General features: G+C 65.0%; 441 protein-coding genes, 3 tRNA genes, 2 pseudogenes and 1 other annotated feature (2 of these 447 running past the window's edge). Of the genes and pseudogenes, 243 read left to right on the forward strand and 203 right to left on the reverse strand.

Features of this window, described 5'->3' with window-relative positions; genetic code table 11:
• From araD to BSQ44_RS08125, 5 genes are all read left to right on the forward strand, one after another.
• Positions 1-188, forward strand: the 3' end of a protein-coding gene (gene araD / locus BSQ44_RS08105; RefSeq protein WP_072602875.1) for an L-arabinonate dehydratase. 1,552 nt of this gene lie to the left of the window's left edge; only the last 188 of its 1,740 coding nucleotides appear in the window; its start codon lies off the left edge, out of view; it ends in the stop codon at positions 186-188.
• A gap of 16 nt (positions 189-204) precedes the next feature.
• Positions 205-1,644 (forward strand): NAD-dependent succinate-semialdehyde dehydrogenase, encoded by a 1,440-nt coding sequence (locus BSQ44_RS08110; protein WP_072602877.1) that lies wholly within the window; start codon positions 205-207, stop codon positions 1,642-1,644.
• 8 nt (positions 1,645-1,652) lie between these two features.
• Positions 1,653-2,432 (forward strand): HpcH/HpaI aldolase family protein, encoded by a 780-nt coding sequence (locus BSQ44_RS08115; RefSeq protein ID WP_072607938.1) that lies wholly within the window; start codon positions 1,653-1,655, stop codon positions 2,430-2,432.
• Between the two features lie 732 nt (positions 2,433-3,164).
• The gene (locus BSQ44_RS08120; RefSeq protein ID WP_072602879.1) at positions 3,165-3,551 is read left to right on the forward strand and encodes a thiamine pyrophosphate-binding protein; all 387 of its coding nucleotides are present in this window, start codon (positions 3,165-3,167) and stop codon (positions 3,549-3,551) included.
• Complete coding sequence (locus BSQ44_RS08125) at positions 3,548-3,877, forward strand: PaaI family thioesterase (RefSeq protein ID WP_157894546.1); 330 nt, start codon at positions 3,548-3,550, stop codon at positions 3,875-3,877. The genes BSQ44_RS08120 and BSQ44_RS08125 overlap by 4 nt, the downstream gene beginning before the upstream one ends.
• Positions 3,878-3,988: 111 nt before the next feature.
• On the opposite strand, the gene BSQ44_RS08130 is transcribed toward BSQ44_RS08125, so the two are convergent.
• Positions 3,989-4,822, reverse strand: a complete 834-nt coding sequence (locus BSQ44_RS08130) for a MerR family transcriptional regulator (protein ID WP_072602884.1) — start codon at positions 4,820-4,822, stop codon at positions 3,989-3,991.
• Between the two features lie 169 nt (positions 4,823-4,991).
• Between BSQ44_RS08130 and BSQ44_RS08135 the strand changes: the two genes are divergently transcribed.
• The 19 genes from BSQ44_RS08135 to BSQ44_RS08225 all read left to right on the forward strand — a co-directional run bounded on the left by BSQ44_RS08135 (position 4,992) and on the right by BSQ44_RS08225 (position 29,728).
• The gene (locus BSQ44_RS08135; RefSeq protein WP_072602886.1) at positions 4,992-7,019 is read left to right on the forward strand and encodes a hydantoinase/oxoprolinase family protein; all 2,028 of its coding nucleotides are present in this window, start codon (positions 4,992-4,994) and stop codon (positions 7,017-7,019) included.
• 11 nt (positions 7,020-7,030) lie between these two features.
• Complete coding sequence (locus tag BSQ44_RS08140) at positions 7,031-8,830, forward strand: hydantoinase B/oxoprolinase family protein (RefSeq protein WP_072602888.1); 1,800 nt, start codon at positions 7,031-7,033, stop codon at positions 8,828-8,830.
• A gap of 129 nt (positions 8,831-8,959) precedes the next feature.
• The gene (locus BSQ44_RS08145) at positions 8,960-10,297 is read left to right on the forward strand and encodes an ABC transporter substrate-binding protein (RefSeq protein WP_083534590.1); all 1,338 of its coding nucleotides are present in this window, start codon (positions 8,960-8,962) and stop codon (positions 10,295-10,297) included.
• A 39-nt stretch (positions 10,298-10,336) separates the two neighbouring features.
• A complete protein-coding gene (locus tag BSQ44_RS08150; protein ID WP_072602890.1) occupies positions 10,337-11,203 on the forward strand; it encodes a branched-chain amino acid ABC transporter permease in 867 nt (288 codons plus the stop codon).
• 1 nt (position 11,204) lies between these two features.
• Positions 11,205-12,218 carry a branched-chain amino acid ABC transporter permease gene (locus BSQ44_RS08155; protein ID WP_072602892.1) on the forward strand — a complete coding sequence of 338 codons (1,014 nt, stop codon included), beginning with the start codon at positions 11,205-11,207 and terminating at the stop codon, positions 12,216-12,218.
• Positions 12,215-13,030: an ABC transporter ATP-binding protein gene (locus BSQ44_RS08160; RefSeq protein WP_072602895.1), complete on the forward strand. Its 816-nt coding sequence runs from the start codon at positions 12,215-12,217 to the stop codon at positions 13,028-13,030. Before BSQ44_RS08155 ends, BSQ44_RS08160 begins: the two co-directional genes overlap by 4 nt.
• Positions 13,014-13,730 (forward strand): ABC transporter ATP-binding protein, encoded by a 717-nt coding sequence (locus tag BSQ44_RS08165; protein ID WP_072602897.1) that lies wholly within the window; start codon positions 13,014-13,016, stop codon positions 13,728-13,730. The genes BSQ44_RS08160 and BSQ44_RS08165 overlap by 17 nt, the downstream gene beginning before the upstream one ends.
• 34 nt (positions 13,731-13,764) lie before the next feature.
• Entirely contained in the window at positions 13,765-14,904 is a 1,140-nt protein-coding gene (locus BSQ44_RS08170) for an MFS transporter (RefSeq protein WP_162276733.1), read from the forward strand.
• A gap of 78 nt (positions 14,905-14,982) precedes the next feature.
• Positions 14,983-17,433: a GcvT family protein gene (locus tag BSQ44_RS08175; RefSeq protein ID WP_072602901.1), complete on the forward strand. Its 2,451-nt coding sequence runs from the start codon at positions 14,983-14,985 to the stop codon at positions 17,431-17,433.
• Positions 17,434-17,463: 30 nt separating this feature from the next.
• On the forward strand, positions 17,464-17,907 hold the full coding sequence (locus tag BSQ44_RS08180) for a GNAT family N-acetyltransferase (RefSeq protein WP_072602904.1): 444 nt from the start codon (positions 17,464-17,466) through the stop codon (positions 17,905-17,907).
• 551 nt (positions 17,908-18,458) lie between these two features.
• Positions 18,459-19,007, forward strand: coding sequence for a helix-turn-helix domain-containing protein (locus tag BSQ44_RS08185; protein ID WP_235633365.1), 549 nt, complete (start codon positions 18,459-18,461; stop codon positions 19,005-19,007).
• A 104-nt stretch (positions 19,008-19,111) separates the two neighbouring features.
• Positions 19,112-20,263 (forward strand): NAD(P)/FAD-dependent oxidoreductase, encoded by a 1,152-nt coding sequence (locus tag BSQ44_RS08190; protein WP_235633366.1) that lies wholly within the window; start codon positions 19,112-19,114, stop codon positions 20,261-20,263.
• Positions 20,264-20,287: 24 nt separating this feature from the next.
• Positions 20,288-21,463 carry an ABC transporter substrate-binding protein gene (locus tag BSQ44_RS08195; protein WP_157894547.1) on the forward strand — a complete coding sequence of 392 codons (1,176 nt, stop codon included), beginning with the start codon at positions 20,288-20,290 and terminating at the stop codon, positions 21,461-21,463.
• Between the two features lie 21 nt (positions 21,464-21,484).
• Entirely contained in the window at positions 21,485-23,008 is a 1,524-nt protein-coding gene (locus BSQ44_RS08200) for an ATP-binding cassette domain-containing protein (protein WP_072602913.1), read from the forward strand.
• Positions 23,005-23,886: a branched-chain amino acid ABC transporter permease gene (locus BSQ44_RS08205; RefSeq protein WP_210187928.1), complete on the forward strand. Its 882-nt coding sequence runs from the start codon at positions 23,005-23,007 to the stop codon at positions 23,884-23,886. The genes BSQ44_RS08200 and BSQ44_RS08205 overlap by 4 nt, the downstream gene beginning before the upstream one ends.
• 2 nt (positions 23,887-23,888) lie before the next feature.
• Positions 23,889-24,932 (forward strand): branched-chain amino acid ABC transporter permease, encoded by a 1,044-nt coding sequence (locus tag BSQ44_RS08210; protein ID WP_072602915.1) that lies wholly within the window; start codon positions 23,889-23,891, stop codon positions 24,930-24,932.
• Position 24,933: 1 nt separating this feature from the next.
• Entirely contained in the window at positions 24,934-27,012 is a 2,079-nt protein-coding gene (locus BSQ44_RS08215; protein ID WP_072602917.1) for a hydantoinase/oxoprolinase family protein, read from the forward strand.
• A complete protein-coding gene (locus BSQ44_RS08220; protein ID WP_072602919.1) occupies positions 27,009-28,781 on the forward strand; it encodes a hydantoinase B/oxoprolinase family protein in 1,773 nt (590 codons plus the stop codon). Before BSQ44_RS08215 ends, BSQ44_RS08220 begins: the two co-directional genes overlap by 4 nt.
• A 17-nt stretch (positions 28,782-28,798) precedes the next feature.
• Entirely contained in the window at positions 28,799-29,728 is a 930-nt protein-coding gene (locus BSQ44_RS08225) for an N-carbamoyl-D-amino-acid hydrolase (RefSeq protein WP_072602921.1), read from the forward strand.
• An 885-nt stretch (positions 29,729-30,613) separates the two neighbouring features.
• On the opposite strand, the gene BSQ44_RS08230 is transcribed toward BSQ44_RS08225, so the two are convergent.
• Positions 30,614-30,874 (reverse strand): DUF1488 family protein, encoded by a 261-nt coding sequence (locus tag BSQ44_RS08230; protein ID WP_072602923.1) that lies wholly within the window; start codon positions 30,872-30,874, stop codon positions 30,614-30,616.
• 285 nt (positions 30,875-31,159) lie between these two features.
• On the opposite strand from BSQ44_RS08230, the gene BSQ44_RS08235 reads away from it, so the two are divergent.
• The 4 genes from BSQ44_RS08235 to BSQ44_RS27200 all read left to right on the forward strand — a co-directional run bounded on the left by BSQ44_RS08235 (position 31,160) and on the right by BSQ44_RS27200 (position 33,851).
• Positions 31,160-31,477, forward strand: coding sequence for a co-chaperone GroES (locus BSQ44_RS08235; RefSeq protein ID WP_072602925.1), 318 nt, complete (start codon positions 31,160-31,162; stop codon positions 31,475-31,477).
• Between the two features lie 43 nt (positions 31,478-31,520).
• Positions 31,521-33,146 carry a chaperonin GroEL gene (gene groL, locus BSQ44_RS08240; protein ID WP_072602927.1) on the forward strand — a complete coding sequence of 542 codons (1,626 nt, stop codon included), beginning with the start codon at positions 31,521-31,523 and terminating at the stop codon, positions 33,144-33,146.
• Between the two features lie 72 nt (positions 33,147-33,218).
• Positions 33,219-33,611 (forward strand): hypothetical protein, encoded by a 393-nt coding sequence (locus BSQ44_RS08245; protein ID WP_072602929.1) that lies wholly within the window; start codon positions 33,219-33,221, stop codon positions 33,609-33,611.
• A gap of 78 nt (positions 33,612-33,689) precedes the next feature.
• Positions 33,690-33,851: a hypothetical protein gene (locus BSQ44_RS27200; protein WP_169858324.1), complete on the forward strand. Its 162-nt coding sequence runs from the start codon at positions 33,690-33,692 to the stop codon at positions 33,849-33,851.
• A 35-nt stretch (positions 33,852-33,886) separates the two neighbouring features.
• Here BSQ44_RS27200 and BSQ44_RS08250 read toward each other — a convergent pair.
• Positions 33,887-33,963 (reverse strand) — tRNA-Met (locus BSQ44_RS08250).
• A gap of 353 nt (positions 33,964-34,316) precedes the next feature.
• Here BSQ44_RS08250 and BSQ44_RS08255 point away from each other — a divergent pair.
• Positions 34,317-35,273 carry a Gfo/Idh/MocA family protein gene (locus BSQ44_RS08255; RefSeq protein WP_072602931.1) on the forward strand — a complete coding sequence of 319 codons (957 nt, stop codon included), beginning with the start codon at positions 34,317-34,319 and terminating at the stop codon, positions 35,271-35,273.
• A 57-nt stretch (positions 35,274-35,330) separates the two neighbouring features.
• Here the strand turns inward: BSQ44_RS08255 and mnmA are convergent, their stop codons facing one another.
• Positions 35,331-36,512 carry a tRNA 2-thiouridine(34) synthase MnmA gene (gene mnmA, locus BSQ44_RS08260; protein WP_072602933.1) on the reverse strand — a complete coding sequence of 394 codons (1,182 nt, stop codon included), beginning with the start codon at positions 36,510-36,512 and terminating at the stop codon, positions 35,331-35,333.
• 251 nt (positions 36,513-36,763) lie between these two features.
• On the opposite strand from mnmA, the gene sciP reads away from it, so the two are divergent.
• Entirely contained in the window at positions 36,764-37,039 is a 276-nt protein-coding gene (gene sciP / locus BSQ44_RS08265) for a CtrA inhibitor SciP (protein WP_024849925.1), read from the forward strand.
• A gap of 99 nt (positions 37,040-37,138) precedes the next feature.
• Here sciP and BSQ44_RS08270 read toward each other — a convergent pair whose 3' ends face one another.
• Complete coding sequence (locus BSQ44_RS08270) at positions 37,139-37,603, reverse strand: paraquat-inducible protein A (RefSeq protein WP_072607941.1); 465 nt, start codon at positions 37,601-37,603, stop codon at positions 37,139-37,141.
• A 151-nt stretch (positions 37,604-37,754) separates the two neighbouring features.
• Positions 37,755-38,132: a flagellar export protein FliJ gene (locus tag BSQ44_RS08275; RefSeq protein ID WP_072607942.1), complete on the reverse strand. Its 378-nt coding sequence runs from the start codon at positions 38,130-38,132 to the stop codon at positions 37,755-37,757.
• Positions 38,133-38,567: 435 nt separating this feature from the next.
• Between BSQ44_RS08275 and ctrA the strand changes: the two genes are divergently transcribed.
• Positions 38,568-39,263: a response regulator transcription factor CtrA gene (gene ctrA, locus BSQ44_RS08280; RefSeq protein ID WP_072602935.1), complete on the forward strand. Its 696-nt coding sequence runs from the start codon at positions 38,568-38,570 to the stop codon at positions 39,261-39,263.
• Positions 39,264-39,393: 130 nt separating this feature from the next.
• Here ctrA and BSQ44_RS08285 read toward each other — a convergent pair whose 3' ends face one another.
• Both BSQ44_RS08285 and chpT read right to left on the reverse strand, forming a co-directional pair.
• Complete coding sequence (locus BSQ44_RS08285) at positions 39,394-39,762, reverse strand: response regulator (protein WP_072602937.1); 369 nt, start codon at positions 39,760-39,762, stop codon at positions 39,394-39,396.
• A 163-nt stretch (positions 39,763-39,925) separates the two neighbouring features.
• The gene (gene chpT / locus BSQ44_RS08290; RefSeq protein WP_072602939.1) at positions 39,926-40,555 is read right to left on the reverse strand and encodes a histidine phosphotransferase ChpT; all 630 of its coding nucleotides are present in this window, start codon (positions 40,553-40,555) and stop codon (positions 39,926-39,928) included.
• Positions 40,556-40,829: 274 nt separating this feature from the next.
• Here chpT and BSQ44_RS08295 point away from each other — a divergent pair, with 274 nt between their 5' ends.
• Together BSQ44_RS08295 and BSQ44_RS08300 are read left to right on the forward strand one after the other, a co-directional pair.
• Positions 40,830-41,417, forward strand: coding sequence for a DUF1134 domain-containing protein (locus BSQ44_RS08295; protein WP_072602941.1), 588 nt, complete (start codon positions 40,830-40,832; stop codon positions 41,415-41,417).
• A gap of 125 nt (positions 41,418-41,542) precedes the next feature.
• A complete protein-coding gene (locus tag BSQ44_RS08300; protein WP_072602943.1) occupies positions 41,543-42,796 on the forward strand; it encodes a coiled-coil domain-containing protein in 1,254 nt (417 codons plus the stop codon).
• Here the strand turns inward: BSQ44_RS08300 and BSQ44_RS08305 are convergent, their stop codons facing one another.
• From BSQ44_RS08305 to BSQ44_RS08395, 19 genes are all read right to left on the reverse strand, one after another.
• Entirely contained in the window at positions 42,797-43,636 is an 840-nt protein-coding gene (locus tag BSQ44_RS08305) for a TrmH family RNA methyltransferase (protein WP_072602945.1), read from the reverse strand.
• An 89-nt stretch (positions 43,637-43,725) separates the two neighbouring features.
• Entirely contained in the window at positions 43,726-44,058 is a 333-nt protein-coding gene (locus BSQ44_RS08310) for an ArsR/SmtB family transcription factor (RefSeq protein WP_072607943.1), read from the reverse strand.
• Positions 44,059-44,201: 143 nt separating this feature from the next.
• A complete protein-coding gene (locus BSQ44_RS08315; protein ID WP_072602947.1) occupies positions 44,202-44,972 on the reverse strand; it encodes a HugZ family pyridoxamine 5'-phosphate oxidase in 771 nt (256 codons plus the stop codon).
• A 75-nt stretch (positions 44,973-45,047) separates the two neighbouring features.
• Positions 45,048-46,205, reverse strand: a complete 1,158-nt coding sequence (locus tag BSQ44_RS08320; protein WP_072602949.1) for a CaiB/BaiF CoA transferase family protein — start codon at positions 46,203-46,205, stop codon at positions 45,048-45,050.
• Between the two features lie 11 nt (positions 46,206-46,216).
• Complete coding sequence (locus tag BSQ44_RS08325; protein ID WP_072602952.1) at positions 46,217-46,978, reverse strand: 3-hydroxyacyl-CoA dehydrogenase; 762 nt, start codon at positions 46,976-46,978, stop codon at positions 46,217-46,219.
• A 110-nt stretch (positions 46,979-47,088) separates the two neighbouring features.
• Positions 47,089-47,940: an ABC transporter permease gene (locus BSQ44_RS08330; protein ID WP_072602954.1), complete on the reverse strand. Its 852-nt coding sequence runs from the start codon at positions 47,938-47,940 to the stop codon at positions 47,089-47,091.
• An 11-nt stretch (positions 47,941-47,951) separates the two neighbouring features.
• On the reverse strand, positions 47,952-49,217 hold the full coding sequence (locus tag BSQ44_RS08335; protein WP_072602956.1) for an ABC transporter permease: 1,266 nt from the start codon (positions 49,215-49,217) through the stop codon (positions 47,952-47,954).
• Positions 49,218-49,297: 80 nt separating this feature from the next.
• Entirely contained in the window at positions 49,298-50,386 is a 1,089-nt protein-coding gene (locus BSQ44_RS08340; protein ID WP_072602958.1) for an ABC transporter substrate-binding protein, read from the reverse strand.
• A gap of 127 nt (positions 50,387-50,513) precedes the next feature.
• On the reverse strand, positions 50,514-51,593 hold the full coding sequence (locus tag BSQ44_RS08345) for an ABC transporter ATP-binding protein (RefSeq protein ID WP_072607944.1): 1,080 nt from the start codon (positions 51,591-51,593) through the stop codon (positions 50,514-50,516).
• A gap of 592 nt (positions 51,594-52,185) precedes the next feature.
• Positions 52,186-53,346 carry a DUF2333 family protein gene (locus tag BSQ44_RS08350; protein WP_072602960.1) on the reverse strand — a complete coding sequence of 387 codons (1,161 nt, stop codon included), beginning with the start codon at positions 53,344-53,346 and terminating at the stop codon, positions 52,186-52,188.
• A gap of 9 nt (positions 53,347-53,355) precedes the next feature.
• Positions 53,356-54,642 (reverse strand): DUF6638 family protein, encoded by a 1,287-nt coding sequence (locus BSQ44_RS08355; RefSeq protein WP_072602962.1) that lies wholly within the window; start codon positions 54,640-54,642, stop codon positions 53,356-53,358.
• Between the two features lie 76 nt (positions 54,643-54,718).
• Positions 54,719-55,126: a type II toxin-antitoxin system VapC family toxin gene (locus BSQ44_RS08360; RefSeq protein WP_235633415.1), complete on the reverse strand. Its 408-nt coding sequence runs from the start codon at positions 55,124-55,126 to the stop codon at positions 54,719-54,721.
• Positions 55,127-55,131: 5 nt separating this feature from the next.
• Positions 55,132-55,374: a type II toxin-antitoxin system Phd/YefM family antitoxin gene (locus BSQ44_RS08365; protein ID WP_072602964.1), complete on the reverse strand. Its 243-nt coding sequence runs from the start codon at positions 55,372-55,374 to the stop codon at positions 55,132-55,134.
• Positions 55,375-55,433: 59 nt separating this feature from the next.
• The gene (locus BSQ44_RS08370; RefSeq protein WP_072602966.1) at positions 55,434-57,341 is read right to left on the reverse strand and encodes an AAA family ATPase; all 1,908 of its coding nucleotides are present in this window, start codon (positions 57,339-57,341) and stop codon (positions 55,434-55,436) included.
• Positions 57,342-57,352: 11 nt separating this feature from the next.
• Positions 57,353-58,144, reverse strand: coding sequence for a Fic family protein (locus BSQ44_RS08375; RefSeq protein ID WP_072602968.1), 792 nt, complete (start codon positions 58,142-58,144; stop codon positions 57,353-57,355).
• Complete coding sequence (locus tag BSQ44_RS08380) at positions 58,134-59,279, reverse strand: hypothetical protein (RefSeq protein ID WP_072602971.1); 1,146 nt, start codon at positions 59,277-59,279, stop codon at positions 58,134-58,136. The genes BSQ44_RS08375 and BSQ44_RS08380 overlap by 11 nt, the downstream gene beginning before the upstream one ends.
• Positions 59,280-59,334: 55 nt before the next feature.
• Positions 59,335-60,429, reverse strand: a complete 1,095-nt coding sequence (locus BSQ44_RS08385; RefSeq protein WP_072602973.1) for a GumC domain-containing protein — start codon at positions 60,427-60,429, stop codon at positions 59,335-59,337.
• A 143-nt stretch (positions 60,430-60,572) separates the two neighbouring features.
• Positions 60,573-60,968, reverse strand: coding sequence for a c-type cytochrome (locus BSQ44_RS08390; RefSeq protein WP_072602975.1), 396 nt, complete (start codon positions 60,966-60,968; stop codon positions 60,573-60,575).
• A gap of 105 nt (positions 60,969-61,073) precedes the next feature.
• Positions 61,074-61,685: a thymidine kinase gene (locus tag BSQ44_RS08395; protein WP_072602977.1), complete on the reverse strand. Its 612-nt coding sequence runs from the start codon at positions 61,683-61,685 to the stop codon at positions 61,074-61,076.
• Between the two features lie 239 nt (positions 61,686-61,924).
• On the opposite strand from BSQ44_RS08395, the gene BSQ44_RS08400 reads away from it, so the two are divergent.
• The 4 genes from BSQ44_RS08400 to BSQ44_RS08415 all read left to right on the forward strand — a co-directional run bounded on the left by BSQ44_RS08400 (position 61,925) and on the right by BSQ44_RS08415 (position 66,839).
• A complete protein-coding gene (locus BSQ44_RS08400; protein ID WP_072602979.1) occupies positions 61,925-62,869 on the forward strand; it encodes a choline ABC transporter substrate-binding protein in 945 nt (314 codons plus the stop codon).
• Positions 62,870-62,964: 95 nt separating this feature from the next.
• Complete coding sequence (gene choW, locus BSQ44_RS08405; protein ID WP_072602982.1) at positions 62,965-63,825, forward strand: choline ABC transporter permease subunit; 861 nt, start codon at positions 62,965-62,967, stop codon at positions 63,823-63,825.
• Complete coding sequence (gene choV, locus BSQ44_RS08410; protein WP_072602984.1) at positions 63,822-65,003, forward strand: choline ABC transporter ATP-binding protein; 1,182 nt, start codon at positions 63,822-63,824, stop codon at positions 65,001-65,003. Before choW ends, choV begins: the two co-directional genes overlap by 4 nt.
• 156 nt (positions 65,004-65,159) lie before the next feature.
• Positions 65,160-66,839: a formate--tetrahydrofolate ligase gene (locus BSQ44_RS08415; protein WP_072607946.1), complete on the forward strand. Its 1,680-nt coding sequence runs from the start codon at positions 65,160-65,162 to the stop codon at positions 66,837-66,839.
• Between the two features lie 165 nt (positions 66,840-67,004).
• Here BSQ44_RS08415 and BSQ44_RS08420 read toward each other — a convergent pair whose 3' ends face one another.
• Positions 67,005-67,310, reverse strand: a complete 306-nt coding sequence (locus tag BSQ44_RS08420) for a DUF4342 domain-containing protein (RefSeq protein WP_072602987.1) — start codon at positions 67,308-67,310, stop codon at positions 67,005-67,007.
• Positions 67,311-67,452: 142 nt separating this feature from the next.
• Here BSQ44_RS08420 and BSQ44_RS08425 point away from each other — a divergent pair, with 142 nt between their 5' ends.
• The 6 genes from BSQ44_RS08425 to BSQ44_RS08450 all read left to right on the forward strand — a co-directional run bounded on the left by BSQ44_RS08425 (position 67,453) and on the right by BSQ44_RS08450 (position 73,968).
• Complete coding sequence (locus tag BSQ44_RS08425; protein WP_235633367.1) at positions 67,453-68,205, forward strand: phosphatase PAP2 family protein; 753 nt, start codon at positions 67,453-67,455, stop codon at positions 68,203-68,205.
• A gap of 60 nt (positions 68,206-68,265) precedes the next feature.
• Positions 68,266-69,525, forward strand: a complete 1,260-nt coding sequence (locus BSQ44_RS08430) for a DUF2254 domain-containing protein (RefSeq protein ID WP_072602989.1) — start codon at positions 68,266-68,268, stop codon at positions 69,523-69,525.
• A gap of 95 nt (positions 69,526-69,620) precedes the next feature.
• The gene (locus BSQ44_RS26830; protein WP_157894548.1) at positions 69,621-70,037 is read left to right on the forward strand and encodes a hypothetical protein; all 417 of its coding nucleotides are present in this window, start codon (positions 69,621-69,623) and stop codon (positions 70,035-70,037) included.
• 420 nt (positions 70,038-70,457) lie between these two features.
• The gene (locus BSQ44_RS08440; protein ID WP_072602994.1) at positions 70,458-72,653 is read left to right on the forward strand and encodes an anthranilate synthase; all 2,196 of its coding nucleotides are present in this window, start codon (positions 70,458-70,460) and stop codon (positions 72,651-72,653) included.
• A gap of 37 nt (positions 72,654-72,690) precedes the next feature.
• Positions 72,691-73,605, forward strand: coding sequence for a cation diffusion facilitator family transporter (locus BSQ44_RS08445; protein ID WP_083534596.1), 915 nt, complete (start codon positions 72,691-72,693; stop codon positions 73,603-73,605).
• 102 nt (positions 73,606-73,707) lie between these two features.
• Positions 73,708-73,968 carry a hypothetical protein gene (locus BSQ44_RS08450; protein ID WP_157894549.1) on the forward strand — a complete coding sequence of 87 codons (261 nt, stop codon included), beginning with the start codon at positions 73,708-73,710 and terminating at the stop codon, positions 73,966-73,968.
• A gap of 262 nt (positions 73,969-74,230) precedes the next feature.
• On the opposite strand, the gene purU is transcribed toward BSQ44_RS08450, so the two are convergent.
• The 4 genes from purU to BSQ44_RS08470 all read right to left on the reverse strand — a co-directional run bounded on the left by purU (position 74,231) and on the right by BSQ44_RS08470 (position 78,499).
• Positions 74,231-75,094, reverse strand: a complete 864-nt coding sequence (purU, locus tag BSQ44_RS08455) for a formyltetrahydrofolate deformylase (protein WP_072603000.1) — start codon at positions 75,092-75,094, stop codon at positions 74,231-74,233.
• A 67-nt stretch (positions 75,095-75,161) separates the two neighbouring features.
• Positions 75,162-76,118: an AEC family transporter gene (locus BSQ44_RS08460; protein ID WP_072603003.1), complete on the reverse strand. Its 957-nt coding sequence runs from the start codon at positions 76,116-76,118 to the stop codon at positions 75,162-75,164.
• A gap of 120 nt (positions 76,119-76,238) precedes the next feature.
• Entirely contained in the window at positions 76,239-77,642 is a 1,404-nt protein-coding gene (gene ligM / locus BSQ44_RS08465) for a vanillate/3-O-methylgallate O-demethylase (RefSeq protein WP_072603005.1), read from the reverse strand.
• Between the two features lie 83 nt (positions 77,643-77,725).
• Positions 77,726-78,499, reverse strand: a complete 774-nt coding sequence (locus BSQ44_RS08470) for a GntR family transcriptional regulator (protein WP_072603007.1) — start codon at positions 78,497-78,499, stop codon at positions 77,726-77,728.
• A 419-nt stretch (positions 78,500-78,918) separates the two neighbouring features.
• On the opposite strand from BSQ44_RS08470, the gene BSQ44_RS08475 reads away from it, so the two are divergent.
• Entirely contained in the window at positions 78,919-79,848 is a 930-nt protein-coding gene (locus BSQ44_RS08475) for a methylenetetrahydrofolate reductase (protein ID WP_072603009.1), read from the forward strand.
• A gap of 307 nt (positions 79,849-80,155) precedes the next feature.
• A complete protein-coding gene (locus BSQ44_RS08480) occupies positions 80,156-81,049 on the forward strand; it encodes a HEPN domain-containing protein (RefSeq protein WP_072603011.1) in 894 nt (297 codons plus the stop codon).
• Between the two features lie 424 nt (positions 81,050-81,473).
• Here BSQ44_RS08480 and BSQ44_RS27895 read toward each other — a convergent pair whose 3' ends face one another.
• The 3 genes from BSQ44_RS27895 to BSQ44_RS08490 form a co-directional block, all read right to left on the reverse strand.
• The gene (locus tag BSQ44_RS27895; protein ID WP_083534602.1) at positions 81,474-81,743 is read right to left on the reverse strand and encodes a helix-turn-helix domain-containing protein; all 270 of its coding nucleotides are present in this window, start codon (positions 81,741-81,743) and stop codon (positions 81,474-81,476) included.
• On the reverse strand, positions 81,662-82,201 hold the full coding sequence (locus BSQ44_RS26515) for a Crp/Fnr family transcriptional regulator (protein ID WP_157894551.1): 540 nt from the start codon (positions 82,199-82,201) through the stop codon (positions 81,662-81,664). The genes BSQ44_RS27895 and BSQ44_RS26515 overlap by 82 nt, the downstream gene beginning before the upstream one ends.
• A gap of 230 nt (positions 82,202-82,431) precedes the next feature.
• Complete coding sequence (locus BSQ44_RS08490; RefSeq protein WP_072603013.1) at positions 82,432-83,445, reverse strand: NAD-dependent epimerase; 1,014 nt, start codon at positions 83,443-83,445, stop codon at positions 82,432-82,434.
• Between the two features lie 366 nt (positions 83,446-83,811).
• Here BSQ44_RS08490 and BSQ44_RS08495 point away from each other — a divergent pair, with 366 nt between their 5' ends.
• From BSQ44_RS08495 to glgX, 5 genes are all read left to right on the forward strand, one after another.
• Positions 83,812-86,301, forward strand: coding sequence for a glycogen/starch/alpha-glucan phosphorylase (locus tag BSQ44_RS08495; RefSeq protein ID WP_072603015.1), 2,490 nt, complete (start codon positions 83,812-83,814; stop codon positions 86,299-86,301).
• 204 nt (positions 86,302-86,505) lie between these two features.
• Positions 86,506-87,768, forward strand: a complete 1,263-nt coding sequence (glgC, locus tag BSQ44_RS08500; RefSeq protein ID WP_072603017.1) for a glucose-1-phosphate adenylyltransferase — start codon at positions 86,506-86,508, stop codon at positions 87,766-87,768.
• A complete protein-coding gene (glgA, locus tag BSQ44_RS08505; protein WP_072603019.1) occupies positions 87,769-89,202 on the forward strand; it encodes a glycogen synthase GlgA in 1,434 nt (477 codons plus the stop codon).
• Between the two features lie 3 nt (positions 89,203-89,205).
• The gene (locus BSQ44_RS08510) at positions 89,206-90,834 is read left to right on the forward strand and encodes an alpha-D-glucose phosphate-specific phosphoglucomutase (RefSeq protein ID WP_114580052.1); all 1,629 of its coding nucleotides are present in this window, start codon (positions 89,206-89,208) and stop codon (positions 90,832-90,834) included.
• A gap of 17 nt (positions 90,835-90,851) precedes the next feature.
• Entirely contained in the window at positions 90,852-92,837 is a 1,986-nt protein-coding gene (gene glgX, locus BSQ44_RS08515) for a glycogen debranching protein GlgX (protein ID WP_072603024.1), read from the forward strand.
• A gap of 9 nt (positions 92,838-92,846) precedes the next feature.
• Here glgX and BSQ44_RS08520 read toward each other — a convergent pair whose 3' ends face one another.
• From BSQ44_RS08520 to BSQ44_RS08530, 3 genes are all read right to left on the reverse strand, one after another.
• Complete coding sequence (locus BSQ44_RS08520) at positions 92,847-93,206, reverse strand: DUF4112 domain-containing protein (RefSeq protein WP_072603027.1); 360 nt, start codon at positions 93,204-93,206, stop codon at positions 92,847-92,849.
• Positions 93,206-93,451: a DUF982 domain-containing protein gene (locus BSQ44_RS08525; protein ID WP_072603029.1), complete on the reverse strand. Its 246-nt coding sequence runs from the start codon at positions 93,449-93,451 to the stop codon at positions 93,206-93,208. Before BSQ44_RS08525 ends, BSQ44_RS08520 begins: the two co-directional genes overlap by 1 nt.
• A 177-nt stretch (positions 93,452-93,628) precedes the next feature.
• Complete coding sequence (locus tag BSQ44_RS08530; protein WP_335622624.1) at positions 93,629-94,216, reverse strand: class I SAM-dependent methyltransferase; 588 nt, start codon at positions 94,214-94,216, stop codon at positions 93,629-93,631.
• A 320-nt stretch (positions 94,217-94,536) separates the two neighbouring features.
• Here BSQ44_RS08530 and BSQ44_RS08535 point away from each other — a divergent pair, with 320 nt between their 5' ends.
• Both BSQ44_RS08535 and BSQ44_RS08540 read left to right on the forward strand, forming a co-directional pair.
• The gene (locus BSQ44_RS08535; RefSeq protein WP_072603031.1) at positions 94,537-95,127 is read left to right on the forward strand and encodes a hypothetical protein; all 591 of its coding nucleotides are present in this window, start codon (positions 94,537-94,539) and stop codon (positions 95,125-95,127) included.
• Positions 95,124-96,617, forward strand: coding sequence for a glycosyltransferase family protein (locus BSQ44_RS08540; protein WP_072603033.1), 1,494 nt, complete (start codon positions 95,124-95,126; stop codon positions 96,615-96,617). The genes BSQ44_RS08535 and BSQ44_RS08540 overlap by 4 nt, the downstream gene beginning before the upstream one ends.
• A gap of 57 nt (positions 96,618-96,674) precedes the next feature.
• Here the strand turns inward: BSQ44_RS08540 and BSQ44_RS08545 are convergent, their stop codons facing one another.
• From BSQ44_RS08545 to BSQ44_RS27465, 3 genes are all read right to left on the reverse strand, one after another.
• Entirely contained in the window at positions 96,675-96,917 is a 243-nt protein-coding gene (locus BSQ44_RS08545) for an SGNH/GDSL hydrolase family protein (RefSeq protein WP_072603035.1), read from the reverse strand.
• Between the two features lie 521 nt (positions 96,918-97,438).
• Entirely contained in the window at positions 97,439-98,095 is a 657-nt protein-coding gene (locus BSQ44_RS08550) for an Ntn hydrolase family protein (protein WP_072603037.1), read from the reverse strand.
• Complete coding sequence (locus BSQ44_RS27465; RefSeq protein ID WP_235633368.1) at positions 98,092-98,715, reverse strand: tyrosine-type recombinase/integrase; 624 nt, start codon at positions 98,713-98,715, stop codon at positions 98,092-98,094. Before BSQ44_RS27465 ends, BSQ44_RS08550 begins: the two co-directional genes overlap by 4 nt.
• Before the next feature lie 104 nt (positions 98,716-98,819).
• On the opposite strand from BSQ44_RS27465, the gene BSQ44_RS27470 reads away from it, so the two are divergent.
• Positions 98,820-99,437: a hypothetical protein gene (locus BSQ44_RS27470; RefSeq protein ID WP_235633369.1), complete on the forward strand. Its 618-nt coding sequence runs from the start codon at positions 98,820-98,822 to the stop codon at positions 99,435-99,437.
• 19 nt (positions 99,438-99,456) lie between these two features.
• On the opposite strand, the gene BSQ44_RS08560 is transcribed toward BSQ44_RS27470, so the two are convergent.
• The 8 genes from BSQ44_RS08560 to BSQ44_RS08590 form a co-directional block, all read right to left on the reverse strand.
• Positions 99,457-99,876 (reverse strand): DUF4326 domain-containing protein, encoded by a 420-nt coding sequence (locus BSQ44_RS08560; protein WP_072603039.1) that lies wholly within the window; start codon positions 99,874-99,876, stop codon positions 99,457-99,459.
• Positions 99,873-100,049: a hypothetical protein gene (locus BSQ44_RS26835; RefSeq protein ID WP_157894552.1), complete on the reverse strand. Its 177-nt coding sequence runs from the start codon at positions 100,047-100,049 to the stop codon at positions 99,873-99,875. Before BSQ44_RS26835 ends, BSQ44_RS08560 begins: the two co-directional genes overlap by 4 nt.
• On the reverse strand, positions 100,046-100,297 hold the full coding sequence (locus tag BSQ44_RS08565) for a helix-turn-helix domain-containing protein (protein WP_072603041.1): 252 nt from the start codon (positions 100,295-100,297) through the stop codon (positions 100,046-100,048). Before BSQ44_RS08565 ends, BSQ44_RS26835 begins: the two co-directional genes overlap by 4 nt.
• 4 nt (positions 100,298-100,301) lie before the next feature.
• Positions 100,302-100,604 (reverse strand): hypothetical protein, encoded by a 303-nt coding sequence (locus tag BSQ44_RS08570; protein ID WP_072603044.1) that lies wholly within the window; start codon positions 100,602-100,604, stop codon positions 100,302-100,304.
• 124 nt (positions 100,605-100,728) lie between these two features.
• On the reverse strand, positions 100,729-101,052 hold the full coding sequence (locus BSQ44_RS08575) for a DUF2312 domain-containing protein (RefSeq protein WP_235633370.1): 324 nt from the start codon (positions 101,050-101,052) through the stop codon (positions 100,729-100,731).
• Between the two features lie 25 nt (positions 101,053-101,077).
• Complete coding sequence (gene ssb, locus BSQ44_RS08580) at positions 101,078-101,572, reverse strand: single-stranded DNA-binding protein (protein ID WP_072603048.1); 495 nt, start codon at positions 101,570-101,572, stop codon at positions 101,078-101,080.
• Positions 101,569-102,333, reverse strand: coding sequence for a hypothetical protein (locus BSQ44_RS08585; RefSeq protein ID WP_083534608.1), 765 nt, complete (start codon positions 102,331-102,333; stop codon positions 101,569-101,571). The genes ssb and BSQ44_RS08585 overlap by 4 nt, the downstream gene beginning before the upstream one ends.
• Position 102,334: 1 nt before the next feature.
• Positions 102,335-102,859 carry a hypothetical protein gene (locus BSQ44_RS08590; RefSeq protein WP_072603050.1) on the reverse strand — a complete coding sequence of 175 codons (525 nt, stop codon included), beginning with the start codon at positions 102,857-102,859 and terminating at the stop codon, positions 102,335-102,337.
• Positions 102,860-103,020: 161 nt separating this feature from the next.
• Between BSQ44_RS08590 and BSQ44_RS08595 the strand changes: the two genes are divergently transcribed.
• Entirely contained in the window at positions 103,021-103,329 is a 309-nt protein-coding gene (locus BSQ44_RS08595) for a hypothetical protein (RefSeq protein ID WP_072603052.1), read from the forward strand.
• Between the two features lie 109 nt (positions 103,330-103,438).
• On the opposite strand, the gene BSQ44_RS08600 is transcribed toward BSQ44_RS08595, so the two are convergent.
• Together BSQ44_RS08600 and BSQ44_RS08605 are read right to left on the reverse strand one after the other, a co-directional pair.
• On the reverse strand, positions 103,439-104,227 hold the full coding sequence (locus BSQ44_RS08600) for a tellurite resistance TerB family protein (RefSeq protein ID WP_072603054.1): 789 nt from the start codon (positions 104,225-104,227) through the stop codon (positions 103,439-103,441).
• Between the two features lie 15 nt (positions 104,228-104,242).
• Positions 104,243-105,001 carry an XRE family transcriptional regulator gene (locus tag BSQ44_RS08605; RefSeq protein ID WP_072603056.1) on the reverse strand — a complete coding sequence of 253 codons (759 nt, stop codon included), beginning with the start codon at positions 104,999-105,001 and terminating at the stop codon, positions 104,243-104,245.
• A 95-nt stretch (positions 105,002-105,096) separates the two neighbouring features.
• Between BSQ44_RS08605 and BSQ44_RS27835 the strand changes: the two genes are divergently transcribed.
• From BSQ44_RS27835 to BSQ44_RS08665, 11 genes are all read left to right on the forward strand, one after another.
• Entirely contained in the window at positions 105,097-105,594 is a 498-nt protein-coding gene (locus tag BSQ44_RS27835; RefSeq protein WP_083534612.1) for a transcriptional regulator, read from the forward strand.
• A 388-nt stretch (positions 105,595-105,982) separates the two neighbouring features.
• Positions 105,983-106,486, forward strand: a complete 504-nt coding sequence (locus BSQ44_RS08615) for a hypothetical protein (protein WP_072603058.1) — start codon at positions 105,983-105,985, stop codon at positions 106,484-106,486.
• Entirely contained in the window at positions 106,483-106,848 is a 366-nt protein-coding gene (locus BSQ44_RS08620; protein ID WP_157894553.1) for a hypothetical protein, read from the forward strand. The genes BSQ44_RS08615 and BSQ44_RS08620 overlap by 4 nt, the downstream gene beginning before the upstream one ends.
• Positions 106,841-107,068: a hypothetical protein gene (locus tag BSQ44_RS08625; RefSeq protein WP_072603062.1), complete on the forward strand. Its 228-nt coding sequence runs from the start codon at positions 106,841-106,843 to the stop codon at positions 107,066-107,068. The genes BSQ44_RS08620 and BSQ44_RS08625 overlap by 8 nt, the downstream gene beginning before the upstream one ends.
• Positions 107,065-107,802 carry a GcrA family cell cycle regulator gene (locus BSQ44_RS08630; RefSeq protein WP_072603064.1) on the forward strand — a complete coding sequence of 246 codons (738 nt, stop codon included), beginning with the start codon at positions 107,065-107,067 and terminating at the stop codon, positions 107,800-107,802. Before BSQ44_RS08625 ends, BSQ44_RS08630 begins: the two co-directional genes overlap by 4 nt.
• Positions 107,803-108,091: 289 nt before the next feature.
• Positions 108,092-108,598: a hypothetical protein gene (locus tag BSQ44_RS08640; RefSeq protein WP_072603068.1), complete on the forward strand. Its 507-nt coding sequence runs from the start codon at positions 108,092-108,094 to the stop codon at positions 108,596-108,598.
• Complete coding sequence (locus BSQ44_RS08645; protein ID WP_072603070.1) at positions 108,595-111,345, forward strand: DNA methyltransferase; 2,751 nt, start codon at positions 108,595-108,597, stop codon at positions 111,343-111,345. Before BSQ44_RS08640 ends, BSQ44_RS08645 begins: the two co-directional genes overlap by 4 nt.
• Positions 111,342-111,740 (forward strand): hypothetical protein, encoded by a 399-nt coding sequence (locus BSQ44_RS27265; protein ID WP_072603072.1) that lies wholly within the window; start codon positions 111,342-111,344, stop codon positions 111,738-111,740. Before BSQ44_RS08645 ends, BSQ44_RS27265 begins: the two co-directional genes overlap by 4 nt.
• Positions 111,737-112,120: a hypothetical protein gene (locus BSQ44_RS08655; protein ID WP_072603074.1), complete on the forward strand. Its 384-nt coding sequence runs from the start codon at positions 111,737-111,739 to the stop codon at positions 112,118-112,120. Before BSQ44_RS27265 ends, BSQ44_RS08655 begins: the two co-directional genes overlap by 4 nt.
• Positions 112,117-112,356: a hypothetical protein gene (locus BSQ44_RS08660; protein WP_072603077.1), complete on the forward strand. Its 240-nt coding sequence runs from the start codon at positions 112,117-112,119 to the stop codon at positions 112,354-112,356. The genes BSQ44_RS08655 and BSQ44_RS08660 overlap by 4 nt, the downstream gene beginning before the upstream one ends.
• Entirely contained in the window at positions 112,353-113,123 is a 771-nt protein-coding gene (locus BSQ44_RS08665) for a hypothetical protein (protein WP_072603079.1), read from the forward strand. The genes BSQ44_RS08660 and BSQ44_RS08665 overlap by 4 nt, the downstream gene beginning before the upstream one ends.
• Positions 113,124-113,125: 2 nt before the next feature.
• On the opposite strand, the gene BSQ44_RS08670 is transcribed toward BSQ44_RS08665, so the two are convergent.
• Positions 113,126-113,461, reverse strand: coding sequence for a DUF982 domain-containing protein (locus tag BSQ44_RS08670; protein WP_072603081.1), 336 nt, complete (start codon positions 113,459-113,461; stop codon positions 113,126-113,128).
• Between the two features lie 71 nt (positions 113,462-113,532).
• On the opposite strand from BSQ44_RS08670, the gene BSQ44_RS08675 reads away from it, so the two are divergent.
• The 34 genes from BSQ44_RS08675 (at position 113,533) to BSQ44_RS08835 (ending at position 146,431) form a co-directional block, all read left to right on the forward strand.
• The gene (locus BSQ44_RS08675) at positions 113,533-114,099 is read left to right on the forward strand and encodes a DUF1643 domain-containing protein (RefSeq protein ID WP_072603084.1); all 567 of its coding nucleotides are present in this window, start codon (positions 113,533-113,535) and stop codon (positions 114,097-114,099) included.
• Positions 114,096-115,445: a primase-helicase zinc-binding domain-containing protein gene (locus tag BSQ44_RS08680; RefSeq protein ID WP_072603086.1), complete on the forward strand. Its 1,350-nt coding sequence runs from the start codon at positions 114,096-114,098 to the stop codon at positions 115,443-115,445. The genes BSQ44_RS08675 and BSQ44_RS08680 overlap by 4 nt, the downstream gene beginning before the upstream one ends.
• Positions 115,442-115,945: a hypothetical protein gene (locus BSQ44_RS08685; protein ID WP_072603088.1), complete on the forward strand. Its 504-nt coding sequence runs from the start codon at positions 115,442-115,444 to the stop codon at positions 115,943-115,945. The genes BSQ44_RS08680 and BSQ44_RS08685 overlap by 4 nt, the downstream gene beginning before the upstream one ends.
• Positions 115,945-117,756, forward strand: a complete 1,812-nt coding sequence (locus tag BSQ44_RS08690; RefSeq protein WP_072603090.1) for a DNA primase family protein — start codon at positions 115,945-115,947, stop codon at positions 117,754-117,756. Before BSQ44_RS08685 ends, BSQ44_RS08690 begins: the two co-directional genes overlap by 1 nt.
• 311 nt (positions 117,757-118,067) lie before the next feature.
• The gene (locus tag BSQ44_RS08695) at positions 118,068-118,583 is read left to right on the forward strand and encodes a MazG-like family protein (RefSeq protein WP_072603092.1); all 516 of its coding nucleotides are present in this window, start codon (positions 118,068-118,070) and stop codon (positions 118,581-118,583) included.
• Complete coding sequence (locus BSQ44_RS08700; RefSeq protein ID WP_072603094.1) at positions 118,580-119,365, forward strand: hypothetical protein; 786 nt, start codon at positions 118,580-118,582, stop codon at positions 119,363-119,365. The genes BSQ44_RS08695 and BSQ44_RS08700 overlap by 4 nt, the downstream gene beginning before the upstream one ends.
• A gap of 103 nt (positions 119,366-119,468) precedes the next feature.
• Positions 119,469-120,014: a hypothetical protein gene (locus BSQ44_RS08705; protein ID WP_072603096.1), complete on the forward strand. Its 546-nt coding sequence runs from the start codon at positions 119,469-119,471 to the stop codon at positions 120,012-120,014.
• A gap of 146 nt (positions 120,015-120,160) precedes the next feature.
• Positions 120,161-120,817 (forward strand): hypothetical protein, encoded by a 657-nt coding sequence (locus BSQ44_RS08710; RefSeq protein WP_072603098.1) that lies wholly within the window; start codon positions 120,161-120,163, stop codon positions 120,815-120,817.
• 10 nt (positions 120,818-120,827) lie between these two features.
• Positions 120,828-122,777, forward strand: coding sequence for a phage terminase large subunit family protein (locus BSQ44_RS08715; protein ID WP_072607950.1), 1,950 nt, complete (start codon positions 120,828-120,830; stop codon positions 122,775-122,777).
• A complete protein-coding gene (locus tag BSQ44_RS08720) occupies positions 122,774-124,405 on the forward strand; it encodes a phage portal protein (protein WP_072603100.1) in 1,632 nt (543 codons plus the stop codon). Before BSQ44_RS08715 ends, BSQ44_RS08720 begins: the two co-directional genes overlap by 4 nt.
• A gap of 77 nt (positions 124,406-124,482) precedes the next feature.
• On the forward strand, positions 124,483-124,755 hold the full coding sequence (locus BSQ44_RS26840) for a hypothetical protein (RefSeq protein WP_072603103.1): 273 nt from the start codon (positions 124,483-124,485) through the stop codon (positions 124,753-124,755).
• Between the two features lie 8 nt (positions 124,756-124,763).
• Positions 124,764-125,684 (forward strand): S49 family peptidase, encoded by a 921-nt coding sequence (locus BSQ44_RS08730; protein WP_072603105.1) that lies wholly within the window; start codon positions 124,764-124,766, stop codon positions 125,682-125,684.
• A gap of 2 nt (positions 125,685-125,686) precedes the next feature.
• Complete coding sequence (locus BSQ44_RS08735) at positions 125,687-126,250, forward strand: hypothetical protein (protein ID WP_072603107.1); 564 nt, start codon at positions 125,687-125,689, stop codon at positions 126,248-126,250.
• A 72-nt stretch (positions 126,251-126,322) separates the two neighbouring features.
• A complete protein-coding gene (locus BSQ44_RS08740; RefSeq protein ID WP_072603109.1) occupies positions 126,323-126,991 on the forward strand; it encodes a head decoration protein in 669 nt (222 codons plus the stop codon).
• Positions 126,992-127,100: 109 nt separating this feature from the next.
• On the forward strand, positions 127,101-128,126 hold the full coding sequence (locus tag BSQ44_RS08745) for a major capsid protein (protein WP_235633371.1): 1,026 nt from the start codon (positions 127,101-127,103) through the stop codon (positions 128,124-128,126).
• A gap of 122 nt (positions 128,127-128,248) precedes the next feature.
• Entirely contained in the window at positions 128,249-128,635 is a 387-nt protein-coding gene (locus BSQ44_RS08750) for a hypothetical protein (RefSeq protein ID WP_072603111.1), read from the forward strand.
• Positions 128,636-128,737: 102 nt separating this feature from the next.
• Positions 128,738-129,466, forward strand: coding sequence for a hypothetical protein (locus tag BSQ44_RS08755; RefSeq protein ID WP_157894554.1), 729 nt, complete (start codon positions 128,738-128,740; stop codon positions 129,464-129,466).
• A 188-nt stretch (positions 129,467-129,654) separates the two neighbouring features.
• Positions 129,655-129,906: a hypothetical protein gene (locus BSQ44_RS08760; protein ID WP_157894555.1), complete on the forward strand. Its 252-nt coding sequence runs from the start codon at positions 129,655-129,657 to the stop codon at positions 129,904-129,906.
• A complete protein-coding gene (locus BSQ44_RS08765; protein WP_072603117.1) occupies positions 129,903-131,396 on the forward strand; it encodes a phage tail sheath subtilisin-like domain-containing protein in 1,494 nt (497 codons plus the stop codon). The genes BSQ44_RS08760 and BSQ44_RS08765 overlap by 4 nt, the downstream gene beginning before the upstream one ends.
• A 155-nt stretch (positions 131,397-131,551) precedes the next feature.
• Positions 131,552-131,923 (forward strand): phage tail tube protein, encoded by a 372-nt coding sequence (locus BSQ44_RS08770; RefSeq protein WP_072603119.1) that lies wholly within the window; start codon positions 131,552-131,554, stop codon positions 131,921-131,923.
• A 133-nt stretch (positions 131,924-132,056) separates the two neighbouring features.
• Positions 132,057-132,416 (forward strand): hypothetical protein, encoded by a 360-nt coding sequence (locus BSQ44_RS08775; protein ID WP_072603121.1) that lies wholly within the window; start codon positions 132,057-132,059, stop codon positions 132,414-132,416.
• A 91-nt stretch (positions 132,417-132,507) separates the two neighbouring features.
• Complete coding sequence (locus BSQ44_RS08780) at positions 132,508-134,511, forward strand: phage tail tape measure protein (protein ID WP_072603123.1); 2,004 nt, start codon at positions 132,508-132,510, stop codon at positions 134,509-134,511.
• Positions 134,511-135,569 (forward strand): DNA circularization N-terminal domain-containing protein, encoded by a 1,059-nt coding sequence (locus BSQ44_RS08785; RefSeq protein ID WP_072603125.1) that lies wholly within the window; start codon positions 134,511-134,513, stop codon positions 135,567-135,569. Before BSQ44_RS08780 ends, BSQ44_RS08785 begins: the two co-directional genes overlap by 1 nt.
• Before the next feature lie 218 nt (positions 135,570-135,787).
• Positions 135,788-136,861: a phage baseplate assembly protein gene (locus BSQ44_RS26530; RefSeq protein WP_072603127.1), complete on the forward strand. Its 1,074-nt coding sequence runs from the start codon at positions 135,788-135,790 to the stop codon at positions 136,859-136,861.
• A complete protein-coding gene (locus BSQ44_RS26535; protein WP_072603129.1) occupies positions 136,858-137,316 on the forward strand; it encodes a phage baseplate assembly protein domain-containing protein in 459 nt (152 codons plus the stop codon). Before BSQ44_RS26530 ends, BSQ44_RS26535 begins: the two co-directional genes overlap by 4 nt.
• An 8-nt stretch (positions 137,317-137,324) precedes the next feature.
• Positions 137,325-137,675 carry a hypothetical protein gene (locus tag BSQ44_RS26845; RefSeq protein ID WP_157894556.1) on the forward strand — a complete coding sequence of 117 codons (351 nt, stop codon included), beginning with the start codon at positions 137,325-137,327 and terminating at the stop codon, positions 137,673-137,675.
• Positions 137,656-138,177: a phage GP46 family protein gene (locus BSQ44_RS08800; RefSeq protein WP_072603132.1), complete on the forward strand. Its 522-nt coding sequence runs from the start codon at positions 137,656-137,658 to the stop codon at positions 138,175-138,177. The genes BSQ44_RS26845 and BSQ44_RS08800 overlap by 20 nt, the downstream gene beginning before the upstream one ends.
• Positions 138,174-139,250, forward strand: a complete 1,077-nt coding sequence (locus tag BSQ44_RS08805; RefSeq protein WP_072603134.1) for a baseplate J/gp47 family protein — start codon at positions 138,174-138,176, stop codon at positions 139,248-139,250. The genes BSQ44_RS08800 and BSQ44_RS08805 overlap by 4 nt, the downstream gene beginning before the upstream one ends.
• The gene (locus BSQ44_RS08810) at positions 139,243-139,983 is read left to right on the forward strand and encodes a putative phage tail protein (protein WP_072603136.1); all 741 of its coding nucleotides are present in this window, start codon (positions 139,243-139,245) and stop codon (positions 139,981-139,983) included. Before BSQ44_RS08805 ends, BSQ44_RS08810 begins: the two co-directional genes overlap by 8 nt.
• 15 nt (positions 139,984-139,998) lie before the next feature.
• Positions 139,999-141,057 carry a hypothetical protein gene (locus tag BSQ44_RS08815; RefSeq protein ID WP_072603138.1) on the forward strand — a complete coding sequence of 353 codons (1,059 nt, stop codon included), beginning with the start codon at positions 139,999-140,001 and terminating at the stop codon, positions 141,055-141,057.
• 10 nt (positions 141,058-141,067) lie between these two features.
• The gene (locus BSQ44_RS08820) at positions 141,068-142,510 is read left to right on the forward strand and encodes a hypothetical protein (protein WP_072603140.1); all 1,443 of its coding nucleotides are present in this window, start codon (positions 141,068-141,070) and stop codon (positions 142,508-142,510) included.
• A 15-nt stretch (positions 142,511-142,525) separates the two neighbouring features.
• Positions 142,526-142,882 carry a hypothetical protein gene (locus tag BSQ44_RS08825; RefSeq protein WP_072603142.1) on the forward strand — a complete coding sequence of 119 codons (357 nt, stop codon included), beginning with the start codon at positions 142,526-142,528 and terminating at the stop codon, positions 142,880-142,882.
• A complete protein-coding gene (locus BSQ44_RS08830) occupies positions 142,875-145,586 on the forward strand; it encodes a hypothetical protein (RefSeq protein WP_072603144.1) in 2,712 nt (903 codons plus the stop codon). Before BSQ44_RS08825 ends, BSQ44_RS08830 begins: the two co-directional genes overlap by 8 nt.
• Before the next feature lie 8 nt (positions 145,587-145,594).
• Positions 145,595-146,431 carry a hypothetical protein gene (locus BSQ44_RS08835; protein ID WP_072603146.1) on the forward strand — a complete coding sequence of 279 codons (837 nt, stop codon included), beginning with the start codon at positions 145,595-145,597 and terminating at the stop codon, positions 146,429-146,431.
• Positions 146,432-146,494: 63 nt separating this feature from the next.
• Here the strand turns inward: BSQ44_RS08835 and BSQ44_RS26850 are convergent, their stop codons facing one another.
• On the reverse strand, positions 146,495-146,632 hold the full coding sequence (locus BSQ44_RS26850) for a hypothetical protein (RefSeq protein ID WP_157894557.1): 138 nt from the start codon (positions 146,630-146,632) through the stop codon (positions 146,495-146,497).
• A 48-nt stretch (positions 146,633-146,680) separates the two neighbouring features.
• Here BSQ44_RS26850 and BSQ44_RS08840 point away from each other — a divergent pair, with 48 nt between their 5' ends.
• Positions 146,681-148,144, forward strand: coding sequence for a hypothetical protein (locus BSQ44_RS08840; RefSeq protein WP_072603148.1), 1,464 nt, complete (start codon positions 146,681-146,683; stop codon positions 148,142-148,144).
• Position 148,145: 1 nt separating this feature from the next.
• Here the strand turns inward: BSQ44_RS08840 and BSQ44_RS08845 are convergent, their stop codons facing one another.
• On the reverse strand, positions 148,146-148,367 hold the full coding sequence (locus BSQ44_RS08845; RefSeq protein WP_072603150.1) for a hypothetical protein: 222 nt from the start codon (positions 148,365-148,367) through the stop codon (positions 148,146-148,148).
• A 346-nt stretch (positions 148,368-148,713) separates the two neighbouring features.
• Positions 148,714-148,971: a hypothetical protein gene (locus BSQ44_RS08850; RefSeq protein ID WP_072603152.1), complete on the reverse strand. Its 258-nt coding sequence runs from the start codon at positions 148,969-148,971 to the stop codon at positions 148,714-148,716.
• A 130-nt stretch (positions 148,972-149,101) separates the two neighbouring features.
• Here BSQ44_RS08850 and BSQ44_RS08855 point away from each other — a divergent pair, with 130 nt between their 5' ends.
• The 5 genes from BSQ44_RS08855 to BSQ44_RS08875 all read left to right on the forward strand — a co-directional run bounded on the left by BSQ44_RS08855 (position 149,102) and on the right by BSQ44_RS08875 (position 151,213).
• Positions 149,102-149,947: an N-acetylmuramoyl-L-alanine amidase gene (locus BSQ44_RS08855; protein ID WP_072603154.1), complete on the forward strand. Its 846-nt coding sequence runs from the start codon at positions 149,102-149,104 to the stop codon at positions 149,945-149,947.
• Positions 149,948-150,006: 59 nt separating this feature from the next.
• Complete coding sequence (locus BSQ44_RS08860) at positions 150,007-150,201, forward strand: hypothetical protein (protein ID WP_072603156.1); 195 nt, start codon at positions 150,007-150,009, stop codon at positions 150,199-150,201.
• A gap of 73 nt (positions 150,202-150,274) precedes the next feature.
• Positions 150,275-150,736 (forward strand): hypothetical protein, encoded by a 462-nt coding sequence (locus BSQ44_RS08865; protein WP_072603158.1) that lies wholly within the window; start codon positions 150,275-150,277, stop codon positions 150,734-150,736.
• The gene (locus tag BSQ44_RS08870; RefSeq protein ID WP_072603160.1) at positions 150,720-151,007 is read left to right on the forward strand and encodes a hypothetical protein; all 288 of its coding nucleotides are present in this window, start codon (positions 150,720-150,722) and stop codon (positions 151,005-151,007) included. Before BSQ44_RS08865 ends, BSQ44_RS08870 begins: the two co-directional genes overlap by 17 nt.
• Positions 151,004-151,213: a hypothetical protein gene (locus BSQ44_RS08875; protein ID WP_072603162.1), complete on the forward strand. Its 210-nt coding sequence runs from the start codon at positions 151,004-151,006 to the stop codon at positions 151,211-151,213. The genes BSQ44_RS08870 and BSQ44_RS08875 overlap by 4 nt, the downstream gene beginning before the upstream one ends.
• Before the next feature lie 29 nt (positions 151,214-151,242).
• Here BSQ44_RS08875 and BSQ44_RS08880 read toward each other — a convergent pair whose 3' ends face one another.
• Positions 151,243-153,147 (reverse strand): acyltransferase family protein, encoded by a 1,905-nt coding sequence (locus BSQ44_RS08880; protein WP_072603164.1) that lies wholly within the window; start codon positions 153,145-153,147, stop codon positions 151,243-151,245.
• 333 nt (positions 153,148-153,480) lie between these two features.
• A complete protein-coding gene (locus BSQ44_RS08885) occupies positions 153,481-155,556 on the reverse strand; it encodes an acyltransferase family protein (RefSeq protein ID WP_072603166.1) in 2,076 nt (691 codons plus the stop codon).
• Between BSQ44_RS08885 and BSQ44_RS26855 the strand changes: the two genes are divergently transcribed.
• Both BSQ44_RS26855 and BSQ44_RS08895 read left to right on the forward strand, forming a co-directional pair.
• Positions 155,546-155,854: a peptidoglycan recognition protein family protein gene (locus BSQ44_RS26855; RefSeq protein WP_072603168.1), complete on the forward strand. Its 309-nt coding sequence runs from the start codon at positions 155,546-155,548 to the stop codon at positions 155,852-155,854. The two genes, BSQ44_RS08885 and BSQ44_RS26855, sit on opposite strands and share 11 nt — an antisense overlap.
• Before the next feature lie 582 nt (positions 155,855-156,436).
• The gene (locus tag BSQ44_RS08895) at positions 156,437-156,676 is read left to right on the forward strand and encodes a hypothetical protein (RefSeq protein WP_157894558.1); all 240 of its coding nucleotides are present in this window, start codon (positions 156,437-156,439) and stop codon (positions 156,674-156,676) included.
• 70 nt (positions 156,677-156,746) lie between these two features.
• Here BSQ44_RS08895 and BSQ44_RS08900 read toward each other — a convergent pair.
• Positions 156,747-156,823: transfer RNA gene (locus BSQ44_RS08900), tRNA-Pro, on the reverse strand.
• Between the two features lie 250 nt (positions 156,824-157,073).
• Here BSQ44_RS08900 and BSQ44_RS08905 point away from each other — a divergent pair.
• A complete protein-coding gene (locus tag BSQ44_RS08905) occupies positions 157,074-159,326 on the forward strand; it encodes an AGE family epimerase/isomerase (RefSeq protein ID WP_072603172.1) in 2,253 nt (750 codons plus the stop codon).
• Between the two features lie 19 nt (positions 159,327-159,345).
• On the opposite strand, the gene betB is transcribed toward BSQ44_RS08905, so the two are convergent.
• The 6 genes from betB to betI form a co-directional block, all read right to left on the reverse strand.
• Positions 159,346-160,809, reverse strand: coding sequence for a betaine-aldehyde dehydrogenase (gene betB, locus BSQ44_RS08910; protein ID WP_072603174.1), 1,464 nt, complete (start codon positions 160,807-160,809; stop codon positions 159,346-159,348).
• 313 nt (positions 160,810-161,122) lie between these two features.
• Positions 161,123-162,775, reverse strand: coding sequence for a choline dehydrogenase (gene betA / locus BSQ44_RS08915; protein ID WP_072603176.1), 1,653 nt, complete (start codon positions 162,773-162,775; stop codon positions 161,123-161,125).
• A gap of 215 nt (positions 162,776-162,990) precedes the next feature.
• Positions 162,991-163,980: a threonine ammonia-lyase gene (locus BSQ44_RS08920; protein ID WP_072603178.1), complete on the reverse strand. Its 990-nt coding sequence runs from the start codon at positions 163,978-163,980 to the stop codon at positions 162,991-162,993.
• Entirely contained in the window at positions 163,977-164,621 is a 645-nt protein-coding gene (locus BSQ44_RS08925; RefSeq protein WP_072603180.1) for a glutathione S-transferase family protein, read from the reverse strand. The genes BSQ44_RS08920 and BSQ44_RS08925 overlap by 4 nt, the downstream gene beginning before the upstream one ends.
• Before the next feature lies 1 nt (position 164,622).
• Positions 164,623-166,119 (reverse strand): choline-sulfatase, encoded by a 1,497-nt coding sequence (gene betC / locus BSQ44_RS08930; protein WP_235633416.1) that lies wholly within the window; start codon positions 166,117-166,119, stop codon positions 164,623-164,625.
• A 385-nt stretch (positions 166,120-166,504) separates the two neighbouring features.
• Positions 166,505-167,086 carry a transcriptional regulator BetI gene (gene betI, locus BSQ44_RS08935; protein WP_072603183.1) on the reverse strand — a complete coding sequence of 194 codons (582 nt, stop codon included), beginning with the start codon at positions 167,084-167,086 and terminating at the stop codon, positions 166,505-166,507.
• A 357-nt stretch (positions 167,087-167,443) separates the two neighbouring features.
• On the opposite strand from betI, the gene BSQ44_RS08940 reads away from it, so the two are divergent.
• Entirely contained in the window at positions 167,444-168,634 is a 1,191-nt protein-coding gene (locus tag BSQ44_RS08940) for an abortive infection family protein (RefSeq protein WP_072603184.1), read from the forward strand.
• Here BSQ44_RS08940 and BSQ44_RS08945 read toward each other — a convergent pair.
• The gene (locus BSQ44_RS08945; protein ID WP_072603185.1) at positions 168,631-170,211 is read right to left on the reverse strand and encodes a trypsin-like peptidase domain-containing protein; all 1,581 of its coding nucleotides are present in this window, start codon (positions 170,209-170,211) and stop codon (positions 168,631-168,633) included. The genes BSQ44_RS08940 and BSQ44_RS08945 overlap by 4 nt on opposite strands.
• A 490-nt stretch (positions 170,212-170,701) precedes the next feature.
• On the opposite strand from BSQ44_RS08945, the gene BSQ44_RS08950 reads away from it, so the two are divergent.
• The 4 genes from BSQ44_RS08950 (at position 170,702) to BSQ44_RS08965 (ending at position 173,835) form a co-directional block, all read left to right on the forward strand.
• On the forward strand, positions 170,702-171,118 hold the full coding sequence (locus tag BSQ44_RS08950) for a hypothetical protein (RefSeq protein ID WP_072603186.1): 417 nt from the start codon (positions 170,702-170,704) through the stop codon (positions 171,116-171,118).
• Between the two features lie 299 nt (positions 171,119-171,417).
• Positions 171,418-172,584 carry an acetyl-CoA acetyltransferase gene (locus BSQ44_RS08955; RefSeq protein WP_072603188.1) on the forward strand — a complete coding sequence of 389 codons (1,167 nt, stop codon included), beginning with the start codon at positions 171,418-171,420 and terminating at the stop codon, positions 172,582-172,584.
• On the forward strand, positions 172,581-173,327 hold the full coding sequence (locus BSQ44_RS08960; RefSeq protein WP_072603191.1) for an SDR family NAD(P)-dependent oxidoreductase: 747 nt from the start codon (positions 172,581-172,583) through the stop codon (positions 173,325-173,327). Before BSQ44_RS08955 ends, BSQ44_RS08960 begins: the two co-directional genes overlap by 4 nt.
• A gap of 22 nt (positions 173,328-173,349) precedes the next feature.
• On the forward strand, positions 173,350-173,835 hold the full coding sequence (locus tag BSQ44_RS08965) for a hypothetical protein (protein WP_072603193.1): 486 nt from the start codon (positions 173,350-173,352) through the stop codon (positions 173,833-173,835).
• A gap of 6 nt (positions 173,836-173,841) precedes the next feature.
• Here BSQ44_RS08965 and BSQ44_RS08970 read toward each other — a convergent pair whose 3' ends face one another.
• On the reverse strand, positions 173,842-174,591 hold the full coding sequence (locus tag BSQ44_RS08970) for a DUF3750 domain-containing protein (protein WP_072607952.1): 750 nt from the start codon (positions 174,589-174,591) through the stop codon (positions 173,842-173,844).
• 78 nt (positions 174,592-174,669) lie between these two features.
• On the opposite strand from BSQ44_RS08970, the gene BSQ44_RS08975 reads away from it, so the two are divergent.
• Positions 174,670-175,686: an asparaginase gene (locus BSQ44_RS08975; protein ID WP_072603195.1), complete on the forward strand. Its 1,017-nt coding sequence runs from the start codon at positions 174,670-174,672 to the stop codon at positions 175,684-175,686.
• 22 nt (positions 175,687-175,708) lie between these two features.
• On the opposite strand, the gene BSQ44_RS08980 is transcribed toward BSQ44_RS08975, so the two are convergent.
• On the reverse strand, positions 175,709-177,088 hold the full coding sequence (locus BSQ44_RS08980; RefSeq protein ID WP_072607953.1) for a TIGR03808 family TAT-translocated repetitive protein: 1,380 nt from the start codon (positions 177,086-177,088) through the stop codon (positions 175,709-175,711).
• 96 nt (positions 177,089-177,184) lie between these two features.
• On the opposite strand from BSQ44_RS08980, the gene BSQ44_RS08985 reads away from it, so the two are divergent.
• The 3 genes from BSQ44_RS08985 to BSQ44_RS08995 all read left to right on the forward strand — a co-directional run bounded on the left by BSQ44_RS08985 (position 177,185) and on the right by BSQ44_RS08995 (position 181,422).
• Positions 177,185-177,652 carry a GreA/GreB family elongation factor gene (locus tag BSQ44_RS08985; protein WP_072603197.1) on the forward strand — a complete coding sequence of 156 codons (468 nt, stop codon included), beginning with the start codon at positions 177,185-177,187 and terminating at the stop codon, positions 177,650-177,652.
• Between the two features lie 178 nt (positions 177,653-177,830).
• Positions 177,831-179,762: an acyltransferase family protein gene (locus BSQ44_RS08990; protein WP_072603199.1), complete on the forward strand. Its 1,932-nt coding sequence runs from the start codon at positions 177,831-177,833 to the stop codon at positions 179,760-179,762.
• 538 nt (positions 179,763-180,300) lie between these two features.
• A complete protein-coding gene (locus BSQ44_RS08995) occupies positions 180,301-181,422 on the forward strand; it encodes an acyltransferase family protein (RefSeq protein WP_072603201.1) in 1,122 nt (373 codons plus the stop codon).
• 43 nt (positions 181,423-181,465) lie between these two features.
• Here BSQ44_RS08995 and scpA read toward each other — a convergent pair whose 3' ends face one another.
• On the reverse strand, positions 181,466-183,586 hold the full coding sequence (scpA, locus tag BSQ44_RS09000; RefSeq protein WP_072603204.1) for a methylmalonyl-CoA mutase: 2,121 nt from the start codon (positions 183,584-183,586) through the stop codon (positions 181,466-181,468).
• Positions 183,583-185,022, reverse strand: a complete 1,440-nt coding sequence (locus BSQ44_RS09005; protein WP_072603206.1) for a methylmalonyl-CoA mutase family protein — start codon at positions 185,020-185,022, stop codon at positions 183,583-183,585. The genes scpA and BSQ44_RS09005 overlap by 4 nt, the downstream gene beginning before the upstream one ends.
• A gap of 312 nt (positions 185,023-185,334) precedes the next feature.
• On the opposite strand from BSQ44_RS09005, the gene BSQ44_RS09010 reads away from it, so the two are divergent.
• The 3 genes from BSQ44_RS09010 (at position 185,335) to BSQ44_RS27995 (ending at position 188,469) form a co-directional block, all read left to right on the forward strand.
• Complete coding sequence (locus BSQ44_RS09010) at positions 185,335-186,957, forward strand: helicase HerA-like C-terminal domain-containing protein (RefSeq protein WP_072603208.1); 1,623 nt, start codon at positions 185,335-185,337, stop codon at positions 186,955-186,957.
• 264 nt (positions 186,958-187,221) lie between these two features.
• Positions 187,222-188,244 (forward strand): AI-2E family transporter, encoded by a 1,023-nt coding sequence (locus BSQ44_RS09015; RefSeq protein ID WP_072603210.1) that lies wholly within the window; start codon positions 187,222-187,224, stop codon positions 188,242-188,244.
• 120 nt (positions 188,245-188,364) lie between these two features.
• The gene (locus BSQ44_RS27995; protein ID WP_472238163.1) at positions 188,365-188,469 is read left to right on the forward strand and encodes a small membrane protein YohP; all 105 of its coding nucleotides are present in this window, start codon (positions 188,365-188,367) and stop codon (positions 188,467-188,469) included.
• Between the two features lie 199 nt (positions 188,470-188,668).
• Here BSQ44_RS27995 and BSQ44_RS09020 read toward each other — a convergent pair whose 3' ends face one another.
• Both BSQ44_RS09020 and BSQ44_RS09025 read right to left on the reverse strand, forming a co-directional pair.
• Positions 188,669-189,400: a L,D-transpeptidase gene (locus BSQ44_RS09020; RefSeq protein WP_072603212.1), complete on the reverse strand. Its 732-nt coding sequence runs from the start codon at positions 189,398-189,400 to the stop codon at positions 188,669-188,671.
• An 88-nt stretch (positions 189,401-189,488) separates the two neighbouring features.
• Complete coding sequence (locus BSQ44_RS09025; RefSeq protein ID WP_072603214.1) at positions 189,489-190,151, reverse strand: haloacid dehalogenase type II; 663 nt, start codon at positions 190,149-190,151, stop codon at positions 189,489-189,491.
• A 150-nt stretch (positions 190,152-190,301) separates the two neighbouring features.
• Between BSQ44_RS09025 and BSQ44_RS09030 the strand changes: the two genes are divergently transcribed.
• The 5 genes from BSQ44_RS09030 to BSQ44_RS09050 all read left to right on the forward strand — a co-directional run bounded on the left by BSQ44_RS09030 (position 190,302) and on the right by BSQ44_RS09050 (position 194,722).
• On the forward strand, positions 190,302-191,171 hold the full coding sequence (locus BSQ44_RS09030; protein ID WP_072603216.1) for a branched-chain amino acid aminotransferase: 870 nt from the start codon (positions 190,302-190,304) through the stop codon (positions 191,169-191,171).
• Positions 191,172-191,273: 102 nt separating this feature from the next.
• Positions 191,274-191,873: a superoxide dismutase gene (locus BSQ44_RS09035; protein WP_072603218.1), complete on the forward strand. Its 600-nt coding sequence runs from the start codon at positions 191,274-191,276 to the stop codon at positions 191,871-191,873.
• Between the two features lie 196 nt (positions 191,874-192,069).
• Positions 192,070-192,510 (forward strand): c-type cytochrome, encoded by a 441-nt coding sequence (locus tag BSQ44_RS09040; RefSeq protein ID WP_072603220.1) that lies wholly within the window; start codon positions 192,070-192,072, stop codon positions 192,508-192,510.
• 18 nt (positions 192,511-192,528) lie between these two features.
• On the forward strand, positions 192,529-193,455 hold the full coding sequence (locus BSQ44_RS09045) for a cytochrome c (RefSeq protein ID WP_072603223.1): 927 nt from the start codon (positions 192,529-192,531) through the stop codon (positions 193,453-193,455).
• Positions 193,456-193,468: 13 nt separating this feature from the next.
• Positions 193,469-194,722: a flavin monoamine oxidase family protein gene (locus BSQ44_RS09050; protein WP_162276735.1), complete on the forward strand. Its 1,254-nt coding sequence runs from the start codon at positions 193,469-193,471 to the stop codon at positions 194,720-194,722.
• Between the two features lie 42 nt (positions 194,723-194,764).
• Here BSQ44_RS09050 and BSQ44_RS09055 read toward each other — a convergent pair whose 3' ends face one another.
• Entirely contained in the window at positions 194,765-196,870 is a 2,106-nt protein-coding gene (locus BSQ44_RS09055) for a S9 family peptidase (protein WP_072603227.1), read from the reverse strand.
• 288 nt (positions 196,871-197,158) lie between these two features.
• Here BSQ44_RS09055 and BSQ44_RS09060 point away from each other — a divergent pair, with 288 nt between their 5' ends.
• The 8 genes from BSQ44_RS09060 to BSQ44_RS09095 all read left to right on the forward strand — a co-directional run bounded on the left by BSQ44_RS09060 (position 197,159) and on the right by BSQ44_RS09095 (position 203,764).
• Complete coding sequence (locus BSQ44_RS09060; RefSeq protein ID WP_072603229.1) at positions 197,159-199,504, forward strand: putative monovalent cation/H+ antiporter subunit A; 2,346 nt, start codon at positions 197,159-197,161, stop codon at positions 199,502-199,504.
• A 1-nt stretch (position 199,505) separates the two neighbouring features.
• Complete coding sequence (locus tag BSQ44_RS09065) at positions 199,506-199,925, forward strand: Na+/H+ antiporter subunit B (RefSeq protein ID WP_072603231.1); 420 nt, start codon at positions 199,506-199,508, stop codon at positions 199,923-199,925.
• Entirely contained in the window at positions 199,925-200,302 is a 378-nt protein-coding gene (locus BSQ44_RS09070) for a Na+/H+ antiporter subunit C (RefSeq protein WP_072603233.1), read from the forward strand. The genes BSQ44_RS09065 and BSQ44_RS09070 overlap by 1 nt, the downstream gene beginning before the upstream one ends.
• A gap of 7 nt (positions 200,303-200,309) precedes the next feature.
• On the forward strand, positions 200,310-201,884 hold the full coding sequence (locus BSQ44_RS09075) for a Na+/H+ antiporter subunit D (RefSeq protein WP_072603235.1): 1,575 nt from the start codon (positions 200,310-200,312) through the stop codon (positions 201,882-201,884).
• The gene (locus BSQ44_RS09080) at positions 201,881-202,354 is read left to right on the forward strand and encodes a Na+/H+ antiporter subunit E (protein WP_072603237.1); all 474 of its coding nucleotides are present in this window, start codon (positions 201,881-201,883) and stop codon (positions 202,352-202,354) included. Before BSQ44_RS09075 ends, BSQ44_RS09080 begins: the two co-directional genes overlap by 4 nt.
• The gene (locus BSQ44_RS09085; RefSeq protein ID WP_072603239.1) at positions 202,351-202,704 is read left to right on the forward strand and encodes a cation:proton antiporter; all 354 of its coding nucleotides are present in this window, start codon (positions 202,351-202,353) and stop codon (positions 202,702-202,704) included. Before BSQ44_RS09080 ends, BSQ44_RS09085 begins: the two co-directional genes overlap by 4 nt.
• The gene (gene mnhG / locus BSQ44_RS09090) at positions 202,701-203,063 is read left to right on the forward strand and encodes a monovalent cation/H(+) antiporter subunit G (RefSeq protein WP_072603241.1); all 363 of its coding nucleotides are present in this window, start codon (positions 202,701-202,703) and stop codon (positions 203,061-203,063) included. The genes BSQ44_RS09085 and mnhG overlap by 4 nt, the downstream gene beginning before the upstream one ends.
• Before the next feature lie 275 nt (positions 203,064-203,338).
• Complete coding sequence (locus tag BSQ44_RS09095; RefSeq protein ID WP_072603244.1) at positions 203,339-203,764, forward strand: Ros/MucR family transcriptional regulator; 426 nt, start codon at positions 203,339-203,341, stop codon at positions 203,762-203,764.
• Between the two features lie 89 nt (positions 203,765-203,853).
• Here the strand turns inward: BSQ44_RS09095 and BSQ44_RS27270 are convergent, their stop codons facing one another.
• Positions 203,854-204,237 (reverse strand): hypothetical protein, encoded by a 384-nt coding sequence (locus tag BSQ44_RS27270; RefSeq protein WP_072603246.1) that lies wholly within the window; start codon positions 204,235-204,237, stop codon positions 203,854-203,856.
• A 216-nt stretch (positions 204,238-204,453) separates the two neighbouring features.
• Here BSQ44_RS27270 and BSQ44_RS09105 point away from each other — a divergent pair, with 216 nt between their 5' ends.
• Both BSQ44_RS09105 and BSQ44_RS09110 read left to right on the forward strand, forming a co-directional pair.
• Positions 204,454-204,897 carry a helix-turn-helix domain-containing protein gene (locus BSQ44_RS09105; RefSeq protein ID WP_235633372.1) on the forward strand — a complete coding sequence of 148 codons (444 nt, stop codon included), beginning with the start codon at positions 204,454-204,456 and terminating at the stop codon, positions 204,895-204,897.
• The gene (locus BSQ44_RS09110; RefSeq protein ID WP_072603248.1) at positions 204,898-205,701 is read left to right on the forward strand and encodes a DUF6456 domain-containing protein; all 804 of its coding nucleotides are present in this window, start codon (positions 204,898-204,900) and stop codon (positions 205,699-205,701) included. It begins immediately after the preceding gene.
• Between the two features lie 4 nt (positions 205,702-205,705).
• On the opposite strand, the gene BSQ44_RS09115 is transcribed toward BSQ44_RS09110, so the two are convergent.
• Positions 205,706-206,134 (reverse strand): SufE family protein, encoded by a 429-nt coding sequence (locus tag BSQ44_RS09115; RefSeq protein WP_072603251.1) that lies wholly within the window; start codon positions 206,132-206,134, stop codon positions 205,706-205,708.
• 128 nt (positions 206,135-206,262) lie between these two features.
• Complete coding sequence (locus tag BSQ44_RS09120) at positions 206,263-206,574, reverse strand: DUF5330 domain-containing protein (RefSeq protein WP_072603253.1); 312 nt, start codon at positions 206,572-206,574, stop codon at positions 206,263-206,265.
• A gap of 445 nt (positions 206,575-207,019) precedes the next feature.
• On the opposite strand from BSQ44_RS09120, the gene BSQ44_RS09125 reads away from it, so the two are divergent.
• Genes BSQ44_RS09125 through BSQ44_RS09135 form a run of 3 tightly spaced genes read left to right on the forward strand, consistent with a single transcriptional unit; the run spans position 207,020 to position 209,986 of the window.
• Positions 207,020-208,810 carry a sensor histidine kinase gene (locus BSQ44_RS09125; RefSeq protein WP_157894559.1) on the forward strand — a complete coding sequence of 597 codons (1,791 nt, stop codon included), beginning with the start codon at positions 207,020-207,022 and terminating at the stop codon, positions 208,808-208,810.
• Positions 208,785-209,633 (forward strand): peptidoglycan-binding domain-containing protein, encoded by an 849-nt coding sequence (locus tag BSQ44_RS09130; protein WP_072603256.1) that lies wholly within the window; start codon positions 208,785-208,787, stop codon positions 209,631-209,633. Before BSQ44_RS09125 ends, BSQ44_RS09130 begins: the two co-directional genes overlap by 26 nt.
• Positions 209,634-209,641: 8 nt before the next feature.
• Positions 209,642-209,986 carry a DUF1491 family protein gene (locus tag BSQ44_RS09135; RefSeq protein ID WP_072603258.1) on the forward strand — a complete coding sequence of 115 codons (345 nt, stop codon included), beginning with the start codon at positions 209,642-209,644 and terminating at the stop codon, positions 209,984-209,986.
• Here the strand turns inward: BSQ44_RS09135 and BSQ44_RS09140 are convergent.
• Positions 209,973-210,977: a hypothetical protein gene (locus BSQ44_RS09140; protein WP_072603260.1), complete on the reverse strand. Its 1,005-nt coding sequence runs from the start codon at positions 210,975-210,977 to the stop codon at positions 209,973-209,975. The genes BSQ44_RS09135 and BSQ44_RS09140 overlap by 14 nt on opposite strands.
• 205 nt (positions 210,978-211,182) lie before the next feature.
• On the opposite strand from BSQ44_RS09140, the gene BSQ44_RS09145 reads away from it, so the two are divergent.
• Positions 211,183-211,374, forward strand: a complete 192-nt coding sequence (locus BSQ44_RS09145) for a hypothetical protein (protein ID WP_157894560.1) — start codon at positions 211,183-211,185, stop codon at positions 211,372-211,374.
• Positions 211,375-211,420: 46 nt separating this feature from the next.
• Here BSQ44_RS09145 and BSQ44_RS09150 read toward each other — a convergent pair whose 3' ends face one another.
• The 4 genes from BSQ44_RS09150 to BSQ44_RS09165 form a co-directional block, all read right to left on the reverse strand.
• Positions 211,421-212,107 carry a DUF1013 domain-containing protein gene (locus BSQ44_RS09150; RefSeq protein WP_072603264.1) on the reverse strand — a complete coding sequence of 229 codons (687 nt, stop codon included), beginning with the start codon at positions 212,105-212,107 and terminating at the stop codon, positions 211,421-211,423.
• A gap of 173 nt (positions 212,108-212,280) precedes the next feature.
• A complete protein-coding gene (locus BSQ44_RS09155) occupies positions 212,281-212,823 on the reverse strand; it encodes a DUF1254 domain-containing protein (RefSeq protein ID WP_072603267.1) in 543 nt (180 codons plus the stop codon).
• The gene (locus tag BSQ44_RS09160) at positions 212,816-213,394 is read right to left on the reverse strand and encodes a DUF1214 domain-containing protein (RefSeq protein WP_083534630.1); all 579 of its coding nucleotides are present in this window, start codon (positions 213,392-213,394) and stop codon (positions 212,816-212,818) included. The genes BSQ44_RS09155 and BSQ44_RS09160 overlap by 8 nt, the downstream gene beginning before the upstream one ends.
• Positions 213,395-213,506: 112 nt before the next feature.
• Positions 213,507-215,660, reverse strand: coding sequence for a transglycosylase domain-containing protein (locus BSQ44_RS09165; RefSeq protein ID WP_072603271.1), 2,154 nt, complete (start codon positions 215,658-215,660; stop codon positions 213,507-213,509).
• 422 nt (positions 215,661-216,082) lie between these two features.
• On the opposite strand from BSQ44_RS09165, the gene BSQ44_RS09170 reads away from it, so the two are divergent.
• A complete protein-coding gene (locus BSQ44_RS09170) occupies positions 216,083-217,804 on the forward strand; it encodes a DUF1176 domain-containing protein (RefSeq protein ID WP_157894561.1) in 1,722 nt (573 codons plus the stop codon).
• 80 nt (positions 217,805-217,884) lie between these two features.
• Here BSQ44_RS09170 and BSQ44_RS09175 read toward each other — a convergent pair whose 3' ends face one another.
• The 4 genes from BSQ44_RS09175 to BSQ44_RS09190 form a co-directional block, all read right to left on the reverse strand.
• A complete protein-coding gene (locus tag BSQ44_RS09175; protein ID WP_072603276.1) occupies positions 217,885-218,229 on the reverse strand; it encodes a hypothetical protein in 345 nt (114 codons plus the stop codon).
• A gap of 134 nt (positions 218,230-218,363) precedes the next feature.
• Positions 218,364-218,639, reverse strand: coding sequence for a hypothetical protein (locus tag BSQ44_RS09180; RefSeq protein ID WP_072603278.1), 276 nt, complete (start codon positions 218,637-218,639; stop codon positions 218,364-218,366).
• 84 nt (positions 218,640-218,723) lie between these two features.
• Entirely contained in the window at positions 218,724-218,936 is a 213-nt protein-coding gene (locus tag BSQ44_RS09185) for a hypothetical protein (protein WP_072603280.1), read from the reverse strand.
• Between the two features lie 87 nt (positions 218,937-219,023).
• Positions 219,024-219,395, reverse strand: a complete 372-nt coding sequence (locus BSQ44_RS09190) for a hypothetical protein (protein ID WP_157894562.1) — start codon at positions 219,393-219,395, stop codon at positions 219,024-219,026.
• Positions 219,396-220,043: 648 nt separating this feature from the next.
• Between BSQ44_RS09190 and BSQ44_RS27900 the strand changes: the two genes are divergently transcribed.
• The 14 genes from BSQ44_RS27900 (at position 220,044) to BSQ44_RS09260 (ending at position 236,320) form a co-directional block, all read left to right on the forward strand.
• A complete protein-coding gene (locus BSQ44_RS27900; protein WP_083534632.1) occupies positions 220,044-220,985 on the forward strand; it encodes a terminase large subunit domain-containing protein in 942 nt (313 codons plus the stop codon).
• Positions 220,986-221,037: 52 nt separating this feature from the next.
• Positions 221,038-221,286: a hypothetical protein gene (locus BSQ44_RS09200; RefSeq protein ID WP_235633373.1), complete on the forward strand. Its 249-nt coding sequence runs from the start codon at positions 221,038-221,040 to the stop codon at positions 221,284-221,286.
• Between the two features lie 70 nt (positions 221,287-221,356).
• Positions 221,357-222,022, forward strand: a complete 666-nt coding sequence (locus BSQ44_RS09205; protein ID WP_072603287.1) for a response regulator transcription factor — start codon at positions 221,357-221,359, stop codon at positions 222,020-222,022.
• Positions 222,019-223,425, forward strand: coding sequence for an ATP-binding protein (locus BSQ44_RS09210; RefSeq protein ID WP_083534634.1), 1,407 nt, complete (start codon positions 222,019-222,021; stop codon positions 223,423-223,425). Before BSQ44_RS09205 ends, BSQ44_RS09210 begins: the two co-directional genes overlap by 4 nt.
• A gap of 167 nt (positions 223,426-223,592) precedes the next feature.
• Positions 223,593-223,988, forward strand: coding sequence for a hypothetical protein (locus BSQ44_RS09215; RefSeq protein ID WP_114579943.1), 396 nt, complete (start codon positions 223,593-223,595; stop codon positions 223,986-223,988).
• 90 nt (positions 223,989-224,078) lie between these two features.
• Positions 224,079-225,224 carry a c-type cytochrome biogenesis protein CcmI gene (gene ccmI, locus BSQ44_RS09220; RefSeq protein WP_072603291.1) on the forward strand — a complete coding sequence of 382 codons (1,146 nt, stop codon included), beginning with the start codon at positions 224,079-224,081 and terminating at the stop codon, positions 225,222-225,224.
• Entirely contained in the window at positions 225,221-225,655 is a 435-nt protein-coding gene (ccmE, locus tag BSQ44_RS09225; RefSeq protein ID WP_072603293.1) for a cytochrome c maturation protein CcmE, read from the forward strand. Before ccmI ends, ccmE begins: the two co-directional genes overlap by 4 nt.
• 15 nt (positions 225,656-225,670) lie before the next feature.
• On the forward strand, positions 225,671-227,659 hold the full coding sequence (locus BSQ44_RS09230) for a heme lyase CcmF/NrfE family subunit (RefSeq protein WP_072603295.1): 1,989 nt from the start codon (positions 225,671-225,673) through the stop codon (positions 227,657-227,659).
• A gap of 5 nt (positions 227,660-227,664) precedes the next feature.
• Positions 227,665-228,135 carry a cytochrome c-type biogenesis protein gene (locus BSQ44_RS09235; protein WP_072607957.1) on the forward strand — a complete coding sequence of 157 codons (471 nt, stop codon included), beginning with the start codon at positions 227,665-227,667 and terminating at the stop codon, positions 228,133-228,135.
• 39 nt (positions 228,136-228,174) lie between these two features.
• Positions 228,175-229,425 (forward strand): bifunctional alpha/beta hydrolase/OsmC family protein, encoded by a 1,251-nt coding sequence (locus BSQ44_RS09240; protein ID WP_072603297.1) that lies wholly within the window; start codon positions 228,175-228,177, stop codon positions 229,423-229,425.
• A gap of 135 nt (positions 229,426-229,560) precedes the next feature.
• Complete coding sequence (locus BSQ44_RS09245) at positions 229,561-231,081, forward strand: Do family serine endopeptidase (protein ID WP_072603299.1); 1,521 nt, start codon at positions 229,561-229,563, stop codon at positions 231,079-231,081.
• A gap of 190 nt (positions 231,082-231,271) precedes the next feature.
• A complete protein-coding gene (locus BSQ44_RS09250) occupies positions 231,272-231,946 on the forward strand; it encodes a response regulator transcription factor (protein ID WP_072607958.1) in 675 nt (224 codons plus the stop codon).
• A 1-nt stretch (position 231,947) separates the two neighbouring features.
• Positions 231,948-233,372, forward strand: a complete 1,425-nt coding sequence (locus tag BSQ44_RS09255) for a sensor histidine kinase (protein WP_072603301.1) — start codon at positions 231,948-231,950, stop codon at positions 233,370-233,372.
• 41 nt (positions 233,373-233,413) lie between these two features.
• Entirely contained in the window at positions 233,414-236,320 is a 2,907-nt protein-coding gene (locus BSQ44_RS09260) for a bifunctional [glutamine synthetase] adenylyltransferase/[glutamine synthetase]-adenylyl-L-tyrosine phosphorylase (protein WP_114580057.1), read from the forward strand.
• A 30-nt stretch (positions 236,321-236,350) separates the two neighbouring features.
• On the opposite strand, the gene BSQ44_RS09265 is transcribed toward BSQ44_RS09260, so the two are convergent.
• The gene (locus tag BSQ44_RS09265; RefSeq protein WP_072603307.1) at positions 236,351-238,675 is read right to left on the reverse strand and encodes a PAS domain-containing sensor histidine kinase; all 2,325 of its coding nucleotides are present in this window, start codon (positions 238,673-238,675) and stop codon (positions 236,351-236,353) included.
• A 144-nt stretch (positions 238,676-238,819) separates the two neighbouring features.
• The gene (pepN, locus tag BSQ44_RS09270; RefSeq protein WP_072603310.1) at positions 238,820-241,465 is read right to left on the reverse strand and encodes an aminopeptidase N; all 2,646 of its coding nucleotides are present in this window, start codon (positions 241,463-241,465) and stop codon (positions 238,820-238,822) included.
• A 143-nt stretch (positions 241,466-241,608) separates the two neighbouring features.
• Here pepN and BSQ44_RS09275 point away from each other — a divergent pair, with 143 nt between their 5' ends.
• Both BSQ44_RS09275 and BSQ44_RS09280 read left to right on the forward strand, forming a co-directional pair.
• Positions 241,609-243,915, forward strand: coding sequence for a xanthine dehydrogenase family protein molybdopterin-binding subunit (locus tag BSQ44_RS09275; protein WP_072603313.1), 2,307 nt, complete (start codon positions 241,609-241,611; stop codon positions 243,913-243,915).
• Between the two features lie 77 nt (positions 243,916-243,992).
• Positions 243,993-244,859: a DMT family transporter gene (locus tag BSQ44_RS09280; RefSeq protein ID WP_114580058.1), complete on the forward strand. Its 867-nt coding sequence runs from the start codon at positions 243,993-243,995 to the stop codon at positions 244,857-244,859.
• 88 nt (positions 244,860-244,947) lie between these two features.
• On the opposite strand, the gene BSQ44_RS09285 is transcribed toward BSQ44_RS09280, so the two are convergent.
• Positions 244,948-245,784: a helix-turn-helix domain-containing protein gene (locus BSQ44_RS09285; RefSeq protein WP_072603319.1), complete on the reverse strand. Its 837-nt coding sequence runs from the start codon at positions 245,782-245,784 to the stop codon at positions 244,948-244,950.
• Positions 245,785-245,929: 145 nt separating this feature from the next.
• On the opposite strand from BSQ44_RS09285, the gene BSQ44_RS09290 reads away from it, so the two are divergent.
• Positions 245,930-246,328, forward strand: coding sequence for a hypothetical protein (locus BSQ44_RS09290; protein WP_072603321.1), 399 nt, complete (start codon positions 245,930-245,932; stop codon positions 246,326-246,328).
• A 51-nt stretch (positions 246,329-246,379) separates the two neighbouring features.
• On the opposite strand, the gene BSQ44_RS09295 is transcribed toward BSQ44_RS09290, so the two are convergent.
• The 4 genes from BSQ44_RS09295 to BSQ44_RS09310 form a co-directional block, all read right to left on the reverse strand.
• Entirely contained in the window at positions 246,380-246,823 is a 444-nt protein-coding gene (locus BSQ44_RS09295; protein WP_072603323.1) for a hypothetical protein, read from the reverse strand.
• 174 nt (positions 246,824-246,997) lie between these two features.
• Positions 246,998-247,882, reverse strand: a complete 885-nt coding sequence (gene yghU, locus BSQ44_RS09300; RefSeq protein WP_072603326.1) for a glutathione-dependent disulfide-bond oxidoreductase — start codon at positions 247,880-247,882, stop codon at positions 246,998-247,000.
• 60 nt (positions 247,883-247,942) lie between these two features.
• A complete protein-coding gene (locus BSQ44_RS09305; protein ID WP_072603328.1) occupies positions 247,943-248,803 on the reverse strand; it encodes a uracil-DNA glycosylase in 861 nt (286 codons plus the stop codon).
• Positions 248,804-248,849: 46 nt separating this feature from the next.
• On the reverse strand, positions 248,850-249,464 hold the full coding sequence (locus BSQ44_RS09310; RefSeq protein ID WP_072603331.1) for a hypothetical protein: 615 nt from the start codon (positions 249,462-249,464) through the stop codon (positions 248,850-248,852).
• A gap of 125 nt (positions 249,465-249,589) precedes the next feature.
• Here BSQ44_RS09310 and BSQ44_RS09315 point away from each other — a divergent pair, with 125 nt between their 5' ends.
• The 5 genes and pseudogenes from BSQ44_RS09315 (at position 249,590) to BSQ44_RS09335 (ending at position 253,580) form a co-directional block, all read left to right on the forward strand.
• On the forward strand, positions 249,590-249,934 hold the full coding sequence (locus tag BSQ44_RS09315) for an ArsR/SmtB family transcription factor (protein WP_235633375.1): 345 nt from the start codon (positions 249,590-249,592) through the stop codon (positions 249,932-249,934).
• Positions 249,921-250,352, forward strand: coding sequence for an SRPBCC family protein (locus BSQ44_RS09320; protein ID WP_235633376.1), 432 nt, complete (start codon positions 249,921-249,923; stop codon positions 250,350-250,352). Before BSQ44_RS09315 ends, BSQ44_RS09320 begins: the two co-directional genes overlap by 14 nt.
• A gap of 92 nt (positions 250,353-250,444) precedes the next feature.
• Positions 250,445-250,857 (forward strand): annotated as a pseudogene (gene arr, locus BSQ44_RS09325) (NAD(+)--rifampin ADP-ribosyltransferase).
• A gap of 261 nt (positions 250,858-251,118) precedes the next feature.
• Positions 251,119-252,834, forward strand: a complete 1,716-nt coding sequence (locus BSQ44_RS09330) for an electron transfer flavoprotein-ubiquinone oxidoreductase (RefSeq protein WP_072603333.1) — start codon at positions 251,119-251,121, stop codon at positions 252,832-252,834.
• Between the two features lie 152 nt (positions 252,835-252,986).
• Positions 252,987-253,580: a DUF922 domain-containing protein gene (locus tag BSQ44_RS09335; protein WP_072603335.1), complete on the forward strand. Its 594-nt coding sequence runs from the start codon at positions 252,987-252,989 to the stop codon at positions 253,578-253,580.
• 4 nt (positions 253,581-253,584) lie between these two features.
• On the opposite strand, the gene BSQ44_RS09340 is transcribed toward BSQ44_RS09335, so the two are convergent.
• The 5 genes from BSQ44_RS09340 to BSQ44_RS09355 all read right to left on the reverse strand — a co-directional run bounded on the left by BSQ44_RS09340 (position 253,585) and on the right by BSQ44_RS09355 (position 257,182).
• Entirely contained in the window at positions 253,585-254,622 is a 1,038-nt protein-coding gene (locus BSQ44_RS09340; RefSeq protein WP_072603338.1) for an endonuclease/exonuclease/phosphatase family protein, read from the reverse strand.
• A 58-nt stretch (positions 254,623-254,680) separates the two neighbouring features.
• On the reverse strand, positions 254,681-256,180 hold the full coding sequence (locus BSQ44_RS09345) for an AMP nucleosidase (protein WP_072603340.1): 1,500 nt from the start codon (positions 256,178-256,180) through the stop codon (positions 254,681-254,683).
• Positions 256,181-256,239: 59 nt separating this feature from the next.
• Positions 256,240-256,437: a hypothetical protein gene (locus tag BSQ44_RS09350; RefSeq protein ID WP_157894563.1), complete on the reverse strand. Its 198-nt coding sequence runs from the start codon at positions 256,435-256,437 to the stop codon at positions 256,240-256,242.
• 43 nt (positions 256,438-256,480) lie between these two features.
• Positions 256,481-256,648, reverse strand: coding sequence for a hypothetical protein (locus BSQ44_RS27205; RefSeq protein ID WP_169858325.1), 168 nt, complete (start codon positions 256,646-256,648; stop codon positions 256,481-256,483).
• Between the two features lie 195 nt (positions 256,649-256,843).
• The gene (locus tag BSQ44_RS09355) at positions 256,844-257,182 is read right to left on the reverse strand and encodes a DUF2147 domain-containing protein (RefSeq protein ID WP_072603344.1); all 339 of its coding nucleotides are present in this window, start codon (positions 257,180-257,182) and stop codon (positions 256,844-256,846) included.
• 432 nt (positions 257,183-257,614) lie between these two features.
• Between BSQ44_RS09355 and BSQ44_RS09360 the strand changes: the two genes are divergently transcribed.
• The gene (locus BSQ44_RS09360; protein WP_072603346.1) at positions 257,615-257,881 is read left to right on the forward strand and encodes an SEL1-like repeat protein; all 267 of its coding nucleotides are present in this window, start codon (positions 257,615-257,617) and stop codon (positions 257,879-257,881) included.
• 281 nt (positions 257,882-258,162) lie between these two features.
• Here BSQ44_RS09360 and BSQ44_RS09365 read toward each other — a convergent pair whose 3' ends face one another.
• The 13 genes from BSQ44_RS09365 to BSQ44_RS09425 form a co-directional block, all read right to left on the reverse strand.
• Positions 258,163-260,118 carry an acetyl/propionyl/methylcrotonyl-CoA carboxylase subunit alpha gene (locus BSQ44_RS09365; RefSeq protein ID WP_072603348.1) on the reverse strand — a complete coding sequence of 652 codons (1,956 nt, stop codon included), beginning with the start codon at positions 260,116-260,118 and terminating at the stop codon, positions 258,163-258,165.
• 77 nt (positions 260,119-260,195) lie between these two features.
• Positions 260,196-260,822, reverse strand: coding sequence for a glutathione S-transferase family protein (locus tag BSQ44_RS09370; RefSeq protein WP_072603350.1), 627 nt, complete (start codon positions 260,820-260,822; stop codon positions 260,196-260,198).
• A gap of 121 nt (positions 260,823-260,943) precedes the next feature.
• Positions 260,944-261,783 carry an alpha/beta fold hydrolase gene (locus tag BSQ44_RS09375; RefSeq protein ID WP_072603352.1) on the reverse strand — a complete coding sequence of 280 codons (840 nt, stop codon included), beginning with the start codon at positions 261,781-261,783 and terminating at the stop codon, positions 260,944-260,946.
• A 41-nt stretch (positions 261,784-261,824) separates the two neighbouring features.
• A complete protein-coding gene (locus tag BSQ44_RS09380) occupies positions 261,825-263,420 on the reverse strand; it encodes a sensor histidine kinase (protein WP_162276736.1) in 1,596 nt (531 codons plus the stop codon).
• 245 nt (positions 263,421-263,665) lie between these two features.
• A complete protein-coding gene (locus BSQ44_RS09385) occupies positions 263,666-264,019 on the reverse strand; it encodes a DUF2200 domain-containing protein (RefSeq protein ID WP_072603355.1) in 354 nt (117 codons plus the stop codon).
• 47 nt (positions 264,020-264,066) lie between these two features.
• Entirely contained in the window at positions 264,067-264,483 is a 417-nt protein-coding gene (locus BSQ44_RS09390) for a hypothetical protein (RefSeq protein ID WP_072603356.1), read from the reverse strand.
• A 4-nt stretch (positions 264,484-264,487) separates the two neighbouring features.
• A complete protein-coding gene (locus tag BSQ44_RS09395; RefSeq protein WP_072603357.1) occupies positions 264,488-266,095 on the reverse strand; it encodes a carboxyl transferase domain-containing protein in 1,608 nt (535 codons plus the stop codon).
• 260 nt (positions 266,096-266,355) lie between these two features.
• The gene (locus tag BSQ44_RS09400; RefSeq protein WP_072603358.1) at positions 266,356-267,516 is read right to left on the reverse strand and encodes an isovaleryl-CoA dehydrogenase; all 1,161 of its coding nucleotides are present in this window, start codon (positions 267,514-267,516) and stop codon (positions 266,356-266,358) included.
• Complete coding sequence (locus BSQ44_RS09405) at positions 267,516-268,127, reverse strand: TetR/AcrR family transcriptional regulator (protein ID WP_072603359.1); 612 nt, start codon at positions 268,125-268,127, stop codon at positions 267,516-267,518. The genes BSQ44_RS09400 and BSQ44_RS09405 overlap by 1 nt, the downstream gene beginning before the upstream one ends.
• Positions 268,128-268,388: 261 nt before the next feature.
• The gene (locus BSQ44_RS09410) at positions 268,389-269,498 is read right to left on the reverse strand and encodes a pyridoxal phosphate-dependent aminotransferase (protein WP_072603360.1); all 1,110 of its coding nucleotides are present in this window, start codon (positions 269,496-269,498) and stop codon (positions 268,389-268,391) included.
• Between the two features lie 186 nt (positions 269,499-269,684).
• Positions 269,685-270,842: a serine hydrolase domain-containing protein gene (locus BSQ44_RS09415; protein WP_072603361.1), complete on the reverse strand. Its 1,158-nt coding sequence runs from the start codon at positions 270,840-270,842 to the stop codon at positions 269,685-269,687.
• Positions 270,843-270,953: 111 nt separating this feature from the next.
• A complete protein-coding gene (locus BSQ44_RS09420) occupies positions 270,954-272,105 on the reverse strand; it encodes a porin (RefSeq protein ID WP_072603362.1) in 1,152 nt (383 codons plus the stop codon).
• Positions 272,106-272,525: 420 nt separating this feature from the next.
• Positions 272,526-273,671 (reverse strand): porin, encoded by a 1,146-nt coding sequence (locus BSQ44_RS09425; protein WP_072603363.1) that lies wholly within the window; start codon positions 273,669-273,671, stop codon positions 272,526-272,528.
• Positions 273,672-274,215: 544 nt separating this feature from the next.
• Between BSQ44_RS09425 and BSQ44_RS09430 the strand changes: the two genes are divergently transcribed.
• The 6 genes from BSQ44_RS09430 to BSQ44_RS09455 are packed head-to-tail and all read left to right on the forward strand — an operon-like array spanning position 274,216 to position 280,351.
• Entirely contained in the window at positions 274,216-275,505 is a 1,290-nt protein-coding gene (locus BSQ44_RS09430; protein WP_072603365.1) for a TRAP transporter large permease, read from the forward strand.
• A 45-nt stretch (positions 275,506-275,550) separates the two neighbouring features.
• On the forward strand, positions 275,551-276,528 hold the full coding sequence (locus BSQ44_RS09435) for a TRAP transporter substrate-binding protein (RefSeq protein ID WP_072603367.1): 978 nt from the start codon (positions 275,551-275,553) through the stop codon (positions 276,526-276,528).
• Between the two features lie 4 nt (positions 276,529-276,532).
• On the forward strand, positions 276,533-277,060 hold the full coding sequence (locus BSQ44_RS09440) for a TRAP transporter small permease (RefSeq protein ID WP_072603369.1): 528 nt from the start codon (positions 276,533-276,535) through the stop codon (positions 277,058-277,060).
• Positions 277,057-278,511, forward strand: a complete 1,455-nt coding sequence (locus BSQ44_RS09445) for a M81 family metallopeptidase (RefSeq protein ID WP_072603371.1) — start codon at positions 277,057-277,059, stop codon at positions 278,509-278,511. The genes BSQ44_RS09440 and BSQ44_RS09445 overlap by 4 nt, the downstream gene beginning before the upstream one ends.
• Positions 278,508-279,362, forward strand: a complete 855-nt coding sequence (locus BSQ44_RS09450) for an alpha/beta fold hydrolase (RefSeq protein WP_072603373.1) — start codon at positions 278,508-278,510, stop codon at positions 279,360-279,362. Before BSQ44_RS09445 ends, BSQ44_RS09450 begins: the two co-directional genes overlap by 4 nt.
• Positions 279,359-280,351: an ornithine cyclodeaminase family protein gene (locus BSQ44_RS09455; RefSeq protein WP_072603375.1), complete on the forward strand. Its 993-nt coding sequence runs from the start codon at positions 279,359-279,361 to the stop codon at positions 280,349-280,351. The genes BSQ44_RS09450 and BSQ44_RS09455 overlap by 4 nt, the downstream gene beginning before the upstream one ends.
• Before the next feature lie 21 nt (positions 280,352-280,372).
• On the opposite strand, the gene BSQ44_RS09460 is transcribed toward BSQ44_RS09455, so the two are convergent.
• Positions 280,373-280,984, reverse strand: coding sequence for a phosphoribosyltransferase (locus BSQ44_RS09460; protein ID WP_335622706.1), 612 nt, complete (start codon positions 280,982-280,984; stop codon positions 280,373-280,375).
• 264 nt (positions 280,985-281,248) lie between these two features.
• On the opposite strand from BSQ44_RS09460, the gene BSQ44_RS09465 reads away from it, so the two are divergent.
• Positions 281,249-282,019: an SDR family oxidoreductase gene (locus BSQ44_RS09465; protein WP_072603379.1), complete on the forward strand. Its 771-nt coding sequence runs from the start codon at positions 281,249-281,251 to the stop codon at positions 282,017-282,019.
• A 46-nt stretch (positions 282,020-282,065) separates the two neighbouring features.
• Here BSQ44_RS09465 and BSQ44_RS09470 read toward each other — a convergent pair whose 3' ends face one another.
• Together BSQ44_RS09470 and BSQ44_RS09475 are read right to left on the reverse strand one after the other, a co-directional pair.
• Positions 282,066-282,566 carry a DUF982 domain-containing protein gene (locus tag BSQ44_RS09470; RefSeq protein WP_072603381.1) on the reverse strand — a complete coding sequence of 167 codons (501 nt, stop codon included), beginning with the start codon at positions 282,564-282,566 and terminating at the stop codon, positions 282,066-282,068.
• Between the two features lie 71 nt (positions 282,567-282,637).
• A complete protein-coding gene (locus tag BSQ44_RS09475) occupies positions 282,638-285,523 on the reverse strand; it encodes a caspase family protein (protein WP_072603383.1) in 2,886 nt (961 codons plus the stop codon).
• 225 nt (positions 285,524-285,748) lie between these two features.
• Here BSQ44_RS09475 and BSQ44_RS09480 point away from each other — a divergent pair, with 225 nt between their 5' ends.
• The 3 genes from BSQ44_RS09480 (at position 285,749) to BSQ44_RS09490 (ending at position 290,382) form a co-directional block, all read left to right on the forward strand.
• A complete protein-coding gene (locus tag BSQ44_RS09480; protein WP_072603385.1) occupies positions 285,749-286,876 on the forward strand; it encodes a metallophosphoesterase family protein in 1,128 nt (375 codons plus the stop codon).
• Positions 286,873-289,497: an AAA family ATPase gene (locus tag BSQ44_RS09485; protein ID WP_072603388.1), complete on the forward strand. Its 2,625-nt coding sequence runs from the start codon at positions 286,873-286,875 to the stop codon at positions 289,495-289,497. Before BSQ44_RS09480 ends, BSQ44_RS09485 begins: the two co-directional genes overlap by 4 nt.
• A gap of 165 nt (positions 289,498-289,662) precedes the next feature.
• Positions 289,663-290,382 (forward strand): GntR family transcriptional regulator, encoded by a 720-nt coding sequence (locus BSQ44_RS09490; protein WP_210187930.1) that lies wholly within the window; start codon positions 289,663-289,665, stop codon positions 290,380-290,382.
• 17 nt (positions 290,383-290,399) lie between these two features.
• On the opposite strand, the gene BSQ44_RS09495 is transcribed toward BSQ44_RS09490, so the two are convergent.
• The 21 genes from BSQ44_RS09495 to BSQ44_RS09595 form a co-directional block, all read right to left on the reverse strand.
• Positions 290,400-290,900, reverse strand: coding sequence for a TRAP transporter small permease (locus BSQ44_RS09495; RefSeq protein ID WP_072603390.1), 501 nt, complete (start codon positions 290,898-290,900; stop codon positions 290,400-290,402).
• A 10-nt stretch (positions 290,901-290,910) separates the two neighbouring features.
• On the reverse strand, positions 290,911-292,224 hold the full coding sequence (locus BSQ44_RS09500) for a TRAP transporter large permease (protein ID WP_072603392.1): 1,314 nt from the start codon (positions 292,222-292,224) through the stop codon (positions 290,911-290,913).
• Positions 292,225-292,334: 110 nt separating this feature from the next.
• The gene (dctP, locus tag BSQ44_RS09505) at positions 292,335-293,345 is read right to left on the reverse strand and encodes a TRAP transporter substrate-binding protein DctP (RefSeq protein ID WP_072603394.1); all 1,011 of its coding nucleotides are present in this window, start codon (positions 293,343-293,345) and stop codon (positions 292,335-292,337) included.
• Between the two features lie 166 nt (positions 293,346-293,511).
• Positions 293,512-294,159, reverse strand: a complete 648-nt coding sequence (locus BSQ44_RS09510; protein WP_072603396.1) for a fumarate hydratase C-terminal domain-containing protein — start codon at positions 294,157-294,159, stop codon at positions 293,512-293,514.
• A 2-nt stretch (positions 294,160-294,161) separates the two neighbouring features.
• Positions 294,162-295,031 (reverse strand): fumarate hydratase, encoded by an 870-nt coding sequence (locus tag BSQ44_RS09515; RefSeq protein ID WP_072603399.1) that lies wholly within the window; start codon positions 295,029-295,031, stop codon positions 294,162-294,164.
• Between the two features lie 3 nt (positions 295,032-295,034).
• The gene (locus BSQ44_RS09520) at positions 295,035-295,970 is read right to left on the reverse strand and encodes an NAD(P)-dependent oxidoreductase (protein ID WP_072603401.1); all 936 of its coding nucleotides are present in this window, start codon (positions 295,968-295,970) and stop codon (positions 295,035-295,037) included.
• A 10-nt stretch (positions 295,971-295,980) separates the two neighbouring features.
• On the reverse strand, positions 295,981-296,493 hold the full coding sequence (locus BSQ44_RS09525; protein ID WP_072603404.1) for a 3-isopropylmalate dehydratase small subunit: 513 nt from the start codon (positions 296,491-296,493) through the stop codon (positions 295,981-295,983).
• Positions 296,490-297,770 carry a 3-isopropylmalate dehydratase large subunit gene (locus BSQ44_RS09530; RefSeq protein ID WP_072607963.1) on the reverse strand — a complete coding sequence of 427 codons (1,281 nt, stop codon included), beginning with the start codon at positions 297,768-297,770 and terminating at the stop codon, positions 296,490-296,492. Before BSQ44_RS09530 ends, BSQ44_RS09525 begins: the two co-directional genes overlap by 4 nt.
• A gap of 5 nt (positions 297,771-297,775) precedes the next feature.
• Positions 297,776-299,209: an NAD-dependent succinate-semialdehyde dehydrogenase gene (locus BSQ44_RS09535; RefSeq protein WP_072603406.1), complete on the reverse strand. Its 1,434-nt coding sequence runs from the start codon at positions 299,207-299,209 to the stop codon at positions 297,776-297,778.
• Positions 299,206-300,975, reverse strand: a complete 1,770-nt coding sequence (locus tag BSQ44_RS09540) for a GMC family oxidoreductase (protein WP_235633377.1) — start codon at positions 300,973-300,975, stop codon at positions 299,206-299,208. Before BSQ44_RS09540 ends, BSQ44_RS09535 begins: the two co-directional genes overlap by 4 nt.
• Positions 300,972-301,871, reverse strand: a complete 900-nt coding sequence (locus BSQ44_RS09545; protein WP_083534648.1) for an amidohydrolase family protein — start codon at positions 301,869-301,871, stop codon at positions 300,972-300,974. The genes BSQ44_RS09540 and BSQ44_RS09545 overlap by 4 nt, the downstream gene beginning before the upstream one ends.
• A complete protein-coding gene (locus tag BSQ44_RS09550; protein WP_210187931.1) occupies positions 301,868-302,527 on the reverse strand; it encodes a carboxymuconolactone decarboxylase family protein in 660 nt (219 codons plus the stop codon). Before BSQ44_RS09550 ends, BSQ44_RS09545 begins: the two co-directional genes overlap by 4 nt.
• 5 nt (positions 302,528-302,532) lie before the next feature.
• Complete coding sequence (locus tag BSQ44_RS09555) at positions 302,533-303,204, reverse strand: glutathione S-transferase family protein (RefSeq protein ID WP_072603408.1); 672 nt, start codon at positions 303,202-303,204, stop codon at positions 302,533-302,535.
• A gap of 85 nt (positions 303,205-303,289) precedes the next feature.
• Complete coding sequence (locus BSQ44_RS09560) at positions 303,290-304,912, reverse strand: GMC family oxidoreductase (RefSeq protein ID WP_072603410.1); 1,623 nt, start codon at positions 304,910-304,912, stop codon at positions 303,290-303,292.
• 26 nt (positions 304,913-304,938) lie between these two features.
• Entirely contained in the window at positions 304,939-305,907 is a 969-nt protein-coding gene (locus BSQ44_RS09565) for a D-2-hydroxyacid dehydrogenase family protein (protein WP_072607967.1), read from the reverse strand.
• A gap of 9 nt (positions 305,908-305,916) precedes the next feature.
• Positions 305,917-306,690, reverse strand: coding sequence for an enoyl-CoA hydratase/isomerase family protein (locus tag BSQ44_RS09570; RefSeq protein WP_072603412.1), 774 nt, complete (start codon positions 306,688-306,690; stop codon positions 305,917-305,919).
• A 14-nt stretch (positions 306,691-306,704) separates the two neighbouring features.
• Positions 306,705-307,460 carry an ABC transporter ATP-binding protein gene (locus BSQ44_RS09575; protein ID WP_072603414.1) on the reverse strand — a complete coding sequence of 252 codons (756 nt, stop codon included), beginning with the start codon at positions 307,458-307,460 and terminating at the stop codon, positions 306,705-306,707.
• Positions 307,461-307,464: 4 nt separating this feature from the next.
• Positions 307,465-308,664 (reverse strand): ABC transporter substrate-binding protein, encoded by a 1,200-nt coding sequence (locus tag BSQ44_RS09580; protein ID WP_072603417.1) that lies wholly within the window; start codon positions 308,662-308,664, stop codon positions 307,465-307,467.
• 37 nt (positions 308,665-308,701) lie between these two features.
• On the reverse strand, positions 308,702-309,745 hold the full coding sequence (locus BSQ44_RS09585) for a branched-chain amino acid ABC transporter permease (RefSeq protein WP_072603419.1): 1,044 nt from the start codon (positions 309,743-309,745) through the stop codon (positions 308,702-308,704).
• Positions 309,742-310,614, reverse strand: a complete 873-nt coding sequence (locus BSQ44_RS09590; protein ID WP_072603421.1) for a branched-chain amino acid ABC transporter permease — start codon at positions 310,612-310,614, stop codon at positions 309,742-309,744. The genes BSQ44_RS09585 and BSQ44_RS09590 overlap by 4 nt, the downstream gene beginning before the upstream one ends.
• 6 nt (positions 310,615-310,620) lie before the next feature.
• Entirely contained in the window at positions 310,621-311,394 is a 774-nt protein-coding gene (locus BSQ44_RS09595; protein ID WP_072603423.1) for an ABC transporter ATP-binding protein, read from the reverse strand.
• A 237-nt stretch (positions 311,395-311,631) separates the two neighbouring features.
• Here BSQ44_RS09595 and BSQ44_RS09600 point away from each other — a divergent pair, with 237 nt between their 5' ends.
• Positions 311,632-312,510: an MBL fold metallo-hydrolase gene (locus BSQ44_RS09600; RefSeq protein ID WP_072603425.1), complete on the forward strand. Its 879-nt coding sequence runs from the start codon at positions 311,632-311,634 to the stop codon at positions 312,508-312,510.
• Entirely contained in the window at positions 312,510-313,286 is a 777-nt protein-coding gene (locus BSQ44_RS09605) for an alpha/beta fold hydrolase (protein WP_072603427.1), read from the forward strand. Before BSQ44_RS09600 ends, BSQ44_RS09605 begins: the two co-directional genes overlap by 1 nt.
• A gap of 67 nt (positions 313,287-313,353) precedes the next feature.
• On the opposite strand, the gene BSQ44_RS09610 is transcribed toward BSQ44_RS09605, so the two are convergent.
• Positions 313,354-313,887, reverse strand: coding sequence for a dihydrofolate reductase family protein (locus BSQ44_RS09610; RefSeq protein ID WP_378215401.1), 534 nt, complete (start codon positions 313,885-313,887; stop codon positions 313,354-313,356).
• 119 nt (positions 313,888-314,006) lie between these two features.
• The gene (locus BSQ44_RS09615) at positions 314,007-314,921 is read right to left on the reverse strand and encodes a LysR family transcriptional regulator (RefSeq protein ID WP_072603429.1); all 915 of its coding nucleotides are present in this window, start codon (positions 314,919-314,921) and stop codon (positions 314,007-314,009) included.
• A gap of 171 nt (positions 314,922-315,092) precedes the next feature.
• On the opposite strand from BSQ44_RS09615, the gene BSQ44_RS09620 reads away from it, so the two are divergent.
• Genes BSQ44_RS09620 through BSQ44_RS09655 form a run of 8 tightly spaced genes read left to right on the forward strand, consistent with a single transcriptional unit; the run spans position 315,093 to position 323,008 of the window.
• A complete protein-coding gene (locus tag BSQ44_RS09620; protein WP_072603431.1) occupies positions 315,093-315,536 on the forward strand; it encodes an FAS1-like dehydratase domain-containing protein in 444 nt (147 codons plus the stop codon).
• An 11-nt stretch (positions 315,537-315,547) separates the two neighbouring features.
• Positions 315,548-315,991 (forward strand): MaoC family dehydratase, encoded by a 444-nt coding sequence (locus tag BSQ44_RS09625; RefSeq protein ID WP_072603433.1) that lies wholly within the window; start codon positions 315,548-315,550, stop codon positions 315,989-315,991.
• 48 nt (positions 315,992-316,039) lie between these two features.
• Positions 316,040-317,224, forward strand: coding sequence for a CaiB/BaiF CoA transferase family protein (locus tag BSQ44_RS09630; RefSeq protein WP_072603436.1), 1,185 nt, complete (start codon positions 316,040-316,042; stop codon positions 317,222-317,224).
• Complete coding sequence (locus BSQ44_RS09635; protein ID WP_072603438.1) at positions 317,221-319,332, forward strand: acetate--CoA ligase family protein; 2,112 nt, start codon at positions 317,221-317,223, stop codon at positions 319,330-319,332. The genes BSQ44_RS09630 and BSQ44_RS09635 overlap by 4 nt, the downstream gene beginning before the upstream one ends.
• 4 nt (positions 319,333-319,336) lie before the next feature.
• Complete coding sequence (locus BSQ44_RS09640) at positions 319,337-320,503, forward strand: acyl-CoA dehydrogenase family protein (RefSeq protein WP_072603440.1); 1,167 nt, start codon at positions 319,337-319,339, stop codon at positions 320,501-320,503.
• 2 nt (positions 320,504-320,505) lie between these two features.
• Complete coding sequence (locus tag BSQ44_RS09645; RefSeq protein ID WP_072603442.1) at positions 320,506-321,522, forward strand: acyl-CoA dehydrogenase family protein; 1,017 nt, start codon at positions 320,506-320,508, stop codon at positions 321,520-321,522.
• A 13-nt stretch (positions 321,523-321,535) separates the two neighbouring features.
• The gene (locus BSQ44_RS09650; RefSeq protein WP_072603444.1) at positions 321,536-322,207 is read left to right on the forward strand and encodes a carboxymuconolactone decarboxylase family protein; all 672 of its coding nucleotides are present in this window, start codon (positions 321,536-321,538) and stop codon (positions 322,205-322,207) included.
• Between the two features lie 9 nt (positions 322,208-322,216).
• Positions 322,217-323,008 (forward strand): alpha/beta fold hydrolase, encoded by a 792-nt coding sequence (locus BSQ44_RS09655; RefSeq protein ID WP_083534650.1) that lies wholly within the window; start codon positions 322,217-322,219, stop codon positions 323,006-323,008.
• A 13-nt stretch (positions 323,009-323,021) separates the two neighbouring features.
• Here the strand turns inward: BSQ44_RS09655 and BSQ44_RS09660 are convergent, their stop codons facing one another.
• Positions 323,022-323,651 (reverse strand): flavin reductase family protein, encoded by a 630-nt coding sequence (locus tag BSQ44_RS09660; RefSeq protein ID WP_157894565.1) that lies wholly within the window; start codon positions 323,649-323,651, stop codon positions 323,022-323,024.
• 169 nt (positions 323,652-323,820) lie between these two features.
• Between BSQ44_RS09660 and BSQ44_RS09665 the strand changes: the two genes are divergently transcribed.
• Entirely contained in the window at positions 323,821-324,417 is a 597-nt protein-coding gene (locus BSQ44_RS09665; RefSeq protein ID WP_072603446.1) for a glutathione S-transferase family protein, read from the forward strand.
• A gap of 73 nt (positions 324,418-324,490) precedes the next feature.
• Here BSQ44_RS09665 and BSQ44_RS09670 read toward each other — a convergent pair whose 3' ends face one another.
• The gene (locus tag BSQ44_RS09670; RefSeq protein WP_072603448.1) at positions 324,491-325,273 is read right to left on the reverse strand and encodes an IclR family transcriptional regulator domain-containing protein; all 783 of its coding nucleotides are present in this window, start codon (positions 325,271-325,273) and stop codon (positions 324,491-324,493) included.
• A gap of 113 nt (positions 325,274-325,386) precedes the next feature.
• On the opposite strand from BSQ44_RS09670, the gene BSQ44_RS09675 reads away from it, so the two are divergent.
• From BSQ44_RS09675 to BSQ44_RS09705, 7 genes are read left to right on the forward strand one after another with little or no spacing between them, the layout of a single operon-like run.
• A complete protein-coding gene (locus tag BSQ44_RS09675) occupies positions 325,387-326,325 on the forward strand; it encodes a DUF6282 family protein (protein WP_072607971.1) in 939 nt (312 codons plus the stop codon).
• 49 nt (positions 326,326-326,374) lie between these two features.
• The gene (locus BSQ44_RS09680; protein ID WP_072603450.1) at positions 326,375-328,363 is read left to right on the forward strand and encodes a TRAP transporter permease; all 1,989 of its coding nucleotides are present in this window, start codon (positions 326,375-326,377) and stop codon (positions 328,361-328,363) included.
• 26 nt (positions 328,364-328,389) lie between these two features.
• Positions 328,390-329,373 (forward strand): fumarylacetoacetate hydrolase family protein, encoded by a 984-nt coding sequence (locus BSQ44_RS09685; RefSeq protein WP_072603453.1) that lies wholly within the window; start codon positions 328,390-328,392, stop codon positions 329,371-329,373.
• Positions 329,374-329,402: 29 nt separating this feature from the next.
• Positions 329,403-330,431 carry an NAD(P)H-quinone oxidoreductase gene (locus BSQ44_RS09690; RefSeq protein ID WP_072603455.1) on the forward strand — a complete coding sequence of 343 codons (1,029 nt, stop codon included), beginning with the start codon at positions 329,403-329,405 and terminating at the stop codon, positions 330,429-330,431.
• Positions 330,431-330,889 (forward strand): MaoC family dehydratase, encoded by a 459-nt coding sequence (locus BSQ44_RS09695; protein WP_072603457.1) that lies wholly within the window; start codon positions 330,431-330,433, stop codon positions 330,887-330,889. Before BSQ44_RS09690 ends, BSQ44_RS09695 begins: the two co-directional genes overlap by 1 nt.
• A 12-nt stretch (positions 330,890-330,901) precedes the next feature.
• Complete coding sequence (locus tag BSQ44_RS09700) at positions 330,902-332,434, forward strand: class I adenylate-forming enzyme family protein (protein ID WP_072603459.1); 1,533 nt, start codon at positions 330,902-330,904, stop codon at positions 332,432-332,434.
• Complete coding sequence (locus tag BSQ44_RS09705) at positions 332,431-333,189, forward strand: SDR family NAD(P)-dependent oxidoreductase (protein ID WP_072603461.1); 759 nt, start codon at positions 332,431-332,433, stop codon at positions 333,187-333,189. Before BSQ44_RS09700 ends, BSQ44_RS09705 begins: the two co-directional genes overlap by 4 nt.
• A gap of 3 nt (positions 333,190-333,192) precedes the next feature.
• Here BSQ44_RS09705 and BSQ44_RS09710 read toward each other — a convergent pair whose 3' ends face one another.
• The 3 genes from BSQ44_RS09710 to BSQ44_RS09720 are packed head-to-tail and all read right to left on the reverse strand — an operon-like array spanning position 333,193 to position 335,236.
• Positions 333,193-333,663 carry a MaoC family dehydratase gene (locus BSQ44_RS09710; RefSeq protein WP_072603463.1) on the reverse strand — a complete coding sequence of 157 codons (471 nt, stop codon included), beginning with the start codon at positions 333,661-333,663 and terminating at the stop codon, positions 333,193-333,195.
• Positions 333,664-333,702: 39 nt separating this feature from the next.
• Positions 333,703-334,374: a fumarate hydratase C-terminal domain-containing protein gene (locus BSQ44_RS09715; protein WP_235633378.1), complete on the reverse strand. Its 672-nt coding sequence runs from the start codon at positions 334,372-334,374 to the stop codon at positions 333,703-333,705.
• The gene (locus BSQ44_RS09720) at positions 334,367-335,236 is read right to left on the reverse strand and encodes a fumarate hydratase (RefSeq protein WP_072603465.1); all 870 of its coding nucleotides are present in this window, start codon (positions 335,234-335,236) and stop codon (positions 334,367-334,369) included. Before BSQ44_RS09720 ends, BSQ44_RS09715 begins: the two co-directional genes overlap by 8 nt.
• 181 nt (positions 335,237-335,417) lie before the next feature.
• Here BSQ44_RS09720 and BSQ44_RS09725 point away from each other — a divergent pair, with 181 nt between their 5' ends.
• From BSQ44_RS09725 to BSQ44_RS09735, 3 genes are all read left to right on the forward strand, one after another.
• Positions 335,418-336,476 (forward strand): Ldh family oxidoreductase, encoded by a 1,059-nt coding sequence (locus BSQ44_RS09725; RefSeq protein WP_072603467.1) that lies wholly within the window; start codon positions 335,418-335,420, stop codon positions 336,474-336,476.
• A 136-nt stretch (positions 336,477-336,612) separates the two neighbouring features.
• The gene (locus BSQ44_RS09730; protein ID WP_072603469.1) at positions 336,613-338,043 is read left to right on the forward strand and encodes an aldehyde dehydrogenase family protein; all 1,431 of its coding nucleotides are present in this window, start codon (positions 336,613-336,615) and stop codon (positions 338,041-338,043) included.
• A gap of 115 nt (positions 338,044-338,158) precedes the next feature.
• Entirely contained in the window at positions 338,159-339,310 is a 1,152-nt protein-coding gene (locus tag BSQ44_RS09735) for a TAXI family TRAP transporter solute-binding subunit (protein WP_114579947.1), read from the forward strand.
• Between the two features lie 450 nt (positions 339,311-339,760).
• Here the strand turns inward: BSQ44_RS09735 and BSQ44_RS09740 are convergent, their stop codons facing one another.
• Complete coding sequence (locus BSQ44_RS09740) at positions 339,761-339,898, reverse strand: Lrp/AsnC ligand binding domain-containing protein (RefSeq protein ID WP_210187932.1); 138 nt, start codon at positions 339,896-339,898, stop codon at positions 339,761-339,763.
• A gap of 82 nt (positions 339,899-339,980) precedes the next feature.
• Between BSQ44_RS09740 and BSQ44_RS09745 the strand changes: the two are divergent.
• The 4 genes and pseudogenes from BSQ44_RS09745 to BSQ44_RS09760 form a co-directional block, all read left to right on the forward strand.
• Positions 339,981-340,331, forward strand: a pseudogene (locus BSQ44_RS09745) (transketolase); the annotation flags it as partial.
• 225 nt (positions 340,332-340,556) lie between these two features.
• Complete coding sequence (locus tag BSQ44_RS09750; protein WP_072603471.1) at positions 340,557-341,213, forward strand: ABC transporter ATP-binding protein; 657 nt, start codon at positions 340,557-340,559, stop codon at positions 341,211-341,213.
• Entirely contained in the window at positions 341,210-343,609 is a 2,400-nt protein-coding gene (locus BSQ44_RS09755) for an FtsX-like permease family protein (protein WP_072603473.1), read from the forward strand. The genes BSQ44_RS09750 and BSQ44_RS09755 overlap by 4 nt, the downstream gene beginning before the upstream one ends.
• A complete protein-coding gene (locus BSQ44_RS09760) occupies positions 343,599-344,645 on the forward strand; it encodes a lipocalin-like domain-containing protein (protein ID WP_072603475.1) in 1,047 nt (348 codons plus the stop codon). The genes BSQ44_RS09755 and BSQ44_RS09760 overlap by 11 nt, the downstream gene beginning before the upstream one ends.
• An 8-nt stretch (positions 344,646-344,653) precedes the next feature.
• On the opposite strand, the gene BSQ44_RS09765 is transcribed toward BSQ44_RS09760, so the two are convergent.
• The 9 genes from BSQ44_RS09765 to BSQ44_RS09805 all read right to left on the reverse strand — a co-directional run bounded on the left by BSQ44_RS09765 (position 344,654) and on the right by BSQ44_RS09805 (position 353,182).
• Positions 344,654-345,682, reverse strand: coding sequence for a histone deacetylase family protein (locus BSQ44_RS09765; RefSeq protein WP_072603477.1), 1,029 nt, complete (start codon positions 345,680-345,682; stop codon positions 344,654-344,656).
• Positions 345,683-345,693: 11 nt separating this feature from the next.
• Positions 345,694-346,194 (reverse strand): GNAT family N-acetyltransferase, encoded by a 501-nt coding sequence (locus BSQ44_RS09770; protein WP_072603479.1) that lies wholly within the window; start codon positions 346,192-346,194, stop codon positions 345,694-345,696.
• A 1-nt stretch (position 346,195) separates the two neighbouring features.
• Positions 346,196-347,125, reverse strand: coding sequence for a 3,5-dioxohexanoate:acetyl-CoA acetone transferase (kce, locus tag BSQ44_RS09775; protein ID WP_072603482.1), 930 nt, complete (start codon positions 347,123-347,125; stop codon positions 346,196-346,198).
• 7 nt (positions 347,126-347,132) lie between these two features.
• Positions 347,133-348,518, reverse strand: a complete 1,386-nt coding sequence (locus tag BSQ44_RS09780; protein ID WP_235633379.1) for an aminotransferase family protein — start codon at positions 348,516-348,518, stop codon at positions 347,133-347,135.
• Positions 348,519-348,529: 11 nt separating this feature from the next.
• A complete protein-coding gene (locus BSQ44_RS09785) occupies positions 348,530-350,164 on the reverse strand; it encodes a N,N-dimethylformamidase beta subunit family domain-containing protein (protein ID WP_072603484.1) in 1,635 nt (544 codons plus the stop codon).
• 6 nt (positions 350,165-350,170) lie between these two features.
• Positions 350,171-350,929, reverse strand: a complete 759-nt coding sequence (locus BSQ44_RS09790) for an amino acid ABC transporter ATP-binding protein (RefSeq protein WP_072603486.1) — start codon at positions 350,927-350,929, stop codon at positions 350,171-350,173.
• Between the two features lie 11 nt (positions 350,930-350,940).
• Positions 350,941-351,600 carry an amino acid ABC transporter permease gene (locus BSQ44_RS09795; RefSeq protein ID WP_072603488.1) on the reverse strand — a complete coding sequence of 220 codons (660 nt, stop codon included), beginning with the start codon at positions 351,598-351,600 and terminating at the stop codon, positions 350,941-350,943.
• A 7-nt stretch (positions 351,601-351,607) separates the two neighbouring features.
• Complete coding sequence (locus BSQ44_RS09800; RefSeq protein ID WP_072603490.1) at positions 351,608-352,255, reverse strand: amino acid ABC transporter permease; 648 nt, start codon at positions 352,253-352,255, stop codon at positions 351,608-351,610.
• A gap of 144 nt (positions 352,256-352,399) precedes the next feature.
• A complete protein-coding gene (locus BSQ44_RS09805) occupies positions 352,400-353,182 on the reverse strand; it encodes an ABC transporter substrate-binding protein (protein ID WP_072603493.1) in 783 nt (260 codons plus the stop codon).
• 149 nt (positions 353,183-353,331) lie between these two features.
• Between BSQ44_RS09805 and BSQ44_RS09810 the strand changes: the two genes are divergently transcribed.
• A complete protein-coding gene (locus tag BSQ44_RS09810) occupies positions 353,332-354,291 on the forward strand; it encodes a LysR family transcriptional regulator (protein ID WP_072603495.1) in 960 nt (319 codons plus the stop codon).
• 182 nt (positions 354,292-354,473) lie between these two features.
• Complete coding sequence (locus BSQ44_RS09815) at positions 354,474-355,196, forward strand: LssY C-terminal domain-containing protein (RefSeq protein WP_083534978.1); 723 nt, start codon at positions 354,474-354,476, stop codon at positions 355,194-355,196.
• A 34-nt stretch (positions 355,197-355,230) separates the two neighbouring features.
• On the opposite strand, the gene BSQ44_RS09820 is transcribed toward BSQ44_RS09815, so the two are convergent.
• On the reverse strand, positions 355,231-357,321 hold the full coding sequence (locus tag BSQ44_RS09820; RefSeq protein ID WP_072603498.1) for an ATP-dependent helicase: 2,091 nt from the start codon (positions 357,319-357,321) through the stop codon (positions 355,231-355,233).
• Positions 357,322-357,705: 384 nt separating this feature from the next.
• On the opposite strand from BSQ44_RS09820, the gene BSQ44_RS09825 reads away from it, so the two are divergent.
• Entirely contained in the window at positions 357,706-359,148 is a 1,443-nt protein-coding gene (locus BSQ44_RS09825; protein WP_072603500.1) for an aldehyde dehydrogenase family protein, read from the forward strand.
• Between the two features lie 7 nt (positions 359,149-359,155).
• Here the strand turns inward: BSQ44_RS09825 and BSQ44_RS09830 are convergent, their stop codons facing one another.
• The 7 genes from BSQ44_RS09830 to BSQ44_RS09860 all read right to left on the reverse strand — a co-directional run bounded on the left by BSQ44_RS09830 (position 359,156) and on the right by BSQ44_RS09860 (position 365,749).
• Positions 359,156-360,073, reverse strand: a complete 918-nt coding sequence (locus BSQ44_RS09830) for an HpcH/HpaI aldolase/citrate lyase family protein (protein ID WP_072603502.1) — start codon at positions 360,071-360,073, stop codon at positions 359,156-359,158.
• The gene (locus BSQ44_RS09835) at positions 360,070-361,050 is read right to left on the reverse strand and encodes a branched-chain amino acid ABC transporter permease (protein WP_072603504.1); all 981 of its coding nucleotides are present in this window, start codon (positions 361,048-361,050) and stop codon (positions 360,070-360,072) included. Before BSQ44_RS09835 ends, BSQ44_RS09830 begins: the two co-directional genes overlap by 4 nt.
• 2 nt (positions 361,051-361,052) lie before the next feature.
• Entirely contained in the window at positions 361,053-361,937 is an 885-nt protein-coding gene (locus BSQ44_RS09840; protein ID WP_083534654.1) for a branched-chain amino acid ABC transporter permease, read from the reverse strand.
• Complete coding sequence (locus BSQ44_RS09845) at positions 361,930-362,649, reverse strand: ABC transporter ATP-binding protein (RefSeq protein WP_072603508.1); 720 nt, start codon at positions 362,647-362,649, stop codon at positions 361,930-361,932. The genes BSQ44_RS09840 and BSQ44_RS09845 overlap by 8 nt, the downstream gene beginning before the upstream one ends.
• Positions 362,642-363,379, reverse strand: coding sequence for an ABC transporter ATP-binding protein (locus tag BSQ44_RS09850; RefSeq protein WP_072603510.1), 738 nt, complete (start codon positions 363,377-363,379; stop codon positions 362,642-362,644). Before BSQ44_RS09850 ends, BSQ44_RS09845 begins: the two co-directional genes overlap by 8 nt.
• A 57-nt stretch (positions 363,380-363,436) precedes the next feature.
• A complete protein-coding gene (locus BSQ44_RS09855) occupies positions 363,437-364,687 on the reverse strand; it encodes an ABC transporter substrate-binding protein (protein WP_072603512.1) in 1,251 nt (416 codons plus the stop codon).
• A gap of 123 nt (positions 364,688-364,810) precedes the next feature.
• A complete protein-coding gene (locus BSQ44_RS09860) occupies positions 364,811-365,749 on the reverse strand; it encodes a LysR family transcriptional regulator (protein ID WP_072603514.1) in 939 nt (312 codons plus the stop codon).
• 223 nt (positions 365,750-365,972) lie between these two features.
• Between BSQ44_RS09860 and BSQ44_RS09865 the strand changes: the two genes are divergently transcribed.
• Genes BSQ44_RS09865 through BSQ44_RS09880 form a run of 4 tightly spaced genes read left to right on the forward strand, consistent with a single transcriptional unit; the run spans position 365,973 to position 370,144 of the window.
• Positions 365,973-367,109, forward strand: coding sequence for a CaiB/BaiF CoA transferase family protein (locus tag BSQ44_RS09865; RefSeq protein WP_235633380.1), 1,137 nt, complete (start codon positions 365,973-365,975; stop codon positions 367,107-367,109).
• A gap of 11 nt (positions 367,110-367,120) precedes the next feature.
• The gene (locus tag BSQ44_RS09870) at positions 367,121-367,477 is read left to right on the forward strand and encodes a N,N-dimethylformamidase alpha subunit family protein (protein ID WP_083534656.1); all 357 of its coding nucleotides are present in this window, start codon (positions 367,121-367,123) and stop codon (positions 367,475-367,477) included.
• A 2-nt stretch (positions 367,478-367,479) separates the two neighbouring features.
• Positions 367,480-369,747: a N,N-dimethylformamidase beta subunit family domain-containing protein gene (locus BSQ44_RS09875; RefSeq protein WP_072603518.1), complete on the forward strand. Its 2,268-nt coding sequence runs from the start codon at positions 367,480-367,482 to the stop codon at positions 369,745-369,747.
• Positions 369,748-369,760: 13 nt separating this feature from the next.
• Complete coding sequence (locus tag BSQ44_RS09880) at positions 369,761-370,144, forward strand: nuclear transport factor 2 family protein (RefSeq protein WP_072603520.1); 384 nt, start codon at positions 369,761-369,763, stop codon at positions 370,142-370,144.
• 177 nt (positions 370,145-370,321) lie between these two features.
• On the opposite strand, the gene BSQ44_RS09885 is transcribed toward BSQ44_RS09880, so the two are convergent.
• Entirely contained in the window at positions 370,322-370,624 is a 303-nt protein-coding gene (locus BSQ44_RS09885) for a 3'-5' exonuclease (protein WP_235633381.1), read from the reverse strand.
• Positions 370,625-370,854: 230 nt separating this feature from the next.
• Here BSQ44_RS09885 and BSQ44_RS27905 point away from each other — a divergent pair, with 230 nt between their 5' ends.
• From BSQ44_RS27905 to BSQ44_RS09935, 10 genes are all read left to right on the forward strand, one after another.
• On the forward strand, positions 370,855-371,064 hold the full coding sequence (locus BSQ44_RS27905) for a phage integrase central domain-containing protein (protein ID WP_378215533.1): 210 nt from the start codon (positions 370,855-370,857) through the stop codon (positions 371,062-371,064).
• Between the two features lie 145 nt (positions 371,065-371,209).
• Positions 371,210-371,527, forward strand: coding sequence for a tyrosine-type recombinase/integrase (locus BSQ44_RS27330; protein WP_235633418.1), 318 nt, complete (start codon positions 371,210-371,212; stop codon positions 371,525-371,527).
• Positions 371,528-371,743: 216 nt separating this feature from the next.
• Positions 371,744-372,972 (forward strand): IS3 family transposase gene (locus tag BSQ44_RS09900; protein WP_114579930.1). Its coding sequence is split into 2 segments (ribosomal slippage): positions 371,744-372,032 and positions 372,032-372,972, totalling 1,230 coding nucleotides; the frame shifts between segments, so codons are not numbered across the junction.
• Positions 372,025-372,141 (forward strand) — a sequence feature (AL1L pseudoknot). Its footprint overlaps the gene before it by 117 nt.
• A gap of 755 nt (positions 372,973-373,727) precedes the next feature.
• Positions 373,728-374,762 (forward strand): TRAP transporter substrate-binding protein, encoded by a 1,035-nt coding sequence (locus BSQ44_RS09905; protein WP_157894567.1) that lies wholly within the window; start codon positions 373,728-373,730, stop codon positions 374,760-374,762.
• A 233-nt stretch (positions 374,763-374,995) separates the two neighbouring features.
• Positions 374,996-376,066: a C4-dicarboxylate TRAP transporter substrate-binding protein gene (locus BSQ44_RS09910; RefSeq protein ID WP_072603525.1), complete on the forward strand. Its 1,071-nt coding sequence runs from the start codon at positions 374,996-374,998 to the stop codon at positions 376,064-376,066.
• A 42-nt stretch (positions 376,067-376,108) separates the two neighbouring features.
• Complete coding sequence (locus tag BSQ44_RS09915) at positions 376,109-376,681, forward strand: TRAP transporter small permease subunit (protein WP_072603528.1); 573 nt, start codon at positions 376,109-376,111, stop codon at positions 376,679-376,681.
• 17 nt (positions 376,682-376,698) lie between these two features.
• Complete coding sequence (locus tag BSQ44_RS09920; RefSeq protein WP_072603530.1) at positions 376,699-378,012, forward strand: TRAP transporter large permease; 1,314 nt, start codon at positions 376,699-376,701, stop codon at positions 378,010-378,012.
• 142 nt (positions 378,013-378,154) lie between these two features.
• The gene (locus tag BSQ44_RS09925; RefSeq protein WP_072603532.1) at positions 378,155-379,021 is read left to right on the forward strand and encodes a VOC family protein; all 867 of its coding nucleotides are present in this window, start codon (positions 378,155-378,157) and stop codon (positions 379,019-379,021) included.
• A gap of 183 nt (positions 379,022-379,204) precedes the next feature.
• A complete protein-coding gene (locus tag BSQ44_RS09930; RefSeq protein ID WP_072603534.1) occupies positions 379,205-380,839 on the forward strand; it encodes an FAD-dependent monooxygenase in 1,635 nt (544 codons plus the stop codon).
• Between the two features lie 3 nt (positions 380,840-380,842).
• Entirely contained in the window at positions 380,843-381,406 is a 564-nt protein-coding gene (locus tag BSQ44_RS09935; protein ID WP_072603536.1) for a carboxymuconolactone decarboxylase family protein, read from the forward strand.
• A gap of 31 nt (positions 381,407-381,437) precedes the next feature.
• Here the strand turns inward: BSQ44_RS09935 and BSQ44_RS09940 are convergent, their stop codons facing one another.
• Positions 381,438-383,804, reverse strand: a complete 2,367-nt coding sequence (locus tag BSQ44_RS09940; protein ID WP_083534979.1) for a transketolase — start codon at positions 383,802-383,804, stop codon at positions 381,438-381,440.
• 123 nt (positions 383,805-383,927) lie between these two features.
• Between BSQ44_RS09940 and BSQ44_RS09945 the strand changes: the two genes are divergently transcribed.
• Entirely contained in the window at positions 383,928-384,389 is a 462-nt protein-coding gene (locus BSQ44_RS09945; RefSeq protein WP_072603540.1) for an Lrp/AsnC family transcriptional regulator, read from the forward strand.
• Positions 384,390-384,419: 30 nt separating this feature from the next.
• Here the strand turns inward: BSQ44_RS09945 and BSQ44_RS09950 are convergent, their stop codons facing one another.
• On the reverse strand, positions 384,420-385,241 hold the full coding sequence (locus BSQ44_RS09950) for a helix-turn-helix domain-containing protein (RefSeq protein WP_072603550.1): 822 nt from the start codon (positions 385,239-385,241) through the stop codon (positions 384,420-384,422).
• A 208-nt stretch (positions 385,242-385,449) separates the two neighbouring features.
• Between BSQ44_RS09950 and BSQ44_RS09955 the strand changes: the two genes are divergently transcribed.
• A complete protein-coding gene (locus tag BSQ44_RS09955; protein ID WP_072603552.1) occupies positions 385,450-387,189 on the forward strand; it encodes an FAD-dependent monooxygenase in 1,740 nt (579 codons plus the stop codon).
• A gap of 100 nt (positions 387,190-387,289) precedes the next feature.
• Here the strand turns inward: BSQ44_RS09955 and BSQ44_RS09960 are convergent, their stop codons facing one another.
• The 4 genes from BSQ44_RS09960 to BSQ44_RS09975 all read right to left on the reverse strand — a co-directional run bounded on the left by BSQ44_RS09960 (position 387,290) and on the right by BSQ44_RS09975 (position 390,887).
• Positions 387,290-387,964: a glutathione S-transferase family protein gene (locus tag BSQ44_RS09960; RefSeq protein ID WP_083534662.1), complete on the reverse strand. Its 675-nt coding sequence runs from the start codon at positions 387,962-387,964 to the stop codon at positions 387,290-387,292.
• The gene (locus tag BSQ44_RS09965; protein ID WP_072603554.1) at positions 387,930-388,922 is read right to left on the reverse strand and encodes an NAD(P)H-quinone oxidoreductase; all 993 of its coding nucleotides are present in this window, start codon (positions 388,920-388,922) and stop codon (positions 387,930-387,932) included. Before BSQ44_RS09965 ends, BSQ44_RS09960 begins: the two co-directional genes overlap by 35 nt.
• Before the next feature lie 97 nt (positions 388,923-389,019).
• The gene (locus BSQ44_RS09970; protein WP_072603556.1) at positions 389,020-389,865 is read right to left on the reverse strand and encodes a fumarylacetoacetate hydrolase family protein; all 846 of its coding nucleotides are present in this window, start codon (positions 389,863-389,865) and stop codon (positions 389,020-389,022) included.
• A 44-nt stretch (positions 389,866-389,909) separates the two neighbouring features.
• Entirely contained in the window at positions 389,910-390,887 is a 978-nt protein-coding gene (locus BSQ44_RS09975) for a VOC family protein (RefSeq protein WP_072603558.1), read from the reverse strand.
• Positions 390,888-391,232: 345 nt separating this feature from the next.
• On the opposite strand from BSQ44_RS09975, the gene BSQ44_RS09980 reads away from it, so the two are divergent.
• From BSQ44_RS09980 to BSQ44_RS09990, 3 genes are all read left to right on the forward strand, one after another.
• Entirely contained in the window at positions 391,233-391,772 is a 540-nt protein-coding gene (locus BSQ44_RS09980; protein WP_072603560.1) for a TRAP transporter small permease, read from the forward strand.
• A gap of 14 nt (positions 391,773-391,786) precedes the next feature.
• On the forward strand, positions 391,787-393,085 hold the full coding sequence (locus BSQ44_RS09985) for a TRAP transporter large permease (protein WP_072603562.1): 1,299 nt from the start codon (positions 391,787-391,789) through the stop codon (positions 393,083-393,085).
• A 456-nt stretch (positions 393,086-393,541) separates the two neighbouring features.
• Positions 393,542-394,564, forward strand: coding sequence for an IS110 family RNA-guided transposase (locus BSQ44_RS09990; RefSeq protein ID WP_072607903.1), 1,023 nt, complete (start codon positions 393,542-393,544; stop codon positions 394,562-394,564).
• Positions 394,565-395,045: 481 nt separating this feature from the next.
• On the opposite strand, the gene BSQ44_RS09995 is transcribed toward BSQ44_RS09990, so the two are convergent.
• From BSQ44_RS09995 to BSQ44_RS10040, 10 genes are all read right to left on the reverse strand, one after another.
• Entirely contained in the window at positions 395,046-396,545 is a 1,500-nt protein-coding gene (locus tag BSQ44_RS09995) for an aldehyde dehydrogenase family protein (protein ID WP_072603565.1), read from the reverse strand.
• A 79-nt stretch (positions 396,546-396,624) separates the two neighbouring features.
• Positions 396,625-398,373 carry an ABC transporter ATP-binding protein gene (locus BSQ44_RS10000; protein WP_072603567.1) on the reverse strand — a complete coding sequence of 583 codons (1,749 nt, stop codon included), beginning with the start codon at positions 398,371-398,373 and terminating at the stop codon, positions 396,625-396,627.
• Complete coding sequence (locus BSQ44_RS10005; protein WP_072603570.1) at positions 398,370-399,131, reverse strand: hypothetical protein; 762 nt, start codon at positions 399,129-399,131, stop codon at positions 398,370-398,372. Before BSQ44_RS10005 ends, BSQ44_RS10000 begins: the two co-directional genes overlap by 4 nt.
• Positions 399,131-400,888 (reverse strand): hypothetical protein, encoded by a 1,758-nt coding sequence (locus BSQ44_RS10010; RefSeq protein ID WP_072603572.1) that lies wholly within the window; start codon positions 400,886-400,888, stop codon positions 399,131-399,133. The genes BSQ44_RS10005 and BSQ44_RS10010 overlap by 1 nt, the downstream gene beginning before the upstream one ends.
• Before the next feature lie 13 nt (positions 400,889-400,901).
• Complete coding sequence (locus BSQ44_RS10015; RefSeq protein ID WP_157894568.1) at positions 400,902-401,687, reverse strand: ABC transporter permease; 786 nt, start codon at positions 401,685-401,687, stop codon at positions 400,902-400,904.
• Between the two features lie 29 nt (positions 401,688-401,716).
• A complete protein-coding gene (locus tag BSQ44_RS10020; protein WP_072603574.1) occupies positions 401,717-402,658 on the reverse strand; it encodes an ABC transporter permease in 942 nt (313 codons plus the stop codon).
• Positions 402,659-402,742: 84 nt separating this feature from the next.
• Positions 402,743-404,272, reverse strand: a complete 1,530-nt coding sequence (locus tag BSQ44_RS10025) for an ABC transporter substrate-binding protein (protein ID WP_157894569.1) — start codon at positions 404,270-404,272, stop codon at positions 402,743-402,745.
• A gap of 65 nt (positions 404,273-404,337) precedes the next feature.
• On the reverse strand, positions 404,338-404,961 hold the full coding sequence (locus BSQ44_RS10030; RefSeq protein ID WP_072603579.1) for an amino acid synthesis family protein: 624 nt from the start codon (positions 404,959-404,961) through the stop codon (positions 404,338-404,340).
• A complete protein-coding gene (locus tag BSQ44_RS10035) occupies positions 404,958-405,350 on the reverse strand; it encodes a carboxymuconolactone decarboxylase family protein (protein ID WP_072603581.1) in 393 nt (130 codons plus the stop codon). Before BSQ44_RS10035 ends, BSQ44_RS10030 begins: the two co-directional genes overlap by 4 nt.
• A gap of 3 nt (positions 405,351-405,353) precedes the next feature.
• Complete coding sequence (locus BSQ44_RS10040; protein WP_157894570.1) at positions 405,354-406,142, reverse strand: alpha/beta fold hydrolase; 789 nt, start codon at positions 406,140-406,142, stop codon at positions 405,354-405,356.
• A gap of 138 nt (positions 406,143-406,280) precedes the next feature.
• Between BSQ44_RS10040 and BSQ44_RS10045 the strand changes: the two genes are divergently transcribed.
• The 4 genes from BSQ44_RS10045 to BSQ44_RS10060 all read left to right on the forward strand — a co-directional run bounded on the left by BSQ44_RS10045 (position 406,281) and on the right by BSQ44_RS10060 (position 409,630).
• Positions 406,281-407,012: a GntR family transcriptional regulator gene (locus tag BSQ44_RS10045; protein ID WP_072603597.1), complete on the forward strand. Its 732-nt coding sequence runs from the start codon at positions 406,281-406,283 to the stop codon at positions 407,010-407,012.
• Positions 407,009-407,989 (forward strand): aldo/keto reductase, encoded by a 981-nt coding sequence (locus BSQ44_RS10050; RefSeq protein WP_072603599.1) that lies wholly within the window; start codon positions 407,009-407,011, stop codon positions 407,987-407,989. The genes BSQ44_RS10045 and BSQ44_RS10050 overlap by 4 nt, the downstream gene beginning before the upstream one ends.
• Before the next feature lie 93 nt (positions 407,990-408,082).
• Positions 408,083-408,757: a GntR family transcriptional regulator gene (locus BSQ44_RS10055; RefSeq protein ID WP_162276737.1), complete on the forward strand. Its 675-nt coding sequence runs from the start codon at positions 408,083-408,085 to the stop codon at positions 408,755-408,757.
• A gap of 12 nt (positions 408,758-408,769) precedes the next feature.
• Entirely contained in the window at positions 408,770-409,630 is an 861-nt protein-coding gene (locus BSQ44_RS10060) for an alpha/beta fold hydrolase (RefSeq protein ID WP_072603603.1), read from the forward strand.
• Positions 409,631-410,615: 985 nt separating this feature from the next.
• Here BSQ44_RS10060 and BSQ44_RS10065 read toward each other — a convergent pair.
• From BSQ44_RS10065 to BSQ44_RS10095, 7 genes are all read right to left on the reverse strand, one after another.
• Positions 410,616-411,728 carry an ABC transporter substrate-binding protein gene (locus tag BSQ44_RS10065; protein ID WP_083534670.1) on the reverse strand — a complete coding sequence of 371 codons (1,113 nt, stop codon included), beginning with the start codon at positions 411,726-411,728 and terminating at the stop codon, positions 410,616-410,618.
• A gap of 34 nt (positions 411,729-411,762) precedes the next feature.
• A complete protein-coding gene (locus BSQ44_RS10070; RefSeq protein ID WP_072603605.1) occupies positions 411,763-412,596 on the reverse strand; it encodes an ABC transporter permease in 834 nt (277 codons plus the stop codon).
• Entirely contained in the window at positions 412,593-413,357 is a 765-nt protein-coding gene (locus tag BSQ44_RS10075) for an ABC transporter ATP-binding protein (protein ID WP_072603607.1), read from the reverse strand. The genes BSQ44_RS10070 and BSQ44_RS10075 overlap by 4 nt, the downstream gene beginning before the upstream one ends.
• Positions 413,358-413,455: 98 nt before the next feature.
• Positions 413,456-413,998 (reverse strand): NADPH-dependent FMN reductase, encoded by a 543-nt coding sequence (locus BSQ44_RS10080; RefSeq protein WP_072603610.1) that lies wholly within the window; start codon positions 413,996-413,998, stop codon positions 413,456-413,458.
• Between the two features lie 267 nt (positions 413,999-414,265).
• Positions 414,266-415,357 (reverse strand): LLM class flavin-dependent oxidoreductase, encoded by a 1,092-nt coding sequence (locus tag BSQ44_RS10085; RefSeq protein WP_072603612.1) that lies wholly within the window; start codon positions 415,355-415,357, stop codon positions 414,266-414,268.
• A 68-nt stretch (positions 415,358-415,425) separates the two neighbouring features.
• Positions 415,426-415,869, reverse strand: coding sequence for a RidA family protein (locus BSQ44_RS10090; protein ID WP_072603614.1), 444 nt, complete (start codon positions 415,867-415,869; stop codon positions 415,426-415,428).
• A 163-nt stretch (positions 415,870-416,032) separates the two neighbouring features.
• Positions 416,033-416,587, reverse strand: a complete 555-nt coding sequence (locus BSQ44_RS10095; RefSeq protein WP_235633382.1) for a flavin reductase family protein — start codon at positions 416,585-416,587, stop codon at positions 416,033-416,035.
• 606 nt (positions 416,588-417,193) lie between these two features.
• Between BSQ44_RS10095 and BSQ44_RS27485 the strand changes: the two genes are divergently transcribed.
• Together BSQ44_RS27485 and BSQ44_RS10115 are read left to right on the forward strand one after the other, a co-directional pair.
• On the forward strand, positions 417,194-417,469 hold the full coding sequence (locus tag BSQ44_RS27485; RefSeq protein WP_235633419.1) for a transposase: 276 nt from the start codon (positions 417,194-417,196) through the stop codon (positions 417,467-417,469).
• Positions 417,470-418,904: 1,435 nt separating this feature from the next.
• Positions 418,905-419,147 (forward strand): hypothetical protein, encoded by a 243-nt coding sequence (locus BSQ44_RS10115; protein WP_072603622.1) that lies wholly within the window; start codon positions 418,905-418,907, stop codon positions 419,145-419,147.
• Here the strand turns inward: BSQ44_RS10115 and BSQ44_RS10120 are convergent.
• Positions 419,137-419,847, reverse strand: a complete 711-nt coding sequence (locus BSQ44_RS10120) for a TetR/AcrR family transcriptional regulator (protein ID WP_072603625.1) — start codon at positions 419,845-419,847, stop codon at positions 419,137-419,139. The genes BSQ44_RS10115 and BSQ44_RS10120 overlap by 11 nt on opposite strands.
• 147 nt (positions 419,848-419,994) lie before the next feature.
• Between BSQ44_RS10120 and mhpA the strand changes: the two genes are divergently transcribed.
• The 5 genes from mhpA (at position 419,995) to BSQ44_RS10145 (ending at position 426,226) form a co-directional block, all read left to right on the forward strand.
• On the forward strand, positions 419,995-421,623 hold the full coding sequence (mhpA, locus tag BSQ44_RS10125) for a bifunctional 3-(3-hydroxy-phenyl)propionate/3-hydroxycinnamic acid hydroxylase MhpA (RefSeq protein ID WP_157894571.1): 1,629 nt from the start codon (positions 419,995-419,997) through the stop codon (positions 421,621-421,623).
• Position 421,624: 1 nt separating this feature from the next.
• Positions 421,625-423,109, forward strand: coding sequence for an ATP-binding cassette domain-containing protein (locus BSQ44_RS10130; RefSeq protein ID WP_072603628.1), 1,485 nt, complete (start codon positions 421,625-421,627; stop codon positions 423,107-423,109).
• A 106-nt stretch (positions 423,110-423,215) separates the two neighbouring features.
• Entirely contained in the window at positions 423,216-424,376 is a 1,161-nt protein-coding gene (locus BSQ44_RS10135; protein ID WP_072603630.1) for an ABC transporter substrate-binding protein, read from the forward strand.
• Between the two features lie 6 nt (positions 424,377-424,382).
• Entirely contained in the window at positions 424,383-425,249 is an 867-nt protein-coding gene (locus tag BSQ44_RS10140; RefSeq protein WP_072603633.1) for a branched-chain amino acid ABC transporter permease, read from the forward strand.
• Positions 425,246-426,226, forward strand: a complete 981-nt coding sequence (locus BSQ44_RS10145; RefSeq protein WP_072603635.1) for a branched-chain amino acid ABC transporter permease — start codon at positions 425,246-425,248, stop codon at positions 426,224-426,226. Before BSQ44_RS10140 ends, BSQ44_RS10145 begins: the two co-directional genes overlap by 4 nt.
• Positions 426,227-426,511: 285 nt before the next feature.
• Here the strand turns inward: BSQ44_RS10145 and BSQ44_RS10150 are convergent, their stop codons facing one another.
• The 5 genes from BSQ44_RS10150 to BSQ44_RS10170 form a co-directional block, all read right to left on the reverse strand.
• Entirely contained in the window at positions 426,512-428,101 is a 1,590-nt protein-coding gene (locus tag BSQ44_RS10150) for a tyrosine-type recombinase/integrase (protein ID WP_083534678.1), read from the reverse strand.
• On the reverse strand, positions 428,098-428,481 hold the full coding sequence (locus BSQ44_RS27910) for a helix-turn-helix transcriptional regulator (RefSeq protein WP_210187934.1): 384 nt from the start codon (positions 428,479-428,481) through the stop codon (positions 428,098-428,100). The genes BSQ44_RS10150 and BSQ44_RS27910 overlap by 4 nt, the downstream gene beginning before the upstream one ends.
• Positions 428,482-428,752: 271 nt before the next feature.
• Positions 428,753-428,843 (reverse strand) — tRNA-Ser (locus tag BSQ44_RS10160).
• A gap of 157 nt (positions 428,844-429,000) precedes the next feature.
• Positions 429,001-429,888, reverse strand: a complete 888-nt coding sequence (locus tag BSQ44_RS10165) for an alpha/beta fold hydrolase (RefSeq protein ID WP_072603640.1) — start codon at positions 429,886-429,888, stop codon at positions 429,001-429,003.
• Positions 429,889-429,969: 81 nt separating this feature from the next.
• The gene (locus BSQ44_RS10170; protein WP_072603642.1) at positions 429,970-432,087 is read right to left on the reverse strand and encodes a lytic transglycosylase domain-containing protein; all 2,118 of its coding nucleotides are present in this window, start codon (positions 432,085-432,087) and stop codon (positions 429,970-429,972) included.
• Positions 432,088-432,315: 228 nt separating this feature from the next.
• Here BSQ44_RS10170 and dapA point away from each other — a divergent pair, with 228 nt between their 5' ends.
• Genes dapA through BSQ44_RS10185 form a run of 3 tightly spaced genes read left to right on the forward strand, consistent with a single transcriptional unit; the run spans position 432,316 to position 434,191 of the window.
• A complete protein-coding gene (gene dapA, locus BSQ44_RS10175) occupies positions 432,316-433,197 on the forward strand; it encodes a 4-hydroxy-tetrahydrodipicolinate synthase (RefSeq protein ID WP_072607983.1) in 882 nt (293 codons plus the stop codon).
• 25 nt (positions 433,198-433,222) lie between these two features.
• The gene (gene smpB / locus BSQ44_RS10180) at positions 433,223-433,702 is read left to right on the forward strand and encodes an SsrA-binding protein SmpB (protein ID WP_072603644.1); all 480 of its coding nucleotides are present in this window, start codon (positions 433,223-433,225) and stop codon (positions 433,700-433,702) included.
• Between the two features lie 60 nt (positions 433,703-433,762).
• On the forward strand, positions 433,763-434,191 hold the full coding sequence (locus BSQ44_RS10185; protein ID WP_072603646.1) for a DUF1810 domain-containing protein: 429 nt from the start codon (positions 433,763-433,765) through the stop codon (positions 434,189-434,191).
• 13 nt (positions 434,192-434,204) lie between these two features.
• Here the strand turns inward: BSQ44_RS10185 and BSQ44_RS10190 are convergent, their stop codons facing one another.
• The 11 genes from BSQ44_RS10190 to BSQ44_RS10235 form a co-directional block, all read right to left on the reverse strand.
• Complete coding sequence (locus BSQ44_RS10190) at positions 434,205-434,741, reverse strand: DUF6692 family protein (protein ID WP_072603649.1); 537 nt, start codon at positions 434,739-434,741, stop codon at positions 434,205-434,207.
• Positions 434,741-435,190, reverse strand: coding sequence for a DUF305 domain-containing protein (locus BSQ44_RS10195; protein WP_072603651.1), 450 nt, complete (start codon positions 435,188-435,190; stop codon positions 434,741-434,743). The genes BSQ44_RS10190 and BSQ44_RS10195 overlap by 1 nt, the downstream gene beginning before the upstream one ends.
• Positions 435,190-435,393 carry a hypothetical protein gene (locus BSQ44_RS10200; RefSeq protein WP_072603654.1) on the reverse strand — a complete coding sequence of 68 codons (204 nt, stop codon included), beginning with the start codon at positions 435,391-435,393 and terminating at the stop codon, positions 435,190-435,192. Before BSQ44_RS10200 ends, BSQ44_RS10195 begins: the two co-directional genes overlap by 1 nt.
• Positions 435,394-435,459: 66 nt before the next feature.
• Entirely contained in the window at positions 435,460-435,897 is a 438-nt protein-coding gene (locus BSQ44_RS10205; protein ID WP_072603677.1) for a YqaA family protein, read from the reverse strand.
• A 12-nt stretch (positions 435,898-435,909) separates the two neighbouring features.
• Positions 435,910-436,368, reverse strand: coding sequence for a DUF411 domain-containing protein (locus BSQ44_RS10210; protein WP_072607984.1), 459 nt, complete (start codon positions 436,366-436,368; stop codon positions 435,910-435,912).
• Between the two features lie 49 nt (positions 436,369-436,417).
• A complete protein-coding gene (locus BSQ44_RS27755; RefSeq protein ID WP_256381709.1) occupies positions 436,418-436,546 on the reverse strand; it encodes a hypothetical protein in 129 nt (42 codons plus the stop codon).
• Positions 436,547-436,655: 109 nt separating this feature from the next.
• A complete protein-coding gene (locus tag BSQ44_RS10215) occupies positions 436,656-437,843 on the reverse strand; it encodes a coiled-coil domain-containing protein (RefSeq protein ID WP_157894572.1) in 1,188 nt (395 codons plus the stop codon).
• 69 nt (positions 437,844-437,912) lie between these two features.
• Complete coding sequence (locus BSQ44_RS10220) at positions 437,913-438,110, reverse strand: hypothetical protein (protein WP_072603681.1); 198 nt, start codon at positions 438,108-438,110, stop codon at positions 437,913-437,915.
• 34 nt (positions 438,111-438,144) lie between these two features.
• A complete protein-coding gene (locus BSQ44_RS10225; protein WP_072603683.1) occupies positions 438,145-438,624 on the reverse strand; it encodes a hypothetical protein in 480 nt (159 codons plus the stop codon).
• A 103-nt stretch (positions 438,625-438,727) separates the two neighbouring features.
• A complete protein-coding gene (locus BSQ44_RS10230; RefSeq protein WP_072603685.1) occupies positions 438,728-439,393 on the reverse strand; it encodes a uracil-DNA glycosylase in 666 nt (221 codons plus the stop codon).
• Positions 439,393-439,974, reverse strand: a complete 582-nt coding sequence (locus BSQ44_RS10235) for a LabA-like NYN domain-containing protein (RefSeq protein ID WP_072603687.1) — start codon at positions 439,972-439,974, stop codon at positions 439,393-439,395. The genes BSQ44_RS10230 and BSQ44_RS10235 overlap by 1 nt, the downstream gene beginning before the upstream one ends.
• A 253-nt stretch (positions 439,975-440,227) precedes the next feature.
• Between BSQ44_RS10235 and rpoZ the strand changes: the two genes are divergently transcribed.
• The 7 genes from rpoZ (at position 440,228) to era (ending at position 446,634) form a co-directional block, all read left to right on the forward strand.
• A complete protein-coding gene (gene rpoZ / locus BSQ44_RS10240; protein ID WP_072603690.1) occupies positions 440,228-440,635 on the forward strand; it encodes a DNA-directed RNA polymerase subunit omega in 408 nt (135 codons plus the stop codon).
• A gap of 105 nt (positions 440,636-440,740) precedes the next feature.
• Positions 440,741-442,981 (forward strand): RelA/SpoT family protein, encoded by a 2,241-nt coding sequence (locus BSQ44_RS10245; RefSeq protein ID WP_072603692.1) that lies wholly within the window; start codon positions 440,741-440,743, stop codon positions 442,979-442,981.
• A 226-nt stretch (positions 442,982-443,207) separates the two neighbouring features.
• Positions 443,208-443,756, forward strand: a complete 549-nt coding sequence (locus BSQ44_RS10250) for a DUF2062 domain-containing protein (RefSeq protein ID WP_335622789.1) — start codon at positions 443,208-443,210, stop codon at positions 443,754-443,756.
• The gene (gene acpS / locus BSQ44_RS10255) at positions 443,753-444,175 is read left to right on the forward strand and encodes a holo-ACP synthase (RefSeq protein WP_072603719.1); all 423 of its coding nucleotides are present in this window, start codon (positions 443,753-443,755) and stop codon (positions 444,173-444,175) included. The genes BSQ44_RS10250 and acpS overlap by 4 nt, the downstream gene beginning before the upstream one ends.
• Before the next feature lie 68 nt (positions 444,176-444,243).
• The gene (lepB, locus tag BSQ44_RS10260; protein ID WP_072603721.1) at positions 444,244-444,990 is read left to right on the forward strand and encodes a signal peptidase I; all 747 of its coding nucleotides are present in this window, start codon (positions 444,244-444,246) and stop codon (positions 444,988-444,990) included.
• Positions 444,991-444,997: 7 nt separating this feature from the next.
• Positions 444,998-445,717, forward strand: coding sequence for a ribonuclease III (gene rnc, locus BSQ44_RS10265; RefSeq protein ID WP_072603723.1), 720 nt, complete (start codon positions 444,998-445,000; stop codon positions 445,715-445,717).
• On the forward strand, positions 445,714-446,634 hold the full coding sequence (gene era / locus BSQ44_RS10270) for a GTPase Era (RefSeq protein WP_072603726.1): 921 nt from the start codon (positions 445,714-445,716) through the stop codon (positions 446,632-446,634). Before rnc ends, era begins: the two co-directional genes overlap by 4 nt.
• Positions 446,635-446,733: 99 nt before the next feature.
• Here the strand turns inward: era and BSQ44_RS10275 are convergent, their stop codons facing one another.
• Together BSQ44_RS10275 and BSQ44_RS10280 are read right to left on the reverse strand one after the other, a co-directional pair.
• Positions 446,734-447,624 (reverse strand): helix-turn-helix domain-containing GNAT family N-acetyltransferase, encoded by an 891-nt coding sequence (locus BSQ44_RS10275; protein ID WP_072603728.1) that lies wholly within the window; start codon positions 447,622-447,624, stop codon positions 446,734-446,736.
• 66 nt (positions 447,625-447,690) lie between these two features.
• On the reverse strand, positions 447,691-448,083 hold the full coding sequence (locus tag BSQ44_RS10280) for a GFA family protein (protein WP_072603730.1): 393 nt from the start codon (positions 448,081-448,083) through the stop codon (positions 447,691-447,693).
• Between the two features lie 125 nt (positions 448,084-448,208).
• On the opposite strand from BSQ44_RS10280, the gene recO reads away from it, so the two are divergent.
• Together recO and BSQ44_RS10290 are read left to right on the forward strand one after the other, a co-directional pair.
• Positions 448,209-448,970 carry a DNA repair protein RecO gene (recO, locus tag BSQ44_RS10285; RefSeq protein ID WP_072603732.1) on the forward strand — a complete coding sequence of 254 codons (762 nt, stop codon included), beginning with the start codon at positions 448,209-448,211 and terminating at the stop codon, positions 448,968-448,970.
• A complete protein-coding gene (locus BSQ44_RS10290) occupies positions 448,967-449,485 on the forward strand; it encodes a PaaI family thioesterase (protein WP_072603734.1) in 519 nt (172 codons plus the stop codon). Before recO ends, BSQ44_RS10290 begins: the two co-directional genes overlap by 4 nt.
• A gap of 170 nt (positions 449,486-449,655) precedes the next feature.
• On the opposite strand, the gene BSQ44_RS10295 is transcribed toward BSQ44_RS10290, so the two are convergent.
• Both BSQ44_RS10295 and BSQ44_RS10300 read right to left on the reverse strand, forming a co-directional pair.
• Positions 449,656-451,626: a PhoX family protein gene (locus BSQ44_RS10295; protein WP_072603736.1), complete on the reverse strand. Its 1,971-nt coding sequence runs from the start codon at positions 451,624-451,626 to the stop codon at positions 449,656-449,658.
• Between the two features lie 97 nt (positions 451,627-451,723).
• A protein-coding gene (locus BSQ44_RS10300; RefSeq protein WP_072603738.1) for an MFS transporter crosses the window boundary here: on the reverse strand, positions 451,724-452,692 show its 3' portion. 270 nt of this gene lie beyond the right edge of the window; only the last 969 of its 1,239 coding nucleotides appear in the window; its start codon lies beyond the right edge, outside the window; it ends in the stop codon at positions 451,724-451,726.

Below are 452,692 nucleotides of genomic sequence, written 5' to 3' on the forward strand. Positions count from 1 at the left end.
TCGACATGGTCGTCGAGCCCGCCGAGCTGGAAGCGCGCCGTGCGGCCTGGCGCGCGCCCGAGCCCCGCTTCGGCCGCGGCTACGGCTGGATGTTCTCCCGCCACATCGGCCAGGCGCACGAGGGCTGCGACTTCGACTTTCTCGAAACCGGTTTCGGCCCCGCGACGGGCGAACCCGCGATCCTGTAGCACCGGAGGCAAGCGCATGTCCGAAACCGTTCCCGCCCTGCTGATCGGCGGCGAGTTCCGCCGCGAGACGTCGCAACCTCGCGCGGAAATCGTTAACCCATGCACCGAGGACGTCTTGTGGACCGCGCCGGCGGCCGGCGCCGCCGAAGTGGCGGAAGCGCTAGCCCATGCACGTGCGGCCTTCCCGAGATGGGCGGCGGTACATGGCTGGGAACGCGCCAAGGTCCTGCGCGCCATTGCCCGCGCCATGGAGCGCCGCAAGCCGGAGATCGCGCGCGCCCTGTCGCTGGAGATCGGCCGCCCGATCGCCCAGTCCGAAGGCGAGGTGGTGATCGCCATCGAACAGTTCGACTGGTTCGCCGGCGAAGCGGAGCGCCTGTTCGGCGAAACGATCCCGTCGCGCCAGGGCGGTCGCCTGCAGGCCGTGCCGGAGCCCGTCGGCATCGTCGCCGCCTTCACCGCCTGGAATTTTCCCGTCAATCTTCTGGCCCGCAAGATCGCGCCGGCACTGGCCGCCGGCTGTCCCGTCATCTGCCGTCCGTCGGAACAGACCCCGCTCACGTCGACCCTCATCGCGCTCGCATGCGTCGAGGGCGGAGTGCCGTCCGGCGTCGTGCAGATGCTGCACGGGCCCGCTGACATCGTGACCTCTTTGCTGATGCAGGCCGAAGAGGTGCGAAAGATCTCGCTCACCGGCTCGACGCGCGTCGGCAAGCTGTTGCTCGCGCAGGCCGCGCAGACCGTCAAGCGCGCCTCGATGGAGCTCGGCGGACACACGCCGGTCGTCATCTGCGAGGATGCCGACGTGGATGCCGCCGCCGCGCAGTGTGCCGCCTTCAAGTTCCGCAATGCCGGGCAGGTCTGCATCGCGCCGAATCGCTTCTACGTGCACGAGGACCTTGCATCACGCTTCACCGACGGCATGGTCGCGGCGGCTCGGGCGCTGGTACTCGGCGACAGCCAGGACCCGGCGACCACGATGGGACCGTTGACGCTCGCGTCGCAGCGCGACCGCGTCGAGGCTCTCTGTGTCGAGACGATCGCCGACGGCGCGCGCTGCCTGACCGGCGGCCGCCGCCCGGCAAGCCGCAACACGGGCTTCTTCTTCGAGCCGACCGTGCTGGCCGACGTGCCCGACACCGCGCGCATCATGCGTGAGGAGCCCTTCGGACCGCTGGCGCCCATCGCTACCTTCCGCGACCTCGACGATGCCATCGGACGCGCCAATTCGACGCCCTACGCGCTTGCAGCCTACGGCTTCACGTCGAGCCAGACGAAGGCGGATGCGCTGAGCCGCGGCCTTCATGCCGGCATGGTCGGCGTCAACACCTTCATGATCGCCCATGCCGAGGCTCCCTTCGGCGGCGTCGACCATTCCGGCATGGGGCGCGAAGGCGGCCGGCAGGCCATCAACGACTACCTGAACGTCAAGATGACCCACTTCATGGCAGCTTGAGGATGGAGATGACCGGGTTTTCCAACCCGCTGCGCAGGCTCTGGGCCGAGGGTCGCTGTGCTGCCAATGCATGGCTCGCCTGTCCGTCCATCCTGTCGGCGGAGGCGCTGGTATCCGCGGGCTGGGATTCCGTCACGGTCGACCTGCAGCACGGTACCGCCGACTATGCCGCGCTCCTTACGCTGCTTCCGGTGATCGAGCGCAGCGGCAGCGCGGCCCTGGTCCGCGTTCCATGGCTCGACGAAGCATCCATCATGCGCGCGCTCGACACCGGTGCGCTCGGGATCATCGCGCCGATGATAGAGACGCCTGCCGACGCGCAGCGCCTGGTCGCAGCCTGCCTCTATGCACCGGCAGGTGCACGCAGCTTCGGTCCGGTTCGGGCGCGCTTTGCGTGGGGCGACGGCTACGCAGCGTCAGCCAACCGCGAAATCCTCCCGATCGCGATGATCGAAACACGGGCGGCGATGGAAAACTTGGACGACATCGCTGCGACACCCGGGCTCGCCGGCCTCTATGTCGGCCCCGCGGACCTTTCGCTCGCACAAGGTTTCTCGCCCGGTTTCGATCGCCAGGAACCGGAAATGCTGGCCATGATCGAACGGGTCCGACATGCCTGCAAGGCCAACCGTATCGCCGCATGCATCCATTGCGGCGACCCCGCCTATGCAGTGCACATGGCTGCCGCGGGCTTCAACCTGACCACCATCGGTTCCGACGCGCGCTTCGTCGAAGCAGGCGCAAAGGCCGCCGTTGGGCGTTTTCGCAGTGAGGCACGATCGCGCTGATTAGTCCGCGTTGAACGCCATCGATGGCATCTCCCGCGGCGGCGACAATCTTTCGCGCGCACAAGGACGTGACATAGCCCATGCCGCTTGAGTAGCCGCCGATGCGCCCGGCACAACACGGCTTGCAACGAGGTTCTAGAGATCTCGGGCCCGGCGATCTTCGCTACGTGCCGGGCCAGTCGCGCCTGCTCGCAGCAGCGACCTTCGCGCCGCATCAGTCAGGAAGTCCGGCGTCGGCTTAGAACGCTTTGTCATCCTAGTATGGAAAACGGTCCCGCTGCGTACCTTGCGATGGTTCGCAGTGCCTGAGGCTCTTCAGCCTTTCCCTTCGACAATCGACGGAGTTTCCGAGCGCAAGCCGTTGAAACAGTGCATCGCAGGTGGCGATCCACCCTGAGAGTTCCCCGACACGACACAAAGATGGCGGTCACGCGAGGCAATATATAACGTTTGTTACATTGTTTGCCAAAATGAATAATCTGTGTATGTTGATGTCGCAACAGGTTTCGCCTGTGGTCGCTCCAGCAAGGGACTGCCGCTCGGCAAGATCGGTTTCGGGGGGATCCGTTTATTCGACTGCCAATCACGGCTCATCTTGACCGTCGACGACTCGATCTTGGCGCTTTTCGACGGTTGCCGATCCGAACTTATTCTTCGGCTTGGTCGATTTACTGACTGTAATTGGAATAGATTTTTGGGCGTATCCAGTATTCGCCCTAGGGAGGACATTTGATGCGGAACATTTCCGGCAACCGCTATCTGGCGGAGGCGCTGAGGTCGTACGGAGTCGACTACTTTTTCCATATGCCGGCGCTGTTGATGCCTGCCTTCGCGGAAATGCGAGGCATGGGCATAACGTTGCTTTCCGCTCACATTGAAAAGGCTGCCGCATACATGGCTGACGGTTACTCGCGCGTCAGCAACAAGGTGAGCGTCGTCGGCGCGCAATATGTTGGCGCCGCCAATCTGGCCGCCGGATTGCCGGACCCCTGGCTTGGCCGGTCGCCGGTTTTGGCAATCACCGGTGGGCCCGCGCGGGGCCTGCAGAACAAGCACGTCTATCAGGAGATAGATGCGCTCGAGATGTACGATGGGTCAGGCAGACGGGCGAAGACGTGAGCGTCGGAATGATCTGCCAGGGACGCCACGACAACGGAAACGGCGCGATGCATGGCGGGATGATCTGCACTCTGGCCGACATAGGATTGGGGAAAGCGGTCCGCCTGCTACGCAACCGCGATCGGCCGCCGGACGCCGCGGTGACCATCAGCGCCACGATACAACTTGACGTAAGCTTTTGCGGGCGGATCGGCGTCGGCGATTTTGTCTGCACGCAGGCCATCATCAAATCGATGAGCCGCTCGTTGACCTTCGCTCAAGGCGAACTGCGCGTCGGCGACCGGACTGTCGCCACCATGCAGGGTGTTTTCAAGGTTATTCGTTGACCCCACCCTTTGCTTCTGCGTCATGCCGGTCATGCTGCGCGCCACCTTCGGCGAACGCGGTGAAACCGGCGATTGTGTTGATGAGATCGGTCTGGCTGATTTTGGTAACTCTCAGAAAGTCGGAGGCGTATTGACCCACAGCAGGATGGTCGTCGTCTGGCCAGGGTTCAGCCAGGCGTGTCTCAACGTGCTCGGGAAGTAGATGCTTTCACCCTGGCCGAGGTTGTGCTGCTTGTCGCCCTGGATGGTGATTTGGAACTGCCCGAACAGCACATAGATGAACTCCTCGCCGTCGTGGTCGTAGGCGCCATGGCTGCCGATACCCGGCTCGATGTACCAGCGCTGGCAGTCCATCATGGTCTTGCCGGAGGCCATCTGTTCGATCCGCAGACCCGAACCGAGCGTCGGCTGCAGAAGCCCCCCCGACTTCGGCGTTATAACCGTCTGCTGGCCCGCCGTGGAATCCTCGGCCATCAGCTCGGTCAGGGTCAGGCCGTAGTAGGATGCCAACGCCTTCGTCTCGGGAATACCGCCCAGCGACGTGCGCTCGATCGATGCAAGCACCTTCTGGTCGATACCGGTTCGGCCGGATAGCTCGCGCAGGGTCAGTTTAGCCGCTTGGCGCAGACGGCGCAGCCGATCTCCCACCGTGCTGGACGTCTCGTTCGGATCGGGAGCCGGCCCCGCGGGCACGATCGCCGATCTCAGCGCTGTGATGCTCAGGCCCTGGATCTTGCGCAGGCGCTGGATGTTCTGCGCCTCTGCTACATGCCGCTGTTCGAACTGACGGTGACCCGTCGTGGTGACATGCGGCGTGAGGAGGTTCTGGTCGCACCAGTAGCGTAGCGTGCTGACCGGAATTCCCGTCAGACGGCTCAGGTCCGATATCCTCAGGACGGCTTTGGCACCGGTGCCGCTGCCGGATTCTTCAACATCGTTGCTCATTTTTTGCCCTGCTTGGCGAAGATTCTATCTGCCACAGCCACTAAGCGATGTCAGTTCAGAAAGAATCAACAAATTAACTTGACATATTTTCTGAGCCGTTCACTTTTGGTCGTCAGGCGCAGGGGAACTCAGCGCACGTGATACGCTAAAAGTAGGAAGGACTGCTCGGATGTGGCGAGTTGGGATTGACGTTGGGGGAACTTTCACCGACCTCTTCGCTTGGAACGAACAGGATAACAACTACAAGACAGCTAAAGTTTTGACCACGAAGGACGACCGCTCGCGTGGCGTTCTGCAGTCGATCGAAGCGGCTGGAATCGGCTTCGGCGACATCTCGCTTCTGATGCACGGCACGACGACGGCGACGAACGCCCTGATCGAACGGGACTTCCCGGACGCCGCCTTCATCACCACCGAAGGCTTTCGCGACACGATCGAAATCGGACGCCAGCACCGCAAGGCGCTCTACGATCCCTATCAGACCAAGCCGAAGCCGCTGATCCGCCGTCGCCACCGCTTCGCGCTGGACGAGCGCATGGCCGTGGACGGCAAGGTTCGCCGCCCGCTCGACGTCGAGGCTGCCAACAAGATCGCCGCCACCATCGCCGAGCGCGGGATAAAGGCGGTCGGGATCGGCTTCATCAACGCCTATGTGAACTCAGAGCACGAACAGCAGATGCGCGACATCCTGCTCGAGCATGTGCCGGACGCTCATGTCGTCATCTCGGCGGAGACGCGGCCGATCTTTCGCGAGCATCCGCGCTTCGTGACCACCGCGATCCGCGCCTGCCTGATGCCGGTAATGACCATCTATTTCGACCGGCTGAGCACCTCGCTCTCGGAAAAGGGTTTCACCGGCACATTGTTGATCCTGAAGAGCAATGGCGGCGTCATGGGCGCCGAGAACGCCAAGGACCGCCCCGAGGAACTGATCGAGTCCGGGCCGGCGGGCGGCGTCGCCTACGCGTCCTACCTGGCGCGCACCACGGGCTTCGGGAACATCATCCACACCGATGTCGGCGGCACCAGCTTCGACGCGTCGATCGTCGAGAATGGCGGCGGTCTCATCACCCGCAACTACGAACTCGAGTGGGAGGTGCCGGTCAGCGTGCCGATGCTCGATATTCACTCGGTGGGCGCGGGCGGCGGATCGATCGGGTGGGTCGACGACGGCGGTTCGCTGCGCGTCGGGCCGCGAAGCGCCGGTTCCGAACCGGGGCCCGCCTGCTACGGACGCGGCGGCCTCGAACCGACCATCACCGATGCAAACCTAGTGCTGGGCCGCCTCGATCCCACTCTCTCGAACAAGTTCTCGCTGGACGTCGAGGCTGCCGAGGCTGCGATCGACAAACTGGCCGAAAAGATCGGGCTGACGCGGCTGCAGGCCGCGGAGGGCATGATCAAGATCTCGTGCGAGACCATGGCCCAGGCGGTGAAGGGCGTGGTCGTGGAACGTGCCCGCGATCCTCGCGACTTCGTGCTGGCCAGCTTCGGCGGCGCAGGCCCCATGCATGCGTGTTTCGTCGCCCAGGCGATGAACATTCCAAAGGTGATCATTCCCGGACAGGCGGGTGTGGCTTCGGCCTTCGGCGCCACCGCCATGAACGTGCGGCACGACGTGGAAGCATTCCATTACGCAGATCTGGGCACGGTCAGCGTCGATGCCCTCAACGAAATCTACGAACAGCTCGAAGTGGAGGCCCGCGAGCGGTTGGCACGCGACTCCGTGCCCGCAGACAAGATCGAGATCGGTCGAACCGCGCAGATGCGATACGTGGGCCAGACCTACGAGGTGGATGTCTCGATCCGCTCGGGGAAGATCGGGCAGGACCATCTGTCCGAGATCGCCGAGGCATTTCATGCCGCGCACCGCCAGGAGTATGGCGTCAGTTCGGACGACTTCCCCATTGCCTTCGTGGCGCTAGGTGTCGTCGCCACGGGCGCGCTGACCGAGGCGCCGATCTTCAACTTCGCTTCCAGTGCCAAGGCCGAGGGCAGCGAAGCTCGCAGCCGCAAGGTCTATTTCGAAGGCGAGTGGGTGGACGCCATCCTGAAGAACGCGGCCGAAATCCTGACGGGCGAGACGATCCGGGGGCCGGCCCTCATCGAATACCACGATTCCATCGCGGTTTTGCCGCCCAGGTGCGACGGCGAAGTCGACCCGCACGGCAACCTGCTTGTCAGCATCTCGAACTGAGGAGAACCGGAATGGCCGCTTCCAACCCGACCCAGAATGCCGCGACGGGAATTTCCGACCGGATCGATCCCGTCACCTTCGAAGTGTTGCGCAACAGCTTCGAATACGCCTGTACCCGCATGGCGACGATCATGCAGAGAACCTCGTTCTCGCCGATCCTGGCCGACATCCTGGATTTCTCCAACGCGATCTATGACGCGGAGGCCAACCTGCTTGCCCAGGCAGCAAACTGCCCGGTGCACCTTGCGGCGATGAAGTTCAGCGCGGACGCGGCGCTGAAGCGCTTTCCCAAGGAGACGCTGAAGCCCGGCGACATCGTTGCGCTGAACGACCCGTACCAGGGCGGCACCCACATCAACGACATCACCTTTGTCATGCCGATCTTTCACGAGACCACGCTCATCGGGTTCGCGGTCAGCCGCGGTCACTGGATGGATCTGGGCGGCGGCGCCGCCGGCGGCATGTCGTTCTCGACCCACATCGCGGCCGAGGGGCTGCGCCTGCCCCCGATCAAGCTCTACGAGAACTACGAGATCAACGAGGACTTCCTCGCGATCATCATGAACAACACGAGGACGCCCTTCTACATCAAGGGCGACCTGCAGGCCCATCTCGGCGCGCTCAAGGCTGCGGAGGCGGAGGTCACCCGCGCCGCCGACCGCTACGGCCGCGATCTGGTGCAGCTGGCGATGAAGGAACTGATCGCCTACACCGAGCGGATCGTTCGCAAGAGCATCGAGATCATCCCCGACGGCGTCTACGAGGCCGAGGACTTCGCCGATACGGACGGCTTCTCGCCCGATCCGATCAAGGTGAAGGTCAAGCTCACCATCGAGGGATCCAACATCACGGTGGACTTCACCGGGTCGGACCCGATCGTGAAAGGCTCCATCAATTCGCCCTATGCCAACACGGCGTCGGCCGCGCTCTATTCGCTGCAATTCTTCCTGGCGCCCCATGCGCCGTCAAACGCGGGCATGTTTGCGCCGATCAAGCTCATCATCCCGGAGGGCACGTGGCTCAATCCGGTCTGGCCGGCGCCGACCATCGGCTGCACCACGCTGACGTCGTCCAAGATCACCAGCGCGATCTGGCAGGCGCTGGCGCAGGCGATCCCCGAACGCGTGACGGGCTCGACCTGTTCGGAGTGCAACTGGTTCGTCTCGACCGCGGTCGATCGCGCCAAGGGCATCGCGGGCGTGTTCTCCGATCTTCCCGCCGGCGGCTGGGGTGGCACGCCCTTCAACGACGGCATGAACGTGACGATGGATCCGCTCGGCAACTGCATGAACATGGCGGCCGAAACCGCCGAGCTGTTCTTCCCAATCGAGTACGAGAGCTTCGACCTGCGCCAGGATTCGGCCGGTCCGGGGAAGTATCGCGGCGGTCTGGGAGCGGTCTTCAAGGTTCGCTACCGCTGCGAAGGCGAACTGAACATGGAAACCTCGCGGACACGGCAAGGCAGCCCCGGTGTGAACGGCGGCGGGTTCAGCGCGGTCCAGCGATCGAGCCACCTCTATCCGGACGGCAGTCACCAGGTCATCGGCGGGCTCAGCCCCAACGGCGACTGGACCAGTCCCCTGCTGTCGGGACATGCGTTCAACTATGACGAGCAGTTCCTGTTCGAAAGCACGGGAGGCGGCGGCTGGGGCAAGCCGTCCGAGCGGCCCGTCGACAAGGTGCTGGACGACGTGTTGGACGAGTACATTTCGATCGACGCCGCGCGCCGCGACTACGGCGTGGTGATCGACCCGGCCACCATGAAGGTGAACGAGGCCGAGACCGCCAGGCTGCGCAAGCTTCAACCATAACGCGGTGCAGCCCCGGCACTGGCTGCCCGGGCTGCATCCGCCGACCGCGGGCTCAACCGCGGCGCCATTTCCGCTTTTTTTTTCGAAGAAACCAGGCACCGCTTCGGCGGCAACAGGGAGTATTGCAAAATGACAAGCTACAAGTCCGAGCGGCTTGCCGCTCCGGCGATCGGGCGTCGCGCCTTCTTGACCTCCTCCGCCGCCACCGCCGGTCTCGGCGCGGCGACGCTCGCCGGCATCAACGCCGGCCATGCCCAGCAGTCGGGAACCATCAAGATCGGACAGATGGTCTCTTTGACCGGTCCGCTCGCCGTCGACGGCGTCGAGCACAAGAATGGCCTCGACATGGCGATCGAGGAGATCAACGAGGCTGGCGGTATCCTCGGCATGACGGTGGAGAGCGTGGTGCTCGACAGCGCCAACCAGACTGCGGAGGAGGTCTCGTCCGCGGCCAACCTGCTCATCGACCGCGAAGGCGTCAGCGCCATCGTCAACGGCTACAATGTCGGTGCCAACCAGGCTGAATACGACGCCATCGCCGACGCGGGCATCATCTACATCCACTACAACACCTCCGTCGGCCACCACGAAGTCTTCGAGAGCGATCCGGAGCGCTACTTCGGCATCTTCATGGCCGATCCCGCCGAGGTCTATTATGGATACGGCCTGCCGGTCATGCTCGACCGCATCCGCTCGCAAGGCGTGTGGAAGCCCGAGAACAACAAGATCGCGCTGATCACCGGCTCGCTGCCCTATTCCATCGTCATCTCCAACGCGATCCGGGACAACGCGGCGAAATACGGGTTCGAAGTCTCGTTCGAAGAGGTGGTTCCCGTGCCGACCACCGAGTGGGGCGCGGTTCTGAAAAAGGTGCGCGACGACGCGCCGGCGGTCATCGCCAACACCCACTTCTATCCGGGCGATCTGGCACAATGCCAGGTGCAGTTCGCGCAGAACCCAACCAACAGCCTCGTGTACTACCAGTACGGCCCGCTGCTGAAAGCGTTCTCCGAACTGGCGGGCGAAGCTGCGCGCGGTGTCCTGACCTCGTCGGTGATCGGCATCTTGCCGGACGAAATGGGCAACGCCTTCCGTGAAAAGTACTACGCCAAGTTCGGCGATACGGCGGAAGCCGATCCGGGCGCCTCGACCTACTCGGAGATGTACCACTATGCCATCGCCGCGGCTCTCGCCGGTGGCGTCGGCGAGCCGGGCAACCACGAGCAAAACCGGAAGGTCGCCGACAATCTGCGTCGCTTCGTTTACCGAGCGCCCTTCGGAACCCTGCGCTACGACCCGCGCTTCAACGCGGCGATTCCCTATCCGACGCTCTCTGAGGATCCGTCGCTGGCGATGCCGCATCTGCTCTACCAGATCACGGATCCCGCGGCCGCCAATCCCAAGAAGCTGATCTACCCCGCGCCTTACAACGAAGCGGAGTTTACGCTTCCGCCCTGGTTCAAGTGAGCCCTTCCGCCCGCAGCAACCTGGAAAACCCGAGCCACAATGGACATCCTGGCGACCACCCTTGGACTGGGCGCGTTCTACGCCGCGAGTGCCGTATCCCTCGCATTGATCTGGGGGACATTCGGCATGCTCAATCTGGCGCATGGCGCGTTCATCACTGTCGGAGCGTATGCATCGCTTCTGCTGGTGAACGAACTGGGAATGCCGCCCTGGATGGGGATTTTTGCCGGAGCGGCGGGCGGAGCGGCCATCGGCGCCGTGATCAACACCTTGCTGGTGGCGCGCGTCTTCGCGCGCCCCGGCTTCGAGATCAACATCATCATCCTGACGATGGCGGCGGCGACCATCGTCGTCGACGGCATCAACAACATCATCGGGCCGTCCACCGAACGCCAGCCATTCTCGTTCGAGGGACGGATCGCGCTCGGTGAGACCTCTATTGCCTGGCAGACCGTCATGGTCATCGGCATCAGCCTCGCGATGACCCTCATCCTGACGCTCATGCTGCGCTACACCGCGCTCGGACGCTCGATCAACGCCGTTGCGCAGGAGCCGACGGCCGCCCGCCTGAACGGCATCAACGTCAACCGTGTCGTGATGAAGGTGATGCTGATCTCGGGCGCCGTCGCCGGCGTTTCGGGCGTGCTTATCACCCAAAGCACGGCCGTCTATCCCACTGTCGGTCAGGAGCCTCTGCTGAAAGCGCTGATCATCTGCGTCATCGGCGGCCTCGGCAGCATCTCCGGCGCCGTCATCGGAGCTTTCCTTCTCGCGTTCGTCGAGACCGTCGCGCAGTTCGAACTGGGCACCAAATGGGGCACCCCGGTGCTGCTGATGGCGGCGGTGGGGATGCTCGTCCTGCGGCCCAACGGGCTGTTCGGTTCCCGCGACATCACGAGGAACTGAGATGATCAGCATTTCACCGCAGAAACAGGACTACCTCATCCTCGCCGCGATGACCCTGGCACTGGCGTTGCTGCCGTTGACGGGGCGTTCGAACTACTTCCTCGGCCAGGGCACGCTGTACCTGATCTGGGCAGCGGTGGTCACCCAGTGGAACATCGTGCTCGGCGTGGCCGGCATCATGTCGATCGGCAATCTCGCCCTGTTCGCGGCCGGCGGATACGCGGTGGCCTTGCTGGGGCTCTATTTCGACATCTCGCCTTGGGCCAGCCTGCCGGTGGGAGCGCTCGCCGGGCTCGGCATGGCGCTGTTGATGGGCCTTTCGACACTGCGGCTGCGCGGCGCCTATACCGTGGTCGTAACGCTGTCGATCTCGATGGTGATGTACCAGTTGATCGTCACCGACGTGGGCTGTTTCCGCCGGACCGCGAGCGCCTGCTATTCGCTGACGGGAGGGTCGCGCGGGCTCACCCGCTTCGGCGATTTCGGATTCAACGCGATGCTTGGCTACGGCGGCGCGGCCTGGGGAAACTTTCTTCTGGCGCTGGCTGTTCTGGTGCTATGCATGGCCGCGGCGATCACCGTGATCCACAGCCCCTACGGACGCGCCTTCCAGGCATTGCGCGACAATGAGCAGGCGGCGAGGGCACGCGGTATCCGCATCGAGAAGTTCCAGCTGATCGTCTTCGCCGCCGCCGGATTCTTCACCGGGCTGGCCGGCGCCGTCTACGCGGGCACCCAGCGCACGTTCGGGCCGCAGATCCTGGGCTTTCCCACGCTTCTGTTCCTCCTGTCGATCATGATCGTGGGCGGTCGGGGCCGCATCTGGGGGCCAGTGCTCGGTACGATTTGCCTCGCCTTCGTGCAGGAAAACACCACCGGCCTCGCCGAGTGGCAGAGCTCGACCTACGCGCTGCTTCTGATCGTGATCCTGATCATGGCGCCCGAAGGCCTCGCGGGAGGCCTGTCTCGCCTGGTTCCCTGGCTGAAGGGACGCGTTGGAGGACGCACAGCATGAGCGGGCCAGACGCCGAGAGGGGGATCGCGCTCGAGGTCAGCAACCTGACCAAGCGCTATGGCGCGATGGCGGCGGTCGACGATCTGTCGTTCCATGTCGACACCCACGAAATCCTCGGCATCAGCGGGCCGAACGGTGCCGGCAAGACGACCCTTTTCGATCTGGTCTCGGGGCTGACGAGGCCCAGCGAGGGAAAGGTGGTGTTGTTCGGCGAGCCGATCACCAATCACCGATCCGAACAGATCTGCCATCTCGGTCTCGCGCGCACCTTCCAGTTGAACGCGGTGTTCGATTCGATGACGGTCGAGGAAAACCTCATGACCGCCAACTATTTCGGCCATCGCAACCGCAGCTTTCCGGCCCTGCGCTTCGACAGCCACAGCCGCGAGGCCTGCGACGAGGCGCTCGAGATCGTCGGCCTGGCCAGCGAGCGGAAACGGCCCGCCGCGACCTTGACCGGTTTGCAGCGGAAGCTCCTGATGCTTGCCAGCGCGATTGCGACAGAGCCGCGCCTTCTGATGCTGGACGAGCCGGTCGGCGGCCTGAACAAGGACGAGATCCATCAGTGCGCCGAAGTCATCCGGCACATCCGCGCCGAGCGCAACCTGACCATCGTCCTGATCGAACACGTGATGAGCTTCGTTACCGCGCTCGCAGACCGCGTGATGGTGCTGCATCATGGCGCGAAACTCTACGAGGGCAGCATCGCCGGCATGGCTGAAAGCGCCGACGTGGTCTCGGCCTATCTCGGCAGCTCGGGACTCAAGGATTTGCAGAAGGCGGCGGGGGCGAGCGATGTCCACGCAACTTGAAATCGAGGATATCTCGGCCAATTACGGCCGCGAGCCGGTACTGACCGGAGTGTCGCTGAGCGTCGACGCGGCGCAGGTCACGGGCATCGTGGGGCCGAACGGGAACGGCAAGACGACGTGCCTGCGCGCGATCTCGGGGCTCATGCCGCGCATGTCGGGCGTGGTCAGGCTGAACGGCGAGCGCATCGACCGGCTGGCACCCGAACAGATCGCCCGCCGCGGCATCATCCACGTGCCGCAGGGCGATCTCGTCTACAAGAAGATGACCGTTCGTGACAATCTGCTGGTCGGCGGCACCATGAACCCGAACCGCGCCGTCACGGCGGATCGGCTCGAACACGTGCTGACCCTTTTTCCGCGCCTGCGCGAACGGCTGACCCAGACGGCGAGCTCGCTGTCGGGAGGCGAGCGGCGGATGCTCGGCATCGGCCGCGGCCTTATGGCGGCGAAGATGCAGCTCCTGATGCTGGACGAACCCTCCCTCGGACTCGCGCCGCTGGTCATCGACCAGATCTACGAGGCGATCAACAACCTGTCCCAGGAGGGCCTGGCGATCCTGATCGTTGAGGAAAGCGTGGAACGTATCGCCGCGACCGCCCGGCACCTTTCGCTGCTCAGCCATGGCGAGTTCGTGTGGTCCGGACCGCCCGCCGAGCTCCTCGCGAGCGACGCGCTTGCCGAAACCTATCTCGGGGTCTGATCGGATGTCGGTCAATTCGGAACCGCGTAGATCGATGCTCCTGATGGCCGGCGCCATCCTCGCCAATGGTGCGGCGGGCCTCCTGTATGTTTGGAGCCTGTTCATCCTGCCGATCGAGGCGTCGCTCGGGCTCGGCCGCGCGGACCTTGGGCTCATTTCCTCGCTGGCGCTGATCAGCTTCACCGCCGGGGCTTCCGTCATGCCGGCCATCCTGGCGCGGATCGGACGGATCGGGGTCGCCTGTATCGCTTTCGCGCTGATAGCCGGAGGGCACCTTGTGTTCGGCCTGTGGCCGAGCTGGACGGCTTTGGCGCTCGGATACGGCCTTGGCTTCGGCGCGGGTTCCGGCGCGGCCTACGCTTTCGCACTGTCGCTCGCGGCCTCGCTGCCGGCGCAGGTGCGGGCTGTCGCCATCGGCGTCGCCCTGGGCGCGTTCGCGCTGAGCGGCATCCTGCTTCCTGTGACGCTGGGCGGATGGATTGCTGCCGCTGCGCCCGAGAGTGCCTTCTTGCGCATCGGCATCGTCGTGCTTCTTGTGGGCCTTTTCTGTGTGCTGGCCGTCCTGGCCTCCGGCGCGAGCCGGCGCGATCATGAGGCGCAAACAGTCGCCGCGACCGCCCCGTCGATAGACCGGCCATTCCTGGTGCTGGCGACGATCTTTTTCATGCTTTGCTTCATAGGCTTGGCCATGATTTCGCACGCCGCTGCCATTGCGGCGTCGGCCGGCATCGCAACGCCAGGATATGCCGCGTCCGCGCTGACCCTCGGCTATCTGGCGGGCTCCATCCTCGGCGCACCGATCGCCGAACGGCTCGGCGAAAGGCCGGCGCTGATGGCACTCGGTGTTCTGGCGCTCCTCGGCACGCTGGCCATGTTCTCGGCGAGCCCGGCCCTGTTCTTCGCGGGCGCGGCCATTGTTGGCGTCACCTTCGGCGGATCCGGTTCGATCATGCCGGTGCTCCTGGGGATGCGCTACGGAGCCGAGCACATCTCGCGTCTCTACGGACGGGCCATCATAGCCTACGGACTGGCAGGACTGATCGCACCGGACGTCGCTGGTCGTCTCTTCGATCGTTCACAGAGCTATGCACCAACCATCGGCCTCTGTGTCGTCTTCGCTTTCACCGCCATCGTTGCGCCTCTGCTTCTGGAGCGATCCAGCAGAGGCCGATGACTTCCCAATGCAATTCAACTATCCGCCCCGAACCGTCCTTGTGCCGGTCGGGCGGTCCGTTCCGGAAAGGAGCCGGTCTTGGACATTCCCTCAAGCGCCGAAGTCGTCATCATCGGAGGTGGCGTTGCCGGCTGCTCTATCGCCTATCACCTCACGAAGCTCGGCATCAGCGACGTAGTCCTGTGCGAGCGCAAGCAGCTCACCTGCGGCACCACCTGGCACGCCGCGGGCCTTGTGACGCAGTTGCGCGCGACACGGCAGATGACCGAACTGGCGCAGTATACGGGTGAGCTGTTCGGCACGCTCGAAGCCGAGACCGGACAGGCCACTGGCTTCCGCCGCAACGGCTCCCTGCGCGTCGCCAACAATGCCGCCCGCTACGAGGAACTCGCCCGCGGAGCCTCCATGGCACGCAACTTCGGGCTGCCGGTCGAGGCGGTCAGTCCGGACGGCATCAAGGAGCGCTGGCCGCTCGTGGACACGGGGGACATGGTGGGCGGGTTCTGGTCGCCGTTGGACGGCCAGGTCAATCCGGCCGACGTGACCATGGCCTACGCCAAGGGCGCGCGCATGGGCGGTGCAAGAATCTTCGAGGACCTGGCCGTGACGCAAATCCTCGTGGAGAGCGGTCGCGCGGCGGGGGTGATGACGTCCCAGGGCCCGATCAGGGCGAAGCACGTGGTGATTTGCGGCGGCATGTGGTCGCGCGACCTGGCGGCCGAGATCGGCGTCACCGTGCCCCTGCAGGCGGTCGAGCATTTCTATGTGGTCACGGAAACGATCCCCGACCTGCCGCGCGACCTGCCTGTCCTGTTCGTGGGCGACGAGTGGACCTACTACAAGGAAGACGCGGGCAAGCTGTTGATCGGGTTCTTCGAGCCCAAGGGCAAGCCCTGGGGCATGGACGGCATTCCACAGGATTTTTGCTTCGACAGCCTGCCCGAGGACTTCGACCATGTCTCCCCGCATCTCGACGATGCGATAAGGCGCATACCCCGCCTGCAATCGGTCGGGTTGCAGCTTTTCTTCAACGGACCGGAAAGCTTCACGCCCGACAACCGCTATCTTCTGGGAGAGACGCCAGAGGTCGCAGGACTGTTCTGCGCCACCGGCTTCAACTCGCTCGGCATCCTGTCGTCGGGCGGCGTCGGCCGGTCGCTGGCATCCTGGATCCAGAACGGACGGCCGCCGGTCGACCTGATCGACGTCGACGTTCGACGCGTCCAGACCTTCCAGCGCAATCGCAGCTACCTGGCGGCCAGGGCCGGCGAATCCATCGGCGTCAGCTTCGACATCCACTGGCCCTCGCGCCAGTTCGAAACCGCCCGCGGCATCCGCCGGTCGCCGATCCACGACAGGCTGCTGGCTGCTGGCGCCTGGATGACGGAAGCGGCCGGGTGGGAGCGGCCCGGCTTCTACGGCACGGACGAAGAACGCGCGGAGATCCGATATTCCTACGACCGGCCCAGCTGGTTTGCCAATGTGGGAGCCGAATGCCGCACCACGGCCGAGGCGGTCGGCATCTTCGACCACAGCTGTTTCGCAAAGTACCGGGTGGAAGGGCCCGATGCCCTCGCGGTATTGAACAAGGTGTCCGCCAACCAGATGGACGTGCCGGCGGGCCGCGTCGTCTATACCCAGTGGCTCAACGAGAACGGCGGTATCGAGGCGGATGTCACCGTCACGCGGCTGGCGGAGGACGCCTTCCTGGTCGTCACGATCTGCGTTTCGCAGCGGCGGGACCTGTCCTGGCTGAAGCGGCACATCCCCGACGGAGCACGCGTCATGGTGGCCGACATCACCTCCGGACTACCGATGTTCGCGGTCATGGGACCCAAGGCGCGCGAACTGATGCGGCGGGTCTCGCCGGACGACGTCAGCAATGAAGGCTTCCCCTTCGGCACCAGCCGCGAAATCGATCTCGGTTTTGCGCGCGTGCGCGCCAGCCGGCTGACCTACATGGGCGAACTCGGCTACGAACTCTACGCGGAAGCCGAGTTCGCCGCTCACGTCTACGATACGTTGATCGAGGCCGGTCGCGACCTCGGCCTCGGCCATGTCGGCTTCTTCGCGCTGAACTCGCTGCGCATGGAAAAGGGATACCGCCATTGGGGCCACGACATCGGCGAAGAGGATACGCCCTACCAGTCCGGTCTCGGCTTCGCGGTGGCGCTCGACAAGCCTGGCGGCTTCATCGGTCGCGAGTCGCTGGCGCGGCAGAAGTCGGCGGGACCGCTCTCCCGACGAATGGTTCAGATAAGGCTCGTCGAAACCGAAGCGCCGCCGCTGCTGCTTCACCACGAGCCAGTGCTGCTTGACGGCAAGATCATCGGATCCGTTACGTCGGGAGCGTACGGCTATCGAGTGGGCGCTTCGCTGGGACTGGCCTATGTCGAGAACGAGGACGGCGTCACGAAAGACTGGCTGGGAAGCGGCGAGCTGGAGGTGGAGATCGCCATGAAGCGGTGGCCGATCACCGCACAGTTCGGTCCATGGTACGATCCCAAGGGCGAACGCATCAAGGCCTGACATTTTCTCATAAAAGGAGACGCAGACGCCATGCAGATCCGCAAACCGAACCCCGGAGACCGGCCCGAATGGGACCGGCTCTATGCGGGCTACGCCACTTTCTACAAGGTCGATCAGACACCCGAGATGCGCGACCGCGTGTGGGGCTGGCTGCACGATCCCGCCCACGAGAGCGAGGGACTGGTGGCGGAGGAAGGGGACCGCCTGGTCGCCCTTGCCCATTTCCGCCCCTTCGCGCGGCCGCTTACCGCGACAACCGGCGGCTTTCTCGACGATCTCTTCGTCGATCCGGAAACCCGCGGCACCGGCGCCGCAGACGCGATGCTTGCCTCGCTGGAAGAGATTGCAATTTCGAGGGGCTGGACCGTCATTCGCTGGATCACAGCCGAAAACAACTATCGCGCGCGTGCCGTGTACGACCGGAAGGCGGCGCGGACAGGCTGGATAACTTACGACTTGGTTCCAGGCAGATAGGAACAAGCAATTAATGGTAGCGGAGGAGGGATTCAAACCCCCGACACAAGGATTATGATTCAGCTAAGGTCTCTAGTCAGACCGTTCCATTTTAAGATAAGCCATCTGAGAGATCATTGAATAGGCTCGATACATGTTCTTGATCAGTACCAGCCTGACCTAACCCATTCCATTCAAGCTCACCATAATTTGAAGCCATGTGTAACCCATGTTCTGAGGCGAGGCTTAAGTTGCCGTCTTCGCTGCGGCGAGCCGAAGCATATGATTGAGAATTAAATCCAAGATCGCATCGCATGCGCCAACTGAACCAGTGCGTGTGTATGGCGCTTCGGAATTGCAGTTGTCATCCAGTTGCTCGCAGGGCATCAATCCTCCCCTCAATATCTCGATTTCCCGAGACGGGCATGCGGCATACGGACAAGATAGCTCCACCAATGGTTCTAAACGCGAAAGGACGAGACCAAAGATCGGCCGAGGGCGCGCTATCCGGAGCGCAGAGAGCCAGCTTCGGAGAGAAGATACGGAATATTCGAAAAGGCCGCGGATGGACATTGGAGACGTTGGGCAAACGAAGTGGGCTTTCGTTCTCCACGATATCGAAAGCGGAACGCGGCATCATCTCACTTACCTACGATAACATCCTGAAGCTCGCTTTCGCGTTCGATATGGATATGAGCCAGCTACTTTCCGATGCGGGATCCGCTAACGATGTATCGCAGATCGTAACGGTGGAGCGGGAGGGTGACGCACAGGTAATCGAGAATCAGTTTTACGTGATGAACATGCTGTGCTCTGCAAGATCCAAGAAGCGGATGATGCCAGTGCATGCCACTATCAAGGCTCACAGCCTTGAGGAGTTCACCAAATTCATCAGTCATCCTGGCGAGGAGTTCGTGTACGTTCTCGAAGGACAGCTAACCTTCCAGATTGAAGGACAGGCTCCGCGTGTACTGGAGCCCGGCGACTGCGTTTATTTCGATAGTGGTTTAGGGCACGCGTACTTGAGTACCGGACAGGAAGAAGCTCGTCTCCTCGTTGTGTGTTGGCATCCGGCCTCCAGCGAAATCGAGGATGCAGGCATACGGTCCCGTATGATGTGACCGACTGGCAAACGTAAGCTCCCATGCTACGGAATTGTCAAATTTGAAAATTCGGTCTTGTCATATAGGAAAATTCTCGCCAGTCTGCGCCCATGGATACGGGTGTGGAATTTCTCATTATAGGAGGCGGTATCGCCGGCGCGTCGGCTGCTTATGAGCTTGCGGCAAATGCCCGTGTGATGATCCTCGAGCGCGAGAGCCAGCCGGGCTATCACTCTACCGGTCGTTCAGCGGCGGTTTTCACCGAAATCTACGGAAACGTTGTAATCCGCGCCCTGACGGTGGCTAGCGCCGATTTCTTCTTGGATCCGCCCCAAGGATTCAGTGACCACCCGCTTCTGTCACCGCGGCCGCTGATCATGATTGGCCGCCACGATCAGAGAGGGCGGGTCGAACAGCTGCACGAAGTAGCGGTGCAACTGGTACCTAACCTGCGCATAATCGAGCGGGAGGAGGTGCTGAAACTGTCGCCGATCCTTCGGGCCGATTACGTCGCTTGCGGGTTGCTCGAGCCAAACTCATCTGACATGGACGTGCACGCGATCCATTCGGGCTTCCTGCGCGGTGCCCGCGCGCGCGGTGCTCAGATTGTCTCCAACGCAGAAGTGAGAGATCTGCAAAGGAGCCGGGAAGGCTGGGTCGTAGACACGTCAGCAGGAAAGTTCGTTGCACGTCACGTGGTGAATGCTGCCGGGGCATGGGCTGATGCGCTCGCCGAGCTTGCCGGTGTGCGACCCATAGGACTTGTGCCAAAGCGCAGGACGGCCTTCACCTTCTCTTTCGATCCAGCGGCGGCCGTCGACCCCTGGCCAACCGTGATCGATGTTTCAGAGCAGTTCTATTTCAAGCCTGAGGGTGGCAAACTCCTGGGCTCCCCCGCCGACGAGACACCGTCCCCGCCATGCGATGCGCAACCAGAGGAACTGGATATTGCTATCGCAATCGATCGCATTTCCGCCGCGGTGAATTTCGACGTCAAGACCGTCGATAGTCGCTGGGCCGGCCTGCGCAGCTTCGTACACGACAAAACGCCGGTTGTAGGCTTTGACGACGATGCCGAAGGATTCTTCTGGCTCGCGGCGCAGGGCGGATACGGTATTCAAACCTCGGCCGCAATGGGTCGACTGGCGGCGGCGTTGGCATTCGGCAAGAATGTTCCGGCGGACCTGTCCGCCTTGGGCATATCGGCAGACTTGTTGTCGCCAAGCAGGTTGCGCCCCGCGCACGATCAGCAAAAAACAAGATCTATCAACTAAAAAAATGAGGTGGAGCAGATGTCTATGAGAAAAGTTAGTTCCCTGCTGTTTGTCAGCAGTTTTTTGACGTGCTTCGGTGGCGCGGCCCTGGCCCAGGACAAGGAGCCGATCACGATCGGCGCGGCCATCGCTCAGACCGGATTCATCGCTGCATACGATGCGGATCCTGCCAAGGCCGCGGAGATGGCGGCCGAGGACATCAACAAGTCCGGCGGTGTACTCGGTCGGCCACTGAAGATCGTCTACTCCGATACCAAGAGCGAGATACCTCAAGGCGCGGTTTCCGCTATGGAAGTGATGGATCAAGGTGCCGATATCGTGATCGTCACAGGCGATTTCGATTTCGGGGGTACGGCGGCTCGAGCCGCGAACGCCGAAGGGAAACTCGCGATCGCGCCCTTCGCAGCCGATCCCAAGTTTGGTGTCGAGGGGATTGGTCCATACGCGTTCAGCTTCTCCACCGCCAGTGATACCGTCGGAACGGTGCTAGCAGAATTTGCCTCTTCCAAGGGGTGGCAGAAGGCCTATGCGCTCACGCAGACGAACATCCAGTACGATCTGTCCGTAAGCGCCGCGTTCCAGGCTCGCTTCAAGGAGCTCAACGGCGAGGATTCCCTCGTCGGGACCGACACGTTCTCGATGGACGACGCCAGCATCGCCACGCACATTACACGTATCAAGGCGCTCGATCCTCAGCCAGACGTTGCCCTGCTTTCGACGTTCACGCCTGCTGGACCTGGCGCCCTTCGTCAGCTGCGTGCTGCCGGCCTCACCATGCCGATCCTGTCGGGCGAAGACATGGATGGGGACTACTGGCTGGAAAGTGTCCCCAATCTCAGTGATTTCTATTACGCCGCGATGGGCTCGATTTTTGGCGACGACCCGCGCCCGGAAGTCAACGAGTTTGTTGCTCGTTTCACTGAGTTGCATGGCAATCATCCATCTACAGCCCACACGCTGACCGGTTACTCCGTTATCGAAGCGATAAAGATGGCTGCTGAGCGGGCAGGGAGCGTCGAGCCGGACGCGATCAAGGCAGAGTTCGAGAAGTTCGACGAGGTGCCGCTTCTCGTAGGTCCGACCAGCTTCGACGAGACGACTCACATCAACTTCATGCGGCCGATGGTCATCATGGAGGTCCAGGATGGAGAGCACAGCTTCGTTGAACTGCGCACGCCCGAGAAAATCCCCGGTCGCTAGCTCAGCGCATCAGTGAAGCCAATGATCGCGGCCGGCGAACGCAGCGACAGCTTGGTCGCGAACGGTGTAGGGGTGCACTTCGAGGGTCTGCGCGCACTCGAAGACGTAGACCTTCACCTCCGCCCGGGCGAGATTCTAGGGCTAATTGGGCCAAATGGTGCCGGCAAAACGACGCTCGTGAACGTGCTGAGCGGTTACCAGAAGCCAAGCGAGGGGCGAGTATTGGTCGCAGGGTCCGACACAGCGAACTGGCGACCTCACTCGTTTCCTCGCAACGGGCTCGGGCGGACCTTCCAAGCCGCCCGGCTCTTTCCCGAGATGTCTGTTCTAGAGAATGTGGAAATGGCAGCCGTCGGTGTTGGCCGTTCGCGCAGGCACGCTCGCGAGCAGGCGCATGAGCTTCTCGAGTATCTGGGACTTGCAAGTCGCTCGAACGTTCGTGCGAATACCCTGAGCTACGGAGAAGAGCGGCTCGTGGGTATCGCCAGAGCGCTCGCCGTCTCTCCCAAGTTCCTGCTTCTGGACGAGCCGGCCGCGGGCCTCAGCCCCCAAGAGGCGTTGGATCTGACGCGGCTGATCGGCTCCATTCGCGACCGGTTTCGCTGCGGTATTCTCGTCATTGAGCACAACATGCAGCTCATCATGCGCCTCTGCGACCGAGTGCAGGTCCTCGCACGCGGCAAGACGATCGCGATCGGCAATCCAGCCGAGGTGCAGGACTCCCCGGAGGTGCGCGAAGCCTACTTGGGAAAGCCCCTCACGACAGAGGCTGCCTCACGCATGAAGACGGATACCGCCGCTCCTGCGGACGCAATGCTTTCCGTTGATCAGCTCGTGGTCGACTACGGCTCAGTGCGCGCTTTGTCGGGTGTGTCGCTTGAGGTTCGAAGGGGCGAGTTCGTCGCGGTTATCGGCCCGAACGGCGCCGGCAAATCGACCTTGCTTTCGGCCATCATTGGACTTGTTGAGCCGAAATCCGGCACAATCAAATTGGAGGGACGCCCGCTCGGCAGCGTCGCGATCGAAAGCAGAGTGGGGGAGGGGATCGCATTGGTGCCGGAGGGACGTCGGATCCTCTCCAATCTCACGGTCGAGGAAAACCTGCGGGTGGGTGAAATGACTCGCCGGACTGATCCAGAGGCCGCCCGACGTTTCGAGGATGTGCTGCAGCGATTTCCGATTCTACGTGATCGCCTGAAGGGTTATGCCGGACGCCTTTCAGGTGGAGAGCAGCAGCAGCTTGCCATAGCGCGCGCTCTCCTGTCAGCGCCACGTATGCTCCTGCTTGATGAACCTTCGCTCGGTCTGTCGCCCATGATGATCGAGCAGGTTTATGAGACGCTGGCAGGTCTCAATGAAACGGGATTGACAATCCTTCTCATGGAGCAGAACGCCAGTCGGGCACTTCTCGCCGGCGATAGGGCGTACGTTATCAGGCATGGCGCGATCGAGCTCGAAGGCGACGCTGCAAGCCTTCGCACGGATCCGGCTTTCGATAGAGCTTACTTCGGCTTCGAAGCCGACACCGGGATCGTTGCACATTGATCGCGCTACAGCACATCCTTGATGCTCTAAACGTGGGCGGCCTTTATGCGCTGATGGCCCTCGGCATTGGGCTGATCTTCGGCATTATGCGCCTGATAAACTTTGCGCATGGCGAGATGGTAATGGCAGGGGGCTATGCCATGGCCTTGCTCGTCACGCTGCCGGCGCCTCTGGTGATCCTGGCCGCGATCATCATCGTAGTATCCTTGGCACTGACCATAGAGAAAATCGCCTTCAGACCGCTGCGCGGAAACGATCCCGCAACGCTGCTCGTTGCGTCTTTCACCGTTTCCTACTTCTTGCAGAACGTCGCCCTGATGATCTTCGGCGGACGTCCTCTCCCCTTCACCTTCGCGCCGGGGCTGTCGGAGATTTATGAGTTTGCAGGACTGCGTGTGCCTTTGCTGCAGTTCGTCTCTCTCGGTCTTACGGTATTTGCGTTGGTGGGGCTGGCGCTTGTGCTGAAGCGCACCTCCATAGGGATCCAGTTGCGGGCGGCGGCGGAAGATGTGGTGACCGCACGGCTTTCCGGAATCAGGGTCAACCGGGTTATCGCGCTTGCTTTCGCCCTGAGTGCGGTGCTCGCCTGGGTCGTTTCGCTGATTTACTCGGCTCAGATCGGCCAGATCAGCCCGACCATGGGAGTGCGGCCGCTGATCATTGGCTTCGTCGCGACTATCCTTGGAGGTCTTGGCAGCCTCGCTGGCGCCGCGCTCGGGGGCTTCGTGGTGGGCGTGGTCTCGGTTCTACTTGAGATCTTCCTTCCTGCCGAGACGCGACCGTTCCGGGAGGCTTTCCTGTTCGGCATAGTGTTTCTGATGCTGGTTATCCGGCCGGAAGGCCTAGTGCGCGTACGCGCCCTGCAGGAGAGGGTGTAGCGATGGTTCATTCGCCGCGCGCGCAGGCACTCTGGACCGCTGGCTTGCTGATCGCTGCGATCGCTTTCCTGGTGGTGGTCGGCACCCAGTTATCCGGCGGATCACAACGCATTCTGACTGGTGCGTTGATCCACTTAGCCGTCGTCGCCGGCACTTACATCTTCGTCGGGAACTCCGGCGTCCTCTCCTTCGGACACATAGGCTTCCTTGGCATCGGCGCCTACACGGCGGCCTGGCTGACAATCGCCCCGTCGATGAAGGCGTCGCTGATGCCCGGGCTGCCGGCTGCGATCATTGCACTCGAACTGCACCCGGTTGCAGGGATCCTCGGCGGAGGCGCGATGGCCGCACTTCTGGCTCTTGTCGTCGGCCTGCCACTGACGCGGCTTACCGGAATTGCCGCCTCGATCGGCACCTTCGCCATGCTGGTGATCCTCTACGCAGTTTTCTCGAACTGGACGTCAGTAACCGGCGGGCAAGGTTCGCTGTATGGCTTGCCGATCTTCACGACCCTTCCCATCGCGGCGGGTCTCGCCTGCATCACCATCCTCGGTGCAGCACTCCACCAGGCGAGTGCCTCTGGCTTCAGGCTGCGGGGTTCGCGTGAGGACCCGGTCGCTGCAGCGGCTTCCGGCGTAGACACTCGGCGCGAACGTTTGATCGCCTTCGTCTTCAGCGCCTTCTTCGTTGGGATGGCCGGTGCGCTCTACGCCTATTTCCTGCAGGTCGTGGTGGCGAGCGAATTCTACCTGAGCCTGACGTTTATCACCGTCGCGATGCTGGTAATCGGCGGCATGCGCTCACTCACTGGCGCTGTGGTGGGGACGGTCTTTGTTTCCGTTCTTTCGGAAGTGCTTCGGCAGATCGAAGGTGGTGTCGCCCTCGGGCCATTCGTTTTCGACGGATTGCGCGGGCTGCAGGAGATGGGGCTCGCGGCTGCCATGCTCCTGGTCCTCCTGTTCCGCCCGAGGGGCATAACTGGCGGCCGAGAGATTACCCTGCCGCAACGGCAGCGAGATGACACACGAGTAGTGACTGGAGCATGAAATGAAGTTGGTTGGAGTCGACGTCGGCGGCACGTTCACTGATGTCATGTTTTCGGACACCGCCGCAAAAAAGGCAATGATCCACAAGGTGCCGACGACCGGAGATGATCCTTCGCGCGGTGTGATGACGGGCATCCTTGAGCTTTGCGAACGCAACAACATAAAGCCCGCGGATCTCGACTACGTCTTTCATGGCACCACCATCGCCACCAACGCCATCCTGGAGTATCGCGGCGCCGAAGCAGGCATGATCACCACGCGTGGATTTCGCGACATCATCCACATCGGACGGCATCAGCGCCCACAGCACTACTCGATCATGCAGGAGATACCATGGCAGGATAAGCCGCTGGTCAAACGCCGCTATCGGAAGGTCGTGACCGAACGTTTGGCGCCGCCACACGGCGACGTGTTGGTGCCGTTGGCCGAGGAGGAGGTGCGACAGGCGGCACGGGAACTGAAGGATGCCGGGATTCGTTCCATCGCGGTTTGCTTCCTTTTCTCCTACCTGAACTCCGTCCATGAAGATCGGGCGCGTGAAATCGTGCTGGAGGAGCACCCCGACGCGTTCGTGACGACGTCAAGTTCAATCGTTGCGCAGTTTCGCGAGTTCGAGCGCTTCACGACCGCGGCAATGAACGCCTACATCGGTCCACCGGTGCGCAACTACATTCGACAACTCGAGACGGCGCTACGCCAGGCCGATATGAAGGCAGAGCTGCGGATCATGCGGTCGAACGGCGGCGTGGCGACACCGGCCACGATCTCCGAGTTCCCCGTGTTGACCCTGCTGTCCGGTCCGGCTGCGGGCGTGCTGGGCGGAGCGGTCTGCGGCGCGTTGTCGGGACGCAGCAATCTCATCACCTTCGACGTAGGCGGCACCAGCGCGGACATCGGCGTCACCAATGAAGGCCGCTTCAGCGAGGCCTCTGCGCGCGACACGAAAATCGCTGGTTATCCTGTCCTGGTGCCAATGATTGACATCCACACTATCGGTGCAGGGGGCGGCAGCGTCGCATATGTTGACCAAGGCGGTACGTTCCACGTCGGACCGCGTAGCGCCGGTTCGGTCCCTGGGCCCGCTGCCTACAGCCGAGGCGGACAGGAACCGACGGTCACCGACGCGAACGTCGTGCTGGGGCGCCTCGACAAGGACAATTTCCTTGGGGGCGAGATGAGCCTCGACGTTGAGGGCGCGCAGAAGGTTGTGGGCGAGATCGCCGAGCGACTTGGCCTGGGTATCGATGAGGCTGCTGCCGGTATCATCACAATTCTGAACAGCAACATGGCCAACGCGATCCGCTCGCGTACCGTTCAGAAGGGCATCGATCCACGTGACTTCGCGCTGATGGCTTTCGGGGGCGCCGGACCGTTGCATGGAGCAGAGGTGGCGGACATGCTGGGCATACCAGAAGTGATCGTGCCGACGTATCCCGGCATCACATCCGCACTCGGTCTGCTTGCCAGCGAGCTGAAGTACGATGCGATCCGGACCCAGTTCCAGGTCTCGGGCAGCGTGGATGTCGATCGCCTGAACAGCGAGTTCGCCCAAATGGGTGATGATGTGCTTCGCCAGTTCACCGCCGACGGCGTCAGCCATTCCGAGGTTACGATGCGTCGGTATGCGGACGCCCGCTATGTCGGGCAAGGTTACGAGCTGCGCATCGATCTTGCCGACGGGATGATCACGGAAGACGACATGCACCGATCTTACGAGCAGTTCCACCGCATCCATGAGTCAGAATATGGTCATGCCTTCCAGCAGAGCCCGATCGAGATCGTCAACATCCGCGTCACCGGGACGGCGCCGAGCCCCCAGCTGGAATGGCCGAAAATCGGCTCGGAAGGATCGATCGAGAAGGCGCTGATAAAGCGTGACAACACGAAGTTTCGCGTCGACGGAGAGCTGCGCAGCTTCGATACCGCGTTTTATCGAAGGGCTGACCTGCCGGTGGGGCAGAAGCTCGCCGGCCCCGCGATCGTTCTGCAGCTCGACACCACGACGGTCGTGCCACCGAACTGGTCCTTCACGGCAGATCCCCATGGCAACCTCATCCTCACCGCCGGAGGTGCACAATGAGCATTCAACCCATCCAAAGCCGCATCGACCCGATTACGGCCAAAGTCATCCAGGGCGCCTTGGAGAACATAGCCATCGAGATGGGCTACAAGCTCATGCGAATGAGCTACTCCTCCATCATCCGGGAGTCTGAAGATTTCGGCGCCGCGCTCATCGATGTGCAGAACCGGCAGCTCGCCGAGGCGAAGCAGAGCACGCCTTTGCAGTCCGGCCCGATCCCCGGCTACATCCGCGGCGTGCGAAAGATGATGGAAGAGCGGGGCGAGGAGATCCACCCCGGTGACGTCATCATGCACAACGATCCCTACGGCGGCGCCACCCACGGTCCCGACGTAGCCTTTATCGTGCCGGTCTTTCACGAAGGCGAGCTTGCGGGATATGCGGTCACTACGGCGCACCATCTCGACATCGGAGCGCACACGCCAGGCAGTGGCGGCATCGTGGACGCGATCGACTGCTATGCCGAGGGCCTGCGTTTCCAGGCCATAAAGGTCTACGAACAAGGGAAGCGCAACCATCAGGTCTGGCACATGCTTCGCACCAATATCCGCCTGCCGGACCTGGTGCTGGGCGACATGGAGGCACAGATTGCGGCCTCGCGGATCGGCGCGCAGCGTTACCAGGAGCTCTTCGAGCGCTACGGTCTGGAGACGGTTGTAGCGGCCACCGAGGATATGTTCGATTCCTCCGAGCGGTTGCTCCGGAGTGCTATCGCCGCCCTGCCGGATGGGGAATACTCCGCCACCACCTACATCGACGGCTATCTTGACGATCCCGATCCCGCCCGACGCGACCTGCCCATCAAGGTCACGATCCGCATTGAGGGGGATGACATGGAGGTCGACCTCACCGGGACCGCACCGCAGGTCTCGGACCGGCCGATCAACATGCCGTTCCACGGTACTGTCGATTGCGCAATCTGGCTGGCGGTTCGATCGGTTCTTCTCGATTCGGCCGTGCACGGAGAGATTCAGCAGAACGAGGGCCTGACCCGTCCTATCAGGATCTCCGCTCCCGAAGGATCGCTCGCAAATCCGATTTTCCCCGCGCCGGTCATCGCGCGCTTCTGCCCCGGCATCGAGCTGTCCAACGCCATTGTGCAGGCGCTGAGCCAGGTTGTGCCGCGACAGGTCTGCGGCGGTTGCGGCAACGGCGGCGGGCTATTGCTCGCCGGCCAGCAGGGCAACAACTTCTGGCTTCAGGTGGAGCTGTTCTCGGGCAGCTACGGCGGTCGCTACGGCATGGACGGAATGGACTCGGTCGACGTTCTTTATGCCAATACGCGCAACAATCCGATCGAAGACATCGAATCGCATGTTCCGCTGCGGGTCGAGCGCTACGAACTGCGGGAGAAGGTGGCCGCGCCCGGACGCTGGCGCGGCGGCGTTGGATCGATCCGCAGCCTGCGCTTCCTTGCGCCGGGCAGCGCATCGGTCGAGAGCGAGGGTCATAAGTATCCACCCAACGGCTTGTTCGGAGGTGCCGACGGTACGCCTTCGCAGCTGGTCCGCGTGATGACGGACGGCAGGGAAATCCAGCTGCCCTCGAAGGTGCCGCATCATCCTTTTGGCGAGGGGGAGTCGATTATCGCCATCCGCGCCTGCGCGGGCGGTTATGGCAACCCGATGGAGCGCAATCCGCAGGACGTGCTCGACGACGTGCTCGACGAATACATCACGGCGGATCAGGCCTTCGAGCAGTACCGCGTAAAGATCGTCGACGGCCGGGTCGACGCGAGCGCCACTCAAGCGGCTCGCGCTTCCGCATAGAGACACAGGAGAATCGAATGGCACGACATGTGAATATTGCCGGCGCGCAGCTCGGTCCGATAGCTCGCAACGAGTCGCGGCAATCCGTGGTGGCGAGAATGATCGAGATGCTGCGGGAGGCGCATTCACGAGGAGCCGAAGTTGTCGTCTTTCCCGAACTCGCGCTGACCAGCTTTTTTCCCCGCTGGTGGATGGAGAACCAGGACGACGTCGACGCCTTCTTCGAGAGAGAAATGCCTAGCGCGGCCACCCGCCCGCTTTTCGAGACCGCCCAGGAACTTGGGATCGGATTCTACCTCGGCTACGCGGAACTAGCCGTCGAGGACGGCACGCCCAAGCACTACAATACCGCGATCTTGGTCGATCGCTCAGGCACGATTGTCGGCAAGTACCGCAAGGTCCATCTGCCTGGTCATGCGGATCATCGCCCGCACATGCCCTACCAGCACCTTGAAAAGCACTATTTCGACGTGGGGGACCTTGGATTCGACTCGTGGGATTTCGCGGGAGGCAAGTTCGGGATGGCGATCTGCAACGACCGACGCTGGCCCGAGACCTACCGCGTGATGGCTTTGAAGGGAGCAGAGGTGGTTGTACTGGGCTACAACACGCCGACCCACATTCCATGGGAGCCGGTCTACGATCATCTGAGCGCATTTCACAATCACCTGTGCATGCAGGCGGGCGCCTACCAGAACAGCATGTATGTGGTGGGAGTAGCAAAGGCTGGTCCGGAAGAGGGATCGAACCTTCTGGCCGGAAGCTGCATTATCGCCCCGTCGGGCGAGATCGTCGCCATGGCAGCAACGTCTGGCGATGAAGTCTTCGCAGCCAAGTGCGACCTGGATATCTGTCTCTACAACAGAAAAGCGATGTTCAACTTCGCCGAGCATCGGCAAGTGCAGCACTACGGAATCATCACTGCCCATCCCGGTTCCGAGAGATAGAGGCGCAAGAGGTTGCGGTACCGTCAAGGAGAGCAGAAAGATCGAGCGGGCGAGGTGACGTAGACAATTCTCACCGTAGAACCCGACGCCTCCGGCATCGATGGCAGCACGTCGCCGCGGAACTCGCCGCCTCGTTCACCGCTGTCGGCTCCCTCGAGAGATCATTTGTTCGCAAGCAATCCAACCGCCGGCACGAAATTGGGCGGCGCATCGCCTCCAAATCGCTTGCGCGCCTCGCTCCCCCGGGGAGTAGTTGCTGCGGTGTGAGTCTGTGCCCGCGCACAATCGCACACAGTCTCGCGCGCCCCATAGCTTTCGCCAACAAATCGGGCCTTCTCCTGGTATTGCCAATACACGCAGGTGAGAATCTCCAGCCTAGGGTACGGTTCCTGGTGTGTGGGCTTGCGAGTTAGCGCACACATATAGGTATCGATAAATCGCTTGTGCTGTGAATGGGGTTCTTGATGCTGTTTCAATGTTCACCTCGATGGAGGTGTTCGAGGGCGAGGGCATTGGGGGAGGATCTGCGGTCGCGCGGTCACGCTCGGGGGATGCACTTAGACGACCACAGATACCGAAGGCGGGGCTGTCCTGACGTCCGCGAACCCACGGAAGTTCACTTCTTGATCAATTGCGTCGGAGAAGCGTAGTCCGAAATCCGCTCTCAAGCCATGGAGGCGAAAGTCAGCTTCGCGCTTCCAAACTCGTCGTTCTCCCGGAGTGGTTTCCGCCTGAAAGCCGACATCTCTAGGAGAGGACATAGAGCGCTGAACGAGCGGGCCGTCCGGAACCCGATGGCGATGGCTTTTCATAGCGCGTCGTGAGTCTGGTGAGACGAATCCGTCTAATCCAGAATGGAGTAGCCGAGGTATCGCCGAAGCGTACCTACCGCAAACCGGTGACGGTCAGCACATATGTGCCGCGGCGGCCGGAATAGGCCTTCCGCGCCATGTCGTGGATGGAACTGCGTGCCGCGTCGAACGCAGTGAGGCAGTCCGCCTCCGATGGCATGCCGCTGCCCGACCTCGCCAGAGCGTTGGCCTCGACGAAAAATACCACCTCGAACATGCCGTCGTGGCCGATGAAGCGAACCGCGTGGCGTGCGTCGTCGTAGCTGCGGCTGCGGTTGGGAAAATCCAGGGTCAATTGCGGCGCTCCTAGCTCGAATCAAGGCTCTCGTCAGGTATGAACAAATCCGTCCTTGAACAAGGAAAAATCCGATTATCATTTTTAAGCCAGTCGATAAAATCCAATGAAAAGAAAGCCGCTTCGAATATCATATAAGGTAGCCTGCGGTATTTTACTGAATTCGCAAAAGAAAATATTCGAAGCTAACGATCGAAATATTTCTAGCACTCCTATCAATCGAGTGCCAGGAGTGCTAGACCGATGACGTGGTCGCCCTAAGCGCCGACCTTCAGAAAGATTCCAATGAAATTTCGTCCTCTCCACGACCGCGTCGTCATCCGGCGCGCCGAAGGTGAACTCAAATCCAAGGGCGGGATCATCATTCCCGACACCGCGAAGGAGAAGCCGCAGGAAGGCGAGGTGGTCGCTGTTGGCCCGGGTTCGCGCGACGAGACCGGCAAGATCACGCCCCTCGACGTCAAGGCCGGCGACCTGATCCTGTTCGGAAAATGGTCGGGCACCGAGGTCAGGATCGACGGGGAGGATCTCCTCATCGTGAAAGAGTCCGACATCATGGGCATCGTCGAGAAGTCCGAACTGGCAGCCAAGAAGGCCGCCTGACCTCTCCGATTCCGCATTCTCAAGACCGAACTGGACGAACATTATGTCTGCCAAGCAAATCAAATTCGCCGGCGATGCGCGCGACCGCATGCTGCGCGGCGTGGAACTGCTCAACAACGCCGTCAAGGTGACGCTGGGCCCCAAGGGCCGCAATGTCGTCATCGCTAGGTCCTATGGCGCGCCGCGCATCACCAAGGACGGCGTCACCGTCGCCAAGGAGATCGAGCTCGAGGACAAGTTCGAGAACATGGGCGCGCAGATGGTGCGCGAAGTGGCCTCCAAGACCAATGATCTGGCCGGCGACGGCACCACCACCGCCACGGTTCTCGCCGCCTCCATCCTGCGCGAAGGCGCCAAGCTGGTTGCCGCGGGGATGAATCCCATGGACCTGAAACGCGGCATCGATCTCGGCGTCGCCGCCGTCGTCAAGGAAATCCAGGCGAAGTCCAAGAAGGTCAATACGTCCGAAGAGATCGCGCAAGTCGGCACCATCGCCGCCAACGGTGACAAGACGGTCGGCGAGATGATTGCCAGAGCCATGGCGAAGGTCGGCAACGAAGGCGTGATAACCGTCGAGGAGGCCAAGACCGCCGAAACGGAGCTTGACGTCGTCGAGGGCATGCAGTTCGACCGCGGCTACCTCTCGCCCTACTTCGTCACCAATGCCGAGAAGATGCGGGTGGAACTGGACGATCCCTACATCCTCATCCACGAGAAGAAGCTCGCCAACCTGCAGGCCATGCTGCCGATTCTCGAAGCCGTGGTGCAGAGCGGCAAGCCGTTGCTGATCATTTCGGAGGATGTCGAGGGCGAGGCGCTGGCCACCCTCGTGGTCAACAAGCTTCGCGGCGGCCTGAAGGTCGCGGCGGTCAAGGCCCCCGGCTTTGGCGACAGGCGCAAGGCGATGCTGGAAGACATCGCGGTTCTGACCGCCGGCCAGGTGATCTCCGAGGATCTGGGCATCAAGTTGGAGAACGTTTCGTTGGAGATGCTCGGCCGCGCAAAGCGCGTCGTGATCGAGAAGGACACGACGACCGTGATCGACGGGTCCGGCGACAAGGCCGCGATCGCCTCGCGTATCCAGCAGATCAAGGCGCAGATCGAAGAGACCACGTCCGAATACGACAAGGAGAAGCTGCAGGAGCGGCTGGCGAAGCTTGCCGGCGGCGTCGCCGTCATCCGCGTCGGCGGCGTGACCGAGACGGAAGTCAAGGAAAGGAAGGACCGCGTGGACGACGCGCTCAACGCGACGCGCGCGGCCGTCGAGGAAGGTATCGTGCCGGGTGGCGGCGTGGCACTGCTGCGTGCCCGAACCGCGCTGACCTCGCTGTCGGGTTCAAATTCCGACGCTACGGCCGGCATATCCATCGTGCTCAGAGCGCTCGAAGCGCCCGTACGCCAGATTGCCGAGAATGCCGGCGTCGAGGGCTCGATCGTCGTGGGCAAGCTCAGCGACAGCAAAGACCCCAATCACGGTTTCGACGCGCAGACGGAGACCTATGTCGACATGATCAAGGCGGGCATCGTCGATCCTGCCAAAGTGGTGCGAACCGCCCTGCAGGATGCCGGATCGATCGCGGCCCTGCTGATCACCGCGGAGGCGATGATCGCCGACATTCCCGCGAAGGGATCCGCCGCCGATGGCGGTATGAGCGATACGGGGTACTGACCAATGACCAAACCGTTCGGCCGCCGCAGCCGAATGGCAATTTTTCAGCAACCACACGCAAGGAGCACTCTGATGGCGACTGATGGCAGAAGCACGAGATCCCTTTCTCAACGCTGGGACGACTACCAGCCGACCAAATCCACGCTCGGCTGGGCCTGCGCAGCCGCGGTGGCCGCCACCATGGTCGCAGGTTTTTCCTGGGGCGGATGGGTGACCGGCGGTACGGCCGAAGATGTTGCCATGGCCGCTTCGAACACCGCGCGCGGCGAACTGGCGGCCGACATCTGTGTCGAGCGCTTCAACGCCGCGCCTGATGCTGCGGCGCGGCTTGCCGAGTTCAAATCGATATCGGGCGACTACCAGAAACGTCAGTTCGTCGAGGCCGGAGGCTGGGCTGTCATGCCGGGAGAGACCACCTCGGACAGGCTCGGCGCCCAGGGTTGTGCCACGGCCCTCGCCGCGTAATCCTCCGCCTGACCAGTGAGGCAGTCGCCGGGACAGATGTCCCGGCGCGTTTGCCGCAACATTCAAGGAGCGCGACTGATGATCACCTTCACCAAGAAAACCGACCTTCAAACCCCGCCCGTGGATCGCGGGGAGAACCGTTTCGAGCAGATCCGCGAGGACGCCAAGGAACGGCACAAGAAAGCCGCCACCGCCCGCCGCCTCGACAGCCAAGCGGCAGAAGACACCAAGTTGATCTGATGGCACGCGCCGGAATTTCCGGGCGCCGCGCTTAATGGTAGCGGAGGAGGGATTCGAACCCCCGACACAAGGATTATGATTCCTCTGCTCTAACCGACTGAGCTACTCCGCCCCGCAAGCGGCACCGGCCGCTCGATGGCTTGCGCCAAGGCTGGGCGGATATAGTGGCGGCATCGCGAGGCTGTCAAGCGCCTGTGGGAACTCCGTGGTCATGCGCTTCCGCCCGCGGGTTCACGGCGGCAGACCGCTGGAGGCGGCCACTGGACGATTGCCGGGAGCCGGCGCGCGACGATTGCCGCCAGATAGCCGCTGACGATCGCCCGGGTGCCCGCGCGAGGCGCCGGCCGCCAGGCAGACCGCTGGATGGTCGCGGGGTGCCCGCTCTAGGCGGCATGCGTCCGTCCAGGGGTTGAGTTCGGCCCGTCCGCCCGATATGTCAGGCCAACTTTTTCGGACATGCAAGACATGGCGCCACGCATAGCAGTCCTCGGTTGTGGCTACTGGGGAAGCAATCACATCCGCACCCTGAAGAAACTCGACGCGCTTTATGCCGTGTCGGACGCCAATCGTGCGCGCGCCGAGGGTTTCGCGGCCGAGGAGGATTGCCTGGCCATCGCGCCGGAGGACGTCCTGCAGCGCGACGACGTGGATGCGATCGTGATGGCGCTGCCGCCGCAGTTTCACGCCGCGTTCGCCATCCGGGCGGTCGAGGCCGGCAAGGACGTGCTGGTGGAAAAGCCGATCGCGCTGACGGTCGCGGACGCCGAGCGCGCGGTGGCGGCGGCGCGCCAGCACGGGCGCATCTTCATGGTCGGCCACGTGCTGCGCTTCCATCCCGCCTTCGAGAAGCTCAAGGCGCTGATCGACAATGGCGAGCTCGGCGAGGTGAAGTACATCCACTCGCACCGGCTGGGCCTCGGAAAATTCCACACCGAAAACGACGCCCTGTGGGATCTCGCCCCGCACGACCTGTCGATGATCCTGGCAATCACCGGCCAGCCGCCGGTAGAGGTGCGCGGCGAGGGTGCTGCGATCCTCGACAATCTGTCCGACTTCGCACACCTGCACATGCGCTTTGCCAACGGCATCCGCAGCCATCTGTTCACCTCACGGCTCAATCCCTACCGCGAGCGGCGCCTGACCGTGGTGGGGACCAAGGCGATGGCCGTCTTCGACGACGTGGAATCCTGGGAGCGCAAGCTCGCCGTCTACCGCCACGCCGTGTGGCAGGATAGCGGCCAGTGGGCCTTCACCGCCAACGAGCCGGCCTATGTCGAGATCGTCAACGGCGCCATGCCGCTGACCCGCGAACTGCAGCATTTCATCGACTGCATCGAAACCCGCCAGGATCCGCGCACCAGCGGCGAGGAAGCCATCATGGTGCTGCGCATCCTGACAGCCGGCAGCGTCATCCACGACTGATCCGGGAGCGGCCGGGCCCTCCGCAACCACCTTTTCCGATGGGAACTTCGAAACGGCTCAGACCGCCGGCGCTTCGGCGATGCGCGCCAGCATGGCCTCGGCCTTGCCGCTGCGGCGGGTCCGTTCGATGAAGCCGCCGCCCAGCACGCGCGCCTCGTTGCAGTCGTCAGAATAAAGCACGCAGGCCTGACCCGGCGCGACGCCGGTCTCGCCTTCGGTCAGCTCGACCTCGACACCGCCGTCGCGGTTCACATGCAGCAGCGCGGGCCGCGGCGGGCGTGTGGAGCGCACCTTGGCGAACACCTCGACCGGAGTGCCTGCCAGGGCGTCGAGCGGCTCGTCTCCGAGCCAGTTGACGCCGCGCAGCGACACACGGCGCGTCTCCAGGGCCTCGCGCGGACCGACCACGACGCGTGCGGCGTCGGCGTCGAGATGGACGACGTAGAGGGCTTCGCCGGTTGCGACGCCGATGCCGCGCCGCTGGCCGATCGTATAGTGCAATATGCCGTCATGCCGGCCGAGCACGCGGCCGTCGATGTGGACGATGTCGCCCGCCACCGACGCGTTTGGCCGCAGCTTCGCGATCACGTCGGTATAGCGCCCCTGCGGCACGAAGCAGATGTCCTGGCTGTCCTGCTTGGCCGCCACCGACAGCCCGAGTTCCGCCGCCAGTGCCCGTACCTGCGGCTTGGCCATGCCGCCGAGCGGGAAGCGCAGGTAGTCGAGCTGCTCCTGCGTGGTGGCGAAAAGGAAATAGCTCTGGTCGCGGTCGGCGTCGACGGGCCGGAAGAGCGCGCGGTGCACGCCGTTGGCTCGCGAGCGGATGTAGTGGCCGGTGGCGAGCGCCTCGGCGCCCAGTTCGCGCGCGGTGCCCAGCAGGTCGGCGAACTTGACCGTCTGGTTGCAGGCGACGCAGGGGATAGGCGTCTCGCCCGAGGCGTAGCTCGCCGCGAACGGGTCGATCACCGCCTCGCGGAACCGCTGCTCGTAGTCGAGCACGTAATGCGGAATGCCGAGCGTCTCGGCGACCCGGCGGGCGTCCTCGATGTCGCGGCCGGCGCAGCAGGAGCCGGCGCGGTGGACGGCGGCGCCGTGGTCGTAAAGCTGCAGCGTCACGCCGACCACGTCATAGCCCTCCTTCTTAAGGAGGCCCGCGACGACGGACGAATCCACTCCCCCCGACATCGCCACCACGATGCGGGTATCCTCGGGACGGCCGGGAAGGTCCAGGCTGTTCATCGCTCGTTCGCTCTGTTCATGCGCTTGGGATCATGCGTCTTGCAACGCGCAGCCCCCTACATAAGGCAGGCGGGGCCAGGATGCCAGTTCCGCTTCTCGCCCGTGCTTTTGAGCCGCGAAGTGCGGCTTTGAATCGCATTTTAAGAAGTCCCGATTCGTTACGATCCGATTACCGCGTGCTTAGCTATTTTTTAAAGCTGAACCGCTAGTCTGCGGAAGATTGGTACTGAGTGTATTGTGTAGAGAGTGCAATGACCGATCTGGTTAGACCTCGCGTCAAATACGTCATAGGGCCAGACGGCAGCCCACTCACGATCGCGGACCTTCCTCCGTCGAACACCCGCCGTTGGGTCATCCGCCGCAAGGCGGAAGTGGTAGCGGCGGTGCGGGGCGGTCTCCTGAGCCTTGAGGAAGCCTGCCAGCGCTACAAGCTGACGGTCGAGGAATTCCTCTCCTGGCAGGCCTCCATCGACGAGTACGGACTTGCCGGCCTGCGCACCACGCGGATCCAGCAGTACAGGCACTAGCGCCGGTATTGATCCTTCGGATCTTTTCCTTGCGCCATAGCTCTCATCACCGGTCGCGATTGAATTTCCGGGCCCGGGTCCCGCTGCGGCAACCATTCTCTAGCCAGCGGATCCCTTCGCACCGGAGGGACGGTTCAGAAGTGCCGTCGCGGTCGCGGTCAGAACGACAGACAGCGCGAAGAACCAGAGGCCCGGCTTGGTGAAGGCCGTTGCCAGCCCGCTTGTCTTGGCCGCAAAGATCACGAGTGCGACGAGAAGCACGTCGAGCATCGACCAGTTCGCGAGACCTCTCAGCCAGGCGGGAAGGCGCGCATGCGTCTCCGCCCCGCCATGCATGGCGACGTGCAGAAGCGCGAGCTTCAGCGATGGAAACACGATCGAAAACAGGCCGACCGCGGCCGCGAGCAGCCAGTCGCCTCCCACCCACAGCGCGAGCACAATGCCGGCGAGAGACGGTTCGTCGGTGAAGAAATAGAGGCGCTCGACCCGGATCAGCGGCAGAACGATGCCGAGCGCGAAGCAGAGCGTCGCCGCAAAGAGGATCAGGGGGAGGGCGATTCGCATCGCGTGCGCGGTATGTCCGTTCCGGGATTCGAGCCCGGCGAAGATAACGGACGGCGTGCGAAACGCCACCTGCGCGAATTTCCTATGAGAATAATGTTGCCTTCGGCGTCGACGGCCCCGGGAGTGGGCCGTCCGGTACCGTTCGGCAGGGTCAGCCGACGATGGCGCGGCGCAGGTCGGTTTCGGCTTCGCGCACCCGCGCGTCGCGATTCTCGAGATGCTCGGCCTTTTCGAGTTCGGCTTCCGCCTCGCTCAGTCCGGCCTCGGCGGCGCCCTTCTGCTGCAGGAGGTCGAGCCGCGAATTGTTGAGGTTGTCGCGGCGCTGCCGCGCCGCCTTGGCGAAGGTCGGATAGGCGAAGTGATTGATGTCGCTAATGCCCGACCGCTTTTCCTCGATGGAGATCTGGGCATCGAGCTCGGCCGCCATACGGTCGAACTCCGCAATCATGAGGTCCAGTTGCGAAAGCTGACGACGCTTCTCGTTGACCTGAAACTGCTTCAGCCTGACGAGGTTTCCACGTGACTTCATGACCATTAACTCCCGAATACGCTTACTCACCGGACTCCCTAGTCCGAACGGACGCCTCCAGCGCGTTTGGTTCTCGATGGCGAAGAAAGTCCTAAAGAAATTTACCGCCGGTAACCATTCGTTTACGCGCATTATTAATCATAGCGGTGAGGGCTTAAGGGGCGGTAAAAAACACCGTGCATCTTGCAGTCATTCCGGACTTCCGAGTCGGGAGAATCGGTTGCAAGGATTCCTTAAGCCATAACTTTAACGAGTCGCTTCGAAGATTCACGTTTGGATTCAATCAGGTGCGGAAATCAGCTCGACGACGGGATTGCGCTTGCCAGGCGGAATCAGATTTTGTTAACCATTTGGTGGCAGCCTCCGATTCAGGAATGACTGCTTCTGGGCCGGCTCACCGGCACGCCCGGTTCGGCGGCGGAAGAGGGGAATGAGATGCGAGTTCTGCTGATCGAAGACGATAGTGCCACGGCACAGAGCATCGAATTGATGCTCAAGTCTGAAAGCTTCAATGTCTATACGACGGATCTCGGGGAAGAGGGTGTCGATCTCGGCAAGCTCTACGACTACGATATCATCCTCCTGGATCTGAATCTGCCGGACATGTCGGGCTACGAGGTTCTGAGAACCTTGCGCCTGTCGAAGGTGAAGACACCGATCCTCATCCTCTCCGGCATGGCCGGCATCGAGGACAAGGTGAGGGGTCTGGGCTTCGGCGCCGACGACTACATGACCAAGCCATTCCACAAGGACGAGCTCGTGGCGCGCATCCACGCCATCGTGCGCCGCTCCAAGGGTCATGCGCAGTCGGTCATCACGACCGGCGACCTGATCGTCAACCTCGACGCCAAGACCGTCGAGGTGGGTGGCCAGCGGGTGCACCTGACGGGCAAGGAATATCAGATGCTCGAGCTGCTTTCCTTGCGGAAGGGCACGACCCTCACCAAGGAAATGTTCCTCAATCACCTCTACGGCGGCATGGACGAGCCGGAACTGAAGATCATCGACGTCTTCATCTGCAAGCTGCGCAAGAAACTGGACGCGGCCTCCGGCGGGCAGAACTTCATCGAGACGGTGTGGGGTCGCGGTTACGTGCTGCGCGAGCCCGAGGACATGCGCGTCAGCGCATAGCCGAACCCGGGGCGGCGAAGGATTGCCGCCAATACGAATCTGGTCGAAGGCCGCGCATGGAGCGCGGCCTCGTCACATGATTTGAACAACGGCCGATCCGACGTGGTCGTGCGCGGGAAGAGTCGCCGGTTCAGGCGGCGGCTTGCAGGTCCCGGAACCTTTCGACGAGCTGCGCCCGGTTGAAGGGCTTGAGCAGATAGCCGCTCGCCCCCGCGCGTTTCGCGCGCATGATCGCCCCGATGTCGAACTGAAGGATCGAGACGAGGATCCGCACGTGCGCCGCACCCGGCAGCGCCCGCACGCCCTTGATGAAATCGATGGCATTCATGTCCGGGAGCACGGCGTCGATGATGATCACGTCCGGCAGTTCGGCCGTGCACATGGCGAGCGCATCCTGGCCGTTCCCCGCCTCCACCACGATCATCTCAGGTCCGCCGAGTATGCGCTTGACCACTTTGCGGATGATGCTGGAATCATCGACGACCATGCAGCGTTTCATACCTTCACACCCTTCTGGCGCCACGCGATGCGGCGGCCTTCACTACCCCCGCGATCATCCTAGTGGGGAATAGTAAAGGAAAAGCCGATCATGCACGTTAAAGTTCGAGCGAAGGGATGTCGGCGAGGCAGGCGGATGCCGGTTCGGTCCGCCCGTCCGAACGCTACGAAGCCGTCAGCGTGATCTCGTCGGCGCTGGCGTGGATCGCGATCGTCATGGCGGCCTCGCGGGCAAGCAGCAGCGTGTAGTAGGGCTGCACCGCATGGGCGTCGATCGGTTCCTCGGGACGCGCGCCGGAATGCATTTCGAGGAACTTCGGCGGGACGCGAACCATCGGCCCGGTCGCGACGAGCGTGAACTTCGGCGACGTCTCCACATCCGAAAGCGTCACGCGCAGCTTTCCGCCGCGCGGGATGGCGCCCGATCCGATGAGCAGCAGGTTCAGCAGCAGCTTCACCTTGTTCTTCGGCAGGAGGGCTCGGGTGCCCGACCATTCGAGATCCGGTTTCTCGTTGCGGAAATAGGCGGCGGCGACGTTCTCCGCGTCGCCCGTATCGATCTGCATCCCGGCCGAGCCGGCGGCGCCGAACGCGATGCGGGCGAACTGCAGCCGCGCCGATGCCGTGCGCGCGCTCGTGCGGATGAGGTTCATCGCGTCCTCGTCCGCCCCGCCTTCGTCGAGCAATTCGAGACCGTTGTTCAGCGCGCCCACCGGCGAGATGATGTCGTGGCACACGCGGCTGCACAAAAGCGCGGCCAGGTCGGGTGCGGATAGCGAGAAGAGGTCGGACATAGCCAGGGTCTCCGGCACAAGCATCTATGAAGGGACGACCCTAAATCCACCTTCGCGAATCAAAAAGCCGGGCGCCCTTTCCGTGGTTGCACAAGGTGGGAACGCCCGCAAGAATTCGTGAATGCGCCAGCGCGTCGGGAGGGCGGCCCCGGCGTCATGCTTAAGAGAAGGACAAGGATTTAGGTTTACCGTTCTTGAATGATCCAATGCAGCGGACCGCGAGATGCGCCGACATGCGCTCGCGTGGATCCGCGCCAATGCGGAGAAGCATAGAATGGACATTTCCAAGCACCTGCGACGCGCAACGCAGTTGGCCGCAGCCGCGATCATCGCCGCCGGCGCACTGCTCTCCGATCCCGCGCCCTTGGCCGCCAACACCGACGGCTTTTCGGCGCAGGAGATCGTCGATTCGGGCCACAAGTTCTTCGGCGCCACGTCGGGTGGCCTTGCCACGGTCGTCGAAACCCTCTTTGCGCAATATGGCGTTCCGAACGGCTACGTGCTGGGCGAGGAGGGATCCGGCGCGATCGTCGGCGGTCTCACCTACGGCGAGGGGACCCTCTATACCCGCAATGCCGGCGATCATTCGGTCTTTTGGCAGGGCCCCTCGATCGGCTGGGACATCGGCGGACAGGGTTCGCGCACGATGATGCTCGTCTACAATCTCGGCTCGGTGGATTCCCTTTATCGCCGCTATGCAGGCGTGGCCGGATCGGCCTATGTCGTCGCCGGCTTCGGCTTCAACGTCCTACGCTACGGAGACGTCCTGCTCGTGCCGGTGCGCACCGGCGTCGGCGCTCGGCTCGGGGTGAACATCGGGTACCTGAAGCTGACCGAGCGGGCGACCTGGAACCCGTTCTGACCGGATCGCAGACGCCGCTGGCGCTTAACCTTAAGGCGAAGTAAACAGGGTCCTGATCTGGATCGAGACAGCGCCCTCGTGCAGAGTTGCGCTTGGGCACTCATGTTTTTCGCGGACCGGCGGCCTTGATCGAATCCATTCTGTTCTTCTCGCTGGGTTTCCTGTGTGCCGGCTTCCTGGCGCTGATGGTGGCGCCTGCCTTGTGGCGGCGCGCCGTCGTCCTCACCCGCAAGCGCATCGAGTCCACCGTTCCCCTGTCGCTGAACGAGATCCAGGCGGACAAGGACCGCATGCGGGCCGAGTTCGCCATGTCCACCCGGCGGCTGGAGATGAGCATCAAATCCTTCCGCGAGAAGGCGGCGAACCAGATCGTCGAGATCAACCGCAACCAGGAGCAGCTGAAGAAGCTATCCGAGGAGAAGGCGGAAAAGAGCGGCACCATCACCGAGCTGGAATCCCAAGCGAGCGAACTGCGTGGCGAGTTGCGGCTGCGTGAGGAGCAGCTCCAGCAGGTTCGTGACCGGATGGCCGCCGCCGACCGGCAGCTGGAGGAGCGGGCGCTGGAGATCGAGCAACTCGGCCGGATGTACGACGAGGCGAGTTTCGCCGCCAGCAACCGCCAGATCGAGCTTGTGGCGCGCGAGGCGGAATTCGAGCGCGTCTCGGGCGACATCGGCATGCTGCGGACGCAGCGCAAGGAGACGGAACGTCGCTTGCGCGAAATCTCGTCGGAGAACAAGCAGGCGCAGGAAGCCCTTCGCGCCGAGCGCAAGAAGACCGACGAACTCGAAAAGAAGCTGGAGCGGATGGTCACGAGCCTGACCGACCGCGAGGACAAGCTAGACCGGCGCGAAAAGGAACTCGCGCGGCTGAGGGAACAGACCAGACAGTCTTCGAAGACCGAGGACGAGCTCGCGCGGCAACTGTCGGAGGCCGAGGCCCAGCGCGTGAAACTCGAAGCGGAACTGGCCGAGTTGACCTTGCAGATGTCGACGCTGCTGACCTCGGCCACGGGCGGAGACGTGGAGAAGGCGATGGAGAAGCTGAACACCGACCGCGAGCGCCTGGAAGAGCGGCTGGCGCTGCTGGTGCGCGAGAACAAGAAGCTGAAAACCGAGCTCTCGGGCTACGAACGCTCGAAATCCGAGGAATGGGATCAGCAGAAGCGGGAGAACGCCCTGCTGCGCGAGCAGATAAACGATCTGGCGGCCGAGGTCGTGCGGCTGACCGAAATGCTCGACGGACCGGACTCGCCGATTTCGTCCGCGCTTGCCGCGGCGCCGGCGAAGGCGCCGGGCGGAGGCGGAGCGGAACGCGGCTCCGCAAGCCTCGCCGACCGCGTCCGCGCCCTCAAGGAAGCTGCGGCGGCCGGCCGTTGATCATGCGCGCTGCCTGTGCGTCCAAAGCTGATGCAGCACGATGGCCGACGCGGCCGCCACGTTGAGGCTGTCGAAACCGGCCGACATGTCGATGCGGACCGACCGCAGTCTTTCGATCACGTGGTCGGGCAGTCCGTGCCCTTCGCTCCCCAGGAGGATTGCCGTGCGGCCGGGGCAATCGAGCGCGGTGGCGTCGGTCCGTCCGCGCGGCGACAGTGCGAGGCACTCGAAGCGGTGCCGGTCGAGGGCGGCGAGGATACCCTCGACGTTGCCGGACCGCGCGAACGGCACCTTGAGCGCCGCCCCGACGGATACGCGAATGGATTTCCGGTAGAGTGGATCGCAGCTGGTCTCGTCGAGCAGGATGCCGTTAGCCTCGAATGCCGCCGCGTTGCGGAAGATCGCCCCCACATTGTCGTGGTTGGAAATCCCGATGAGAACGGGAAGGACCGCGCGGGCGGGCAGGGCGGAAAGGAAGCCGTCGAGGTCCGGCTGTGTGCGGCGGCGGCCGATCGCCAGCACGCCGCGATGCACGTGGTAGCCGGCCACGGCGTCGAGCACCGGCTTGCCCGCCACGTAGACCGGGACGTGATCCGGCACGCGTCCGAGTAGGTCGCTCAGGCCGTCGAGGCGGCTTTCGAGGATCAGCACCGATTCGGCCTGGAAGGCGGAATGGCCGAACAGCACGTTCAGCACCACCTTGCCTTCCGCGACGAAGCGACCTTCGCGCCCCACGAGATCGCGCTCGCGGATGTCGCGGTACGCTGCCAGCCGTTCGTCGGCCGGATCGTCGATGCGGATAGGATGCGAAACGGCGCTGAGGGCCTCTCGCTGATGCATGTCTGGATCGCGCTGCATCGTGCGCTTAGACGGCAACTGGCGGGTTGAGGTCAACAGCCGGCCGGTTCACGGCCGTCCGGATGTGGCGATCAGGTCGAATGCGCGAGCGCGAGGGGGACCTTGGCCGGCGGGTTCACGAACATCAGGTCGAGCGTCGCGAAGAGGGTCCGGACGTTCTCGGAATTGCAGGAATAGTAGATCGTCTGTTTGTCGCGGCGGGTGCGCACGAGCCCCAGGCTCCGCAGCCTTGCAAGGTGTTGGGACAGGGCGGACTGGCTGAGCCCCACCTTGACGGCGATCGTGCCCACCGCGAGTTCTCCCGAGAGCAACTCGCACATGATCTGTATTCGCTTGCTGTTGGCGAAAGCGGTGAGGAAGGCCGCCGCGTCGTCGGCATGGCGACAAAGTGGTCCCTTTTGCATATTCGCCTCCATCCGTCTTTCAAACTTCGCGACTGGGCACTGCGGATCACGTCCGTTTTCTGAGCGTGCGCTAACGTAGCGTAATTCAGTTTGAGATCGAACGAAAGTCGGATGAGGCGAATTTGTGCCGGGTAAGAAGAAATTCAGGCGCTTTTGTCCGCCTCCCGAGCCTCGGCGGCCATGGAAACAAGGGATTTCCGCATTTCGATCACGGTTTCGAGAGGTTTCGTGAAGAAGACGCGGCGCGAATCATCGCCGCAGGCGATGTCGATCCCGTCCGCGTCGATCCCCGTCATGATCCAGTCGCCGCCTTTCGCCCTTGCGAAATGGCTGGCGTAGAGCGCGATGGCGTCGCGGTGGTCGGCGTTCATGTGGGTGAGCGCGCCCTGCTCCGCCTCCGCAAGTCCCTCGCTGACCGGGCTCCGGGTGAGAAGGTCGGGGGCCTCCAGCAGGTAGGCCTTGCCGAAGCCTCCGTTCAGGCTCGCCCGCTGCGGGCGCAGCCGGAAGAAGGAGAAGTCGCCGAAATCGGCATAGAGCGCCGCCTTCGGATGCCGGTTGAGATAGCGCCGCCGCGCCCGCTTGCCGTCGTCGCTCTCCCGGTCCAGCCGCTCGGCGATGCAGGCGATCGTCACGCGCGGATGGGCAAGCGGATCGCCCTTGCCCGGTTCCCCGAGCAGCAGCGAGCAGCGCGGATCGGCCATCAGGCCGCCTGTGTGCGCGGAAAGGGTCGAGACGAGGATCAGCGGCGATCCATCGAGATCGGTGGCAGTCGCGACGCGGCTCGCGAAGGGCGCCCCCGTTTCCGGTTCCAGCACGGCGAGCGCGCCGTAGCGCGCGGCCCGCAGCAGCGATTTGGCGAGGCGGATGCCTTCCGCGTCGGTGGGACGGATCACATCCTTCTTCTCGCCAGCCATCGTGGATTCTCTCCCTCGTCGGATCATTTGGGCCGCTTCATCCGCTATCTGTAAAAGCGGATAAAAATCGTCAACTTATCCTCCGATCGTGCCGCTCCTGGCAAGGGCTTCCGCGCGTTCCCGGGATACGCCGAAGACCGCGAGTGCCTCCACGCCGTCATCCGTCTTTGCGGAATCGGCTGGCGCGGAGGCGCTCCGGGAAAAGCGCGGCGCCGGCGCGGCGCGCGTCAGCCGGCCCTGGGTCCGGAACGTGCCGCGCGCGAGGTTGAGCGGGTGCGCGGGCGCCTCGGTCATCGACAGCACCGGTGCGACGCAGGCGTCCGTCTCGGCGAAGACCTCCCACCATTCGTCGCGGGTCCGCTGCGCGACCCGATCCGCGATGGCGTCGCGCATCTCGGACCACAGCGACACGTCGTACTGCGCTCTGGAAAACCGCTCTTCCAGCGGCAGGAGCTTCGCGAACTCGGCGAAAAACTGCGGCTCGAGGCATGCCACCGCGATGTGGCGGCCGTCGGAGGTCTCGTAGGTATCGTAGAATGGGGTACCGGAATCGAGCAGGTTCGAGCCGCGCCGGTCGCGCCACAGCCCGGCCGCAAGCATCGCATAGGGCAGGGAACCGAGCGTGGCGGCGCCATCGACCATCGCCGCGTCCACCACCTGTCCCTTGCCCGACCGCGAGCGCTCGAACAGCGCCGCCAGCACCCCGGAAATCAGGAACATGGTTCCCCCGCCGTAATCCGCCACCAGGTTGAGCGGCGGCACCGGCTTGCCGTCCTTCGGACCGATGGCGTGCAGCATGCCGCTCAGTGCGAGATAGGTGAGATCGTGTCCGGCACGCGCGGCCAGAGGGCCTTCCTGGCCGAACCCGGTCATCCGGCCGTATACCAGTGCGGGATTGGCTTCCAGGAGTTCGTCCGGGCCGAGGCCGAGGCGCTCCATCACGCCCGGCCGAAAACCCTCGATGAGGACGTCGGCCCCGGCGGCCAGTTCGCGCATCAGCGCCATGCCGTCCGGCGACTTCAGGTCGATCTTGACCGTGCCGCGGCCTTGCTGGTCGAGGTCGAGTTCGGGCGGCAGGCCGAGGAAGGAGGCTGCAGCGCCGAGACGGGCGACGCGCACCACGGTGGCGCCCATCTCGGCAAGGATCAGCGCCGCAAGCGGCACCGGCCCGAGGCCGGCCATCTCGATGACTTTGAGGCCGCGAAGCGGCCCGGTCCGTTCCTCCTCCCCCATGAACGTTGCGCCTAGCGCGGCGCCATGCGGATCGCGCCGTCGAGGCGGATCGTCTCGGCGTTGAGCATCTGGTTCTCGACGATGTGGCAGGCGAGCGCGCCGTATTCGGCCGGTTCGCCGAGGCGCGAGGGGAAGGGCACCTGCTGGCCGAGCGAGCGCTGCGCATCCTCGGGCAGGCCGGCGAGCATCGGCGTCTTGAAGATGCCGGGCGCGATCGTGCACACGCGGATGCCGGCGCGCGACAGGTCGCGCGCGATCGGCAGCGTCATGCCGACCACGCCGCCCTTGGAGGCCGAATAGGCCGCCTGGCCGATCTGGCCGTCGAAGGCCGCGACGGAAGCGGTGTTGACGATGACGCCGCGCTCGCCGCCCTCCAGCGGCTCGGATTTCTCGCAGATCGAGGCGAACAGCCGGATCATGTTGAATGTGCCGGCGAGATTGACGTTGATGACCTTCTGGAAGGCGTCGAGCGCGTGAACGCCATCCTTGCTCGTCGTCTTCATGGCGATCGCGATGCCGGCGCAGTTGATCAGGATGCGCGGCGATCCGAGTTTGTCGGTGACTTCCTTGAACGCGGCTTCGCCGCTTTCGGCGCTGGAGACGTCGCACTTGACCGCGATGCCGCCGATGTCGGCAGCGACCTTCTCGGCCCGCTCCATGCCGACGTCGAAGACGGCAACCTTGGCACCGCGCGCGGCGAGCGCCCTGGCCGTCGCCTCGCCGAGACCCGAACCGCCGCCGGTGACGATTGCGACCTGACCCGATGCGTCCATGAGATATCCTCCCGAAATGTTATGAAGCAAAACAATCTTGCTTCATCGTAGCGGGAGGAGAGGCGGAAAGGCAAGACGGCCGCCCGTCTTGGCCATGCGACATGGAGGCGTCAGCCGGGCGACATTCCGCGCATGCGCTCGTTGCGGCGACGGATCATTTCCAGCGTCGCGAGAAGCAGGATGGAGAGCGCGACCAGCAGGCTGGCAAGCGCCAGGATGGTCGGGCTGATCTCCTCGCGCAGGCCGGAGAACATGCGAACCGTCATCGGCGTCTGCGTCGGTCCGGCCATGAAGTTCACGATCACCACCTCGTCGAGCGAGGTGACGAAGGCGAACAGCGCCCCCGAGATGACGCCGGGCAGCAACAGCGGCAGGATGACCTTGAAGAAAGTGCGCGCCTGATTGGCGCCGAGGCTCTGCGAGGCGCGGATCAGCGTCTGGTTGAAGCCTGCGAGCGAGGCGGTGACGGTCAACACCACGAACGGCGTACCGAGCACCACGTGGCTGAGGATGATGCCGAAATAGGTGTTCGAAAGCCCCACGCGCGCGAAGAAGCTGAACAGCGCCGCCGCGGTGATGATCAGCGGCACGATCATCGGCGAGATCAGGATCGCCGTGATCAGCGCGCGTGCCGGCATGTTGGGTCGGTTGAGGCCGAGTGCTGCGACCGTCCCAAGCGCCGTGGCGATGATCGTCGAGGAGATCGCGATGAAGAAGGAGTTCGCGATCGATTGCATCCATTCCTGCGAACCGAGGAGGTTTTCATACCAGCGCAGCGAATAGCCCTCCGGATTGAAGGAGAGCATCTCGCGCGTGAAGGTGAAGTAGGGCTCGGCGTTGAACGACAGCGGGATGATGACCACGATCGGAGCGATCAGGAAGAAGAAGATCAGGCCGCAGATGATGCGGAATGCGTAGTGCCACACGCGTTCCGCCGTCGTCGCATAGGTCGGGACAGCCATTCCTACGCCTCCTATCCGAACTTCAGCTTCTCGACGCCCACCAGCCTGTTGAACAGCCAGTAGATGAAGAGCACCGCCACGAGCAGGATGGTCGCCAGCGCGGCCGCCAGCTTCAGCTGCGCGCTCGATCCCTGCATGTTGTCGGCGATCAGGTTGGAGATGAAGATGCCGCTGTCGCCGCCCACCAGCGCCGGCGTGATGTAGTAGCCGATCGCCAGAATGAAGACGAGGATGCAACCGGCCGCGAGCCCGGGAATGGTCAACGGGAAATACACCCGCCACCAGGCGCGGAACGGATGCGCGCCGAGCGATTTCGCCGCCCGCAGGTAGGACGGCGGGATCGTCTTCATCACCGAATAGAGCGGCAAGACCATGAACGGCAGCAGGATGTGGGTCATCGCCACGATCGTGCCGGTGCGGTTGTAGATCATCCGTAGCCGCCCGTCGCTGTCGATGGCACCGAGCCCCACGAGGAGTTCGTTGATGACGCCCTGCTGCTGCAGGAGCACGATCCAGGCGGAGGTGCGCACGAGCAGCGACGTCCAGAAGGGCAGGAGCACGAGGATGAGCAGGAGATTGGAGATGCGCGCCGGCTGCGTCGCCAGCATGTAGGAGATCGGGTAGGCGAGCATCACGCAGATGCCGGTGATCAGCAGGCTCATCCAAGCCGTGCGGAAGAAGAGGTCGCGATAGATCTGGTAGACCTCGGGCCGCGGTGCGATCTCGCCCTGGGCGTTGTATTCGTAGTCCATCGCCAAAAGGTAATAGGTCGGCGTGATCAGTCGCGACTCGCGCTGGAGAATGGTCCAGAATTCGAGATTGGCCCAGTCCTCGTCCTCCTCCAGGAACTTCTCCCTGTAGGGCGCGGACCACTCGTCGACCTGGCGGGACGTGCGCATCATGGTCGAGCGTGCGCCGGGGATCTCGCGGTTGATGCGGGCGGCCGCGCGTCCGATCGTGCGGTTCTCGACCCCCACGATCATGTCCGCGGCCATGGCCTGGAACACGGGTTCGGGCGGAATGCCTTCGCCGTCCCAGGCCGACAGCGCGGAGGCGGTCTGGGGCAGGTACTCGCGGATTTCAGGGTTGTAGATCGAACGCCACATCATGGCGATGATCGGCACGATGAAGACGATCAGGAGGAAGAACAGCAGCGGCGCCACCAGTGCGAACGCGCGGCGGCGCTCGATCGCCTGCGAACGGCGCAACGCCTCCTTGAGAGGCGTTCCGTCGGCCGCCACGAGGGGCGCTTTCGATCTGTCTTCCCTTGTCGCCATCGGTCCTGTCCCGCTTTCGGTAACGGTGAGAGAGGCGGAAGCGGGGCGCCAGGAGCGCCCCGCAACCTTGTCTTGATGGATCAGCCTGCGACCCAGGCGTTGAAGCGCTCCTCGAGCGAATCGCCGTAGTCGGCCCAGAACTGGACGTTGAACGGGATGGCCGTTTCGAGGTTCTTCGGGTTCGTCGGCATGTGCGGCTTCATTTCGATGTCGGTGCCTTCGAACTTGCCCACGAGCGGAGCCGAGGACTTACGCGCCGGACCGTAGGAGATGTACTTCGCCTGGTCGGCGAGGCGCTGCGTGTCGGTCGCGAACTTGATGTAGTCCTTGATCAGTTCCTCCTCGCCGGTGTCGACGGGGACGACCCAGCCGTCGGTCTCGAACATCTGGTGATCCCACATGATCTCGAAGGGCTGGTCCTCGTTGACCTGCGCGTTGAAGATGCGGCCGTTGTAGGCGGTGGCGATCACCGCTTCCTTGTCGGCGAGCATCTGCGGAGGCTGGGCGCCTTCCGACCACCAGATCACGTTGTCCTTGATCTCGTCGAGCTTGGCGAAGGCGCGGTCCTGGCCTTCCTTGGTGGCGAGCACGTCATAGACCTCGTCCGCCGGAACGCCGTCCGCCAGCAGGGCCCATTCCAGGTTCTTCTGCGGGATCTGCTGCAGCGCGCGGGTACCGGGGAACTTCTCGGTGTCCCATATGTCCTCGACCGTCGACGGTCCGCCGTCCGGGAAGGCCTCGGTGTTGTAGGCGAACATCGTCGAGTAGAGGATCTGGGGGATGAAGCATTCGCCCATCGTGCCCTCGACGAAGTCCTCCGAAGCCGGCGTGCCGTCCGGAGCAGGCGCGAGCCACTCGTCCGGATCGATCTGCAGCACCAGGCCCTCGTCGCAGGCGCGCTGCGCATCGGCCTGCAGCATGTCGACGACGTCCCAGGTCACATTGCCGGCCTCGACCTGGGCACGGATGCCGGCGAGCGCATTGGCCGACTTGTCCTCGGTCAGGATGTTGACGCCGGTCTTTTCCTCGTAGGGCTCGTGATAGGCCTTGTCCTGCGAGTTGGAATAGGCGCCGCCCCAGGAGACGATCGTCAGTTCCTTGTCCTGCGCGTAGGCTGCGCCCAGTGCGAGCGTCGCGGCTGTCCCTGTCAGGATCAGAAGTCGTTTCATGTTGACACCTCTTTCTTGTCGTTCGGTTGGTCGAATGGACCTGACGCGCAATCGGATTGCGTCCGGCAATCAGGTCTCGTGAAATCGAAAGGCCGCCGGCTGGCCCTATTCCTTCAAGGCCGCAGCGTCATTCGCCGCGGTCGAGCGCCCGGCAATCCTCGGTCGCCCATCCGATGCGGACCTTGTCGCCCGGATCGAAGCGGCGGGCGCCGAGCCGGTTGCGTGTCTTGACAACGAAGTCAGTGTTTCCGGCCACAGACATGCGCGTTCGGATGTGGTCGCCGAGATAGATCACCTCTTCCACGCGCGCGGTGACGGTGTGGTCGGTGACGCTTTCGTCGGGATCGATCTCCACCCGCTCGGGCCGGATCGACAATTGCGTGCGTTCGCCCGGTCCGGCGTTGATGGCGAGCGCCTTGACCATCTCGCCATTGGTGACTTCCACCTGCGCGATGCCGTCGTTGATCGAACGGATGCGGCCGTGCAGCGTGTTGTTCTCCCCGATGAACTGGGCGACGAAACTGTTGTCCGGCCGTTCGTAGAGATCCTCGGGCGGCGCGAGCTGTTGGATGATGCCGTCGTTGAAGACCGCGATCCGGTCCGACATCGTCAGCGCCTCGCTCTGGTCGTGGGTGACGTAGATCACCGTGACGCCGAGCGATTCGTGGATGTGCTTGATCTCGAACTGCATGTGCTCGCGCAGCTGCTTGTCGAGCGCGCCGAGCGGCTCGTCCATCAGGATGAGTTCCGGCTCGAACACCAGGGCGCGCGCGAGCGCAACGCGCTGCTGCTGCCCGCCGGAAAGCTGCGCGGGGCGGCGGCCGTGGAAGGAGCCGTCGCCCATCTGCACCATGTCGAGAGCGCGCTGCACCTTCTGTTCCTGTTCCGCCTTGCCCATGCCACGCACCTGCAGCGGGAAGGCGAGGTTCTCCGCGATGGTCATGTGCGGGAACAGCGCGTAGTTCTGGAACACCATGCCGATGCCGCGCTTGTGCGGCGGGACGCTGTTGATCGGCCGGCCGCCGAGATAGATCTCGCCATGCGTGGCGGCCTCGAAACCCGCCACCATCATCAGGCAGGTCGTCTTGCCCGAGCCGGACGGGCCGAGCATCGTCAGGAACTCGCCCTTGGCGATGCTGAGGTTCAGGTTCTTAACGACGAGGCTCTCGCCATCGTAGGATTTCTGGACTTCCTCGAACAGCACCATCGGCCGCTCGGATTCCGTCGCCGGCCCAGGCGATTGCGTTTCGGTCCGGGTCTCTGCCGCGGCAACGTCGTTCACTGATGTCTCCTTCGAGATATTTGTCGTGAACTTAGGGCAAAGATGCGGGATTATCAAACCCGAATTCAGAACATCGGGAGATGGCGTTAGAATGCATGTAGAAATATTTTAGTAAGAGCGAAAATGGATTATAATATCGTTGATGTTAAGAAGGAATCTCAGAATAGCGCAATTGCTACTTGCGGGGCGATATCATCAAAATGATTTCTGCAAAAACCATGATATTTATTCAAAAAGACAAAAAAGAAGCGCTGAAGTGATCAAGAAAAGTCAGATCGTGCTTCAAGCCTCGACAAGGACGCTTCGGTTTGCGTCGAAAGTATCCTTCCAGTCAATGGCCTTTTCCAGGTAACAAAAGAGCGGCATCCCCCTGGTTAGGACTCGGACGTCGGAGGGATACGGTTAGTAACAAGACGAATTGGTGAAGAAAATCGGCTCATGCGAACCGATCTCTCCAAAAATACATCTCCGCACCCGCGGCCACCTCCTCAAGCGTTGCCAGCCGTGGCCGCGCGGCCTAACGGTCCAGCACGCTCCTGATCTCGACCAGATTGGACCGGACCCGCAGCACGTAAAAGCCCATGGTGGCGAGGTGCGTCGGCATGATCCAGCCGGCCTCGTCGCCGTTGGAGATGATGAACGGCGTGATCTTGAGCGCGGAAACGATCTGGTCCTCGGTCGTGTCCCACAGCGTCGCCAGCCCGCGGCTGGTGATGACGTCGCCGAAATCGTGCCGCGCGCCCTTCAGCACGCCGTAATATCCGTAAAGCTGCCCGTAGGCGAACCAGAAGCGGTCGTCCGCGCGCACGTCAAACCAGCCCGCATCGTACAGTTCCGATCTCTCGCGAAGGATCGCAGAAGTCGAGCCGATGTCGCTGGCGATGCGGTCGAGGAACTGGACGAGATTGTCGGCGCGCGCGTCGAACACCGCGTCGCACGCCTCGAGCCGGGTGTTGAACGCGTGCAAATGGTCGATGGCCGAGCGGTAGAAGGCGGGCGTCGGCGTCTTGAAGCCGAACGGGTCGGTGCCGAAGTACCAGGTGTACTCGTCGAACTGCATGGCCCCGCGGGCGTCCTGCAGGCTCTGGTCGATCTGGCTCGTGCCCCGCACGCGGCCGAGCGTGTCGACGAGTTCCACTGTGGTCCGGCGGATTGCCTGGTTCACGCCGCGCTGGAAAGACGCCTTGTTGTCCAGGAAGGGCGTGTTGTCCCAGTCGATGCCGAACAGCCCGAGCTTGTAGAGGATCATCGACGAGATCCAGGCATTCTGGTTCACGTTGAAATCAATCAGGTCGGCCGCGACCTCGGTTATGGCCGAGCGCGTACAGGTGCGAATCTCGCCTTCCGAGCCGCGAGCGGACTGTGCGTTCGCAGCCCCGTCCCCGGCCGGAGCCACGCTGTCGCCCGGGTTGGCGGCTGGCGCGGAGACGAACTCGTACCTGGCGGCATATTCGGGGTCGAAGCCCGACCAGACCTGCGTGTTCCAGATGAAGTATCCATAGAGGCCGATCAGCGCGAGAAGCACGATCCCGATCGGTCCCTTGATCAGCCAGCCGCGGCGCGCATACCAGCGGCTCGCTGCCATGAAGGGCCAAAGGATGATGCCGACGACCCATCCGATCCCGCGGCCGATCGCCTGGAAGACCCGGGAAAAGAAGTTGACGATCGGATCGAGCATATTCACCCCCTAATCGGCCAGCCCGTAGAGCCGTGCCCTGAAACCCGCCTTGTCGCTGAGATAGTTGGTCTTGAGCATGTCCACAACATGACCGCGCCAGGCCTCGTCGAAGCCCTCGTAGTCCTTGTAGAAGGTCTGCTTGTTGAAGACGTAGCGCGACATGAAGTCGTCCGGCACGAAATCGGCGATCAGCATGTTGGTCAGCCAGGCGTCCGGATGCTCCGGCTTGGCTCGCACCAGAAGAAAGCGCCGCGCCGGGTCGATCTCGTTCAGATCGATCCGCCCGGTCTGCACCGCCTCCCGCTTGGCCGCGTTCAGGAAGGGGAAGGTGCCGTCGCGGTTGACCTCGTCGGCATGGTTGTGGATCCAGGTCTGCAGCCAGACCTTGTCGATGCGTGCCGGATCCGCCCCAGGGTCGATCCGCCGGATGAGGCCGCGCATCGTCATTTGCGCGCGATGTTCGAGATAGCCGGACTGGTCGAGCCAGGATTCGCGCGGCAGGTCGAGCCGGCCGGTCGAGAGCAGGAAATCGAAGACCCGCTCCGCGTCGTTGATCGACAGATAGCTGACCTGCCAGGGCCGCGACCGGCGGAAGCCCGGCGCCGACGGATCGGAGATAACGGTCGTCATGTCGGGATCGACGAAGACGTAGAGCCCACCGAAATGGCTCGTCCAGAAGGCATTGTGGCGGAAGATCACCTGGTCGGGCACCAGCGCGTTCTCGCGGATGTCGCCGCAAACCTTCGCGAGTTCCACCATGCGCGACAACATGGCGTCGTCGCGCCAGGCCTCCGGTTCCTGCTTCAGCCGGTCGGCGAGACGCCCGAGTTCGGCAGCTTTACCCAGAACGTCCTCGGCCGAGAGCACCCGGAACTCGACCTGGTTGATCGATAGCAGGTCCTCGATGTCCTCCACCCGCGCGACCGAATCCTCGATCTCCCCGTAGATCACGTCCTTGATGGTGAGCGCGTCGATGGCGCGGCGGTTGCGCGACAGGAACTCGTACATCAGCTGCGAGGTGTTGGAGAACGCCGTGTGCACCACCGGCAGCTCGATCTGCGCCGGCGTGAGGATGATGAAGCGCCGGTTCACCTCGTAGGGATCGAGGTAGCTGTAGTCGCCCAGTTCCTCGGCCACCTGCGGCGAAAACCCCGTCCGGTCGATCTCGAAGCTCGAAAGCTGCGTCGGCTTCAACCCGAACGCCGCCAGCGCCTTGTTGTAGCGCTCGATGAGATGGACGCCTTCCACGGTCAGCAGCCGCCCGTAGATCAGCTCGTTGTCGCGCAGGAGATTCATCGCGCGGCACTCCGGTTCTCGCCATTCACGGGCAAAAGGTTCCGGGTCTGCCTGGTGTGGGTGACCTCCATTTCGATCAACCCAGCGGAACGGCCAGCGGCACACCTGCTCGCTGGGTTGCACGCGCCAGTGCGTCGTCAAACGTGGCGAGCGGCAATGCGAGACGCTGTGCGAGCTCCAGGTAAAGTGCATCGTACACGGTCAACCGGTAGAGGTCGGCCAGTTCGATGGCAGTCTTCATTCGCTCCACTCCCTCAAGGTCTCTGACGAGATTGAGCCGGGGGAAACTCTCATACGCGGCCGCTCGCGCCCGCTCATCTATCCTGCCCTTCCTCACGGCCATGGTGAGGCCGTTCGCCAACTCCGCGGGGAAATGGAAGGGAACATGGCCGCCTTCGTTGATCACGCGGTCCAGCACTTCGTCGGCCGCGCGAGACCATTCGTCCGGGAGCGTCCAGGCCATGGCCATCGAATTGTCGATCACGAAACTCAATAGCGACGTCCCAAATTGACCAGATCCTTGAGGCTCTCGGGTCCGGTTCGCGCCTGGGCGCGGATGGCGCGAAGCACCTCCGCCGCCTCCCTCGCTCTACTCACGTCCCGTCCGGTGGTCGGCACCAGCCGCGCGACCGGTTTCCCGTTGCGGGTGATCTCGATCTCCTCGCCAGCCTGGACGAGTTCGATGAGAGCGCTCAGCCTGTTCTTTGCCTCGAAGGTACCAACCTGGCGCATGGTGATGTCCTGTCTAATCTAGCTAAGCTAGATATACATCCCGCCCGGTTATTTTTCAATCATTCCCACGCCCCCTTCGCCTTCATCGCCTCCATCTCCCGCACCGCGCGCTCGCGTAGCCTCGCATCGCGGATCATCTTCGACACCGCCGCGTCGTCGGAGCGGTCGGAGTAGCGGAATTCGGAGTCGGCGTAGCGGTTGATCTCCTGCATCACCATGGCCATCGAGAAAGGCTTGCGCAGCTCCTCGATCATGGCCTTCTTCTCCTCGTAGGGCTTGTGCATGAAAGCCTCGGGCGTCTCGAACCATACATCGGGCAGGTCGATGTCCATCGCGCGCATCTTGATCGCGTCGGTGACGTTCTTGATCGCGCGGCCGGTGAAGCGCGGTTCGGCCTCCTTGATCATGTGGAGATAGGTGCCGACGTCGGCCATCGTCCGCGGCTCGCCGAACTGGTCGAGATAGCGCTCGTAGACCTTCTTCAGACCCTCTTCCTGCGGCCTGGAGTGCTCCTCGTAGGCGGTGTTGATTGCCTTCTGGATCACCTGCGCCTCCAGGAGGTCGTGTTGCCCGAGCGGGATCTTGTGGTTCTTGCCGGCAAGCAGCACGAAGATGTCGATGTAGTCGTCGCGCGTCTGCGGCCCGTCGACCAGCCAGCGCGCGCCGGCCCGCTGGCGCAGCGCGTCGTCGACGTTCTCCGGATAGTTGGAGAACATGCCGAAGGAGCAGTTCCCGCGCACCACGGTCGACGCGCCCTGAAAACTCTCCATCAGGACGCCGGTGATCTCCTGCTGTCCCGCCGAGGCGCGGTCGTCGGACCGTTTTGCCGCCACCTGGTCGATGTCGTCCACGGTGCCGAAGCCGATGGCGCGCGGGTTGATGACGTTGTTGACGAACTGCTTGCAGTTCTGGCCCGACTTGCCTTGATACGACGAGATCTGGTCTACGCCGAAATTCTCGTAGTGGAACGGGTAGCCGGCCACCTGGCAATATTCGTTGATGAGGCCCGCCGTCATCTGGATCAGCATCGTCTTGCCGGTGCCCGGCGCGCCGTCGCCGATGAAGGTGAAGAGGAAGCCGCCCAGCTCGACGAACGGGTTCATCTGCCGGTCGAAGTCGTAGGCCATCAGCATCTTTGCGAGCCGCATGGCCTGGTACTTGGCAATGTGGTTGCCGACGATCTCGTTCGGTTTCTTGAACGACATCGACAGCGGCTTGCGCTTCTGGCCCGGCGCGACGTCGAAGCCGTCGAGCGTGAAGTCGTCCGAATCCAGCCGGATGTGCGCGTCCTCGAAGGCGCCCAGCCCGTCGAAGCGTCCCTTGCGCGCGAGAAGCCCCTCGATCGCGACGCGCGCGAAAGCCCGGGCGCGGGACGCGATTTCGCTCTCGTCCTTGGCGCCCGCGACTGCCCGGTCGAGCCCGGCGACCATCGATTTAAGCGCGTCCTGCGCCGTGTCGAACAGGAAGTCCGGTTCTTCCGTGTCGTTGACCGGCTCGCCTTCGCCGTCCACAAGCTGCAAGAGGTACGATCCGAAGGCGAAGGCGGCGACGTAGGCCGCGGCCGACAGGAGCTTCTTGTAGCGCGCAGCCTCCTCGCCCTGCAGCGGCGACTGCATGTTTTTCGATTGCAGGCTCTCGAGGTCGCTGCCCTGCGCGAAGACGTCGCCGATCGCGAGTGACACCTCCAGCCCGCGCCGTGCCCGAAACAGCAGCGTATGCTGCGGGATCGACATCAGCTGGTCGCCGGGGCGCACCGATGCGACGGTCTTCGCCAGCTCCACTTCCTTCGTGCGCCGCACCGATCCCGTGGAAACGGTGGAGACGAAGCGCCGGCCGGTGCCGGCAAGCGCCGTCTGCGAACCGCCGCCATCGCCTTCGAGCACGATGATGCGCGTGATCATCGACTGCGCCGTGGCGCGGTGCTTCTCGATGTCCTTCTCGGAAAGAGTGGTCAGGCCGGCGTCCATGCTGTCCTCGGTCAGTTGGCTCTTGGTTCTGCCTGTTCGGCCGCGCTCAGGTAGAGATCGAGCGTCTGGTCGAGCCTGCGAAACATCAGTTCGTCGAACGCCGCTATCCCCTTCGCCGTGGCGATTGCCTCCAGTGCGGCGATGTAGGCTGGGCGGTCTTCCGGCCGGATGGCGATCGCGGGAAATCCGCCGCGCAGCAGGACGAGGTTCATCAGGAGGCGCGCGGTGCGGCCGTTGCCATCGTCGAACGGATGTATCGCGACCAGCCGGCGGTGTGCTTCGAAGGCGGTTTCCGGTTCGTCGGGGGACGTCTGGAGCCAGGCGGCAAAAGTGGCCATCAGCACTGGAACGTCGATCGGCGGCGGAAATGCTTGGACGCCGCTGGACGTGTTCACGAACCGTGCCTTGTCCGCATATTGCCCGGCGATGGAGCGGTTCGACTGCGCCACGACCAATGCATGCATCGCCCGTATGTCGTTTTCCCTGATGGGCTCCGCTCCGTGTCGCCGCGACATCTCGAAGACCCAGTCCAGTGCATGCGCATGGTCCGTCGCCTCCAGGTGATCCTTCAGCGGTTTGCCGCCGATTGTCAGGCCTTTTTCCAGCACCAGCGCGGTCTCGCCCGCCGTGAGCGTGTTTCCCTCCAGCGCGTTGGAGGTGAAGGTGATGTCGATGCGCTGCGCCCGGTCGAGGCTGTCCCACGCATCGCTTGAGACGCGACTTCTGAAGTCGGAAAGCCGACGCATCTTGGAGCGCACGGTCTGCGCCATCGAGACGAGCCGGGCACCCTCCTCAAACGTCATTGATCACGCTTCCGCCCGAGAGCACGTGGACCTTGTATCCGGCGAAGATCTTCTGCGCCTCTCCGGCGGCATAGAGCGCCTGGTAGGCTTCGTGCGGGATCAGCGCGTGCTTCTCGTAGGCGCTGACGCCCTGCCGAGCCGCTTCGAGATCGTCCGTCTCGATGTGGAATTCCTCGCGCGCCGGTTCGCTGGACCACAGCCCCTTGCGCGCCGGCTTCTCCGATTTCGAGTAGACTTCCTGGATCGTCCAGGTGAGCAGCCAGGCGTTCTGCGGCCGGTGCACCTTGTCGAGAATGGCCTCGACGGTGGAATTGTTCTCGGTGATCCCGGCCGAATAGAACGGCCCCAGCACCACGCGGCGCAATTGCTTGGGGTGAAGCTCGGGAAAGTCCTTGTCGAGATTGCCGGCGATGGTGGCCGGCGACAGGCCGTAGGTCGAGTTCTTCTCGGCGAAATCGTCGAACCGGTGCGCGAGGGCGGGATTGAGCAGGCCCTCGACCGGCAGAGGGATCGGCACGGTCTCGGCGAGCTTGCCGTCGCGCGTGACCAGCATGTCGACGAGGTCGGGCGAGGAATCCTCCACCAGCGCCATGTAGACCAGCGGGAGGTTGGCGGAACCGTCGAACGCGCCCCAGTGCACGAGATAGTAGGGCCTGCGCGTGTTTGGATTGACCGAGACCCGCACCGTCTTGGGCAGCACGAACGGGGGGAAGACGAGGCCGGTGCCGACGTCCTGGAGGTAGAGGCGCTCAGCCATCGAGCGCTGCAGCGACCTGGGGAAATCCTTGTGGCGCAGGATGAAATCCACCATCTCGGCGCGCAGTTCATCCGGCGGCGGAATGGCGGCCAGCCGCTGCTCGGCCGTGCGACGGTCGTGTTCCAGTTCGAGCACGTTCTGGAACACCGGAAAGCCGCTTTCGGCCCGCGAGATGCGGAAGCTCTCCACGAAGCCGAGCCGGTTGTTCCAGCAGGCGAAGGAGTTTTCCAGCCGCACGATGTATTCGCCGATGACCTGCGCCACCAGCAGGTGGTTCTGCAGCGGTGAGCGGTCGTCGCGCAGGAAGACGTCCAGCCCCGCCAGCGCGGCCGAAATCGCGTCGAAATAGCGAGCTGCTGCGGTGTCGGGCGGCTTCATGACGGCGCGGCCTTAGGCGATACCGGTGGCATGGACAAACGTAGGTCCGCCTTCCTCAGGCGCTCGGCCTCACGTAGTCGGCCGCGTTGTGCTTCTTCATGACCTCGTCGAAGCGCCGCGCGAAGGCCTCGTCGGCCAGCTTCTTGCGCCGCTGGATGTCGGCGGTCGCGACCATGTTCTTCTCGTGCATTTCCAGAAGGTCGCCGATGTGCCGCTGCGCGGCGGCGCCAATGCCGGCCATCGTCTGCTCGGCGGTGTTATCGACCTGGCTGCCGAGCGTGTTGATCTTGTGGGCGACGTCCTGCTGGGCCGCGGTCTTCAGTGAATCCTCCAGCGCCTTGTACAGCACGATGCGCTGCTCGGTATCGATCGTCAGCTTGTTGATGAGCGTGTTCTGCGCCGCGATCTGGTTGTTGAGCGAATCCACGAAGGTCTGGAACATGGAGGTGTAGCGCTCCAGCGTCTGGCTCTCGGCGAGCAGTTCCTGTTCCTTGGCCTGTCGCTCGTTGTATTCGGTCGCGAGCTTGGAGCGTTCGCCTTCCAGTTCGGTGCGCTGGGTCTGGTCGGTCGACGCGGCGATGCGGTTTTCCACGTCGAGCAGCATCGGGTTCAATTCCTCGATGCGCTTCTGCGTCTCCGTCAAGGTCTCGATGGTCGCCTTGCGCCGCTCGATCACCTGGCTCAGGCTCGCCTCAGAGGTCGCGTATCGCTGGTCAAGCACCTGCTTCTGCGCCTTGAGGATGCCGACGATCGTGTCGGACTTCGCCAGCAGTTCCTGAAGGTTGCCGGCGAGCGACATGTTGCGCACGCGCTCGGTGCGCATGCGCTGCTGGCGCTGCTTGGAGAAGATGCCCACGAAGCTTTCCCAGCCCGTGTAGTTCTTCATCGATTCGAACTCGGTGCCGAAGACGTTGGTGGCATCCTCCAGACCGATGATCAGGTCGGCGATGTTGGCTTCCATCGTCTTCTGCTGCTTGAGCACGTCCTGGATGCGGGCGTTCTCGATGTCGAATTCGGCGTCGCCGATCTTCTGGTCGGATTGGGCAAACTTGTCGAGCACGATGCCCGATTGCTCGATCTTCGATCGCATCTCGTCGACGACGCGTTTCGTCTTGGCAATCTCGGCGTCGAAATTCTGCAGCGTCGCCATTCACACCCCCAAGGCTTCACGTCGCGTCAGGCGACGCGGCGAATATATGGATGGGATGTAACGATTGGAAGTCTCGGATGCTCGCCGGCGGGTAACATCCCGCGGGACTGCGAGGAAAACCCCGCCCGACCGCTGCCCGAGGCTCATTCCGGTTTCGGGTCCGCCTTCAGGTAGGCGATGATGTTGGCCAGGTCCTCGTCCTTCTTCAGCCCCGCGAAGGCCATTTTTCCGCCGGGGACCTTGGCGCGCGGCGCCCGCAGGTACTCGGTCAGGTTGGCGTCGTCCCACACGAGCCCGGCCGCGCCGGCTTCCTTCATGGCCTTGGAGTATTTCGATCCGTAGCTTTCCAGCGTGCCGGCGGTCCGGCCATGCACGCCGGAGAGGTTCGGCCCGACCTTGTTCTTGTCGCCGACCGCGTCGTGGCAGGCCTTGCACTTGTTGAAGACCTTGAGGCCCGCCGCGGCATCGCCGTCGGCCATCGCCGGCATGGACGCCGCCAGTACTATCGCGCCAGCCTGAAGAACAACCCGGATCCGCATCGCTCAATCCCCCGTCGGCTATAAATCAGACGCCTGAATGCGAGGCTGGGATAGCAGAAGACGTGCCGCTCGGCGCAGGCGCGAATTGTCACAACCCGCCCGGCCTCATCGCCGCACGAAACCGATCATGTCCTCCGCCGGCCAGCGGCCCATCTCCTCTTCCCAGTGGCGCCGGCACAGCGACACGTAGACGTCCTTGCCGATCGCGACCTGTTCGCCCTCCCGCGCCACCTTGCCGTCCGCCCCGAGCCGCACGACCATGGTCGCCTTGCGCCCGCAGCGGCAGATGGTGCGCACCTCGCGCAGTTCGTCGGCGATCGCCAGCAGCGCGCGCGAGCCGGGAAACAGATTGCCCTGGAAGTCGGTCCTCAACCCGTAGCACATGACCGGGATGCCGAGACGGTCGGCCACCCTGGCAAGCTGCCAGACCTGCTCTTCCTCCAGAAACTGCGCCTCGTCGACGAACACGCAATGGATCGATTCGTGCCCGTGGCGCTCTGCGATCCGCGCGTAAAGGTCGTCGCCGCTGCGGAACATGTGCGCATCCGATTCCAGGCCGATTCGCGACGAGATGTACCCCGCGTCGTCTTTCCGGTAATGACCGGCGACGAACAGCATCGTCTCCATGCCGCCTTCCCGGTAGTTGTAGGATGCCTGCAGCAGCATCGTCGACTTGCCGGCGTTCATGGTCGCGTAGTGGAAGTAGAGCTTGGCCATGCGCAGCCTTTAAGCGCAGTTTTGCGCCGCATGGGAGTCGCCAGCCCTCTGCCGCGCCCGAAAAAGAGCCCCGTCCACGACGAAAAGCCGGCTTTGGCCGCCGCGGCGACCTCAAACGCCGCCTTCGGCTGTGCAAGTACCTTGAAACGGCACCGAAATGGTGTTTGGCTCAGGCGATCGTTAGAACAGCGGAGCGGCGCCATCATGCCGTGGCCGCGAAGGCAACGGGAGTATCCAGAATGAACCAGTTCAAGGCTTGCGCCATCGCGGTTGGGTTCGCGGCGGCGACGACGTCGGGCGCGCTCGCGGCCGATCCGGAAAGCTGCCGCGAGATCGTCTTCTCCGACGTCGGGTGGACGGACATCACCGCCACGACCGCCACCGCGTCGGTGGTGCTCGACGCGCTCGGCTACGAACCCTCGGTGGAAATCCTGTCGGTGCCGGTCACCTACACCTCGCTGAAGAGCGGCGACGTCGATGTCTTCCTCGGCAACTGGATGCCTACGATGGAAGCCGACATCGCGCCTTACCGCGAAGACGGCACCGTCAAGACGCTGGTGACCAACCTCGAAGGCGCCAAGTACACGCTCGCCGTACCGCAATACACCTTCGAGAAGGGCCTCAAGAGCTTCCAGGATATCGCCAAGTTCCAGACCGAACTCGACGGCAAGATCTACGGCATCGAGGCTGGCAACGACGGCAATCGCCTGATCCTCGACATGATCTCCAGCGACCAGTACGGCCTCGGCGGCTTCGAACTGGTCGAGAGCTCCGAAGCCGGCATGCTGTCGGCCGTCAAGAAGGCGGCGGGCAAGGAGGAGGACGTCGTCTTCCTCGGCTGGGAGCCGCATCCCATGAACGCCAACATCGACATGGCTTATCTTTCGGGCGGTGACGACGTTTTCGGTGCCAATTACGGTGGCGCCACCGTGCACACCAACGTCCGCGCGGACCTTCCGGAGGAATGTCCGAACCTGGCGAAGTTCCTGACCAATCTCGTCTTCTCGCTCGAGATGGAGAACGAGATCATGGGCGCGATCCTCGACGAGGGCGAGGATCCCCAGGCGGCGGCGACGGAATGGCTGAAGGCCAATCCCGGCGCCATCGAACCCTGGCTCGCCGGCGTCACCACGCTCGACGGCGGCGACGCCATGCCGGCGGTGAAATCGGCGCTGGGAATGTGATCGTCCGCTCGGGGGAGCAGATGGTTCTCGGCGGCCGGACCACGTCCGGCCGCCGTTTCGTTGGGGAATTATGAACGCCTGAGGGGTGGCCTGCGATGGATCCGGTTTCGGCGTGGATTGCCGATCGCGACAACAAGATTCCGGTCGGAGACTGGGGCCGCCAGTTCTTCGACTTTCTCACCGACAACTTCGAATGGTTCTTCGACAGCGTTGCCGACGGGCTAACCGCCGTCCTCGACGGCGTCGCCGACCTGCTCCTGCTGTTGCCGCCGGTCCTCGTCGTGCTGCTCATCGCCGCCTTCGCCTGGTGGCTGAAGAAATCCTGGAAGCTGGCGCTCGGCGTGGCGCTCGGCCTTCTCTTCATCATCAACCAGGATCTGTGGAAGGAGACGATCGAGACGCTCGTGCTGGTCGTCGCAGCGGCGACCTGTTCCATGGCGATCGGCGTACCGATCGGCATCTTCGCCGCGCACAACGAGCGCGTCTACAAGGTCCTCCTGCCGATCCTCGACCTCATGCAGACGCTGCCGACCTTCGTCTACCTGATCCCGATCCTGATCCTGTTCGGGCTGGGCATCGCGCCGGGCCTCATCGTCACCGTCATCTTTGCCATGCCGGCGCCCATCCGCCTGACCTATTTGGGCATCACTTCGGTGCCGAAGCCCATGTTGGAGGCCGGCCAGAGTTTCGGTGCGACCAAGAGCCAGCTTTTGTGGAAGGTCGAGCTTCCCGCCGCGCTGCCCACCATCATGGCGGGCCTCACCCAGTGCATCATGCTGTCGCTATCCATGGTGGTGATCGCGGCGCTGATCGGCGCCAACGGGCTCGGCAAGCCGGTGGTGCGGGCGCTCAACACCGTCAACATTCCGCTCGGCCTTGAAGCCGGGCTGGCCATCGTCATCCTGGCCATCATCCTCGACCGTGTTGCCCGCATCGGACAGGGGAAAGCGAAATGAGCACGGCGGTCGAGTTCAGGAACGTCGATATCATCTTCGGCGAGGACACGAGCCAGGCCGTCGCCATGCTCGACGCCGGCGCGACCCGCCAGGAAATCCTCGAAAAGACCGGCGCCGTGCTCGGCTGCGCGGGCTGCAACCTGACCGTCGAGGAAGGCGAAATCTCAGTGCTGATGGGCTTGTCCGGGTCCGGCAAGTCGACGCTACTGCGCGCCGTCAACGGCCTCAATCCGGTGACGCGCGGCGAGGTGGTCGTCCATGACGGCGACTGGTCGGCCGACGTCGTCTCCTGCGGGCCGGACAATCTGCGCAAGATCCGGCGCGAATGTGTAGCCATGGTGTTCCAGCAGTTCGCGCTCCTGCCCTGGCGCAGCGTCGCCGAGAACGTCGGCTTCGGCCTCGAACTGGCAGGCGTTCCCGTCGCAGAGCGCAAGGAGCGCGTGAAGAGACAGCTCGAACTCGTCGGCCTGTCGCAGTGGGCGGATAAGCATGCCCACGAGCTTTCCGGCGGCATGCAGCAGCGCGTGGGTCTCGCGCGCGCCTTCGCCACCGAGGCGCCGATCCTCCTGATGGACGAGCCTTTTTCCGCGCTCGACCCGCTGATCCGCACCAAGCTGCAGGACGAACTGCTGCAGCTTCAGGCCGACCTCAAGAAGACGATCATCTTCGTCTCGCACGACCTCGAAGAGGCGCTGAAGATCGGCAACCGCATCACCATCATGGAGAGCGGCCGCATCGTCCAGTCCGGCTCCCCGGAGGACATCGTTCTGAAGCCCGCCAACGACTACGTGCGCGACTTCATCGCCAACGTGAACCCGCTGTCGGTGCTCACCGCCTGGAACGTCATGCGCGACCGCCGCGACCTTGAGGCTGCGGGCGAGGGCTGGCTCTGGCTCGACCGCCGCCAGACCACGCGCTTCCGCCTCGACGAGAACTTCATGGTCATCGCCGCCGAGCACAATGGCGAGCCGGCGGCCTGGACGTCCTGCGACGACCTCGAAGCGGTGCCGCGCGACCGGCCGCCCGTCTTCTGGGCCAAGCCCGGCACCTCGCTGAAGACGGTCATGCACGCCATGCACCAGTCCCAGACCGCGCCGGTGGCGCTGTTCGACGAGCAGACCCGCTTCATCGGCGCCATCGGCGTGCGCGACGTACTGCGGGCGGTGCTGCGCCGCTGATCCTCGGGCGGGGCGAACGAGCCCTGTCGCAATCGGTGCATTCCACGGCTGTTTTGGGACGGCGGCGGCTTTGCCAGTCGGGCTTGTATGCGCGCCGTGCGGAAGGACGCTCGATCCGCCGCGCCGAAGATTGCGAAATCCGCCGGGGGAGCCGAGATGGCCGAATACAAGTCCGACATCGAGATCGCGCGCGCCGCGAAGAAGAAGCCGATCATGGAGGTCGGCGGCAAGCTCGGCATTCCGTTCGAGCACCTCCTGCCCTACGGCCACGACAAGGCGAAGATCTCGGCAGATTTCATCGCCTCCAAGCGCGGCGGCAAGGACGGCAAGCTGATTCTGGTCACTGCCATCAACCCGACGCCGGCCGGCGAGGGAAAGACGACCACGACGGTCGGCCTCGGCGATGGCCTCAACCGCATCGGCAAGAAGGCCATCACCTGCATCCGCGAAGCCTCACTCGGGCCGAACTTCGGCGTCAAGGGTGGGGCGGCCGGCGGCGGCTACGCCCAGGTGGTGCCCATGGAGGACATGAACCTCCACTTCACCGGCGACTTCCACGCCATCACCACCGCCCACAACCTCCTCTCGGCGCTGATCGACAACCACATCTACTGGGGCAACGAGCTCGGCATCGACACCCGCCGCGTGGTGTGGCGCCGCGTCATGGACATGAACGACCGTGCCCTGCGCGAGATCGTCTGCTCGCTCGGCGGCGTTGCCAACGGCTATCCGCGCGAAGGCGGCTTCGACATCACCGTCGCCTCCGAGGTGATGGCGATCCTGTGCCTTGCTTCCGATCTGAAGGACCTGCAGAAGCGCATCGGCGACATCATCGTCGCCTATCGTCGCGACAAGACCCCGGTCTACGCCCGCGACCTGAAGGCCGACGGTGCGATGGCGGTGGTGCTCAAGGACGCCATGCAGCCCAACCTCGTCCAGACCCTGGAGAACAACCCGGCCTTCGTGCATGGCGGTCCCTTCGCCAACATCGCGCACGGCTGCAACTCGGTCGTCGCCACCACCACGGCGCTCAAGCTCGCCGACTACGTCGTTACCGAAGCTGGCTTCGGCGCCGATCTCGGCGCGGAAAAGTTCTTCGACATCAAGTGCCGCAAGGCCGGACTGAAGCCCGCGGCCGCCGTGATCGTCGCGACCGTTCGCGCCATGAAGATGAACGGCGGCGTCAAGAAGGAAGACCTCGGCCAGGAGGACGTCGAGGCGGTGAAGAAGGGCTGCGCCAATCTCGGCCGCCACATCGAGAACGTGAAGCAGTTCGGAGTGCCGGTGGTGGTCGCGATGAACCACTTCGTCTCCGACACCGACGCCGAGATCGCGGCGATGAAGGAATATGTCGCCAGCCAGGGGTCCGAAGCGATCCTGTGCAAGCACTGGGCGCACGGCTCCGCCGGTATCGAGGAACTGGCCAACAAGGTCTTGGAACTCGCCGAGAGCGGCGCTGCGCAGTTCTCGCCGCTCTATCCCGACGACATGCCGCTGTTCGAGAAGATCAACACCGTGGTCAAGCGCATCTACCGCGGCTCGGAGGCGATCGCCGACAAGTCGGTGCGTGACCAGCTGCACCAGTGGGAGCGGGCTGGCTACGGCAATTTGCCTGTCTGCATGGCCAAGACGCAGTATTCGTTCTCGACCGACCCGGCTCTACGCGGCGCGCCGACCGGCCACGTCGTACCGGTGCGCGAAGTGAGGCTCTCGGCCGGCGCCGGCTTCGTCGTGGCGATCTGCGGCGAGATCATGACCATGCCGGGCCTGCCCAAGGCGCCCTCGTCAGAAAAGATCTTCCTCAACGAGATGGGCCAGATCGAGGGCCTTTTCTAAGACGGATGTCCCGGTGCCGGAACCGGTGTCGGATAAGACATGCACAGGAACGGACCCCCGAGGCGCAGGGCGCGCGTCTGAAGATCGTGACGCGCTCTCGCGCCTCCATCCGGGCGTCAGAGCCGGCGCCCTGCGGCGCAGGCGAAGGCGATTGCCGGAAACGGATTAGCCGGCCGGCTTCTGCTCCTTGTCGTCGTCTTCCTCGCGCACGATCTCGATCTTCACCCGGGTGATCAGCGCGGCGACGGCGCCGAGGATTGCGAGCCAGGGTGCCGCCAGTACCACCGCGCCGCCGGCCAGCACGCCGATCGTCAGTGGCGTTTCGAGGTAGATGTCGCCGTCCTCCGCCCTGAGCCGAAGCTGCCGCACGTTACCCTCGGCGAGAATCTCCTTCACCCGCTCGACCAGTTCGTTGCCCGCGAGTTCGATCTCCTCGGTGAATGTCCGCTTCTGGTCCAATCGCTCGTCCATGACTTTCATCCTTCCTGTCCTATGTGAAATGCCGGTATGCATGATCTATGTGTACGCACAGGATAGAGGAGCCGCGGGGCGTGGCATTGATTTTGCGCAAGCGTGAGGCGGCGACGACCCTGCCGCGGACGGAGGGACGGACTTGATCCGTCCGACAGTCACCATGCTGGTGCGCGGCATGCGGGAGTACCGGGCGGCGGTACTGCCGGTGGCCATGGTCGCGATCCTGGCTTTCGGCGTCTTCTCCTTCTTCTCGATCGCCGACGAGATGGCGGAAGGCGAGATCCGGGCGATCGACGAGACGCTGTTCCTGATCTTCCGCAGCCCCTCGGATGTGGGCGACCCGCTCGGTCCGCCCTGGCTGGAGGAGGCGGCCGCGGAGATCACCGCGCTGGGCGGTTATCCCGTCATCATCCTCGCCGTCCTGGTCGTGACCGGCCTGCTTCTGATCACGCGACGTTATGGTCCGGCGGTTTACACCGTCGTCTCGGTGGCCTCCGGTGCCACGGTGTCCCAGGTGCTCAAGAGCTATTTCGAGCGCCCCCGTCCGGACCTGGTCGAACATCTCGACGTCGTCCACACCGCAAGCTTCCCGAGCGGCCATGCGATGGTCGGCACCGTCGCCTATCTAACGCTCGCGGCACTCGTGACCCGCTTCTTCGACGACAAGTACGTGCGGGTTTACGTGATCGTTGTAGCGGTCGTCATGTCGGTGCTCATCGGATTGACGCGCGTCTACCTGGGTGTGCACTGGCCGAGCGACGTCGCCGCCGGCTGGGCGCTCGGCACGGCATGGGCAAGCCTTGCCTGGCTTCTCGTATCCGCGCTTCAATTTCGCCGGAACCGCAAGGCGCGGCGCGTCGAGCCGGCTGCCGCGAAAGCCGGGTCCGTTTGAAGAATCCGCCTGCGATGCCATACCGTTTTGGGCGATGGCGCATGATTTGAAGGAAGCCCGATGACGTCCCGGTGGAAATGGCTGTTCGGACTTCTGACGCGGCGCCTCTGGTTCCGCGCCACGCTGATTTCGCTGCTGGCCGTGGTTTCCGCGCTGATCTCGATTCTTGTCGCACCGTTCCTGCCGCAGGGTCTGTCGGCCAAGATCGGCGCCGACGCCGTCGACAGCATCCTCACCATCATCGCCTCCAGCATGCTGGCGGTGACGACCTTCTCGCTGAGCACGACCGTGTCCGCCTACAGTGCCGCGACCTCCAACGTGACGCCGCGGGCGACCAAGCTCCTGATTGAGGATCCGACGACACAGAACGTTCTGGCGACCTTCGTCGGGTCCTTCCTTTACAGCCTCGTGGCGATCATCACCCTTTCGATGGGCCTCTACGGCCAGCGGGGCAGGGTGGTCCTGTTCGTCGTGACGATCGTGGTCGTGCTGCTGATCGTGGTGACGCTGTTGCGCTGGATCGACTATCTGCTGCGTCTGGGGCGGGTGGGAGAGACGACCGAACAGGTGGAAAAGGCCACCGAACATGCATTCCTGGGGCGTCTCGAGAACCCCTATCTCGGAGGCGTGCCCTTCCTCCATCCGCAATCCACGATACCTGCGGGTGCATTGCCGGTGCTTCCCGGCAAAGTCGGCTATGTCCAGCATGTCGATGTCGGCGCGATCTCCGAGATCGCCGAGACGCACCAGGCCGACATCTACGTCACTGCCATCCCCGGAACGCTGGTGGACATCAACCGTCCCTTGGCCTGGTGCGCCGGCTTCACGGACGAAGTGCCGGTCGGGGACCTGCGGCAGGCGTTCACGGTCGCCAATGAGCGCACCTACGATCAGGACCCCCGCTTCGGCCTGAGCGTACTTGCAGAGATCGCCTCGCGCGCACTTTCCCCGGCGATGAACGATCCAGGCACGGCCATCGACGTGATCGGACGCTCCGTCAGATTGCTGTCGATATGGGCTTCCGACCGAGAAACGCCCGAGATTCTCTATCCGCGGGTGAAGGTGCCCGAGATCAATCCCGGCGAACTGCTCGACGACATCTATCATCCCATCGCCCGCGATGGCGCGGCGATGGCCGAGGTGCACGTCCGGCTTCAGAAGGCGCTGCTCGCCCTTGCCAGGATGGGCGATTCCCGTTTCAGGATCGAAGCCATGCGGCACTCCCGTATGGCCATGGAGCGGGCGGAGCGGGCGATGGATTTCGAACCGGACCTCGATCGGGTCCGGCTGGCGGCGCAGCCCTTCGAGACCTTGGGATAACCGCTGGTCGACGCCGGATCACTGGCACACCACCCCGGAGAAACACAAGCATTCGAAGCTGCCTCGCAGGTCCGCCGCCACGGGGTGCCGGCGAAATGGAAGACATGGCGGACTGGACGTCGGGTGATTTTAACATTAGTTGGTCCGGCGTCCCCCACGTCGACATTGGAGCCGTCAACACAATGAAGCTTTACGCCGCTCTATCCGCATCTGCGCTCGCGCTGTTTCTGGCTGCTTGCAGCGATAGTTCTGAATCCAGCACCCCAGCACCGGCTACGCCGGTTACAGTGGAAGGTTTGTCCGGTTCTCAAGCTCAGCTGGAAATCGATCGTGCCGCCTACGAAGAGATCCGTAAGGTGTGGGATGAACTCTCCGAATCGATAAAGACCGCCACAGCCGAAGGCGACCTGGAAAAGGCCGCTGAACTGCGCGCTGATCGTGGCGAAATCAAATCCGAATACGTAGCCGCACGGGACAAGTATCGAGCGACCCGTCGAGCACAAGATCAATAGAAGACCGCTGACCATCTTTCCCGCTTTTCCCGTCAGCGCCTTGTACCGCGCCGGCAGCTAAGCTGGGAGCATATCGACATAGTCTCCCGGTTTCATCCGGGGTCCTCGATCCTGCTTCGATCGCTGGTTCCTGTCTGCCGGCCCGACCGGCCGCGGGAGACAGCGTCAACCAGCCTGTCCGCCCCGACCGCCGTGCCGCCCCTGGATGAATACGAAGCGGCTTGCCGAACCGCCCGTTCGCCGCTATGGAATCCGGCATGACGAAAATGTCGATCGCACGGGCTTGGTGGTGCGGCTGCTGACAGCGGCCTGATCGCGCGTGCGTTCAAATCAGATGAGGGCCGCTTCGGATGTTCCGGGCGGCCTTTGTTTTTCCACGAGGCTCCCGGCGCTTCCGCCAGACAGGAAACGGAGACGGAAATGACGGTGGAAGTGCTTGAGAACGGCGCGGAGCGATTTGTCACCGCGGGCGGCATATCGATCACCCGCGCCCGCCACGAAACCGCGTATGACGGCGCCATCGAGGCCTACGTCGACGGGCTGAACTCCCGCCGCGGCGCGGTCTTCTCCTCGAACTACGAATATCCCGGCCGCTACACGCGCTGGGACACCGCCATCATCGACCCGCCGCTGGTGATCTCCTCGCGCGGTCGCGCCATGCGCATCGAGGCGCTGAACCGGCGGGGCGAGGCCATCCTCCCTGCCATCGGCGCGGCGATTTCGCCGCTCTCCGAGATCACCGTGACCGAGCGGAGCGAGCGCCTGATCGCGCTCGACATCGCCGCGCCGGGACGGGTCTTCGCCGAGGAAGAGCGCTCGCGCGTGCCGTCGGTCTTCACCGTGCTGCGGGCGATCGTGGCGCTCTTCCGCACCGACGCCGACCCGAGCCTGGGCCTCTACGGCGCCTTCGGCTACGACCTCGCCTTCCAGTTCGATCCGGTCGAGTACAAGCTGGAGCGCAAGGAGAGCCAGCGCGACCTCGTGCTCTTCCTTCCGGACGAGGTGTTGGTCGTCGACCACCATGCCGCCAAGGCCTGGCACGACCGCTACGACTATTCCGGCAGGGGCTGGACGACGGAGGGCCTGCCGCGCGAAGCGGTGGAAGAGCCGTTCAAGCCGTCCGCCCGTATCCCGCCGCGCGGCGACCATGAGCCGGGCGAATATGCCGGTCTCGTCCGCAAGGCGATGGCGAGCTTCCGCAAGGGCGATCTGTTCGAGGTCGTGCCGGGCCAGAAGTTCTACGAACGTTGCGAGACCCAGCCGTCCGAAATCGCGCGGCGGCTGAAGGCGATCAATCCCTCGCCCTACTCCTTCTTCATCAATCTGGGGCAGGGCGAGTACCTCATCGGAGCGTCGCCCGAAATGTTCGTGCGCGTGTCGGGGCGCCGGGTCGAAACCTGCCCGATCTCGGGCACGATCAAGCGCGGCGAGGATGCGATCTCGGATTCCGAACAGATCCTGAAGCTCCTGAACTCCAAGAAGGACGAATCCGAGCTCACCATGTGCTCGGACGTCGACCGCAACGACAAGAGCCGCGTCTGCGAGCCGGGATCGGTGCGGGTGATCGGGCGCCGTCAGATCGAGATGTATTCGCGCCTCATCCACACGGTCGACCACATCGAGGGCCGCCTGCGCGAAGGCATGGACGCCTTCGACGCGTTCCTCTCGCACGCCTGGGCCGTGACCGTCACCGGCGCGCCAAAACTCTGGGCCATGCGCTTCATCGAGCAGAACGAGAAGAGCCAGCGCTGCTGGTACGGCGGCGCCATCGGCATGGTCCATTTCAATGGCGACATGAACACCGGGCTTACACTGCGCACCATCCGCATTGAGGACGGCATCGCCGAGGTGCGGGCCGGCGCGACGCTGCTTTACGATTCGGTGCCGGACGAGGAGGAGGCCGAAACCGAGCTCAAGGCTTCCGCCATGCTGGCCGCCGTCCGGGAAGCCGGGTCCAGCAATGCGCCGAATTCGGAGCGCCAGTCCGCGCGGGTGGGCGCGGGTGTCTCGATCCTGCTCGTCGATCACGAGGACAGCTTCGTCCACACGCTCGCCAACTACTTCCGCCAGACCGGCGCGCAGGTCACCACCGTGCGCACGCCGGTGGCAGACGAGGTGTTCGACCGCGTTCAACCCGATCTCGTGGTTCTGTCGCCCGGTCCCGGCTCGCCGAAGGACTTCGACTGTGCCGCCACGATCGCCAAGGCGCGAGCCCGCGACCTGCCGCTGTTCGGCGTCTGCCTGGGGCTGCAGGCGCTGACGGAAGCCTATGGCGGGGAACTCCGCCAGCTCCACATCCCCATGCACGGCAAGCCCTCGCGCATCCGCGTGACGAAGCCCGGCATCGTCTTTTCCGGTCTGCCGAAGCACGTGACTGTCGGCCGCTATCATTCGCTCTTCGCCGACCCGGTGCGCTTCCCCTCCGATTTCGACGTGACCGCCGAGACGGAGGACGGCGTCGTCATGGCGATCGAGCATCGGCGCGAGCCGGTGGCGGCGGTGCAGTTCCATCCCGAATCCATCATGTCGCTCGGCCAGAACGCCGGCATGCGCATGATCGAGAACGTCGTCGCCCATTTGCCGCGCAAGGCGAAAGTGAAGGTGAAAGCGGCGTGACGTTTCGGGCTTTCATAGGCTCCGCTTCGCTGGGAGGATGACAGTGCCTGCCAAGAAGCAAATCCAGCGGCTGGCCTTCTATTCCATCTTCGTGGCTCTCGGCGTCATGGGGCTGAAGTTCGTCGCCTGGTGGGTTACCGGCTCGGTGGCACTTTACTCCGACGCGCTGGAATCGATCGTCAATGTGATTGCGGCGAGCGCGGCCTTCTGGGCAATTCGTGTCAGCCACAAGCCGGCCGATGCCGACCATCCGCATGGACACCACAAGGCGGAGTATTTTTCGGCCGTCCTGGAAGGCGTGCTCATCGTCCTTGCGGCGCTCCTCATCATCGCCGAGGCCTGGAGCGCCTTGCGCTCGCCTCGGCTGTTCGAGGAGCCTCTCCTGGGCCTCGGGATCAACATGCTCGCCGGCGCGGTGAACGCCGCGTGGGCGTTCATGCTCATCAGGGCCGGCAGGGCGGAGCGATCGCCGGCGCTGACCGCCGACGGGCGTCACATCATGACGGACGTCGTGACCTCCATCGGGGTCCTCGTGGGGCTGCTTGCGGTGCTTGCCACCGGATGGACGATCCTCGATCCGCTGCTCGCCATCCTCGTGGCGCTGAACATCCTGTGGCAGGGATGGAAAGTCATCGGCCAGTCCGTGCAGGGGCTGATGGACGTCGCCGCCGACGCAGAGGACACGCAGAAGATCCGCGACATCATCTCGACCAATTCGAAGGGTGCGCTTGAGGTACACGATCTCAAGACGCGGATCGCGGGACGCGCGACGTTCATCGAGTTCCACCTCGTCGTCGACAGCGGGATGACCGTCGGAGAAAGCCATACGATCTGCGACCGGATCGAGGCCGCGCTGAAGGCGGAGATCCCGTCCGTGCGGGTGATCATCCATGTCGAGCCGGACGACGAGGCCAAGCTGCCGCCCGGCACCACGGCCGTGCCCTTCGCCTGAGCGCCCGCCGGAACCGGCCTTCTTCACATTCCCTTGCGCCAACGCCTCGCTTCTTCGAGTCCCCCTTGACCTTCCGGACAAATGTTCTTCATTTGTTCTATCATGACCCGAACGATCGACACCATCGGCCGCGCCGCCCGCCACGACATGCTGATCCGCATCGAATGCGGCCACTGCCATCACGTCGGCCACCACCGCGCATACGAGGTGGCCAAGGTTGTGGGAATGGGACGCTCGATCGAATCGATCCGCTTCGTCTGCTCTCGCTGCAAGACGCCCGCCCGCAAGGCGGTCCCGATCGAGTTCGACCGCGACCGCCCGCCGAAGGTCGCCGTGTGGGTTCAGATGGAACTGAAGCGGTGAGGGTAAACACGCAAGCATCCCGCCAGGCCCGTCACGTGGCAAGATCCCGCCAGGCGCCCCCCTCTGTCGGCTTCGCCGACATCTCCCCCACGAGGGGGGGGAGATCAGCAGCGTGGACATCGCCGCGTCTCCTTCGATTTCGAAGGTTGGCGAGATCTAAATGAAGGCTGATCTCCCCCCTCGTGGGGGAGATGCCCGACAGGGCAGAGGGGGCGCCTCGCGAGATGCTTCCGCAGCAAGCGCTCCGAAAAACCCCGCCAGCCTACTCCGGAAATACGATCGTCCGCATCCCGTTCAGCAGCACCCGGTCCTCCAGATGCGCGCGCACCGCGCGGGCGAGGACGCGCCGTTCGATGTCGCGGCCCTTGCGCACGAACTCGGCGGCGCTGTCGCGGTGGCTGACGCGTTCGGTGTCCTGTTCGATGATCGGCCCCTCGTCGAGGTCGCTGGTGACGTAGTGCGCCGTGGCGCCGATGAGCTTCACGCCGCGCTCGTAGGCCTGGTGGTAGGGCTTGGCCCCCTTGAAGCCCGGCAGGAAGGAATGGTGGATGTTGATGCAGCGGCCTGAAAGCCGCGACGACATCTCCTCCGACAGGATCTGCATGTAGCGGGCGAGCACGACCAGATCGACCTTCTCGTCGGCGATGAGCCGCGACAGCTTCTCTTCCTGCTCCGCCTTCGTCGCCTTCGTCACCGGCAGGTGGTGGAAGGGAATGTCGCCGAAGGAGAGGTTCGGATAGGTTTCGCGCGGATAGTTCGAAACGATGCCGGCGACCTCCATGTTGAGTTCGCCCATCCGCCAGCGGTAGAGCAGATCGGCGAGGCAGTGGTCGAACCGCGAGGCCATCAGGAGCACGCGGCGCCGGGCGTTCTGCGCGCGCAGCGACCATGTCATGCCGAAGCGCTCCATGATCGGCGAAAGCAGGCCCCGTACCTGGCCTTCCGTCAGCGGAGCATCGGCGGCGCCGAAGACGACGCGCGAGAAGAACTGGCCGCTGTCGGGATCGTCGAACTGCTGCAGGTCGGCGATGTTGCCGCCCGCTTCGAAGATGACCTTCGACACCGCGGCGACGATACCGGGGCGGTTTGCGCAGTAGGCGGTGAGAACGAAGGAATTTTCGGTCAAGTCTGTCTCCAGTTCCGGTTTGGGAGCGGGGTGGAAGGACGGATCGCTCCGTCGGCGCTGTCGCGGATCAGGTTCCGATCGCAGGTCCGAAGCGGTCGAGAACGAAGGCCAGCACGGCCGCGGTCGTGACGAGGCATAGCACGGTCGCGATGATGAGGGCCGCCGCCGCGGTATTTTCCATTCCGGCCCGGCGGGCGAAGATCGGATAGATCGTCAGCATCGAGACGCTGGAAAACAGGATGCCGGTGGCGACGAGTTCGGGCGGCACGCCGGGGACCAGCAGGAACGCGCCCGTCACCGCCAGCGGATGCAGGACGAGCTTGCCGAGCACGATCGGCGCGATCTCCAGCCCGAGGTCGCCGCGCCGCAGCGCCGCGATGGTCCCGCCGACGACGAACAGTGCCACCGGCGCGGACGCCTGGCCGAGCAGATCGATGCTCGAAGCCAGCGGCGCGGGAAGCCGCACCCCGAGGACGGAAAGCGCCGCGCCGGCGATAATCGCGATGACGAACGGCATGCGCAGCAGCCGCATCGCCGTTTCGCCCAGCATCCTGCGAAGCGAAGCGCCGTTGCTCGTCCCCATCTCCACTAGGGCCAGTCCGAGCGGGATGATCAGCATGTTCTCGACGATCATCGTCATCGGCATGGCGATCGTGGCCGGCGCGCCGAGCACCAGTGCCGCGATCGGAAATCCGATGAAACCGGTGTTCGATCCCGCCGCCCCCAGCGCTCCCAGTCCGGCACGTTCCAGCGGCCGTCCGAGCCCGAAGCGGATGAACAGGAACACGGCGGCGAAGGCCGCGAGCGAGCCGAGCGCATAGGCGGCAAGATAGCCCGGGCTGACCGAGTGGCTCAGATCCTGGTGCGTCAGCGCCGACAGGATCACCGCCGGCAGCGCGAAGTTGATGACGAACCCGCCCAGCCCCTCGATCTGCGCTTGCGAGGCGAGACCGCTGCGCACCGCCACGAGGCCCAGCCCGACCAGGAACAGGATCGGGAACATCAGCGCGAAGATCTGGAGCATGCGGGCGGATTCGTCTCCTTGACCGGTGGAAACCCGGCGGGAAATTGTCGCGGCGGAACGCCGGGGGAAATATGGAAAGGGGAGGCGTCGGCCTCCCCTTTCCCTGTCTCTGCGACCGTATCAGGCCGGCTGCCGGCTGCGCCAGCTGTCAGCGTAGGATTCGCGGGCGTCGCGCGAATAGGGCACCGGCGAGACCTTCACCCGGATGTCCATCTGGGTCGACGGCTCCACCGTGGTCTTGTCGGTGCCGCCGTTCGGCTCGCCCCACACCAGCGTCAGCACCTCGCCTTCCTTGATGTCAGGGTTCACGATGCCGAGCGAAAGCATGCGGCGCTCGTTGTAGGAATAGCCGCCGAACATCGAGCCGCCGACCATCTTGCCGTCCTTCATGATCATGTCGAAGGACGTGGAGGCGTAGTTCGACAGCGGCCAGTCCATGTACTTCACGTTCGGCCCCTCGCGGTCGAACATGGTGGCGAAGGCCTTCACCACGTCCTCGGGGTTCCACTCGAAGGTCACCTTGCGGCGGTGCGGCTTGTCGGCGATCTTCTCCAGCGCCTCGCGGCCGATGAAGTCGTGGTCGAACTTCACGTAGATGCCGTAGCCGAGCTCGTAGGGCGTCAGGTAGTAGTCCTCGATGTTGTCCGACACGTAGGAGCCGCCGATCGCGCCGGTCGCCTCGTAGGAATTGGCCGGCAGCCACTCGCGATAGCCCTTGATGCTCTCGCCCGTGTAGATCGCCGGCAGCGGCGAGGGGATCCAGCCGGATTCCAGCGTGTTGGTGGCATAGGCGCGGCTGCCGACCGCGACCAGCCCGTGGCCTTCGCCGGCCTCCAGGATCGCCTCGCGGATCTCGTCATACTGCTCGTAGGGACCGTAGAGTTCCAGGCCCGGAACGCCGGCCATGCCGTGGCGCAGCGCGCGCACCTTGCGGCCCTTGATGGTGATATAGTCCATGTTGAAGAACTTGACGTCCGGCACGGGTCCGCCATTCAGCTTCTCCAGGATCGCCGGTGCGTTCGGCCCCTGCACCTGGAAGCGGTAGTGGCGGCGCACCACCGGCTTGCCCTGCGGGCGCGACGGCGAGCGCGGATCCTCGGTCAGCTTCACGTCGTAGTTGCCGATCGATGCCTGGTACTGCACCCAGGAAACCGTCGGCGCGCGGCCGACCAGGTTGAACTCGGTCTCGCTCTCGCGGAACATGATCACGTCGCCGATCACGTAGCCTTCCGGCGTCACCGGCACGAAGTGCTTGGCCTTGCCGGGGGTGAAATTCTTGAAGGAGTTGATGGCGAGGTAGGAGAGCAGCTTCTCCGCGTCCGGCCCCTCGACCTTCAGTTCGGCCATGTGGTGGGACTGGTCGAACAGCACGGCCGATTCGCGCCACGCGCGCTGCTCGTCGCGCCAGTTGGCGAATTCCGGTGCCACGACGGGGTAGACGTAGGCGCCGACTTTCGAGTTGCGCAGCATGCGGACGGTGTTGCCGGCCTCCTGCAGCCTCTGTTCCAGGTTCTTCGCACTCATCTTGGGTTTCCTCCTGATTTGAGAGTGAATGAAGATTTCGGGGCTCGCGGACCGCTCCGCGCCGCCCCGTCGTTGAATTTTTCCTATCGCGCGGTCCTGATCAGCGCCCCGCCGGGCACCTGCTCCAGCACCTTTTCGTCGCGCAGCGCGAGCCGCAGGTGCCGGCCCGCCAGACGGGCATGTTCCTGCATGATCGCCTGCGCGCGCGCGCCCTGCCGGTTGGCGATCGCCTCGGCCACGCAGCGGTGCTGGTCCTGCGCCACCACGAGCACGCTGCGCGATTCCGGCATCAGCGTCTGCGCCTTGATGAAGGCGTTGGGCGAGGCGAAGGGCAGTGACACCGCGCGCTCGATCTGCCGCTTCAGCGACGGGCTTTCCGCCAGTTCCACGATCAGGGCATGAAGCCGCGCATTGGCACTCACGTAGCGCATGAAGCCGTCCTCGCTGTCGAGCGAGGCGGGCACCAGCCGATCGAGTTCGGCCACGCATTCGTGCATCGCTGCCAGCCGCACCGTGGACGAGCCGCGCTCGGCGGCGAGCCGCGCCGCGAGCCCCTCCAGCGTTCCGCGGATCTCGATCGCATCGAACACGTCGGTCTCGGAGAAGGATTTGACCGCGAAGCCGCCCGAGGGGATCGCCTCGACGAAGCCTTCTTCCTCCAGCCGCTGCAGGGCGGCGCGCACCGGCGTGCGTGAAATGCCCGTCTGCTCGACGATCGCCAGTTCCGAGACCCGCTCGCCGGGACCGAGGCTGCCGCTGAGGATCATGCCGCGCATGGCGAGCAGCGCGGCGGTGGCGCGCGACTGCCCGCCCGCCTCGCCGCGCCCTGACGTTTCGAACTGTTCGGCCTTGTTCATCGAGCCTCTTGCTCCCCGGCCTCCGCCGGGATCGCTACTGTATACATTCTGTATGCCGAAACCGCTTCTGTCAATTCGCCGGGCGCGGATTTCAGGTGCCGATGCGGATCCCTGGGAAACGGCGCGGCCACGCTCTCGACCAGCACCCGTTCGCTCTCGGTTCCTCGCTGATTGCGACCGGCAAAGACGTTCGTCGCAAGCCTTCCGGTTTATTCGGGGTATGAGTTTTGTGTATGCATTCGGGCCCGGCCTTCGATGCGTTTTCTACCAAGCCTCACCGCACGCGTGCTCCGCTCGCCCCATGCAAAACAGTCGTTTCCGGAAATGTGAATGTCGCGCGCTGGAATTTGACGCCGCTTGCGCTAGCTCATAATGTATACAGAACGGCCGAAAGACGGCCGGCAGGCGAGGAGGACGCGATGCTGAAATTCTTTGATCGGCGGCAGGAGGAAAACGTCGCCCCGGCCCCCGCCGCGGACCTCGCCTCCTTCCTGGAAGGCTTCTCCATCGAGGTCATGCCGCGCACCGCCGCCAAGGTCGAAAACTTTCGCGATCTGCTCCCTTCCGGCACGCGCGTATACATCGCGCACATCGAAGGCACCCCGATCGACGACATGGTCGCGACGGCGAAACGCCTCTCCGGCGATGGCTTCGAGGTCATGCCGCACATCCCGGCGCGCCTCATCCGCGATGCCGCCGAGCTCGAAACCTGGGTCGGTCGCTACCGCGAGGAGGCCGGCGTCGACCAGGCGCTGCTTCTGGCCGGCGGCGCGGCGCAGCCGGCCGGAGACCTCACCAGTTCGATCGACATGATGGAGACGGGCGTCTTCGAGCGCCACGCCTTCCGCCGCCTGCACGTGGCCGGCCACCCGGAGGGCAACAGGGACATCGATCCCGACGGCTCCTCGACCCGCACAGACGAAGCGCTGGCCTGGAAGCAGGCCTGGGCCGAGCGCACCGGCTGCGCCATGGCCATCACCACCCAGTTCGCCTTCGACGCGAAGCCGATCATCGGCTGGGCCGAGCATCTGGCGGGGCAGGGCATCCGCCTGCCGATCCACGTCGGCGTCGCCGGCCCCGCAAAACTCCAGACGCTGATCAAATACGCCATGGCCTGCGGCGTCGGCCCCTCGATAAAAGTCCTCCAGCGCCGCGCCCTGGACATGCGCAAGCTCCTGATGCCCTACGAGCCCGACGAAGTGGTCGCCGCCCTCGCCGCCTACAAGTCAGAGCATCCTCAGAGCCTCATCGACAAGGTCCACCTCTTCCCCCTGGGCGGCATCAAGGCCAGCGCGGAGTGGGCGGCGGAGAGAGGCGGGGCGCGCGAGGAGCGGGTGGCTGCCGAGTAGCGGGCGGGGGCATAGGGGCACTCGCTGGCGGCATGGGATTGACGGCCGGGGCGCGGACGTAAAGCTGCCGTCAGCTAGCGACTCAATTTCGGACGTTCAGGGTGGTTTGCCCTCGACACGAAACCCGTCATTCGAACCGCATCTGGCTTCGGCTCGGACGGGGCCGTCTGCTGTCTGTCCGGTTCTGGCTGGAAAACTGAGAAAGCCGGCGTTCGGCCAACGACCCCATTGCGGACATCTCAGGCCCTGTCGGAGTTTCCTGAAAAGTGCCAGACTTCGTCAGTGGAAACTTGCCCTCAAAGGTCCCATGACGAGCTACACAAACGAAATTGCTGCAGGTGATTTGTTCGTGGGCCTTAGCGGCCTAGATATGCAGGGGACGCGCGTCGAGTTTCCCCGAGGAGTGGTGCTCGAGCAAACTTTCGCCCATTTGATGGCTCCGATGGCCATGGCGTTCGCACCTCCCGGTCCTGGTGGTTATCATCCAGCGCCTTGGAAAACGGCGCGTGGAGGATTTGGTCAGGATATCACTGCACAGTTGACCGTTCCAAAAGACGCTGCAGATACGCTCGACGAGCGGATCGAGATTGCATCCACCATAACCTTCCTACTTCGGCTCTGGAGCGATCCGTCGATCACAATGATCGCAGGCGCGAACATGTCATTTGCGGCCATCAGCGAGGCGCCGGACGCGGCAGCACACATCGTGCCATTTCAGTTTCGGCGCAGAGTTTTTGCGCTTTCACCCGCCGACACTTCTGGCGTACTCGAAAGCCTTGATTGGGTGGCGGAACACTTCGAGACTACTTTGAGGCTAATGCGAGGGAGCCCGGAGTTTCGCCTCGCAGCTTACGCGATGGACACGGGCCAGTTCGTTGAGAACACCGCACTGACACTTATTTCCCTTTGGGGGGCCCTTGAAGCTCTCTTCTCGCCTTCCACAGCGGAGCTTCGTTTCCGCGTGTCAGCTCTCATTGCGAGCTACACCTCACCCCCAGGCAGTGAGCGACAGGATGCCCAAAAACGTATCGCTGGGCTCTATGACAAGCGATCAGCGGCTGCTCACGGCGCTCCCAAGCATGACGGCGACGATCTGCTGGCAACGTTTGAACTGCTCAGAAAAGTTCTTATCAAATTCATTCGTGACGGGAGGGTCCCTTCTAAGCAAGAACTAGAAGGTCGGCTTTTCGGTGTGACATAGTCCTGGCTGACGTCGAAAATCGTCCGCTTGCGCAACCAAGCGGCTTAAAAGCCGACAGTCCCCTACCCACCCCAACTCCGCCGTCAGCGTTCGCTCTACACGCTACGGCCGGGAAATGACTTCGCAAGGCAGTTCTGGGGCCGTCTGCTGCCCGTCCGGTTCTGGCGCGAGAAGCGAGAAAGCCGACGTTCGGCCAACGACCTAATCCCGGTCACTCCAAGACCACTGACGGCCTCCGTACGCTGCCGCTCTCGCCACAATCAACTGTTAGCATGCTCCAAGCCGTTTCCGGCGCGGGGCCAGAATGACCTAGATGAGGGCGCAAGACGATAGGCCGGGCACAGTCTACACGTCGCAAGACTGGGTGCGCCGCGGGTAGAACTCCGTTGACTGGTTGGGCATTTCCAGCATGGACACGTCCAGCTTAGCTCGGTGGATCCCGTAGGTTGAGATATGCCGGATCGAAGTCAGCGACCTCACTTAAGCGATCCCAGTTCAGAATATACAGTCGTCCCTTCTTGTGATCCGCAAGGCCATCGGCGCGCAGCTTCTGCAGGGTGCGGTTGATATGCACGACGCTCGTGCCAAGAGCTTCGGCTAGCTGAGCCTGACTCAGTGGCGGGGGCAAGAATTGTCTTCTGTCAGCCCGACGACATCCATGCGGACATATAGCTCGCACATGAGATGGGCACATTTGCCGAGCGCATCGTGTCCGCCCAACATTTTTACCCAGGCGCGTGAAACGGCTGCATCTATCAAGCTGTCCCGCCAAAATAGAGTTGCCAGGCGGGGCGCCTTGCGCAGGACCTCGTGCATGCCACGATGTGCAAGCAGGGCAACTTTGCTTGGAGTGATCGAAGCAAGCGTGTGGTCCATCGTTCTGAGATGCAAGCCTTGAAGATCCGGGATGTCACCGTTGATATGAATGGAAAGTGTCTGACGAACGCCGTTGCTCAACGTGCTATAGCGCTTCAGAATGCCCTCGATCACCAAACAACAATGGGTCGGCTCATCACCCTCCCAAGCTATTTCCTCGCCACTGGCGAGTTGCTTTTCTGCGAGCGGCATGGCTTGGATGCTCTCTCGCTCGTCAGGGCGGAGGGGACCGAGGCTTTCAAGCTTTCGAATAAGAGGTGCTGTAAGGCTGATCATCGTCTTTTCTCGCACCAACCTAAAGCCGGGGCAACCTCTCCGATCTACCTTCCCGCATCGCTGTTCAGCATACGCCTTGTTGTTAGGAACTACGCCAGCGAGGGAGCGTACTTGAGGCGCTCCCCGGCCGAAGGTCGTGACCAGGGAACGGGCAGCTTTCCCGAAGTGGCCGTCCAAAACCTGCCGGTCGGCAATCCACCCCAATCCCGCCAATACCCCCAGCGAGCCCATCACCCCGCCTCCCCATAAAACCCCCGATACCACTCCACGAACCTCCCCACGCCCTCCCGCAGCGTCGTCTTCGGCGCGAACCCCGTCTCCGCGACCAGTTCGTCGATATCGGCAAACGTGTTTTCCACGTCGCCGGCTTGCATGGGCATCATGTTGAGTTTCGCCTTGCGGCCGAGCGCCTCCTCGATTTCCCCGATGAAGTCGAGCAGCCCCACCGGAAAATTGTTGCCGACGTTGAATATGCGGTAGGGCGCGGTGGAGCGGGAGGGGTCGGCGTCGAGGGTTTCGCGGTCGGCCGCCGGCTGCGGCATGCGGTCGAGCAGCGCCAGGATCTGCGCCACCATGTCGTCGACATAGGTGAAGTCGCGCGAGGATTTCCCCTCGTTGTAGACGTCGATCGGCTCGCCCGCGAGGATGGCGCGCACGAATTTGAAATAGGCCATGTCCGGCCGGCCCCAGGGGCCGTAGGCGGTGAAGAAGCGCAGGCCGGTCACCGGCAGCCGGTAGAGATGGGCATAGCTGTGCGCCATCAGTTCGTTCGCCTTTTTCGTCGCCGCGTAGAGGCTGAGCGGATGGTCGACATTGTCGCGCACGGAGAAGGGCAGCTTGGTGTTGCCGCCGTAGACCGAACTCGACGAGGCGAAGATCAGGTGCGGCGTCTTCTGGAGCCGGCAGCCTTCCAGCACGTGCAGGAACCCGGTGAGGTTCGAGGCGGCGTAGAGATGCGGCTGGTCGAGCGAGTGGCGCACGCCGGCCTGCGCGGCCATGTGGATGACGCGGTCGTAGGCATCCCGCTCGAACACCGCCTCCATCGCCGCGCGGTCTTCCAGAGAGCATTCCACGAGCGAGAAGCCGTCGAAGCGCGAGAGGCGTTCCGCGCGGGCGCGTTTCAGCGACGGGTCGTAATACCCGTTGAAATTGTCGAGCCCTATCACCTCGTGGCCCTTTTCGAGCAGTGCCGAGGCGATGTGGAACCCGATGAAGCCCGCCGCTCCCGTCAGGAGGATGCGCAAGATCTCTGCTCCCGGTTCGTTGCCTGATTCGCTGGATGCGCGGGGTTCTCGCCCCGCCGGGCCGAAGGCGCAGCTATCCCGCCACCTTCACCCTCCCATGATCGCAGAGCCTGTTAGCGGCGAAACGGGAATTGGGCAACGGATCACGTGACGTCATCGCGCCACGGCAAGGCCGGGCTCGGCTTGGCGCTCCCGCGCCGGACGAAAACTGACAGCGCGTAACCGCCTTTAACATTTGTTATCCCCGAACAATCCGGCTATTCCGGTTGAATTTGGAGCGGGTCGGTCTAGCATAGTCTCGGGAGGGATGCTGGAGACCTGAAGCGGGCCGGTCGCGATACCTGCCCGCATCGCAGAGGAACCACCATGGACCGGGCGACGACCATCGAACTCCCACCTGTCGTGCATGACAATGATCCCAAGGCGCTGGCCGCCGAGATCCTGAGCTGCCTCACCTATCGCGTCGGCAAGGATTCGTCCGTCGCCACGCAGTACGACTGGCTCACCGCCGCCATCAAGGTCGTGCGCGACCGCATCATCGAGCGCTGGATCGCTTCCACCAAGGAATCTTACGAGAAGAAGCAGAAGCGCGTCTATTACCTGTCGATGGAGTTCCTCATCGGCCGCCTGATGCGCGACGCCTTCTCGAACCTCGGCCTCATGGAAAACATGCGCGAGGCGCTCCAGAGCCTCGGCGTCGACATCGACATGATCGCCGGCCTGGAGCCGGACGCTGCCCTCGGCAATGGCGGCCTCGGCCGGCTCGCCGCCTGCTTCATGGAAAGCATGGCCTCGGTGGACCTTGCCGCCCACGGCTACGGCATCCGCTACGTCCACGGGCTTTTCCGCCAGGAGATCCAGGACGGCTGGCAGGTCGAATTGCCGGAAACCTGGCTCGACCACGGCAACCCCTGGGAATTCGAGCGGCGCGAGCGGTCCTTCGAGATCGGCTTCGGCGGCACGGTGGAATCGATCACCTCCAAGGACGGCCGCCTGGAGCGGCACGTGTGGAAGCCGCAGGAGCACGTGCTGGCCGTCGCCTACGACACCCCCGTCGTCGGCTGGCAGGGCCGGCGCGTCAACACGCTGCGGCTGTGGTCGGCGATGGCCGTCGACCCCATCCTGCTCGCCGCCTTCAACGCCGGCGATCACATCGGCGCGCTCAAGGAGGCCAATCAGGCCGCCTCGCTCACGCGGGTCCTCTACCCCGCCGACAGCCACCAGGCCGGCCAGGAACTGCGGCTGCGCCAGGAATACTTCTTCTCCGCCGCTTCGCTGCAGGACATCCTCGAGCGTCACCTGAGCCAGTACGGCGAGCTGCACTCGCTGCCCGACAAGGCGGCGATCCACCTCAACGACACGCACCCGGCCATCGCCATCGCCGAACTGATGCGCCTCCTGATGGACGTCCACGGCCTCGACTTCGATATGTCGTGGGACATCACCAAGCGCACCTTCGCCTACACCAACCACACGCTGCTGCCCGAGGCGCTGGAAAGCTGGCCGATCCCTGTCTTCGAGCGTCTCCTGCCGCGCCACATGCAGATCATCTACGCCATCAACGCCGAGGTGCTGCTCGAAGCGCGCAGCTACCAGCGCTACAGTGACGAACAGATCAGCCGCATCTCCTTGATCAACGAGGGCGCCGAACGCCGCGTCAGGATGGGCAATCTCGCCTTCGCCGGCTCGCATTCCGTCAACGGCGTCTCTGGCCTGCACACGGAGCTGATGAAGGAGACCGTGTTCTCCGATCTCCACAATCTCTATCCCGGCCGGATCAACAACAAGACCAACGGCATCACCCCGCGCCGCTGGCTCATGCAGTGCAATCCGGGCCTGACCTCGCTCATCCGCGAGGCGATCGGCGACCGCTTCCTCGACGACACTGAGGCGCTGTCGGAACTGAACCGCTTCGCCGACGACGCCGCCTTCCGCGAAAAATTCGCCAGCGTGAAGCGCGAGAACAAGAACCGCCTGTCGAACTACGTCGCCGAGCGGCTCAGCCTGCGCGTCGATCCTTCCGCCATGTTCGACGTGCAGATCAAGCGCATCCACGAATACAAGCGCCAGCTCCTCAACATCATCGAGGCTGTCGCGCTCTACGACCAGATCCGCTCGCACCCCGAGAAGGACTGGATGCCGCGCGTAAAGTTCTTCGCCGGCAAGGCTGCGCCGAGCTACAACACCGCCAAGCTCATCATAAAGCTCGCCAACGACGTGGCCCGTGTCATCAACCGCGATCCGGCGGTGCGCGGCCTGCTCAAGATCGTTTTCGTGCCGAACTACAGCGTCTCCGTGGCCGAGATCATGGTGCCCGCCGCCGATCTTTCCGAGCAGATCTCGACCGCGGGCCTGGAAGCCTCCGGCACCGGAAACATGAAGTTCGCGCTCAACGGCGCGATCACGATCGGAACGCTGGACGGCGCCAACGTCGAGATCAGCGAGTGCGTGGGCGAGGACAACATCGTCATCTTCGGCCTGACGGCCGAGGAGGTCGAGCGCAACAAGCGCGACGGCTATGTGCCGCGCGCCGCCATCGAGAAGTCGCCCGAACTCGCTCAGGCGCTGTCGGCCATCTCGTCCGGTGTGTTCTCGCCCGACGATCCGGGCCGCTACCGCGACCTGATCAATGGCATCTACGAGCGCGACTGGTTCATGGTCGCCGCCGATTTCGACGCCTACGCGGATGCCCAGCGCCGCGTCGACGACATATGGCGCAACGCCCCCGACTGGTACGCCAAGGCGATCCGCAACACCGCCAACATGGCGTGGTTCTCCTCCGACCGGACGATCCGCGAATACGCCCGCGACATCTGGGAGGTCCACACCGGCGAGGTCCCGCCGAAATCGAACTGAGGCCGCGCGGGCGGATGCTGCGCTACACTCCGCTTCCAGGTCGCAGGCGTCGCACCTGCCGCCCGGTCGAACCCTTGTCCCGCTCGCGCGTTCCTCTTTGCCGGAGGGGTGGAGGGGCAGATTGGCAATCTTGGCTCGTGACTTCTCCTCCCGTTGCGGCGATCATGCGGAAAATGATCCGCGTGAACTGAGGGGGAGGAAATCTTGACGGAAAAACGCATCCAGCCACTCGCTCGCGATGCAATGGCCTATGTGCTCGCGGGCGGGCGCGGGAGCCGCCTGAAGGAACTGACCGATGTGCGCGCCAAGCCCGCCGTCTATTTCGGCGGCAAGACGCGCATCATCGATTTCGCCCTGTCGAACGCGCTGAACTCCGGCATCCGGCGCATCGGCGTGGCCACGCAGTACAAGGCGCACTCGCTGATCCGGCACCTGCAGCGGGGCTGGAATTTCTTCCGCCCCGAGCGCAACGAGAGCTTCGACATCCTGCCGGCCAGCCAGCGCGTCTCCGAGACGCAGTGGTACGAAGGCACCGCCGATGCGGTCTACCAGAACATCGACATCATCGAGGACTACGGCGTCGAGTTCATGGTCATCTTGGCCGGTGACCACATCTACAAGATGGACTACGAGTCCATGCTGCGCGAACACGTAGACACGGGGGCGGACGTTACCGTCGGCTGCCTCGAGGTGCCGCGCATGGAGGCAACCGGCTTCGGCGTCATGCACGTCGACAAGGAGGACCGGATCGTCTCCTTCATCGAGAAGCCGGCGGATCCGCCGGGCATACCCGACCGGCCGGATGTCGCGCTGGCCTCGATGGGCATCTACGTGTTCCGCACCAAGTTCCTGATGGAGGAACTGCGCCGCGACGCCAGCCAGCCCGGCTCCAACCGCGACTTCGGCAAGGACATCATCCCCCATATCGTCGCCAACGGTAAGGCGGTCGCGCACCGCTTCTCGAAGTCCTGCGTGCGCTCCAATTTCGAGACCGAATCCTACTGGCGCGACGTCGGCACGGTTGACGCCTACTGGGAAGCCAACATCGACCTGACCGACATCACGCCCGAACTCGACCTCTACGACCGCGACTGGCCGATCTGGACCTATGCCGAGATCAAGCCGCCGGCGAAGTTCGTGCACGACGAGGAGGGCAGGCGGGGATCGGCCGTCTCCTCGCTTGTTGCGGGCGACTGCATCATCTCGGGCGCCAAGCTGCGCCGGTCGCTGATCTTCACCGGCGCCCGCGTGAACTCCTTCTCCATGCTCGACGAGGCGGTGGTGCTGCCCGACTGCTACGTCGGCCGCAACGCGCGGCTGACGCGGGTGGTGATCGATCGCGGCGTGCGCATCCCCGAAGGCCTCGTGGTCGGCGAGGACCCGGACGTCGATGCGCGCCGCTTCCGCCTCACCGAGCGCGGCGTGTGCCTGATCACCCAGGACATGATCGACAGGCTCGACACCTGAATGCAGGTCCTCGCGGTCGCGTCCGAAATCTTCCCACTCGTGAAGACGGGCGGCCTGGCCGACGTGGCCGGCGCGCTGCCGGGTGCGCTGGCGGCCCGCGGCGTTACGGTGCGCACGCTCGTACCGGGCTATCCGGCTGTTATGCGAGCGCTCGCGCCGGGGTCGGCGCAGGTGCGCCACTATGACGAGCTCTTTGGAGGCACCGCGTCGATCGTGGCCGCCGAGATCGCGGGGCTGAACCTTCTCATCCTCGACGCGCCGCATCTTTTCGACCGACCGGGCATCTACGGCGACGGCGGCGACTACGACGACAACTGGCGCCGCTTCGCCGCGCTCGGCAAGGCCGGTGCGGACATCGCCGAACACGGCGTGCCGCACTTCCTTCCCGATCTCGTCCACGCTCACGACTGGCAGGCGGCGATGACGCTGGCCTACATGCGCTACGGCAACGCGCACGCTGTTCCCTCCGTCATCACCGTCCACAACCTGGCCTTCCAGGGGCAGTTCTCCGGCTCGATCTTTCCCGGGCTCGGCCTCCCGGATGCGGCGATGTCGATCCAGGGGGTGGAGTACTACGGCGACGTCGGTTTCCTGAAGGCCGGCCTGCAGGCGGCGAGCGCCATCACCACCGTCAGCCCGACCTATGCAAGGGAAATCCGCACGCGCGAGTTCGGGATGGGGCTCGACGGCCTGCTCGAGGGCCGCGCCGCCGATCTCCACGGCATCGTCAACGGCATCGACACCGCGGTCTGGAACCCCGAGACCGACGTGCATCTGCCGTCGAATTATGGCCCCCGCTCGCTGGTGAAACGACGCATGAACCGGGCAGCGGTCGAGGCCAGGTTCGGCCTCGACAACGACGCCTCTCCGCTCTTTTGCGTCGTCAGCCGCATGACCTGGCAGAAAGGCATCGACCTCCTGGTGGAGGTGCTGGACCCGATCGTGTCGGCAGGCGCGAGGCTGGCGATCCTCGGCTCGGGCGATCATGCGATGGAAGGCGCGCTTTTGTCGGCGGCCGCACGCCACAGGGGTCGTTTCGGCATTGTCATCGGCTACGACGAGCCGCTCTCGCACCTCATGCAGGCCGGTTGCGACGCCATCCTCATCCCCTCGCGTTTCGAGCCGTGCGGCCTGACGCAGCTCTACGGGCTCCGTTATGGCTGCGTGCCGATCGTGTCGCGTACCGGCGGGCTTGCCGATACCGTGATCGACGCCAACGAGGCCGCGGTCTCCGCTGGAGTCGCGACCGGGCTCCAGTTCTCGCCGATCGACGCCTCGTCGCTCTTGCGCTCCGTCGAACGGGCGATTTTCCTCCATCGCGATGCGGGGGTGTGGACGTCGATGCAAAAGCAGGGGATGAAAGCGGACGTCTCCTGGGACCGCAGCGCCGGGCGTTATGCGAGCCTCTACGAGACGCTCATTTCGGAAGAGTGATTGATGATCAGGACCGTTGCCACCACGCCTTATGACGACCAGAAGCCCGGCACCTCGGGATTGCGCAAGAAGGTGCCCGTCTTCCAGCAGCCCAACTACGCCGAGAACTTCATCCAGTCGGTCTTCGACAGCCTCGAAGTTTTTGAGGGCAAGACGCTCGTGATCGGTGGCGACGGCCGCTTCTACAACCGCGAGGTCATCCAGACCGCGATCCGCATGGCCGCCGCCAACGGCTTCGGCCGCGCGATCGTCGGCAAGGGCGGCATCCTGTCCACGCCCGCCGCCTCCAACGTCATCCGCAAGAACGGCGCCTTCGGCGGCCTGGTGCTCTCGGCCAGTCACAATCCGGGCGGCCCGAACGAGGATTTCGGTATAAAGTACAATGTCGGAAACGGCGGCCCGGCGCCCGAGCGCATCACCGAGGCGGTCTTCGTCCGCTCGAAGGAGATCGACCGCTACCTGATCAGCGACGCCGCCGAAATCGACATCGACGACGTCGGCAAGCGTTCGGTCGAAGGCATGACGGTCGAGATCATCGATCCCGTCGTCGACTACGCCGCGCTCATGGAGACGCTGTTCGACTTCGCGGCCATCCGGTCGATGTTCGAGGGCGGCTTCAGGATGGCCTTCGATGCCATGCACGCCGTCACCGGACCCTATGCGAAGGAAATCCTCGAGCGGCGCCTCGGCGCGCCGGAAGGCAGCGTCCGCAACTTCGTCCCGCTGCCCGATTTCGGCGGGCATCATCCCGACCCGAACCTCGTCCACGCGAAGGACCTCTACGACCTTATGATGTCTGACGAGGCGCCCGATTTCGGCGCGGCCTCGGATGGCGACGGCGACCGCAACCTGATCATCGGCAAGGGCATCTTCGTCACGCCGTCGGACTCACTCGCCATGCTCGCCGCCAACGCGCACCTGGCGCCTGGATACGCCCGAGGCCTGGCCGGCATCGCGCGCTCGATGCCCACGAGTGCCGCCGCCGACCGCGTCGCGGAAAAGCTCGGCATCGGCCTTTACGAGACGCCGACCGGCTGGAAGTTCTTCGGTAACCTGCTCGACGCCGGCAAGGTGACGATCTGCGGCGAGGAAAGCGCCGGCACCGGCTCCGACCACGTGCGCGAGAAGGACGGGCTGTGGGCGGTGCTGCTCTGGCTCAACATCCTCGCGGCGCGCCGTGAGAGCGTGAAGCAGATCGCCGCCGCGCACTGGGCCGAATACGGCCGCAACTACTACGCCCGCCACGACTACGAGGCGGTGGACACTGACGCGGCGAACCGGCTGATGGCCGAACTGCGCGGCAAGCTCGCGGACCTGCCCAGCACGGCGGTCGGCGACCTGACCATCGCCTTCGCCGACGATTTCGAATACCACGATCCCGTCGACCAGTCGGTCAGCCGCCACCAGGGCGTGCGCATCGGCTTCGAGGGCGGCTCGCGCATCGTCTTCCGGCTCTCGGGAACCGGCACGTCCGGCGCCACGCTGCGCGTTTATATCGAACGCTACGAGAGCGGTCCCGACCGCCTCGATCTCGCCACCTCCGACGCGCTGGCGGAGCTCGTCGCCGCGGCTGACGAAATCGCCGGCATCGCGCGCCATACCGGCCGGACCGAACCGGACGTCGTCACCTGAGCGCCGCGGCCGGCCCGATGCAGTTCGCGCGCGGAGCAGTCGCCGAAAGGGGCGGCGTGCGCTTCACCGCCTGGTCGAGCTGCGCGGAGCGCATCTGGATCTGCCTCTTCGACGAAAGCGGCGACCGCGAGACGCAACGGGTCGAAATGCGGCGCGCCGAACACGGCGTGTTCGAGGCCTTCGTCGAGGGCGTCGCCCCCGGCGCGCGCTACGGTCTGCGCACCGACGGCCGCTACGATCCCGAAAACGGCTTCTGGCACGACCCGGACAAGCTGCTGATGGACCCCTACGCGCTGGAGATCGACCGGCCCTACAGGCTCGACCCGCGTCTCTGCGCCAGGCGGGGGGAGGGGGGCGACACCGCCGGCCTCGTGCCCAAGGCGCTGGTCCCGGCGGCGATCGCGCCCCTCGCGGAGGCCCCGCCGCTCTTCCGCAATGGCGGCCTGGTCTACGAAGCCTCGGTGCACGGCCTGACCATGCTGCATCCTGATGTCCCGCCCGAGATCCGCGGTACCCTAGCGGCCCTCGGCCACCCCGCGATAGTGGACCACCTGAAGACGCTGGGCGTCGACGCGATTGAGCTTATGCCGGTGACGGCCTGGATCGACGATCTCCATCTCCCCGCCCTCGGCCTGTCCAACGTCTGGGGCTACAACCCCGTCTCCTTGATGGCGCTCGAACCCCGGCTGGCGCCCGGCGGCGTCATGGAGCTGCGGAACGCCGTGGCGGCGCTGCGCGAGGCCGGCATCGGCGTCATCCTCGATCTCGTCTTCAACCACACGGGCGAGAGCGACGTGAACGGTCCGACGCTCTGTTTCCGCGGCCTCGACAACCACGCCTACTACCGCCACCTGCCCGGGGATCCGGTCGTGCTCGCCAACGACACCGGCTGCGGCAACACCATCGCGACCCAGCACCCCGAAGTGCACCGGATGATCCTCGACACGCTGCGCCACTTCGTGACCAATTGCGGCGTCGACGGCTTCCGCTTCGATCTCGCGCCGGTGCTCGGCCGCGACCACCGCGGCTTCGATCCCGCCGCGCTATTCTTCCGCGAAATCGAGCAGGACCCGGTGTTGTCGGATCGCGTGCTGATCGCCGAACCATGGGACATCGGCCCGGGCGGCTACCACCTCGGCAATTTCCCCACGCATTTCCTGGAGTGGAACGACCGTTTTCGCGACGATATCAGGCGCTTCTGGCGCGGCGATGGCGGAACGTTGCCGGGGCTGGCCACGCGGCTGTCCGGTTCCTCCGACATCTTCGGCCGCAACGGTCATGCTTCCACGCGTAGCGTCAACTTCATTGCCGCACACGACGGCATGACGCTCGCCGACATCACGGCGTACGAGCACAAGCACAACGAGGCCAACGGCGAACAAAACCGCGACGGCCACGACGAGAACCTGTCGTGGAACAATGGCGTCGAGGGCGAGACGGACGACGACAAGGTGCTCGCCGCGCGCGAACGCGATATCCGCGCGCTGCTCGCCACGCTCTTCGTGTCGCGCGGCACGGTCATGCTCACCGCCGGCGACGAGTTCGGGCGTACCCAGAAGGGCAACAACAACGCCTACGCCCAGGACAACGGCAACACCTGGCTCAACTGGGAGAGCCGCAACCGGTCGCTGGAAGCCTATGCCGCCGCTCTCGCTGAGTTCCGAAAATCCTCGCGGGTCCTGAAGGAGACCGGCTTTCTCGCGGGCAAGCCCCTGGACGGCGTAGCGCACCCCGACGTCGAATGGCTGGATTCAATGGGAAATCCCATGCAGCAGGAGAACTGGAACGACGCGCGGAACCGCCGCCTGACGATGCTCCTGTCGGCCGGGGAGGGGGAGCGCGTCGCGGTGCTCGTCAACGGCGACCGGCGCCAAACCGTCTTCACGCTGCCCGCCGGGAACTGGCGGGCCGTCGCCGCGTCGCCGGGGCAGGAACTGCGCCTGGAGGGAGGTGCTGTCGCAGTCGTGCCGGGTCGATCGGTGATGCTGCTGGCCGAGGGCTGAGCGGGGAGTTCAGGCGCGAGAACGTTCCAGATGCCGTTGCAGCATGCGGACGTTGCGGTTGTTGGCCTTGTAGAACACGTCGAACACCGACCCCAGAACCGGCACGCTGCCTACCACCGTGTCGAGCGCCACGTTGGCGATCATCCGCCCGACCACGTGCGACGGCGCGCCGATCCGGAAGGCATGATAGACGATGTGCGCGGACACAAGCCCCGAGGCCACGTCTCCGACGCCAGGAATGAGGCCGGCCACCGCATCGAGGCCGAACCGGATTCCGGTGCCCGGTATCCGCCAGCGGGAATCCAGGTTGCGGGCGAGTTCGTCCAGCTCGACCAGCCGCCGGTCGACTTCGGATGCTGGTATGGCCATCAATCGGGGACCAGCGAGATACGCGACTCCGTCGCCGCATAGAGGAACATGCGCCGCGCGATGTGGACGGACGCCTTGCCCTCGCCCGCGGCCCGGCAAGCCTCACGCGCGGCGAAGTACCACTTGCCACGCAGTGTCGGCCACCAGTTTTCCAGCGTGTCGGCCGCCTCGATCGCCGTCCGCAGCTCCATGAGACGCGCGGGGGTCCCAAGGACGATACGGACGGGTTCGTGGAAATGGTCCATGCTGCTCCTGCCGGGATGCAATGTGGCAACGCAGCAACGGCTTTAGGGGCAAAATGTTCCACGGACCCGAACGCGTCCGCCGATCCGGCGATCGAAACTCAGCGCGCACGCGAGCACGCGGGCCTGCCGGCAAGACGTGGTTCGTCCCGCCTACCGATGAGCCACGCGCGGCAATCATCAAGACGATGCCGGCTCGAAGGCAAACACCGCGTTCCGCTTCCCCAAGACCTGATCGCCGTCCCCGAAATCCGGTCCCGGATATTCCGCGATCAGCCGAAGCCGCTCCCGTGGCAGGTCGGCGCGGCCGGGGTCCCCGACCAGCACCGCGATGCCGTCCCCGAGGCATCGCTCCAGAAACCTCGCAGCCCGACGCGCGAGATGCGGGTCGTAGAAAAGGTCGCCGGCCAGCACGAGATCGACCGCGGGCGGCGCACCGTCCAGCAGGTCGCCGTGGAGCGGCACGATCGAGACCCCGTTCGCCGTGGCGTTGAGACGTATCGCGGCCATCGCACGGGGATCGATATCGGCCGCGACGACCTCCCTCGCGCCCGCCATGGCCGCTGCTATGCCGACGATCCCCGATCCGGCTCCGAGATCGAGCACCTTGCGTCCCGCGACCGTCTCCCGGTGGTCCAGCACATGCCGCGCAAGCGCCAACCCGCCGCCCCATTCATAGGCCCAGTAGGGCGAGCCGAAATCGCCGATCCGGGCGAGCCGCCCCAACCCGCTCTTCGGCCCGGCCCTGTGCAGCCGTATCTCGGCCACCGTGGGCACCGACGCAATCGGCAGGTTCGCCCGGATGAACGCTTCTATTGCGGGCGAAGAGGGATCGCATGAAAAAAGCAAGGTGGCTAGGTCGTCTGGACGACGGCGACGATCGGGAAACCGGAAAGAAAGGTCTGGAAAACCAGTAGGGCATATTCAAACACGCTGGCTACCAGCATGGCCGGTTCGGCGCGGCGGAGGGGTGACTTCGTTGGTTTCGTGTCCAATGCTTTCCGCGCCCTTCAATCTTCGCCCAGGACCTTGACCCTCGGAGGGCAAACGATAGGGTGCCGGCCTGTTGCTGGCAATGAGGTACTTCTTTGCGGACGCTGTTCTGGCTCCTTCCCGTGGCAGTTGTCGCGATCACACCGCTTTTTGTTCCGCAGGCGGCAGTTCGCGCCAGCATCCGGCCGGCAAGCTCCGAAAGCGATCCTCTCGTGAAAGGCGTGTCGGTCTTGCAGGCCATGGAGATCGACCGCGATCTGTTGGCCAAGAGTGACGAATTGTGCGTGTCCCCTCGGTTTTCGACCGATGGACCGCGCGGCGACGGCGCGATCCGCATGGAACTGCTGGCCCGGGGCGATGTGATTGCCAGCAAGGATGTCCCCGGCCGGGGCATCCGGGATGACCGGTATGTGATGATCTGCACGGAGACAGCGGGTCTAGACCTCGCCTTGCAGATCACCGGGCTTGAGACGGCCGACGGCTCGCCGACGGTCCAACTAACTAAAAATACGTTGCTCGGAAAGCAAATCGGGACTGATGATCAGTCGGTAGTCGTCGCGGCGGAGTACAGGATGCAGCCTTGGGCGGCATGGCCGTCTTTGATGACGGGGCTGCTGGTTCTGGCAAGCATTCTGGTTCCGGCGACGGTCACGATCCTGAGCGCGGTTCGGGGTGACGGCAAATGAGGGTCGTCTCCACCTCCGCAGCGCTCATATTCATGATGGCACTGGTGAAGTTCGTCATCATGGGCACCATTGTCGTGCCCGCTTGGACCAATGCTGACGAGACCGCCCATTACTCCTATGCCATGGAATTCGCGCGAGGGAACCTCATTCCCGTGCATGGCGTGACGTTACTCGACGAAGATGCCAACCTGAGCCAGAACGGTGAAGGGCCGCCGAGAACGAACTACGTGCTCAGCCACCCACCGCTCTACTATCTGGCGATCGCGCCGTTCGGGGCGGTCGCGCTGCTTTTCACTGACGATCCAGTGAGCATTCTGAAGGTCTTGCGGATCGTCACCTCAATCATGAGCGCCGCGGCAGTTGCCGTGATCTTCATGACCGCGACCGAACTCAAGCTGTCCCCTACCGCTTCGTGGAGCATCGTCGGAATCACCCTCGCGACGCCACATTTCAACTCCTTGAGCGGCGGGGTTTCGAACGACATCGGCGTCTTCCTGGCAGCCGCGGTGGGGTCGCTGTTCCTGGCGCGCTACCTGCGCACGGGCTTGTGGAAGGACGAGTTCTTCTGTTTGACCGCCTTTGCGGCTTCGGCTGTCTGCAAATCGACGGGGCTGCCCCTGTTCGTCGGAATCGCGGCATTCTTCGCGGTGATGCGTGTTAGGGATGGCCGTCTGAGCGTTGCCGCTTTCGGGGCATTGGTTGCGGTCTCGTCTCCGCTCATCGTCTGGCACCTTCTAGGATATATTTATTACGGGGAATTTGTCCGGTTCGGCAGTCTCAGGACCGAGCGCGCCCTCGACCCCTCGGAGTTCACCTTCTGGGATTTCATCACCAAATCTCCGGTAATGGATCACTTCATGGCGAGCTTCCACGGCCACACCTGGATAAGGCGTTCGGTTCAGGACATCGTCATGATCTATGTTCCGGACGGGCTGGAACGGACGCTCTACATCGCCTTGATCGGCGCGCTCCTGACTGCGGTGTCGATTGTCTTCATGCTCGATCGCCGGTACTGGCCGCAGAGTGTCGCGCTCAGAGCCGTTTCCCTTGCAGTCGCCGCCGTCGTCGGCATCGCGGGGGCCTATCTCATCGTGGGAAGAACTCCCGCAAGCTTCCTCGTTTCAGGCTCGCTCGGCTTTCTAGGCGCCGCGTGTGTCGTGCAGGGCTTGATGATTCTGGACCGGTCGAACGAAGCGCAGACACGCTTTACGATGCTTGTGATAGCAGCATTCTTCTGCATGGTCATTGTCGCGCTCTGGAACATCTACCAAGTGCAGCTCATCTACGGGCGCCCACGCGCCATGCATGGCCGATACTTCTATTCCCTCGCCCCCATGTTCTTGATCGCCCTCGTCGCCGTCTTAGACAGGCGGTATGTTCGCTGGGCGCTCCCAAGCGTACTGGTTCTCTTCGTGGGGCTAGAGTCGCTATACTGGAATGGTTCCGCGTTACCGATTTACACAGCGTTTTACAGCATGACAGGCGGGTGAAATTGGTCCTCGCAAGTGAGTGAAACTCAATAAACGGCGTCAGTTCAAGGGGATTCCCTAGCTATCATTCTCCGCTTCGATTGCGGTGAATAGTCCGGCTTCCTTGAGCTTCGAAAGGACAATGCGGCCGCCTTCAAAGAGGAAATGCCCATAGTCGAATTGAACCGGGAAATCCTTGGGCGTCGCGACTACGCAGTCGCCTCCTATGCACATAGCATTGAGTGTCGAGAAGTAAGAGCCACCGGACTCTTTCACCGATTTTCGCAATTTTTCATCAATCGCCTTGAAGCCCTTCAGCACGGGCCCTCCATCGCCGATGAGTGCGGATTTCACCAATAGAACCGGGAGGCCGGCTACCGCCGCCCCATTCAGAGGCCCAGTAGGGCGAACCGAAATCGCCGCCGATCCGGGCGAGCCGCCCCAACCCGCTCTTCGGCCCGGCTCTGTGCAGCCGTATCTCGGGCACCGTCGGCACCGGCGCAATCGGCAGGTTCGCGCGGATGAACGCTTCGATTGCGGGCGATGATGGATCGATCATCGTACTCCCACGGTCGGCAGGCGATCTCGTCCCGCCTCACCTGCTCCCCGCTCTGCGCGAAGAAGGACCCGCCGGCGGCGGTCCGCCAGCGTAACGGGAAAGACAAACCTTTGGGAAGAAGAGCTTTTCTGGTCGGAGTGGCAGGATTCGAACCTGCGACCCCATCGTCCCGAACGGGCAGCGCGGATAGGAAAACCGCACAATCGCGCGCTCTATCGTTCCGCAATGGCGGCGATGTTCCCGTTTGTTTCCGACGTTTCTGTGGGGATAGCTGTGGGGGGTATTACAAGCATGGCTTGCGGGCGCAGGGAACGCTTGGATCTGATAATGAAGATATTGTCACCCGCTCGAAGCCGGACGCCTCAATGAAAGCCATCTCCAACGGGTAGCCGATCGCATGCGGCGCAACGACTTGGCATTCGGTGGTCAGCCGCTTTGCCCAATGATCCATGGCAATCGTTCCGTTCCCGGCAACGCATTCCTCGTGGAGTATTCTATTTGCAGCACCATGCGTGTCGATAGGGCCAAAAGCGGTACAGGTGAGACTATCCAAGTATTCACCCAGCTTGAAGTTGAGATAGATGATTTTAGGCGAAAGCCCACTATCGAGACCGGCCACAAGGATAAACAGGCCAGGATCGATCACTCCAAGCTCCTTCGCGCGGGCATTACATTTAACGTATGTCTGAGCCCCCATTTTCCGGATCTGATATCCGGCGGCATCGACGCTGAGCTTTTCATGATCCGGTAGCTCGTAGAACTGTTGCCATATCGCGTCGGCATCGGGGCCGTATCCCGCTTTGGCCGCGAATACTCGGTCATTCAGCTGATGCAGCTTCATTCTATTCGCACTTGCGTGGCCGGTAACGTGATCATGTGCGCGACTGTCGGCTCCAACGACTACCCCGCCGGAGTACTTCGCTGCGAAGATTACGGTCATGCTGCGTCTCCGATCTGTACCACGTTCTTGGGCGCTCGGCGGTCCGCAGCTTTTGCCGTGATCGCCTCTGCCGCGCCGGACTGGAAGTCGGGGTGGTGGTGGCCGTAATTGTCGATGAGCGTCTGCACCGTCATGCCGAGGAAGCCGGAGGCCGACCACGGGTCGGTGCCGGCCTGCATGAGCCAGGTCGCGGCGGTGTGGCGGAAGATGTGCGGCGTGACCTCGGGCCCCAACCCAGCCGCGATGCGGGCCGAGCGGAAGCTTTTCTTCACCGACTGCACCGGGCGGCCGTTCCACTCCACCACGAAGTCCCTCGCGATCGGTTCGCCGTCGATTTGGCAGTCGCGCCAGCGGCGCATGTGGGCGACGAGGCGGGCGGGCAGGCGCACCGGCGGCTGGCGCTTCTTCGTGCGGCGGGCGCCATGGGCGCGGCGGTAGAAAACGCCGCGCTCCAGGTCGACGTGGCCGCGCCCTTCCGTCGGGCGCAGCGCGGCGCCGCAGATCGCGGCCGAGCGCGTGCCGGTGTAGAGCGCCACCAGCATGAAGCGGGCGAGGTGGCGGCCGGTCCAGCGCCGCGTCTCGCTGCCCTTCCAGTGCTGCGCATGCGCCAGGCGGCCCACAGGAGCCGCGCCGCCTCGCCGCGCGTCAGCCAGCGGTCGCGCGCCTCGGGCTTTCGCGGCAGCACGATCGCCGGCGCCGAGGTCGCGTAGCCTTCGCGGTGATAGTGGTTGACGGCGGCGCGCAGATCCTCGAGCGCGCGGCGCGCGGCCGGCTGCGAGGGCTGGGCGGCGGCGAAGTCGCGGCAGAGTTTGCCGTTCACCTCGCCCATCCGCCGCTCGCCGAAGAAGGTCAGCACCCTGACCATGCGGGCGGCCGTCTCCTTCGGCTTGGCGTGGCCGGGCACGACGTCGGCCAGGTAGACGTTGACGACGTCGGCGATCAGGATCCCGTCGGGGTCGCGTCCGCGCTGGCGCGCCGGCCGGTACTTTTCGCCGATGAATTCGGCGAGCCGCTTCTCAGCGCGTTCGCGGTCGCCAGTGCCGCCGCAAGCGCCGATGAAGGTCGATCCGTCGCGGATGAACCATCCGGCCGCGTTGCGCAGGCTCCCGTCGGCCTTGCGGGATTCGTCGCGCCAGACGAGGCGTGCCCCTTTCGACGTCCGCGGCATTTTTCCCTCATCTCCTCGATCGCGGCGAGCGTGACATATTCCTTGCCCGCCACCAGTTCCGTCACCAGCCGCCCCGCGTCGCGCTCCTTGCGCAGGCCCTTGGCGCCCATGGAGCCGTCAGGAAAGGCGATCCTGGCGGCGATGTCCAGCCGCAGCGGCGTGGCCTGCGTGTAGGAACCGGGCGGGGGGAGGGTCATGGGGCCGCCTCGCAGACCGGCGGCTTCCAGCCGGGGTTGGCCAGTTCGAGCAGGACGTCAGCGTGGCAGGGCGCGCCGGGCTTGCACCAGCAGGCGAGGTTCTTGCCGCGCAGCTCGGCGAGGCTTTCGGAGACGAAGTCGCCGTGCATGCCGGCCAGCGCGGCCTCCAGCCTTTGGCGGAACAGCGCCACGGCGATCGCCGCGCCCTCGCGGTCGGCGTCGGCCTTCGTCACCGCGTCGAAAGGCGGGCGGCCTGCAATGCCCGCGTGATACCAGACCGGGAGCGCCACATGCGGATTGCCCCACTTGCTGCGCCGCGCGACATGTACGGCGGGCAGGCCGTTCACGGCGCGGCTGTGATCCTGCAGGCTGAAGCCGGCCTTGCGGGAGAGGCGGAGGCGGACGGGGGTGGTCACGGGTTCCTCCGCCTGGCCGGCCTGACGCCGGTCGAGACCGCCCAAAGCGCCGCGAGGGTTATCGCCGCGATCAGGAGCCAGAACACGATACCGAGCACGCGGTCGTGACGCGTCGGGCCGTAGAGGAGCACGAGCCAGAACGCCGCGAGGTAGAGGGCGAGGGCGGCGATCATGCGCGCACCTGCACCACGGGTTCATGAAGCGCGTTGTCCGTCAGGCCGTAGCCTAGCGCGTTGAAGCAGGCTTCGAGGTTTGGCACCGACGGGTTGGTACGGCCGCGCCAGTCCTTGATCGTGTCCGCCGCGACGCCGGAGCGTTCGGCGACGGTGCCGAGCGCGATGCGCTGGTCGTTCATCAGCGCGAAGAGCCGGCGCACCAGCGGGTGTGCGCGCGGCGGGATGGAATAGGGGCGGAAGGCCATGGGCCTACTCCGCCATCTCGATGCGGGCCTTCTCGGTCAGCGCCGCGATGAGGGATTTCTTGGCCGCGATGTGCGCTTCGATGATCGGCTTGGCGAGGGCCCAGGGGACGTCGAAGAGCGTGTGTGAGGCATGGCCGCTTGGCACGCCGAGCTGGAGCCCGCCCTGCGGGCGGCCAAAGGCGTCGCGGACGTCCGGCGTCTCGTGTTTCTTGTGGGCTTCCTCGATCTTGAGGAGAAGATCCTCGGCTCTCTCGATCTCGCGCCAGGCGAGAGCGATGTCGGTGGCGGTGGTCTTGCTGATGGGCATGGATGGTCTCCGGGATAGATCGGGGGCTTCAAAGGGGATGACTTGGCGCGATCTCGCGAGGCACCCCCCTCTGTCGGCTTCGCCGACATCTCCCCCTCAAGGGGGGAGATTGCGGGCGGCGCGATCAGGCCATGCCGAGCGCGGCCTTGTAGAGGTCGAGGATGGCTTCGGCTTCCTGCCGCTCGGCCTGGTCGAGCTTCCGCAGCCGGACGATCGCGCGCATGGCCCTGGTGTCGAAGCCTGTGCCCTTGGCCTCGGCGTAGACATCCTTGATGTCATCGGCGATCGTCCGCTTTTCTTCCTCGAGCCGTTCGATCCGCTCGACGAATGCCCGCAACTGACCGGCGGCAACCGTCTGGGCCTTGTCCTCGCCGCGCTCCTGCGGGGTGAACGCCTCGACCTGCCGCTCGTCGGCCGGCGCCTGACGTCGCCCCGGGAAAGCTGTCACTGTCGATTCCATCGATGCTTCCTTTCTAGAACGGGATCTCGTCGTCGAGTTCGCGGGAGCGCTCGGCGGGGGACATCGTGCGGGTGCCGGCATCGGCGGCGGGGCGGCGGTCGGTGGCGCCGGATTGATAGCCGTAGTCATCCGGGCCGGAGGCGCCCTGGCGGGAGCCGCTGCCTTGGGGCAGCAGGATCAGTTCGCCGTTGAAGGCCTTGAGCACGACCTCGGTCGACCAGCGCTTCTGGCCGGCCTGGTCTTCCCACTGGCGCGTGGCGAGCATGCCCTCGACGAAGACGATGTTGCCCTTCTTCAGGTATTTTTCGGCGACGTCGCAAAGCGCCTTGTTGAAGATCACCACCGTGTGCCACTCGGTGCGTTCGCGCTTCTCGCCGCTCGCCTTGTCGCGCCACACCTCCGACGTCGCCAGGCGCATGTTGATGATCGGATCGCCCGACGCCATGCGCCGCACCTCGGGATCGGCGCCGAGCCGGCCGATCAGCTGGACCTTGTTGAGGGAGCTCATCGCGTGACGATCCCCAGATATCGGTCCAGACGTTCGGCGAAGGCTTCCTCGGCCTTCATGGCGCCCCAGCCGCGGATGGCGCCGGTGAGTTTTGGGGGTGGCAGGCTGGTCTGGACCAGCGGGATCGGACCGGCGGTTGGATAGAGCGCCCGTCCCTCGGCCGCGCACATGCGTTCGTCCATCTGCGCGACCTGGCGGCGATAGGCCGGCATGCGCGCAAGCGCCGGCAGGCCGGCGGCCTGGAGGATGACGGCGTCGATCGCGGCCTTGGCCCGATCGATGCCCTCCTTCACCGCGCCCTTCACGGCCGCCGGATCGGCGCCGCGCTCGGCCAGGCAGGCCTCGGCCATCCAGGCGATCATCAGCGCCGCCGGGCGCGAGACGTCGCCGAGCAGGTATTCGTGCCCGTCGTGCAGCAGGAAGTAGCCGGCCAGCACGCCGTCGCCGGTCTCGGAAAACAGCGCGTCGGCGCCCATGACGGAATGCTGCGCCACCGAGACCGCCGCGTCGTGATGACGCCCGCAGAAGCGGGCGATCTTCGACAGGCTCGACGCCATGTGGGCGAAGTCGATCTGGTCGGCCCGCAGCGCCGCCAGGTTGATGACCGACCCGTCATGCATGATGTTGGGGATACGCATTTCCTGGCTCACGGGGCGCACCGGCGGCTTTGCCGCCTGCCCCTCCGCCGGGGCGGGCTGGCCGCCCGGCGTCCGGTCGGACTTGCGGCCTGCGGCCGTGCGCGCGCTCGCGGTCTTCTTCACGTCAGCCACTCCTCGCCGTCCTGATCAGCATGGTTTCCGACTCGCTGATGACGTGGCGGATGATGGCCGGGCCGGCCGGGGTGTGATGCTGGAACCAGGCCGTCAGCAGCGACAGGCACCGGTCGCGCTGGGCGGCGTGGGGGTCGATCGCGTGGGCGGCGACGGCGGTGCAATAGCCGCGCCAGCCGACCAGCATCGCCTGCGTCAGCGGCGCACCGCGCGGCAGCGGCGGCTGCATGGGGATCGCGGCGCGCGCCTTGTCGGCCATCTCCGACATCAGGTCGCCGCCCGGCTCCACCTGGCGCTCGGCCAGCGCCTGCGCATGAGCCCTGGCATCGGCGGCGAACCGGTCGATCTCGGCGGCGGAAAACCCCGCGCCGGTCAGCTCCCGAAAGGTCGTCGCGCCCTCGCGCATGCGCTCGGCCATCTCCAGCGCGCGCGGATGCATCGCCTCGGGGTCGATCGTGGCCGGCGCGTCGGGCCACAGGGGGCGGGTCTGGGGCGTGGGGCGGGCGTGGGCGTTCATGGCAGGATCCTCGCGATAAGACCGGGGAAAAGGAGGAGCAGGATCGCAACCCAGACGATGGCGAAGGCGGCGGCGTCGCTGGCCAGGTCGGCGCGGCGGGCGCGGCGCTTGCGCGTGCCCTCGAACGTGCCAAGCTGGCGCTTTCGGGGAAGGGTTGCGGCATGCGGAAATGGATCGTGGCGGCGCTGGCCGTCGGCTTCACCGGCGGCGGGGCGCAGGCCGACGAGGTCGCGCGGCAGCTGGGCTACGTGCTGGCGTCCGAGGCGCCGTGCGGGATGGTCTTCGACCAGGCGGCCATCGAGCGGTACATCGAGGACAACGTCGACGCCGCCGACATGGGCTTCGCGCGGCGGCTCACCACGTCCAGCACCGCGATGACCCTCTACCTCGAGGATTACACCGCCTCGCAGAAGACCGCGCATTGCGCGCAGATGCGGCGCGTGGCCAAGACCTACGGTTTTATCGACTGATCCGGATATCATGAGAATCCCTGGCTTGCGGAGAGCAGAGCCAGATTGAAAGCATAACTTTCATTTTGGAGCAAGCGGAAAGTTATGCTTTCATGGTGTAAGCGCGAACCTACATGAGTGTCGTGCCTAGGAGCTCGCGGGAAACGATGTTCAGCAGACGGATCTCCTGCGGATGGCGTCGCTCATCCGCATCCATCACCCGAGCGGCGGCCAAAATGAGGTGTTTCAACCGGCCCGGTTCGAACCCTGTAGCGTCGGCAACCGCCCCTGCGATCGATCTCGGCGTGGGTCTGAGCCTGGACAGGTACTGTCGAAGCTTCCCTATTTCGGCATCGTGAAGCAACGAGCCTTCACGTTCTGCCACTTTGGCTAGATATGCTACCATCACCTCGATTTCCGATGCCGCCATCTGGCCGTCACATCGAGACATTGCCGTCAGTAGTACGGCTTCCGTTCTGATTTTTCCGATGAGAGCATTCCAACGTGCTGATTCGGCCGGCTCGCGCTTCCGAGCAAGAGGAAGCGCCATTCCGAAACTCTCCGCGATGAACGAAGGTACGTCGTCATGAACGACGCCGTCGAAGTCGATGCAGCATTTGATCCTGTCAATCCGGAACGTCCGCATGGCGTTTCGCTCATGGCATTTCGCATAGAGCGAGGGTATTCCCGCGCTGCCGCCTTCCTGCAGATGCCAGACGGTGATGCGGCGTGTTGAAGTCCGCCCGGCGCTGTCGACGTATTCAATCATGAACGACTGGCCTTCAGCATAGCCGAGAGAAGCTCCGCCCTCATCGTCAGGATCGTCTGCATCCGGGATAGAAACCGGTCGAGCCGGTTGCCAAACTGGCCTCTGTTCAACCCAGATCGCCAAGGTTTCAGCCGCGTTAGATGAAGCCATTCCCTTCCTCCCCGGTCAGTTGGTCAATCGCCCCAGGTATCTGCCAATGATCGCGATCTCACCCATGGTGAGTTCCCGTGACTGATGATTTTTGTTGTCGGATGAAACGAGAACTCGCACTGGGTCTTCACCAGGTCGAGACGTCACCTCAAGTCGTTTGACTATGACCCCGCCGAACTCATCTGCGAGTGCGTAAACGCCTGGGGGAGAGGGAACGCGGTGCCGGGTGTCGATGAAGATCGGATCACCATCGTTGATCGTCGGCATCATACTATCGCCTTGGCATTGCAGAACAGCAACGTGGCGAGATCGCACGTTCCAGCGAGCAAGGAGCCATGAGGGCAAGCGCCAGTGATCGCGGATTACTTCCGTGGAGAAAGTGGCGCCATTGATCATGGTTTCCGCCAAGGTCGTGAGCCCGCCGCCCCCGAGACCAGCGGTCACGTCCACTTCCGGGATGGCATCATCCGGTATCCCTCGCGGCCTGCCTCCAATGTCAAGAGGCATAGTCGCTTGGTGTTGATGAGCATCGTCGGGAATTGCCGCATCCCACGCTGGAGGTACAGGCTTCTCTCCGCGCCCTGTCGCAAGCCACTCGAACGGGAAATCAAACTCCTCCGAGATGCGTTCTATGTTTTCGCGCTTAATTCCTTCGCCTCGCTCCCAATTTCCGACGGCGCCACGAGTGACACTTTCAAGCCGCGCGGCGAAGGCCTGCTGCGAGAGGCCTAGGACCACCGTGCGGAGGTATTTGATCCGCTTACCTATGCGCATGTTTGTATCCATCGGGGCTACTATGCCTTGTGAAAGGCTGCCTTTCATCGAAAGAGATGCTTGCAACAGATTGAAAGTTGTGCTTTCAATCCCGCATGTTCGAAGCCTGTGAAGAAGCAAAGACTAGGATTGGTGGCCCCGTAGCGCTGGCAAAGGCGCTCGGCGGGATCAGCTCCCAAGCAGTGTCACAATGGCAGCGCGTGCCGGTCGAGCGCGTTCTCGATGTGGAGCGGCTGACAGGAATCTCTCGGCACCTACTCCGCCCCGACATCTTCGGCCCGCCACCTTCGCCCGTCCCCACCCAGGGCGAACCCCCGGCCACCGAGGCGCGCGCCCCCGCGCCGGCCGGGGAGGGGAGTTCCCAGACACCTGACGGCTGCGGACGGCAGGTGACCGCGCCGCCGGTCTTCGAGGGTCGAGCCACGGGTCTCGACCCGTGCTTCGCACCCTCCCGAGGGCCGGCGGACAGTTGTTCCGAGATCGACCCCCACTCCGTCTCGGCTTCGCCGAGCCACCCCCGTCCGGGGGGTGAGGATGCGCTGCGGGGCGTGCCGGCGATCGCTCCCGACATCCTTCCCGAGGCAGCCGAATGATGGCGCGGCCTTACGATCCGTGGACGGCGCGGCGGGCGCATGACGGGATGACGACCCCGTGGGGTCGGCTGCCCGTGTCTGCGGGCGATGGCCGGCCGTCCGCCGAAGCGCCGCGCGCGGGAGATCGCGAACCGTCTGCCGCCCGGCATGAAACGGGCGAACCCGGTGCTGCTGTCGTGAACTTTCCATGCGGTCCCCCGTGATCTGACGTAGCGGCACATTCGACCCAAAAGACCCTTCCCGCCACGGGAAACGGCGCCGGGATTTCCCGGCGCGGGAATGATGCGCGTGCCCGCCGCAGGCGGGACGGGAAGCCGACGATTTGGCTTTCCGAGCAACGAATGCCCGGAGCCATGGCGAAGGGCCAACAGGCCACGAGGAGACGACCATGCAGGAATTCACGCAGCGCTGGCGCACGCGGCTGCTGGCGGCGCAGACCGACCTGATCGATGCCTATGGCGGTTGCCGCCGGGTGGTCGAGAACCTCGAGATATCCAGAAGCCAGGTCGGCCGCTGGTATGGCGGCATCGATCGCGACGTGATGCCGACGCCGATCGTCATGGCTCTGGAATCCGACGGCAATGTCGGCCGTCCGATCGTTTCGGCGATACCGATCGAGTTTCTCGGCCTCGAAGTCAGCGGCGGGTCCGAGCGCGGGGCCGATCTGGCCTGCATTTCCGGCCTCAACGCGGACCTCGTCGCGGCGTCCGGAGAAATGATGGTGGAGACGGTACGCGCCAAGGCGGACGGCATCGTCACACCAGGGGAGGCCCAACGCCTCCGGGCCCTCTCGCGCAAGATCGAGCGCATCCGCGCACAGATCGACGACGTCCTCGCCGGTGCCGAGGCGCGCGAGGGGCTCAGCGTCGTTCGCGGCGGAGCGGCGTCATGAGCGGCGGTGCACGCCAAGGGGTGATGGGGGACCGGATCAAGATCAGGATCGATCGGAAGCCGGACCCCACGATCCTGCTGCCAGACGGCACGCAGGCGCCGAAATATGACGGGTCGACGGCCTGCGCGGACTGCGGTCTGGAAATGTGGCTGATCGGCCATCGCAACTTCGTCGCGCGCGACGACGAGCGGCCCGACCGGATCGAGGGCTCGCTGGTCGACATCTGCCTTCGCTGCGCCGTGAAGGTGCAGGGCATCCTGACCTATGGCCGCAACCGCAATGTGACCATGCGCGACCACCAGACGATCGTGACCTGCGCCTCCCTGGTGCGTGCCATCGAGCGGGAGGCCAGACATGCGTGAGGGCGGCGCGCCGATCTCCGAGCGGTTCCATCTCGACGAGATGATCGACGGTCTGGCCAGCGACCTGCGCGAGCTGCGCGCGGGAAAGATTTCGGTGCGCGAGGCCAACGCCCGCGCCGCGCTCGCCAAGCAGATCCTGCGCGGCGTGCACTACGTCGTCGTGGCGCAGAAATTCCTGTCCGAGCAGGCGAAACTGACCAACGGTGGAGAAGGATCATGAGCGGCGCCTATCCCGTCACCTTCGCCTGGACGGACGAGGCCATCGCGCGGCTGAAGAAGCTGGTTGAGGAGAAGCTTTCCGCCAGCGACATCGCGGCGCGGCTGTCGAAGGAGTTCGCGCCGATCTCGCGCAACGCCGTGATCGGCATGATCCGCCGAAAGGCCAAGGCGGGCTTCCCGCAGCTGAAGGCGCCGGCGCGCACCGGCGCCATTCGGGCGCCGGGAGCGGCGGGAAAGCCGGCGAAGGTGGTTCGCCCTTCGACAAAGGCTCAGGATGCTCACCATGAGGGGCGGTCGGCGCGATACGCCATCAAGGCGCCGCCGCGGCTGACCTCGGCAAACGATCCGAAAGGTTTCGATCCCGACCTGAAGGCGCTCGCGGACCTCGCGCCGGCGAAGAAGCCGGTCGAAACGCTGGCGCTGGCCGTGCAGCGCGCGGTGACGAACGCCAAGGCCTACGACGCCGCCAGCCGGCACCTGACGCTCACCGAGCTTCAGACCGGCGACTGCAAGTTTCCGGTGACCGACGATGCCGGCGGGGCGCATCGTTTCTGCGGCGGGCAGGCGCTTCCGGGCAAGGGTCCCGGCGGCTTCGGGTCCTATTGCGCGCATCACCAGGCCCGCTGCGGCGGCGGCCCTTCGACCTTTCGACAGGCTCAAGACTCGGGACGCGCGGCCGGGAAGCCCGCACCGCGCGCCACCGCGCGCTCCTTCGGCGAATGGGCGGCGGCATGAACGCGCCGGTGATCCGCCGCCTTGCCACGACGGTGGCCGGTGCCGTCTTCGGGGCGGGGCTGCTGTTGTGGGCGTTTCCGGTGCGCGGCGAGATGCTCGCGATCCTCCACCCCCGCGAGGGGGGGGAGGTGGCGCGGGCGCAGCCCGTGACGGAGGGGGGGACTCTTTCGCGAGATCTCGCCAAGTTCCCCCCCTCCGTCGCCTGCGACGACACCTCCCCCCCACTGCGTGGGGTGGAGGATAGCCGCGGCGCGATCGCGCGACCCTTCGCAGCGCCGGGGGCCTCCCGATGAGCGGCGAAGGCGCGTTCTACCGCTACACGGTGAAGTGCGACCGCGCGTTCAACGCGGCGATCGAAAAGGCGGCGAGGAAGGCCGGCGTCTCGGCGACGACGTTCGTGCAGACGCATTTCGACGGCATCCTGGAGGCTGTCCCTCCGCCGCCGCTTCCGGGCCGGCATCCCGACCACGAACCTTCGGCGCCGCCGCCGCGTGCCCACCGCGTGCCACATGTTCCCGACGGCGTGAACCTGACCCGGACGGAGCGCGCGCTGCTCGATGCGCTCGCCGCCCGGGCGGACGGCGACGGCCATGTGTCGGCCGGCATGGAGCTGCTCGCCCGCGACATCGGTACCACGCCGGGTTCGGTGCGGGTGGCGATGACGCGGCTGCGGGAAAAGCACGTGGTCAGGATGATCCGGCGCGGCACCTGGAAGCAGACGGCGGTTTCTGCGGTGCGGTTCGTGCCCCTTCGACCCTTCGACGGGCTCAGGGCTCAGGATGAGGGGCGGCCATGAACGCGCCGGCTGCCGGATCGTCGTTTTCTCCCGACGCCTATACCGCGTTCCTCTCGGGCAAGATCGCGCCGGCGGCGTCGATCGGTTTCGAGGTCGATCCGGGCTCGGTCAATCCGCTCCTGAAGCCGATGACGCAGGCGATCGTGCCATGGGCGTGCCGGGGTGGGCGACGCGCGCTGTTCCTGCGCTTCGGTCTGCACAAGACGTCGACGCAGCTGGAAGTCCTGCGCCAGTGCATGATGCATGCCGGGGGCCACGCGCTCCAGGTCGTGCCGCTCGGCGTGCGCCACGAGTTCTTCCTCGAACAGGCCGAGCGTCATCCCGACCTGGAGCTCAAGTTCGTCAACCGGCCGCAGCAGATGGAAGGCCAGAATGCGCCCGGCGCCGGGCGCAAGCTCATCCACCTCACCAACTACGAGACGCTGCGCGACGGGAAGCTCGATCCGCTTCTGTTCACCGCCGCATCTCTGGACGAGGCGGCCGTCCTGCGCGGCTTCGGCGGCACCAAGACGTTCCGCAATTTCATGGCCACCTTCGCGGGCGATCCGCGCGACGGGTCGGCAAAGCACGAAGGGGTAAAGTACCGCTTCGTTGCGACGGCCATTCCCGATCCCAACGAGTATGTCGAGCTGCTCGCCTATGCGGCGTTCCTCGGTGTGATGGACGTGGGCGAGGCCAAGACCCGGTTCTTCAAGCGGGACTCGACCAAGGCGGACAAGCTCACGCTGCATCCGCACAAGGAGGAGGAGTTCTGGCTGTGGGTCTCGTCCTGGGCGCTGTTCGTGCAGCAGCCCTCCGACCTCGGCTTTTCCGACGAAGGATACGAACTGCCGCCGCTCGACATCCGCTGGCACGAGATTGCGTCCGACCACGGTACGGCGGGGGTGGAGCGCGACGGGCAGGGCCGCATGTTCGCCGACGCCGCGCATGGCGTGACCGAGGCGGCGCGCGAGAAGAAGCGTTCGCTGGCCGCCCGCATCGACAAGATGATGCAGATCCGGGCCGAGGAACCGGAGGCGCACCGGCTGATCTGGCACGACCTCGAGGATGAGCGGCGGGCGATCGAGGCGGCGATCCCGACGGTGAAATCCGTCTGGGGCACACTCGGCGACGAGGAGAAGGAAGCCCGGGTCGTCGGTTTCGCGCGCGGCGAATTCGCCGAACTCGCGACCAAGCCGGTGATCAGCGGCTCCGGCTGCAATTTTCAGCGGCACTGCTCGCGCAACGTCTATCTCGGCATCGGCTTCAAGTTTCACGACTTCTACCAGTCGCTCTTCCGCACCCAGCGATACGGGCAGGCGAACCGCGTTCGCGCCGACCTGATTTACACCGAGGCCGAGCGCGGCACGCGGCGTGAACTGGAGCGCAAATGGCGCGAGTTCGAGGCTCAGGCCGCAAGGATGAGCGCCATCATCCGCAAGTTCGGCCTGGCCGAACAGGCGATCGGCAACGCCATGAAGCGGTCGATCGGCGTCGAACGGCAGGTCGTGACGGACGTGCCGCCGGATGCGGACCGGCCGTGGCGGTACCGGCTGGTGCGCAACGACACGGTGGCCGAGACGGCCATGATGGACAGCGACAGCGTCGACCTGATCGTCACCTCGATCCCCTTTTCCACGCAGTACGAGTACACGCCCGCGGTCGAGGATCTCGGCCACAACGAGGACGACGCGCGCTTCTGGCGGCAGATGGACTTCCTGATCCCCGAACTGCTGCGCGTGCTGAAGCCCGGTCGCAAGGCGGTGATACACGTCAAGGACCGCATCGTGCCGGGCGGCATCAACGGCCTCGGCTTCCAGACGGTCTCGCCGTTTTCCGACGATTGCTCGGCGCGTTTCCGCGCCCACGGCTTCGCGCTCCTGGCGCGGGTCTCGATCGGCACCGACGTCGTGCGGGAGAACAACCAGACCTACCGGCTCGGCTGGTCCGAGCAGTGCAAGGACGGGACCCGCATGGGCCACGGCATGCCGGAATACGTGCTGGAATTCCGCAAGCCGCAGACCGACCGGTCGCGCGGCTATGCCGACCGGCCGGTGACGAAGGACAAGCCCGATTTCGTCTCCATCGTCGACGGACGGCCGACGGCGCCCGGCGACGACGATTTCGACGCCCGCCGCATCCGTCCCGTCGCCGGCACCGGCTATTCGCGCGGCCGCTGGCAGCTCGACGCCAACGGCGTTTGGCGATCGTCGGGGGACCGTCTGCTCCTGCCCGGGGAACTGGCGCGGCTGATCAAGGCCGACGGACGCGGCATCTACCGCGGCTGGAAGGACTGGGCGCTCTCCCACGTCTACGACCGGGAACTGCACGTCGCCTTCATGGAGGCGCTCGACGAGGCCGGACGCCTGCCGCCGACCTTCATGATCGCGCCGCCGCACCTGCCGCCGGATCATCCGCACATTCGCACGGACGTGGCGCGGATGCGCACGCTCAACATGATCCAGAAGGCCAAGGGGCGGGAGATGCACCTGTGTCCGCTGCAGTTCGACATCGTCGAGCCGGCGATCCGCGATTTCACCATGCCGGGCGAGGTCGTGTTCGATCCCTTCGGCGGGATCATGACCGTGCCCTACTGTGCGCTGCGCATGGGGCGCCGCGCCATCGCCACCGAACTCTCCCCTGAATACTTCGCCGACGGATGCCTGCACGCCGCCACGGCCGCCGCCGGCGGCCAGGCGCCGAGCTTCTTCGACATGCTCGCGGACGAGACGACGGGCGAAGCCGAACCGGCGGAGGCAGCGGAGTGACCGGGGTTCCCGAATACTCGCCCGCCATGCTGCGGCTCTTCCTGCGGGCGCGGGCGGTGCACGAGGGGTCGGCGGCGCGGTTCGCCCGCCGCACCCGCAAGGCGGCGAAGGTGACGGAAGCGCAGTTCGAGAGCGCGTGGACGGGGCGGCTCACTTCCCCGCAACCCCGCTCGCGGCTCTGGGGCGCGCTCGGCCTGGTGCCGGCCGACCACGGGGTGATGCTGACGGCGGGCGGGCAGTCCTTCGAGGCCGGGCTTTGCCCGGCACCTCAGGATGAGGGCGGTGGAAACATGGCCCCGGCCGAAGGCCGCAAGGCCGACCGGCCGTCGCGCCCTGTGGCGCGGCCGTCAGCAGCGAGCGGCGAAGCCGCGGCAAGCGGAGGACAAGAGAGATGATCTCGCGGCATCCGGAGCGGGCGGAATATGACTGGCGCGGTTTCGCGGCCGCGCTGCGCGGGCGGCTGGCGAACGACGGGCGCGGCTACCGGGCGCTGGCCGACGAGATCGGCGTGACGGTCACCGACCTGTCGCGCGCCGCCTCGGGGCAGATGGTCTCGGTCGGCAAGGTCTTTGCCATCTGCGACTGGATGGAGCTGCCCGAGAGGCGGTTCTACTTCAATCCCTCCGCTCACGGGCGCATCGGCCCTGCGGGCCTGCCCTGCGCGGGCGCGCCGGACGACCGGCGGGCCGCCGTCGCGGCCGTTGCTGACGATCCTGCCTCAACGAAATCAACCCGTTGCACCGGGTCAAACGTGAAACAGGAGGCGCGTCCATGACCCCGTCAACCCTCTGGGGAAGCCCGGGATCCATCACCGCTGACCGACTGCACGGGCTGCCCGAGCAGATGCAGCGCGAGGGTATCCTGATGCTCGCCGACATGGGCGAGCCGGAGGGGATCACCCGGCGACGGCTCGGACTGTCGGCCGGCGAGATGGACGTGCTGGTCAACGGCAGCCTGGAGCCCTGGCGGCGAGCGGAAGAGCCGTTTTCCAAGTTCGGGAGTGTGGAATGAGGAGGGCGATGAGCGGAGCCTTTGGTGTCAGGCTTCGTGTATCCAATCTCGTTGGGAACCGCCTACGCGACGTGCCTGTCAAATTCGGGGGTCTCAGGGTGGAGGCGACACCGCAACACAAATCGGCGGGGATGTTCATCGAACATATGGATGTACGCGATTACCGTAGTGCTTTCCGGCCATTTATTGAGCAGTTCGCCATCTTTTTTTGCAGCAAGCTTGTACTGCAACGAGTGTGGACCACTACCACGATCTTCCCATCCACGAACATACTGCGTGCCTCTCTTAGTATCGATCAACTTGTCGTCGACTTTGATTTCACCAACACTCCAAATGGCGCCCCCGATGCCTTGAACATCGGGACGAATGAAAATCACGCCACGCCTGTTCCAATTTACAAGCCGCACGACCAAAAGCTGCGGTTCATCCAAATCGAATGCTACATCGAGCGTGGGTTGAGAATCACCAAGCAGGAAGTTGGTCTGCTTTTTCTGCTCGGCGTTCTGTCGATACAGGAAAAAAATCGTCGCTGCCGCTGCGATGGTCGCAGCCCAGCCGCTGAGCGCGCCCACCCATTCGCGAAAACAATGCTGGTCTGCATTGCCGCACCAGTGCGCGGTGCGGAAAAGCGCAAAATCAGTAGCCGCAAGGAAGGTAAAGGCGCCGAGAAACGCGCACCATCCAAGTACAAGAAGCGTGCTCTTACAACCCGAAAGCATGTCGAGTTCAATAGCATCATCGGCATGAACATTGCGAGGGCGGTGTGATGCTACCCGTCCCTCTTAATCCTAGGCCTGCGGCGGTTCCAGTCGGGCGTTCTGAAGCCTTTTCGGGCGACGGACTTCGGCGGCTCGGGGAGCAGGATGCCGGCCTCGTCGGCGGCTTCCGCGAAGGCCTCTCGGGCGCGGGCGAGGGTGGCGGCGGTGTAGGCGCCTTCCATGGCCTGCAGCACGGCCTTGCGCGCCGCCAGGTGTTTCGACGTCCAGTTCACAGGCCAGCCGGTGAGCAGGATCTCCGCCGCCTTCTCGGGCGACGTCACCGCATGGGCGACATTGCCGGCGCGGCCGAGCGAAACGCGAACGGGCGGAGAGAACTGGCCAGGCATACGCGACCTCACGACAACAGCGGCGGAAACGGCGGCGGGGGCGACGGGTTCCGGCGGTCGCAGGAGCGGGGATGATGCAGTCGGATCTGTTCGGCACCCCCATGCATCGGCACGCAACGTTTTCGGCTGACGGAACCTGCCGGCTGACGCTGGTGCGGCGGTGGGGAGCGGGGCCGAGGGCGTGCATGATCGGGTGCAACCCCTCTCGCGCCGGCACGGATCGGGACGATCCGACATGCCTGTGGTGGACGAACTGGGGGCAGGCGCTCGGCTATGGCGGGTTCATCGCGGTGAACCTGTATCCGCGCATTTCCAGCAGCCCGGACGAATGCCGCAAGTGGGCGAACTGGGAGGCGAACGGGCCGGACTGGCATGCCCGCGACGCCATCATGGCGAACCTCGACGTCGTCGTTCGCGTGGCGAAGTCGGCGGACATGGTCATTGCCTGCTGGGGCGCGATCGCATGGGATGCCGGCTGGATCGATCATGTCATCGAGCACATCCAGACCGGGGCGGCGCCCTGGCCGGACATCCATTGCTTCGGCGTCACGCAATCCGGCGCGCCGATGCACCCGATGGCGCGTGGCAAGCACCGCCTGGCGCCCGACGTCGCGCCGAAGCTCTGGAGGGCTGCATGACCGCCGCCACCGACGAGCTCATCGAGGCCGCCCGCGCGGTCACCATCGCCGACGCGGCAGAGCGGCTGGGGCTGGCCTTCGCGCGGCGGGGACAGGAGCATCCGCAGCCGTGCCCGGCATGCGGCGGCAGGGACCGGTTCTCCTTCAACACGGCCAAGAACAACTGGGTATGCCGGGGTGCGGGTGCCGGCGGCGGCGATGCGATCGGCATGGCGGCGCATGTGCGCGGGCTGGACACGAGCCGCCGGGCGGAGTTCCTCGAGGCCTGCTCGATCGCGGCCGGCCTGCCGGTGCCAGACGACGCCGAGCGCGAGAGCGAGGCGGACAGGGCGGCGCGGCTCGCCCGCATCGCGGCGCGGCGGCGGGCGAACGCGGAGGAGGCGGCGCGGCGCGAGCGGGACGCCTCGGACTTTCGCGAGAAGGAGCGGGCACGGGCGCGCGGGATTTATTCCCATGCCGAGCCGCTGGGTACATCCGATCTGCCATATGGCCGGTTCTACCTGAAGAACCGCTGCGGCGGGTTCCCGCCCGTGCCGCCCGACGAACGCACCTGGCTGCGCGTGGCGCCCGAGGTGACCTACTGGCACGGCAAGGATGAGCGCGGCGATCCGGTCGCACTGCATTGCGGCCCGGCCATGATCGCGGCTTTCATTGCCTCACGCCGCGCACCGGCCGCTGACGCGGCCTGCGGCTCCGGCGGGGCGGCCTGGCTGGCCGACGCCCGGTCGGGCTTGCCGCCTTTGGCGGAGGGGTATGATGTTATCGGCTGCCACATCACCTGGATCGACCTCGACAACCCGCCGAAGTTCCGGCCGTTGATCACCGACCCTGAGACCGGCGAGATTTTGCCGACGAAGAAGATGCGCGGATCGAAGAAGGGCGGGCTGATCCCGATCGCGGGCGATCCGGCGGCGCGGCGCTGGCTGGGCGGGGAGGGGATCGAGAACGTCGCCGCGCTCGGCCGGGCGGAAGGCTGGCGCGGCGACACGTTCTATTTCGCCGCCGGCGATCTCGGCAACCTCGCCGGGCCGGCCGACCCCGCCTCGCGCTTCGCCCACCCGACGCTGACCAGGCCGGACAAGAACGGCGTGGAGCGGCCGGTCATGGTCGCCGGGCCCGTGCCGCGCGCGGACCAGGGGCCGGAGGATGCCATGGCGGTGCCCGAACACGTCGACGAGCTGATCCTGCTGGCCGACGGCGATTCCGAGCCCGTGTTCACCGCCGCCGCCATGGTGCGCGCCAAGGCGCGCCACGCGCGGCCGGGGCGGCTGATCCCGGTGGTGTGGCCGGTGCCGGGGACCGATTTCGCCGAGCTTCTGGCGGGCAAGGGTGAACAGGCGGAATGAACGTGCAGCCATACCTGATCGGCGAAGGATGGATCGAGGTGCTGGATGGCAATCCGACGGCGCGCGATCTCTTCACCCGGCACTACTCCAACCAGCATCGACGGCGCGGGAAGGCTCAGCCGGCGCTCATCGTCGGCCCGGGATACAAGATGGTCCTGATCACCGCTGACGGCGGCGCCGTATGCGCCTGGCGCAATGAGAAGTTCCGTGCGGATGGCCAAGACGGTGTCGAGTGCGCGATCTACCGGCGTGAGCAGGGCGATCTTGCGAGCAGATTGTTGCGTACCGCGATGGACCTTGCGTGGACGCGCTGGCCACAGACCCGCCTCTTTACGTTTGTCGATCCTCGCGAGGTGAGACCGACGATGGTCAAAGGTCCGCGCGGTCATCTCTATCCGGTCTTCGGCTACTGCTTCTATCAGGCTGGCTGGCGGTTCGCCGGCACTAGTCAGAAGCGTCTGCACATCCTCGAATGCCTGCCGGATCGGGTTGCCGACTGATGGCCAGAAAACCCAAAGGCATGCCGGAGGCGGTGGCCGCCATGATGGAGGCGGCGCGGGCGCAGGAAGAAGCGTTCGCAGCCGGCGGCGGCGCGCAAAACCCCGCAACCCCGTTTTCGCAGGACGATGCGCCCGCCGAGGACGACGGGGAGCCGGGGACGGCGCCGAAGAAGGGCAGCGCGGTCGACATGGGCGTGGTGGAGGCCTGTGCCGCGCTCGACCATTCCGACACGGACAATGCCGAGCGGCTGCTATCGCATTTCGGCGAGAACCTGCTCGTGCTCAGCCAGGAGAAGTCGCGCAAGGCCGCCTATGCGGTGTGGACCGGCTCGCACTGGGATCTCGGCACCGGCGGCCAGCGGGCGCTGGCGATGGCGCAGCAGCTCGGCGGGCGCATCGCGCTCGAGGTGCGCTTCATCGAGGCGACCCCGGCCGAGAAGGCGGCGATCGATCGCGGCGCCGAGGCGCGCAAAAAGCCGGAGGAGGAGCGCACGCCGGCCGAGAAGAAGCGCGCCAAGGCGGCCGAGACGGCCGAGGGCAACCTCGCCAAGCGCCGCAAGCGCCGCATGGACCATGCCGTCTCCTCGAAGAACAAGGGCCGCCTGGAGGCGATGCTCGTCTGCGCGGCGCCGCACATCATGCGCCAGCCGGAGGAGTTCAACGCCGACCCGCTGAAGGTGGCGCTGGCCGGCCACACGCTCTCCTTCCGGCGCACGACGCGGCAGGTGCGCAACCCGGCCTTCGACGATCCCGACGACGGCCGCGAGGATCTTCCGGAGTTCCTCGCCACGCCGGATGCCGAACTCGTCGTCGTCAAGGGCCATCGGCGCGGCGACCTGATCACGCAGGTTGTGCCGGTCGAATACGACGCGAAGGCCGCCTGTCCGGGCTGGCTCGCCTTCATGGAGGACAAGCTGCCGCTGGAGCCGGTGCGCCGCATGGTGCAGGTGGCTTCCGGCCTCGGCCTGATCGGGCTGACGGTGCAAAAGCTGTTCTTCCACTACGGCTTCGGCGCCAACGGCAAGTCGGTCTACATGGAAGTGCTGTGCCGACTACTCGGCGAGGTGGCCGTGACGCTGCCGTCGGAAAGCTTCATCGGCGAGGGCAAGGGCGCGGGCGCGGCAAATCCCGACATGGCGCGGCTTTATGGCCGGCGGTTCCTGCGGGTGAAGGAACTGCCCGAGGGCGAGGACCTGCGCGAGAACCTGGTGAAGGACCTGACCGGCGGCGAGCATTTTACCGTGCGCGACCTGTTCGAGGGCTATTTCGACTTCAAGCCGGTGTTCACAGGCCACATGTCGGGCAACGGCTATCCGCGCATCTCGGGCACCGACAACGGCATCTGGCGGCGCATGGCCGTGGTGCATTGGCCCAAGACCATCGCCGAAGCCGAGCAGCGCGAGTTCGAGGACGTCGTCACCGAGCTGATGGCCGAGCGCTCGGGCATTTTGAACTGGCTGATCGAGGGCGTGCTGATCTTCCTGCGCGAGGGGCTGGTGATCCCCGACGCGGTGCGGGCCAAGACGCAGGAATACCGCGACGAGATGGACCGCACCTCGGCCTTCTGCGCGGCCTGCGTGGTGCCCGAGCCGGATGGCGAGGTGACGGCCAAGGATTTCTACCAGGCCTATGTCGACTACACGGTCGACCAGGGCGGCAAGCCCATCACGCTCACCGCCTTCGGGCTGATCATGAAGAAGAAATACCAGCGCGTGGAAGGCCGCATCGTCGTCTACCGCGGCGTGCGCCTTGTCGGCGTGCCGGCGCGGTCCGGCGCCTATCCGGAAGGCTATGGAGGGCCGGGGACGTGAGACAGCGGCCCCGCAACCCCTTTCGCGGCGCGCGACAGTCCGCAGGGGTTCGCGATGGTCCGCGACAGTCTCGAAATGCCGAAAAGATCAACGAAAAGAAGGGTTTGAGATAGTCTGCGATAGTTTTGGCGACCCAATAAGGTGAGGGAAGGGGAACGGGGAAAATTTTCTCTCATGTCTATGGCCTCGGAAAACTGTCGCAACTGCCGCAAACCGCCTTCAAGACATTGAAATCGTTGCCGTTCTGTCTCTCTCGAACTATCGAAAAACTATCGCAAAACTATCGCCAAGTGTCGAAGGAAGGAAAATCGATGAAAAAGCTGATGGATATCGAGAACAGCGCTGGATTGACGCTCGGCGGTCTTCAGGTGGCGCATGTCGTTCGGCAGGAGGAATGGTGTCCTGACCAGAAGCCGGGCCTTTCATTTCGAGGCAACGAAATGGCGGGAGAGGTCGGCGAGACGATCGAGGCGCTCTATGACCACATTGCCGAGTTGGGGAAGGCGGCGGGCCGCTCCAGCAACGTTGTCAAGAAACTGGAACGCGAACGCTATGGTTGGCGCGGATCTCGGGCGACAAAGGCACATCTCGCTGAAGAGCTTGCCGATGTCGTGCACACGGCGGTCCTGTGCGCGATCACATCAGGCATCGATCTGGAGGCCGCAGTGATCCAAAAGTTCAACGCGACCTCGCAGAAGAACGGGCTGGCGACCCTGTTGCCCGTTCCCCCCGCCGAAGGCGGCAAGCCCGACCGGGCGTCGGCCATCGTTGGCCGGCCGTCCGCAGCGAGCGGCGAAGCCGCGGCAAGCGAAGGACAGAACAAATGAAAAAGCTGATGGACATCGAGAATTTGCTGCGCTGGGCCTTCGTGCACGAGCTGCCCAAGGGCCGCGAGAACGGCGGCGGGCCCGGCATCCGCTCGGCCTGGGACGGGATCTACAATCTCGGCGTGCTCGGCACGCTGGTGCAGACCGACGGGTTTTCCGGCGGCGGCTTCGTCGAGCCGGGCGAGCCGCATCGCGACGCGACGCTGATCGGCGAGGCCGTGCGCGGACTGGAAGGCATGGAGATCGGCGGGTTCGAGGACTGGGACGCCTTTGCCGACGTGCCCGAGATGGCGGCGCACATGGAGGGCGTGTCGGCCAGGGTGGCGGCGCGCATGGCGGCCATGCCGGCGGGCAGCCGGGCGCGCCTGCCGGTGACGCTCGTGATCTCGGCCGCGGTGACGGGGCGCGGGCCGGACTGGCGCTGGCCGGAGGAGCCGCGCGCGCGCATGGTGGAGCGGGCGGGCAAGCCGGCCTGGTTCGTCAGCCGCGCCTTCACAGACGCCTTCGGGCGCAGGAGCGCGATCGAGACCGACGGGTTCGACGCGAAGGCCGGCCGGCCGCAGCGCGGCGCCTACCGCAAGTATGTCGTGGCGCCAGACCCGTGGCTGGTGGCGCTGGCGCGGATGGACTGGCAGGTCTGGGTGTTGAGCCTGGCGACGCTGGCGGCCGAACTCGACGGCTGCCTCGCCGACTGGGACGTGGTGGCGGCGCAGCACTCGCCCACGCCCTGGGTGGACGGCGAGGCGGCGTCGGCGCCGCGGGTGCTGGAGGCGGTGAAATAGGCCGTTGACAAGCGGCAAAAACTTGACGTATGTCTGAACACGGTAAATCAGACGACCCGCCCGGAGGCATCCGCGGCGGGTTTTTTCGTGGGACGAGGCGGCCGTGATCGACATCGACGCCTCCGATCTCGCCCAGATCGCCCGCGCGATGGGCAGGCTGCCCGGCGAGATCAAGGCCAAGGTCTTCGCCCGCGCCATGCGCCGGGTGAGCGAGACGGCACGCACGCGGGTGGTCCGCCGCCAGGCGCCGCGTCTCGACCTGTCGCAGAAGGTGATCCGCGAAAAGACCACGGCGCGCTTCAACGCGGGCGGGCACACGGCCGAGGTGGTGGTGCGCTCGGGCTGGATACCGCTGTTCAAGCTCGGCGCCACGCAGACGTCGCGCGGCGTGCGGGTCAGGCTTCGAGGGTCGTATCGGCACGCCTTCATCGCGAAGATGGACAGCGGGCACACGGGCGTCTTCCGGCGTGTCCCTGGCACGAAGATGGTGGACAAGGACAAGGAACAGATCCGCGAGCTGTTCGGGCCGAACCCGGCGCACGACATCACGAACAACCAGGACGTCTACATCGCGGTGATGGCCGAGGTGCTGGAGGAAGTGCTGGCGCCGCGCGTCATGCACGAACTCGGCCGCCTCCTGCCGCGCTGAGGGCACCCCCCTGCCAAGGGACCGTACATTCGCACCCCCCACCAACGGGCCGGGGCGACCCCGGGATTTGGGCAGTCTGAGAGTAAATTCGAAGCCTAAAAAGCTAAAGAGCGGCTAAAGCACTAAAGAACAACGGTAAAGTCTGGATGGAAGCCGCCGTCAGCAAGGGCGCGTTCGCGGCGCTGATCGGTGTCTCGCCGGGCCGCGTCAGCCAGTACCTCGCGGAAGGGAAGATCGCCCCGGCATCGCTGCAGGGCAGCGGGCGGAGCGCCAAGATCATCGTCGAGCGGGCCAAGGCCGACCTCAGGCTCACGCTCGACATCTCGCAGCGGCTCGGCAACGGCATCGAGACGCGGCTCGACGCGGACGATCCGGAGGCCGATGCCGGTACCGCCGCTCCGCAGGATGCCGCGCCGGCGCGCGAGGGCAGGGCGCCACAGCCGACCGGCGTCGAATACGAGATCAAGCAGCAGAAGCTCGAGCAGCTTCGCCGCGCCAACCGCAACGCCGCCATCGCCGATGCCGAGGCCTCGGGCACCCTGGTCGAGACGGAAGCGTCGCGCGCGGGAATGATGCGGGTCGCGACCGGCATGATGCTCGTCTTCGAAGGCGGGCTCACCGACCTCGCCAACGCGGTGGCGGCCGAGTTCAAGGTGCCGCAGCGCGACGTGCTGCACCTGATGCGGCGAGAATTCCGCAAGATCCGCACGGCGGCGGCCAAGCAGGCCGCGGCGGAAGGCGCGGCGATGCCGGAGACGGTCGAGACGGTGCTGGAGGCCGACGAGATATCGACGGTGAACTGACGTGACCTCGATGATCGTCAACACCGCCAATGCGGAGCGCCTGGCGCGCGACGTGCTCGCGGAGGTCCTCGAGCCGCCGCCCGACGTCGACTATCTCGACTGGGCCGAGCGCAACGTCGTCTTCTCAAAGCGGGAGAGCCCGTTCCCGGGGCCCTACAACCGGGACATGTTCCCGTATTTCGACGAGATCCTGCGGGCACTGTCGCCGGCCGACCCGTGCCGGGTCGTGACGATCATAAAGTCGGCGCAGCTCGGCGGCACCGTGCTGGCGAACATCTTCACGCTCGGCTCCATGGACATGGACCCGGGCGACATCCTCTACGTCCATCCGACGGAGAGCAACGCGCAGCGCTGGAGCAAGATGAAGCTCGCGCCGATGCTGCGCAACACACCCGCGCTGGCGCGCCTGTTCCCGATGCGCAACCGCGACGGGCTCGACAGCCTGCTCTACAAGGAGCGGGTCGACGGCCGCGGGGCGATCCAGATCTCCGGCGCCAACTCGGCGGCATCGCTGAGCCAAGTGTCGATGACCCGGCAGGTGCAGGACGACCTGTCGAAATGGGAGAACAATTCCGCCGGCGATCCGGAAACGCAGGCCGACAGCCGGTCGCGCGCCTACGAATTCGCCAAGATCCTGAAGATCTCGACGCCGCTGGTGATGCCGGGATGCCGGATCACGAAGAACTTCGAGGAGGGCAGCCAGGAGCACCTGCATGTGCCCTGTCCCCATTGCGGGCACTACCAGACGCTCGAATGGGAGAACTTGCTCGCCAACATCGACGAGGAGAAGCCGGAGGACGCGCATTTCACCTGCGGCGAATGCGGCGCCACGATCGAGGAGCATCATCGCCGATCGATCGTTCGCCTCGGAGAATGGCGGGCACAGAACCCGAAGGCGAAGCGGCATCACCGGTCGTTCTCGCTCTGGTCCGTCGTCTCGGCGCTGCAGAGCTGGGAACGCATCGCCCGGGAGTGGATCGGCGCCCGCGGCGATCCGGCATCCGAGCAGACGTTCCTCAACGACACGGTCGGCCGGGCCTATGTCGCGGCGGGGGAATCGCCTCCCTGGGAGATGCTTCGCGACCGCGCGGCGCAGTCGGACTATTCGCGGGGACGCATCCCGCAGGGCGGACTGGTCTTCACGCTCGGGATCGACTGCCAGGGCGACCGGGTCGAGTGGCAGGCGGTGGCCTGGGGGCGGGATTTCCGGCGCTTCGTCGTCGACTATGGCGTGATCCCCGGCCACATATCGGACAAGACGTGCCAGGAGCGGCTGGACGCGCTGACGAAGCAGACCTGGCCGAACGTCCATGGCCGCAGGATCGCCCCCGACCGGTGCGCGATCGACGGCAACGCCTACACCGAGGAAGTGTGGGACTGGGCCAAGCGGCACCCCGCGGGCGTCGTGGTGATGGTGCGCGGTGCCAACAGCGAGAGCGCCCCGCTGACGCAGCGGGTGAAGAAGGAACGCAACCACCGCACCGGCAAGACGATCCGGTATTCGCGGCGGTTCTACACCTTCAACAGCTCCGTGCTGAAGATGGCGCTCTACCGGAACCTCGCCAAGACCGATCCGCTCGAGCGCGGCTTCGTCGGGCTCCCGAAGGGGATGGACGACGAGTACTACCGCCAGCTCACCGCCGAGCGGAGGGTGCCCAAGCGGCGCAAGGACGGGTTCACCGAGTACAAGTGGGAGAAGGACCCGGCGCAAGCCAACGAGGGTCTCGACACCATGAACCAGGCGGAAGTGGCGGCGATCCTCTACGGCGTGCGCGGCCTGCCGGATGCGATCTGGGACCGGATCGAAGCCGAGCGCGAGACGCCGCCGCCCGCCGCGCAGATGGATTTCGAGGACGGGCTGTTCGCGCCGGCGGCGCAAGCGGCGGTACCGGCGGCCCGCAAAACGGCGACGAAGGCCGACACGGCGGTCGGTAAAAACAGGTGGAAGAAGCGGCAGTGACCGACAAACCGCGCTATCGGGTCGAGGCGGGTTCGGCGCCCGCGCTGGCCGGGGAGATATTGCGGCCACGTCCGGGGTCCGCCTACTTGCGCGACACGCGGTCGGCTGTCATCAACACCCGGCCGGCCTATCTGCGCGAGAGCCGCGACGAGATCCGCGTGGCGTGGCAGCGGGCGGCGGGCCTGGCGCTCGACCTGATCCAGAATTCGGGCCGACTGCGCGGTGCGGCCGACCAAGTGATCGCCGACACGGTCGGGGTCGAGCTGGTGCTCAACCCGCAGCCTGACGCCGAGGCGCTGGGCTGGTCGCCGGAGTTCACGACCGGGTGGACGCGGCGCATCAAGAAACGTTGGAAGAAGTACGCGTGGAACCCGCGCGAATGCGACGTGCGCGGCAAGCACACGATCCCGCAATCGATCGACATCGGGCTGCGCTGGGACATGGCCTTCGGCGAGGCGATCGGGCGGATCGACTTCTTCACCGAGGCGATGCGCCGACGCTACGGCATCACGACCGGCACGAAGCTCTGCATGGTGACGCCGACCAAGCTGGTGCAGGACACGAACGCGTTCGAAAACATCTTCCAGGGGGTGGTCCACGACGAGAACGGCCGTCCCGTGGCCTACCGCTTCGAGGAGATGGAGGACGGGATCACCGTCAAGCGCGATCACATGGCGCTCGACCCGATGGGGCGGCAGCAGGTGATACACGTCTTCGACCCGATGGACGTGTCGGACGTGCGCGGCATTTCGCGCATCGCACCGGCCCTCCGCAAGCACATCCAGCACGAGATCCTGGTCGATGCGACGATCCAGACCTCGATCCTGCAGACGATCTTCGGCATTGCGCTGACCAGCCCGTCGCCATCGCAGGACGCGTTCGAGGCGATCACGGCGCTGGGTGATGCGCCGGGAGAGAACAAGGAAAGCCTCACCGACGACTATCGCGATTACTTTCTGGCCGCGCTCGACCGGGCGGCTGAAGGCAAGATCTCGATCAGCGGGGAGCCGACCGTGTCGCATCTCGCGCCGGGCGAGAAGCTGGAACTGCTGACGACGAAGACGCCGGGCCCGCAGTTCCTGCCGGTCTCGGCCGAGCTGTCGCGCGACATGGCGCGGGCGATCGGGATCACGACCGGCGGCCTGACCATGGACCACACGAACTCGACCTATTCGAGCGTGCGGATGGAGAACTCGTCGATCTGGCCCGTCGTGGTGAGGCGTCGCGAGCGGATCGCGGCGCCGATCGCACAGGCTGTCTACGAAAGCTGGCTCGACGAGGAGATCGGCATGGGGCGGATCGACTTCCCGGGCGGATACGAGGCGTTTCGCGCCAACCGGGACTCGGCTTGCTGGGCCTTGTGGCAGGGGCCGGCGAAGCCGACCGCCGACGACGGCAAGAGCGCCAAGGCGTCGACGGAGAAGATCGTCAACGGCACGACCACGCTCGCGGCGGAGATCGCCGAGCTCGGGCAGGACCCCGACGAGGTGTTCGAGCAGCGCGTCGCGGAGCACAAGCGCTACGTCGAAAACGGCATGCCTTCGCCCTTCGTGCCGAAGAACAGCGCGCCGAAGGACGAGAAGGAAGATGGCGAGACGGTGCCTCGCAAGCGGGAAGACGCGTCGTGATCGAGGATACCCCCACTCCGTCACGGGCTTCGCCCGCGACACCTCTCCCCCAAGGGGGGTGAGGATGGGAGGCTGCAATGCCGACGCTGATAAAACTCGGCGGCGTCGAGGTCGACCAGGACGATCCGTGCGCGCTGTGGCAGGCGCTCTACGGAGCGAAGTTGAAGCTTCTCGCCGGCGACCAGCTGGAAGAGATCGAGATCCGTTCGCCGGTGACGCAGCGGCGCATGCGCGTGGCCAAGGCGAACATGGCGGCGATCGACGCCGAACTGGCGCGGCTCAAGGGCGCCTGCGACCTGAAACTGACCGGCCGGCGCGGGCGCTTCGCCAAGCGCATGCGGTTCATCTGAGGCACGCGATGAGCTTTCGCTACGGCCATATCGCGCAGCGGCTGTTCGATACGCCGCTGCTCTACGACGCGCGCAAGGCGGAGGCCTTCCTGCACGGGCTGGGCGGGCGCATCGCCGGCGACACGATCGTGATCACGAACGCGGAAGGCGCGGCGGACCATGTGGCGGGGGCCGACGGCCGGCCGCTCGCCGGCAAGCTCGGCGGGCGGATCGAGCGGGCCTATACGTGTGCCAACCTGCTGCCCTTCGACATGATCGACAACGTTGCGATCATCCCGGTCGAAGGATCGCTGGTGCACAAGGGGGGATGGATCGGCGCTTCGTCGGGGGAGACGTCCTACCAGGGTCTCCAGGCGCAGATCGCGCTGGCGCGGCAGTCCTCGGCCGTGCGCGGCGTCGTCTTCGAGGTGGACAGCTATGGCGGCGAGGTCAATGGCGGCTTCGAGACCGCCGGCGCCATCGCGAGGCTGTCGCGGGAAAAGCCGACGATCGCGATCCTGACCGACTTCGCCTATTCGGCCGGTTACATGCTCGCCTCGCAGGCGCGGTCGATCGTGGCGCCGAAATACGGCGGCGCCGGTTCGATCGGCGTGATCATCGTCCATGCCGACCGCAGCGGCGAACTGGAGCAGAAGGGTATCCAGCTCACCATCATCCGCGCGGGAAAGAAGAAGGCCGACGGCAACCCCTGGGAGCCTCTCGGCGCCGAGATGGCGGCGCGCTGGCAAGCGCTGGTCGAGACCATGCGCGAGGAGTTCGCGGCGACGGTCGCCGCGGGACGCCGCGGGCGGACGACGAAGGCCAGGGTGATGGCGACCGAAGCCGAGGCCTTCGAGGCGCCGGAAGCACTGGCGCGGGGGCTGGTGGACGCGATCGGCGATCCGCTCGAAGCCTTCGACGCCTTCGTCAAGGAAGTGAACAGGAGCTGATCATGGCCAGTCTGATCGCCGCGATCCGGAACGCCGTGCACCGCGATCCCACGCATGCCCTCGACACGATCGAGGTCGAACCCGGTGCAGATGCGCCGGCCAACCCGGCGCCTCCGAGCGAGGCCGCAACCACAGGAGGGACCATGTCCACCCAGACACAGGGCGGGGCCAACCCCGCCGTCACGGCCGCGCTCGCCGCGGCGACGCAGCCGCAGGGCAACGCAGCCGAGGGCTATACGGCCGCCATGGCCCGAATCGACGCGATCCTCTCCGCCGAAGGCATCAAGGGCGACGCCGGCCGCATGACCGCCGCGCTCGACCTGGCGAAGACGGCCGGCAGCATGTCGGCGGAGGCGATCGTCGGTTTCGTCACCGCGAACGTGCCGGCGAACAAGCCTGAGGCCTCGGCGCAGGCGCCTGCCCAGCCGGCGGCCGATCTCAGGCCGGACCCCGCCGCCTACGAGGCGCAGCGCGCGGCCTCGGCCGGGCTGGCGCAGCCGGGGAAGGGGAAGACCCCCGCCACCGCGAGCTGGGACAGCGTGCTCGAAAGCCGCGGCGCCAAGTAGGCGCCGCATCCCACCAACCGCCGGCGCGGCCTTCGCCCGGTCCTCTGATCAACCTCACTTCCGGAGGGAAAAATGACCGTCTTCACCGAAGGCCGCCATGCGGCCGAGTTCGTGCTGAGCGAAGCGCAGCGCATGTTCTCGCGCGACAACATCACGATCGCAGCCGAGCAGACCATCAAGCCCGGCAGCGTGCTGGGAAAACGCGCCGTCGTGGCGGGCGTCGTAGCGACCGCCGCGGCTGATGCCGGCAACACCGCCAGCTCCGGCGCGCTGACGCTCGCCGATCCCGCCGTCTCCTCCAGGGCGAAGGACGGCGTCTACAACATCGTCTGCATCGAGCCGGCAACCAATGCCGGTACCTTCGAGGTGTTCGATCCGACCGGCCGGTCCATCGGCAAGGCCACGGTGGGTGTCGCCTTCAACAAGGAGATCAAGTTCACCATCGCCGACGGGTCCGGCGACTTCGTGGCGGGCGACCGCTTCACCGTGACGGTGCAGGCCGACAATGCCGACTTCGAGTACGGGGCGCACGATCCGGCCGCCACGGACGGTTTCGAGGTCGCCGCGGCGATCGCGCTCTACGAAGCGACGACCGGCGAAAGCGAAAGCGCCGCCATCTCGGCGATCACACGCCACGCGGAGGTGAACGGACACCTGCTGACCTGGAAGACCGGGATCGCCGCCGCCGACAAGGCGAACGGCCTGCAGGCGCTCGCCGACAAGGGCATCATCGTCCGGTAGGCGGTTTACCCCACCCCGCCCTGACGGGCGACCCTCCCCACAAGGGGGAGGGTGTCGCGGCAAGCGCCGCCTTCACCCAATCATCAGCCCTTCGAGGGGAGAACCTCCAATGCTGCTCGACATCTTCAAGAGCGATCCGTTTTCGGTCATCTCGCTCACCGACGCGATCAACAAGATCAAGTTCGTTCCCGGTCATATCGGCCGTCTGGGCCTTTTCAACTCCAGCTCCGTGACGACGCTGACCGTCGCGATCGAGGAGAAGAACGGCATCCTGACGCTCGTCTCGCCGACGCCGCGCGGCGGCCCCGGCCAGACGACGGACAAGGCCAAGCGCACGCTGCGCAACCTGACGATCCCGCATTTCCAGATCGACGACGCCGTCATGGCCGACGAGGTGCAGGGCATCCGCGCCTTCGGCATGGAAAGCGAGGTCGAGACCGTCATGGGCAAGGTCGCCGAGCGGATGATGCAGCATTCGCAGTCCTTCGCGGCAACCGAGGAGTATCATCGCGTAGGCGCGATCAAGGGCATCGTCACCTATGCCGACGGTTCGACGCTCAATCTGTTCGACGAGTTCGGCGTCACCCAGGAGACGGAGATCGACTTCGATCTCGACAATGCCAACCCGACCGGCGGCGTTCTGCGCAAGAAATGCGCGGCGGTCTACCGGCAGATGGCGGGCATCCTCGAGGGCGTGCCGTTCTCGGGTGTGCGCGCGATCTGCGGCGATGCCTTCTTCGACGACCTGATCGCCCATCCGGAAGTGCGAGCCACCTATCTCCAGCAGCAGGAGGCGTCCGAACTGCGGCGCGGCTATGTCGACGACGGGTCGAGCGGCGTCTTCGGAACCTTCGCCTTCGGCAACATCGTCTGGGAGAACTATCGCGGCGCGGTCGGCAACACGACCTTCGTCAACACCGACAAGTGCCATCTCTTCCCGACGGGCGCCCCCGGCCTGTTCCGCACGGTCTACGGGCCGGCCGACTACATCGAGACGGTCAACACGCTCGGAAAGCGCCTCTACATGAAGCAGTATCCCATGCCCAACGACAAGGGCGTGGACATGGAGGTGCAGTCGAACGCGCTGCAGTACTGCACGCGGCCGAAGGTGCTGATCCAGGGGAAGAGGACCTGATACGTCTTCACGCGCGAGCGGCCCTTCGGGCCTGCGCTCCAGACCGGGCGCCGGACGACCGGCGGGCCGCGGTCGCGACCTGACGACAGGCAGTTCGTCTCGGCTGTGCGAAGGATCGTCCTATGGACTGGGAAGAGGCCGAGGCGCGACTGGAGAGTGTCGCGGCCGGGGTGTTCGACCGGCAGACGTTCCGGCTCCTGCCGCGCAAGGCGGGCCAGAGCGTCAACCACGGCCAGGTGCCGGACTGGGACCGGGAGGAGTTCGACTTCCGGGGTTCGCTCGAGTTCAACCCGCCCGGCATCGCCAGCGAGCGCCGCATGGGTGCCGATCCGACCGGGCGGGGCCAGATGGTGTTCTTCGAAGCCGTCGTGACGGCGGCGACGACGGAATGGCCGTACATGCCGCGCCGCGGCGACCTGCTCGCCCACGGGCACGATCGGTACAAGATCGAGGGCGTGGACGCCGACGGGTCGGCGCGGCGGGTCTTTCAGGTCAATCGAGCGCGGTGAGATCTCGCGAGGCACCCCCCTCTGCCCTGTCGGGCATCTCCCCCTCAAGGGGGGAGATCGGGCGCCTCGCTTTGGCCGTTCTACTCACGGCCCCAAGGGATAATGATGCTTTCAGCTGAGGCAGCGCGGCTCGCAGCGATCGAGGCCTTGTCGCCGACGGCGGCGAACCAGGGCGGGGGGGCGTTTCCGACGCTCGCGGGCGCGCGGATCTTCGACAGCCGGTCGGCCGCGCTAAACGAACTCGACGACCGTTCGGAGTGGGACGGCTACACGCCTGTGGTGGCCGTCTATTCGCGCCAGGCGCGCGCCGACACGCGCGGCGAGGCGGCGGAGTTCGACGACACCGACGCATCGATCGAGATCGAGTTCGTCGCCGAACTGGCTGTGGTGGCGGAGGACGAGGGCGTGCCTTTCGTCGACGCGATGGCGGGGGACGATCCGGAGGCGCGCCTGGTGCTGGCGGCGCTCTGCGGACAGATCCGGCGCGTCCTGCTCTTCGCGCCCGAGGGCGACCTGTTCCGTCACATGATCCGCGCCGTGCGGCGGGTCGACTGGGAGCCCTTCGCGGTGCCGGAACTCGGTCTGCGCTTCCAGCGCACCACGATGCGGCTGACCTGCATGGCGCGCGACGACGTGTTTTCGGACGAGGCCGGGCTGCCGGAGCCGCTCAGGACGCTGGCGGCGCGCCTGCCGGCCAATTCCTACGCCCGGTCGCGGCTCGACCAGCTCGGCGCGCATTTCTCGGCGATCGGGCGGACGCCGCTGGCCGATATCCGGATCGCGCCGGAAGCGGAGGGGGAGTTCGTGTCGTCCACGGGCGATCTGCGGTGATGGAGTTGCAGGTGCCCCTCACCAAGCGCGGCCGGCGGTTCGGCTTCGCCTCACCGGGCCTTTGGGGCGAGCCACGGGTCTCGCCCGTCCTTCGGACCCCCTCCCCGTGAACGGGGCGAGGAAGAGGCGAGCGGTGCTTCGGAGGTCTCGATATGACGCGTTACCGATTGGCCGATCAGGAGGCGCGGGTGCCTATGCCGGATCGCGGGGGGCGGCTGTTCAAGCCGGGCGAGAAGGGCGAGGCGATCGATCCGGAGAGCCGGTTCTACGCCACGCTGATCGCCGAGGGCGGGATCATTCCTGTGCTCACGCCGCGCACCGGTCGCTCCGCGACCTGCGGCTCCGAAGGGGCGCGCGACGACGCGCGGTCCGCAGTCGCGGCCGCGCCTGCGGCGAAGACAAAAGGCACCACTCGAAAGCCCAGAAGGAAACGGACATGACCGTCTTCAACTATATTCCCGGCAACCTGGTCGCGCCGATCTTCACCTTCGAGGTGAATTCGGGTGGGCAGTTCGAGAATTCCTCGCGGATGCTGCTCGTGGGGCACAAGATCTCGGGCGGGCTGATGACCGACAACGTGCCGGTGATCTGCCCGTCGACCATGGAGGGTCGCCGTCTTGCCGGCGCGGGGTCGATGCTGGACGACATGGTGCGCGCCGTGCGGCGCAACGCGCCGGCACAGGAACTGTGGATCGTCTCGGTGCCGGCGACCGGGACGGCCGAGGTGCGGACGCTGACGGTGGACAGCGTGCCGGCGGCCGGCGGGGTCGGCGTCATCGAGATCGCGGGCGAACCGATCCAGATTACGATCGGCGCGGGCGACACGGCCGACGACGTGGCGGCGGCGCTGCACGCGGCGATCACCGGCTACTACAATCCGCTCACCGAGGCCTCGCTGCCCTATACCTCGGCCGTGGCCGACGAGGTCGTGACGCTGACGGCGCGGCACGCCGGCGCGCTGCTGTCGGACATCGACATCTTCATCCCCGTGCTGGACGGGTCGAACGCCTTCACCGGGCGCATCACCGAGGCGGTCGTCACGGCGGGTTCGGGCAACCCCGACCTGTCGGCGGCGCTGGCAGCGCTCGGCGACGATCCTTTCGACTGGATCGTGTCGCCGTTCTCCGACGCGACCAACATCGGCCGCTACAAGAGCCTGCTTTCGGACGTCTCGGGCCGCTGGGCGTGGAACGTGCAGCTCTACGGGCACGTGTTCTACCCGCTCACCGACACGATCTCCAACCTCACCACGCACGGGCTGGCGCAGGACAACCGGCACATCTCGTGCCTGGCGCGGCCGGCCTCGGCCGACACGCCGCATCCGGCCTGGACCTGGGCGGCGGCGATTGTAGGAGCAATCGTTGTATGGCTCTCCAACGGCGCCAACGGCAACGTCTCGCGGGGTCAGTCGGGGGTGTGGGTCGAGGGCATCGCTCCGCCGCGCGACCGCACCAAGTGGTACGGCTATGCGACGCGCGACAGCATGCTGCGCTCGGGTCTTTCGACCTTCAAGGTGGACTCGACCGGCACGGTTCTGATCGACAAGATTATCACCATGCAGCGCACCACGAACGGGGTGACGGACACGACCTTCCGAGACATCCAGAAGATCGGCCAGCTAACCTATGCGCTGCGCAAGTTCCGCACGGCGCTGACCATGGAGCACGGGCAGAAGGCGATCGCCGACGACAATCCGGGCAATGTCGGGGCGGTGTCGACGCCGCGCGACATCGCGGCGACCTTCATGCACACCTATCAGGAGATGGTGCTCACCGGCATCCTGGAGAACCCGGTGCGGGCGGCGGAGCTGCTCGACGTGCGGCGCGACACGGACAATCCGAACCGGGTCAATGTCTATGCGCCGCTCGATATGGTGAACCCGCTTGACATCATTGCGGCGAACACGGTGGTTTATTCGCAGTTCCGTTAGCGGAACTGCTTTCTGTCCTCACGCTGTCGCCGCTGCGCGGCTCGCTCCGGCCCCTCGATCAGGCTCGGGAGCGCGCGCCACGAGGCGCGGCCGCCAGTCGGCGGCTCGGCCCATAGGGCCGAAAGGTTGCTACTCACTCACTCAGGAGCAAGACCATGGCCGGGAAAGACTTCGGCGGGAAGATGACCGTCACCTCGTCGGCGGGCTACAGGCTGTCGCTGCGCGGCACGATTTCCGTGATGCCGTCGGCGCAGTCGAACGACAGCGTGACCAACCAGGACGGGTCCGTGGACCGGACGATGACGCCGACCGCGCCGGCCGCCGAGCTCTCGGTGCGCGACGACGGGCTGGACTGGAACACGCGGCTCAACGGGCCGCGCGAGAACATCACCATCGTCGAGGAACAGACCGGCGTGACGCACCTCTTCACCGGCGCGTTCTGGAGCGGGCGGCCTTCGCTCAACCGGATCAACGGCGAGATCGGCGGCATCAGCATCGTCGCGGACTATTATCGCAGGCTGGGGTAAAGCCCAGCCTGCTGGCTTTGTTTTGTCCTCACGCTGCCGCCGCTGCGCGGCTCGCTCCGGACGGGGTGCGGCATAAGCCGCGACGCCCGGTCGGGCTTGCGGCGCTTCGCGCCGGTAAACCGGAGACGTTCCCTTGAACAAGACCATCCCTCTTTCCCGGCAGTACGAGGCGCACGGGACCGCATTCAATGCGATCGAATTGCGCCTGCCGAAGCATCGTGAACATTTCGCCATCGGCGATCCCGTCGAGGTGCAGCCGTCGGGGGCGGATGGGGGGTCGATCGTGGTCGAGTATCTCGACCGGATCGAGGCCTATCGCGACAGGCTGCTGGTGAAACCTTCGCTTGCAGAGATCTTCGATCTCGACCTGGTCGATTCGATGACGCTGAAGGAAACTATCATCGGTTTTTTTACCGAAGCGCGGAGGCTGCGGCGTGCGCGGACGAACTCCTCTGGCGCGGCGGACGAGGGATCGACGAAGTCGGAAACCTGACGTTCGACGAGGTGATCGCCTATTGCGACCGGTGGCTGGAGTGGCTGCGGGCCCACGCACCGCGCGGCAGATCGGCATGAGGACATAGGGCATGGCCAACCGCACGATCGAAGCCGTCCTGCGGCTGTCGGCCAAGCTCGGGCCGATGGACGCTCTGTCGACGGTGCAGAAAAAGCTCGGCGCGGTCTACAAGACGGCCGAGGCGGCGAACCAGCGGCAGTCGGCGTGGGTGAAGACGACCCGGGCTATGTATGCCGACGTCATGCCGATGCTGACGCGCTATGCCGGCCCGGCGGCCATCGCCTATGGGGCCTACCAGGTCGGCAAGGCGGCCTCCACCATGGAGGACGCACTCTTCGGCATCCAGAAGAAGACCGGCGCGACCGAGGAGCAGCTCGAAAGCCTGCGCCAGCAGATCAAAGGCATGGCGCGCGACGTGCCGGTGTCCATGAGCGAGATTGCCGCCGCCTTCGAGCGAGGCGGGGCCGCCGGGATCCCGCTCGACCAGCTGCGGGACTTCGCCGAACTGACGACCAAGGTCGCGGACGCGTGGGACATGGCGGCCGAGGACGTCGGCAACGCCTTCGCCGGCTTCGAAGCCGGCATGGGCATCGCCCGGGAAGACCTCGAGGCGTTCGCCGACCTGATCAACTTCCTCGCCGACAGCGGCATCGCGGACGAGGCCGACATCGTCAATTTCGTCGACCGCGTGGGCGCCAGCCTGAAGAACTTCGGCCTGGCGAAGGAGGAGATCGCCGCCTACGGCGCGGCGATGCTGAACCTCAAGATCCCGGCCGAGGTCGCGGCGCGGGCGATGGACACGCTGACTGGCAAGCTGATCGCGCCCGGCAATCTGAGCGAGAAGGCAAGGAACGCACTCGGCGAGATCGTCGGGGATATCGACGAGTTCGCGCGGCTGATCGAGAAGGACGCGGCCGGCGCTCTCGACCTCTTCTTCGACAAGCTCTCCCGGTTCTCCAACGCCGACCGCGCGCTCTTCCTCGGGGGCCTTTTGGGCGAAGGCTTCGACGATGAGGTGATGCGACTGTCGGCCGGCGTGGAAGAACTCGGCCGCAACCTCGAAATGGTGGGCCAAAAGGAAAAGTATCTCGGCAGCGTGTCCGAAGCCGCGCAGCGCAAGATGGAACTCTGGTCGAGCCAGGTGCAGATCCTGAAGAACAATCTGGGCGGGCTTGCCGACAGCGTCGGGGCGCCCGTTCTCGACCAGCTCAACAAGCTGCTGACCGGCGCCAACGAGATGATGGACCGGCAGGCCGAGATCGGCGCCGGGCGCGAGAAGCTGACCAAGGGCGGCTTCTCGGAGGGCAAGTATTACGCCGAGTATCAGGAGCGGTACAAGAAGGTGCACGGCGACACCGGCTGGTCCATCGCCAGGGCGAACGCGATGCAGGAGCGCTACCGCTCCGATCTCGCGGCCTACGGACGCGGCGAGATCGGATCGCTGTTTGGCAATCTCGACCGGGACGCGGAGACGGCGCGCAAGCGGCAAATCCTTCTCGACGCGCGCGGGCAGTATGCCGGGCTGGAGGCCATGCGGCTTTCCACCGTGCGGCGCGACATCGTGCCGGTTCGCGATCCGGGGTCGATTTCGCTGGCCGAGCAATATGGCAGCTACGGCAAGGCCGAGTCCGATGCGCGGCGGGACGCGGCGGTCAGGCGGCTCAATGCCGATCCGATGCAGGAATTCCTGAACCGGGGCGTCACGAACCCGGCCGCAGGGCTCGAAAAGCGACTGAATGCCGCCGGGCTCGGCAACGAGACCGATGCCTCGAGCTGGCGCAAGTTCCTCTTCGGTTCCATGGCGGACGGAAACACCTCGTTTCGCGATGCCATGAAGATCGACCTCGGCGCCGAAGAGTTCGGGCAGAAGATCGAGGGCGCGATGACGACCGGCGGCGAGCAGGGCGGACAGCGGTTCGGCGAGGCGGCTTCGCAGAAGCTCAATGCCGAAGCCGCTGCGGCCGGCAATGCCTATGGCACGGCGGCGGCGGCGGCCTTCAACAGCAATGTCCGGCCGCCGCGCGCCTTCCCCGGCAACACCGGGCAGTCCGTCACCAGCCCGGACGACCTGTGATGGCCAGAAACTGGCTGCACGCTTTCCGCCCGGCTTCGTTCCGGGGGGTGCCGTTCAAGGTCGACGCGGAGGACATTTCAGGGGCGCGGCGGCTTTCGGTGTCGCCGATCGCCTATGCCGAGACGAGCGTCATCGAGGACATGGGGCGCGACCCGCAGCGCTTCGGCGTCGCGGCCTACGTGACCGGCGACCTGGCGGACGCGGCGGCGCTGGCGCTTGCCGCCATGCTCGACCGCAAGGGGCCCGGCACGCTGGTGCTGCCGATGCGCGGCGCGTTGCGCGCCCGGGTCGAGGGCTGGCGGCTGACGCGGGTGAAGGACCGCGCCGGGCTGGTGCGGTTCGACATCGGCTTCATCGAGGAGGGGCTCGCGGCGGTTCCGTTCCTGCCGTCCTTCGCGGCCGGCGCGCTCGGCGCGGCCCTTGCCGCCGGCGTGCCGATGCTGGCACTGCGGGCGGGGCTGGCGGCGGCCGGCGCCGTGACGCGGATCGCCGGCATCGCCGGGGCGGTCGGGCTGGCGGGCAACGCGGCCTGGCTCGCGGCGCAGGCCGCGCTCGCGGAAGCCGCGACGGTCGCCAACCTCGCCGAGGCCTGGCGGATCGCCGCGCTGCGCGGGGCGGCCGGGGAACTCGCGCCGATCGTCGCGGCGTCCATCCCCGCCGCCGATGCGACGGTCGAGACCGATGCCGAGCGGCTGGTCATGGCGGCGGCGCTGTCGGTCGCGGTGGTGCGGGTGGACTATCCGTCGCGGCGCGACGCCATGCAGGCGCGGGAGCGCTTCGCCCGCACCGTGGCGCCGGTGATCGAGACCGCCGGGGATTTCTCCGACGAGGCCTTCGCCTGGATCTCCGGCATCTCCGGGGAGGCGGCCCTGGCGCTGTCGCGCGCGGCGGCCGACAAGGCGCCGGTGGTGCGGGTGGAGACGAACCTGTCGCTGCCCTCGACCGTGCTCGCCTACCGGCTCTACGGCGACGCCACGCGGGCCGGCGAGCTGGTCGAGCGCAACGGGGTCAGGACGCCGGTCTTTATGCCGGTGGTTTTGGAAGCATTGGCGCCTTGATGTGTCCTGACGCTGTCGCCGCTTCGCGGCTCGCTCCGGACGGGGCGCGCCATGAGGCGCGACGCCCGGTCGGGCTTGCGTCCTTCGGACGAAGGAGGGGGGCGCCTCGCGAGATCTCGCCTGGGCGCCCCCTCTGTCGGCTTCGCCGACATCTCCCCCACACGGGGGGAGATCAGAAGCGGCACCATTGCGCCACATGCGGGACATGAGAGACACGGATGGCTGATCCGCTCGAGGAACTGGTCGTCACCGTCGGCGGGCGGCGGATGACGGGGTTTTCGGACATCTCGATCTCGCTTTCGGTGAACGCGGCGGCGCGGACGGCGACGATGACGGTGTCGGATTTCGAAGGCCGCAACCCGCTGATGCCGGACGAGGAATGCACGATCGAGGCCTCGGGCGACCTCTTGCTCACCGGCTACATCCGCGAGATCGGTCCGTCGCACGACGAGAGGAGCCACAGGATATCGGTGAGCATCGCGTCGCGGACGATCGACGCGGTCGAGGCCTCGATCGACCATCCGACCGGCTTCGCGAAGGACAAGGACCTGGTCGAGATCGCGCGGGAGTTCGACACGTCGGGCATCGGCATCGTGGCGGAGGAAAGTTTCCCCAGGGAGAAGGCGCGCTTCGTCAACACCGGGGAGAGCCTGTTCGACCACATCAAGGCGCTGGCGCGCTCGCACGGGGCACTGATCTACGACACGGCCGAGGGGCAGATGCGGATCGCCAAGAAGCCGCGCGGGCGGCATTCCGGCGCGCTGTCCATCGGCGACGGCGGCAACATCATATCGGCCTCGGCGACGCTCTCCGGGCAGGGGCGCTATTCCGAGACGATCGTGCGCGGCCAGTCGTCGCGAGGCTTCGGGGACGCGGCGCTGCGCATCGAGGCGCGGGCAAGCGACAGCGGCGTGAAACGCACGCGGCCCCGCATCGTCGTGCACGAGAGCGAGACCGATTCCGGCAAGCTGAAGGAGCGGGCCGAACGGGCGGTGAAGCGCGCGGCGGGCTATTCGCGCAAGGCCACGATCGTGGTGGCCGGCTGGCGCGACGCGGCCGGAAAAATCTTCGAGCCGCACTTCATCATCGGGCTCAACGACCCGCGCGTCTATGTCAGCCAGGACATGGCGATCGAGACCGTGAACCTGACGCAGTCGATCGAAGCGGGCGGACCGGGGACGCGGGCAACGCTTTCGCTGGTCGACCCGGCGGCGCTCAACGGCGAGGGCGGCGGCGGCTCGTCGGACCCCGTCTGGGCGACGCCGGAGACCGAAGGCAAGGTGCGCGCGTGAGCGGATACCGCAACCAGTTCGTGCGCGTCGAGGTCGAGAGCGCGCGCTTCGAGGAAGGGCAGCTGCTCGTCACCGGGCGCGGCATGGCCGGCGAGAGGTTCGAGGATCGGCCCTGGTACGAGCCGCATGGCTTCGCCAGCCATCCGCAGGGTGGGGCCGTCGGCACGATGCTGGCGCCCGGCGGGCGGCGGGACCAGTCCTTCGTGATGACGGCCTACGATCCCGGAATTCGTCCGGAGATCGAGCCGGGGGACACGGCGATCTACGGCCATGGCAACCTGATGCGGCTGCACAAGGACGGTGCGATCTTCGACTTCGGCAGTCGAACGGCCGTGCTCACATCGGGGGGGTGGACGATCAACGGCGACGTGACAATCAACGGGAACGTGCAGTTGAACGGCAACATGATCGCGACCGGATCGATCGTCGACGGCGACGGAAACAACGGGGCCTGACGTCAGCGATGAAGCCTGCGAACTACGCGCCCGTCTATGCCGGGCTTTATCCCGAACTTGCGGAGATCGCTCGAAAGCACGGCTATGCAATGGCGGTTCATGGCAGCCTTGCGCGCGATGCGGACCTGATCTGTATTCCTTGGACTGATGAAGCGGAATCGCCGCAGGCGATTGTCGATGAGATCACGACGACTTTCGCTATTCGCGAGAGGCATGGTGGACCGAAGGTCCTGAGCACGGGCGAACCGTCTACACCCTCGTCGTCGCGGGGCCTGGATGCTTCATCGATCTGTCGTTCACGCCGAGGGGAGGCAGCGCCGCGATGGCTGACCGAGCCCAATGCGCATAATCCCGCTTAGCGACGCGCCCGAGCCGACCCTTTCGCCGGATCTCGTCTGGGACGGCGTCATGGCGGACCTGGCGGTCGGCGGCCCGGACGAGGCCGGGAACCGCGGAGGCTTGCGCGCGAGGGCCGCACTGGAGACGGCTGTCCTGATCTGTCTCATGACGGACGCCCGCGTCTCGGCCGACGAGCTGCGCGACGGCGACGTCAACCGCGGGTGGATCGGCGACAGTTTCGATCTCGACGAGGCGGCCGGCGAGGCGCCGATCGGCTCCCGGCTGTGGCTGCTCATGCGCCGGACGGTCGACGCGGTCGAGGTGCCGCGGCTGGCCGAGGATTACGCGGTCGCGGCGTTGCAGCCGCTGATCGACCAAGGCGCGGCGGCAAAGGCGACGGCGAGCGCCACGGCCGACCCGGCGCGCAACCGGCTCGAGCTGGCGATCACGCTGACCGATCGCGACGGGTCGACGCTGGTCGCGTCGCGCTATCGCGTGCTTTGGGAAGGTTTGGGCGCATGAGCTTCACGGTCCGCACGCTCGACGCGATCTCGCAGGCGATCCGGGGCGACATGCGCCGCGAGATGCCCGGCACCGATGCCAATGTCTGGCCGAACAACCTCTCGATATTCGCCAAGGTCTTCGCCGCGGCGATCCACGAGGTCGACCTTCGCGCGCGCTACATCTACCGGCAGATCTTCGTATCGACGGCCGACGAGGAACACGTGCTGCGCCACGCCTACGAATTCGGTATGGCGCGCAAGCCCGCCTCGCGGGCGACGGGGATGATCGCGACGACCGGGACGCCGGACACGGTCTATCCGGCCGGCGTCGCCTGGCTGTCGGCGGGCGCCCGCTTCATCGCGTCGAGCGACGCGCGGGCGGATGGCGCCGGCGATATCGTCTTCCTCGTGCATTCCGACGCGCGCGGCATCGCTTCGAACCGCCTCGCCGGCGAGACCATGCAGCTCGCCGACCCGGCGCTCCATCCGACGCTCGGCGCGACGGCGACGGTCGGCGAGGACGGGCTCGGCGGTGGCGCCGACCTGGAGACGATCGAGAGCCTGCGCGCCCGCGTGCTCGACCGGCGCCGCCGGCCGCCGCAGGGCGGGGCGGAAAGCGACTACGAACAGTTCGCGCGCGCCGTTCCCGGCGTCACGAAGGCATGGGCGCATCGCTTCGCCTACGGTCCGGGCACGATCGGCGTCTGGTTCCTGTTCGAGGGACGGGCGAATGGCATCCCCAACGAGGCCGACGTCGCGGCGGTGAAGGACGCGGTCGAGGTTCGCCGCATGATCCGCGCCGAACTCGAAGTGCTGGCGCCAGTGGCCTATCCCGTCAACGTGACGATCTCCGGGCTCGCCGCCGATACCGAGACCGTGCGGGCGGCGATCCGCGCCTCGCTGGAGGCGATGTTTGCCGCCCGCGCGCGTCCGGGCGTGGCGGTGTCGCCGGCCGTCTTCTCGCGCTCGTGGATCGCCGAGGCGATCTCGGCTGCGCTCGGCGAGGACCGCCACGTGCTGACCGCGCCGGCGGCCGACATCACGCTGTCGAACGGGTCGATCCCCGTGCTCGGGACGATCACCTATGTCTGACCGCTACACGACGGCGCCCGGCGAGGACCGCACCGCGCTCGTTCATCTTCGCCCGACGGCATGGCCCGAGCCGCCGCGGCCGGGGGTGGAAGACGCGCTGTCGGACCCGGCGTCGGGAGACCTTGCCGCTTCGCTCTACGTCATGCTGCCGCAGGGCGCGGCCTGGCGCACGCCGGACGGCGCGGCCTTCGAGGAAAAATCCCTGCTCGGCGGCTTCCTGCGGTCGCTGACCGGCGCGCTCGCGGCGACCTATCGCAAGCTCGCCGGCATCACGCTGGAAAGCACGGCGGTCACGCTGGTCGATTCACTCGCCGACTGGGAACACGATCTCGGTCTGCCCGACCCTTGCCTCGACGAGGACATGACGACGGCGCTGCGCCGGCGCGCCGCGGTCGCCAAGGTGCGGCACGCCGCCACGATCACGCCGGCCGACTTCGTCGCGCTCGCCGCGACGCTCGGCTACACGATCTCGATCGAGGAACCGAAGCCGTTCGCCTGCGGAGAATCCGAATGCGGCGGCACCGACGAGACGGTCGGCGGCGACCAGCCGGGCAACGCGATCCAGTTCCATTTCATCGTCAAGGTCGACGGCGTGGCGCTCGAATATTTCGAGTGCGGCACCTCCGAAATCGGGCTCGACCGGCTGCTCGACTTCCGCACGGCGGAGGATCTGGAGTGCGTCTTCCGGCGGGTGGCGCCGGCCTGGACGATGCCCGTTTTCGATTATTCCTGACCCGGAGACCGCAAGATGGACTACTACCCGCCGAAGAACAATCCGGCGACGGAGGCCAACCCGCGGCCGCCCTATTACGACGGCAACGCGCAGGCCGGCATCAAGGGCAGCTTCGTGCCGGGCAAGGCCGTCGAGCATCCGCAGCGCGAGATACTGGCGGTGATCGAGGCGGCGGATATCGTGCCGTCGGCCAACAGCACGACGCAGCTGCTCGAAGCGATCAAGATCCTGATCGCTCAGCAGACCGGAACGACGCCGACGCCGGGCGGGCCGACGCCCTACAACCACAAGCAGGCTTTCGTCTACACCGGCGCCGACCAGAACTTCGTCGTGCCGGCGGGCGCCGTCATGCTCAAGTTCAAGATCTGGGGCGGAGCGGGCGGCATCTGGTCCGGCGATCCGAACGGATCGGCGGGCGGCTTCACGCTGGCCGAGTTCAACCTCGCCGACGGGCCGATCGAGGCCGGGGACGCGCTGAAGATCATGGTCGGGCAGGGCGGGCTCGCCCTGGGCATCAACTATTCGGCGACCGAGAATCAGGACACCGCCGCAACCTATGGCTTCGGCGGCACGACCCGCGTCTGGGGGTCGGATGCGGGCTGGCCGGGCGGCGGCCTCTCCGGCATCTTTTCGGGTTCCGGCGCCATCGCGGCAGGCGAGGCGGCGGCGCGCGCGCTGGCGATCGCAGGCGGCGGCGGCGGCTCGGTCTACCGCTCGCGGCCGGGGCAGCCGCATTCCAATGGCGGCTACGGCAACGCGGTGGGCGCCGGCGGCGAAGGCACCATGCAGGGCGGCAACGGGGCCGACACGAACGACGGCGGCGGTGGCGGCGGCTATTTCGGCGGGTCCGACGCGGCGATCGCGTGGATCAACCCGACCGGCGGCGAGACGAGCGGCGCCGGCAAGGGCGGCACCGGCTTCGTGCATGCCGACGCGGTGGCCGCGCAGATCCTCGCCGCGACGGCCGGCGTCTCGCCGCCGAACCCCTACGACCCCGACTATCAGTCGGGCGTCGGCGTCGCGACCATGTCCGGCCACGGGCTGGTCGTGGCCGAATGGTACATCCCGCAATAGGAGCGGCGACATGCCCGCAACCGATTTCTTCGGCGTGACCGACCTGGTGAAGCGCCTCGACCCGCCGGCCGGATACGAAGAAGTGCACCAGGACGGCTATTCCTGGGCGCGCGCCGGAACGACCTACGAGGACACGACCCGGCTCGGGCCGGAGGCGTGGAACCAGATCGTCGCCAATTTCCGCGCGCTGCTCACCATCCCCGGCGTGGTCTTCGAGGATGCCGATCCGCGCACGCCCTGGCTGCTGCGCGACGTGATCACCGCCTATATCGGCATCAAGGGCGCCGCGCTCCTGCCCGGCGTGCTGATCAACAACATCCCGGCGCTGGCCGCCGACGAGGACTTCATGGCGGCCTTCGCCGCGGCCATGGCAGCGGCGGAGATCCAGAATATCGTCCTGCTCGGTATCGGCATGAACGCCGACGGGACCAATCCTTTCGCGGCCAAGCTCAACAGGGCGTTGTGGACGGCGCGCACAGCGGGCGAGGGCGGTGACGGCGACCTGCGCCAGGTGATGAGCAAGGAGACGGCGGGCGACACCGTCTCGCTGCTCATGCAGACCGGCACGTCGGGACGTTTCGAGGTAGGCCTCATCGGCGACGACGACCTGACCGTCAAGGTCTCGCCCGACGGATCGGCCTGGACGACGGCGATCACCGTCGACAAGACGACCGGCGCGGTTCGCCTGCCGGCTGGTTCGGCCGCGGCTCCGGCACTGAAGATCGGCGACGGCGACAGCGGCCTCGCCGGCGGAGCCGACCTTCTCAAGTTCATCATCGGTGGGGTGGAGCAAGCGCGCTTCGGGACGTCCGGAAACTTTCTCATCGGCGGCACGGCCGCCTATTCCACCCGCACCGGAGCTTCCGGCGCGACGGTCGTGACACCGAAGGCGCAGATCCTCTCGACCGGCTCGGATGCATCCCTGATGCTGGCGCGCTTCGCCAACAATGTGGGCGGGCCATATTTCTTCTTCGCCAAGTCGCGCGGGGCGAATGTGGGGGACAACGTCGCGGTGCAGGCCGGCGACGATCTCGCAACCTTCGCCTTCGCTGGCGTCGCTTCGAGCGGCAACCAGGGCGAGGCCGCCCGCATCAACGTCAGTGCAGCCGGCGCTCCCACAACCGAGCGAACGCCCGGCCGCATCGACTTCATGACGACCGACGGATCGGCGGTTGTCGCCGTGCGCGTCACGGTCGCCGAAACCGGCGCCCTGCAGATGGGCGCCGCGCGCGACACGGTGATCGACGCCAGCCGCCGTTTCGTCATCGGCGCGAGTTCGGAATATTCGGCTGCCAACATCGCGAGCATCGCCCATGCGGTGAACACGACCGGAAAGCTGCGCGGCCTGATCGTCTGGGACACGACGAACAACCGGGCGCTGCGCGCCTCCGGCGCCGGCGCCACCGATCCATGGCACGTCCTGGACGGCTCGGCGACCGTCACCCCCGCCTAGCAGGAGCTTGTGAGCATGCTGCTCGAAATTCCGGTCGAGCCGATCCGGCCCGGCTATCCGTATCTCGTCTCCCTCCTGTTCCCGCTGGATTTCTGGGAGGTGGAGGCGCTGGCCACAGGACGGATGGTGGCGCATTTCCGGCTCACCGTCGGCGGCACGCTGCTCCACACCGCCGACAGCGACGAGGGCGCCATCGCGCGGGATGCGGCGGAACGGCGGCTCGACATAGCGCTGCCGGCCGAGGCGACGAAAGCCTTCACGGAGGCGCGTGTCGTCTTCGACTTCGCCCGCATCGACCCCGGCGGCGGTCAGCGGGCGGTGCCCGGCCTCTACGACTTTCCCGTGAAACAGGCGGTGACCAGAGATGTCTAACATCGCGCGGATCGAGTTCCCCGACGGCGTGACCATCCTTCCGGGCACGATGGGGCTCGGATGGATCTTCGGCGATGGGGCGCCGGCCTCGTCTCTCGGGCGCAACGGCGAGCGGTATGTCGACGACCTGACGGGCTTCGTGTGGAACAAGGCGAACGGCGTGTGGATGAACACCGGCGCGCCGCCCTTCGCCACGGCCGCGGCGCAGGACGCGGCGGAACAGGCGGCGGAGGATCGCCAGCAGACTGCCCAGGATCGCGAGGCCACCCGCCAGGATCGCATCGCGACCGGCGCGGACCGCGAAGAGACCGGGCTCGATCGGGCCGCTACAAAGGCTGACAGGGCGCAGACGTCGATCGATCGGGCGGCCACGTTGGCCGACCGTATCCAGACGTGGAAGGACCGCACCGCAACTGGCATAGACCATGCCGGCACGAAAGCCGACCGAGAGGCCGTCGCGGCCGATCTAATCGCCGCGCAAACGCTCGTCAGCGCATTCGAGCAAGTCACGTCGATCCGCCCGCGCCTCGCCGTCCGGTGGGAAACTGCGGGCAACGTACGGGGGATCGTCGACCTCACGGGGCCTGACGACGGATCGCCAGGCTCGGTCTTCGGCCCTGACGAGACCGACTATGACGGCGACGGGGCGGGCACGCACACCGACCCGGTCACCGGAACGACCGTTCCGAACACGGGACTTTATGCATGGGTTGCGGCCGCATCGGCGTGGACGTGGGCTGGCCCTAACCCGCCTGCGATCGAGGCCGCCTTCGAGGAACGGTTTCAGACCCTTGACATTCCCGGATGGACTTGGCTGCTGGCGGTAAAAGACGAAGACGGCGAACTCCGTGCACTGATGGGGACCCGTTTCGCCAAGCCAGGAATCATCGACTTCAGAATCGGAGATATCACCGAAGACCTGTCGTCGACCGATGAAGATGCGATCGCCGGCGTGGCGCGCGACAAGTTCATAACGCCCGCGAATCTTGGGGCGGTGGTGGGCCGCTGGTTCAAAAGCATCGATATCCCCAAATGGGCGTGGCTCGAGTGCGTGATCGATGAAGACGGCGAGCTGAGAGCCCTGCGCGGCGCGCGCAAAGACGTACCTGGCAAGATCATCGATCTGATCGCCGACAACGCATCCGCGGCAGGCGATGATACCATCATCGTTCCCCGCTTTTCGTACCTCGAAGTGGTGAAGGATCGAGACGGGGACTTTCGCGCAATTCGCGGCACGCATGAGAAGCACGGATTCCTCAACTTCGCGCCGGCCCCGGCTGTCGAAACATCGCCGCCGCAGTCTTGGCCGACAAGGCCGAACTCCGGAAACGCCATTGAGGGGACTATCCATAACCAGTGGATCACCCTTTGCAGGCAATCCGGCGAAAACGTCTATATCGGGGGCATCGGTGAGGCTGGCCTAGTCCCAGCGAAAAACGACGTACCTATCGTGGTTTCCGAAATTCTCTTCCGCGCAAATGCGTCAGAGAGCACGTTCCTTGGGATGTCGCATTTGTGGGACGACCACGACGCACCGTCGATACTCACCGACGTCCGACATCATGCGAATGCCGGATGGTCAGACTCGACGCCGGTCGGCCATGTGCTGGACGTGTTTCAGCGCCAGCACGGCGGTTCCGGTCGCGCGATAAAGCACTGGCGTGGGGGCACCTATAGCGCCGCTGATCTCGGCCCGAGAGGGAAACTTCTTGCTGGATATGGCAACCTCACCTACGGGCAAGTCTTCCGGCGCCAGGACAACCCGGACGAAGTCTGGAGCCTGATGCGATCAGCGGATGTCGCGCCGCGCACCTGGGGTATCGCACGATCGTTCCAGAACCTCGAAGATGGTGTCCCATCTTTCGTCAACATCTGGGAGAGCGACGACAACCTTTACTCGCTGTGGTGGCCGCTGCGCGACGGCAGCGGTGGGGTTTTTGCCTTCCATACGCATCCGGCCAACAGCGGCGACCGCCGCATCGTCATGGCGTTCATGACCTGGGATGGCGTCATCTGGTCGTATAGCGCCATTGAAGCGGAAATCCCGATTGTTGCAAATCCCTTCAACGGGGATGAAGCGCCCGATCCCTACTCGTTCGGCGATACGATTTTCACGCCGGGCGGTTCCGACAGAATACGCTTGTGCGACATGAAGGAAGTCGCAGACGGCATCCTCCAGGTCGTCTACGTCAGGTGGACGGGATCACCGGCTGTCGCGGACTTTTCGACTGCGACGATCGAATACGTCAAGGTCGACCTGACCGGCAGCTCGCCGGTCGTTTCGACGCCCGTCGTGGTGGCGCCGGCGGGAACGGGGTATTTCCTTCGTCCAAACGCCTACCTCGGTCTCGCTTGCGTCGTCAGGGAAGACGTCGTGGCGGTCTGCAAGATCACCCATGACGGGAGCGAGGATCTGGTCGATTCCCGCTTTGCTATCTGGGACTGCACCGGAACGCCGACGAAGATCGCTTTCGCGTTCGGAACCGACGTGAACGGGGATGACAACATCATCACTGAATACGTGACCACGACCCGAAAGGCGGGCCGTCCGGTCCTCGCCATCAAAGATGACTGGGATGGCGTGTCCTTCAAATACACGCTCGGCGACGTGATAGTCTTCGCCGAAGCGGAACAATACGTGGACTATAGCGGTCCGTACAAGTCGCGGCAGCGCTGGGTGCGCGTGCTATCCACCATCCTGTGAGGTTAGACATGACCACGATTGAGATAAAAGCCGGCGCCATTGTTTCCAACAATGACCATGCTCCACTTGTAGACTACATGCAATGGTACGATGACATCGCTGTGTGCGGCGGAAAACCCAACGTCCTAGACGACGAAGGGCGCATCTCTGCCCTGCAGCATATAGGGCGCGGTGATCGCGTCTTTCACCGCGGCAGCGATTTCTCGCCCGCAGTGCCCGCTGTGCTCAACGGCGTCCGCGTGCTCGATTTCGCGAACACGGAAGGGCAGGGCGCCGGCAACCTGTCGCGGGGCTATGAAATTCCGCTATCCATGATCCTCGAAGACGCACCGATCACCAGCCTGACGATAGCGGCGATCGTTCAGACCTACCCGCTTGAGGCAGGCACGCAGGCCATTGTCGACATCACCGACCCGGAGACCGGCACCGTTTTGCTTCAGCAGAACGTCCAAGCCTCCGGTCTAGGCACAACGCAATTCGTCGCCAGGCGCACCGCCGCTGACACTTCGACAGCTGTGTCGGAGCAATCCGTCGGCTATCCGAACGGCTACCAGGCGATTATCTCGACCGTAAACTATGCGGCCGGGACAGGTTTCATCAACCACCAGAACCTGGGCAACGCCGCGACGGCAAACATACCACTCGTCAATACGGGGGATATCGGCCCCGCGAGCTGGCATCCCGATACCGTTATGCGGATCGGAAAGGCCTCCGACGCCTCCGGCCGCCATTTTCTCAAGAGGATCGCAAGGCTTTGGGTGAGGGCGAACATGACGCCCGCCGGGCGGACCGCGCTCGCCGACTTCATGGTGCCGATCCGAATCCGGCTTAGCGCAGTGGTATGATTGCTGCGCCGACGTCTTTTTCGTCAGCGGGGCAGGACGGTGGGCGGGCCGACTTTCGTCCTCCTAGAACGGTTCTCCGACCAGCACGAGCGGAAAACTGGACAGGTAGATCAGGAAGGCGAAGAGAGGCAGGCCGAGAATGAGCACGATGGCCGTCGTGGTGCGGCCCGTCTTGAAGTACCAGCGCTTCTCGTGTTGCATCGCAAGAGCCTCTGTGTAAGTTGCCGGACACTATCTCGGGAGCGAAACTTGCGCAACGCCTTCGCCGTGCTGGCCTTCGTCGCGATCTGTATCGTTTCGCTTATCCTAGCGAACAGGGGAGTCACCGAAGACAAGATCGGAACGGACGGCCTGCAAAACTACCGTGCTGCTTACCACTTGATATCAAAAGGTGTTTTCGCGATAGACGCGCAGGGTAGCATTCCGTCCATGACGCGGGAGCCGCTACCCGGTTTCCTTCTAGCTGGGTATTTGCTTCTGGCGTTTGACGATGCCGAGAGCGCGAACCCCGAAAAAGTCAATGGTACGGCGGAAGTTGTAGAGGTCAAGCGGTTCAATCTGATCTGGCCGGTTCTGGCAGCGGGGTTCTGCTTCGTCGGTGGATGGCAATTGACCGGCAGTCGCGCCGCCGCGTTGGCATCCGCTGCGATCGGTGGGGTTGCGTTGGCGTCATGGGACTTCGGTCTCAACTCCATGTACACGGAAGCGATGGCGGGCGTCCTGATGCTGGCGTCTTCGTCCGCGGCTTTCTGGATGGTACGGATCCGCTCGGTTCTCTCGGCCATCGCCTTCGGACTGGCATTCGGCCTCCTGGCGCTCACGAAGGCGATAGCCGCCACTGTTTTCCTAGCCGCTCTGCCTTTGGCTGTTGGGCTTACATGGTGGGCTTCGGGGGACTGGCGGCAGGCGGGAAAGGTTCTTGCAGCTGCGTTCGTCGCATACGCTTTCATAGTCGGCCCCTGGCTGGTCAGGAATGTGGCTCATTTCGGGGAGCCGTCCATTGCCATGCGTGGGAGTCGCGTACTGCTGTATCGCTCGATGCTCAACGAAATGCCTGCGGAGACATATCGCGCGAGCTTCTATGTTTGGGCTCCAAGGGAAATCCGTCCGGCACTGGGGGCACTATTCGGCTTTTCGAATGCCGACATGCAGAAAGGCGGCGCTGGCGCAGCGTTGAACAGAGGCCCTTCTGATTTCATGGCGGAGGATCGGGAGGCAGAGAGACTTGGAAGACCCGATCTTGCCACGAGCTACCTTTGGAAAATGCGAGCTGAACACCGGGTGCTAGTCCAGAAGATTAGGGAGGAAGAAGGCGCTTCTGTCCCCGTCGCCAGGATACTGGCGGAAGATCGGATGAAAAGCCAAGCCGCAGCAATGATCCGCGCGCATCCGGTCAACCACCTCACGGCAATGGTGCCGCTGTTCTGGCGCGGGTTGTGGATCGAGAACGCAATCGTCTGGTGGCTCGGCCCAATCATGGTGCTGGCGCTGCCAGGATTGTTCCTGCTCGGGGCAGTCCGCCGGCGGCCGGACGTTCTAGCGTTTACGCTCGCCCCCATGGGGGTCATGGGGGCGTATCTAGTCGGAACGCACAACCTGCCTCGGTACGTCGAGCCACTTATGCCGGTGATGGTATGCTGCCTTACGGCACTGGTCTATGCGACAGTTGCTCGGGCAGCGCGGCGGCTCGGGGAATCGAGCGGCGAGCGCTAATTTAATCGATCGTCTCTGTCGCCCGGTCGAATGCCTTCACCCTCTCGCGGGCGGCGGCAAAGACTTCAGCTTCCTCGCGGTATCTGTCGCGGAGTGGATATACCTCAGCTTGGAGCAATTCGGCTTTCGCGTCGTCTCCAGCCTCCTTCGCTTCTCTCACCGCCGCGCGGGCCGCATTATACGCTTCGCGAGCGGCCACATACGATTCGGTCACTACCTTCAATTCGGCAACGGCGTCCGCTCGCGTGGGAGGGCTCTCGACACTAGCCACTGGAGCAGGAGTTGCGACTGGTGCCGCGTCAGACGCAGGCTCTTCCGAACAGGCGGCAAGCGCCAGACACGCAAACGCCGCGATCAAAGCAAGTGATTTAGTCAAACCGTCGCTCCTTAAAACGCCATGGGTACGCGGCGGCTATGGCGCAGTATTATGGCGTTGTCTAGGCCACTGCCCGAGAATGCCGAACGCTCATCCGTTGACCGACCCGGCGCGATCTCATCGGCGCGAGTCAGTGCGTTGTTAGAGCGCTTGGCCCCGCCGTAGGATGGCCGGCGGATTGATCGGTCCCAAGCTAACGGCGGACGACATACCTGTCTGGGTCAGCCCACGATCCGGACTGAAGCCGCGCAAGACCGGCGGTTACGGCCTGGTCGGCAACTTCCACCTCGCCGTATGACAGACTGTCGCTAGAACATGACCCACCCAGTCCTTCAAGGAATGTGATGAATTCGCCGGTCGTAACGAATCGCGCGGGCTTCCGCTCCTTTAACAGCCCGAACATGCGATCCAGTAATGGCGCATAGGTGTATCCGGCGATCAGGCTGATCATTGCGTCTTCCATCCCTGTCAGACCCTAGCGCAGTGAAGGCTAGAGGCAGTGCGCGCAAGGGAGCACAGTTTTCCGGTTTCATCAACGCCGAGAGTTGCGCGCGACGCCCGGAAACCAACCGAAAGGAACGATGATGAACGTCATCCCCGACGCATGGCTGCCGGCCGTGCCGATGAAGCGCGTCCACGGCCACTGGACCGCCGGCGGCCACGACGCCAATGAGACCGACCGCAAGGCCTATCACGTTCTCGTTGAGGGCGATGCCAAGATCGTCCGGGGCATTCCCTCGATCGCTGCCAACTCGGGGTCAATCAAGGATGGCTATGCCGCCCATACGCTGAACGCCAACACTGGCGCGATCGGGATTTCCATGTGTGGCATGGCCGGTGCGGCGGAAAGTCCGTTCGATCCCGGCCGCGCGCCGCTGACCCTGCCGCAGTGGACGGCCTTCATCGCAGCCGTAACGCAACTCTGCCGGGTGTACGACATCCCGGTGACGCCGAAGACAGTGCTCTTCCACGCCGAGGTGCAGGCGAACCTCGGCATCAAGCAGCGCAACAAGTGGGACGTGACGCGGCTGGTCTTCGATCCCGCGACGGTGGGCGCTAAGGCGATCGGCGACAAGATGCGCCGCGAGGTCTCGGCGCTGCTCGCCGGCAAGGCGCCGGCGGAGCCGTTCGAGCCGGTTCCCGAAGGCGCGCGCGCCAGGGTGACTGCCGCCAGCCTGAATTTCCGCAGCGCGCCGGATGGCGAGATCACCGGCAGCCTTCCGGAAGGACTGATCGTCGAGGTGATCGTGATCGATGGCGATTGGATCAACGTCGAGACGCCGGCCGGCTATCGCGGGTGGGTGTCGCGCGCGCACGTCGTCATGGTCGACGGCCCGCCGGCGGCCGAACCAACGAAGCCCGATCCGCGCCGCAAGATGATCGACGACATCCGCGCCATGCTGGACGGCCTCGAAGCGGCACTCTGATCCATCCATCCCAGATCCCCCGGACGATCCGGAGGCGAACCCCCACAAGGAGAACTCCCATGATGAAGCAGATCAAGGCCGTCGCCGGCGCCACCATGGCCGGCATCGCCAGTGCCGGCACGGCCGTCGTGGTCGTGCCGCCCGAGGTCGCCATGCCTTGGTACGGCTATGTCGTGGTCGGCGCGATCAACGCGGGCCTGACCTATCTCGCCGTCTACTGGCCGCGCAACGCCCCGGCCAAGAACGCCGAATGACGATCGACCTCGTCCTCTGGGGCGCGCTGGCGGTGGTGCTCGTCGCAGGCGTGTTCGTCCTGCGGAGGGGCCGATGACGGGCGACCACCTGCGGCGCTCCTTCTGCGAGAGCTTTCCCGGCCGCGCCTCCGAATGGGCGCTCGGCCTGATGCTGTTCAACTGGTCGGTCGTTCTGACGGCGAACCGGACGCTCTTCGAGGACCGGCAGGCCTATGGCGCCTTCGCGGCTATCATGGACCAGCAGTGGTGGGCGCTGGCCTGCCTCGTCGTCGGCGGCGCGCGGTTGGTCGTGCTCGCCATCAACGGCGCCTGGCGGCGCTCGCCGCATCTGCGCGCCATCCTCGCCTTCGCGAGCTGCTTCTTCTGGTTCCAGATCGCGGTCGGGCTGGCGCAGGCCGACAGCATCGGCACCGGCATGGCGGTCTATCCCGTGCTCTTCCTTCTCGACGCCTTCAACGCCATCCGCACGCTGGGTGAAGCGGGCCTATCAGACGCACACCACAAGCGGACGGCGCGACATGGACCTGACGCCTGAACTTCTCGGCACCGCGGCCGTCGGGCTCATCGTCATCATCGGCGCAATCGGCAACTACCTTCGCGCCCTGCGGCGTCCGCCGCCGAACCCGGTGGTGTCCGGCGTGGGCGGCGGGCTGGCCGAACACGAGCAGATGGAACGGCTAATCTTCGAGATGAAGCGCATCGCCGACGCGCTCACGGACAAGAACACCTCGTCGATCAACAGCCGGCTCGAGGAGCTGGCCGACGCGATCGACCACTTGAAGGCCGGGCCGCCGCGGCGGCGATGAACGTCATGCGACATGCATCGCTGCCGGCCGTGCCGATAAAACCCATCCACGGCCCTTGGAGGGCAGGCGGCTACGAGGCACAGAACCGACATAACAGGACGCGCGCGCTGATGATAATGGCGGGCGTTTTCACCGAGGACGATGGCGGCATGAGATCAATGATTTCCGCGCATCTCATGGATCGCTACAAGACGCTGGTGTCCTGACGCGATCTCGCCGATTTCGTGCCGCTCGGTCAGTCGCGCGGCCTTCTCGCCACCGCCGCCTCTTTGGGTTCGCTGCGGGTAGAAGGCAGGGGAAGGTCGATCCCTTGCAAGACATAGGTTGCTCCGGCCGCGGTGAAGTGCCCGTAATCCCACTGGATGGGGATGCCATCCGGGGTCAGGACCTGGCATTTCCCTTTCGGGCAGATCGCATCTAGGATCGAAATCAGATGCGCCGAAGTTCCCGCGACCTGTTTAGCGACACCTCTGTCGACCCGCTGCTTCGTAGCGTACCGCCTGGAAGCTCGCATCAGATCTTGACCCGTCATTCTCGACTTCGCCAAAAGCTTCGCGAGGCTATGCCGATACTCGACCGTGGGGCCGAACACGATGACTTCCGGTGTGTATCGGCTCACGGTCTCGATCGTTTTTCTCAGATTCTTGATGCCGCGACGGTCCCACCGGGCGGAAATGATCACTGCATCGAACGCCATGTTCGGCAGGTACGTCTTGAATACGTCATTCATCAGCTCGGTGCAGCGCTTCTTCCCGACCGAGCGGACCACCGGCTGACACGCTGATGCAGCGGCTTGAGCAAAATGTATGCCGGGATACAGTTGACGAAGTGCCGGCATGAAGTGATCGGCGTGGCTGTCGCCGAGAACGAGGACGTTCGGCTTGTCGGCGACTCGGGCTAGGCATCGATCGGGGTCGAAAGTCACCCGCTTACGATCGCTTATACTCGTGACGAAGCACGCTAAGTCCCGTTCCTTGTGCAAACCGTAATTCATGAACGAAGCCATTTCGCGGGCGTCCGCCGGCAATCTCGACGGTAACCCGCCAAAGATTACTAGCGCGTAGCAACCAGTGGCGACCGCGGCCATACTCGCGCCCCCGACGGAAACCGCTACCCAGCGAGGCGGCCTGCGGCGACGAATGGGCTCCTCGACCAGCCACCAAGAAAGCGCGGCCAGCACGAACGATACCGCGATCAACGCGAGACGATCGTACAGGGGCGGAACGTCTCCCATTCCGTACTGGCGATAGAGAACCAGGACAGGCCAGTGCCAAAGGTACAGGGAGAAGCTGATCTTTCCGACGAAGACCATGGGTGGCAGGGAGAGCACCCGCGCGACGACCGTACGTTGCGCGTTCGCCCCGATCAGGAGCGCGGCGCCGACGCAAGGATAGAGTGCGTTAGCCCCCGGGAACGGCGACTTCGCGGTGAGCGCGAAGATGCCATAGGCAACCAGGCCGATACCGATGACGGCAATCGCCTCTGCCGCCGGGCGGTGCCTGATTGCCGGCACGAACACCAGGAGCGCGCCGATCGCCAGCTCCCACGCCCGCGTGTGCAGCATGTAGAAAGCCACCGGCTGGTCGCTTTTCACGATGTAGACCGATGCGACGAAGCTGCCGGCAATGATGGCGATCAGGGCCGCGATTGCGGCGGACCTCGTCGAGAATCGCAGGACGACGAAGAGCAGGATCGGCCAGACGATATAGAACTGCTCCTCGACCGCCAGCGACCACATGTGCAGTAGCGGCATGAGATCCGCGGCGTTGTCGAAATACCCGCCGGTGTTGTGCAGGAAAAAGAAATTGGCAAGGCCGAACGCGGAGTAAGTAGCGCTCTCTCCGAACTGGGAATACTCTTCCGGCAGCAGGACGATGTATCCTGCGATCGCGGCGGCGATGATTGTGGTCAGTGTTGCTGGCAATATCCTGCGGACGCGGCGATCGTAGAAGCCGAGTACAGAGAATCTGCCTTCCTCCATTTCGCGCGCGATGATCGACGTGATCAGAAAACCGGAAATGACGAAGAATACATCGACCCCGGTGAAACCGCCCGAAAAAGGACCGATCGCATAGTGGTAAAGGATAACGGATACGACGGATACCGTCCGCAGCCCGTCGATGTCTGGCCTGTAGTTCATCCGTCGTCCTCGTAAAGCGGTTATCACCCTTAAGCATGTCCACTTGACAATCTCAACTGTCGGCTCGCCGCGCACCGTCCCGGTCTTGTCGGCGCGGGCTCTTCGTCATGCCACTGACGGCGGCCGGATCCGACAGAAATCTTCAACGCCTCCAGAAAGGAACGACGATGAACGTCATCCCCAACGCATGGCCTCCTGCCGTGCCGATGAAGCGCATCCACGGCCACTGGACGGCCGGCGGCCATAAGGCCAACCAGACTGATGCGGCCTGATACAAACGGTTTGCCTCCCTTATGACCGATCCGGTCAAGGTCTACTGCGCTGCCGCCGCAACTAGCGTACGCTGGATAGAGTGGCCGCCATGCTGTCTTTTCGCGCACGTGCGGCGGCGATGAAATCGTCGATCTTGGGATAGAATAGGTTGACGATGGCTCGTGCCGCGTCGTAGTTCAAATGATCGTCGTCGCGATAAATAAATATGTCTTTATATGTTGTGGGGCAGCGGTCTGCAGCTTTTCCGCATAGAATATTAAATGCATCTAGGAAAAACACTGAAGTCTCGCGCTTTTCTGTTCTGCGAAAGATTTCTTGTGAATAGTCCACTCTTTCGTATGCCTGCTTTCGTGTATAGAAAGGCTTGCATGACGATGGGTTCTGCATCATGCACCGCTTCATGCTCTGTCCCAGCGGAGGGATTTGGCCCATGATCAGCAGGGGAAGATTTTCTTTGGAAAGGCTCTTGGTCAAATTGCGCAAGGCGCTTTTGAAAACCTTGCGTGAGTACGCAACCGACAATACGGGATCCTTCTCGGCGCGGAATTTGAGAAAGAAAGTGCGTCCCTCGTTGCCTGGATCGGCACCATCGGAGGCCGGCTCTTCTGTAGATAATTCCCATCGCGCGGCCACAATCACGCCGTCGAACTTGTCGCCTCTGAAAGCCTTCTTGTACTCCTTCAGAAAGTTCGGACACATCTGCTTTCCATCGACAATTCGCGCGAGTTGAGGGAAGGGGAAACAGCGACCGCCGACGCGTACGAGATCTATATTTCGCTCTCGCAGGTATCCGTCTAGCAGCCATTCGTAATGTTGCGCGTGACTGTCGCCGAGGATCGCGATGCGGAGTTCCGGGTTCTTCACCGGCGGACGTTTCTTCGGCCCGGTCGTTTGCATATTGGCCAGATAGCGTTTTGCGCTTTCGGGCGTGCGCCATTCCCAGCCATCCGAGTAAGCGCTCGCCACGGGAACCATGAGCAGAACCAGCACCGCGAAAGTCGCTCCGCTGAACCGCAGATTTCCAACGGATCGACCGCGGCCTTTCCAGAAGGGTATCTCGACCGCATGGTGCATTGCTGCGCCTAACAGCACTGCCAGGGCGATGACGGCGAACCGATCTTGCATATCGAGCGGCCCGAATTTGTAGATCCAGAAAACGACGATCGGCCAGTGCACGAGGTAGAGCACGTACGAGATGTCGCCGAAAAACTTTGCGGGGCGGTTATCCAGCAACACGCGGTTGGTCTTCGCATCCCCGGCAAGAATTACGAGGGCCGCGCCCAAACAGGGGAGCAGAGACGGGATCCCCGGGAAATAGGTCTCCTCGGCAAAGACGATACTGGCGAGGATCATGACCAGGCCAGCTACGGACAGGACGGACTTGAGGCGGTGTGGCTGTGGTATCCACACGAGCGCGGCGCCGATCGAGAACTCGACAATTCGAAAAGGCATCCAGAAGAACGCTGTGACGGGCTCATAGGACCTAATGACTATTTCGGCCGCCACCAGCGACGTGAGCGCCAGTGAGGCAAGTATAACCAACATCAGGCGTTTCGGCAGCAGGAGCAGCAGACCGATCAAGGCCGGCCAGACGAAGTAGAACTGTTCTTCGACCCCGAGCGACCAGAAGTGTAGTAGCGGCTGGGTATGAGCCGCGGGTCCGAAATAGTCCGTCTGCGACCAGAAAAAGATATTCGGGATAAAAAGCGCTGACGCGAGCATCGACGCCGCGAATTGCTGGAGTTCGTCCGGGCTCATCATCGTCGCGGCGAAGGCGAAGGAAATCGCCAGGGTGGCTATGACCGAGGGGAGCAGCCTGCGAACGCGGCCAGCATAGAAGTTGGAAAAGCGAAAGCGACCAGTGGAGCGTTCGTTCACGATCTTGCGGGTTATGAGATATCCGCTGATGACGAAGAATACATCGACACCCGTGAAGCCCCCGTCGAGACCAGGCACTCCGGCATGGAACAGCACGACCGCCAAGACCGCGATCGCTCTCAACCCCACTATTTCGGGACGATGCGCTGACTGCACTGGCGAAACCTCAGATCTCTCAACGAGTGTGTCGCTAGCCCATTCTGCGACGCCTCGCAACCGCTCCCACACAAACGGGAATGAAACGACGATGAACGTCATCCCCGGCGCATGGCTTCCTGCCGTGCCGATGAATCGCATCCACGGCCACTGGACGGCCGGCGGCCATAAGGCCAACGAGACCGACCGCAAGGCCTATCACTTCCTCGTGGAAGGCGACGGAAATATCGTGCGCGGCATCCCCTCAATTTCCGCCAATTCCGGCTCCCTCAAGGACCGCTATTCAGCCCATACGCTGAATGCCAACACCGACTCGATCAACATTTCCATGCGCGTCATGGCGGGCGCGGTGGAAAGCCCGTTCGATCCCAGCTGTGCGCCGCTGACCGTGCCGCAGTAGAACGCCTTCATCGTGGCCAACGCGCAACTCTGCCGTGTCTACGACATCCCGGTGACCCCGAAGACGGACCTCTTCCACGCCGAGGTGCCCCGCTACCTTTGTTGACCGGGTGGCGGGGCCTTTTTCTGTTACTACAGCCAGGGAAGCAGGTAGGCCGAGACGGTTGAGACGAGCCATATGACGAAGATGAGCCCCGCAAAGGCGGCGACGAGGTGGGTTCGGCGGGTCATTCTTCGTCCCCGAGAGGAAGCCACGGAGGTCGGGTGCCAATCTCAGTGGCCGTGGGCGCGTCCGGCTCGATTGTCCATGTGGCAGCACTGCCCAGGCGACAAACCCCGCCGTGAGACCAGGCGATCGATCGGGCCGAAAATGCGACGATGACAACGACAAGCATTAGCTTTATCGTTCCTTCCCAATACAACCCAAGAAAGAAAAGCGCCTCCAGCGGGGTGAGTCAAGAGGGCTATTCCGGGTGGTGTTCCTCCGCTCTTGACGGTCGTACGTCGCCACGGTTTCAGAAGCAGACTGGATAGGAACTTAAGCCTACGCTATCTAGCGGCGATGGGCTGGACGGTACAGAAGATGATCGACGAGGGCTATACGCTCGGGGCGGCGTGCAGCCGGACGCAATGCTTCCACTTCGGCCGTCTTGATCTCGCCATGCTGAAGGCGAGGCTCGGCCCCGGCCACTCGACCATGGCGCCCGACCTAGTTCCGAAGCTGCGCTGCAAGAAATGCGGCGGCAAGGACGTCGGCCTGATCCTCCACCCGCCCGATCGCGGTCGCGAGTTGCGAGCGGGGAGGCCGAACGCGAATGGGTGAATGTGGGATGGTTTCTGTGGGGATATCTGTGGGGTACGCCGCCAAGCAACGCCGCAACCCATTGAATTTCTGGTCGGAGTGGCAGGATTCGAACCTGCGACCCCATCGTCCCGAACGATGTGCGCTACCAGGCTGCGCTACACTCCGTGACCAGTGGGGCGCTCTATAGCGTCCGCCATTCCAGACTGCAAGCGCGACGTCGCCAGATTCGCGTGTGGTTCGATATGCGACGAAAACCGCTATGGGACCCGCATCCAACCGACGGAACGGCTGGTCTGGCCCTGTCGCCCCGAACGCCCCGAGGCTTAATCAGCCGGTAAACCGGCCCTGCTAGGCTCTACGCAGCGAACACGACCAGACGCGACAGGCGCACATCCGGGGGGCGGGCGGAACGGCAATGGCAGACCGCATCATCAGTTTCGTCATGAGCGGCGGCGTGGGCTCGCGCCTGTGGCCGCTGTCGCGCGAGGACAATCCCAAGCAGTTCCACGATTTTTCCGGCGACGGCTCAATGCTCGCCAAGACCTTGCGCCGGCTCAAGGCCGGGGGCTCGGGCGAATGGCCGGTCTACACCATCGCCTCGGAGCGCCATGCCGGCCGCGTCCATGCAGACATCGCCGCAGTCGAACTCTCCGGCGGCCGTCCCGTCTTCGAACCCGTCGGCCGCAACACCGCCGCCGCGGTGGCCTTGGCGACGCTGCTGACGCTTTCGGAGCACGGCGACGAACTCGTGCTGGTCGTTCCCTCCGACCACGAGATCTCCACCGACAAGCAGTTCTGGGAGACGATCGAAAAGGGTGCCGCCGCCGCGCGCGCCGGCAGCCTCGTCGTCTTCGGCATCCGCCCCAGCCAGCCCGAGACCGGCTACGGCTACATCGAGGCCGACGCCGCGCTATCGGGAGGCGTGCGCAAGGTGCGCCGCTTCGTGGAAAAACCCGACATCGAGCGCGCCAGGCAGTATCTGGCGGCCGGCAACTTCTTCTGGAATGCCGGCATCTTCCTGTTCCGCGCGAGCGCCATGCGCGCTGCCTTCCTCGCTCACCAGCCGGAGATCTGGGCCGGAGTGGAAAAGGCCGTCGCGGCGGCCCGCACCGATCTTCTCGGCACCTTCATCCCGCTCGAAGCCTATCAGGACGTCCCGTCGAACTCCGTCGACTACGCCATCATGGAAAACGCCGCCGACATCGCCATGGCCGAGGCGAGCTTCCGTTGGAACGACCTCGGTTCCTGGCAGTCGCTGCTCGACGTCGGTGGCGCCGACGAGGACGGCAACGTCATCATCGGCGACGTGGTCGCCATCGACACCCGCCATTCCTACCTGCGCAGCCAGGGGCGGCTGCTGTCGGTCATCGGCATGAAGGACGTGGCGATCGTCGCCACCGCCGACGCGACCTTCGTCGCGCCCGTCGCCGAGAGCCAGAACGTCAAGAAGATCGTCGAGCAGCTGGAAAAGAACGGCCGGCTGGAGACCCGCTTCACTCCCAGCCACGATCGCGTGCTCGAAAGCGGGGCCCACCGCCGCCGGGTCGGCCACTGGCTCTTCGATGAGACCCTGCCGCTCTGGTCGACCGCCGGCGTCGACCAGGTCAACGGCGGCTTCTTCGAGGCGCTCGGCTTCGACGGCCGCCCGGTCCTGAAGCCCAAGCGCATGCGCACCATGGCGCGCCAGATCTACGCCTTCGCCGTGGCCAAGGAGCGCGGCTGGACGGGGCCGGCCGAGGATATCATCGCGCACGGCATCGACTTCATCGCCCGCAATGGCCGCAGCGAGCGCGGCGGCTGGGTGCGGGTGCTCGGCGTGGACGGCTCGGTCGCGGATCCGGTGGAGGACGCCTACGACCATGCCTGCGTGCTGCTGGCGCTCGCCCACGCCAAGAAATGCGGCAATCCGCGTGCCGGCGATCTCGGCGCCGAGACCTTCGAATTCCTCGACGCGCATCTGGAGGACGAGAGGTTGACCGGCTTCCTGGAAACGGCCTCGGGGGAGGGGCTGCGCCGCTCCAATCCGCACATGCACCTCTTGGAAGCGTTCCTCGCCTGGTACGACGCCACTGGCGAGCGCGTCCACCTGCGCCGCGCCTCGCGCATCATCGATCTCTTCCGCAACCGCTTCTTCGATGCCGACACCTGGACGCTCGGCGAGTATTTCGCCGACGACTGGTCGCCGGCGGCAGGTCCCGAAGGTCAGCGCACGGAGCCGGGGCATCATTTCGAGTGGGCCTCGCTGCTGGTCGATTTCGCCGCCAAGACGGGCCAGGCCGATCTCGTGCAGTTCGCCAGGAAACTCTATGCTTCCGCGGTCGCCAGCGGTCTCAACCGCGCCACCGGGCTCGCCTATGGCGCGGTCTCCCGCCACGGCATCCCGCTCGACCCGGTCTCGCGCTCATGGCCGCAGGCGGAGGTCATCAAGGCGGCCATCGCGCTGGACTCGGCCACCGGGCCGGACCTGAAGCCAGAAATCGAGGCCCGCGTCGGCCGGCTGTTCCGCTGGCACATCGATCCCGCGCCCACCGGCCTGTGGATCGATCGAATCGACGAAAACGGCCGCTCGCTCGCCAACGAGGTCCCCGCCAGCATCTTCTACCATCTCGTCTTCGCGCTGGCGCGCTATCTCGACTGGACGGAGGCGGCGGCCGGCACGAACGCCTGACCGCCCTAAAAGCCCCACGTCAGTAAGGGCTTTCGACGTCCCCCGTCTCCACGTAGACGGTCTTGAGCTGCGAATAATGATGCAGCGCCGCTACGGAGTTCTCCCGTCCCATGCCCGACTGCTTGACGCCGCCGAAGGGAATCTCGGCCGGCGACAAATTGTAATGGTTTATCCAGCAGGTCCCGGCCTGCAGCTCGGCGACCACGCGGTGGGCGCGCGGCAGGTCGCGTGTGAAGATACCGGCCGACAGGCCGAACTCGGTGTCGTTGGCGCGCTCGATCGCCTCTTCCTCGCTGGAAAAGCCGAACACGCTCATCACCGGCCCGAAAATCTCCTCGCGCGCGATGCGCATGTCGTCCTCGACCTGCGAGAAAATCGTTGGCTCGACGAAGAAGCCACCCTCCAGCCCCTGGAGCCGGGGTACGCCGCCGCCGCACAGCAGCGTCGCGCCTTCGGTCTTGCCGATCTCCACGTATCCCAGCACCTTCTCGTGCTGCAGCTTGTTGATCAGCGGCCCCATCTGGGTGTCGGGGTCGAGCGGGTCGCCGATGCGGATGGCCTTGGTGCGTTCCACCAGCCGCTCGAGAAACCGCTCGCGCAACCCATCCTGCACGAAGACGCGCGTGCCGTTCGAACAGACCTGACCGGTCGAATAGAAGTTCGCCAGCATGGCGCCGCCCACGGCGTTCTCCAGATCGGCGTCGTCGAAGACGATCAGTGGCGACTTGCCGCCGAGTTCCATCGTGGCGTGCTTCATGTGCGAGCCGGCGAGCGAAAGTACCTTGCGCCCCGTCGGCACCGATCCGGTGAGCGACACCTTGGCGACCACCGGATGCGAGGCCAGCGCCGCGCCCACCTCGCCATAGCCCTGCACGACGTTGAACAGCCCGTCCGGCAGCCCCGCCTCGGTATAGATTTCGGCCAGCGCCAAGGCCGAGAGCGGCGTGTTTTCCGACGGCTTGAACACCATTGCGTTGCCCATGGCGAGCGCCGGCGCCGATTTCCATCCCGCCCCCTGGATCGGGTAGTTCCAGGCGCCGATGCCCACGCATACGCCGAGTGGCTCGCGCCGCGTATAGGCGAACGGCCCGCCAAGGTCGAAATACTCGCCGTTGACGGCGGCGATCGCGCCGCCGAAGAATTCCAGCGCATCCGCCGCCGAGGCCGGGTCGGCCACCAGCGTCTCCTGGATCGCCTTGCCGGTGTCGAGCGTCTCCAGCCGGGCAAGCACCGCATTGCGCTCGCGCAGGATGTCGGCCGCCCGCCGCAGCACGCGCCCGCGCTCCACCGGCTTCATCCGCGCCCATGCGCCCTGCGCCGCGCGCCCGGCTTCCAGCGCCAGTTCGATCACGTTGGGCGTCGCCGCATGCACCCGCGCGATCGACTCGCCCGTCGCCGGATAGATCACATCCATCGGCTTCCCGCCCACGTCCTCGACGAAGCGGCCGTTGATGTAATGCGAGGCTTTCGGCTGAGCGTCCATGTTCATCTCCTTCGGTGAAGCGAGGGCGGTTTTTTGCGAGGGGCTGCGGCGCCCGTGGTACATCACACGGCGCCGCAGCGGAACCGGGTTGGAATGTTTGGCATGAAGTCGGCGAGGCAACCGTCGAGAGAGCGACGGTATTTGGCCGGAAGGGGACGTCGATCGACCTTCGGGTTACGGCACTTGAGTTAGGCTGGCGGTATCGATGGGCTGTCTTTCAATCTGCGGGATACGTGGCTTAGATTCGCGGACAACTGCCTTTCAATTAGCGGTCCGCCGACTGAGCGGTCGGCCGGGATCCACCACCCGCCCCTCACCGGTCGCTCGCCTGCCAGTGCGGGTTGATCCACGGCTCCTGGTTCGACGGCGGTAGCGGCGTCTTGCCCAGGATGTGGTCGGCGGCCTTTTCCCCCGTCATGATCGAAGGCCCGTTGAGGTTGCCGTTGGTGATGCGCGGGAAGATGGAGGAGTCCGCCACCCGCAGCCCCTCCACGCCGATCACCCGGCACTCGGGGTCGACCACACTTGCCGGATCGTCGGCGCGGCCCATCCGGCACGTGCCGCAAGGATGGTAGGCGCTCTCCACATGCGCGCGGATGAAGTCGTCGAGGTCGGCGTCCGACTGCACGTCGTCTCCCGGCGACAGCTCCCGCCCCCGGAAGGGTTCGAAGGCCGCCTGTCCGAAAATCTCGCGCGTCAGCCGGATGCAGTGCCGGAAGTCGCTCCAGTCGTCGGGATGCGACATGTAGTTGAAGCGGATCTCGGGCTTTTCCCGCGGGTCCGCGGAGCGCAGTGTGACCGCCCCGCGCGACTTGGAGCGCATCGGGCCGACATGCGCCTGGAACCCGTGCGACTTCGCCGCCGCCTTGCCGTCGTAGCGGATTGCCGCCGGCAGGAAATGATACTGGATGTCGGGATACTCCACCCCCGCCTTCGAGCGCACGAAGGCTGCCGCCTCGAAATGGTTGGTCGCGCCGAGCCCCGACTTGAACAGCAGCCACTGCAGGCCGATCCTGGCCTTCGAGAACGGGTTCAGCACCGAATAGAGCGTGATCGGCTGGATGGATTCCTGCTGGATATAGAGTTCCAGATGGTCCTGAAGGTTTTGCCCGACGCCCGGCCGGTCGGCGACCACCTCGATCCCGTGCCGCTTCAGCTGATCGGCCGGTCCGATGCCCGACAGCATCAGGAGCTTCGGCGAATTGATCGAGGATGCGGCGAGGATCACCTCGCGTTTTGCCTTAACGACCTGAATCTTTCCGCGAGCTTCAATTTCCACCCCGGTGGCGCGGTGACTCTCCATCACCACCTTCCGAGCCAAGCCACTGACGAGACTGACGTTCTTCCGCTTCAGCGCAGGCCTCAGATAGGCGTTCGCCGCCGACCAGCGCCGCCCCAGATGGATCGTCTGCTCCATCGGTCCGAAGCCTTCCTGCTTGGCGCCATTGTAGTCCCCCGTCACCTCGAAGCCCGCCTCCCGGCCGGCCTCCACGAAGATCTGGTAGAGCGGGTTCTTGCGCGTGCCGCGGCGCACGTGCAGCGGCCCGTCGGTGCCGCGCCAGCCCTCCTCGCCTCCGTGCGAATGCTCCATGCGCTTGTAGTAGGGCAGAACGTCGGCGAAGCTCCAGCCGGCGGCACCCGCTTCGGCCCAGTGGTCGAAATCGCGCGCATGGCCGCGCACGTAGACCATCCCGTTGATCGACGAGGACCCGCCGATCACCTTGCCGCGCGGCGTGGCGAGCACGCGCCCACCCAGATGCGGCTCGGGCTCGCTGGAAAAGCCCCAGTCGTAGAGGCTCATGTTCATCGGGAACGACAGCGCCGACGGCATCTGGATGAACGGACCCATGTCCGTCCCGCCATACTCGATCACGATGACGGAATTCTTCCCGTCCTCCGACAGCCGATAGGCCAGCGCGCAGCCCGCCGAGCCGGAGCCGACGATGACGTAATCCGCTTCAAGCATCGGAGCATTTCCCTCCGGTGCGTCGTGGTTCGACAGGCTCACCATGAGGGCGAGAGGAGCATCGCAGCCACTTTACCACGAGGGTGGAGCTGGAGCGCCGACGCTTCTTCGATGTGGCAGGCGGGGCGGCGGAGCAGCCTTCACCCTCATGGTGAGCCTGTCGAACCACGAGAGTGAAGGCGGGAAGCTGCTGCTGCGGCGTGTCGCGTCGAACCTCATGCATCGCCGACATGCCTCATGAAATCGCTAAGAGAGACGTTGCCCCCGGAGCAGATGACCAGCACGGACTTGCCCGCCACCTCCATGCGGCCGCAGAGCAGCGCCGCCAGCGAGGCCGCGCCCGAGGGCTCCAGCACCAGCTTGAGCTTCTCGAAGGCGAGCTTCATCGCGGCGCGCACCTCGGCGTCGGATACGGAAAGCCCCTCGACGCGCGACGCGCGGACGGCCTCGAACGGCGCCTCGCCCGGCCGGCGCGCCATCAGCCCGTCGCAGATGGTGCTGGCACCCATCGGCGTCGCCTCGATCGCGCCGTGAGCCAGCGAGCGGCCCATGCCGTCGAACCCCTCCGGTTCCACTGCGACGATCCGGGTGCCGGGCGACAGGTAGTGAAAAGCGAGCGCGACGCCGCCGATCAAACCGCCGCCGCCGACCGGGCAAAGCAGGATATCCGCCGTCGTGTCTTTCGCCTCAAGTTGATCGAGGGCTTCAATACCCGCGCCGGCCTGTCCGGCGACGATCTCGACGTCGTCAAAGGGATGCAGCAGCGTCAGATTTTCATCCGCAGCGATCGACCGCGCCTTCTCCGCCGCCACCTCTTCGCGCGCCCGCTCGCCGTGCTCGGTCAGCACCACGCGCGCGCCGTAGCCCGCTGTCGCCTCGCGCTTGGCCGCCGGGGCATCCACCGGCATGACGATGGTGACGGGAATGCGCAGCGCCTCGCCCGCCGCTGCCAGCCCCTGCGCGAAATTGCCGGATGAGTATGCCACGACGCCACGTTTCGCCTCTTCGGGAGACAGCTGCCTCAACCGCCAGTACGCCCCGCGTGCCTTGAACGACCCCGCCCATTGCAGCGATTCCGGCTTGACGAACAGGCGCGCGGCTCCGGACGCCTTCACCAGTGCGGCGGATTCCAGCAGCGGCGTGACCTGCGTCGCCTCCCTCGTGACGGCGTAGGCACGCTGGAGATGCTCGAGCGACGGGATCATTTCGCCCTCAGGCTCTCGTAGGAGACCATGACGTGCTTTGCATAGGCGGGGCGCTGGGTCAGGCGGTCGTAATAGGCCCGCAGGTGAGGCGTGTCGGCGCGGTCGAAGTCGAGCGTGAAGTAGCGGTAGAGGGGCATCCCGACGATCATGTCGGCAAAGCACGGCGTCTCGCGCCCCAGGAAAGGCGTCGTCATCTGTCCCAACCGCTCGTCCAGCATCCCTGCCAGCCGCTTCACCCTGGCTTCACTGGCGGCGAAAGCCTTCGCGTCGCGCTCTCCCGGCTTCTGTCCGATCAGCGGCCAGAAGATGCCGGGCAGGAAGGCCGGCCCGAACGTGGTCTTGATCCATTCCGCCCAGACGTCGAGCGGCGCCCGCCGCGCCGGGTCGGCCGGCCAGAAGGCTTCCGATCCATAGCGCGCGCCGAGATAGCGCACGATGGCCGCGCTCTCGAACAGGGTCAGGTCGCCGTCCTGCAGGACGGGCACCAAACCGTTCGGGTTCATCCGGCGATACTCTTGCGTATCGGTGCCGCCGAACGCTCCGCCGACATCCACCCGCTCGCACTCCAGCCCGATCTCGGCCAGCGCCCACATGACCGCCTGGACGTTCGAGGATGTGGCGCGGCCCCAGACCTTGATCATCTCATTCTCCCCTCGGAAACCGCTTCGATTCTTCCAGGATGTTGAGGTCCATGTGGTTGCGCATGTACCTCTCGGATGCCTGCCGCAGCGGCTGGAAATCCCACGGGTAGTAGGCGCCGTTGCGCAGCGCGGGATACACCACCCAGCGCCGCGCCTGGCTCTCGCGAACCTCGGCGTCGAAGCGCGCCATGTCCCAGCGCGCCCGCACCTTTTCCATGAACGCCGCCACCATGCCGGCATGCGCCGGATCGGCCGCGAGGTTCTCCCGCTCCTGAGGATCGGCTACCAGATCGAAGAGCTGCGGCGGGTCGATCTCGCAATGCACGAACTTCCACCGCCCCTCGCGGATCGCCACCAGCGGCGCGTTGGAGCCCTCCGCGGCATACTCCATCACCACCGGCTCGCTGCGCTCCTGGCCCGCCAGCATCGGCACCAGCGACTGCCCGTCTGTCCACGGCATGATCGCGCCCATGTCGATGCCGGCCAGCTCGCAGAGCGTCGGGCAGATGTCGAGATTCGACACCGGCGTCGTGTGCAGCCCCGGCGCGATGCCCTTTCCCGCGATCATCAGGGGGACCCGCGACGAACCCTCGAAGAAGCTCATCTTGAACCACAGGCCCCGCTCGCCCAGCATGTCGCCGTGGTCGGAGCAGAACAGGATCAGCGTGTCGTCGAGCATGCGCGTGCGCGTCAGCACGTCCAACAGCTCGCCCACCTTGTCGTCGAGGTATGAGATGTTGGCGAAGTATCCGCGCCGCGAGCGCCGCACCATCTCGGGCGTGATGTCGTAGGCGGGATAGTCGCTCGCCACATAGAGCCGCCGCGAATGCGGATCCTGTTCCTCGAAGGGAATGAAGCCCACCTCCGGCTCGAGTGCGGCGCAATCCTCGTAGAGGTCCCAGTATTTCCGCCGCGACACGTAGGGATCGTGCGGATGCGTGAAGGAGACGGTGAGGCACCACGGCCGCCTGTTCGGGTCGGTCGACCCCCGGGCGAAATCGTAAAGCTTCTGGCCGGCATGGAAGCAGACCTCGTCGTCATACTCCATCTGGTTGGAGATCTCGGCCACCCCTGCGCCGGTCACCGAGCCCAGATTGTGGTACCACCAGTCGATGCGCTCGCCCGGCTTGCGGTAGTCCGGCGTCCAGCCGAAATCCGCCGGATAGATGTCCGTCGTCAGCCGCTCCTCCAGCCCGTGCAGCTGGTCCGGCCCGACGAAATGCATCTTGCCCGACAGCACGGTGTGGTAGCCCGCCGTGCGCAAATGATGCGCATAGGTGGGGATCGCCGAGGGAAACTCCCCCGCATTGTCGTAGACCCGCGTGCGCGACGGCAGCTGCCCGCTCATGAAGGAGGCCCGCCCGGGCGCGCAGAGCGGCGAGGCCGTATAATTGTTGGCAAACCGCGCCGACCGCGCCGCCAGCGCCTTCAGGTTCGGCGCATGTAAAAAATCCGCCGGCCCGTCGGGAAACAACGTCCCGTTCAGCTGGTCCACCATGACGATCAGGATGTTCGGCTTGCTCACGACGTCCTCCCATGCCCCCGCGCGGCCGGTCTCGCCGCATCCCCGCGCGCCGATCGCATTTGCAATCCTGGGACTGCGACCGGCGGCCTACCCCCACCCCTGCCCCTCCCCTCTGAGGGGAGGGGGACGGAACCGCCGAGATTGGCATCGATGGTGTTCCGGCAGCCGACGGCACCGACGGTGTCCTGGCGACAGGTCACTTTGGCGGTTTCTCGACCAAGGACGGTGCCGCCGCCAAATCCCCCTCTCCCTTGAGGGGAGGGGCAGGGGTGGGGGTAACTCCATCCCCAATCCCTCCGCCCTTGGCCGGAAGACAAAGGCGGCCAACATAGAACGCGACCATCCAAGGACCTCACGCTCATCTCCCCCCCAACTGCATCCCGACATACTCCTCCACCAGCGCCACCGCGCTGTCGGCGTTCGGCGCGCCGTCCTTGAGCGCGCGGCGGATGTAGAGCCCGTCGATCAGTGCGGCTACCCCTTCGGCCACCCGCTCGGCCCGTTCGCGCGCCAGGAGCGGCGCAAGCCCGCTCATCAGGTTGGCGTTGAGCCGCCGCGCGTAGACCCGCAACAGCCGCCGCAGCGCCGGCGTGCGCTGCGCCTCGACGTAGAAGGCGAGCCACGCCGAGATGATCTCCGGCCGGAACTGCTTTTCGGAAAAATTCACCCCGATCACCGCCGACACCCGCTCGCGCGGCGTCGCGGCGGCCGCGAGCGCTGCCCGGCAGTCGGCCCCGAGTTCGGACAGCAGATGCCGCATGGTCGCTTCGAGCAGGTCGCTCTTGGCCCCGAAATAATGATGCGCCAGCGCCGAAGACACCCCGGCGAGCCCGGCGATCTCCGACATGGTCACGTCGAGCGACCCCCGCTCCCCGATCGCGGCGATCGCGGCATCGATCAGCGCCTGACGGCGCACCGGCTGCATTCCGACCTTGGGCATGAGGGCTCCTCAACGGGAAGGAGCCTAGTTTTGATTGACGCGTCAATCAAGGAAAAACCGAGCCGCCGCCGACGCACCTCCTTCTCCCCGTTCACGGGGAGGTCCGCAGGACGGCCCGAAGGGCCGGATGAGGGGCGGCGCGATGGTCGAGGAAGGCCCGTTGGTACTTCAAGACGAGGGAGACGCCGCGGCGCATCGCGGCGATATCCGGATCTGCTTGGGTAGGCTTTCACACGATGCTCCGCCCAGAGCCAAGGTGCAGAACAGAAAAGAATATGGAGGTAGCGTAAGTGGCGCGAGCCTCACTGGCACGACCGCCAATTCTGCGTGTAAAGTGGGGAGGAGGGATATTGGGTTTTGAAACAGCAAGCAGCGCAGCAGTATCCGACGGCGGCTGTCAAGCAGCTTAGAAATGCATTGGCTGGTGCGATCTCCGATTTCAGCGCAAACGAGGTACCTTCCCTCTGCAGCCGTCTCCAACTGCGAGACGGTGATCGCGAGGAGTCATTCAAGAGCAAATTTAAGTATGCAGAGCGACGACTGATCGAAAAATCAGCAGCGGAGTTGATCCCGATCGCTCAGCGCCTTCTTGAAGAAGTCGACTCCTATGAGGTGGCCGAGGCCTACGCTAAGCTGCAGGAAATAAATCAGGTCTCAGTCTCCGAACTCACACGTCGCCGCATCATGGCCCTTTTCGATAAACGGTCATACAGCTCTGAGTTCGAGGATATAGATTTCATCCGCCGCGTTTGGCCGACAACAAAAATGCCATCGGTCTTTATCTCATTCTCAAACCAGCCTTCCGAAGCGACGTTGGATGATGATCTCTTCAACAGCATCGCTCGGAACAACGACTGGGGCAACCGGGAGACGCTGGAAGCCGTTGGGTTTCTGACATGCTCGCAAAGGCAATTCTTTCGCTTTCTGGAGGAAGTCACCAGCCCTCTGACGCAATCGTCGGAGGCCCAAACCGACCTCGCGGCTGCAATCAATGATCACCTGCGCCATGATGGTTATCGGCTGATCATTGTCCGGCGGCTTTCAGGCAGCCCGGTTTACGAGGTGCAGCCTGCAGCCTTCGGCAGTCCCGCGGATGATGCCATCTCGCAGGCGCTTGCCGACTTCGACCCGGACTTGGTGCATGGCAGATGGACTCAGGCGCTAGACCGTCGGGATACCGATCCCGCAGGAGCGATCACACTGGCCAGAACGCTGCTGGAGGACGTGTGCAAGTGGATCATCATCGAAGCCGGGCAGACGTACGAGGAGAAGGATGACCTGCCGGTCCTCTATCGGAAACTCGCAAAGATCCTGAATCTGGCTCCGGACGGTTACACGGAACCTGTGTTCAAGCAGATTCTTGGAAGCTGCCAATCAGTCGTCGAATCGTTGGGGTCGCTGCGAAACAAGATCGGTGACGCTCACAGTCCGGGGCCAAGAAAACTGAAGCCTGCTGCCCGACATGCTCAGCTCGCCGTCAATTTGTCCGGCACGATGGCGACATTTCTGGTTTCGACATGGGTGGCAAGAAGAGGCGGAACCCCCTAGACTGCTGTCCACTTCTTCAACTCATGGATCGCGGTTGCGATTTGACGTCCCTCGTTCGGTCCACCCTTGTAAATGACGCCGACAACCTTGCCACTGGCATCCAACACGGGACCTCCCGACATGCCTTGACTTAGTTCTTGCGACACCTCCACTCGATCGATCGCGTGCTTGCGAGGGAGGGACGTAACCTTTCCACTTCGAATGTTTAAACGGTCACCAGGTCCATACCCGGGATAACCGTAGGCAATGACGTCGTCACCAACCGCAACCGCTGTCGTCGCCGCTTCCATTTCGAAGAACTCATTCGAACTAATGGCGTGGTCGAGGATTGCCAGATCGCGATGCTGGCATCTTCTGCGAACCGAAACATTGGCTTGGTTGGATGGCGTGCTCGGATGATAAACGAGCAGATCCTCTGGATCCTCCACGCAATGAGCAGCTGTGACGAGCCCAACTCCGCTCAGGAAAAACGCCGTACCCTGCTCGCCTCCATTCCCAGAATGCTCGACGATCCAAACTGACCTATCCCGCCGCTCACTTTCCGTCGGTGTGATCTTCACGGGATGATCCGCGAAGCTTCGATTGTAGCGCAAAGCCAAGGAACGAACGACCGGGTCGGCCAACCCCTTCAAATGGCCGACGTACGCGATCTTTCCGCGAATGTGTGTGCCGATATCGCCTTTCCCACCTTTGGAAAAATATGTTGCTTGCGAGGCTTTGAGCCCATGTCTCTCTATCGAGCTGAGCTTCGCTCGGATATCGCGGACGTAACGGCGATCAACGTTCAGCCCTGAATTGATCTTCACGCCAGTGACGATGCGCCGTGAGTTTCGGTCAGCGTAGTGGAGTTTATGCGGATTAATGATGAATCCGTTGCCTTGGACGGCGGTACGCAAGGCGGCCGAGAGCAACTCTGGGGAGAAATTCCCGACCGAGGGTGGGCCGGCTTCGAAGAGCGCAACTGGAGGCTGATAACCCGAGAACGTGATGTCGTCGGCATACCTAGTATAGATCGTTCTCGCGCTCTTTGCTATGCGCAGGAGCGCCTTATCGAGGCGATAGCAGATCATGTTAGACAGCACTGGGCTCGTCGGTGCCCCCTGGGGAAGATGTCCGTCATAACATGCTACTCTCGCCACGATCTCAGCAACGCGACGTTCAAGGCCGACGGACGTTAGCAGGCCCACGATCCGGTTTTCGGTGATCGTGGGGAAGAAGTCCTGGAGATCTAGGTTGACTACGAACCGTCGCGCGCCATGAGCCTCAGCATTCGTCTTGACAGAACGATCTAAAACGAAGCCGTGTACTGGGTTTCGTACTCGGTATATCTGGCCCAGTAAAGGCGCAAGCTTGCGCTGCAGAATCTTAAGCCGACTGTCCGGCGCGCAAATCGTACGAGTCTTTCCGGACCCTTTCGTAATCGAAAACCGTCGATACATCTTGCCGCGGTACCACCATATCTTCTTCAGCTCAGGAGGGCTCATACCAAGGTGGGCGAGTAACGTTGCCTCATCCCCCAGCGCGGCTGGGATATTGATGGGGTAGAGTTTGCCGAATACTCGAGCGGCCGATGGCACGGGGCCCCCTTCCAATCACGCCGCTCGCCACAAGCACTCGGCGGGCAAGATATGTCGAGACGTTTGCTCTTAGGCCGCAGTTACACAGCCCGTATGCGAAGAGTGGCCCCGTCCAGCTTGTATATCCACGGTGGCACGATTGATCTACGCGTCCCTGGAAATATCCACGGATAATACCAGTGCAGCTAACCGCGCTTTTCATTGTAAGGGAAGGAAAGGAGCGCTGAAGTGATGGAATAGGTGCAACGTCGAAAGCCGGCGGTTGAGTGTCTCCTTACACCCATCGGTCAACCCCAAGCCGCCGTTCCGCTCCCCACCCTATCTCAGACCCAAAATCGGACCAAGTCTCACGCAGACGCCCTCCAAATCTGTGAACAGTTACCCACGTTGCTCCAACGAAATCAACCCCTTCCACCAATCTCCACCCCTTTCCATCCACACCCTCTGAAACCCGCCCGACAATAGCGGCAGGTTTTATGGAGGCGCGGAGATGCACACTGGACTGCCGGACGATCGGACGCTGAGGCGCCTTGCGGCGCTGCTCGTCGCGATGGCCGTGCTGTCCGAGCGTGCCGCCGCGCGGTCGTTCCCCGTCCGCTGGATCGTCCTCTCCCTCCTGCGGGTGGGGGCGGCCGTGACGGAGACGTTCGTCGTCGAGGTGACGCAGCTGGAGTGGCCGTGCCCCGACGGCGCGTGGGATTTCCGCGGTGACGTGCTGGATGCCGCTTGGCTGGCCCTGCGCCTGCGCGCGCTGGCGGCGGTGATCGAGGCCCTTGCGGGCCTACCGTCCGGTGTCGACGCATGGATTTCATGGGTCGTCCGCGAGACGTGCAACGCCTTGCCGCCCGCCCGCCGGTCTTTCGCGATGCCCGGCGGCTGGAGTCCCGCGCCCAACGACACGTCATAGCGCGCCCCGGATCATTCATGTTCGATCGGACTGGCCACGCGGCAAAACCGCTGCGGGGCGCGTCGGCGTTGGCTCCGCGCAATCCCGGCTGCCGGCGCGGGCGGGCGCGGGAGGCGGCCGGCGACCAGGCCGTGTCACCTCCCAGGGTGATGCCAGCCCGTCCGCTGCATGCTTTCTCCTTTCCAAAAGCCGGTGCGTTTTGACCGATGCTCTTCAATCGGTTCAACCTTGAACAATTCCTTGCCCGGCGCCACATTTCGGGTAGACTAGGTCCGAACCTTCCCAGGGAGAAAAGATCCATGACTGCTGCCATCGTCGGCTGGGCGCATTCGCGCTTCGGAAAGCTCGAGGACGAGACGCTCGAGAGCATGATCGTCAAGGTCGCGACCGACGCGCTGGAGCATGCCGGCATCGGCCCCGACGACGTCGACGAGATCGTGCTTGGCCACTTCAACGCCGGCTTCTCGGCGCAGGACTTTACCGCCAGTCTCGTGCTCCAGGCCGACGACCGCTTCCGGTTCAAGCCCGCGACGCGCGTGGAAAACGCCTGCGCCACGGGCTCGGCCGCCGTGCGCCAGGGCATCCGCGCCATCGATGCCGACGCCGCCCGCATCGTGCTGGTCGTCGGCGCCGAGCAGATGACCAGGACGCCCGGCCCGGAGATCGGCAAGAACCTGCTGAAAGCCTCCTACCTGCCGGAGGATGGCGACACGCCGGCCGGCTTCGCCGGCGTCTTCGGCAAGATCGCGGCCGCCTACTTCCAGCGCCACGGCGACCAGTCCGACGCTCTGGCGAAGATCGCCGCCAAGAACCACAAGAACGGCGTCGACAATCCCTACGCCCAGATGCGCAAGGATTTCGGCTACGATTTCTGCCGCGCCGAGAGCGAGAAGAACCCCTACGTCGCCGGCCCGCTGAAGCGCACCGACTGTTCGCTGGTCTCGGACGGCGCCGCCGCGATCGTGCTCGCCGACATCCCCACCGCGCTTTCCATGCGCCGCGCGGTGGCCTTCCGTGCCAACGAGCACGTCCAGGACTTCCTGCCGATGTCCAAGCGCGACATCCTGCTCTTCGAGGGCGGGGCGGAGGCCTGGAAGCGGTCGCTCGACAAGGCCCGGCTGACGCTCGACGACCTCTCCTTCGTCGAGACGCACGACTGCTTCACCATCGCCGAGCTGATCGAATATGAGGCGATGGGGCTCGCCAAGCCGGGCCAGGGCGCCCGCGTGGTGGAGGAAGGTCTCACGGAAAAGAACGGCAAGCTGCCGGTCAATCCGTCCGGCGGGCTGAAGGCCAAGGGCCACCCCATCGGCGCCACCGGCGTCTCCATGCACGCCCTGACGGCGGCCCAGCTCACCGGCGAGGCCGGCGGCATCCAGGTGAAGGACGCCAGGCTCGGCGGCATCTTCAACATGGGCGGTGCCGCCGTGGCAAACTACGTGTCGATCCTCGAACGCATCAAATGAGGCCGGCCGCCGTCGTCACCGGCGGCGCCTCCGGTATCGGCCGCGCCGTGGTCGAGCGCCTGCTCGAAGACGGCTGGCCGGTAGCGGTGCTTGATTCCGACCGCGCAGCCCTCGCCAATGCCGAGGGCGAACTCGACGGCGAGGAGGCCGTCTTCCTCGAGGCCGACATCACCGACGAGGAGGATGTCGCCGATGCCTTCGACGCCGTCGTCGACCGCATCGGGCCGGTCGGCGGGCTGGTCAACTCGGCCGGCATCGCGCGCGACCTGCCGCTGCGCGACACCAGCGCCGAACTCTTCCGCCGCATCCTCGACGTCAACCTCGTCGGCTCCTTCATCTGCGCCAGGGCGGCCCTGGAGCGGCGAGCCGACACGCTCTCGATCGTCAACATCGCGTCTGTGTCGGGCCTGCGGGCCAATGCCGGCCGCGTTGCCTACGGCGCCTCGAAGGCGGGCGTGAAGCTGATGAGCGAAGTCATGGCGGTCGAACTCGGCGGCGAGGGCGTCCGCGTCAACTGCGTCGCCCCTGGACCGATCGACACGCCCATGGTGGCGCAACTGCATCGCGCCGAGGACCGGGCCGACTGGCTTGCCCGCGTCCCGCAGGCGCGTTACGGCGAACCGGAGGAAGTCGCCGCCGCCATCGCCTTCCTGCTGTCGACGGAGGCGAGCTACGTCAACGGCCAGACGCTGGCCGTCGATGGCGGCTTCCTGGCCGCAGGCATCATCCGCCGCGACCGCTGAACGCCAACCGGAGAGACTTTTCATGCGCTTGATCGCCGCCACCCTCGGGATTGTCGTGCTGGCGCAGGGGACCGCGTTCGCCCAGGACGACGTCACGGTGCCCTACGTGCAGGCTTTCTGCAGCCTCGGCACCGTCGATGGCGGATCCGGCAGGGCCTATCTGGCGACGCCGGAACTGGGCGAGGCCATCAGGACGGCGATGGCCGAGAACGCAAGGCTTCAGGAAGCCGATCCGCAAGAGAAGCCGCCGCTCGGCGACGGGGTTCCCTGGCAGAGCTTCCAGGACGTGGCGCCAGCCTGCGAACCCGGCGCCGTCACGACCGAAGGCGAAAGGCTCGTTGCGGAAGTGAAGTACAGCTTCCCCGACTCCCCCGGCTCCGGCTGGATCGACCGGCTCGTGCTCGTGAAGGCGCCCGACGGCGTGCTTTATGTCGACGATGTCCGCTTCGGCGACACCGGCGAGGACGAGACGCTGCGCAAGACCCTCGCGGAAGCGTTCTCGCAGTAGGGCGGATCAGTTGTCCGGCAGCAGGTTCACCCGCCCGTAGGCCGGTATCTTCAGCGCCGGGCGCGCGAAATCCACGCCCGCGACCAGACCGAGGAAATGGATCTCGAACCCGCTGCGCGCCCCCACGGCGAAACCGACCAGCCCGCCGAGCGTCGCATGCACGTCCTGCCCGTCCGGTGCGATGTCGAAACTGGCGAAGCCCGGCGCGAAGTCCCGGCCCGTCGCGTTCGGCGGCAGGGTGGCGCCCAGCTCCGGCGTCTCGCGCAGCACGTGGGCGACGAAGCTGTTGGAGTTCGGCCCCGGCCACAGCCGGTAGTCGCCGGGATGTGAATAGGGGTATTCCGCGATGGCCCGCTCCACCTTCGGAATCAGCCTTTCGGCCTCCGCGCCGCCCACCGAGCGGACCACCCAGGGAACATTGGAGTACCACCGCCCGTCTGCCGCATAGGCGTTGCGGCGGATCGGCGAGCCCCAGCCCACCTTGTCGTAACGCTCGTAGGCGGCGCTGCCCGGCCGTTTGACGACCAGCCACGAGTGGACCGCAAGCGCGCCCTTCATCCCGCCGGTGCGCGCCGCCATCACGTAGATGGCTGCCTCCTCCGTTGCCGGCGCGGCTGGCAGGACCCCGCTGGACGACCAGTCGGCCGATCGCCACGAACCGGGTCGGTCCAGCATCGACCACCATCCCGCCGTCGCGAAAGTCGGCGCGACGAACACGGCGAGCACGAACACGATCATCAGTCTGATCCGGCGCATCCGGAAAGCCTTTGCGTCTCGATCCCGAAAGGAATAGGTGCGGTTCTCCTCGTGGAACACTGACATCTTGGTGATGCTATGGCCAATCCCGTCCTCGTCGAAGTCCTGCGCGGCGCGATCGTCGAGAGCGCGCACCGCGGATCGGTCGCCGTGGTCGACGCCGACGGCGGAACGGTGCTTGCGCTCGGCGACGTCGAACACCCGATCTTCCCGCGCTCGGCGGTGAAGGCGATCCAGGCGCTGCCGCTTCTCGAGAGCGGCGCGGCCGACGCCTATGGCTTCCGCGACCGCGAGATCGCGCTCGCCTGCGCGTCTCATTCGGGTGAACCCGAACATGCGAAACTTGCCGCCGAGATGCTCGGCCGCGCCGGGCTCGATCGTGACGCGCTCGAATGCGGCACGCACTGGCCACTCGGCGAGCCAGCCACGATCGACCTCGCCCGCAGCGGCGCCGAGCCCTCGCAGCTCCACAACAACTGTTCCGGCAAGCATGCCGGCTTCGTGTGCACCTGCATGCATGCCGGCGTCGACCGCCGCGGCTACGTCGACTACGGCCATCGCATGCAGGCGATGCTGCGCTCCACGATGGAAGAGGTCACGGGCGCCATCCACGGCGAGGCGAACATGGCGACCGACGGCTGCTCGATCCCCACATACGCCGTGCCGCTTCGCTCGCTGGCGCTCGGCTTCGCCCGCATGGCCACCGGCGTCGGCATGGGGGTGGAGCGGATCAAGTCGGCGAAGCGCATCTTCGCCGCCTGCATGGCCGAGCCGTTCTACGTGTCCGGCACCGGGCGGATGGACATGCTCCTGATGCAGGCGGGGCAGGGGCGCATCTTCGCCAAGACCGGGGCGGAAGCGGTCTACTGCGCGGCGCTCCCCGAGCAGGGGCTGGGCATCGCGGTGAAGTGCGACGACGGCGCGACGCGCGCGGCCGAGACCATCGTCGCCTCCGTTCTCGCCGGGCTCCTTGCCTCGGACGAGAGCCTTCGCACCCGTTTGTCGGAACTCGCCGCTCCAGCCATCCGCAGCCGGCGCGGGGCCGTGGTGGGCCAGGTGCGGCCGGCGGAAGCGCTCACTGCGGCGCCAGCCTGACGGCCGTGCCGCAGGCGTTCGCTCAGCCGACGTGATTGCGCTCGACGGTCAGGTGGGCGTGGCCGTCATTGCCGATCCGCGCAAGGTCGCCTGTGGCCGCGTCCGCCCAGCGATGGCCGACGATCGCCCCGTGCTGCACGTCCGAGATGACATTGTCCGAAATCACCACCGCGCCGGCGCCCTCGACCACCGAGACCGCGATACCCGTGCCGGCCTTGCGGATGACGTTTCCGGTCGCCGTCACGTTGCGCAGGAACGGCCCCCAGCCGAGATGCATGCCGTAGAGCGGCGCGTTCTCGATGATGTTGCCGGTGATGGCCGTATCCGCCTCCGCCGTGATGCCGACGCCGAAGCCGGGGGAGTCCGCGGGGTAGGGACCTTTCTCCGACAGGTTGCGCACGACGTTGCCCGAGCACACCCCCATGCGGCCGCCCTCGTTGAAGTTGACGATCGAGATGCCGTTCGCGGCGCCGTCGACGATGTTGTTCGAGATCACCGCGCCCTCGAAGGCGAATTCCGAATAGATCGCCGTCTCGCCCGAGCGCAGGCAGGTATTGCCCGAGACTTGGATGTTGCTGCCGCTGTTCGACCGGATGGCCGAGAAGGCGCAATCGGAGAGCGAATTGCCGGAGACGATGACGCCGGCTGCGCGGAAGACGTTGATGCCGTTGCCGTACTGCCCGGTGCCGCCATTGCGGGCCGCGATGCGGCGGATGCGGTTGCCGGTCACCATCGTGCCGTCCTCCCCCGCCTGCCAGCGGTGGATAAGGATGCCGCCGTTGCCGCAATCGGCGATCTCGTTGTCGGCGATGGAGAGGCCCTGGGCGTCCACGCTGTAGATGGCCGCCTCCGCGGCGCCGGTGATCGTGCTGCGCTCGATACGCCCGCCGACGCGCTCCAGCGCCACCGCGTTCTTTCCGCTGCCGATCAGGCTGCAGCCGTCGATGACGAGACGGCCGACCCGGCGAGCATCGATCATGCCCTGCACCTGCTCGCTCAGCCATCGGTTGGCGCCGTCGATGACGAGACCGGAGAACTCGATGTGGTCGGCGCCTTCGGCGGCGAAGAGATGTCCGTCGCCTCCGTATATGATGCGGGTCGTGCCCGGAGTGCCGGTGAGGACGACGCGGCGGGGCAGGGTGACGTTCGACACGACGTAATTGCCGGCCGGCAGGGCGATCGGCATGCCGCGGTCGGCGGCGGCCTCGAGCATGCGGCCGAAGGCCTTGCTCTGATCGTCATATGTGCCGGGAAAGACGCCGAGTTCGGTGGCGTCGATCGAGCCGCGGATCGACGCGGTCTCGAAACCCGCCGCGGCGGCCCCCAGGCCCGGGCCGGCCGCGCCGATCAGCGCACCCCCGGCTCCGGCGAGCCCGGCGAGGACGCTGCGCCTGTTCAGGATCGGGACGGTTCTTGTGTTCATGGGCGGGGCGGTGCAGGAACCGTGCCACGTGCCGCAAGGGTTGTATGCGCCCCCCGGAAGGTCTAGCCTCCACCGATGAGCAGGGCATTCACCAGCAACGACGACAGCCTGTCGGGCCTGAACGACATCGGCGAGCGGCCGGTGAGCGAGCACCGCAACCTCGTCACGGCGGAGGGGCTCGCCCATATCGACGCGCAGCTCGCCGAACTGCACGAGCTCTTCGCCAGGGCTGAGGCCGAGGGCGACCGCGAGAAGATCGCGCTTGTCTCGCGCGACCTGCGCTACTGGACCTCGCGGCGCGAGAGCGCCGAGTTGTCGGTGCCGGAGCCCGGGAGCGGCACCGTCCGCTTCGGGATGACCGTGACGATCGAGGACGAGGACGACACGCGCCGCGTCTGGATGATTGTCGGCGAGGACGAATCCGACGCCGCCCACGGCAAGATCAGCCATGCCTCGCCGATGGCGCAGGCACTGTTCGGCAAGAAGGCCGGCGATCTGGTGACCGTGAGCGGCAAGGAGTGGGAGATCGTTGCGCTGAATTGAGGATCGGAGCGGCAGCTCGCGTCCGAGAAAGTTCGACCGTCTCCGTCGACGCTTTGAACCTCGTCCTGTACCGGCTGGCTCGACAACCGGTAAGGGACATGGTCTTGTGCCGATGCTCCGGGTTTGCCCGAGCGACCCGTCCTGAGTCCCCCGCCGCACTCTCCCCCAGATGAAGAGCATGACCGAGTTCCGACCAGAGATTCAAGGGCTGCGAGCGATCGCCGTCGTTCTCGTGGTGTTGTTCCACGTCAAGGCGGGGTTCGTGGGAGGGGGGTTCGTCGGGGTCGACGTGTTCTTCGTCATCAGCGGTTTCCTGATCACTCGAAAACTCGTGGGCGAGATGGACGCACGCGGGGCGATCGACATCCCGCTGTTTCTGGCGGGGCGGATGCGCAGGCTGTTTCCCGCCCTGTTCGCCACCATGCTCGCGACCTTCGTCGGCTCCTACTATCTCCTGTCGCCCGACGCCCTGCAGCGCTTCGCCGCCGGAGCGTTTCATGCGCTCCTATACGTTTCGAACGTGCTTTACTGGAACGAGAGCGGCTACTTCGACGTAGCGGCTTATTCGAAGCCGGATCTCCACACATGGTCGCTGAGCGTGGAGGAACAGTTCTACTGGCTTTGGCCGCTGCTTCTGCTGCTCGTCCGGAAACGGAGCCGGCTGGGGCTGTTCGTGCTGTTCTCGCTCGTATTCTGGGCGAGCCTGCTCCTGAACTACGTTTTCTACTGGGTGCCTCCCAGATTGATCGGTACATGGACGCCCCTTCTTTGGCCATTCGTGCAGAAGGCGGACACCGCGATTTTCTTCCTCATGCCGTTCCGCATGTTCGAATTCGCGATCGGCGCCCTGTGCTTCCTCGCCAGCGAGCGCTACGCGCCGAAGGCGTGGCCGGCGACAGCACTCCAGGTGACGGGGCTCGCCATGATTGGCGCGGCCGCGGTGTTCCTGACGGAGGGAACCCGGTTTCCCGGCGTTGCCGCGCTGCTGCCGTGCGGGGGCACGGCGCTGGTCATCCTGGGCGGCGACAAGAGCCTTACCAGCATCTTTCTGACCAACCGGGCGACAGATTGGATCGGCCGTGCGAGCTATTCGATCTATCTCGTCCACTGGCCGGTCGTCGTCCTCTATCTCGCCTACGTGCTCGAACCACGGATCGACGCGCTTGAGGCGACTGGGCTCTTCGCGGCATCGCTTATCCTGGGCTACGCCCTCCACGTGGCGGTCGAGTTCCCGTTCTGGAAGCGCAGGTATCTTCCCCGGACGGGACCGGCGGCGTTCTCGATGCTCTCGCTACTGTGTGTGCTCGTCCTGGCGCTGCCTCTGACAAATGCATGGGTGACCGGTGGATGGGCATGGCGTTTCGGGCCTTACGGCGACCGCTTCAATCTGGAGGCCTTAACGCTAGAAGCGCTCCGCTACGAGAAAACTCATGTCTCAGGTGTCCGGTTCGATCAGGGGCGGAAAGTACTGGTCATTGGAGATAGCCACGGCCGGGATCTAGCCAATGGTCTGCATCAGGTCCTTCCGGAGGACAGATACGACGTGAAGTGGCTCCCATCGCTTGCCATTTGTATTCAGCCCACGGAAACCGATCGGCCTCTCAGCGAAACCTGCCCCCAGCGTTGGAACTTGATTCGCACCTCGCATCTGGTGGTTCAGGCGGACGTAATCGTGTTGTCGTTCCGATGGTGGGTCGAGGGAGCAGAGCAGGCCGACGCGATGCTCCTGGAACTCAAACGGCTTTCCAAAGTGCCGACGGTTCGGCTGCTCGTCAGTGGCCGCGTAATGGAGCCGGCGGGTTTCCCTGAAAGTGCTATGTGGAAGGTCAAGGCTGGCATGTCCCCCAGCGCCATCAACAGCCAGTTTCCAGTCTCCTTCTCATATGTGAATCGTGTGGACAAGTCACTCATGGACGCGGTCCGTAGGGCGAACATCCCTGGCGCCATGTTCTGGACCAAGCTCTCGAGCCAGTGTCCTGACAAAAAGTGCCGCTTCATCGATGAGAGAAGAAACCTGCTGATTCGGGACAGTCAGCATCTCACGCTGACGGGTGCGCGGGATATGGCGCAGGATCTCGTGCGCACGTTTCCCGGGATGTTTCCGCAGTGATGATTACCGGGACTGCCTTCCGGAGGCGACCGTCCGAAGCCTGGTCACCGGAGCGGACACACTCGATATCCGGCCGACTTTAAGACGCCGCCGCTCGAATTTATGGATCTTATCGGTTGCGAGCGACTTATGGAAGCCCGTCTGTGGTCGGCGGTTTTATGGTACAGTTCAATTCGAGGAAAAGGTCCCTGTTCGTTTGTGGCCATCGACTAACAAATATATAACATGCTGTTGACGTTCCAATGACGCTCCGGGTCCTTGGGCGAATCCGCCTGAACTCGAAGATCAATACGCAACATTGCCGGCAAGTAGGCTACGCGAAGGGCAGAACATCGTTCGTCGGCGGATCGAAGAGGGAATCCAGCTTTTTCCGTGAGTCGCTTCGATCACGACTGGGGGATACATGCCGGAAACGAAGGGCAATCGCCATCGGTTGTTCGTTTCTTCCCTCTCCACAACGTCCGGACAGGGCGGGGTTGGCATAGGGCGGGGTCGTGGCTATTAGACCGGTACTTCCAAGGAGCCAGACGAAGAGCGAATGGAAAAACGAAGTCAGCCGATTGACGTGCTTCGAGGTATCGCGATCGTCTCGGTGATCATCTGGCACGCGTTTGCGCCGCATATGATGCAATGGTATCCGTGGAGCGCCAAGCTGTTCAAGCTCACTTGGGCGGGAGTGGATCTCTTTTTCGTCATATCAGGATTCCTTATTGGAAGTATTCTTCTGCGGTACCGTACGTCTTCATCCTATTTTCTTGCGTTCTATGGAAGAAGATTTTTCCGTATATTTCCGTTATACGCAGTTACTTTAATCATAGCCTATTTATATGGTGGCACAAAAGAGCCATTTTGGGCACTTGCGACGTTTACTCAAAATGTGCTTTGGGCCATCGAAGGGCGGTTCGGAGATGCATGGACAGGGGTCACCTGGTCGCTCGCTGTCGAAGAACAGTTTTATCTTGTGGTACCTTTGCTGATTCTCCTGATCTCCCCCAAACAGCTGCCGTGGGTCCTCATACCTTTGGTGATTGCTGCACCTTTGTTGCGGCTGGCAATCTGGGCGACTGGCGGCGGACCGTTCACGTCGGTTTACTACGCTGTCTATCTTATGCTTCCGACGCGGATGGATGGGTTGTTCCTAGGAGTGCTTCTTGCCTGGCTGCTTCTAGAGCCCAGACGCAGCGACTGGCTGATGTCCCACCGTGTCGGAGTGAAATCGGTTTCGGCTATCCTCCTTTTGGGGTGCGCCGCCATGTCGATTGCAGAGTGGAGTTCCGCAAGCCGCGGGATGATCCTCGGAGGATACACCTGGATCGCCCTCACGGCCGCATCCGTCGTGTTGCTGGCAGCGACGACGAAAAGGCAGGTTTCGGTGTTATTGACACCATTGGCAGCAGCGGGAATTGGCTGCTTCTCACTCTATCTGTTGCATATCCCGCTAGGGGTGATTCTGCTTTACAGCATCGACTGGGCAGCATTTCCTCTACATCCCCTGCCCTTTTTTGTGGCGCGAGCCATCTCACTCGTCATCGCGGCGTATATCTGCTGGCATCTGATCGAAAAGCCGAACATCGCGATTGGTCATCGGCTGTTTCCATACAGGAGACTTGCACCCGGATCCGAGTCGCGAAATGCCAAGCAGCCGGCATCTGCCGGCTGAAGGCAACACCGCGCAATGTCGTCGTCGGGCATCCGCCGGAAGGCTACCCTGCCAGCAGCCGGTCCACCAGCTTCTCCGCCGCTTCCGGGATCACCGTGCCGGGCGGGAAGATGGCCGTGGCGCCGGCTTTGAGGACGGCGTCGAAATCATCGGGGGGGATCACGCCGCCTGCGACGATCATGATGTCTTCGCGCGACAGGCGCGAAAGAGCTTCCCTGAGTTCGGGGATGAGCGTCAGGTGGCCGGCGGCGAGCGAGGAGGCGCCGACGATGTGGACGTCGTGCTCGGCGGCGAGTTTGGCGATTTCCTCCGGCGTCTGGAACATGGCGCCGACGGTGACGTCGAAGCCGAGATCGGCGAAGGCGGTGGCGATGACCTTCTGGCCGCGGTCGTGGCCGTCCTGGCCCATCTTGGCCACCAGGATGCGCGGGGCGGTGCCGGTCTTTTTGCGGAATTCCTCGACCTTGTCCTGGACGCGCGGGATCGCGGGGATGTCGCCCGCTTCGGTGCGATAGACGCCGCTGATGGTCTGGACCGTGGCGACGTGGCGGCCGAAGACCTTTTCGAGCGCCAGCGAAATCTCGCCGACGGTTGCCTTGGCGCGGGCGGCCTTGATGGCGAACTCGAGCAGGTTGCCGCCGCCGGACGCGGCCTCGGTGAGGGCTGCCAGCGAACCCTCGACGGCGGCCACGTCGCGCGTGCCCTTGAGTTCCTGGAGCTTCGAGAGCTGGCGGGCCCGCACCTGGGCGTTGTCGACCTTGAGCACGTCGACCTCGATCTCCTCGGAGGGCTGGAAGGCGTTGACGCCGATCAGGCTCTGCCGGCCCGTATCGATGCGCGCCTGTGTCCGTGCCGCCGCCTCCTCGATACGCATCTTGGGGATGCCCTTCTCGATCGCGGCGGCCATGCCGCCGAGGCTCTCGACCTCCTCGATATGGGCGAGCGCGCGGGCGGCCAGATCGTGCGTCAGCTTCTCCACGAAGGCCGAGCCGCCCCAGGGATCGATGATGCGCGTCGTGCCGGTTTCCTTCTGAAGGATCAGCTGCGTGTTGCGGGCGATGCGGGCGGAATGGTCGGTCGGCAGCGCCAGCGCCTCGTCGAAGGCGTTGGTGTGAAGCGACTGCGTTCCCCCTTGAGTGGCGGCCATCGCCTCGATCATGGTGCGAACAATATTGTTGTAAGGGTCCTGTGCCGTCAGAGACCAGCCGGAGGTCTGGGTGTGGGCGCGCAGCGCAAGCGACTTTTCGTTCTTCGGCGAGAAGTTCTTCTGCATCAGGCTGGCCCAGATGAGTCGGCCGGCGCGCTGCTTGGCGACTTCCATGAAGAAGTTCATGCCGGCGTTCCAGAAGAACGACAGGCGCGGGGCGAAATCGTCGACGTCGAGGCCGGCGGCGACGCCGGCGCGCACGTATTCGATACCGTCCGCGATCGTGTAGGCGAGTTCGAGGTCGAGCGTCGCTCCCGCTTCCTGGATGTGGTAGCCGGAGATCGAGATCGAATTGAACTTCGGCATCTCGCGGGAGGTATAGGAGAAGATGTCCGAGATGATCCGCATCGAGGGTTTGGGCGGATAAATGTAGGTGTTGCGGACCATGAACTCCTTGAGGATGTCGTTCTGGATGGTGCCCGCGAGATCCTTGTGAGCGACGCCCTGTTCCTCGGCCGCCACGACGTATAGCGCCATGATCGGCAGGACGGCGCCGTTCATGGTCATGGAGACGGTCATCTGGTCGAGCGGGATGCCGTCGAACAATTGCCGCATGTCGAGGATGGAATCGATCGCCACGCCCGCCATGCCGACATCGCCGGCGACCCGCGGGTGGTCCGAATCATAGCCGCGGTGTGTGGCGAGGTCGAAGGCGACCGACAGGCCCTTCTGGCCGGCCGCGAGGTTGCGGCGGTAAAAAGCGTTGGATTCCTCCGCCGTGGAGAAGCCGGCATACTGCCGGATTGTCCAGGGCTGCTGGACGTACATCGTCGGATAGGGGCCGCGCAGGTAGGGCGCCATGCCGGGCCAGGTGTCGAGGAACGGCAATCCCGCCAGATCCTCTTCGCCGTAGATGCGTTTGATCGGAATTCCTTCGGGCGTGTTCCAGACGTCGTCCTTGGATGCCGCGCCGCGGGCCGGCTTTTCCCAGTCGATGGAGGAGAAATCGGGGATCATGCGCCGGCTCCCAGCGTCTCGTCGATGCGTACGGGCGCAAGCCTCTCGCAATTGGCGACGCCGTCTTCGACCGGAGCGGGCGCCGCCGCGGGAAGGGTCCGAACGGGCCGTTCCTTGTCGGACGGAAACAGCGTCGTGCCCACGATCGTGCGGCTTCCGTCCTCGTAGCGGCGCGTCAGCGCCTCGCGCGCCGCAACCACACGCGACTGGAACTTGCCGGCCGACAGGCTGTCGAGGATGCCTCCTTCCTCCTCGATCCTGCGGAACTCGTTCCATGCCTCTTCGCACAGCGTCTCGGTGAGATGGGCGATGCCGCCCGAACCGGATGCCGGGTCGTTGACGAAGCCGACGTTGGATTCTTGCGAAAGCACCAGCTGCGTGTTGCGCGCAACCCGCCGGGCGAACCCGTCGGGCAGGCCGTGGGCGAGCGTGTGGGGCAGGACACTGATCGAATCGGCGCCACCGACGGCCGCCGCGAAGACGGCAATGGTGGAGCGCAGGATGTTGGTCTCGGGGTCCCTGCGGGTCAGCATGCGCCACGAGGTCTCGGCATGGATGGTGCCGACAGAGGGTTCGATCGAGCAAACCTCCTGGATGCGCGACCAAAGGCGTCGTGCCGCGCGCAGCTTGGCGATCGTCAGATACTGGTCCTGGTTGGCGGCAACGGCGAAGCCGACATGCGGGGCGGCATAGACGAGCGGCTGGCGGGCCGCTTCGAACATGCGCATGTGGGAGACGGCGGACGCGATGACGAAGCCGAGTTCCTGAGCTTCGGTGGCTCCGGCATTGTGGCAGACCCTGCCGTCGGCCTCGAGAAGGACGCTGGGAATCCCGAGCGCGAAGAAGTGCGAGAGCGACTGGGGCATGGAGGCCTTGAGCGCCTCAATCGACATCCTGAGCCTGCCGGTTCCGGCGAAGCTCGCTGCCGGATCAATGCCGAAGCACAGGTTGATGCGGGCGGGGTCCGCGTGGCGCTTGCCGAGAAGCGCGACGAGCCATTCGGCCGAGACCCGGCTGAGCGGGTGGGCATCGATCCTGATGTCGAGCCGGTTCAACGGGATGTCGGCGAGCGCGCTCGCCAGGGCCTCCGCCGAGGCAGGCAGCCCGTGGCCGAAGGCATTGGGAGCCCCCTCGAAGACGATGGAAAGACCCGTGGCGCCGCCGGCGAGGTCATCGAGTGCCTGCCGGTTGGCACGCGCTGGATCGGTGTCGTCAACGCGCTGGACGATCTTCCAGCTTCCGGCCTTGTCGTGGCGCGAGATCGGCATGGGCTGCGGCGAGCGGGCATAGATCGGCTCGATGCGGATGCCGTCGCCGGTGCGCGAGACCAGCGTGTCGTCGTAGTCGGCACCCTTCAGCGCTCTGGCGGCAAGCGCGCGCCATTTCGTCTCGTCGCCGGGCGGGAACACCGCCTCACGGAGCAAATCGGGAGTCATCAGTCTTCCGCACCAGTTCTGGCCGCCGCATGTAGCCTGGGCGCCAGAGTACGGCGCATCAGGGATCGCTGCAACAAAGGTTGCGGCGCAAATCGCATGGTCGGCATCCCACCCTCGGACCGCTCAACGCCGATCCGTATTCGTCCGCCGCGTGCAAGATGCAGCGCGGTCCCGACCCGATTACAATCTGCGGCGCCCGATGCGCAACAAGTCTTTGGCGGGCTGCGCGCAATGCCGTTGTGAGGTCCGCGAGGCGTGTCTATACCTTGCGGCGGGGCCGCCTTCGCGGCGCAGATGGAGGGGAAGGTCGGAATGGCGGAAGACGAGAGCCTGTTTCTGGGGGCGAGCAGGAAGCCGGACGACTCCTATCAGCGTGCGGAAACGTTGCTCCTGCGCTATGCGAACCGGCACGGGCTCGTGACCGGCGCCACCGGCACCGGCAAGACGGTGACCCTGCAGATCCTGGCCGAGAGCTTCTCCAATGCCGGGGTTCCCGTGTTCTGCGCCGACATCAAGGGCGATCTCTCGGGCATCGCGGCCATCGGCGAGGCAAAGGATTTCCTGGTCAAGCGGGCAGGGCAGGTGAAGCTCGACCCCTACGAGTTCCAGGAGTTTCCGGTGATCTTCTGGGACCTCTTCGGCGAGAAGGGGCATCCGATCCGGGCCACGATTTCCGAAATGGGACCGCTTCTTCTGTCGCGGCTGATGAACCTTTCGGATGCGCAGGAGGGCGTGATGAACATCGCCTTCCGCATCGCGGACGAGGAGGGGTTGCTGCTCCTCGACCTGAAGGACCTTCAGGCGATGCTGGCCCATATCGCCGATCGCGCCGACGAGATCGGCCGCAAGTACGGCAACGTCTCGAAGGCATCGGTCGGCGCAATCCAGCGTTCGCTGCTGGTGCTGGAGCAGCAGGGCGGGGAGCATTTCTTCGGCGAACCGGCGCTGCGCATCGAGGACCTGATGCGAACGACCCGCGACGGGCGCGGCGCGATCAATGTGCTCGCCGCCGACAAGCTCATGATGAACCCGCGGCTCTATGCGACCTTTCTTCTCTGGCTGATGTCGGAACTCTTCGAGGCGCTTCCCGAGATCGGCGATCCCGACCGTCCGCGGCTGGTGTTCTTCTTCGACGAGGCGCACCTTCTGTTCGATGAGGCGCCGAAGATCCTGATCGACCGGGTGGAGCAGGTGGTGCGCCTCATCCGCTCAAAGGGAGTGGGCGTCTATTTCGTGACGCAGAACCCGCTCGACGTGCCGGAGACGGTGCTCGCGCAGCTCGGCAACCGCATCCAGCACGCGCTGCGGGCCTATACGCCGCGCGAACAGAAGGCGGTGAGGGCTTCGGCCGAAACCTTCCGGCCTAACCCCGATTTCTACTGCGCCGACGCGATCACCCAGCTCGGCGTCGGGGAAGCGCTGGTTTCGACGCTGGAGGCCAAGGGCGTTCCCTCTATGGTGCAGCGTACGCTGATCCGCCCGCCGTCGTCGCGGCTCGGGCCGCTGACCGAGCCGGAGCGCCAGAAGATTCAGGCCGTGAGCCCCGTGGCCGGGCAGTATGACAAGCCGATCGACCGCGAATCGGCGTTCGAGATGCTGGAGAAGAAGGCGGCGGAGGCGGCGCGCGCGGAAGAGGAAGCGCGGGAAAACGAGGACGCAGCGCCGGCCGATGCGGGGCGGGGCAGGACGCGCTGGACCCTGCCGGATTTCGACGGCGGGGGCGAAAAGCGGGATCGCGACGACGACGACGACGATTTAGAGGAGGACTACCGCCGCCGCCGGTCGTCCCGCACCCGTTCCGCGCCGAGGAAACGGACGTCGAACCGCCAGACGGTGGCGGAGGCAGCGATCAAGTCGGTGGTGCGGTCGGTGGGAAGCTCGCTGGGGCGGGCGCTGGTGCGCGGCGTCCTGGGGAGTTTGAAGAGGGGGGGGTGAGCCGAGTGGCCGGATATGTTCCGGCGTGGAAGCGGGTTTGCGGATTGAAGCCGCCGGAGTGGCGCTCATGCCGAGCGTAAGCTTAGAGCCGATGGTCTGCACACGGCCCCCGGTCCTGCTCTGACGGCTGCCTCCGTGAGCGCCGGGAGTTTGCCCGTTTTTCGAGCCCCTGCAGGCCCATTGAACTTTTGCCCGTGATTGCGTCGACCGCCAGAGCAACCGAATTGCCATCCTGGGGTTCTATGGACGGCATGGGGACGACAAATGGCGCCGCGCACAACTTCTCTTCTGGTACTGTTCGGCGCGCTTGCGGCTCTGCTGCTGTTGGCACCCGACGTCCTGTTGATCGTCTTCGCAGGCGTTCTCCTGGCAGTCCTGCTCCGCGGCGGCGGTCACTGGATCGCGCAGAAGCTCGGGATTGCAGACGGTGTGGGCATAGGTCTGTTCCTGCTCGGCGTGATCGCAGCGTTCGCCGTGTTCGGCTTGGCCGTGGCGCCTTCGATAGCGGATCAGATCGATGAACTGTCGCAACGGCTTCCCCAAGCTTTCGACACCGTCAGGCAGAGGATAGAGGAATACTCCTGGGGGCCAGGCCTCCTCGACCACCTGATACCGGAAAGCTTTGCATCACCCGAGGGACGGACCGCAGCCGTGTCGGCCGTTTCCTCGACATTCGGCGCGCTCGGCAATGGGGTCGTCATCCTTTTCATCGGTCTCTATGGCGCACTGGACCCCGGGGTCTATCGGAGCGGTTTCGTCAAGCTGATCGCTCCATCGATCCGGGGCCAGGGCGACGAGGTATTATCCAAAGTAGCCGCAACTCTGCGCAGCTGGCTGACGGCCCAACTCATGGCCATGGCGGTGGTGGGAGTACTGACCGGAACCGGCCTGTGGATCGCCGGCGTGCCGCTTGCCTTCGCGCTCGGGTTGATCGCCGGACTTCTTGCCTTCATTCCGAACATTGGGCCGGTGCTAGCCATAGCGCCGGCGCTGCTGCTCGCCTTGCCCGAAGGCCAGACGACTGTGCTGATAGTGCTGGGTATCTATGTCGGAGTTCAGGCTCTGGAAAGTTATGTCGTGACCCCGCTCCTCCAGCAGGAGAAGGTGTCGCTGCCGCCGGCGCTCGTTATCGCCGTGCAGCTTCTGTTCGGCGTGCTTTTCGGCATTCTGGGCCTCGCCCTGGCAACACCGATCACAGCCGCCGCCATGACGGTCATCGGTCTTGTCTATGTGAACTCGTATCTCGACCGGGAAAAGGACGCGCAGCACGGGGGTGGGGACCGGTGAGCCAGCGGATCGTCGGAGTGGCTGGCGCTATGCGTGACAGGACAATCGAAGCGCGTCCGATCCCTGACATCGTCACCTCCAGGCCGGGAAACCCATCAAGTGCTGGAGCGTTCGTAGAAAGTGACAAAGGAGATTTTCATGCTCAAATTCATCGGTGGAACAATCGGCTTGATCTTTCTGATCGGGCTGCTGGTCGTGATCGGCATTCTGATGTTGATCTTTTGATCCCGACATCCCGGCGCTAGAAGGCTCCGTTCGGAGCCTTCTAGCGACCAAGAACCCGACAGACAGGTTTCGGCTGAAATCCAGGGGGACATTCAGGTACACCGAAGCGGCGGCTTCGGGCGCCTTCAAACGGTGAACTCAATTCCCCCTGCGGCACCATCCTAAGCTGGTGCCGAAGGGATTGCGATGGAGTGACGGATCACACCGTCCCGATGCCACTCGTGACCAGGATCGGCGAACCATCGGCGACGCGGCTGTAGAGGTCGATGACGTCCTGGTTGATCATCCTCACGCAGCCCGACGAGACGGACTTGCCGATCGACCACCATTCCGGCGAGCCGTGGACGCGGTACAGGGTATCCTGGCCGTCCTGGAAAATGTAAAGCGCGCGTGCGCCGAGGGGATTGTCGAGGCCGGGCTGCATGCCGCCGTTGTCCGCGCTGTACTTTGCCAGTTCCGGCTCGCGCGCGATCATCTCCTCCGGCGGCGTCCAGGTGGGCCAAGCCTTCTTCCACTGGATGACGGCGCGGCCGGACCAGGCGAAGCCATCGCGTCCGAGGCCCACACCGTAGCGCAGCGCCCGCCCGTCGGGCTGCACCAGATAGAGGTAGTGCTGCGATGTATCGACCACGATGGTCCCCGGCGCCTCGCCTGTCGGATCGGCGACGTACTGGCGAAGCAGGCGCGCGTCGATCTCGCGGTACGGCACCGCCGGAATCTCGTATCCCGCATCTACTCGCGCGCCGTAGATCTGCGGGTAGGCGAAGTCGGATGCGTATTCGGGCTCCGGTCGAACAGAACTGACGATGGGGGGCGTACGTTGGCCGATGCTGGTGCACGCCGACAGCGCGACCTGCGATGCCGCGAGGGCGCCTGCGGAGAGAAGGAAGCGCCTCGACATCAAGGGCTGAGTGCTGGGTTTTGCGGTCATGGTTCCGAACGGTCCTGTTTGAGCCACGACAACGCCGCACCGGGCGAAGGGTTTCCTGCCCGAATCGAAGCTGAGGCGGGAAAGTGATTCAGCCGACCTGCCGCAGGCTTTCCAGCGACGGCAGGATGATCGCCGGGGGTTGGTCCAGATACTCGTCCGGCTGGTTGGAACGGTTGATCCAGACCGTCCGAAAGCCGAAGCGGGTGGCGCCGGCGATGTCCCACCGGTTGGAGGACTGGAACGAGACGGCGTCGGGATAGAGGCGCCACGCCGTGGTGACCATGTCGTAGACGCCCGGATCGGTCTTGAAGCGCTTGATGTCATCGACCGAAAACACGTCGTCGAGCACCAGGTCGAGGCCGGCCGACTTCACCGCCGCGTCGAGCATGGCGCGCGAGCCGTTGGAAAGGATGGCGAGGCGCGCGCCGTCTTCCTTCAGGCCCTTCAGGACGGCGGGCACTTCCGGGTAGCAGTCGAGCTTCCAGTAGGCGTCGAGCAGGTTCTGCCGTTGCGCGCCGTCGGCGGAGGGGACTTTCGCATAGGCGAAGTCGAGCGCCTGCTCGGTCAACTGCCAGAAATCCGCAAAGTCGCCCATCAGGGTGCGGACCCAGGAGTATTCGAGCTGCTTGGCGCGCCAGATCTCCGACAGAAGCTGCGCATCAGGCCCGACGGCATCGGCATGGCGGCGCACCGCGGCGTGGACGTCGAAGAGCGTCCCGTAGGCATCGAAAACGAAGGCAGTGTGTCGCATGTGAAGGCGCCGTTCCGGTTCGATCGACTTGAACCGATGGGCCGGTACGGGTCAAGACCTCGCTGGTGCAAGAGAATTGAGGAGGAGGGCGATTGACGCCCGGACCGCAGCCGCTATCCATAGGCCGCAAAACTCGGAAGGTGGAAACGCATGGCGGTCGATACCAAAGCAGACACCCTGACCTGGACCTTCGTCGACGGCGACTGGCACGAGGGCAACGTGGCGCTGATCGGGCCGCGCAGCCACGCGATGTGGCTGGGCACCAGCGTCTTCGACGGCGCCCGCTGGTTCGAGGACGTGGCACCCGACCTCGACCGTCACGCCGCGCGCGTCAACGCCTCGGCGCTTGCGCTGGGACTGAAGCCGACAATGAGCGCCGACGAGATCGTCGAACTCACCTGGGAGGGGCTGAAGAAGTTCGACGGGAAGACGGCCGTCTACATCCGCCCGATGTACTGGGCCGAGCACGGCGGCTACATGGGGGTCCCGGCCGATCCGCAGTCGACGCGGTTCTGCCTGTGCCTCTATGAGGCGCCGATGATTTCGCCTTCGGGCTTCTCCGTCACCGTGTCGCCCTTCCGGCGCCCGACCATCGAGACCATGCCCACCAACGCCAAGGCCGGCTGCCTCTATCCCAACAACGGCCGCGCCATCGTGGAAGCGAAGTCGCGCGGCTTCGACAATGCGCTGGTGCTCGATATGCTGGGCAACGTCGCCGAGACCGGCACGTCGAACATCTTCATGGTCAGGGACGGGGTGGTGTTCACGCCGGTCGAAAACGGCACGTTCCTTTCGGGCATCACCCGCTCGCGCGCCATCGAGCTGCTTTCGGACGCGGGAACACGGGTGGTGGAAAAGACGCTGAAACTGGCCGATTTTCTCAATGCCGACGAGATATTCTCGACCGGCAACCACTCCAAGGTCGTCCCGATCATCCGCATCGAGGACCGGCAACTGCAGCCCGGACCGGTGGCGAAGAAGGCGCGCGACCTCTATTGGGAGTGGGCGCACTCGATTTGAGACGGAAAGGCCCCTTCCCGAGGGGCTGCACGGTTGTCTGGCGCCGGCGAAAACCTATCCTTATGTCCGGCACGTCATTTCATTCATAGAGGAGATCCAGCAATGGCTTTTGAACTTCCCGCACTGCCTTACGACTACGAGGCGCTTCAGCCCTACATGTCGCGCGAGACCCTCGAGTACCACCACGACAAGCACCATAAGGCCTATGTCGACAAGGGCAACGAACTCGCTGCGCAGGCCGGAATGGAGAACCTGTCGCTCGAGGAGATCGTCAAGCAGTCCTATGGCAAGAACCAGGCGCTTTTCAACAATGCCGGCCAGCACTACAACCACATCCACTTCTGGAAGTGGATGAAGAAGGGTGGCGGCGGTAAGAGCCTGCCGGGCGCTCTTCAGAACGCCTTCGACAGCGACCTCGGCGGCTACGACAAGTTCAAGTCGGACTTCGTGGCGGCCGGCGTCGGGCAGTTCGGCTCGGGCTGGGCCTGGGTGGCCGTCAAGAACGGCAAGCTCGAGATCATGAAGACGCCGAACGGCGAGAACCCACTCGTGCACGGCGCCACGCCGATCCTCGGCGTCGATGTGTGGGAGCATTCCTATTACATCGACTACCGCAACGCGCGGCCGAAATATCTCGAAGCCTTCGTGGACAACCTCATCAACTGGGACCACGTGCTGGAGTGCTACGAGAAGGCCAGCTGAACCTGACTACGAACCAGCGCCCCGGACGATCTGGAATGATCTCCGGGGCGTTTTCGTTGACAGTCTGTCGACCAAGCGAACACCGGCGCTCACGCGAGCGTGAACGCGCGTGAACGCAAAACCCGCCATTATCCCTTTGGGATACCTCACGTTTCCCCAGCAAGGCTGAATTCAGCAAGGTACCGGAGGATTTCGCATGAAGACGTTTCTACTCGCCCTCACCACAGTGACCCTCATCTCGGGCGCTGCGTTCGCCGATCCGCACGAGGACCGCGAGGCACTGATGAAGTCCTTCGGCCAGCAGCTCGGGCAACTGGCTCCGATGGCCAAGGGTGAAAAGCCCTTCGACGCCGCTGCGACCGCTGCAGCACTTGAGGAACTTCATGCGCGCAGCGAGAAGTTCGATGCAGCCGCGCTCTTCCCGGAAGGAAGCACCGACGGCGCCGACAACCGCGCCTTGCCGATCATCTGGACGGACTGGGACGACTTCGCTGCGCGGGTGGACAAGTACAAGGCAGATGTTGCCGAGGTGGCGGCCAACCCGCCGGCCGACCAGGCGGCACTCGGCGTGGCGCTCGGCAAGATCGGCGGCAATTGCGGCAGCTGCCACGAAGTGTATCGTGCGCCGGAAGGCTGATCGGGAAACGCTCCATTCATGAGGCTTTTGGGCAAGCTCGTCGTCGCGGCGGCCATCCTGGCCGCAGCGGGCGGGCTTGCGTTCTGGTGGGCGACCGCCCCGGAGCCGCTTTCGGCGCAAGCCCTGGCGGCTCTGCCGCAGGGCGACGCTGCGCGTGGCGAGCGGATCTTCTGGGCGGGCGGGTGCACCTCGTGCCATGCGCGTCCCGGAGCCAAAGGCGACGCAGTTCTTGAACTGGCCGGCGGGCTGGAGCTCAACACGCCATTCGGCACCTTCGTGGCGCCGAACATCTCGCAGCATCCCGAGGACGGCATCGGCAACTGGACGGCCGGCGATCTGGCGAACGCCATGCTGCGCGGCGTATCTCCGCAAGGGCGCCACTACTATCCGGCATTCCCGTACGGTTCCTACGCACGCATGGAGCCGGCCGACGTGGCGGACCTTCATGCCTTCATGAAGACCTTGCCGTCCGTCGAGCGAAAAGCCGCGGGTAACAGGCTGAAATTCCCCTTTAACATCCGGCGCGGCGTCGGCGCCTGGAAACTCGTCAACCTGGGCCCCGAGCCGGTGGTCGAAATTCCGGACGCGTCCGAGCCGGTGGCGCGCGGCCAGTATCTGGTCGAGGGTCCCGGCCATTGCGGCGAGTGCCACACGCCGCGCGACGTCTCGGGCGGACTGAAGAAGGACGAATGGCTGGCCGGCGCGGTCGCAGCCGAAGGTGAGGGGGTCGTCCCGAACATTACGCCCGGCGGCCTCGACTGGTCGGCGAGTGACATCGCGTATTTCCTCGAATCGGGCTTCACGCCGGATTTCGATTCGGTGGGCGGATCGATGGCCGAGGTCCAGAGGAACATGGCGCGCCTGCCGGCCGAAGACCGCGAGGCGATCGCAGCTTATCTCAAGGCGATCCCGGCCCTCGATAATGGGTATACGGCGAGGCAGTGAAAAGGGACATGCCTTGACCGTTGACGTCGTCATCGTCGGCGCCGGCGCCGCAGGCATCGGTGCCGGTCTCGAGCTTGCCGAGCGCGGCGTATCCTGCGTCATCCTGGAGGCCGCGGAGCGGGTCGGCGGCCGGGCTTTCACGGATGAGACGTCGCTGCCATACCGCTGGGACCAGGGCTGCCACTGGCTGCATTGCGCCGACGTCAATCCGCTGGTCGCCTGGGCGGACAGGCTCGGTGCGTCCTACATCAGCGAGATCCGCAGCAATCATTTCGCAATCTGGTCGGGCAGCGAGTGGCTGGACGACGAGACCGCGGCGGTTGCCCGCTCGCACACGGTGGCGGCCTTTGCCGCGGTGGAGGCGTTCGGGGCGAGCGAGGCCGATCGCCCGATATCCGGCGTGATACCAGATGCCGGACGCTGGTCGGCACCCGTCCGCCACATCCTGACGCTGATGGCGAGCGAGGACCCGGAACGCGTGTCGGCGAAGGGCTATGCCGACTACGAGGACACGGGCGTCAACTGGCCCGTGCTGTCCGGATACGGCGATCTCGTCGCGCGGATGGCTGCCGGACTGCCTGTCCGGCTCGGCGTCGCCGTGACCGGGATCGATCAGCTGGCCGGACGCGTCCGCATCGAGACGACGCAAGGGACGCTGGACGCTCGCGCAGTGGTCGTTACCGCTTCCACGAACGTGCTGCTCTCCGGCGCGATACGCTTCGGCGCGGGACCTGCGCGGGATGTCCTGAAGGACTTCGTCGGCGACGTGCCTTGCGGCGCCTACGAGAAGGTGGCGATCGCGCTGCGGCGCAAGATCGTGGCGGATGAGCGCAAGCTCTTCTGCATGATCGATCCCGGCGATGGCTCCTCGCCGGTCGATTTCCAGATCGTGTCGTCCGGAGAGCCGGTGATGATCGCGCATATGGCCGGAGACCTGGCGCGCGGACTGGCCGCCGAGGGCAGGGATGCGATGGCCGATTTCGCGGTCGAGCGGCTGGCGCTGGCGTTCGGAGACGATGTCCGGAAGGAGATCGTCGCGTGCGGCGTGACGGGCTGGGGGGCCAACCCTTTCGTGCGCGGCGGCTACTCCTACGCCAGACCGGGCACGGCCGACAGGTGGCAAGAACTCATCGCGGCCGACACCGGCAACGTCGCCTTCGCGGGCGAGGCGCTGTCGCGGCAATGGCAGGCGACTGCGCACGGCGCCTACCAGAGCGGACGCGACGTCGCGGCGCGGCTCGCCGCGCATGTGCTTAAGGCCGCCTGACCCGGCGATGGGCCTTGCCGGACGCCAATCCGGACATACGGATCAGGCGTCGGTCTTGCCCGTCACCTTCAGCGCGAAGGCATAGGTGTAGGCGATCTCCTCCAGGCGCGAGAAGCGGCCGGAGGCGCCGGCATGGCCGGCTTCCATGTTGATGCGGAACAGCACGGGGTTGTCGCAGGCCTTGAGGTCGCGCAGCTTCGCCACCCATTTCGCCGGTTCCCAGTAGGTCACGCGCGGATCGGTGAGGCCGGCGACCGCGAGGATCGGCGGGTAGGCGAGGGGGCCGACATTGTCATAGGGCGAGTAGGCCGCGATGGTCTGGTAGTCCGCCACGGATTCGATCGGATTGCCCCATTCGGGCCATTCGGGCGGGGTGAGGGGCAGAGTGGCGTCGAGCATCGTGGTGAGCACGTCGACGAAGGGCACTTCGGCGACGATCGCGCCGAAGGCTTCCGGCGCCATGTTGGCGACCGCGCCCATGAGCAGCCCGCCGGCCGACCCGCCCTGCGCCACGATCCGGTCGTGCGCGGTGAAACCTTCGGCGACGAGATGCTTCGCGACGGCGACGAAGTCGAGGAAGGTGTTGGTCTTCTTCTCCCGCTTGCCTTCCTCGTACCAGGAGAAGCCCTTGTCCTTGCCGCCGCGCACATGCGCGATCGCATAGACGAAGCCGCGGTCGACGAGCGACAGGCAGTTTGTGTTGAAGGAGGCGGGGATGGCGATACCGTAGGATCCGTAGCCGTAGAGCAGGCAAGGCGCGCCGCCGTCGAGCGGCGTGTCGCGATGGTAGAGGATCGAGACGGGGACGAGTTCCCCGTCGTGCGAGGCAACCATCAGGCGGCGCGTCACGTAGTGGTCGGCGTCGTGGCCGGAGGGAACCTCCTGCGTCTTCAGGAGCACACGCTCGCGGGTCCGCATGTCGTAGTCGTAGACCTGCGAAGGCGTGGTCATCGAGGAATAGGAGAAGCGGAAGACGTCGGTGTCGTATTCGAGCGATCCACCGAGGCCGAGCGAATAGGCTTCCTCCTCGAAAAAGATCGAATGCTCCTCGCCGGAGGTCCGGTCGCGTACCACGATGCGCGGCAGGCCTTCCTTGCGCTCCAGCCGGATGAGGAAATCCCGGAAGGCCATGACGCCGAGGATCAGGCGGCCGGGCTCGTGCGGGACGATTTCGGTCCAGTTCTCCTGGCGCGGGTCGGCGGCAGGGGCCGACATGATCTTGAAATCCTTGGCGCCGTCGATGTTGGTCAGGATGAAGAAGACATCGCCGCCTTCCTCGAGGTCATATTGGACGCCGGCCTCGCGTGCCTTGACGAGCTTCGGCAGCGCGGTCGGATCGTTCGCCGGGATGATGCGGTACTCGGAAGTCTCGTGATCGTTAATCGCGATGAGGATCCAGTCGTTGGTGCGGGTGCCGCCGACGTTCATGAAGAAGCCGGGGTCCTTCTCCTCGTAGACTAGCCGGTCCTGCTTCGGATCGGACCCGAGCACATGATGGACTATCTTGGAGGGGCGGTGGTTGCTGTCGAGCCGCGTGTAGAGGAAGCCGTCGTTCCGGGCGGTCCAGACACCGCCGCCGCCGGTGTCGGGGACGGTCTCAGTCAGGTCTTCTCCCGAGGCGAGATCGCGTACCTTGAGGCTGTAGAACTCCGAACCCTTGTCGTCGTAGGCCCAGAGCAGCTTGGTGTGGTCGGCCGAATGATCGGTGCCGCCGAGCCGGAAATAGGCTTTTCCTTCAGCCTCGGCGTCGCCGTCGAGGAGCATCTCCTCCGCGCCGCCGTCGCGCGGTACGCGGAAGTAGCGCGGCTGCTCGCCGCCCTTCCTGAACGAGGAACCGTAGGCATACGGCCCGTCTTTCATGGGCACGGACGAATCGTCCTCCTTGATGCGGCCCTTCATCTCGGCGAACAGCATCTTCCGCAGCGCTTCGGTGTCGGCCATCATTTTCGACTGATAGTCGTTCTCGGCTTCCAGGTGTGCGCGGATCTCCGGATCGAGCAGGGTGGGATCGCGGAACATCTCCTGCCAGTTCTCCGCCCGCAGCCAGGCATAATCGTCCGACCGGGTGATGCCGTGGTGGGTGTGGGAAACGGGGCGCTTCGCAGCGGCCGGAGGAGCGATCTCGGGAAAGGGGAACGGTTTCGTCATGCGTGAGGCTTCGTCTCGCTGAACGGAAATGGGATGGCAGGCCGGACGGCCCAACGGAGCTATGCCATTCGCGACGCGACTTCAAACGATTCGACACGGGTCATCGGTAAAAACTGCGTCCGACCTCGGTTGGTCCTGTCTGGCGACTTCCTGCAAGGCGGCTTCGGAATGCTGAGTATAAGTGCTACACGCGGTCGCATCTGCTTGCCGGGGGCAGGCCGACCCGCTATGTGTCCCGCGGCAAAACGAAGAAGAACGCAAAGAACCGCGCGGAGCTTGGGCAACTGAATGGCAGATGGATTGCAGTCGCTGACCTTTCTGGCGCTGATCTTGCCGTTTCTGGCCGCTGTCGTTGCACCCTGGCTGACGAAGGCGCTGAAGCACAATGCCGCGTGGGTTCTGGCATTGGCGCCGGCCTTCATGTTCGTGCATTTCCTGGGTTATGCCGGGGCGGTGGCGGACGGCGCGACGATAACCGGCGGCTATGCCTGGATCCCGAGCCTCGGCGTCGATTTCTCCTGGTACCTGGACGGCTTGTCCCTTGTCTTTGCGCTGCTCATCTCGGGCATCGGCACGCTGATCGTTCTTTATTCGGGCGGTTACCTTAAGGGGAACGAGTACCAGGGGCGGTTCTTCTCCTTCATCCTGATGTTCATGGGCGCCATGCAGGGGCTGGTGGTTTCGGACTCGTTCCTGATGCTGTTCGTCTTCTGGGAACTGACTTCGATCACCTCGTTCCTGCTGATCGGCTTCGACCACGCCCGCGACGCCTCGCGCCGGGCGGCGCTCCAGGCGCTGGTCGTGACGGGTCTGGGCGGGTTGTCGATGCTGGCGGGTCTGATCGTCATCCAGTTCGCCACCGGCGTCGGCAGCATGTCGGAGCTTCTGGCCTTGGGCGACCTGCTGCGCCAGAGCCCATTCTACCTGCTTGCGCTCATCCTGATCCTCGGCGGCGCCTTCACCAAGTCGGCGCAGTTTCCGTTTCATTTCTGGCTTCCGAACGCCATGGAAGCCCCGACGCCCGTCTCCGCCTACCTGCACTCCGCCACGATGGTGAAGGCCGGCGTCTACCTGCTGATGCGGCTGAACCCGGCGCTCGGCGACACGGCCTGGTGGGAGACGATCCTGCCGGTCTTCGGCGGCACCACGCTTCTGGTCGGAACCCTGCTCGCCATCCGCCAGACCGACCTCAAGCTGATGCTGGCCTACACCACCGTCGCCTCGCTCGGCCTGCTCGTCATGCTGACCGGTTTCGGGTCGGAAATCGCCGTGGAAGCGGCGGTGCTCTACCTGATTGCGCATTCCATGTTCAAGGGTGCGCTGTTCATGGTCGCAGGCCTGATCGACCATGAGAGCGGCACGCGCGACGTGACGCGCCTCGGCGGCCTGCGCGGCGCGATGCCGATCACCTTTGCCGCCGCCATGATGGCCGCCATCTCCATGGGCGGGCTGCCGCCCTTCTTCGGCTTCCTCGCCAAGGAGGAGATCTACGCGGCGCTGAACTTCGCCGGCGGATGGAATTCCGTGTTCACGCTGGTCGCCATCGCAGGCAACGCGCTGATGTTCGTCATTGGCTTCGCCGTGGCCATCAAGCCCTTCTTCGGCGAGTTGCGCGAGACGCCGAAGCATCCGCACGAGGGGCCGGTCCTGCTGTGGCTGGGCCCGTTGACGCTGGCCGTCGTCGGACTGGCGACCGCCGTCTTTTCGGGCCTGTCGCATCAGTATCTATCGAGCCCGATGGCTTCCGCCGTCGCGGGCACGCCAGTGGAGGTTTACATCTCCATCGTTCCCCATGTCGGGCTGCCGCTCATCCTTTCCGTGGTGACCGTGCTTCTGGGGGTGGCGATCTACGTCTTCCTCGACGGCGCGAGAGCCACGATGGCCGGTATCCTGCGGGCGATCGGCTGGGGCCCGGACCGCGGCTTCGACCAGTTCATGCGCGGACTGGTGCGGTTTTCGGCCGGGGTTACGAATATCGTCCAGAACGGGCGGCTCGAGGTCTACATGACCGTCACCTTCATCATGATCGCGCTCGCGCTCTGGGTGCCGATGATCGGGTTCGGCGAACTGCCGACCTGGCCGGAATTCCCGGACCTGGCCTTCTACGAGTGGACCATTATCCTGATCGCCGTGATCGGCCTCGGCGCAGTCGCCTATGCCGCTGACCGGCTGACGGCGATCGTGTCCCTCGGCATACAGGGTTTCGCCGTGGCGCTGCTCTTCATGCTCTTCGGGGCGCCCGACCTCTCCTTCACGCAGTTCATGGTCGAGACCCTGTCGGTCGTCATCCTGGCGCTCGCCATGACGCGGCTGCGCCTGCATCCGAGTGACCACCGGCCGACGCCGGAAAAGCTGCTGGACGTCACGGTCGCCGGTGCTTGCGGGGCAGGGTTCGCGATGCTGCTACTCAAGGTGACCCAGATTCCGTTCGACGCGACGCTTTCGGAATTCTTCAACACCTACTCCTACGTGGTCGCCCATGGCCGCAACGTCGTGAACGTCATCATCGTCGATTTCCGCGGCCTCGATACGCTAGGCGAGATCGCGGTGGTCATGATCGCCGGACTGGCGATCCTGGCGCTGATCCGCATCCGCGTGCCGCGGTCCGGCCTTCCCGCGGAAAGGGAGGGTTGACATGCGCACGGTGATCTTCCGCACGACGGCGCCCTATCTCACCAGCCTGATGGTGCTTTTTTCCGTGTTCGTGCTTCTGCGCGGGCACAACGAACCGGGCGGCGGCTTCATCGGCGGCCTGATCGCGGCGTCGGCCTTCGCCATCTACGGTATCGCCTGCGGCGTGGCGCCGGTGCGCCGGGCGCTCTATTTTCACCCGATGGGCCTCGCCGGCTTCGGCCTGTTCCTCTCGGCCCTTTCTGGTTTCGTCTCGATCCTGCAGGGCGTTCCCTTCCTGACGGGGATCTGGACGGCGGTGCATCTCTTGGGACTTTCGGTCGACCTCTCCACCGTGCTCTTCTTCGATATCGGGGTCTATTTCGTCGTCGTCGGGTCGATCACCTCGATCGCGCTGGCGCTCGAGGAAAGGGAGCGGGACTGATGGAAACAGCGCTCGCCGGCCTCGTCGGACTGTTCTACGCCGTCGCCATCTACCTGATGCTGTCGAAGCACATTATCCGGGTGCTGCTGGGCATCGTCATCTTCGGCAATGCCGTGAACATGACGATCTTCACCGCCGGCCGCATCGTGCGCGAAGTGCCGCCGATCATCCCGGCGGGCGCCGAGCGCATCGAAGATGTCGTCGCGAATCCGCTGCCCCAGGCCCTGATCCTGACCGCAATCGTGATCTCCTTCTCGTTCTTCGCCTTCCTGCTGGTACTGGCCTACCGCGCCTACCAAGAACTCGGCACCGACGACACCGACGAGATGCGCGTCGCCGAACCGGAAGGCGAAAGCCTTCCCCCTCTGGGTTATTGAGACCGACATGGCAGTTGTTGGAGCAACGTCCATCGACACGGCCGCGGCCCACATAGCCGGCGCGACAGCGCTCGCCGACTGGCTGGTGATCGCGCCCGTCGCCCTGCCGATCCTCGGTGGGGCGCTGCTGCTGATGGTCCGGCATCGCACGCGTGTCCACGCGGTGCTGGCCTTCCTCTTCCTGTTCGCGAGCTTCCTGTCGGCGGCGTTCCTGCTGGCGCGCGTGGTCTCCGAAGGGCCGCTGGTGATGACCATGGGCCGGTGGCTGCCGCCGTTCGGCATCACTTTCAACGCCGACGCGCTGGGCGCGACCTTCGCCACGGCGGCGAGCTTCGTGGCGACCGCGGCGGCGGTTTTCGCCTTGCGCGACATCAACGTGACCGGCCGGCGCTACGGCTTCTATTCCTTCCTCCTGCTGATGGTAGCGGGCGTCAACGGAGCCTTCCTGACGGGCGACATCTTCAATCTCTACGTCTGGTTCGAAGTCTTCGTCATCTCATCCTTTGGCCTGCTGATACTGGGGTCGGAGCGGCGGCAGATCGATGGCGCGACCAAGTACGCGGTGCTTAACCTGGTCGCTACGACCGTCTTTCTGATCACCACGGGAATACTCTACGGGACCTTCGGCACCCTCAATATGGCCGACATCGCGCGCAAGGCGGACGGGTTGCGGGAGACGGGTCCGCTGATGACCATCGCCACGCTCTACCTGCTGGCGTTCGGGATGAAGGCCGCCGCGTTTCCCCTCAACTACTGGCTGCCCGCCTCCTACCACACGCCGCGCATCGTGACGTCGGCGCTCTTCGGCGGACTGTTGACCAAGGTCGGTATCTACGCCCTGCTGCGCACGATGATGACCCTGTTTCCGGTCGAGCGCGGGGTTCTGTCGGGCCTCATCGGCTGGATCGCAATCGCGACCATGATACTCGGCATCCTTGGCGCGCTCGCCCAGTCGGACGTGCGCAGGATCATCGGCTTCGTCGTCATTTCGGGCATCGGGGTGATGCTTGCCGGCCTGGCACTCGGAACTCCGCTCGGCGTGACCGGCACCATCCTATACGCCGTCCATTCGATCCTCGTGATGACGGCGCTGTATCTCCTGGCCGGGCTGATGCACGAAGCGGGCGGCAGCTACTCGCTGCACCACACGGCCGGGCTCTACCGCAGCCATCCGCTGCTGGCCGCGATGGCTCTCCTCCTGGTGCTGGCGGCCGCTGGCCTGCCGCCGCTGTCGGGGCTCTGGCCGAAGGTGATGCTGGTGAGGGCGTCCATCGAGAACGGGTCTTGGTGGATGGCATCGGCTATCCTCGTGAGCAGCATTCTCACGGTCATCGCGCTCGGACGCGTGTTCGCCCTGTCTTTCTGGCGGATGGAAGCAGGCGAGGCGGCAGAACGCGCGGACACGGAGGGTGCGATCAGCCCTGCCGCCGGATATGGCGTGCTCGCCGCGCTGATCGTTCCGGCCATCGCCATCGGCGTCTATCCGGAGCCGTTCTTGCGGCTCGCCGCGGCTGCGGCCGCCGGCCTGGCCGACCCCGCTTCCTATCTCGACGCGGTGTTCCCGGCTGGAGGCGGATCATGACGATCTATCTGATCAACATCCTTCTCGCGCTCGCCTGGGTGGCGATCACCGGTTCGGCGACCATCTCGAACTTCATCTTCGGCTTCGTGCTCGGTGCCGGCGCGCTCTACCTGATCCGCGAGCAGGTCGGCTCGCTGGGTTACTTCCAGCGGACACGCCGCGTCGTGTCGCTTTTCGCCCTTTTTCTCTACGAACTGGTCCTGTCCTCCTGGCGTGTCGCGGTTCTGGTCGTGCAGCCGAAGATGGACCTGAAGCCCGGCATTTTCGCCTACCCGCTCAAGGTCGACCGCGAGTTCGAGATCACGCTTCTGGCGAACCTCATCACGCTGACCCCGGGGACGCTCTCTGTCGACGTTTCGGAAGACCGGCGTTTCCTCTACGTGCACGCGCTGGACTGCTCGGATCCGGACCAGACGCGGCTCGACATCGCCAACGGTTTCGAACGCAGGATAATGGAGGCGTTTCGATGAACGCCAGCGAAGCATTCCTGACGGGGGCGGTCTACCTGGCGCTTGCCCTGCTCAGCCTTTCGTTCCTGGTGACTGTGCTGAGAGTCGTCCGTGGCCCGACTCTGCCGGACCGCATCGTCGGCCTGGACATGCTCGTCGCGGTGGCAATCGGCTTCATCGCCGTCATCGGCATCAAGACCGGGGTGACGCTTTACGTCGACGTCGCCATCGCGCTGGGCCTCGTCGGGTTCCTGGCCACGGTCGCCTTCGCGCGTTTCGTGATGAACCGCGGGGGGGACCGGGAGGTCGACGGGGAACTGCAATCCGCCAGCGAACCGCTGGAGCACCGACAGCCGGAGACGAGTTCATGATCGACATCGTCCAGAACTACCTTGCCGGGATCCTGATCATCGTCGGCTCGAGCTTCGCGCTGGTTGCGTCTATCGGCCTCCTGAGGTTGCCGGAATTCTACACCCGCATGCATGCCGCGTCTAAGGCCGGAACGCTCGGCTCGGGCGTGATGCTGATCGCGCTCGCGGTCTATACGGACGAGACCACGATTGCCACGCGCGCGCTGGCGGGTTTCGTCTTCTTTCTGCTGACGGCGCCGATCTCCGCGCATCTCCTTGCAAAGGCAGCCTATGCCGCCGGCTATCCGCTCTGGGAAGGATCAGTCCATGACGAGATGCCGAAACAAACCGCGGCCGCCGATGCCAGGGAAACATCATAGGTTACAAATTCGTAATGTAATTATTAGAACCTGTTGGATACCCATCTCAGAAAAACTCGCAAAGGTTGTATTCCGCGGCGCTGATCTCGAATAACAAGCTAGTAACCAGCAAGATTTTTTTATTGGCTTCTGTATTGAATTGACTTGAAACCTTGTTTGCTTCAATTATCTAGCCGATATGCGAATCGTTGAAAATCAGTCTCGCATATAGCCGTTGATCGGCGCGTAAGAACGCCGAACGCAATCGACACTCCTCAAATTGGGGCCTGAAAAAAATGGAACTACCCGAGACCAGTGCAATGAGCGGTAACATGCTCATCGAACTTACTGCCGACGTCGTTGCTGCCTATGTGAGCAACAATCCCGTTCCCGCCGGAGAACTCCCGAACCTGATCGCCGATATCCACAGCGCGCTTGGCCGCGTGGGTACCGGAACTGAACAGGTGCCGGCGGAGAAGCCTAAGCCGGCAGTCAGCCCGAAGAAGTCTATTCACGACGACTACATCGTGTGCCTCGAAGACGGCAAGAAGTTCAAGTCGCTGAAGCGTCATCTCATGACCCACTACGGACTGACGCCCGACCAGTACCGCGAGAAGTGGGGCCTCGATGCCAGCTACCCGATGGTGGCGCCGAACTATGCGGCGGCCCGCTCGCAACTCGCCAAGAAGATGGGTCTCGGTCGCAAGCGCAAGACGCGCTAATCTGCCGATCATCACTTCACGTTTCAAGACGGCGTCTTCGGGCGCCGTTTTTCGTTTTTGAGGTCTCTGGTTTCGCTTTTCGGAAAGGCTCACCGCGAGGCAACCGGGCCACTCGCCAACAGCGCGCGCCGTCCCCGCCGGTGGGAAGAATGGCCGTTCGCCTTTACTCCCTCGGATGGAACTTCATCGGGGGCTTTGGGAAAGCCGGCGTCGATGAAGGCGAGCGCCTGTTTCAGGGCGATGTGGCGGTTGAGGTCGTAGCTCCAGTGCCGGGCACCGCCGCGCAGCCGCTCCCTTTCGAGCAGACGCTGCACCCGCTTGCGGATCGCCACCTTGTCCTTTCCTTCCGCGCCCATGGCTGCCGGCAGGTCTATGCCCGTCGCGAGAAAGAACGCCGCAGATGCCCTGGCAAAGATGGTCTCTCGGGCGCGGGCGGCCTTGAACGACTGCGCTTCCGTGGCGATGACCGGCATTGGTTTGCTCCCGAGCGATGAACGACGGTCGCAAGCATGCCCGCAGACGATCGGGCGGGGAGAGAATCGGCCGCATTGACGAAGGATTTTTCAGGAAAGCATAAGAATTTCAGGCGCTTCGGGGTAGCGCGGGAGTTTTTGTGTTGCTATTTTGTTCACACCTTCCCCTAGTCTCGCTATAAGAGGAACATATTCCTATAACGAGAGGGAAGCGCCGTGCCGTCCAGTACCGCCTGCCAGATCGTCAGAGAAGACCGGCAATCGTCATTGCCCGACATGGAAAGGGACAGGTCCGGATGCGGCTCCGCGAATGATGATCCGGAGCCTTCGCGCTCCGCGCTGGAACGCAACGTGCGCATCTGCGACTGCATGATCGACATCGCCGCCGCCCTCTTCAACGTCAGCGGACGCGAGCTGCGGCAGCCCGGACGCACATGCACCAGCGTCGCTCGGGTGCGCCAGATTGCCATGTACGTCACGCATGTCGTCATGGGGATGACGATGAGCGAGGTGGGGCGCGGCTTCGGCCGCGACCGCACCACCGTGCTGCACGCGTGCCATCTCATCGAGGACATGCGCGACGACGCCGATTTCGACGCGCTCGTCGTCACGACGGAAAAAGTGGCGCGCGCCGCGCTCAGGGGAATGGAGCGCATCTGAATGGCAGGCCAACGCGAAAAGGAGGACATCCGTGTCCTGCGTCTTCTTTCCTTCGGACCGGCCGGCGTGGAAGAGTGTGGCCGCGCCGACAGGGTGATGCTGGTGTCGCGGCGGCTCGGGACAATTTCGGTGAGCCGGGTCTCGTTCGACGGACTGGTTCGGCGGTCGCTCGTGGCGGCCACGGACGGTGTCGCGGGTCTCACGCCGGCGGGGCGGGCGGCTTTCGCCCGCATGCGCGACCGGAACTGTCTCTCGCAGCATGTGGAGATCGGCACGATGCCGGTCGAGCTACCCGAAGGACGGCGGGAGGCGGTGGCGAACCTTTCCGAATCTCCGCTTGCCCAACTCGCCCGCCGCAAGTCGAAGGACGGCAGGCCCTTTCTCGATCCAAGGGAGTTCCGGGCAGGAGAGCGCCTGCGCGCGGACTATACGCGCGGCCAGCTTCTTCCGCGGCTGGGCGCCAACTGGAGCGCGGCCGGCAGCTCCGGGCGGCCCATTGGGACGCCGGGCGCGAGCGCGGAACTGACGGACGGCGCGGTTGCCGCCCGCCAGCGCGTCAATGCGGCTCTGGCGGCCGTCGGCCCCGAGCTTGGCGGTCTTCTGGTGGACGTCTGCTGCTTTCTCAAAGGCCTGGAGACGGTGGAGATCGAGCGAGCCTGGCCGGCAAGATCGGCGAAGGTGGTCCTCAGGACCGCTCTGGCCGCGCTTGCGCGCCACTACGAGCCGGAGCGCCGGAAGACACCGGGAGGAAGCATCCTCCACTGGGGCTCGGAAGGATACCGCGCACAGATCGGCGAAAGCTGACCGATCAGGCGCTCTCGCTCAGCGCCGCCTGGGCGTCGCGGCGGATGCGATTGACCATCGAGCGCAGGCCGTTGGAACGCTGCGGGGTAAGATGCTCGTCGAGCCCGAGCCTGGCGAGCACCGCATCCGCATCCGTCGTCACGATCTCGCTGGCGCGGCGCCCGGAGTAGAGCGCGAGCATGAGCGCTACGAGCCCACGCACGATATGTGCGTCCGAATCGCCCGCGAATTCGATCTCCGGGTCGTCGCCATCGCCGACGCTGGTGGTCAGCCAAACCTGGCTGACGCAGCCCGGCACCTTGTTGACGTCGTTCTTTTCTGACTCGGGGAAGTGCGGGAGGTCGCGGCCGAGATCGATGACATAGCGGTAGCGGTCCTCCCAGTCGTCCAGGAAGGCAAAGTCGTCGATGATGGAGTCGATATCGGCAGTCATTCGGGTGGCGCCTCTCTGAATCCCCATATAGGGGCCGGATGTGCCCGAGTCACCGCCCGAAGCCGGTTAACTCGCGGGAAAGGCTCGCGGCATCGAAGGGAGGCTCGGTGTCAGCCCGGCGGTCCCCGTCACTCGGCCGGGACGCCACCGGTCGTGATCGTCTCGTCCGGCTCTTCCACCTGGGTGTCGAGGAACTCGTAGGCGATGCGCGCGCCCTCGCGGGCGCGAATGCCGATCGAGTGGAATGCCGCCCGCCCGGTCTCGCAGACTTCCGGCCGGCGTTCGCACATTCCGCTCAGATCGCCGACCGCCTCGCGCGCGGCGTTGAGGGCCTCGAATGCGCCGACGGCTTCGGAACTGCCATCGGCGTCCTGCGGCGACAGCGGCAGGACCAGCAGCACCAGCGAGAACCAGAAGATTGTCCGGATCAGAAATCCCATTTCTATGCCCTGTCGTCCGATCTCCGATGAGATGGCAGATTAGCCATTGCGCTCTTCTTGCACGGCCGGCCCAACACCCGATTGCGTCAGACGGCGAAGTTTTCGTCAAATTGGAAGCGGTTTTGAATGGCTTGGGTTCGAATCGAATTCGAGACGAGTTCGAGCGATCCCGGAGATTTTTGGCTAACCACCTATATCGCTGATCCACAACGGATTGCTGCCGCGCCGGCCGGCGGGGGCAGCCCGGAAGCGGCGCGCGCGGAGCGGGTTTTCGCTAAGCGCGCATTAACCATCCGGTGAACTGATAGCCGTTCGCGGGCCTTCGGAAGGTCATTTCGGCACAATGGCCGCTCCCCTGCGGGCCGCCTTATTCATTCATTAAACCGGCGATGAGAGTTTCGGCGAGAATAAAGATCCGTTGAACGGACGTCAGTGAGTGCGTGAATTGAGTAGGCTCCCCGCAGCAGCAAGCGAAGGATTTTCCGGTCTCGCCGAAGCTTGCGGGAGACTGGTACACCCTTCCGTAACGGACACTTCCGAGCGCGGCAGGCAACGCCGCCTGCTCGGCGTGGCGCTGGCCGGCCCGTTCCTGGTCTCGGCCGCCTTCGCACAGGTGCTGGCGCCGGTGGCGGGCGTTCCGGTCGCGCTTGCCGCGATCTGCATGTGTTTCGTGATCGGATGGACAGTCGCCGTCGCGGTCGCCCAGAGCGGGTCGCGCAGCGTCGCCGGGCCAGCCTTGCTCGTCGCCGCGGTCGCGCCGCTGGCGCTGCTGGTTCCCCTGGCTGGGGGACCTTCCTCGCCCTTGTTCCTGTCATTCGTGCCGCTGCTCCTCGAACCGGTATTCGTCGCCCGCACCCGCTTCGCGCTGGTCGGCGGTGCCCTGGCGGCGGCGGCTGCGATAATCATGGGTGTGTTGCTCCCGCTCATCCACGGCATGGCCGTCGACGCGCCCGCGGCCTGGTTCTGGCTCGTTCCGCTGGCCTATGCGGGAACCCTGTGGCTGCGACGCGCGGCATTCCTGCCGGAGGTCGAGGCTGCGTCGCCGCGAACGACGTCGTTCCTGGCGGACCGCTATCCGGCGGTGACGATGCGCCTGTCGCCGAACGGCGAGGTATCGGAATGCTCCGCGCAGGCGCATTCCGTGCTGACGCTCGATCCGCAGTTCCTGCTGGGCGCCGGTCTCCTCGACCGGGTCCATGTCGCGGACCGCATCGCCTATCTGGCGGCGGTTGCCGACATGCGCGAAGGCGCGGCGTACCGGAGCGTGGAATTGCGCCTGCGGCTGCCGGCGGACGCCGACAGCCAGCCGGGACACGGCTATCGGCCTTTCGTGCTCGAGTTCGTCAGCGACGAGGTTGGCGAGGACGGATTTGCCGTGATCCTTCGCGAGAACACCACGGTGGCGCGTCTTCGCGAGGAACTGGACGCGGCGCGCGGTTGCGCGGAGACGGAGAAGATCCGGTTCCTGGCGACCGTCAGCCATGAACTGCGCACGCCGCTGAACACGATCATCGGCTTTTCAGACATGCTTCTGTGCGGGATGGCAGGTCCTTTCGGCAACGAGCGCCAGCGCGAATATACCGGGCTTGTGCGCGAATCGGGCGAGCATCTGCTGGCGGTGGTCAACGCTATCCTCGACGTCGCCAAGCTCGAGTCGGGGACCTATCCGATCGTTCGCGAGCATTTCCGCATGCTGGAGGCCGTCGAGACCAGCAAGGCGATCATGAGCTACCAGGCGGCGGCGAAGGGTGTCGAACTCGAGTGCCGCGTCGACGAGACGGTCGGCGAAGTGCACGCTGACAAGCGCGCGTTGCAGCAGATCCTGATCAATCTTCTCTCGAATGCGGTGAAGTTCACGCCTGCGGGGGGGACCGTGACGGTCAAGGTGGAACGGCAGGCCGAAGGCGTCAGGCTGTCAGTGAGCGATACCGGCATCGGCATCGCCGAGGAAGACCTGCCGAGGATCGGCAAGCCATTCGTTCAGGTTCTCAACGACTACACCAGACAGTATGAGGGGACGGGTCTCGGACTGTCCCTCGTGCGCGGGCTGGTGGAACTGCATGGCGGCTCGATGGCCGTCGAGAGCGCGCCGGGAATGGGGACGTCCGTAGAGATCACGATACCTTTCGAAGACTGCACAGGTTCCAAAGACAGACACGATGCCGAAATCCTCACCATCTCGCCGTCCGGCAAACCGCGGAGGAAAGCCAATGAAGCATTCCGTCAGTCGGCGTGAAATCGACCGCCGCCAGCCCGGCCTCATCGGGACCGTGGCGGCGGCGTCGGGCACGGCCATCGTGGAGAATCCGGTGCTCGTCGGAAGCTCGACGGCATTCCTTGTGGTGCTGTTCTACGTTTCCGCGAATGCGCTGTGGTACCAGCCATTCCCGCATCCCGAGCCGCTGCTCCAGACCCGCTTCGTCGTCGAACACCCGGAAGCGGAGGCTGTTCCGCAACCCCCGGCCGCTCGCCCCGCGCCGCCCCGGGATGTGACGAACTCGGTCCGGGCGCAGCCGGAGGAGGCGGTAGCGGGAGTATCCCCCGCCGAGCCGTCCGCGACCCAGAGAACGCTTGCCCGGATCCAGTCGACCTTGCAGGAACTGAAGTTCTATTCGGGCGAAATCGACGGGCTTTCCGGCCCCAAAACCCGGCAGGCGATCTCCGATTACCAGAAGACGGTCGGGCTCCCCGTCACCGGCGAAGTCAGCGACGAGCTTCTGGCGGCGCTCGACGGCGGCGCGGGGCCGTCCGCCACCTCGGTGCCGATCCCGGACGGAGTCCCCGTTCCCGAGCCGCGCCGCGACGTCGTCGCCTCCATCCGTTCGGACGAACCGAACCGCTCCGACGCACCGGGGGCCGCCCTCGACCAGACGCAGATCGTCAAGATCCAGGCGGGCTTGAGAGCTTTCGGCAACGAAGGCATCGAGATCGACGGCGTCATGGGTGAAAAGACCCGCACCGCCGTGCGTGAATTCCAGTCGCTGTTCGGGCTTCCCGTTAACGGGCAGCCGGATGCTAGGCTCCTGGAAAAGATGACGGAAATCGGATTGACGAACTGAGGCCCGGAATGCGGGTCACGTCGGATTTCTTCGTCTCGTCCCTCATTCGCCGCGTCTTCGGCGAGGGCGGCTTCGCCGCAGTGATGCGCAAGGGCGCCGCTGAGGCGGGGGCGGTCTTCATCGTGATCCGGGGAAGGGAAGGGGATTCCACCCTTCTCGGCCCGGCCCCGCAGAGCGGCTACGACGAGAAGCGGCCCGGTGGCCGACAGTTCGTCGTGCTGGAAGAGAAGCTCGAGGAAGATGGCCTGAGTGCGCGGATCACGCGCGAGGCGCGGTTCGATCCGGACGTCTGGTTCGTGGAACTCGACACGCCCCGTCTGCCCGAAGACCTCGTGGATATCATGAAGCCTTGAGGCCGCCGGTAACCCGGATGAAAGGCACGACCTCGCCTTGGGGGGACGGGCGAGCGTCCTGCGCGGGCTTCCATTCCCCGACCTTTCGATCGGCGGCTCGGATGCGCAGCGACCGGTAGCGGTCGGCGAAGGAACGGATCTCCTCGACGCTCCGGAAGCGATCCGGACAGGCCGCGCACACGAGAAGGAAGGCTTCCTCCTCGGAGAGGCCGATATGGCGGAAAGCCGCGATCAGATCGTCGTAGTCGCGCGAGTTGACGATGGTCTGCGCGGTCGGATAATCGATACCGAGGGTATCGGCCAGCGCGCTCTGGAAGAATGCTGCATTGCCGGAGAGCACGTTGGCCTTGAGCCGCTCATAGTCGCGGGCGGCCATGGTGAAGCCGCGCTGGACGGGGCCGAGCCGCGCGCTCTTGCCGGCGGACGATCCGGCCATGATATGGCGAAGGCGCTTGCGGACTTCCTCGACGACTTCCTCGCGGAAGGGCGAGGGAAAATCGGGCTCGATGGCATTCGGCGACGGCTCCCCGGCCGGCGACCTGTCTTGCGTCTGCATCACGGGCAAAGCCGGTTGCGTGCCGGCATCGCCGAGCTTGCCAGCAAGAGCCGCGATTGCCGGGTGAAGACGCGGCCGGCGCAACATCGCCGCCGCGTGACGCGCGCCCATCTTCCCAATGATTCGCACGAGGTGCCCGTTGTCGAGCAGGGGCGAGCGGATGAGCAGGGGAGCGCAGATGTCGACCGGCTCCTCGCAGAGGCGCAGGACAAGGTCGATCGGGGCATAGCGCGAATCGGACAATGCCGCCGAGACGTAGCGCTTTGCATCGACGGGCACGCGGTCGAGGAGCGGGAGGACCAGTTGGCCGAGCTGGGTGATTTCGCGACGGGTCGGGCGGGTCAGGGAGCAGAAGGCCGATACAGCCGCCCGCACCAAGCGTTCAGACTTACCGCTGCCGTTGCGGTTCGCGACCTGCCGGAATTCCGCTGACATACCCTGTGCACACTCGACTCGTTACCTGGGCGCAACACGATCGCACACGATATTCGCGGACCGCGCTGGAAACACAGTGACGCCCTTCCAACTGGAAAAACTAGCAGCAATTCGTTAGCGAGCTGTTAACCTTACGCCGTGCAGAGTTGGCATCAGAGCGTTTACGTAAGCGTGCTCGAGTGCATCGATGGAGATTGCCGGAGCCATGACACACGTAGTGCCATTCACACCGCGTACCGCGGCGCCGTCGGACGGCCGGACGACCGGCGGTCCCGCGACGATCATCATCTTCCCGGGCGTCCGCTACGAGCGAAAGCACAGCGGCGCCCAGCCGGACGCACGTTCGGCGCGGAAGGACGGCCTGCCGATTCAGACCTCAGGCCACAAGGCGACCTGAGCGAGGGCGAGCCGCGGGTTAGCGGGCATCGGACGGACTGTCCGTCCTATTCCTCGTCCTCGTCGTGCTTTCCCTTGAGCGAGGAGAGCTTGGCAAAGACCTTGCTGGCATCGAGCTCCTGGTCGTGGTCGGCCTCTTCCGGATCCACGGGCCTGCTTTCCGTCATCGAGGCCGGCAGCAAGGTGTCGCCGGTCGGAGCCTGAGGCTGAACGCCGCGCGAGGCGCGCTGGACTTCCAGGTCGAGGTCGATCTGCGAGCACAGACCGAGCGTCACGGGATCCATCGGCTGGAGGTTGGCCGCGTTCCAGTGGGTACGGTTGCGGATCTGCTCGATGGTCGACTTGGTGGTGCCGACGAGCCGCGAGATCTGGGCGTCCTTCAGTTCGGGATGATTGCGCACGAGCCACAGGATGGCGTTCGGACGGTCCTGGCGCTTCGACAGCGGCGTGTAACGGGGGCCCTTGCGCTTCGTCTCCGGGATGCGGACCTTCGGTTCGGAGAGCTTCGGGCGGTAGTTAGGGTCGGCTTCCGACTTTGCGATCTCCTCGCGCGTCAGCTGCCCGTTCATGACCGGGTCCATGCCCTTGATCCCCTGCGCCGACTCGCCGTCGGCGATCGCGCGCACTTCCAGCGGGTGAAGATGGCAGAAGAAGGCGATCTGGTCGAAGGACATAGCCGTGTTGTCGACCAGCCAGACGGCGGTCGCCTTTGGCATCAGGAGTTGATTGGCCATCGTAGAGTAAACTCCTCTCGTTCGCCCGCGTCCCTTGCGCGGGCGGTGGTACAAGCCACCAAGTTGGGAAATCACGGGCTCTATAACGCTTCCGGCCGTCATCCGCAACGATTAACCGGCTGTGCGGACGGCAGTCGATCCTGCCGCGGGGTGAGGGCGAGATGGGTAGGTGCTCAACTCGCGCGACAGGATGCGGAAGAGAAGAAGCGCTCGACCGCCGGCTCGAATGTCTCGTCTGGAACGAAGGCGCGGATGACGACGATGCCGGCGGGCTGGGCGAATTCGACGAAGAGGGATTTTGCGAATTCGTCGGGGAGGCTCTTTCGGAGCTCCAACATCTGGGCTGGCGATACGATGGCGAGATCGAGCGCCTTGGCCGTCGCAGTGCGGTCGTTGAAGCTATAGACGTTGTGGCCGCGGCGGTCGTAGATCGAGACCGACCAGAACGGCACGTCAGCGCGCGCGGTCACGTGGGTGGCGCCTTCGCTCAAATCGATGCGGCAGGCGCTCGCCCGGATGAAGGGATCGGTCAACGTGACGACCGGCGCCGGCGCCGCGTCGGTGGACAATGGGACCATCTCGAACGTCTCGCCTTCGGCGGCGAGCCTAGACCAGGCGTCAGCGTCAGTGATCAAGGGGAGAAGCAGAAGGATCACGATGTGGATGATCGCGGCTCCCAGGAGGCCGAGCAGGAGGGCGTAGAGGAGCCTAAGCATCGCAGCCCGCCCGATAGATTCGGGGAAGTTCGAGCTCGATGGAGCCCGCGTCGCTGAGCGCCGGGGCGTCGTAGAGCGTGAGGACGAAGGACATCGGACCTTCTCCCGTCAACGGGAGCCAGTTGCCGGGAGCGGGATGCGGCCCGGCTGAGATCTCGAACGAATTGTCCGGCCGCCTCACGATCTGCAGCGACTGCAGGCCCGGGCGGCGATTCCCGTTCGGGATCGGCGAAAGTCCGTTCGTGGCCGCATAGAGCGTCCAGAAGCGGGAAACGGGGACGGTCCCTTCGATGCGGTAGGCGCAGCGACGGCGAAGCTCCAGACCGGACGAATCCTGCGTCGCGACGAAGGAAAGACCTTCCGCGCGCCCGAGCGGCAGTTCCGCGTCGCGCGCGAACCGCGCCTTCGAATAAGGGTCGGCATCCGGCGTCCCGCGCTCGGGATAGGCGGTCCAGCTCCCCACGTGGAGCGCGCTGAACCCGGCGATCTCGTTGACGGCGTACCACACCGAGGCCGCACCCCCGACGATCGAAACGAGGAGCACCAGCGCAACGGAGACAAGGACCCGCATCACGTGCAGACCCTAGCCACGGGAACCACGTCGGCGGCCGTCGAACCAGCACACCGCGCGAAAGGCGCGTGACATCGCTGTTCGCGAGGAGCACCCGTATCAGACATGTCGGCTACAGCGCGGAAAGGGTTTCGATGTCGCCGTCGGGACGCAGATCAGGCGCTTCGCGGAAACGGTCGGCCATGGCGCGCAGGAGAACGGTCGTCGCCGCCGACATGATTGGCGGCCGGTCAGGCGCCGGCTCGTCCCCGTTTTCCCCTGCATCATCCGCGGCGGCCACTTCCTCTTCTTCCGGCTTCTCGATGAAGGGGTCGTCGATGCCGGGAATTGGTTTGAGATCGATGTTCTGGTGAGCATAGGTCATGAGGCGCTGCCATGTCATGGCGGGCAGCGCCCCGCCGGTCATGTTGCGCGTAGAGGTGGACTCGTCGTTGCCGAACCAGACCGCGGCCGTGTAGTTGCCCGTGAAGCCGACATACCAGGCATCCTTATAAGCCTGGGTGGTACCAGTCTTGCCGGCGCTGCGGATCCCTTCCAGCGCCGCGCGTCGGCCGGTGCCGCGCTCGGGAATCTGGACCATGATCGAATTCATGGACCGCACCGCCTGTTCCGACAGCACGCGCCTGGGCTCGGGATGGTCGCGGCGCCAGTCGTAAACGACCTCGCCCGAATGGGTCGCAAGCTGCGTGATGCCGTGGCGCGTGCCAGCGAAGCCGCCATTGGCGAAGACGTTGTAGCCCGTCGCCTGGTCCAGGACGGTGAGGCCGGACGTGCCGAGCACCATGGTCTTGTCGGAAAACACCGGCGATTCGATGCCGAAGGACTCGGTCAGCTCCTTGATCGGCGGGATCGACAGATGTTCCTTGGCAAGTCGCACCGGCACGGTGTTGATCGACTTGATCAGGGCGGTGGAAAGCGTCATCCGCCCCGAATAGCCGCGGGTGTAGTTCTTCGGCGTCCAACGGTTCCAGGTGATCGGTGCATCGGAGATGACCGAATCCGGCGTGAAGCCGTGCTCCATCGCGGTTGCGTAGACATAGGGCTTGAACGAGGAACCGACTTGGCGCTGGGCGCTCGTGGCGCGGTTGAACTGAGAGGTTCCGTAGTCGCGCCCCCCGACGATCGCACGCACGGACCCGTCATTGTCGAGCACCACGATAGCGCCCTGCTTGACGCCGTAGTCCTCGCCGAACTGGCGCAGGTGGAACTCGAGCGACTCCTCGGCCGCCTGCTGGATGTTGAGATCGATCGTGGTGCGCGCTACCAGCGAATGGGAAGGCATGGTCGCCGCGATGCGCTTCACCTCCTCGAAGGCCCAGTCGAGGAAATAGTCCGGGTGTTTCTGGTTGTCGCGGTCGACGACGTCGGCGGGCGCTCGGCGTGCCGCGATCACCTGGCCCTCGGTCATGAAGCCCGCCTGCACCATGTTGGTGAGCACCTCGTTGGCGCGGGCGCGCGCGGCCGGGAGATCGACATGCGGCGCATAGCGGGCCGGCGCCTTGAACAGGCCGGCGAGCATCGCAGCCTCCGCCAGGGTGACATCCTTGATGCCCTTGCCGAAATAGAAATCCGTCGCCGCCGTTATGCCGAAAGTGCCGCCGCCCATGTAGGCGCGATCGAGATAGAGCTGGAGGATCTCCTTCTTGGAGAGGTTCATCTCCAGCCACAGCGACAGGAACGCCTCCTTGACCTTTCGCTCGATTGTACGCTCGTTGGACAGGAACAGGTTCTTCGCGAGCTGCTGGGTGATCGTGGAACCGCCCTGGACGACCGAATTGGCGCGGACGTTTTCCGACAGGGCGCGGGCGAGCCCCAGGAAATCGATGCCGTAATGGTCGTAAAAGCGGCGGTCCTCGGTCGCGAGCACGGCCTTTATGACCTGGTCCGGCATCTCGTCGATCGGCACGCTGTCGCGCTGAATGATGCCGCGTTGGCCGATCTCGTTGCCGTAGCGGTCGAGGAAGGTGACGGCGAAGTCCGCCTGGGCGCGCCAGTTTCCGGCTGTCTCCTCGAAGGCCGGCATGGCGAGGGCGAGCAGGAGAACGCAGCCCGCAGTCCCCAGCGTCATGCCTTCGCTGAGCAGTTCCACGATGGCGCGCTTCCAGCCGTAGACCCGGAAGCGGCGAAAGAAGATTGTGATGCGTTCCCAGCGCTCGCCGGCCGAGAATCCCGCCTCGTAGAGGGTGGAATCGATCCATGCGTCGAGCTCGAGGAGCTTCGACGCATGCGGCGCATTCGACTTCCTGGGTTCGAACGGGTTTTCCATAGGCAGACGGGTTTCGAAATCCTGATGGACGGAAACTGATCCCCCATACGGGCGATTTCGGGGCGCGACCCCTCATCTTTGCACCGGAAGGGACGGAAGGGACAAGGAAAATCGGGGAAAGCGGCGGCGGTTTCGGGCAACAGGGTGAAGATCGCGAAGGGCGAAGGATGCGCGATCGGCCGGCGCACCTCCCCCTCCGCGACCGGGCGGGAGACTGCGCCGCGCGGTTCTTTGGCGGGTACGCCCCAATAATTGCGCGGTATCTGTAACACGGGATTGTCACGCCTGAAAGGTCATGCAAATAAACCTCTCGTTGGGGAAGGGGCATTTTCTTCGGGCAGGTTCGTCCGGGCATCCGCCGCGTGCGCGACGCCGCCGCGGCGTATGGCTGGGCCTGTCACGAAGGCGAACGGGGGTCATCCATGTCGACACGGAAGCTCATCGCTGCGGGTACATTGCTGTTGTCCGCGGCTTCGGGTGCATGCGCCCAAACCTATGCCGACGAACGCGAATATGCTGATCTCGGCCGCTGGCGGGTCGTCTCGGTTTCCATGGACGGCACGCTGCAATACTGCGCCGCCGATTCCGACAATGGCAGCGTGCAGCTGCGTATCGCTACCGACGGCAACCGGTGGCAAATGGGCAATCCCTACTATGGCTCGAACGGGCCGGTGCAGGGTTATGTCGGCTTTGGCCAATATCTGCGACCTGTGACTTACATGGCCGATGGCGACGGCTGGGCGAGCATCGATGCGGATGCGTTCGTCGACGACCTGCGCAACGGCAGCCAAGTTCGCATGCTGCTGGACCGCGGCGAGCAGGTGTTCAGCCTCTCCGGCTCTTCCGCCGCCATGGCGAAGGCTCGGGAATGCGCCTTGAACCAGGGCCGTCCGCCGGTTCGGCAGTCGCCCCCGGTAGTGCGCAACGCGCCGCCGCCGACGCCCGGAGGCACCAACTCGTATGGCGGCTACGACATCGCCGGAATGCGGGGCGCCGCGGAAAGGTTCTATGGCCAGACACGAGGCTGGACCGTGCTCAGTGGCACCGTTGACGGACGCTTCGGTTACTGCGTGGGCGAACGCAACGACGGCGGCAGTATCTGGCGGTTGGGGCGGGACCTGACGGTCGACGGCTCCGCGCAGTGGCAGGTCGCCGTGCCCTATCAGGCGCGGCCCGACTGGAACGGCCAGATCGAGGTCGACGGCGACGTGCGGCCGATCAGCGGGTCGGCGGCGGGGCCGTGGACTTTCGCCTGGCTCGGGATGGACGACCTAAACCGGATCCGCAATGGCAATACGATGATCCTGGATATCCGCCGGGCATCGCTCGACTTCCAGCTGCGCGGGACCGCCGCCGTCATCACCAAGATCGAGGAATGCGTGGCGCAGGGCAGGCGTGGCGGCGGCATGAAAACCGCGAATCGGCCGGCACCGATACCTCAGGTGCCGCCGCTGCCCGGCGGCAAGCAGCCCAATCGTGCGGCCTTGCCATTCCCGGCCTGTCCCGATGGAGGGCCGAAGCTGCCCGTTACCGGCATCTGCCAGGGCCAGGCGGTGGACTACCTGCTCAATACGGGAGATCCGAACGCATACCTCCTGCCGGACCACAGTTGCGACTGGGTCGTCAACGAGACGCAGATGATCGACGGCGTCCTGCTCTACAAGGCATTGCGGTGCAACGGCATTACCACGCAGCTCGAGTTCGGCGGCGGTGCGCACTACGCGACGCTCGACATCGCGCGCTCTGCGCTGTCGGCGAGCAATGGTGGAACCCCGCAGGGAGAAACGCGCGTGGTGTGGATCACCCATGTCGACCCGGCCAATCCCGTGCCAGACCTGTTGCGGGCTTCGAGGGACGGCATGGAAGGGCCGACGCCCGGCGTGGAGTGCGTGCTGGATCCGGCGGAGAGTGGAGACGGCTGGGTGTTCGGCCCCGACGCTGCCTCGACGGCTGCGCAGGACGGACCGACGCCCCCGATGTGCGGTGTCTTCAGCGATGGCGACGGCGTGATGCGTTGGTGGCGCGTCGTGGCTGACTTCGGGATGCTGATCGACCTGCCGGGGGAGGCGTATCAGGATTTCGATCCGGCCACCCTGACGCTGTTGCGCAAGACGCCGGCGGGGGCCTGGCAAGTCGCGTACTGAACGGAAGTAGTCGTGCGACGCGTATATGCCTCTCCCCGGCGGGGGAGAGGCGTAGCGCCGTTAAGGCGCCGATCGGACAATTAGCCCGCGTTTGCGGCCTTGATCTGCGCACAGAGGCTGAGCGTGCCGCGCGAGAACGTCGAGTCGTTCATGTCCGGAGACTCGCAAGCAGCCTGAAGACGCGTACGGTCATCATCCGACATGCCGTCCCAAGCAGCCTTGAACTCGTCTTCGCCGCGCAGCTCGCTCATGGTGTCGTCGGTGAAGAACGAGACGATGCCCGGATTCTCGTCCATCATCGTCTGTTCCATGTCGCTCATGATGTTCGGGCCGGAGCCGTTCTGACCACCACTTCCGCTCTGCGCGAGGGCGGAGCCGGCGAACATGGAAGCGGCGGCGATGGCTGAGATAATTGCGGTTTTCATTGGGTGTTTCCTTTTTTGTTGATGTCGCCAGGCAAGAACGGCGCCAACGATAGGCGGTTCCCTCACCGGTTCGTGATGAGGCAGGAGAGGGGAAGCGAAAGCCTCCCGCTCCCCGTGGCGCAGATGCTCCTGCCTCAGTTGTTGGCCGGGTCGGTTTCGGCCTCGTAGGCGAGCCGCGCGATGATCGCGAGGCCCCAGAGCACGAGCGCCCCGAAGGCGACGCCGAGGACGGTCGCGGCGCCGTCCGGAATGTGGAACAGCACGACCAGCGAATAGAGGAAGGCTGCGGTGACGGTGATCAGCTGGCTGCCGATCAGCGCCGTGACGACGGCGATGCCCGTGAGGCTGCCGGGCGATATGATGCGGTCGGCGCGCGGGATTGCGAGCATGGTGGTGTCGAGGGTGGTCATCGAAGATTTTCCTGGTTGGGCGACGAGCGGAAACCGGCGGACGCGCCGCCGGGATACGCTTGGAAGCTGGAATGTCGGAAGGGTTCAGACCGGCGCGACGCCGGCGCCAATGCCCAGCGTCCAGAAGACGACGAGCAGGATGCCGAGGCCGGCGAACACGGTGAACAGGAGCGCTGCGGCGGTGGCCACGCCCCAGAACTGCATGATCGGCGGCGCGATGCCTTCTGCGTTGGGTTTGGCGTAGCGCATGAGAAGAAAGCAGAGTCCAAGCAGGGCGAGGCCCATGGCGGCTTGCATGAGGATTTCTCCGGACCAAGAGGATGACGATCGGCATGCACCGCCCGCCGCCGTATCGCGGTCAGGGTCCGGTGCTGCCGGGTTGTGTCAGGCGGTGCGGAGGAAAGCGGGGGGTGCGCGCTGTCCGGGCGAGAAAATCGCCGCGCGCACGAAGCCGGCATCGGCCGGCGCTGGATCGAGAGCCGGAATGCCGGCGTAGAAGAGGAAGGTGGCGGAAGCCTCAAGGGCACCCGACGGCTCGGCGTCGGCGAAGCGCTTCGGCTCGAAAAGGCGCATGCGCGCCTCCGCCTGTGGCGCCTTGCTGGTAAGGGCGGGCGCGTTCGAGGCGCCGTTGGACAGCGAAAGCTGGTCGGCGCGGCCGGGCAGCGGCGCCGCGGTCGCGAACGCCGCCAAATGCGCCATGGCCGCGAGCACGACCAGAAGGCCGAGGAAGGGGCGGTGCGAGAAAATCCGGAACAAGCGGATCGGATCCATCAATGGCGGCGGCGCCGCGAGAGGAGGGGAGTATTAGCAGGTTCTGGGGGAGGGTGGTAGAGGGGACTGTGCGGCGAGCTCGCGGGAGTACGCCTCTTCCGCACGTTCTTCCTTCGTCAGGGTTAGAAGAAAAAAGATAGGAATAAAACCCTTGACACCGTGACGGTGGTTTGATAGGTTCTCGTCATCGTCGGAAGTGTGCGGGTGGGAGCAGTACTGGCCTTTGAGGTTCCTCCGGATGGCGTGTCCGACCCCTAGCTTCCAGCCGGTGCGGCTGAACAAATTTCAATTTTCTTCTTCGTAGCCAGAGCGCGAGGCCTTTGGTCTGGACGAATTCCCGGTTCGTGCCGGCAGTTTCGCCTGCTGACAGGGAGGTGGAGGGCGTCCGGCACCTGACATCGTCAAAAGCAGAAAGGGATGAAACCGATCGGCAGGCCTGCGCTGGTCCAGCGGACAGATGCTCATACGGTCACTGTAGGCGGCCTCGAGGATGCGTCGTAGGCGTAGCATGGCGGCCGATCGCCGCCGCGGCTCGACAAGGAATAGATCGACAGGCTCGCCGGACCGGCGGGCGTGTGGAATGCCTGGAAACGCCCGCACGAGAACGGGCGAACGAAGAAGAAGCAAGGAGCGATGGAGAACCCGCCGAAGCATTTCGCCTCATCGACGACCGCATCATCGCCCTCGCCCGAGCAGAAGCAGCCCGGCTGGTCGCAGGAGGTGTTGCACCCAAGGCAGGCTGACCGCGCCACACGGGGATGGTTCGCCCAGGCGCGACACGAGCAATATCCGCTGTGGCGGCGCCGCGAGGGCGCGCCCGACAACTGGATGGTGGTGGGAGGCCGCGGGGCCGGCAAGACGCGGCTCGGTGCTGAATGGGTGAACGCGCTGGTGCGCGGATTCTCTCCTTTCACGCTCGCGCGGCACGGCCAGATCGCGCTGGTGGGGGAGACGTTTTCGGACGTGCGCGAGGTGATGATCGAGGGACCTTCGGGGATCCGCGCAATCGCGCGCGGAGAGCCGCCGCGCTTCGAAGCGACCCGGCGCAGGTTGGTGTGGGACGCTTCGGGCGCCGTGGCCTATGCCTTTTCCGCCGAGGATCCCGAGAGCCTGCGTGGACCGCAATTCGCAGCCGCCTGGTGCGACGAGCTCGCCAAGTGGAAACACATGGAAGCGACCTTCGACATGCTGCAGTTCGGGCTGCGGCTCGGGGAGCGGCCCGTGCAGTTGATCACAACGACGCCTAGGCCGGCACCGCTGGTGCGCCGGCTGATGGCCGATCCGCGCTTCCGGCAGACGCGCATGACGACGCGCGACAATGCGCGGAACCTGGCTCCCGGCTTCATGGCCTCGATCGAGGCGCGCTACGCACGCACGCGGCTCGGGCGCCAGGAACTTGCCCCCAAGCCCGATGCGCCGCCGGTTTCCACTTCCAAAGCTTCCGTTTCGACCATCTCCCCGCTTCGTGCAAAGGCGAGGAAAGGATTTCTTTGCGCTGTCAAAAGCCGAATTCCAGGCTACATTGACACTCCGATGCGCGCACTGGCACAAAAATCGCCCAGGGCTTGGCAGTGAATCCAGAACGGCGTTCATGCCGCGTTCAGCGGCGGCGGGGTATCAGGAGCGCATGAACATCCGTAGCTCCATTATGCATCTCTTGACGTTCCTGGTCCTGGCCACGGGGTCGGCCACCTCGGCGCATGCGGCAGACTGTGCGTCCGTTGGGCGCGCCATCGCCGCTCAGGATGGCGGAACCCTTCAGGTTGCGACTGAGCAGAGCCAGGGCGGCCAGACGGTCTGCGTCGTCGTCTACACCGTGCCGGGCAGCAACGGCCAGCCGCCGCGCAGGGTGGAGAGACAGGTCCCCGCCAACTAGCCCTCCTGCCCGACATGGCGCAGCGATAGAGGGCCGGGCGAAGCGAGAGCCCGTCAATCCCGAGGATAGCATGAGAATATTGGTTGTAGAGGATGACAAGAACCTCAACCGTCAGATCGCCGACGCGCTGACGGAAGCGGGTTACGTGGTTGACCGGGCCCACGACGGCGAGGAAGGTCATTTCCTGGGGGACACCGAGCCCTACGATGCCGTCGTTCTGGACATTGGCCTGCCCGAAATGGACGGGATCAGCGTGCTGGAAAGATGGCGCGCGGACGGCAAGAAAATGCCTGTGCTGATGCTGACGGCGCGCGACCGCTGGAGCGATAAAGTGGCAGGGATCGACGCGGGCGCCGACGACTACGTCGCCAAACCCTTCCACATCGAGGAAGTGCTGGCGCGTGTGCGCGCCCTGATTCGCCGGGCGGCGGGGCACGCCTCGTCCGAACTGGTCTGCGGCCCGCTGCGGGTCGACACCAAGGCGTCCAAGGCCGATGTCGGCGGAATGCCGCTGAAGCTGACCTCTCACGAGTTCCGGCTGCTCGCCTATCTCATGCATCACATGGGGGAGGTCGTGTCGCGCACCGAACTGGTCGAGCACCTCTATGACCAGGATTTCGACCGCGATTCCAACACGGTCGAGGTGTTCGTCGGGCGCTTGCGCAAGAAGATGGGCCTGGACCTGATCGAGACGGTGCGCGGCATGGGGTACCGGATGCGAGAGCCGCAGGAGTGAGCACCCAGGCGCCGCACCAGGCGCGGCCCGCCAGGCGCAACGCGCTGAGGATCGGGCTTCGCTCGCTGTCCTTCCGCGTCGTCACCTTTTCCACGGTTTGGGCGGTCGTCGCCCTCGTGGTGATCGCCACGCTGATTTCCGCGCTCTATCGCGTCTCGGCCGAACGCAGCTTCCGCAGCCTGCTCGTAGCGCATCTCTACAGTCTCGTCGCGGCGGTGAGCGTTTCCGACGAGGGCGAGTTGCAAGGGACGCCGGCGCTTTACGACGTCAAGTTCTCACAGCCCGGTTCCGGCTGGTACTGGGCCGTGGAGCCGGTCTCGCCGGGCCTCGCCGGCGGCATCCGCTCCTCCTCCATGTCCGATCCGATTCCCGCGCCGTCGGAAGCCGAGGTGCCGTTCGACAGCCAGTTCCAGCGCATTTACGAGACCGTCGGCCTGTCTGGCGAACGAATCGACGTGGTTGAGAACGACTTCATCCTGGACTCCGACAACCGGATCGCCCGGTTCCGCGTGATGGGGAACAGGAGCGAGCTGGAACTGGACATCGCCGACTTCTCACAACAGCTCTACACCTATCTGACGCTGTTTGGCGTCGGCATGATCGCAATCAACGCCATCGTGATTCTTTTGGGACTGCGTCCTTTGGATCAGGTGCGCAACGCGCTGGCCGAGGTGCGGGAAGGAACTGCCAAGAAACTCGACGGCAGGTTTCCCTCCGAGATCGAACCGCTCGCCAGCGAGACGAACGCGCTGATCGAGAACAACCGTCGAATCGTCGAACGGTCGCGCACGCAGGTCGGCAATCTCGCCCATTCCCTGAAGACGCCGGTGGCCGTACTCCTCAACGAGGGACGCGCGATGGGCGGTGAGAAGGGGAGGCTCATCGTCGAGCAGGCGGCCGCGCTTCAGCAGCAGGTGGAGCACTACCTTCAGCGCGCGCGCATCGCCGCCCAGCGCGACAGTGTCGTCTTCCGCACGCCGCTCAAGGAGCCGCTGGAACGGCTGTTGCGGGTGTTCCGCAAGCTCGACCCGAAGGTCGACATTGCCTTCGAAGGCCCGGAGCGCGAACTCGTCTTCGCCGGGGAGCGGGAGGATCTCGAGGAGATTACCGGCAATCTCCTGGAAAATGCTGTCAAATGGGCGCGGTCCGCTGTGCGCGTGCGGCTGGCGGAGGAGGCGGGACGTATCCTGCTGACGATCGAGGACGATGGGCCGGGCATTCCCGAGGAACAGGCGCGCGAGGCGCTGAAGCGCGGCACGCGGCTCGACGAGACCAAGCCCGGGACCGGTCTCGGGCTGGCGATCGTTCACGATCTCGTGCGCGAATACAGCGGCGAACTGGCGCTCGATCGGTCGGAACTCGGGGGGTTGAAAGCCGCGATTCGCCTGCCGTCTGCGGGATGACGTTCGACGTTACCGGCCCTCGCAAGGCAGTGGCGGCTCCAATGAGAAACGAAGGGCTCGGGTTTCCGGCGAGCCCAATTTCGGTCATAGATCGACGTTACCGCCCCGATGCTTCGGTCGCAGTCACGCAAGGGAACAATCGAGCGATGCCCACAGCCGCGAAAGCAATGACGCTTTTGGCAGCCTGCCTTTCGCTTGGCGCGTGCACGACCACGTCGCTGACGAGCGGCGTGACCGCCCCGACGACGAAGGATTCCATCATCGCCCAGATGAACGGCGGCCTGATAGGCGGCGAACTGGGCAGCAAACTGCCTGAGCGTGAGCGCCGTAAGGCGCTGGAAGCGGAGTATCGCGCACTCGAATACACGCCGGCGCGAATGCCGGTGACCTGGAACACCGAGGACGGCCGGCTTTCAGGCTCGGTTGTGGCTGCCCAGCCCTATCGGGTCGGCTCCCAGGACTGTCGCCAGTACAGCCATACGATCACCGATGGCGGCCGCGAGTCGGAGGCGCGCGGCACGGCCTGCCGCAACCCCGACGGCAGCTGGACGCCGCTCACCTGAATGATGGGTCCGCCAGCCAGTCCGCTGCCGCCAAATAGCCGCACGCAAGGGCGATTGGAATGCCCTCCAACCATCGCTATTTGAGGTCGCATGGTTTTCTGGATCGTGCTCGGACTGCTGACGGTGATCGCCAGCCTCGCCGTGATCCTGCCGCTCGCCGGCAGGCGCGAGGAGGCCGCGCCCGGTTCCGTGCATGACATCGAGGTCTACCGGGACCAGCTGGCCGAAGTGGAGCGGGATGCGGAGCGCGGTCTGATCGGCAGGCATGAAGCCGAGCAGGCGCGAGCCGAGATCGGCCGGCGGATCCTGAAACTCGACAGCACGGAGAAGAGCGAAGGCGGGAAGCGCCGGGGCGAGACGGCCGTCGCGCGTGGGCTCGCGATGGCAGGCGTGCTGGCGGTGCCGCTGGTGAGCTGGGGGGTGTACAGTTCGATCGGATCGCCGGAGCTTCCGGGTCAGCCGCTCGCAGAGCGGCTGGCGAAGAACCCGGGCGAGAGCAGCATCGACGAACTCGTGGCGCGGGCGGAGGCGCATCTTCGCGCCAATCCGCAGGACGGGCGCGGCTGGGACGTGCTGGCGCCGATCTATGCCAGGCTCGAACGGCCGACCGAGGCGGCGACCGCCTATCGCAACGCCATCCGCCTTATTGGGCCGACCGCGGCGCGCGAGACTGGTCTCGGCGAGGCCCTGATGATGTCGGCCGGCGGCGTGGTGCGTGCCGACGCCGTCGACGCCTTCCGGCGGGCGCTGGAAATCGACCCGCAGGATCCGAAGGCACGGTTCTATCTCGCCACCGCCATGGCGCAGGAAGGCAGGATGTCGGAAGCCGCCGATGCTCTGCGCGCGATGCTTGCCGACCTGCCGCAGAACGCGCCCTGGCGCGAGGTCGTGGAGCAGTCCATCGCACGGGCCGAGGAAGAGGCATCCCGCAGGGGCACGGCTCCTCCCGGCCCGACCCGCGAAGACTTCGAGGCGGCGGGCGAGATGAGCGCCGACGATCGCAGCGCTATGATCGAGATCATGGTTGCTCAGCTTGATGAGAGGCTAAGGGAGAACCCGGACGACCGGGAAGGCTGGCAACGCCTGGTGCGCTCCTACATGGTGCTCGGCAAGGCGGACGAGGCACGCGACGCCCTCACGCGCGGCGTCGCCGCGCTCGGCGAGGACAGCGCCGCGGCGCGAGAACTCGTGGCCTTCGCGGCGGAACAGGGCGTGAGGGGCGTGGAAGAACGATGACGCGGAAGCAGAAACGGCTGTCGATCATACTGGGCGCGCTGGCCTTTGTCGGCACCGCGACCGGGCTGACATTCTATGCGCTCGGGCAGAAGACCTCCTACTTCTACATGCCGGCCGACCTCACGACCGCGAGCATCGCACCGGGACAGCGCATCCGGCTGGGCGGGCTGGTGGAGGACGGTTCGATCGTGCGCGGCCAGGGCACGCGTGTCTCGTTCGGCGTCTCCGACGGTGGCGGCAAGGTCGAAGTCGTCTATGATGGGCTCCTGCCAGACCTGTTCCGCGAGGGGCAGGGCGTGGTGACGGAAGGCACGTTCGGCGCCGACGGAACCTTCGTCGCGGACAGCGTGCTCGCCAAGCACGACGAGAACTACATGCCCAAGGAAGTCGCCGACAGCCTGAAGGCGCAGGGCGTCTGGCAGGAAAACTGAGGGAGGCCGCAGGCATTGGTCGAAACCGGACATTTCGCGCTCGTCCTGGCGTTCGCGCTGGCGCTGGTCCAGTTCTTTCTGCCGCTTGTCGGATCGCGCACGGGTGATGCGCGCCTGATGGCGACCGCCGGGCCGGTCGCGGTGACCGGTTTTGCCATGACCGCGATATCCTTCGCGGCGCTGACCTCCGCCTATGTGCTGTCGGACTTCTCGGTCCTCAACGTCTTCGAGAATTCGCATTCGCAGAAGCCGCTGCTCTACAAATTCTCGGGCACCTGGGGAAACCACGAGGGCTCGATGCTGCTGTGGGTGCTGATCCTGACCTTCTTCGGTGCCCTGGTGGCGGCATTCGGCCGCAACCTGCCGGCGACGCTGCGCGCCAACGTGCTGTCGATCCAGGGACTGATCGGCTCGGCCTTCTTCCTGTTCATCCTCGCCACGTCCAACCCCTTCGCCCGGCTCAATCCCGCGCCGATCGAGGGTCAGGACCTTAACCCGGTGCTCCAGGACGTCGGCCTGGCCATCCATCCGCCGCTGCTTTACCTCGGCTACGTCGGCTTCTCCGTCTGCTTCTCCTTCGCGGTGGCGGCGTTGATCGAGGGGCGCATCGACGCCGCCTGGGCGCGCTGGGTACGGCCGTGGACGCTGGCCGCCTGGGTGTTCCTCACCGGCGGCATCGCGATGGGCTCCTTCTGGGCCTATTACGAGCTCGGCTGGGGCGGGTTCTGGTTCTGGGACCCGGTGGAGAACGCCTCCTTCATGCCGTGGCTCGCGGGAACCGCGCTGCTCCATTCCGCGATCGTCATGGAGAAGCGCTCGGCCTTGAAGATCTGGACGATCCTCCTGGCCATCCTCACCTTCTCGCTGTCGCTGCTCGGCACCTTCCTCGTCCGGTCCGGCGTGCTCACCTCTGTGCACGCGTTTGCGACCGATCCCACCCGCGGCGTCTTCATCCTCGCCATCCTCACGCTCTTCATCGGCGGTGCGCTGGCGCTGTTCGCCTGGCGGGCGCAATCGCTGGCGCCGGGTGGCATCTTCCATCCGATCTCGCGCGAAGGCGCTCTGGTGCTCAACAACCTTTTCCTGAGCACCGCGGTCGCCACCGTACTCGTCGGCACGCTCTATCCGCTGGCGCTCGAGGCCGTGACGGGAGAGAAGATCTCGGTCGGCGCGCCCTTCTTCGACCTGACCTTCGGGCCGCTGATGGTGCCGCTGCTCATCGCCGTGCCTTTCGGTCCGCTGCTCGCCTGGAAGCGCGCGGATCTCTGGGCTGCTTCGCAACGCCTGGCGTTCGCAGCGGGCGGGGCGCTGCTCGTCATTCTCTTCGTCGCGCTCTTTATCGATCGTGCCTCGGTCTTCGCCGCCCTCGGGATCGGGCTCGCCGCCTGGATGATCCTCGGCGCCCTCACAGACCTCGCGCTCAAATCCGGCATCGGCAGCGTCTCCCCCGGTGTAGCGCTGCGCCGCTTAGCGGGACTGCCGCGCTCCGCCTTCGGCACGTCGCTGGCGCATCTCGGCCTGGGACTGACGACGCTCGGCGTCGTTTCGGTGACGTCGCTCCAGACCGAGCACATCCTGACCATGAAGCCCGGCGATACTGTCGAGGTCTCGGGCTACCAGCTGCGGTTCGATGGGCTGCAGCCGTTCCAGGGGCAGAACTTCACCGAGGACCGCGGTCTGTTCCCGTTGCTCGATTCCGACGGCGACGTCCTGACGACCATCATGTCGGCGAAGCGGTTTTACCCGGCCCGCCAGATGCCGACGACGGAGGCGGGCATCTCGACGCGTGGTCTCAGCCAGATGTATGTCTCGCTCGGCGATCCCGTCGACGGCGGCGGCATCGTCGTGCGCATCTGGTGGAAGCCTTTCGTGACGCTGATCTGGCTTGGCTCGGTCGTGATGATGGGCGGCGGGATTCTTTCGCTTCTCGATCGGCGCCTGCGTGTCGGCGCGCCAGCGCGGCGAGCGAAAAAGGCCCGCGCGGCGACCGGGGCGACGGGTTGAACGCATTGCCCCTCCTGCGCACCCTCCTTGTGGCGCTCGCCATCGCTTTCTCGGCGACGGCGGCCTACGCCGTGCTTCCCGACGAGGTGCTGGACGATCCGGCACTGGAAGCCCGCGCCCGGCAGCTCTCGGCGGAACTGCGCTGCCTCGTGTGCCAGAACCAGTCGATCGACGATTCCAATGCCGAACTCGCGCGTGACCTGCGGATCCTCGTGCGCGAGCGGCTTGTGGCCGGCGACACAGACGAGGAGGTGATGGACTTCATCGTCTCGCGCTACGGCGAGTTCGTGCTCCTCAAGCCTCGTATGAGCTTCCAGAACCTGGCGCTGTGGGGAACGCCGCTGGTGGTGATTCTGGCCGGCGGCGCCTTCCTGCTCCTGCGCGGGCGCGGCGCGCGCCGGCAGCCGGGCCGGCTTTCCGCCGAGGAAGAGGCGCGGCTGGGCGAGATTCTGCGGGAGCGGGACCGCCCGAACTGATAGGCTTCCCCGGTCAACGGCAAAGGAAGGCTGTCGCCCATGGATCCGATCATACAGCGCGTGGAATTTCCCGGGCATTCGGGCGCGCAGCTTGCCGCGCGCCTCGACATGCCGAACGGTCCCGTGCGGGCTTATGCGCTGTTCGCGCACTGCTTCACATGCTCCAAGGACCTTCTTGCCGTGCGGCGGATCGCGGCGGACCTCGCGCGCGCCGGCATCGCCATACTGCGTTTCGATTTCACCGGACTGGGGTCGAGCGAGGGTGAATTCGCATCGACCGACTTCTCCTCCAACGTCGGTGACCTGATCGCCGCGGCGGAGTTCCTCCGCGGAAGCTATGAGGCCCCGGCGCTGCTGATCGGCCATTCGCTCGGCGGCGCGGCCGTGCTCGCCGCGGCGCGGGACATCCCGGAGGCGCGTGCGGTGGTCACGATCGGCGCCCCAGCCGATACCGGGCACGTGCTCAAGAACTTCGGCGCAAGCCTTCCCGAGATCGAACGGGACGGCGAGGCCGAGGTGAAGCTCGGCGGGAGAAGCTTCCGCATCGGCCGCCAGTTCGTCGACGACGTGCGCGCCACGAGGCTCGCCGACAGCATCGCCGCGATGCGCAAGCCGCTCCTCATCCTGCATTCCCCGATCGACCGGATCGTCGGCATCGAGAACGCGACGACGATCTTCACGGCGGCCAAGCACCCGAAGAGCTTCGTGTCGCTGGACAAGGCCGACCATCTCCTCACCAATCCCGACGATGCCGCCTTCGCCGCCTCCGTGATCACCGGCTGGTCGTCGCGCTACCTCAAGGACGACAGGCCGCAGGGGGAGGAAGCGATCGAGCGCGTCCGGATCATGGAAACCGGGGAGGGCAAGTTCCAGAACGCCGTCCAGGCGGGTCGCCATCGTCTCTTCGCCGACGAACCGCCGAGCGTCGGCGGCCTGGACACAGGGCCGTCGCCCTACGATTTCCTGTCCATCGCACTCGGCGCCTGCACGTCGATGACGCTGCGGATCTATGCCGACTTCAAGAAGCTGACGCTCGGGCGCATCAGCGTCGACGTCTCGCACAGCAAGATCCACATGAAGGATTGCCTGGAGTGCACCGACGAGGAGCGGGGTTCGAACAAGCGCATCGATCAGTTCGAGCGGGTGATTTCGATCGAGGGAGACCTGCCGGCGGAGATCGCCGAAAAGATCGAGGAGATCGCCAAAAAGTGCCCGGTACACCGGACGCTGGAATCCTCCTCGCGGGTGCGGACGGTGGTCCGTAAAGCTGAGGTTGCGCAGCAGCGATAGGAATATTGCTGCCAATCCGCCGGCAACATTACGAAAGTTTCATGTGCCGGAAATGGCGCGGTAATGTGAGTGTCACTAGATCACTGTCCGAGGATGCCCTCAGAAAGCATTCGAACCTGAAAGGACAGGACACACATGAAAGCTCCATTCCAGACCAGTGCCCGCAAGCGTTTCGTGGCCGGGGCCGCCTCGGTCGCCATCGCCTCGGCGATCGGCTTCGGCGCCGTCACCTCCGGTACGGCCCCGGTGATGGCTGAGGCCGTCCGCGTCGAGTCGCAGCAGTCGACGGGCTTCGGCGACGTCGTCGAGAAGGTCTCGCCCGCCGTCGTCAGCGTCCGCGTGAAAGCCAAGATGCAGCCCGCCGCCGCCGGTCCCGATTCCTTCTTTGGTGGCCAGGGCCTCGACAATCTTCCCGACGATCATCCGCTGAAGCGCTTCTTCCGCGATCTTCCGGGCTTCGAGGACGGCCAGCCGCAGATGCGCCCCGGCCGCCCGGGTGGCAGCCAGCGCGCGCGTCCCGTATCGCAGGGCTCCGGCTTCTTCATCTCCGAGGACGGTTACCTCGTCACCAACAACCATGTGGTCGAGGGCGGTTCCGAACTCACTGTGGTCATGGATGACGGCACCGAGATCGACGCAAAGCTCGTCGGCACCGATCCCCGCACCGACCTCGCGCTGCTGAAGGTCGATGAGGAGCGCAAGTTCGTCTACGTCGATTTCGCCGATGACTCCAAGGTTCGCGTGGGCGACTGGGTCGTGGCCGTCGGCAATCCGTTCGGCCTCGGCGGCACCGTGACCGCCGGCATCGTGTCGGCGCGCGGACGCGACATCGGCGCCGGTCCCTACGACGACTTCATCCAGATCGACGCGGCGGTGAACCGCGGCAATTCGGGTGGTCCCGCCTTCAACCTCAACGGCGAGGTCGTCGGCATTAATACCGCGATCTTCTCGCCCTCGGGCGGCAATGTCGGCATCGCCTTCGCGATTCCCGCGTCGGTGGCCAAGGACGTGATCGCGGAGCTCAAGGAAGACGGCTCCGTCGAACGCGCCTGGCTCGGCGTCCAGATCCAGCCGGTGACGGACGACATCGCCGAATCGCTCGGCATCGAGGGCACCGACGGCGCCCTGGTCAGCGGGCCGCAGGACGACAGCCCGGCTCGCAAGGCCGGAATCGAGGCCGGCGACATCATCGTCGAGGTCGACGGCAAGGCCGTGGAATCGCCGCGTGAACTGGCCCGCATGATCGGCCGCATGAGCCCTGGCGTCACCGCCGAGGTGAAGGTGCTGCGCGATGGCAAGGAGAAGACCATCGAAGTCAAGCTCGGCGAAATGCCTGGTCTCGAAAAGCAGGCCTCGGTCGACGAGCCGGCCGAGGAAGAAGGCTCGATCCTCGAGGATTTCGGCCTGACCGTCGCGCCGGCCGAGGAAGGCGAGGGTGTGGTCGTGACCGACGTGCTTGCCAACAGCGATGCCGCCGATCGCGGCATCCAGACCGGCGACGTCATCGTTTCGGTCAACTCGCAGCCCGTGAAGAGTGCGTCGGCCATCGAGAAGGCCGTCAATGACGCCTCGGACGCCGGTCGGAAGGCGGTGCTGTTCCAGCTGAAGCGCGACGAGACCAGCCGCTTCGTGGCCCTTCCGGTGGCGCGCAGCTGATCGGTCCCGGGCCGGCGATCCTCTCTCCTTCGCCGGCCTCGGGCGGAAGAACCGGAAGCGACGTATCGCGTAGCGTTTCCGGTCGCAGCGGCAGCGGGTTGCAAGGCCCGCTGCCGTTTTCGTAAGAGGAGTATAGAAACAAATGGATGCCGAGGCGGTTCTCGCCCCCGATATCGGGTACAAGGCGGGCATGAAGATTCTTCTGATCGAGGACGACCGGGAGGCGGCGGAGTATCTTGAGAAAGCGCTCACCGAGGCCGGCCACACCACCCACGTCGCGGGCGACGGCGAGACCGGTTTCGCGCTGGCCGACAGCGGGGACTACGACGTCCTGATCGTCGACCGCATGCTGCCACGCCGCGACGGGCTTTCGGTGATCGCCGGATTGCGGGCACGCGGATCCGAGACGCCCGTGCTCATCCTTTCCGCGCTGGGCGAGGTGGACGACCGCGTGACGGGCCTGCGGGCCGGTGGCGACGACTACCTGACCAAGCCCTTCGCCTTCAGCGAACTGCTCGCCCGCATCGAGGTGCTGAAGCGTCGCGCGGGTGCGAAGGACGTCGAGACGGTCTACCGCGCGGGCGACCTGGAGCTCGACCGGCTTTCCCACACCGTGCGCCGCTCCGGGCGCGAGATCACGCTGCAGCCGCGCGAATTCCGCCTGCTCGAGTATCTCATGCGTCACGCCGGCCAGGTGGTGACGCGCACCATGCTGCTCGAGAACGTCTGGGACTATCACTTCGACCCGCAGACAAACGTCATCGACGTCCACGTCTCGCGGCTGCGCGGCAAGATCGAGAAGGGCTTCGACAAGCCGATCCTGCACACGGTCCGCGGAGCGGGCTACATGCTGCGAGCCGGCTGACTTGCGCCTGCCGCCGATCATCAAGACGACGGCGGCGCGCCTTTCGGCGCTCTACCTGCTGCTGTTCGGCGCCTTCGCCATCGTCCTCGTCTTCTACATGACGTCGGTGTCGGTGCGCATCCTGGCCGGCCAGACGCAGGAGACCATCAACGAGGAGACGTCGAGCCTCGTTCGCGCCTACGAGCGCGGCGGGCTTCTATTCCTCGTGCGCGTGGTCGAGCAGCGAGCCCGGCAACCCGGCGCCAATCTCTATCTCGTGGCCGACGCCAACGGCCGCATCCTGTCGGGCAACGTCGAGAGCCTCCAGCCGGGGGTACTCGAGACCGCGGGCTGGACGGAGCGGCCCTTCTTCTACCAGCGCTATGGCGAGGGTGGCGGTGCCGCTCCGGGAGGCGGTGCCGCGACGACCGGGCCGCACGAGGCGATCGCGCTCGTCATCCGGCTTCCCAACCAGATGATCCTCCTGGTCGGCCGCGACCTCGGCGAGCCGGAGCGGTTTCGCAAGGTGGTGCAGCGCGCGCTGATCCTGTCGCTGGGCTTCATGGGGCTTGGCGCGTTCCTGATCTGGTTCTTCGTCGGGCGCACGGCGCTCAGGCGCATCGACAGTGTCTCGGAGGCGAGCGCCCGTATCATGGGCGGCGACCTTTCCGGCCGTCTGCCGGTGACCGGTGCGGGCGACGAGTTCGACCGGCTGTCGGAAAATCTCAACACCATGCTGTCGCGGATCGCTGTCCTGAACGAGGGGCTGAAGCAGGTCTCCGACAACATCGCGCACGATCTGAAGACGCCGCTGACGAGGCTGCGCAGCCGCGCCGAAGCGGCGCTCGCGGGCGCCGAGGACACCGACGATTACCGTGAGGCGCTTCAGGCCACGATTTCCGAGTCCGACCAGCTCATCCGTACCTTCAACGCGATCCTCATGATCTCGCGGTTCGAGGCCGGATATTCGACTGAATCGACCGAAAGCCTCGACCTGGCGACGGTCGTGGCCGACGTCGTGGACCTGTACGAGCCGGTCGCGGAGGAGAGCGGCGTGGCTATGGACGCGCATGTCACCGGGCCGCTGCTGGTCTCCGGCAACCGCGAACTGGCGGCGCAAGCCTTGTCAAACCTCGTCGACAACGCCATCAAGTATACAGCGGGGCAGGCGGACAGCCCTCGCGTGACCGTTTCCGCATCTCGATCGGGAGGAGAAGTGCGGGTTTCCATCGCCGACAATGGCCCCGGCATACCGGCCGAGGACCGCCAGCGCGCCACGGAGCGTTTCGTGCGTCTGGAAAAGAGCCGCTCCCGGCCCGGCTCCGGGCTGGGCCTGAGCCTTGCCAAGGCGATCATGACCTTCCACGGCGGCCGGATTGAACTCGACGATGCGGCCCCCGGCCTCAAGGTGACGATGATCTTCCCCTCGGCGCGGAGCTCGGCGTGAGCGACGCCGCGCCGGAAGGCCGTGCCTGGTTCGGCGCCGAGATGCCGAACCTGTCCACGCTCGATCCCGGGCAGGCCAGGGAGGAGCTGGACGAGATCGCCGAAGCGGCGGGCGAATGCGACGCAACCCGGCTTGCCGATCTTGCGCGCGGCGAGGGCAAGCTCGCCGGCTTCCTCGGCGCTGCCGCGACGCTGTCGACCTATCTTCGCGATGCCATGCGGCGCGATCCCATGATGCTCGAACGCCTGTTCGACGAACCCTGGGACGCACGTGTGGAGGCGATCATCTCCGACATCGGTGCGCTCGGGCGCGGCGACGAGATGACCGAAAAGAGCCTGATGGCCGACCTACGCAGGCGCAAGACCGAGGCACACGCGCTGATCGCGCTCGCCGATCTGGCCGGAGCCTCCGACACGGGTCGGACGATCGGCCTGCTCAGCCGGCTCGCCGACGCCTGCGTGCGCGCCGCGATCCGCTACCTGCTGCGCGAAGCGCACGAGCGGGGAAAGATAGTCCTGCCGGACCCCGACGATCCGGAGCACGGCTCGGGCTGGATCGTGCTCGGCATGGGCAAGCTCGGCGCCGGCGAGCTCAACTTCTCCTCCGACATCGACCTGATCCTCTTCGTCGATCCCGAGGCTCCGGCGATCAAGGACCCGCTGGATGCGAGCGATCTCTATTCGCGGCTGGCGCGGCGAGTGGTGCGCATCCTCTCCGACCGCACCGAGAACGGCTACGTGTTTCGCACCGACCTGCGCCTGCGGCCCGACCCCGGCTCCACCCCTCTCGTCATCCCCGTGGAAGGCGCGCTGACCTACTACGAGGGCAGGGGACAGAACTGGGAGCGCGCGGCCATGATCAAGGCGCGCCCGATCGCCGGCGACCTAGAGGCGGCCGAGGCCTTCCTGAAGGAGATGCAGCCCTTCGTCTGGCGCAAGTACATGGACTATGCAGCGATCGCCGACGTGCACTCGATCAAGCGCCAGATCCACGCCCACAAGGGCCACGGCGAGATCGCGGTGCGCGGCCACAACGTAAAGCTCGGCCGCGGCGGCATCCGCGAGATCGAGTTCTTCGTACAGACCCAGCAACTTATCGCCGGCGGCCGCTTTCCCGAACTGCGCGGTCGCGAGACGATCGCCATGCTCGGCAAGCTCACGGAGCTCGGGTGGATCGGCGCCGACGCGCGCGACACGCTTGTGCGGCAGTACTGCTTCCTGCGCGACGTCGAACATGCCATCCAGATGGTCGCCGACGAACAGACGCACGAACTGCCGGAGGACGACGAGGGGCTCGAGCGGATCGCTCGCATGCGCGGCTTTACCTCCGCCGACGCCTTCGCGGATGCATTCCGCGCCTCGCTGAGGGAGGTGGAGAGCCACTACGCCGCCCTGTTCGAGACCGCGCCGCAGCTCTCGGGGGACATCGGCAACCTCGTGTTCACCGGCGACGTTGACGATCCCGACACTCTCCAGACCCTTTCCAATCTCGGCTTCGAGCGCCCGAGCGACATCTCCCGCGTCATCCGCACCTGGCACTTCGGCCGCTACCGCGCCACGCGCTCGGCGGAGGCGCGCGAGCGGCTGACGGAACTGACGCCGGCGCTGCTGCAGGCCTTCGGGGGCACGCACCGCGCCGACGAGGCGATCATCCGCTTCGACGAATTCCTGAAGGGACTACCGGCCGGCATCCAGCTCTTCTCGCTGCTCCAGTCCAATCCAGACCTGCTGCGGCTGCTGGCGACCATCATGGGTGCTGCGCCCCGTCTCGCCGCGATCATCACGCGCCGGCCGCACGTGTTCGACGGGCTTCTTGATCCCTCGCTGATGACGGAGCTTCCCAACAAGGCCTATCTGGCGGAGCGGCTGGAAACATTCCTCGGCGCCGCCGGGGTTTACGAGGAACGGCTCGACCGGCTGCGCATCTTCGCGCTCGAGCAGAAGTTCCTCATCGGCATCCGGCTGCTGACCGGCGCGATCGACGCGACGCGAGCCGGCAAGGCATTCTCCGATCTAGCCGACCTGTCGATCGGTGCCGCCTTCGACGCGGTGCGGCAGGAGTTCGCGCGCCGCCACGGCGAGGTCGCGGGCGGCCGGGCGGTAATCCTCGGCATGGGGAAGCTCGGCAGCCGCGAACTGACCGCGGGTTCCGACGTCGACATGATCCTGCTCTACGATCATGCCGCCGACGCCGACGAGTCGGACGGCGCTAAGCCGCTCGCGCCCTCGCAATACTACGCCCGCCTGACGCAGCGCCTGATCTCGGCGGTGTCGGCGCCGACGGCGGAGGGCGTGCTCTACGAGATCGACCTGCGGCTGCGGCCTTCCGGCAACAAGGGACCGGTCGCGACCCATCTGGAAGCGTTCCGCAAGTACCAGCAGACGGAAGCCTGGACCTGGGAGCACATGGCGCTGACGCGGGCGCGCGTGGTGGCGGGCGACGCAGGTCTTGGCGACGAGGTGGGCGGCGAGATCGCGACAATCATCGCCGCGCCGCACGATGCTACCAAGGTTCGGCAAGATGCCTGCGAGATGCGCGCCCTGATCGAGACCGACAAGCCGCCGCGCGACATCTGGGACCTGAAGCTCATCCCCGGCGGGCTGATCGACCTGGAATTCATCGCACAGGCGGCGGGGCTGCTCGGGCAGGTCGAGGCGGAAAACCGCACCACCTCGACGGCGGAGGCTCTGTCGCACCTGTCCGAGCGCTTCTGCGACGGGCAGGCGCGGGAGGAGCTGACGTCGGCCTACCGCCTCTTCACCGGCCTCGCGCAGGTCTCGCGCCTCTGCCTCACCGGCGACATCGACCGGGACGACATGCCGCCGGGGCTGGCGGACCTGCTCCTGCGCAACACCGACCTGCCCGATCTCAAGGTGCTGGAGGCGCACATCGAGGAAACGGCCGGACGCGTACGGGCGCATTTCGACAGGCTGGTCTGCGGAAGGTAGCTTCTTCAGGCAGGTTGTGCGCAACTGGCGTTAGGCCGCCATCTTCATCTGGCTGACCGGAATTCGCACCGAGACGATGGTGCCTTCGCCTTCGCTGGATTTGATCTTCAGGACGCCGCCATGCATTTCGGTGAGCGAGCGCGAGATCGCGAGGCCGAGGCCCGAGCCGGTGTGGTTCTTGGAGAACTGGTTCTGCACCTGCTCGAAGGGCCGGCCGAGCTTCTTCAGCGCCTCCTTCGGGATGCCGCAGCCATTGTCTTCGATCGACAGCACGAAGGCGCCGGAGACCTTCTTCGCCTTGACGAGAATCCTGCCGTTCTGGCCGGTGAACTTCACCGCGTTCGACAGGAGGTTGATGACGATCTGCTTGATCGCGCGACGGTCGGCATGGAGCGTCGCGTGCTCGGCGATTTTCGTGCCGATCGAGATCGATTTCGCGTCCGCCTGCACCGAGATCACCCGGATGGCCTCGGCCATGAGCTTGTCGAGGTCGATTTCCTCGCGCTGCAGCGAGAACTGGCCGGCCTCGATTTTCGACATGTCGAGGATGTCGTTGATGACCCCAAGCAGGTAGCTGCCGCTCGAATGGATGTCCCGGGCGTATTCTTCGTAGCGGTCAGAGCCGAGCTTGCCGAACAGACCCGACTGCATGAGTTCCGAAAAGCCGATGATGGCGTTGAGCGGCGTGCGCAGCTCGTGGGACATGTTGGCCAGGAATTCGGATTTCGCCCGACTGGCGGCTTCCGCCCGCTCCGTCTCGCGCATGTATTTGCGGTTCAATTCCGACAGTTCCACCGCGCGCTCCTCCTCCGCCCGGCGGGCGAGGCTGAGATCATGGATGGTCGCCATGAGGCGGCGTTCGCTGTCGACCAGCTTTTCCTGGTTCTGCTTCAGCAGGGTGATGTCGGCGCCGATGGACACGACGCCCCCGTCGCGCGTCTTCGACTGATTCACCTGCAGCCACCGGCCATCGGCCAGCTGCCGCTCGAACGTCGCGCCGTCGCGGCCGTTGGTGCTGGCGAGCTTGCGCTCGAAGGCGTAGCCCTTCATCCGGGTTTCCAGGTCTGCCCGCGCGGTGCCTGAGACGACGTCGGGATCGGCGAGCCCCATCTGTTCCTGGAACTTGGTGTTGCACATCACGAGGCGATCGTCGGAATCCCACAGCACGAAGGATTCCGAGATGTTCTCGATGGCGGTCCTGAGCCGCATGTCGGCCATCTCGGACTGGCGGGCGAGCTTGTGCTGCTCGGTCACGTCGACGGCGATGCCGATCAGGTGGATCTCGGAGGCTTCGGGATCGATGACCTGCGCCTTGGCGCGCATCCAGACCCAATGCCCCGCCGCGTGCCGCATGCGGAACACCTGATCGATCTGGTCGATCTCGCGGGCCACGATCTGGTTGGCGAGGTCGAAGAGGTCGGCATCGTCGGGATGGATGATCGCGGAGACGACGCCGAAGGACAGCATGTCCTCGCAGACCTCGTAGCCCAGCATGTCGTACATCGACCGCGACCAGTACATCTTGCCGCGTGCCATGTCCCAGTCCCACAGCCCGCAACGGCCGCGCACCAGCGCGAGGTCGATCCGCTGATGCGCCTGCTCGTAGATGCGGTCCGCGGTCTGGGCGCGCGAGGCCTGGCTGAAATAGGCGTAGAGCACGATGATGAGCACGCCGGACGTGATGACGAAGAGGGTCACGTTGAGCGACACCATCCGCCGCCACTCGGCGAAGACGGTCTCCTTCGGGATGAGCAGAGCGGCAGCGCCCTTGCCGGGACCGACATGACTCAGTGCGGCGAACCATTCGTGCCCGTTCACACTCACCGTCATGACGTCCGCCCGCTCCCCGAACAGGAACAGGGGTTGTCCGCCGGAAACCAGGCTGTCGAGCGTCTTGCCGGTCCAGTCGAGTGCACGGGGCACGGACGCGACGACCCGGTAGTTTGCGTCCGTCACCACGAGGATGTGGCGCGGGCGCAGCGAACCGAGCACGCTGGAGCGTTCCAGATAATCCTGGCTGGCGGCGGTATCGTCTCCCGGCGCCTTTTCGCCTGCTCGCATCGCGCTTGCGAGTTCGGCCGCGCCGAGGCCGAGCAGGGTCCTTGCGGTGCGCTCGATGTCGTCGTGCCATGCCATCATGGACATGCTTCGCGCGGCCGCGACCACGAGCAGGAAGATGACGATGAGGGTGGGGATAGACCGACGCAGATAGGGTTCCGCCGCGATCAGCCTTTCGTAGGCGGGAGCGGCGAGAACACGCGCATTGCCGGTCAGCCGCCGGCTGGGCCGCCGCCTGGCCGGCCCGCGGGCAAGAGTCTGCGTATCGGGCGCGCCCTGCGCGTCCGCTTCGGCCATCTGGTGGCTCCGTTCCTGTCTGATGTCCCCGTATGATTCGGCACGCCGCACATCCGAATCGTCGCTAAGGAATCAAAGCTGATTCGCCTTGTCCAGTGGCGCGGCCATCATTCGAGAAAATATTCGTCGGTCCGGGAAGGCTTCTCAGGCCAGCGTGCGCTCGACGATGTCGCGCAGGTCGGGCGACAGGTTCTCCGCGGACGAGATTCGGAGTAGCGCTTCGCGTGCCAGCGCCCGCCGGCCGGGCTCCAGTGAACGCCAGGACCGCAACGCGGTGGCGAGGCGCGCGGCGACCTGCGGATTGCGGCGCTCGACCGCCAGCACCATGTCGGTAAAGAACCGGTAGCCCTCGCCGTCTGGCCGGTGGAAACCGGTCTGGTTGGCACTGGAGAAGGTGCCGACCAGCGATCGCACCCGGTTCGGGTTGGCGAGCGAGAAGGCGCGGTGTTCCGACAGGCTTCGAACGGTATCGAGAGAATGCCGTCCCGGCGCCCCTGCCTGGATCTGGAACCACTTGTCGAGCACGAGGGGATCGGAACGGTAGCGCTCCTCGAACCGCGCCAGGGCGGAGGTGGCTTCCAGCGTATCCGGATGGCGGATGGCGAGCGTCGCAAGCGCAGCCGACCGGTCGGTCATGTTGGTTGCACGCTCGAACTGGGCGGCGGCCCTTCGTGGATCGCCTGAACTCTCCGAGAGATAGTCCAGCATGGCATTGCGAAGGGAGCGGCGCCCCGCGCTTCGTGCGTCCGGGCTGAACGGCCCGCCGTCGGATAGGTTTTCGTAGAGTTTTTCGAATGACGCGGCATTGGCGCGTCCCACCGCTTCCACGAGCGCGTCGCGCGCCGCGAGGATCGCGTCCGGATCGATGTTGCTGCCGATCTCGCGGGCGACGTCGGCTTCCCCGGGAAAGGTCAGCGCCAGCGCCCGGTAGGCCTCTTCCAGCGAGCCGTCGGCGGCAATGTCGCCGCACAGGGTCAGGAGATCGTCGGGGAAGCTCGGCTCCTTGCCGCCGCGGATCATCTTCGAGGCCTCGATGATCGCTTCCGTCATCAGCGTGTTCAGCGCCTGCCAGCGCGAGAACAGGTCGCTGTCGTGGCGGGCGAGGAAGGCGCGGTCCTCCGGCTTCTCCTCGACCGACAGCGTTACCGGCGCAGAGAAACCGCGGTTGAGCGACAGGCGCGGGCGCTCCGAGATTCCCGTGAAGTGGATCGTGTGCTTGCGGCGGCGGACATGCACGATGGAATTCTCGATCGCGGCACCATCCGCCGCTTCCCAGACGAGATCCTCTCCGGATGGTCCGACGAGCCCGAAGGCCAGTGGAATGTGCATCAGGCGCTTGCGGCTTTCGCCGGGCGTCGGCGGCGACGACTGCTCGATATCGAGGACGAGTTCCCCGCGCTGCGCGTCATGGGAGGCCTTGACCGTGATGTTGGGCGTGCCGGCCTGATGGTACCAGAGCGCGAACTGCGACAGGTCCTTCTCCGCCACGTCCTCGAAGACCTTCAGAAAATCCTCGATGGTGGCGGCATCGCCGTCATGGCGTTCGAAGTAGAGGTCCATGCCTTCCCGGAACTTCTCCCGGCCGAGGATGGTGCGGATCATGCGCACGATCTCGGACCCCTTCTCATAGACGGTCGCCGTGTAGAAGTTGTTGATCTCGCGGTAGCGGCGCGGGCGCACGGGGTGGGCGAGCGGACCCTGGTCCTCGGGGAACTGGTGCGCCTTCAGCGTGCGCACCTCGGCGATCCGCTTGACCGCGCGCGAGCGCTGGTCGGCCGAGAACTCGTGGTCGCGATATACCGTCAGCCCTTCCTTCAGGCAGAGCTGGAACCAGTCCCGGCAAGTGATTCTGTTTCCGGTCCAATTGTGGAAATACTCGTGCGCGATGATCGCCTCGATGTTAGCGAAGTCGGCGTCGGTAGCCGTGTCCTCGTCGGCCAGAACGTACTTGTCGTTGAAGACGTTGAGGCCCTTGTTCTCCATCGCGCCCATATTGAAGTCGGACACGGCGACGATGTTGAAAACGTCGAGATCGTATTCGCGCCCGAATACCTCCTCGTCCCAGGCCATCGACCGCTTGAGCGCGTCCATCGCATAGGCCGCCCGCTGCTCCTTGCCGTGCTCCACGTAGATGCCGAGTTCGACCTCGCGGCCCGACATCGTAGTGAAGCGGTCCTTGAGCACACCTAGATCGCCCGCGACGAGTGCGAAGAGATAGGACGGCTTGGGGAAGGGGTCCTCCCAGACGGCGTAGTGCCGGCCGCCGTCGAGTTCTCCGGCTTCGGACGGATTTCCGTTCGACAGGAGCAAAGGTGCTTCCGCGCGGTCGGCCTCGATCCTGACGGTGTAGACGGACAGGATGTCGGGCCGGTCGAGGAAGTAGGTGATGCGCCGGAAGCCTTCCGCCTCGCACTGCGTGCAGTAGACGCTGTTCGAGCGGTAGAGGCCCATCAGCGCCGTGTTCGTCGACGGCGAGATTTCCGTGGTGATCTTGAGGCGGAAAGTCTTGCCCTTCGGTAGCGCGTGGATCGTCAGCTTTTCCGGCGTCACCTCGTAGGCGTTCGGGCCGAGCGTCTCGCCGTCGATCTCCAGATCGACCAGTGCAAGCGCGTCGCCATCGAGCACGAGCGGCTCCCCGTCGCCGGTCTCAGCGTTGCGCTCGATCGACAGCTCGGAGACGACAGTGGTGCGGTCAGGGCCAAGGTGGAAAGAAAGCTTGGTTTGCGGGATCAGGAAATCGGAGGGACGGTAGTCCTCCAGCTTGAACACCTGCCCCGTATCCGTCCGCATCCGCTGCCTTTCCGCTGCCCGGCCGATTACCGGCACTGGCACAACAATTCGCCAGCGTTGCCCTTTACACAAATCCGGCACTCGACAAAACTGATGAAACCCTTATCTCCCTTTTCATTTCCAAACACTGATCGGGACGGAACATGACGGTTTTTACGCCGAAATTCGGAATGGGAGCTTCTGTTCTGCGGGTGGAGGACAGCGCCTTCATCACGGGCAGGGGCCGCTATACGGACGATATCGCGCCGCAGGCGGTGCTGCACGGCTATGTCCTGCGCTCGCCCGTCGCCAACGCTTCCTTCAGGATCACCTCGGTGGAAGCGGCGAAATCCGCGCCGGGCGTCCATCTCGTCCTGACGGGTGAGGACACCTCCCACCTCTCCGACCTCAAGTCCGGCGCCATGCAGAAGCAGCCGGACGGCTCGCGGGCACCGACCCGCGACACGCCGATCCTGTGCCGCGACCGGGTCCGCTACGTCGGCGACGCCGTCGCATTCGTGGTGGCCGACAGCCGCGCGCTGGCCCAGGACGCAGCCGAACTGATCGAGATCGACTACGACGACGACGAGCCGGTCGCCGGCACCGCCGAGGCTCTGGCGGACGGGGCGCCGCTGGTGTGGCCCGAACTCGAGAGCAACCGCGCCTTCCTTTATCAGCTCGGCGAGCCGGCCAAGGCCGAGGCGGCGTTCGGCAAGGCCTCGAAGTTCGCGAAGGTGCTGTTCCACAACAACCGTCTGGTCTGCAACTACATGGAACCGCGCGCCGCGATCGGCGAATGGCGCGCCGACGAGGATCGTTACCAGCTGACGACCGGCTCGCAGGGCGTCCATTCGATGCAGCGGATCATCTCCGGCGTGCTCGGCGTCGAGCCGTCCAAGCTCCACGTCATCACCCCCGACGTCGGCGGCGGGTTCGGCCCCAAGACCTTCGTCTACCGCGAGTATCCGCTGGTGCTCGAAGCCGCCAAGCGGCTCGGCAAGCCGGTGAAGTGGACCGGCGACCGTTCCGAGCACTTCATGACCGACGCCCAGGGCCGCGACAACGTCGTCGATGCCGAGATGGCGATGGACGATAACGGCCGCTTCCTCGGCCTCCGGGTGAAGCTGATCGCCAATCTGGGCGCCTACATTTCCCAGTACGGCCCCTTCATCCCCTTCGTCGGTGCGACCATGTCGACCGGCGTCTACGACATCCAGGCACTCGACGTCTCCATCACCGGCGTCTACACCAACACCTGTCCGGTTGACGCCTATCGCGGCGCCGGTCGGCCGGAGGCGGCTCTCCTGCTCGAAAAGCTGGTCGACGAATGCGCCCGCGTCATCGGCGTCGGTCCGGACGAAATCCGCCGGCGAAACTTCATCCGGCCCGAGCAGTTCCCCTACACCACCCAGACCGGCCGCAAGTACGACGTCGGCGAATTCGCGGGCCATCTGGACCTTGCACTGGAACGCTCCGGCTGGAACGATTTCGGTGCGCGGCTGGCGCAGTCTACCGCCAACGGCAAGCTGCGCGGCATCGGGCTGGCATCCTATATCGAGGCCTGCGCCTTCGCCGGATCTGAAGCCGCCAACCTGCGCCTTAACGGCGACGGCACGGTGACGCTGTTCATCGGCACCCAGTCGAACGGGCAGGGCCATGCGACGGCCTATGCGCAGTTCGTCTCCGAAAAGCTCAACCTGCCGATCGAGAAGATCACCGTACGGCAGGGCGACACGGACGAACTGGCCAAGGGCGGCGGCACCGGCGGCTCGCGCTCGATCCCGCTCGGCGGCGTCTCGGCCTCGCGTGCCGGCGAAGACCTGGCGGAGAAGATCAGGAAGATCGCCGCCGACGAACTGGAGGCCGCTGCCGCCGACATCGAACTGGTCGACGGAACGGCGCGGATCGTCGGTACCGACCGGTCCGTCGATTTCGCCGCAATCGCCAAGGCGGCCAAAAACCCGGAAGACCTGAAGGGCTTCGGCGAGTTCGTGCAGGACGAGGCGACCTATCCGAACGGCACCCATGTCTGCGAAGTCGAGGTCGATCCCGAAACCGGGCACGTCGAGATCCTGAACTACACGATCGTGGATGATTTCGGCGCGACGGTGAACCCGATCCTGCTCGCCGGCCAGGTCCATGGCGGCATCATGCAGGGCATCGGCCAGGCGATGATGGAAAACACGGTTTACTCAGAGGACGGCCAGCTGGTGACCGCGAGCTTCATGGACTACGCCATGCCGCGCGCCGAAGACGTCCCGTTCTTCGACTTCCAGACGCGCAACGTGCCCTCGACCACGAATGCCATGGGCATAAAGGGCGCCGGCGAGGCGGGGACGATCGGCGGCACGCCGGCCGCGCTCAATGCCATCACCGATGCGCTCTACCGCGCCCACGGCATCCGCCACATCGAGATGCCGGCCTCGCCCATGCGCGTGTGGCAGGCGATCCAGGAAGCCGCCGCCGCGTGACGGCCTTGGAGGTGCCGGAACGGCGGCCGCTGACCGGCATCCTTCTCAAGGTCTGCTCGGTCGTTTCCTTCGTCGTGATGTCTTCCCTGATCAAGGCGTCGGGAGACGTGTTCGCCGGACAGATCGTCTTCTTCCGGTCGCTGTTCGCGATCATCCCGGTCGTGGCGGTGATGGCATGGCGAAAGGAACTCGCGACCGCCTTCTACACCAGGCGGCCGTTCAGCCACGTGGCGCGTGGGCTGGTCGGCGTCACCTCCATGGGGCTCGGCTTCTACGCCCTGACCAAGCTTCCGTTGCCCGAGTGGATCGCCATCAACTACGCTCAGCCGCTGATCGTCGTGGTGTTCAGCGCCCTCTTCCTCAGTGAGACAGTGCGGTTCTTCCGCTGGACCGCGGTGGCGGTCGGCTTCGCCGGCGTGATCGTCGTCTCATGGCCGAAGCTGACGCTGATCACCTCCGGCTCGCCGATGGGGCAGGGTGAAGCCGTCGGCGTCATCGCGGTGCTGCTCGGCGCCGCGGTCTCGGCCGTCGCCCAGTTGCTCGTGCGCCGACTGCTGCTGACGGAAAAATCCGCCACCATCGTCTTCTGGTTCTCGATCACTTCGACCGCGGCGGGGTTGGCGACGCTTCCCTTCGGCTGGTCGCCGCTCTCGCTCGCGCAGGCATGTTTTCTCATCGGAACCGGCCTCTGCGGCGGGATCGGCCAGATCCTGATGACCGAGAGCTATCGCCACGCCGACATGTCGACCATCGCGCCGTTCGAGTACACGTCGATGCTCCTCGGCATCGCCATCGGCTACTTCGTGTTCAGCGAGGTACCGACACTCTACACCATCGTTGGCGGCACCATCGTCGTCGGAGCGGGGCTGTTCATCATCTGGCGCGAACAGAAGCTCGGCCTCGCCACTGCGGCAGCCCGCAAGGTGACTTCGACGCAGGGATGACGATCGTATTCGACGGCGGGAAGCCGTTTCGGATCAACCGGATACGCAAAAGTCCAGAATCGGGAACGGAAGGGTTTTCGAAGCCACTTCAACTTTCTTTTGTCGCGAGACCGGCTGCCATCTCGCGCAGCTCCGCCGTGGTCTGCTGATCGGCGGGAAAGAAGGACTCGATCGCCAGTTCCGACAGCGTGACGTCGAGCGGCGTGCCGAACACGGTGATCGTCGAAATGAACGACAGGTCCGCGGTTCCCGCTCGTATGCGCAGCGGCACTGCGATCGCCGTGCGCTCGTAAGGGATTGGGGGACCCGAGCGCTTCGGCGCGGGATAGGATCGCAGCTCCGCTTCCAGGTCGCGCAGGCGTTGGTCGGCGACGTTCTCGTTGAGACGCCGGAGCCGCTCCAGGAGATGGTCGCGCCAGTCGGCAAGGTTGAGAATATGCGGTGCCAGCCCGCCCGGATGCAGGCTGAGACGCAGCACGTTGATTGGCCCGGCAAGCAGCGACGCGTCGGAGACCAACGCGAGGAATGGCTGGATCATCGCGTTCGCCCGTACGAGGTTCCAGGCGCGGTCGACGGCGATCGCCGGGTTGGGCTCGTGACCCTTCAGAACGAGCTCCACCGCCGAAAGCGCGGCTCCGAGCGAAGGATCGTCGAGCGGCCGTTCCGGGTAGCCGGGCGCGAAACCGGCGGCAAGCAGCAGCCGGTTGCGCTCGCGCAGCGGGACGTCGAGCCGCTCGGCCAGATGCAGCACCATCTCGCGTGAGGGCATGGCGCGGCCGCTTTCGAGGAAACTCAGGTGGCGCTGCGAGACCTCGGCGTCCAGCGCGAGGTCGAGCTGGCTCATGCGCCGTCGGGTGCGCCATTCGCGCAGGAGGGCGCCGGCGGAGGCGGAGCGGGCTGGAGGGGAGGCGAGCTTGGTTTCCATAGTCGCGACGATAGCCGATGCCTCGTCGGCTTCCCATTACCCGCCGCGTAATCGCCAGCGCACACGTCGAGCGTCATGGTTCCGGTGCCGGGCGCTAGCGTCTATGTAACAGCGCTCCGGTCGAACACCTCGATGGAGAAACCGGATGACCATTCCCATGACACCCTATTTGCGCAACGCCTTGCGCCTCGACGCCGCGGTCAGCGCCGCCGCCGGCCTCGTGATGACGTTCGGAGCGGGCCTGCTCGGCCCCTTTCTCGAGCTTCCCCAACCGCTCCTGTTCTGGGCGGGCGTGGTGATCTTCGCCTGGGTGGTGCTTCTCGCGCTCGTTGCCGGAAGAGAAGGTGTATCCCGTCTCATCCTGATCGACATCGTGGCCGGAAACGCCCTGTGGGTCGCGGCGAGCGTCGGAATCCTCGTCGCCGGCATCGTCACGCCCAATACCCTCGGCGTGATCTTCGTGCTCGTGCAGGGAATGGCGGTCGGTCTCTTCGCAGCGCTTCAAGCCGCGGCTCTACGCTCAGCGAGCGCCGCCCACGCGTGAGAGGCTCGTGTCAGTGTCAGGTAAGCCCCGGCGCGGTGACGCCGGGGGAGATCAGTTTGCGAGCCAGGGATTGACCTCGATCACGATGGACGGCGCTGCGGAACGGGTTCCGCCGAAGTCGTCACGGTGCCTGCGACCGTTGCCGCGACGATCGTCGTCGCGCCAGTAGCGACGGTCGTCCCGATCGTCCCGGAACCGCTTGTCGACCCGTTTGTGGTGCCGGTATCCGTGGTCGCGATCCCGCTTCCAGCGGTAGTCGCCGCGGCGATAGGAATGGCCACCCTCGAAGCCTCCCGGGGCCTTTCGCCTGAAATTGCCCCGGCGATCATTGTCGCGGTCGCCGCGCCGATAGGATTGCCCGCCTTCGGCGCTGCGCGATTGGGCAGCGTCGCCGCCGCGAAAATTGCTGCCTGCCGAAGCCGGCATGGCCGAAAACGCCAAGAAGGTCGAGAGCGCGACGAGACACGCGCCCAACGAGGAAAGTCTGATACGCATCGTCACACTCCGGATTACGCGGACTTTTCTTGCCGATCCGCGGGCAGCATACCATGGCTGAGCCACTTTACCCAACGGGTCGAGGAACCTCAGGTTCCCGGAGGGTTACCAAACCTCCGGGAGACTGCCCTAAGCGGTCGTTTCGACCCGCAAACCCCGGCTTGGAGCAGCCGGCTACTCTCCGGCCGCCGCCTGCAGCTTGTCCTGGGTCTTGGTCTCGAAGTCGCTGGCGTCGTGCCGCTCGTGCAGCTGCTCGGACGGATTGCCGACGGCGCGGTTGACCATGCGGCCTCGCTTCACCGCCGCGCGTTCTCCGATCTGCTTCTGCCAGCGGTCGACGTTCGTGTAGGACTTCACGTCCAGGAATGTCCCGGAGTTCTCGTAGCTCTTGCCGGCCACCATGTTGCCGTACCAGGGCCAGATCGCCATGTCGGCGATCGTGTATTCCTTGCCGGCCATGTACTCGTTGTTCGCCAGATGCCGGTCGAGCACGTCGAGCTGACGCTTGACCTCCATCGAGAAGCGATCGATCGCGTATTCGATCTTGATCGGCGCGTAGGCGAAGAAGTGGCCGAAGCCGCCGCCGAGATAGGGCGCGCTGCCCATCTGCCAGAACAGCCAGTTCAGGCACTCGGTCCGCGCCACGTGCTCGCTCGGCAGGAAGGCGCCGAACTTCTCCGCCAGGTAGAGGAGGATGGAACCGGACTCGAAGACCCGGACCGGCGTCGGCCCGCTGCGGTCCATCAGCGCCGGGATCTTGGAGTTCGGGTTCACGTCGACGAAGCCGCTGCCGAACTGGTCGCCGTCGCCGATCTTGATCAGCCAGGCGTCGTATTCGGCGCCGGAGTGTCCGAGCGCCAAGAGTTCCTCCAGCATCACCGTCACCTTCACGCCGTTGGGCGTGGCGAGCGAATAGAGCTGGAGGGGATGCTTGCCGACCGGCAGTTCCTTCTCGTGCGTGGGTCCGGCGATCGGGCGGTTGATGCTGGCGAAGCGTCCGCCGCTCTCCTTGTCCCACTTCCAGACTTCGGGGGGCGTATAGGTTTCGGTGTCGGCCATAGTGGTTTCCGTTCCTTGTTCGGGTGGAGGATGGGTGGTCCGTCGCGGCGGGCGGCGCGCCTAGGGTGCGGGACCCTGAAGCCGCAGCCTCGCCTTGATTTCGAGAAAATCGCGCCATGCGAGCCGCTTGTGGGCCGGGTTGCGCAACAGGTAGGCGGGATGGAGCGTCGGCATGGCAGGGATCTCCAGGCCGGATGCCGTCCGGTGGACGCGCCAGTTGCCGCGCAGGCGCAGGACCCCCTCCGTGGCGCCGAGCAGCACCTTGGCGGATGGTCCGCCCAGCGTCACCAGCACCTTCGGGTTGGCGAGTTCGACCTGTCGCTCGATGAAGGGCCGGCACAGTTCGGTCTCCAGCGGGGTCGGCGTACGGTTTCCCGGCGGGCGCCAGGGAATGACGTTGGCGATGTAGGCACTCGACCGGTCGAGGCCGATCGCGGCCAGCATGCGGTCGAGCAGCTTCCCCGAGCGGCCGACGAAGGGCAGGCCCTCCACATCCTCGTCGCGCCCGGGCGCCTCGCCCACGAACATGATGTCGGCCTTCGGATTGCCGTCGGCGAAGACGAGGTTCTTGGCGGTGAACTTGAGATTGCAGCCGTCGAACCCTGCGAGGATCGCGCGCAGGTCCTCCATCGACGCCGCCGAGCGGGCGAGTTCGCGCGCGCGAGCGGCCTGCGCCTCGTCGGGAATGGCGGCCGGAGGCGCAGCTTGCCGGGGTGCGACCGGGGGGCCGGCCGGTGCTTCGCCGAGGCGTCGCCGCGGCTCCCTGGCGGGTTCTGCCGGGACAGGCTCGGGCGCGGGGCGTGCCAGCCGCGCCTGGCTCTCGGCGAAACGGTCGACGGGTGCCTCCTCCAACGCCTCGTCGGCGCCGCTGTCGGCAAGAAACAGCAGAAGTTCCCGCAGGTCGGCCTGGTGGATTCCCATGCCACGCCTTCTACCACGCCGCCGCGCCGTGTCGAATCGCACTTGGTCACGAAGACGGGATTCGCGGGTCCTGGACGAGATAGAAGGTCCGCTTCGGCGTCAGATCGGAGATTACGAACACGAAGCGCGCTTCCGCGCCGGGGTCGACGAAGCCGTGGGTGAAAAGCAAGCGGTCATACGGCTCGAACGCCCGATGGAATTCCGCGAAGCCAACCGAAAGGATGTTGTCGCTCTCCTGGCGACGCTGGTCGAAGGAGAGCCCGTCGCCATAGACGCTCGGAACGCCGCGCTTCTCCTGGAGTTCGAACTCGAACTCGGTCCAGGCGAGCTGGCTGGCGTTGCGCGCGACCACGACGAGGTTCAGGAAGCCGGTGGCGAAAGCGGGATCGTTGGCATACGGCCGGATCGGTCCGTGGATGCGGATGACGAGGGTGACCGGGCTTGCCGACAGGAACTCCTGCGTGACCACCACGGGGTCGCCTTTTGTCCCCGCTCCCTCGACCGACAGGATGCGGAAGCCGCCGAGTTCGTCCGAGAACGAGTAGGCGCCAGCGCGCCATATGTCATCCTCGGCCGCGGATGCCGGATGCGCGGCGAACAGTGCGACCAGGAGGGCAACGAGCGCATGCAGGCTCTTCACCAGGCACTTCTCCCTTTGCATCGAGTTTAGCTCCAAACCGGCCACCGATGAAGGAGGTCGGAAGGACCGTGCATAAGCCATGCGGAAAACGCTCACCCTAATGGTTGACAATAACCCGCGCATTTATTATTCAACCAATCAGATGAATGATGAACGACGATGACCTGTCCCGAATTCTGAAGGCCGCTGGCGACACCACGCGGCGACGGATCCTGACGCTGCTCGTCCAGGAAGGGGCACTGCGGGTGACCGCGCTCGCCGCTCATTTCGAGATGTCGCTGAACTCCGTATCGAAGCACATCAAGGTGCTGGAGGAGGCGGGTCTCGTCACCCGCCGGACCCAGGGCCGCGAGCATTTCATCGCGGCCGAACTCGAGCCTCTTCGGGTGACGGAAGAGTGGTTCGGCCAACTGAAGTCGATCTGGGAGCTGCGCCTCGCGGCGCTCGAAGATGCACTGGTCTCAAAGGATGATGACGATGACGACGACTGACCTGGAACTGACCGTCAACCGCACCATAAAGGCTCCGCGTGAAAAGGTTTTCGACGCTTGGCTTTCGCCCGCCATGCTCGCCCGCTTCATGCGGCCGCCATCCACGACCGGAGAGGCCAGGGTGCAGAACGATCCCGTCACGGGCGGCCGCTTCTCCATCGTCATGGTGACGCCGGAGAGGGAGATACCCCATGCCGGCACCTACCTTGCTATCGACCCGCACGACCACCTGTCCTTCACCTGGGAGTCGCCGCACTCGCTCGACGACAGCGTCGTCACGATCGATTTCACAGACGCCGGCCCGGGCGCGACCGAGATCACGCTGAAACAGGTGAAGTTCAAAAGCGAACAAGCCCGCGACGGCCATGTCGAGGGTTGGACCACGATCATGGAAGCGCTCGCAGAAGCGATCGCCTGACTGGTGCGCCTTGGGTGAGGGTTTTTCATTGCCGGTTCATTTTGCAAGGCTTTGAAACCTTGGTCATCGCGCGGGAGAAGGAGCCGAATGCCATGACTGCCGCCGCCACTGTCTTTGCCGGCAGTACTTCCATGGCACACGGGCGAATCTGCAACCCGGCGACCTGATCGCCGTCGGCTACAGGTCAAATTTCACTGAGGACCGGCCGCTCTCGGGGGTCTACTTCGCCAGCACGCTCGACGCCGCCATCTCGGGCGCCGAGTTGTCGGCAGACGGCGGGCGGCAACCCATCCATGTCGTCGAACCGACCGGTCCGATCGAGGACGATCCGAACGTCACCGACAAGAAGTTTCCGGGCAACCCGACGCTCTCCTACCACTCGAACAACCCGCTGCGCATCGTCGGCGAGGTGATCGCATGGCAGGGCCACGCGCCCGAACTCTTGCGGCAGATGAAGGAAAATGTCGCACGCCTGACCGCCGAGGGCGGCAGGATCATCGACTAGGCGAGTGGGGAGCGCCAGTCGCTTCGAGCCCTCGCCGACCCCGGCGGATGACCCCTGCAGGCCCAAACCTCGGCCATCGGGGCCAATGGGCAACCATCTTCCACCTCCGTCGTTTGACGTTTACGTCAACAACGGTAGGGTCTGCTCCTGTCCGGATTTGTTGACGCACGCGGCGCCTGTGGTATCGCAATTGCGAACACATGCGCTATCACCATGGGGATGCGTGCCATCCGGCCCGGGCCGGAAAGCTGGAGGACGAGAATGAGCGAAGCTGAACGCGAAAGCATGGAGTTCGACGTCGTGATCGTGGGCGCGGGGCCGGCCGGTCTCGCAGCGGCGATCCGCCTGAAGCAGGTGAACCCCGAGCTTTCCGTCGTCGTGCTGGAAAAGGGCGCCGAGGTCGGCGCCCACATCCTGTCCGGCGCCGTTGTCGATCCCGTGGGCATCGGCAAGCTCATTCCCGACTGGCAGAGTGAAAGCGACCATCCGTTCAAGACACCGGTTACCGATGACCAGTTCCTGCTGCTCGGACCGGCCGGCTCCGTCAGGCTCCCGAACTTCCTGATGCCGCCGCTGATGAGCAACCATGGCAACTACGCCGTCTCGCTCGGAAACGTCTGCCGCTGGCTTGCCGGTCATGCGGAGGCTCTAGGCGTCGAAATCTATCCCGGCTTTGCCGCGACCGAGGTGCTCTACGACGAGAACGGCGCGGTGAAGGGCGTGGCAACCGGCGACATGGGCATCGAGCGCGACGGATCGCGCGGGCCGAACTATGCGCCCGGCATGGAACTCCATGGCAAGTACACGCTGATCGGCGAGGGCGTGCGCGGTTCGCTCGCCAAGCAGCTGATCGCCAAGTTCGACCTTGCCGACGGACGCGAGCCGCAGAAATTCGGCATCGGCCTCAAGGAGTTGTGGCAGGTCTCTCCGGAAAAGCACAAGCCTGGACTGGTGCAGCACTCCTTCGGATGGCCGCTCGATAATGCCACCGGCGGCGGCTCTTTCCTCTACCACATGGAAGACAATCAGGTGGCCGTCGGCTTCGTCGTCCACCTGAATTACAGGAACCCCTATGTCTCCCCCTTTGAGGAATTCCAGCGCTTCAAGACCCATGCCGCTGTCCGCGACACGTTCGAGGGCGGCAAGCGACTTTCCTATGGCGCCCGCGCCATCACCGAGGGCGGCTACCAGTCCGTGCCGAAGCTCACTTTCCCGGGCGGGGCACTGATCGGTTGCTCGGCCGGCTTCGTCAACGTGCCGCGCATCAAGGGCTCGCACAACGCGGTGCTGTCCGGAATGATGGCGGCCGAGCACGTTGCCGAGGCGCTCGCGGCGGGCCGCTCGGGCGACGAGATTTCGGGCTATGAGGCGGGCTGGCGCGACTCGGCGATCGGCAAGGACCTGAAGCGGGTGCGCAACGTCAAGCCGCTGTGGTCTCGCCTGGGCCTCTATGCCGGCGTCGCGCTCGGCGGGCTCGACATGTGGGTCAACACGCTGCTCGGCTTCTCCTTCTTCGGCACCATGAAGCACGGGAAGGCTGACTATGCCGCGCTCGAACCGGCCGACAAACACAAGCGCATCGACTATCCCAAGCCCGATGGCGTCCTTACCTTCGACCGGCTCTCCTCGGTGTTCCTGTCGAATACCAACCACGAGGAGGACCAGCCGATCCACCTGAAGGTCAAGGATCCGGAGCTGCAGAAGAACTCCGAATACGGCGTGTTTGCCGGTCCCTCGACGCGTTACTGCCCGGCGGGCGTCTACGAGTGGGTGGACGCCGACGGGAACGCGCTGGCCGGCGGCCCCGGCTCCCGGGACAAGGGCGGCGAGGTCTCGCACGACAATCCGGAAGCCCGCTTCGTCATCAACGCGCAGAACTGCGTGCACTGCAAGACCTGCGACATCAAGGACCCGAACCAGAACATCAACTGGGTGCCCCCGCAGGGCGGCGAGGGGCCGGTCTATCCGAACATGTGAGGACGGCGACGGCGGCGCCATGGCGCCGCCGTTCCTGCGCGTCCGGCAAGGACCGCGCGTCTACTTTACCCCAGCCTAAAATGCCGCTTGAAAGCGGTCGCGCCGCATGCATTCTATGCAAGCAGGGGTAGATGGGCGGGATGCGATCTCACATGAAGGCATGGATTGTGCTGGCGTCGATGAGCATCGCCGCCTTCGCCACGCAGGCTGATGCGAAACCGAAGATCACCGAGAAGACCGAATACTACCAGATCTCGGGAAAGACTGGCATCGACCTCTTGTGGGACATGAACCGCAAAGGACCGCGCCAGGGGTTTCTGACGAAGGCGATCGCGCAGACGCGCTACGAGGCCGATTTCAAAGGCGATATGGTCTTTGAGAACGGCGTCTGCCGGATCAGCGGCGGCGGCGTCTCGATGAAGATCACCTACATCTACCCCCAGCCGCGCGAGAAACTGAGCGGAGACATGTTGCGGCGCTGGAAGCTCTTCCAAGCCGACAATATCCGCCACGAAAAGGTCCACGGCAAGATCGCCCGAGAGTTGGCAGCGGTGCTGGACAAGAAGATCAGGAGTTTCGCCACCAGGGGTGACCGCCGTTGCGGCAATGCCCTGGCGAAGCTGAAGCGCGAGACCATGGCGATCTACAACGCCTACGAAAAGAAGCAGAACGACTTCGACCGGCAGGAGCACCGTGAAGGCGGTGCAGTGGACAAGAGCGTCGCGGTGCTGGTCGCCAAACGCTGAGGTGTCAGGACCCGCCGGGGCGCGCCGCGCCGCTCGTCCGTGCAAAGGCGACCTGCCCGGCCGGAGGCTGGTCGCGGATGGAGAACTCGGTCAGGACCGGCAGGTGATCTGAGCCGGCATCATTGAGGCGCCGGATGTCGCGCAGCCGCAGCCCCCGCTTGACCAGCACGTGGTCCAGTTCGAGCCCCCCAAGGCGGCGCAACCTCCTCGGCAGCCGTTTGTGGATCCATGTCGGGCCGAGCCGTACGGGTTCTGCAAACCCGCCGGCCTGAACGAAGGTGCGGAAGACCGCGCTCCACGGAACGGAATTGAAGTCGCCGGCCGCGATCGTGGCGTCGGAAAGCGCCGAGAGCCGCGGTGCCAGGTCGCGCACTTCCTCGAACTGCGTCTTCGGCCACGGCCAGGCAAGATGGACCGCCGCGACCTCGACCGCCCGGCCGTCGAAATCGATCGTCGCGACCGCAAATCCCCTGCGCTCGCGGCATCCGGATCCTTCGGCGTCGATCATCGGCCGGCGCGACAGGATCATCACGCTGCCGAACTTCGGATCGCCCTGACAGTCGAGTCGGAACGGATAGGCGTCCGAGACTTCCGCGAGCCTCGCGCGCCACGGCTCCGACACCTCGTCCAGGGTGATGACGTCCGCGTCGGCCTGTGAAATCAACGCCAGCGCCTTTTCGGGGGCCGGACTGTCCCATTGCAGGTTGAGCTGCAACAGCCGGTAGACCGGTTCGTCCATTGCGGCCGGAAGCACCGCCGCGCTCGCCCGGCTGTCCCAGGACGAAGGAGGATAGGCGGTGACATAGGCGCCGGCCGCGAGCGCCAGTGCGACCGCTCCGTGCAGCCGCGCCCGCGTCGCCAGAAGCCACACCGCGCAGATCGCGAGCAGGACGGCCAGATGGACGCGGAAATGCGAAAACGAATCCAGGGCCGGGTGGAGCCAGCCGAAGAACCCGGCGACCAGCGGCAGCGACACCAGCGAGGTCGCAGCCAGCGCCACGCCCGCCCGCTTCGCTGCATCTGCGTTGCCGGTGCTCGTCATGGCCGCTCAATAGAGAGGAAAGTGCGGCGCGATCAAGACGCCGGTCTTCTCGATGGGCCTATTGGAACGCCGTCTCCGAAAAGCTCCTGAGCTTGCGCGAATGCAGCCGCTCGACCGGCATGGCCGCCAGCTTCTCCATCGCCTTGATACCGATGATGAGATGCTGATTGACCTGCCGCTTGTAGAAGTCGGTCGCCATTCCCGGCAGCTTAAGTTCGCCGTGGAGCGGCTTGTCGGAGACGCACAACAGGGTTCCGTAAGGCACGCGGAAGCGAAAACCGTTGGCGGCGATGGTGGCCGATTCCATGTCGAGGGCGATCGCACGCGACTGCGAGAGCCGTTGCACCGGGCCGCGCTGGTCGCGCAGTTCCCAGTTGCGATTGTCGATCGTGGCGACGGTCCCCGTGCGCATAATGCGCTTGAGGTCATAGCCCGAAAGCCCGGTGACCTCCGCGACCGCTTCCTGCACGGCGACCTGTACCTCGGCGAGCGCCGGGATCGGCACCCAGACGGGCAGGTCGTCGTCCAGCACGTGATCCTCGCGGACGTATGCGTGCGCCAGCACGTAGTCGCCGAGCGCCTGTGTGTTGCGCAGCCCCGCGCAGTGGCCGAGCATGAGCCAGGCGTGTGGCCGCAACACCGCGACATGGTCGGTGATGGTCTTGGCGTTGGATGGGCCGACGCCGATATTGACCATGGTGATGCCGCCGTGGCCGGGCTTGATCAGGTGATAGGCCGGCATCTGCGGCAGGCGGGCGATCGTCGTGGGGTTCTCCTCCGGTTCGCCCGGCAGGGTGACGATGTTTCCCGGCTCCACGAAGCTCGTATAGCCTTCTCCGCCGCGTGCCATCAGGTCGCGTGCCAGCGCCACGAACTCGTCGATGTAGAACTGGTAGTTGGTGAACAGGACGAAGTTCTGGAAATGCGACGGGCTCGTCGCCGTGTAATGCGCCAGCCGGTGCAGCGAATAATCGATGCGCTGCGCCGTGAAGGGCGCCAGCGGCAGCGGTTCGCCGAGTGCTGCCTCGAAGGTGCCGTTGGCGATATGGTCGTCGGTGGCGTTGAGGTCGGGCACGTCGAAGATGTCGCGCAGCGGCCGCTGGATGCGCTCGGCGATGCCCGCCTCGACATGCGTGCCTTCCAGCAGCGCGAAGTGAAGCGGTATCGGCGTTTCGGATTCGCCGATGGTGATCGGGATGCCGTGGTTGCGGATGATGAGCCGCAACTGGTCGGTCAGGTAGGGCTCGAACAGGTCGGGCCGGGTGACCGTGGTGGCGTACTGTCCGGGGGAGGGCATGTGGCCATAGGCCAGCCGCGTATCGATCTGGTCGTAGGACGACACCGTGACGCTGATCTCGGGATAGAAGGCACGGTAGCGCCGGTCCGGCCTACCAGCCGAGGCCAGGCCGTTGAAGGAATCGCGCAGGAACTGCGTGTTGCGGTCGTAGAGAGCCTGGATGGCTTCTACCGCCTCTCTGGCGTCGGTGAAGCTCTTGCGCGGGAAGGGTTCCGGTCGTTCGACCGTCTCGATCGGTACGGGATAGATTCGCTTTTCCATGTCCCATTATAGAGAGCGAAGTGTGACAGCGGGAGGGGCTTTTGCCTGCTATTTGAACATTATCGCGCGCGTCGCAGCCCCACGACGATGACGAGCCCGGCGCCGCTCGTGCGCTCCACCTTTCCGCCGACCAGGATCCCATCGCCGACGTCGGTTAGGGGCATCGCGAGCACCGGCGCTGCGAGCGCGCCCAGGAGCAGCGCGATACGCGCGGCCGTCGCGGCCATGGAGGAAAACTGGAAAGGAAAGTCACGCATCTTCAACTCGCTTCTCGTACCTACCGGCCAACCCTGCCGCCAGTCAGCGCCTGGGGATCCGGCATTGGAGCCCTTGCTCGAACACGCAGGGGATGAACATGCCGACTTCCCACGAACGGGCCGGCCGGCTGGTCTCCGCGACCACCATCGAGAAACTCATTCCGAAGATCACGACGATCAGGGTGACGATGGTCAATCTGCGGGCGAGCATGGGTGGTCCTCCTGCTTCGCCCTCCTTCTCGCACGATCGCGCTGAACCGGTGCTGAGGCGGCCGTTCATCCGGCGTTCAGGCACATCGGCGAGGAGAGTTGCACAGGCAAGGCGCCGGCGGCGGTCGTGCTTCCCAGGGAATCAAAACGGGCGGCACAAGGCCGCCCGCGTCGGATCAGAGACGGGAAACTCCGATCAGAGCTTGGACCAGGTCTGGGTCTTGCAGAAGATCGCCGCGACGCAACCCTTCATCTTGAGCGCTCCCCCGGAGAGCGACGCCGAACCGCTATAGGTCTTGTCGTCCGCAGGATCGGTGATCGAACCCTTGTAGCTCTTTCCGTTTGCGCTCATCTTGCCGATCTGTTTGCCGGCATATTTGCCGGTCTTGAGCGTGATGCAATAGCTGCCGCCGCAGCTTGCGATCGAGGCGGTCTCTCCGGACTGGGTCTTCCAGTTTCCCTCGATCGGATCGGCGAATGCCGCGCCGGCGGACAGGAACAGGGTTGCCGCGGCGATGGCGAGAATGCTCTTCATGAATACCTCCCTTGACGTTCACGGCCGCTGGTCGCGCGGCCGGTTCTTACGCAAACGTCAAAGTAAACCATCCGTGAGCCGCGCGAAAGCGGTGTCGCTGCGGAAGGCCGCCGCATTTTTTCGCCGCTTCGAGCAACCCTGCCGGCTTCGGAAGAGGCCCGCGGCTCTGCTCCGACCGCGTGCCGTGGTTAGCGAAGCCTTTCGTTGTCAGGGGCGGATTTTATCGGAATTTCGGCCGTTTCCGCGCAGACGCGCGATTCCCATCCTTAATGGAATCTCGCCTTTACTTCTTGTTTTAGTTTTGTTTTCTCCAAATTAAGCACGCAGTTTAACGACGGATTCAAGGCCGGGTGGCATCCTCGAAGCATCAGAAAGACGGCGGACCTAGGGACAAGAACCGCTGCTTTCGAAGCACAACAGGGGACTGGACACATGGCACGTTTTGAAATGCTCGAAGCCGGTTTCGGCGACATCGGAAACACGGCTCAGGCCGACATTCTCCTCGAACTCGGCATGATGTACGCGACCGGCCGCGACTGCGAGGTCGACGTCGTCGCCGCGCACAAATGGTTCAACATCGCGGCGATCAAGGGGTCCGAGCGCGCGGCCGAACTGCGCGGCGAGATGGCGGCGACGATGTCGAAGATGGAACTCGCTCGCGCCCTGCGCGAAGCGCGCGAATGGATGACCATGCACTAAAGGCGACGGGCCGCAGAGGCCCGGCGAGGGACGGGACACCGGATCGCTTGCGGGGGGAAGGCAGCCGCCGCGGCACGGGGGCGCCGCGAACGCTGCCACCGCAGGAGCCGCGACCGGCCGGGACAAGGCCGGCGCGGTCTCCGGTTGTCTGTCAGATGGCTCAAGCGGCGTTGAGCGGCCGGATCTTCTTCGCGACGCTCGACCAGTCGCCGGCCCGCAGGCGCCGCAGTTCGTAGTCGTTCTGCAGGTTCAGCCAAAATACGTTCGACACATGGTGTGACTCACCCTTCCGCAAACCGCACTAGCACCGTTCCCTCGCTGACCTGCGCGCCTTCGGCCGCGATTTCTTCGACCTTGCCGTCATGTGGCGCCGAGATGGTGTGCTCCATCTTCATGGCTTCCAGCACCAGGAGCGCGTGGCCCTTCGAGACGCTGTCGCCGACGGCCACCCGCGCGATCTTCACCAGCCCCGGCATCGGCGCGCGTAGCGCATCGCCACCGGCTCCCGCTTCCTCCGCTGCCTCGAACGGGTCGGGAATGGCGAAACTGTGGCCTACGGCGCCTTCGAAGACGGTGACGTGGCCCGGCCAGCGGGCGGTCCGCGCATCCGCCGCCTGGTCGTCCGCTGCCATCAACATCGAGCTGTCAGCGCCGGCGATCTCGTAGCGGCCATCCCTCCGCGCCGTGACTGAAAACGACACCTCATCGGGGCCGCTCCGCAGGTCGACACGCCGCCGCACCGGGTGGAAATGCGCATAGCCGGACAGCGCGTCCCACGGGTCCTGCGCGGAGATGCGCGGCTTTGCTCCGGATGCTGCGAGCGCGGCGAGGGCGTCCACATGCGGGGAGGGTGGCGCGATGCGCGTCAGTTCTTCCTGCTTTCGGCCGATCAGGCCGGTATCGACGTCGCCGGACGCGAAATCGTCGTCGCTGGCGAGCGCGACCAGGAACGGGACGTTGGCGATCGTGCCGGCGATCTCGGTCTCGCCCAGCGCCTCCACCAGCGCCGAAAGCGCTGTGGCCCGGCCCGAAGCCTTCACCACCAGCTTGGCGATCATTGGATCGTAGAAGGGCGAAATGGCATCGCCCTGGCGCACGCCGGTCTCGACCCGCATCTCGGCACCGCGGGGAGCGTGGGATGGAAAGCGCAGATGATGCAGCGTACCGGTCGCCGGCAGAAAACCCTTCGCCGCGTCCTCGGCGTAGATGCGGGCCTCGAAGGCGTGGCCGTCGAGCCGGATCTGGTCCTGTGCCAGCGGCAGCGGCTCGCCAGCGGCCACCCGCAGCTGCCATTCCACCAGATCGACGCCGGTGACCATCTCGGTCACCGGGTGCTCGACCTGCAGCCGGGTGTTCATCTCCATGAACCAGAAGCGGTCGGGCCGCAGCCCTTCCGAGGCGTCGACGATGAACTCGATCGTTCCCGCGCCGGAATAGCCGATCGCCAGTGCGGCCTTCACCGCGGCGTCGGTGATCGCCGCGCGCATCTCGGGTGTTATGCCGGGGGCAGGGGCCTCCTCGATCACCTTCTGGTGGCGGCGCTGGGCCGAGCAGTCGCGCTCGAAGAGATGTACTGCGTTGCCGTGATTGTCGCCGAACACCTGCACCTCGATGTGGCGCGGCTTCTCGACATACTTCTCGATCAGCACCGCGTCGTCGCCGAAGGCGGCCTTGGCCTCGCGCTTGGCGCCCGCCAGCGCATCGGCGAAACCATCGGGATCGTCGACGCGGCGCATGCCCCTGCCGCCGCCGCCCGCGCGCGCCTTGATCAGCACGGGATAGCCGATCTCCCTGGCCTTGCCGGCGAGCAGCACCAGCGCCTGGCCGTCGCCGTGCCAGCCGGGCACCACCGGCACCCCCGCCTTCTCCATCAGCCGCTTGGCTGCGTCCTTCAGTCCCATGGCACGGATGGAATCGGCCGACGGGCCGATGAAGGTCAGCCCGGCCGCCATCACCTGGTCGACGAAATCGGGGTTCTCCGACAGGAAGCCATATCCCGGATGAATCGCCTCCGCTCCGGTCGACAGCGCAGCCTTTATAATCCGGTCGCCGCGCAGGTAGCTCTCCCCGACGGGCGAGGCGCCGATATGAACCGCTTCGTCCGCCTCCGCGACGTGCATCGACTGCGCGTCCGCATCGGAAAAGACGGCGACCGTCTTGATGCCCATGCGCCGCGCGGTGCGGATGACGCGGCAGGCGATCTCGCCGCGATTGGCGATCAGGATCTTCGAAAACATCGTTCCTCCCGGCAAGGCTTTGCCACGAGGTTAAGCCATGGGCGGCAGGTGAAGTCCAGCGGGCGCGACGTCCGCCTTCAGGAGGGCGGGACGAAAGGCTGCGACACCGCCTGGAACACCTCCAGCGACTCCAGCCGGGCGGCGTGGGCATGGACTTGCGGATAGCGGGCGGGATCGATCAAGCCTGGCAGAGAATCTCCGACGTGGCGCAGCGCACAGGCGACCGCGACGTCCGCATGGCCAATGGTCTCGCCGAACCAGTATGGAGTGCTGCGCGCGGCGCGGTCCTCCTCCAGGGTCCGCAGTGCTCCAAGAACCTGCCCACGCCGCCGCTCGACCAGCATCGCCGAAGGGCTCTGATGCAGGTACGTCTCGTAGAAAAGGCTGACGCCGTTGTCGGCCATCCCGGTCGCAAGCGCCGCGATCTTCATCGCGCGCCGCCGCTCCGGCTCAGACGCCGGAAACATCCGCCGTTCCGGTTCCACGAGACTATCGAGATGATCGATGATCATGTGGCTGTCGATAAGCACCTCGCCGTCATCGAGCACCAGCGTCGGCACCTTCACCAGCGGATTGAATTCCCTCAGCCGTTCCGCGTCGCCGAAGGTCGACCAGGGGCGATGCTCGAACGGCAGTCCGTAGAGCGTCAGCGCGATCCCCACGCGCCGGACGAAGGATGAGTCATACTGGCCGATCAGGATCATGCGTCGCTCCGGTGCCGAAGACGGCCCTACCGTCACGCCGCCGCGAGCCGATCGCAAGAGGGTATTCGATCGACTGCCGCCTGCGCTTGTCAGGAGTGTCGACCGGCGTGTGCCGGATGGCTCAGGCCTTCGCGGTCTTTTGCGCGTGGGCGGCAAAATCCGCCAGGAGGGCGTTGAATTTTCCGGGCGCCTGCAGGAACGGCGCATGTCCGGCGCCTTCGACCCGCACCACGCGCCCGTTCCACAGCGAGCCGTAGGAGAGCGTGTCGAAATAGTCCGCCTTGATGAACGGGTCCTCCGCGCCGTTGACGATGGCGAGAGGCACGGTCATCGACGCCACGATCGCCTGTTCGTCGAGCGGTTCGCCGGCTACCACCGAGCCGAACATGATCTCGCGCGCGCGCCCATCTGTACGCTTCACCATAGCCAGAAAATGCGAGTCGAGGCCGCCATCCAGTCCGGACGTATGCGTGGCATAGGCGAGCGCGTCGGCATCGGTGAAATCGCGCTTGCCGGTCAGATTCTCGGCTGAGGGATCGATGTTGAAGGCGCTCATCAGGCATTCGATATTGGCTTGGATCGGCGGCGTGCCCGAGATGACAACGCCCGCGGCATGGAAGCCGCGGCCGATCATTTCCAAGGCAACGTGGCCGCCGAGCGACCAGCCGACCAGCAACGGCCTCTCCACGCCGAGCTTGCCCAGAAGCTCCTCCGTCAGCGCTGCGTAGCCGCCGATCTTGTAGCTTTCCAGCGGATCGCGTGCGTCCTCGGAAGCGCCGTGGCCGGGTAGGTCGAACGCGACGAGCCGGTATCCGGACATTTCGTCCGCGGAGAACTGCTCGCGAAAAACCTCCTTGCAGCCCGAATTGCCGTGGATGAACACAATCGCCGGCCCGTCCGCGCCGTTGTCCGTAACGGCGATGCCGGCGTGGGAGGTCTCGACGAGATTGTCGTTCGTCATTGGTGTGTTCCTTTCGGTCTCGGGTTCTCAGGGTCTCGGATCTATTCGGCGGCCTGTGCGTGGCCGGCTGAAAACTCGCGTTCCGTCGTGGCGAGATGGAGCTCGGCGAAGAATCGCGTGCCGCCTTCGAATGTGTATTGGTGCTCGTTTCCTCCGAGTTGAACCAGCATGGCGCGGATCAGTCGGCTGCCTAGCCCGGTTGAGACCGCCAAGGGGTCGAAGCCGACGCCATCGTCGGTCACGGAAAGCGTGGTGGCGCCGTCGGGTCGCGATTTCAACGCGATGCGCAATCTGCCCGTCCGCCCGTCCGGAAAGGCGTATTTCAGGGCGTTCGTGACCAATTCGTTGATGACGAGAGCGACGGGCGTGGCGTGGTCATGGTGCAGGATGATCGGGTCGATGTCATATTCGATCCTCACCTGCCGCGCGAATGCGGCGTTGAGCGGCTCTACGATGGCTGGCAAAAGCGACACCGCGTCCACATCGGTGAACTGGTCGAGGCGATAGAGATGCTCGTGCACGGCGGTCATCGCGGTGATGCGGCCCTGCAGGTCCGTCTTCAGTTCCTGCGGCAGGCGGTGGAGTCGCACGAGCGACATGATCGCCTGGAGATTGTTCTTGACGCGATGATGTGTGTCGCGGACCAGCATGCGGTTGAGATCAATCGTCTCGACCAGTTGCGCGCGGGTGCGTTCGTCGTTTCTAACCAGCCTTACGATCCAGAAGATGGCGAGCATCAGTGCAATCGCGGTCGGTACTGCGAAGGCAAGCGTCATGATCGTGTTGCGCCAGAATTGGGCGAAGGCGGCCTGGGTGCTGACGCTGGCGATCGCCACCAGCGGTGTGCCGGGCACACGCCGGTAGCCCACGATGCGTGTCACGCCGTCGGCCGGCGATACCGCCGGATAGGTGCCGATTTCGCTGATCTTCAGATATTCGGTGAAGAGCGCGTAGCCAGACAGGTCGAGCGGCCCATCGGCGAGCGGGTAACGCGCCACCAGCTGTCCGTCGTCGCGAACGATGCTGACGGTCGAGGTGTCGTCCATCGACAGCGATTCCCAGATTTCGCGGAACAGCGTTACATCGAACGAGATGAAGGCGGCCCCGGCGAAGGCACCATTCCGGTCGAGGCGGCGCGAGAACACGAAGACCTGCGATCCGTCGAGGCGGCTCGTCAGCAGCGGCGATACGTGGAAGCGAACGCCCGCCAGGAGCGCGGTGAAATACTCCCTGTTGGCAACCGAGATGGGGCGGAATGCTGGGTCGGTGGAAAACAGAAGGTCGCCCTTCGCGTCGGCCACATAAGTCTTCACGTTGCCTGGCAGGCGTGCCACCGCCTCCTGCACGCGCTGGCGCGTCGTCACCGCGTCCTGGCTGTCGATTTCGGCACCCAGTGCCTCGTCGATGCGGCCGAGCGCCTGTCGCGAGAGTTCGGTGATCCAGCGCGCGTTGGTGGCGACGACCTGCGAAGCGGCCGCGGCGCGGCTTTCCGCGGCGTCGCGAGCAAGCTCCCGCTCGCGCAGGATGAGCACCGCGAGCACAGCTACGAACAGGAGGAACATCAGTCCGATGAGGCCAGTGGCGGCTCGCAGCGCCAGCGAGCCGGTGCGGGCCGGAGCCCTATCGCCTGTGTTCAAGCCCCGTTCTCCCGAAGATTCGACCCGTAGGAGCTTATTTAAGTTGACGACGATTAGACAGGGGGCTTGGTCGACGAAGATGGACGTGTCGCCCGCGGCAGATGCGACCACCCTTTTGAACGAGGGTAGCGAGCGTTCTGGACGATCCATCAGGCCGGCTTCTAGGACCGCGTTGCGCGGAAATCTGCGGCGGCCCCCTTCCTGACATGGCGGGATACACGCGGACGCTGGCTTGCATGCGCCGATCACTCCGACCGAAGAATCTTCTCCATCTTCCTGCCCTTGGCCAGCTCGTCCACCAGTTTGTCGAGGTAGCGTATCTCGCGCATCAGGGGCTCCTCGATCTCCTCGACGCGCACGCCGCAGATCACCCCCTTGACCAGCGCGCGCAACGGGTTGAGGGGGGGGGCTTGCGCGAAGAAGGTCTCGAAGTCGGTCTTCTCCCCCAGCACGGTCTCGATTTCGGCGGGGCCGTAGCCGGTCAGCCAGGCGATGATCTGGTCGACTTCGGCCTTCGAGCGGCCCTTTTTCTCGGCCTTCGCTACGTAATGCGGATAGACGCTCGCAAAACTTATCGAATAGATGCGATGGGTGGGCATGAAAACCTCCGGACCCTCGGTTCGTCGGTTACCTCCGAACGAATTGATCAAGTGCACGTCGCCGACGCTTCTTCGGGACGCGACTGAGTGTTGTATTCTCCATCATCCGGCTTCCAGAACAGGAAACGGCTCGTGAGATCGAAATGGGGGACAAGGCCCTTCGCTTCTAATGCCTTCGCAATGTCCGCGCGTTCTTCGGTACCTTCGATCTCGACCCGGACCTCGGCGACGGTAATGTCCGCAAAGTTCCTGCGCGTGCTGGCAAGCGCATCCTCGCTTGGGAAACCGACCACCCGAAAGATATGAACGTCATGGTCGAGACCGAATGTCCGGATACGCCATGCCTCGTTTTCGACGAACCACCACTGGACGGTGTCGGGCACATGTCCGATGGCGTCGACTTCCGTGTTGCACGCGTAGCTGCTGCTGACGCGAAGCAACGTGATCAGAAGCAAGCCCTTCATCGCCTCACATCCTGAACACGCCGAACTTCGTGTCCTCCACCTCGCGGTTCAGTGCCGCCGACAGCGACAGCGCCAGCACCTCGCGCGTGCGGGCCGGGTCGATGATTCCGTCGTCCCACAGCCGGGCGGAGGAATAGAGCGGCTGGCCCTCGTGTTCGAACTGGTCGAGGATCGGCTTCTTGAACGCCGCTTCCTCTTCCGCTGACCACGACCCGCCCTTGCGCTCGATGCCCTCGCGCTTGACGATCGACAGCACCGTGGCGGCCTGCTCGCCGCCCATGACCGAAATGCGCGCGTTGGGCCACATCCAAAGGAAGCGGGGCGAATAGGCGCGCCCGCACATGCCGTAATTGCCAGCTCCGAAGGAGCCACCGATGATGACGGTGAGTTTCGGCACGCGCGCGGTGGCCACCGCCGTCACCAGCTTGGCGCCATCCTTCGCGATGCCGCCGGCCTCGTACTTGCGGCCGACCATGAAGCCGGTGATGTTCTGCAAGAAGATCAGCGGGATTTTTCGCTGGCAGCACAGCTCGATGAAATGCGCGCCCTTCTGCGCGCTTTCGGAAAAGAGCACGCCATTGTTGGCAACAATGCCGACTGGCATGCCGTGGAGATGCGCGAAACCGGTGACCAGCGTGGTACCGAAATTCGTCTTGAACTCGTCGAACTCCGATCCGTCCACCATGCGCGCGATCACCTCGCGCACGTCGTAGGGCTGGCGCGTATCGGCCGGGATCAGCCCGTGGATCTCGGTCGGGTCATGGAGCGGCGGGCGCGGCGGCTGAAGCGCCAGCGTCGCCGGCTTGACGCGGTTGAGGTTGGCCACGATGCGGCGCGTGATGGCGAGCGCGTGCGCGTCGTTCTGGGCATAGTGGTCGGCCACGCCCGAGAGCCGCGTGTGCACGTCGGCGCCGCCGAGGTCCTCCGCCGACACCTCCTCGCCGATCGCAGCCTTCACCAGCGGCGGCCCGCCCAGGAAGATGGTCGCCTGGTTCTTCACCATGATCGTCTCGTCCGACATCGCCGGCACGTAGGCGCCGCCGGCGGTGCAAGAGCCCATCACGCAGGCGATCTGCGGGATGCCGGCGGCAGACATGTTGGCCTGGTTGAAGAAGATGCGCCCAAAATGTTCGCGGTCGGGGAAGACGCTGTCCTGGTTGGGCAGGTTGGCGCCGCCCGAATCGACCAGGTAGATGCAGGGCAGGCCGTTCTCGGCCGCGATCTCCTGCGCGCGAAGATGCTTCTTCACCGTCATGGGATAGTAGGTGCCGCCCTTCACCGTGGCGTCGTTGACCACCACCATGCATTCGCGCCCCTCGATGCGGCCGATGCCGGCGATCATGCCGGCCGACGATATGTCGCCGCCATACATGTCCCACGCCGCAAACTGCCCGATCTCGAGGAACGGCGCCCCGGTGTCGAGCAATTGTGCCAGCCGCTCGCGCGGCAGCAGCTTTCCACGGCCAACGTGCCTCCGCCGCGCCTCCTCCGGCCCGCCCCGCTCGATGGCGGAAGCCTTGTCGGCAAGGTCGGCAACCAGCCCACGCATGCGCGCGGCGTTGGCGTGGAAGGTTTCGGAGGCGGTGGAGAGGGCTGTGCGGATGACGGGCATGGACTGTCCTAGCGGATGAGGGCGACTTTACACGGCAGGTCGAGGTTCGCCCAGACCCGGCTGGCGGTCAGGATCGTGGCACCCAGCGCCCTGCGCCATTCGTTTGCCTCGTCGAGTTCTCTTCTTGTTTCTCACCGGCGTTCGGAAGTGGGTTCTTGACAAGATCATGGCCTGAGCCGCGCTCCCCGCAGCGCGCAACCCCGGCGAAGGGAGGCGTTCGCGAAGCAGACCTTGAAGGTTCCCGTGCCCGCCCGCCGGCGTCACCCCTCCGCCATCATCTCCCGCCCGATCAGCCAGCGCCGGATCTCGCTCGTGCCCGCGCCGATCTCGTAGAGCTTGGAGTCGCGCAGCAGGCGGCCCGTGGGGTAGTCGTTGATGTAGCCGTTGCCGCCCAGAAGCTGGATGGCGTCGAGCGCGGTCTGCGTGGCGCGTTCGGAGGCATAGAGGATGCAGCCGGCGGCGTCCTTGCGGGTGGTCTCGCCGCGGTCGCAGGCGCCAGCCACCGCATAGACGTAGGCGCGGCAGGCGTTCATGGTCGTGTACATGTCGGCGAGCTTTGCCTGGACAAGCTGGAATTCGCCGATCGGCTGGCCGAACTGCTTTCGCTCGTGCACGTAGGGGACCGCGACGTCCATGGCCGCCGCCATGATGCCAAGCGGGCCGCCGGCCAGCACCACGCGCTCGTAGTCCAGCCCCGACATCAAAACCTCGACGCCCTTGCCTTCCTCGTGCAGCACGTTCTCGAAGGGCACCTCGACGTTCTCGAACACGAGTTCGCCGGTGTTGGAGCCGCGCATGCCGAGCTTGTCGAGCTTCTGGGCCACCGAGAAACCGGTGAAAGTCTTCTCGACGATGAAGGCGGTGATGCCGCGCGATCCGCGCTCCGGGTCGGTCTTGGCGTAGACGACGAGCGTGTCGGCGTCCGGGCCGTTGGTGATCCACATCTTGGTACCGTTGAGAACGAAGCTGTCGTTGCGCTTTTCGGCCCTGAGCCGCATCGACACCACGTCGGAGCCCGAGCCGCTCTCCGACATCGCGAGCGCGCCGACGGCCTCGCCGGCACAGAGCCGCGGCAGGTAGCGTGCCTTCTGCTCGGCCGTGCCCCAGCGGCTGATCTGATTGACGCAGAGGTTAGAGTGCGCGCCGTAGGAGAGCCCGACGGAGGCCGAGGCGCGGGAAATCTCCTCCATCGCCACGACATGGGCGAGATAGCCCATGCCCGAGCCGCCGTGGTCGGGATCGGCGGTGACGCCGAGCAGGCCAAGCGCTCCAAGTTCGGCCCACAGCCAGGCGGGGAACTCGTTCGAGGCGTCGATCGCCGCCGCGGCCGGCGCGATCTTTTCCTGTGCGAAGCGGCGCGCCATGTCGCGCAGCGCGTCGATTTCCTCGCCGAGCCCGAAATTCATCACGTGGTCGTACATCAGCCTGCCTCCGTCCGGGCTCGCGCTCCCGCCAGCCGCATTGTCATTGCCAGATATCGTTCCGCGACCTCCTCGACCGAGAGCCGCTCGTCCGGACGGAACCAGACGATCACGCCAGTGATCATCTGGATGATCGCCATGGCCGTCAGCCCTGGATCGTCGATTGCGAATTCGCCGTTCGCCGCGCCCTCCCGAAGGATCTGGCGCAGTTCCTTCTCGTAGGAAGAGCGCAGCTTCAGGATCGCGGTGAGCCTGGCCGGCGAGAGGCTGCGCAACTCCATGTTGGACACGTGGGTGGAGTGACGCCGCTCGACGTGGAAAACGATGTGGTTTCTCACGAAGGCGGCAAGCCGCCGCGTCTGGTCGTTCCCGCCGGGGTCCGCGGCCTGCCAGGCTGCGACAAGTCCTTCCATGTGCTCGCGCAGGAGCGTGAACAGCAGGTCTTCCTTGGTCGGAAAATACTTGTAGAGCGCCGCCGCCTGCAACCCGATCTCGGCGGCGAGCCGGCGCATGGAGACGGCCTCGTAGCCGTGCCGCGCCATCAGCGCCACCGCCGCTTCCCGCAGCGCCGCCTCCGTCTTCTCGCCGAATGATCCAGCCGTGCGCGCCAAAGGGGTTCTCCTCCGGTTGGATCAATAAAATGAATGACCGTTTCATTCAAGGATCGATAGGCGGAGATTGGTTGGGAGATGCGTCAGACGCCCCCGTGAAGGCCGTCGTCGATTTTCTCAGGTGAACGCGGTCCAGTCGCGTCGAATGCTTCCTTATGAAGACAGGAAGAGAGACGCCTTTCCACTACACAGCAGTTCGCGGCCGTCTTCCCGCGCGGGCCGGCCCGCCACCACGACTGGTCCGGCATCGGACCCGCCGTTTCAGCCGCGAGCGTCCTCCAGTGCCTTCGGCAGTTCTTCCTCGAAGATCGCGAGTTCCTCCTCCGGTCCGACGCTGACGCGGATGCAGCGGTCGAGCACGGGCGCTATCGGCTTGCGGATGAAGACGCCGCGCGAAAGCATTCCCTGCAGCACCCTCAGTGCGAAGGCGCCGTCGCTGCCGCAATCGATCGTCACGAAGTTGGTGGCCGAGGCGAGCGGCGCCAGACCGTTGTCGCGGGCGATGCCGGCGATGCGCTCCCGCCCGGCTGCGACGCGCGCGACCACCCACCGCAGATAGTCCTGGTCCGCCAGCGCGGCTTCCGCCGCCACTTGCGCCATCTTGTTGATGCCGTAGTGGTTGCGGACCTTCTCGAAGCCGCGGATTACCTCGGCGTCGCCGAAGGCATAGCCGCAGCGCAGGCCCGCGAGTCCGTAGGCTTTGGAGAAAGTCCGCAGGCGAACGAGGTTCGGCCGCGAGAAGTCGATTGAAGGCTGCGCGGAGACCGGACCGGTCTCCCCGTAGGCCTCGTCGAGAAGGATCAGGGTCGTCTCGGGTATGGCGGCCACGAACGCCTCGATGTCTGCGGCCTCCCACCATGTCCCCATCGGGTTGTCCGGGTTCGACAGGTAGACAACACGCGCGCCTTCGCGCTTCACGGCATCGGCCAAACCGTCGAGGTCCTCCCGGTCGTTGCGGTAGGGGACAGTGACCAGCCGGGCGCCGAAGCCTGCCACGTGAAAGTTGAAGGTCGGATAGGCACCGAGCGAGGTGACCACCACGTCCCCCGGGCCGGCGTAGAGACGCACGGCGAGGCCGAGCAGCCCGTCTATGCCTTCGCCGATGACGATGTTCCTCGCCGGGATGGCGAGATGTCGCGCGAGCGCCGCCTTCAGGTCGAAATTGTCCGGGTCGCAGTATTTCCACATGTCGCCCGCGGCCTGGGCCATGGCTTCGATGACGGAAGGAGCGGGACCGAACCCGCTTTCGTTGGCGCCGAGCCGCGCACGAAACGCCGATCCCCGCTGCCGCTCCTGATTCTCCGGCCCGACGAAGGGAACGGTCGAGGGCAGGGCTTCCGCGAGCGGGGTGAGGGGAGGACGTTGGTGCATGGAGTAAGAATCCGTGTGGGGCAAGCGGCAGGACGCTAAGGCATCTGGCCCGAAAGTGGCAACCGGTTTGGGGGCGATGGCATTCACCGGAAAGAAAGGCGAAGGCGCTCTAGGCGGATTCCTTTGACTGCGTCTTACATCAGACCGAAACCCGTTCCCCGACGATCGTCGTCACGACCGTGCGCTTCAGATTGCACGCGCGATCTGGCCGAGCGCGGCGATCTCGCGCCGCGTGGCGTCGTCGTCGGTTGGTTCAGGGCGGGACGAGAGTTTCACCAGCACGACGTCGCGCACCGGGTCGATCCAGATCCACTGCTCATGGATGCCGATCGCCGCGAGGCTGCCGTGGTCGTCGCCGGTGGCATACCAGCAAGAGCGGTAGTGGCCATTGGGGAAGGATCCGTCCTCCCGCGCGAAGAGGCGGCGGTCCCCATTCGCGGCGATGTCGTCGATCCAGGCGCGCGGAACGACCTGATGCCCGTCGGCAATGCCGCCGCGCAGAACGATCTGGCCCAGGCGGGCGAGGTCGCGCGCGGTGGCGCAGATGCCGCCCGCCGCGCGCGCCGTGCCCTCGCGGTCGAGGGTCACGTAGGCGGAACCCCGCGCACCCATCTGCCGCCAGAGTTTCTCGGCGAGGTATGCGTGATAGCGCCGGCCGGCGGCGCGTTCGACGACGAGCCCGAGCATGTCTGTCACCGGCGAGGCGTAGTGATAGCGCTCCCCGTGTTCGTAATCATCTTTCGGCAGCGATAAGAGCACCTCCTCGAGCGTCTCTGTCTTGCCGCCATCGCGTTCGGGGTTCCACAGCATGGCGCGGCGATAGCGATCGAAATCGCTCTGCCGATCGAGATAGTTCTCCTCGAACCGGAGGCTGACCGTCATGTCCAGCAGGTGCCGGACAGTTGCATCGGAAAAGGCTCCACACTGGGGAACGGGAACGTATTCTGTTACCGGCGCGTCCGGATCGAGCAATCCTTCCTCCGCTGCGATGCCGGCGAGAAGACCTGCCACGGACTTGGAGACTGAAAAGATGAGATGCGGCGCGTCGGGAGCGCTGTGCGGCGCATACCACTCGGCAATCAGATGGCCACCGCGCATGGCGACGAAGGCATCGCCGTGGGATTGCGTCAGATGTTCCAGCGCACTGGTCTGCAAGCCTCCAGGAAGCCGCAGCGGCATATCCCGGATCCGGTCCGAACCGGGTGACGCCTCGTCCTCGCCGCGCGGCCAGCTGATCGGAGCGACCGGTACGAGTTCGCTCACGTTCTGGAAGGTCCAGCGGCTGTAGGGATATTCGCGCCAGTTCGACAGCCGCACGTCGCGGCGCGTGAACTCGGTAGTCATGTCACTCCCCGGATCGGACAACTCGCATTGCGTAGTCGCCATGGCTCCGTTCGGCAAACGAAAAAACCCGGCGGTTGCCCGCCGGGTTTTCCTCATCAGCTCGTAAGCCGATTAGAAGTAACGCGTGAAGCGCAGGTAACCGGAGACGGTGCCATCCGGATCGTAGCCACCGGCTACGCCCTGGAACTCGCCGCGGTCGGTGTAGACCACCTCGGTGCGCACTTCGAAGTTCTCGACCGGAACCCAGACGAAGCCGACTTCAGCCGCCCATGCATCGGTGCCAGTGGAGACGTCCGTGCCTGCTACGTAGAGGTCGCTGAAATACTGAGCACCAACCTGAATGCCGAGGGTCGGGTTGATCTGGTAGTTCAGCGAACCCAGGATGCTCCACTCGGCACCGCCGGTCACGCAACCGGGCGAGCAGCTCGGAGCGCCGACGTTGTAGGAGTGGTCACCGTCAGCGTAGAAGCCGAGGACGCGGATCGAGGTGCCGGGCATGCTCGCGATGTTGTACTGAAGGCCGAGCTGAGCAGCGAAGCCACCATCCACGCCGACGATGTCGTCGAAGCTCTCGTCATAGGCCGCACGAGCCCACACGGCGCCCCAACCCTGAGCGATACCAATCTTGCCGACCAGGTCGGGCATGTAGCCCTCGCCGCCGAGCGTATCGTCTTCGAGAGCCACCGCGGCGAAGAAGCCGTTGGAGCCATTGAAGCGGTAACCGATCAGGTGACGCTGCTGGTAGCCGTAGTAGAGACCACCCCAGGTGTGCGAACCGTAGTTGGACGGACCGCCGTTCTTGGAGTCAGCCCAGAACGATTCGGAGTAACCCATCATCAGGCCGCCGAGCTGGATGTAGCCCTGGTCGACCGACACCGGACCGTCGCCGATACCTGAACCGAAAGTGGCCTGCAGACGGATGAAGGCGCGCAGCGTGCCCCACTCGGTGTCCGAACGCGCGTCGAAGTTCAGGCGCGTGCGGACCTGCTTCATGAAGCCATCGCCCAGCGTGGTGTCGTAGTAGCCGAACGTGTCGTTCACGTTGTCGTAGCTGCCGGCACCGATCTGATACCAGACGTAGCCCGAGATCGACAGGCAGGTTTCCGTGCCCGGGATGTAGAAGAAGCCTGCACCGTAGGCGTCGCAGACGCGCACGTATTCAACAGGCTCCGGCTCCGGGATGACGATTGCATCGGCGGCTTTCGCGCCGGTCGCCGCGACCAGGACCGCGGCAGAGCCGAGAAGCAGGCTCTTGATGTTCATGGTTGACCTCCAGTCAAAGTTTCAAAGCAGGTTTGGGTTTCTGGCTGAAGATCGCGTCCCCGCCCCCATTCCCAATGTCGAAAAAAAGATGCACGTCGGCGCCCCTTTCTTCGAGACTGACCATACTCGTGTCGTTTGCGGGTTCAACATCGAACGTCGTGCTGGCGCCGTCTTGCCATTCCATTGCCCAACCTGTGTTGCACAAAGGACACGAAGTTGGCGACCTGAAGGTGCTGCCCGGTGCTGATGGTGGTGCATCGCCGGGCGGAGATCGGGCTTCGTCAGGCGACAGAAAGTCGTATCAGGGGAAATCCCGCTGCATTGCCGGGGAAGAATCAAAAAAGAGACCCGGCGATCGCCCGCCGGGTCTCTTGGATTTTCTTTCCCGCCGGATCCCGGCGAGCGATTCGCAAGCCGCTTCTAGAAGAAGCGCGTGAAGCGCAGGAAGCCGGAGACGGTCCCGTCCAGCGTCTCGATCTTGTCGTAGTAGACCTCCGACCGGACCTCGAAGTTCTCGATCGGAACCCACACGAGCGCCAGCTCCGCTTCGTAACCGTCGAGGCCCGTCGAGTCGTCTGTCAGGCCCTGATAGAAGTCGCTGAAGTACTGCGCGCCGACGGATGCGCCGAAGGTCGGAGTGAACTGGTGGTAATAGGATCCGAGCACCGACCATTCCGAGTTGCCGAATCCGCCCACGGGCGCCACGAGCGCGCTTGCCAATGCCGGGCTGCCGACACCGTAGGCATTGTCGCTGTCGGAGTAGTAGCCGATTACGCGCAGCGACGATCCCTCGAAGCCGGGGATGTTGTAGTGGACACCAGCTGTTACGCCCCATCCGTCATCGCTCAACGAGTCGATCGCACTCCGATCTTCATCGTAGCCGACCTTGGCCCAGATAGCGCCCCAGCTCTGATTGTAGCTCACGGCACCGACCACGTCGGGCATGTAGCCTTCACCACCAAGCGTATCGTCTTCGAGCGACAGCGTCGCCGCGAACCCCTGGTCCGAACCGAAGGAGTAAGAGATCTGGTGGCGCTGCTGGTACCCGTAGCTCAGGCCACCCCAGGAATGCGAACCGTAGGAGGCCACGCCGGCGCCGATGGAATCGTTCCAGACCGTTTCGGTGTAGCCCATGCGCAGGCCGCCGAGCTGGATGATTCCCTGATCGATGCCGACCGGCCCGTCACCAGGTGTGCCCCAATCCGCCTGAAGCCGGATATTGGCGCGCAACGTGCCCCACTCGGTGTCCGATCGCGCGTCGAATTCCACGCGGGTGCGCACGCCCTTTATGAAGCCTTCATCCGCAGGATAACTGCCATAGGTCTGAAAATCAGGGCTGTCGTTGCCGTCATAGCTCTCGGCAGCGATCTGATACCAGACGTAGCCGGAAATCTTCAGGCACGTCTCGGTGCCGGGGATGTAGAAGTAGCCTGCGCCGTATGCATCGCAGACGCGCACGTATTCGACGGGTTCCGGCTCGGGGATGACGATTGCGTCCGCCGCGCGCGCGCCGGTCGCCGCGACGAGGGTCGCCGCCGACGCCAGAAGGAGACTCTTGATAGCCATGTGATGGTTCCTGATTTCGCCCACTTCGAAAGCAGACGGTCAGTCGCCGTATGCGTGATTGCCCCCGCGTCGGTCAGGCGTCGCTTTCTGGCGAAAAATCTGCCGGAACTCGTTTGCCGGTTCAACAGGAGTTTTAGGTTATTGCGCGGCGCAAAATCGATTGCGGCTAGGTGTTGCGGAAAAGCGACGAAATCGAAGCCAAAAATCAGGCATTCCCGGGGCTGGCGCCGGATTGTGCAGTGCAAAAGAAGCAGTCGCTCAAAATGTGGGCGCAGCGCAGAGGGCGCGGCACACCTTGCAACCCACAGTACCGCCTCTGAGGCTGGCTCGGGAACGGATACGGGCGCAACGCGCCAGGCCCGATTTTCCGATTGGAAAATTTCGCTTGGCAGCCGCCCAGCCTCTGTTACGGTTCCGAGGATCGGTTTCGAGGGGTGATGGTGCCGGGATTGGTGTCAGACGGGGAAGTCGCAGGGGGGCGGGTTATCGCCTGCCATTCGTCGCTGAAGACGAAGCCCGTCGCGCTGGCTTGCGGAGCGCGTCGGTGATCTGGCTGGCGCCGGCCGCGGGTATCGCGCTGTTGGTCTCCGGGCTGGCTTTGGCCTACGTCGTCGGCGCGGCTTCCGTCGTCGCCTATCTCGCCAGCGGCAACGGCCGCTATCTGGCGGTCCTGCCGCAGCAGATCTTCTCGCGCATCGACGTCTTCGCGCTGATGGCGATGCCGCTTTTCATCCTGTCGGGCGAGATCATGAACAGGGGAGGGGTGACACGCGCGCTGATCCGCCTCTCGATGGCGATCGTCGGGCGGCTGCCCGGCGGGCTCGGACACGTCAACATCATGACCAGCGTCTTCTTCGCCGGCATTTCCGGGTCCGCGGTCGCCGACGCGGCGGCGTTATCGAACACGCTGGTGCCCTCCATGCGCGAGCAGGGCTATACCAACAGCTACGCCAGCGCGATTACGGCGGCTTCGTCCATCATCGGGCCGATCATCCCTCCGTCGATCATCCTGATCTTCTATGGCGCACTGATGAGCACCTCTGTCACCGCGCTGTTCCTCGCGGGTATCGTGCCGGGGCTGCTGCTCGCCTGCGCGCTCTTCGCCGTCAATGCCTTCTATGCCTGGCGCGACGACCATCCCCGACTGACGCGCGAGGAGGCGCCGCCGCTCGTCGCCACATTCTGGCAGACCGCGCCCGCACTCCTCCTGCCGCTCATCATCGTCGGCGGCATCGTCTTCGGGCTGGCGACGCCGACGGAGGCGGCGGCGGTCGCGGTCTTCGCGGCGCTCGGCGTCGGCGCTCTCTACGACGGGCTGAGCCGCAAGGACATCCTGGAGGGACTTCGGCGCACCGCCGTGCTCTCCGGCTCCATCTTCATGCTGATCACTGCGGTAGCGGCCCTCGGCCATCTCGGCGCTCTCGAGCGCCTGCCGGAGGCGATCGCGGCCCTGGTCGCGGAACTGGGGCTTGGGCCGATCCAGTACCTGATCGTGCTCAACGTCGTCTTCCTGCTCGCCGGCATGGTGCTCGACGTGCCCGTGGCTCTGGCGCTGCTGGTGCCGCTTCTGGCGCCGGTGGCGCTCGCCCAGGGTGCCGATCCCGTCCATCTCGGCATCGTTTTGAGTTTCAACCTGTGCATCGGCCTGATCTCGCCGCCGCTCGGCGGCTGCCTGCTGGTCGTCTCGGCGGTCGCCAGGATCGATTATTGGGAATTGGCCCGCGCGATCGTCCCGTTCGTCATCGTCGAGATAGTCGTGCTGGGGCTGCTCGTGGCTTTTCCCGAGATCAGCCTCGCCCTGCCACGCGCCTTCGGCTTCGTCGGCGGGGGGTAAGTGCCTGCAAGAAAGACAAAGCGCAACCAACAGGAGGTTAGGACCATGAACATCTCGAAATATGCGTATGCGGCGGCGTTCGCCGCGGCGCTCGCCTTCACCGGGGCGGCGTCGGCTCAGGTCAAGGTGGCGCTCGACAGCCCACCCGACCTGCAGGGCTCGGGCAGCTACGTCTGGGCCCACACCTTCGTGGAGGAGCTGAAGAAGGCCGGCATTGAGGCCGAGGAATACCAGCGCGGCGCGCTCGGCGGCGACGACGAACTCTTCGACCAGGTCAGCCAGGGCCTGCTGGAGGTATCCATGTCGCCGCTCGGCATCGTCGGCTCGCTGGACAACACGATCTACGGCCTGCGCCTGCCATACTTCTTCCAGGACATGGGCGAGGTCGACAAGGCGCTCTACGAGGGCGGCATGCTGGAGAAGATCAACGAGGGCACGACCTCTCACGGCGTGCGCGTGCTGGCCGTCAACACCGTCGGCCAGGGCTCGGGCATCTTCAACACCAAGAAACCGGTCGAGAAGGTCGCCGACATGCAGGGCCTGCGCATGCGCGCGCTGGACGAGAGCCAGATCGACCTGTTCGAGGCCTGGGGCGCTTCCGGCACCATCGTCAGCTGGGCCGAGGTGCCGAACGCGCTGCAGACAGGCGTCGCCGAGGGCTATCTGAACCCCCCGATCGTTCCGCTGCTCTTCGGCCACACCGACTTCATCAAGTTCTTCACCGACGCCGAGATCACACCGTCGCTGCGCATCACCATCGTCTCGGAGGACTGGTACCAGGGGCTCTCGGACGAAGACCGCGCTAAGGTGGACGCCGCGGCCGAAGCCGCCAACAAGGCCAACCGCGACTGGCTCGCCTCGCAGGATTCGGTCTATGGCAAGCTGAAGGAAGCGGGCGTGCAGATCTCCGAACTCGGCGACGATGCGCGCGCCGCCTTTCGGGAGGCCTCGCAGCCGGTCTACGACAGCGGCCTGGTGACGCCGGAACAGCTTGCCGCCTGGAAGACGGCGAAGGGCGAATAGCGCCTTGCGGGCGGCGGCATTCCTGATCCGGCTTTCGGCCGGCCTCAACCGGATCGCGCTCTGGGGCGCGGTGCTGGCAGTGGCCGTCATGGCCTTTTCCGCCGGATATCAGGTCGTCGCCCGCTACGTCTTCGACGCTCCGCCGGTCTGGACCGAAGAACTTGCCCGCCGGGCGATGGTCTGGGCCGGCATGCTCGGCGCCTCGGTCGCCTTCCACGAGCGTTCGGACCCGAACCTCTTTCCGCACATGGTCTCCGTCCGCGGATCCCGCGGCGCGGCCTTGGCCCTGCTGCGCGCGGCCGGCGCCGCGGTCTTCGTCCTGCCGGTGCTCTACTACTCCCTGCTCGGACCGAGTTTCAGCCTGGCGCGGGGTTTCATCGGGCGGACGCTGGAACGCAAGGCGGAGATGATGGGCATCTCCATGGCCTGGTTCACCGCGGCGATCCCCGTCGCTTTCACGCTCATCCTCATCCACTTGCTTGCGCAGCTAGCGCGCCATTTCACGCAGCCGCCGGAATCGACACCCGCATGAAGATCTTCATCGCCAGCATCTCCACCGAAACCAACTCCTTCTCGCCCCTGCCGACGGGGCGGCTGAGCTTCGAGGAAGGCGTCGTCGCCCATGGCGACGCGACCAAGGGGCCGGTCGAATACTGGTCGGCGCCGCTGCACATCTGGCGAAACCGGGCCGAAGCGGAAGGCTGGGAGGTCGTGGAAAGCCTGACCGCCCACGCCCAGCCGGCCGGGCCGACCGTGCGGGAGGTCTACGAGGAGTTCCGCGACGAAATCCTGGCAGACCTGCGGGCCGCCGGACCCGTTGACGTGATCCTGCTCTCCCTTCACGGCGCCATGATCGCGGACGGTTACGACGATTGCGAGGGCGACCTGATCCGGCACTGCCGCGACATTGCCGGGCCGAAGACGGTGATCGGCGGGCTGCTTGATCCGCATTGCCACCTGACGGAAGAGATGCTGGGCAACGCGACGCTGCTCGTCGCCTACAAGGAATATCCGCACGTCGACATTCCCGAACGTGCGGAAGACCTGTTCACGCTCGCCGCCGACGCCGCCCAAGGTAGGACGAAGCCGGTCATGCGCGAGTTCGACTGCCGCATGATCTGTGCCATGCACACGCCCTACGCGCCGATGCGCGGCTTTATCGACATGCTTCTCGAGCGCGAGAAGGAGGAGGGCATCCTGTCGCTCTCGCTCGCCGCGGGCTTTCCCTGGGGCGACCATCCCCGCGTCGGCGCGCGCATGCTGGCGATCACCGACGGCGATCCCGACATGGCGGCAGCACTTGCCGAGGAGATCGGCCGGCACCTGTTCTCGCTGCGCCACGAGATCATGCGGCCTTATCCGGACATCCAGGGCGCGCTCGACCGGGCAGTTGCGGCGGCCTCGGGCCCGGTGGTGCTGGCCGACGTCTCCGACAATGCCGGCGGCGGTGCGCCGTCCGACGCCACTTTCCTGCTGGAGGCGATCCTCGAACGCGGCATCACCAATGTCGCGACCGGCATCTACTGGGATCCCGTCGCGGTGCGCATCTGCCGCGAGGCGGGCAAGGGCGCGACGCTTAACCTGCGGCTCGGCGGCAAGTGCGGGCCGATGTCCGGCAATCCGCTCGACCTCGAGGTGACGGTACGCGGCATCGCCAGCGGTCTGACGCAGCGATTCGGCTCGCTCCCCGCGCCGCTCGGCAACCTGGTCTGGCTGGAGGCGAACGGCGTCGATATCCTCGTCAACGACAACCGCACCCAGACCTTCCACCCCGAAGCCTTCACTGGCATCGGGATCGATCTGTCGACGAAGAAGATCGTCTGCGTGAAGTCCTCCAACCATTTCCATGCCGGCTTCGCGCCGATCGCCTCGGAGGTTATCCACGTCGCGACACCGGGTTCGATCACACCCGACTACGGCAACATCCCCTTCACCAAACGCGCCCCGAACTACTGGCCGAAGACCGAGGACCCTTTCGCATGACCAACCGACTGATCGCCGACCGCGACCGTTTCGCGGCCGAAAATCCGGAGCGGCGGATCGACCTGAACGGGCGCGACTGGGGTTATCTCGACGTCGGCACCGGCGGGCCGGTCCTGCTCCTGGTCCCCGGCACACTCGGTCGCTGCGACATCTTCTGGCAGCAGATCGAGGCCCTGAAAGACCGCGCGCGGGTCGTCGCGCTGTCCTATCCTGTGTCGGGCGGGGTGGCGGATTGGTCGGACGACATCGCCGCGCTCTGCGAAAAGCTGGACCTCGGCAAGGTGACCCTGCTCGGCTCGTCCCTCGGCGGCTATCTTGTCCAGCATTTCGCGGCAACCCATCCGGAGCGGGTCGAGCGGCTGATCGCGGCCAACACGCTGCATTCGGTCGCCGAGATTGCGACGAAGCCGCCCTACAGCTCCGATCTCGACAACGGCCCGATCGAGGAACTGCGTGCAGGCTTCGGCACCGGGTTGAAGGCCTGGGCTGAGATGCATCCCGACCAGTCGGAGCTCGTCGAACTGCTCCTGATGGAGGTCGGCGGACGCATTCCCGAGGCGGAACTGCGCAACCGGCTGAACGCGCTGAAGCGGGGTCCGGAACTGCCGCCGGTGGAACTTCCGAACGAACGCACCGCCACCATCGAAGGTGCCGACGATCCGCTGATCCCGCCGCCCATGCGCGAGGCTGTGCGGGCGCGGCTGAAGCCGGGCGTGGCCTATCGCTTCGAGAGCGGCGGGCATTTTCCCTACGTGGTGCGTCCCGCGCTCTACACCGCGCTGCTGGAAGAACAGCTTGGACTTCCCCTGACCGGCGAGGGCTGGGGCAAGGGCGCGGTGCGCGCACGATGATCGTCCTTTCCGATGCCGACGTCGCCGCGCTTCTGCCCATGCGGGATGCCATCGAGGTGGTGGCGGGCGCCATGAAGGAGGTTTCGGCGGGCAACGCGAACCTGCCGCTGCGCTCGATCGTGGACGTTGGCAGGCCGAACATGATGGGCGTCATGCCGGGCGCCTTCATGCCCGGATCGGAAGCGACGGCGCCCTGCTACGGCATCAAGCTGGTCAGCCTTTTCCCCGGCAATCCGGATGCGGGCTACTCCTCGCACCAGGGCGCGATCGTTCTGTTCGAATCGCAGCACGGTTCGGCGATCGCCATGATGAATGCCGGGCTGCTCACGGCGATTCGCACGGCGGCTGCGAGTGCAGTGGCGACGCGTGCGCTGGCGCGCGAGGATGCGGGCGTACTCGCCATCATCGGCGCGGGCGAACAGGCCGAGCATCACCTGGAGGCGATGGTGGCGGTCAGGCCCGTGCGGGAGGTTCGTATCGTGGGCCGCCGCCGGGAAAAGGCGGAGCGATTCGCAGCGCATGCGCGGGAAATGCACCCGGCGCTCAAGATCGACGTGCTGGACGACGTCCGCGCGGCCGTCGATGGGGCCGATCTCGTCTGCACGGTCACGTCCTCTGCCGAGCCGTTGCTGTCTGGCGACTGGATCGCGCCCGGAACGCATCTCAACGTGGTCGGGGCATCCATTCCTTCCAAGCGCGAGATCGACGAGGAGATGGTGGCCCGCGCCGCGCTCTATGTCGACTACCGCCCCTCCACCTTCGCCCAGGCCGGCGAGGTGATCGGCGCGATTGAAAGTGGCAGGATCGGCAAGGACCATGTCCGCGCCGAGATCGGCGAGGTGCTGGGCGGCTCGAAACCTGGCCGAGCGGGCCCCGAAGAGATCACGCTCTACCGCTCGCTCGGCATCGCCGCGCAGGATCTCGCCTGTGCCATGCATTGCCTCACCCGCGCCAGGGCCGAAGGCCGCGGCGTGGAAGCCCCGCTCTGAGCAGGCGAGTCGCGTTCCGGGTCAGTCCTTCGCGCTTTCCGTCTTCCTGCGCCGCGCCGCCTCGTGCAGCGCCTGCGTTACCTCATCGTCGGAGAGCTGCCGGAAATCGCGATAGTGCTGGCTCAGCGCCCGGAAACTCGGGGGCTGGCTGAGGCAGACGACGGCGTCCGCCTCCGGCTCGAGTTCGATGCAGGTATCCGGCGGCGCGACCGGCAGCGCCACGACGATGCGGCGCGGCTGGCGACGCTTGAGTGCGCGCAACGCGACCTTCATTGTCGTTCCCGTCGCCGCGCCGTCGTCGACGACGATAGCCGTCCTGTCCCTGATCGACATCACCTTCCGATTGCCTCGATATGCGCCGCGACGGCGCTCCAGTTCCGGGCGTTCTTCCTTCACGAGCGCGTCGAGTTCCGCCTCGCCCAGGCCGTAGGCTTCGATGATTTCGCGGTTCAGCACCACGTCGGGCGGGTTGCCGTCGACGATGGCCGCCACCGCGAGTTCGGGGTTCCCCGGCGCGCCCACCTTGCGGACGATGACCAGATCGAGCGGCGCATGGAGCAGATCGGCGATCTCGGCCGCGACGGGAACGCCGCCGCGCGGCAGGGCGAGCACGATCGGATCGTGCAGATCCATCTTCGCCAATTCGGAACCGAGAGCCTTTCCTGCTTCTGCCCGATCGTTGAACATTGTCGCACTGCCGCGGATGCGGTCCTCCCGTTTCGTCGTGTCCCGTCCGAGGTCGTCCTTGCCCCGTCCGATTAGACGTCTGACGGCTTCGTCCGGTTCCGTAGTTGATGCACGTCAACCGCGCAGGATTGACCTCCATCAAGGAGCGGCGGCGCTCGACACGGTACTCATCGTCCGACGCCAGAAACCCACTCGTTCCGGAGAATTCCCATGGCAATCATATCAGGCAAGATCGCACTCGTGACCGGCGCGGCTGCCGGCATCGGCCGCGCCGCGGCGCTGAAATTCGCACAGGAGGGGGCCAAGGTCGTCCTGTCCGACGTCAACGTGGACGGCGGCGAGGAGACCGCCACGATGATCCGCGACAATGGCGGCGAGGCGGTCTTCATGAAGGCCGACGTATCGGTTCCCGAAGAGGTCGATGCGCTCATCGCCAAGGCCGTCGACACCTACGGGCGCCTCGACTGCGCCTGCAACAATGCCGGTATCGAGGGCCGCATCGCACCGATCGTCGAACAGCCGCTAGACAACTACGACCGCATCATGGCGGTGAACGCGCGCGGCACGTTCCTGTGCATGAAGGCGGAACTGACCCAGATGCTGAAGACCGGCGGCGGCGCCATCGTCAATCTCGCCTCCGTCGCCGGCCTGATCGGCTTTCCCGGTCTGTCGCCTTATGTCGCGTCCAAGCACGCCGTGAACGGCATGACCAAGAACGCTGCGCTCGAATATGGCAAGCAGGGCATCCGGGTGAATTCGATCTGCCCCGGCGGGGTCGATACCCGCATGCTCGATTCGCTGGCCGAGCAGGCGACGGGAGGCGCCCAGTCGAGCGCGCAGATGATGGACCCGCTGCATCCGATCGGTCGTATCGGTACCCCTGAAGAGATCGCCGAACTGATCGTCTGGCTCTGCTCGGATCGGGCGTCCTTCGTCACCGGCACGAACATCCCGATCGATGGCGGCTTCGTCGCGCAGTAGGTTCCATCCAGGCAAAAATGTGCGGCCCCCTTTCCGGCGGTTATCGTCATTCGAAGATCAGCACACCGGCCTGCTGCGCCGCCTCGATGAAGCGGTCGCGCGCATCCGAAGCGGAAAGCAGGCCGTCCAGCGCCGCCTGCGCAGTGTTCAATGCGTCTTCCTGGTTGCCACCGCTCGGCCAGTCGGCGCTCTGCAGGTAGTCGCGTGCCTGACGCGCCGAGCCGATCTCGACCCTGCCGACGGGATCGGACACGGTGACGACGCGGTCGAACGGCAGGTCTTGGTTCTCGGCCATCTCAAGATCCTCCTTCAGGATGTCGGCTTCGCGCGCGGCGGCTGCGAAGGCTTCGCGCGCCAGCGTCGGTTCCCGCGTCCCCTTGAGGACGGCCAGGCACGCCGAGCGCGCCGCGTAGTGCTGCCGGCCCCATTCGCGCGGCCAGCGATGCAGCAGAAAATCCGCCGCGTCGCGCGCATTCGCGACGCTCTGCACGGCGTTCGGTTGCTGCGCAGCCACCTTCACCGGGACGTCGAACCAGCCTGTCTGCATCACGCACCTCCAGAGCGAGGTCGAACGGCCCAGCGGTTGGAATGTTCCGGGGCCGGCCGGGCGATTGCCACCTATTCGGCCGCGTTCAGCGCCCTGATCTTCTCGGACACCTGGATCTGCAGCTTCGCCAGTTCGATCTGCGCGAGCAGCGCTTCGAAATAGGTCTCGTACTGCGCCTGGCCCGCTTCTCGGTAAACCGCGCGCGACGCTTCGAGCGCGGCGGCGGCCTCGTCGAGCGCGGGCAGCGAGGGCGCAAGCTTGCCAATCTCGGTCAGCGTCTGACCGAGATTGTGCATCGCCAGCGCCCAGTCGAGCGGCATGCGGTCGCGCGTGTTCTCCAGGAGCGAGAGCCGGTAGTGCGCCGCGGCCTTCTCGAAACCTGCCAGCGAACCGCCGCGAGAGGCCAGCGCGTAGTGCAGGTTCCCGAGATTGTTCTGTGTCTTAGCCCATTCCAGTGGTGCGCGGTCGCGTGACTGCTGCGGCAGCGCGGCCTCGAACGCGGCTTCGGCCTCTGCATATGCACGCTCGGGTCCGCCGGCCTTTGCCAGCGACAGGAGTGCGCTGCCGAGATTGTTCTGCAGATTGCCCCATTCGCCGGGAACGCGGTCGCGGGTCCGCTCCGTCAGAGAGTTGCGCAGGGCAGCAACGGCCGCCTCCATCACCGACCGGTCGCTCCGGCGCTCGCCGATGTTGCGCAGCACGATGCCGAGGTTCTCCTGCACCGCCGCCCATTTCAGCGGCGAACGCTCGCGCGTAATCTCCTGGAGCGCGAGCCGGAGCGCGGCCTCCGCCTCTTCGTAGCGTTCGGTGCTGCTCTCCCGCTCCGCCAGCCGGTGCAGGGCCGTCGCCACGTTGTTCTGCGATTCCGCCCAGAGCAGGGGCGTCCTGTCGCGCGTATTCAGCTTCAGGACCTCGAGATAGGCCGCGACGGCTTCGGCCAGCTTGTCGTTGCCGGTCTCCATCTCGCCGAGTGCGCCGAGCGCAATCGCCAGGTTGTTCTGCATCGACGCCCAGTCCGACGCAGCGGCCTCGCGGCTGGTAATGGCGAGCGAGGCGCGGAAGAGGTCCGCGGCCTCCAACAGGCGTGTCCGGTCGCCCGTGCGCTGGCCGAGATACATCAGCGCAGTCCCTAGCCGGTTCGTAACCCGCGCGACGAGTTCCGCGTTCTCGACCTCCCCGGCCTTTGCCCGCGCCGTTCGAAGCACGGCTTCGGCCTCCCGGAGCCGCTCCGTGCCGTCGTCGCGCCAGCCGAGGGTGAACAGCACCAGCCCGAGGTCGCTGCCGAGCCGAAGCTCCGCCTCTGCCGGCCCGTCGGCAGGCAGTTCCGCCAGCGTTTCGCGCAGGATCGAGGCAGATGACTCCAGCGTCGCGGCTCCGCTCTCGTGTTCGCCGGCGGTAAACAGAGCCATGGCGAGGCCGGAACGCGCCTTCGCCCACCGGGGCGAGCGGTCGTCGGCCGGAAGATTGTCGAGCGCCTCGCGATAGGCCTCCACAGCGCGCTCCAGGCTGCCGGCATCCACCTTGTAGTATCCGTGGTCGGCCAGGGCCTCGGCCATGGCCATCAGGTAGTCCACCGCGCGGTCGTCGTCCGACCGCTTCACCTCATCGTAGGCGCGGCCGTAGTCTTCCGCCGCGTGCAGATGATCGAAGGAGAGCGCGTAGGTCTCCGCACTCCGGGCATAGACGGCGGCGAACTCGCGCCGCCGCGTCGCGATTTCTCCCTCCGCCCGGTCGACGGACGCGTGCAGTTCCTCGACGCGCGCCTTGGCCTTCCCGTTGATTGCGATAGCGGCCTTGAGCGCGCCTTCCCGGAGCGCCGTCTCTGCGAGCCCGCCGAGCCGTGCGATTTCGGGATCACTGGGGGCGAGCGCCCGCCGTTCGGCCAGCATCGACTTCAGTCGCTCGGCTTGGTCGCGCAGGACGGCGTCGAGTTGCGCCGGGTCGGCGACAGCTTCCGCGCCCAGCGCCTGGAGCATGGCGAAAAGTGCGTCCATCGGCACGCCGGCCTTTTCCGCCCGCGCCTCGACCTGCCGGCGCTCCGCTTGCCCGATGGCCGAGATGCCGAGCAGGAGCCGCCGCCGCTCGCCGCGGATGGCGGCCTCCTCGCCGTTCGCCGGATCGGCGGCGCCGAAGCGCAATTCGCGGCGAAGGCTGGTGTTCATCCACGGCGTCTGCCGTCCGCCGGTCCTGAGATAGACCTCCTCGGAGATCATGGTCATGACGTCGCCGAACGGGTAGCCGCCGGCGGAAAGGTGCTTCAGGAGCGCGGCCGCATACGGGCTGTGTTCGCCTGGCGCCCCGTCGAGCGCCGCCGCGCCGGGTTCGGCGGCGAAACCGAGCACGATCCCGAGATTTTCCGGGGCGGGCTCTCCACCGGCGGGCGCGAGCCTCCGGGCGCCACGTGCGGGCGGCGGCGCCAGGCCCTCGGGCGCCATCGCCACGGGTTCGGCTTCCGGCGCGACGCGCACCATCGCGCCCGGCGGGAAGGGATTGTCGCGACAGGCGTCGAGCAGCACGATCACCACGGGCACGGTTTGGCGCAGGCGCGCGATCAACTGCGAGGTCGGCACCAGCCTCTCGGATGCGGCGTCCAGCGCGGACAGGTCGGCATCAACCGGAACCATGAAGTTTTCGCCGCCGGCCTCGATGCCGTGCCCGGCGTAGTAGAGGATGGCGACGTCGGCGTGCGCGGCATCCTCGGCGAAGTCCTCCAGGTCGCGCGCGAGCCGCCGCGCGTCCCGGTCGGACGAAAGGTCGGTCTCGAAGCCAAGATCATCGAGCAGGTCCTCCACTGCGCGGGCGTCGTCCTTGGGATTGGCAAGCGGCGGCAGGTGTTCGTAGCCGGAGTTGCCGATCACCAGCGCCACGCCCTGCAGCGCGTCCTCGACGGCAAACGCCATCCGGCCGCCTGCGGCCAGCGATACGAGGCACAGCACTGCGCTGAGGAGGCGGTACATGGCGAAAACCAATAGCCGAGTCCGCGGCGGTATCAAGATGGTCTGCAGGGCGACGCGAACGGGGTGTGCCGTCCGTGCAGGCCGCCTCCGCGAACGCAACGGGTGTGTCGACAGCCCTGCGGTCTCTTGAACCGCGCGGGCAGGGGAACGGCGGGGGAGGGCGATGGTTGTCGCCGGTGCAACCGCTGCTTTACATGTGCGGCGGACGATGGAAGGTAACGCCGGATGACGTTCCGATTCGTCCATTCCAGCGACCTCCATCTCGGCAAGCGCTTCGGACGGTTTTCAGGCGACCTGCCCGGCGCCCTGCGCGAGGCGCGCCACGCTGCGATCGGCCGACTGGCAGAACACGCGCGGGAGCACGGCGCCTCCACGGTTCTCCTGGCTGGCGATACGTTCGACACCGAGACGCCCGCGCCTCAGGTGCGGCGCCAGGCGCTGGCGGAGATGAGCCATCATACCGACATCCGCTTCGTGATCCTGCCGGGCAACCATGATTCGCTGCAGACGACGCAACTCTGGACGACGCTGCGGGCCGAGGCGCCGCAGAACGTCTCGCTCGCGGTCGAGCCGCATGCGATGGAACTTGCCCCCGGCGTCCTCCTCTTTCCCGCGCCCTGCACGACCCGGCGGGCCGGCCGCGACCTCACCGAATGGATGGACGGCGCACCGTCCGCGGACGGGACGTTGCGAATCGGGCTCGCGCACGGCGCGGTTCGGAGCTTTTCGGAAGAGGGCGATGGGCTCGAGGTGATCGCGCCGGATCGTGCCCGTCGCGCCGGCCTGTCATACCTCGCGCTCGGCGACTGGCACGGCGGCGTGGAGATCGATCCGCGCACCCGCTACAGCGGCACGCCCGAACAGGACCGCTTCAAGCATGGTCGTCCCGGCGAGGCGCTGTTGGTGTCGCTAGAGGGACCGGACGCGCTGCCCGAGGTGACGGCGCTTCCGACCGGCCGCTTCGCCTGGCGCACGCTGACCCTCGAACTGCTCGACCGTGACGACGCCGTCGCAGGCCTGGAAGCGCTCCTGCCGGAGACGCGGCAGCGGCGCCAGTCGCTCCTGCGGATCGCCGCGACCGGCCGGGCGCGGCTGGCGGACCGCACGGCGCTCTCCGATGCGATAGACCACGCGCGACCTGACTTCGCCTATCTCGACTTCGACGACCGGGGGTTGGCGACCGAATGCGAGGCGGGAGATCTGGACCGGATCGACCGCGCGGGCGCGCTGCGCGAGGCGGCCGATGCGCTGCTCGCCGAATCGGAGGACGCGGCCCGCTCGGCGGAGGAGCGCGCGATCGCCGGTGCGGCTCTTGCCCGGCTCTATGCCTATGCGCAGGCGGTAAACCCTTGAAGATCGCCGCTTTCCGCCTGTTCAACGTCAAGCGTTTCGCCAATCGCGGTGTCGCGGTCGAAGGCATCGGCGACGGCGTCAACGTGCTGTGCGCCGCCAACGAGTTCGGCAAGTCGACCAGCTTCGAGGCGCTGCACGCGCTGTTCTTCCAGCCACATTCGAGCACGGCCGCCGATGTTCGTAGCTTGCGCCCCTATTCGGGCGGCAATCCGCGCGTCGAGGCCGACATCGAGACTGAGGCGGGACGGTACCGCGTCGCCAAGCAGTTCTACGGCGGCCGCTCGGCGCAGGTGACCGACCTCGCCACGGGACGGCTGATCGCCCAGGCCGACGAGGCGGAAATCTTCATCGAAGGCCTTGTCAGAGGCGGCACGGCGGGACCTGCCGGTTTGCTGTGGGTTCGCCAAGGCGTGACGGGCATCGAGAGGCGCTCGAAGTCCGAGGAGGACAGCGAGAAGCAGGTACGCGCCAGCCTGCTCGAATCGGTTCAGGGAGAGGTCGAGGCGGTGACCGGCGGACGCCGCATGGCCGAGATCATGGCGGCGGCGGAGGAAGAACTCGGCCGGCTTGTGACCCCGACAGGACGTCCCAAAGCCGGCGAGCGCTATGCCGCCGCCGTCGAGGAGCGTGCGCGCCTTGAGGTCGAGGAGCGCCGGCTCGAAGGCGAGGTTACGGCTTTGCGTCAAGCGCTCGACGCGCGGGCCGTTGCGACGAAGCGGCTGGCCGAACTCGACCGCGCCGAGGACCGGCAGGAGCGGAGGCAGGCGGTCGAGACCGCGCAGGCCGCCCTCGAGGCGGCGAAGTCGAAGGCCGCGGTTCTGCGAGCGGCGGAAACGGACCTGACGCTGACGCGGGAACGGCGCGATGCAGCGGACAAAAAACTCGCCACGTTCCGGGCGGCCCTGCGGAAGGCCGAGACGCTGCGGAGCCAGCTCGCCGAGGCCGCCCACAGGCGCGCGGAAGCGTTGGCCCGGCGCGACGAGGCGGCAGCAACGGTCACACAGGCCCGTGCCGAAAGCGAAGCGGCGGAGGCGGGCGAACAGGAGGCGCGTGCCCTGCTCGCCCGGCTCGACGCCGCCTTGCGGTCGCGCGAGGCGGCGGAGCGACTGGCGGAACTGGAGCAGCGGCTTGCGGCGGCGGATACCGCCCGCGGCGGGATCGAGGAAGGCGAGGCGGCCATTGCTCCGCTGCGGCTTTCGGACAAGAGCGTGGCGGAACTCGAATCCGTCGAGATCGAGATTGCGAAACTCCGCGCGGTCGCCCAGGCCGGCCGTCCGTCGCTTACTGTCGCCTACGAGCCGGGTGCGCCGGCCGTGATGCTGGACGGCAAGGCGCTGACGGACGGCGAGCCGCTATCCTACGACGGGCAAGCCCAGCTCTCGATTCCCGGCATCGGCATCGCGACCTTGAGAGCTGGGCGGACTACCGGCGACGGCGACGGCTTGCACAGGGTCGAGGAGCGCCGCCGCGTCCTTCTCGCCTCGCTGGGCGTCGAGGATCTCGCCGCCGCGCGCGGGCGGCAAATGGAGGTACAGCGCCGGGAGAGCGACCTGCGCGAACTGAAGGCGCGCTTGTCTGCGCTCGCACCCGACGGGCTGGCGAAGCTGCGCGAAGACGTTGTGGCGCGAAGGGCGGTCGCCGGCGACGCGCTGGAGCTGAAGGAGGATCCGGCACAAGTCCGCGCCGCGCATGAGGCGGCGGAGGCGCGGCGTCTGGCGGCACGGCAGGCGTTGCGCGAGGCGGAGCCCATGCAGGGGGGCGCCGGAGACGCCGTCGTCGCGGCCGAGACCGCGCTCGCCGCGCTCCAGGCCGAACGTGCGCAGGCCGAGGCCGTTCTCGGGCCGGAGGAAACGCGGGCTGAGCAGGAAAACCGCTTCGCGGGCGAGTTGGCTGAGCTCGACGCCAAGCTGGCGGAGCAGCAGGCCGTGGTGGCCGGGCTGCGCGAGAGCGCCGTCGATCTCGCCTCGGCGGAGGCGACGCTCAGGCGCGTCCGCTCGGTGGCCGACGCTGCCGAGAAGGAGGCCGGTTCGCTGCGCGAGCGGATGGCCGGCCTCAATGCCGAAATCCGCGCCCGTTCCGACGACGCCGTCGAGGAAAACTGGCGGGAGACGGTCGAGGCGCTCGCTGCCGCAAACTCCCGCGTCGCGGCCTACGAGAAGGAAGTCGCCGTCCTGCAGAAGCTGCGCGCCGCGCTGGAGACGGCACGCAGCCGTGCCCGCGACGCCTATCTGAAGCCGGTGATGACCGAACTTCGCCCGTTGCTCGGGCTCCTGTTCGATGATGTCTCGATCACCTTCGACGAAAAAACGCTGCTCCCCCACAAGATCCTGCGGAACGGCCAGGAAGAGGAGGTCGAGCGCCTGAGCGGCGGCATGCGCGAGCAGCTGTCTGTGCTGACGCGACTCGCTTTCGCCCGCCTGCTCGCGAAGGACGGCCGCCCCGCCCCGGTGATTCTCGACGACGCCCTGGTCTATTCCGACGACGACCGCATCGAGAAGATGTTCGACGCGCTGCACCGGCAGTCGCTCGACCAGCAGATCATCGTCTTTTCCTGCCGGCAGCGCGCCTTCCAGAAGCTTGGCGGACACGTGCTTCAGGTGACCGACTGGCATCCGGGCTGAGCAGCCGCGCGGCTCCGCCATCCGGGCCGGTTGCCGGCCCTCCCGGTGGCAACGGTTTTTTCCCTGCTTCGATCAATGAACTCAAAGACTAGTCTTTCGGTTCACCTGATACACCTCGCCGTGCTAGCAGAGATCTACAGAGGGAAATCAGGGACGAGAGCATACGTGAGCCTCAACAAGAGCAACATATCGCGCTACGTGCAGCTTGCGACGCTCTTCCGGCGCAAGATCGAGATCGGCACGTGGCAACTGGGTCAGCAGATCCCCACGGTCGACATGCTCGCGGCGGAATTCGACGTGGCGCGCGCGACCATCCGCCAGGCGCTGTCCATCCTGGAAAGCGACGGTCTCATCGAACGCCACCGGGCCAAGGGTACCTTCGTGACCTTCCGCCCACAGGAAGCGCTCTGGTGCCAGGTCGAGACGAACTGGGCGGGACTGCTCAACGCGCGCGAAGGAGCCACGATCGAGGTGCTGGCGCGTGGCGAATCGGCCGACGTGCAGGGCCTGGTGCACCAGATCGGCGAACGCGCGCCGTCTTACCTGCACTTCCGGCGCCGCCATTGGCGCAACGATTCGCCCTTCATGATCGGCGAGGTCTACATCGACAAACGGCTCGAGCAGCGCATAACGGACGAGGCTCTGCGCACGAAGACCTCGATGCGCCTCATCGCCGACGTGGCAGGCGTGGAGGTGACGGACGCGCGCCAGACGCTGACCATCGGGACGGCGGACGCCGAGATCGCCGAACTCCTCCATCTTCCCTTCAACGCGCCGGTCGCCGTGGTGCACCGCTCGGCCATCGACGCCAGCGGCACGCTGGTGTTCGTCGGCGTCGCAACCTATCGCGGCGACGTGGTCCGGCTCGACTTCAAACTTCGCTGAGCTCCCGTCCGAAGCGTCTATTCCTCGCGGATGACGGCCGGCTTGCGGAAGCGTGCGCCGGCGACAAGGTCCACCACGCAGCTCACGGCCGCGAGCGTGCATCCCGCCGCGAGCGCGATCTTGGCCGGGTAGACCGGAAACTGCACGATGCCCGAGGTGTACTCACCGACCCGCCAGGACTGCATGGCATTGCCCCAGCCGCGCCATGCCAGCGCCGTGAAGAAGCAGAGCATGAGAAGCAGCGTCAGCGTGTCGCTCAGCCGCTGCCCGAAGCGCGGCATGGCATCGTAGGCGATGTCGACGCTGATGTAGGAGCGGTTCAGGTGTACCATGCCCAGCCCAAGGAAGACCGCCACCACCATCAGGGTCTGGGTCGCCTCGAACACGCCGGCGATGGGTCGCTGGAAGATGAGGGTGACGATGATGTCTGCCCCGCCGAGCAGCGTGATCGCCAGGATGGCGAGCCCGCCGATGAAGAGGGTTACCCTGTTGATGCCGACATAGAGCTTCCGGAGCACCGGCGCCTCCCTAGTAGCGCATGTTGTTGGGGATCCACATCACGATGTCCGGGAACATGATGAAGGTGATCAGGATCGCCACGTTGAGCAGCACGAACGGCAGGATGCCGCGCACGATGTCCTCGATCCGGAGCATGCCCTCGGACGCCCCGACGGTGGCGAAGAGGTTGAGGCCCACCGGCGGCGTGATCGCGCCGATCTCGATGATGATGATGACCAGGATACCGAAGAAGATCGGGTCGATACCGGCTGCCACGATGATCGGATAGACGAAGGGGATGGTCACGAGCTGCAGCGACAGGCCTTCCATGAAGCAGCCCAGAACGACGTAGATCATGCCCAGGATGATGAGCAGCATCGTTGGCGACAGCTGCAGCGCCTCGGTAAAGTCGACGACGCCGGTGACGAAGCCGCTCAACACCAGCATGCGCGAATAGATCATGCCGCCGATCACGATGATGAAGAGCATCGCCGTTGTTTCGGCCGAGCGCATGAGCGTCATGCCCAGCATGCTCATGGTGAGGCGGCGGCGGAGGGCGATGATCACCAGCGCGCCGAAGGCGCCGGCGGCCCCGGCAGCGGACGGCGAGAAGTAGCCGCCATAGATGCCGGTCATGATGAACAGGAAGAGGAGCAGGATCGACCAGGTGTTTCCGAGCGCGCCCCACCGTTCGGCGCGTGACGCCTTCGGGCGGTCCGCCGGCGCGAGCTTCGGATTGAACCGCACCATCGCCCAGACCATGATGCAGTAGCCGAGCGCGGTGATGATGCCCGGTACGATTCCGGCGATCATCAGCTTGCCGATCGATTGCTCGGTGAGGATGCCGTAGACCACCATGCCGATGCTCGGCGGAATGAGGGCGGCCAGCGTTCCCGCCGAGGCGATGCACGCTCCCGAAAGCGAACGCGAGTAGCCGAGCCTCAGCATCTCGGGCAGCGACAACCGAGTGAACACCGTGGCGTTCACCAGCGGCGAGCCGGAGATGGCGGCAAAGCCCGTGGCGCCGCTGATGGTGGCGAGGTAGAGGCCGCCGCGCAGGTGGCCGAGCCAACGGTCGGCGGCCGTGTAGAGTTCCGTCGCCATGCCGCTCGCCATGGCCAGGTTGCCCATGAACAGGAATGTGGGAAGCACCGCGAAGGCGTAGTTGGCCGTGATGGAGTAGGAGACGCTGTAGAGCTGGCCCAGCGCGAGCATCTCCCCGCCGATCAGGTAGAGCCCGGCAATTCCGGCCGTCGCCAGCGCGATCGCGACTGGAACGCCAAGGATCATCAGCACGAGCATCACGAGCGTGAATCCCGCGGCGATGGACAGCGGATCTGACATCGACGGTTCCCGGATCTTCGAAACAACGGCGGGCAGCGCGCGGCGCGCTGCCCGGCACCAGGCTGGGCGTCAGGGCGTCCGGACGGAGCCGGGCGCCGTGACGGTCACGCTCAACGAAGCTCTTTCCACTTCGCCACGACCGAGGAGGCCTCGTCGCCCATGCCCTTGTCGGCCATCATCTTCGACCAGACGTCGAGCATGTCGGGCATCATCTCCTCGAGCTTGTCCTGCTCGGGGAAGGGAAGCACCTCCACGCCGTTTTCCTTCAGCGTGGCGAGCGACTTGTCGTTGGCTGCGGATGTCACTTCTTCGTCAAAGGCCTCGGCTTCCTTCTGAACGTCGGTGATGAGCTTCTGCACCGACGGGTCTAGGCTGTTCCACTTGTCGAGGTTCATGACGCTCATATGCGCCACGATGGGTCCGAAGGTGATCTCGGAGGCGTACTTGGCGACCTCATACAGGCGGTTCGACACCAGGAAGTCGTAGGGCAGGATGATGCAGTCGATCGTGCCGCGCTGCATGGACTCGTAGAACTCGCCCGGAAGCACGGTCACGGGCGTTGCGCCCAGCGTGTTGAGCACGATGGGGAAGTAGTCTCCCTGGCTGCGGATCTTGCGGCCCTTGAAATCCTCGATGGTACGCAGGGGCTGCGTGCACAGCATGTGGTATTCGTTGAACTGCGCGAACCGCATGACGTGGAGCTTGTTCTCGTCGGCTTCTTCCTTCAGCGCCGGAATGTCGGCGAGCAGGGCGTTGCCGATCTGAATCGCCGCGGACGAGTTCGGATAGGAGAACGGCGCCGAGCTCAGCGGTGCGAAGAAGGGCAGGTTGGCCGCGTACCAGCTCGGCGTCAGCGCGCCGGCATCGAGGGCGCCGGTCGAGATCAGGTCGAACAGCTCGGCGGGCGATCCCGCCGCGCCGGCCCAGAACATCTGGAATGTCACCTTGCCGTCTGAGCGCTTGGCGATTTCCTTCGCGGCCCAGTCATCGGCCAGCGAACTGGTCGATGTCTGCGAAACGGAATGCCCGAACCGGATGTTGGTCTCCGGATAGTCCTGTGCCTGGGCGGCCGCCGTCCACACGACGGTTCCCGCGAGTATCATTGTCAGTTTCGTCAGCATGTATTCCTCCCGATGCTGAGTTGCGAATTAACGGTCCATGTTTGCGTAGCGTGTCGGGGATCGCCCGCCAATCGCCTGCTCTATGCGCCGACTGCAAAGGTTCTTTGCAGCGAATAGGTTAGTTTTATAACCTTTATCAATCGGTAACATGACCTTTTCACCACCGTCAAGCAGCGGGGTCGGAACCGCCGCCAGCGGCGGCACTTTCCCGTGCCGCCCGAAGCTCTTCCATCAGGGCCGGAAGCCGCTCCCTGGCCCTGGCTTCCAGCTGGTCGTAGCCATTGTTGCCATGCGCATCGATGCCCACGGTGAGCGGCCCCAGGCCCTCCACCCGCATTTTCACCAGCCGATAGTGCGTGACGAGATCGGACCAGCCGACGCCGGTCACCTCTTTGATCGCGTCCGTGTGGAGCGTCGCGCCTCCGCCGAGAATGGATAGGTAGACGCAGCCTACCTCCTGCATGGCGCGGGCGCATTCGGCGTCGAGCCCGCCCTTGCCGCACACGATGCGCAGGCCGTAATGCCGGATGATCTTCGGCATCAGGGGGTTGAAGCGGGTGCTGGTCGTGGGATTGATGTAGACGATCTCGAAGCCGTGGTCTGTGTCCCGGCTGTAGCTCGGCAGGTGAAAGAAGCCGGCGCCTTCGAGAGGGAAGGGCAACTCGCGCTTTCCTTCCATCGCCTCGATGATGCGCTTGTGCGTCGGCAGTCCGCCCGTCGCGACGATCTCGCCGTCCACGGTGACGAGGTCGCCAAGCCGCAGCCCGCGGATCGCTTCCACGTCGACCGGCAGTGTCAGGTGATGCGTCGCCATCGTCACTCGATCCGCTCGATGCGTCCGTCATTGTAGAGACGGGCGCGGGTTCGCCGGTTGATCCAGCAGTTGAAACACACTGCCACGGGCGTGAAGCCGTGACCGGAGGCATATTCGATGTGGATGGCGAGCGCGGTGGTGTCGCCGCCAGTGCCCATCGGGCCGAAGCCGAGCTTGTTCGTGGCCTTGAGGAGCCGCTCCTCCATCGCCGCCAGCACGGGCTCCGAACTCGGTGTGCCAAGTGGCCGCAGCGTCGCGAGCTTGGCGATCTTGGTGCAGTAGTCGAAGGTCCCGCCGATGCCGACGCCGATCGTGACCGGAGGGCACTGCTGTGCGGCGGTCTTGACGATGACGTCGAGGACGTAGGCCTCGATCTCCTCCAGCGTCGGGAAGCTGAAGATTTCCAGCGACGCCCAGCGGCCCGACCCAAGCGCCTTGGGCGCGCAGGTGATGTCGATGTAGTCGGCACCGTCGATCATGTCCCAGCTCACCACCGGCATGTCCTTGCCGGCGTAGCTCCGCTCGTTGGTCAACGGGTTGGTGACGTGCTTCAGGAGCGGCGGCTGGATGGTCTCGACCAGATGCGCGAATCCGTCGCTGATCGCCCGCTTCACGTCGCCCTCGAAGCGCGCCTGGGTACCCACCTTGATGAAGTAGACCGGCACGCCGGAGTCCGAGCAGACGAATCGATCCGTATTCTCGGCCCGGTCGGCACTGCGCCGCATCATCGAGAGCACCTTGCGCGCGCTCTCGTTGGTCTCGGCCGCGGCCGCACGGTCCAGCGCCTCCTTTGCGTCGTCCGGGATGCGCTTCAGCGACCATTCGTAGAGGTCGGCGGTGAGTGTCTTCACGGCCTCGTAAGTGATTGCCATGTCTCAGCCCTTCCCGGAATCGACCGCTGCGTCGCGCACGGGCCGGCCGGCCCGCAGGTCGTCGGCGGCCTGCGCCAGCGTGTTGGCGATGCCGTAGCGCGTCTCGCGCGTCACGGCCGCGTAGTGCGGTGCGAGCACCACGGTCTCGAAGCCCGCGAAGCGCGGATCGATAGACGGCTCGGCATCGAAGACGTCGAGCCCCGCACCGCCGATCGCCTTCTTTTCCAGCGCCGCGATCAGGGCTTCCTGGTCCACCACGCTGCCGCGCGATACGTTGATCAGGATGCCGTCCGGACCCAGACGTTCGAGCACGGACTGGCCGACGATGCGGTGCGTATCCGGCCCGCCCGGACAGGACAGAACCAGCACGTCGCACCGTTCGGCGAGATCGCCGATCGCCGGCACGTAGCCGTAGGGCAGGTCCGGCTTCTCGCGCGGCCCGGTATAGAGCACGCTCATGCCGATGCCGGCGGAGCGCCGCGCGATCGTCTGGCCGATCTTGCCGAGCCCGACGATGCCGAGCGTGCGGTCGAAGACGCGTCGGGACGGGGTCATGCGTTCCGTCGCCCAGCGCCCGGCGCGTACGAACCGGTCCGCCTCCGCGATCCGCCGCGACACGGCGTAGATCAGGCCGATGGCGAAATCGGCGGTGTCGTCGGTCACCTCGTCGGGCGTATGCCGCACCACGATGCCGCGGCGCCTGGCTTCCGCAAGGTCGATGTTCTCGAGCCCGGTGCCGTTGCACAGCAGCAGGCGCAGGTCGGGAAACTGGTCGTAGAGCGCGGTATCGGCGCCGGCGATGCTCGTGGTCACCGCGACGTCGAACCCGTCGCGGGCGTCTTCGCCGCGCTTCACCTCGACCAGCTCGTTGCCGCGCGACAGCACCTCGCGCAGTTCCGGCGGAATGGCCGCGACGACGGCGATACGGTTGGTACTCATCTTACGTTCCTCACAGACCGGCCGCCGAAACGCGTTCCTTCAGCGCCGGCGCCAGGCCGCCCAGCCGCCACACCTGCAGCATGCTTTCGGCATAGGGCCGGAACCGCCGCTCCTCGCCGGTCGCCAGATTGCGCGCCACGCCCGACACGAGATCGACCTCCAGCTGGTCACCCGTTCCTGCGATCTGCGTGATGCCGGGGCAGGGCACGATTGGCAGGCCGTTGTTCAACCCCTTGCGGATGAAGGCGGAATCCGTCGATTCCACCACGCAGGCGCGGATGCCGGATTCGCGCATGGCCACGCAGGCATGCGGATGGCTGTGGTGGCCGAAATTGCGCCCCGCCACGACGATGTCTCCTTCGCCGACCTTCTGCGGGAAATCCGGGTCCAGCAGCACGAAGAGCATCGCCTTCAGCGCCGGGATGTCGAAGCTGCCGAGGTCGGGCACCTGCGAATACTGGATGATGCCGTTGTCGGCGCTGACATTGTCGCCGAAAGCCCACACGCGTCCGGTGATCGTCATGCCGCGTCCCTCCGCAGCGCGGGATCGCCGCGCGGGTCGACGATCGCGCCGGCGAGCGCCGACGCGGCGACGGTGATCGGGCTGGCGAGATAGGCGCGCGCCAGCCGGCTGCCGTTGCGGCCGTGATAGTTCATCTGGTGCGTCGAGATCGACACCTCACCGTCGTTCAGCACGCCCTCGTAACCCCAGCAGGTGGTGCAGCCGGGCGCCAGGATGGTCGCGCCGGCTTCGGCGAGGATCGAGAGAAGGCCCTCGCGGCCCGCCTGCGCGTAAATCTCGCGGCTGCCGGGCGTGACGTAGAAGGTGACGTGACTGGCGATGCGCCGTCCGCGCAGGATCGCCGCTGCCGCGCGAAGATCGTCCATGCGCCCGTTGGCGCAGGTGCCGATCGCCGCCTGGTCGATGCGCAGGCCCGCCACTTCGCCGACCGGCGACACCGTGTGGAGCTCCGGCGGCACGGTGACCAGCGGCTCGAGCGCGCCGAGGTCGAACGATGCCTCGTAGGCATATTCGGCATCTGCGTCCGCCTCGAAAACCTCGAAAGGCCGGCCGTCCGCGCGCGACCGCGCATAGGCGAGTGCCGCCTCGTCCACCGGCATCAACGCGGTGTCGGGCCCGGCGTGGTAGGTGCAGGCGAGAAGCGTCTGGCGCTCGTCCAGCGACAGTCCCGCAACGCCATCGCCGCCATATTCGATGCAGCCCTGGCTGAGCAGGTCCGTTTCGGCATAGTCGCGTATGATCGCCTGGGCGAGATCGCGGATGTGTACGCCTTCGGCGAGCCTGCCCGTCAGGGTGAAGCGGATCGGCCGCGGCACCACCATCCAGTTCTCGTTCAGCACCGATGTGACGACGACCTCGGTGGAAATCGCGATGTTCAGCGCGCCCACCACGCCGATCGAGGCGATGTTGGGCTCGTCGGAAAAGACCAGCGTGCCGGGGCGCGCGAATCCCTGCTCCACAAGCACCTGATGGCGCAGGCCCGAGCCGGGCCCGAAATAGTTGGCGCCGTGCTTTTCGGCGAAGTCGCGCATCTCGCCGTGGTTGCGGTGGTAGGCCGACCCCATGCCGGCGGCGGTGGTGTGGTCGACGACGAGCACCAGCTTTTCGGGATGCGCCAGCCGCGTCACGCCGGCCTGTTCCATGATGCGCTTGCGCGCTGGCCAGGAAATGTCCTGGCAGCACGTGTAGTCCGGCGTCACCGTCACGTATTCGCCAGGCTCGACGGTTTCCCGTCCGGCGGCGCGCGCGATGATCTTCTGGACGACAGACTGTCCCATTCTCATCATGCCATCGTGTGGGAGACGAACTTGGTGACGAGGAAGGCGTCCATCGCCTCGATGCCGCCCTCCGAGCCGTAGCCGCTGTCCTTCACCCCGCCATAGGGGATCTCGGGGAAGGCGATGCCGACCGCGTTGATCGACATCATTCCGGTCTCGACGTTCGCCGCGATCCGGCTCGCCAGTTTTGCGGACTTTGTGAAGGCGTAGGCCGCGAGGCCGTAGTCGAGGCGGTTGGCCTCCTCGATCGCCTCGTCGATGCCGGAAACCGGCCGCATCAGGGCAAGCGGTCCGAACGGCTCCTCGTTCATGACGCGCGCCTCCAGCGGCACGTCGGTCATCACCGTCGGTTCGAAGAAGTTGCCGACATTGCCGATGCGCTTGCCGCCGGTGCGGATCTTGCCGCCGTGGGAGACCGCGTCCGCGATCAGCCCTTCCATGGCTTCCAGCCGTCGCACGTTGGCGAGCGGCCCCATGACCGTGCCTTCCTTCGAACCGTCGCCGACCTTCACCGCCGCGGCCAGCTGCGTGAACGTCTCCACGAAGGGCTCGTAGATTTCCTCTTCGATCAGGAATCGCGTCGGCGAGGTGCAGACCTGGCCGACGTTGCGGTACTTCACGCCCACCATCAGCTTGGCCACCGGCTCGATGTCGACATCCTTTGCGACGATGACCGGCGCGTGGCCACCGAGCTCCATGGTGATCGGCTTCATGTGGCGGCCCGCCATGGCCGCGAGATGCTTGCCCACCGCGGTTGAGCCGGTGAAGGAGATTTTGCGGATCGTCGGGTGCGGTATCAGGTATTCCGAGATTTCCGACGGAACGCCGAAGACAAGCGACAGGACGCCCGTCGGCAGCCCCGCGTCGGCCAGCGCCTGCACCAGGAAGGCGCAGGAACTCGGCGTCTCCTCCGGTCCCTTCAGGATCACCGTGCAGCCCGCCGCGAGCGCGGCGCCCACCTTGCGGGCTGCCTGGCCCATGCCGAAATTCCACGGCACGAAGCCGGCGACGGGGCCGATCGCCTCCTTGAAGGCGAGCTGGTGCACGCCTTCGGCGCGGGCCGGGACGATGCGTCCGTAGGCGCGGCGCGCCTCCTCGGCGAACCAGTCGAAGGATTCGGCGGTGGCATTCACCTCGTAGCGCGCCTCGAAAAGCGTCTTGCCCTGCTGTTCCGTCAGGACCGGCGCGATCTCGTCGATGCGCTCGCGAAGGAGCTCTGCGGCGCGGCGAAGCACGCGGCCGCGCTCGACCGGCGAGGTGTTCTTCCAGCTCCTGAAGGTGGAGCCAGCGCCCTTGAGTGCGATGTCGAGATCGGCGGTCTCGGCGACAGCAACCGAGCCGGCCGTCTCGCCGGTCGCCGGGTTGGTCAGCGGAAGGCTCCGTCCGCCGGAGCCCGCGACCCATTTGCCATCGAGAAAAAGAAGGACGTCGGCGGTCATGGCATGGTCTCCTGCTGCAGGCCGGCCGGCGCGGCGCGGCTTTCCGACCGGATGAGGTCGGCGATGCGCTCGGCCAGCATGAATGTCGGTATGTTCGTATTGGCGCACGGAACGGTCGGCATCAGCGATGCATCGCCGATACGCAGTCCCGGAACGCCGTGGACGCGGCCGTCGCTCGCGGTGACCGCGGCGGGATCGTCCGCGCGGCCCATGCGGCAGGTGCCCACGCAGTGCCAGACCCCCACGATCGCCTTGTGAAGATAGGCGTCGAGCGCCGCGTCGTCGGCAAGCAGTTCGCGGATGTCGTAGGGGGCTATGAACCTGCGGATCAGCGCGCCGCGCGCGAATCCGGCGAAGTCGAGGACGCGAGCGAACACCGCCGTCTGAAAGGCGTTCCACTGTCCGGGCCGCGAAACCTGCCGCACCCGGTCGGAAAAGATGGTCGGGAAGACCTCGGCACGAACGGCGTCGAGCGCCGGGTCGAGCGCCACGCTCGCCACCCGGCGGAAGCCGTCGCGCATGCGCTGCAGGTCGCGCTGGTCCGAGAGCAGCCGGAAATCGACATCCGGCAGCTTGTCCGCCTCGGGCGAGGCGATCGCCACATGCCCGGTGGAATAGGACTTGTTGATCCACAGATAATAGGTGCCCAACTGCTCGCCGACGTCGTGCCAGGCGGAGCGGGCGAGCACGGCCATGTGCATGTCCGTTTCCGGACATCCCTCAAGGCCCGAGGAAAAGCGGTAATGCACCTGCGTGTGATGCCGGCGCGAATCCGAGTGCCGGTTGCCCGGCCGGATGAAGCAGGAGATGCCGAGCGCCGGATGTTCCTGAAGGTTTTGTCCAACGCCGGCGATGTCGCGCACGACGGGCACACCGGTGCGCGTCAGCAAATCGGCGGGGCCGAAGCCGGAGCGCTGTAGCAACGCCGGCGTGTTGATCGCGCCGCAACAGACGATCGTCTCGCGCGCCGCGATCCTGACGGGGCCGTCGGGTCCGGCGATCTCCGCGCCCGTCACCGTGCCTGCGTCCTGCATCAGCCGGTTGACGCTTCTGCCGGTCACCACGACCAGATTGGGACGGCGGCGAACCTCCGGCGTCAGGTAGCACACTGCCGCCGAGGCACGTTCGGCGCGCTCGCTGATGGTTGTCGTCACACGCATGACGCCGTCGCCCCAGTCGCCGTTCTGGTCCTCCACGGTGGGAACGCCACGGGCGAGCAGCATGTCGCGCGTGCCGCGCACGAAGCCGCAGAAGGTCGCCGGGTCCGGCCGGCTGATCGGCACCGGCCCGTCGGCACCGTGCAGATCGCCCGAGACGTCGAGGTCGCGTTCGAGCTTGCGGAAATAGGGCAGGGTGGAGGCCCAGTTCCATCCTTCCGCGCCGAGCGCTTCCCACTCGTCGTAATCGGCCGGCGCGCCGCGGTTGCCGAGCATGCCGTTGATCGCCGAGCCGCCGCCCAGCACGCGCGCCTGCTCGTACTTCGCCGCCGGGCGCGGCGCGTCGGGAACGGTCGGCACCGCGCCAAACCGCGCCATCAGGCCGTCGAAGAAGAATTCGCGCGTGAAGAATGCCCGGCTCGGATTTCCCGAGCGGATGTCGGCCGGCTGGCTCTCCTCGGTCAGGTCCGGGCCAGCTTCCACGAGCAGTACCCGCACGTCCGGGCTTTCGGTCAACCGCGCCGCAAGCACGCAGCCCGACGTGCCGCCGCCGACGATCAGGTAGTCCGGCAGGCCGCCCTGGACGAGCATGTCGGCCGCGGTCGTCATGCCGTCGCCCCGAAACCGTAGAGGGATGCCGGATTGTCCACCAGGATGCGACGCCGCAGCGCCGCGTCCGGTGTCCATTCGGCGAAGACGTCGAGCAGATGCCCGACGTCGGGCGACTTGTCGTACATGCGCACGAACGGCCAGTCCGAGCCCCACATCAACCTGTCGGGGTTCGCCTCAGTCAGCGCCTCGTGGAATGGCCGCTGGCTTTCGTATCCCGGCGTATCGGTCGAGTTGCGGCACAGCGACAGCTTTATCCAGATCAGCCCGTCCTTCAGCAGGTCGACCAGCGTCCGGAAGTCCGGATCGGCGGTGCCTTTCTCGATGTCGATGCCGGCCAGATGGTCGATGACGAAGGGCTGCCCCGCCTCGCGGATTGCCGACGGTAGCAGCTCGGCGAGCGTCGCGCACTTCGCCCAGACATGCGGCACGAAGCCGTGCTCCTTCATCCGGGGCGCCAGAAGCAGGTACTGGTCGAGCCCGATGCTTCCCTTATAGCGGCCGCCGCCGCGCGGGTCGCGCATCTCGTTGAAGCGCAATCCCTTGATGTTGGCGGTGGCCAGCCGCTCGAAGTCGGCGTCGTCCGCTTCGGCCGAAAGCACGCCGACCCCGCGCGTCGTCTCCGGCCGCTGGCCGAGCGCCTCCAGAAGGGCGGAATTGTCCGTGCCGTACGGGGCAGGCTGGATCAGCACCGCGCGTGACAGGCCGGCGCGGTCGAGCATCTCCTGATGCACCGGCGGCGGCGCGATCGGCGGCGCATAGCTCGACGGAGCGGGAACCGGAAAGCGGTCGAACGGCCCGAAGACGTGGGTGTGGGTATCGCAGGCACCGTCCGGCAGGGGCGAGGCGGGCGCCTCCGGCATGCGTGCCGCGACCGGCTCGAGGACGTCGCTCACGAGGCGCTCCCGTCGGCCCGGCTCGTCGAGGCGGGGATCGCCGCCAGCCTCACGGGCAGACTGCCGTCCTCGGGGCAGGGGCCACCGAGTTCGAGCGGGGATTCGGCCCCGTCGGGCAGCGGAATGTGATGCGCGTTGAGCGTCATCGACACCAGCGTGTAGTAGCCGATCAGCGTGGTGAGCTCGACGACGCCGACTGCACCCCAACGGTTGCGGATCTTCCTGTAGGTCTCTTCCCCGACCTGGCCGCAGATCTGCAGCTCGCGCGAGAACTCGTAGACCTCGGCATCGGCCTCGTCGTCGAAGTGCGGCGTCTCGCCGACCCGCAGGCTCTCCATGGCGGAGACGGGGAGGCCGGCCTTTTCCGCCGCGGCGGCATGCACGTGCCATTCGAGCTGGCTGTTCCAGCGCCGCGCGGTCACCAGGATCGCCAGTTCCGACAGCCGGGGCGGCAGGCTGGTGTCGTAGCGCAGCATCGCGCCGAAGCGCTGCCAGGCGTCCGCGAGGTCGGGGCGGTGGAGCGCGGCGCGCAACGGGCCGACCAGCACCCCGCGCGGTCCGGCGACGACGGCGTCGACAACCCGCCGCTGTTCGGGCGTCAGCCCCTCCTCGTCGGGAAAGGGAATTCGGCCCACGGTCGCGCCTTCGGGAGCCATGGAGGTCACGCGAAGACCAGAGCCGGCCCGGCCGCCCACGGCACGTCGGGCGGTCCCTTGCCGTCGTCCCTGATGGCGGTGGCGTCGACCGAAGGACGGGTCTGGACCTCCTCGTACCACCGGGCGAGGTTCGGATTTCCCTCACGCCAGCGGCTTTCGGCAAAGCGGAAGTCCATCTGCCCGAGCGTGCAGACGAGCGAGACCTGGCCGATGCCGAACGGCTCGCTCGAAAGCGCGCCGGCTTCCTTGTCAAACATGGCGAAAGCGTGCCGCACCTTGGTGTCGAAGGCGTCGGTGAGCTTCTTGTACTGCGTGCCCTCGGGCCGGATGCGTTCGTTGCGCCACAGGAGAAGCACGTCCGTCAGCCCGTCGGCGAGCGCCTGCCAGCGCAACTGCCGGAAGCGGGCTTCCGTCTCGGCCGGGAACAGCCGGTGGCCGTCGTGCAGCCCGTCAAGGTACTCGCACACGACGCGCGAATCCGGCAGCGCGGTGCCGTCGTCCAGCACCAGCGTCGGAATCTTGCCGATCGGATTGTCGGGCAGCAGGTCCGGGTTTGGCGGACCGGCCATTGCCACGACCGTGCGGACGCATTCGACGCGGTCCAGAAGGCCGGTCTCGTGCAGGACGATCATGACCTTTCGCACGAAGGGCGATCGCGGCGACCAGTGCAGTTTCATTCAAGGCTCCTCCCTCGGGACGCCTCACTGGTAATTTCAAAAGGTCATAAAGTCAAATGTTAGAGCTATAGCATTTGTGGATTTTTCAGGGCCTATCCTGGAGGATCATTCCGGCACCCTTTTCGGCGATCATGATGGTCGGCGAGTTGGTGTTTCCGGAGGTGATCGTCGGCATCACGGACGCGTCCACCACGCGCAGGCCGCGGACGCCACGCACGCGCAGGCGCTCGTCGAGGACGGCGCGCTCGTCGCCGTCGATTCCCATGCGGGCCGTGCCCACGGGATGGAAGATCGTCGTGCCCAGATCGCCGGCCGATACCAGCATCTCCTCGTCCGAGCTTATGTGGGCGCCGGGCTTGTATTCCTCGGGGTGGTAGGGCTCCAGCGCCTTCTGCGACACAATCCGGCGCGCCCATTTGAGCGAATCGACCGCTACCCGCTTGTCCTCCTCGGTGGAAAGATAGTTCGGCTGGATGGCCGGAGCGTCGGCGGCGGCCGGTCCCGACACATGGATCGAGCCGCGGCTCGACGGCCGCAGGTTGCACACGCTCGCGGTGAAGGCTGCGAAGGGGTGGAGCCCCTGGCCCCAATTGTCGAGCGACAGCGGCTGGAAGTGGAATTCGAGGTTGGCCGTCTCGTACTCCGGCGAGGAGCGCACGAAGGCGCCGACCTGAGAGGGCGCCATGGTTAGCGGGCCGCGCCGCCGGAAGGCATAGTCCAGCCCCATCAGCCCGCGCCGGAAGAGGTTGGCGTAGACGTCGTTGAGCGTCTTGATGCCGGTGACCTTGTAGATTGGGCGGATCTGGAGATGGTCCTGCAAATTCTCGCCGACGCCGGGCGAATGCAGCATCGGCTCGATGCCGTGACCCTTCAGTCGCTCCGCGTCGCCGATGCCGGACCGTTCCAGGATGCCGGGCGAGGCCACCGCGCCGGCCGACAGCACGATCTCGCCCTTCGCCTTCGCCCGGACCAGCCGTCCGTCCTTGCGGTAGAGGATCGCGACCGCCTTCCCGTCCTCGATCTCGACCTTTTCGACCAGGGCGGCGGTTTCCACCCTCAGGTTTGGCCGCTTCAGCGCCGGGCGCAGGAAGCCGCGCGCCGCGCTCCAGCGCCGTCCGCGCTTCTGGTTGACCTGGAAATAGGACGAGCCGGTGTTGTCGCCCGCGTTGAAGTCGTCGATCTTGGCGATGCCGGCTTCCTCTGCAGCGTCGCGCACTCGGTCGAGGATGTCCCAGCGCAGGCGCGGATACTCCACGCGCCACTCGCCGCCCTGGCCATGCAACTTGTTCGGAGGCCGCTCGTGGTCCTCATGCTTCATGAACACCGGCAGCACGTCGTCCCAGCCCCAGCCGGTCAGCCCCATCTGACGCCAGCCGTCATAGTCGCGCGCCTGTCCGCGCATGTAGATCATGGCGTTGATCGCCGAGGAGCCGCCCAGAACCTTGCCCCGCGGATAAGCGAGCTTGCGGCCGTTCAGCCCCGGCTCGGCCTGCGTGGTGAACAGCCAGTCCGACCGGGGATTGCCGATGGCGAAGAGGTAGCCGACCGGTATGTGGAACCATATCCAGTTGTCGCGCCCGCCGCCCTCGAGCAGCAGGACACGGTTCTTCGGATCGGCGGAAAGCCGGTTCGCCAGCACGCATCCGGCCGACCCGGCGCCTGCGATGATGTAGTCGTACTCGCCTTCAAGCGTGTGGTCGTCGGTCACCGTCGAAGCCTCCCGTAACGATACGATCAGGCATTCAACACCCGCACCGGCGATCCTGCCAACCAGGCGGCAATGTCCTCGACGGCGTCGCCGTAGTAAATGGCATACGTCTCTGCCGTGACGTAGCCGAGGTGCGGCGTGGCGACGACGTTTGCCATGCCGCGCAACGTATGTCCGGCTGGCAGCGGTTCCTGGTCGAACGTGTCGAGGCCGGCGCCGCCGAGACGCCCTTCGCGCAGGGCCGCGGCGAGCGCCCCCTCGTCGATCAGCGGCCCACGCGAGGTGTTGACGATCACCGCGTCCCGTTTCATCGCGGCAAGCTCGCGCTCGCCGATGATCCCGCGCGTCTCGGCATTCAGCGTCAGGTGGAGCGAAACCGCGTCCGACTGGCCGAGAAGTTCGTCGAGCGTCGCCGCGTAGCCGATGCCAAGCGCCTCGCAGCGCTCCGGCGTCACGTTCTTCGACCAACCGACCACGTCCATGCCGAAGGCCTGGCCGTAGCGCGCGACGCGCTGGCCGAGTTTGCCGATACCGACGAGGCCCAGCGTCTTGCCGTTGAGATCACGGCCGACGCTGAGCTGCCACTGGCCGCCGCCCGCGTGAAAGTTGGCGTTCTCCGCCGGGATGTTGCGCATCACCGAAAGCAGAAGGCCGAAGGCGAGTTCCGCCGCCGGTCCCACCGATCCCCGCGTGCCGCAGACCATCACTCCGTGCCGCTTCGCGGCATCGAGGTCGATCGAGGCGTTCACCATGCCGGTGGTGATGAGGAGCTTGAGGTTCGGCAACCGCGAGAACAGGTCGTCGTCGAATGCGGTACGCTCCCGCATCGCCACGATCACCTCGAACTTCGCCAGCCGCTCGGCCAGCGTCGCGCGGTCGGCGATGTGGTCGGCGAAACGCTCGATGCCGACGTCTTCCTCGAGCTTGCTCCAGTCCGCCGCCGTACGGGCGGCGTCCTGGTAGTCGTCGAGGATCGCGCAGTTGGTCTTCGTCATCGGCAAACCTCAGGTGGCGGAGTAGTCCGCCTTGCGCTTTTCCACGAACGCGGTCTGCGCCTCGCGCGTCGCCGCACTGGTGGAGAGCGCATGGGTGATCGTCTGCTCGTAGCGATAGGCGTCGCGCATCGGCATCTGCTCCACCGCCTGGAAACCTCGCTTGATCTCCCTCACGACGTAGGGGCTCTTGGCCGCGATTTCACGCGCGATCGTCATCGCCTCCTCCATCAGCTTGTCGCCGGGGACGCAGGCGCTGATGATTCCCAGCCGGGCGAGTTCCGCCGCCGAGATTCGCCGTCCGGTGAAGTAGAGCAGGCGCCCCCAGGAGCGGCCCATATGCTCCATCATCATCTTGCCGCCGCCGGCCAGCCCCACGTCGATCTCCGGCATGGTGAACCATGCGTCTTCGGACGCGATCATGATGTCGCTGTAGAGCATGGTGACGAAGCCGGCGCCGATCGCCGGTCCGTTGACGGCGCAGATCACGGGCTTGGTGCAGTCGGAGATCGCATAGAAGCATTCGCGCGTCACGCGGTTGTGGCTAATGTAGTCGCCCGGCTGCTTCACCATGGTGCGCCGCTCCTTGATGTCGGCGCCGGCGCAGAAGGTCTTGCCATCGGCGGTCAGGACCACGACCCGCACGTCGTCGCGGTCGGACAGGGCGTCGAACGTTTGGATAATCTCCTCGCGCATGCGGCGGTTCTGGGCGTTGACGGGCGCGCGCGCGAGCGTCACGACGGCGATACCGTCCGTCACCTCGAGCCGGAGGGTTTCAAGTTCCATGGTGCTGTCCTTCTTCAGTGAGCGTTCGCGCCACCGCCAAGGTAGCGGCGTGAAAGGGAATCGCGATCGAGAAGCTTTTGGGATTCGCCCTCGCTGACGATGCGGCCGTTTTCCAGCACGTATCCATAGGCGGCGTGGCGAAGTGCCAGCGTGACGTTCTGCTCCACCACGAGGATGGACAGCTTGCGGTCGTTGCTGATCTTGTCGAGGATCGTGAAGATATCCGCCGCAATCTTCGGCGCGAGACCCAGCGAGGCCTCGTCGACCATCAACAGTTCGGGCTGCGCAAACAGCGCGCGGCCGATCGCGAGCATCTGCTGCTCGCCGCCGGAGAGATATCCGGCCTGCGATTTCGCGCGCTCCTTGAGCGCCGGGAAATAGTGGAACACCTCTTCGTAGACGCGGCGCGCCAGCGCCGGGCCGCGCTTGCCGCGCGCGAACAGCGACGCCTCGAGGTTTTCCTCGACCGTCATCGTCGGAAAGACGAAGCGGCCTTCGCGCACGTGCAGGATGCCGCGCCGCGCGAGCTGGTAGGAGGGTATCGCGGCGATGTCCTCGCCGCGATACTTGATCGTTCCCTCTGCGATCCGACCGTTTTCGAAGCGCAGCAGGCCGGAGATCGCCTTCAGGGTCGTCGACTTGCCGGCGCCGTTGGCGCCGAGCAGGGCGACGAAGCCGCCGTCCGGGACGGTGATCGAAACGCCGTCCAGCGCCTCGATCGCCTGCCCGTAGAGCACCTTCAGACCGGATATCTCCAGCGCTGCAACCATCGGACTACTCGATCTTGCCCCAGGGGGTTTCTTCGGTGACGGTCAGCTTCCCGTCTTCGATGTTGTAGCGATAGAGAACACCGTAGGGGATACGGTTCTTCTCGAACGCGATGGGCGTGCCGAAGACGCCGTCGCCGCCGAAGTCCTTGATGGCGGACATCTCGGCGATGAGGTTCGGGCCGTTCAGTTCGACGCCCTTGTCGATAGCCGATCCGATCGCCTCGCGCAGCAGCAGCGCCGCGGCCCAGCTCTGCATGTAGCCGATATTGGCGTAGCCGGTGTAAGGCTTGTCGGTCCAGGTCTTCAGGTACTCCTCGATGGTGTTGATCATCGGGGTGTCCGTCTGGTCGATCAGGAGATTGACCGTCACCGTGCCGAGATAGCCGTCGGCGGCCTCGCCCACGGTCGAGACCACGTCCGGGTGCGACCCGAAGATGGTGCCCATCATCTGCGCTTCGACGCCGTAGTCGCGCAGGAGCTTGACGATCTCGGGCCAGACGTTGGCCGCGTAGCCGTGGAAGATCACGTAGTCGGGATCGGCCTGGCGCACCTTGATCGCATGCGCGGTCACGTCGACCTCGACGAACTTCGTCTCCTGCTCGAGGACGATGTCGATGCCCATCTCCTCGGCGTACTTGCGGGCGTTCTCCAGCGGATCGCGGCCGAACTCGGAGGCCGAGTAGACGATCGCCACCTTGTTCCCGGCATCCTTGCTCTTGATGTAGTTGAAGAGCTGCTTCACCTGGTCGGAATAATTCGACCCGACGAGGAAGTGCAGCGGGTACTTGTCGGTCTCGACGAGGTCGGACGCCGCGCCCGTGGAGGACATCAGCACCTTGTAGGTCTCGTTGTTCTCGGGCGAGATCGCGCGCACGAAGGGCGTGCCGTCACCGCCGGAGAACACGATGTCGCCACCGGCAACCGCCTTCTTGAAGCCGGCGACGCCGAGCTCGACCTTGTACTCGTCGTCGTAGAACTCGATGTCGATGTTGCGGCCCTTGATGCCGCCGTCCTTGTTGATCCAGTCGACGGCATGCTGCCAGCCGACCTGCTGTGCCTGGCCGGTCACCGCCAGCGGTCCGGTCAGCGGCAGCGGAACCCAGAACTTGAGGTCTTCTTCCTGTGCCTGGACCATTCCGGCGGTGCCCGCGAGCATCGCCGCGCCCGCCAGGGCGAGGACCTGTCTTCTTATGAGTCTCATCATGTCATGCTCCTCCTGTTTCGTTGTCGTTTTCGGACTTCTAGTGCTCCTGCCGCGCCTCGACGTTCTCGGAACGGCCGAGCGCGCGGTCGACGAAGCCCACAAGGCCGCGCGGCTCGAAGATAAGGAATAGGACGATCAGCGATCCGAAGATGATCTCGCGCAGCGGCGACAGCAGGCTGGCCAGGTCGGCGCCTTCGATGCTGACCAGCGCGATGATCTCGCGCAGGAATTCCGGCATGAGCGTCATGAAAAGCGCGCCCAGGATCGAACCCAGGATCGATCCGCGACCACCCACGACGACCGCGGCGAGGAAGAACACCGACGATACCAGAGTGAACTGATCCGGGTTGACGATACGCAGGAAGGCGGCAAGCAATGCTCCGGCGATGCCGGCATAGGCGGCACCGATCCCGAATGCGATGAGTTTGGTCGACACGACGTTGATGCCAAGCACCTGTGCGGCATAGTCCTTCTCGCGCACGGCGATGAAGGAGCGGCCGATGCGTGTGCGGAACAGGTTGCGCGCCGCAAGCGTGGCGATCAGCGCCACGAAGGCAACCACGTAGTAGAAGCCCGTGTCGCCGAAGCCGAACACGTCGATCTTTGGCAGCGACAGGCCGCGGTCGCCACCGGTCACCGACGTCCACTGCTGGAATACGAAATAGAGGGAATACTGCGCCGCCAGCGTGGCGATGGCGAGATAGACGCCCTTGATGCGAAGGGCGGGGATACCGAACACCAGCCCGATGGCGAACGCCGCGACCGCTCCGACCACGAGGTTGACCGCCAGCGGCGTCCCCAGATGCAGCCACATCAGCGCGCTGGCGTAGGCTCCGACCCCCAGGAAGGCGGAATGCCCGATCGAAAGCAGCCCGGCATAGCCGACCGTGATGTTCAGGCCCACTGTCGCGATGACGTTGATGGCGATCAGACATGCCATGTAGACGGCATAGATCGATCCCCAGATCGGGACCGAGATCATGACGAGCACGAGCAGGATCCACGAGATCGTCTCGATCCGCGGGCTGAGCGGCTTGTTGCCGGAGGCGGACGCGGGGAGGGATTGGGTCGGAGCGGTCATATGCGTTCCACCCTTTGCTCGCCGAACAATCCGTACGGCTTCACGATCATGACGACGAGCACCACGAGATAGGGGATGAAGCTCTGCCAGGCGGCGCCGAGGTAGGCACCGACAATCGTCTCCATCCAGCCGACGAAAAGGCCCGCGATGATGACGCCGCCGATACTGGTCATTCCCGCCAGCATGACGACGGCCAGCACGTTCAGCGCGACGAGGCCGAGCTGCGGAGTGACGCCGTTGACTGAGGCGGTGATGATGCCGGAGGCAGCCGTAAGCAGCCCCGCCAGCGCCCAGGCGAGCAGAAACACCGCGCGGATGTTGATGCCCAGGCTTTCGGCCGTGATCTGGTCGGTCGAGGTGGCGCGGATCGCCGTGCCGGCGCGCGAAAACTTGTAATAGATCATGAACAGGGCAGCGATCACGCCCGCGGTCACGAAGCCCCAGGCAAGCTTGCCGGGCACCAGGATGTCGCCGAGGAAGATCGGCTTGCGCGGCAGGGTCTCGGGGAGCTGGCGAACGTTCGGACCCCAGATAAGCCCGGCGAAGCCACGCAGGATCGATCCGACACCGAACGTCACCATGACCAGAATGATGTGGGGCCGTCCGATCAGCGGCCGCAGCATCACCCGCTCGATGACGATGGCGAGGAGCGCGGCTGAAGCCAGCCCCATGCCCAGGCCGACGATCCAGCCGAATCCGAGCTGCGTGTCGAACAGGTAGAAGAAATAGGTGCCGAGCATCATCATCTCGCCGGTCGCGAAGTTGAAGATGTTCGTCGCCTTGTAGACGATCACGAAGGACAGCGCTGCCAGGACGTAGATGCCGCCGGACGCCAGGCCTATCAGGCTGAATTCGAGGAAGAGGGCCATCGCTCTCTAGGCCTCCGCGCCGAGATAGGCTTCGATGACCGCCGGGTTGGCCTGCACCTCCGCCGGAGCGCCGGCTGCGATCACCTCGCCGAAGTTCAGCACCACCACCTGGTCGGACATGCCCATGATCGATTCCATGTCGTGGTCGATGAGCAGCACTGTCACGCCGCGTTCGTCCACGACCTTTCGGATTTGCGCCGCCATGGTTGCCTTCTCCGTCGTCGGCAGCCCCGCGAATGGCTCGTCCAGCATCAGGAGACGCGGTGCGGAGATGAGGGCGCGGGCGAGCTCGATTCGCTTCTGGGTTCCGTAGGGAAGCCCGGAGACCGAGCTGTCGCGGCTGTCTTCCAATCCGAGCAATTCGATGACCGTTTCGTCCATCCGTTGCTCCAGCTCGCGTTCCTCGCGAGCGGCGGGTCCCAGATAGAGCCCGGCCGTGAACAGCCCGGTGCGCAGCTGCGCATGCGCGCCGAGCTTGATGTTTTCGGCCACCGTCATGCCCGGAAACAGCGCGATGTTCTGAAAGGTGCGCGAGATGCCGTTTGCAGAGCGGGTGTGGGCCGGCTGCGACAGGAGGTCGGCTCCGGCGAACGTGACGCTGCCGGAATTCGCCTTGTAGAACCCGGAGATGACGTTGAAGAGCGTCGTCTTGCCCGCACCGTTCGGGCCGATCACCGCGGTGATCTTCCGCTCGGGTACGCTGAGAGACACGTCGGAGAGCGCCCGGATCCCGCCGAACGTCACATCGACACCGCTCACGTCCAGAATGTCGGAAGTCATTCCACCCTGTCTGCCTGTCGCCCGGCCTGCGCCGCGATAAGATCGGCCAGGCCGATCGATATCGAGTTTGACGATGCCGGCATCCTCCCTTGGGCCGTCACCGACCCGGTCGATGTCGACATTATCGAAGGCGACGAATACGGATAACCGGCGGGTCTGCAAACCATCGTTGCAAAATATGCAAACTGCGACCCGAATACGGGCGTTATATTGCCAGCAGATGCAAAAGGAGGATGCATGTTAGAGATCGGCGATTTCAGGATTTCGCGCGTCGAGGAGGTGGTGCTGGACGAGCCGGTCGATCTCTTCGCCGGACTGGACGAAACCATCATCGCGCAGAACCGCGAATGGATGGAGCCGCACTACTATAACGGCGAGCGCAACGTCCTCCAGTCGATGATCCATGTCTGGATCCTGCGCCGGGGCGACCGCACCATCATCATCGACACCGGAGGCGGCGACGATCGCGACCGTCCGCTGTCGCCCCGCTTCCACATGCAGAAGCGTCATCTGGACCGCGGCCTGATCGCGGCCGGCGTCGATCCGGAAGCGGTGGACACCGTTTTCCTGACCCATCTCCACGTCGACCATGTCGGCTGGAACACGAAGCGCGAGGGCGACCGTTGGGTCCCGATGTTCCCGAATGCCCGCTACATCATGTCGGCGAAGGAACTCGAAGCCCGCGATCCCGAGCGTGGCGCCGCCTCGAAGCCGCCGGCGTCCTGGAACACCTATCTGGATACGGTCAAGCCGGTGCTCGACGCCGGGCTCGTCGACGTCGTCGAGGGCACCGAAAGCCTGGGCGACGGCCTCGACATGGTTCCCATTCCGGGCCACGCACCGGGGATGACCGGCCTGCGCGTTCGGTCGAAGGGACAGGAAGCCTTCTTCATCACCGACGTGATGCACCAGCCGATCCAGATCCTGTATCCGGAGTGGAACAGCAAATACTGCGAGAACCAGGACATGGCCCGCGAGACCCGCGCCAAGGTGCTGAAGCACGCGGCCGACGAGGGCGCGTTGCTCTTGCCGTCGCATTTCGGCAGGCCGTTCGGCGGCTACGCGCGTCGCGACGGCGGCGGCTATCGCTTCGAGCCCGCTCCGGACGTGATGTGATGTCAAATCCTGTCGAACTGAAGGTCGAGACGCACGGGCGTCCCGACGCCCCCGCGCTCCTACTGGTCCATGCGCTCGGCACCGATGGCCGCTTCTGGGACGAGGCGGTAGCGGATCTTTCGAAGGACTTCCGCTGCATCGTGCCCGACCTCCAGGCGTCGGGCCGCATGCCCAATCCACCTCAGCCGGTGACCGCACAGAAGCACGCGGCCGATCTGATCGCGTTGCTGGACAGGCTCGGCATCGAGCGTGCCATTTTCGCGGGTTGCGCCATCGGCGGCATGGTGGCCGCCGTCGCGGCAGCCTCAGCTCCCGACCGCTGCGCCGGACTGGTCATGACCAATCCGGGCGTACGCAACGCCGACGCGGTGAAGGACATGCTGCGCGCGCGCGTCGGCGAGGTTCGCGCGAAAGGCATGCAGGTTCTGCTGCCGGCAGCCGCGGAAAAGACCTTCCAGGGCATGCCGCACGACGCCCGCTTCGAGCGTTACCTCGAACGCTACGCCGCGCAGGACCCGGAAGCCTATGCGCTGTCGGTGCTGGGATTCCTCGACATCGACATCCGGCCGATCCTGCCCGGTATCGCCTGCCCGGTCCTGCTCATCCCGGGTGGCCAGGACGTGCTGATGCCGGCCGACAGCGCCGAGGTGATCTCCTCGCTCGTGCCGCAGGCCGAGGTGGTGCGCTTCGAGGAGGTGGCCCATTTCATCCCGTTCCAGGCGCCGGAACGCTTCGTCGCCGAACTGCGGCGGTTCGCGGCGAAACTGGCGGCTTGAGCCTCGAGGCGGTTGAGCCGAAGCCCGGCGTGGGCTCTTCGGCCGTCCGCCGAGACATTCGGCCGGTCTACGCCGGTACGTAGGTCAGCCGAATCACGTCGGGGCCGATACGTTCGCTGGACGTGAGGCGTAACCGGGGTCGTGCCCTGGCGAAGTAAGGCTTGCCGCTGCCGAGAACGACCGGGTGAATGTACAGGCGATACTCGTCCACGAGGCCGAGGTCGGTCAGGCTTGCCGCCAACTCCGGTCCGGAAACTTCCATCTCTCCATCGAGCTGGCGTTTCAGCTCACGGACCTTCGCTTCGACGTCACCCGCGACAAGAGTGGCGTTCGGACCGACCGATTCCAGGGAGCGTGACACGACCCACTTCGGCTGGTTGCGCCAGACCCTCGCATAGGCGCGCTCTGCTTCTTCCCACTCGGGACGATCTTCGTCCCAATACCGCATCACCTCGTACATGCGCCGTCCATACAAGGTGCCGGCCATGCTGCCCACGTCGTCGATGAAATGACGAAAAAGCACGGGATCGGGGGCGAAGGCCATGTGATCGACGTAGCCGTCCAGCGACACGTTCAATGCGTAAATGAGCCTCGCCACCATATGGATTTTCTCCTCGCCGGCCTACGGGCACCAGGAGGGTAGGTGGAAACGGCGGTGGCCACAATCCGGCCCCTGCCTACGGTCAACGCCGCGGGGCAACGATCAACAAGCCCCTGGGGCTAGAGGTTCGCCAGTTCCCGCTTGAAGACCTGCGCGAGGAAATCGACGAACAACCGCAGCTTGAAGGACGTCTGGCGGCTGGCCGGAAACACCGCATAGACGCCGTTCTCGAAGTCCACGTGGCTGACCTTGTAGCCGGGCAAAAGCCGCACGAGCCGGCCGTCGGCGAGTTCGCGGTGCACGGCCCAGTCCGGAAGCAGCGCTATTCCAACATCGGACTTGGCCAGTTCCACCAGCGCGTATCCGAAATCCGTCTGCACGGAGCCGCGCACCGGCACCTCGTCGATGCGCTTTTCGGCATCCATGAAGCGCCAGACCGTCGTCCCGAGATTGATCCGGTAAGTCAGGCAGTTGTGGTTGCGCAGGTCCTGCGGCGAATAGATCGGCGGCCGGTCCTTGAGGTAGGCCGGCGTCGCCACCGCCACGCGCTCGCTGCCAGTGAGCTTTCGCGCGATCAGCGAAGAGTCTTCGAGCTTGCCGATCCTGATGTCGACGTCGACGCCCTGGTCCATCACCGGGGCGATGTTGTTGGACAGTACGATGTCGATCCGGATGTCGGGATATTGCGCCATGAATTCGGGGAGATACGGCAGGATGATCAATTGTCCCACGAGCATGCGGGTGTGGACCCGCAGCACCCCTTCCGGCTTGGTCTGCAGCTGGTTGACGCTGCGGTTGGCCTCCGCCAGTTGCTGCAGGATCTGCTCGACCTGCGCATAGTAGAGTTCGCCTGCCTCCGTCAGCGCAAGCGCGCGGCTCGAGCGCTTCAGGAGCTGCGTGCCGAGCTGCTCCTCGAGCGAGGTGATGTGGCGCGAGATCGAGGCCGGGGAACTCCCGAGCAGCCGACCGGCGCCCGAGAGGCTGCCCTGCTGGACGGCGCTGACGAAGGACCGCAAGGTCTGTACCCATTCCATATCAGCCGTCCGAAGCCTGCATTCCGTTTGAGGTCAGGTACAATATCTCGGTTATCTTTTCAATTTCCGAAAAGATAGCCTGTGCCCGCTGTGCGTTCAGACGCCGTTGGCAGCGTGTTAGGTCTGCGTGCGCAGGCCGCCGGGGAGTGGCGGCGAAGTGGAGGATACGGAATGGCGACTGGCGGCGTGGTGAGCGATCTCGACAAGGGCGACGTCCTCGGTCCGGTCGAATACACCCTCAGCCCCTTCGTGGTCCGCGAGTATTCGCACGCGGTCGAGATGCACCACCCCTGCTTCCAGGGGCGCGAGGGCGATCTGGTCATGCCGCCCACGCTGATCCATCTCGACAAGCTGCGCCTCTACAAGGACGCCTGTCCGGGCGGAACGGGCCCGAGCGCCCGCATCCATTTCGAGTACGACGTCGAGGTGTTCGAGCCGGTTCGCGTCGGCGACCGCCTGAGCGTCCGCGGCGACATCACCGATCGCTACCAGAAGAACGGCCGCGACTACGTGGTGCTTCAGATGGAACTCACCAACGTCGCCACCGGTCGTCTGGTGGTCCGCTACGTCGACCGGGTCATCCTGGCCTATCGCTCCGCCGAAAAAGCTGCCTGAGGAGAACGGGGATGAACGCCGAAAAGCTCGAACCCGGTTCGGAATTCTCGCTGGCGCCGCGTCCGATGACGCGCGAGCGCATGCGCTGGTACGTCGATGCGCAGCCAACCATCGCCGCAGACGACGGACGTATCCACACCCAGGAACCCACCATTCACGACGACGACGAGTATGCGCGCAAGCAGGGTCTGCCGGGCATCATCGCCGATGGCATGATCTCCACCAACTGGATCCTCGGCCTGCTGATCGACGTGTACGGCCCCGCCGTGGCCGGGCGCTGCAAGCTTCGTACGAAGTACGTCGCGCCGATCTATGAGGACCAGATCGTGATCACGCGCGCCCGCGTCACCGGCGTGGAGCCTTCGGGCGACGGCAAGGCCTGCCGGCTGGACGTCTGGTGCGAGGACGACGCCGGCACCAAGCTGACGACGGGCGAAGCCACGGTGTTCGTCTGATGCCGCGCACCGGCACGAGCGAATGACGACTGTCGCCGGGAAAGCAGCATGAGCGAGGTTCTTCAGGGTATCCGCGTCCTCGACCTGTCGCGCATCTTCGCGGGACCGGATTCCGCCCAGATGCTGGGCGATCTGGGCGCGGACGTGATCAAGGTCGAAAGCCCCAAGGGCGGCGACGAATGCCGCTATCTCGGCGTGACCAAGGCCGAACTGGAAAAGATCGGCGCGCCGAGCCCCTCTTTCCGATCCTTCAATCGCAACAAGCGCTCGATCGTGCTCGATCTGGCGACCGATGCCGGGCGCGACGCGGTGCGCCGCCTGATGCTGCGGTCCGACGTTGTCCTCAACAATTTCCGCCCGGGAACAATGGAGCGCTGGGGCATCGGCTACGACGATCTCTGCACCGAGCATCCCGGCATGATCTACTGCGACTTCCACGCCTACGGGCCGGTCGGGCCGCTCGCCGACATCGGCGCCAACGACCTCGCGCTGCAGGCGCATTCCGGCCTGATGAGCATAACCGGCGAGGAGGGCGGGCCGCCGGCGCGCGCTGGCAGCGCCATCGTCGACCTGCACGCGAGCCTCGCGATCGTCAGCGGCGTGCTCGCCGCGCTGTTCCACCGCGAACGTACGGGTGAGGGGCAGCGGCTAGACACGTCGCTACTTCTCTCCTCGGCGCACCTGATGAGCTATTTCTACCAGGACTACTGGCTGACCGGGAACGAGCACAGGCGCATGGGCACCGCCAACCACCTGAGCGTGCCCAACCAGGCCTTCCCCGCGAACGACGGCTACGTCGTCATCATCGCCCCGTCAGACGAGATGTGGCGGCGGCTCGCCGCAGCGCTCGATCCCGAGACGCTGGGCGTCGAGACCTTCCGGACGGCCTCGGAGCGGCTGCGCCTGCGCAAGGACGTGGTCGAGGCCATTTCTGCCATCACGCGCGGGCTCAGCAAGCACGAGATTCATGCGAAGCTCAGCCGGGCGAAGGTGAACGTTTCGATCGTCAACGGCATCGGCGAGGCGACCGGGCACCCGCAGCTGGAGGCCGTCGGAGGCATCTTCCACCATGGCGACGGGGAGCGCTATGTCGGGACGCCGTTCCGGCTGCACAAGTCGCCGGGCCGGATGACCCGCGGCTATCCGGGCCTGGGCGAGCACACCGCCGAGATACTTTCGGAGGCGGGCTTCTCCGAGGCGGAGATCGAGGAACTGTCGGGAGAGTGGAAATGAACGCAGCCGCGGGAGGGGCGTCGGGTCTCGATGCCATGATGCGCGCGCGCAGCGTCGCCGTGATCGGGGCCTCGTCGGACGCGGTCAAGATCGGCGGAAAGCCGGTTGCGTTGATGAAGGAGCATTTCCAGGGCTCCATCGTGCCGATCAATCCGAACCGGCCCGAGATCCTCGGCCTGAAGGCCGCGAAGAGCATTTCCGAACTCGACGATGTGCCGGACCTCGCCGTCGTGGCCGTCGGTGCCAAGCTCGCAGAGGGCGCAATCGAGGAATGCCTTCAGGCCGGCGTCCGCTCGATCGTGCTCTTCAGTGCGGGCTTCGGCGAGATCGACGAGGCGGGGCGCGAGGCGCAGGAGCGCATTTCCGCCACGTGCCGCGCCGCCGGCGCGCGGTTGCTCGGTCCCAACAGCCTGGGCCTGATCAACTTCCACACCGGTCTCTACGCCACCTTCTCGGCCGCGCTCGACAATGTCTGGCCGCGCAAGGGCACGGTCGGCATCGCCAGCCAGAGCGGCGCGGTCGGCACCTACATCATGGCGCTCGCGGCGGAGGCCGGCATCGGTTTCAGTCACTTCATCGCCACCGGCAACGAGGCGGACGTCGACGTCGCAGACTGCATCGAATGGCTGGCCGGCGACGCCGACACCAAGGTGATCGTCGCCTACATGGAAGGCTGCCGCGACGGCGAGCGGCTGAAGCGCGCACTGGAGGCGGCAAGACGCGCCCGCAAGCCGGTCATCGCCATCAAGCCCGGTGCCAGCGAGCAGGGCCTTGCCGCCGTCAAGTCGCACACCGGCTCGCTCGCCGGATCGAAGCAGGTGTTCGACGCGGTGCTCGCCGCCTACGGGGCCTGGTCGGCCCACACCATCGAGGAGGCGGTCGACATCGCGCTGGCCGCCAGCACGGGAAAGCTGCCGTCCGGTGAAGACGCGATCATCATAACCCCGTCGGGCGGCGTAGGCATCATGATGGCCGACGCCTGCGCCGAGGCGAACATCGCCCTGCCGCCGCTCGACGCGACCGCCGCCGAAGAGATCAGGGCGCTGCTTCCGCTCGCCAGCACCGGCAATCCGGTCGATACGACCGCGCAGGTCTCCAACGATATCCGCCTCTACGGCCAGGTGATCGACATCGTCGCCACCCGCGCCGACGTGCCGATCCTCTTCATCTTCATGGCCCACATGGGCAAGACGCCCTCGGTCACCGACGTGCTCAAACCCATGCTGCGCGAAGTGGCGAAAAACCATCCCGACCGCGTCATGGCGATCGTCACCCGCGCGGCCGCGGACTTCCGCACCGAGATGACCGATGCGGGCTTCATCGTCTTCGAGGACCCGAACCGCGCGGTCACCGCGGTCTCTGCCCTGACACATTTCGCCCGCCACTTCGCCCGTCCCGCGCGCCGCGAGGACGCGGGTCCCGCCACGGATCAGGCCACCCTCGCAAATGCCGCGGCCGATCCCGCGTCCGGCGCGGCACTGCTCGCCACACTCGGCATCCCGGATCTCCCGTCGAGGCTGGCCGAGACCGCCGACGCGGCGGTCGCAAGTGCGGGGGAGGTCGGCTGGCCCGTCGTCCTCAAGATCGCGTCGCCCGACATCCAGCACAAGACCGAAGTCGGCGGCGTCATCCTTTCGATCCGCGACGAGCCCGCGCTTCGCGACGCCTGGGCGCGCATGATGGCCGACGTGCGCCGCCATGCGCCCGACGCGCGGATTTCGGGCGCGACGATCGCGCCGATGCTGACCGGCGGCATCGAGACGATCGTCGGCTCCCAGAACGATCCGGACTTCGGCCCCGTCGTAATGTTCGGCCTCGGCGGCACGATGGCCGAGGCGCTCAAGGACGTCGTCTTCGCCCCCGCGCCGGTCGATACCGAACAGGCGTACGAGATGATCGGCGCAATCCGGGGCAGCGCCTTGTTCGACGGCTGGCGCGGCGCGCCGCCCGCCGACCGCGAGGCATTGGCCCAGGCGATCGTGGCGGTCTCGCGCTTCGCCGCCGCCAACCGCGACACGGTGGAAAGCCTGGAGGTCAACCCCTTCGTGGCGCTTCCCAAGGGCGGCACGTCTCTCGACATGCTGTTTCAACTGCGCAACCCCGGCTGAGCCCATGGTCGACGTCTCCTTCACCCCCGAGCAGAACGCCTTCCGGATGCGACTGCGCGGCTGGCTGGCGGAAAAGCTTCCGCCCGACTGGGGCGGGCCGCGCTTCATGGGGCCGGACGACGATGCCGAGAACGCCCGCTTCCAGATCGACTGGGAGCGCCGGCTCTACGCTGCCGGCTATCAGGGCATCCACTGGCCGAAAGCCTATGGCGGTCAGGGTCTGACGCTCCTCGAACACCTCATCGCATCGGAGGAACTCGGCCGCGTCTCGGCGCCCGAGGGCATCAACACGCTCGGCAAGGAACTCGTCGGCCCGATCGTTCTCGCGCTCGGCACGGAAGAGCAGAAGAAGACCGTCATCCCGCGGATGCTGCGGCTGGACGACATCTGGTGCCAGGGCTTTTCCGAGCCCGACGCCGGCTCCGACCTCGCTGGCCTGCGCACGCGCGCCGTGCGCGACGGCGACCATTGGGTCGTCAACGGCCAGAAGCTCTGGACCAGCTTCGCGCACCACGCCAACAAGTGCATCCTGCTCGCCCGCACCGATCCGGATGCGCCGAAGCACAAGGGCCTGACCCTCTTCCTCCTCGACATGAAGACGCCGGGCGTGACCGTGCGTCCCCTGCGCCAGATCACCGGCCGCAGCGAGTTCAACGAGGTCTTCTTCGACAATGCCCGCATTCCGCTCGACGCGCATCTGGGCGCCGTCAACGAGGGCTGGAACGCGGCAGTGGGCGTGCTCGGCTTCGAGCGGGCGACCGCGCGCTTCTACCGCCAGTCGCGCTTCACCGCGGAATTCCTCCAACTCGTCGCCAGCCTGAAGCGCCGGTCGGACAAGGCGGCCGACCCGTGGTTCCGCCAGCGTGCCGGCGCGCTCCTAGCCGAACTCCGCATGCACCGGCTCATGAACCTCAAGGTCGCCAGTCGCGTCGTCAACGGTCGCGAGATCGGCTCGGAAGCGAGCGTGGTGAAGCTGTTCTGGAGCGAGATGCACCAGCGCATCATGGATTTTGCTTCCGAAATCTTCGCCGAGGATTTCGTGCTCGACCTGCCCGAAGCCGAGCGGTTCCGCTTCCTCTATATGCACATCCGCGCCGAAACGATCTACGCCGGCACCTCCGAGGTCCAGCGCAACATCATCGGCGAGCGCATGCTCGGGCTGGGGAGGTGACGATGCACTTCGACTTCTCCTTCGAACAGCGCACCCTCGCCGAAAGCGTTGCCAAGATCCTGAAATCCCTGCCGCCGGTTACCCAACCGGCGCCCTATCCATACCATCCCGGTGAGCCCATGAAGGCGCTCGCTTCGCTCGGCCTGTTCGGGGAGGGCGAGGAGGGTTCGCCGCTGGGACATACCGACGCCGTCGCGGTTGCGATGGAGGCAGGCCGGACCATCGTCGCCGCCCCCGTGGTGGAGGCGCTCGCCGCGGCTGTCGCCCTGTCTGGCAGCCGTCCCGAAATCGCCTCGCGCCTCGCCGCCGGCGAGGTCCCCGGCGTGGCTGTGAGTGGTGGCATTGAGAGACGCGGCGGAGAACTTTCCGGCGAGGCGATCGTCCCGCACGGGGCTGCCGCTGGCTTCCTGCTCCTTCCCGTCGCGGGGGAGGGCGCGCGCGACTGGATCCTGGTCCAACCGGGCGATGTCGAGGCTGCTCCCGTCGAGACGACCGACATCACGTCTGGCGCCGCCCGGCTGAAAATCTCCGGCTTTCCTGCCCCGGCCGCCGGAAACGGCGCGGACGCCATGGACCGGGCCCTGCGTCTCTTCGCGCTGGCCGAAATCGTCGGCGCGGCCGATGCCTGCCTCGAACGCACCGTCGCCTACATCTCCGAGCGCAAGCAGTTCGGAAAGCCGATCGGCTCGAACCAGGCGGTCAAGCACATGGCGGCCGACTGCGCGGTGTCGCTCGAAGCCATGAAGGCCGCGGTCGAATATGCCGGCTGGGCGCTCGACGCGGCGCCGGAAGACGAAGCGGCGGCGGAGGAGGCTTCGCTGGCGCTCCTGTCGGCCGCATCCTACGTCGGCGAACATGGCCGCCGCGTCGCCGAGCGCTGCGTCCAGATGCATGGCGGCATCGCCTTCACATGGGATTATGGCCTGCACCTGCCGCTGCGGCGCATCCTGTTCCGCACCGCGACGCTCGCAGGCGTGAGGGACGGACGCAAAGGGCTCGCCGCCCATCTTCTGGACTGAGGGAGGTCAGACCATGGACGCATCGCAAAAGGCCGCGCTGAAGGAGAGGATCGTCGCGGCGCGCGGCTATTGGGCGCGCTTCCACGACGTGCTCCTCGACCGCGCGCCGGAATTCCTCGATGCCTATGTCGCGTTCCAGTCCGGTCCGACCCATTCGGGCGTGCTGCCGAAAAAGCTCTGCGAGTTCGTCTACATCGCCATCGACCTGTCGGTGAACCACATGTACGAGCGCGGCGGTCGCCGCCACATGGAATACGCGCTCAAGGCCGGCGCGACGCCGGAGGAGATACTTCAGGTCATCATGCTGACCACGGTACTCGCCGCCCAACAGCCGATCGATCTCGGCCTGAAGGTGCTGGCCGAGGAGACGGGCGGTGCGGACGGCGATCTGATGAACCGGATCGATCCGGATCTCGCGAAGACCTATCGCGGCTATGCTGACGCCGCAGCCTCCGGGCCGCTCTCGGCCAAGGAGCGCGAGCTCGTCTCGCTGGCGGTCTGCTCCGCCCCCACCGCGCTCTACGAGGACGGCGTGCGCCGGCACATCCGTGCGGCACTCGCGGAAGGCGCGACGCAGCAGGAGATCTACGCGATCCTGCAGCTGTCGGCCGCTCTTTCCATCCACACCTGCACCATCGGCATTCCGGGCTTCGCGGACGTGCTCGACGGCAAGTTCGTCGAATAGGAGCGGATCATGACCGAGTTGACCTTCGCCGAAATCAATGGCGCGGCCTGCCGCTACGCCCTCGACGGGGAGGGCGATCGCACGCTGGTACTGGTGCACGAACTCGGCGGCAGCCTCGACAGCTGGGGCGGCATGATCCCGCTTCTGCCCGCCGGCTGGCGCATCGTCCGCCACGATCTGCGTGGCGCCGGCATGTCCGAGAAGCAGCGCGGCACCAACGATCTCGACGCGCTCGCCGGCGATGTCGCCGCTCTCCTCGACCACCTCGGCATCGAAGGCCCGGTCGTGGTCGCGGGCGCTGCGATGGGCGCCGCGGTCGCCGTGCGCTTCGCGACGCGCTTTCCGGACCGTCTCGAACGGCTCGTGCTCATCGGACCCGCGCTCGGCGTGCCGGCAGAAAGGCGCGAAGCGGCGCGCGCGCTCACCGACCGCATCGAGGTGGACGGCATGCGCGCACTGGCAGAGACCGTGCTGCCGCGCGCCTTTCCGGAGGAACTCTGGTCCTCACCAGAGGACAAGGCGCTGGCGATCGCTCGATGGCTCGGCGCCGATCCGGAAGGCTATGCCGCCAACTACCGCATCCTCGTCGACCAGGATCTGCGCCCCGAACTCGCCGGCATCGCCTGCCCGACGCTGGTGCTGGCCGGCCGCCATGATCCCTTCGGCCCGCCCGAAGCCGTCGATGCTGGGACCGCCGCCCTGAAGATCCGCACCTTCAAGGCGCTCGAAGGCGGCCATTTCATGTGCATCCAGTCGCCGGCACTGGTCGCCGAGGCGATCTCGAAGTTTCTTGCCGGCTGAAACCGGCAGCCGGTCAGCGTTCGTTGATGGTCGGTGGCGGGCGCGAGAAGACTTCGCCCAGTGCCGAGTAGAGGCTGCCGCCGAGGCGTCCGACGGGATCGAGCAGTTCCGGCCGCACCCGCCCGTCGCGCCAGACTTCTGAAGCGATGTGGAGATGCACGATCTCGCCGATCACCAGCATCGACTTGCCGATCGGGACGAACTGCCGGCTCACACATTCGAAATGCGCCTTCGCGGCCGCCACGCGGGGCGGTTTCACCCGCACCGAGGGCGCCGTTTTGAGCCCCGTCAACTGGAACTCGTCCGTCTGCGGCCGCACTGCCGCCGAGGATTCCACCAACTGGTCGACGATAGCCCGATGGGCGATGTTGACCACGAACTCGCCGGTCTCGCGGCAGTTCGCCAGCGTGTCCTTCGTCGTCGGCGAGATGCTGAACAGCACGTGCGGCGGATCGTTCGCCGCGACGTTGAAGAAGGAGAAGGGCGAGAGGTTCGGCACACCGTCCGCGGCCAACGTCGAGATCCATCCGATCGGGCGCGGCACCACCAGCCCGGTCAGGATGAAGTTGATGTCGGTCGGTTCCCAGATCTTGGGATCGACCTCCAGGTCACGATCGAGGTTCTGCGGCGGTTTTTCTGTCAACAGGAATGCTCCGGGACGTCGTTGCGGCCCCGGTCTTCGACCGGAGGCGCAGTCAGGTCAACCTGTCACCGGTGAAAGCGTGTTTTTCGCCTCGTGCGGGTGATCTCTGTCGCGCCCGGTGCTTGAGTGCCGAAACTTCCCACGAACTGCCCCGTCAGCGGAGGCCCAAATGGCCGAAATACTCTATTCGCTACTGTCGCCTTATGCCGCCAAGGCGCGTATGGCGGTCCTTCACACCGGTTTCCCGGCCACGCCGCGGCCAACCGACGCCTTCCAGCCGACGTCGGAGTTCCTCACGGCGAACCCGCTCGGCAAGGTGCCGGTCCTCCTGCTCGACGACGGCCGCGCCCTCCACGACAGCCGCGTCATCATGCGCTTCCTCGACATCTGGTCCGGCGGAAAGCTCTATCCCGCGGACCCCGCTCGGCTGATCGAGGTGGCGCAGTTCGAATCGCTCTGCGATGGCGTCTGCGACTGTTTGCAGGCCATCATGTTCGAGAAACGCTACCGCCCGGAAGAAAAGATGTTCCAGGGCTGGATCGACCGTCAGTGGGAAAAGGCCACGCGCACGCTTGACCGGCTGGAAGCGGACGTCCCCGATCTCGCACCCGACGCGGCGACTCTCGCCCTGCGCGGCACGCTCGGCTACCTGTCGATCCGCTTCGACGGACAATGGGAAGAGACACACCCCCCCCTTGCGACGTGGATCGACCGGTTCGACCGTGCCAACCCGGAAATCGCGACGGCGGCGCCGGGCAAAGGGTGAGAAGACGCAAGGATGAGGATTCGCCTTCACGCGCCGCCGCTCACGACACCTGTTCCAGCCCGCGACCGACGGCTCAGATGAGAGAGCTTTTGTTCAGCCGGGCAAGGTCTTTGGATATCTCCTGCGATGCACTCTTGAGCACCGAAGCATAGCGTTCGCACGCTTCGGTCTGCGACGAGAATGCCGACGTGAAGTAGGTGAGGCCTAGGCTTGCAACGACGCGGCCATTGTCGTTGAAGACGGGAACCGCGATCGTGTTGGAGTTGCGCGGCTCGACCTGCGGCGAGCGGATGGCATAGCCGCGTTCTCGGGTAAGCGCGATCAGTCGGTCGAGTTTTTCGGGATGGCGCGCCAGTTCGTCCTCCGGATCCTCGGATTTGCGCAGCATCCCGACGATGAGGTCGAATTCCTCCGGCGCCGCGAAGGCGAGGTAGGCTAGTCCCATCCCCCGGGTGATGAGCGGCAGACGCATGTTCACGGTCTTGTGGAAGGGCGAGACCGAACTGTCGGGAACGGTGCTGAAGCGCACCACCACGGCGTCGCGGTCCAGCAGCGATATGGAAACCGGCCACTGGTGCTTGCGCGTCAAGGCAATCGCCCACGGCCGCCCGGCCTCCACGACCATCGGCTCCTTGTGGTAGCCGGAACTCAGTGAACTGACGAGCGCACTCAACTGATAGCCGCCGAGACGGGGATCGTTCTCCACGTAGCCGGCGTGCTCCAGCGTCTGCAGGATGCGGACGAGCGTCGGTTTCGGAAGCCCTGTCCGCGCGTGCAGATGACCCACTGACGTGTAGGGCTGCAGGTTCATCTCCTGCAGCACGCTCAGCGCACGCTCGACGGATCGGATGCCCATCACGACCTCCCGGGGCGGATCCCGTTCCGCCAGACGAAATACGGGTGTTTCTGAAGTTGTGGCTGCGCCGTGTCAAGACGTATGCCGAGGCCGCTCACGAAGAGGAGGAAAGCATGGCATCGGCAAATCATCGCGAAGCGGCGCGCGAACTCATTGCGACAATCGACGACGATGTTGCCAACCGGCTTCTGAAAGGTGCGGTCGACCTCCACGTCCACTCCGGCCCATCGACGATGCCGCGCCAGGTAGACCACTTCCAAGCCGTGGAAGAAGCCGCCGCTGCCGGCATGCGCGGCATCATGTTCAAGGACCATCACTATTCCGTCGCTCCCTTCATCCCGATCATGGATCGTGTCCTGGGACACCTCGGCGTGGCGATGTATGGTGGCCTGGTACTCAACAACTCCACGGGCGGCCTCAATCCCTTCGTCGTCGATGCTCAGCTGAAGCAGGGCGCGAGGCTCGTCTGGATGCCGACAGCCCAGTCGGCCAACCACATCCGCAGTTCGCATCGCAAGACGCGACTGGCTTCGAACGTGCAGCTGAAGCCGTCCCCCGGGATCACGGTGGTGGATTCCTACGGTGAAATCCTCGACGTCGTGAAGGAGATCCTCGATTCGATCGCCGAGTTCGACGCCATCCTCTCCTCCGGCCATCTGCATGTCTGGGAGATCTGGAAGCTCTTCCACGAAGCGAAGAAGCGCGGGGTCAAGCGGCTTCTGGTCAATCATCCGATGTACGGGCTGCACTTCACCTACGAGGACATCGCGGAGATGGCCGAGTTCGGCGCGCACATCGAGCAATCGGCCTGCCTCTATGTCGATTCCCGTTTCAACGTGTACTCCCCGCAGGAACTCAAGGAGCACATCGAGGCCGCGGGGGTCGCACATTCGTCGATCGGCTCCGATCTCGGTCAGGTCGACAATCCCACTCCTGTGGAGGGCATGCGCCAGGCGATCAAGCTCTGCCTCGCTCTCGGCTTCAGCGAGGATGACGTGCGCCTCATGGTACGCGACAATCCCGCAAGGCTGATCGGACTCGATATAGAATAGGCTCCGTTGCCCCAGCCAGCAGGCGGGGCGGACGGTTCCGGGAGGATTTATGGCCGAAGTCGAACCAGACGCATCGAAGTTCGAAGCGGGGCCGCGCAAGCTGGCGGGACTTGCCCGCTGGGCCGTGCGGGTCGCCGCCTTCGCCATGCTCGTGCTCGCGGTGAACCAGGTCTTCAACCTCGGCTTCTTCGTCGGCTACACGCTGATCGATCTGCGCTATTACTATGCCATCATCGCGCTGGCGCTGTTCTGCTGTTTCCTCGTCTACCCGGCCCGGTCGAGCGCGCGAACGCTGGCGCCAGGCTGGTACGACTGGCTTCTGGCCGTCGCCATCGTGGTCGTTTGCGCCTACTTCCTCGTCAACGCGCTCGACATCGCCTTGCGCGGATGGGAAATGGCGCCGCCCGAAACGGCCGTCTATTTCGCCTTCGCGCTCTGGCTGCTCGTGCTCGAGGCCGGACGTCGTGCCGGAGGCCTGCCGCTGGCGATCGTCGTCCTCCTGATGTCGCTTTATCCGATCTATACAGAGTACCTGCCGACGGCGATTTCCGGCTTCGCGTCGGGTCCCGTCTACACCGCCGCCTACCATGCGATGGGTTCGGAGAGCATCCTCGGCATCCCCATGCGCACCTTCGCGCAGCTCATCATCGGCTTCCTGCTCTTCGGAGCGGCCCTCCAGCAGACCGGCGCGGGCAAGTTCTTCATGGACCTCTCCTTTGCGCTGCTCGGAAAGGTACGCGGCGGCCCGGCGAAGGTTTCGATCGTCTCAAGCGGCCTGCTCGGTTCGATGAGCGGCAGCGTCATCACCAACGTGCTTACGACCGGCATCATGACCATCCCCGCGATGCGCCGCATCGGCCTGCGCGGCACGGTGGCGGCCGGTATCGAGACATGCGCTTCGACGGGCGGCGTCCTGATGCCGCCGGTGATGGGAGCCACGGCCTTCGTCATGGCAAGCGTCATGAACGTTCCCTATGCCGACATCGCGCTCGCCGCCATCATACCGTCCTTCCTCTATTTCTTCGGCCTTTTCGTGCAGATCGACGCTATCGCCGGCAAGGAGAATTTGAAAGGCCTCCCGGCAGAAGAACTGCCCTCGCTGCGCACGACGCTCAAGGAGGGCTGGTACTACATCTTCGCCTTCGCGCTCCTCATCTACATGCTGCTCGTCATGCGGCGCGAGGCTTTGGCGCCCTACTACGCGACCCCGCTCCTGATCCTGCTCAACCAGCTCTTCTCCAAGAAGCATCGCTGGGGCTGGAGTGATGTCGGCCGGTTCTTCGACGATCTCGGCTCGCTCTTCGCCAACATGGTCGCGATCCTCGCCGCCGTCGGCATGATCATCGGCGCCCTGTCGATGACCGGCGTGGCCGCGACGCTGGTCAATGATCTCCTGAGGCTGGCGGACGGGAACTCGTTCCTGCTGCTCCTCATGGGCGCGTTCACCGGGCTGATCCTGGGTGTCGGCATGACCTCGACGGCGGCCTACATCTTCCTTGCCATCCTGCTCGCCCCGGCGCTGATCCAGGTCGGGCTGAACCCGATGGCGGTGCACATGTTCATCTTCTACTGGGGCATGCTGTCCTTCATCACGCCACCCGTCGCGCTTGGCGCCTTCGCGGCGGCCTCCATCGCCAAGACGCCGCCGATGAAGACGGGCTTCGAGGCCATGCGGCTCGGCAGCGTCATCTACTTCATCCCCTTCTTCTTTGTGCTGGAGCCCGCCCTGGTTCTCCAGGGCACTCCGTCGGAGATCGTCACGTCGACCTTGCTGGCCATCGCAGGAATCGCGCTCTTCGCCTGGTCGCTGCAGGGGTACATCCCGCTCGTCGGCCCGTTGTTTGGCGGTCGCTGGTACGCCCTGCCGCTGCGTATCGTCCTGCTCGGCTCCGCGATCCTGATCGCCTTGCCGCAGGAGGGCGTCCCGGGTTGGTCGGACATCGAGCTTCTGCTGGCGGCGCTCGCGATCGGTCTGCCCGTCGTCGCACTGGCATTTTTCCAGAACAGGGCCGCGCCCCGCCATTCCGCCGTCGTTTGACGGCCGACCGACCAAGGAGAGAACGTGTGAAACTCGGAACGATCAATCATCAGGGACGCCCCGCCCTCGTCGCCATGAAGGACGGTGCTGTCGTGCTGCTGTCGGAGCTTTATGCGAGCGCCGGACTTGGCACTTCGCCCGCAACGATGAACGACCTCATCGAGGGCGGCGAATCCGAACTCGCGAAGGCGCGACAGGCCGTCGAAAAAGGCAGTGCGACGCCTCTCGACGATGCCGGCATCGACTGGCTGCCGCCTCAGACGCGGCCTTCCAAGGTGCTCGGCGTCGCCTTCAACAACATGGGCATCCGCAAGTCCGCCCATAAGGATCCCGGCGTGCCCAACTTCTTCCTGAAGGCGCCGTCCTGCCTCACCGGGCACGGCAAGCCGGTCATCATGGAAGAGCACTACGGCGAGACGATCCCGGAGCTGGAACTGGCCGCCGTCCTCGGCAAGAGGTGCAAGAACGTCTCGGTCGAAGAGGCCCGCGACGCGGTGTTCGGGTACACGATCACCAACGACGTGACCTCGCACGGTCTGAAGTTTGGCCTCGATTCGATCGCCACCACGCGCGAGCCGGACCTCATCCGCCCGCACCACCTTGCCTGGCGCAACAGTCATGGCGAAGACGACCGCGACGTCTACTTCGTCTACCATACGCGTTCCAAGGCGACCGACACGTTCGGCCCGATCGGTCCCTGGCTGACCACCGCCGACGAAGTCGCCGACCCCAATGCCCTCGAGGTGAAGGGCTGGTTCGACGGTGAGCCTTTCGCGGTCGATTCGACCTCCAGCTACCGCTTCAAGGTCGAAGAGGTCATCGCCGAAGCGAGCCGCTATTTCACGCTTGAACCCGGCGACGTCATCTGCTTCGGCACCTCTGCCAAGGGCGTCGGCAAGTTCCCGAACGGGCACCGCTCGGTCAACATGCACAAGCTCTCCGGCGTCATCGACATCGAGATCGAAGGACTCGGCCGGCTCTCCAACCCGGTCGTCCACAACTGGAAGTGAGCCGGCAGCGCATGAGCCAGGAGAGTGCGATGCGGGTGATCGAATTCGCCGGAGCGGGCGGACCGGAGGTGCTGCGCATCGCGGAGCATCCACGACCGGTGCCGGGACACGGCGAGGTGGTGATCAAGGTCGCGGCGGCGGGCGTGAACCGGCCGGACATCCAGCAGCGGCGGGGACTGTATCCCCCGCCGCCCGGCGCCTCCCCCATTCCCGGCCTCGACGTCGCAGGCGTCGTCGAGGACGTCGGTCCGGGTGTCTCGGCCGTATCGGTCGGCGACGCTGTCTGCGCCCTCGCCAACGGCGGCGGCTATGCCGAGTTCTGCTGCGTCCCGGCCCTGCAATGCATGCCACTCCCGCGCGGCTTCACCTTCATCCAGGCGGCGTCGCTTCCCGAAGTCTACTTCACCGCCTGGAACAACGTCATCTGGCTCGGCCGGCTCGCCGAAGGCGAAAGCCTGCTGGTGCAGGGCGGCACCAGCGGTGTCGGCATGGCGGCGATCCAGATGGCGCGCAAGCTGCGCAATGCCTCAGTCTACGCAACGGCCGGAACCGAGGAAAAGCTGGCCGTCTGCCGCGAAACCGGCGCGCAGGCGGCGGTCAGCTATAAAGGTCCGTGGGATGACGAGATCCGGTCGCTCACCGGCGGCGAAGGCGTGGATGTCATCCTCGACGCCCAGGCAGGCCCCTATACGCAGCGACAGCTCGATCTACTCAAGCCGGACGGGCGTCTGGTCTTCATCGCCAGCCACCTCGGCGAGACGGCCGAGGTGAACATCCGGTCGGTGGTGCGGCGCAGGCTGACGCTTGCTGGCTCGACGCTGCGGCCCCGATCGGCCGAATACAAGGGCCGGATCGCCGCCGAACTGGTCGAACAGGTCTGGCCGTTGCTGGAGAGCGGCGCGATCGCCACGCGCATCCATGCGGTGTTTCCGTTCGAAGACGTGCAGTCCGCGCATCGCCTGCTCGACGAGAACGAGCAGATCGGCAAGGTGGTTCTGGCGGTCGACACGTCCATCGCCGAGACCGTTGCGCGCGATCTGCCGGAGGGGAGAAACTGATGCTGACCGTAGAATACGCCTCCGATCTCGCGGCTCATGCCGGACAGGCGATCGGCCACTCCGGATGGGTCGAGATCACGCAGGCCGCGATCGACGATTTCGCCCGTCTGACGGGCGACGATCACTGGATCCATGTCGATGTGGAACGCGCCGCGCGCGAGATGCCGAGGGGCAAGACCATCGCCCACGGGCTCTATGTCGTGTCCCTGATGCCGCGCATGCAGCGCGACATCTACAAGGTGGCCAGGCGTGGCCGTGGCCTGAACTACGGATACGACAGGCTTCGCTTCGTCCTGCCGATCCCGGTTGGCAGCCGTGTGCGCCTTTCCCTCACCATCGTCGAGGCCGCCCCCCACGCGCGCGGGACGCGCCTGACCAGCGAAGCGTCGATGGAGATGGAAGGCGCGGACAAGCCGGCAATCGTCGCGCGGCACATCATGCTGATCGAGAACCCCTGAGGGAGTGTCCCGGTGACCGAAGCCGCAACCGAAGAAGGCGAACTGGTCGCGCGGATCCTGCGACACGGAATCGAGCGTCCGCAAGATGTCGCGCTGGTCTGCGGCCCGGAGGCGCTGACCTGGTCTCAACTGCGAGAAGACGTGCTCGGCGTTGCCGGCGCCATCATCGCCGCAACTGGCCCTGAAGTCGGCAGGATCGCGCTGCTCGGCACCGCAAGCACCGGGCTCGCGGTCTCATACCTCGGCATCGTGGCGGCCGGCGGCTGCGCCGTCCCGCTGCCGGTGTCGGCCCACCCGGACGCGCTGGCGGGAATGCTGGCCGACTGCGAACCGGACCTCGTCTTCGTGCAGGACGGCTACCAGTCGCTCCTGAAGCCCGATCATCCCGGACGCGCAGTGGTTCTCGACGCAGCGAGCCGCACCGGACTTCCCGCCGCCTTCCTGGAATGCGGCCAGCCGCTCGCGGAGGCTGTCGTCCCGGCACCCGAAACCCCGTTCAACATCATCTACAGCTCCGGCACGACCGGGCGCGCCAAGGGCATCGTGCATTCCCATTCGATGCGGCATCGCCAGGCCGCGCGCTCGCTGTTCGGCATCGACGGGTCGAGCACGATGCTGCTTGCCACACCGCTCTATTCCAACACCACGCTGATGCCGATGCTGGCGGCGCTGTTCCATGGCGGGCGCGTCATGCTCATGCCGAAATTCGAGGTCGAGGCCTATCTCGACATCGCCGAGCGCGAGCGCGTCACCCACACCATGCTGGTTCCCGTCCAGTACCGGCGCATCCTGGCCGCGGAGAGCTTCGCCCGGCGCGACCTATCGTCCTTCAAGGTCAAGCAGTGCACGGGCGCGCCGCTTCCGGCGGCCGACAAGCGCGAGATCCTCGCCCGCTGGCCGGGACGGTTCGTCGAGGTGTACGGCCTGACCGAAGGCGGCTGCACCTGCATCCTCGACCTCGCCGCCTTCCCGCAGAAGGCGCACACGGTCGGCAGGCCCGCGGCCGGGAACGAGATCCGCGTGATCGACGACGAGGGCAAAGACGTGCCGCGCGGCGGGCGCGGCGAGATCATCGGCCGCTCGGCCACCATGATGTCCGGGTACTTCCGCAACGAGGAGGCGAACGCCGCCTTCCAATGGCGCGACCGCGACGGCACGCTCTACCACCGCACCGGAGACATCGGCATGTTCGACGAGGACGGATTCCTCGTCCTGCTCGACCGCAAGAAGGACATGATCATCTCCGGCGGTTTCAACATCTACGCCTCGGACCTCGAGGAGAAACTGCTGGCGCATCCCGACATCGCCGAAGCGGCGGTAATCGCCATCCCCAGCGAAAAATGGGGCGAAACCCCGCTCGGGCTGGTCGTCGCGAGGGACGGCCGCGCAGTCGAACCGGACGCTTTGCTGACGTGGGTGAACGGACAGGTCGGGCGCACCCAGCGCCTCGCCGCTGTCGAACTGCGCCCCGAACTCCCGCGCAACAACGCCGGCAAGATCCTCAAGCAGGATCTGAAGAAGCCCTATTGGGAGAAATCCGCATGAGCGAGACCGAAAGCACTGCACTCGAGAGCCGCGTGGCGCTGGTCACCGGCGCTAGCAGCGGCATCGGCCGCGCCACCGCGATTCGGCTGGCCGGCTTGGGCGCATCGGTGGTCGTCGGCTACAACAGCCGCCGTGAGGCTGCCGAGGAAGTCGTGCGGACGCTGCCGGGCGACGGACACATGGCGCTGCGCATCGCCATCGACGACACGGCCTCCGTGGCTGACGCTGCACGGATTGTCGAGGAGCGGTACGGCCGTCTCGACGTGCTGGTCAACAATGGCGGCGCCACCGAGCCCGTGCCCGCCCACGATCTCGACGGATTGACCGACGACATCTTCGACCGGGTGCTGCGAGTCAATCTGCGCGGACCCTTCGCGGTCGTTCGCGCCTTCCGTCCGCTGCTCGAACGCGGCACCGACGCGGCCGTCGTCAACGTCTCCTCGATCGCCGCGCGCACCGGGATGGGTTCAAGCCTCGCTTATTGCGCGGCCAAGGGCGGTCTCGACACGCTCACCGTCGGCCTCGCCAAGGTGCTGGCGCCCAAGGTCCGCGTCTTTTCGGTCTCTCCGGCCGGGGTCGACACCGATTTCGTCGCCGGCCGGACGCGCGAACAGCTGGAGGCGATGGCGGCGAAGATGCCACTCGGCAAGATCACCAGCCCCGACGACGTTGCACAGGCCATTATAGCCTGCGTCATGCTTCTCACCAGTTCCACCGGGATCGTCGTGCCGGTGGACGAAGGCCGCCACCTGTAGCCGTTACAAATGTTTTCCCGCCTCGGCGTCCGCCGGCCGGCTCGGCACCTGGCCGAGCGAGACCAGCGACATCACGGTCTCGTCCTTCTGGTTCATCACGGTGACCTGCGTCCTGATGATGCCGAATTCCGGCCGCGTCTTGTGCCGCTCCGTCGCGACGACCTCCCGCTTCACCCGCAAGGTGTCCCCCGGCTTCACCGGCCGCCGCCACCGCAACTCGTCGATGCCGAGGCCGACCATCGGCGTCTCGCCATAGCCGCCCGACTCGACGAAAAGCCGCATGGAGAGCGCCGCGATCTGCCAGCCGCTGGCGATCACCGAGCCGAACCGCCCCTGCGCCGCCTTCTCGGGGTCGGTGTGCATCGGCTGCGGGTCGTATTCTCGGGCGTAGCGGACGATGTCCTCCTCGGACATCACGACGGACTTGCTCGTCCAGGTCTCTCCGACCGAAAAATCCTCGAAATAGCGTCGCACGCGGTTTTCCTTCTTCGAATTGCCGATGGTGAAGCAGCGTCAGCGTCCGTCGCCTGCCGTCTTCGCGCGCCGCGCGGCGGAGGCCTGGCGCGCCTGCTCGAGTTCCTCCAGGATGCGCGGCATGCGCGCCGAAGCCTGGCCCTGCAGCGCATCGTACATGGAGTTGCCATGCGCATCGATCGCCACGGTGACCGGTCCAAAGCCCTCCAGTCGGAAGCGCGACAGCCGGAACTGTTCGATCAGGTCGTCCCAGGCGGTCTCCAGCCTCTCCACCGCCCCGATGCTGAGCAGCGGCGAGGCGCCGCCGGGCATGGAGAAATAGACGCCGCCGACGTCCCGCAGCGCCTGCACGCAGGCGCGCCCCATGCCGCCTTTGCCGCCCGTCGCGGTCAGGCCCAGGCGGCGGATGATGCCCGGCATGGTGTCGTCGAAGCGGGTCGACGTCGTCGGGTTGACGTAGTTCGTCACCCAGCGATCGCCCTCCGCGCGGCAGGAACTGCCCATGTGGAAAAAGGCGCTTCCGGCCTTCGGGAACGGCAGCGGTTCGCCACGGTCGAGTGCCTCGGCCATGCGCTGATGCGTCGGGAACCCGGCCGTGATGGTCACCTCGCCGTCGAGGATCACGGTATCGCCGAGCTTGAGCGACCGCGCCTCGTCGCGCGAAAGCGGCAGCGTCAGGCGCCTCAGGTCGGGCGGAGAGCCGTCACTCAAGGCGCACCACCTTTCCGCCGTCGTGGATGCGGGCAGCCGTACGGCGGTTGATCCAGCAGTTGAAGCAGACGGCGACCGGCACGAAGCCGTGTCCGTGTGAATAGTCGACATGGACCGCTAGAGCGGTGGTGTCGCCGCCGGTTCCCATCGGCCCGAATCCGGTCTTGTTGACGGCGGCCAGCAGACGTTCCTCCATGTCGGCGACCATGGGGTCGTCGTGCCTGGTGCCGATCCTGCGCAGCGTGGACATCTTGGCGAGCTTGGCCGCGTTGTCGAAGGAGCCGCCGATGCCGACGCCGATCACCACCGGCGGGCAATGCTGCGATCCGGCCTCCATCACGCATTCCATCACGTAGCCCTCGATGTCCGCGAGTTTCGGATAGCTGAAGACCTTCAGATCGGCCCAGCGCCCGGAGCCCAGCGCCTTGGGCGAGCAGGTGATGTCCATGTAGTCGGCGCCGTCCGCGACGTCGAAGGAGACGATCGGCATGTCCTTGCCGGTGTAGCTGCGCTCCAGCGTCAGCGGATGCGTGATGAACTTCAGGATCGGCGGCTGGATGGTCTCGACGAGATCGGCGAAGCCGTCGACGAAGGCGCGGCGGATGTCGCCGTCGAGCGTCAGCCGCGTGCCGATCTTGACGAAATAGGTCGGGAAGCCGGCATCCGAGCAGGCGTGGCGATCCTCGCGTTCGGCCGCGCGCGCCGCCGCCTGCATGAAGTCGAGGGTGCGCTGCGACGTCGGGTTGGTTTCGCGCCGGCGCGCCTCGGCCAGGGCGTCGAGCGTGTCGTCGGGCACCTTCTTGAGCGACCAGCCATAGAGATCACGCGCGACCTGCCTGACGACGTCGTAGGTAATCGCCAATTCATCCACCTCCCGGTCGGTCCGCCAGCGGACATGGAAGCAGGTACTGCGTGCGCCCCACGGGCGCAAACCGGGCAGCAGAGGCATTTCGCATGCCGGAACGGCCGGCGTTGGAACAGCGGCCCGGTTTGACTGCTCCGGTCCTTTGCGCCACGGCTTTCGCGCGCAGCGGAGGAACGTGATGACGGCAAACGGCGAGAACGACAGGATCACCGTCGAAGCGGGTCGTGCGCGCGCGTTCCTGGCGGACCTCTTCAGCGCCGCCGGCGTTACCGGGGACGCCGCCGCGCTCGTCGCCGACGGTCTTATCGAGGCCGACCTGCAGGGCGTCCCTTCGCACGGGTTGCTGCAGGCCCCGACCTACCTGCGCCGGCTGCGCGCCGGCACGATCGACGGCAAGGGCACGCTCAGCCTGGTCCATTCGAGCGCCGCCGTGACCGTCTACGATGCCGGTCTCGCGCTCGGCCATGCCGTTGCGAAGGGAGCGATGGATCGTGCGGTCGAGACCGCCCGGACACATGGGCTGGCGGCGGTCGCAGTCCGGACCGCCACGCATTTCGGCGTCGCCGGGCGACACGCGCGTGTCGCGGCGGAGGCGGGGATGATCGGCATCGTCATGTGCAACACGCGGCCGATGCTGGCCGCTCCCGGCGGAACCGGCGCCGTCGTCGGCAACAATCCCCTTGCGATCGCGATCCCGGTCGCCGGGCGCGAGCCGATCGTGTTCGACATGGCGATGAGCGCGGTCGCCATGGGCAGGATACGCCTCGCGGCGCAGCGCGGCGAGGCGATCCCGCCGGACTGGGCGCTTGACGCGAGCGGCCAGCCGACGACCGACGCGGCCGCCGCCCTGCGGGGCGTGCTCCGGCCTGCCGCCGGCGCCAAAGGCTACGGGCTCGCGCTCATGGTGGATTTTCTCTGCGCGCTCTCGGGCGGATCGGTGCTCGGCGAGATCGCTTCGATGTACGGCGACCCGTCCGCGCCGTCCGATTGCTCCTGGCTGTTCCTGACCATCGATCCGGCGCACTTCGGCCTGACGCAACCCTACCCGGAACGCATCGCCGGCCTGGCGGCCTCGATCCTCGCCGCGCCTGGAGAAGCATCGCTCCCCGGTGACCGGAAGCTGCGGGCGGAACGGCAGTCCCTCGGAAAGGTCGTCGTGCCGCGAACGCTGGCAGACGAACTGGAGCGCCTTGCGGCCGAGTTCGGGTCCTCGGCAAGACTGCGCACGCCCGCTTGATGGATCGGGCTTTGCATCCGTCTGGCGAAACGCTCGCGAGACGGTGTTGCGGCCGCCGCCGCCGCCGATAGGATCGCCCAAAAACGGAGGCCCACCTTTGGCGGTGGGTCCCTCCATCGGTTCGTACGGAGGAAGCATGCACGACGTATCCGAGTTCTACATCGACGGCCGGTGGACGGCGCCAGCCGATCCGCGTCGCCTGCCGATCGTCAATCCCGCCACGGAGGAGGAAATTGGTCGCGTCAGCCTCGGCACCGCCGCCGACGTCGATCGCGCCGCCTCGGCCGCCCGTCGCGCTTTCGCCTCCTGGAGCGAGACGTCCCGGGAAGAACGCCTGGCGATCCTCGGGCGTATCGTCGAGGGATTTCGGGCGCGTCTGCCGGAACTCGCCCGCCTGATGACGATGGAGATGGGCGCGCCGATCACCTTCTCGACCGAGCGGCAGGCCACCGTCGCGCTGTTTCACTTCGAGGAAGCGGTGCGCGTTCTTTCCCGCTACGAATTCGAGCGTCCGGAAGGCGTCGGCATCGTCCGGCGCGAACCGATCGGCGTCTGCGGCCTCATCACGCCATGGAACTGGCCGCTCAACCAGGTCGCGTCGAAGGTCGCACCCGCCTTGGCCACGGGCTGCACGGTCGTCCTCAAGCCGAGCGAGATCGCGCCGCTCAGCGCCCGGGCGCTGGCGGAGATCATCCATGAGGCTGGCGTGCCCGCGGGCGTCTTCAACCTCGTCAACGGTGACGGTCCGACGGTTGGCGAGGCGATCGCCAGCCATCCGGAGATCGACATGGTTTCCTTCACCGGCTCGACCGGCGCCGGCATCCGCGTGGCCAAGCTCGCCGCCGACACGGTCAAGCGGGTGGCGCAGGAACTCGGCGGCAAGTCGGCCAACATCATCCTGCCGGACGCCGATCTGGCGAAATCCGTCGTGGCGGGCGTCCATGCCTGCAACACCAATGGCGGCCAGAACTGCCAGTCGCCGACGCGCATGCTCGTCCACCGCTCGCAGCGGGACGCCGCGGTGGAGGCCGCGCGCGGTGCGATCGGCACCATCCGGCTCGGCGATCCCATGGACCCGGAAACGACGATGGGGCCGCTGGTCAGCCAGTCGCAGTTCGACAAGGTGCAGGCGCTGATCGCCTCGGGTGTCGAGGAAGGCGCCACGCTGGTGGCCGGCGGGCCGGGCCGCCCAAGCGAGTTCAATCGCGGTTACTATGTTCGCCCGACCGTGTTTGCCGACGTGACCCCGGACATGCGGATCGCGCGGGAGGAGATATTCGGGCCCGTGCTGTCGATGATCACTTACGACAGCGAGGACGAGGCGATCGAGATCGCCAACGCGACGCCCTTCGGTCTGGCCGGCTTCGTCCAGTCGACCGACCCCGACCGGGCGCGACGTGTGGCCAATCGCATCCGCGCGGGCCGGGTCTATCTCAATGGCGCCGGGTTCGATCGCAGCCTCCCCTTCGGCGGCTACAAGCAGTCGGGCAACGGGCGCGAATTTGGCGTCTTCGGCTTCGAGGAATATCTCGAGGTGAAGGCCATTCTCGGCTATCCCGCCGCCTGAGTGCGTTTCGCAGCACGGAATGCCGGGCAAGCGGGTTTGTTCGACGCAGGTTCACCCGGTAGTCAGGACGCAGCCCCGCTTCAGGCGGCGCCATGAATCAATCGCGGAGGAAACCATGTTGAACATGACAAGACGATTTGGCGGCGCTGCCGCCCTCCTGCTGTTCGCCACCACGGCGCCGACGGCGCTCCAGGCACAGGACGTCGAACTGCCCGACACGCTGGCCGTGACGTCCTATGACGTCGGCGCGGCGTCCTACAACCAGGCGGTGGCGCTCGGCACCGCGCTCGGAAATGCCTACGGCACCTCCCTGCGCGTCCTGCCGGCTACTTCCGACGTCGCGCGCTTGATCCCGTTGCAGCAGGGCCGCGTCCAGTTCGGCGTGGTCGGTTCGGAATCCTTCAACGCCGTGGAAGGCACCGAAGCGTTTTCGGCCCCGGAAATCGGACCGCAGCCCCTGCGCATGCTCGTCGGCTCCAACTCCGACAACTGCTTCACCCTCGCACTGAGGGGCGACGCGGGCATCGAGACCATCGACGACGTGAAGGGCAAGCGGATCGCTTTCGTGGTCGGAGCGCCCGCCCTGCAGAGCAACGTCGCCGGCTTCCTCTCCTTCGGCGGCCTGAGCTGGGACGACGTCGAGAAGGTCGAGGTCGCGAGCTTCGGCGCTTCCTGGGAAGCGCTCATCAACGACCAGGTCGACGCCATAACGACGCTGACCACCGGCGGCCTCGCCCAGCAGGCGGCGGCCTCTCCCGCCGGCCTGAAATGGCTGCCTTTGCCGGCTTCCAACGAAAAGGGATGGAAACGCCTGCAGTCCGTGAAGCCGCAGTTCTCGCCGCGCAACGCCACGCTCGGCCCGAACATCTCCAAGGAAAACCCGCTGGAATGCGCCGGTTTCCCGTTCCCGGTCCTGCTGACCTATCCGGATCAGGATGCAGACCTCGTCTACAACCTCACCAGGGCCGTCAACGAGCAGTTCGACAACTACGTCAAGATCGAAGCGGCCATGGTCGGCTGGTCGGAAGACCGGCAGGACTTCGAGTGGGTGGTTCCCTACCATGAAGGCGCGATCCGGTTCTGGAAGGAAAAGGGTCTCTGGACCGACGAGGCGCAGGCACACAACGACATGCTGGTGAAGCGACAGGAACTCCTGACGCAGGCCTGGGAAAAGGTCGCCGACGCGCCGGAAGGCGAGAAGACCGAGCGCTGGCTCGAGGAGCGCCGCACCGCGCTGAAGGCTGCCGACCTTCCGACCTACGAGTGACATGAAAGCGACCGGGCGGGTTCAACCCGCCCGGTTCACGAACGCCGCCCGCCCTTTCTCCCTGCCCATGCGGGGTTCTTCATTTGGGGCAAGCGACAGGAAGGAGCGGCGATGGGCCGCTTCCTTCCGTCAACAGGCATTGGTGCCCTAAGGCCGCCGCGCCTTATCCTCCGCTTGGAGGTCCATCCAGGCACAACCAGGCCGATTCGGATTCTCCCAGACATGAATGCCGCGCTTTAAGGAGCGCGCCTGCGCGCGGGCCGGTGCGCGTTTCGGATGGCGCATTGCGACTGGCCAGATCCCCAGCGCCGAATTGCCGCTTCCGCGCCTAGGAGTGCTCGACCGGCATTGGTTGGAGGCAATCCCTTTCACGATCTGCCACGAGAAATCTCCGAGGCAATGTTTCCTGAGCACCGGCGCGTGCACTCCACCTGCCACCGGTACCAAATTTCATTCGGTCCGTGCGAACCCAGACTTCACGCGCCGCAGCGGTATCGACGACTCGATCGACGCCACGCCGCGCACCTTCGTCAGGCGGCCTACGAGGAACCTTTCGAACTCGTGCAGGTCCTTGGTGGCAACTCTCATCAGTTAGTCGCGACTGCCGGTCATCAGCCAGCAATCGACGACCTCCCGGAATTGTCCGATTGCCGTCTCGAACGCCTCCAGCGGGCGGGACGTCGCGGTCCTGGGCGTCACCTCGGCCGACCGCCTGAACGCCGGCTGGACGGCCGCCCAGAGGGCCCGGTCGAGAGGCAATCCCGCCGCCGAAAGTCATATCGAGAGGCTGTTGTCCGGTCTGCCGCGTCACTGCAAGCTGATCACGGTTATCGATGGGCATCCGGCCACCCTCGCGTGGCTCGGCTCCGTGCACGGGCATCGCACGATCCCGCTCGGGGTGGAGCATTTCGGCCAGACCGGCACGATCGGCGATCTCTACCGACACTACGGCATCGATGCCGCATCGATCGTGGGGAAGGTGAACGGCCTGACCGCGGGACGCAAGATACTGGTGGCATGACCCGTCGTGCCCGAGCGCGGGCCCAACCGGATCAGGGTGTTCCGCAGCAGGGAAGAGGCGACCTGTCGAGCGTCGACTTCAAATTCCCTTGGCTAGAGACACTACCCTCCCTGGTAATGGTTCGATTGTTGAGAACTCGAAGAGAACGGTAGAAAAGCCGGCAACTCGCTGAAGTTTTTCGATTTCCGCGCTTTCCCTTTCCGCGGCAGACGATAGCTGTGGTGCATGCTGCTTTCGATCGAAGACCTGCGCAAATCCTATCCCGGACCCGAAGGCGCGGTGTCTGTCTTGCGTGGCGTGACGCTGTCGCTCGCGGCCGGAGAGACACTGGCGCTGACGGGGGAGTCCGGATCGGGCAAGAGCACGCTGCTGCATCTGGTGGCCGGGCTCGACGCCGTCGACGGTGGCCGCATCCTGCTCGACGGGCACGAGGTGAACGCGCTCGATGACAGCGGGCGCGCGCGACTGCGGCGCAACACCGTCGGCATCGTCTTCCAGCAGTTCAACCTCATCCCCTCGCTGGACGTTGCCGCCAACATCGCCTTCCAGGCAAGGTTGAGCGGAGCGACTGACCGCGAGGACCTCTCACGGCTCGCGGGCGTGCTCGGCCTCGAGGCGCATCTGCGGAAATATCCGGAGCAATTGTCGGGCGGCCAGCAGCAGCGGGTGGCGATCGCCCGGGTACTAGCGGCGCGGCCGAAGCTGATCCTTGCCGACGAGCCGACCGGCAATCTCGACGAGGCGACAGCCGACGAGGTGATGGGTCAGTTCCTCGCGCTCGTGGCGGAGGCGGGCTCGGCGCTCCTGATGGTCACGCACTCCCCGCGCCTCGCCGCCCGTCTCGGCCGGCACGCGCATTTGAGCCAGGGTCGTCTCGCGTGACCGGCGCGGTCGTTGCGGCGCTCGTGTCGCACTGGCGGCGCAATCGGCTCCAGCTCATGACGCTGGTGCTCGGCCTCGCCATGGCGACGGCGCTCTGGTCCGGCGTCCAGGCGATCAATTCGGAGGCCCGCGCAAGCTACGATGCGGCCGCCGCGACGCTGGCAGAAGGCAGGTTCGACCAGCTCGTCCCGCGCGACGGGGAGATGATGCCGCAGCAACGGTTCGTCGCTCTGCGCCGCGCCGGCTGGCTGGTCAGCCCGGTCGTGGAAGCGCGCCTGCGCATCGACAACACGACCTTGCGGCTGATCGGTGTCGATCCGCTGACCATGCCCGAGGGCTCCGCCGCGAGCGCGGCACTGGGGCGTACCGACCTTGACGGGTTCGTACGCGCGGACACGCTGGTTGCCGGGCCGGAGGCTGCGGTCGTCCTGACCGCGAACCTGGCAAATCCGGTCCTGACCGACCCCGCCGTCGCGCCGGGCACCGTGCTTGCCGACATCGGCGTCGCTCAGGCGCTGCTCGACCGTGCGGGGCGCATCAGCCGCCTGATCGTCCTGCCGGACCAGCCGCTGCGGCAGCCGCCGTTGGACGAGATCGCGCCGGACCTCGTGCTTGTGCGGGCGCAGGCCTCCAGCGACGTCGGGCGGCTGACGGACAGTTTCCACCTGAACCTCACCGCCTTCGGCTTCCTCTCCTTCGCGGTGGGCATCTTCATCGTCCATGGCGCGATCGGCCTGGCCTTCGAGCAGCGGCGCGGCATGGTGCGCACCCTGCGCGCGCTCGGTGTCCCGATTGCCGGCCTGATCGTCCTGATGCTGCTGGAACTGGTCGTGCTGGCGGTGCTGGCGGGCGCGCTCGGATTGGTGCTGGGCTACTGGATCGCGGCGCTGCTCTTGCCGGATGTCGCCGCGACGGTTCGAGGCCTCTATGGCGCCGATGTCGCCGGCACGCTGCAGATCCGCCCTGCCTGGTGGCTTTCGGGCTTGGCAATGGCGCTCGGCGGCGCGTTGATGGCGGCGGCCAGCGCGTTCTGGCGGTTGGCGCGGATGCCGATACTCGCCAGTGCCGGTGGGCGCGCCTGGGCACTCGCATCGGGCCGGACCCGCGTGCTCCAGGCCGCGGCTGCGGTCCTGCTACTCGGAGCGGCAGGCCTTCTGACGATCGTCGGGACGGGGCTCGCCGCCGGTTTCGCGCTGCTTGCCGCCCTGCTCCTGGGCGCCGCACTTGCGCTGCCCACCTGCCTTGCGGCGATCCTGCGCCTGGGCGAGGGACTGTCCGGTGGTCCCATGGCGCACTGGTTCTGGGCCGACACGCGCCAGCAGCTGCCCGGCCTCGGGCTGGCGCTGATGGCGCTGCTGCTGGCCATGGCCGCGAATGTGGGCGTATCGACCATGGTCTCCAGCTTCCGCCTCACCTTCGTCGGTTTCCTCGACCAGCGCCTGTCGGCCGAACTCTATGTGGATGCCGAAGCGGTTGCGGACCGGTCCGCGCTCGAGCGCTTCCTCGACGCGCGCGCCGACGCCGTGCTGCCCATCATGTCTGTCGATGCCACGCTTGCCGGCTTGCCGGCGGAGATATTCGGCGCGCGCGTCGGCGACACCTATCGCGACAACTGGCGCTTCCTCGACGCGTCCCCCGCCGTCTGGGACGAGGTGGAAGAGGGCAGGGCGGTCGTTATCAACGAGCAGCTTTCCCGCCGGGCCGGCCTGCAGGTCGGCGACATGCTCGCGCTCGCGCCGGAGCTGTCGCTGCCGGTGGCGGGCGTGGTTGGCGACTACGGAAATCCGATCGGCCAGGCGATCGTCGGCGAGGCGCTGTTCCGGCAGACTTTTCCCTCCGTCCAGCCGTCGCGCTACGGGCTACGCACCGACGACGCGCAGGGCGTACGGCAGGCGCTGGTGGAGACGTTCGACTTATCACCGGCGCGCATCATCGATCAGGCGTCGCTGAAGGCCTTCTCGCTGTCGGTCTTCGAGCGCACTTTCTCCGTGACCGGGGCGCTGAACGTACTGACGCTGGCGGTGGCGGCCTTCGCCATCCTGATGAGCCTCCTGACGCTCGCGGCGCTGCGGCTGCCGCAGATGGCGCCGGTCTGGGCGATGGGCACGACGCAGCGCCGGCTGGCCGTGCAGGAGATCCTGCGCACCCTCCTGCTTGCCGCCGTGACTGCGCTGCTGGCGCTGCCGCTCGGGTTGGCGCTTGCCTGGGTCCTGCTCGCCATCGTCAATGTCGAGGCGTTCGGTTGGCGCCTGCCGATGTACCTCTTCCCCGTTGAATACGCCCGGCTGGTACTTTTTGCGCTGGTCGCCGCGCTCGTCGCGGCGCTCTGGCCAGCTTGGCGGCTGGCGCGCATGGAGCCGGCCGCTCTGCTGAGGATCTTCGCCAATGAACGTTAGGGCCCTCTTCTTCCTGTTGGTGGGAGTCGGCAACGCCTACGCCCAGGGCTTTGCCGGGCTCGGCACCGACGCCGAGGGCTTCGCCATGCCGGAGCAGGGTCGACAGTTCCAGTTCCCGCAGGACCATGGTCCCCATCCGGACTACCGGATCGAGTGGTGGTATGTGACCGCGAACCTGACCGGCCCCGACGGCGCGGACTATGGCCTGCAATGGACCCTGTTCCGCACCGCGCTGGCGCCCGGCGAGGCCGAAGGATGGGAGAGCCCGCAGGTCTGGTTCGGCCATGCCGCCGTCACCAGCGCCACGACCCACCTCGCCACGGAACGGTTCGCCCGGGGCGGCACGGGGCAGGCGGGGGTGGAGGCGCAGCCCTTCACCGCCTGGATCGACGACTGGCGCATGGCCGGCGACAGCTTCGACAGACTGGAGCTCAAGGCGACCGGACCGGACTTCGCCTACGACATCGCGATGGAGGCGAGGGGGCCGCTCGTCCTTCACGGCGACGAGGGCTATTCGGTCAAGTCGGCCAAGGGGCAGGCGAGCCACTATTACTCGCAGCCCTTCTTCGCGGTCGAGGGAACGCTGAGCCTGCCGGACGGCGACGTTCCGGTGAGCGGCACGGCCTGGGTCGATCGTGAATGGTCGTCGCAGCCCCTGGCGGAAGACCAGGCCGGATGGGACTGGTTCTCGCTGTCGTTCGACACGGGCGAGAAGCTGATGGGGTTCCGTTTGCGCGATGCCGCCGGCGGCGCCTTCACTTCCGCGACCTGGATCGCCGCGGACGGCGACCCGACGCCTTATGCCGACGGCAAGCTCGTCGCGACCCCGGTGCAGACGAGCCGCGTCGCCGGGCGCGACCTCCCGACGCAATGGAGGCTGGTTCTGGCGGAACGGGGTCTCGACGTGACGGTCGGCGCCCTCAACGACCAGGCCTGGATGGATCTCGGGATTCCGTACTGGGAAGGTCCGGTCCGCGTGTCTGGCACCCACCAGGGCCGGGGATATCTGGAGATGACGGGCTATGCCGAGGATTGACGGTGCGATCAGGTTGCCGAACCGTTCCATCCGCCAAGGAATGCCGAGAGGTTGTCGCCCAGCTGGTCGCAGAGATAGCCGCCCTCCTGCACGATGACGCTCGGTAGCCGAAGGGCGGAGATCCGCTCGGCAATGCGGGCGAAGCCATCCGTGGAGACCGATAGTCCACCGAAAGGATCGTGTTCGGAAGCGTCGAGGCCAAGGGCTACGACGAGCGCGTCGGGCGCGAAAGCGCGGATGCGCCGCAGGCCGTCGTCGAGCGCCGCAACGAAGCCGTCGTCGCCGGTCTTGCGCGGCAGCGGCAGGTTGAGATTGTAGCCGAGACCGGCATCCTCTCCGCGTTCGTCGGCATGGCCCCAGAAGAAGGGATAGAAGCGGACGGGGTCGGCATGGATCGAGACGGTCAGCACGTCGGACCGCCGATAGAAGATGCCTTGCGTCCCGTTGCCGTGGTGCAGGTCGACGTCGAGGATCGCCACCCGGGATGCATTACGCCGCAGATGCTGAGCGGCCACCGCCGAATTGTTGACGAAGCAGAAGCCGCCCGCCACATCCGCGAATGCGTGGTGTCCGGGCGGACGGCAGAGCGCATAGGCGGCCGGCGCGCCGGACATCACGTCTTCCGCCGCGGATGTCGCGCTCCAGGCGCTCCAGCAGACGCTCTCCCAGGTCTCGGCCGAGATCGGACAGGCGGTGTCGGCCATGTGGTAGCCGGCCTGTCCCACGGCCGATGCCGGATAGGCGCCATCGCGGGCGAGCGGATGAATGTTGGGGATCACTTCCTCGGAAGCATCCTTAATCCGCCGCCAGCGCGTGTAGATGTTCTGCAGAAACTCGAGGTATTCCGGGGTGTGCACCGCTGCCATCGGCGCCAGCCCGTGGTCGCGGGGACGCTCGACCGGGCAGCCGGCAGCTCTTGCTCCCGCGAGCAACCGTTCCACGCGCTCCGGCTGTTCCGGGTTGGGCTGCGGCGCGCCACTCGACAGGAATGCCTTCGGATCGTGCCGCTTCTGTTCGTCGGCGTAGAAAGCCTTCATTGCGTACTCCTTCAGGCCAGGCGATCCCCGGCATCGGCCAGCGCGGCGAAAGCGTCGCCATAGACGGCGTGGATGCGCTCCTCCGAGGCATGCTCGATACCGAGGGAAACATAGAACTCCTGCGCCGCGCCGTTCTCCGCATCGACCGAGAGGCGGACGTAGGCACCGCCCCGCGCCCGGGTGATCGCCGCCACACGCTGCAACAGACCGGCGGCCACTCCGCGCCTTCGCCATTGTCGATCGACGAATAGGTCGAGAACATAGGCGCCCGGCTGCCCGCGATAGGTGGAAAAGCTCGGGAAGAAGACGCACACGCCTGCCATCTCGCCATTCGCTTCGGCTATCAGCGCTTCGAAGGCCGGGCGCTCCCCGAAGCCGTGCCGCGCGAGGTCCTCCGGCGTGCTGGCCACACGGTGCACCTCGTCCATCGTCTCCGCGATGCCCAGAACCGCGCGATGGATCGCGTCGGCGTCCTCGACGGTCGCGATCCGGATCGTGACTGCGGGATCCATGCTAGAAGGCCACCCGGTCGCCGCCTTTCAGCTGCAGCATCTCCCGCGCTTCGGCCGGAGTGGCGACCTCCAGCGAGAGCGCGTCGATCACGGTTCGGATACGACGGACCTGGTCGGCGTTGGACCGGGCCAGTTCTCGTCCATCGTAAAGACTGTCCTCGAGCCCGACGCGGACGTTTCCGCCCATGGCAGCGGCGATCGACAGCAGCGGCATCTGGTGACGGCCGGCCGCAAGCACCGAGAAGCGGTAGTCGTCGCCGAAAAGCTTGTCCGCGGTGCGTTTCATGTGCGTGAGATTGTCGGCGTCGGCGCCGATGCCGCCCAGGACCCCCAGCACGAACTGGATGAACAGCGGCCCCGATACCAGACCGCGATCGCGGAAATGCGCCAGCGAATAGAGGTGGCCAACATCGTAGCATTCGAACTCGAAGCGCGTGCCGCAGCCCTCGCTGAGGCAGGCGATGATCGCCTCCATGTCGGCGAAGGTGTTCCTGAAGATCGTCGAGCGCGTTGCCTCCAGAAGTTCCGGCTCCCATGCGTGCTGCCAGTCGCGCTCGCGTTCCAGCGCCGGAAACAGCGCGAAGTTCATTGAACCCATGTTGAGCGAGCACATCTCCGGCTCCGCGCGCAACGGTGCGGCCAGCCTTTCGTCCAGCTCCATGAGGGAGGAGCCGCCGGTGGTGATGTTGATCACCGCATCGGTGGATTGTTTGATGCGAGGCAGGAACTGCATGAAGACGTCCGGATCGGCGGTCGGCCGGCCGTCTTTCGGATCGCGTGCGTGAAGATGCAGGATCGAGGCGCCCGCTTCGGCCGCCGCGATGGCGTCCGTCGCGATCTGGTCCGGCGTCACCGGCAGGTAGGGGCTCATACTGGGCGTGTGCACCGAGCCGGTGACCGCGCATGTGACGATGACTTTCTTCGGTGCCATGTCCGCCTCAGCCGTTCACGGGTAGATCGAGGTCGCGGGCGAGTGCCTCGAGCGAGTCCCCCAGGATCGAGACGATCTCGTCGACCTGTTCGCGGGTGACCACCATTGGAGGCGCGACGATGAAGTTGTCTCCGTCCAGACCGCCCTTCACCCGCCGGGCGTAGATGATGAGACCGCGTGCATAGGCATGGTCGAGCAGGCGCTGATAGGCCTTCTTGCCGGGCTCGATCGGCGCCAGCGTCTCCGGGTCGGCGACCATCTCGGCCCCGATCAGCAGGCCCTTGCCGCGCACGTCGGCGATGAAGGGGAAGCGCTTCCGCAATTCCAGAAGTTCGCCCATCAGCGCATCGCCCATCGCCGCCGCGTTGTCGATCAGGTGCAGCCGGTCCATCTCGCCGAGCACCGCCAGTCCGGCCGCGCAGGCGAGCGGATTGCCGGCATAGGTGTGGCCGTGCTGGAAGCCGCCGGCGTCGAGCAGCGGCTGGACGAGCCGCGAGGAAGCCGCCATGGCGCCGAGCGGCGCATAGCCGGAACCGATCCCCTTCGACATGGCGACGATGTCGGGCAGGCAGTCCCAGTGGTCGCCACCGAGGAACCGGCCGCTTCGGCCCGCCCCGCTCATCACCTCGTCATGGATCAGGAGCACCCCGAAGCGGTCGCAGATCTCGCGGATGCGGCTATAATAGCTGTCGGGCGCGACGAGCGCCGCGGTCGCGGCCCCGCCGATCGGCTCCATGATGAAGGCGAGCACCGTCTCCGGACCTTCTTCGAGAATGCGCTCCTCCAGCATGTCGGCGTAGCGCACCCCGCGCTCTTCCGGCGAGAAGTTGTCGCGGTCGCGCCAAGTGACGGGTGCCGGTACGGTCGGCATCGCGCGCAGCAGCGGACGGAAGCTCTCGACCAGGGCATCGTCCCCCGTGACCGAAAGCGACCCGATCGTGCCGCCGTGATAGGAGGGAAACCGCGTGACCACCTTCCAGCGCTGCGGCTGGTTCGTTGCCACGGCCCACTGGCGCGCCAGCTTGATGCAGGATTCCACTGCTTCCGACCCGCCCGAGACGAAGAACATGCGGTCGAGACCTTCCGGCATGTGCGCCGCCAGTTGCCGTGCCAGTTCCTCCGCCGGTTCGTTCTCGAAATGCAGCCGGTAGGCGAAGGTGACGCGATCCATCTGCCGCTTCATCGCCTCGATCACGGTGCGGTTGCCGTGGCCGATGTTGACCACCATCGCCCCGCTCGACCCGTCGATGAAGCGCCGGCCGGTCTGGTCCCAGATGTAGATGCCATCGGCGCGGTCGACCAGCGGCCGGCGGAGACTGGCGAGGTAGAACAGGTTCGAAGGCCTCTGACCATCGGCCGGCTGGTCGGTCATCTGGATAGCGTTGGATTGCATGGCATTCGTGCCTATCGGTTGAGGTAGCGGTCGAGAACGTTTGCGGTGACGCGCTCGACCATCGCGTCCTGCAGCTTGAGCCCGGCAACCCACTCGCAGCTTCCGGCGTGGAAAACCTCGCCCTTGCCGCGCGGGAAATTGACGATCATGCCGGCGCCGCGCTTCACCCGCTCCACCGCCGCGTCGCTTTCGTCGCCGACCAGCGTCTGCGCGACGAATTTCGCGTCGGCGTCGGACAGGAACTGGTCGTCGGCGGGAATGTCGGCGCTCTCCTCCTTCAGCGACGACATGCCGAGGGCCAGGATCTGGAGCCCCTTCGGCGCACCGCTCGTCTCGGTCGGCTCCGGCAGACCGCCGCGGATGACGTAGTCCAGCCCGTCGACCTCGTAGCCGAAGGCATGGCTCTCCGCCCCGAGCAGGTCGCCGTAGTAGATGCCGGTGCCCGCGAAGGCCCAGTGCTCCGGCCGATAGACGGGAAACCCGCGCACGCCGCGCGGCGCGCAGCCGCCCCAGCCGACATAGAGCCCCTGCGTGGCATTGAGACCGAAAGTGAGCGCCCCCGGCCGACCGATCTCCGGCGCTTCCCAGGACGTCGAGGTCCGGCTCGTGTCCGCCTGGCGGTAGACCGGGTCCTCGGCGCGCGCCCGGTACTTGTAGCAGGTCTGGCGCCGGCCTTCGTCCTCCAGCCGCGTCTGCCACATGAAGTTGCCGGCGAAGCGCGCGGCGCGTCCGCCCCTTTCCACATAGCTGTCCACGGCGTCGCGCATCTCCCAGGTCCAGTACTCGTCGTGGCCGACGAAGACCACGCAGTCGTAGCCGTCGAGGATGTCGGGATCGAAATGCAGCTCGTGCTGGCTGGCGAGATCGATCGCGTACCCGGTCCGCTCCGCCCAGCGGAAGAAGTGGCTGTCATAACTCGCCCAGCCGGAGGAGGCGTATTTGCGCGAATAGCCGTTGGCGAAGGCCCATTCCATGTGCGGGTAGCGCGGGGGCGTCGCCGGCGGGACGTAGAAATCGACCGGTACGCGCGGCGCCTCCGGCGGCAGCGCCACGAAGCCGCGGCAGAACGGCCGCTCGATGCTCACGGTCGGCGCATACATGTCGCGACCGGGCCCGGTGATGCCCTGATAATGATTCGAACCGCCCCAGGTGTTGTAGGCCGTCCAGGTGCCGGTCGCGGCGACCTGGAGCACACGGCCGGGCTTGCGGCCCTTCTCCGGACGCACGATGAAGAGATGGTGCGTTCTGATCTTGCCGCCATCCCGACCTTCCGCCGCGAGCGTCACGCGATAGGCGCCGGACGGCCAGTCGCGCGGGATCTCGAATTCGAAGCTCGTCTCCCAGCCGCAGCCTTCCACCGAAACCTGATCAGGCGTGTCCTGCCAGCGGGAGGCCAGGCCTTCACGCGAGAAGACGCGGGTTTCCGTCGCGCCGTCGCGCACGATCTCGATGGAGTACGTCGCGGCCGTCGACGACACCTGCAGCCTCACGGTATCGCCCGCCGCGTAGGAGTAGCGGTCGGTGTAGCACCAGATCTCGCCGCGATCGCCGTCCATGCCCGGCCATTCGTACTGGTTGCCGGCCACGGCCTCGCGGCGCTGCTCGGACGTCAGGCCGAAATCGGGATAGGAATTCGTGGCAGTCATGGCGGGTCAGGCGTCCGGGGCGGTGGTGAGATACTTGCGCAGGAACCCGCGTGTACGGTCCTGCTTCGGCGCGGTGAAGATCTCGGACGGCGGTCCCTCCTCCACGACCACGCCGCCGTCCATGAACAGTACCCGGTCGGCGACCTCGCCGGCGAAACGCATCTCGTGGGTCACGATGAGCATGGTCATGTGCTCGGCCGCGAGCTGTTTCATGACGAGGTTCACCTCGTCCACGAGTTCGGGATCGAGCGCGGAGGTTGCCTCGTCGAACAGCATCACCATCGGTTGCATGGCGAGCGCGCGGGCGATCGCCACGCGCTGCTTCTGGCCGCCGGAGAGCTTCGAGGGGAAGGCGTCGATCTTGTCGGCGAGGCCGACCTTGCGCAGAAGCTCCAGCGCCTGCTCGCGCGCCTCGGCCTTCGGTGTGCCCTTGAGCACGATCGGCCCCATGGCGATGTTCTCCACCACGGTGAGATGCGGGAACAGGTTGAAGTGCTGGAACACCATGCCCATTCGCTGCCGCACTTGGTTGATGTGGCGTTCGAAGGCGCGGCCCTTCAGCGGCTGGTTCACCTGCACGCCGTCGAGCCAGACCTCGCCGCCGTCGAGCGTCTCCAGATGGTTGATCGCCCGAAGCAGCGTGCTCTTGCCCGAGCCGCTCGGCCCGATGATGGCGATGATCTCGCCGCGACCGACGGTCAGGTCGATGCCCTTCAGAACCTCGTTGTCGCCGAACGCCTTGCGTGCGCCCTTCACCTCGACCATGGGACGGGAACTCATCGCGACATCTCCACGCGCGCCTCGATTCGGCGCAACGCCGCCTCGAGGACCAGATTGAGCAGGTAATAGAGCAGCGCTGCGGTGATGTAGAACTCGAACGGCCTGAACGTCTCAGAAATGGCGAGCTGCGCGGCATGCACCAGTTCGGCGATCCCGATGACCGAGACGATCGAGGATTCCTTCAGCAACGCGATCATGTTCGAGCCGACCGGAGGTGTCGTGCTGCGCACGGCCTGCGGGATCACCACGTAGCGGAAGGTCTGGAAGCGGCTGAAGCCGATCGAGCGCGCCGCTTCCGCCTGGCCCGGATCGACGGCGGCGATACCGGCGCGGAAGATGTCGGCATTGTAGACTGCGAAGTGCAGGCCAAGCCCGACGATGCCGGCCACCAGGGCAGGGATGTCGATACCGATCTGCACGAGGCCGAAATAGATCAGGAAGAGCTGCAGGAGCAGCGGCGTGCCCATGAAGAGCCAGATAAACAGCCGCACGGGATAGGCGACGATTGCCGGCGCGTAGAGCACCACGAGCGCAAAGAGGATGCCGACGAAAAACGAGATGACCGCCGCCGAGACGGTGAGCACGACCGTCCACCAAACGCCGATCCAAAGGATATCGGCGTAGGGAAGGACGACGGAGAAATCGAGACCCTGCATTGGCGCCTCAATCGATCGCGTAGCGGCGGTCGAGCAGATCGACCACCCGCGCCACGCCATAAATCATCACCATGTAGAGCAGCGCCGCCACCCCGAAGATCTCGAAGGGCTTATAGGTCGAACCGATAAAGCGTTGCGCCGTGTAGGTCAGTTCCACCACCGAGATGGTCGCCACGAGGGACGTGCCCTTCACGAGGGCGACCGTGTTGACGCCCAGCGGACGGATCATCAGCCGCGCTGCCTGCGGCAGGATCACCCGCTGCATGGTCTGTGCGCGGCTGAAGCCGATCGAGCGCGCCGCTTCCGCCTGTCCCTTGTCGACCGAAACGATCGCGCCGCGCACACCCTCGGCCATGTAGGCGCCGATGTTGAGGCCGAGCCCGACCACGCCTGCGGCGAAGGGATCGAGGTTGATGCCGACCTGAGGTCCGCCGAAATAGAGTACGAAGAGCTGAATGAGCGCAGGCGTACCGCGAAAGACACTCACATAGGTCGCCCCGAGATAGCGCAGCGGCGCCACCGGCGACAGGCGCGCGGCGGCCGCGGCGGCCGCCATGGCCAGGCCCAGGCCCCCCGCCAGCACCGAAAGCTGGACGGTCACGAGCGCCGCTTCGAGAAAGAACGGAAACACGCGCATCATCAATGCAACGTCCATCTGCGCGCGCTCCTTTCTTCGTCTGGCGTGGTCATGCGGCGGATGGCGATCATGCCGCCTCGGGCGGCGTCGGTCGAGACCGAGAGATGGCTCGAGCGGCAGGGCGACGCCACGGACGCGTCGCCCGCCGGGGCAGGAGAGGGATCAGCGGATGTCGCGGCCGATCCACTCCATGGCGATCTTCTCGTAGGTGCCGTCCTGCATCATCTCGTCCAGCGCCTTCTGCATGGCCGCCTTGAGCTCGGGGTTCTCCTTGCGGATGGCGATGCCGATGGCGACGCTGCCGCCCTCGATGTCGGGCGTGTCGAGCTGGCGGATCTTCTCGCCCGTCTCCTTCACCGCGACGGCAACCGGAATGTTGTCGACGACGATGGCATCGACGCGGCCGGCGTTCAGTTCGAGGAAGAGTTCCGGAAGCCCCTTGTAGGTGCGGATGTCCCAGCCGCCCTGTTCGCGCGCCCATTTCTCGTGGGTCTCGCCGAGCGTCACGCCGAGCGTCTTGCCCTTCAACTCGTCGAGCGACTGAACCGGCGACTCCTCCTTCACGAACACGCCGCGGCCGGCATGGTAGTAAGGGCCGACGAAGTCGACGACTTTCTCGCGATCGGGGGTGATGGTCATGGACCCGACGATGGTGTCGTACTTGCTGGCGAGCAGCCCCGCGATGATCCCGTCCCAGGCGGTCGTGACGATCACCGGCTCGACGCCGATCCGTGTCGCGATCTCCTTGCCGATGGCGGCATCGAAACCGACCACCTCGTTCTGGTCGTTGACGAAATTGAACGGGGGGTACTGTCCCGTCATGGCGATCTTCATCTCGCCGGCGTCCTTGATGGCGGCGAGGTCCTCGGCCTGCGCGGGCATGGCGCCGATGGCCATGGTAAAGGTGAATGCTGCGGCCACAAGGCCCGAAAAAACAGTCTTCATCTCGTTGTTCCTCTGGTTCTGAAGGGTTCGTGCATGGCGGCATCACGACCGCTCTTGTTCATTGCTCCCTTAGGCGACGAGCCAAATCTTTGCCTTGCACGCTTCATTGCGCAAATAGATAATGGAAATAGGTCGCATACACTGGATGAATGATGAAGCGACAGTCTCAACGGCTCGTGTGGGAACTCGACTGGAACCTGCTGCGAACCTTCGTGGTGATTGCCGAGGAAAAGAGCATCACGCGTGCCGCGGAGCGGCTGAGCCTCAAGCAGCCCAGCGTCAGCAATGCCCTGAAGCGGCTGGAAAGCCGCCTCGGGCGCCGGCTGATCGAACGGGACGCCAACCGCTTCGACCTGACCGAGGTCGGCAGGCTTCTCTACGACGAGAGCATCGAGGTCTTCGGCACGATCTCGCGGATCCCGGTGCTGGTGCGGGATGCCCGCGAAGAGGTGACGGGGCACGTCATCGTGGCGCTCACCAGCCACGTGGTCTCTCCCCTATTCGACCGGGCGCTGGCCGAGTTCCACCAGGCGCACCCGAAGTCCAGCCTCACGATCACGGTTTCGCCCAGCGTGGACGTGGCGAAGCTCGTGCGAGAACGGCGCGCCTCCTTTGGGCTCTGCCTCGTCAGCCAGCGCGACCCGGCCCTGGAGTACACGCAGGTCTATCGCGAGTTCTTCGGCTTCTTCTGCGGGCCCACCCACCGGCTCTACCGTCGAAAGGGACTGACGATGAAGGATCTCGCCGGTGAGACCTCAGTGTCCTTCCAGACGGACAACGTCTCGGATGCCCTCCGCCCGGTGGCGTTGTTGAGGAGCGAAGCCAAGCTCGATGCGAACGTCGTCGGCGTTTCCTCCAACCTCGAAGAGGTCAGGCGCATGATCGTCGCTGGCCTGGGCATCGGCCCCCTGCCGCTGCACGTCGCGCGGCGCGACGTGGAGGACGGCCTGCTTTGGCGCCTGCCTCCCTACGAATCCCCGCCCGGCATCGACATCTTCCTGCTCACCAATCAGAAGAAGGCGATGAACCGGGCCGAACAGGCGCTCCTTTCGGGCTTGCGCCGACTGATCGAGGACATCCCGCTCGAGGACCGCACCTATCACGGCTGAGGATGCGGGACGCGTGTTCCATCCCGCAGATGGAAGCTGGTTGTCTGCCATGCCGCCCTGGGTAAGTTGTCATGGTTGAAGGAAATCGGAAGCCGCTGGGTTCGCCTCTCGTGTTTCAGGCACGTGTGCTCCTGCGTCGCCTAGCGTTTGCTGGCGGCGCATTCGCAATCGTCTGGGCGGCCATGGCTTATCTCGTTCTGCCGTTCGCCCTGCGCCACTATGACCATCAGACGGCGCTGGACGGCCTCGAGATGGTGACGCGCACCGCCGATGGGCTGCCGGGTGATCCCTTGAATGTCGGGATCGTCGGATCCCGGGAGGAACTCGTGGCCGCCATGGCAGCGGCCGGTTGGGCCCCGGCGGATCCCGTGACGCTGCGCACCAGCATCGAGATCATCGGCAGCGTGGTGTTCGACAGGTCCTACCGCGACGCGCCCGTCAGCCCGCTGTTCTACCAGGGACGGCAGCAGGACCTCGCTTTCGAGAAGGCGGTCGGCCGGAGCGCGGACCGACGCCAGCATGTGCGCTTCTGGAACGTCCTCTCCGCTGGTTCAGAGGGTCGACCTGTCTGGCTGGGGTCCGCCTCGTTCGACGTCGGCGTCGGGCTCAGCCACTACACGGGCGCCGTGACCCACGCCATCTCGCCGGACGTCGACGCCATGCGCGAGGAGCTGGCCGCGGACCTCGCTGCGACCGGACGTGTTGCCGAGGTCTACGAGGTGACGGGCGTAGGCCTTACCGTGAACGGACGCAACGGAGAGGGCGACCGCTACTACACGGACGGCGAGATCCGCTTCTCCGTTCTCGCGGGCCCGGGAGAGACGGGCCGCCAGCCGCCGCCGGTTCTGCCCAACCCGTCGCTCGTCGATCTGAAGAACGCCTTGTGGCGCGCCGCCTCAGATTGATGCTGGCAACGCCGCGTTTCGCCAGCGCCGTGGTTCAACGCCACATGCCGCGCATCTTGGCCTTCATGTCGATCCGGACCTCCGGCTGCGGCGAGCGCCCTTGCGATGCCGCCGACGGCGGCGGCCACGTGGTTCGTTCGAAGCGCTGCAGGATGTGGTCGGGAATGAAGCGCGTGCGCTGCGCATAGACGTGGCGGTCGCCGCGCGAGGCCTGCCCGTGCACGAAGAAGCGCTGCGGCGTGATCAGCTGCAGCGAATCCTTGGCGCGGGTCATCGCGACGTAGAGCAGCCGCCGTTCCTCCTCGATCTCCTCGCGCTCGCCGGTGGCGAGGTCGGAGGGAATGCAGCCGTCGACCGCATTGAGAAGGAACACCTTGGTCCACTCCTGCCCCTTGGCCGAATGGATGGTGGAGAGGATCAGGTAATCCTCGTCGCGATGCGGTGGTCCGGCCTCGTCGCTCGTCGCGTCCGGCGGATCGAGCGTGAGGTCGGTCAGGAAGCGCTCGCGCGACGGGTATCCGGCAGCGATCTGCTCTAGCGTCAGGAGGTCGGCCCGGCGCGTGACGGCATCTTCGTGATTCCTGTCCAGATGGGGTTCGTACCACAGCCGCACCCGCTCCAGGTCGGCGGGCCATGCGGACTTCCCGCGCAAGCCCGAAAACATGTCGACGAAGCCCGGCCAGTCTTCGTGCGCACGGGCGGGAGGCTTGAAGAATTGCAGCCCGAGCACGGGATCGAGCGCTTGCTGCATGGCCTCGATGGCGGCACCCGCCGCCGATGGGCCGACGCCCTGCATCAGCTGCAGCACGCGGAACCCCGCCACCCGGTCGCGCGGGTTCTCGGCAAAGCGCAGCGCGGCCAGCACGTCCTTCACATGTGCGGAATCGAGGAACTTCAGCCCGCCGAACTTCACGAAGGGAATGTTGCGGCGGGTGAGTTCGATCTCCAGGGGGCCCGAATGGTGCGAGGCACGGAACAGCACCGCCTGGTGCTTCAGCATCGTTCCGCGTTCGCGCTCCTGCAAGACCTCCTCGCAGACATGGTTCGCCTGTTCTGCCTCGTCACGGACCGTGACCAGCCGAGGCTTCTCGCAAGAGCGCCGTTCTGTCCAGAGATCCTTGGTGAAGCGCTCGGAAGCCTCTCCGATTACGGCATTCGCCGCGGCGAGCAGTACGTCCGTCGAGCGATAGTTGCGGTCGAGCGTGACGATCTCCGCCGGCCGGGGAAACAGCTTCGGGAAGTCGAGGATGTTCCTCACCTCCGCCGCGCGGAAGGAATAGATCGACTGCGCGTCGTCACCGACCACGGTGAGGCCGTGTCCGTCCGGCTTCAATGCCGTGAGGATCGCCGCCTGCAGGCGGTTCGTGTCCTGGTACTCGTCCACCAGTATGTGGTCGAAGCGGGCACCGAGATGCTCGGCGATAGCGGGTTCGGCGCACATCTGCGCCCACCATAGCAGAAGGTCGTCATAGTCGAGCACGTTCTGCGCCTGCTTGGCCTCGACATACGCCGCAAACAGCGTCTTCAGTTCGATCGCCCACCCAACGCACCACGGAAAGCTTTTCGCCAGCACCGGCTCCAGTTCGGCCTGCGCGTTCACGACGCGCGAATAGATCGCGAGACAGGTTCCCTTGGCCGGAAAGCGGCTTTCGGTCTTCGACAGGCCGAGTTCGTGCCGGACGAGGTTCATCAGGTCCGCCGAATCCTCGCGGTCGTGGATGGTGAAGGCCGGGTCGAGGCCGATCTCGAGCGCATAGTCGCGCAAGAGCCGGGCACCGATCGCATGGAACGTGCCGGCCCAGGTCAAACCTTCCGTCAGCACCGCGGCCCTGTCGCCCATCACCTCCGCCGCGATCCGCTCGACCCGCTTCGTCATCTCCGACGCGGCGCGGCGGGAGAACGTCATCAGCAGGATGCGGCGCGGATCGGCGCCCTTTACGATCAGATGCGCCACCCGATGCGCCAGCGTGTTCGTTTTTCCCGACCCCGCGCCCGCGATGATCAGCAGCGGAGCCGCCACCTCCCCACCCCCATGCTCGACCGCCGCCCGCTGCTCGCGGTTCAGCCGCGCAAGGTAATCCTTCGGCGCTTGATCGATGGTCGAATCACGAAAGGCTAGGTTCATGTCCGCGACTGAACCTCGTTTCCCTTTCGTTCGCAACAACTGTGCGGGGACGAAGCGCTCTGGCAAAGGCCGGTTCCGGATGCCCGCTAGAGCAGGCAGAACCTGGAGTTCTGGGCGGGGTAGGGGCTTCATCGAGAAACTCCATATCGGCTGCCCGTGGATGCAGCGGACGCCTATTCGGTAAGCGCGTACTACAGACGCTGCGTGACGCTTCTTTCGCTCGTAACATCGGATCGTCCTCGCTACCGCAGCGCAGAAGAGTTTGGTGCGAAGGATGATTTCCGAGTCTTCGCCCCATAACAAATCGGCATTGCCGCTTCGGGTTTCCATATCTTCCCATCCGCCCTGAACCATGTAACGAACCCCGAAAATGGAGGTTTGAGAATGGCAAGAACCGGGATCCTGATCGACAACCGGTGGCGCGAGGCCGAGAGCGGCAAGACGATACCTGTGATCGCCCCCGCGGAAGGTCGCGAGTTCGCTCGGATCGCGGCGGCTACGGAGCGCGACGTCGACAGCGCGGTGAAAGCCGCGCGCCGAGCGCTTGAGACAGGCGCCTGGGGAAAGCTGAATGCGGCCGAGCGCGGCCGGCTCCTGTCGAAGATGGCGATCGTGGTGGCCGATCACGCCGAGGAACTGGCGCAGCTCGAGGCACGCGATACCGGCAAGCCGATCAAGCAGGCGCGCAACGACATCGTCGCGGCGGCGCGCTATTTCGAATACTACGGCGGAGGCGCCGATAAAGTGCATGGCGACACGCTGCCCTTTCTCAACGGGCACTTCGCCACTACGGAGCGCGTGCCGCACGGGGTGACGGCCCATATCATTCCCTGGAACTACCCCGCCCAGATGTTCCCCCGGTCGATCGGCCCGGCGCTCGCCATGGGCAATGCGGTAGTGATGAAGCCCGCGGAAGATGCCTGTCAGACGCCGCTTCGAATGGCGGAGCTGATGGTCGAGTGCGGCTTCCCGGAGGGCTCCATCAACATGGTGACCGGCTACGGCCACCAGACGGGCGCGGCACTCAGCGGTCATCCGGACATCGACTTCATCTCCTTCATCGGCAGCAATGCCACCGGCGTGCAGATACAGAGGGCGGCCGCCAGGAACCACATCGGCTGCACGCTGGAGCTAGGCGGGAAGTCCGCGCAGATTGTCTTCGCCGACGCCGATCTCGATGCCGCGCTGCCGGTGCTGGTCAATGCGATCGTGCAGCACGCGGGCCAGACCTGTTCGGCCGGGTCCCGCCTGCTCGTCGAGCGAAGCGCTTACGATCGCATTGTCGATCGGATCGCAGAGCAGTTCGGCAAGGTACGCGTCGGAACTCCGGAAATGGACCTTGATCTCGGTCCCGTGGTGAGCCGGCGCCAGCAGGAGCGCGTTGTCGGCTACTGCGATCGCGCGGTCGCGGATTCGATCCCCACGATCGCTTCGGGTCAACTGGCCGACGGATTGCCGTCAGACGGCTTCTTCGTCGAGCCGAAGCTGTTCGGGCCGGTGCCGCGTTCCAACGCACTTGCGCACGAAGAGGTGTTCGGTCCTGTCATGGCCGTGATGCCCTTTGACGACGAAACCGATGCTGTCGCGCTTGCAAACGCCACGCGCTACGGTCTCGTCGCGGGCGTCTGGACGCGCGACGGCGGCAAGGCGCTGCGCGTCAGCCGCCGAATGCAGGTCGGCCAGGTGTTCGTGAATTGCTACGGCGCCGGTGGCGGCATCGAACTGCCCTTCGGCGGGATGAAGAAATCGGGTCATGGCCGCGAAAAGGGTTTCGAGGCGTTCCACGAATTCTCCGCCGTGCGCACGATGGTCATTAAGCACGAGTGAGCGTCTGCTATCCGCCCGACCGGCCATCGATCCGATCGGCGATGGCGATCATCTCCTCCACCGCCTTGACCGAGGCGACGTCGATCATCTTTCCCTCGAAGCTGATCGCGCCTTCACCACGCTCGAGCGCCTCGGCATAGGCCGCCGCCATCGCGCGCGCCTTCGCGACGCGGCCGGGTTCGGGTGTGAATACCTCCTCGGCCGTGGCGATCTGGCTGGGGTGGATCGCCCATTTGCCGGTGAAGCCCAGTATTGCGGCGCGGCGCGCCTCGTCGCGATATTTCTGCGGGTTGCGGAAATCGGCATAGGGTCCGTCGATCGCGTCGAGACCGTTCAGCCGCGCCGCGATCACCACGCGGTTTCGATGGTAGTGATAGAGATCGCCCGGATAGTCGTCCGTCTCGCCAACGTCGGAGACCGGCATGCCTTGGCTGCGGGCATAGTCACCCATGCCGAAGATCAGCGCTTCCAGCCGTGGCGAGGCAGCCGCTATCTGCTCGACCTTGTCCAAAGCCTGTATCTCCTCGATCAACACCTCCAAACCAATCGGGCGGGTGATGCGATGACGCATCTCCAGCATGGCGAGCAGCCGCTCGACGAAGAGGACGTCCTGCGGCCCCAGAACTTTCGGCACCACGATGACGTCGAGCCTGTTTCCGCAGCCTTCGATCAACTCGGTAATGTCGTCGAGGGCCCAGGGTGTCGTGAGGTCGTTGATGCGCACTGCCACCGTGGGCGCGCGGAAAGTCGTGTTGCGAATGGCGGCCACGGCATTGGCGCGGGCGAGATTCTTGCGATTGGGCGCGACGGCGTCCTCGAGGTCGATGAAGAGATGATCGACCTCGATCGATGCCGCCTTGGCGAGCATCCTTTCGCTGGAGCCTGGAACCGACAGTTCACATCGCCGCAATCGTGTCGTCTTCATGCGGCCTCCGCGGCGGGTTTCGGCTTTCGGGCAGCGCGGACCTGTTGTGCAACCAGGCTGGGGATGCCGGCGAGACCCTTCGGGAAGAACCGCAGGATCAGGACGATCAGCACGGCCGTGATGAGATAGCGGCCCGGACCGAGCGGTGCCATGACTTCGGACAGGATCGTGAACACGAAGGCGCCGGCGACAGGTCCCCAAACGCTGCCCGTGCCGCCGAGCAACAGCATCGACAGCGCCAGCGTCAGGAACGAGAAGCCGAACATGTCGGGGCTCGCCGAGCGGACATATTGTGCATAGACCGCACCGATCGCGCCAGGGAAGATGGCGCTGAACGCGAAGGTGAGAAGCCGGATACGAGACAGAGGGACACCGCGACTTACCGCATAGGCCTCGTTGTCGCGCAGGGCGACGACCCGCCAGCCGAAGCGTGAGCGCGAAAACCAGCTGACGGCGGCGACGGTGAGGGCGAGGATCGCCAGCGACAGATAGTAATAGCCGATGTTCTGGTAGTCACGGAACGAGAACGTGCCGATCTCCAGCGGCGGGATCGAAACGAGGCCGAAATTGCCGCCGGTCAGCTCGCGTTGGTTCAGCACGATCTGAAGGCAGAGCTGGCCGAAGGCGAAGGTCACAAGGATGACGTAGACGCCCTTCAACCTCAGCACCGGCAGGCAAACGAGCACGCTCGCCACGACCGATGCGGTGATGCCGATCGGCAGGCCGAACCAGGGCGAGAAGCCGAAGGTCTTCGTCAGGATACCGGTGGCGTAGGCGCCGACCGCGAAGAAGGCCATGTGGGCGAAGTTGAAAACGCCGCCATAGCCGAGCGTGATGTTCCAGCTCGAGCCGAGCACCGCATACATGATCGCGATGATGCTGATGTGGCGTATGTAGGAATCATCGTTGACCAGCGGCAACACGACAAGGATTGCGAAAAAGGCCGCGATGGCGGTGGGACGCAGTTTCTTCTCCATGGTCACGGCTTCCCGAAGAGGCCGTTCGGCCTCAGTGCCAGGAATCCGATGAACACGAGGAAAAGCACGGCCTGTGTCCAGTAGGCACCGAGGAAATAGGTGCTTGTCGCCTCGCCGAACCCGACAAGATAGGCGCCAAGCACGGTGCCAGGCATGCTTCCCAGCCCGCCAAGGATCACCACGATCAGCGCCTTGAGCAAAGGCTCGCCGCCAAGGCCGGGCGTGATGAAGCGGATCGCACCGAGCATGATGCCGGAGAGACCCGCCAGCGCCGCGGCGATGGCAAAGGCGATGGCATACATCCGCTGAACCCGAATGCCGGAGAGTTCGGCGAATTCGCGGTTCTGCGCGACCGCCCGGATGGCGCTTCCGGTCCAGGTGAAGCGCAGGAAGGCCCAAAGGCCCAGCATGAGCAGCGGCGCGAGCAGAATGATGATCGCCTCATGGCCGGAGATCGTGGTGCCGGCGATCCGGACGCTGCCGTCGACGAACTTGTCGAGTTGCTTGATCCGCGGACCCCACAGCAGCAGCGCAGAGTTCTCGATGAAGAACGCACCAGACAGCGTCGTCATCACCGCTATCAGGACGATCTGCTTCTGGCCGAGGAAGGGAGCGACAAGCAGGTAGTTGATGAGGAAGCCGAGCACGGCGGACACCAGGATCGCGGCGATCACACCCATCGCAAGTCCCATATCCAGGCCGCGCGGATCCGCCACCGTCCAGGCGACATAGGCGGCGGCGGCCATCAACGCACCGTGGGTGAAATTGAAGATGCCCAGCGTGTTCCAGACCAGCGCCAGGCCAGCGGCCATCAGCACGTAGAGCGACGCGAGCACGAGACCGCTGGCGAATATCGACTGGAAGGCGAGCATGAGTGAATCAAGCATGGCCGAAATACATTTCCACGATGCGCTTGTGCTCCAATCCGCCTGCGCCGGAGATTTCTGTGTGGACGACGCCTTCGCTGACGAGCAGGATCCGCGTCGCGAGCGTCTGCAGGAATTCAGGGTCCTGTTCGACGATGATCGTCTGAACGCCAGACCGGATGATTTCCGCAACGGCATCGCGCAGGTCCGTCTTGAGCTTGGGCGACAGTCCGAGTGTGGGCTCGTCGAGGATCAACAGGTTCGGCAGGCCCATGAGACCGCAGCCGATTGCCACCATCTGCCGCTCACCGCCGCTCAGCGTACGGCAACGTTGGCCTCTCCGTTCCGCCAGACGCGGAAAAAGCGCGAAGACGCGCTCGATGCTGCGCCGCCGCTCGGCGCGGGGTCCCTTTGCGAAGGCACCTAGGGAGAGGTTTTCCTGGACGGTTAGGTCGGGAAACAGCGTGTTTCCCTGCGGCACGTGGATCAGACCTCGCTCGACGATTTCGGCGGCCGGCCGATTGGTGATGTCCTCGCCAAGAAACGTGACCGTACCGGACCAAGCTCGCAGCAGCCCGGAGAGGGTACGGAACAGGGTCGACTTACCATGCCCGTTTGGCCCGATCAGGCCGACATTCTCGCCCTTGGCGATGGCGAATGAGATGCCATGCAGCACCGGCACGCGACCGTATCCGGCGTTGAGCGCGCGAACGTCGAGGGCGAGCTCAGCCATTCGCCGCCGCCGGGCCGAGATAGGCCTCGATGACGCGCGGATCGCTGATCACGTCGTCGGGCGCCCCCTCCGCCAGGAGTTCGCCGAAGTTCAGCACGATCAGGCGGTTGGATACCGATACAAGTAATGAGATGATGTGCTCGATGACGATGACCGAGAGCCCGTCCTCGTTGACGCGCCGGATCAGCTGGATCATTTCGGCAACCTCCGGTCGCGACAGGCCGGCCGCCGGTTCGTCGAGCAGCAGGATTTTCGGCCGACAGGCGAGCGCCGTGGCAATCATGAGTTTCTTGCGATCGTAGACACCGATCTCGGAAGCCGGTCGGTCCTTCTGGGCAGCGAGGTCGAATGAATCGAGAAACTCCATCGCTCGCTTTCGGGCCGCCGCCTCGCCCTTCGCGAAATCACGATCGGGCAATGAAACGAGAACGTTTTCGATGACGCTCAAAGTCTCGAAATCGGTTTCGGTCTGGAAACTGCGGACAAGGCCTTTTTCCACGATCTGGCGCGGCCCGTATTCGGTGACCACATCCCCCGCGATCCTGATCTCGCCTGAGTCCGGACCGAATGGTATCTTGGTCAGTATGTTGAAGAGCGTGCTCTTTCCACTGCCATTTGGCCCGGCGATGCCAAGCACTTCGCTCTGTTTCAGGGAAAACGAAAGGTTCCGGATAGCCTTCAGCGCGCCGAAGCTCTTGCTGATGCCGTCCACCGCGAGAATGTCAGACATGCATTCGATACCAAACCTGGAGGGAGGCCGATGTCACGGCCTCCCCGTCCTCCGATATTACTCGAACCAGGGTGGTGTCTGGCTCTTACCGGTGGCGTACTCCTTGGGATAGATCGTGACACGGTCGCCGTCCCAGATCTGATAGAACTGGATCGGGAGGTAGCCGGGTCCCTGCAGGGAGAGATGCGTCTCTGGATCGAACTTGACGCGACCGTGGACCATCTCCTTGTCGGTGGCGGCGAGCTCGGCGGACATTTTGGCGTAGTCCATCGGGTCGCCCACCGTTTTCAGTATGTCCGCATAGAGATAGACCATTTCGTAGCAGATGTAGCCGTAGATCGAAGAGTCGTAGCCGTATTCGGCCTTGTACTTGTCGCCGATCTCCTTCGTGCGCGGACGCACCGAGGCGCTGATCGGACCGCCGAGCATGTTGTACAGAACACCGGTCGAGTTCTTTTTCGTCAGGTCGACGAACTCGGGCACCGAAGGCGCGTACTGGATAAACAGCAGCGACTCGGTCGGCTCCTCCATGAACTGGTTCATGAACGATGCGGCATTTGAGGAGGAGGCCTCGGTGTTGATGATCACGGCCGGCGGCGCGGCACGGATTTTGTTGAGAATGACGCGCCAGTCGTTGATCTCGACAGCCGGGACGACGTCGTCGAAGGTCATCGTCCAGCCCTTGGCATCCATGGCCTTCTTCAGGCCGGCATAGATCGGCATCGAGTAGGGGTTGTCCGAACCGATGATCGCGTAGGTCTTCTCAGCCGGATCGAACGAGCCGTCGGCGATCATCTCCTCGATGACGGTAGGAAGCTCCGTCTGATAGGCGTCGTAGGAGGGTGCCAGCGACCAGACGTTTTTGAACTTGTCCGGGTTCGGCTGGATGATCGAGCGATATTGATTGGAATTTGCCGCAACCATGTAAGGCACGCCGATTTCGGCGACGTAGTCCATCTCGAACCCGGAGAGGCTGCCGAACGGCGTCACGATCGCGCCGAGATTCTCAGTCGCCTTGAGGCGTTCCACGGCGGCCAGCACCGCGTCCGGCGTCATCTCCTTCGTGTCGAATTGCTCGACGTTGAACATGTAACCGTTCACGCCGCCCGCTTCGTTGATCTCCTTCGCCGCGAGCTTGGCGCCGTTGTAGCCCTCGACCGCGTCGGCGGCGAACGGACCGGCGAATGCGCCGAGCACGCCGAGTGTCACCGTCTTGTCCTGGGCTTGCGCCGCAGTGCCTGAGAACGCGGTCGCGACCGCGCCGGCCGCGAGCGTCGCCGCCCTTAGCAGATTCGCTGTTGATCTCATGGTTCACCCTCTTGTTGTCGGTATTGGCCGGAGCACCGTCTCCTGCGGTACTCGGTCATGAAAATCTACCGGCGTATTGCTCTGCAACAAGCGTCCAAATCGACATACGGCAATAAGATTGCGTTATAGCCTACCGCTATTCGGCAGCTCGCCGCGCCATCGATCGCTGGCCACCAGGGTGGCCGCGACCTCCGAGGTCAGCTGCGCAATCACATCCGCCGCGCGCGACCTGGGCCATCCGCGCGCCGAGGCCAGATAGACCTTGCGTTCGATACGAGGCTTCACGATCGGCACTGCCAGCAATTGTCCGGCCGCGCATTCCTGCTGGATCGCGCACCATGGCAGGATCGAGGTGCCGTATCCCGAAGCGACGAGCTGCTTGATGGCTACCAGCGAGTCGATCTCGGTCTTGACGTTGATGTCGAGCGACGAGAAGTCGGAATAGCGGTCGATGGCGTGACGCAGACCGTGATTTGGGCCGGTAAGGACCAGGCTGATGCCCCGCAGCTCCTTCAGTTCGATGGACGAGCGTCCCGCTATGAAACTGCCCCGCGCCGAAACGAGATAGAGTTGCTCTTCGAGCAGCGGAATGAGGTCGAACGGCGCATCCGGACCGGTGTCGAAGAGAACGGCCAGGTCGAGACGGCCGGTCAGCACCCACTCCGAAAGAAATCCGCTGTGGTTTTCGTTTATCCGCAGATTGATCGCCGGAAATCGCTTCTCGACCTCCTGCAGCAGCGGCACGGTCAGCCCGATGGAAATGCTGGTCGGAAGGCCGATCGTGACCACCCCGGATGGATGTGCGGAGGTCGTCTTGACGTCTATCGCCGCCTGGCTGAACTGCCGAATGATCGTTTCGGCGTGCCGCATCAGGGTCTCGCCGCACTCTGTCGGTGTGACGCCTTTCGTGCTCCGCTCAAGCAGCTTGACGCCGAGTTCGGCCTCCAGATTCGCCACATGATGGCTCAGCGCCGGCTGCGCGACGTTAAGATCGACGGCAGCGCGCGAGAAGCTCCTGAACTTGGCAACCGATAGGAAATATCTGAGCTGCCTCGCATCCATACTGCCATCTCCGGTGCGCTCGGCGAAGACTGTCGCCAATTGCTAGGCCAACATAGACCCACCATAACTTTCCTGTCTAACCGTAGAAGGCGATTGTTTTTGCGTCGCTCCCGCACCCCTGCGACATATCAGGCACTGCAACAGAAGTGCCCCCATGACTATTACCAAGCGCCCGCTCGAAGGCATCAGGGTCCTCGACATCGCGACCTTCATCGCGGCCCCAATGGCGGCAGCGATTCTGGGCGAGTTCGGCGCCGAGGTAATCAAGATCGAACAGCCGCGCGGTGGCGATCCATTGCGGCGTTTCGGCGTGCCGAGTGTCGAGGCCGACGACACGTTCTGCTGGATGAGCGAAGCGCGCAACAAGAAGTCGGTGACACTGGACCTGCGCCGCTCGGAGGGCGCCGACATCCTGCGCGAACTGGTCGCGAAATCCGACATAGTCTGCGAGAATTTCCGACCCGGTACGCTCGAGAACTGGGGTCTGGGCTACGAGGAACTCAGCCGCATCAATCCCGCCTTGATCATGTTGCGGGTCTCAGGCTTCGGCCAGGACGGCCCCTACAGCGCCCGCCCCGGATTCGCGCGCATTGCGCATGCTTTCGGCGGTCTCGCGCACCTGACCGGCATGGAGGGCGGTCCGCCACTGACGCCAGGTTCGACTTCGCTCGCCGACTATGTGTCGGGGGTCTATGGGGCACTCGGCATTCTGCTCGCGATGCGGGCAAGGGATACGGATGGCAAGGGACAGTACATCGACCTCGCGCTTTACGAACCGATCCTCCGCATGCTGGACGATCTGGTGCCCGCCTTTGCAGCGCGTGGCATCGTGCGCGGACGCCAGGGGCTCGGCACGTCCAACGCCTGTCCACACGGACATTTCGAGACTCGCGACGGCTGGATTGCCATAGCCTGTACCAACGACCGCATGTTCACCCGACTGGCTGCCGCGATGGGGCGGCCGGAGCTCGCGGAGCAGGAGCTCTATGGAACGACCGCAGCCCGGCTGCGCGACTCCGCCAAGGTGGATGCGCTCGTTCAAGACTGGGTCGGCGCGATGTGTACCGATGACATCGTGGCACTCTGCGCGGATCAAGACGTGCCCTGCGCCCGCGTGAACACGATCGAGAACATCTTCGCCGATCCGCACATCGCGCACCGGCAAAACCAGGTGGCATTGCCTCATGACGAACTCGGCCAGGTCCATGTTTCATCGGTGATTCCGAAACTTTCGCGAACGCCTGGCGCAGTCGACAGCCTCGGGCCGACGCTGGGTTCATCCAATGCGGATATTCTGGGTAGCGTCCTGGGAATGGATGAGGGCAAGATGCGATCGCTGAGGGCAGCGGGTATCATCTAGGAAGGCAGCGCATGACCGAGTTCCACGTCTTGCCGGACGAGCGCAGCCCGACCCGTGCGGTCTGGGACGACATCCTTTCGCGCGGCCCGGAACTCTACCGCGAGTACTGCGAGAGACCGATCGGTGCCCACAGCCCAAACCTGCAGTTCGTGCTTCAGCATTTCCGCAAGGCGCCATGCGCCGGCAAATATGTCCTGGTCGCCGTAGTGCCGCACCGTCGATGGCGGCTTGCGAAGCTGACCGGCAGGCGCGGCGACCCGGTGCGCGTTGAGGACGAGGTCGAATACACCGACCTCGCCGATGCAGAACGCCACGTCTACCGGTTGCGCTGGAAGGCACTCTGCGGCGAAGAACTGGAAACATCCTGAAAATGGCGCTTCCTTACGTCACCGGATATCTCGACAGGATCAGCCTCACCCGCGGCGAGCCGTTGAAGGTCATGGTGAGTTGCACTGCCGCCCCCGAATTTCGCGCCAGTCTCGTACGCGTCATCTGCGGCGACCTCAACCCCGAGGGCCCTGGCTTTCGCGAGGTCGAGATAGCGTCCGCCGCGGACGGTACCTATCCGGCGCGGGAGCAGATCTGCAACGCCGGCTCCTGTGTGGTCATTCCGCCGAACAGCTGTTTCGACTCGCTCGAGAGCTACTCGGTTCAGATGCACATCTGGCCCACGACGCCAATGAAGGGTGAGCAGGTCCTGCTTTCGCTATGGAGCGAGGAACTCGGCCAAGGCTTCCGACTGACGATCGACGCTTCTGGCGCACTGGCGGCCTCAGTCTCGGACGGTTCGAGTACCGCGAGCGCAATGACCTCGGTCCCGTTGACCGAACGGCAATGGCATCTGGTCGGCGCAAGCTATGATGCAAAGGCCCGCACGCTCTCCGTCCTCCACGAACCATTCTCGCGCTCCGGCGCGGGCGAAAAGCCGCTGGTTGCAACAAACGCCGTCCCGTTCTCTTTTCAGCTGCCGACGGGCGCGTGCCTGATACTTGGAGCGTCCATGAAGGGCGGCACACCGGCACGACCTCTGACAGCGCAGCACTACAACGGCAAGATCGAGAAGCCGCGTTTGCTTTCCGTTGCGGCGTCGCGTCTCGACATGGAAAAACTCCGTGGCGAGACGATCCCCGCCGATGTAACGCCTATCTGCGTCGGCTTCTGGGATTTCTCTGCCGGAATGGAGGGCGAACATATCGCCGACCGCTCCCGCAACGGCCTCGCCGGCTTGGTGGTCAACCTTCCGGCACGAGGCATGACCGGCTCCAATTGGACCGGAGAGGAGGTCTCCTGGCGTGCTACGCCCGCGCAATATGGCGCAATCCATTTCCACGATGACGACCTCTACGACGCGTGCTGGGATGCCGACATCTCGTTCGATCTGCCCGACGATCTGAAGAGCGGCTTCTATGCCATCCGACTGACTGCGGGCGCCGACGAGGAGCGGATCCCATTTTTCGTCCGGCCCAAAGCAGGCGACGCGCGCGCCCCGGTCTGCCTGCTTGCCTCCACAGCGACCTACATGGCGTATGCCAATCTCAATCCCGTCCCCTTTCCGATCGCGGAATTGCTGTCGAGCCGCCTCATCGTCCTGCACAAGGCCAACCTCCTCATCGACGAGCATCCGGAATGGGGACCGTCTCTCTACGACGTCCACTCCGATGGCAGTGGCGTCTGTTATTCGTCGCGCCTGCGGCCGATCCTCAACTTCCGGCCCGGCTACATCAGTTCCTTCGGTGCCAAGGGCTCGAACCTGCGGGAATACAATGCCGACACCCATATCGTTGATTGGCTCGAGCAGCAGGGAATCGAATACGATGTCGTCACCGATGACGATGTACATGTCGAGGGCTTCCGGCTGCTCAGCCAGTACAAGACGGTGATGACGGGCGCGCACCCGGAGTATTTTTCCGCCGAGATGTGGGATGCCACGAAGAACTATATCGATGCCGGCGGGCGGTTGATGGTGCTCGGGGGCAACGGTTTCTATTGGCGCATCGCTTACCATCCGACGCTCCCGGGCGTGATGGAAGTGCGGCGCTGCGGACCGGCAATCCGCACCTGGGAGACGCAGCCGGGCGAAGAATTCCATTCTTTTGACGGCAAGCGCGGCGGTCTGTGGCGCGCGCACGGACGGCCGCCGCAGTCGATCGGCGGCGTCGGCTTCATCTCGGAAGGCTTCGATCTCTCCGCCTTCTACCGACGCACGGCCGCCAGCCGCGACCCGCGCGCAGCCTTCATATTCGAGGACATAGACGCTGAGGTCATCGGCGATTTCGGTCTGCAGGGCGGTGGCGCCGCCGGCATCGAGATCGACCATGCGGATGCCAACCTCGGCACGCCGACCCATGCTCTGATCCTCGCGTCTTCCGAAGGCCATACCGAAGCGTTCCGGCTGGTGAACGAGGAAATGAGCATCACCGTGCCAACCGTCACGGCACCTGTCGAGGCGCGGATACAGGCGGACATGGTCTTCTTCGAAACCGCCGGTGGCGGCGCCGTGTTCAACGTCGGCTCGATCGCCTGGCCGGGCAGTCTCAGCCACAACGGATACGACAACAACGTCTCGAAGCTGACCCGCAACGTGCTCGACCGCTTCATCGACCCGACGCCGTTCTTATACCGGCGCGGCTCAACCTAACCGGGGGAATCGCATGACATCCGACATCGCCGAAGTCGAAAGCGCTGTGTGGGCGTATCTGAACGCGCTGCACGATGGCGATGTCGCAGGCCTTGCCCGCGTATTCGCGCCCACATCCGCGCTCTATGCCTCCGCGGAGGGTGCGGCGACCGCGCTCGCAATCGAGCCGTGGCTCGACCGCGTCCGAAACCGCAAGTCCGCGCGCGACAGCGGTTATGACGCCCGCAATCAGATCCATTCGATCGAGGTCGTCGGCGATATGGCGATGGCCAAGGTATCGTCGGTGTTCCCGCCGAAGCAGTTCACCGATTTCCTGAGTCTGGTCCGCACCAACGAGGGATGGCGCATCGCGGCAAAGACGTATCACGCCGAGGATGTACCGGAGCGACATCCTTAACGCCTGTCGCCCCCGGAGCACGCCGGGGATCATGATGCGGATGTCCGGTCGCTTCGAGGGAGTCTTCTTCCCTCAAGAGGGCTTCGGCGATCGGATCTCCGTTTCGTCCGAGCAGAATACGCTTGTCCAGGAGCCGCGGCCTTGGGGACCCATCCGATCCGGAACAACAGCTTCGATTCAGCTGCCATCCCGTGCTGTGGCGTCCTCCAGGAACTCCGATCCCGGTGCCACACGCGACACCAGCAGCCTGTCGCGCGCCCGCGTCGCGGCGACGTAGAGAAGCTGCCGTTCGGTGGCGATAACCTCGTCCAGCTCGAAGGCGTCGGCCACGTCCGCGACGCGCGCCGCCAGCGGGAGGACATTTTCGTCGCAGGCGACGACGGCGACTGCACGGAACTCCAGGCCCTTGGCGAGATGCATGATGCCGACGAGGGCTTTGTCCTCGTCCTGGCGGCCGGTTGTGAGGACGTATCCAGCCATAGGAATTTCGGCCGCAAGGCGCGCTGGGCTGGACGCACGCGAACTCATCTCGCGCGGCCAAGATCCCATAGCTGCAAGAGGGGCTCGGCGTGATAGCGAGCTGCAGAAAGCATCCATCCCGACCTTTGAAGAAGCCGCGTTGCTTGTCCATCAGGAAATTGAACGCGGATTTCGTAACAGGAAACATGCTGCATCGTGGCTGACTAATTTTGGAAACGTACGTGTTCCCTATGACTGGTTCGCGGCCGGTCTCGGAACTGCGCGCAGCGGACTTCGCAGAAGCTCTGCGACCGATATGGCTTTCAAAGCCCGAAACCGCTTCCCGTGTCCGCCGGCGTTGCGACACCGTGATGAAGTGGTGCGCGGTTCACGATCATCTCGTAGCAAGCCCTGTTGGGTTGGTAACTAAAACTGCTCGCGAAGCAGCCGGCAAATCGTGAGCGGGTAACGCATCATCCTGCGGTTCCGTGGCGAGATGTTCCCGCCTTCGTTGCCAATGCCCTTCTTGCCCGTAGATTGAGTGACGGCAAGCAGATGCTGGAGCTCCTGATCTTGACGGCGGCTCGCTCGGGAGAGGTTCGGGGAATGCGGTGGGACGAAGTGGATTTTGCTAAGCGGCTATGGACTATACCAGCGGCGCGCATGAAGGCACGGATGCCTCACAGAGTACCTCTGACAGACAGAGCGCTACAGCTGTTGGCCGACCGCGCAACCGAGCACAAGACTCGGCTCGTATTTTCATCGAGCAAAGGTAAGTCGTTTAGTGACGTGGTTCTCACCAAGCTGCTCCGCGACGCAAATGTCGCGAGTGACACTTCGGGACGCACTGCGACTGCTCACGGGTTCCGTTCTGCCCTCCGCGACTGGGCTTCGGAGAATGGCTACCCAAGAGATCTGGCTTAACGAGCGCTCACTCACACCTTGCGCAATGCAACTGAAGCAGCGTACCACCGAACTGACCTGCTTGAAGCGCGGCGCGAGATGATGAATGCTTGGGGAGCACACGTATACGGCGCCGACTGATCCCTGTCACTCTGTGCATACCAGGATGCAGGGAAGTGCGGGCTGAACCGCCCCGGGTTTGCCGGAGGCTCCAACTCCTGAGAAGGTGGAGCCATCATGAGCAAGACGACGAACAAGTTTTCCCCGGAAGTACGCCAGCGAGCCGTGCGGCTGGTGCTGGATCACGAGCATGAACACCCCTCCCGCTGGGCGGCGATCATGTCGATCTCGGGCAAGATCGGCTGCACGGGCCAGACGCTGAACGAGTGGGTGAAGAAGGCCGAGGTGGATGCCGGCAAGCGGGCCGGTGTGCCGGCGGACATGGCGGCCAAGCTGAAGGCCCTGGAACGGGAGAACCGAGAACTTCGGCAGGCCAACGAGATCCTGCGCAAGGCGTCGGCGTATTTTGCCCAGGCGGAGCTCGACCGCCCATTCAAACGATGATCGCGTTCATCGACGATCACCGCGAGGCGTATGGGGTCGAGCCGATCTGCAAGGTGCTGCCGATCGCCCCGTCGACCTACCACCACCATGTCGCCAAGCGCGCCAATCCCGAGAAGCTGTCGGCGCGGGCGAAGCGGGACCTGGAGCTCAAGCCCGAGATCGAGCGCGTCTTCACCGAGAACTTCGAGGTGTATGGTGCGCGCAAGGTCTGGCGTCAGATGCTGCGCGAAGGCTTCGGCGTTGCGCGCTGCACAGTCGAGCGGCTAATGGCCGACGTGGGCCTACACGGCGTCATCCGCGGCAAGCCGATCCGCACCACGGTCCAGGACAAGGCCGCGCCATGTCCACGCGACCATGTGAACCGGGTCTTCCATGCCCCGGCGCCGAACAGGCTCTGGCTCTCGGACTTCACCTACGTCAGCACCTGGTCGGGCTTCGTCTACGTGGCCTTCGTGATCGACGCCTATGCGCGTCGCATCGTCGGCTGGCGGGTGAGCCGGACGGCGCATGCGAGCTTCGTTCTCGATGCTCTTGAACAGGCCCTGCACGAGCGGCGGCCCATTCATCGCGGTGGCCTGGTGCATCATTCGGACAGGGGATCTCAATATGTCAGCATCCGCTACACAGAGCGTTTGGCCGAGGCGGGCATCGAGCCTTCCGTCGGAAGTATCGGCGACTCCTACGACAACGCTCTCGCCGAAACCATCAACGGCCTCTACAAGGCCGAGGTGATCCATCGGCGCGGACCCTGGCGCTCCTTCGAGGCCGTCGAGTTCGCAACGCTGAACTGGGTCGACTGGTTCAACAATCGCCGGCTGCTGGAGCCCATCGGCAACATCCCGCCGGCCGAAGCCGAGGCACGCTACTACGCCATGCTGGAAGAACCGGCCATGGCAGCGTGACTCAAACCAAATGGCCTCCGGCAAACCCGGGGCGGTTCAGGCCACGTAAAACTTCAACGCCTACTTCGCCCGCGACGCCTGTAGCGTGTGCTCTCCAATGAGGCTGCGCGGCTCCTCCCGCAACGGCAGAAATGCGCCCCCGTTGAAGACATTCAGGCAGGCTTTGCCTTCGCTTGGAAGCGGACACTTGACCGGTTTTTGACTGATGGCGGCAATGAGCCCCCACTTCAGGCTTCAGGCAGCCTTTCCTCCCTTTGGTTTTGCAAACAGCGCAACCGAGCCCGCGAGGTTCGGCGACGCACTGTTCTCGCGGATTTTTTTCCGTTTGAAGCGCTCTAACCAGCGGGTGCAGAGGGCACGCGGCAGATACCCGCCCGTAGACCCGCGGCGGCGCTTCTCCTAGACCATGCCGCGCACGTCCGGAGACAATCTCCGCAAGCACGGCGGTCCCTGCAGTGTCAGCGACAGGGAACGGCGGCCCAGCAGAACGAGAGAGTTTTCGAAGACTCCCCCTAAGTGCGAAGCGACGGACATGAGACAATTCGTTGACGGTGAAACCGTCAGATAGGCTGGAAAGCCGGACATTATCACCAGGCGGACATTTCCGCATCCGCCGTTGAGGCAGCCAGGGACGCGCCTTACCGCTTGATCTTGGAACATAATGGTCGCGGCAAAATGCGGGCCCCGAGGCCGATTGCCGAATGTTGTCGGGGGACGGCAGTCGCGTCGAGCGAACCAAAACCAGGGAGGGTGATATGTCTAAACAAGAAAGCTTGAAGTCGGCGCTCGTTGCGATCGGAGCGGCAGTTTCCATCTCGCTTGCCGTCGCCACCGCAGCCGCTGCCCAGGAGAAGCTGCGCATGGTTACGAGCGTTCCTGCTCAATCCTTCATCTTCAAGGACATTCTCCAGGTTTGGGCCAAGCGGGTGACCGACTCTGCCGGCAACAGCCTGGAGATCGAAGCCTTTCCGGCGGGCACTCTCGGACGCGACCCGCAGACCCATATCGACATGGTGCGCGATGGCGTCGCCGACATCGGTTACATCGTGCCGGGCTATACGCCGGGGGCGTTTCCGGAAGTGACCGTGATGGAGCTTCCGACGCTCGTGCCGAGCGCAACCATTGGATCGCGCGCCGGTGCGCGGATGATCGACGAAGGCTTCTTCCAGGGAACCGGAGCCGAGAACCTCGTGGTGCTGGGAATGTTCTCCACTGCGCCGACGCAGCTGGCGACGACGCGCAAGGTCGAAAGCCTGGAAGACATCAAGGGGCTGAAGCTGCGCGGCGCGGGACCGACCCTGCTCGGGACGATCGAGGCGCTCGGCGCGGTTCCCGTCGGCGGCCTCACGGTGACCAACATCGCGGAGTCGGTGACGCGCGGACTGATCGACGGCTCGGTCAATGAATGGGTGGCGCTGACCATCTTCGGCATTGCCGAGGCGACGAAGTTCCACCTCGTCGCTCCCAACCTTGGTGCTTCGCCGATCATGGTGATCATGAACCGCAAGAAATATGAAAGCCTTTCGCCGGAGCACAAGGCGGCCATCGACGAGAATTCGGGGATGGTGTTCTCCGAGTTCTGGGGGGAGACGTTCGACGGCAACATCGAGAAATTCAGGTCGGCCGCCATGAAGGATACCGATCGCACCTTTACGGAGCTGACGCCGGAAGAGGAAGCGCGCTGGAACGAGCGGCTCCAGACGGTGATCGCAGACTGGATTTCGAAGTCACCGAACGGGCAGGCGGTCTACGACCGCTACAGTGCCGCCATTCAAGAGGCATCGAAGTAATCCGCGCCATTGACCGGGTCGGCCCGAGGCACGTTGCGGGCCGCGATTGGCACGGAAGGTCACGACGCAGCACCAACTCGAGTTCTCGGCTCTCATCGACACGATCGTGCCGATGAGAGCCGAGCCGACCAACCGAGCATTGCGACGATCTCGACCATTCAAACCGAGAGAACAGTGGACGACGCGAACTGGGCTTCAGCCCGGAAATCAAAGATTTACCAGGGAGGACGACAATGCTGGAAAAGATGGTCAAAGCGGCAGCAGCCGCATGTATCGGCGGAGCGCTTGCGGGAGCGCCCGGGGCGATCGCGCAAGAGAAGATTTCGCTGACCGCGGGCTCCGGATTGGCGCTCGCATCCGTGGGTACGTCCGAACTCGCTAACTACTTTCTGCCGGAGGTCAACCGGCGACTTGCCGAAGGCGGGCGCTACCAGATCGAATGGACAACGGGTTGGGGCGGCACCATCGCCGGTCAGTTCGACATGTTCGAGGCTGTCGAGGATGGGATCGTCGACATCGCCTACGTCAACACGCTGCATGAGGGCGCCAAGCTGCCGCTCGAGCAGGTAACATTCGTGACGCCTTATGGCGTCAACGATCTCAAGTCTGCGATGTCGATCTTCAACGCGCTACGCGAGCGCATCCCCGCGATGGACGAGCAATTCCTCAAGCACAACCAGCGCCGCCTCGCGGTCGTCGGCCTGCACAATTATGACATCCTCTCGACCTTCAGTATCGAACGATACGAGGACCTGAGCGGACGAAAGATCGGAGCGCCGGGACTTGCTGCCAACTGGCTCACCGGCACCGGGGCGGTACCGGTGACCGGTGCGCTGTCAGAGTACTACAACTCACTGAAGACCGGCGTGTACGATGGCATCCTGATGTTTCAGTCCGGACTGGCCAGCTTCAAGTTCTACGAGGTTGCGCCGATAGTCACCAGGGTCGGGTTCGGCTCGCAAATCGTCAGCAACATCACGATCAACGAAGACGTGTGGCAAGGTCTCCCCCAGGAAGTGCGCGATGTCCTGGGAGAGGTCGCTTCCGAGTATGAAGACAGGCTTGCGAGTCGGACCATCGAGCAAGCATCAGCCGGTCTGAAGACGGCCCAGGAGAAGGGCGCCACGGTCGTGGCCATGTCCAAGGACGAGGTGCGGCGGATGGCGCAGGTCCTGCCGAACATCGCCAAGACCTGGGCGGCCGAAGCCGACAGCCAAGGGCTGCCGGGAACCGAAGTTCTCAACACCTACATGCAGCTCTCACGAGATGCCGGCGTGGAGCTCCTGCGCGATTGGGCCGAGTAGTGGCCAAAGGCCAGCATACGGTCAAAAGAAGGCAATAGACTCGTGAACCTGATTGTTCTCGTTCACAGGGCGTCGACGCGGGTGCTTGGGCCCGCGGCGACCTTCATGTCGGTCGTGGGCGCGGCATGGATCTTCGCCATCATGGTCATTATCAACCTCGATGTCTTCGGTCGCTTCCTGATCTCGCAACCGATCGACGGCGTACCCGAGACCGTGTCGCTTTCCATTGTCGGCATCGTTTTCTTGCAACTGGCAAATACGTTGCGGAAAGATCGCTTCATCCGATCTGACATGTTGATGGGCCGGCTTCGCCGTGGTCGTCCTCGATTTGCCTATGCGCTCGACGCGGTTTTCAACCTTCTCGGCGCCGTCATGTTCGTGTTGATCTCAGTATATCTCGCTCCGAAGTTCCTGTTGGCCTACGAACGGGGTACCTATGTAGGCAATTTTGGGCGGTTCACCATGGTGATCTGGCCGATTCTGCTCACCATCCTGGTCGGGACCGTCCTGACTTTTGCCCAGTATATCACCTTCGCTCTACGTGATGTTCTGGGTGCCTTCGATCGACTGCACTTCTTGTCCGACGACGACGTGCACGGCGATCCCGCGGCCTAGACTTCGGAGCTCGCTTCATGGACCCCTCGACCATCGGCCTGGTTTCGCTCGTACTGATGGTGCTGCTGATCCAGCTCGGCATCCACATCGCCGTCGTACTGCTGCTATTGTCCTTCGTTGCCACATGGTTGATCCGCGGCAACGTGGATATTGCGGGAAACCTGCTTGCCAAGGCGGCCGAGACATCCCTTCAGAGCTATTCCTTCGGTGTAATCCCCCTCTTTGTGATGATGGGATTGCTCGTTAGCGCCTCGGGAGTGGGTCGCGACACATTCGCGTTGGCAGGCTACGCGTTTAGGAGAATCCTGGGTGGCCTAGGGATGGCAACCGTCGCGGCCAACACAGTGTTCGCGGCCATCAACGGCTCTTCCATCGCCTCCGCTTCCGTCTTTACCAAATTGGCCGTCCCCGAACTTGTCCGGCAAGGATACAATCGCCGCTTTTCGGTGGGCGTGGTAGCGGGTTCTTCCGTGCTCGGCATGCTGATTCCGCCAAGTCTTCTGCTGATTTTTTACGGAATAGTCGCTGAAGTCTCGATCGGCGACCTGTTTACGGCAGGGATCGTTCCGGGCTTGATCCTCGCGGGCGCGTTCATTCTCACCATCGCTGCAATGGCGCGTATTCGACCGAGTTACGTGGGAAATCCGACCACCGACGCAGAGGAGACCTCTCGTCTTTCAGCCCGTGAGATCACATACAAGATCGGCCCGATCACCCTGCTGATCGCGATTGTCCTTGGAGGTATCTATGGTGGGGTATTTACCCCTGTGGAAGCAGGAGGTGTTGGCGCCTTGGCTTCTCTGCTTTTGGCGCTGGCCAGAAGAAGTCTGACCTGGCGCGGCTTCTGGAAAGTCCTGATAGAGACCGGCTTCGTCACTTCGTCCGTCTCCATCCTGATCATTGCCGCACATTTCTACGCAAGTATGTTGTCGCTGTCTCGCCTGCCGACGGTGCTGGGGCTTTGGATCGAGACGGCTGACCTGAGCTTTGGCGTATTGCTGCTGATCTACCTGGCCATCGTCCTCTTGCTCGGAACGGTGCTCGATAGCGTCTCGATAATCCTGATCGCCCTGCCGCTGGTCCAGCCGGTGATGGTCAGCATGGGGGTCGACATGGTGTGGTTCGGCATCATCACCATCATCGCCGTGGAAGTCGGCCTGCTCACGCCTCCCCTGGGTCTGTCAGCCTTCGTGATCAAGGCCAATCTCGACGATCCCGAAATCTCGCTGAACGACATTTTCATTGGTGCCGCGCCCTTCGCCATCACCATGCTGATCGTGCTTGCACTGATCGTGTTCCTCCCAGTGCTGGCGACCGGTTTGATCCGCTAGTTTTCGGTCAAGCAATGACGTGCAGAGAGCCAGGCGCTTCTACCTCCGACTTCCAATCCGCGAGCGCAGGGAAATCGCGATCAGTAAAATTCCTCGTTAGCCGAGTTCTGATGAAACGGTCCATGAACAGGAGGGTTGGGCATTGAACTACGTCGCTGCGCAATCGGGCGCCTATCTCCACCATCTCGCTTTCGAAAGCTCGGATCCCGAACGACTCGCGGGGTTCTATGCCGATGTGATGCAGATGGACTTGCAGCAGGTTTCCGATTCCGAATGGCGGTGCGAAGGTCCGGCCCGCCGCGTGGTTGTGGTGAAGGGAGGAGACAAGACTCTCGCCTATGCGGGGCTTGCGGTGCGGGATGCGGATGCGCTCGAAGGAATGCGCGGACGGGCGAAGGATTGTGGACTGGAGATCGTTCCGAGCCCCTCGCCGTATCTGAATCCTGGAGCCTTCGGCGTGCGGGACAATGACGGCAATCTGATCTGCTTCGGTCTGGCAGGGAAGGACACGGTCAAGACGATGGGAGCCCCGCGACCCCATCATGGCGGACCCATCTGGGGGCCTCTGCAGCATCTCACCTTCGCCAGCCGGGACCTGGAAGGGTTCGTCGACTTCTACCACCGCAAGCTCGGATTTCGGATGGTGGACCGCGTCGTCCGGGAGGATGGCTCGCTGGCGACGGTCTTCGTCACGTCGAACCACGAACATCACACGATCGCCTGCTTCCAGACGAGTGAAGCGGGCGTGGATCATCACTCCTACGAGGCGGGCGAATGGAACTACATCCGCGACTGGTGCGATCATTTTGCTAGTCGGGGGATTCAGCTCGCCTGGGGACCTGGACGACACGGTCCGGGACACAACCTGTTCGCGTTCATCGTGGATCCCGACGGAAACTGGATCGAGATCTCTGCCGAGCTCGAAGTGATCCACGACCGCCCCTGCGAGGACTGGCCCCAGGAGCCTCGCACTCTCAACAAGTGGGGATGGGCCAGGATGCGGTCCTGAGGCCCGGATACGGGAACGGTCGGCTCGACCGCAGGCATGGCGGGTCGCGGGTCGAGTTCGAGCATCCGCCCCTGAGATAGGAAGCACGAACGTGGTGGGCAGTCCTTCCCGTCATATCGGACCCTGCATCGGGCTTCCAGACTGCAGGGCGGGGAGCTTGGGTCTTTGTGGGATGGACGTTTGATGAACGCGGAGAAAACGCCAGTTCTGATTGTCGGGGCAGGCCCCGTCGGCCTCTCCCTCGCTAACGAACTGGGTTGGCGAAAGATACCGCACATCGTGGTCGACGAAGGCGACGGACAGGTTCGTTTTCCGGCGGGCGAAAACATCTTCTCGCGGACCATGGAGCATCTCCGGCGCTGGGGTCTGTCGCAAGCGCTTCGGAACTCAGACGCATTTCCGCCCGACCGGCCACGCAACATCGGCTTTGCCACCCATTTGTGGGGCTGGCCGCTCGCCCTGTTCGAAGGCACCTCCAACCGTGGTGCGGCGGATCGCAACTCGCCCGAAGGCGGCCTCTTCTACCCCAGGAAGGCCTTCGATCCGGCGCTGCGGGGTTCTGCCGAGGCGTTTGGGTCCGACCTGCGGTACGGTTGCCGGCTCATTTCCTTCGATCAGGACGAGGGTGGCGTGAGTTGCCTGATCGAAGACGTGAGCCAAGGAGTGCGCCAGACGATCCGGGCAGGATATGTTGCCGCCTGCGACGGCGCGCGCAGCATGGTGCGCAAGGAGCTCGGCGTGAACCTGGTCGGCGCTTTCGGAGAAGGGGCGAACTTCGCCGTCTACTTCCGTTGTCCCGGCCTGGCCGCACGCATCGACAGGATGTTCGGCGCTCCGATAGCGCAGGTTCACACCATCTGCGACGAAAGCAGGGCCTATCTGACATCCGTCGACGGCTCCGACGAATGGCGGCTGTCCATTTATGCGGACCTGTCGAACCTGCCTGTCCCGGCCGAGGTGGTGTCTCGCGCCATCGGCGCTGACCTGCCGTTCGAGATTTTCAGGGCCCAGCCTTGGACAGGCCACCGCGTTGTGGCTGAGCGCTACCGCGTGGGGCGCGTTTTCCTGGCCGGCGACGCGGCCCATCTGCGCTGGCCGAAAGGCGGCTTCGGCGCGAACACCGGCATCGGCGATGCGGTCGACCTTGGATGGAAGCTGGAGGCGGTTCTGAAGGGATGGGCCGGCGACGGGCTGCTCGACAATTATCAGTCAGAGCGCCGACCGATTGCCGTGCGAAACACTAACGAAGCAGCGAACAACCGTGTTTTCGACACCATGATTCAGCCGAATCCGATACTCGATCGAGATGACCAGACGGGGGTGGAGGCGCGGGTGAGGATGAAGGAAGACCTCATAGCGTTGAGGCTGAGGGAATTCGTAACGCCCGGCATCCAGCTCGGCTACAGATACCGAAACTCGCCCGTATGCATCGACGACGGAACGCTGGAGCCGCCGGACGATCACATGCTGTATCACCCGTCAACATGGCCGGGGTGTCGGGCCCCGCATTTCTGGCTTGCCGAAGGGTCCTCGACGCTGGATCTCTTCGGGCGCGGCTTCGTCCTCGTCACGAGCGGAGCAGAGGTCGATAGTGGTCGGTTCCAGGAGGTCGCAGACGACATGTCCATTCCGCTCGCGCATCATCACCTTTCGGGCCGGGAGGCAGCGGACGCGTACGAGCGTGCCCTTGTCCTCGTACGACCGGACGGTCATGTCTGCTGGCGCGGAGACGCCGTCCCGTCCGATGTCGAATCCCTTTTGGCCACGGTGACGGGTCGAGTTGCGGCCGCTGGGTGCCGCTTGGAGAGCGGGACCTGAAACATGGATCAATCCGAACTGCTTCCCCTGCCGGCTGACGAGTGGGATCCTCAGATAGCCCATCTCAGCGACGGCTTTGCCGGTCGGCTTAACGTCTACCGCGTCATGGCGCACAATCCCCCGCTTCTGGCGGCCTGGGCGGAGCTTCGCGACCATCTCGTGGCCGGCAATGCGCTCGGGCCTGAACTGTCGGAGATCGCCATTCTGAGGATCGGCCATCGGGTAGACTCGGAGTACGAGCAGGCGCATCACATCGTGAGGGCACGCGCCTGCGGTATATCAGATGCCAGAATCCGCCAAACGCTTGCCGCAGGGGTGCCTGATGATCCCACCGATGCGCGCATCGTAATGGCGATCGACGAACTCGCGGCCACGACCAGGATTTCGGGTCCGACGCTGGAATCACTCATGACGACGGTAGGGCGCCGGGGCGTCCTAGACCTCATTGCCCTCTTCGGATTCTACGTCACGCTCGGCGGCATCCTCAAGACATTTGGGACTCCGATCGACGCAGAGATCGTGGAAGCGCTCGATAGGTCGCCCCTTACCGCTGGCATGGCGCTCTGATCTGGTCCGTCCCGCGCTCAAGGACACCAGGTCATGCCACCAGTATCTTGCGTCCCGCGGTCAGGCCGTTCACCTTCTCCACGATCGATGCGGCATCGATGCCGTAGTGTCGGTAGAGATCGCCGATCGTGCCGGTCTGGCCGAAATGCTCCACCCCGAGCGGGATCGTGCGATGCCCATGCACGGAGCCGAGCCACGCGAGGGTGGCCGGATGCCCATCGATAACCGTGATCAGCCTGCAGTGACGCGGCAGACCGGACAACAGCCTCTCGATATGACTTTCGGCGGCGGGGTTGCCTCTCGACCGGGCCCTTTGGGCGGCCGTCCAGCCGGCGTTGAGGCGGTCGGCCGAGGTGACGCCCAGGACCGCGACGTCCCGCCTGCCCTGCCCGATCATTCCCGCCGCCCGGATGGCCTCCGGAGCCACCGCGCCCTGGTAGGCGATCACCACCTCGCAATTGGGTCCCGGTTCCCGCATCCAGTAGGCGCCATCGATCGTTCCCTGACGGAAGGCCTCGTCGTCCCGGCGCGCGGCTTGCTCTATGGGATTGGTGGTGAGACGCAGGTAGACCGATCCACCGATCTCGTCGCGCAGCCAGGTCCGCTCGTCCGGGTCCCCTTCGCCATTTCGCTGGAGATAGTCGAAAGCCCATTCCATGATCACGGCGAGTTCGTCCGCGAAGGCCGGCTCGAAAGCGGCAAGGCCGTCCTGGCTCATTCCGATCAGTGGCGAGCCGATGGACTGGTGGGCGCCGCCTTCGGGTGCGAGCGTGATGCCAGAGGGCGTGCCCACGATTACAAACCGCGCATCCTGGTAGCAGGCATAGTTCAAGGCATCGAGCCCGCGGGCCACGAACGGGTCGTACACCGTGCCGATCGGGATCAGCCGCTTGCCGAAAAGCGAGTGCGACAAGCCTGCCGCCGCGAGAAGCAGGAACAGGTTCATCTCGGCGATCCCCAGCTCGACGTGCTGGCCCTCCGGGGAAAAGTCCCACTTCGCGGTCGAAGGAATGTTCTCGGTCCGGAACTTGTCCTCGACCGCGGTCCGGGCAAACAACTTGCGGCGGTTCACCCACTGACCGAGACTGGTGGTGCCGGTGACGTCAGGTGATGTCGTCAGGATACGCTCCGCCAGCGGGGTATCGCTCTTGGCGAGATCGCCCAGGACCTTGCCGAACGCGGCCTGGGTCGACGTTTCGCGCTCGGCCTTGAGCTGGATGGTCGGGACGGCCAACCTGTCGTCGCTCAATCGCCGGGCGCCGCCGGCGAAGAAGGGTACGGTCCGCAAGTAGTCCCTGAACCCGGCCACGTCCTCCACCGTGGCGAATGGCTCCCATTCCTGACCTTCCGGCACGCGCATGTGTTCCTGCCACTGGGCCATCTGTGCGCTCGTCATCAGCCCGCCATGGTTGTCCTTGTGGCCGGCAATCGGCGTGCCCCAGCCCTTGATCGTGTAGGCGAGGAAGCAGGTCGGCCTGTCGCCCTTCACCCCCGCGAAGGCTTCCGCCATCGACTGGACGCAGTTGCCTCCGAGGTTTTCCATCAAGGCCGCAAGCTCGCCATCGCTCCGACGGTCAATCAGTGCGCTGACGTCGCCCTGGTCGCCAAGGTCGTTCATCAGCCTCTGACGCCAGACGGATCCCCCCTGGAATGTGAGCGCGGCGTAATCCTGGTTGGGGCATTCGTCGATCCAGTTGCGCAGCGCTTCCCCGCCCGCTTCCTGGAACGCCGCCCTCTGCAACGAGCCGTACTTCACGCGGACGATGTCCCAACCGAAGGCCTCGAAGATCTTCTCGATGCGTTGCCACAGCCCTTCCCGGACGATCCCGTCGAGCGACTGGCGATTGTAGTCGATGATCCACCAGCAATTGCGCAGGTCGTTCTTCCAGGATTCCTGAAGGCATTCGTAGACGTTGCCCTCATCGAGTTCGGCGTCGCCGGCGAGCGCGATCATGCGACCGGCGGGGCGATCCGGGCCCCACTGCTTCGCCATGATGAAATCCTGCACGATCGAGGCGAAGGACGTGATGGCAATGCCGAGCCCGACCGAGCCGGTGGAGAAATCGACATCGTCGGTGTCCTTGGTCCGGCTCGGGTAGGACTGGGCGCCGCCAAGGCCCCTGAAGGCCTTCAGCTTCTCGAGCGACTGGTTGCCCATGAGATACTGCATGGCGTGGAAAAGCGGCGACGCGTGCGGCTTGACCGCGACGCGGTCTTCGGGACGCAGCGCGGAAAAATACAGTGCGGTCATGATCGATACCATCGAGGCCGATGAGGCCTGGTGTCCCCCGATCTTGATGCCGTCCACCTTCGGTCTCACGTGGTTGGCGTGATGGATCATCCAGTGGGAAAGCCAGAGCAGCCGCTGCTCGACGGTCTTCAGGTGTTTAACGGACATTTCGCCTCCCCGGAACATCGTGCCAAGCATAGCAAGACCGCGAGAGCGATATCTCGCTTCGTACGCCCGTCTACGCTATGAAAATAGCGGATTCGGCCAATGATGACGGAACGATAGGGGAAAATGACCAACATCGATATGATCGATAGGCGGATCGTCCAGGAACTGAGCCGAAACGGGAGGATGACAACGGCTCAGTTGAGCGGAGCTGCCGGACTGAGCCCGACACCCACCGCCAGGCGGGTCAGGCGGCTCGAGGATGAAGGCGTCATCGGGGGGTACGCCGCGCTCATCGACGAAGCCGCGCTCGGTTTCGGGGTTTCCGTGTTCGTTTCGGTGAAGCTGGACAAACAGGTGGATGATGCGCTGGACGCGTTCGAGACGGCGATCGGACAATTCCGGGAGGTCGTCGATTGCTGGCTGATGACCGGCAATCGCGACTACCTGATGAGAGTTGCCACCAAGGACCTGCACGAGTTCGAGAGGTTCCTCGTAGGCCGACTGACGAAGGTACGCGGCGTGGCCTCGATCGAGTCATCGATACCGCTGCGGCGCGTAAAGTCGGGGCTCGCCCGCACGGAATGAACTTTGGCAAGGGGAGTACATGCGCGGTGCTCAGGAAAACAATGCCTCGTCCATGCGCAGCCGGGCAATCTCCTCCGACAAACGCGTTGTCATCGAAAGCAGATCATCACGATAGAGTTCAATCGCATTGTCGAACTTCAGGGCGCTGCTGAGCCATATGATTGTGATGCACGCCACGACAGAACCATTCTGGAAAATCGGCGCCGAAATGCTCATCGTATCGACTCGAAAACCCTGCTTTCGGAAACCGACGCCGAGCTCCCTGCACTGGGCCAAGACCGCATCGAGCGGGCCATCACGGGTCATCAGCGGCATCTTTGCACCGTAGAGGACTTCCAGCCCGGCGATCATGTTCCGGCACTCTATATCCGACGAAAACGCTAGGTAGGCGCGTCCACTCGCCGTGTCGATGAGGGGCAATCGCGTCCCGACCATGCCCCGGTCCAGCGCGTACGGGCTCAGATAGTAGGTCGATTCACGGATCTCCATCCGGTCGTTTTGCAGGACCATGAGATCTACGGGCCAAAGTATCCGCTTCCCGAACCGCACCATTTCGGGGATCACGATCTGACAGACCCAGTCAGCTTCGCGAAATCCGGAACTCAGCGACTTGGCGTGAAGAGCGACACGCCACTTGTTCGACAGCCGATCCTGAACGATGAAATTGAGCTGCTCCATGGTTTCGAGCAGGCGGTAGACCGTCGGACGCGGAATGCCGGTCGACGCAGCGATTTCGGCGGCCTTCGCCCCATCTCGCGTGTTGATGGCTTGAAGAATCCGAAAGGCGCGTTCGACCGCGCGCACTTGCCCTGAGTCTGAAATCTCACCCTCCCTTGTCCACAGAATGGACATTCGTCGACATATAGCCCGATGGTTCGTCGAGCAAGCAGATTTGGTCTGCATCCGCCCGATGCGAGATCGGTTGCCACGGAACCAGTCTCACCGACCGCGTTCGCACTGCGGACAGGAGGCATTGTCCGATTGGCTGGAGATTTCTTGTGCCGCTTAGTCTGTGGCCAGGCTCTTTAATGGCCATTGACGGATTGAGCGGGAGAGAAACGTGGAGCGCAAGAAGGTGGACGTTGCGGTGATCGGGGCCGGCCCCGTCGGACTTACTGCCGCACATCTGCTCAGGAAACTGGGAATCTCAAGTATAGTTTTCGAGCGCAATCCCTCGACGTCGTTTCACCCACGCGGGCATGTCGTGAATGCGCGCACGATGGAGATCTTCCGGCAGATCGGCGTCGAGGCCGGGATTGGCGATGTCTCGCTTCCTATCCGCCAGCATGCCGGGATCGGGTTCATGACCAGCCTCGCCGGCGAAGAAATCGGGGTCATCTGGACGCGCCAAGGCGGGAAACCGACGCCGCAGGAACTGAGCTCGAGCCCATCCTTGAAGAGATCGTGTCCACAGGACGAAGTCGAACCCGTCCTGCGCGAGGCGCTGGAGCGGGATTCCCCGGCCGATACTCTGCGCTTCGGACATGAGATCACGCAGATCAGTCAGCAGGACGACGCGGTGCGACTTCGCTGGACCGCGACGGACAACCGCGAAGGCGAGGTGAAGGCCAGGTTCGTAATCGCAGCCGACGGGGCGCGCAGCTTCGTCAGGGAAGCCCTAGGCATCGGAATGTCCGGAGGCTCGATGGGTCAGCAGATTGGCGTCTACTTCAAGGCCGACCTCTCGCACTGGCTGCGAGAGCGGCCATACCTGCTCTGGTGGATCTACAATGCTAGGACGACCGGCGTGTTCATATCCCTCGATGGGCGCACGCGGTGGACATACAATTTCGCCTATGGACAGGAGGAATCACGTTCGGACTTCACCCCTGAGCGGTGCCAGGACATCATCCGCGCGGCCGTGGGCGCGGATGACGTCGAGATCGATATCCAGAGCATCATGCCGTGGCGGATGCAGGCCCGTGTGGCCGATCGGTTCGAGGTCGGCAATGTCTTCCTGGCGGGCGACGCCTGCCACCCGTTGCCGCCGACGGGCGGCCAGGGAATGAACACGGGAGTGGCGGACGTTCACAACCTGGTCTGGAAGATCGCCCAAGTCTTGTCCGGATCCGCGCCGCGTGAACTTCTCTCCACCTACGAGCCCGAACGGCGGCCGGTCGGCACCTTCAATGTCGAGCAGAGCAAGCGCAACGCCGAGAAGATGGCTCGTTCGGGGCTCGCGGGGATGCTCGCCAACGACGAGAACGTCTCGAGCAAGATCGAAGGTCCCGAAGGCGGGGCCGTTCGGGAGCGACTTGCCCTGGAGATACCCAAGCAGCGCGAGCACTTCGACTATCCCGGTCAGAATCTGGGCGTGGCTTACGAAAGCGCGATCATCGTCGGCGACGGGACGCCGCCTGTACCCCTGACCATCGAGACATACACGCCGTCCGCCCGTCCGGGCAGCCGCGCGCCGCATGTCTGGCTGATGCAAGGCGACCGGACAATGTCCTCACTCGATCTCTTCGACTATTCCGGTTTCACCTTGCTCGCCGGCCAGGATGGAAGGCCTTGGACGGATGCGTTCGCAGCCGTCAGCACGCGAATGGGGCTTCGCGGGGCGGCCTACCAGATCGGCGCGCCGGGACATCCCACGCCGCAGGACGTGGACTGGCTCGAGCTATATGGACTGTCGGCGAGCGGCGCCGTACTGGTTCGCCCGGATGGCCATGTCGCCTGGAGGTCTCGGGCGGCCGTGTCAGACCCGGTCGCCGCACTCGAAGAAGCCTTGCGCGTGGCGCTCGGTTTCACGATCCAGCCCGCCACGGCGGCTCCTGGCGCGTCCGGAGGAACCGACTGACGTCGAACGCGGGCAGCGTCGCGCGACGGCCGCGACCATCTGCCCGCCACTGTTCGGCCAAGACTCCCGCGAGCTTTGACACGCCCCAGGTCGAACCGGATCAGGCGAAGACGATGCCCTCGTCGTGAAAGACCTTCCGTGAAGAGGGCCGATCACGCAGGCGCGCGTAATAGTCGGCCACGTTACGCGGCAGATCGAGTTTCTGCCGGTCTAAAGCCCAGAAGAGCACATAAAACAGACTGCTGTCGGCCATGGACAATCGATCGCCCAGGATGAAACGGTTGTCCCCGAAGCTTTCGGAGACGACGCCGAAGGCCTTCGTCACGATCTCCCGGCCCATGTCCTGAACCCAGGCGTGGTCGGCTTCGCTCGGAGCGAACTTCGCGGGCCGGAAAAGCCGCGAGAACCCCTGCATGTGGATCGTCGCCACGGCGTAATCCATGATCTCTATTGCGCGCACCCCGTTCTCCAGACCGGACGGGGCTAGGCCTTTTTCCGGGAACGAGTACGCAAGCCAGTGGGCGATGGCCGCGAACTCGGTCAGGACGCTTCCGTCGTCCCGCGCGAGTGCGGGCACCTTGGACTTCGGATTCAAGCCAACGTAGTCCGGCTTGAACTGTTCCCCATCCTTGATGGCGATCCGGACAGCTTCATAGGGAACCGCGAGCTCTTCGAGCAGGAAGTGTATTCCGATCGAGCAGGCTCCGGGCGAGTAGTAAAACTTCATCATTGACCTCCAGTCATTGCTCCACGCGCAGCATGATTTTTCCGACATGTGCCCCGGCTTCCATCATCCGGTGCGCTTCGCCCGCCTCGCCAAGGTCGAAGACGGCGGCGATGGCCGGACGAACCCTCGTTCCGAGGAGCGGTAGAACATCTTTCGTAAGGCCGGCGGCGACGATCGCCTTTCGCTCGATGGATAGGGGTCGCAGAAGCGAGCCCGTCAGCTTGATCCGCTTGGTCATGATGGTCCGCAGCGGCACCTGGAGACCCGCGCCGCCACCGCCCGAGAGATGCGCGATCCACCCGTCCGGCGCCATCATCTCCAGATCCTGCTCGATATGCGTGCCGGCCGACATGTCGAGGAGGGCGGAGATGCCCCGGCCACCCGTCGCCGTCATGACGCGTTCGGCGAGATCGTCCGCCGAATAGGAAAACGCCGCCAGCGCACCGAAACCCTCTGCAGCTTCAACTTTCCTCTCGGAACCGGCAGTGGCAATCACCTTGTAGCCGAGCGCCGACATCGCCTGAAGCGCCAGATGCCCCACGCCACTGGTTCCTCCGTGGATCAGGGCGAACTGGTCCTTCTCGAGTGTCATCAGGCCGAAGAAATTCCACCACGTCGTGAAAAGCGCCTCGGGGATCGCCGCCGCCTCCACATCCGAAAACGCCTCTGGCGCCGGCAGGGTCAAGGCGCTATGCGCCGCCACATACTGGCCATAGCCTCCGCCTTGAACCAGCGCCATCACGCGCTCGCCAATGGCAGGCCGCGCGACCCCCTCGCCGAGTGCGACCACCGTTCCGCATACCTCGAGGCCCGGAATGGCCAGACCGTCGCTGTGCCGGCCCGCAGCGCGCTGATGCACGTCGTGCCTGTTGACGCCGGCGGCCCCCACGCGGATGACCACCTGCCCTTCGGCGGGCATCGGCACCGCCATGTCTGCAGGCTTCAGGACCTCCGGCCCGCCGGCTTCTTCGATGATGATCGCGGTCTGTCTAGCGGGAAGCTGCATTGCCCTCTTTCCAACGGGAGAACGGCTCAGGGACGACAGTTCAGCCTCGATAGCGCAGCGGCTGATCGTTGAGGTGACGGAGACGTGACGCGCTGGATCAGTTCTCGTCGATGACGTCGTTGGCCAGGATTCCGATGCAGGAGATCTCCACCTCAATACGGTCACCCGCTTTCATGAAGACCTTAGGATTCCGGAAGGCGCCGACGCCGCTTGGTGTACCGGTGGCGATGACGTCGCCCGGAAGAAGCTCGGTGACGATGGAGAGATAGGCGATCAGTTCCGGTATCGAGAAGGCGAGGTCGGACAGCTTCGTCTGCTGCATCACCTCGCCGTTCAGGCGCGTTTCCAGCGACAGCGCGGTCGGGTCCGGAATGTCGTCGGTCGTCACCAGCCAGGGTCCTGTCGCGCCTGACCGATCGAAGTTCTTGCCAGCCCAGAACTGGGTCGTATGCCGCTGATAGTCGCGTATCGATCCGTCGTTCAGGCACGTGTAGCCGGCGACATGGTTCATTGCCTCTTCCTTCGGAATCCACCGGCCGGACTTTCCGATCACGACCGCCAGCTCGCCTTCGAAATCGAAGTGGTCCGAGACCTTCGGCCGCACAATCGGCTGCCCGTGGCCCACCAGCGTCGAGGGATAGCGCGTGAAGACAGACGGATATTCTGGTTTGTCGCGCCCCGTCTCCTGGATATGCGACATGTAGTTGAGGCCGATGCAGATGATCTTGTCCGGATTTGTAACGGGCGGCAGGAGCCTGACCTCCCCCTGGCCCATCTCGCCGCCGTCTGCTGTCTCGAGGCGTTTCGTTGCACCAGCGGACAGGAGGGCACGCAGATCGGCAAATTCGGCGCGCAATTGCGATCCGGAGTCGACGATCCGGTCTTCCCGAACCAGTCCGTATGATCTGGTGCCGTCCGGCAGCAAGTATGAGGCTATGCGCACGAGTGGTACTCCGTTTGGCGTCTTGGATGTCGGGGGAGGCGCGACTATTCGCGATGAACGACGCTTTCGAGCCAGGCGCAGTTTGGCACCGGATCCGCGGCACGGAAGCCGTCCCGAGCGGTCTTGAACCGCATTTCCCGCATCCTGCGCCGCACCTCGGATTCCTCCGGCAGATGCACGCGCTCATGCCCCCAGGTCGAAGGCCCTTCATGTGTCTCGAAAGGCTGCCAGGTCTTCGGATCGATTACCTGGGCGCCCCATCCGTATTCGACGAAAAAGTCCGATGGCGTTCGCGAGTAGAAGCTCAGCATGTGATCGTTGGAGTGACGGCCGAGCGTGTAGGCGATCCGCTCCTGTTCCTGCTGCGCGATGTCGTATCCTTGTCCGACATCGTCCAGCGACTGCAGTTCAACCATGAAGTGGTGGATGCCCTTCCTTCCCGATCCCACCATCGCGAAGCTGTGATGACGTCCGTTGATGTGGAAGAAGTAGAGCGGATAAGGCGTCAGGCCGTAGTCGGTCACCTGAAATCCGAGCAGATCGCGGTAGAATGCCAGGAGCCGGTCGACCTTCTCCACATGCAGGACGGCATGGCCCATGCCAAGCGCCCCTGTCTTGAAGCCTGAAATCGGCCGACCGGGCACGAATGGATCGCTCGCGACCTCCGGACCGCAGAAGACTTCGAGGCGGTTTCCGTCGGGATCCTCGAACGATATCAGCCGCGCGACATGGCGCTGATCCGCGAGGCCCGCGCCATGCTGCGTCACCTCGATCCCTGCATTTTCGAGCCGTCCGGCCAGCGCATCGAGTTCATCGGGAGAGGCAACCTCCCAACCCATGAAGGCCAACCCCTCGCTTCCCTCGCCCGTGACGACCAGGCGCTGCTTGCGGTCGTCCATGCGGAACAGGCGGGACGATCCGCCGCCATCGACTTTCTGCATGCCGAGCAGGCTGGTGGCGAATCCTTCCCAGTCGGAGGTCTTCTTCGAATTGATCCCGATGTAACCCAGTGAGGTCAGCATGTGGCATTTCCCTGCGATCGACGATCGGACCCGGCTTCGGGACACGGTCGGAATCCGGCAGGCGCTGAATCCAAGCCGATACCGATCATCGTCCCGCCATTGTGGGTCCGAACCAGCGCATGACTATCGCTGTCGGCCGCCGATTTCGCCGGCGGAGAGAGCGCCGTCCATCAGGTGGACGCCTCAGCCCCTTGGCATCGGGGATTTGATGGCACCAATCCGTCCGCCAGAGAAACAGCGACCGTCATCGTGTCCGCTAGTTGGACAACATTGCAATAAGTGTCATCGACAACGGCGGGTGTCTGCCAAATCATACAATTCGATCGTATCGGGAGGAGATGCTGGTTGAATTCGATTGATCGCGGGCTGCGCAATGCGACGCACTGGCTGGCCCTGATCGGCTTCGCCGGTCTCTTCCTGTTGGCGCTCATGACCACCGTGGATGTCCTAATGCGTTGGTTGTTCTCCGCGCCGCTGCATGGCGTGAACGATGTGAGCGCCGTCGTTATGGGCGTCGTGATCGCGTGCTGTATCCCCGCGAACCTCGCGGAGCGAAAGAACATCTCGGTCGAGATACTCGGCGCTATGGCTGGCGCACGCACATCCCTTGCTCTCAGCGCCTTCTCGAGTGTCGTGGTTCTGGTCTTCATCTCGCTGATGGCCTGGCAGTTCGTCCCCTTCACCCAGGGCGTCTACCGCAGCGGACGTGAGACCTGGGTGCTTGCCTGGCCCATCTGGCCGTGGTGGTCGGCGGCGACGCTGCTGCTGATCTTTGCGGCAATCGTCCAGGCGGCCAACCTGATCCGCGACCTCATGGCGCTCTTCGTCGGTCGCGGTACCGGGCCAAGACGGTCCGCTGCACCGGACGAGTTCGACGACCGCTGACGAGAGCAGGACCCATGGACGCTTCAACCATCGCATTAATCGGTTTCGTGGGTATGTTCGTGCTGATCATCCTGCACGTGCCCATCGGCGTCGCGATGGCAGTCGTCGGGGTCGGTGGCTTCGCAGCGATCGCAGGCCTGAGACCTGCGCTCACTCTGTTGGCGACCGAGCCCGCTTCGACGATGTCGAGCCTCGATCTGGCTGTTATCCCGCTCTTCATGCTGATGGGCGGGCTCGCCACCGCAGGAGGTCTGGCGCGCGACATCTTCTCTTCCGCCCAGGCGCTGGTTGGTCACCGGCCGGGAGGGCTGGCGGCTACGACAATCGTGGCAAGCGCGGGTTTCGGGGCGGTGTGCGGATCAGGCGTGGCGACGACTGCGACCTTCGGACGGGTCGCTCTGCCGGAAATGCTGGAGCGTGGCTATTCAAAGGGAAGCGCGGCTGGATCGGTGGCCGCCGGGGGTACGCTCGGTATCATCGTTCCACCGTCCAGCATCATGGTACTCTATGCAGTGCTGGCCGAGCAGTCGGTACTGAAACTGTTCTCGGCGGCGATCGTACCGGCAATCTTGTCTGTTGTTCTTTATCTCACGGCAATCTCGGTTGTGGCGCGGCGAAATCCTTCCGCCATGCCTCGCACGAAACGCCTCCCTGTTCGCGAGAGGGTGAAGGCGCTCGGCAAGGCCTGGGGAGCCGTCACACTCGCAGTCGTCGTCCTCGGCGGCATCTATTCAGGCGTCTTCACGGTCAACGAGGCCGCAGCGGTCGGCGTGGTCTTCGCGTTCTTCTTCGCCTTGTTCAGGGGACGGCTCAACCGCGGTACTTTCCTCCACGTCCTGTCGGAAGCCAGCGTAGCGACGGTCATGATCTACGTGATGGTATTCGGCGCGATGATTTTCTCATATTTCGTGAGCGTGACCGGCATCACGGGCGACATCATCGGAGGCATCGAGCACCTGAACCTCCCACCGACGGCGGTCGTGTTTCTTCTCGTTGTCATATACGTCGTCCTGGGTGCCATATTCGATGAGGTTGCCGCGATTGTCGTGACGCTTCCCTTCGTCCTCCCTGTCATCCTCGCGATGGGATACGACGCAGTGTGGTGGGGTATCCTGAACGTCTCGCTTGTTGGGATCGGCATGCTTACGCCGCCGATCGGCATCAACGTCATGCTGCTCAACTCCATGCGCGCCGATATCTCGCTTTCGGAGATCTACAGCGGTGTCACTCCCTACATCCTGGCAGACTGCGCCAGGATCGTGATTCTGGTCCTGTTCCCCGCGGTTACGCTCTGGCTCCCAAGCGTCATGTAGATTGCCTACGCTCGCAACGGATCCGAACTTGCAGACTGGAGAGCCGAAACCGATACTCCAATGGACCGGTTGCCCCCATCCATCGGAGTTGGGATTAAAGATTTGGGTAAGTTGAGGTGACCGGTTCGGCTCTCAGGCCCAAGGCCAGGGCCAGGGCCAGGGCCTGCGGACTTCTCCACTGAACTGTCCGAGCAAGCTGGAAAAGACTGAGTGGGGTCTAAATCGGCATCCAGTTGAGCGTTCGCCCGAATCTGACTGCCAGGAAAAAATCCTGGAACTGTAAGTGGGAAGTGTTTCCCCGGGATCTTCTCCCACGGCGTATTCGCGCTCCCTGTGCTGAACGGCAGCTTACCGCTGAGCGATCGCCGAAACCCGACAGTCAGCAGATGATGCGGTGGACGGCTCTCCTCCCTCCGTGCGGTATGATGGCGGGATTAGAGCTGGAGGAGCACCATGATGAGCAACATCACGACAATCGGTCTGGATATCGCGAAGTCCGTATTTCAAGTCCACGCAGTGGATTCCGCCGGCGAGATTGTCGTTCGCCGAAAGCTGACGCGAGGGCGTGTCCTCGCCTTCTTCGAGAGCCTGCCGCGATGCCTGGTCGGAATCGAGGCCTGCAGCTCTTCGCATTATTGGGCTCGCGAGCTGATCGCACGCGGCCATGATGTGCGGCTGCTGCCGGCACAGTACGTAAAGCTTTATCTGAAGCGACAGAAGAATGATGCCGCGGACGCTGAGGCGATCTGCGAGGCCGTGACCCGACCGACCATGCGCTTCGTGCCGGTGAAATCCCCCGAGCAGCAAAGCGTGATGATGCTGCATCGGGTGCGGCTGATGCTCAACCGCCAGCGCACTCAGATATCGAACGCGCTGCGGTCCCACCTGTCCGAGTTCGGGGTCGTGGCGCCGATCGGGCGGAATGGAATTGAACAATTGCTCGTGGTCATCAACGACGAGAACGACGCCAGGATACCCGCTGACGCACGGCTATGCCTGCGGATGCTGGAGGCACAGCTTCGGGTCGTGAAGCAACAGATCCTCGAAAACGATCGCCGGGTCCGGGCGAGTGCACGAGAGAGCGAGCTGGGTCGCAGGTTGATGGAAGTCCCGGGCGTCGGCCCGCTGTTGGCGAGTGCGTTCGTCGCGACCGTCGCCGATCCGCACGCCTTCAGGTCGGGGCGATGCCTATCCGCCTGGATCGGGCTCGTTCCGAAGCAAAACTCCAGCGGTGGCAAGGAGAGACTCGGCAGTATCTCCAAGGCAGGCAATCGCTACCTGCGACAGATGCTCGTCGTCGGAGCGATGGCGGTCATCCGCTTTGCCGAGCGGAACGGGACCAGGCGGCCGTGGCTCGTGCAGCTGATGGCTCGGCGAACGACCAAGGTTGCAGCCGTTGCGCTCGCCAACAAGACCGCTCGGATGGTCTGGGCATTGATGACTGGCGGTGAGCGCTACCGGGAGCCGACCGTCACATAGAACGAGACAAGGCGAGCGATCGCCGCCGAGGTTGGAAAGGGCGGACAGGAGATAATGCACAAAGCCGGTTTAAACCGCCGGATCAGGAAAACCCACTGGGGCCGCGCACTTCGAGTGCGAGCAAACGATCGGGACCTGAGACGCGCGAATGGCATTATGGCCAGCGGCACATGACAGGCCGCACCTACAGGTCGGATACATGGCCGCACCAACCAGCAGATGCAAAAGGCTCAAAGAATCCCTTGCCAACGGAGAGCCGTCCATACACGGCCCCGCAACGGTCGCATGAAATGCTTTCCCACTATGCCTGCGCGCGCTTCCCGGGAAGGGAAGGAGTGCGCCCCCATTCCCGCCGTTGAGGCAAACTTTGTATAGACCGTGAAGCGGAGGTTCGCGCTCGTTTCGACCGCACGGAATGTATGCAGGCGACACCCCACCTTATGCAGCCATCTCAATTCCGACGAGGAAACCGCAGCCGCAGCTACAACGCCATGATGACCGACTTGGTCTCGGTATACAGGTTCAGGCCCTCATGGCCTTTCTCGCGTCCCCAGCCGGATTGCTTGAAACCACCCGTCGGAATTGCCGCGTCGGTGGAGCCGTGCGTGTTGACGCCAATGCGACCGGCCCTGATGCGCCGCACCATCTTGTGGGCAATGCTGACATCGCGCGTCCACACGCTTCCTGCGAGACCGAATGCACTGTCATTGGCCTGCTTCGCGATCCGGTCAAGGTCATCGTCGTCGAAGCTCATGGCGCACAGGACCGGGCCGAAGATTTCTTCCCGGACGACGGCCATGTCGGGCGTCGTCCCGGTCAGGATCGTCGGCGCGATGAAATTGCCCTCGTTGCCGATGCGTGTCCCGCCGGCGGCAACGCTGGCACCCGCCGCCTGTCCCTGCCGGATGTAATCCATGACACGGTCGTGCTGTACGGGGGAGATGACCGGCCCCATCTGGACGCCTTCGCTGAAACCATGGCCGACGCGTATCGATCCGGCCCGCTCCGCGATGCCCTCCACCACACGGTCGAACACCCGCTTGTGGGCAAACAGCCGCGATCCGGCCGTGCACACCTGTCCGCTGTTGGCGAATATTCCCTGCGCAACGCCGGGGACGGCGACCGAGAGATCGGCGTCCGGGAAGACGATGGCGGGCGACTTGCCGCCAAGTTCGAGCGAAACCTTCTTCAGGTTGCCTGCGGCGGCCTTGACGATGATGCGACCGATCTCGCTGGAGCCGGTGAAGGCCACCTTGTCGATCCCCTCATGGGCGGCAATCGCAGCACCTGCCGTCGGCCCGAAGCCCGTCACGATATTGACCACGCCGGCGGGAATCCCCGCTTCCTCGATCAGCCGACCGAAGCGCAGGGCGGTCACCGGCGTCTGCTCAGCCGGCTTGAGCACGATCGTGCAACCCGCGGCCAGTGCGGGAGCCACCTTCCAGGCCAGCATCACCAGCGGCGCATTCCAGGGAATGATCTGCCCGACGACGCCTATCGGTTCGCGCACGGTGAAGCAGTGATAGTTTCCCGGCGTCGAGATGGAGAGGGTCTCTCCCGAAATCTTCGTCGCCCAGCCGGCCATGTAGCGGAACATGTCGGCGCTCATGGCCACGTCGGAGTTGCGGGCGATCGACAGCGGCTTGCCGTTGTTCAGAACCTCCAGTTCGGCGAACTCGTCGGCGTTCTGCTCGATCAGATCGGCCAGCTTCCAGATGGCGCGGCCGCGATCGCTCGGCGACATGCGGCTCCAGGGGCCTTCCTCGAAGGCCCTGCGGGCGGCCTTCACGGCAAGGTCCACATCGGCCGCGTCGCCCTCGGCGACCCGCGCAATGACGCGTCCGGTGCCGGGGTCGTAGGTGTCGAACACCTTGCCCGACCGCGCCGGCACCCATTTGCCGTCGATCAGCATGTCGAGATCGTTCCGCAGGAACGACCGAGCCTCGGGCCCAAGGCGGTCATGATGCAGAGGCATGGTCATGGTACTCTCCAATGGTTGGGCCGACCGGCTTTCCCGTCTGCCCGTTCGGCGGTCGCCGGCGATCGCCGCGCGGGCCCGGTCATTCGGACACGAAATGGTCCACGCCGACCTCCCGCATCGTCCGCGCCGGCGGAACGTAGTCGAGGGGCCGGAGCGGCGATGGCAGATCGATTGTCGGCCCGCCGATCCGCCGGTGACGGTCCGCCGCAGGTTCGGGATCGGGAACCGCCGACATGAGCTTCTGCGTGTAGGGGTGTTTCGGTCGGGCCAGGACGTCTTTCGTCGGTCCCACCTCGACGATCTCGCCCAGATACATCACCGCCACCCGGTGGCTGACACGCTCGACGATCGCAATGTCATGGCTGATGAAGAGGTAGGAAAGCTTCAGTTCGTCCTGCAGGTCGAGCAGGAGGTCGACGACCTGGGACTTGACCGACACGTCCAGCGACGACACCGCCTCGTCGGCGATGATGACCTTCGGATCGAGCATCAGGGCCCGCGCGATGCATATGCGCTGCCTCTGGCCGCCCGAGAACTCGTGCGGGAGGCGCGATATCATCGACGCCTGCAGGCCGACGCGGTCGAGCAGGTACCGCGCCTTGTCGCGCGCCTGCGCAGCGCTGGCGAGCCCGTGGCAAAGCAGCGGCTCCGCCAGGGCCGAGCCGATGTCCTGGCGCGGATCGAGAGAGCTGAAAGGATCCTGGAAGATCATCTGCACATTTCGCCGCAGATCCGACAGGTCCTTGCGGTTGCCCGGCTCGATCGTCTTGCCCTCCAGGATGACTTCCCCTGAATCCGCTGGATTGAGATGGAGAATGCTGCGGCCGGTGGTCGATTTTCCGCAACCGGATTCACCGACCAGCGCCAGCGTCTCCGCGGACTGGAGATCGAAGCTCAACCCCTCGACCGCATGGACGCGGCCGACCTTGCGCCGCAAGGCGCCGCCGCGCACATCGAAGCGCGTCACGAGGTTGCGCACGCTCAGGACGGGCCGGGGCAGATCGACGTCGGTTGCCGGCCTCGGCCGCATCGCCCCCTCGCCCAGCCGCGGCACGGAATCGATGAGCATGCGCGTGTAGTCCTCGCGGGGATTCTTGAACACGTCATGCACCGATCCGGTCTCGACGGTGCGGCCCTGCCGCATGACCATCACCCGGTCTGCCATGTTGGCCACCACGCCCATGTCGTGGGTGATGAACAGGATCGAGGTTCCGGTCTCGCGCTGGACCTCGTTGAGGAGGTCGAGGATCTGGGCCTGGATGGTCACGTCGAGCGCGGTGGTGGGCTCGTCGGCGATGAGAAGCCTGGGGGAACAGGAAAGCGCGATCGCGATCATGATGCGCTGGCGCATGCCCCCGGAGAACATGTGCGGATAGTCCTCGAAGCGTCGCCGCGCGTCGGGGATACGCACCCGGTCGAACAGGCGGATACCCTCCTCGGTGGCCTCCCGGTCACTGAGGTCGCGGTGCTGCCGCAGCATCTCCTTGATCTGTGTGCTGACCCGCAGAACCGGGTTCAGGCTCATCATGGGCTCCTGGAAGATCATGCTGGCGACCTTGCCGCGCATGCGGCGCAAGGCCTGCGGCGGGGCGCCAACCACTTCGCGGCCCTCGAGCCTGATGGATCCCCTGATGCGGGTGGCATTGGCCGGGAGCAGTCCCATCACGGCCATGGAAGTCACGCTCTTTCCGGAGCCGGATTCCCCGACGACCGCGAGCGTCTCGCTCGGTCCGATGCGGAAGTCGACGTCGTGGACCACCTCGTGATCGCCGAAGGCGACGCTGAGGTTGCTGACTTCCAGGATCGGGGCGGATTCATCCTGGTTCATGGTTGCGGGCTCGCGGTGACAGTGAAGCCCGCCTGGGAACGCGACCGCTCCGAAGTCGGAGCCCAGGTCAGCATCTCCAGGCCGTAGATCGCGTCCAGGGTGGCCTGCGAAACTGCGATGCCGCGACGCTGGGCCTGTCGAACCAGCTGGGCAGGCCTCACCGCGCCTTCCGGAACGGAGGCGAGTTCCATTTCCCTGCCCACCATCAGTCGGACGTCGCCCGCGGCGTCATGGCGGGATTGTGCCGCGGAATGCGAACCCGGCCCGCCACCGAGAAGGCCGGCGAGGTCACCCGCATCGTCTCCGGCGACGAGGACACTGCCCTCTTGGTCCCGATAGCCGAAATGCCAAGTGCCCCCCGCCACGATGGCAAGGCAGCCCAGCCCATAGGCTTGAGCCCCGGCGACGATGGCCGGCAGCAGCGCTGTTTCGGTCCCACCCACGATCTTGCAGGTGAGCGGCACCGACGCGTCGGCCTGGCCCGCGAGATAGTCCACCGCAACTGGTCCAGTCTCGAGCAACGAAACGCCCGAGGACTCGATCAGGAGCCCTTCGCACGAGCGCTGGATGGTCGGCCCCCGCTCCGGCCGTGGGCTGGCTGCCGCGATCACGTCGAGCACGGCCGGGTCGATCGCTGCTGCAGTAGCCGCGAGATGGGCACCCCTATCGGCGGTGCCGAACTTGTAGCCCAGCGCCCGCAGGGACCAGGGCAGGACGCGCGTCAGCTCGGAATAGGCAACGGATAGGATACGGTCCATCAGAGCGCCTCGCTCATCGCACGCTGGCCAGAAGGCTGGATCGATCTCTCGGGACTGGAAAATTCGGACGGCACGGGATGGTCCTGGAAGAAGGTACCGCGCACGTAGCGAATGCTGAGAGGCGTTGCCCCGCGGATGCCCAGGGATGCAAGGAAGAAGCGGATGAGATCGGCCGGGATGAAATCGCGGTGCGCGATCGGGTCGCGGATCTCGGCGTAGGGCAGCCGGTCGAGATACTGCGCACGCGACATCGCGTAGTGAATGTCAGGGTGCTCGAGGACGACATCTCCCGCGCGATCATCGTCCGCGTGGCTGACCAGCACGGAGGCCAGTCTCTGGATCAGTCCGACGTGATCGATGAACGATTCGAACCTCTCGTGCGGGTCGATGATGCGTTCGCCCCTCCGCTGTTCGCCGCTGTCGATGGAGTGGTACCAGAAGTGCTGGTGCGTCTCCGCGAGCGAACGGTCTGCGGTCAATGCCCAGCCGTAGTTGCGCCTCAGGATGTCGCGGAGTTCGGCGACGGTCATGGCGGGTTCGAAACGGCGTTGCCGCTCGGCGCCGAGCCTGAAGCAGGGCTCGATCGCGTCGCAGAACTCCGGCACGAGATCGAGAAGGAGACTGTTGAGCTGCTCGGCACTTTCGCCGTCCATCGTGGCCGCGACGTGATCGGCCAGTTCGCCCCATACGGAGAAGCCGGCATCCTGCGAAACGAGCGATGAGATCCGCTCCAGATCGCCGATGATCGCCTCATTGGACGCCACACCGTCCATGACCTGCGGGTCTGTTCGCCTGTAGATGCGGATGGTCCGGTCGATCGAATCCTGCAGGATGGCGACGCCTCGCGGTTCGATCGGCCTGCTCTTGCCGTAGCCGAGCGCGGTCTCGCGCACGCTGACCCAGGTTGCGACCCAGTGCGGCCAGCGCTGCAAGGCGACGCACATTCCCTGCCCGGACGAGTTGCCGATGCCGAGCTGCCGCGCCAGCGCGCCGTCGAGTTGGGCGGCACTGGGATTGCGCGTCCGCGCCACGGCATTGACCAGATCGACCGAGACGAGACGGACCAGATAGATCGCGAACAGGTCGGCGAAGAAGGGGTGGTGCAGCGGATGGTCGTCCGGGATCCCGGGATAGGAGACCGTCCCGTTCCTGCCGCTGCTTTGGAAGCCCCCGTTCCGCATGATGTAGCCCAGCGCGTCGCCTTCGGGCTGCTCGCCGCGCGCCAGCGCATCGACCACCGAATCGAAATGGCGGCTGCTGCGGTTGGCCGGCGTCCATCCGATGACATCCGCATCGGTCCGCATCTGGCCCTCGGACTTTTTGTCGAAGGTGGCGAATTCGCGTGCGATGCGCTCGTCGCTGGCGACGCCGACGAACAGCGCACCGAACATGTCGCGGTTGGCGCCGTCGGAACGGCGTCCTACCTTCTCGACCCCGTCCCACGCGTAGGCCCGTGCGATGTAGGTGAAGGAGTGCCGTCCGGCGTCGATGCGGTAGACGAACTTGGCGGCGCCGTCGTCCTGGCATTCCTGGGACAGCAGGCGGATCTGCCAGCGCTCCCGGACGACCTTGCGCAGCAGCATGTCGGCGAAGCTCAGCCGCGAGGCCTTGAAGCGGCGCAGCGTCTCCACGCGCATGAGCTGGTCGGCAGGTCTCATCCATGCCCTGGCGCGCGCCATGCCGTCTTCGCCCGCGAATTCGCGGAGCTTCAGCTCCAGGAATTCGGGAAGATCGGGACCTCTGCGAGATATACCCATTACCGGTACTCCATTAGCGGTCTTTGGAGGAGGCAGCGGCGTTCATGCTCGAGCCGATGAGATAGAAGGTGAAGACGGTGAGCGCGACGGCCGCGCCCGGCCCAAGGCTGAGCATGGGCCGCAGCGACAGGAAGCTGGTGCCGTCGCGGACCATGCTGCCCCAGTCCGGCGACGGAGGAGGCACGCCGAGGCCGAGGAAGCTCAGGCTCGCCGAGGTGAAGATGGCGAAGGCCACGTTGATGGCCAGCTGCGACCAGACCACACGCATGGTGTTGGGGACGATGTGCTTGCGCACGATCCAGAACGAGCCGGCTCCCGTGGCGCGCGCCGCCTCCACGAAGAGCATCTCCCGCACGACGAAGACCTGGCCGCGGATCAGTCTCGCAACCGTCGGGGCGGTGACGATGCCGAGCGTGATGGAAAGGTTCACGACCGATGGTCCGAGCATTGCGGTGATGATCAGCGCGAGGACCAGACCGGGCAGCGCGATGAAGATGTCGATGACCTGGACGAGAAGGTAGTCCACCCAGCCCCGGAAGAAGCCCGCGATCAGCCCGAGAGGCCCCCCGATCAGGACCGCGATCACGGCCGCCGCGGCGCCGACCTGCAACGAGATGCGCGTGCCGTATATGACGCGAGACAGCACGTCGCGGCCAAGCTGGTCGGTGCCGAGCAGGTTCTCGGCCGAGGGAGCCCCGAGCACGTTGACGCTCGTCGCAGTGGGGCTGAGGGGAGCGATCAGCGGCGCGAAGATGGCGACGCAGGTGATGACGAGCAGGAGGCCCAGTCCGAGGAGCATACGTGGCGAAAGTTGTCGCATCTTCACCCCTATGCCGATGTCCGCACGAGCGGGTTGACGAGGCTGTAGGTGATGTCGGCAAGGAGGTTGAGGATCATCACGCCGACGATGATGACCATCCCGACCGCGAGCATGACCGGGAAATCGCGAGCCGAAATCGCCGAGACGAGCAGCCTTCCCATGCCGGGCATGGAAAACACCGTTTCCGTGACGACGGCCCCGCCCACGAGCTGTCCCAGGGAGAGGCCGGCATAGGTGATCAACGGCAGGATGCTGTTCGGCAGGATGTGCCGGTAGGAGATGCGCGTTTCCGACAGCCCTTTCGACCGCGCTGCGCGGATGAAGAGGTTGTTTCGGACGGCCTCGTATTCCGCCTTGTACACGAGCGTGAATGAACTGAAGTAGAATGCGGTCAGCGTCATGACCGGCAGGATCATGTACGTCAGATGCCGCAACGCGCCGTCGCTCCACGGCGACCAGCCGGTCGTCGGGAGCCAGCGAAGCTGGATGGCGAAGACGTAGATGAAGAGCAGGCCCAGCAGGAAGTTCGGAACCGTGATCCCGATGATGCTGACCGCCGCAGTGAACGTCTGGAAGAACGTCCTGAAGATGGTGAGGGAATTGATGAGCGCGGCACCGCAGAAACCGAGGAAGATCGCCCAGAGCGCGAGTTCCAGCGTCAGCGGAAGCGCATTGGCGATCATCTCCGCCACCGGCTGCTGGGTCGTGTAGGAACGTCCCAGATCGCCCGCCAGGGCGTTCGTCATCCACTCCCAGTATCGCGTCGGGAGCGGCTGGTCGAAGCCAAGCTTGGCGTTCAATTCCGCGATCGTCTCGGGAGACGCCTCCTCGCCCAGCATGATGGCCGCCGGCGTGCCGAGGAAGGACGTGACCGCGGCGAAAAGCAGGAACGTCAGCAGAATGACGTTGGGCACCATGATGGCGACGCGGGAAAGGATCAGGGCTACCATGTGGCTCTCGGAAGAGGACGCTGCGGCGGTCGGGCTGTTCGGGTCCCGGGAGTGGGCCGCGGCACGGAGCCGCGGCCCGCTGTCTCAATCCTGCGACTTCCACATGTAGCGGAAGCGCGGGATTTCGTCGGGCATCGGCGTGAAGCCGCCGACCGCCTTGCGCATCGCATAGAATTCCGCGCTGAAACCGATCGGCATGTAGGGCATGTCCTCCGAAATCTGGAGTTGGATCTTGTCGTAGAGCTCCTTGCGGGCAGCCTGGTCGGTGGAGACCCGGGCCTCCTCGATCCAGCTGTCGACCTGCTCGTTATTGTAACCCGACGAGTTGGCCCCGCCCTTGCTGGCGAAGAGATACTGGATGAGCCCGTCCGGATCGGCCCGCTGCGTCCACCGCATCGGCGTGAAGCGGATCTCGCCGGCAACCGTCTTGGCGTAGTATTCGCTCTGCGGCACCGGCGCGAGCTCGACCTTGAGCCCGGTGGCATCGAGGTCCTCCTTCGCCAGCTCCGAGATGCGGCGCAGGGTGTCGCCGCTCGGCGCCGCAAGCGTCAGCGTGGTGCCCTCCAGGCCAGCGTCCTTGACGATCTGGCGGGCCTTTTCGAGGTCGTATTCGTAGGTCGCCAGTTCGCTGGGCGTCCACCACAGGCCGTCCGGCGTGACGCCGTTGGAAACGGTACCCTTCGAATCCCACACAATCTGGTTGAGCCGCTCACGGTTGAGGCCGTACGCGACTGCCTTGCGCAGTTCCGGGTTGTTGTAGGGCTCGACGTCCCATCTCCACTGCAGCGAGTACCAGAGCCCGCTCTTCGACTTGACCATCTCGATGTCGGGGCTGGCGCTTGCCAGGCGCGCGTCGAGCGGGTCGAGCTGGCTGATGAAATCCAGCTCTCCGACGGACATGCGCTGGATGCCGACGACGTTGGTAGGAATGTCGTTGAATGTGACCGCGTCGAGATGAGGAAGCCCGTCCTGCCAGAATTCCGGGTTCTTCTGAAGGTCGATGCGCGATCCGCGCGTCCACTTGTCGAGCGTGAAGGGTCCGGTGCCGACGGGGTTCGAGCCGAGGTCCTCGCCAAACTCCTTCGCGGCGGCCGGGGAGACCATCAGCCCGGCGCGATCGGCGAGCAACGCCAGCAGCGGAGGATAGGGCATCTTCATCGTGATCGTGACGGTGTGCTCGTCAGTCGCCACGACGTCTTCGATCGCATCGAGCTGCTTCTTCTGCGAAGACGTGCCGTCCGGGTCGCGTCTGGTGTCGAGATTCCACTTCACCGCTTCGGCGTTGAACGGTGAGCCGTCGTGGAACTTGACGCCCTCTTGCAGTTTCAAAACCAGCTTCTTGCCGCCGTCCGAGAATTCCCAGCTTTTGGCGAGTCGGGGCTTCAGAGAGAAGTCCGGCTCGATTTCGACAAGCGTGTCGAAGATCAGAAACAGAATCTGGCGTTCTGTCCACTGCGTCGACTGAATCGGATCGAGGGTACGCACGTCGCTTATGAAGCCGATGTTGAGCGTCCCGCCTTCCACGGGCTTCGATTCCTGGGCGAGGACGCCCGTCGACATCGAAGCGGTGAGGATCAAGGCACTCACGGCGGACATTAACTGTCGTCTGTTCATGATGTTCTCCTGCTGGTTCGGTTCATCTTCGCCGGCAACTCGCCGTCTTGTTGGCCCGTTGGTCCTCATCCCCCGAGGGCCGGCAACGGGCGGCCGGCCTGGTCGACTCCCATCATCTTCATGTCGTTGACGCGGTCGCCGATGCGCTGATGTGGACGCCCGCCGCTCGATGCACCGAGCGCCACGACGATCTCGTCGGGACCGGGCGCGTCGGGGATGACGAATTCCATCGTCAGGAAGTGCGAGCGCGCCCCCCTCCGCTCCGAATCCTTGTGCGTCATCGGGATCGTGAGCGCCGTTCCGGGTCCCGCGCGCTTGTTGGTGAAGGAAAGGAAGGAATCGCCTTCGGCCGCGATGCGGAACACGTTGCCGAAGTGCAGTGTGTGGATCAGTCCGGCGGCGTGCTCGATCTCGCCCTGGGTGCCGGTGACCGCGCACTTGCCGAAGGCTTCGATGCCCGCCGGGCCGCTCATCAGGGCCACCAGACGCGGCACGATCGCATCCGCCAGGACCCTGGCATGCGCCAGGATTTGCGGCTGAAGATCATCGACGAAGGCCATTCCGGCCCAAGGATTCCGGATGACGGCGGCGGTTGCCGCCATGCGCAGCCTCGCGGGCGCCGGTCGCCCTCCTTCGACGAGCGTATCCTCCACGTAGTCGACGACCTTGCGGATCACCACCTCGTTCATGCCGCGGGCTTCTTTTCCGCGAGCTCGGCGAAGACCCGGTTGGCGATGCGATGGCACTCAACCCCCACCGGCACGCCGCAATAGATGGTGACATGGGTGATCAGCGCATCGAGCTCGTCGCGCGTCACGCCATTGCGGATGGCGCCCCTGAAATGAAGCTCCCATTCGTGCATCCGGTTGAGCGCCGCGATCATGACGATGTTGAGCATGCTGCGGGTCCTGGCATCGAGCCGGTCGTCGCCCCATCCCTTCCCCCAGCAATACTCCGTGATGAAGGACTGGAAGTCCTTCGAGAACTCGGTCGCCCTGCTTAGCGCACCCTCGACGTATTCGGCCCCGAGCGTCGCTTTCCGGCGCTCCAACCCTCGATCGTACAAAGTCTCGTTCATGGGTCAGGCCTCCTCGCCTGGCTTCTTCAGGAACTTGCGGATATGCCCGGAAACCTGCGCGGACGCCTCGACGAGGACGCTGTGCTTCAGCCCCGGAAGAATGCGCAGTTCCGAGTTCGGAATGAGCTGGTGCATCGTCTCGGCCATCCGGACATTTGAGCCCTGGTCGAACTCGCCAGTCATCACCAGCGTGGGCTGCATTATCGCGTGAAGCGTGTCGACCAGTTCCGTCTGACCGAAGACACGATAGGCTTCCAGGTAGGACTCAAGGTCCACCTGCCGGAGCTCGTCCATCCGCTGCTCGATGACTTCCGGATGAGCCCGCGCGAACGCCTCCGTGAACCAGCGATTGTGCGCTGCTCCGAGAACGGTCTCGATGCCGCCCTGGCGGATCATGTCCAGCCGGGCGACGACCTTCTGGCGCTCCTCCCGCGTGCGGCCCGCAACCGCCGAGAGAAGGACCACCCGGCTGAACCGCCCGGCCCAGCCGACGGCGAGCCTCTGGGCGATCAGCCCGCCCAGCGAGAAGCCGACGAGGTCGGCCCGCGAGATGCCGGTCTCGTCCATCACGGCCACAACGTCTGCGGCGAACCTGTCGATCGAGTATTCGCCGCGGATCGGAGCCGAGGCGCCATGCCCACGCAGATCGAGACGGATGATGTCGAAGTCGGATTCCAGAGCACCGCAGGCGTCGTCCCAGCTGCGCAGGCTGGCGCCGACTCCGTGGATGAGGACCAGGGGGCTGCCCCGTCCGGAACGTTCGAAATTGATCAGACCGTCGGTTGTGCGCACCCGTGCCGCTCTTTCCATTCGCATCGTATTGTCGTATGGTATACCAACACACAAGCGGTGGTCAATCGACCACTGCTGGATTATGTTTAAGGGACATCGGGGCGAGCCACTCGCCCCTACTCCTTCACGAGGAAGTGGATGACTGAGAGCACGATGACGTGGATGGTCGAGGAGCCGGCCACGCTCAGGGACCAGACGACCGCGTCGCTTCGCGAGGCGCTGCTCAACAGCGTTTTCCTGCCCGGCGAGCAACTCGTGGAGAGGAAGCTGGCAGAGCTGACCGGCGTCAGCCGCACCAGCATCCGCGAGGCGCTCGGCACCTTGGAGGCGGAAGGTCTGGTTACACGCGTGCCCGGCAAGGGCATGGTCGTGACGCGGCTCTCGGAGAAGGAGGCCTTGAGCATCTACGAGGCGCGGGCCGTCATCGAGTCCGCGATGGCGCGGCTTTTCGTCCAGCGCGCCACGGAGGACGAAATCGAGGAGTTGTCGCGGCGCGTCGAAGAAGCCGGGAAGACCTGCGACCCTGACCGTGCGCGTCTCCACGCCGAGAACCTCGACGCGGTGTCGGACATGATCATGAACTGCGCCCGCAACGATATCCTGCGCCAGATGGCGTCGGTGCTTCGCGCGCGGGTGACCTATCTGCGCACCGTCACGTCACGCGTCGCCTCCGCGGAACGCCGGCGCGAGAGCATGGCGTTGCTCGAGGGCATCCTCGACGCCCTCCGCCGCCGCGACGCGGATCTCGCCGACAGCCGCACCCGCAGCTACATCGAGCGGTCCGCCGCCTTCGCCACATCGGTCCTGCGCGACCTCGGCCGAGAGGATGGCCAAGGGGCCGGAACGAAGAACATGGAGCATGAAGAATGAACTACGTGAGGCTGGGCAACAGCAATCTGAAGGTGTCGCGTCTCGGCCTCGGCGCCATGGGTTTCGGCTCAGCCGCCTGGAGGGCCTGGGTCCTCGACCAAGGAGCTGCGGCCCCGATAGTCTCACGAGCGCTGGACCACGGCATCAACTTCTTCGACACGTGCGACTTCTATTCGGGAGGCGAGAGCGAGCGCGTCCTCGGCCAGACGCTGGTAAAACAGCAGCCGCGTGACAGCTTCGTGCTCGCGACCAAGGCCGGCAACCCCATGTCGGATCACTGCAATGCTCGCGGCTACTCGCGCAAGCACCTGTTCCGGGCGATCGATGATTCCCTTGCACGGCTTGGAACGGATCATGTCGATCTGTTCCAGACGCATATCTGGGACAAGGAGGCGGATCTCGACGAACTGGTCGAAGCCATGGGCGATATCGTCCGCAGCGGCAAGGCGCTCTACGTCGGGGTCACGACAATGCCGACATGGGCGCTCGTTCGGTGCAGGGAGAAGGCCAAGGCGCGAGGGATCCCCGCTTTCCTGTCGATGCAGTGCGAATACAATCCCGCGCATCGCGAGTGCGAGCGGGAGCTGCTCCCCTATTGCCGCCACGAAGGTCTTGCGGTCGTGCCGTTCAGCCCGATGGCGCGCGGGTTCCTGGCCGCGGATCGCCGCGATCCCGAACACGCGACGGCCAGGACGGGAAGCGATGACTACATGCACAAGATCTATGGCCGGGCGAACGACCATGCGGTCCGGGAGGCCGTCGCGGATGTAGCGGCCCGCATCGGCAGCACCCCGGCCCAGGTCGCTCTTGCATGGACGCTTGGCCGCCCCGGCGTCCACGCACCGATCTTCGGCGCCACATCGGTAAACCAGGTGGACGAGGCGGTCGCCGCTCTGGACATCGTACTCGAACCCGAGCATGTCTCGGCCATCGATCAGGCTTACGAGGCAAGGCCCCTCGCGGGAGCGGGACATTGAGCATGGACGACACCCGCCACACGGGACGGAGCGGTGCCCGCTGATGCGGGTCGGGCCAAGATGCCGGACGCCATTTGGAGGAGCAATCTCGCCGTGTTCGATCTACGGGTAGCCGTGCCGCCGCGCCTGCGCACGCAGGTGGCTGAAACGCTCCGCAACGCGATCGTCCTCGGCGAGCTCGCCCCGGGCGAGCGTATGATCGAACGTGTGCTGTGCGAGCGTATGGGGGTTTCGCGCACCTCCTTGCGGGAGGCGATGCGCGAGCTAGAGAACGAGGGGCTGCTGACCAATCTGCCCAATCGCGGGCTGATCGTATCGGTCGTGGACCCCAAGATCGCGCAGGAGATATTCGACGTGCGCGAGGCACTGGAGGCGCTCGTGTGCCGGCTGTTCTGCGAGCGCGCCACCGACGAGCATATCGAACGGTGCCGTGCCGTGAACGTCGAGCTCATGGCGGCCTACGAAGCCGGCGCCGCGCGCGAACTGATCGCCGCCAAGAACCGGCTCTACGACGTGCTTATCGCAGGCGCCGACAATGCGGAGGCCGAACGGATGCTACGCAGCATACACATGCGGGCATCGCAGCTTCGCATGATCTCGCTATCGAGCGGCGAAAGGCGAAAGGCCTCGCAGGAGGAAATCCAGCTTCTGATCGACAGCCTCCTGAACCGACGCGGCAAGGATGCCGAGCGGCTCGCCAGGAAGCACGTCCAGCAGGCTGCCAAGTTCGCGATGAGCATGATCCGACGCACCGGCGAGCTGTCCTGAGGGCACTGCATCATGCACGTCGACGAACGCTATGTTATCGCCGGTGGGCTGCGTACCCGCTACTTCGAAGCCGGCAGCGGACCGACGGTCATCCTGCTTCACGGCTCGTCCCTGGCGATCGACGCCTGGTCGACCTGGCATCTGACGATCCCGGCCCTCGCGAAGCACTACCGGGTACTGGCACCCGATCTCGTCGGCTTCGGCCTGACGGACGTCGCGGCCGATGGACATCATGTGCCCCGGCTTGAAAGGCGCCACCATGTCGCCGCCTTCATGGACGCCCTCGGCGTCGCGCGTTGCTCTCTGGTCGGCCACTCTGAGGGAGGCTTCATCGCCGCCATGCTCGCCCTGGACTACCCGGGGCGCGTATCGAATGTCGTCGTCGCAAGCAGCGGCGCAACCGCGCCGCGTCTGGGCGGAGACCTGGACCGGGCCTGGGAAAGCGCCGCCGCCCAGGCCTACGACGTGCTCGGAGGATGCGAGACGGAAGAGGCGTTCCTGCGAACCAATGCGGCTCTCAGCCTGACGAACCCGCCCACGTTCATTGATATCATGAAGGAAAACTACCGTCTGGCGCGCCGTCGCGGCCAGCTCGAAAGGTTCAAGGACGCGGCCCTGCTAAGGGGCGACAGCGACTACACCCGCGTCCAGGAAGAACACCTTCTGCCATTTCTGGGCGAGATGCGGGCCCGGCTGCTGCTTGCTTGGTCCGGGCGCGACGCCACGGTTCCGGTTTCGCGCGGCCTCAAACTTCTCGAGCGAGCCCCCCAGGCCGACATGCATGTCTTCGCGGATGCAGCACATATGCTCATGATCGACAGGCCGCGCGCGTTCAACGCGATGTTGGCAATGTGGCTAGGGGCGGCAAGTTGAAATCGACTGCAGTCGACCGCCGCCGGTGGGAGTGTTGCCGGAACCTATTATTCCGTCTCAGGCTGGCCGTCGGGTGACCGACCGAATGCACCCCGGACCAACATTCGGCAAAGCGCGCCCCTTACGGCCATAGAAGAGTACGCAAGGCTCACCAGATACCTGCCATCGCGCACCGGGTGCCGGAGGGGAGATATGGTGGTGTCCTGGGTCAGAAAAACGGTTGGGTTGGTTGCTTCTGCCCTTCAGGGCATGGCGGCCCGTCCCTCCCGGACGCCGCCGAATGGTCGGCCTTCGAGGAGATGAGGCGTTCGTTGCAGCCGAAGCTGTCCCTCAGCTCGCCCGCGATGCGATATGTGGCGTTGAGAGGAAAGGCGGCGTGAGCCCAGTCCCACGTGTGTCGCCGCAATTGCTTGCGTGTCGACACGGAGGGCAGAGAGGAAAGGAACAAGGTCCGACCAGATCGAACTCGGCAACCGGAAGGGGTCGTTGGCCGAGCGTCGGATTTCTCACGTTCTCTGCCAGAACCCGACTGTCAGCAGACGGCCCCGCAACGGTCCCATGATATGCTATCCTACTAAGTCTGCGCGCGCTTCCCGGGAAGGGAAGGAATCGCCCCCCAATTCAGCCGCTCGACTAACGCTTTAGACTTCATGAAAGCCAACATTCCTGTGGAGTAGCGGAGCGCCAGCCGATTAGTTCGGCGCAAGTTTTTGAACCCCATGTGGTCGGCCATCTGCCCCCGCAAGAGCATGCTCCCGATCCGGCTGCGGACGGATTTCTTGTTGTCTTATGGATGATGCGGTGGCGCTGAGCACTGGCCGCTGCGCCGGAAAGCCCGGAAGCGGTCTCTCAGAGGCGGCACCCCGGCACGATAAATCCGGTAATCGGACTTGTCCCGCGGCCGATGACGAGATTTGAGGACCCGACACGCCCGCCCTGCTGATCATGGTTTTGGGCGCCGGCTTCTTCCCCGGCGCCCCAGTCGTCAGTAGTCGCAGGCTTTCGCGTCAGCCTCGATCGCGGCGCTGTCAAAATCATTGATCTTCGTAAAGAACGCGAGACTGTCCGGTATGACCAAGGTCTCAGGATCCACCTTCTCGGTCAGGATACCGTATTCGACGAGAAAGTCCTGATACTTGCCCATGGCTTCCGCGCTGGCGCCCGCGACGAGCCCGTTCGGGTTAAGCTTGGAGGCGAGGGCCTGATCCTCGAGCAGGATGGAAACCTTGGCCAGATCGTTCGCGATGGCCGTCTCTTCATCGACATTGGTCGGCTTGGAATCCGGATAGAACTTCCATTGCAGTTGACGCACGCAGTCGGGATTGGCGGCAGCGAAGACCATGGCCTTGGCTATCCCCCGGCTGATCCCTTCGACCATAGCGGGCTTCTCATCGATCACCTTCTGGCTTGTCGCGAACGAATAGTCCGGCAGTTCCGCCCATGCCGGGTCCTTGAGGATTGTGAGGTTCGGGTCCATGCTCTGAAATCCGACCAGCGCGGAAGACCAGTACATCAGAGCCTGCACCTGATCGTTCTGGAGAGCCAGCAAGGGTTGCGCGCCGACGCCCGTTGCGATCATTGTGACGTCGGTATCGGGGTCCAAGCCGCTCTTTCTTACGAATGACTTCACCAGCGACACGCCACCGGTGGAGACGCTTACGATGCCGATGTTCTTGCCCTTCAGATCGGCGGCGGACTTGATCGGCCCGTCCTTCTTGACCGCGACGCCCCATCCCAAGGCAAAGTTCGTGATGAGTGTGCGGATCGGCACCGAATGCTGCGCATTTGCCAGAATGATCGAGGCACCGGCCATTTGGGCGAAGTCGATATTGTCCGCGGCAAGCTGCTGTGCGGCTTCCGACGAACCGCTGATCGGGAAGACCTCGGCCTTGTAGCCTTCCTCTTCCCAATAGCCGAGCGCGCTCGGAAGAAGCAGTGGGAAATAGCTGATGTCGAGGAAACTCGTGCCCGCGATTGCGATTCTGACGTTCTCGAGCGCATCCTGAGCGGTTGCCTGGCTCCACGGGATGCTGGCAGCGAATGTGCTCAGCGCAAGCGCCAGGCCTTTAAGAGATTTCGTCTTGATGCCGGAAGTCATGTTGTCTTTCCTTCTTCACACTGCATTGAAGTGATCATGTCGCCTCGCTCAGATGCGAGTCCTCCCGGTCCTGCCAGAAAATCACGCGTTTTCTGATCGTCTCTACGATCTTGTGCAGCACGATTCCGATCGCCGAGAGAACGATCAGGACCGCGAAACTTCCCGCCGTATCCATCGTGAAGTTCTTCTGCAGGAGAATGTTGCCCAGCCCCGCCTGCGACCCGATAAACTCGCCGACGATCGCGCCGATGACGGCCAGCACGACAGCGATGTCGAGACCGGCGAAAATGTAGGGCAGGGCGGTCTGTAGCTTCACCATCCGGAAAATCTGCCAGCGGGTCGCGGTAAAGGCCCGCAGCATGTCGGTCTGCTGACGGGACGCTGCGTTCATGCCCGCGATGCAGCTGACGACGACGGGGAAAAACACGATGAGCGCCGCAATCACGATCTTGGACGTGAGTCCGTAGCCGAACCAGATGATGATCATGGGAGCGATGGCGACCTTCGGAACGGTCTGCAGAGCGACGACGTAGGGATAGATCGTCTTTTCGAGAATCTTCCACTGCCCGATGGAAACCCCGATGACCAGTCCGACCACGGTGCCGATTGCGAAACCGGCGAGAATCTCCCAGAGCGTCACTCCGAAATGGTAGTAGAAGCGCGGCGTGTTGAGGTTCAGCCACAACGCCTTCACGATTGCCGATGGCGGCGGCACGATAATCGTCGCGATGTCGAAGAGCCGGACGGAGCCTTCCCACACCACGATGATGGCGACGAACAAAAGAAGGGAAAGACTGACCTCCGGGCGCAGCTTCACGGCCCTGAAAACCCGGGCGCCACGTTCGTCCGGCAGCGAAACTTCGGTCATGCGTACACCCCTTGCGATCCGAAATGCGCGCGCACCCGCTTCACATAGATGCCGAAAGAGTCGGAATTGATCATGTCGAGATTGCGGGGTCGCGGCAGGTCGACATCGATGATCTCGGTGATCCGGCCGGGCCTCGGGCTCATCACCACGATCCGATCCGCCAGGAACACGGCTTCGGCGATGCTGTGCGTGATAAGCATGACCGTCTTCCGGTTCGCTGCCCAGATGTCCAGAAGCTCCAGATTCATCTGCTCACGCGTCATCGCATCCAGGGCGCCAAACGGTTCGTCCATCAGGAGAAAGCTCGGATCATGCACGAGCGCGCGGGCAATCCCCACACGCTGCTGCATGCCGCCCGACAGTTCCTTCGGATATTTTTGCGCAAATCCCTCAAGTCCGACAAGGCGCAGCAACTGGTTCGCAGACGCTGTGGACGTGGTGCGGTCCAGCCCCTGAATCTCTGCGGGAACAAGGACGTTCTGGAGAATGGTCCGCCACGGGAGCAGGAGCGGCTCCTGAAAAACCACGCCGAGCTCGCGGCTCGGTCCTTCGATCGGGCTTCCGTTGACGAGAATACTGCCGCTCGACTTGTTCAGGATGCCGGCGAGGATCTTGAGAAGCGTGGTCTTGCCACAGCCGCTTGGCCCGACGACGGTGACGAATTCGCCCTGAGCGATTTCCAGATTGACATCGGAAAGAGCGTAGATCGGCTCTCCTTCCTGCGTCGCGTACGTCTTGTTCAGGCTGCTGACTGAAATCACCAAGGCTTCCCTGTTGATGGTGGGGCGTTGTGCATCCGGTATTGCTGACCCATTGGCTTCGGTGTCACCTTTGCGCCAGGCGGCTCACTCTCGACCCGCTAAACGGGATGGCTTGCCGTGGTTTGCAATGCGTCGGCAACCTTGGCCATGCGCCGCAGATTCCCGGCGTACTGGTCGGCGGCTGCCTGCACGATGTCGTCGATGCGGTCCATTTGGCTGATCACAAAGTAGAAGCCCCCTCCCGGCACCACCGCGCCAAGCTCGACCAACAGCGGCGCAAGGTTCACCGTCGCGCCCATAGCATGGTTCTGGTCCGCACCGGTCAGGAGCGGTATTGCGGTCACGCCGCTCAGCCCGTTGGCGGGATAGCGATCGAGAAACACCTTCAGCAGGCCGGAATAGGTCGCCTTGTAGGTCGGCGAGGCGAAGATGACGACGTCGCTGCCTGCGACCCTGGCGTTCAGCGCGTCCATCCGGTCGCTCGGCCAGGTCAGCACCTCGTCGCGATAGTCCGCCAGGTCGATCACGTCGGCGCGCTGGACGATATGACCGAACAGCTTGTCCGCCAATGTCTCGGCCACTTTGAGGGTTCGTGATCTGGGCTTGGGATTGCCGACGACTATTGACAATTTGAACGTCATCACGACTCCACGCAGCGTTAACAGGAGGTGAGCCGCCGCCGGAATCCGCGTGCAGAGAGCCATAGATCGAGGACCACGACTTTAGGCGCGTGCAGACATCGGCGTGCCTCACAACACCGGGGTCTTTTGGCCCGGCGACACCATTGCCAAGTTCTTTTGGCTCGGCATGGCGTCAGCGGCGACAGGCGCCGCATTGAAAAAAAGCTAGCATCGGCTGCCGCGGTTCGTCAACAAGACCATGTTGCTTCCTGTACGGCTTGGCGTTTTTTACGCGACTCGGCACGCGACGCCATGTTCGGCCATCCGCGGCAGGGTCTCACGGGCCACCGCATCAAGATCAGCGATATAGTCCGGGACGATAAGGATCACGCCGTCGAGTTCGCTTTCCAGGACGACGCGAGCAAGCCGCTTTGATAGGGATTCGTAGGATCCGATCATCGCACCCGAGGAAAACGCCTTTCCTCTTCCCTCTCCGGCGAGCCTGCGGGATGCTGCGCTGACATCCTTGACGTTAGGATTCATGTCGTAGCCCAGCGCAATGTCCGCCAGGCATTCGAGGTCCACACCCTCGTTGAAATGGTCCGCGCGCGCCTGCGCCTCCTCGTCGGTGGCGCCAGGGATCAAAGTCACCAACCCGTAGACCTTGAGATCCACCTTGCCCATCTGCTTCGCCATCGCCTTTGCCTGACGCCCCAACTCCAGGTATTTCGGCTCCTCGCCGGATCCGATAAAGGCGATGTCACAGTTTTCGACGGCGAATCGGAAACCGCGTCCCGATGCGCCGGCATTGGCGAGGGGCGGCATGCGAGACGGTTTGGGACCCATGGTGGCATCCTGGAGCTCGAAGAACTTTCCCCGATGCGAGACGACCTTTTCCGTCCAGAGGCGTTTGACGACCTGCGTCCACTCGTCCGCCAGATCGTAGCGTTCGTCGTGATTGAGACCGTCGCGCCAGAGCCCGACATGCGACAGGTCGAGGTAGCTTGAACCGGTGACGAGGTTGAGTCCGACGCGGCCCGGAGCGATCTGATCGAGCGTCGTCATCATCTTGGCGATGATGGCGGGTTGGTAGACGGTCATATGGATCGTTGCAAAAACCCCGATCCTTGAGGTCGCTTGGAGCAGCGCCGCAGAGGTCGTCATGGATTCGAGCGAACGCATCCAGTGCTCGGACGGACCCTTGCGACCTCGCCAGATCCCGGGACTGAGCACAAAATCGTAGCCGAGCGCCTCCGCGCTTCGGGTCACGTCGAGGACGCGCGCGAATGACCCGTCCTCCACGTCGGGCGAGTTGGTGGAGTGGATCCAGCCATGATTGCCAACCGGGATGAAGACGCCGACATCGATCGTTTTTGTCATGTTTTGCTGCTCATGGAATGGATGCCTGGAAACCGGTCATTGACCCTGCAGAGGGAGGACAGCGGTTGTCAATTCCCGGAGAGGAGCCGAGCTTCGGGGCCCGCAACCGCGTCGGGGGCATACGCAACGGCGTCGACCTCGACTAGCAATTCAGGCAGCATGAGGGCTGCCACCTGTATGCCGGTGCTCGCAGGGCGATGGTTGCCAAAGAACTCCTGCCTGACCTCCCAATATTGCCGGGTGAAGGTCATGTCGGTCATGGGCGTCGTGAGATAGGTCGTCAGCCGGATGACGGATTTAAGATCGCAGCCGACCAGCCCCAGGCGCCTCTGCATGTTGGTGAATATCTGGCGCGCCTGAGCGGGGATGTCGCCAGCGCCAACCACCTTTCCGTGTTCGTCATAAGCGACGATGCCCGAAAGCCAGACGAAATCGCCAGCCTTCACGAGATGGCACATCGGCTTGGTTTCGTCCCAGTGTCGCTCGTCGGCTATGAACAGCGGTGCAGTCATGTTTCATTCTCCGAATGTACAGGAAGTGGCCGTTTTCAGCCTGGACGCCACAGGCGGCAGGTGCCCAACGACATGCGATATGGATCGCGGACGAGACGTGCATTTTCTCACGGCAGCCCCCGCCGTTGCGGACTTGCCTTGTCCAGTCTCAGTCGATGCGAGCTCATGCGGCAGACCCGTCCGGCTTGCTCAGATGCCGATAGCTGCCTCTGTAGTACAGGAGCGGTTCGGCGTCCTTGCCGTCGTTCAATCCAGTGGCAAGCACTTCGCCAATGACGATGGTGTGGTCTCCCGCGGCGTGTTCGGCGCGAATCTCGCAATCCAGCCACATGAGGGCGCCGTCGATTACCGGGCTTTGCGTAGCGGCCGTCGTCCAGGCGACGCCTGCCCATTTCTCGCTCCCCTTCCGGGCGAACCGGTTGGAGATCGCCTGTTGCCTCTTCGAGAGGACATTGACGGAGAATTTGCCGGTTTCCCGGATTCGAGGATAGGACGAGGATGTCGCCATGACACTGAATGAAACCAGAGGCGGATCGACAGAGACACTGTAGAACGACTGGCAGGTAAACCCCAACGGCTCCCCATCATATCCCGCGATCACGGTTATCCCCGACGCGAACAAACCGAGCGAATCACGAAAACGTCTGAGATCGACGGGCTCTCTCGCATTGAGACGGGCATATTCGGACAGAGGAATCCGGGAAGTGCTGCTGGACACGTCGATCTCTCTATGCTGGCTGGATTGGTGCGAGCGGCATCGCCGCGACGAAAGTCGCCATGCGTCACAGGGCCCTGGAATACTGGTCGGCCGCCGCCTGCACGACGACAGTGGACAATCCGAGTGCCATCCCGACTCCCAACAGCGTGGACAGAAGATGAGACGATCGCGAATCTGCAGACGGAAGGGACAGGGGCCAGCATAGACCACAAATCTCGGCGCGTGCAGACAGCAGCGTGTCTCACAACACCGGGGTCTTTTGGCCCGGCGACACCAACGCCAAGTTCTTTTGGCTCGGCATGATGTCAGCGACGCTTAGCGCCGCGTAAGAAAAAAGTAGCATCGGCTGCCCCGCCCCGTCAACACCGTTTCCGGCCATACTGATGCACGTGCATATCGCAATGTGGAGGTGGATCGACGTGTTCGAGTTCGACGGCCCGCGCGAACGCGGAGGCTTTCGGGCGAGAAGAGCCCGCTCCGGGCGGCCCAGCGCAACGGCTAACGCGACCGGGACTGCGAGACGCGGGCCGGCACCGTCAAGTTGCGTTCAAGAAGGGCTCCTATTTTCCAGATTTCCTGGAGCCGCGCCCCATTGCGGAGAAGACGCTGACGACTGTCATCCAGGAAGCGTATGTCCAGGGTCTCGACGCGCTCGGTCGACGACCTCGTCAAGGCCATGTGCCGAGCGGCGTCTGCAAGAGCCAGGTGTCGCGCCTGTGCGAGGAGATTGACGGCAAGGTGAAGGCGTTCCTCGAACGGCCCATCGAGGGTGATTGGCCATACTTGTGGATTGACGCAACCTATCTCGAGGCTCGGCGCGGCGGGCGCATCGTCTCGGTCGTCGTCAACACCGACGGCCGCCGAGAGGTGCTGGGCATTTAGATCGGCACTTCGGAGGCCGAGCCGTCCTGGACAGAGTTCCTTTGAAAGCTCACACGCAGAGGCCGGCGCAGCGTGAAGCTGGTCGTCTCCGATGCCCATGAGAAAACCGTGAGCCCTGCAAGCGCTGCATCAACGACAAGAAAGGGGCCAGTTGACACAAGCGATTAGAGAACGTCGTGAGACACCATCTTGCTTCGGGCCCAGCCGCCTGTCGCGAGTCAAAGGTATGGCAAGATTGGAGCAGCGGGTGGACTGGTCGAACGGCCACAATGGTTTCGTTGACGGACGGGGCAAACATTGCCTCACGAGGCAGCCGCTGAACGGCAGCTTACCGCTACGCCTTTCCCATAACCGGACCGTCCGGATACGGCCCCAATCCCGCCCGAAGGTGGACGGCTAGCAATGGCATCGTTCGCGCTATCTTCAGTGACAGCTGAACGACCCGGATGGTGAAGGGTTTCGGGTGCCGGCACGCGTACGGAAGCCTTTCATGCAGGAACCCGCAGGCTACAGTGTTGACTACGGAGATTTCGATTTGCGGCCGATGTCCGGGATCCTTGCTGAAAAGCGCGGAAGTAGGCGCGGACAGGCTGCTTCGTTGCACCTCGGCGTGGTATTCTTGGCCCCGCACGTTGCTCGTCGCGGCCTGTAGGCGCCGACAGTCATCACGGGCGCGGATCTCGACCACATCATGGCCGGGCGCCTCAACGCCTTGCTCAACGCGATCTATGCCGCCTTTGGGCAGGGCCGGGACGGCATCGTACACCTCGGACCATCGGAGCCCCTGAGCGGCGAAGCCCTGTGGTTCGCCTGCCTCGTTTTCGCTCGGGGGGAAGATCGGGCCGTCATGATCGCTGTCAGTTGTACGATCCTGGCCTCGTATTCCTGGATATGGTCGGCGGCCCCCGCATCGCCATCGAAGGCGCCTTGCTCATTCTTACGTACCCAGACAGGAATCAGGTTGCGGGTGACGTCGTGCCGTTTCGCCAAAGCGTGAAACGTCTCGCCTGACAGATATTCCTGCGCGACCTGCCGATTAGATTCGACGCGGTGAGTGCGATATCTTGCCATGGGTTCCCTTTTTGAGAACCCGACAAGCTTGGTCAATTCCTCAAGCCGATCTGTCCACCAGCAGGGGCGCACTCCATCTTCCTGGTCAATCATGGGGTCAACAACTGGCTGCCTGAGATTCAGCGCACCAAGGGGCTTCCGCCGGCGGAGGCGGGGAGATGGTCGTCGCTCACCCAGATCGTCGGCATCGTCGGATCGCTAGTGTGTCGCGCTATGCCGTGGCCGGCCGCCGTCTGGTGCTGATCGCACTCATCTTCGCCGGCATGGCGGTCCCCCGCCTGCTGCTGCTCCTCCCGGCGGGCAAGCGCTTGTAGTCTCGCTCGTCCTGCTCGGGATCACGCGCACGTCGGTCACGGCCATCGTGATGCTTCTCCTGCTGGACCTGCTCGGAATAGACAGGCAGCGGCACGGCCTGCTCGACGGCATGTTCTTCGTCGCGGCCGAGACCGGCGGCGTCCTCGGCCCGACGACGATCGGGCTGCTGTCCGACCGAAGCGGCGGCTTTTCGAGTTGGCTATGGGCGCTTTTAACGATCGGCGTCGTGCTGCTTGCGCTGGCCGGCCTGCTCGCGCGGATCGGACGCCGCGAGCGCCCGCTCACTCGCTGATCAGCGCCGAGAAGTCGGAATCGCCCGAGATCGGCAGCTTCGGCACCTCCATCCAGCAGACGCGCCGCGCCCGCTCGGCATCCACGCCGAGGCCGACGAAGGCGACCATCAGCGTCTCGCGCACATGGTCGGGCTGCGTCCTGCCCAGGATGACGGACTGGATGCTTCGGACGAGGCCGCCCAGGATTGCGTCATGCGCGACCTGCATGGCGGAGAACCGGAAGTCCCCGTTGGCTGCAGCCATCTCGATGTCGCGCGGCAAATAGACATCGACCAGCTTGCCGCCCGCCTCGCCCTGGGTCCCAACCTGGACGATGAAGCGCCCCCATGCCCGGTTCTCGATCGCGAGCGACATGTAGGCGAGACAACCCGCGGCGATCCGTTCCAGCGGATCGTCGAAGGTCAGCACCATCTTATCGATGACCTCCAGCACGCCGTCCGACACGGCGGCGTTGACGGCCTGCAGAAGTTCGTGGGTCGAGCGGAAATGGTTGTAGAAGGTCCCGCGCGACACGCCGGCCTGCGCGATGAAGTCGTCGATCGAGGCGGCATCCGGGCTCTTCTGTGAGAACACCGCGACGGCCGCGGCCATCAGCTTGCGGCGTGTCTGTTCGCGCCGGACCATCCCGTTGCGCGTGCGATGGTCGGCGTTACCGGCCTCGTCGATGGTCGTTTCGTCGGATCGGGCAGTAGGCCGCATGCTGTTTCCGTCGTCTTGCCGGATGGGGTGGGTTTCGGTGTCAATATAGACATGGGGTTCATATTGACAAAACTGTTCATTATGAACTAGCCTCCAATCATGCGGACCCGACGGGAGACGAGTTCGCCGCGAGGGAGGAGAATTCCAGTGCCATCGTCCGGCGCGATATCCGACGTCGTCATCATCGGCTATGGCCCGACCGGCCAGCTGCTTTCGCTGTTGCTTGCCCGCAAGGGGCACCGCGTCGTCGTCGTGGAGCGCTGGCCCAATCTCTACCCGCTTCCGCGCGCGGTGCATTTCGACCACGAGGTGGCCCGGATCCTCCAGGCGGCCGGCGTCGTCGACGACGTCAGCAATATCACCGAAGGCATCGACACATACGAATGGCGAAACGCCGGCGGAGAACTCCTGCTGATGCTGGACTGGCGCGGCCGGGGCTCCAGCGGCTGGCCGGAATCGAACATGTTCTCGCAGCCGCAGTTGGAGGCGGTTCTCGATGCCCATGTCAGGGCGTCCGACAAAATCACCGTTCTGCGGGGATGGGGCGCGACCGCCTTCGAGGACGACGGCGATCGGGTGCGGGTCGATCTGGTGAGAGGCACCGTGCACGACGGGATCTGGACGGCGACCGGCGAGACCGACACGATCTCGGGGCGCTACATGGTCGGCGCAGACGGCGCCAATTCCCTCGTGCGCGAGCGTCTCGGCGTAGGAGTCGAGGATCTCGGCTTTGCCTTCGACTGGCTCGTGGTCGACGTCCTGCCCAGGGTCGAGCGGGAGTGGTTTCCCAAGACCTGGCAATTGTGCGATCCTGCGCGGCCGACCACTGTCGTTCCCGGCGGTCCGAAGCGGCGGCGCTGGGAATTCATGCTGCTGCCGGGTGAGACGCCGGCCACGATGAACCGGCCGGAGAAGGCCTGGAGCTTGCTCGAGCCCTGGGGCATGAACCCGGACACGGCGGAGCTCGAGCGTCATGCCGTCTACACCTTCCGGGCGCTTTGGGCGACGCGGTGGCAAAAGGGCCGCGCCGTGCTCGCGGGCGACGCCGCCCATCTGATGCCGCCCTTCGCAGGCCAGGGAATGTGCAGCGGTATGCGCGACGCCAACGCGCTTGCCTGGCGGCTCGACCTGATCCTCCGCGGCATCGCGTCCGACCGCCTGCTCGACAGCTACGGACCGGAGCGCATCGGCCATGTGAAGACCATGATCGAGTTCTCCATCGAACTCGGCAACGTGATCTGCATCACCGATGCAGCGCAGGCCGCCGAGCGCGACCGCGAGATGATCGCCGCCCGCAACACCCCCGGCTACCAGTCTCCTCCCCAGCCGCGACCGCCGCTCGGGCCGGGTCTCCTCGTCGAGGAAGATCCGGCCGCCGGGCAACTGGGTGTGCAGGGGGCCATCGGCACGGGCGACGGCGTCCGGCTCTTCGACGACGTCCACGGCAACGGTTTCCTTCTGCTTGCGCGGAGTAGCCGGACTCTGGACCGGCTCTCCGGAGACGACGTGGCTTTCCTTCGCTCGATCGGGACAGTCGCCTTGGGGCTCGATGAACTCGACGACATCGAAGGCGTCTACAGCCGCTGGCTCAACGAACTTGGTGCGACCGCGGTCCTGATCCGGCCGGACTTCTACATCTTCGGCACGGCTGCCGACGAGGCCGCTCTCGCTCCGCTCGTCGGACGGCTGCGCGATGCGCTGAACATTCCCCTCGGGCCGGTTTCCCCAGACGGCCCGCTCCTCGACGCCATGACCTCCACGGCGGGAGCGCAGTGACATGACGCACGCCGGCGCACTGGTAGCGAAGGGGCTGACCAAGCACTACGGCGGGGTCAAGGCGCTCGGCGACGTCAGCTTCGTGCTCGCCCCGGGGCAGACGCTGGGCGTGATCGGACCCAATGGCGCCGGCAAGTCCACGCTTCTGTCGCTGCTGTCCGGCGGCGCGCGGCCGACCTCGGGGACCGTCACCTGGGATGGGCGCCGGATCGACGATCTCCCGAGCTACAAGGTCGCGCGTCTGGGCATCGGCCGTGCGCGTCAGATCCCGCGGCCGTTCCGGCGGCTGACGGTCCGGCAGAACCTCGAGGTCGCAGCCAACAGCGCCGTCGCCGCGCGCGAGGACCGGGCGCCGCTGGTCACCAGGACGCTCGACGAATGCGGGCTCCTGGCGCGCGCCGCCACGCCGACCGGCGAACTGGGGTTGCTCGATCTCAAGCGGCTTGAGGTCGCGCGTGCGCTCGCTCTCGATCCCCGAGTCATTCTGCTCGACGAGGTTGCGGGCGGGCTGATGGGTCCCGAGGTTTCCGCCATCGCCGATCTCATCGGCAGCATCCGGCAGCGGGGCATCTCCATTGTCATCGTCGAGCACGTGCAGGGCGTGATCGGCCGGCACGCCGACCATGCCATCGTGCTTGACTGGGGCCGCGTCATCGCCGAAGGCAGCCCCCGGGAGGTCGCGGCCGACCCCAAAGTGGTGGAAGTCTACTTCGGCGCCGCCACCGCCATGCAGCCGAAGGCGGCCGATCCCGCCCTCAGAACTGCGCCTCTCGTGCTGGAAGTCGACCGCGTCACGGCCGGATATGGCGGCCTCACCGCACTTTCGGATGTCAGCATCACGCTCCGGCAGGGCGAGGTCGTCGGTATCATCGGCGCCAACGGGGCGGGCAAGACTACGCTCTGCCGGGTCATCGCCGGTCTCGTCCCTTCGAAATCGGGTGCGGTTTCCCTGCTCGGCGAAGACGTCACTGCTTTGGCGCCGCATCGACGCGCGCGTCGGGGGCTGGCGATCTGCCATGAGGGCCGCCGGCTATTCACGGGACTTTCGGTCGAGGAGAACCTCGACCTCGGCGCGGCCCTGTCGGGCGGATCCCGCGAAGAGATCAAGCGCCGACGCGGAGAGATTTACGGGATGTTTCCCGTCCTTGCAGAGCGGGCCAACAAGTCGGCGGGCGCGATGTCGGGCGGTCAGCAGCAGATGCTGGCGATAGGACGGGCGCTGATGGCGGCGCCCAAGGTCCTCCTGCTCGACGAACTCTCGCTCGGCCTGGCCCCGCTGGTCATAGAGACGATCTATCAGGCGCTCGATCACATCCGTTCGCTCGGGGTCAGCATCGTGCTCGTCGAGCAGAACACCCATCGCTGCCTCTCGGTGGCCGACAGGGTCTACGTGCTCGAGCGGGGACACGTCTCCTATGGCGGATTGCCCGAGGGGCTGATGAAGCAGGACGTTTTGCGCCAGGCCTATTTCGGCGAGACGGCCTGACCGGAGAGGATCGCGCGGCATACCGTCAGGAGACGGTTCGCATTCACAGGGAGGAGCATCGACCATGAAATGCATATCGGTTCACAAATTAAGGCGCACCGCAGCGTTGACCGCCGCACTGCTCGTGCTGGGCGCGACATCCGTGCGCGCGGAGGACGTGGTGATGGGCGCGAGCCTGCCCATGGCCGGCCCCCTGGCGCAGTTCGGCGAGGTGATCCGCGACGGCTACGAATATGCCGTCAAGGAGATCAACGATCAGGGCGGTGTCCAGGTCGGCGACGAGAAGCGCCTCATCAAGCTGATCGTGCTGGATAATCGCGGCGACCCGAACCAGGTGGCGGGTCAGGTCCGCAAGCTCGTGCAGGCCGAAGGCGCGTCCGTGCTGCTCGGCGCCGTCACGCCCGTCTTCAATGGCCCGCTCTCCGCCGCCGCGGATCAGTTGAAGGTCCCGCTGGTCATGTCGCTCGTGCCCATCGACGCTTGGCAGGACGCCCGCGAGGGCGGCTACAAATACGCCTGGGACATCTATGCCCACGAGCCCGAGGCGACGAAGGTGACCTGGACAACCGCCGACATGGCCGAGACCAACAAGAAGGTCGCGCTCTTCCTCAACACGGACGAGGACGGCGAGATCTGGGGGCGCAACTGGACCGAACAGGCAAGTCAGGCCGGGTACGAAGTCGTCTACACGGCGCGCATGCCCGTCGGCACGACCAACTTCGCCGAGTACATCAATTCCGCCAAGCAGGCCGGCGCCGAGATCGCGCTCGGCCAGATGGTGCCTCCGGACGCCATCACTCTGTGGAAGCAGATGAAGGCGCTGGGTTACGGCCCGAAGCTGGCGAGTTGTGAAAAATGCGGCTCCGGCGACTGGTGGCCGGGCGCGCTCGGCGACGTGGCCGAGGGGACGTTGACGTCGGACGTCTGGGTGCGCGGCCTCGGCGGGCCTGGCGTCGAAGGCGTGGTTGCGGCACTCGGCGAAAAGCACAAGGGCAAGGTCTTGTCCGGCGCCGTGCTTTCCCACACCGTGGTCAACGTTGTCGTGGACGCCATCGAACGCGCCGGGACCCTCGAGGCGGACGCCATCAATGCGGAGATCGCCAAGACCGACGGCGACTACGCAATCGGCCATGTCGCCTTCACGGTCAACCACGGCGCTCCTCTGCCACCCATCATGCAGCAGTGGCAGGACGGTGAAGCGGTGCAGGTCTATCCGGTCGGTGCGGCTTCGGCCGATCTCCAGGCACCCGCCAAGGGTCTACAGTAGCAAGGCATGGACAAGCTGCTTTCGGTCCTCATCGAAGGTCTCGGCACAGGAGGGCTCTACGCCGTCGTGGCGCTGGGGCTCTCCCTGGTGGCCGGCGTCATGCGCCTGCTCAACCTGGCGCATGGCGAATTCCTGGTCGGATCGGTCTACCTTATCATGACGCTTATGGCCTTCGCGGGCCTCGATCCGTTCCTGGCGATGGTCGGCGCGCTGCCTGTCGTCTTCATCGCCGCCTACGTTATCCAGCGCGCCCTGCTGCAGGATCTCATGGCGCACAGCGCCGAGGCGGTCCTGGTCGGCACCTTCGGCATTTCGATCGCGGCGCAGGCGATCTTCCAGATCGCCTTCGGCTCGAACGCCGTCGCGATCACCTCGCTACTCGGACTGACGGGCGTCGAGATCCTGGGCCACACCACGCGATGGGTCTCGGTCGTGGCGATCACGCTGGCGCTCGGCCTCACCGCCGCGACGCATTTCCTGCTCACGCGCAGCACCTTCGGCTGGTCGCTGCGCGCGGCCGCCGAGGATTCCATGGCCGCGCAGTCGCTTGGCGTCGACGTTCGTCACGTCTTCGCCCTTTGCTTCGGGCTCGGTGCGGTGCTCACCTCCTTCGGCGCCATCGTGGTGGGCATCGGCTTCAGCATCGAACCCTCCAGCGGGATGCTGTGGCTGATGCGCGGCGTTGCCGTCGTCGTCATCGGCGGCATGGGCTCGGTCTGGGGTACGCTCCTCGCCGGCTGCATGGTCGGTCTCGTCGAGGAGGCGAGCGTGGTGATCGTCGGCTCCGAGTACCGCGACATCGTCGTCTTCGGTCTTCTCGTGCTCGTGCTGGTGCTGCGGCCGAACGGCCTGTTCACGGGGAATGCCGCATGAGTTCCCGGTCCGCCGTGCTGTCATGGCTCGCGCTGGCGGTCTGCGCGGCCGCGATCGCTTTCGCTCCGTTCGTGCTGTCCGACTACGACCTCGTGCTCGGCTTCGGCTTCTTCGTCGCCGCAGGCCTCGCCGTTTCCTGGAATCTCGTGGGCGGTTTCGCCGGCCAGTTCGCGCTCGGCCACTCCATGTTCGTCGGCATCGGCTCCTACAGCGTGGCCGTGCTCACGACCTTCTTCGGTGTACCCGCCATACTGGCGATCGCCATCGGCGGCGTGCTGTCGGGCATCCTCGCCGCCCTGAGCGCCGCGCTCTTCCTGCGCATGCGCGGCGCCTATTTTTCGGTCGCCACCATGGGCCTGGCGCTGGTCTGCATGGCCGCGGTCATCGTCACGCCCTCGCTCGGCGCCACCGCCGGCATCATCCTGCCGGGCGACCTGCCGATCGACGATCTCAAGCTGTTCTGGATCTGCGGCGGCCTGGCGCTCGCCGTCACCGCGGCCAGTCTTGCCATCAACCGCTCGGGCTTCGGTCTGGCGCTCATGGCGGTTCGCGACGACGAGCAGGCAGCGGCCGAGTCGGGCGTTAACCCGCTGCTCGCCAAATGCCTGATCATGGCCGGCAGCGGCGGGGCGGTAGGGCTGTTCGGCGGGCTTGTGGCGCTCCAGAAGCTGACGGTGGAGCCCTATTCGGCTTTCTCGTTCAGCTGGTCGATCGCCATGATCATGATGAGCGTGATCGGCGGCCTTGGCTCGGTCTTCGGTCCCGTGCTGGGCGCTGCCGTCGTCTTCGCACTGCAGCAGGCGCTCGACGAGCTTCCGGTCTGGAACCTCCTCGTCACCGCCCTCTTGCTCATTCTCATCATCCGGCTCGCTCCCGGCGGGTTGAACGCGGTCGGCGGGCTGGCTTTTGGGAGCTTGTCCCGTCTGTCGAGGCCGGGAGGAATGATACGCGCCCGGATACCGGACCCGAAAGGCTAGTTCTGATCCTGTCGAACCTAGACCGGAGGGGCGACTGAAGAACGGCAGCTCTTCGCGTCGCAGATCCGAAGATGGAATGTGGCCTTCCGGCGCAGTTCGAGCCCACATCTGGACGTCTATCGATATGGCAGGTTCTTAAGGCCGCAGGCAAACAAAGCTGAACGACCAGGACTCGTTGGCCGAACGTCGGCATTCTCAGTTTCGCGCCCATAACCGGACTGTCCGGAGACGGCCTCCTCTTGCCGCTCGCTTACGAGCCGTTATCGAGAACAACGGTTTTCAGGTCTAGCTGTATCTGGATTTCCATTCGTCGGAAAGTTTGCGGGCGCGGTAGAAGTCAGGCGTGCCCGGAGTCAGCTCGTGCTCGTGCAGGCTGACCAAAAGCACTAAATCCTCAACTGGCATAGGACTGTCCTGCCAAAAGCCGTTGAAGATCTCGCCCTGACGGTCGTCAGAGACCTTCTGGTAGCGGGTTTCTGTGGTGATCTCGTTCTCATGCCCGAGGTTTTGCGACCATGCGCGCCGCTGCTCCGATGTCTTGCAGAAATCGTTACGGATCGACCCCAGGTAGTGCTTCGCGGAGTGCGGACTGTGGTAGGCGATATCGGCTGCCTCACAGATCCGCCTAAAGGCGCGTCTCACGCCCGCGTCGGTATCCCAAGGCTCTATTGCCGCTCGAGGGGAGCGCTTGATTGACTTCGTGTTCGCCAAGTAGTGGTCCGACGGAAACAGCGCATCTTCTGCGGTGCAACCGAGCTCGAGTAGTTCTTCGATCCATTCGGTTAGCATTTTCCCGATTTCGCTATCGACCGGGAACCACCACGTTTTCTGGCTTTTCGAGTTCTTGATCCGCATTCGGGTCGCATCCTGAACAACCACGCGCCTTTCCATGTCGACAGACCCGAGCCGCAGCGACGCAGTCGCATTGCTTCGTGTGCCGAACAGGAAGCTCGCTGCCACAATTGCGCGGTCACGGCGTTGGATCAGGGCAGCAGCGGGCGCGCACGAAATCATGCGACGAAGTTCATCCGTAGTCGGCCAGTTCCTGACAATGTCGCGGGGGGCGTGCGCCATAGCGCTTTTCGGCAGTTTGAAGTTGTCGCAGATCGTCTTGTTTAGTTTCCGGTATCCGTCCTGCTCAACAAGCCATCGGGTGAACTGGGCCAGATGCGCTGCCCTATGCTGAACGGTCGATCGGCTTAGGGTGCCGACGGACGCAATCAGGTGCGCGCGATATCTGGCGGCGTCCGCAGGTTTGAGCGACCGAAAGTCCCTGCCGGTGTGGAAAGTTTCGAAGTCCCGAAGCGAAGCCAGGTGAGCGTCGACCGTCTTCTCGTCATTGCGTGCGCCGTAAAGCTGGTACTCATAAATGATCCGCTCGTTGTCTCCCAGCGAGAGGAGCGGAAGGGGCTCAACTTTCCCAATACCAGCCTGCAGCGCGCCCTTATTTTCGTCTCTCAAGCCCGGGGCGGTGTTGGATTCAATGTAGAATTCGAGCTCGTCGCATAGCGTCTCACTAATCACCTTCCGAACTATACGCTCACACGAGGGACAGGGTGCGATCGCCCAGAGCCCTCGGCCATGTAAGCGAGAAATGAACAACTTCTCAGGAGTAGGGGTGACGCGGGTCCCACAGGGAAGGCACTTGAACTCGAGCAGCGACAAGGGGCGATACCTCATCGTGTGCATGTGGTCATGGAAGCGCTTCAGCTCGGACCCGCGAAACAGCTGCGGCTGACGATGGTCGACGGGCCGAAGCCCTCCCTTGACCCAATTGGTGATCGTGTTTCGACAGGTGTCATAAAGCTCCATGACATCCTCGACGCTATGTACACGATTGGCTTTCGGCCGAATGCCGCGGTAGGAGCGGCTCATTTGCTGCCGCGCACGTAGCCGCGCGGGGCAGTGGGCATGCGAGTCTCCCACTCCAGAAGGCAAGATAGAGCCCAGCGCGTTGTACCCGGCGAGACCACAATGGGCTGCGGGAAATGAGGGTCGTTGTTGCGCCACCGCCAGATAGTCGCGCGAGACACACCGTAGCGTTTAGCAACTTCCCGATCGGTGAGATAACGGTCGCCCGGGTAGGTCGTCCGAAGATTGCGGTCCCCGGCAGGCCAAGGCTTAGGCGTTCCCATGCGAGCCTTCGCAGTGGGCGGCGTCTCTGGAGCCGGCTCACCACCAGATGAGCCTTCAGAAGAGGCATCATCAATCGGTGAGAAAAGGTCTTGTTGGTAGCTGTCTCGCTCTGAAGACATAGACGTACTCACCCATCCTGGGTTGGGTGCACGTCATGCGCTTTCAGTTTCGATTAGGTCTTGCGACCGTTCGCTATGGTCTGACGACGCGTTTTCGTCAGATGGAGACTGGATGAGCCAGTTCGACGCTGGAGGGCAAGCCATTCAGTTCAAGAGGGCAGTCTAAGACCCGCAGAGCCACACCAAGCGTTCGCAGATGTGGGGCCTAATGTGCGTCTGACTACAACAAGCGCTATGAAGCGGAATGAAATCGGACACTTGCTGAAAATGATGGCGGAGAGGATGGGATTCGAACCCACGAGAGCCTTTTGAGCCCTACTCCCTTAGCAGGGGAGCGCCTTCGACCACTCGGCCACCTCTCCGGTGACGCCCGGATAAACAAGATTGTCCGGATGCACAAGGGTTTCGCGCCGCTTATCCCGAAACTCGGCGGCGGGGCAATGGGACGTCCGCTTCCCCGAGCCCCGAGCGGGGAAGGGGCGTGGCAGTGGTGGTTTCCGCGCCGGCCGCGCGGCGTGCTCAGTGCGCCTTGCGCTCCGCGTCGGTGACGAAACCGGCGATGATGTCGGGGAGGTCGCCGGTCTCCAGGAGCGGCGCGTGGCCCTGGCCCTCCACCGTCACCGTCTTCAGGTCGGGGTGGCGGCGTTCCATCTCCTTCAGCGTGTCGGCCGAGAGCAGTTTCGAATTGGCGCCACGGATCGCCAGCATCGGCACCTTGGTGAGGCCGTGGAACTGCGCCCAGAGTTCCGGTAGCGGCTTGTTGAAATCGATGCTGGTGATCGTCTTCAGGAGCGCCGGATCGTAGTCGGGGACAAGCGCGCCGTTTTCCTCGCGATAATTGGCGCGCACCTGCCGCTCCCAGTCCGCCTCGCCAAGCGCGGAAAAGGCCTGTCCGTGGGCGCTGCGCTGGATGGCGATCGCCTCCGGCACGTCGGCGGGTTTCGGCGCGCGTTCGAGGTAGGAGCGGATCTGCGCCAGTCCGGCGCCGTCGAGGCGGGGCCCGACGTCGTTGAGCACGACGCCCTTCAGAATGCCCGGCCGCGTCGCGGCCAGCACGTGGATGATCATCCCGCCGCGCGACGTGCCGACGAAGACGCCGTGCTCGATCCCCATGGCGGTCAGTCCGGCCAGCACGTCCGCCGCCTCGGTCCTGACGTCGTAGTTGCGCCAGTCCGCGTCCCGGTCGGATTCGCCGCGCCCGCGATAGTCGAAGGCGACGACCTTGCGGCCGGTCTCGCCCTGCCGCGAGAGATGGAGCGCGAGTTCGTGGAAGTCGCGGGCGTTGCGCGTCAGTCCGGGCAGGCAGATCACCGGCAATCCGCCGGCATCGCCGTAGATGCGCGCATGCAGCCGCAGCGCGTCCGAGGAGGTGTAGAAGAAGTCCCGGTAACCATCCGTCTCGCTCAAGCCGTGCCTCCGCTCGGCCGGCCGCGCCGGTCCGATGTCTCAGGGGAGGGGACCGTAGCGTCGCCTCCCGCCGAAGGCAATTCAGCGTCCCTGTACCAGGTCCCCCGCGATGTCGACGCGGCCGGTCAGGCGCATCTTGTAGACCTGGTAGTTCTCCATCACGCGCTGAACGTAGTTGCGCGTCTCGGTGTAGGGGATGCGCTCGATCCAGTCGACGACCTCTTCGATCGGCTTGCCGCGCGGATCGCCGTAGCGCTCCGCCCATTCGCGCGCCCGGCTCGGCCCGGCATTGTAGCCCGCGAAGGTGAGCACGTAGGAGCCGTCGAAACGACCGAGCTGCTGGCCGAGGAAGGCGGCGCCCAGCGTGGCGTTGTAGCCGGCGTCGCTCGTCAGCTTTTCGCTGGAATAGGCGAGCCCCTCGTGCCTGGCCATCTCCCGGGCCGTGCCGGGCAGCAGCTGCAGCAGCCCGCGCGCGCCGGCGCCCGAAACCGCGGTCGCGCGGAACTCGCTCTCCTGGCGCGCCACGGCGTAGGCGAGCGCCTTTCCAGCGCTCTCGATCTTCGCCGTCTCGGGAATGGCCCCCACCGGGTGAGCCAGCGCGCCGATGTCGATGCCGCGCAGCACCGCCGCCTTGCCGACCTTTAGAGCGAGATAATGGTCCTCGCGCGCCTCGGCCATCTGCGACAGCATCGCCAGTTCTCCGGCACTGGCGAGTTCGTCGGCGAGCGCGCGATAGAGGATGTCGGCGCGCCGGGTGTCACCGATCTCCTCGAGGCGGCGGATGGCTGCGACCGCCTCGCGGTTGGTGAAGGCCGCCCTGTTCCGGATCGACGGCTCGGGATGGCCGGCGAACACCGTGTCACGGCCGAGTTCTGCCGCCGCGAGCTGGCCGTAGAAGGCGGTCCCATGCGCGGCAGCCTTTTCGTAGTAGGTCTTGGCGTCCCCCGGGCCGCCCGCCTCGGCGGCGCGCGCCAGCCAGTAATAGCCGCGCGACTGCGAGATCGCACCAGATGTGATCTCCGGAATCTTCGCGAAATGCGCATGCGCCTTTTTCGGATCGTCGAGGAAGCGCAGGGCATACCAGCCCGCGTGGAATTCGGCGTCGGCCGCAGGGCCGGGGCTTTCCGCGGCATGTGCGGCGGCGATCTCGTAGGCGAGTTCCGGCTTGCCGATATCAAGCAGTTCGCGCGACAGGACGCGGCGCTCCACCCACCAGGTGTCGGGATCGACCAAGGCTGCGGCATCCGTCGAGGCGCCGAGCACCAGTCCGGCGGCTTCCGAAAAGCGACCGGCGCGGCGCATATATTTTGCCTTGGCGTAGATGTAGGCGTCCGAGCGCTGGTCCGCGGGCACGTCGTCGAACAGTTTGCCGGCGTCCTTGCCGCCGCGGATGAACGCGCCCCAGGCTTGCGCCAGTTCCTCGGCCCCGGCGAGCCCCGCCACGCGCATGGCCGAGTTCACGCGTTCGTCGTAGAGCATCTGCTCCATCCGTCGGCGATGCGCCTCGACGGGCAGAATGTCGCCGAATTCCTTGAGGATCGCGCGCTCCTCGCCGGCATCGAGCTTCTCCGAAGCCCAGAAGCGCGCGATCGTCTCCCGCGCCTTCTCCACCTCGCCGACCTCCAGATAGGCACGGGTAAGCAGCACCGTGCCCTCCCGCGTCTGCGGAAGCGTGCCCTCGAACGCCTTCACGACGCGTTCCGCATCCGGCTTCTCGCGTGCCACGGCGCGTTCGCTGTTGCGGCGAAAAACCGAATCCCCGGGCCAGCCGGCCAGCTCGTTGGCGGCACGAGCGATCTCTTCGCTTGAAACCTCGCCATACCCGCCCAGCGCCAGCGACCATGTCAGGATGCGCCGGTCGAGCGAGCCGTCCGGCAGTCCGTCTCGCACTGCCTTCGCCGCGATGACGTCGCCATTCGACAGCGCGTCCAGTCCGATCGTCAGCGGTTCGACCGGGAGCTCGGGCGCTTCCGTCTCGACGCCTGCCTCCGCCCCCACGTCCCCCTCCGCCTGCGCGAGCGCGTTCGTCGTGGCGGACGTATCGACGTCGGGCTGCGCCTGTACCGACGGTCGCGGCTCGGGAATGGGAGCGCCCTTGCGGGGAAGCTCCACCTTCGCCGCGGCGGAGCCCGCCAGCAGCGCCAGGCACAGCATCGCGACCGGGGCCCGTGCCGTGAAGGTTTTCAACCGCAAGATCATCAGGTTTCCCGAATCAATCCGCCATGCTCGAAGTAGGCCACCAAAAGGATAACGCGTCTTGAACGGCCGGTTTCCATGTCGGTTGCCGCCCCGGCGCGCAATGCGAGCCGCGCCGCTCTGTTGCCGGGCGGAGCGGCTGCGCCTATGGTGCGCGGCCTTGCAATCGGCTATGGAGCCGTGCCCTGCGGCCTGGTTCCGCGTTTCTTGCCTACGGAGTTCGTCAGAAAAATGTTCAGAGGCTCGTTCACCGCTCTCGTGACACCCTTCCAGCGGGATGGCAGCTTCGACGAGAAAGCCTTCAAGGCCTTCGTGGAGTGGCAGATCGGGGAAGGCTCGAACGGCGTCGTGCCGGTCGGCACCACCGGCGAGTCGCCCACGCTCTCGCACGACGAGCACCGGAAGGTCGTGAAGGCCTGCATCGAGGTGGCGAAGGGCAAGGTCCCCGTTATCGCCGGCGCTGGCTCCAACAACACGGCGGAGGCCGTCTCCCTGGCCCGCTTCGCTGAAGAGGCCGGCGCCGACGCCCTGCTGGTGGTCACCCCCTACTACAACAAGCCGACCCAGCGCGGGCTCTACGAGCATTTCGCAACCGTCGCCCGCTCGACCAGCCTTCCGATCTTCATCTACAACATCCCGCCACGCTCGGTCATCGACATGACGCCGGAGACGATGGGCCGCCTGGCGAGCGACTTTTCCAACATCGTTGGCGTCAAGGATGCCACGGGCAAGGTCGAGCGCGTGTCCGAGCAGCGCATCACCTGCGGCACGGATTTCATCCAGCTGTCGGGCGAGGACGCCTCGGCGCTCGGCTTCAACGCCCATGGCGGCGTCGGCGCCATCTCGGTCACGTCGAACGTCGCGCCGCGGCTCTGCGCCGAGTTCCAGGAGGCGACGCTTTCCGGCGACGGTGCCAGGGCGCTCGAATTGCAGGACCGGCTGATGCCGCTGCACAAGGCGATCTTCATCGAGCCGGGCGTGTCGGGCGCCAAGTATGCCCTGTCGCGGCTCGGCCGGGCCGAAAACGTCGTTCGTTCGCCGCTGGTTACCGTCGAGGAAGCCACCGCCGCGAAGATCGATGCGGCGATGAAACACGCCGGCCTCTTGAACTGACGCGTCGAAGACGCATTTCTCACCCATGGTACAGGTCAAGAAAGCCGATCCGAACAACCGCACCGTTGCCGAGAACCGCAAGGCCCGCTTCTCCTACGAGATCCTCGACACGCTCGAGACGGGCCTCGTGCTCACCGGCACGGAAGTGAAGTCGTTGCGTCAGGGGCAGGCCAACATTGCGGAAAGCTACGCGTCCAACGAGGGCGGCGAGATCTGGCTGATCAACTCCTACCTTCCGGAGTATCTCCAGGCCAACCGCTTCAACCACGAGCCGCGCCGCCGCCGCAAGCTGCTGGTCAACAAGCGCGAGATGGCCAAGCTCGCCCAGGCCGTCGACCGCGAGGGCATGACCATGGTGCCGCTCAAGATATACTTCAACGACCAGGGCAGGGCCAAGCTTCTGCTCGGCGTCGCGCGTGGCAAGAAGCTGCACGACAAGCGCCAGACGGAAAAGGCGCGCGACTGGGCACGCGAGAAGGGCCGGCTCCTGAAGGAACGGGGCTAGGCGAGGGACTCCCGTCTCGTCGTGAATATCGGTCGATAAAGCTCCCCGGGAGGCGCGACGATGTCCGATCCGCACGACCTTCGGCGTTTCGTCCAGGCGCAGGAGCCGGTCTATGCCGACGTGCTCGCCGAGCTTCGCGACGGCCGCAAACGCAGCCACTGGATGTGGTTCGTCTTTCCGCAGGTCGCGGGCCTTGGGTCGAGCGGCATGGCGCGGCGCTACGCCATCGGCTCCTTGGATGAGGCGAAGGCCTATCTCGCCGATCCGGTGCTCGGCGACAGGCTGGTCGAATGCACGACGTTGGTCCTCGCGTGGCCGGACCGCCCCCTGCATGACATCTTCGGCTCGCCCGACGACATGAAGTTCTGCTCTTCAATGACGCTATTCGCGCAGGCGGCGGGGCCGGGATCGGTGTTTGGGACGGCGCTGGACACATTTTGCGACGGCCCGGACCGGCGAACCCTGCAGATCCTTGGCGAACAGGATTGAGGCGAATTCCGTCTCAGGAATTGCCAGCCGCCACGGGCGTCTCGACGCAGTCGTAGTAGCCCCGGTATCCGGCACGCAGGCTGTCGCCGATCTCAAAGATAGCGGTCGCTTCGCGCTGCCCGTCGTCGGCGCCTTCCAGCGGCGCGAGCGTCATGCGGATGGGCTCGGCGGCCAGGACAATGCTCGCGTCGGCGGTCTCCGCTCGAAGCAGGACCAGATCGCCGTTCAGCTTGATGACCGCGTCGCCTTCCCCTGCCGGCCCGTCATCGATCGCTACGATGGGCCGGCTCGAGCTCGTGTAGCGGAACAGGCATGTCGGGCCCGCCCCGAGCACCTCGGCGATCTCGGCATCGTTCATGCGCGCCGGATCGAGCGTCGGGATGTGCGCGCCTTCCAGCACCTCAGCCGCCGGCAGGATGCGCGCGACGGCGGAACCGCGCCCCTGGTCGAGTTCGTCGTCTTGCGCATTGGCATCGCTGCAGCCGGAAAGCAGCGCCACCAACGCCAGCGCGGCAGCTGATCCGCTCAGGAGGTTTCGGATACGCATCATCAGTCGCGCTCCTGCAGATCGTTGATGAGATATTTCATTTCGGAAATCTCGCGCTCCTGGGCGGCAATGATCTCGTCCGCCAGCTTCCTGACACGCGGATCGGAAATCTGTGCGCGCTTGCTGGTCATGATGGCGATCGAGTGATGCGGAATCATCGCGCTCATGTAATCGACATCGTCCACCGTCACCTGGCTGCGCACGAGCCAGAGCGAACCCGCGAAAACGACGATCGCGCCGGCGAAGATCGCCATGTTGAGCCGCATGTTCTTGTACATGCCCATCATGAAGGCGAGCATGATGAAAGCCATGGTGGCGCCCATCAGCAGTGCCATCCAGGCCCGCGTCTCACTCCAGAAGATATGCTCGACTGCATACGTGTTGAGGTACATCAGGCCGAACATGACCACGGTGGAGGTGGCGATCATCGCGGCGAAGCGCCAGTAGGACATCACTCGTCTCCCGCTGTCTCGAAAAGGACGGCCGGTTTCGCGTCGCGGCCTTCATAGGGGTGGTGGCGTTTGCCGCCGGCGGCGGTACGCGGCGCAGGCGACATGGCGGAAAGCTTGTTCACGAAGGCCGCAATTCCCCGCAGCGTCTTCTCGTCGTGCTCGGGTCCGAACGATAGGATCCCGGTTTTGCTCGATAGTTCCATGCCATTCCTTCTTGGCCGCCCAACTGGCGCGGCGAATGAATGTTCCAGATGGCCCGGAGGCGGGCCTTAGAGGCCGGACACGGCGACCGCGAGCAGGACGTAGCGGCCGACCTTCGCGATGGTGACCAGGAGGAGGAAGCTCCACAGCGGTTCCCGCAACACGCCGGCGACGATCGTCAGCGGATCGCCGATGAACGGCGCCCAGCTCAGCAACAGCGTCCATCGGCCGTACCTTCGGTACCAGGCGGAAGCCTGGTCGAGTGTCCTGTCACCGGCGGGAAACCACTTCCGGTCTCTGAACCGCTCCAAGCCGCGCCCGAGCAGCCAGTTGACAAGGGAACCGAGCACGTTGCCGACGCTTGCGACCGCAACGAGCGCCATTGTCGGCTGGTTCCCCAGCGCGATCAGCCCCGCGAGTGCTGCCTCGGATTGCGCCGGGAATATCGTTGCCGCCGCGAACGCCAGCCCGAACAGGCCGGCGTAGACCGCAAGATCACTCGGCAAGACGGCGGCCCGTTAGCGATAGCTTGCGAAGACCTCGGTCGTCCCGTCGCGGCGCACCAGCAGCACGTCGTAGGGATCGGCGTCGGGCCCGGCTTCGCCCATGCCCGGCGATCCGTACGGCATGTCGGGAACGCTCAAGCCGATTGCGTCCGGTCGCTCGTCGAGCAGGCGCTTCACCTCTCGCGCCGGCACGTGACCTTCCACGACGTAGCCGTCGATGAAGGCGGTGTGGCAGGAGGTCTGCCCGGACTTCAGCCCCGCCTTCGTCTTGGCGGCCATGAGGTCGGCGATCGGAAGATTTTCCATCGAAACGGCGAATCCGTGCTCCTCCATGTGTTCGCCCCAGGCGAGACAGCAGCCGCAGGACTCGGACCGGAAGACCTCTATCGCCTGCGCCGCATGTGCGACGCCGACCAGTGTCGTAAGCGCGGCGACCAGCGTCCCGCGCAGATATGCCGTTTTCGAATTCATGGGATGTTCCTTTCCGGGCGTGCGCGGCAGCATCGGCGCGAAACCATGTTCAGCGGAAGAACACGTATTTCACGAGCGCGGCAATGATCAGGACCAGGAGCGCCAGCAGGAGCAGCCCCCACCATCCCATGCCCCACATCATGCCGTCCGACATCATCGTCTGATCCATCATCATCATCTACCTATGCTGTTGGCTTGGACCGAGCGATGGATACGATGGAGCTTCCGGCCACTGGAAGGTCAATCCCTTTATCGACTGGAGAGAGGCGAAAGTCGCCGGACGGCTGCTAGTCCGTCCGGTGGAAGGCGAAACCGCCCAGCGGGCATCCCTCGGCCCCCGCCGCGAGCGCGAACCCGCCCGTCTGCGGCTTCACCGGGCAGCGCATGGGGAAGGTGGCATCCCCCGTCGCGCCGATCGCCTCGCTCAGCACCAGCTCGCCGTCGGTGACGTCGTAGCGTCCGGAGACGCCGCCCGTACTGTCCGAACGCTGCCCGATCTCGAACCTTCCGTCGTCGCCGAAGCGGGCGTCGAGCAGGATATCGGGTGTCTCGGTGGAAGTGCCCAGATAGGTCCCGGGATAGATGCCCGACGCCGTCGCCATCGCAGCCTCGCTGGCGGTGGTCTGCAACTCCGCGATGTGCTGTTCCAGCTCGGCGACCCTTTCGCTCCGTTCCGCGAGCGTGTCTGCCAGTTCCGTCACCTGCCCCTGGAGCTGCGCGCGCTGCTCTTCGGCTCGGGTGATCTCGCCGGTCAGGCTCTCGCGGCGGTCGCGCAACTGACCGACGGCCGTGGAGGTTACGGTCCGCTCCTGCTCGAGCTGTCGGAGTTCCTGCCGCGCCGCCTGCGCCTGCTGCCGCAATTGGGCCTCCGCCTGCCGGGCTTCTTGGAGCCGTGACTCGGCGGCGGCGATCTCCTGCGAACTCGCGGCAGCCTCTTCGTTGAGCGTGGCGAGTGAATCGCGCAGTTCGCTTTCCTGGGAGCGTGCCTCTTCCAGGCGGCTGCCGACGTCGGCCAGTTCCTGGGTCGACTGCGCCACCAGTTCCCGGCGCCCTGCGATGTCCTCGTCGAGATCTTCCAACACCTGACGGTCCGAATCGAGTTGGCCCTGGATCGCCGACATCTCCTGGCGCAGCGAATCCGCGCTGCCGCGAAGCTGCTCAAGTTCCGAACTCTGCGTCTCGACCTCTTGCGCCAGGTCTGAGCGGCGATTCTGCAACGTCCCGATCTCGCCCGTCACGGTCTCGACCTGCGCGTTCAGCGTCTCCAGCGAATTCCCGGCCTGCTCCTGCTGCTCGATACGGGTTGCGAGGTCAGCGCGGGCGGCTTCGATTTCCGCGATGCGCACCTCGGTCTCGTTCTCGCGCGACGAAAACACGATCAGGTAGACGACGAGCAGGAACCAGCCCGCCACCGCCAGCGCCGCCAAGGTCAATGGGATGGGTCGCCGAAGCTCGTCCCGAAAGCTGTTCCACATGTCGTTCGCCCCGCTGGATCGTTGGTCTGTCAAATTGCCTGGTGTACATCTCGCCCGGCTAGCGCCGGATCACTCTGCCGGAACGACGACCGTGGTGTCGTCGGCCGGAACGACGGTAGCGACCTCTCCGCCGCCCCACCAGCCGCCGAGCCAGGCGAGCAGGAGGAGGATCACGATCACCGCGATAACGATGCCGATCCAACGTCCCATTCCACCGCCCTTGCGGCCGGTCGGTGTCGTCACTTTCGGATCCCTGTAGTCAGCCATGTGTCCGGTCCCGTCTCGCTTCCTGGTTCAGCTATCAGATGGGTCGCGCCGCGGCGTCCCGGCGGTAGGATCGCAGGTAGGGATCCTCCTCCGCGGGATCGCGCTCCCATGAAAGTTCCGGGCGGCGCATGGTGCCCATGGCAGTGCTGTGGGGCACGATCGTCTCGGCGCGATACTCCTCGTCGCGTGCTGCGAGATTGCGTGCCTCCTCCTCGGGGCGACGCATGATCTCGCGCACCCGCGGCACCACGGAATCGTCGACGTCCGCCGAGACGACGTAGTCGCCGTTGCGCACGCTGTGCTGATAGGTCTTGAGATCGGCGTCGGGAAGCTGCAGGTCGCTCAGTTGATCGTAGAACCGATTGTCGTCCCGGGAGCCGCCGTCGCCGACCGGGGCGTCGCGGTCGGGTACAACGTGGACCGCGGAAGGAGAGACCCCCTCCTGTTCGAGTTCCTGCCGGACAAGAGCAGCGACCTGATGCGTTCGGTAGATGGCGGTAACGTTCCGATGCATGGCGCTCTCCGTTCGTTGGAAGACCAACACGGTCGAGCCGGTATTGTTCCTGAAGCGGACGGCCGGATCGGTCTGGACCGCTCCCGCCCGACTGGAGCGTCACTCAGCGCCGCAGATGCTCGGCCACGCGGGCGAACACGGCCACGAACATCTCTTCGGTCAGCCGGCCCGTGTTGGTGTTGTAGCGCGAGCAGTGATAGCTCGGGAAAAGCGTCGGGCCGGACGTCTCGTGCACGGCGCCGTGCACGAAGGGCAGGGCGGCGACGCGGTGCCCCAGCGCCCGAACCGTTGACTGGTGGGCGATGGAACCGAGCGTCACGATCGCCTCCAGGCGCGGGAAGCTTTCGATGGTCGGGACGAGGAAGCGCCGGCAGGTGGAAATCTCCGCGCCGACCGGCTTGTTTTCCGGCGGCACGCAGCGCACCGCGTTGGTGATCGCGGTGCCGACGAGTTCCAGGCTGTCGTCCGGCCGAGCCTCGAATTCGCCGCGCGTGAAGCCGAAATTCTTCAGCGTCCTGTAAAGCAGGTCGCCCGCGAAGTCGCCGGTGAACGGACGCCCGGTCCGGTTCGCACCGCGAAGGCCGGGGGCGAGTCCTACAATCAGCAGGCGCACGCTCTCGCGCCCTTCCGGCGGAAGGAAGCTCGGCACCGGCGCATTGTGCCATTCCGGTTCCTTCAGTCGCCACGCGGCGATGAAGTCGTGCAGGCGCGGACACAAGGGGCAGTCGCGCGACGGTTCCGCCGCGCCGCTCCCGGCATTCTGCGGCATCAGTAGTCGTCGTCTTCCTGGTCGGCTGGCTCGACGCGGCGCGGCGGCCGCTCGGAAGGATCGCGCCCGACCTCGCTCCTGAGCGTGGAAAGGTCGATGAAGTGATCGGCCTGCCGCCGCAGGTCGTCCGAAATCATGGGCGGCTGCGAGGTCATGGTCGACACGATGCTCACCTTGCGGCCGCGCCGCTGCAGCGCTTCCACCAGCGTACGGAAGTCGCCGTCGCCTGAAAAGATCACGTAGTGATCGACGACTTCGGACAGTTCGAGCGCATCGATGGTGAGCTCGATGTCCATGTTGCCCTTGATCTTGCGGCGGCCGGAGGAATCGGTGAACTCCTTCGCCGGCTTGGTCACCACCTTGTAGCCGTTGTAGTCGAGCCAGTCGATCAGCGGACGAATGGAGGAGTACTCCTGGTCCTCGATGAGTGCGGTGTAGTAGTAGGCGCGCAGCAGGTAGCCCTTCTTGTTGAAGGCCGCGAGCAGCTTGCGGTAGTCGATGTCGAAGCCGAGAGCCCGCGACGTGGCGTACAGGTTGGCGCCGTCAATGAACAAGGCTATCTTTTCGCGTGGATCGAACATGGCAATTCCTTTGATGGGCAACGTACGGTCTGAAATGAAGCGGCACGAAGATGTCGTGTGGTGATTATGCACGTAGACCTGCCACAATCGGCTGCAAAGGGGAACGGCCATCTTGTCGCGAAAATGTGATTTGCCAGCGCCGGGCTTTGCGGCGGTCCGGGTGGGTCGGCCGGTCCGAATGCTTGTTTTTTCCCACCGATGCGCGTATGGAGCCCGCCAATCCCGGAACAATCCATTATGAAAGGGGCATTGCATGGCCCGCGTAACCGTTGAAGATTGTATCGACAAGGTCGAGAACCGTTTCGAACTCGTCCTGCTCGCCGGTCACCGCGCGCGTCAGATCTCCCAGGGCGCATCGATCACCATCGACCGCGACAACGACAAGAACCCCGTCGTAGCCCTGCGCGAGATCGCCGACGAGACGCTGTCGCCCGGCGACCTCAAGGAAGACCTGATCCACTCGCTGCAGAAGCATGTCGAGGTCGACGAGCCCGAGGCCGACGCGCACGAGATGATCGAGCGCAGCGAGAGCTCGCCGGAAGCAGCTGCCGCCGCCGCGCCGGAGGAGGACGAGCCCGTCACCTTCGACCGCATGAGCGAGGAAGAGCTGCTCGCCGGCATCGAAGGCCTCGTGCCGCCGGAAAAAAGCGACGACTACTGAGGCGAACCCGCTCCCGCGGCACTACCGCGGACGCGAATTCATGGTTATCTACGACATGCGCCGTGTCTATCGCGGCGCATGTTTCGTTTCGGAGCCTAAACGTCGATGATGCGCCAGTACGAGCTTGTCGAACGCGTCCAGCGTTACAAGCCCGAGGTCAACGAAGCCCTGCTCAACAAGGCCTACGTGTACGCCATGCAGAAGCATGGCCACCAGAAGCGCGCTTCCGGCGATCCATACTTCTCCCACCCCCTCGAAGTCGCCGCCATCCTCGTCGACATGCATCTCGACGAGGCGACGATCGCGGTAGCGCTGCTGCACGACACGATCGAGGACACGTCCGCGACCCGGCAGGAGATCGACGAACTCTTCGGCTCCGAGATCGGCAAGCTCGTCGACGGCCTGACCAAGCTGAAAAAACTCGACCTCGTCTCGCGCAAGGCCGAGCAGGCGGAAAACCTGCGCAAGCTGCTCCTGGCGATCGCCGAGGACGTCCGCGTGCTTCTGGTCAAGCTCGCCGACCGCCTGCACAACATGCGCACTCTCGACCACGTGCCCGAGAGCAAGCGGCTGCGTATCGCCGAGGAGACGATGGACATCTATGCGCCGCTGGCCGGCCGCATGGGCATGCAGGACATGCGCGAGGAACTGGAGGAGCTCGCCTTCCGCCACATCAATCCCGGCGGGCACAGGGCCGTCACCGAGCGCCTAGCGGAGATATTCGAACGCAACAAGGGCGTGGTCGGCGAGATCGAGACGGCGCTGACGGGCCTGTTCCAGAAGTACGGAATCGAGGCCGAAGTCCACAGCCGGCAGAAGAAGCCGTGGTCGGTGTTCCGCAAGATGGAAGCGAAGGCACTTTCCTTCGAGAAGCTCTCCGACATCTTCGCATTCCGCGTCATTCTCGACCAGGTCGAGGACTGCTACCGCGCGCTCGGCGCCATCCACACCACCTGGTCGATGGTGCCCGGCCGCTTCAAGGACTACATCTCCACCCCGAAGCAGAACGACTACCGCTCGATCCACACCACCATCGTCGGTCCCTCGCGCCAGCGCGTCGAACTCCAGATCCGAACGCACGAGATGAACCGTATCGCCGAGTACGGCGTGGCGGCGCATTCCATCTACAAGGACCTGGACGGCAAGCTGAACGGCTCCGGCCACGCGATCTCCAAGGAGACCAACGCCTATGGCTGGCTGCGTCGCACCATCGAGGCCCTGTCGGAGGGCGACAATCCGGAGGATTTCCTCGAGAACACCCGCCTGGAGATGTTCCAGGACCAGGTGTTCTGCTTCACGCCCAAGGGCCGGCTGATCGCGCTGCCGCGCGGCGCCACACCGATCGACTTCGCCTACGCCGTCCACACCGACGTCGGCGACACCTGCGTCGGCGCCAAGGTCAACGGCCGCATCATGCCGTTGATGACTGAACTGAAGAACGGCGACGAGGTGGAGATCATCCGCTCCAAGGCGCAGGTTCCGCCGGCCGCCTGGGAACAGGTCGTGGTCACCGGCAAGGCCCGCGCCGCAATCCGGCGTGCGACCCGCGCCGCGATCCGCAAGCAGTATTCCGGGCTCGGGACACGCATCCTGGAGCGCGCCTTCGAGCGTGCCGGCCGTGCCTTTTCCAAGGAGAGCCTGAAGCCCGTGCTCCATCGCCTGGCCCGCAAGGACGTCGAGGACGTGCTGGCCGCGGTCGGGCGTGGAGAGCTATCCTCTCCCGACGTGCTGCGCGCGGTCTATCCCGACTACAAGGACGAACGTGTCACCGCGCCGCCGCCCAAGGCGCGCGAGGAGGGCTGGTTCAACCTGCGCAATGCCGCGGGCATGCTGTTCCAGATCCCGGGCCGTTCGTCGAAGAAGGAGAGCAGGAAGAGCAAGGGAGACGGGAAGTCCGAGGCCGTGCCGATCCGCGGTGTCAGCGGTGATCTGCCGGTGCGCTTCGCGCCCGAGGGCGCCGTCCCCGGAGACCGCATCGTCGGCATCCTGCAGCCGGGTTCCGGCATCACCATCTATCCGATCCAGTCGCCGTCGCTGACCGCCTACGACGATCAGCCCGAGCGCTGGATCGACGTGCGCTGGGACATCGACGAGGGCACCAATGAGAGGTTTCCAGCGCGCGTATCGGTGACCGCCATCAACGAGCCCGGCTCGCTCGCCGAGATCGCGCAGGTTGTCGCCTCCAACGATGCCAACATCGACACGCTCTCCATGGTCCGCACCGCTCCGGACTTCACCGACATGCTGCTCGATCTGGAGGTCTGGGACCTCAAGCATCTGAACCGGCTCCTGTCGCAGCTGAAGGACAGTCCGGCAGTCAGCGATGCGCGCCGGGTGAACGGCTGACCCTTGCGTCGAATGCGATGACCTGCGGCGCACCATCCATGTTGTTCACGATTGATTGCGCCGTTATACCTTCTGTCAGAACTGCGGTGCGATAGAATGGCGCGGCGGGTCCGATTGTGGCCACGCGCGACACAATCGCGGACTATCTCTCTCCCGAATCTTGGATAGGGGCTCGACGGCAGGAATGTTGTTTCGGCGCAGGAAGCCGGCAGATTTCGGGGAGCGTGTGCGAACGCTGCTCTGGCCGCGCCGATCGTTCTGGCGCTCGGCGCAGTATTTCGCAAAGCGCGTCCTGCGGCTGACCGCCACCCCGCATGCGATCGCGGCGGGCGTCGCGGCGGGCGTTTTCGTGTCGTTCCTTCCCTTTCTCGGTCTCCACTTCCTCCTTGCCGGGGTGTTCGCCTGGATCATGGCAGGCAACCTGATCGCCTCGGCCTTCGGCACGGCCATCGGCAATCCGCTGACATTCCCGCTGATCTGGGCCGCGACCTACAAGACCGGCTGCATGATCCTCGGCTACGGCAAGGCTGGCGAGGCCGATCCGCTGCATCTCGGGCACAAGCTCGGCCACCTCGATTTCGCCCAGCTCTGGGACCCGCTGCTGAAGCCGATGACCGTGGGCGGTATTCCGCTCGGTATGGCCTTTGCCATCGGCTTCTATCTCCTGACCCGCTGGAGCGTCGCGGCCTTCCGCAAGCAGCGGCAGAACCGGCTGCTGGAACGCGCCAAGCGCCGCGCCGAGGCCCAGCCGGTCGGAGCGGCGGCGGGGGGATGATCATCGGTCTGGGCTCCGACCTGATCGACATCAGGCGCATCGAGCGCTCGCTGGAACGGCATGGCGACAGGTTCATCGAACGCGTCTTCACCGACGAGGAACGCCGCCGGTCCGAAAGCCGGGGCGCGCGCGTCGCTTCCTATGCCAAGCGCTTCGCTGCCAAGGAGGCCTGCGCCAAGGCGCTTGGCACCGGCATCGCAAACGGCGTCTTCTGGCGCGACATGGGCGTCGTCAACCTCGCCGGTGGCATGCCGACCATCGAACTGACCGGCGGCGCCGCGCGGCGGCTGAAGGCGATGCTGCCGGAAGGCATGCGCGGCGTCGTCCACGTCACCATCACCGACGACTACCCGCTGGCGCAGGCCTTCGTCGTGCTCGAGGCGCTTGCTGTCGAAGAACGGCCATCTTTGAAGCGCTAGGACCCAATCCCGTTGCCCGGCACGGCTGTAGCCGGTAAGAGCTTCCCGCAGACGAAACCGAGGACGACATGAGCGTGGCGGAAAAATCTCAGAAGAAATCGGGCGGCCTCGGCGAAACCGTCAACGTCATCGTTCAGGCGCTGCTTCTCGCCATCGTCATCCGGACCCTGCTCTTCCAGCCCTTCTCCATCCCGTCGGGCTCCATGCGGCCGACCCTTCTCGAAGGCGACTACCTCTTCGTCACCAAATGGGCCTACGGCTATTCGCGCCATTCGCTGCCCTTCTCGCCTAACATCTTCGAAGGCCGCATCTGGGACACGCCGCCCACGCGCGGCGACGTCGCCGTCTTCAAGTATCCGCCCAACCCCTCGCTCGACTACATCAAGCGCGTGATCGGCCTGCCCGGCGACCGCATCCAGATGCGCGACGGACAGCTCTTCATCAACGGCGAGGCCGTGTCGCGCGAGAAGACCGGCGAGATCGACAATCCCGACATCACCGAGGTCGACCGGCCGGTCGATGTCTATCGCGAGACCCTGCCCAACGGCGTGTCCTACGACACGCTGGACATCACGCCGAACGGCATTTCCGACAACACCCGCGAGTTCGTCGTGCCGGAAGGCCACTACTTCATGATGGGCGACAACCGCGACAATTCGGCCGACAGCCGCGTCTTCGGCTTCGTGCCGGAGGAGAATTTCGTCGGCCGTGCCAACATCATCTTCTTCTCGATCGCCGGCGGTGCCAGCCCGCTGGAAATCTGGAAGTGGCCGTCGCTGATCCGTCCGTCGCGCCTGTTCAACTTCGTCGATTGACGGGGAGATGGGCGCCAGGCGACCGACAGGACAGGCTTTGGCCGATGCCGTGCGCGACCGCATCGGCTACGCCTTCCGCGATCACGCCCGCCTCGAGCGGGCGCTGACGCATTCGAGCGCACGCCGGCAGACCGGGTCCGATTACGAACGGCTGGAATTCCTCGGCGACCGCGTGCTCGGCCTCGTCGTGGCGGACATGCTGTTCCACGCCTTCCCCGGCGCGCCCGAAGGCGAACTCGCGGTGCGCCTCAACGCGCTGGTGAGCGGCGCCGCTTGCGCCGAGGTGGCAGAGGAGATCGGCCTTGCCGAACTGATCCACGCAGATTCGGGATTGAAGACGCTGGCCGGTCCCAAGGGCCGCGGCACGCGCGCGGACGTCATGGAAGCGCTCTTGGCTGCCGTCTACCTCGAAGGCGGCCTCGAAGCGGCGCGTCCGCTGATCCTGAAGTACTGGGAACCACGCAGCCGCGAATCGCGCGGCGCGACGCGAGATCCCAAGACCGAGCTCCAGGAATGGGCGCATCAGTCGGTCGGTACCGCGCCGGTCTACACCATCGCCGGCCGCGAGGGTCCCGATCACGAGCCGATCTTCACCGTCAGCGTCGCGGTCGGCGGTCTGGAGCCGACCGTCGGCAGCGGACGCTCCAAGCGCGAGGCGGAACAGGCGAGCGCAGCCGCCATGCTGGCGCGCGAAGGCGTCTTGCCGAAACCGGAACAGGACAGATGACAGACCATGAAACGCGCGCCGATGCGGCGACCCGATCCGGCTTCGTCGCGCTGATCGGCGCGCCCAACGCCGGCAAGTCGACGCTCATCAACCAGCTCGTCGGCACAAAGGTGTCGATCGTCACCCACAAGGTCCAGACCACGCGCTCCATTGTGCGCGGCATCGCCACCCATGGGCGCGCGCAGATCGTCTTCGTCGACACGCCGGGCATCTTCAAGCCGCGCCGCCGTCTCGACCGCGCCATGGTCACCACCGCCTGGGGCGGGGCGAAGGACGCCGACCTCGTGCTCGTCCTGATCGACGCCGAGCGCGGCCTGCGTGGCGACGCCGAGGCGCTGGTGGAAAATCTTGCCGAGGTGCGCCAGCCGAAGATCCTGGTCCTCAACAAGGTCGACAAGGTGAAGCGCGAGAGCCTTCTGGCACTCACCGCCGAGGTCAATTCGAAGGCCGAGTTCGAGCGCACCTTCATGATCTCCGCGCTCGACGGCTCCGGCTGCGCCGACCTCCTCGACTTCCTGGCCGAGCGGCTGCCCGAAGGTCCCTGGTACTACCCTGAGGACCAGATTTCGGACCTGCCGATGCGCCAACTCGCCGCCGAGGTCACCCGCGAAAAGCTCTATCTGCGCCTGCACCAGGAACTTCCCTATTCCTCGCATGTCGAGACCGAGAAATGGGAGGAGAAGCCCGACGGCTCGGTGAGGATCGACCAGGTGATATACGTCGAGCGCGACAGCCAGAAGAAGATCGTGCTCGGCCACAAGGGCGAGACCATCAAGGCGATCGGCCAGGCGTCGCGCAAGGAGATCGCCGAGATCCTCGAACAGAAGGTGCACCTCTTCCTGTTCGTCAAGGTGCGCGAGAACTGGGGCGACGACCCCGAGCGCTACCGCGAGATGGGCCTGGATTTCCAGGGATAGGAACCAGGGACAGTTTACTTTTCCGCGACGGGTCACTGGCGTTTCCAGGCTCCCCGCGAACGGAAGAAAGTAAGCTGTCTCCTCGTTGCGCGGCCTCGGTCAGCCCCCCAGATCTTTCTCGAACCAGAAGTCCGCATACGGATTGTCGTTGAACCGTCCGATGTCGCGGTAGCCCGCCTTGCGGTACATCTCCTGTGCCCGCGTCAGCGCCCGGTTGGTGTCCAGCCGCACGCGGGCCATTCCCAGTTCCCGCGCCTTGTCCTCTAGCGCCGACAACAGGCGCCTCGCAACGCCCAGTCCGCGTGCCTGCGGAGCGACCCACATGCGCTTGATCTCGCCGGTGCCGGGCTCCATCGTGCGCAGCGCCCCGCATCCGATCGCCTGCCCGTCGAGCCGCGCCAGCAGGAACGATCCGTTCGGCGGCGTCAGCGCCTCGGTTTCGGGCGTGGGGTTGCCGTTGGCCGGGTCGAACCCTTCCTCGAACGTGACAGCCAGTTCCGCCACGTAGGCCGCCACGCAGGCGAGCGCGTCCTCGCTGTCGGCGGCAACCTGCGAAATCTCCACCGAAGCCGCCGCCAGCAGGTTCCTCACCTCATCCATCGCCGCCAGCAGCCTATGGCGCTGGGTGTCGGAAAGCGGTGACAGCCAGGAGCGGGCGAGGTCGTCCGAAAGTCCGTCATAGGCCGCCCATTCCGCCTCGCCCTTCGTGGTCAGCCGCACCCGGCGCCGGCGCCGGTCGTCGCCGTCGTCCTCGACGGCGACCAGCCCCTGCCGCTCCAGCGCCCGCAGGAGCCGGCTCATATAGCCCGAATCGAGCTTCAGCCGTTCCCTCAGCGCGCGCAGGTCGCTGCCGCCTTGGCCGATCTCGAAGATGAGCCGCGCCTGCCCGAGCGGCCGCCCGCGCCCGAGATAGCTGCCGTCCACCGCGCCGGTGCGCAGCGTCACGACGCGGTTGAAGTCACGCACTGTGCCGATCTGTGCTTTTTCCATCCTCTGACCATAGTCAGAGAATATTTGTCGCGCAAGACGCACGTGGAATGGCGTCCGTCGGCGGACCTAATCCTCGAAGCGGCCGTCGCTCTCCCGGTCGCGCTCGTAACGGTGCTTGACCGGAAACGGCGGCAGCCAGGATTCGCGCCGAATGGTCCACAGCTCGTAGGTCGGCGTCAGCTGGTCGGGCGCGTCGAGCGATCCGAGGTTCACCTCGACCTCGTCTTCGCTGCGCCCGAAGACGGTCGAGCCGCAGCGCGGACAGAAGAATCGCCCGGAATAGACGCGCGCCTCGCCTTCGATAGTCACCGCGTCTGCCGGGAAAATCGCGGAGGCGTGGAACAGCGCTCCGTGATGCTTGCGGCAGTCGAGACAGTGGCACATGCCGACCCTGTACGGTCGCCCCGTCGCCACGAAACGCAGATCGCCGCACAGGCACCCGCCGGTAAACTGCTCCATCTCTTTCCTCCTCCGAAAAATCCGCCGGGGAATGGCTACACCGAAAGGCGCGTCGCTCGCCATCGACAACGTGAATTGACCGCGCCACCTTGCTTTCGCCGCTCCCGCGGTGAAAAGCTCTGCCCATGGAATGGCGTGACGAAGGCATCATCATCGGCTCGCGCAGGCATGGCGAGTCGAGCGTCATCCTGGAGGTCATGACGCGCGGCCACGGGCGCCACATGGGCATCGTGCGCGGCGGGCGTTCGCGCAGGATGCAGCCGGTCCTCCAGGCGGGAAACCGGGTGGAACTCGTCTGGCGCGCGCGCCTCGACGAGCATCTCGGCATGTTCCAGGTCGAGCCGCTGGAACTCAACGCCGCGCGCCTCCTGTCGAGCGCCTGCGCCGTCTACGCGCTGCAGACGCTCGCCGCCCACCTGCGCCTCCTGCCCGAGCGCGATCCGCATGCCGGTCTCTTCGAGACCTTGGCGATCGTGCTCGAACATCTGGAGGATCCGGCCACCGCGGCCGAACTCCTGGTGCGCTTCGAACTCATGGTGCTGGAGGAACTCGGCTTCGGCCTCGATCTCGGCAGCTGCGCCGCAACTGGCGTCACCCGGGATCTTGTCTACGTCTCGCCGAAGTCGGGCAGGGCGGTCTCGCGCCTGGCGGGCGACCCGTATCGCGACCGCATGTTGCCCCTCCCTGCCTTCCTGAACGCCGGCGCCGGCCAGCGCGGCGACTCCGACGCCATCCAGGATGCTTTCCACTTGACCGGCTTCTTCTTCAACCGCCATGTCTACGAGCCGCGCGGCATCGAACCGCCCGAAACCCGCGCCGGCTTCCTCGCCGCGCTGCGGCGGGAATTGGCGCGCGACAGGATCGAAGAAGGGGAAGGCACCGCATGAGCGCCGTCGAACTGTTTCCGGGCCACGTCGCGCCGCTCGGCCTCGGCACGATACCGCATGAAGACATTGGCCGTTTCACCGGCCTTGAAGCTCTCAAGCGCCTGATCGACGGCCACTACCCCGCTCCCCCGATCGGCGCGCGCATGAACTTCGCGCTCGTCGAGGTCTCGGAGGGAAGGGCAGTCTTCCATGGCATGCCCGGCGAGCAGCATCTCAATCCCTTGGGGACAGTCCACGGAGGATGGGCCGCCACCGTCCTCGATTCGGCACTGGGATGCGCCGTGCACACAACCATGGCCAAGGGCGAGGCCTACACGACCATCGAGTTCAAGGTGAACCTCATCCGCCCGATCACCCCGAAGACGGGCCTCGTTGCCTGCGAGGGCAAGGTCGTCAGCCGCGGCCGCACCACCGCCGTCTCCGAAGCAAGGCTCACCGACCAGAACGGCAAGCTCCTCGCCTTCGGCACCGAAACCTGCGCCATCTTTCCGGTCGGCAACCTCGCGCCGCGCTGAAAACAAATCGTGGCGGCTGGCGACAATGCCGACGCCGCCTCCTTCTCCCCGCTCGCGGGGAGAAGTGCCCGCCAGGGCGATGAGGGGCATACCCCGCGCCCACCGGAACCGCGAACGAAAAAGGCGGAACCGAAACCCCGCCTCCTTCGAAATCGCCCGATGCTCGTCGGTCAGCCGATCCTGCCGCCGCCCTGCTTCGTCACCATCACCACCGCCGGCCGCACCGGCATGGCGTCGTCGAAGTCCGGCCAGCGGGTGGCCGGCGCCTCGAAGGTCGCCTGGCCCGCGTCGCCCGGATGCTGGACGGCCAGGAACAGAGTCTCCCCGTCCGGCGTGAACAGGGGGCCGCACATCTCCGCGCCCACCGGCACGCGGAAAAACAGCTTCGACGTGCCGCGCGCCTCGCCCTCGGTGTCGATGGCCCAGAGACCATCGGTACGGCCCGTGTCGGCTTCGTTGTTGCCGTCGGTGGAGACCCAGAGACGCCCGTCGGCATCGACCGCCGCGTTGTCGGGCATGCCGAACCAGCCGTTCTCGCTCGTCGCCGGCGAGAAGGTGGCGCCGACCTCGGCGATCTTCGGGTCGCCGCACTTGAGCAGGATCTCCCAGGTCGACTTGGTCGAGGCGAAGTCGCCGTCGGTCTCGGTGATCTCGATGATGTGGCCGAACGCGTTCTTCGGACGCGGATTGGCTGCATTCGCCTCCTCGCGCTTCGTGTTGTTGGTCAGCATCACGTAGACCTTGCCGGTCGAGGCGTTCGGCTGGACGTCCTCCGGCCGGTCCATCTTCGTGGCGCCGAGCGCATCGCCCGCGCGGCGCGCCTCGATCAGCACCGCCGCCTGGTCGGCAAAGCCGTTCTCGGCCGTCAGCGGGCCTTCGCCGTGGACCAGCGGCATCCAGTCGAGGCTGCCGTCCTCGTTGAAGCGCGCCACATAGAGCGTGCCGTCGTCGAGGATGTCCATGTTCGCGGCCCGGTCGTCGGGGTTGAACGTGGTATTGGAGATGAACTTGTAGACGTAGTCGAAGCGCTCGTCGTCGCCCGAATAGGAGACCACGCGGCCGTCGCCGTTCACGATGGTCTCGCAGCCCTCATGCTTGAAGCGGCCAAGCGCCGTGCGCTTCTTCGGCACCGAATTCGGGTCCCGCGGGTCGACTTCGACGATCCAGCCGAAGCGGTTTGCCTCGTTCGGCTCCTTGGACACGTCGAAGCGGTCGTGGAAACTCGCCCACTGGTACCATCCCGCCGGCACGCCGAGGCGCTTGTAATTCTCGGCTTCCGCATGCCCTTCCGGCAGTTCGCCCGAAAAGTAGCCGTGGAAATTCTCCTCCGCCATCAGGTAGGTGCCCCAGGGCGTCACGCCTCCGGCGCAGTTGTTGAGCGTACCGAAAACCTTCGTGCCGGACGGGTCGGCGTTGGTCTTGACGCGGTCGTGGCCCGCCACCGGTCCCGATAGCTGCATCTCGGTCGAAACCGTGATGCGCCGGTTCATGGCGCCGTCGAGGGCCGGCTCCCACTTGCCGTCGCCGTTGCGGCGAAGCTCCAGGATCGTGCCGCCATGCGCGGCCATCTCGATTTCGATCAGCTCCTTTGTGTAGTCGCCGAGCTCCACCTTGTCGTCGCGCACGACGGCGAACCCCGGGAACATCAGTTCGGCGTTCGTGTACTCGTGGTTGACGAAGAGCAGCCCGTGATCCGGGCTGTCTTCGAGCGCCACGAAACCGATGTAGTCGTTGTTGTAGCCGAACTGCCGCGCCTGCGCTTCGGCGGTCTGGTTCATCGGGTCGAAGTCGGGCGAATCGGCAAAGACCTTGTCGCCCCAGCGGATCAGGATGTCGGCGTCGTAGCCGGGGGCCACATGGTGTTCGAGGTCGACGCCGGCCTCGATCTCGTCGAAGCCGAAGCGCGATCCGGCCGCCGCCTGCGCCTTCGCCTCGCCTCCTGCGAGCAGCGCCATCGGGCTCACTGTGGCGCCGATGGCGGCGACCGCCAGCGAAGCGCCGAGGAAACCGCGGCGCGAATAGCGACGGTTGATGATGTCGCCCATCGTCGGATTGCCGCTTGCGTTGCGGCCGATGTCTTCGGATTCCTCCCGGATCTCCGTAAGTGTGCGCATCTGACCCGGGTTCAATCGCTCGTTCATCCCTGCCTCCTGGGGTTGGTTGGACCGTCGGAGGCAAGGTTAAGCGGTTGGATGTATCACCCGGATGACAGATGCCGGCGCGAGGGAACGCTCCGGCCTATTCGGCCGCGACCATCGCCGGCCGAGCCACAGGCGCCTCGCGGATCGGCCAGTGCACGATCGCGGCGAACAGGCCGAGCGCGACCCCCAGCCACCACACCGAATCGTACGACCCGTAGATGTCGTAGAGATAGCCCCCGAGCCACACGCCCAGGAACGAACCGATCTGGTGCGACAGGAAGACGACGCCGCCCAGCATGCCCAGGTGCCGCGTGCCGAACATGATCGCCACCAGCGCGTTGGTGGGCGGCACGGTGGAGAGCCACAGCAGCCCCATGAGGATCGCGAAGACGATCACGGTCGCCGGCGTCTGCGGCAGGAGGAGGAAGACGGTCACCAGCACCGAGCGGCCGATGTAGATCCAGGCGAGGAACATCGGCTTGGAATAGCGCTGGCCGATGACGCCGGAGGCGAGCGAGCCGATGATGTTGAAGAAGCCGATCAGTGCCAGCGCGATCACCGCGTAGCGCGCCTCGATGCCGATGTCGGCGACGTAGGCGGGGAAATGCGCGGTGATGAAGGCGACCTGGAAGCCGCACACGAAGAAGCCGGAGACGAGCAGCAGATAGCTGCGGTGGCCGAGCGCCTCGCGCAGGGCCTCGGCGACCGTCTGCCGCATGGCGGTCTGCGCCACGGACCCGCTCTCGGCATTGCCGCGCAGCGGAATGGCGAGCACCGGAATGGCCAGCATCATGAAGCTCATGAAGACCAGTGCGTCGAACCAGCCGTAGGCGTCGATCAGGCCCTGGCTGAGCGGCGCGAAGATGAACATGCCGGCCGAGCCCGCCGCCGTGCCGATGCCGAACGCCATGCTGCGCCGCTCCGGCGCCACGTTGCGCGCGAAGGCCGCCAGCACGATGCCGAAGGAGCCCGAGGCCACGCCCAGCCCCACGAGCACTCCCCCGCCGATGTGGAGGGCGGCCACGCTGTCGGCCGTCGCCATCAGGTAGAGGCCGGTGGAGTACAT

Origin of the sequence: Aquibium oceanicum (genome assembly GCF_001889605.1) — a bacterium.
Lineage (GTDB): Bacteria > Pseudomonadota > Alphaproteobacteria > Rhizobiales > Rhizobiaceae > Aquibium > Aquibium oceanicum.

Coding starts and splice junctions, on each gene's coding strand:
- BSQ44_RS09250 (WP_072607958.1), top strand. CDS start 231,272: ATGAAGATTCTTCTGATCGAGGACGACCGGGAGGCGGCGGAGTATCTT.
- BSQ44_RS10185 (WP_072603646.1), top strand. CDS start 433,763: ATGTCCGATCCGCACGACCTTCGGCGTTTCGTCCAGGCGCAGGAGCCG.
- BSQ44_RS08970 (WP_072607952.1), bottom strand. CDS start 174,591: ATGCGCCGGATCAGACTGATGATCGTGTTCGTGCTCGCCGTGTTCGTC.
- BSQ44_RS10190 (WP_072603649.1), bottom strand. CDS start 434,741: ATGATGCGTATCCGAAACCTCCTGAGCGGATCAGCTGCCGCGCTGGCG.
- BSQ44_RS09730 (WP_072603469.1), top strand. CDS start 336,613: ATGCACGACGTATCCGAGTTCTACATCGACGGCCGGTGGACGGCGCCA.
- BSQ44_RS09725 (WP_072603467.1), top strand. CDS start 335,418: ATGACGGCAAACGGCGAGAACGACAGGATCACCGTCGAAGCGGGTCGT.
- BSQ44_RS09765 (WP_072603477.1), bottom strand. CDS start 345,682: ATGAAGGCTTTCTACGCCGACGAACAGAAGCGGCACGATCCGAAGGCA.
- BSQ44_RS08660 (WP_072603077.1), top strand. CDS start 112,117: ATGACCCCGTCAACCCTCTGGGGAAGCCCGGGATCCATCACCGCTGAC.
- scpA (WP_072603204.1), bottom strand. CDS start 183,586: ATGATCCCCGATTTCTCCTCCATCGACTGGGAAAAGCCGGCCCGCGGC.
- BSQ44_RS09035 (WP_072603218.1), top strand. CDS start 191,274: ATGGCTTTTGAACTTCCCGCACTGCCTTACGACTACGAGGCGCTTCAG.
- BSQ44_RS09160 (WP_083534630.1), bottom strand. CDS start 213,394: ATGCGGGTCCTTGTCTCCGTTGCGCTGGTGCTCCTCGTTTCGATCGTC.
- BSQ44_RS08655 (WP_072603074.1), top strand. CDS start 111,737: ATGATCTCGCGGCATCCGGAGCGGGCGGAATATGACTGGCGCGGTTTC.
- BSQ44_RS08150 (WP_072602890.1), top strand. CDS start 10,337: ATGGACATCCTGGCGACCACCCTTGGACTGGGCGCGTTCTACGCCGCG.
- BSQ44_RS09290 (WP_072603321.1), top strand. CDS start 245,930: ATGACCATTCCCATGACACCCTATTTGCGCAACGCCTTGCGCCTCGAC.
- BSQ44_RS08730 (WP_072603105.1), top strand. CDS start 124,764: ATGAGCTTTCGCTACGGCCATATCGCGCAGCGGCTGTTCGATACGCCG.
- BSQ44_RS09450 (WP_072603373.1), top strand. CDS start 278,508: ATGACCAACCGACTGATCGCCGACCGCGACCGTTTCGCGGCCGAAAAT.
- BSQ44_RS09920 (WP_072603530.1), top strand. CDS start 376,699: ATGGACCCCTCGACCATCGGCCTGGTTTCGCTCGTACTGATGGTGCTG.
- rpoZ (WP_072603690.1), top strand. CDS start 440,228: ATGGCCCGCGTAACCGTTGAAGATTGTATCGACAAGGTCGAGAACCGT.
- BSQ44_RS26855 (WP_072603168.1), top strand. CDS start 155,546: ATGAACGTCATCCCCGGCGCATGGCTTCCTGCCGTGCCGATGAATCGC.
- BSQ44_RS09805 (WP_072603493.1), bottom strand. CDS start 353,182: ATGAAGACTGTTTTTTCGGGCCTTGTGGCCGCAGCATTCACCTTTACC.
- groL (WP_072602927.1), top strand. CDS start 31,521: ATGTCTGCCAAGCAAATCAAATTCGCCGGCGATGCGCGCGACCGCATG.
- BSQ44_RS09460 (WP_335622706.1), bottom strand. CDS start 280,984: ATGGATCTGCACGATCCGATCGTGCTCGCCCTGCCGCGCGGCGGCGTT.
- BSQ44_RS09400 (WP_072603358.1), bottom strand. CDS start 267,516: ATGTACGACCACGTGATGAATTTCGGGCTCGGCGAGGAAATCGACGCG.
- BSQ44_RS08165 (WP_072602897.1), top strand. CDS start 13,014: ATGTCCACGCAACTTGAAATCGAGGATATCTCGGCCAATTACGGCCGC.
- BSQ44_RS09820 (WP_072603498.1), bottom strand. CDS start 357,321: ATGAACCTAGCCTTTCGTGATTCGACCATCGATCAAGCGCCGAAGGAT.
- BSQ44_RS27900 (WP_083534632.1), top strand. CDS start 220,044: ATGGAGAACCCGCCGAAGCATTTCGCCTCATCGACGACCGCATCATCG.
- BSQ44_RS26530 (WP_072603127.1), top strand. CDS start 135,788: ATGGCTGATCCGCTCGAGGAACTGGTCGTCACCGTCGGCGGGCGGCGG.
- BSQ44_RS09825 (WP_072603500.1), top strand. CDS start 357,706: ATGGCAAGAACCGGGATCCTGATCGACAACCGGTGGCGCGAGGCCGAG.
- BSQ44_RS09855 (WP_072603512.1), bottom strand. CDS start 364,687: ATGAGATCAACAGCGAATCTGCTAAGGGCGGCGACGCTCGCGGCCGGC.
- BSQ44_RS09135 (WP_072603258.1), top strand. CDS start 209,642: ATGCGGGTCACGTCGGATTTCTTCGTCTCGTCCCTCATTCGCCGCGTC.
- acpS (WP_072603719.1), top strand. CDS start 443,753: ATGATCATCGGTCTGGGCTCCGACCTGATCGACATCAGGCGCATCGAG.
- BSQ44_RS26830 (WP_157894548.1), top strand. CDS start 69,621: ATGGAAGACATGGCGGACTGGACGTCGGGTGATTTTAACATTAGTTGG.
- betI (WP_072603183.1), bottom strand. CDS start 167,086: ATGCCCAAGGTCGGAATGCAGCCGGTGCGCCGTCAGGCGCTGATCGAT.
- BSQ44_RS09870 (WP_083534656.1), top strand. CDS start 367,121: ATGACCGAGTTCCACGTCTTGCCGGACGAGCGCAGCCCGACCCGTGCG.
- BSQ44_RS09065 (WP_072603231.1), top strand. CDS start 199,506: ATGCGCACGGTGATCTTCCGCACGACGGCGCCCTATCTCACCAGCCTG.
- BSQ44_RS09395 (WP_072603357.1), bottom strand. CDS start 266,095: ATGCCCGTCATCCGCACAGCCCTCTCCACCGCCTCCGAAACCTTCCAC.
- BSQ44_RS10195 (WP_072603651.1), bottom strand. CDS start 435,190: ATGTCCTACTGGCGCTTCGCCGCGATGATCGCCACCTCCACCGTGGTC.
- BSQ44_RS09800 (WP_072603490.1), bottom strand. CDS start 352,255: ATGGACGTTGCATTGATGATGCGCGTGTTTCCGTTCTTTCTCGAAGCG.
- betA (WP_072603176.1), bottom strand. CDS start 162,775: ATGCTTGAAGCGGATTACGTCATCGTCGGCTCCGGCTCGGCGGGCTGC.
- BSQ44_RS10060 (WP_072603603.1), top strand. CDS start 408,770: ATGCACGTCGACGAACGCTATGTTATCGCCGGTGGGCTGCGTACCCGC.
- glgA (WP_072603019.1), top strand. CDS start 87,769: ATGCAGGTCCTCGCGGTCGCGTCCGAAATCTTCCCACTCGTGAAGACG.
- BSQ44_RS09695 (WP_072603457.1), top strand. CDS start 330,431: ATGCTGACCGTAGAATACGCCTCCGATCTCGCGGCTCATGCCGGACAG.
- BSQ44_RS10220 (WP_072603681.1), bottom strand. CDS start 438,110: ATGGCTGACTACAGGGATCCGAAAGTGACGACACCGACCGGCCGCAAG.
- choV (WP_072602984.1), top strand. CDS start 63,822: ATGAGCACGGCGGTCGAGTTCAGGAACGTCGATATCATCTTCGGCGAG.
- BSQ44_RS09500 (WP_072603392.1), bottom strand. CDS start 292,224: ATGTCAGATCCGCTGTCCATCGCCGCGGGATTCACGCTCGTGATGCTC.
- BSQ44_RS09625 (WP_072603433.1), top strand. CDS start 315,548: ATGAACGCCGAAAAGCTCGAACCCGGTTCGGAATTCTCGCTGGCGCCG.
- BSQ44_RS08695 (WP_072603092.1), top strand. CDS start 118,068: ATGAAAAAGCTGATGGATATCGAGAACAGCGCTGGATTGACGCTCGGC.
- BSQ44_RS09375 (WP_072603352.1), bottom strand. CDS start 261,783: ATGACGAACGACAATCTCGTCGAGACCTCCCACGCCGGCATCGCCGTT.
- BSQ44_RS10145 (WP_072603635.1), top strand. CDS start 425,246: ATGAGTTCCCGGTCCGCCGTGCTGTCATGGCTCGCGCTGGCGGTCTGC.
- BSQ44_RS09010 (WP_072603208.1), top strand. CDS start 185,335: ATGGCGGAAGACGAGAGCCTGTTTCTGGGGGCGAGCAGGAAGCCGGAC.
- BSQ44_RS26845 (WP_157894556.1), top strand. CDS start 137,325: ATGAAGCCTGCGAACTACGCGCCCGTCTATGCCGGGCTTTATCCCGAA.
- BSQ44_RS09370 (WP_072603350.1), bottom strand. CDS start 260,822: ATGATCCTGATCGGCCAGTATGACTCATCCTTCGTCCGGCGCGTGGGG.
- ssb (WP_072603048.1), bottom strand. CDS start 101,572: ATGAGCTCCCTCAACAAGGTCCAGCTGATCGGCCGGCTCGGCGCCGAT.
- BSQ44_RS08765 (WP_072603117.1), top strand. CDS start 129,903: ATGACCGTCTTCAACTATATTCCCGGCAACCTGGTCGCGCCGATCTTC.
- BSQ44_RS09365 (WP_072603348.1), bottom strand. CDS start 260,118: ATGTTTTCGAAGATCCTGATCGCCAATCGCGGCGAGATCGCCTGCCGC.
- BSQ44_RS09960 (WP_083534662.1), bottom strand. CDS start 387,964: ATGTCGGAAAAATCATGCTGCGCGTGGAGCAATGACTGGAGGTCAATG.
- BSQ44_RS08270 (WP_072607941.1), bottom strand. CDS start 37,603: ATGCGAATCGCCCTCCCCCTGATCCTCTTTGCGGCGACGCTCTGCTTC.
- BSQ44_RS09355 (WP_072603344.1), bottom strand. CDS start 257,182: ATGAAGAGCATTCTCGCCATCGCCGCGGCAACCCTGTTCCTGTCCGCC.
- BSQ44_RS09530 (WP_072607963.1), bottom strand. CDS start 297,770: ATGGGACAGTCTGTCGTCCAGAAGATCATCGCGCGCGCCGCCGGACGG.
- BSQ44_RS09595 (WP_072603423.1), bottom strand. CDS start 311,394: ATGACTTCCGACATTCTGGACGTGAGCGGTGTCGATGTGACGTTCGGC.
- BSQ44_RS08615 (WP_072603058.1), top strand. CDS start 105,983: ATGCAGGAATTCACGCAGCGCTGGCGCACGCGGCTGCTGGCGGCGCAG.
- BSQ44_RS08335 (WP_072602956.1), bottom strand. CDS start 49,217: ATGGCGACAAGGGAAGACAGATCGAAAGCGCCCCTCGTGGCGGCCGAC.
- BSQ44_RS09835 (WP_072603504.1), bottom strand. CDS start 361,050: ATGGAGAAGAAACTGCGTCCCACCGCCATCGCGGCCTTTTTCGCAATC.
- BSQ44_RS08275 (WP_072607942.1), bottom strand. CDS start 38,132: ATGAAGTCACGTGGAAACCTCGTCAGGCTGAAGCAGTTTCAGGTCAAC.
- dctP (WP_072603394.1), bottom strand. CDS start 293,345: ATGCTGACGAAACTGACAATGATACTCGCGGGAACCGTCGTGTGGACG.
- BSQ44_RS08340 (WP_072602958.1), bottom strand. CDS start 50,386: ATGAAACGACTTCTGATCCTGACAGGGACAGCCGCGACGCTCGCACTG.
- BSQ44_RS08835 (WP_072603146.1), top strand. CDS start 145,595: ATGACCACGATTGAGATAAAAGCCGGCGCCATTGTTTCCAACAATGAC.
- BSQ44_RS09975 (WP_072603558.1), bottom strand. CDS start 390,887: ATGCTGACCTCACTGGGTTACATCGGGATCAATTCGAAGAAGACCTCC.
- BSQ44_RS08215 (WP_072602917.1), top strand. CDS start 24,934: ATGAAGTTGGTTGGAGTCGACGTCGGCGGCACGTTCACTGATGTCATG.
- BSQ44_RS08370 (WP_072602966.1), bottom strand. CDS start 57,341: ATGGACGCCGGCCTGACCACTCTTTCCGAGAAGGACATCGAGAAGCAC.
- BSQ44_RS08955 (WP_072603188.1), top strand. CDS start 171,418: ATGACTGCTGCCATCGTCGGCTGGGCGCATTCGCGCTTCGGAAAGCTC.
- BSQ44_RS08480 (WP_072603011.1), top strand. CDS start 80,156: ATGACGAGCTACACAAACGAAATTGCTGCAGGTGATTTGTTCGTGGGC.
- BSQ44_RS10210 (WP_072607984.1), bottom strand. CDS start 436,368: ATGAATTCGAAAACGGCATATCTGCGCGGGACGCTGGTCGCCGCGCTT.
- BSQ44_RS09740 (WP_210187932.1), bottom strand. CDS start 339,898: ATGAGAGTTGCCACCAAGGACCTGCACGAGTTCGAAAGGTTCCTCGTA.
- BSQ44_RS09550 (WP_210187931.1), bottom strand. CDS start 302,527: ATGGCTCCCGAAGGCGCGACCGTGGGCCGAATTCCCTTTCCCGACGAG.
- BSQ44_RS08285 (WP_072602937.1), bottom strand. CDS start 39,762: ATGAAACGCTGCATGGTCGTCGATGATTCCAGCATCATCCGCAAAGTG.
- BSQ44_RS09180 (WP_072603278.1), bottom strand. CDS start 218,639: ATGACCACCCTCGACACCACCATGCTCGCAATCCCGCGCGCCGACCGC.
- BSQ44_RS08470 (WP_072603007.1), bottom strand. CDS start 78,499: ATGAACAAGGCCGAACAGTTCGAAACGTCAGGGCGCGGCGAGGCGGGC.
- BSQ44_RS09945 (WP_072603540.1), top strand. CDS start 383,928: ATGACCAACATCGATATGATCGATAGGCGGATCGTCCAGGAACTGAGC.
- BSQ44_RS09085 (WP_072603239.1), top strand. CDS start 202,351: ATGAACGCCAGCGAAGCATTCCTGACGGGGGCGGTCTACCTGGCGCTT.
- BSQ44_RS27205 (WP_169858325.1), bottom strand. CDS start 256,648: ATGCTCGCCCGCAGATTGACCATCGTCACCCTGATCGTCGTGATCTTC.
- BSQ44_RS09690 (WP_072603455.1), top strand. CDS start 329,403: ATGCGGGTGATCGAATTCGCCGGAGCGGGCGGACCGGAGGTGCTGCGC.
- BSQ44_RS08325 (WP_072602952.1), bottom strand. CDS start 46,978: ATGGACGCATCGGGTCAGGTCGCAATCGTCACCGGCGGCGGTTCGGGT.
- BSQ44_RS08860 (WP_072603156.1), top strand. CDS start 150,007: ATGATGAAGCAGATCAAGGCCGTCGCCGGCGCCACCATGGCCGGCATC.
- BSQ44_RS09170 (WP_157894561.1), top strand. CDS start 216,083: ATGTCGACACGGAAGCTCATCGCTGCGGGTACATTGCTGTTGTCCGCG.
- BSQ44_RS09790 (WP_072603486.1), bottom strand. CDS start 350,929: ATGGTCGAGGTGAAGGGCGCACGCAAGGCGTTCGGCGACAACGAGGTT.
- BSQ44_RS08145 (WP_083534590.1), top strand. CDS start 8,960: ATGACAAGCTACAAGTCCGAGCGGCTTGCCGCTCCGGCGATCGGGCGT.
- BSQ44_RS08700 (WP_072603094.1), top strand. CDS start 118,580: ATGAAAAAGCTGATGGACATCGAGAATTTGCTGCGCTGGGCCTTCGTG.
- BSQ44_RS08830 (WP_072603144.1), top strand. CDS start 142,875: ATGTCTAACATCGCGCGGATCGAGTTCCCCGACGGCGTGACCATCCTT.
- BSQ44_RS09185 (WP_072603280.1), bottom strand. CDS start 218,936: ATGCAAGCCGCCATGGGCCTCGCCCTGCTTGGACTCTGCTTTCTTCTC.
- BSQ44_RS08210 (WP_072602915.1), top strand. CDS start 23,889: ATGGTTCATTCGCCGCGCGCGCAGGCACTCTGGACCGCTGGCTTGCTG.
- BSQ44_RS09985 (WP_072603562.1), top strand. CDS start 391,787: ATGGACGCTTCAACCATCGCATTAATCGGTTTCGTGGGTATGTTCGTG.
- lepB (WP_072603721.1), top strand. CDS start 444,244: ATGAGCGTGGCGGAAAAATCTCAGAAGAAATCGGGCGGCCTCGGCGAA.
- BSQ44_RS09670 (WP_072603448.1), bottom strand. CDS start 325,273: ATGGGCATCCGATCCGTCGAGCGTGCGCTGAGCGTGCTGCAGGAGATG.
- BSQ44_RS08140 (WP_072602888.1), top strand. CDS start 7,031: ATGGCCGCTTCCAACCCGACCCAGAATGCCGCGACGGGAATTTCCGAC.
- BSQ44_RS09935 (WP_072603536.1), top strand. CDS start 380,843: ATGGATCAATCCGAACTGCTTCCCCTGCCGGCTGACGAGTGGGATCCT.
- BSQ44_RS09600 (WP_072603425.1), top strand. CDS start 311,632: ATGTTAGAGATCGGCGATTTCAGGATTTCGCGCGTCGAGGAGGTGGTG.
- kce (WP_072603482.1), bottom strand. CDS start 347,125: ATGGCACCGAAGAAAGTCATCGTCACATGCGCGGTCACCGGCTCGGTG.
- BSQ44_RS09990 (WP_072607903.1), top strand. CDS start 393,542: ATGAGCAACATCACGACAATCGGTCTGGATATCGCGAAGTCCGTATTT.
- pepN (WP_072603310.1), bottom strand. CDS start 241,465: ATGCGGACGGATACGGGGCAGGTGTTCAAGCTGGAGGACTACCGTCCC.
- BSQ44_RS09070 (WP_072603233.1), top strand. CDS start 199,925: ATGGAAACAGCGCTCGCCGGCCTCGTCGGACTGTTCTACGCCGTCGCC.
- BSQ44_RS08645 (WP_072603070.1), top strand. CDS start 108,595: ATGAACGCGCCGGCTGCCGGATCGTCGTTTTCTCCCGACGCCTATACC.
- sciP (WP_024849925.1), top strand. CDS start 36,764: ATGACCGATCTGGTTAGACCTCGCGTCAAATACGTCATAGGGCCAGAC.
- BSQ44_RS08600 (WP_072603054.1), bottom strand. CDS start 104,227: ATGGCTTCATCTAACGCGGCTGAAACCTTGGCGATCTGGGTTGAACAG.
- BSQ44_RS27755 (WP_256381709.1), bottom strand. CDS start 436,546: ATGATGATGATGGATCAGACGATGATGTCGGACGGCATGATGTGGGGC.
- BSQ44_RS09240 (WP_072603297.1), top strand. CDS start 228,175: ATGGATCCGATCATACAGCGCGTGGAATTTCCCGGGCATTCGGGCGCG.
- BSQ44_RS10000 (WP_072603567.1), bottom strand. CDS start 398,373: ATGAACCAGGATGAATCCGCCCCGATCCTGGAAGTCAGCAACCTCAGC.
- BSQ44_RS09390 (WP_072603356.1), bottom strand. CDS start 264,483: ATGAAGGGCTTGCTTCTGATCACGTTGCTTCGCGTCAGCAGCAGCTAC.
- BSQ44_RS08800 (WP_072603132.1), top strand. CDS start 137,656: ATGCGCATAATCCCGCTTAGCGACGCGCCCGAGCCGACCCTTTCGCCG.
- BSQ44_RS08715 (WP_072607950.1), top strand. CDS start 120,828: ATGATCGTCAACACCGCCAATGCGGAGCGCCTGGCGCGCGACGTGCTC.
- BSQ44_RS08570 (WP_072603044.1), bottom strand. CDS start 100,604: ATGCCCATCAGCAAGACCACCGCCACCGACATCGCTCTCGCCTGGCGC.
- BSQ44_RS09630 (WP_072603436.1), top strand. CDS start 316,040: ATGAGCGAGGTTCTTCAGGGTATCCGCGTCCTCGACCTGTCGCGCATC.
- BSQ44_RS09705 (WP_072603461.1), top strand. CDS start 332,431: ATGAGCGAGACCGAAAGCACTGCACTCGAGAGCCGCGTGGCGCTGGTC.
- BSQ44_RS08960 (WP_072603191.1), top strand. CDS start 172,581: ATGAGGCCGGCCGCCGTCGTCACCGGCGGCGCCTCCGGTATCGGCCGC.
- mnmA (WP_072602933.1), bottom strand. CDS start 36,512: ATGAACAGCCTGGACCTTCCCGGCCGTCCCGAGGATACCCGCATCGTG.
- BSQ44_RS08855 (WP_072603154.1), top strand. CDS start 149,102: ATGATGAACGTCATCCCCGACGCATGGCTGCCGGCCGTGCCGATGAAG.
- BSQ44_RS08605 (WP_072603056.1), bottom strand. CDS start 105,001: ATGCGCATAGGTAAGCGGATCAAATACCTCCGCACGGTGGTCCTAGGC.
- BSQ44_RS08345 (WP_072607944.1), bottom strand. CDS start 51,593: ATGGTGCTGTTCGAGGAAGTCCAGAAATCCTACGATGGCGAGAGCCTC.
- yghU (WP_072603326.1), bottom strand. CDS start 247,882: ATGGCCGACACCGAAACCTATACGCCCCCCGAAGTCTGGAAGTGGGAC.
- BSQ44_RS09480 (WP_072603385.1), top strand. CDS start 285,749: ATGACGTTCCGATTCGTCCATTCCAGCGACCTCCATCTCGGCAAGCGC.
- BSQ44_RS09015 (WP_072603210.1), top strand. CDS start 187,222: ATGGCGCCGCGCACAACTTCTCTTCTGGTACTGTTCGGCGCGCTTGCG.
- BSQ44_RS09040 (WP_072603220.1), top strand. CDS start 192,070: ATGAAGACGTTTCTACTCGCCCTCACCACAGTGACCCTCATCTCGGGC.
- BSQ44_RS09950 (WP_072603550.1), bottom strand. CDS start 385,241: ATGTCCATTCTGTGGACAAGGGAGGGTGAGATTTCAGACTCAGGGCAA.
- BSQ44_RS09575 (WP_072603414.1), bottom strand. CDS start 307,460: ATGGTTGCAGCGCTGGAGATATCCGGTCTGAAGGTGCTCTACGGGCAG.
- BSQ44_RS09055 (WP_072603227.1), bottom strand. CDS start 196,870: ATGACGAAACCGTTCCCCTTTCCCGAGATCGCTCCTCCGGCCGCTGCG.
- BSQ44_RS09885 (WP_235633381.1), bottom strand. CDS start 370,624: ATGGCTGGATACGTCCTCACAACCGGCCGCCAGGACGAGGACAAAGCC.
- BSQ44_RS08925 (WP_072603180.1), bottom strand. CDS start 164,621: ATGATCAAGGTCTGGGGCCGCGCCACATCCTCGAACGTCCAGGCGGTC.
- BSQ44_RS08950 (WP_072603186.1), top strand. CDS start 170,702: ATGCACACTGGACTGCCGGACGATCGGACGCTGAGGCGCCTTGCGGCG.
- BSQ44_RS08745 (WP_235633371.1), top strand. CDS start 127,101: ATGCTGCTCGACATCTTCAAGAGCGATCCGTTTTCGGTCATCTCGCTC.
- BSQ44_RS08640 (WP_072603068.1), top strand. CDS start 108,092: ATGAGCGGCGAAGGCGCGTTCTACCGCTACACGGTGAAGTGCGACCGC.
- BSQ44_RS09475 (WP_072603383.1), bottom strand. CDS start 285,523: ATGTACCGCCTCCTCAGCGCAGTGCTGTGCCTCGTATCGCTGGCCGCA.
- BSQ44_RS27910 (WP_210187934.1), bottom strand. CDS start 428,481: ATGTCTTCAGAGCGAGACAGCTACCAACAAGACCTTTTCTCACCGATT.
- BSQ44_RS09865 (WP_235633380.1), top strand. CDS start 365,973: ATGGCGGCAGCGATTCTGGGCGAGTTCGGCGCCGAGGTAATCAAGATC.
- BSQ44_RS08460 (WP_072603003.1), bottom strand. CDS start 76,118: ATGCTCCAGATCTTCGCGCTGATGTTCCCGATCCTGTTCCTGGTCGGG.
- BSQ44_RS09470 (WP_072603381.1), bottom strand. CDS start 282,566: ATGCAGACAGGCTGGTTCGACGTCCCGGTGAAGGTGGCTGCGCAGCAA.
- BSQ44_RS09175 (WP_072603276.1), bottom strand. CDS start 218,229: ATGAAAACCGCAATTATCTCAGCCATCGCCGCCGCTTCCATGTTCGCC.
- BSQ44_RS08495 (WP_072603015.1), top strand. CDS start 83,812: ATGGACCGGGCGACGACCATCGAACTCCCACCTGTCGTGCATGACAAT.
- BSQ44_RS09585 (WP_072603419.1), bottom strand. CDS start 309,745: ATGACCGCTCCGACCCAATCCCTCCCCGCGTCCGCCTCCGGCAACAAG.
- BSQ44_RS10005 (WP_072603570.1), bottom strand. CDS start 399,131: ATGGACCGTATCCTATCCGTTGCCTATTCCGAGCTGACGCGCGTCCTG.
- BSQ44_RS10140 (WP_072603633.1), top strand. CDS start 424,383: ATGGACAAGCTGCTTTCGGTCCTCATCGAAGGTCTCGGCACAGGAGGG.
- BSQ44_RS08375 (WP_072602968.1), bottom strand. CDS start 58,144: ATGACGTTTGAGGAGGGTGCCCGGCTCGTCTCGATGGCGCAGACCGTG.
- BSQ44_RS09265 (WP_072603307.1), bottom strand. CDS start 238,675: ATGGCCGAAGCGGACGCGCAGGGCGCGCCCGATACGCAGACTCTTGCC.
- BSQ44_RS10045 (WP_072603597.1), top strand. CDS start 406,281: ATGACTGAGAGCACGATGACGTGGATGGTCGAGGAGCCGGCCACGCTC.
- BSQ44_RS10015 (WP_157894568.1), bottom strand. CDS start 401,687: ATGCTCCTCGGACTGGGCCTCCTGCTCGTCATCACCTGCGTCGCCATC.
- BSQ44_RS08690 (WP_072603090.1), top strand. CDS start 115,945: ATGGCCAGAAAACCCAAAGGCATGCCGGAGGCGGTGGCCGCCATGATG.
- betC (WP_235633416.1), bottom strand. CDS start 166,119: ATGGTGGACCAGCTGAACGGGACGTTGTTTCCCGACGGGCCGGCGGAT.
- BSQ44_RS08805 (WP_072603134.1), top strand. CDS start 138,174: ATGAGCTTCACGGTCCGCACGCTCGACGCGATCTCGCAGGCGATCCGG.
- BSQ44_RS08770 (WP_072603119.1), top strand. CDS start 131,552: ATGGCCGGGAAAGACTTCGGCGGGAAGATGACCGTCACCTCGTCGGCG.
- BSQ44_RS08780 (WP_072603123.1), top strand. CDS start 132,508: ATGGCCAACCGCACGATCGAAGCCGTCCTGCGGCTGTCGGCCAAGCTC.
- BSQ44_RS09245 (WP_072603299.1), top strand. CDS start 229,561: ATGAAAGCTCCATTCCAGACCAGTGCCCGCAAGCGTTTCGTGGCCGGG.
- BSQ44_RS26850 (WP_157894557.1), bottom strand. CDS start 146,632: ATGCAACACGAGAAGCGCTGGTACTTCAAGACGGGCCGCACCACGACG.
- BSQ44_RS09905 (WP_157894567.1), top strand. CDS start 373,728: ATGTCTAAACAAGAAAGCTTGAAGTCGGCGCTCGTTGCGATCGGAGCG.
- BSQ44_RS08430 (WP_072602989.1), top strand. CDS start 68,266: ATGACGTCCCGGTGGAAATGGCTGTTCGGACTTCTGACGCGGCGCCTC.
- BSQ44_RS08675 (WP_072603084.1), top strand. CDS start 113,533: ATGATGCAGTCGGATCTGTTCGGCACCCCCATGCATCGGCACGCAACG.
- BSQ44_RS09205 (WP_072603287.1), top strand. CDS start 221,357: ATGAGAATATTGGTTGTAGAGGATGACAAGAACCTCAACCGTCAGATC.
- BSQ44_RS10170 (WP_072603642.1), bottom strand. CDS start 432,087: ATGATCTTGCGGTTGAAAACCTTCACGGCACGGGCCCCGGTCGCGATG.
- BSQ44_RS08195 (WP_157894547.1), top strand. CDS start 20,288: ATGAGAAAAGTTAGTTCCCTGCTGTTTGTCAGCAGTTTTTTGACGTGC.
- BSQ44_RS08510 (WP_114580052.1), top strand. CDS start 89,206: ATGATCAGGACCGTTGCCACCACGCCTTATGACGACCAGAAGCCCGGC.
- BSQ44_RS09200 (WP_235633373.1), top strand. CDS start 221,038: ATGAACATCCGTAGCTCCATTATGCATCTCTTGACGTTCCTGGTCCTG.
- BSQ44_RS26515 (WP_157894551.1), bottom strand. CDS start 82,201: ATGATCAGCCTTACAGCACCTCTTATTCGAAAGCTTGAAAGCCTCGGT.
- BSQ44_RS10295 (WP_072603736.1), bottom strand. CDS start 451,626: ATGAACGAGCGATTGAACCCGGGTCAGATGCGCACACTTACGGAGATC.
- BSQ44_RS09665 (WP_072603446.1), top strand. CDS start 323,821: ATGGCCGAAATACTCTATTCGCTACTGTCGCCTTATGCCGCCAAGGCG.
- BSQ44_RS09590 (WP_072603421.1), bottom strand. CDS start 310,614: ATGGCCCTCTTCCTCGAATTCAGCCTGATAGGCCTGGCGTCCGGCGGC.
- BSQ44_RS08750 (WP_072603111.1), top strand. CDS start 128,249: ATGGACTGGGAAGAGGCCGAGGCGCGACTGGAGAGTGTCGCGGCCGGG.
- BSQ44_RS10035 (WP_072603581.1), bottom strand. CDS start 405,350: ATGAACGAGACTTTGTACGATCGAGGGTTGGAGCGCCGGAAAGCGACG.
- BSQ44_RS09145 (WP_157894560.1), top strand. CDS start 211,183: ATGACACACGTAGTGCCATTCACACCGCGTACCGCGGCGCCGTCGGAC.
- BSQ44_RS09330 (WP_072603333.1), top strand. CDS start 251,119: ATGAGCGAAGCTGAACGCGAAAGCATGGAGTTCGACGTCGTGATCGTG.
- BSQ44_RS27270 (WP_072603246.1), bottom strand. CDS start 204,237: ATGCCGGTCATCGCCACGGAAGCGCAGTCGTTCAAGGCCGCCCGCGCC.
- BSQ44_RS09335 (WP_072603335.1), top strand. CDS start 252,987: ATGAAGGCATGGATTGTGCTGGCGTCGATGAGCATCGCCGCCTTCGCC.
- BSQ44_RS09110 (WP_072603248.1), top strand. CDS start 204,898: ATGGCAGGCCAACGCGAAAAGGAGGACATCCGTGTCCTGCGTCTTCTT.
- betB (WP_072603174.1), bottom strand. CDS start 160,809: ATGGACGCTCAGCCGAAAGCCTCGCATTACATCAACGGCCGCTTCGTC.
- BSQ44_RS08755 (WP_157894554.1), top strand. CDS start 128,738: ATGATGCTTTCAGCTGAGGCAGCGCGGCTCGCAGCGATCGAGGCCTTG.
- BSQ44_RS08740 (WP_072603109.1), top strand. CDS start 126,323: ATGACCGTCTTCACCGAAGGCCGCCATGCGGCCGAGTTCGTGCTGAGC.
- BSQ44_RS09555 (WP_072603408.1), bottom strand. CDS start 303,204: ATGAAACTGCACTGGTCGCCGCGATCGCCCTTCGTGCGAAAGGTCATG.
- BSQ44_RS08200 (WP_072602913.1), top strand. CDS start 21,485: ATGATCGCGGCCGGCGAACGCAGCGACAGCTTGGTCGCGAACGGTGTA.
- BSQ44_RS09525 (WP_072603404.1), bottom strand. CDS start 296,493: ATGACGATCACCGGACGCGTGTGGGCTTTCGGCGACAATGTCAGCGCC.
- BSQ44_RS09350 (WP_157894563.1), bottom strand. CDS start 256,437: ATGCGTGACTTTCCTTTCCAGTTTTCCTCCATGGCCGCGACGGCCGCG.
- BSQ44_RS08350 (WP_072602960.1), bottom strand. CDS start 53,346: ATGCTCGATCCGATCGTCAACTTCTTTTCCCGGGTCTTCCAGGCGATC.
- BSQ44_RS09385 (WP_072603355.1), bottom strand. CDS start 264,019: ATGCCCACCCATCGCATCTATTCGATAAGTTTTGCGAGCGTCTATCCG.
- BSQ44_RS09910 (WP_072603525.1), top strand. CDS start 374,996: ATGCTGGAAAAGATGGTCAAAGCGGCAGCAGCCGCATGTATCGGCGGA.
- BSQ44_RS09425 (WP_072603363.1), bottom strand. CDS start 273,671: ATGGCTATCAAGAGTCTCCTTCTGGCGTCGGCGGCGACCCTCGTCGCG.
- BSQ44_RS10050 (WP_072603599.1), top strand. CDS start 407,009: ATGAACTACGTGAGGCTGGGCAACAGCAATCTGAAGGTGTCGCGTCTC.
- BSQ44_RS09120 (WP_072603253.1), bottom strand. CDS start 206,574: ATGGGATTTCTGATCCGGACAATCTTCTGGTTCTCGCTGGTGCTGCTG.
- BSQ44_RS09435 (WP_072603367.1), top strand. CDS start 275,551: ATGAACATCTCGAAATATGCGTATGCGGCGGCGTTCGCCGCGGCGCTC.
- BSQ44_RS10275 (WP_072603728.1), bottom strand. CDS start 447,624: ATGGAAAAAGCACAGATCGGCACAGTGCGTGACTTCAACCGCGTCGTG.
- BSQ44_RS10235 (WP_072603687.1), bottom strand. CDS start 439,974: ATGTTCGATCCACGCGAAAAGATAGCCTTGTTCATTGACGGCGCCAAC.
- BSQ44_RS09580 (WP_072603417.1), bottom strand. CDS start 308,664: ATGATGAGACTCATAAGAAGACAGGTCCTCGCCCTGGCGGGCGCGGCG.
- BSQ44_RS10150 (WP_083534678.1), bottom strand. CDS start 428,101: ATGAGCCGCTCCTACCGCGGCATTCGGCCGAAAGCCAATCGTGTACAT.
- BSQ44_RS08815 (WP_072603138.1), top strand. CDS start 139,999: ATGGACTACTACCCGCCGAAGAACAATCCGGCGACGGAGGCCAACCCG.
- BSQ44_RS08620 (WP_157894553.1), top strand. CDS start 106,483: ATGAGCGGCGGTGCACGCCAAGGGGTGATGGGGGACCGGATCAAGATC.
- BSQ44_RS09360 (WP_072603346.1), top strand. CDS start 257,615: ATGGCACGTTTTGAAATGCTCGAAGCCGGTTTCGGCGACATCGGAAAC.
- BSQ44_RS08895 (WP_157894558.1), top strand. CDS start 156,437: ATGATCGACGAGGGCTATACGCTCGGGGCGGCGTGCAGCCGGACGCAA.
- BSQ44_RS09780 (WP_235633379.1), bottom strand. CDS start 348,518: ATGCAATCCAACGCTATCCAGATGACCGACCAGCCGGCCGATGGTCAG.
- dapA (WP_072607983.1), top strand. CDS start 432,316: ATGTTCAGAGGCTCGTTCACCGCTCTCGTGACACCCTTCCAGCGGGAT.
- BSQ44_RS08565 (WP_072603041.1), bottom strand. CDS start 100,297: ATGGCCTTCCGCCCCTATTCCATCCCGCCGCGCGCACACCCGCTGGTG.
- BSQ44_RS08965 (WP_072603193.1), top strand. CDS start 173,350: ATGCGCTTGATCGCCGCCACCCTCGGGATTGTCGTGCTGGCGCAGGGG.
- BSQ44_RS08905 (WP_072603172.1), top strand. CDS start 157,074: ATGGCAGACCGCATCATCAGTTTCGTCATGAGCGGCGGCGTGGGCTCG.
- recO (WP_072603732.1), top strand. CDS start 448,209: ATGGAATGGCGTGACGAAGGCATCATCATCGGCTCGCGCAGGCATGGC.
- BSQ44_RS09295 (WP_072603323.1), bottom strand. CDS start 246,823: ATGCGTATCAGACTTTCCTCGTTGGGCGCGTGTCTCGTCGCGCTCTCG.
- BSQ44_RS09845 (WP_072603508.1), bottom strand. CDS start 362,649: ATGGCTGAGCTCGCCCTCGACGTTCGCGCGCTCAACGCCGGATACGGT.
- BSQ44_RS09930 (WP_072603534.1), top strand. CDS start 379,205: ATGAACGCGGAGAAAACGCCAGTTCTGATTGTCGGGGCAGGCCCCGTC.
- BSQ44_RS08540 (WP_072603033.1), top strand. CDS start 95,124: ATGAGGGTCGTCTCCACCTCCGCAGCGCTCATATTCATGATGGCACTG.
- BSQ44_RS09095 (WP_072603244.1), top strand. CDS start 203,339: ATGGAACTACCCGAGACCAGTGCAATGAGCGGTAACATGCTCATCGAA.
- BSQ44_RS08785 (WP_072603125.1), top strand. CDS start 134,511: ATGGCCAGAAACTGGCTGCACGCTTTCCGCCCGGCTTCGTTCCGGGGG.
- BSQ44_RS08680 (WP_072603086.1), top strand. CDS start 114,096: ATGACCGCCGCCACCGACGAGCTCATCGAGGCCGCCCGCGCGGTCACC.
- BSQ44_RS09005 (WP_072603206.1), bottom strand. CDS start 185,022: ATGACTCCCGATTTGCTCCGTGAGGCGGTGTTCCCGCCCGGCGACGAG.
- BSQ44_RS09315 (WP_235633375.1), top strand. CDS start 249,590: ATGATGAACGACGATGACCTGTCCCGAATTCTGAAGGCCGCTGGCGAC.
- BSQ44_RS10215 (WP_157894572.1), bottom strand. CDS start 437,843: ATGTGGAACAGCTTTCGGGACGAGCTTCGGCGACCCATCCCATTGACC.
- BSQ44_RS09140 (WP_072603260.1), bottom strand. CDS start 210,977: ATGTCAGCGGAATTCCGGCAGGTCGCGAACCGCAACGGCAGCGGTAAG.
- BSQ44_RS08355 (WP_072602962.1), bottom strand. CDS start 54,642: ATGAATCTCCTGCGCGACAACGAGCTGATCTACGGGCGGCTGCTGACC.
- BSQ44_RS08820 (WP_072603140.1), top strand. CDS start 141,068: ATGCCCGCAACCGATTTCTTCGGCGTGACCGACCTGGTGAAGCGCCTC.
- BSQ44_RS08865 (WP_072603158.1), top strand. CDS start 150,275: ATGACGGGCGACCACCTGCGGCGCTCCTTCTGCGAGAGCTTTCCCGGC.
- BSQ44_RS08305 (WP_072602945.1), bottom strand. CDS start 43,636: ATGCATCAGCGAGAGGCCCTCAGCGCCGTTTCGCATCCTATCCGCATC.
- ctrA (WP_072602935.1), top strand. CDS start 38,568: ATGCGAGTTCTGCTGATCGAAGACGATAGTGCCACGGCACAGAGCATC.
- BSQ44_RS09415 (WP_072603361.1), bottom strand. CDS start 270,842: ATGACTACCGAGTTCACGCGCCGCGACGTGCGGCTGTCGAACTGGCGC.
- BSQ44_RS08975 (WP_072603195.1), top strand. CDS start 174,670: ATGGCCAATCCCGTCCTCGTCGAAGTCCTGCGCGGCGCGATCGTCGAG.
- BSQ44_RS27200 (WP_169858324.1), top strand. CDS start 33,690: ATGATCACCTTCACCAAGAAAACCGACCTTCAAACCCCGCCCGTGGAT.
- BSQ44_RS08310 (WP_072607943.1), bottom strand. CDS start 44,058: ATGCAAAAGGGACCACTTTGTCGCCATGCCGACGACGCGGCGGCCTTC.
- BSQ44_RS26840 (WP_072603103.1), top strand. CDS start 124,483: ATGCCGACGCTGATAAAACTCGGCGGCGTCGAGGTCGACCAGGACGAT.
- BSQ44_RS08710 (WP_072603098.1), top strand. CDS start 120,161: ATGGAAGCCGCCGTCAGCAAGGGCGCGTTCGCGGCGCTGATCGGTGTC.
- BSQ44_RS09830 (WP_072603502.1), bottom strand. CDS start 360,073: ATGAAGACGACACGATTGCGGCGATGTGAACTGTCGGTTCCAGGCTCC.
- BSQ44_RS09570 (WP_072603412.1), bottom strand. CDS start 306,690: ATGGAACTTGAAACCCTCCGGCTCGAGGTGACGGACGGTATCGCCGTC.
- ccmE (WP_072603293.1), top strand. CDS start 225,221: ATGACGCGGAAGCAGAAACGGCTGTCGATCATACTGGGCGCGCTGGCC.
- BSQ44_RS09620 (WP_072603431.1), top strand. CDS start 315,093: ATGGCGACTGGCGGCGTGGTGAGCGATCTCGACAAGGGCGACGTCCTC.
- BSQ44_RS08315 (WP_072602947.1), bottom strand. CDS start 44,972: ATGGCTGGCGAGAAGAAGGATGTGATCCGTCCCACCGACGCGGAAGGC.
- BSQ44_RS08440 (WP_072602994.1), top strand. CDS start 70,458: ATGACGGTGGAAGTGCTTGAGAACGGCGCGGAGCGATTTGTCACCGCG.
- BSQ44_RS08385 (WP_072602973.1), bottom strand. CDS start 60,429: ATGGCGACGCTGCAGAATTTCGACGCCGAGATTGCCAAGACGAAACGC.
- BSQ44_RS09860 (WP_072603514.1), bottom strand. CDS start 365,749: ATGGATGCGAGGCAGCTCAGATATTTCCTATCGGTTGCCAAGTTCAGG.
- BSQ44_RS10225 (WP_072603683.1), bottom strand. CDS start 438,624: ATGCATCGGAACGTTACCGCCATCTACCGAACGCATCAGGTCGCTGCT.
- BSQ44_RS08395 (WP_072602977.1), bottom strand. CDS start 61,685: ATGGCCAAGCTCTACTTCCACTACGCGACCATGAACGCCGGCAAGTCG.
- BSQ44_RS09735 (WP_114579947.1), top strand. CDS start 338,159: ATGTTGAACATGACAAGACGATTTGGCGGCGCTGCCGCCCTCCTGCTG.
- BSQ44_RS09995 (WP_072603565.1), bottom strand. CDS start 396,545: ATGACCATGCCTCTGCATCATGACCGCCTTGGGCCCGAGGCTCGGTCG.
- BSQ44_RS08365 (WP_072602964.1), bottom strand. CDS start 55,374: ATGCGCCAGGTTGGTACCTTCGAGGCAAAGAACAGGCTGAGCGCTCTC.
- BSQ44_RS27835 (WP_083534612.1), top strand. CDS start 105,097: ATGTTCGAAGCCTGTGAAGAAGCAAAGACTAGGATTGGTGGCCCCGTA.
- BSQ44_RS09060 (WP_072603229.1), top strand. CDS start 197,159: ATGGCAGATGGATTGCAGTCGCTGACCTTTCTGGCGCTGATCTTGCCG.
- BSQ44_RS08155 (WP_072602892.1), top strand. CDS start 11,205: ATGATCAGCATTTCACCGCAGAAACAGGACTACCTCATCCTCGCCGCG.
- glgX (WP_072603024.1), top strand. CDS start 90,852: ATGCAGTTCGCGCGCGGAGCAGTCGCCGAAAGGGGCGGCGTGCGCTTC.
- BSQ44_RS09760 (WP_072603475.1), top strand. CDS start 343,599: ATGAACGTTAGGGCCCTCTTCTTCCTGTTGGTGGGAGTCGGCAACGCC.
- BSQ44_RS08450 (WP_157894549.1), top strand. CDS start 73,708: ATGACCCGAACGATCGACACCATCGGCCGCGCCGCCCGCCACGACATG.
- BSQ44_RS09645 (WP_072603442.1), top strand. CDS start 320,506: ATGCACTTCGACTTCTCCTTCGAACAGCGCACCCTCGCCGAAAGCGTT.
- BSQ44_RS08520 (WP_072603027.1), bottom strand. CDS start 93,206: ATGGCCATACCAGCATCCGAAGTCGACCGGCGGCTGGTCGAGCTGGAC.
- BSQ44_RS09155 (WP_072603267.1), bottom strand. CDS start 212,823: ATGCTTAGGCTCCTCTACGCCCTCCTGCTCGGCCTCCTGGGAGCCGCG.
- BSQ44_RS09280 (WP_114580058.1), top strand. CDS start 243,993: ATGTCTTCCCTGATCAAGGCGTCGGGAGACGTGTTCGCCGGACAGATC.
- BSQ44_RS08255 (WP_072602931.1), top strand. CDS start 34,317: ATGGCGCCACGCATAGCAGTCCTCGGTTGTGGCTACTGGGGAAGCAAT.
- BSQ44_RS08445 (WP_083534596.1), top strand. CDS start 72,691: ATGACAGTGCCTGCCAAGAAGCAAATCCAGCGGCTGGCCTTCTATTCC.
- BSQ44_RS09320 (WP_235633376.1), top strand. CDS start 249,921: ATGACGACGACTGACCTGGAACTGACCGTCAACCGCACCATAAAGGCT.
- BSQ44_RS09340 (WP_072603338.1), bottom strand. CDS start 254,622: ATGACGAGCACCGGCAACGCAGATGCAGCGAAGCGGGCGGGCGTGGCG.
- rnc (WP_072603723.1), top strand. CDS start 444,998: ATGGGCGCCAGGCGACCGACAGGACAGGCTTTGGCCGATGCCGTGCGC.
- BSQ44_RS10070 (WP_072603605.1), bottom strand. CDS start 412,596: ATGACCGAAGTTTCGCTGCCGGACGAACGTGGCGCCCGGGTTTTCAGG.
- BSQ44_RS08985 (WP_072603197.1), top strand. CDS start 177,185: ATGAGCAGGGCATTCACCAGCAACGACGACAGCCTGTCGGGCCTGAAC.
- BSQ44_RS08390 (WP_072602975.1), bottom strand. CDS start 60,968: ATGCGGATCCGGGTTGTTCTTCAGGCTGGCGCGATAGTACTGGCGGCG.
- BSQ44_RS09215 (WP_114579943.1), top strand. CDS start 223,593: ATGACGCTTTTGGCAGCCTGCCTTTCGCTTGGCGCGTGCACGACCACG.
- BSQ44_RS09850 (WP_072603510.1), bottom strand. CDS start 363,379: ATGTCTGACATTCTCGCGGTGGACGGCATCAGCAAGAGCTTCGGCGCG.
- BSQ44_RS08735 (WP_072603107.1), top strand. CDS start 125,687: ATGGCCAGTCTGATCGCCGCGATCCGGAACGCCGTGCACCGCGATCCC.
- BSQ44_RS09445 (WP_072603371.1), top strand. CDS start 277,057: ATGAAGATCTTCATCGCCAGCATCTCCACCGAAACCAACTCCTTCTCG.
- BSQ44_RS08135 (WP_072602886.1), top strand. CDS start 4,992: ATGTGGCGAGTTGGGATTGACGTTGGGGGAACTTTCACCGACCTCTTC.
- BSQ44_RS10030 (WP_072603579.1), bottom strand. CDS start 404,961: ATGAACGAGGTGGTGATCCGCAAGGTCGTCGACTACGTGGAGGATACG.
- BSQ44_RS09025 (WP_072603214.1), bottom strand. CDS start 190,151: ATGCGACACACTGCCTTCGTTTTCGATGCCTACGGGACGCTCTTCGAC.
- BSQ44_RS08120 (WP_072602879.1), top strand. CDS start 3,165: ATGCGGAACATTTCCGGCAACCGCTATCTGGCGGAGGCGCTGAGGTCG.
- BSQ44_RS10130 (WP_072603628.1), top strand. CDS start 421,625: ATGACGCACGCCGGCGCACTGGTAGCGAAGGGGCTGACCAAGCACTAC.
- BSQ44_RS08875 (WP_072603162.1), top strand. CDS start 151,004: ATGAACGTCATGCGACATGCATCGCTGCCGGCCGTGCCGATAAAACCC.
- BSQ44_RS10010 (WP_072603572.1), bottom strand. CDS start 400,888: ATGGGTATATCTCGCAGAGGTCCCGATCTTCCCGAATTCCTGGAGCTG.
- BSQ44_RS08295 (WP_072602941.1), top strand. CDS start 40,830: ATGGACATTTCCAAGCACCTGCGACGCGCAACGCAGTTGGCCGCAGCC.
- BSQ44_RS08245 (WP_072602929.1), top strand. CDS start 33,219: ATGGCGACTGATGGCAGAAGCACGAGATCCCTTTCTCAACGCTGGGAC.
- BSQ44_RS08320 (WP_072602949.1), bottom strand. CDS start 46,205: ATGGGGGAGGAGGAACGGACCGGGCCGCTTCGCGGCCTCAAAGTCATC.
- BSQ44_RS09840 (WP_083534654.1), bottom strand. CDS start 361,937: ATGCTTGATTCACTCATGCTCGCCTTCCAGTCGATATTCGCCAGCGGT.
- BSQ44_RS09875 (WP_072603518.1), top strand. CDS start 367,480: ATGGCGCTTCCTTACGTCACCGGATATCTCGACAGGATCAGCCTCACC.
- BSQ44_RS09795 (WP_072603488.1), bottom strand. CDS start 351,600: ATGCAGGGTCTCGATTTCTCCGTCGTCCTTCCCTACGCCGATATCCTT.
- BSQ44_RS08225 (WP_072602921.1), top strand. CDS start 28,799: ATGGCACGACATGTGAATATTGCCGGCGCGCAGCTCGGTCCGATAGCT.
- BSQ44_RS08525 (WP_072603029.1), bottom strand. CDS start 93,451: ATGGACCATTTCCACGAACCCGTCCGTATCGTCCTTGGGACCCCCGCG.
- BSQ44_RS09880 (WP_072603520.1), top strand. CDS start 369,761: ATGACATCCGACATCGCCGAAGTCGAAAGCGCTGTGTGGGCGTATCTG.
- BSQ44_RS08665 (WP_072603079.1), top strand. CDS start 112,353: ATGAGGAGGGCGATGAGCGGAGCCTTTGGTGTCAGGCTTCGTGTATCC.
- BSQ44_RS09940 (WP_083534979.1), bottom strand. CDS start 383,804: ATGTCCGTTAAACACCTGAAGACCGTCGAGCAGCGGCTGCTCTGGCTT.
- BSQ44_RS09640 (WP_072603440.1), top strand. CDS start 319,337: ATGGTCGACGTCTCCTTCACCCCCGAGCAGAACGCCTTCCGGATGCGA.
- BSQ44_RS08180 (WP_072602904.1), top strand. CDS start 17,464: ATGCAGATCCGCAAACCGAACCCCGGAGACCGGCCCGAATGGGACCGG.
- BSQ44_RS08420 (WP_072602987.1), bottom strand. CDS start 67,310: ATGGACGAGCGATTGGACCAGAAGCGGACATTCACCGAGGAGATCGAA.
- BSQ44_RS08810 (WP_072603136.1), top strand. CDS start 139,243: ATGTCTGACCGCTACACGACGGCGCCCGGCGAGGACCGCACCGCGCTC.
- BSQ44_RS09310 (WP_072603331.1), bottom strand. CDS start 249,464: ATGCAAAGGGAGAAGTGCCTGGTGAAGAGCCTGCATGCGCTCGTTGCC.
- ccmI (WP_072603291.1), top strand. CDS start 224,079: ATGGTTTTCTGGATCGTGCTCGGACTGCTGACGGTGATCGCCAGCCTC.
- BSQ44_RS09770 (WP_072603479.1), bottom strand. CDS start 346,194: ATGGATCCCGCAGTCACGATCCGGATCGCGACCGTCGAGGACGCCGAC.
- BSQ44_RS08870 (WP_072603160.1), top strand. CDS start 150,720: ATGGACCTGACGCCTGAACTTCTCGGCACCGCGGCCGTCGGGCTCATC.
- BSQ44_RS09785 (WP_072603484.1), bottom strand. CDS start 350,164: ATGACTGCCACGAATTCCTATCCCGATTTCGGCCTGACGTCCGAGCAG.
- BSQ44_RS08825 (WP_072603142.1), top strand. CDS start 142,526: ATGCTGCTCGAAATTCCGGTCGAGCCGATCCGGCCCGGCTATCCGTAT.
- BSQ44_RS09345 (WP_072603340.1), bottom strand. CDS start 256,180: ATGGAAAAGCGAATCTATCCCGTACCGATCGAGACGGTCGAACGACCG.
- BSQ44_RS09075 (WP_072603235.1), top strand. CDS start 200,310: ATGGCAGTTGTTGGAGCAACGTCCATCGACACGGCCGCGGCCCACATA.
- BSQ44_RS08630 (WP_072603064.1), top strand. CDS start 107,065: ATGAGCGGCGCCTATCCCGTCACCTTCGCCTGGACGGACGAGGCCATC.
- BSQ44_RS27895 (WP_083534602.1), bottom strand. CDS start 81,743: ATGTGCCCATCTCATGTGCGAGCTATATGTCCGCATGGATGTCGTCGG.
- BSQ44_RS10290 (WP_072603734.1), top strand. CDS start 448,967: ATGAGCGCCGTCGAACTGTTTCCGGGCCACGTCGCGCCGCTCGGCCTC.
- BSQ44_RS10245 (WP_072603692.1), top strand. CDS start 440,741: ATGATGCGCCAGTACGAGCTTGTCGAACGCGTCCAGCGTTACAAGCCC.
- BSQ44_RS09605 (WP_072603427.1), top strand. CDS start 312,510: ATGTCAAATCCTGTCGAACTGAAGGTCGAGACGCACGGGCGTCCCGAC.
- BSQ44_RS09455 (WP_072603375.1), top strand. CDS start 279,359: ATGATCGTCCTTTCCGATGCCGACGTCGCCGCGCTTCTGCCCATGCGG.
- smpB (WP_072603644.1), top strand. CDS start 433,223: ATGGTACAGGTCAAGAAAGCCGATCCGAACAACCGCACCGTTGCCGAG.
- BSQ44_RS08595 (WP_072603052.1), top strand. CDS start 103,021: ATGCGGAAATGGATCGTGGCGGCGCTGGCCGTCGGCTTCACCGGCGGC.
- mnhG (WP_072603241.1), top strand. CDS start 202,701: ATGATCGACATCGTCCAGAACTACCTTGCCGGGATCCTGATCATCGTC.
- BSQ44_RS08995 (WP_072603201.1), top strand. CDS start 180,301: ATGGAAAAACGAAGTCAGCCGATTGACGTGCTTCGAGGTATCGCGATC.
- BSQ44_RS09655 (WP_083534650.1), top strand. CDS start 322,217: ATGACCGAGTTGACCTTCGCCGAAATCAATGGCGCGGCCTGCCGCTAC.
- BSQ44_RS08850 (WP_072603152.1), bottom strand. CDS start 148,971: ATGATCAGCCTGATCGCCGGATACACCTATGCGCCATTACTGGATCGC.
- BSQ44_RS09510 (WP_072603396.1), bottom strand. CDS start 294,159: ATGGCGACGCATCACCTGACACTGCCGGTCGACGTGGAAGCGATCCGC.
- BSQ44_RS08920 (WP_072603178.1), bottom strand. CDS start 163,980: ATGATCCCGTCGCTCGAGCATCTCCAGCGTGCCTACGCCGTCACGAGG.
- BSQ44_RS08990 (WP_072603199.1), top strand. CDS start 177,831: ATGACCGAGTTCCGACCAGAGATTCAAGGGCTGCGAGCGATCGCCGTC.
- BSQ44_RS08885 (WP_072603166.1), bottom strand. CDS start 155,556: ATGACGTTCATCGTCGTTTCATTCCCGTTTGTGTGGGAGCGGTTGCGA.
- BSQ44_RS10280 (WP_072603730.1), bottom strand. CDS start 448,083: ATGGAGCAGTTTACCGGCGGGTGCCTGTGCGGCGATCTGCGTTTCGTG.
- BSQ44_RS08330 (WP_072602954.1), bottom strand. CDS start 47,940: ATGGCTGTCCCGACCTATGCGACGACGGCGGAACGCGTGTGGCACTAC.
- BSQ44_RS09115 (WP_072603251.1), bottom strand. CDS start 206,134: ATGACTGCCGATATCGACTCCATCATCGACGACTTTGCCTTCCTGGAC.
- BSQ44_RS08110 (WP_072602877.1), top strand. CDS start 205: ATGTCCGAAACCGTTCCCGCCCTGCTGATCGGCGGCGAGTTCCGCCGC.
- BSQ44_RS10065 (WP_083534670.1), bottom strand. CDS start 411,728: ATGACTTCCGGCATCAAGACGAAATCTCTTAAAGGCCTGGCGCTTGCG.
- BSQ44_RS09650 (WP_072603444.1), top strand. CDS start 321,536: ATGGACGCATCGCAAAAGGCCGCGCTGAAGGAGAGGATCGTCGCGGCG.
- BSQ44_RS09465 (WP_072603379.1), top strand. CDS start 281,249: ATGGCAATCATATCAGGCAAGATCGCACTCGTGACCGGCGCGGCTGCC.
- BSQ44_RS10115 (WP_072603622.1), top strand. CDS start 418,905: ATGCTTCTCCTGCTGGACCTGCTCGGAATAGACAGGCAGCGGCACGGC.
- BSQ44_RS09675 (WP_072607971.1), top strand. CDS start 325,387: ATGGCATCGGCAAATCATCGCGAAGCGGCGCGCGAACTCATTGCGACA.
- BSQ44_RS09420 (WP_072603362.1), bottom strand. CDS start 272,105: ATGAACATCAAGAGCCTGCTTCTCGGCTCTGCCGCGGTCCTGGTCGCG.
- BSQ44_RS09965 (WP_072603554.1), bottom strand. CDS start 388,922: ATGCAGCTTCCCGCTAGACAGACCGCGATCATCATCGAAGAAGCCGGC.
- BSQ44_RS08130 (WP_072602884.1), bottom strand. CDS start 4,822: ATGAGCAACGATGTTGAAGAATCCGGCAGCGGCACCGGTGCCAAAGCC.
- BSQ44_RS09815 (WP_083534978.1), top strand. CDS start 354,474: ATGGCTTATCTCGTTCTGCCGTTCGCCCTGCGCCACTATGACCATCAG.
- BSQ44_RS09610 (WP_378215401.1), bottom strand. CDS start 313,887: ATGGTGGCGAGGCTCATTTACGCATTGAACGTGTCGCTGGACGGCTAC.
- BSQ44_RS09020 (WP_072603212.1), bottom strand. CDS start 189,400: ATGACCGCAAAACCCAGCACTCAGCCCTTGATGTCGAGGCGCTTCCTT.
- BSQ44_RS08550 (WP_072603037.1), bottom strand. CDS start 98,095: ATGACCGTAATCTTCGCAGCGAAGTACTCCGGCGGGGTAGTCGTTGGA.
- BSQ44_RS09520 (WP_072603401.1), bottom strand. CDS start 295,970: ATGAGTACCAACCGTATCGCCGTCGTCGCGGCCATTCCGCCGGAACTG.
- BSQ44_RS09305 (WP_072603328.1), bottom strand. CDS start 248,803: ATGGGAATCCACCAGGCCGACCTGCGGGAACTTCTGCTGTTTCTTGCC.
- BSQ44_RS08400 (WP_072602979.1), top strand. CDS start 61,925: ATGAACCAGTTCAAGGCTTGCGCCATCGCGGTTGGGTTCGCGGCGGCG.
- BSQ44_RS27905 (WP_378215533.1), top strand. CDS start 370,855: ATGACTGGTTCGCGGCCGGTCTCGGAACTGCGCGCAGCGGACTTCGCA.
- BSQ44_RS09150 (WP_072603264.1), bottom strand. CDS start 212,107: ATGGCCAATCAACTCCTGATGCCAAAGGCGACCGCCGTCTGGCTGGTC.
- BSQ44_RS09410 (WP_072603360.1), bottom strand. CDS start 269,498: ATGCACCAACGTCCTCCCCTCACCCCGCTCGCGGAAGCCCTGCCCTCG.
- BSQ44_RS08220 (WP_072602919.1), top strand. CDS start 27,009: ATGAGCATTCAACCCATCCAAAGCCGCATCGACCCGATTACGGCCAAA.
- BSQ44_RS09535 (WP_072603406.1), bottom strand. CDS start 299,209: ATGACCGCCGACGTCCTTCTTTTTCTCGATGGCAAATGGGTCGCGGGC.
- BSQ44_RS09080 (WP_072603237.1), top strand. CDS start 201,881: ATGACGATCTATCTGATCAACATCCTTCTCGCGCTCGCCTGGGTGGCG.
- BSQ44_RS08685 (WP_072603088.1), top strand. CDS start 115,442: ATGAACGTGCAGCCATACCTGATCGGCGAAGGATGGATCGAGGTGCTG.
- BSQ44_RS09635 (WP_072603438.1), top strand. CDS start 317,221: ATGAACGCAGCCGCGGGAGGGGCGTCGGGTCTCGATGCCATGATGCGC.
- ligM (WP_072603005.1), bottom strand. CDS start 77,642: ATGAGTGCGAAGAACCTGGAACAGAGGCTGCAGGAGGCCGGCAACACC.
- BSQ44_RS10025 (WP_157894569.1), bottom strand. CDS start 404,272: ATGAACAGACGACAGTTAATGTCCGCCGTGAGTGCCTTGATCCTCACC.
- BSQ44_RS08115 (WP_072607938.1), top strand. CDS start 1,653: ATGACCGGGTTTTCCAACCCGCTGCGCAGGCTCTGGGCCGAGGGTCGC.
- BSQ44_RS09130 (WP_072603256.1), top strand. CDS start 208,785: ATGAAGCATTCCGTCAGTCGGCGTGAAATCGACCGCCGCCAGCCCGGC.
- choW (WP_072602982.1), top strand. CDS start 62,965: ATGGATCCGGTTTCGGCGTGGATTGCCGATCGCGACAACAAGATTCCG.
- BSQ44_RS08590 (WP_072603050.1), bottom strand. CDS start 102,859: ATGAACGCCCACGCCCGCCCCACGCCCCAGACCCGCCCCCTGTGGCCC.
- BSQ44_RS08670 (WP_072603081.1), bottom strand. CDS start 113,461: ATGCCTGGCCAGTTCTCTCCGCCCGTTCGCGTTTCGCTCGGCCGCGCC.
- BSQ44_RS09260 (WP_114580057.1), top strand. CDS start 233,414: ATGCCGAACCTGTCCACGCTCGATCCCGGGCAGGCCAGGGAGGAGCTG.
- chpT (WP_072602939.1), bottom strand. CDS start 40,555: ATGTCCGACCTCTTCTCGCTATCCGCACCCGACCTGGCCGCGCTTTTG.
- BSQ44_RS09165 (WP_072603271.1), bottom strand. CDS start 215,660: ATGGAAAACCCGTTCGAACCCAGGAAGTCGAATGCGCCGCATGCGTCG.
- BSQ44_RS08160 (WP_072602895.1), top strand. CDS start 12,215: ATGAGCGGGCCAGACGCCGAGAGGGGGATCGCGCTCGAGGTCAGCAAC.
- BSQ44_RS10120 (WP_072603625.1), bottom strand. CDS start 419,847: ATGCGGCCTACTGCCCGATCCGACGAAACGACCATCGACGAGGCCGGT.
- BSQ44_RS09030 (WP_072603216.1), top strand. CDS start 190,302: ATGGCGGTCGATACCAAAGCAGACACCCTGACCTGGACCTTCGTCGAC.
- BSQ44_RS10230 (WP_072603685.1), bottom strand. CDS start 439,393: ATGCCGCAGAATGCCGGGAGCGGCGCGGCGGAACCGTCGCGCGACTGC.
- BSQ44_RS08415 (WP_072607946.1), top strand. CDS start 65,160: ATGGCCGAATACAAGTCCGACATCGAGATCGCGCGCGCCGCGAAGAAG.
- BSQ44_RS09615 (WP_072603429.1), bottom strand. CDS start 314,921: ATGGAATGGGTACAGACCTTGCGGTCCTTCGTCAGCGCCGTCCAGCAG.
- BSQ44_RS10200 (WP_072603654.1), bottom strand. CDS start 435,393: ATGGAACTATCGAGCAAAACCGGGATCCTATCGTTCGGACCCGAGCAC.
- BSQ44_RS08475 (WP_072603009.1), top strand. CDS start 78,919: ATGCTGAAATTCTTTGATCGGCGGCAGGAGGAAAACGTCGCCCCGGCC.
- BSQ44_RS10020 (WP_072603574.1), bottom strand. CDS start 402,658: ATGGTAGCCCTGATCCTTTCCCGCGTCGCCATCATGGTGCCCAACGTC.
- BSQ44_RS09540 (WP_235633377.1), bottom strand. CDS start 300,975: ATGACGACCGCGGCCGACATGCTCGTCCAGGGCGGCCTGCCGGACTAC.
- BSQ44_RS09285 (WP_072603319.1), bottom strand. CDS start 245,784: ATGGAAACCAAGCTCGCCTCCCCTCCAGCCCGCTCCGCCTCCGCCGGC.
- BSQ44_RS08170 (WP_162276733.1), top strand. CDS start 13,765: ATGCTCCTGATGGCCGGCGCCATCCTCGCCAATGGTGCGGCGGGCCTC.
- BSQ44_RS09680 (WP_072603450.1), top strand. CDS start 326,375: ATGGCCGAAGTCGAACCAGACGCATCGAAGTTCGAAGCGGGGCCGCGC.
- BSQ44_RS09810 (WP_072603495.1), top strand. CDS start 353,332: ATGATGAAGCGACAGTCTCAACGGCTCGTGTGGGAACTCGACTGGAAC.
- BSQ44_RS08625 (WP_072603062.1), top strand. CDS start 106,841: ATGCGTGAGGGCGGCGCGCCGATCTCCGAGCGGTTCCATCTCGACGAG.
- BSQ44_RS08380 (WP_072602971.1), bottom strand. CDS start 59,279: ATGAAGCCGCCCGACACCGCAGCAGCTCGCTATTTCGACGCGATTTCG.
- BSQ44_RS10090 (WP_072603614.1), bottom strand. CDS start 415,869: ATGACTGCACCGCTGTTCATAGCCGACGAGCGACACTGGGACGAAACC.
- BSQ44_RS27330 (WP_235633418.1), top strand. CDS start 371,210: ATGCGGTGGGACGAAGTGGATTTTGCTAAGCGGCTATGGACTATACCA.
- BSQ44_RS09045 (WP_072603223.1), top strand. CDS start 192,529: ATGAGGCTTTTGGGCAAGCTCGTCGTCGCGGCGGCCATCCTGGCCGCA.
- BSQ44_RS10080 (WP_072603610.1), bottom strand. CDS start 413,998: ATGACGTTCAAATTGTCAATAGTCGTCGGCAATCCCAAGCCCAGATCA.
- BSQ44_RS09515 (WP_072603399.1), bottom strand. CDS start 295,031: ATGGCAATCACTTACGAGGCCGTGAAGACACTCACCGCCGACCTCTAC.
- BSQ44_RS10085 (WP_072603612.1), bottom strand. CDS start 415,357: ATGACAAAAACGATCGATGTCGGCGTCTTCATCCCGGTTGGCAATCAT.
- BSQ44_RS08235 (WP_072602925.1), top strand. CDS start 31,160: ATGAAATTTCGTCCTCTCCACGACCGCGTCGTCATCCGGCGCGCCGAA.
- BSQ44_RS09565 (WP_072607967.1), bottom strand. CDS start 305,907: ATGACGAAGACCAACTGCGCGATCCTCGACGACTACCAGGACGCCGCC.
- BSQ44_RS09750 (WP_072603471.1), top strand. CDS start 340,557: ATGCTGCTTTCGATCGAAGACCTGCGCAAATCCTATCCCGGACCCGAA.
- BSQ44_RS26835 (WP_157894552.1), bottom strand. CDS start 100,049: ATGATCGCCGCCCTCGCCCTCTACCTCGCGGCGTTCTGGCTCGTGCTC.
- BSQ44_RS09275 (WP_072603313.1), top strand. CDS start 241,609: ATGACGGTTTTTACGCCGAAATTCGGAATGGGAGCTTCTGTTCTGCGG.
- era (WP_072603726.1), top strand. CDS start 445,714: ATGACAGACCATGAAACGCGCGCCGATGCGGCGACCCGATCCGGCTTC.
- BSQ44_RS08880 (WP_072603164.1), bottom strand. CDS start 153,147: ATGAACTACAGGCCAGACATCGACGGGCTGCGGACGGTATCCGTCGTA.